Source organism: Pseudacidovorax sp., from assembly GCF_017991995.1.
Classification (GTDB): domain Bacteria; phylum Pseudomonadota; class Gammaproteobacteria; order Burkholderiales; family Burkholderiaceae_C; genus Xenophilus.
This window is the reverse complement of the sequence record NZ_JAGOPN010000002.1, coordinates 1-453632: the sequence shown is the minus strand read 5'-3', so window position 1 is coordinate 453632 and position 453632 is coordinate 1. Positions and strand designations below refer to the sequence as shown.

Annotated in this window: 397 protein-coding genes, 2 pseudogenes and 1 CRISPR repeat array; of the genes and pseudogenes, 178 read left to right on the top strand and 221 right to left on the bottom strand. The window is 70.3% G+C overall.

The annotated features are described in order from the left end of the window. On the bottom strand, positions 1–495 hold the full coding sequence (locus KBC94_RS04400; RefSeq protein WP_294366677.1) for an NUDIX hydrolase: 495 nt from the start codon (positions 493–495) through the stop codon (positions 1–3). A gap of 211 nt (positions 496–706) precedes the next feature. Then, complete coding sequence (locus KBC94_RS04395; protein ID WP_366934642.1) at positions 707–1495, bottom strand: response regulator transcription factor; 789 nt, start codon at positions 1493–1495, stop codon at positions 707–709. 183 nt (positions 1496–1678) lie between these two features. On the opposite strand from KBC94_RS04395, the gene KBC94_RS04390 reads away from it, so the two are divergent. The 9 genes from KBC94_RS04390 (at position 1679) to KBC94_RS04350 (ending at position 14972) form a co-directional block, all read left to right on the top strand. Further along, the gene (locus KBC94_RS04390; protein WP_294366675.1) at positions 1679–2824 is read left to right on the top strand and encodes a Re/Si-specific NAD(P)(+) transhydrogenase subunit alpha; all 1146 of its coding nucleotides are present in this window, start codon (positions 1679–1681) and stop codon (positions 2822–2824) included. 18 nt (positions 2825–2842) lie between these two features. Next, positions 2843–3172: an NAD(P) transhydrogenase subunit alpha gene (locus KBC94_RS04385; protein WP_017759014.1), complete on the top strand. Its 330-nt coding sequence runs from the start codon at positions 2843–2845 to the stop codon at positions 3170–3172. Between the two features lie 4 nt (positions 3173–3176). Beyond that, entirely contained in the window at positions 3177–4661 is a 1485-nt protein-coding gene (locus tag KBC94_RS04380; protein ID WP_294366672.1) for an NAD(P)(+) transhydrogenase (Re/Si-specific) subunit beta, read from the top strand. A 120-nt stretch (positions 4662–4781) separates the two neighbouring features. After that, positions 4782–6461 (top strand): long-chain-fatty-acid--CoA ligase, encoded by a 1680-nt coding sequence (locus tag KBC94_RS04375; RefSeq protein ID WP_294366669.1) that lies wholly within the window; start codon positions 4782–4784, stop codon positions 6459–6461. Between the two features lie 154 nt (positions 6462–6615). Further along, positions 6616–8970 carry a xanthine dehydrogenase family protein molybdopterin-binding subunit gene (locus KBC94_RS04370; RefSeq protein ID WP_294366667.1) on the top strand — a complete coding sequence of 785 codons (2355 nt, stop codon included), beginning with the start codon at positions 6616–6618 and terminating at the stop codon, positions 8968–8970. A 130-nt stretch (positions 8971–9100) separates the two neighbouring features. Beyond that, positions 9101–10384 (top strand): glutamate-5-semialdehyde dehydrogenase, encoded by a 1284-nt coding sequence (locus KBC94_RS04365; protein WP_294366781.1) that lies wholly within the window; start codon positions 9101–9103, stop codon positions 10382–10384. Positions 10385–10495: 111 nt separating this feature from the next. After that, positions 10496–11797, top strand: coding sequence for a glutamate--cysteine ligase (gene gshA, locus KBC94_RS04360; protein ID WP_234197242.1), 1302 nt, complete (start codon positions 10496–10498; stop codon positions 11795–11797). 164 nt (positions 11798–11961) lie between these two features. Beyond that, positions 11962–13830: a potassium transporter Kup gene (locus tag KBC94_RS04355; RefSeq protein ID WP_294366663.1), complete on the top strand. Its 1869-nt coding sequence runs from the start codon at positions 11962–11964 to the stop codon at positions 13828–13830. Positions 13831–14213: 383 nt separating this feature from the next. Then, a complete protein-coding gene (locus KBC94_RS04350) occupies positions 14214–14972 on the top strand; it encodes a TSUP family transporter (protein WP_294366656.1) in 759 nt (252 codons plus the stop codon). 120 nt (positions 14973–15092) lie between these two features. On the opposite strand, the gene mrdA is transcribed toward KBC94_RS04350, so the two are convergent. From mrdA to KBC94_RS04330, 4 genes are all read right to left on the bottom strand, one after another. Continuing rightward, positions 15093–17063: a penicillin-binding protein 2 gene (gene mrdA / locus KBC94_RS04345; protein WP_294366654.1), complete on the bottom strand. Its 1971-nt coding sequence runs from the start codon at positions 17061–17063 to the stop codon at positions 15093–15095. Positions 17064–17133: 70 nt separating this feature from the next. Then, a complete protein-coding gene (gene mreD, locus KBC94_RS04340; protein WP_294366652.1) occupies positions 17134–17655 on the bottom strand; it encodes a rod shape-determining protein MreD in 522 nt (173 codons plus the stop codon). After that, a complete protein-coding gene (gene mreC / locus KBC94_RS04335) occupies positions 17652–18767 on the bottom strand; it encodes a rod shape-determining protein MreC (protein ID WP_294366650.1) in 1116 nt (371 codons plus the stop codon). The genes mreD and mreC overlap by 4 nt, the downstream gene beginning before the upstream one ends. An 88-nt stretch (positions 18768–18855) precedes the next feature. Next, positions 18856–19899: a rod shape-determining protein gene (locus KBC94_RS04330; protein WP_017757081.1), complete on the bottom strand. Its 1044-nt coding sequence runs from the start codon at positions 19897–19899 to the stop codon at positions 18856–18858. A 232-nt stretch (positions 19900–20131) separates the two neighbouring features. On the opposite strand from KBC94_RS04330, the gene gatC reads away from it, so the two are divergent. Genes gatC through gatB form a run of 3 tightly spaced genes read left to right on the top strand, consistent with a single transcriptional unit; the run spans position 20132 to position 23413 of the window. Continuing rightward, entirely contained in the window at positions 20132–20431 is a 300-nt protein-coding gene (gene gatC, locus KBC94_RS04325; protein WP_294366646.1) for an Asp-tRNA(Asn)/Glu-tRNA(Gln) amidotransferase subunit GatC, read from the top strand. Next, positions 20428–21918 (top strand): Asp-tRNA(Asn)/Glu-tRNA(Gln) amidotransferase subunit GatA, encoded by a 1491-nt coding sequence (gene gatA / locus KBC94_RS04320; protein ID WP_294366644.1) that lies wholly within the window; start codon positions 20428–20430, stop codon positions 21916–21918. Before gatC ends, gatA begins: the two co-directional genes overlap by 4 nt. Position 21919: 1 nt before the next feature. After that, positions 21920–23413: an Asp-tRNA(Asn)/Glu-tRNA(Gln) amidotransferase subunit GatB gene (gene gatB, locus KBC94_RS04315; protein WP_294366643.1), complete on the top strand. Its 1494-nt coding sequence runs from the start codon at positions 21920–21922 to the stop codon at positions 23411–23413. Here the strand turns inward: gatB and KBC94_RS04310 are convergent. Continuing rightward, a complete protein-coding gene (locus KBC94_RS04310) occupies positions 23379–24083 on the bottom strand; it encodes a DUF4124 domain-containing protein (protein ID WP_294366641.1) in 705 nt (234 codons plus the stop codon). The genes gatB and KBC94_RS04310 overlap by 35 nt on opposite strands. Beyond that, complete coding sequence (gene pyrE / locus KBC94_RS04305; RefSeq protein WP_294366640.1) at positions 24076–24768, bottom strand: orotate phosphoribosyltransferase; 693 nt, start codon at positions 24766–24768, stop codon at positions 24076–24078. Before pyrE ends, KBC94_RS04310 begins: the two co-directional genes overlap by 8 nt. A 16-nt stretch (positions 24769–24784) precedes the next feature. Here pyrE and KBC94_RS04300 point away from each other — a divergent pair, with 16 nt between their 5' ends. Continuing rightward, positions 24785–25588, top strand: coding sequence for an exodeoxyribonuclease III (locus KBC94_RS04300; protein ID WP_294366638.1), 804 nt, complete (start codon positions 24785–24787; stop codon positions 25586–25588). Between the two features lie 43 nt (positions 25589–25631). Here the strand turns inward: KBC94_RS04300 and KBC94_RS04295 are convergent, their stop codons facing one another. The 12 genes from KBC94_RS04295 to KBC94_RS04240 all read right to left on the bottom strand — a co-directional run bounded on the left by KBC94_RS04295 (position 25632) and on the right by KBC94_RS04240 (position 37402). Next, entirely contained in the window at positions 25632–26057 is a 426-nt protein-coding gene (locus KBC94_RS04295; RefSeq protein ID WP_234197256.1) for a DUF3830 family protein, read from the bottom strand. 29 nt (positions 26058–26086) lie between these two features. Next, complete coding sequence (locus KBC94_RS04290; protein ID WP_294366635.1) at positions 26087–27547, bottom strand: amidohydrolase family protein; 1461 nt, start codon at positions 27545–27547, stop codon at positions 26087–26089. After that, positions 27544–28605 carry an ABC transporter substrate-binding protein gene (locus KBC94_RS04285; RefSeq protein WP_294366633.1) on the bottom strand — a complete coding sequence of 354 codons (1062 nt, stop codon included), beginning with the start codon at positions 28603–28605 and terminating at the stop codon, positions 27544–27546. Before KBC94_RS04285 ends, KBC94_RS04290 begins: the two co-directional genes overlap by 4 nt. 40 nt (positions 28606–28645) lie before the next feature. Beyond that, positions 28646–29485 carry an ABC transporter permease gene (locus KBC94_RS04280; protein WP_294366632.1) on the bottom strand — a complete coding sequence of 280 codons (840 nt, stop codon included), beginning with the start codon at positions 29483–29485 and terminating at the stop codon, positions 28646–28648. An 8-nt stretch (positions 29486–29493) separates the two neighbouring features. Next, a complete protein-coding gene (locus KBC94_RS04275; protein ID WP_294366631.1) occupies positions 29494–30366 on the bottom strand; it encodes an ABC transporter ATP-binding protein in 873 nt (290 codons plus the stop codon). A gap of 26 nt (positions 30367–30392) precedes the next feature. Continuing rightward, the gene (locus KBC94_RS04270) at positions 30393–31520 is read right to left on the bottom strand and encodes a ring-opening amidohydrolase (RefSeq protein ID WP_294366630.1); all 1128 of its coding nucleotides are present in this window, start codon (positions 31518–31520) and stop codon (positions 30393–30395) included. Beyond that, complete coding sequence (locus KBC94_RS04265; RefSeq protein ID WP_294366628.1) at positions 31517–32989, bottom strand: dihydroorotase family protein; 1473 nt, start codon at positions 32987–32989, stop codon at positions 31517–31519. Before KBC94_RS04265 ends, KBC94_RS04270 begins: the two co-directional genes overlap by 4 nt. A 17-nt stretch (positions 32990–33006) precedes the next feature. After that, on the bottom strand, positions 33007–33798 hold the full coding sequence (locus KBC94_RS04260; protein ID WP_294366624.1) for an SDR family NAD(P)-dependent oxidoreductase: 792 nt from the start codon (positions 33796–33798) through the stop codon (positions 33007–33009). A gap of 40 nt (positions 33799–33838) precedes the next feature. Beyond that, positions 33839–34888 carry an ABC transporter substrate-binding protein gene (locus tag KBC94_RS04255; protein ID WP_294366623.1) on the bottom strand — a complete coding sequence of 350 codons (1050 nt, stop codon included), beginning with the start codon at positions 34886–34888 and terminating at the stop codon, positions 33839–33841. 12 nt (positions 34889–34900) lie between these two features. After that, on the bottom strand, positions 34901–35743 hold the full coding sequence (locus tag KBC94_RS04250) for an isochorismatase family cysteine hydrolase (RefSeq protein ID WP_294366621.1): 843 nt from the start codon (positions 35741–35743) through the stop codon (positions 34901–34903). Positions 35744–35840: 97 nt separating this feature from the next. Further along, a complete protein-coding gene (locus tag KBC94_RS04245; RefSeq protein ID WP_294366619.1) occupies positions 35841–36623 on the bottom strand; it encodes a transporter substrate-binding domain-containing protein in 783 nt (260 codons plus the stop codon). Between the two features lie 11 nt (positions 36624–36634). Further along, complete coding sequence (locus KBC94_RS04240) at positions 36635–37402, bottom strand: alpha/beta hydrolase (RefSeq protein ID WP_294366617.1); 768 nt, start codon at positions 37400–37402, stop codon at positions 36635–36637. 106 nt (positions 37403–37508) lie between these two features. On the opposite strand from KBC94_RS04240, the gene KBC94_RS04235 reads away from it, so the two are divergent. Together KBC94_RS04235 and KBC94_RS04230 are read left to right on the top strand one after the other, a co-directional pair. Then, positions 37509–38408: a helix-turn-helix domain-containing protein gene (locus KBC94_RS04235; protein ID WP_294366615.1), complete on the top strand. Its 900-nt coding sequence runs from the start codon at positions 37509–37511 to the stop codon at positions 38406–38408. After that, entirely contained in the window at positions 38405–39313 is a 909-nt protein-coding gene (locus tag KBC94_RS04230) for a LysR family transcriptional regulator (RefSeq protein ID WP_294366612.1), read from the top strand. The genes KBC94_RS04235 and KBC94_RS04230 overlap by 4 nt, the downstream gene beginning before the upstream one ends. Before the next feature lie 79 nt (positions 39314–39392). Here KBC94_RS04230 and KBC94_RS04225 read toward each other — a convergent pair whose 3' ends face one another. Together KBC94_RS04225 and KBC94_RS04220 are read right to left on the bottom strand one after the other, a co-directional pair. Then, positions 39393–40175, bottom strand: a complete 783-nt coding sequence (locus tag KBC94_RS04225; protein WP_294366610.1) for an SDR family oxidoreductase — start codon at positions 40173–40175, stop codon at positions 39393–39395. Further along, positions 40172–40498: a nuclear transport factor 2 family protein gene (locus KBC94_RS04220; protein ID WP_294366608.1), complete on the bottom strand. Its 327-nt coding sequence runs from the start codon at positions 40496–40498 to the stop codon at positions 40172–40174. The genes KBC94_RS04225 and KBC94_RS04220 overlap by 4 nt, the downstream gene beginning before the upstream one ends. Positions 40499–40599: 101 nt before the next feature. On the opposite strand from KBC94_RS04220, the gene KBC94_RS04215 reads away from it, so the two are divergent. Continuing rightward, the gene (locus KBC94_RS04215) at positions 40600–41511 is read left to right on the top strand and encodes a LysR family transcriptional regulator (RefSeq protein WP_294366606.1); all 912 of its coding nucleotides are present in this window, start codon (positions 40600–40602) and stop codon (positions 41509–41511) included. 21 nt (positions 41512–41532) lie between these two features. Here KBC94_RS04215 and KBC94_RS04210 read toward each other — a convergent pair whose 3' ends face one another. The 3 genes from KBC94_RS04210 to KBC94_RS04200 all read right to left on the bottom strand — a co-directional run bounded on the left by KBC94_RS04210 (position 41533) and on the right by KBC94_RS04200 (position 44328). Continuing rightward, positions 41533–42063: a hypothetical protein gene (locus KBC94_RS04210; RefSeq protein WP_294366604.1), complete on the bottom strand. Its 531-nt coding sequence runs from the start codon at positions 42061–42063 to the stop codon at positions 41533–41535. Between the two features lie 20 nt (positions 42064–42083). Continuing rightward, positions 42084–43238, bottom strand: a complete 1155-nt coding sequence (locus KBC94_RS04205) for a zinc-dependent alcohol dehydrogenase (RefSeq protein ID WP_294366602.1) — start codon at positions 43236–43238, stop codon at positions 42084–42086. A 142-nt stretch (positions 43239–43380) separates the two neighbouring features. Then, the gene (locus tag KBC94_RS04200; RefSeq protein WP_294366600.1) at positions 43381–44328 is read right to left on the bottom strand and encodes a helix-turn-helix domain-containing protein; all 948 of its coding nucleotides are present in this window, start codon (positions 44326–44328) and stop codon (positions 43381–43383) included. 115 nt (positions 44329–44443) lie between these two features. On the opposite strand from KBC94_RS04200, the gene KBC94_RS04195 reads away from it, so the two are divergent. From KBC94_RS04195 to KBC94_RS04185, 3 genes are read left to right on the top strand one after another with little or no spacing between them, the layout of a single operon-like run. Next, complete coding sequence (locus KBC94_RS04195) at positions 44444–45244, top strand: SDR family oxidoreductase (protein ID WP_294366599.1); 801 nt, start codon at positions 44444–44446, stop codon at positions 45242–45244. A gap of 35 nt (positions 45245–45279) precedes the next feature. Next, positions 45280–46284, top strand: a complete 1005-nt coding sequence (locus KBC94_RS04190; RefSeq protein ID WP_294366780.1) for an aldo/keto reductase — start codon at positions 45280–45282, stop codon at positions 46282–46284. 40 nt (positions 46285–46324) lie between these two features. Continuing rightward, positions 46325–47458: a thiolase family protein gene (locus KBC94_RS04185; RefSeq protein ID WP_294366598.1), complete on the top strand. Its 1134-nt coding sequence runs from the start codon at positions 46325–46327 to the stop codon at positions 47456–47458. Positions 47459–47545: 87 nt separating this feature from the next. Here KBC94_RS04185 and KBC94_RS04180 read toward each other — a convergent pair whose 3' ends face one another. From KBC94_RS04180 to atzF, 14 genes are all read right to left on the bottom strand, one after another. Then, positions 47546–48280, bottom strand: coding sequence for a GntR family transcriptional regulator (locus KBC94_RS04180; protein WP_294366596.1), 735 nt, complete (start codon positions 48278–48280; stop codon positions 47546–47548). Positions 48281–48298: 18 nt separating this feature from the next. After that, positions 48299–48979, bottom strand: a complete 681-nt coding sequence (locus tag KBC94_RS04175) for an isochorismatase family cysteine hydrolase (RefSeq protein WP_294366594.1) — start codon at positions 48977–48979, stop codon at positions 48299–48301. Between the two features lie 16 nt (positions 48980–48995). Next, on the bottom strand, positions 48996–50564 hold the full coding sequence (locus tag KBC94_RS04170) for an ABC transporter ATP-binding protein (protein WP_294366592.1): 1569 nt from the start codon (positions 50562–50564) through the stop codon (positions 48996–48998). Beyond that, positions 50561–51283, bottom strand: a complete 723-nt coding sequence (locus KBC94_RS04165) for an isochorismatase family cysteine hydrolase (RefSeq protein WP_294366590.1) — start codon at positions 51281–51283, stop codon at positions 50561–50563. The genes KBC94_RS04170 and KBC94_RS04165 overlap by 4 nt, the downstream gene beginning before the upstream one ends. A 4-nt stretch (positions 51284–51287) precedes the next feature. Beyond that, positions 51288–52352 carry a formamidase gene (locus KBC94_RS04160; RefSeq protein WP_294366588.1) on the bottom strand — a complete coding sequence of 355 codons (1065 nt, stop codon included), beginning with the start codon at positions 52350–52352 and terminating at the stop codon, positions 51288–51290. 19 nt (positions 52353–52371) lie between these two features. Then, positions 52372–53289, bottom strand: a complete 918-nt coding sequence (locus KBC94_RS04155) for an ABC transporter permease (protein WP_294366587.1) — start codon at positions 53287–53289, stop codon at positions 52372–52374. Next, positions 53286–54368, bottom strand: coding sequence for an ABC transporter permease (locus tag KBC94_RS04150; protein ID WP_294366583.1), 1083 nt, complete (start codon positions 54366–54368; stop codon positions 53286–53288). The genes KBC94_RS04155 and KBC94_RS04150 overlap by 4 nt, the downstream gene beginning before the upstream one ends. A 28-nt stretch (positions 54369–54396) precedes the next feature. Beyond that, a complete protein-coding gene (locus KBC94_RS04145) occupies positions 54397–55497 on the bottom strand; it encodes a BMP family ABC transporter substrate-binding protein (RefSeq protein ID WP_294366581.1) in 1101 nt (366 codons plus the stop codon). A gap of 50 nt (positions 55498–55547) precedes the next feature. Then, the gene (locus KBC94_RS04140; protein ID WP_294366580.1) at positions 55548–56966 is read right to left on the bottom strand and encodes an AtzE family amidohydrolase; all 1419 of its coding nucleotides are present in this window, start codon (positions 56964–56966) and stop codon (positions 55548–55550) included. Then, complete coding sequence (locus KBC94_RS04135) at positions 56963–57166, bottom strand: AtzG-like protein (RefSeq protein WP_294366578.1); 204 nt, start codon at positions 57164–57166, stop codon at positions 56963–56965. Before KBC94_RS04135 ends, KBC94_RS04140 begins: the two co-directional genes overlap by 4 nt. Positions 57167–57362: 196 nt before the next feature. Further along, on the bottom strand, positions 57363–58184 hold the full coding sequence (locus KBC94_RS04130) for an ABC transporter ATP-binding protein (protein WP_294366576.1): 822 nt from the start codon (positions 58182–58184) through the stop codon (positions 57363–57365). Continuing rightward, positions 58181–59011 carry an ABC transporter permease gene (locus tag KBC94_RS04125; protein ID WP_294366575.1) on the bottom strand — a complete coding sequence of 277 codons (831 nt, stop codon included), beginning with the start codon at positions 59009–59011 and terminating at the stop codon, positions 58181–58183. The genes KBC94_RS04130 and KBC94_RS04125 overlap by 4 nt, the downstream gene beginning before the upstream one ends. A 5-nt stretch (positions 59012–59016) precedes the next feature. Beyond that, positions 59017–60015: an ABC transporter substrate-binding protein gene (locus KBC94_RS04120; protein WP_294366572.1), complete on the bottom strand. Its 999-nt coding sequence runs from the start codon at positions 60013–60015 to the stop codon at positions 59017–59019. A gap of 70 nt (positions 60016–60085) precedes the next feature. Continuing rightward, on the bottom strand, positions 60086–61843 hold the full coding sequence (gene atzF / locus KBC94_RS04115) for an allophanate hydrolase (RefSeq protein ID WP_294366570.1): 1758 nt from the start codon (positions 61841–61843) through the stop codon (positions 60086–60088). Positions 61844–62037: 194 nt separating this feature from the next. Here atzF and KBC94_RS04110 point away from each other — a divergent pair, with 194 nt between their 5' ends. The 3 genes from KBC94_RS04110 to KBC94_RS04100 are packed head-to-tail and all read left to right on the top strand — an operon-like array spanning position 62038 to position 64076. Beyond that, positions 62038–62481 carry an Rrf2 family transcriptional regulator gene (locus KBC94_RS04110; RefSeq protein WP_294366567.1) on the top strand — a complete coding sequence of 148 codons (444 nt, stop codon included), beginning with the start codon at positions 62038–62040 and terminating at the stop codon, positions 62479–62481. Positions 62482–62483: 2 nt separating this feature from the next. Further along, positions 62484–63386, top strand: coding sequence for an NAD(P)/FAD-dependent oxidoreductase (locus KBC94_RS04105; protein ID WP_294366565.1), 903 nt, complete (start codon positions 62484–62486; stop codon positions 63384–63386). Positions 63387–63401: 15 nt separating this feature from the next. Beyond that, positions 63402–64076 (top strand): class I SAM-dependent methyltransferase, encoded by a 675-nt coding sequence (locus KBC94_RS04100; RefSeq protein WP_294366561.1) that lies wholly within the window; start codon positions 63402–63404, stop codon positions 64074–64076. Positions 64077–64117: 41 nt separating this feature from the next. Here KBC94_RS04100 and KBC94_RS04095 read toward each other — a convergent pair whose 3' ends face one another. Both KBC94_RS04095 and KBC94_RS04090 read right to left on the bottom strand, forming a co-directional pair. Then, positions 64118–65140 (bottom strand): NAD(P)H-quinone oxidoreductase, encoded by a 1023-nt coding sequence (locus tag KBC94_RS04095; protein WP_294366557.1) that lies wholly within the window; start codon positions 65138–65140, stop codon positions 64118–64120. Positions 65141–65154: 14 nt separating this feature from the next. After that, positions 65155–66144: a tripartite tricarboxylate transporter substrate binding protein gene (locus KBC94_RS04090; protein WP_294366556.1), complete on the bottom strand. Its 990-nt coding sequence runs from the start codon at positions 66142–66144 to the stop codon at positions 65155–65157. A 144-nt stretch (positions 66145–66288) separates the two neighbouring features. Between KBC94_RS04090 and KBC94_RS04085 the strand changes: the two genes are divergently transcribed. The 8 genes from KBC94_RS04085 to KBC94_RS04050 all read left to right on the top strand — a co-directional run bounded on the left by KBC94_RS04085 (position 66289) and on the right by KBC94_RS04050 (position 73409). Beyond that, positions 66289–66846, top strand: coding sequence for a VOC family protein (locus KBC94_RS04085; RefSeq protein ID WP_294366554.1), 558 nt, complete (start codon positions 66289–66291; stop codon positions 66844–66846). Then, positions 66839–68338 carry a bifunctional 3-(3-hydroxy-phenyl)propionate/3-hydroxycinnamic acid hydroxylase gene (locus KBC94_RS04080; protein WP_294366552.1) on the top strand — a complete coding sequence of 500 codons (1500 nt, stop codon included), beginning with the start codon at positions 66839–66841 and terminating at the stop codon, positions 68336–68338. The genes KBC94_RS04085 and KBC94_RS04080 overlap by 8 nt, the downstream gene beginning before the upstream one ends. 24 nt (positions 68339–68362) lie before the next feature. Then, on the top strand, positions 68363–69118 hold the full coding sequence (locus tag KBC94_RS04075; protein WP_294366551.1) for an IclR family transcriptional regulator C-terminal domain-containing protein: 756 nt from the start codon (positions 68363–68365) through the stop codon (positions 69116–69118). A 31-nt stretch (positions 69119–69149) separates the two neighbouring features. Continuing rightward, the gene (locus KBC94_RS04070; RefSeq protein WP_294366549.1) at positions 69150–69998 is read left to right on the top strand and encodes a fumarylacetoacetate hydrolase family protein; all 849 of its coding nucleotides are present in this window, start codon (positions 69150–69152) and stop codon (positions 69996–69998) included. Between the two features lie 13 nt (positions 69999–70011). Continuing rightward, positions 70012–70983, top strand: coding sequence for a tripartite tricarboxylate transporter substrate binding protein (locus KBC94_RS04065; protein ID WP_294366546.1), 972 nt, complete (start codon positions 70012–70014; stop codon positions 70981–70983). Between the two features lie 11 nt (positions 70984–70994). After that, entirely contained in the window at positions 70995–71396 is a 402-nt protein-coding gene (locus tag KBC94_RS04060; protein WP_294366544.1) for a PaaI family thioesterase, read from the top strand. Positions 71397–71478: 82 nt separating this feature from the next. Beyond that, complete coding sequence (locus KBC94_RS04055) at positions 71479–72117, top strand: MBL fold metallo-hydrolase (RefSeq protein ID WP_294366542.1); 639 nt, start codon at positions 71479–71481, stop codon at positions 72115–72117. A gap of 272 nt (positions 72118–72389) precedes the next feature. Beyond that, positions 72390–73409, top strand: a complete 1020-nt coding sequence (locus KBC94_RS04050; RefSeq protein ID WP_294366540.1) for an alpha/beta hydrolase — start codon at positions 72390–72392, stop codon at positions 73407–73409. Between the two features lie 83 nt (positions 73410–73492). Here the strand turns inward: KBC94_RS04050 and KBC94_RS04045 are convergent, their stop codons facing one another. After that, positions 73493–74398 (bottom strand): tetratricopeptide repeat protein, encoded by a 906-nt coding sequence (locus tag KBC94_RS04045; RefSeq protein ID WP_294366538.1) that lies wholly within the window; start codon positions 74396–74398, stop codon positions 73493–73495. Positions 74399–74485: 87 nt separating this feature from the next. Here KBC94_RS04045 and purE point away from each other — a divergent pair, with 87 nt between their 5' ends. Genes purE through KBC94_RS04030 form a run of 3 tightly spaced genes read left to right on the top strand, consistent with a single transcriptional unit; the run spans position 74486 to position 77257 of the window. Further along, complete coding sequence (gene purE, locus KBC94_RS04040; protein ID WP_294366537.1) at positions 74486–75040, top strand: 5-(carboxyamino)imidazole ribonucleotide mutase; 555 nt, start codon at positions 74486–74488, stop codon at positions 75038–75040. Next, complete coding sequence (locus tag KBC94_RS04035; protein ID WP_294366535.1) at positions 75037–76251, top strand: 5-(carboxyamino)imidazole ribonucleotide synthase; 1215 nt, start codon at positions 75037–75039, stop codon at positions 76249–76251. Before purE ends, KBC94_RS04035 begins: the two co-directional genes overlap by 4 nt. A 7-nt stretch (positions 76252–76258) precedes the next feature. Beyond that, positions 76259–77257, top strand: a complete 999-nt coding sequence (locus KBC94_RS04030; RefSeq protein WP_294366533.1) for an L-threonylcarbamoyladenylate synthase — start codon at positions 76259–76261, stop codon at positions 77255–77257. 65 nt (positions 77258–77322) lie between these two features. Here KBC94_RS04030 and KBC94_RS28840 read toward each other — a convergent pair whose 3' ends face one another. From KBC94_RS28840 to KBC94_RS04020, 3 genes are all read right to left on the bottom strand, one after another. Continuing rightward, positions 77323–77607 (bottom strand): DUF3892 domain-containing protein, encoded by a 285-nt coding sequence (locus KBC94_RS28840; protein ID WP_366934640.1) that lies wholly within the window; start codon positions 77605–77607, stop codon positions 77323–77325. A 277-nt stretch (positions 77608–77884) separates the two neighbouring features. Next, positions 77885–79234 carry a D-alanyl-D-alanine carboxypeptidase/D-alanyl-D-alanine-endopeptidase gene (gene dacB / locus KBC94_RS04025; RefSeq protein WP_294366531.1) on the bottom strand — a complete coding sequence of 450 codons (1350 nt, stop codon included), beginning with the start codon at positions 79232–79234 and terminating at the stop codon, positions 77885–77887. A 214-nt stretch (positions 79235–79448) separates the two neighbouring features. Continuing rightward, positions 79449–80045 (bottom strand): GDP-mannose pyrophosphatase, encoded by a 597-nt coding sequence (locus tag KBC94_RS04020; RefSeq protein ID WP_294366528.1) that lies wholly within the window; start codon positions 80043–80045, stop codon positions 79449–79451. A gap of 80 nt (positions 80046–80125) precedes the next feature. Here KBC94_RS04020 and KBC94_RS04015 point away from each other — a divergent pair, with 80 nt between their 5' ends. The 6 genes from KBC94_RS04015 (at position 80126) to pyrF (ending at position 85165) form a co-directional block, all read left to right on the top strand. Further along, positions 80126–80932 (top strand): DeoR/GlpR family DNA-binding transcription regulator, encoded by an 807-nt coding sequence (locus KBC94_RS04015; RefSeq protein ID WP_294366526.1) that lies wholly within the window; start codon positions 80126–80128, stop codon positions 80930–80932. Positions 80933–80939: 7 nt separating this feature from the next. Next, entirely contained in the window at positions 80940–81977 is a 1038-nt protein-coding gene (locus tag KBC94_RS04010; RefSeq protein WP_294366524.1) for a DMT family transporter, read from the top strand. Continuing rightward, on the top strand, positions 81970–82665 hold the full coding sequence (gene tsaB / locus KBC94_RS04005) for a tRNA (adenosine(37)-N6)-threonylcarbamoyltransferase complex dimerization subunit type 1 TsaB (RefSeq protein ID WP_294366522.1): 696 nt from the start codon (positions 81970–81972) through the stop codon (positions 82663–82665). The genes KBC94_RS04010 and tsaB overlap by 8 nt, the downstream gene beginning before the upstream one ends. Further along, positions 82662–83201, top strand: a complete 540-nt coding sequence (locus KBC94_RS04000) for a GNAT family N-acetyltransferase (protein ID WP_294366521.1) — start codon at positions 82662–82664, stop codon at positions 83199–83201. Before tsaB ends, KBC94_RS04000 begins: the two co-directional genes overlap by 4 nt. Before the next feature lie 70 nt (positions 83202–83271). Next, on the top strand, positions 83272–84240 hold the full coding sequence (locus tag KBC94_RS03995; RefSeq protein ID WP_294366519.1) for a uracil-DNA glycosylase family protein: 969 nt from the start codon (positions 83272–83274) through the stop codon (positions 84238–84240). 97 nt (positions 84241–84337) lie between these two features. Beyond that, on the top strand, positions 84338–85165 hold the full coding sequence (gene pyrF, locus KBC94_RS03990; protein WP_294366517.1) for an orotidine-5'-phosphate decarboxylase: 828 nt from the start codon (positions 84338–84340) through the stop codon (positions 85163–85165). Positions 85166–85271: 106 nt separating this feature from the next. On the opposite strand, the gene KBC94_RS03985 is transcribed toward pyrF, so the two are convergent. Together KBC94_RS03985 and KBC94_RS03980 are read right to left on the bottom strand one after the other, a co-directional pair. Next, the gene (locus KBC94_RS03985; protein WP_234197317.1) at positions 85272–86804 is read right to left on the bottom strand and encodes an EAL domain-containing protein; all 1533 of its coding nucleotides are present in this window, start codon (positions 86802–86804) and stop codon (positions 85272–85274) included. 135 nt (positions 86805–86939) lie between these two features. Then, on the bottom strand, positions 86940–87791 hold the full coding sequence (locus tag KBC94_RS03980) for an IclR family transcriptional regulator (protein WP_294366512.1): 852 nt from the start codon (positions 87789–87791) through the stop codon (positions 86940–86942). Between the two features lie 135 nt (positions 87792–87926). Between KBC94_RS03980 and hmgA the strand changes: the two genes are divergently transcribed. From hmgA to paoC, 6 genes are all read left to right on the top strand, one after another. Next, positions 87927–89252 (top strand): homogentisate 1,2-dioxygenase, encoded by a 1326-nt coding sequence (gene hmgA, locus KBC94_RS03975; protein ID WP_294366511.1) that lies wholly within the window; start codon positions 87927–87929, stop codon positions 89250–89252. Positions 89253–89371: 119 nt separating this feature from the next. Beyond that, positions 89372–90310, top strand: coding sequence for a tripartite tricarboxylate transporter substrate binding protein (locus KBC94_RS03970; protein ID WP_294366778.1), 939 nt, complete (start codon positions 89372–89374; stop codon positions 90308–90310). A gap of 20 nt (positions 90311–90330) precedes the next feature. Beyond that, positions 90331–91602 carry a fumarylacetoacetase gene (gene fahA, locus KBC94_RS03965; protein WP_294366509.1) on the top strand — a complete coding sequence of 424 codons (1272 nt, stop codon included), beginning with the start codon at positions 90331–90333 and terminating at the stop codon, positions 91600–91602. A gap of 276 nt (positions 91603–91878) precedes the next feature. Then, positions 91879–92472, top strand: coding sequence for a 2Fe-2S iron-sulfur cluster-binding protein (locus tag KBC94_RS03960; RefSeq protein WP_294366508.1), 594 nt, complete (start codon positions 91879–91881; stop codon positions 92470–92472). After that, complete coding sequence (locus tag KBC94_RS03955) at positions 92469–93428, top strand: xanthine dehydrogenase family protein subunit M (protein WP_294366506.1); 960 nt, start codon at positions 92469–92471, stop codon at positions 93426–93428. The genes KBC94_RS03960 and KBC94_RS03955 overlap by 4 nt, the downstream gene beginning before the upstream one ends. Beyond that, the gene (gene paoC / locus KBC94_RS03950) at positions 93425–95638 is read left to right on the top strand and encodes an aldehyde oxidoreductase molybdenum-binding subunit PaoC (RefSeq protein ID WP_294366503.1); all 2214 of its coding nucleotides are present in this window, start codon (positions 93425–93427) and stop codon (positions 95636–95638) included. The genes KBC94_RS03955 and paoC overlap by 4 nt, the downstream gene beginning before the upstream one ends. A gap of 63 nt (positions 95639–95701) precedes the next feature. Here the strand turns inward: paoC and KBC94_RS03945 are convergent, their stop codons facing one another. The 6 genes from KBC94_RS03945 to KBC94_RS03920 form a co-directional block, all read right to left on the bottom strand. Continuing rightward, positions 95702–96901 carry a Fic family protein gene (locus KBC94_RS03945; RefSeq protein ID WP_294366501.1) on the bottom strand — a complete coding sequence of 400 codons (1200 nt, stop codon included), beginning with the start codon at positions 96899–96901 and terminating at the stop codon, positions 95702–95704. A 126-nt stretch (positions 96902–97027) separates the two neighbouring features. Continuing rightward, positions 97028–98389, bottom strand: coding sequence for a sigma-54 dependent transcriptional regulator (locus tag KBC94_RS03940; protein ID WP_294366499.1), 1362 nt, complete (start codon positions 98387–98389; stop codon positions 97028–97030). Continuing rightward, positions 98386–100353: an ATP-binding protein gene (locus KBC94_RS03935; protein ID WP_294366496.1), complete on the bottom strand. Its 1968-nt coding sequence runs from the start codon at positions 100351–100353 to the stop codon at positions 98386–98388. Before KBC94_RS03935 ends, KBC94_RS03940 begins: the two co-directional genes overlap by 4 nt. Before the next feature lie 48 nt (positions 100354–100401). Then, on the bottom strand, positions 100402–101748 hold the full coding sequence (locus KBC94_RS03930; RefSeq protein ID WP_294366495.1) for a dicarboxylate/amino acid:cation symporter: 1347 nt from the start codon (positions 101746–101748) through the stop codon (positions 100402–100404). Between the two features lie 301 nt (positions 101749–102049). Continuing rightward, positions 102050–102526, bottom strand: a complete 477-nt coding sequence (locus KBC94_RS03925; RefSeq protein WP_294366492.1) for an acyl-CoA thioesterase — start codon at positions 102524–102526, stop codon at positions 102050–102052. 42 nt (positions 102527–102568) lie between these two features. Next, the gene (locus KBC94_RS03920; protein ID WP_294366490.1) at positions 102569–103477 is read right to left on the bottom strand and encodes a LysR family transcriptional regulator; all 909 of its coding nucleotides are present in this window, start codon (positions 103475–103477) and stop codon (positions 102569–102571) included. Positions 103478–103600: 123 nt separating this feature from the next. On the opposite strand from KBC94_RS03920, the gene KBC94_RS03915 reads away from it, so the two are divergent. From KBC94_RS03915 to KBC94_RS03900, 4 genes are all read left to right on the top strand, one after another. After that, on the top strand, positions 103601–104827 hold the full coding sequence (locus tag KBC94_RS03915; RefSeq protein WP_294366488.1) for a 3-hydroxybenzoate 6-monooxygenase: 1227 nt from the start codon (positions 103601–103603) through the stop codon (positions 104825–104827). 118 nt (positions 104828–104945) lie between these two features. Beyond that, the gene (locus tag KBC94_RS03910; protein WP_294366486.1) at positions 104946–105647 is read left to right on the top strand and encodes a fumarylacetoacetate hydrolase family protein; all 702 of its coding nucleotides are present in this window, start codon (positions 104946–104948) and stop codon (positions 105645–105647) included. 172 nt (positions 105648–105819) lie between these two features. Next, on the top strand, positions 105820–106962 hold the full coding sequence (locus KBC94_RS03905; protein WP_294366485.1) for a cupin domain-containing protein: 1143 nt from the start codon (positions 105820–105822) through the stop codon (positions 106960–106962). Between the two features lie 181 nt (positions 106963–107143). Next, positions 107144–108091, top strand: coding sequence for a tripartite tricarboxylate transporter substrate binding protein (locus KBC94_RS03900; RefSeq protein ID WP_294366776.1), 948 nt, complete (start codon positions 107144–107146; stop codon positions 108089–108091). Between the two features lie 15 nt (positions 108092–108106). Here KBC94_RS03900 and KBC94_RS03895 read toward each other — a convergent pair whose 3' ends face one another. Next, positions 108107–109294: a M20 aminoacylase family protein gene (locus KBC94_RS03895; protein WP_294366775.1), complete on the bottom strand. Its 1188-nt coding sequence runs from the start codon at positions 109292–109294 to the stop codon at positions 108107–108109. 17 nt (positions 109295–109311) lie between these two features. Beyond that, entirely contained in the window at positions 109312–110298 is a 987-nt protein-coding gene (locus KBC94_RS03890) for a tripartite tricarboxylate transporter substrate binding protein (RefSeq protein ID WP_017758682.1), read from the bottom strand. A gap of 115 nt (positions 110299–110413) precedes the next feature. Here KBC94_RS03890 and KBC94_RS03885 point away from each other — a divergent pair, with 115 nt between their 5' ends. The 5 genes from KBC94_RS03885 to KBC94_RS03865 all read left to right on the top strand — a co-directional run bounded on the left by KBC94_RS03885 (position 110414) and on the right by KBC94_RS03865 (position 115200). Then, a complete protein-coding gene (locus KBC94_RS03885; protein ID WP_294366481.1) occupies positions 110414–111322 on the top strand; it encodes a LysR family transcriptional regulator in 909 nt (302 codons plus the stop codon). An 83-nt stretch (positions 111323–111405) separates the two neighbouring features. Next, positions 111406–112380, top strand: coding sequence for a tripartite tricarboxylate transporter substrate binding protein (locus KBC94_RS03880; RefSeq protein ID WP_294366480.1), 975 nt, complete (start codon positions 111406–111408; stop codon positions 112378–112380). A 136-nt stretch (positions 112381–112516) separates the two neighbouring features. Further along, positions 112517–113062 (top strand): hypothetical protein, encoded by a 546-nt coding sequence (locus tag KBC94_RS03875; RefSeq protein WP_294366478.1) that lies wholly within the window; start codon positions 112517–112519, stop codon positions 113060–113062. Continuing rightward, positions 113049–113732 (top strand): hypothetical protein, encoded by a 684-nt coding sequence (locus tag KBC94_RS03870; protein WP_294366476.1) that lies wholly within the window; start codon positions 113049–113051, stop codon positions 113730–113732. The genes KBC94_RS03875 and KBC94_RS03870 overlap by 14 nt, the downstream gene beginning before the upstream one ends. A 109-nt stretch (positions 113733–113841) precedes the next feature. Then, on the top strand, positions 113842–115200 hold the full coding sequence (locus tag KBC94_RS03865) for an FAD-dependent oxidoreductase (RefSeq protein ID WP_294366474.1): 1359 nt from the start codon (positions 113842–113844) through the stop codon (positions 115198–115200). Between the two features lie 19 nt (positions 115201–115219). Here the strand turns inward: KBC94_RS03865 and KBC94_RS03860 are convergent, their stop codons facing one another. After that, the gene (locus tag KBC94_RS03860) at positions 115220–116206 is read right to left on the bottom strand and encodes a hypothetical protein (RefSeq protein WP_294366472.1); all 987 of its coding nucleotides are present in this window, start codon (positions 116204–116206) and stop codon (positions 115220–115222) included. Between the two features lie 125 nt (positions 116207–116331). Between KBC94_RS03860 and KBC94_RS03855 the strand changes: the two genes are divergently transcribed. After that, complete coding sequence (locus tag KBC94_RS03855) at positions 116332–116766, top strand: VOC family protein (protein ID WP_294366470.1); 435 nt, start codon at positions 116332–116334, stop codon at positions 116764–116766. Here KBC94_RS03855 and KBC94_RS03850 read toward each other — a convergent pair. Then, positions 116709–117209 carry a GNAT family N-acetyltransferase gene (locus KBC94_RS03850; RefSeq protein ID WP_294366468.1) on the bottom strand — a complete coding sequence of 167 codons (501 nt, stop codon included), beginning with the start codon at positions 117207–117209 and terminating at the stop codon, positions 116709–116711. The two genes, KBC94_RS03855 and KBC94_RS03850, sit on opposite strands and share 58 nt — an antisense overlap. Before the next feature lie 92 nt (positions 117210–117301). Here KBC94_RS03850 and KBC94_RS03845 point away from each other — a divergent pair, with 92 nt between their 5' ends. Next, on the top strand, positions 117302–118186 hold the full coding sequence (locus tag KBC94_RS03845) for an acyl-CoA thioesterase II (protein ID WP_294366466.1): 885 nt from the start codon (positions 117302–117304) through the stop codon (positions 118184–118186). Between the two features lie 41 nt (positions 118187–118227). Here KBC94_RS03845 and KBC94_RS03840 read toward each other — a convergent pair whose 3' ends face one another. From KBC94_RS03840 to andAc, 7 genes are all read right to left on the bottom strand, one after another. Continuing rightward, complete coding sequence (locus KBC94_RS03840) at positions 118228–118950, bottom strand: ABC transporter ATP-binding protein (RefSeq protein ID WP_294366464.1); 723 nt, start codon at positions 118948–118950, stop codon at positions 118228–118230. Further along, positions 118947–119699 carry an ABC transporter ATP-binding protein gene (locus KBC94_RS03835; RefSeq protein ID WP_294366461.1) on the bottom strand — a complete coding sequence of 251 codons (753 nt, stop codon included), beginning with the start codon at positions 119697–119699 and terminating at the stop codon, positions 118947–118949. The genes KBC94_RS03840 and KBC94_RS03835 overlap by 4 nt, the downstream gene beginning before the upstream one ends. Next, positions 119696–120673 carry a branched-chain amino acid ABC transporter permease gene (locus tag KBC94_RS03830; protein WP_294366459.1) on the bottom strand — a complete coding sequence of 326 codons (978 nt, stop codon included), beginning with the start codon at positions 120671–120673 and terminating at the stop codon, positions 119696–119698. Before KBC94_RS03830 ends, KBC94_RS03835 begins: the two co-directional genes overlap by 4 nt. 5 nt (positions 120674–120678) lie before the next feature. Continuing rightward, entirely contained in the window at positions 120679–121599 is a 921-nt protein-coding gene (locus tag KBC94_RS03825; RefSeq protein WP_114801859.1) for a branched-chain amino acid ABC transporter permease, read from the bottom strand. Between the two features lie 13 nt (positions 121600–121612). Then, positions 121613–122791, bottom strand: coding sequence for an ABC transporter substrate-binding protein (locus KBC94_RS03820; RefSeq protein WP_294366456.1), 1179 nt, complete (start codon positions 122789–122791; stop codon positions 121613–121615). 98 nt (positions 122792–122889) lie between these two features. After that, positions 122890–123402 (bottom strand): anthranilate 1,2-dioxygenase small subunit AndAd, encoded by a 513-nt coding sequence (gene andAd / locus KBC94_RS03815; RefSeq protein WP_294366455.1) that lies wholly within the window; start codon positions 123400–123402, stop codon positions 122890–122892. Between the two features lie 13 nt (positions 123403–123415). Further along, complete coding sequence (andAc, locus tag KBC94_RS03810; protein WP_294366453.1) at positions 123416–124702, bottom strand: anthranilate 1,2-dioxygenase large subunit AndAc; 1287 nt, start codon at positions 124700–124702, stop codon at positions 123416–123418. A 210-nt stretch (positions 124703–124912) separates the two neighbouring features. On the opposite strand from andAc, the gene andR reads away from it, so the two are divergent. After that, positions 124913–125941, top strand: a complete 1029-nt coding sequence (gene andR / locus KBC94_RS03805) for an anthranilate 1,2-dioxygenase regulatory protein AndR (protein WP_294366451.1) — start codon at positions 124913–124915, stop codon at positions 125939–125941. Between the two features lie 33 nt (positions 125942–125974). Here the strand turns inward: andR and KBC94_RS03800 are convergent, their stop codons facing one another. The 11 genes from KBC94_RS03800 to KBC94_RS03750 form a co-directional block, all read right to left on the bottom strand. Then, a complete protein-coding gene (locus KBC94_RS03800; RefSeq protein WP_294366449.1) occupies positions 125975–126859 on the bottom strand; it encodes a DMT family transporter in 885 nt (294 codons plus the stop codon). Positions 126860–127065: 206 nt separating this feature from the next. Then, positions 127066–127971 carry an EamA family transporter gene (locus KBC94_RS03795; RefSeq protein WP_294366448.1) on the bottom strand — a complete coding sequence of 302 codons (906 nt, stop codon included), beginning with the start codon at positions 127969–127971 and terminating at the stop codon, positions 127066–127068. Further along, the gene (locus KBC94_RS03790) at positions 127968–129008 is read right to left on the bottom strand and encodes a GTP-binding protein (protein ID WP_294366447.1); all 1041 of its coding nucleotides are present in this window, start codon (positions 129006–129008) and stop codon (positions 127968–127970) included. The genes KBC94_RS03795 and KBC94_RS03790 overlap by 4 nt, the downstream gene beginning before the upstream one ends. Before the next feature lie 40 nt (positions 129009–129048). Then, positions 129049–130698: an amidohydrolase gene (locus tag KBC94_RS03785; RefSeq protein WP_294366445.1), complete on the bottom strand. Its 1650-nt coding sequence runs from the start codon at positions 130696–130698 to the stop codon at positions 129049–129051. A gap of 62 nt (positions 130699–130760) precedes the next feature. After that, complete coding sequence (locus tag KBC94_RS03780; protein WP_294366443.1) at positions 130761–131810, bottom strand: oligopeptide/dipeptide ABC transporter ATP-binding protein; 1050 nt, start codon at positions 131808–131810, stop codon at positions 130761–130763. Positions 131811–131830: 20 nt separating this feature from the next. Continuing rightward, entirely contained in the window at positions 131831–132862 is a 1032-nt protein-coding gene (locus KBC94_RS03775; protein WP_294366441.1) for an ABC transporter ATP-binding protein, read from the bottom strand. A gap of 1 nt (position 132863) precedes the next feature. Further along, positions 132864–133766 carry an ABC transporter permease gene (locus tag KBC94_RS03770; protein ID WP_294366439.1) on the bottom strand — a complete coding sequence of 301 codons (903 nt, stop codon included), beginning with the start codon at positions 133764–133766 and terminating at the stop codon, positions 132864–132866. 3 nt (positions 133767–133769) lie between these two features. Next, positions 133770–134744 carry an ABC transporter permease gene (locus KBC94_RS03765; RefSeq protein WP_294366438.1) on the bottom strand — a complete coding sequence of 325 codons (975 nt, stop codon included), beginning with the start codon at positions 134742–134744 and terminating at the stop codon, positions 133770–133772. Positions 134745–134751: 7 nt separating this feature from the next. Then, entirely contained in the window at positions 134752–136350 is a 1599-nt protein-coding gene (locus KBC94_RS03760) for an ABC transporter substrate-binding protein (RefSeq protein ID WP_294366436.1), read from the bottom strand. A gap of 45 nt (positions 136351–136395) precedes the next feature. Further along, entirely contained in the window at positions 136396–137796 is a 1401-nt protein-coding gene (locus KBC94_RS03755; RefSeq protein ID WP_294366433.1) for an FAD-dependent oxidoreductase, read from the bottom strand. A gap of 21 nt (positions 137797–137817) precedes the next feature. Further along, complete coding sequence (locus KBC94_RS03750; protein WP_294366432.1) at positions 137818–138219, bottom strand: nuclear transport factor 2 family protein; 402 nt, start codon at positions 138217–138219, stop codon at positions 137818–137820. A gap of 180 nt (positions 138220–138399) precedes the next feature. Between KBC94_RS03750 and KBC94_RS03745 the strand changes: the two genes are divergently transcribed. Continuing rightward, positions 138400–139950: a PLP-dependent aminotransferase family protein gene (locus tag KBC94_RS03745; protein WP_294366772.1), complete on the top strand. Its 1551-nt coding sequence runs from the start codon at positions 138400–138402 to the stop codon at positions 139948–139950. 58 nt (positions 139951–140008) lie between these two features. Here KBC94_RS03745 and KBC94_RS03740 read toward each other — a convergent pair whose 3' ends face one another. Then, positions 140009–140467 carry an Lrp/AsnC family transcriptional regulator gene (locus KBC94_RS03740; RefSeq protein WP_294366430.1) on the bottom strand — a complete coding sequence of 153 codons (459 nt, stop codon included), beginning with the start codon at positions 140465–140467 and terminating at the stop codon, positions 140009–140011. Positions 140468–140575: 108 nt separating this feature from the next. On the opposite strand from KBC94_RS03740, the gene metC reads away from it, so the two are divergent. From metC to KBC94_RS03705, 7 genes are all read left to right on the top strand, one after another. Beyond that, a complete protein-coding gene (metC, locus tag KBC94_RS03735) occupies positions 140576–141796 on the top strand; it encodes a cystathionine beta-lyase (protein WP_294366428.1) in 1221 nt (406 codons plus the stop codon). Between the two features lie 45 nt (positions 141797–141841). Beyond that, on the top strand, positions 141842–143950 hold the full coding sequence (locus KBC94_RS03730) for a hydantoinase/oxoprolinase family protein (protein WP_294366427.1): 2109 nt from the start codon (positions 141842–141844) through the stop codon (positions 143948–143950). Next, complete coding sequence (locus KBC94_RS03725; protein WP_294366426.1) at positions 143947–145569, top strand: hydantoinase B/oxoprolinase family protein; 1623 nt, start codon at positions 143947–143949, stop codon at positions 145567–145569. Before KBC94_RS03730 ends, KBC94_RS03725 begins: the two co-directional genes overlap by 4 nt. A gap of 86 nt (positions 145570–145655) precedes the next feature. Next, positions 145656–146633: a tripartite tricarboxylate transporter substrate binding protein gene (locus tag KBC94_RS03720; protein ID WP_294366424.1), complete on the top strand. Its 978-nt coding sequence runs from the start codon at positions 145656–145658 to the stop codon at positions 146631–146633. Between the two features lie 256 nt (positions 146634–146889). Further along, positions 146890–147912 carry a taurine ABC transporter substrate-binding protein gene (gene tauA / locus KBC94_RS03715; protein WP_294366423.1) on the top strand — a complete coding sequence of 341 codons (1023 nt, stop codon included), beginning with the start codon at positions 146890–146892 and terminating at the stop codon, positions 147910–147912. A 28-nt stretch (positions 147913–147940) separates the two neighbouring features. Next, positions 147941–148726 carry an ATP-binding cassette domain-containing protein gene (locus tag KBC94_RS03710; RefSeq protein ID WP_294366421.1) on the top strand — a complete coding sequence of 262 codons (786 nt, stop codon included), beginning with the start codon at positions 147941–147943 and terminating at the stop codon, positions 148724–148726. Between the two features lie 29 nt (positions 148727–148755). Next, positions 148756–149658, top strand: coding sequence for an ABC transporter permease subunit (locus KBC94_RS03705; RefSeq protein WP_294366419.1), 903 nt, complete (start codon positions 148756–148758; stop codon positions 149656–149658). A 75-nt stretch (positions 149659–149733) separates the two neighbouring features. Here KBC94_RS03705 and KBC94_RS03700 read toward each other — a convergent pair whose 3' ends face one another. The 8 genes from KBC94_RS03700 to cas1f all read right to left on the bottom strand — a co-directional run bounded on the left by KBC94_RS03700 (position 149734) and on the right by cas1f (position 165272). Beyond that, complete coding sequence (locus KBC94_RS03700; RefSeq protein ID WP_294366417.1) at positions 149734–150117, bottom strand: PIN domain-containing protein; 384 nt, start codon at positions 150115–150117, stop codon at positions 149734–149736. Next, entirely contained in the window at positions 150114–150320 is a 207-nt protein-coding gene (locus KBC94_RS03695; RefSeq protein WP_294366415.1) for a type II toxin-antitoxin system VapB family antitoxin, read from the bottom strand. Before KBC94_RS03695 ends, KBC94_RS03700 begins: the two co-directional genes overlap by 4 nt. Before the next feature lie 190 nt (positions 150321–150510). Then, positions 150511–156369: a CRISPR direct-repeat array (repeat unit 28 nt; unit sequence TTTCTGAGCTGCCTATTCGGCAGCGAAC). Between the two features lie 130 nt (positions 156370–156499). After that, on the bottom strand, positions 156500–157075 hold the full coding sequence (gene cas6f / locus KBC94_RS03690; protein WP_294366413.1) for a type I-F CRISPR-associated endoribonuclease Cas6/Csy4: 576 nt from the start codon (positions 157073–157075) through the stop codon (positions 156500–156502). A 13-nt stretch (positions 157076–157088) separates the two neighbouring features. Beyond that, positions 157089–158111: a type I-F CRISPR-associated protein Csy3 gene (gene csy3 / locus KBC94_RS03685; protein WP_294366412.1), complete on the bottom strand. Its 1023-nt coding sequence runs from the start codon at positions 158109–158111 to the stop codon at positions 157089–157091. Positions 158112–158167: 56 nt separating this feature from the next. Next, complete coding sequence (gene csy2 / locus KBC94_RS03680; RefSeq protein ID WP_294366410.1) at positions 158168–159271, bottom strand: type I-F CRISPR-associated protein Csy2; 1104 nt, start codon at positions 159269–159271, stop codon at positions 158168–158170. After that, entirely contained in the window at positions 159268–160641 is a 1374-nt protein-coding gene (csy1, locus tag KBC94_RS03675) for a type I-F CRISPR-associated protein Csy1 (protein WP_294366409.1), read from the bottom strand. The genes csy2 and csy1 overlap by 4 nt, the downstream gene beginning before the upstream one ends. 114 nt (positions 160642–160755) lie before the next feature. Continuing rightward, the gene (cas3f, locus tag KBC94_RS03670) at positions 160756–164268 is read right to left on the bottom strand and encodes a type I-F CRISPR-associated helicase Cas3f (RefSeq protein WP_294366407.1); all 3513 of its coding nucleotides are present in this window, start codon (positions 164266–164268) and stop codon (positions 160756–160758) included. Next, entirely contained in the window at positions 164265–165272 is a 1008-nt protein-coding gene (gene cas1f, locus KBC94_RS03665) for a type I-F CRISPR-associated endonuclease Cas1f (protein WP_294366405.1), read from the bottom strand. Before cas1f ends, cas3f begins: the two co-directional genes overlap by 4 nt. Positions 165273–165423: 151 nt before the next feature. On the opposite strand from cas1f, the gene KBC94_RS03660 reads away from it, so the two are divergent. Next, entirely contained in the window at positions 165424–165714 is a 291-nt protein-coding gene (locus tag KBC94_RS03660; protein ID WP_294366404.1) for a nucleotidyltransferase family protein, read from the top strand. Between the two features lie 119 nt (positions 165715–165833). Here the strand turns inward: KBC94_RS03660 and uvrA are convergent, their stop codons facing one another. Continuing rightward, the gene (uvrA, locus tag KBC94_RS03655; RefSeq protein ID WP_294366402.1) at positions 165834–168896 is read right to left on the bottom strand and encodes an excinuclease ABC subunit UvrA; all 3063 of its coding nucleotides are present in this window, start codon (positions 168894–168896) and stop codon (positions 165834–165836) included. Positions 168897–168947: 51 nt separating this feature from the next. Beyond that, positions 168948–170420, bottom strand: coding sequence for a chloride channel protein (locus KBC94_RS03650; RefSeq protein ID WP_294366401.1), 1473 nt, complete (start codon positions 170418–170420; stop codon positions 168948–168950). 169 nt (positions 170421–170589) lie between these two features. Here KBC94_RS03650 and ssb point away from each other — a divergent pair, with 169 nt between their 5' ends. After that, positions 170590–171171: a single-stranded DNA-binding protein gene (ssb, locus tag KBC94_RS03645; RefSeq protein ID WP_294366399.1), complete on the top strand. Its 582-nt coding sequence runs from the start codon at positions 170590–170592 to the stop codon at positions 171169–171171. A 165-nt stretch (positions 171172–171336) separates the two neighbouring features. On the opposite strand, the gene KBC94_RS03640 is transcribed toward ssb, so the two are convergent. After that, on the bottom strand, positions 171337–172236 hold the full coding sequence (locus KBC94_RS03640; RefSeq protein WP_294366397.1) for an NUDIX hydrolase: 900 nt from the start codon (positions 172234–172236) through the stop codon (positions 171337–171339). Between the two features lie 205 nt (positions 172237–172441). Here KBC94_RS03640 and glgX (KBC94_RS03635) point away from each other — a divergent pair, with 205 nt between their 5' ends. Continuing rightward, positions 172442–174583, top strand: coding sequence for a glycogen debranching protein GlgX (glgX, locus tag KBC94_RS03635; RefSeq protein WP_294366396.1), 2142 nt, complete (start codon positions 172442–172444; stop codon positions 174581–174583). Positions 174584–175536: 953 nt separating this feature from the next. Here the strand turns inward: glgX (KBC94_RS03635) and KBC94_RS03630 are convergent. Next, a complete protein-coding gene (locus KBC94_RS03630; RefSeq protein ID WP_294366394.1) occupies positions 175537–177780 on the bottom strand; it encodes a TonB-dependent siderophore receptor in 2244 nt (747 codons plus the stop codon). 195 nt (positions 177781–177975) lie between these two features. Here KBC94_RS03630 and KBC94_RS03625 point away from each other — a divergent pair, with 195 nt between their 5' ends. Continuing rightward, the gene (locus tag KBC94_RS03625) at positions 177976–178989 is read left to right on the top strand and encodes an LLM class flavin-dependent oxidoreductase (protein WP_294366393.1); all 1014 of its coding nucleotides are present in this window, start codon (positions 177976–177978) and stop codon (positions 178987–178989) included. A 51-nt stretch (positions 178990–179040) separates the two neighbouring features. Here KBC94_RS03625 and KBC94_RS03620 read toward each other — a convergent pair whose 3' ends face one another. Next, positions 179041–179949, bottom strand: coding sequence for a hypothetical protein (locus KBC94_RS03620; RefSeq protein ID WP_294366391.1), 909 nt, complete (start codon positions 179947–179949; stop codon positions 179041–179043). A gap of 291 nt (positions 179950–180240) precedes the next feature. On the opposite strand from KBC94_RS03620, the pseudogene KBC94_RS03615 reads away from it, so the two are divergent. Together KBC94_RS03615 and KBC94_RS03610 are read left to right on the top strand one after the other, a co-directional pair. Next, positions 180241–183012 (top strand): annotated as a pseudogene (locus KBC94_RS03615) (N-6 DNA methylase); the annotation flags it as partial. 62 nt (positions 183013–183074) lie between these two features. Further along, the gene (locus tag KBC94_RS03610) at positions 183075–183383 is read left to right on the top strand and encodes a M48 family metallopeptidase (RefSeq protein WP_294366388.1); all 309 of its coding nucleotides are present in this window, start codon (positions 183075–183077) and stop codon (positions 183381–183383) included. Here KBC94_RS03610 and KBC94_RS03605 read toward each other — a convergent pair. From KBC94_RS03605 to leuS, 4 genes are read right to left on the bottom strand one after another with little or no spacing between them, the layout of a single operon-like run. Beyond that, positions 183343–184068, bottom strand: coding sequence for a 5'-methylthioadenosine/adenosylhomocysteine nucleosidase (locus tag KBC94_RS03605; protein ID WP_294366770.1), 726 nt, complete (start codon positions 184066–184068; stop codon positions 183343–183345). The two genes, KBC94_RS03610 and KBC94_RS03605, sit on opposite strands and share 41 nt — an antisense overlap. Before the next feature lie 38 nt (positions 184069–184106). After that, complete coding sequence (gene holA, locus KBC94_RS03600; protein ID WP_294366386.1) at positions 184107–185153, bottom strand: DNA polymerase III subunit delta; 1047 nt, start codon at positions 185151–185153, stop codon at positions 184107–184109. Positions 185154–185166: 13 nt separating this feature from the next. Next, a complete protein-coding gene (gene lptE, locus KBC94_RS03595) occupies positions 185167–185730 on the bottom strand; it encodes an LPS assembly lipoprotein LptE (RefSeq protein WP_294366383.1) in 564 nt (187 codons plus the stop codon). Beyond that, positions 185727–188381 (bottom strand): leucine--tRNA ligase, encoded by a 2655-nt coding sequence (gene leuS, locus KBC94_RS03590; RefSeq protein WP_294366382.1) that lies wholly within the window; start codon positions 188379–188381, stop codon positions 185727–185729. Before leuS ends, lptE begins: the two co-directional genes overlap by 4 nt. Before the next feature lie 206 nt (positions 188382–188587). Between leuS and glgB the strand changes: the two genes are divergently transcribed. Genes glgB through KBC94_RS03565 form a run of 5 tightly spaced genes read left to right on the top strand, consistent with a single transcriptional unit; the run spans position 188588 to position 198172 of the window. Next, positions 188588–190753, top strand: a complete 2166-nt coding sequence (gene glgB / locus KBC94_RS03585) for a 1,4-alpha-glucan branching protein GlgB (RefSeq protein WP_294366381.1) — start codon at positions 188588–188590, stop codon at positions 190751–190753. Then, positions 190750–192792: a glycogen debranching protein GlgX gene (gene glgX, locus KBC94_RS03580; RefSeq protein ID WP_294366380.1), complete on the top strand. Its 2043-nt coding sequence runs from the start codon at positions 190750–190752 to the stop codon at positions 192790–192792. Before glgB ends, glgX (KBC94_RS03580) begins: the two co-directional genes overlap by 4 nt. A 57-nt stretch (positions 192793–192849) precedes the next feature. Further along, on the top strand, positions 192850–194169 hold the full coding sequence (glgC, locus tag KBC94_RS03575) for a glucose-1-phosphate adenylyltransferase (protein ID WP_294366378.1): 1320 nt from the start codon (positions 192850–192852) through the stop codon (positions 194167–194169). Next, positions 194169–195644 carry a glycogen synthase GlgA gene (gene glgA / locus KBC94_RS03570; protein ID WP_294366377.1) on the top strand — a complete coding sequence of 492 codons (1476 nt, stop codon included), beginning with the start codon at positions 194169–194171 and terminating at the stop codon, positions 195642–195644. Before glgC ends, glgA begins: the two co-directional genes overlap by 1 nt. 59 nt (positions 195645–195703) lie before the next feature. Beyond that, complete coding sequence (locus KBC94_RS03565) at positions 195704–198172, top strand: glycogen/starch/alpha-glucan phosphorylase (protein WP_294366376.1); 2469 nt, start codon at positions 195704–195706, stop codon at positions 198170–198172. A gap of 105 nt (positions 198173–198277) precedes the next feature. Here KBC94_RS03565 and KBC94_RS03560 read toward each other — a convergent pair whose 3' ends face one another. From KBC94_RS03560 to bamE, 4 genes are all read right to left on the bottom strand, one after another. Further along, the gene (locus KBC94_RS03560) at positions 198278–198742 is read right to left on the bottom strand and encodes a biopolymer transporter ExbD (RefSeq protein WP_294366374.1); all 465 of its coding nucleotides are present in this window, start codon (positions 198740–198742) and stop codon (positions 198278–198280) included. A 67-nt stretch (positions 198743–198809) separates the two neighbouring features. Beyond that, entirely contained in the window at positions 198810–199511 is a 702-nt protein-coding gene (locus KBC94_RS03555) for a MotA/TolQ/ExbB proton channel family protein (protein ID WP_294366372.1), read from the bottom strand. 38 nt (positions 199512–199549) lie between these two features. Next, positions 199550–200389 carry a 4-hydroxy-tetrahydrodipicolinate reductase gene (gene dapB, locus KBC94_RS03550; RefSeq protein ID WP_294366370.1) on the bottom strand — a complete coding sequence of 280 codons (840 nt, stop codon included), beginning with the start codon at positions 200387–200389 and terminating at the stop codon, positions 199550–199552. 94 nt (positions 200390–200483) lie between these two features. After that, positions 200484–201038, bottom strand: a complete 555-nt coding sequence (bamE, locus tag KBC94_RS03545; protein ID WP_294366369.1) for an outer membrane protein assembly factor BamE — start codon at positions 201036–201038, stop codon at positions 200484–200486. A gap of 116 nt (positions 201039–201154) precedes the next feature. Here bamE and fur point away from each other — a divergent pair, with 116 nt between their 5' ends. Then, positions 201155–201571: a ferric iron uptake transcriptional regulator gene (fur, locus tag KBC94_RS03540; RefSeq protein WP_076505370.1), complete on the top strand. Its 417-nt coding sequence runs from the start codon at positions 201155–201157 to the stop codon at positions 201569–201571. Between the two features lie 318 nt (positions 201572–201889). Here fur and hprK read toward each other — a convergent pair whose 3' ends face one another. From hprK to KBC94_RS03520, 4 genes are all read right to left on the bottom strand, one after another. Further along, on the bottom strand, positions 201890–202843 hold the full coding sequence (gene hprK, locus KBC94_RS03535) for an HPr(Ser) kinase/phosphatase (RefSeq protein WP_043119117.1): 954 nt from the start codon (positions 202841–202843) through the stop codon (positions 201890–201892). 94 nt (positions 202844–202937) lie between these two features. Next, positions 202938–203405 carry a PTS sugar transporter subunit IIA gene (locus KBC94_RS03530; protein ID WP_294366364.1) on the bottom strand — a complete coding sequence of 156 codons (468 nt, stop codon included), beginning with the start codon at positions 203403–203405 and terminating at the stop codon, positions 202938–202940. A gap of 144 nt (positions 203406–203549) precedes the next feature. Continuing rightward, entirely contained in the window at positions 203550–203879 is a 330-nt protein-coding gene (raiA, locus tag KBC94_RS03525; RefSeq protein ID WP_017757964.1) for a ribosome-associated translation inhibitor RaiA, read from the bottom strand. 253 nt (positions 203880–204132) lie between these two features. Then, entirely contained in the window at positions 204133–206253 is a 2121-nt protein-coding gene (locus KBC94_RS03520; protein WP_294366361.1) for an ATP-dependent helicase, read from the bottom strand. Between the two features lie 249 nt (positions 206254–206502). Between KBC94_RS03520 and corA the strand changes: the two genes are divergently transcribed. Continuing rightward, entirely contained in the window at positions 206503–207489 is a 987-nt protein-coding gene (gene corA / locus KBC94_RS03515; RefSeq protein WP_294366359.1) for a magnesium/cobalt transporter CorA, read from the top strand. Between the two features lie 130 nt (positions 207490–207619). On the opposite strand, the gene KBC94_RS03510 is transcribed toward corA, so the two are convergent. Then, entirely contained in the window at positions 207620–208696 is a 1077-nt protein-coding gene (locus tag KBC94_RS03510; protein WP_294366357.1) for a homocysteine S-methyltransferase family protein, read from the bottom strand. 63 nt (positions 208697–208759) lie between these two features. On the opposite strand from KBC94_RS03510, the gene recC reads away from it, so the two are divergent. The 6 genes from recC (at position 208760) to KBC94_RS03480 (ending at position 222592) form a co-directional block, all read left to right on the top strand. Beyond that, positions 208760–212395, top strand: a complete 3636-nt coding sequence (gene recC, locus KBC94_RS03505; RefSeq protein ID WP_294366356.1) for an exodeoxyribonuclease V subunit gamma — start codon at positions 208760–208762, stop codon at positions 212393–212395. Continuing rightward, on the top strand, positions 212392–216552 hold the full coding sequence (locus KBC94_RS03500; protein WP_294366353.1) for a UvrD-helicase domain-containing protein: 4161 nt from the start codon (positions 212392–212394) through the stop codon (positions 216550–216552). Before recC ends, KBC94_RS03500 begins: the two co-directional genes overlap by 4 nt. Continuing rightward, positions 216549–218822, top strand: a complete 2274-nt coding sequence (gene recD / locus KBC94_RS03495; protein ID WP_294366352.1) for an exodeoxyribonuclease V subunit alpha — start codon at positions 216549–216551, stop codon at positions 218820–218822. Before KBC94_RS03500 ends, recD begins: the two co-directional genes overlap by 4 nt. Positions 218823–218983: 161 nt before the next feature. Continuing rightward, on the top strand, positions 218984–219976 hold the full coding sequence (locus KBC94_RS03490) for an alkaline phosphatase D family protein (RefSeq protein ID WP_294366350.1): 993 nt from the start codon (positions 218984–218986) through the stop codon (positions 219974–219976). Continuing rightward, entirely contained in the window at positions 219973–220695 is a 723-nt protein-coding gene (locus tag KBC94_RS03485; RefSeq protein WP_294366348.1) for a response regulator transcription factor, read from the top strand. The genes KBC94_RS03490 and KBC94_RS03485 overlap by 4 nt, the downstream gene beginning before the upstream one ends. After that, entirely contained in the window at positions 220679–222592 is a 1914-nt protein-coding gene (locus KBC94_RS03480) for an ATP-binding protein (RefSeq protein WP_294366347.1), read from the top strand. Before KBC94_RS03485 ends, KBC94_RS03480 begins: the two co-directional genes overlap by 17 nt. Positions 222593–222641: 49 nt before the next feature. Here KBC94_RS03480 and KBC94_RS03475 read toward each other — a convergent pair whose 3' ends face one another. The 14 genes from KBC94_RS03475 to KBC94_RS03410 all read right to left on the bottom strand — a co-directional run bounded on the left by KBC94_RS03475 (position 222642) and on the right by KBC94_RS03410 (position 238252). Continuing rightward, positions 222642–224054 (bottom strand): FAD-binding oxidoreductase, encoded by a 1413-nt coding sequence (locus KBC94_RS03475; RefSeq protein ID WP_294366769.1) that lies wholly within the window; start codon positions 224052–224054, stop codon positions 222642–222644. 47 nt (positions 224055–224101) lie between these two features. Then, complete coding sequence (gene hutG, locus KBC94_RS03470; RefSeq protein ID WP_294366346.1) at positions 224102–224926, bottom strand: N-formylglutamate deformylase; 825 nt, start codon at positions 224924–224926, stop codon at positions 224102–224104. 117 nt (positions 224927–225043) lie between these two features. Continuing rightward, positions 225044–226513, bottom strand: a complete 1470-nt coding sequence (locus KBC94_RS03465; RefSeq protein ID WP_294366343.1) for a formimidoylglutamate deiminase — start codon at positions 226511–226513, stop codon at positions 225044–225046. Next, on the bottom strand, positions 226510–227733 hold the full coding sequence (gene hutI / locus KBC94_RS03460; protein WP_294366341.1) for an imidazolonepropionase: 1224 nt from the start codon (positions 227731–227733) through the stop codon (positions 226510–226512). Before hutI ends, KBC94_RS03465 begins: the two co-directional genes overlap by 4 nt. After that, positions 227730–228305: a HutD family protein gene (locus tag KBC94_RS03455; RefSeq protein ID WP_294366340.1), complete on the bottom strand. Its 576-nt coding sequence runs from the start codon at positions 228303–228305 to the stop codon at positions 227730–227732. The genes hutI and KBC94_RS03455 overlap by 4 nt, the downstream gene beginning before the upstream one ends. Positions 228306–228333: 28 nt before the next feature. Then, positions 228334–229002, bottom strand: coding sequence for an amino acid ABC transporter permease (locus KBC94_RS03450; RefSeq protein WP_294366338.1), 669 nt, complete (start codon positions 229000–229002; stop codon positions 228334–228336). Positions 229003–229028: 26 nt separating this feature from the next. Then, positions 229029–229778, bottom strand: coding sequence for a transporter substrate-binding domain-containing protein (locus KBC94_RS03445; protein ID WP_294366337.1), 750 nt, complete (start codon positions 229776–229778; stop codon positions 229029–229031). Between the two features lie 84 nt (positions 229779–229862). After that, the gene (locus tag KBC94_RS03440; protein ID WP_294366335.1) at positions 229863–230621 is read right to left on the bottom strand and encodes an IclR family transcriptional regulator; all 759 of its coding nucleotides are present in this window, start codon (positions 230619–230621) and stop codon (positions 229863–229865) included. 117 nt (positions 230622–230738) lie between these two features. After that, positions 230739–232469 (bottom strand): urocanate hydratase, encoded by a 1731-nt coding sequence (gene hutU, locus KBC94_RS03435; RefSeq protein WP_294366333.1) that lies wholly within the window; start codon positions 232467–232469, stop codon positions 230739–230741. A 44-nt stretch (positions 232470–232513) separates the two neighbouring features. Then, on the bottom strand, positions 232514–234061 hold the full coding sequence (hutH, locus tag KBC94_RS03430; RefSeq protein ID WP_294366332.1) for a histidine ammonia-lyase: 1548 nt from the start codon (positions 234059–234061) through the stop codon (positions 232514–232516). 56 nt (positions 234062–234117) lie between these two features. Beyond that, positions 234118–234909: a histidine utilization repressor gene (gene hutC, locus KBC94_RS03425; protein WP_294366329.1), complete on the bottom strand. Its 792-nt coding sequence runs from the start codon at positions 234907–234909 to the stop codon at positions 234118–234120. 761 nt (positions 234910–235670) lie between these two features. Then, a complete protein-coding gene (locus tag KBC94_RS03420) occupies positions 235671–236462 on the bottom strand; it encodes an ABC transporter ATP-binding protein (protein ID WP_294366327.1) in 792 nt (263 codons plus the stop codon). 8 nt (positions 236463–236470) lie between these two features. After that, positions 236471–237286 carry an ABC transporter permease gene (locus KBC94_RS03415; protein ID WP_294366325.1) on the bottom strand — a complete coding sequence of 272 codons (816 nt, stop codon included), beginning with the start codon at positions 237284–237286 and terminating at the stop codon, positions 236471–236473. Beyond that, positions 237287–238252, bottom strand: a complete 966-nt coding sequence (locus KBC94_RS03410) for an ABC transporter substrate-binding protein (protein WP_294366324.1) — start codon at positions 238250–238252, stop codon at positions 237287–237289. Between the two features lie 491 nt (positions 238253–238743). On the opposite strand from KBC94_RS03410, the gene recQ reads away from it, so the two are divergent. Beyond that, complete coding sequence (recQ, locus tag KBC94_RS03405; protein WP_294366322.1) at positions 238744–240681, top strand: DNA helicase RecQ; 1938 nt, start codon at positions 238744–238746, stop codon at positions 240679–240681. 164 nt (positions 240682–240845) lie between these two features. On the opposite strand, the gene KBC94_RS03400 is transcribed toward recQ, so the two are convergent. Continuing rightward, positions 240846–242417, bottom strand: a complete 1572-nt coding sequence (locus KBC94_RS03400; protein ID WP_294366320.1) for a S41 family peptidase — start codon at positions 242415–242417, stop codon at positions 240846–240848. A 145-nt stretch (positions 242418–242562) separates the two neighbouring features. Continuing rightward, positions 242563–244887, bottom strand: coding sequence for an AAA family ATPase (locus KBC94_RS03395; RefSeq protein ID WP_294366319.1), 2325 nt, complete (start codon positions 244885–244887; stop codon positions 242563–242565). A 182-nt stretch (positions 244888–245069) separates the two neighbouring features. Between KBC94_RS03395 and KBC94_RS03390 the strand changes: the two genes are divergently transcribed. The 3 genes from KBC94_RS03390 to KBC94_RS03380 all read left to right on the top strand — a co-directional run bounded on the left by KBC94_RS03390 (position 245070) and on the right by KBC94_RS03380 (position 248699). Then, positions 245070–246275 (top strand): threonine ammonia-lyase, encoded by a 1206-nt coding sequence (locus tag KBC94_RS03390; protein ID WP_294366318.1) that lies wholly within the window; start codon positions 245070–245072, stop codon positions 246273–246275. Between the two features lie 201 nt (positions 246276–246476). Continuing rightward, a complete protein-coding gene (locus KBC94_RS03385) occupies positions 246477–246629 on the top strand; it encodes a hypothetical protein (RefSeq protein ID WP_017759270.1) in 153 nt (50 codons plus the stop codon). 216 nt (positions 246630–246845) lie between these two features. Continuing rightward, positions 246846–248699, top strand: a complete 1854-nt coding sequence (locus KBC94_RS03380; protein WP_294366316.1) for a phosphoenolpyruvate carboxykinase (GTP) — start codon at positions 246846–246848, stop codon at positions 248697–248699. A 289-nt stretch (positions 248700–248988) separates the two neighbouring features. Here KBC94_RS03380 and KBC94_RS03375 read toward each other — a convergent pair whose 3' ends face one another. Beyond that, entirely contained in the window at positions 248989–249495 is a 507-nt protein-coding gene (locus KBC94_RS03375) for a hypothetical protein (protein WP_294366314.1), read from the bottom strand. A gap of 116 nt (positions 249496–249611) precedes the next feature. Here KBC94_RS03375 and KBC94_RS03370 point away from each other — a divergent pair, with 116 nt between their 5' ends. Beyond that, complete coding sequence (locus KBC94_RS03370; RefSeq protein ID WP_294366312.1) at positions 249612–250595, top strand: LysR family transcriptional regulator; 984 nt, start codon at positions 249612–249614, stop codon at positions 250593–250595. Positions 250596–250660: 65 nt separating this feature from the next. Here KBC94_RS03370 and KBC94_RS03365 read toward each other — a convergent pair whose 3' ends face one another. Then, complete coding sequence (locus KBC94_RS03365; RefSeq protein ID WP_294366310.1) at positions 250661–250801, bottom strand: hypothetical protein; 141 nt, start codon at positions 250799–250801, stop codon at positions 250661–250663. A gap of 179 nt (positions 250802–250980) precedes the next feature. Here KBC94_RS03365 and KBC94_RS03360 point away from each other — a divergent pair, with 179 nt between their 5' ends. Both KBC94_RS03360 and KBC94_RS03355 read left to right on the top strand, forming a co-directional pair. Further along, positions 250981–251808 carry a metallophosphoesterase gene (locus tag KBC94_RS03360; RefSeq protein ID WP_294366307.1) on the top strand — a complete coding sequence of 276 codons (828 nt, stop codon included), beginning with the start codon at positions 250981–250983 and terminating at the stop codon, positions 251806–251808. Positions 251809–251855: 47 nt separating this feature from the next. After that, on the top strand, positions 251856–252059 hold the full coding sequence (locus KBC94_RS03355) for a hypothetical protein (protein ID WP_294366305.1): 204 nt from the start codon (positions 251856–251858) through the stop codon (positions 252057–252059). 64 nt (positions 252060–252123) lie between these two features. Here KBC94_RS03355 and KBC94_RS03350 read toward each other — a convergent pair whose 3' ends face one another. The 17 genes from KBC94_RS03350 to KBC94_RS03270 form a co-directional block, all read right to left on the bottom strand. Beyond that, positions 252124–252930: a crotonase/enoyl-CoA hydratase family protein gene (locus KBC94_RS03350; protein WP_294366303.1), complete on the bottom strand. Its 807-nt coding sequence runs from the start codon at positions 252928–252930 to the stop codon at positions 252124–252126. Between the two features lie 38 nt (positions 252931–252968). Beyond that, positions 252969–253859, bottom strand: a complete 891-nt coding sequence (locus tag KBC94_RS03345) for an SDR family oxidoreductase (protein WP_294366301.1) — start codon at positions 253857–253859, stop codon at positions 252969–252971. Continuing rightward, positions 253856–254677: an enoyl-CoA hydratase-related protein gene (locus tag KBC94_RS03340; RefSeq protein ID WP_294366299.1), complete on the bottom strand. Its 822-nt coding sequence runs from the start codon at positions 254675–254677 to the stop codon at positions 253856–253858. Before KBC94_RS03340 ends, KBC94_RS03345 begins: the two co-directional genes overlap by 4 nt. Further along, positions 254677–255858 carry an acyl-CoA dehydrogenase family protein gene (locus tag KBC94_RS03335; RefSeq protein ID WP_294366297.1) on the bottom strand — a complete coding sequence of 394 codons (1182 nt, stop codon included), beginning with the start codon at positions 255856–255858 and terminating at the stop codon, positions 254677–254679. The genes KBC94_RS03340 and KBC94_RS03335 overlap by 1 nt, the downstream gene beginning before the upstream one ends. Positions 255859–255907: 49 nt before the next feature. Then, positions 255908–257470, bottom strand: coding sequence for a long-chain fatty acid--CoA ligase (locus KBC94_RS03330; protein WP_294366296.1), 1563 nt, complete (start codon positions 257468–257470; stop codon positions 255908–255910). Positions 257471–257490: 20 nt separating this feature from the next. Further along, on the bottom strand, positions 257491–258573 hold the full coding sequence (locus tag KBC94_RS03325) for a CaiB/BaiF CoA-transferase family protein (RefSeq protein ID WP_294366294.1): 1083 nt from the start codon (positions 258571–258573) through the stop codon (positions 257491–257493). A 122-nt stretch (positions 258574–258695) separates the two neighbouring features. Then, positions 258696–259613: a thioesterase family protein gene (locus KBC94_RS03320; RefSeq protein ID WP_294366293.1), complete on the bottom strand. Its 918-nt coding sequence runs from the start codon at positions 259611–259613 to the stop codon at positions 258696–258698. Then, a complete protein-coding gene (locus KBC94_RS03315; protein ID WP_294366291.1) occupies positions 259610–261259 on the bottom strand; it encodes a long-chain-fatty-acid--CoA ligase in 1650 nt (549 codons plus the stop codon). The genes KBC94_RS03320 and KBC94_RS03315 overlap by 4 nt, the downstream gene beginning before the upstream one ends. A 37-nt stretch (positions 261260–261296) precedes the next feature. Next, on the bottom strand, positions 261297–262511 hold the full coding sequence (locus KBC94_RS03310; RefSeq protein ID WP_294366289.1) for an ABC transporter substrate-binding protein: 1215 nt from the start codon (positions 262509–262511) through the stop codon (positions 261297–261299). Between the two features lie 131 nt (positions 262512–262642). Continuing rightward, positions 262643–263467, bottom strand: coding sequence for an enoyl-CoA hydratase-related protein (locus KBC94_RS03305; RefSeq protein WP_294366287.1), 825 nt, complete (start codon positions 263465–263467; stop codon positions 262643–262645). Between the two features lie 39 nt (positions 263468–263506). Further along, entirely contained in the window at positions 263507–264514 is a 1008-nt protein-coding gene (locus KBC94_RS03300) for a branched-chain amino acid ABC transporter permease (RefSeq protein ID WP_294366285.1), read from the bottom strand. A gap of 5 nt (positions 264515–264519) precedes the next feature. Continuing rightward, positions 264520–265392, bottom strand: a complete 873-nt coding sequence (locus tag KBC94_RS03295) for a branched-chain amino acid ABC transporter permease (RefSeq protein WP_017761967.1) — start codon at positions 265390–265392, stop codon at positions 264520–264522. A 167-nt stretch (positions 265393–265559) separates the two neighbouring features. Beyond that, positions 265560–266285: an ABC transporter ATP-binding protein gene (locus KBC94_RS03290; RefSeq protein ID WP_294366282.1), complete on the bottom strand. Its 726-nt coding sequence runs from the start codon at positions 266283–266285 to the stop codon at positions 265560–265562. Beyond that, positions 266269–267111: an ABC transporter ATP-binding protein gene (locus tag KBC94_RS03285; RefSeq protein ID WP_294366280.1), complete on the bottom strand. Its 843-nt coding sequence runs from the start codon at positions 267109–267111 to the stop codon at positions 266269–266271. The genes KBC94_RS03290 and KBC94_RS03285 overlap by 17 nt, the downstream gene beginning before the upstream one ends. A gap of 113 nt (positions 267112–267224) precedes the next feature. Then, entirely contained in the window at positions 267225–268409 is a 1185-nt protein-coding gene (locus KBC94_RS03280; protein ID WP_294366279.1) for an acetyl-CoA C-acetyltransferase, read from the bottom strand. A 120-nt stretch (positions 268410–268529) separates the two neighbouring features. After that, complete coding sequence (locus tag KBC94_RS03275) at positions 268530–270515, bottom strand: FUSC family protein (protein WP_294366277.1); 1986 nt, start codon at positions 270513–270515, stop codon at positions 268530–268532. Further along, complete coding sequence (locus tag KBC94_RS03270) at positions 270512–270970, bottom strand: MarR family transcriptional regulator (RefSeq protein ID WP_294366275.1); 459 nt, start codon at positions 270968–270970, stop codon at positions 270512–270514. Before KBC94_RS03270 ends, KBC94_RS03275 begins: the two co-directional genes overlap by 4 nt. Before the next feature lie 186 nt (positions 270971–271156). On the opposite strand from KBC94_RS03270, the gene KBC94_RS03265 reads away from it, so the two are divergent. After that, a complete protein-coding gene (locus KBC94_RS03265; RefSeq protein WP_294366273.1) occupies positions 271157–271414 on the top strand; it encodes a type II toxin-antitoxin system Phd/YefM family antitoxin in 258 nt (85 codons plus the stop codon). Continuing rightward, entirely contained in the window at positions 271411–271842 is a 432-nt protein-coding gene (locus KBC94_RS03260; RefSeq protein WP_294366271.1) for a type II toxin-antitoxin system VapC family toxin, read from the top strand. The genes KBC94_RS03265 and KBC94_RS03260 overlap by 4 nt, the downstream gene beginning before the upstream one ends. Positions 271843–272018: 176 nt before the next feature. On the opposite strand, the gene KBC94_RS03255 is transcribed toward KBC94_RS03260, so the two are convergent. Together KBC94_RS03255 and fadB are read right to left on the bottom strand one after the other, a co-directional pair. Further along, positions 272019–272801, bottom strand: a complete 783-nt coding sequence (locus tag KBC94_RS03255; RefSeq protein ID WP_017757521.1) for an SDR family NAD(P)-dependent oxidoreductase — start codon at positions 272799–272801, stop codon at positions 272019–272021. Between the two features lie 66 nt (positions 272802–272867). Next, positions 272868–275018, bottom strand: a complete 2151-nt coding sequence (fadB, locus tag KBC94_RS03250; protein ID WP_294366265.1) for a fatty acid oxidation complex subunit alpha FadB — start codon at positions 275016–275018, stop codon at positions 272868–272870. A 147-nt stretch (positions 275019–275165) separates the two neighbouring features. Between fadB and KBC94_RS03245 the strand changes: the two genes are divergently transcribed. The 6 genes from KBC94_RS03245 (at position 275166) to KBC94_RS03220 (ending at position 281411) form a co-directional block, all read left to right on the top strand. Next, positions 275166–277838, top strand: coding sequence for a LuxR C-terminal-related transcriptional regulator (locus KBC94_RS03245; RefSeq protein WP_294366263.1), 2673 nt, complete (start codon positions 275166–275168; stop codon positions 277836–277838). A 48-nt stretch (positions 277839–277886) separates the two neighbouring features. Continuing rightward, positions 277887–278699, top strand: coding sequence for a crotonase/enoyl-CoA hydratase family protein (locus tag KBC94_RS03240; RefSeq protein WP_294366262.1), 813 nt, complete (start codon positions 277887–277889; stop codon positions 278697–278699). 53 nt (positions 278700–278752) lie between these two features. Continuing rightward, positions 278753–279046, top strand: a complete 294-nt coding sequence (locus KBC94_RS03235; protein WP_017758263.1) for a hypothetical protein — start codon at positions 278753–278755, stop codon at positions 279044–279046. Beyond that, positions 279043–279321, top strand: coding sequence for a type II toxin-antitoxin system RelE/ParE family toxin (locus KBC94_RS03230; protein ID WP_017758264.1), 279 nt, complete (start codon positions 279043–279045; stop codon positions 279319–279321). Before KBC94_RS03235 ends, KBC94_RS03230 begins: the two co-directional genes overlap by 4 nt. Before the next feature lie 200 nt (positions 279322–279521). Further along, a complete protein-coding gene (locus tag KBC94_RS03225; RefSeq protein WP_294366259.1) occupies positions 279522–280751 on the top strand; it encodes a nucleoside recognition domain-containing protein in 1230 nt (409 codons plus the stop codon). Positions 280752–280901: 150 nt separating this feature from the next. Then, positions 280902–281411: a flavin reductase family protein gene (locus tag KBC94_RS03220; RefSeq protein WP_294366258.1), complete on the top strand. Its 510-nt coding sequence runs from the start codon at positions 280902–280904 to the stop codon at positions 281409–281411. Between the two features lie 17 nt (positions 281412–281428). Here KBC94_RS03220 and KBC94_RS03215 read toward each other — a convergent pair whose 3' ends face one another. From KBC94_RS03215 to KBC94_RS03205, 3 genes are all read right to left on the bottom strand, one after another. After that, positions 281429–282826: an aldehyde dehydrogenase family protein gene (locus tag KBC94_RS03215; protein WP_294366257.1), complete on the bottom strand. Its 1398-nt coding sequence runs from the start codon at positions 282824–282826 to the stop codon at positions 281429–281431. A 140-nt stretch (positions 282827–282966) separates the two neighbouring features. Beyond that, on the bottom strand, positions 282967–283905 hold the full coding sequence (locus KBC94_RS03210) for a 2-oxoglutarate and iron-dependent oxygenase domain-containing protein (RefSeq protein ID WP_294366255.1): 939 nt from the start codon (positions 283903–283905) through the stop codon (positions 282967–282969). Positions 283906–283984: 79 nt separating this feature from the next. Beyond that, entirely contained in the window at positions 283985–284704 is a 720-nt protein-coding gene (locus KBC94_RS03205) for a GntR family transcriptional regulator (protein WP_294366254.1), read from the bottom strand. Between the two features lie 125 nt (positions 284705–284829). Here KBC94_RS03205 and KBC94_RS03200 point away from each other — a divergent pair, with 125 nt between their 5' ends. The 7 genes from KBC94_RS03200 (at position 284830) to KBC94_RS03170 (ending at position 292153) form a co-directional block, all read left to right on the top strand. Beyond that, the gene (locus KBC94_RS03200) at positions 284830–285849 is read left to right on the top strand and encodes a tripartite tricarboxylate transporter substrate binding protein (RefSeq protein WP_294366253.1); all 1020 of its coding nucleotides are present in this window, start codon (positions 284830–284832) and stop codon (positions 285847–285849) included. A 16-nt stretch (positions 285850–285865) separates the two neighbouring features. Continuing rightward, positions 285866–286615 carry a sulfite exporter TauE/SafE family protein gene (locus KBC94_RS03195; RefSeq protein ID WP_294366251.1) on the top strand — a complete coding sequence of 250 codons (750 nt, stop codon included), beginning with the start codon at positions 285866–285868 and terminating at the stop codon, positions 286613–286615. A gap of 52 nt (positions 286616–286667) precedes the next feature. Then, on the top strand, positions 286668–288083 hold the full coding sequence (locus tag KBC94_RS03190; protein WP_294366250.1) for an amidohydrolase family protein: 1416 nt from the start codon (positions 286668–286670) through the stop codon (positions 288081–288083). A gap of 61 nt (positions 288084–288144) precedes the next feature. Next, positions 288145–289035: a DMT family transporter gene (locus tag KBC94_RS03185; RefSeq protein WP_234193618.1), complete on the top strand. Its 891-nt coding sequence runs from the start codon at positions 288145–288147 to the stop codon at positions 289033–289035. Positions 289036–289111: 76 nt separating this feature from the next. Further along, complete coding sequence (locus tag KBC94_RS03180; protein ID WP_294366248.1) at positions 289112–290047, top strand: glutaminase; 936 nt, start codon at positions 289112–289114, stop codon at positions 290045–290047. 19 nt (positions 290048–290066) lie between these two features. Continuing rightward, positions 290067–290969 (top strand): 2-dehydropantoate 2-reductase, encoded by a 903-nt coding sequence (locus KBC94_RS03175; RefSeq protein ID WP_294366247.1) that lies wholly within the window; start codon positions 290067–290069, stop codon positions 290967–290969. Then, a complete protein-coding gene (locus KBC94_RS03170) occupies positions 290966–292153 on the top strand; it encodes an MFS transporter (protein ID WP_294366246.1) in 1188 nt (395 codons plus the stop codon). Before KBC94_RS03175 ends, KBC94_RS03170 begins: the two co-directional genes overlap by 4 nt. On the opposite strand, the gene KBC94_RS03165 is transcribed toward KBC94_RS03170, so the two are convergent. The 3 genes from KBC94_RS03165 to KBC94_RS03155 all read right to left on the bottom strand — a co-directional run bounded on the left by KBC94_RS03165 (position 292117) and on the right by KBC94_RS03155 (position 295050). Next, the gene (locus KBC94_RS03165; protein WP_294366245.1) at positions 292117–292707 is read right to left on the bottom strand and encodes a DUF3253 domain-containing protein; all 591 of its coding nucleotides are present in this window, start codon (positions 292705–292707) and stop codon (positions 292117–292119) included. The genes KBC94_RS03170 and KBC94_RS03165 overlap by 37 nt on opposite strands. Positions 292708–292717: 10 nt before the next feature. Next, complete coding sequence (locus tag KBC94_RS03160) at positions 292718–293776, bottom strand: phosphotransferase (protein WP_294366244.1); 1059 nt, start codon at positions 293774–293776, stop codon at positions 292718–292720. Between the two features lie 143 nt (positions 293777–293919). After that, positions 293920–295050, bottom strand: a complete 1131-nt coding sequence (locus KBC94_RS03155; RefSeq protein ID WP_294366243.1) for a citrate synthase/methylcitrate synthase — start codon at positions 295048–295050, stop codon at positions 293920–293922. Positions 295051–295136: 86 nt separating this feature from the next. Between KBC94_RS03155 and KBC94_RS03150 the strand changes: the two genes are divergently transcribed. Then, positions 295137–296315 carry a citrate synthase gene (locus tag KBC94_RS03150; RefSeq protein ID WP_294366242.1) on the top strand — a complete coding sequence of 393 codons (1179 nt, stop codon included), beginning with the start codon at positions 295137–295139 and terminating at the stop codon, positions 296313–296315. 68 nt (positions 296316–296383) lie between these two features. On the opposite strand, the gene KBC94_RS03145 is transcribed toward KBC94_RS03150, so the two are convergent. Beyond that, positions 296384–297286, bottom strand: coding sequence for a LysR family transcriptional regulator (locus KBC94_RS03145; RefSeq protein ID WP_294366240.1), 903 nt, complete (start codon positions 297284–297286; stop codon positions 296384–296386). A 114-nt stretch (positions 297287–297400) separates the two neighbouring features. Between KBC94_RS03145 and KBC94_RS03140 the strand changes: the two genes are divergently transcribed. Continuing rightward, on the top strand, positions 297401–297691 hold the full coding sequence (locus KBC94_RS03140) for a hypothetical protein (protein ID WP_294366238.1): 291 nt from the start codon (positions 297401–297403) through the stop codon (positions 297689–297691). Positions 297692–297700: 9 nt separating this feature from the next. Here KBC94_RS03140 and KBC94_RS03135 read toward each other — a convergent pair whose 3' ends face one another. Both KBC94_RS03135 and bla read right to left on the bottom strand, forming a co-directional pair. Then, a complete protein-coding gene (locus KBC94_RS03135) occupies positions 297701–298126 on the bottom strand; it encodes a DUF1330 domain-containing protein (protein WP_294366235.1) in 426 nt (141 codons plus the stop codon). A gap of 154 nt (positions 298127–298280) precedes the next feature. Beyond that, positions 298281–299210 (bottom strand): class A beta-lactamase, encoded by a 930-nt coding sequence (gene bla, locus KBC94_RS03130; protein ID WP_294366233.1) that lies wholly within the window; start codon positions 299208–299210, stop codon positions 298281–298283. A gap of 182 nt (positions 299211–299392) precedes the next feature. Between bla and KBC94_RS03125 the strand changes: the two genes are divergently transcribed. From KBC94_RS03125 to KBC94_RS03115, 3 genes are read left to right on the top strand one after another with little or no spacing between them, the layout of a single operon-like run. Further along, on the top strand, positions 299393–301051 hold the full coding sequence (locus tag KBC94_RS03125) for a hypothetical protein (RefSeq protein WP_294366231.1): 1659 nt from the start codon (positions 299393–299395) through the stop codon (positions 301049–301051). Between the two features lie 57 nt (positions 301052–301108). Continuing rightward, positions 301109–301579, top strand: a complete 471-nt coding sequence (locus tag KBC94_RS03120; RefSeq protein ID WP_294366228.1) for a CopD family protein — start codon at positions 301109–301111, stop codon at positions 301577–301579. A 46-nt stretch (positions 301580–301625) separates the two neighbouring features. Beyond that, positions 301626–302522 (top strand): DMT family transporter, encoded by an 897-nt coding sequence (locus tag KBC94_RS03115; RefSeq protein WP_294366226.1) that lies wholly within the window; start codon positions 301626–301628, stop codon positions 302520–302522. On the opposite strand, the gene KBC94_RS03110 is transcribed toward KBC94_RS03115, so the two are convergent. Together KBC94_RS03110 and KBC94_RS03105 are read right to left on the bottom strand one after the other, a co-directional pair. After that, a complete protein-coding gene (locus tag KBC94_RS03110) occupies positions 302523–303764 on the bottom strand; it encodes a CaiB/BaiF CoA-transferase family protein (protein ID WP_294366224.1) in 1242 nt (413 codons plus the stop codon). It abuts the gene before it with no gap. Between the two features lie 2 nt (positions 303765–303766). Next, positions 303767–304966 carry an acyl-CoA dehydrogenase gene (locus tag KBC94_RS03105; RefSeq protein ID WP_294366222.1) on the bottom strand — a complete coding sequence of 400 codons (1200 nt, stop codon included), beginning with the start codon at positions 304964–304966 and terminating at the stop codon, positions 303767–303769. 208 nt (positions 304967–305174) lie between these two features. Here KBC94_RS03105 and KBC94_RS03100 point away from each other — a divergent pair, with 208 nt between their 5' ends. Continuing rightward, the gene (locus tag KBC94_RS03100; protein WP_294366221.1) at positions 305175–306074 is read left to right on the top strand and encodes a LysR substrate-binding domain-containing protein; all 900 of its coding nucleotides are present in this window, start codon (positions 305175–305177) and stop codon (positions 306072–306074) included. An 18-nt stretch (positions 306075–306092) separates the two neighbouring features. Here KBC94_RS03100 and KBC94_RS03095 read toward each other — a convergent pair whose 3' ends face one another. Beyond that, the gene (locus KBC94_RS03095) at positions 306093–307073 is read right to left on the bottom strand and encodes a LysR family transcriptional regulator (RefSeq protein WP_294366219.1); all 981 of its coding nucleotides are present in this window, start codon (positions 307071–307073) and stop codon (positions 306093–306095) included. A 125-nt stretch (positions 307074–307198) separates the two neighbouring features. Between KBC94_RS03095 and KBC94_RS03090 the strand changes: the two genes are divergently transcribed. Together KBC94_RS03090 and KBC94_RS03085 are read left to right on the top strand one after the other, a co-directional pair. Further along, positions 307199–308182: a tripartite tricarboxylate transporter substrate binding protein gene (locus tag KBC94_RS03090; protein WP_294366216.1), complete on the top strand. Its 984-nt coding sequence runs from the start codon at positions 307199–307201 to the stop codon at positions 308180–308182. Positions 308183–308207: 25 nt separating this feature from the next. Beyond that, positions 308208–309008 (top strand): alpha/beta fold hydrolase, encoded by an 801-nt coding sequence (locus KBC94_RS03085; protein ID WP_294366214.1) that lies wholly within the window; start codon positions 308208–308210, stop codon positions 309006–309008. A 97-nt stretch (positions 309009–309105) separates the two neighbouring features. On the opposite strand, the gene proC is transcribed toward KBC94_RS03085, so the two are convergent. The 6 genes from proC to KBC94_RS03055 all read right to left on the bottom strand — a co-directional run bounded on the left by proC (position 309106) and on the right by KBC94_RS03055 (position 315677). Further along, positions 309106–309921 (bottom strand): pyrroline-5-carboxylate reductase, encoded by an 816-nt coding sequence (gene proC, locus KBC94_RS03080; RefSeq protein ID WP_294366212.1) that lies wholly within the window; start codon positions 309919–309921, stop codon positions 309106–309108. Positions 309922–310242: 321 nt separating this feature from the next. Further along, a complete protein-coding gene (locus tag KBC94_RS03075) occupies positions 310243–310596 on the bottom strand; it encodes an alpha/beta hydrolase (protein WP_294366209.1) in 354 nt (117 codons plus the stop codon). 239 nt (positions 310597–310835) lie between these two features. Beyond that, entirely contained in the window at positions 310836–312116 is a 1281-nt protein-coding gene (locus tag KBC94_RS03070) for a biosynthetic peptidoglycan transglycosylase (protein WP_294366208.1), read from the bottom strand. Between the two features lie 27 nt (positions 312117–312143). Continuing rightward, entirely contained in the window at positions 312144–312722 is a 579-nt protein-coding gene (locus tag KBC94_RS03065; protein ID WP_294366206.1) for a hypothetical protein, read from the bottom strand. Next, positions 312709–313593 (bottom strand): exosortase Q, encoded by an 885-nt coding sequence (gene xrtQ / locus KBC94_RS03060; RefSeq protein ID WP_294366204.1) that lies wholly within the window; start codon positions 313591–313593, stop codon positions 312709–312711. Before xrtQ ends, KBC94_RS03065 begins: the two co-directional genes overlap by 14 nt. 17 nt (positions 313594–313610) lie before the next feature. Beyond that, on the bottom strand, positions 313611–315677 hold the full coding sequence (locus KBC94_RS03055; RefSeq protein WP_294366202.1) for a VIT and VWA domain-containing protein: 2067 nt from the start codon (positions 315675–315677) through the stop codon (positions 313611–313613). Positions 315678–316021: 344 nt separating this feature from the next. On the opposite strand from KBC94_RS03055, the gene KBC94_RS03050 reads away from it, so the two are divergent. Next, positions 316022–318475, top strand: coding sequence for a penicillin-binding protein 1A (locus KBC94_RS03050; RefSeq protein WP_294366201.1), 2454 nt, complete (start codon positions 316022–316024; stop codon positions 318473–318475). A 69-nt stretch (positions 318476–318544) separates the two neighbouring features. Here the strand turns inward: KBC94_RS03050 and KBC94_RS03045 are convergent, their stop codons facing one another. The 6 genes from KBC94_RS03045 to KBC94_RS03020 form a co-directional block, all read right to left on the bottom strand. After that, positions 318545–318823, bottom strand: coding sequence for a DUF2798 domain-containing protein (locus KBC94_RS03045; RefSeq protein ID WP_043118541.1), 279 nt, complete (start codon positions 318821–318823; stop codon positions 318545–318547). 93 nt (positions 318824–318916) lie between these two features. After that, the gene (locus tag KBC94_RS03040) at positions 318917–319306 is read right to left on the bottom strand and encodes a nuclear transport factor 2 family protein (RefSeq protein ID WP_294366195.1); all 390 of its coding nucleotides are present in this window, start codon (positions 319304–319306) and stop codon (positions 318917–318919) included. A gap of 61 nt (positions 319307–319367) precedes the next feature. Then, on the bottom strand, positions 319368–320837 hold the full coding sequence (creC, locus tag KBC94_RS03035) for a two-component system sensor histidine kinase CreC (protein ID WP_294366193.1): 1470 nt from the start codon (positions 320835–320837) through the stop codon (positions 319368–319370). Next, on the bottom strand, positions 320834–321637 hold the full coding sequence (creB, locus tag KBC94_RS03030) for a two-component system response regulator CreB (RefSeq protein WP_294366192.1): 804 nt from the start codon (positions 321635–321637) through the stop codon (positions 320834–320836). Before creB ends, creC begins: the two co-directional genes overlap by 4 nt. Before the next feature lie 1147 nt (positions 321638–322784). Continuing rightward, positions 322785–323231: a Cu(I)-responsive transcriptional regulator gene (cueR, locus tag KBC94_RS03025; RefSeq protein ID WP_294366190.1), complete on the bottom strand. Its 447-nt coding sequence runs from the start codon at positions 323229–323231 to the stop codon at positions 322785–322787. 31 nt (positions 323232–323262) lie between these two features. Next, positions 323263–323469: a heavy-metal-associated domain-containing protein gene (locus KBC94_RS03020; RefSeq protein ID WP_294366188.1), complete on the bottom strand. Its 207-nt coding sequence runs from the start codon at positions 323467–323469 to the stop codon at positions 323263–323265. A 178-nt stretch (positions 323470–323647) separates the two neighbouring features. On the opposite strand from KBC94_RS03020, the gene KBC94_RS03015 reads away from it, so the two are divergent. Then, positions 323648–325930, top strand: a complete 2283-nt coding sequence (locus KBC94_RS03015) for a cation-translocating P-type ATPase (RefSeq protein ID WP_294366187.1) — start codon at positions 323648–323650, stop codon at positions 325928–325930. A gap of 69 nt (positions 325931–325999) precedes the next feature. On the opposite strand, the gene KBC94_RS03010 is transcribed toward KBC94_RS03015, so the two are convergent. Together KBC94_RS03010 and gstA are read right to left on the bottom strand one after the other, a co-directional pair. Beyond that, on the bottom strand, positions 326000–327109 hold the full coding sequence (locus KBC94_RS03010) for an alkene reductase (RefSeq protein WP_294366185.1): 1110 nt from the start codon (positions 327107–327109) through the stop codon (positions 326000–326002). Between the two features lie 177 nt (positions 327110–327286). Beyond that, positions 327287–327895: a glutathione transferase GstA gene (gene gstA / locus KBC94_RS03005; protein ID WP_294366183.1), complete on the bottom strand. Its 609-nt coding sequence runs from the start codon at positions 327893–327895 to the stop codon at positions 327287–327289. A gap of 229 nt (positions 327896–328124) precedes the next feature. Here gstA and KBC94_RS03000 point away from each other — a divergent pair, with 229 nt between their 5' ends. From KBC94_RS03000 to KBC94_RS02950, 11 genes are all read left to right on the top strand, one after another. Further along, positions 328125–328310 (top strand): DUF1328 family protein, encoded by a 186-nt coding sequence (locus KBC94_RS03000; RefSeq protein WP_114801744.1) that lies wholly within the window; start codon positions 328125–328127, stop codon positions 328308–328310. A 5-nt stretch (positions 328311–328315) separates the two neighbouring features. Beyond that, the gene (locus KBC94_RS02995) at positions 328316–328501 is read left to right on the top strand and encodes a hypothetical protein (protein WP_294366182.1); all 186 of its coding nucleotides are present in this window, start codon (positions 328316–328318) and stop codon (positions 328499–328501) included. A gap of 153 nt (positions 328502–328654) precedes the next feature. After that, positions 328655–328906, top strand: coding sequence for a type II toxin-antitoxin system Phd/YefM family antitoxin (locus tag KBC94_RS02990; RefSeq protein WP_017760147.1), 252 nt, complete (start codon positions 328655–328657; stop codon positions 328904–328906). A 3-nt stretch (positions 328907–328909) separates the two neighbouring features. Beyond that, positions 328910–329329, top strand: a complete 420-nt coding sequence (locus KBC94_RS02985; protein ID WP_294366180.1) for a type II toxin-antitoxin system VapC family toxin — start codon at positions 328910–328912, stop codon at positions 329327–329329. Positions 329330–329364: 35 nt separating this feature from the next. Beyond that, positions 329365–331311 carry a tRNA uridine-5-carboxymethylaminomethyl(34) synthesis enzyme MnmG gene (gene mnmG, locus KBC94_RS02980; RefSeq protein ID WP_294366178.1) on the top strand — a complete coding sequence of 649 codons (1947 nt, stop codon included), beginning with the start codon at positions 329365–329367 and terminating at the stop codon, positions 331309–331311. Beyond that, positions 331308–331961 carry a 16S rRNA (guanine(527)-N(7))-methyltransferase RsmG gene (gene rsmG / locus KBC94_RS02975; RefSeq protein WP_294366177.1) on the top strand — a complete coding sequence of 218 codons (654 nt, stop codon included), beginning with the start codon at positions 331308–331310 and terminating at the stop codon, positions 331959–331961. Before mnmG ends, rsmG begins: the two co-directional genes overlap by 4 nt. An 81-nt stretch (positions 331962–332042) precedes the next feature. Continuing rightward, the gene (locus KBC94_RS02970; RefSeq protein ID WP_114801741.1) at positions 332043–332657 is read left to right on the top strand and encodes a LysE family transporter; all 615 of its coding nucleotides are present in this window, start codon (positions 332043–332045) and stop codon (positions 332655–332657) included. 39 nt (positions 332658–332696) lie between these two features. Further along, entirely contained in the window at positions 332697–333590 is an 894-nt protein-coding gene (locus KBC94_RS02965; protein WP_294366174.1) for an AAA family ATPase, read from the top strand. A 20-nt stretch (positions 333591–333610) separates the two neighbouring features. Then, positions 333611–334189, top strand: a complete 579-nt coding sequence (locus tag KBC94_RS02960; RefSeq protein ID WP_294366172.1) for an alpha/beta hydrolase — start codon at positions 333611–333613, stop codon at positions 334187–334189. Beyond that, positions 334189–335157, top strand: coding sequence for a ParB/RepB/Spo0J family partition protein (locus KBC94_RS02955; protein ID WP_294366171.1), 969 nt, complete (start codon positions 334189–334191; stop codon positions 335155–335157). The genes KBC94_RS02960 and KBC94_RS02955 overlap by 1 nt, the downstream gene beginning before the upstream one ends. 143 nt (positions 335158–335300) lie before the next feature. Then, the gene (locus KBC94_RS02950) at positions 335301–336185 is read left to right on the top strand and encodes a CsgG/HfaB family protein (protein WP_294366170.1); all 885 of its coding nucleotides are present in this window, start codon (positions 335301–335303) and stop codon (positions 336183–336185) included. Between the two features lie 81 nt (positions 336186–336266). On the opposite strand, the gene KBC94_RS02945 is transcribed toward KBC94_RS02950, so the two are convergent. Then, positions 336267–337691, bottom strand: a complete 1425-nt coding sequence (locus KBC94_RS02945) for an FAD-linked oxidase C-terminal domain-containing protein (RefSeq protein WP_294366167.1) — start codon at positions 337689–337691, stop codon at positions 336267–336269. Between the two features lie 80 nt (positions 337692–337771). Here KBC94_RS02945 and KBC94_RS02940 point away from each other — a divergent pair, with 80 nt between their 5' ends. The 3 genes from KBC94_RS02940 to KBC94_RS02930 all read left to right on the top strand — a co-directional run bounded on the left by KBC94_RS02940 (position 337772) and on the right by KBC94_RS02930 (position 340105). Next, a complete protein-coding gene (locus tag KBC94_RS02940; protein ID WP_294366164.1) occupies positions 337772–338356 on the top strand; it encodes a cob(I)yrinic acid a,c-diamide adenosyltransferase in 585 nt (194 codons plus the stop codon). 9 nt (positions 338357–338365) lie between these two features. After that, the gene (locus KBC94_RS02935; RefSeq protein ID WP_294366163.1) at positions 338366–339280 is read left to right on the top strand and encodes a LysR substrate-binding domain-containing protein; all 915 of its coding nucleotides are present in this window, start codon (positions 338366–338368) and stop codon (positions 339278–339280) included. 84 nt (positions 339281–339364) lie between these two features. After that, on the top strand, positions 339365–340105 hold the full coding sequence (locus tag KBC94_RS02930) for an OmpW family outer membrane protein (protein ID WP_294366162.1): 741 nt from the start codon (positions 339365–339367) through the stop codon (positions 340103–340105). Positions 340106–340178: 73 nt separating this feature from the next. Here KBC94_RS02930 and KBC94_RS02925 read toward each other — a convergent pair whose 3' ends face one another. Continuing rightward, the gene (locus tag KBC94_RS02925; RefSeq protein WP_294366161.1) at positions 340179–341417 is read right to left on the bottom strand and encodes a D-amino acid dehydrogenase; all 1239 of its coding nucleotides are present in this window, start codon (positions 341415–341417) and stop codon (positions 340179–340181) included. A 305-nt stretch (positions 341418–341722) separates the two neighbouring features. Here KBC94_RS02925 and KBC94_RS02920 point away from each other — a divergent pair, with 305 nt between their 5' ends. Then, complete coding sequence (locus tag KBC94_RS02920) at positions 341723–342616, top strand: transporter substrate-binding domain-containing protein (protein WP_294366160.1); 894 nt, start codon at positions 341723–341725, stop codon at positions 342614–342616. A 239-nt stretch (positions 342617–342855) separates the two neighbouring features. Here the strand turns inward: KBC94_RS02920 and phaP are convergent, their stop codons facing one another. From phaP to KBC94_RS02890, 6 genes are all read right to left on the bottom strand, one after another. Beyond that, positions 342856–343374, bottom strand: coding sequence for a TIGR01841 family phasin (phaP, locus tag KBC94_RS02915; RefSeq protein ID WP_294366159.1), 519 nt, complete (start codon positions 343372–343374; stop codon positions 342856–342858). Between the two features lie 74 nt (positions 343375–343448). Next, entirely contained in the window at positions 343449–343733 is a 285-nt protein-coding gene (gene minE, locus KBC94_RS02910; protein WP_017759337.1) for a cell division topological specificity factor MinE, read from the bottom strand. Between the two features lie 5 nt (positions 343734–343738). Beyond that, a complete protein-coding gene (gene minD, locus KBC94_RS02905; protein ID WP_294366158.1) occupies positions 343739–344551 on the bottom strand; it encodes a septum site-determining protein MinD in 813 nt (270 codons plus the stop codon). A 74-nt stretch (positions 344552–344625) separates the two neighbouring features. After that, the gene (gene minC, locus KBC94_RS02900; protein WP_294366155.1) at positions 344626–345372 is read right to left on the bottom strand and encodes a septum site-determining protein MinC; all 747 of its coding nucleotides are present in this window, start codon (positions 345370–345372) and stop codon (positions 344626–344628) included. A 112-nt stretch (positions 345373–345484) separates the two neighbouring features. After that, positions 345485–346777, bottom strand: coding sequence for a solute carrier family 23 protein (locus KBC94_RS02895; RefSeq protein ID WP_294366153.1), 1293 nt, complete (start codon positions 346775–346777; stop codon positions 345485–345487). 58 nt (positions 346778–346835) lie between these two features. Beyond that, positions 346836–347258: a hotdog fold thioesterase gene (locus tag KBC94_RS02890; RefSeq protein WP_076505104.1), complete on the bottom strand. Its 423-nt coding sequence runs from the start codon at positions 347256–347258 to the stop codon at positions 346836–346838. Between the two features lie 248 nt (positions 347259–347506). On the opposite strand from KBC94_RS02890, the gene KBC94_RS02885 reads away from it, so the two are divergent. Further along, positions 347507–347839, top strand: a complete 333-nt coding sequence (locus KBC94_RS02885) for a hypothetical protein (protein WP_294366149.1) — start codon at positions 347507–347509, stop codon at positions 347837–347839. 4 nt (positions 347840–347843) lie between these two features. Here KBC94_RS02885 and KBC94_RS02880 read toward each other — a convergent pair whose 3' ends face one another. Both KBC94_RS02880 and KBC94_RS02875 read right to left on the bottom strand, forming a co-directional pair. Continuing rightward, on the bottom strand, positions 347844–348557 hold the full coding sequence (locus KBC94_RS02880; protein ID WP_294366147.1) for a glutathione S-transferase N-terminal domain-containing protein: 714 nt from the start codon (positions 348555–348557) through the stop codon (positions 347844–347846). A 118-nt stretch (positions 348558–348675) separates the two neighbouring features. Continuing rightward, entirely contained in the window at positions 348676–349593 is a 918-nt protein-coding gene (locus KBC94_RS02875) for a LysR family transcriptional regulator (protein ID WP_294366145.1), read from the bottom strand. A 73-nt stretch (positions 349594–349666) separates the two neighbouring features. Here KBC94_RS02875 and KBC94_RS02870 point away from each other — a divergent pair, with 73 nt between their 5' ends. From KBC94_RS02870 to KBC94_RS02860, 3 genes are all read left to right on the top strand, one after another. After that, positions 349667–351100, top strand: coding sequence for an aspartate aminotransferase family protein (locus tag KBC94_RS02870; protein ID WP_294366143.1), 1434 nt, complete (start codon positions 349667–349669; stop codon positions 351098–351100). A 135-nt stretch (positions 351101–351235) separates the two neighbouring features. Further along, entirely contained in the window at positions 351236–352213 is a 978-nt protein-coding gene (locus tag KBC94_RS02865; RefSeq protein WP_294366141.1) for a tripartite tricarboxylate transporter substrate-binding protein, read from the top strand. Next, positions 352210–354531, top strand: a complete 2322-nt coding sequence (locus tag KBC94_RS02860; RefSeq protein ID WP_294366139.1) for a N,N-dimethylformamidase beta subunit family domain-containing protein — start codon at positions 352210–352212, stop codon at positions 354529–354531. Before KBC94_RS02865 ends, KBC94_RS02860 begins: the two co-directional genes overlap by 4 nt. A 46-nt stretch (positions 354532–354577) precedes the next feature. Here KBC94_RS02860 and KBC94_RS02855 read toward each other — a convergent pair whose 3' ends face one another. The 4 genes from KBC94_RS02855 to KBC94_RS02840 are packed head-to-tail and all read right to left on the bottom strand — an operon-like array spanning position 354578 to position 359531. Continuing rightward, the gene (locus KBC94_RS02855; RefSeq protein ID WP_294366137.1) at positions 354578–356383 is read right to left on the bottom strand and encodes a feruloyl-CoA synthase; all 1806 of its coding nucleotides are present in this window, start codon (positions 356381–356383) and stop codon (positions 354578–354580) included. A gap of 27 nt (positions 356384–356410) precedes the next feature. Further along, the gene (locus tag KBC94_RS02850; protein WP_294366135.1) at positions 356411–357358 is read right to left on the bottom strand and encodes a 3-hydroxyacyl-CoA dehydrogenase NAD-binding domain-containing protein; all 948 of its coding nucleotides are present in this window, start codon (positions 357356–357358) and stop codon (positions 356411–356413) included. Beyond that, positions 357355–358563 (bottom strand): ABC transporter substrate-binding protein, encoded by a 1209-nt coding sequence (locus tag KBC94_RS02845; protein WP_294366134.1) that lies wholly within the window; start codon positions 358561–358563, stop codon positions 357355–357357. The genes KBC94_RS02850 and KBC94_RS02845 overlap by 4 nt, the downstream gene beginning before the upstream one ends. A gap of 26 nt (positions 358564–358589) precedes the next feature. After that, complete coding sequence (locus KBC94_RS02840; RefSeq protein ID WP_294366132.1) at positions 358590–359531, bottom strand: 3-keto-5-aminohexanoate cleavage protein; 942 nt, start codon at positions 359529–359531, stop codon at positions 358590–358592. 168 nt (positions 359532–359699) lie between these two features. On the opposite strand from KBC94_RS02840, the gene KBC94_RS02835 reads away from it, so the two are divergent. Continuing rightward, positions 359700–360383: a Crp/Fnr family transcriptional regulator gene (locus KBC94_RS02835; RefSeq protein ID WP_294366129.1), complete on the top strand. Its 684-nt coding sequence runs from the start codon at positions 359700–359702 to the stop codon at positions 360381–360383. Between the two features lie 18 nt (positions 360384–360401). Here KBC94_RS02835 and KBC94_RS02830 read toward each other — a convergent pair whose 3' ends face one another. The 9 genes from KBC94_RS02830 to KBC94_RS02790 form a co-directional block, all read right to left on the bottom strand. Beyond that, positions 360402–361103 (bottom strand): ABC transporter ATP-binding protein, encoded by a 702-nt coding sequence (locus KBC94_RS02830; RefSeq protein ID WP_294366128.1) that lies wholly within the window; start codon positions 361101–361103, stop codon positions 360402–360404. A gap of 209 nt (positions 361104–361312) precedes the next feature. Further along, positions 361313–362077 (bottom strand): ABC transporter ATP-binding protein, encoded by a 765-nt coding sequence (locus KBC94_RS02825; RefSeq protein WP_294366126.1) that lies wholly within the window; start codon positions 362075–362077, stop codon positions 361313–361315. Beyond that, complete coding sequence (locus KBC94_RS02820; RefSeq protein WP_294366124.1) at positions 362074–363081, bottom strand: branched-chain amino acid ABC transporter permease; 1008 nt, start codon at positions 363079–363081, stop codon at positions 362074–362076. The genes KBC94_RS02825 and KBC94_RS02820 overlap by 4 nt, the downstream gene beginning before the upstream one ends. A 20-nt stretch (positions 363082–363101) precedes the next feature. Further along, on the bottom strand, positions 363102–363974 hold the full coding sequence (locus tag KBC94_RS02815) for a branched-chain amino acid ABC transporter permease (protein WP_294366123.1): 873 nt from the start codon (positions 363972–363974) through the stop codon (positions 363102–363104). A gap of 191 nt (positions 363975–364165) precedes the next feature. Beyond that, the gene (locus tag KBC94_RS02810) at positions 364166–365335 is read right to left on the bottom strand and encodes an ABC transporter substrate-binding protein (protein WP_294366122.1); all 1170 of its coding nucleotides are present in this window, start codon (positions 365333–365335) and stop codon (positions 364166–364168) included. Positions 365336–365400: 65 nt separating this feature from the next. Then, positions 365401–366222 (bottom strand): alpha/beta hydrolase, encoded by an 822-nt coding sequence (locus KBC94_RS02805; protein ID WP_294366121.1) that lies wholly within the window; start codon positions 366220–366222, stop codon positions 365401–365403. Positions 366223–366379: 157 nt separating this feature from the next. Further along, positions 366380–367930: a benzoate-CoA ligase family protein gene (locus KBC94_RS02800; RefSeq protein WP_294366118.1), complete on the bottom strand. Its 1551-nt coding sequence runs from the start codon at positions 367928–367930 to the stop codon at positions 366380–366382. A 50-nt stretch (positions 367931–367980) separates the two neighbouring features. Continuing rightward, complete coding sequence (locus KBC94_RS02795; RefSeq protein WP_294366116.1) at positions 367981–369534, bottom strand: 3,4-dehydroadipyl-CoA semialdehyde dehydrogenase; 1554 nt, start codon at positions 369532–369534, stop codon at positions 367981–367983. A gap of 3 nt (positions 369535–369537) precedes the next feature. Beyond that, positions 369538–370011 (bottom strand): DUF4863 family protein, encoded by a 474-nt coding sequence (locus KBC94_RS02790; RefSeq protein ID WP_294366114.1) that lies wholly within the window; start codon positions 370009–370011, stop codon positions 369538–369540. Between the two features lie 242 nt (positions 370012–370253). Here KBC94_RS02790 and KBC94_RS02785 point away from each other — a divergent pair, with 242 nt between their 5' ends. Next, positions 370254–371216, top strand: a complete 963-nt coding sequence (locus tag KBC94_RS02785) for a helix-turn-helix transcriptional regulator (RefSeq protein ID WP_294366112.1) — start codon at positions 370254–370256, stop codon at positions 371214–371216. A 38-nt stretch (positions 371217–371254) separates the two neighbouring features. On the opposite strand, the gene KBC94_RS02780 is transcribed toward KBC94_RS02785, so the two are convergent. Together KBC94_RS02780 and KBC94_RS02775 are read right to left on the bottom strand one after the other, a co-directional pair. After that, positions 371255–371575, bottom strand: a complete 321-nt coding sequence (locus tag KBC94_RS02780; protein WP_294366767.1) for a type II toxin-antitoxin system PemK/MazF family toxin — start codon at positions 371573–371575, stop codon at positions 371255–371257. Next, the gene (locus KBC94_RS02775; protein ID WP_294366766.1) at positions 371569–371823 is read right to left on the bottom strand and encodes an AbrB/MazE/SpoVT family DNA-binding domain-containing protein; all 255 of its coding nucleotides are present in this window, start codon (positions 371821–371823) and stop codon (positions 371569–371571) included. Before KBC94_RS02775 ends, KBC94_RS02780 begins: the two co-directional genes overlap by 7 nt. Positions 371824–372127: 304 nt before the next feature. On the opposite strand from KBC94_RS02775, the gene boxC reads away from it, so the two are divergent. The 5 genes from boxC to KBC94_RS02750 all read left to right on the top strand — a co-directional run bounded on the left by boxC (position 372128) and on the right by KBC94_RS02750 (position 377613). Further along, positions 372128–373819 (top strand): 2,3-epoxybenzoyl-CoA dihydrolase, encoded by a 1692-nt coding sequence (gene boxC, locus KBC94_RS02770; protein ID WP_294366110.1) that lies wholly within the window; start codon positions 372128–372130, stop codon positions 373817–373819. Between the two features lie 45 nt (positions 373820–373864). Further along, positions 373865–375292, top strand: a complete 1428-nt coding sequence (gene boxB / locus KBC94_RS02765) for a benzoyl-CoA 2,3-epoxidase subunit BoxB (protein WP_294366108.1) — start codon at positions 373865–373867, stop codon at positions 375290–375292. A gap of 105 nt (positions 375293–375397) precedes the next feature. Next, the gene (gene boxA, locus KBC94_RS02760) at positions 375398–376678 is read left to right on the top strand and encodes a benzoyl-CoA 2,3-epoxidase subunit BoxA (RefSeq protein WP_294366106.1); all 1281 of its coding nucleotides are present in this window, start codon (positions 375398–375400) and stop codon (positions 376676–376678) included. A 124-nt stretch (positions 376679–376802) separates the two neighbouring features. Then, positions 376803–377162, top strand: a complete 360-nt coding sequence (locus KBC94_RS02755; RefSeq protein ID WP_294366105.1) for a cupin domain-containing protein — start codon at positions 376803–376805, stop codon at positions 377160–377162. A 16-nt stretch (positions 377163–377178) separates the two neighbouring features. Further along, positions 377179–377613 carry a MaoC family dehydratase gene (locus KBC94_RS02750; protein WP_294366103.1) on the top strand — a complete coding sequence of 145 codons (435 nt, stop codon included), beginning with the start codon at positions 377179–377181 and terminating at the stop codon, positions 377611–377613. Between the two features lie 83 nt (positions 377614–377696). On the opposite strand, the gene fahA (KBC94_RS02745) is transcribed toward KBC94_RS02750, so the two are convergent. From fahA (KBC94_RS02745) to KBC94_RS02715, 7 genes are read right to left on the bottom strand one after another with little or no spacing between them, the layout of a single operon-like run. Then, entirely contained in the window at positions 377697–379019 is a 1323-nt protein-coding gene (gene fahA / locus KBC94_RS02745; RefSeq protein WP_294366100.1) for a fumarylacetoacetase, read from the bottom strand. Between the two features lie 12 nt (positions 379020–379031). Further along, positions 379032–379838: a cyclase family protein gene (locus KBC94_RS02740; protein ID WP_294366099.1), complete on the bottom strand. Its 807-nt coding sequence runs from the start codon at positions 379836–379838 to the stop codon at positions 379032–379034. A gap of 37 nt (positions 379839–379875) precedes the next feature. Beyond that, positions 379876–380655, bottom strand: a complete 780-nt coding sequence (locus tag KBC94_RS02735; protein ID WP_294366098.1) for an ABC transporter permease — start codon at positions 380653–380655, stop codon at positions 379876–379878. Then, positions 380652–381485: an ABC transporter permease gene (locus tag KBC94_RS02730; protein ID WP_294366097.1), complete on the bottom strand. Its 834-nt coding sequence runs from the start codon at positions 381483–381485 to the stop codon at positions 380652–380654. Before KBC94_RS02730 ends, KBC94_RS02735 begins: the two co-directional genes overlap by 4 nt. Then, positions 381478–382287: an ABC transporter ATP-binding protein gene (locus tag KBC94_RS02725; protein ID WP_294366764.1), complete on the bottom strand. Its 810-nt coding sequence runs from the start codon at positions 382285–382287 to the stop codon at positions 381478–381480. The genes KBC94_RS02730 and KBC94_RS02725 overlap by 8 nt, the downstream gene beginning before the upstream one ends. A gap of 45 nt (positions 382288–382332) precedes the next feature. Then, positions 382333–383280 carry an ABC transporter substrate-binding protein gene (locus tag KBC94_RS02720; RefSeq protein WP_294366762.1) on the bottom strand — a complete coding sequence of 316 codons (948 nt, stop codon included), beginning with the start codon at positions 383278–383280 and terminating at the stop codon, positions 382333–382335. After that, a complete protein-coding gene (locus KBC94_RS02715; protein WP_294366095.1) occupies positions 383277–384017 on the bottom strand; it encodes a TetR/AcrR family transcriptional regulator in 741 nt (246 codons plus the stop codon). The genes KBC94_RS02720 and KBC94_RS02715 overlap by 4 nt, the downstream gene beginning before the upstream one ends. 159 nt (positions 384018–384176) lie before the next feature. Between KBC94_RS02715 and KBC94_RS02710 the strand changes: the two genes are divergently transcribed. Both KBC94_RS02710 and KBC94_RS02705 read left to right on the top strand, forming a co-directional pair. Further along, positions 384177–386228, top strand: a complete 2052-nt coding sequence (locus KBC94_RS02710) for an acetoacetate--CoA ligase (RefSeq protein WP_294366093.1) — start codon at positions 384177–384179, stop codon at positions 386226–386228. An 82-nt stretch (positions 386229–386310) separates the two neighbouring features. Then, entirely contained in the window at positions 386311–387537 is a 1227-nt protein-coding gene (locus tag KBC94_RS02705) for an MFS transporter (protein WP_294366091.1), read from the top strand. Positions 387538–387551: 14 nt separating this feature from the next. Here KBC94_RS02705 and KBC94_RS02700 read toward each other — a convergent pair whose 3' ends face one another. From KBC94_RS02700 to KBC94_RS02690, 3 genes are all read right to left on the bottom strand, one after another. Then, the gene (locus tag KBC94_RS02700; protein ID WP_294366090.1) at positions 387552–388349 is read right to left on the bottom strand and encodes a hypothetical protein; all 798 of its coding nucleotides are present in this window, start codon (positions 388347–388349) and stop codon (positions 387552–387554) included. A gap of 39 nt (positions 388350–388388) precedes the next feature. Beyond that, on the bottom strand, positions 388389–389156 hold the full coding sequence (locus KBC94_RS02695; RefSeq protein ID WP_294366089.1) for a hypothetical protein: 768 nt from the start codon (positions 389154–389156) through the stop codon (positions 388389–388391). Between the two features lie 240 nt (positions 389157–389396). Beyond that, on the bottom strand, positions 389397–389801 hold the full coding sequence (locus KBC94_RS02690; RefSeq protein ID WP_114801701.1) for a phage holin family protein: 405 nt from the start codon (positions 389799–389801) through the stop codon (positions 389397–389399). Positions 389802–389944: 143 nt separating this feature from the next. Between KBC94_RS02690 and KBC94_RS02685 the strand changes: the two genes are divergently transcribed. Both KBC94_RS02685 and KBC94_RS02680 read left to right on the top strand, forming a co-directional pair. Then, entirely contained in the window at positions 389945–390256 is a 312-nt protein-coding gene (locus KBC94_RS02685) for a plasmid stabilization protein (RefSeq protein ID WP_294366084.1), read from the top strand. 144 nt (positions 390257–390400) lie between these two features. Beyond that, positions 390401–390904, top strand: a complete 504-nt coding sequence (locus KBC94_RS02680; protein WP_294366082.1) for a hemerythrin domain-containing protein — start codon at positions 390401–390403, stop codon at positions 390902–390904. A gap of 126 nt (positions 390905–391030) precedes the next feature. On the opposite strand, the gene ubiM is transcribed toward KBC94_RS02680, so the two are convergent. The 3 genes from ubiM to KBC94_RS02665 form a co-directional block, all read right to left on the bottom strand. Next, entirely contained in the window at positions 391031–392230 is a 1200-nt protein-coding gene (ubiM, locus tag KBC94_RS02675) for a 5-demethoxyubiquinol-8 5-hydroxylase UbiM (protein WP_294366080.1), read from the bottom strand. A gap of 66 nt (positions 392231–392296) precedes the next feature. Further along, the gene (locus tag KBC94_RS02670; protein ID WP_294366079.1) at positions 392297–393574 is read right to left on the bottom strand and encodes an adenylate/guanylate cyclase domain-containing protein; all 1278 of its coding nucleotides are present in this window, start codon (positions 393572–393574) and stop codon (positions 392297–392299) included. A gap of 9 nt (positions 393575–393583) precedes the next feature. Next, the gene (locus tag KBC94_RS02665; RefSeq protein WP_294366077.1) at positions 393584–394168 is read right to left on the bottom strand and encodes a hypothetical protein; all 585 of its coding nucleotides are present in this window, start codon (positions 394166–394168) and stop codon (positions 393584–393586) included. A gap of 257 nt (positions 394169–394425) precedes the next feature. Between KBC94_RS02665 and KBC94_RS02660 the strand changes: the two genes are divergently transcribed. Both KBC94_RS02660 and KBC94_RS02655 read left to right on the top strand, forming a co-directional pair. Next, a complete protein-coding gene (locus tag KBC94_RS02660) occupies positions 394426–395505 on the top strand; it encodes a flavodoxin family protein (RefSeq protein ID WP_294366076.1) in 1080 nt (359 codons plus the stop codon). A 191-nt stretch (positions 395506–395696) separates the two neighbouring features. Then, a complete protein-coding gene (locus tag KBC94_RS02655) occupies positions 395697–396227 on the top strand; it encodes a Spy/CpxP family protein refolding chaperone (RefSeq protein WP_294366075.1) in 531 nt (176 codons plus the stop codon). Positions 396228–396314: 87 nt separating this feature from the next. Here the strand turns inward: KBC94_RS02655 and KBC94_RS02650 are convergent, their stop codons facing one another. Next, positions 396315–396734, bottom strand: a complete 420-nt coding sequence (locus tag KBC94_RS02650) for a hypothetical protein (protein WP_017757197.1) — start codon at positions 396732–396734, stop codon at positions 396315–396317. 263 nt (positions 396735–396997) lie between these two features. On the opposite strand from KBC94_RS02650, the gene KBC94_RS02645 reads away from it, so the two are divergent. From KBC94_RS02645 to KBC94_RS02625, 5 genes are all read left to right on the top strand, one after another. Beyond that, a complete protein-coding gene (locus KBC94_RS02645; protein ID WP_294366071.1) occupies positions 396998–397780 on the top strand; it encodes an endonuclease/exonuclease/phosphatase family protein in 783 nt (260 codons plus the stop codon). Positions 397781–397807: 27 nt separating this feature from the next. Beyond that, positions 397808–399097, top strand: a complete 1290-nt coding sequence (gene clsB, locus KBC94_RS02640; protein WP_294366069.1) for a cardiolipin synthase ClsB — start codon at positions 397808–397810, stop codon at positions 399095–399097. Between the two features lie 5 nt (positions 399098–399102). Next, complete coding sequence (locus KBC94_RS02635) at positions 399103–400080, top strand: lysylphosphatidylglycerol synthase domain-containing protein (RefSeq protein WP_294366066.1); 978 nt, start codon at positions 399103–399105, stop codon at positions 400078–400080. A 51-nt stretch (positions 400081–400131) separates the two neighbouring features. Continuing rightward, positions 400132–401415, top strand: a complete 1284-nt coding sequence (locus tag KBC94_RS02630; RefSeq protein ID WP_294366065.1) for a putative DNA modification/repair radical SAM protein — start codon at positions 400132–400134, stop codon at positions 401413–401415. A gap of 166 nt (positions 401416–401581) precedes the next feature. Beyond that, entirely contained in the window at positions 401582–403141 is a 1560-nt protein-coding gene (locus KBC94_RS02625; RefSeq protein WP_294366063.1) for a UdgX family uracil-DNA binding protein, read from the top strand. Here the strand turns inward: KBC94_RS02625 and KBC94_RS02620 are convergent. Both KBC94_RS02620 and KBC94_RS02615 read right to left on the bottom strand, forming a co-directional pair. Further along, positions 403116–404300, bottom strand: a complete 1185-nt coding sequence (locus KBC94_RS02620; RefSeq protein ID WP_294366061.1) for a metallophosphoesterase — start codon at positions 404298–404300, stop codon at positions 403116–403118. The two genes, KBC94_RS02625 and KBC94_RS02620, sit on opposite strands and share 26 nt — an antisense overlap. A 212-nt stretch (positions 404301–404512) precedes the next feature. Continuing rightward, positions 404513–405016: a hypothetical protein gene (locus KBC94_RS02615; protein WP_043117100.1), complete on the bottom strand. Its 504-nt coding sequence runs from the start codon at positions 405014–405016 to the stop codon at positions 404513–404515. Positions 405017–405275: 259 nt separating this feature from the next. Between KBC94_RS02615 and KBC94_RS02610 the strand changes: the two genes are divergently transcribed. Further along, entirely contained in the window at positions 405276–405572 is a 297-nt protein-coding gene (locus KBC94_RS02610) for a hypothetical protein (RefSeq protein WP_244917632.1), read from the top strand. A gap of 79 nt (positions 405573–405651) precedes the next feature. Here the strand turns inward: KBC94_RS02610 and KBC94_RS02605 are convergent, their stop codons facing one another. Both KBC94_RS02605 and KBC94_RS02600 read right to left on the bottom strand, forming a co-directional pair. Further along, positions 405652–407655, bottom strand: a complete 2004-nt coding sequence (locus KBC94_RS02605; RefSeq protein ID WP_294366058.1) for an alkaline phosphatase PhoX — start codon at positions 407653–407655, stop codon at positions 405652–405654. A gap of 156 nt (positions 407656–407811) precedes the next feature. Further along, complete coding sequence (locus KBC94_RS02600) at positions 407812–409092, bottom strand: MltA domain-containing protein (protein ID WP_294366057.1); 1281 nt, start codon at positions 409090–409092, stop codon at positions 407812–407814. A 379-nt stretch (positions 409093–409471) separates the two neighbouring features. Here KBC94_RS02600 and KBC94_RS02595 point away from each other — a divergent pair, with 379 nt between their 5' ends. Further along, a complete protein-coding gene (locus KBC94_RS02595; protein WP_294366055.1) occupies positions 409472–410140 on the top strand; it encodes an OmpA family protein in 669 nt (222 codons plus the stop codon). 110 nt (positions 410141–410250) lie between these two features. Here KBC94_RS02595 and KBC94_RS02590 read toward each other — a convergent pair whose 3' ends face one another. The 4 genes from KBC94_RS02590 to KBC94_RS02575 form a co-directional block, all read right to left on the bottom strand. After that, positions 410251–410886 carry a response regulator gene (locus KBC94_RS02590; RefSeq protein ID WP_294366054.1) on the bottom strand — a complete coding sequence of 212 codons (636 nt, stop codon included), beginning with the start codon at positions 410884–410886 and terminating at the stop codon, positions 410251–410253. Between the two features lie 5 nt (positions 410887–410891). Continuing rightward, on the bottom strand, positions 410892–412883 hold the full coding sequence (locus KBC94_RS02585; protein ID WP_294366760.1) for a sensor histidine kinase: 1992 nt from the start codon (positions 412881–412883) through the stop codon (positions 410892–410894). 97 nt (positions 412884–412980) lie between these two features. Beyond that, entirely contained in the window at positions 412981–413799 is an 819-nt protein-coding gene (locus KBC94_RS02580) for a carbon-nitrogen hydrolase family protein (protein WP_294366053.1), read from the bottom strand. After that, positions 413796–417845, bottom strand: coding sequence for a YhdP family protein (locus KBC94_RS02575; protein WP_294366051.1), 4050 nt, complete (start codon positions 417843–417845; stop codon positions 413796–413798). Before KBC94_RS02575 ends, KBC94_RS02580 begins: the two co-directional genes overlap by 4 nt. A 127-nt stretch (positions 417846–417972) precedes the next feature. On the opposite strand from KBC94_RS02575, the gene glnE reads away from it, so the two are divergent. Further along, complete coding sequence (gene glnE / locus KBC94_RS02570) at positions 417973–420708, top strand: bifunctional [glutamate--ammonia ligase]-adenylyl-L-tyrosine phosphorylase/[glutamate--ammonia-ligase] adenylyltransferase (RefSeq protein WP_294366049.1); 2736 nt, start codon at positions 417973–417975, stop codon at positions 420706–420708. Positions 420709–420715: 7 nt separating this feature from the next. After that, the gene (locus KBC94_RS02565) at positions 420716–421993 is read left to right on the top strand and encodes a septal ring lytic transglycosylase RlpA family protein (RefSeq protein ID WP_294366047.1); all 1278 of its coding nucleotides are present in this window, start codon (positions 420716–420718) and stop codon (positions 421991–421993) included. 58 nt (positions 421994–422051) lie between these two features. Here the strand turns inward: KBC94_RS02565 and KBC94_RS02560 are convergent, their stop codons facing one another. Continuing rightward, entirely contained in the window at positions 422052–422915 is an 864-nt protein-coding gene (locus tag KBC94_RS02560) for a ferritin-like domain-containing protein (protein WP_294366045.1), read from the bottom strand. Positions 422916–423331: 416 nt separating this feature from the next. Next, positions 423332–423946 carry a glutathione S-transferase N-terminal domain-containing protein gene (locus tag KBC94_RS02555; protein WP_294366043.1) on the bottom strand — a complete coding sequence of 205 codons (615 nt, stop codon included), beginning with the start codon at positions 423944–423946 and terminating at the stop codon, positions 423332–423334. 114 nt (positions 423947–424060) lie between these two features. Between KBC94_RS02555 and purB the strand changes: the two genes are divergently transcribed. Then, positions 424061–425455: an adenylosuccinate lyase gene (purB, locus tag KBC94_RS02550; protein WP_076504976.1), complete on the top strand. Its 1395-nt coding sequence runs from the start codon at positions 424061–424063 to the stop codon at positions 425453–425455. Then, entirely contained in the window at positions 425455–426015 is a 561-nt protein-coding gene (locus tag KBC94_RS02545) for a YaeQ family protein (RefSeq protein WP_294366039.1), read from the top strand. Before purB ends, KBC94_RS02545 begins: the two co-directional genes overlap by 1 nt. 164 nt (positions 426016–426179) lie before the next feature. On the opposite strand, the gene KBC94_RS02540 is transcribed toward KBC94_RS02545, so the two are convergent. Both KBC94_RS02540 and KBC94_RS02535 read right to left on the bottom strand, forming a co-directional pair. Continuing rightward, on the bottom strand, positions 426180–426485 hold the full coding sequence (locus KBC94_RS02540; RefSeq protein WP_294366037.1) for a DUF2007 domain-containing protein: 306 nt from the start codon (positions 426483–426485) through the stop codon (positions 426180–426182). An 18-nt stretch (positions 426486–426503) separates the two neighbouring features. After that, positions 426504–426980: a DUF3717 domain-containing protein gene (locus KBC94_RS02535; RefSeq protein WP_294366036.1), complete on the bottom strand. Its 477-nt coding sequence runs from the start codon at positions 426978–426980 to the stop codon at positions 426504–426506. Positions 426981–427376: 396 nt separating this feature from the next. Here KBC94_RS02535 and KBC94_RS02530 point away from each other — a divergent pair, with 396 nt between their 5' ends. The 3 genes from KBC94_RS02530 (at position 427377) to KBC94_RS02520 (ending at position 429067) form a co-directional block, all read left to right on the top strand. Then, on the top strand, positions 427377–428102 hold the full coding sequence (locus KBC94_RS02530) for a TerC family protein (RefSeq protein WP_294366035.1): 726 nt from the start codon (positions 427377–427379) through the stop codon (positions 428100–428102). Between the two features lie 82 nt (positions 428103–428184). Beyond that, positions 428185–428658 (top strand): hypothetical protein, encoded by a 474-nt coding sequence (locus KBC94_RS02525; RefSeq protein ID WP_294366034.1) that lies wholly within the window; start codon positions 428185–428187, stop codon positions 428656–428658. A gap of 61 nt (positions 428659–428719) precedes the next feature. Beyond that, positions 428720–429067, top strand: a complete 348-nt coding sequence (locus KBC94_RS02520; protein WP_043114101.1) for a phage holin family protein — start codon at positions 428720–428722, stop codon at positions 429065–429067. 166 nt (positions 429068–429233) lie between these two features. On the opposite strand, the gene KBC94_RS02515 is transcribed toward KBC94_RS02520, so the two are convergent. Next, complete coding sequence (locus tag KBC94_RS02515; protein WP_294366758.1) at positions 429234–430655, bottom strand: M48 family metalloprotease; 1422 nt, start codon at positions 430653–430655, stop codon at positions 429234–429236. A 278-nt stretch (positions 430656–430933) separates the two neighbouring features. Between KBC94_RS02515 and moaC the strand changes: the two genes are divergently transcribed. The 4 genes and pseudogenes from moaC to KBC94_RS02495 form a co-directional block, all read left to right on the top strand. Continuing rightward, positions 430934–431419, top strand: a complete 486-nt coding sequence (gene moaC, locus KBC94_RS02510; RefSeq protein ID WP_294366028.1) for a cyclic pyranopterin monophosphate synthase MoaC — start codon at positions 430934–430936, stop codon at positions 431417–431419. A 137-nt stretch (positions 431420–431556) separates the two neighbouring features. Next, positions 431557–432696, top strand: a complete 1140-nt coding sequence (locus KBC94_RS02505; RefSeq protein WP_294366026.1) for a hypothetical protein — start codon at positions 431557–431559, stop codon at positions 432694–432696. Between the two features lie 6 nt (positions 432697–432702). Beyond that, complete coding sequence (locus KBC94_RS02500) at positions 432703–433785, top strand: hypothetical protein (protein WP_294366025.1); 1083 nt, start codon at positions 432703–432705, stop codon at positions 433783–433785. A 273-nt stretch (positions 433786–434058) separates the two neighbouring features. Beyond that, positions 434059–434241, top strand: a pseudogene (locus KBC94_RS02495) (cyclic pyranopterin monophosphate synthase MoaC); the annotation flags it as partial. Between the two features lie 32 nt (positions 434242–434273). Here the strand turns inward: KBC94_RS02495 and KBC94_RS02490 are convergent. Next, positions 434274–435182, bottom strand: a complete 909-nt coding sequence (locus tag KBC94_RS02490) for a LysR family transcriptional regulator (RefSeq protein WP_294366023.1) — start codon at positions 435180–435182, stop codon at positions 434274–434276. 108 nt (positions 435183–435290) lie between these two features. Here KBC94_RS02490 and KBC94_RS02485 point away from each other — a divergent pair, with 108 nt between their 5' ends. From KBC94_RS02485 to KBC94_RS02465, 5 genes are all read left to right on the top strand, one after another. Continuing rightward, the gene (locus KBC94_RS02485) at positions 435291–435731 is read left to right on the top strand and encodes a PACE efflux transporter (RefSeq protein ID WP_294366021.1); all 441 of its coding nucleotides are present in this window, start codon (positions 435291–435293) and stop codon (positions 435729–435731) included. 271 nt (positions 435732–436002) lie between these two features. Beyond that, positions 436003–438720, top strand: a complete 2718-nt coding sequence (metH, locus tag KBC94_RS02480; protein ID WP_294366756.1) for a methionine synthase — start codon at positions 436003–436005, stop codon at positions 438718–438720. A gap of 49 nt (positions 438721–438769) precedes the next feature. Continuing rightward, positions 438770–440539 carry a hypothetical protein gene (locus tag KBC94_RS02475; RefSeq protein ID WP_294366019.1) on the top strand — a complete coding sequence of 590 codons (1770 nt, stop codon included), beginning with the start codon at positions 438770–438772 and terminating at the stop codon, positions 440537–440539. A gap of 49 nt (positions 440540–440588) precedes the next feature. Next, positions 440589–441536: a glycosyltransferase family 2 protein gene (locus KBC94_RS02470; RefSeq protein ID WP_294366017.1), complete on the top strand. Its 948-nt coding sequence runs from the start codon at positions 440589–440591 to the stop codon at positions 441534–441536. 34 nt (positions 441537–441570) lie between these two features. Beyond that, complete coding sequence (locus KBC94_RS02465; protein WP_234193479.1) at positions 441571–441966, top strand: GtrA family protein; 396 nt, start codon at positions 441571–441573, stop codon at positions 441964–441966. A gap of 18 nt (positions 441967–441984) precedes the next feature. Here KBC94_RS02465 and KBC94_RS02460 read toward each other — a convergent pair whose 3' ends face one another. From KBC94_RS02460 to KBC94_RS02450, 3 genes are read right to left on the bottom strand one after another with little or no spacing between them, the layout of a single operon-like run. Continuing rightward, positions 441985–443184 carry an amidohydrolase family protein gene (locus KBC94_RS02460; RefSeq protein WP_294366012.1) on the bottom strand — a complete coding sequence of 400 codons (1200 nt, stop codon included), beginning with the start codon at positions 443182–443184 and terminating at the stop codon, positions 441985–441987. Continuing rightward, entirely contained in the window at positions 443130–443891 is a 762-nt protein-coding gene (locus KBC94_RS02455; RefSeq protein ID WP_294366010.1) for a TetR family transcriptional regulator, read from the bottom strand. Before KBC94_RS02455 ends, KBC94_RS02460 begins: the two co-directional genes overlap by 55 nt. A gap of 5 nt (positions 443892–443896) precedes the next feature. Then, the gene (locus KBC94_RS02450) at positions 443897–444670 is read right to left on the bottom strand and encodes a ferredoxin--NADP reductase (RefSeq protein ID WP_017758775.1); all 774 of its coding nucleotides are present in this window, start codon (positions 444668–444670) and stop codon (positions 443897–443899) included. Between the two features lie 289 nt (positions 444671–444959). On the opposite strand from KBC94_RS02450, the gene KBC94_RS02445 reads away from it, so the two are divergent. From KBC94_RS02445 to KBC94_RS02415, 7 genes are all read left to right on the top strand, one after another. Further along, a complete protein-coding gene (locus KBC94_RS02445; RefSeq protein ID WP_294366007.1) occupies positions 444960–446588 on the top strand; it encodes a 6-hydroxynicotinate reductase in 1629 nt (542 codons plus the stop codon). A 21-nt stretch (positions 446589–446609) separates the two neighbouring features. Continuing rightward, the gene (locus KBC94_RS02440) at positions 446610–447500 is read left to right on the top strand and encodes a UPF0280 family protein (RefSeq protein WP_294365986.1); all 891 of its coding nucleotides are present in this window, start codon (positions 446610–446612) and stop codon (positions 447498–447500) included. Positions 447501–447524: 24 nt separating this feature from the next. Beyond that, the gene (locus KBC94_RS02435) at positions 447525–448166 is read left to right on the top strand and encodes an amino acid synthesis family protein (RefSeq protein ID WP_294365984.1); all 642 of its coding nucleotides are present in this window, start codon (positions 447525–447527) and stop codon (positions 448164–448166) included. A 37-nt stretch (positions 448167–448203) separates the two neighbouring features. Further along, positions 448204–448788, top strand: coding sequence for an amino acid synthesis family protein (locus KBC94_RS02430; RefSeq protein ID WP_294365982.1), 585 nt, complete (start codon positions 448204–448206; stop codon positions 448786–448788). A 70-nt stretch (positions 448789–448858) separates the two neighbouring features. Further along, the gene (locus KBC94_RS02425; RefSeq protein WP_294365981.1) at positions 448859–450073 is read left to right on the top strand and encodes an ABC transporter substrate-binding protein; all 1215 of its coding nucleotides are present in this window, start codon (positions 448859–448861) and stop codon (positions 450071–450073) included. A 30-nt stretch (positions 450074–450103) separates the two neighbouring features. Further along, entirely contained in the window at positions 450104–452059 is a 1956-nt protein-coding gene (locus KBC94_RS02420) for an ABC transporter permease (protein ID WP_294365979.1), read from the top strand. 43 nt (positions 452060–452102) lie between these two features. Then, entirely contained in the window at positions 452103–452867 is a 765-nt protein-coding gene (locus tag KBC94_RS02415) for an ABC transporter ATP-binding protein (protein WP_017758024.1), read from the top strand. The last annotated feature ends 765 nt before the right edge of the window (positions 452868–453632 follow it).

Below are 453632 nucleotides of genomic sequence, written 5' to 3'. Positions count from 1 at the left end.
TCAGGCCGGCCCCGGCATGTGCACCGAGCGGTCGGTGTGGATCAGGTCCAGCGGATGCCGCTGGCCTGCCAAATAGTCCTCCACACATTGCAGCAGCAGCGGGCTGCGGTGGCGCTCGACACTGGCACGGATCTCCTCCGGCGTCATCCACAGCGTGCGCACGATGCCCTCGTCCAGCGCCCGCCCGGGATCGAGCGCGCCGACCTGCCCGGCAAAGGCGAAGCGCAGATAGGTGATGTCGGTGTCGCCCTCGTCGCCGGGCGAGCGGCGCTCGAAGCGGGCCATGTAGATACCCACGATGGACGTGGGCGTGAAGGCATGGGCCGTTTCCTCCAGGGCCTCGCGGGCGCAGCCTTCGGCGGGCGTCTCGCCGGCTTCGAGGTGACCGGCTGGGGTGTTCAGGCGCAGTCCCCGGTCCGTGTGCTCTTCCACCAGCAGGAAGCGGCCTTCCTTCTCGATGACCGCCGCCACGGTCACATTGGGTCTCCAGCGCATGAAAGGATCTCCGGACAGGTTGCATGCCCGACGGGCGAGGTGGTGCGTTCCTCGCCCGCCGGGCAGTGCCGCGGACGCCCGCATGAAGGGCAGCACGGCGGGGGAAAGCCGCGCACTTTAGCGCGCCCGCCATCGCATGCACGTCTGCCGCGGCAGGAGGTTCGCGCCGGGCAACAGGCAGCCGACCTCGCAAGGCAGGGAAGCGAGCCCGTCAGCCGAACGCGCGCAGCGACGACCGGGGCATCTCCGACGGGTCCACGGATTCGAGTCGGTAACCCATGCCGTAGGTGGCGGTCAGCATGAATCCATGTTCGGGGCGCAGCGCGAGCTTGCTGCGGACCCGGGAGATGTGGGTGTCCAGCGAGCGGGAGCCGTCCTCGCGGGCACTGCCCCAGATGGTGGCACGCAGGTAGTCCCGGCTCAGCAGCCGTCCCAGGTTCTGGAACAACAGCAGGGCCAGTTCGTACTCGCGGTTCTTGAGCTCGACGGGCTGGCCGTCCATCAGCAGTTGGCGGGCGGCGGGCAGGAAGCGGTAGCGTCCATAGTCCTGAGGCTGGTCGCCGCCGACCGAGAAGCGTGCCCGCCGCATCAGCGCTTCGGCACGGGCCTGGAGTTCGGCGACGCGCAGGGGCTTGCTGATGAAGCCGTCGGCGCCGGCACCCAGCGCCTCGACCAGGTCCGCCTCGTCGCACCGGTGCGTGAGCAGGATCACCGGCACCGAGGTGCCGAAGCTTTCCCGCACGAGCCGCAGGAGGGCGCCGATGTCGAGGTTGGGCAGATCCCAGTCGAGGACGAGCAGATCGAACTCCTTGGCACGCAGGCCGGGCTGCAGATCGGCACTGCGGTCGAAGCAGTGGCACTCGTGGCCTGCTTCGGTCAGCGCCGCGCTGATCAGCGCCTGTTGATCCAGTTCGTCGTCCAGCACCGCAATGCGCATTCCCTCTCTCCCATTCGCCTCGGGTCTGTCGAGCATCATGTCTTCGCCCAGGCGGCGCGGCATGCTACCCATCCAGGGCCCTCCGCGTGAAGGAAGTTCCGCACGGAAATCGTCTCCTGCCGTCGGCGTGGCGGTCGGTGGCACGGCGACGGCTTGTCGCCCAGGCGCGCCGGGGCCCGTCAAGTTACTGTAAGCTTTGGCGAAGTTGGGGCGGCCGAGCCGCTGTGGTGACGAGGAGATTCCAAGATGCTGATCGGAGTGCCCGCCGAGTGCGTGGCCGGTGAATCGCGCGTGGCCGTCACGCCCGAGACCGCCAAGAAGCTGGTGGCCCAAGGCCACCAGGTGCTCATCCAGTCCGGGGCCGGCCTTGCCGCCAGCGCCCCCGACGCCGCCTATGAGGCCGCCGGGGCGCAGACCACGGATGCCGCGGGGGCGCTGGGGGCCGAACTGGTGCTCAAGGTTCGCGCGCCCACCGACATCGAATGCGCCGCCATGAAGCCCGGCACGGTCGTGGTCGGCATGCTCAATCCCCACGACGCGCCCGGCCTGCAGCGACTGGCTTCGGCCGGGCTGACCGCCTTCGCGCTGGAAGCCGCACCGCGCACCACGCGCGCGCAGAGCATGGACGTGCTCTCCAGCCAGGCCAACATCGCCGGCTACAAGGCGGTGATGATGGCCGCCAACGCCTACCAGCGCTTCTTCCCGATGCTGATGACGGCCGCAGGCACCGTGAAGGCAGCCCGCGTGGTCGTGCTGGGCGTGGGCGTCGCAGGGCTGCAGGCCATCGCCACCGCCAAACGCCTGGGCGCCGTCATCGAGGCCAGCGACGTGCGCCCCAGCGTCAAGGAACAGGTCGAGTCGCTGGGCGCCAAGTTCATCGACGTGCCGTACGAAACGCAGGAGGAGCGCGAAGCCGCCGAAGGCGTGGGCGGCTATGCCAGGCCGATGCCCGCGAGCTGGCTCACCCGCCAGCAGGCCGAGGTGGCCAAGCGCGTGGCCCAGGCCGACGTGGTGATCTCCACCGCGCTGATCCCCGGCCGGCCCGCGCCCACGCTGATCACCGAGGCCATGGTGCGGGCCATGAAGCCCGGCGCGGTGATCGTCGACATCGCCGCCGGCCGCGGTCCGGACGTGCACGGCGGCATGACCGGCGGCAACTGCCCGCTGACCGAGGCTGACCGCACGGTGGTGCGCCACGGCGTGACGCTCATCGGCGAGACCAACCTGCCCGCCCTGGTGGCCGCCGATGCCTCGGCGCTCTACGCCCGCAACGTGCTGGACTTCCTCAAGCTGATCCTGCCCAAGGAGGGCGGCCTCAAGATCGACCTCGAGGACGACATCGTCGCCGCCTGCCGCGTCGCGCAGGACGGCCAGGTCACCCGCAAGGCTTGAGAAGAAGGAACGCGCACCATGGACATCGTCAACCCGACCCTCATCAACCTCACCATCTTCGTGCTGGCCATCTATGTCGGCTACCACGTGGTGTGGACCGTCACGCCCGCGCTGCACACGCCGCTGATGGCCGTGACCAACGCCATCTCGGCCATCGTCATCGTCGGCGCCATGCTGGCGGCGGCGCTCACCACCACGCCGCTGGGCAAGGTGATGGGCGTGGCAGCCGTGGCGCTGGCCGCGGTCAACGTCTTCGGCGGCTTCCTGGTCACGCGCCGGATGCTGGAGATGTTCAAGAAGAAGGAGCGCAAGGCGCCCGCTTCCTCCACCGGCGCCGAGGGGAAATGACACCATGTCGATGAACCTCGTCACGCTGCTCTACCTGGTGGCCAGCGTCTGCTTCATCCAGGCGCTCAAGGGCCTGTCGCACCCGACCACCTCGATCCGCGGCAACGTCTTCGGCATGGTGGGCATGACCATCGCCGTGCTGACCACGGCGGCACTGATCGTGCGCCTGGCCGGCTCGCCGCTGGGACTGGGCTGGGTGCTGGTCGGTCTGGTGATCGGCGGTGGTGCCGGCGCCTTCATGGCCCAGCGTGTGGAGATGACCAAGATGCCCGAGCTGGTCGCCTTCATGCACAGCATGATCGGCCTGGCGGCGGTGTTCATCGCCGTGGCGGCGGTGGTGGAGCCCTGGGCCTTCGGCATCGTGCCTCCGCCGGCCACGGGCATGGTCACCTACACCACCCAGGCCGGCATCGTGATCACCCAGGGCGTGGCGCGGATGCCGATTCCCTACGGCAACCGGCTGGAGCTCTTCCTCGGTGCCGCCATCGGCGCCATCACCTTCAGCGGCTCGGTCATCGCCTTCGGCAAGCTGTCGGGCAAGTACAAGTTCCGCCTCTTCCAGGGCGCGCCGGTGCAGTTCAAGGGCCAGCATGCGGTGAACCTGGTGCTCGGCCTGGCGACCATCGGCCTGGGCCTGGTGTACATGGCCACCGAAAGCTGGAGCGCCTTCCTGCTCATGCTGGCCCTGGCCTTCGTGATGGGCGTGCTGATCATCATCCCCATCGGCGGCGCCGACATGCCGGTGGTGGTGTCGATGCTCAACAGCTATTCGGGCTGGGCGGCGGCGGGCATCGGCTTCTCGCTCAACAACAGCATGCTGATCATTGCCGGCTCGCTGGTGGGCAGCTCGGGCGCGATCCTGAGCTACATCATGTGCAAGGCGATGAACCGCTCCTTCTTCAGCGTGATCCTGGGCGGCTTCGGCGGCGAGGCCACCGCGGCCACGGCCGGCAGCGCGGTGCAGCGCCCGGTCAAGAGCGGCAGCGCCGACGATGCCGCCTTCGTGCTGGGCAATGCCGAGACGGTGATCATCGTGCCCGGCTACGGCCTGGCCGTGGCGCGCGCCCAGCATGCCGTCAAGGAACTGGCGCAGAAGCTCACCGACAAGGGCGTCACCGTCAAGTACGCCATCCATCCGGTGGCCGGCCGCATGCCCGGCCACATGAACGTGCTGCTGGCCGAGGCCGAGGTGCCGTACGACCAGGTCTTCGAGATGGAGGACATCAACAGCGAGTTCGGCCAGGCCGACGTGGCCATCATCCTGGGCGCCAACGACGTGGTGAACCCGGCCGCGCACACCAAGGGCAGCCCGATCTACGGCATGCCGATCCTGGAGGCCTACAAGGCCAAGACGGTGATTGTGAACAAACGCTCGATGGCAGCCGGCTATGCGGGCCTGGACAACGAGCTCTTCTACATGGACAAGACCATGATGGTCTTCGGCGACGCCAAGAAGGTGGTCGAGGACATGATGAAGGCGGTCGAGTAAGCCCCTGCCACGTCCCGGGCGGCGGCGCGGCCGCCACCGCCGCTTTGCTACGATTTCAAGAGCCCCGGCCGCCGCCGCAGCAGCGGCCGCTTTTCATTCAGGACACTGGAGACTTCGCACATGACCGACCGCCCCTGGCTCAGCAGCTATCCGCCGGGCGTGCCTGCCGACATCGACCCCGCGCAGTACGCCTCGCTGGTGGCGCTGATGGACGAGAGCTTCAGCCGCTATGCGGACCGCCCCGCGTACAGCTTCATGGGCAAGCTGGTGAGCTATGGCGAGGTGGACCGCGCCAGCCAGTCCTTCGCCGGCTACCTGCAGGGACTGGGCCTGGCCAAGGGCGACCGCGTGGCGGTGATGATGCCCAACTGCCCGCAGTACCCCATCGCGGTGGCGGCCATCCTGCGCGCAGGCCTGATCCTGGTGAACGTGAATCCGCTGTACACGGCGCGCGAACTGGAGCACCAGCTCAAGGACAGCGGCGCCAAGGCCATCGTGATCATGGAGAACTTCGCGAATACGCTGCAGAAGTGCATCGCGAATTCGATGGTCAAGCATGTGGTGCTGGCCTCCATGGGCGACCGGCTGGGCCTGCTCAAGGGCGCCATCGTCAACTACGTGGTGCGCAACGTGAAGAAGCTGGTGCCGGCCTTCAGCCTGCCGGGCGCCGTGCGCTTCAATGACGCACTGTCGCAGGGCCGCCGCCGCGGCCTGCAGGCGCCGGCCATCGGCGGCGACGACGTGGCGGTGCTGCAGTACACCGGCGGCACCACCGGCGTGAGCAAGGGCGCGGTGCTCCTGCACCGCAACGTGATCGCCAACGTGCTGCAGTCGCAGGCCTGGAACAGCCCCGTGATGCAGCGCGTGCCGCAGGGCGAGCAGCCCACCACCGTGTGTGCGCTGCCGCTGTATCACATCTTCGCCTTCACGGTCGGCATGATGCTGTCGATGCGCACGGGCGGCCTGCTGATCCTCATCCCCAATCCGCGCGACCTGGCCGCCACGCTCAAGGATCTGTCCAAACACCGCATCCACAGCTTCCCGGCGGTCAACACGCTGTTCAACGGCCTGGCCAACCATCCGGACTTCAACACCGTCGACTGGAGCCACCTCAAGATCTCGGTGGGCGGCGGCATGGCGGTGCAAAGCGCGGTGGCCAAGCTGTGGCTGGACAAGACCGGCTGCCCGATCTGCGAGGGCTACGGCCTGTCCGAGACTTCGCCCTCGGCCACCTGCAACCCGACCACCAGCCAGGAATACAGCGGCACCATCGGCGTGCCGCTGCCCAGCACCGAGATCACGTTGCTGGACGATGCCGGCCAGCCGGTGCCGCTGGGTCAGGTGGGCGAGATCGCATTGCGCGGCCCGCAGGTGATGGCCGGCTACTGGCAGCGCCCGGACGAGACGGCCAAGGTCATGACCGCGGACGGCTGGTTCAAGACCGGCGACCTGGGCGTGATGGACGAGCGCGGCTACACCAGGATCGTGGACCGCAAGAAGGACATGGTGTTGGTCAGCGGCTTCAACGTGTATCCCAACGAGGTCGAGGACGTGGTGGCCACCCTGCCCGGCGTGCTCGAGTGCGCGGTGGTCGGCGTGCCCGACGACAAGACCGGCGAGGCCGTCAAGCTGGTGATCGTCAAGAAGGACCCGGCCCTCACCGAGGAGCAGGTGCGCAGCTTCTGCCACGACAACCTGACCGGCTACAAGCGGCCCAAGATCATCGAGTTCCGCACCGACCTTCCCAAGACGCCCGTGGGCAAGATCCTGCGGCGCGAACTGCGCGACGCGCGCAAATAGCCCGACCTACAGGACAGGGCGGCGCGGCGCTTGCATGGCGCCAGCGCCGTCCGGCCGCCCGATGGCCATGGCCCGCACCGCAAGCGTGCCAACGATGAACCGGGTAAAACGGGCGGCGGTACGTGCAACACCTTTTCCCTCCACGGAGACACCCATGCTGGACAAAGTGCATTCCGCCGCTTCGACCCCCGCCCCTTCCGCCGGCCGCTTCGGCAGCGGCCAGGCCGTGCGCCGGCTGGAAGATGAAGCCCTGCTCGCCGGCCGCGGCCGCTACACCGACGACATCCTGACGCCGGACTGCGCCGCGCTGGCCTTCCAGCGCTCACCCCATCCGCATGCGCGCATCCGCAGCATCGACGCCGACGCCGCGCGGGCAATGCCGGGCGTGCTGGCCGTCTACACCGGCGCCGACCTGGTGGCCCAGGGCGTCCAGCCCATCCCCGGCGTGGCCGGCTTCGTGCGCGCCGACGGCTCGCCCGGCGTGACCGCAGCACGGCTGCCGCTGGCGCACGACGTGGTGCGATTCGTCGGCGAGCCGGTGGTGGCCGTGGTCGCCACTTCGCTGCAAGCCGCCAAGGATGCCGCCGAGGCCGTGTGGGTCGACTACGAAGACCTGCCTGCCATCCCCACCCTCGATGCCGCGCTGGCCGAAGGCGCGCCGGCCCTGTGCGACGCGGCCCCCGACAACATCAGCGCCGAGATGCGCCACGGCGATGCGGAGGCCACGGCCCGCGCCTTCGCCCAGGCTGCGCACGTCGTCGAACTCACCATCGACAACCAGCGCGTCGCCGCCGTCACGCTGGAGCCGCGCGCCGTGCTGGCCGAGGTCGACGCCCAGGACGGCCGCCTCAGCCTGCAGATGAGCACCCAGATGCCCACCGGCGTGCGCGGCACGCTGGCGACGGTGCTCGGGCTGCCGGCCGAGCAGATCCGCGTGCGAGTGAGCGACGTGGGGGGCGGCTTCGGCATGAAGACCGGCCTGTACCCTGAGGACGCGGTGGTGGCCTTCGCTGCCAAGGCACTCGGCCGCGGCGTCAAGTGGACCGGCGAGCGCTCCGAGGAATTCCTCACCACCACCCACGGCCGCGACGTGCGCGCCCGCGCCGCCATGGCCCTGGACGCCAACGGCCGCGTGCTTGCCCTGCGCGTGCACAGCGACGCCAACGTGGGCGCCTACCCGACGGGCACGGGCGTGGCCATCCAGCTGCTGATTGGCCCCTGGGTGCAGACGAGCGTCTACGACATCCCGGTCATCGACTTCCACTTCCGCGCGGTGATGACCAACCAGTCGCCCACCGGCGCCTACCGCGGCGCCGGCCGGCCCGAGGCCATCTTCCTCATCGAGCGGCTGATGGACGAGGCGGCGCGGCAGACCGGCATCGACCGCGTGACCCTGCGCCGGCGCAACTTCATCCGCCCGGAGCAGATGCCCTACACCAACCCGATGCGCCAGACCTACGACACCGGCGCCTTCGAGCACATGATGGACCGCGGCCTGGCCTTCGCCGACTGGGACGGCTTCGACGCCCGCGCCGCGGAGTCGGCCGCGCGCGGGCTGTGGCGCGGCCTGGGGATCGCCACCTTCCTCGAATGGACGGGCGGCAACGTGTTCGAGGAACGCGTGACGGTGGACGTGCAGGCCGACGGCGTGATCGAGGTCTATTCGGCCGTCAACGCCATGGGCCAGGGCATCGCCACCACGCTGGCGCAGCTGGTGGTGGACGCCTTCGGTGTGCCTATCGAGCAGGTGCGCGTGGTGCTGGGCGACACCGACCGCGGCAATGGCTTCGGCAGCGCGGGTTCGCGCTCGCTGTTCACCGGCGGCTCGGCCATGCGCACCGGCGCCGACCGCACCTTGGCCCGCGGTCGCGAGCTGGCGGCCGAGGCGCTGGAGGCGGCGGCCGCCGACATCGACTACGGCCAGGGCCGCTTCACCGTGCGCGGCACCGACCTGGGCATCGGCCTGTTCGAACTGGCCGGCCGGCAGGCCGAGGGCCGGATCTTCGTCGACTCGACCAGCAAGGTGGACGGCCCCACCTGGCCGAACGGCTGCCATGTCTGCGAGGTCGAGGTCGATCCGCAGACCGGCGACGTGGCGGTGGTCGCCTATGCCTCGGTCAACGACGTCGGCCGCGTGGTCAATCCGATGATCGTGCGCGGCCAGCTCGACGGCGGCGCCGTGCAGGGCATCGGCCAGGCGCTGCTGGAGCAGGTGGTCTACGACGACGCCACCGGCCAGTTGGTCACGGGCAGCCTGATGGACTACGCCCTGCCGGTGGCCGGCACGGCGCCCGACTTCCGCACCGAGATGGACGAGTCGGTGCCCTGCAAGAACAACCCGCTGGGCGTGAAGGGCGTGGGCGAGCTGGGCACCATCGGCGCCACGCCGGCGGTGGTGAACGCGGTGGCGGATGCGCTCGCGCGCAACAGGCGCGGCGCGCTCGCACCCCGTCTGCAGATGCCGCTGACGCCGGTGCGGGTCTGGTCGCTGCTGCAGCAGGCGGATTGAGAGGCTGGGCGTTCGGGCCGGGCTCCGACAGGCTCAGCCCGAACGGTGCGAGGGCGGTTGGCCTACACAAGCTTCGGCCGAAGCAGCCGCGATCCCCTCGCCTCGCCCCGGGCACGGGCCCGGTGAGAAAATCGCGTCCATGAACGCGATCTCCACCCTCGAACTGATGAACACGCTGGGCGCCCAGGCGCGCGCGGCGTCGGCGCAGATGGCCAAGGCCAGCGCCGCGGCCAAGGCCCGTGCGCTGCGCAGCCTGGCCGAACGGCTGCGGGCGAGCGTGGAGCCACTGGCCGAGCACAACGCCCGCGACCTGGAGCGCGCCCGCGCGGCCGGTCTGGCCGAGCCGATGGTGGACCGCCTCAAGCTCACGCCCAAGGTCATCGCCACCTGCGCCGAAGGCTGCGAGCAGCTGGCCGCCATGCCCGACGTGATCGGCGAGATCATCGGCATGAAGCAGCAGCCGAGCGGCATCCGCGTGGGCCAGATGCGGGTGCCCATCGGCGTGTTCGGCATGATCTACGAGAGCCGGCCCAACGTGACCATCGAGGCGGCCAGCCTGGCGATCAAGAGCGGTAACGCTGCCATCCTGCGCGGCGGCTCGGAGGCCATCGACTCCAACAAGGCCCTGGCGGCCCTGGTGCGCGCCGCGCTGCTGGACGCCGGCCTTCCCGAGGACGCCGTCCAGCTGGTGCCCACCACCGACCGCGACGCCGTCGGCCGCCTGGTGGCCATGCCCGAGTACGTGGACGTGATCATCCCGCGCGGCGGCAAGGGCCTGATCGAGCGCATCAGCCGCGAAGCCAAGGTGCCGGTCATCAAGCACCTCGACGGCAACTGCCACACCTTCGTCGATGACAGCGCCGATCTGGACATGGCCGTCACGCTGGTCGACAACGCCAAGACGCAGAAGTACAGCCCCTGTAACGCCACCGAGGGCCTGCTGGTGGCCCGCGCCATCGCGCCGGCCTTCCTGCCGCGCATCGGCGCCGTCTTCGCCGCCAAGGGCGTGGAGATGCGCTGCGACGCCGAGGCGGCAGCCCTGCTGGCCGGCCAGCCGGGCGTGGTGGCCGCCACCGAGCAGGACTGGTTCGAGGAATACCTGGCGCCGATCATCAGCATCAAGTTGGTGGACGGTGTGGACGAGGCCATCGACCATATCAACCGCTATTCCAGCCACCACACCGACGCCATCGTCACCAACGACCACAGCCATGCGCAGCGTTTCCTGCGTGAGGTCGATTCGGCCAGCGTGATGGTGAATGCGAGCACGCGCTTCGCGGATGGCTTCGAATACGGGCTGGGCGCCGAAATCGGCATCAGCACGGACAAGTTCCACGCCCGCGGCCCGGTGGGCATCGAGGGGCTGACCTCGCTGAAGTACATCGTTCTGGGGCAGGGCGAGATCCGCCGCTGACCCGGCTGCGTACCAGCAAGAGGCCGCTGCGCTGTCATGGGAGCGGTCAGGCCGGCTGCCTACAATCGCCGGTCCGCCTCTGGCCGCAAACCCGCATAACAAGGCAGCCGCATGGTTCCGCATCTCGTCACCGCCCTGACCGGCCCGATCAACGAACTCGAGCAGCGCATCCTCGACAGCATGCCTGCCATCGAGCGCTGGTTCCGGCTCGAGTGGATGGAGCACACCCCACCCTTCTACACAGCGGTGGACGTGCGCAACGCCGGCTTCAAGCTGGCGCCGGTGGACGCCAACTTCTTCCCTGGCGGCTGGAACTACCTGACCACCGAGATGCTGCCGCTGGCGGTGCAGGCTGCCCAGGCCGCGATCGAGAAGATCTGCCCCGAGGCCCGCAACCTGCTGGTCATCCCCGAGAACCGCGGCCGCAACACCTCGTACATGGCCAACGTGGCCCAGCTGGTGCGCATCTTCCAGATGGCCGGGTTGAACGTGCGCGTCGGCTCCATCGACCCGGCCATCAAGTCGCCCAAGAAGGTGGAGCTGCCCGACGGCAGCACCGTCTGCCTGGAGCCGGTGGTGCGCAGCAAGCGCCGCCTGGGCCTGAAGAACTTCGACCCGTGCACCATCCTGCTCAACACCGACCTGGCCGCCGGCACGCCCGGCATCCTGGAGGACCTGCATGAGCAGTACCTGCTGCCGCCGCTGCATGCCGGCTGGTCGGTGCGGCGCAAGAGCAACCACTTCCACAGCTACGAGGAAGTCTCCAAGCGCTTCGGCAAGCTGCTGGGCATCGATCCCTGGCTGATCCAGTCGATCTATGGCCGCGCCGAGGGCGTGGACCTGGCCCGCGGCAAGGGCGTCGAGGGCCTGACGGCGGCGGTCGACCAGGTGCTGACCAAGGTGCGCCGCAAGTACAAGGAATACGGCATCAACGAGAAGCCCTTCGTCATCGTCAAGAGCGAGAACGGCGCCAGCACGCTGCCGATCTCGACCATCCGCGATGTCAAGGAACTCGAGGCCCTGACCAAGAAGCCGCGCCAGAAGGCCATGGCCGGCGCCACCACCGACGACGCCGGCCCAACCGACGTGGTCGTGCAGGAAGGCGTGCTCACGCGCGAGCGCGTGCACGACGGCATGGCGGAGCCGGTGGTCTACATGATGGACCGCTACGTGGTGGGCGGCTTCTACCGCGTCCACCCTGACCGCGGCCCGGACGAGAGCCTGGCCCTGCCGGGCGCGAGCTTCGTGCCGCTGGCCTTCTCGCAGAGCGGCCACCTGCCCCAGCCGGGCGCCAAGCCGGGCGCCAGCGCGCCCAACCGCTTCTACATGTACGGCGTGATCGGTCGGCTGGCCATGGTCGCCGCCTCCTACGAACTCGAGGCCACCAACCCCGAGGCCGAGGTCTACGAGTGATCCGGCGCCGCCCGGCCGACGCCCGCGCGGGCTTGCGGCGACATGGGCGGCGCGCACAATCCACACTTCCACAGCAACGGAAAAACGAGGGCGGAGCTTGGCTCCCCGGCGCCGCCAGGCCGCCGGCGGGGTGAGGCGCGGCCCAGCCCTTTCCTCGCCACTTCGTGTCTGCCTCCAAGTCTTCCATGCCGGCGCTCGTGCTCGGCGCCATCGGCATCGTCTATGGCGACATCGGCACGAGCGTGCTGTACGCCATCAAGGAAATCTTCGGCCACGGCCACGTGCCGTTCACCATCGAGAACGTGTACGGCATGCTCTCGATGATCTTCTGGACGATGACCATCATCGTTTCGCTGAAGTACGTGGTGCTGGTGCTGCGGGCCGACAACGAGGGCGAAGGCGGCCTGGTGGCCATGCTGGCACTGGCCTCGCGGGCGGTGGCCGACAAGCCGCGCCTGCGCAACGGCATGCTGGCACTGGGCATCTTCGGCACCGCCCTCTTCTATGGCGACGGCGTGATCACGCCGGCCATCTCGGTGCTCTCCGCGGTCGAAGGCCTGGAAGTGGTGTCACCGCACTTTACCGGCTACGTCATCCCGATCACGCTGGTGGTGCTGTTCTGCCTGTTCGCGGTGCAGAAGCGCGGCACGGCCGGCATCGGCCGTTTCTTCGGACCGATCACGCTCACCTGGTTCGGCGTGCTGGCACTGCTGGGCGTGGCGCAGATCCTGACGCACCCCGAGATCCTCAAGGCCGTCAGCCCGCACTACATGCTGCGCTTCATCTGGGACAACCCGGGCACCAGCTTCATCATCCTGGGCGCGACGGTGCTGTGCGTGACCGGGGCCGAGGCGCTGTATGCGGACATGGGCCACTTCGGCAAGGGCCCGATCCGCATCGCCTGGTTCTCGGTGGTGATGCCGGCCCTGGTGCTCAACTACTTCGGCCAGGGCGCCTTGCTGCTGGGCAATCCGGCGGCGGTGAAGAACCCCTTCTTCCTGATGGCGCCCGAGTGGGCAGTAGTGCCCGTCGTGCTGCTGGCCACGGCCGCCACAGTGATCGCCTCGCAGGCCATGCTGACGGGCGCCTTCAGCGTCACGCGGCAGGTGATCCAGCTGGGCTACCTGCCGCGGCTGCGCATCGAGCACACCAGCGCGCGCTCGGCCGGGCAGATCTACATCCCCTTCATCAACTGGTCGCTGTTCGTGGCCATCGTGCTGGCAGTGGTGATGTTCCGCAGCTCCAGCAACCTTGCCGCGGCCTACGGCATCGCCGTGACCACCGACATGCTGATCACGACGATGCTCACCTTCTTCGTGATCCGCTATGCGTGGAAGCTGCCGCTGCTGCTGTGCCTGGGCGCGACGGCCATCTTCTTCGTCATCGACTTCGCCTTCTTCGCCTCCAACCTGCTCAAGCTGCCGCAGGGCGGCTGGTTCACGGTCATGATCGGCATGGGCGTTTTCACGTTGATGATCACCTGGAAGCGCGGACGCAGCCTCATGGGCGATGCCCAACGCGCCGACGCCATCGATCTGCGCAGCTTCCTGGAGGCGGTGTTCGTCAGCCCGCCGGCGCGCGTCGAGGGCACGGCCGTCTTCCTCACGTCAGAGGCCGGCGTGGTGCCCACGGCGCTGCTGCACAACCTCAAGCACAACAAGGTGCTGCACGAGCAGAACCTGTTCGTCACGGTGCGCAACCACGAGGTGCCCTGGGTGCCCATGGAGCGCCGGGTCGAGATGGAGCCGCTGGGCCACCACTGCTGGCAGATCACCATCCACTACGGCTTCAAGAACGACATCGACCTGCCCCGCGCGCTGGAGCAGGCCAAGCTGCGCGGCTGCCAGCTGGAGCCGATGACCACCAGCTACTTCATCTCGCGCGACACCGTGATCCCGACGCTGGGCAGCGGCATGGCACCCTGGCGCGAGAAGCTGTTCGCGCAGATGCACCACAACGCCAGCGGCGTGGCCGACTTCATGAGCCTGCCGAACAACGCGGTGGTGGAGCTGGGCTCCAAGATCGAGATCTAGCCGCGCATCCGCCCATGCGCGCCGACGGGATGCGGGCGCCTGGGCGGCGTCCCCGATGCCCGCACGCTGCCCGAATCCGGGCCACGGGTTAGTCCCAATGCACTACCGCGGTGCAGGACCTAAAGTCCTGCCACTCGCAGCAGGCACCGCCCTGCTGATGCGCGAGGGTCTGAGGAGACAAATCCAGAAAAATCAAAATTCATGAGATTCCCAAAGGCCTCCGTCCGACGAGAAGCCAGACAACTTTCAAAGCGCCGCTCAGTCGGCGCTTTTTTTTGTCCATCACCCGAGCGGACCTGCCCACATCCTGCCGAGAGCGCTACATAACGGCCGCTCTGCCGCTCCCAAAACAGGAGCGTTTCCGCTGCGACAATCCTGCCCCTATGGAATGGGCATGGATGGCATTGGCCTCGCTGACGGCGGGATTCATGGACGCGATCGTCGGCGGCGGCGGGCTGGTGCTGGTGCCAGCGCTGTTCGCCGCCTTTCCCGACACCGCCGGTGCCACGCTGCTGGGCACCAACAAGAGCGCCTCGGTCTGGGGCACGGCCGCCTCGGCCGCGCAGTACCTGCGGCGCGTGCGCCTGCCCTGGCGCTCGCTGTCGGTGGCGGCGGTGCTGGCCTTCGGCGGTTCGCTCACGGGCGCCTGGGTGGTCACCTGGGTGCCGACGGATGCGCTGCGCAAGGCGCTGCCCGTGGTGCTGGGGGCGCTGCTGCTCTACACCCTGGCGCGCAAAGACCTGGGCCTCACGCACCAGCCGCGCTTCGCGGGCAAGGCCGAACTGGCCGCCACCGGTGCCGTCGGCCTGCTGCTGGGCTTCTACGACGGCATCTTCGGGCCGGGCACAGGCAGCTTCCTGATCTTCCTGTTCGTGCGTTGGCTGGGCCACGACTTCCTGCATGCGTCGGCCAGCGCCAAGGTCATCAACATCATGACCAACCTCGGTGCGCTGCTGCTCTTCGGGCTCAAGGGGCATGTGATCTGGACGCTCGGGCTGGCGATGGCCGTGGCCAACATCAGCGGCAGCCTGATCGGCACGCGGCTCGCGCTTCGGCATGGGGCCGGCTTCGTGCGCGGCGCCTTCATCGTCGTGGTGAGCGCGCTCATCTGCAAGACGGCCTACGACGCGTTCCTGCGGTGAGCGTCGGTTGACAGGGGTGGGCGGTCGCGCCCGCGCGTCGATGCCCACCACGGCTGAAGACGCCGGCATGGCACCGAGGGCGCGCGCCAGGAACGCCCTGCTGCGTCGAAGGCACCGCGCTCAGGGCGCCGTGGCGGCCGACGCAGTCGAGGACGGCAGCGCCACCTCTGTCGCCGGCAGCGGCTGCCCGATGGGTGCGGCCGCCTTGCCCGCGCGCACCGCGGCCATGTCCTGCTCGTTGGGGTACTGGCCCAGCAGCCAGTAGTCGAACACCCGCCGCACGATGGGCGCCGCCGCGGCGGCACCGAAGCCGGCGTTCTCCACGATCACGGCGAGCGCGATGCGCGGGTTCTCGGCCGGCGCGAAGGCGGCGAACAGCGAATGGTCGCGCTGGTGCTCCTCCAGCGCCTTGGCGTTGTACTTGACGTTCTGGCCCAGGCTCACCGCCTGGGCGGTGCCGGTCTTGCCGGCCGAGGTGTAGGGCGCGCCGGCAAAGATGCGCGTGCCCGTGCCGGCCTTGTTCACCGCCACCAGGCCCGCCCGCACGATGTCGATGTTCTTCGCCTTGAAGCCGAGGTTCTCGCCCGGCGGCTGGATCTCTTCCTGCACCTGCCCGGTCACGGTGTTCTTGATGGCCTTGACCACATGCGGCCGGAACTTGGTTCCGCCGTTGGCGAGCGTCGCCTCGGCCGAGGCCAGCTGCAGCATGGTGAAGTTGTTGTAGCCCTGGCCGATGCCCAGCGACACCGTCTCGCCCGAGTACCAGCGCCGGGCCTCCGGCCGCTTGTTGACGCTGCGCTTCCACTCGGTGCTGGGCAGCACGCCGCGCACCTCGCCGGGCAGGTCGATACCGGTGATCTGGCCGAAGCCCAGCGGCTTCATGAAGTCGTGGATGGTGTCCACGCCCATGTCCACCGCCAGCGAATAGAAGTAGGTGTTGCTGGAGAACTGGAGGGCCCGCACCATGTCCACGCCGCCCAGGCCGCCCTCGTGGCTGCGGAAGGTGTGGCCGCCATAGGTGTAGTAGCCGGGGTCGTTGATCACCAGCGTGGGCGAGCGCTTGCCCAGCTCGAGCGCGCCCAGTGCCATGAAGGGCTTGTAGGTGGAGCCGGGCGGGTAGGTGCCGCGCAGGGCGCGGTTGAGCAGCGGCTTGTCGATGGACTCGTTGAGCGCGGCCCAGCTTTCGCTGTCGATGCCCTCGACGAAGAGATTCGGGTTGAAGGTCGGCTTGCTGACGAAGGCCAGCACCTCGCCGTTGCGCGGATCGAGCGCCACCAGCGCGCCGCGGCGGTCGCCGAACATGTCCTCCACCAGCTTCTGCAGCTTGATGTCCAGCGACAGCATGACGGTATTGCCAGGCGTGGCCGGATGGCTGGCCAGCCGTCGCACCGCGCGGCCGCCGGCCGAGGTCTCCATCTGCTCGACGCCCGTCTGCCCGTGCAGCACCTTCTCGTAGCTCTGCTCGATGCCCAGCTTGCCGATGTAGTCGGTGCCTTTGTAGTTGGCCTGGTCCTCTTCGGGCCAGTCCTCCATGGCTGCCTTCTCGCGCTGGTTGATGCGGCCGATGTAGCCCAGCACATGGCTGGCCAGCTCGCCCATCGGGTAGCTGCGGAAGAGCCGCGCCTTGATCTCCACGCCAGGGAAGCGGTAGCGCTGGGCCGCGAAGCGGGCGACCTCCTCGTCGGTGAGGCGAGTGCGGATGGGAATGGAGTCGAAGCTGCGCGAGTCCTCGCGCAGGCGCTTGAAACGACGGCGGTCGCGCGGCTGGATCTCGACGATCTTGGCCAGTTCGTCGATGGTCTGCTCCAGGTCGCCCGCCTTGGAGGGCGTGATCTCCAGCGTGTAGGCCGAGTAGTTGGAGGCCAGGATCACACCGTTGCGGTCCAGGATCAGCCCGCGGTTGGGCACCACCGGCACCACGGCCGTGCGGTTGCTCTCGGCGCGCTCGGCCAGTTCCTCGTGGCGCGTGACCTGCAGATGGAACAGGCGCAGGCCCAGCAATACAAAGGCCGTCAGCACCACCAGCGCGATCACCAGCACGCGGCGCTTGAAGCGCGCGAGGTCGGCGGCGACGTTGCGGATCTCGGTCATGGCAGGCGCAGGGCGGACGGGCGCGCGAAGCTTAGGGCGCCAGCGAGGGCATGCATAGCAAGACCCGCACTCACAGAGGGCGGTTCTCGTCCTGCTCGGGCGGCCGGCGCTGCGGGATCAGCAGCAGCCAGGTGACCACCGGCCACAGCATCGCCTCGAGGGCGGCGCCCAGCAGGGTGATCCAGCCCGGGAAGATGCCGCCGCCGACCAGCCGGATGCCCAGCTCGATCAACCGCGACAGCGAGAAGAGCGGCACCAGCTGCAGCGCCTGGGCCGAGAGCCGGTACCAGAGCAGGCGCCGGTGGATGGTGATGGCGAAGAAGCTCAACGTGGCATAGGACAGCGCGTGCTGGCCCAGCAGCGAGGACTCGTGCACGTCCATGGCCAGGCCAAAGAAGAAGGCCGCGCCCAGCCCGATGCGGGCGGGCTGGTGCACACCCCAGAACACCAGCACCACGGCCAGCAGGTCCGGCATCCAGGGCAGGCGACCCAGGGGCAGCATGTTCAACAGCAGCGCGACGAACAGGCTGCCCCAGATGAAGAGCGGCCGCACGGGCAGCAGCAGCTGCTCCTGGCCGGGGCGCATGATCATGGCGCGGCGCCTCCTGCCGCCGGTGGGCGGCTCGTCGAAGCGCGCGGCGCCTGGGCGGGCGCCGGTGCCGGCGCGGCGACCCTGGGTGCCGCAGAGGTCGCCGGCGCCGTTGGCGCGGGGGACGCTGCCGGCGTACCGGGCCGACTGGCCGGAGCGGGCATGGTGGAGGCGGGCGTGTCGTTCCTGCGGCCCGGCCGGTCGGACTTGCGCGCGTCGCCCGTCGCGGCCGCAGGGCTGGGCCGGACCACGGGCGGCGCCTCGCCCACGGGCGTGAGCACCATCACGTAGCGCGCCGCGCCGACGCGGGCCAGCGGTACGCAGTGGATGCGCGCGAAGGCGGTGTCGGCCCGGCGGTCGATGCGGTCCACGCGCGCCACCGGCAGGCCCGCGGGGTAGACACCGTCCACGCCGCTGGTGGAGAGCAGGTCGCCCTCGCGCACGTCGGCGTTGGCGGCGGTGAAGCGCAGCTCCATGCCCGCGCTGTGCGGACCGGCATCGCCGAAGGCCACGCTGCGCGCACCCGTGCGCGTGTTCTGCACGGGGATGGACAGGTCGCGGTCGATCACCAGCGTCACCTCACTCGAAAAGGCCATCACCCGCGTCACCTGGCCCAGCACGCCCTGCTCGTCGATCACCGGCGAGCCCGCGGCGATGCCATGCACCTGGCCCTGGTCGATGACGACCTTGCGGGTGTACGGGTCGGCGGCGTCATACAGCACCTCGGCGGCGCGGCCGGGCGTGGGTGCGTTCTGCCGCAGTTCCAGCAGCGTGCGCAGGCGGGCGTTCTCGCGCGCGAGCGCATCGGCCTGGCTGGCCCGTTCGGACTGCAGCACCAGCCGGCGCCGGGCCTCCGCCTCGTTGCGCTGGGCGGTGGCCAGGTCCTCGAACTGCCGGTTGGTGGCCGACACCCACTGCACCGGCTTGAGCACCGCCCACTGCAGCGGGAACAGCAGCGTGCCGAGCGCCGTGCGCACCGGCGCCACCACGTCGAAGCGCGCATCGGCCACCATCAGGAAGACGGCCAGCGCGCTGCAGAAGACGAAGCGCGACAGCGCGGACGGCCCCTGGTTGAACAGGGGCGGCGCGGAGCGGTCGAGCGTGCCGAGCGGCATGGGGTCGGACCTTGCGGAATGGCTGGGCGTCTATATGGCAAAAAGGCCGGCCCGTGCAACCGGGCCGGCCTGCGAACACAGTCCTGGCTTACTCGCTGGTGAAGATGCTGCCCAGGCGGTCCATGCGCTCCAGGGCGATGCCGCAGCCGCGCACCACGCAGGTCAGCGGGTCTTCGGCCACCAGCACGGGCAGGCCGGTTTCCTCGGCCAGCAGACGGTCGAGGTCGCGCAGCAGCGCGCCACCGCCGGTCAGCATCATGCCGCGCTCGGCGATGTCGGCGCCCAGCTCGGGCGGCGTCTGCTCCAGCGCGTTCTTGACGGCCGAAACGATGTTGTTGAGCGGATCGGTCAGGGCCTCCAGCACCTCGTTGGAGCTGATGGTGAAGCTGCGCGGCACGCCTTCGGAGAGGTTGCGGCCCTTGACCTCCATCTCCTTGACCTCGGAGCCGGGGAAGGCCGAGCCGATGTTCTTCTTGATGGTCTCGGCCGTGGGCTCGCCGATCAGCATTCCGTAGTTGCGGCGGATGTAGTTGATGATGGCGTCGTCGAAGCGGTCGCCGCCCACGCGCACGGAGCCCTTGTAGACCATGCCGCCCAGCGAGATCACGCCCACCTCGGTGGTGCCGCCGCCGATGTCGACCACCATGGAGCCCGAGGCCTCGGACACCGGCAGGCCGGCGCCGATGGCGGCGGCCATGGGCTCCTCGATCAGGTAGACCGAGGTGGCGCCGGCGGCCTCGGCCGCGTCCTTGATGGCGCGGCGCTCGACCTGGGTCGAGCCGCAGGGCACGCAGATGATGATGCGCGGGCTGGGCGTGAGCAGCGTGCGCGGATGCACCATCTTGATGAACTGCTTGATCATCTGCTCGGTGATCACGAAGTCGGCGATCACGCCGTCCTTCATCGGGCGGATGGCCTCGATGTTGCCGGGCACCTTGCCCAGCATGGCCTTGGCCTCGGCGCCCACGGCCTGGATGACCTTCTTGCCGTGCGGACCGCCCTCGTGGCGGATGGCGACGACCGAGGGCTCGTCCAGCACGATGCCCTTGTTGCGGGCGAAGATCAGGGTGTTGGCGGTGCCGAGGTCGATCGCGAGGTCGGTCGAGAAATACCGACGGAATGCTCCAAACATGGGCGATGTCCTTGCGGAGGGGCACGGCGGGCGCTTCGGACCGGCGTCGCCCCTGAGGTGAAGAGAGAAAAAGGGAGGAGTTGGGTGGCTTTGCCGCTCGCCGTGGCGGCCGTGCCGGCACATTGGCGGCAGTTGCGGCAAAGGCGGGATAATACCCGATTCCCCCTGGCGCTTTCCCTACTTGCAGGCCCTTCTGCATGCAAACGGGGCGCCTGCTCTCTGGGTTTTTCCGATGTCTCTCTCCACCACCGATACCGCGCGCATCGCGTCGCTGGCGCGGCTGGCGCTGGCGCCCGAAGAAAGCGAACGCCTGCGCGGCCAGATCAATGGTTTCTTCGACCTCGTCGAGCGCATGCGCGCCGTGGACACCACCGGGGTCGAGCCGCTGTCGCACCCCGTCTCCGCCATCGAGGACATCGTCCTTCGCCTGCGCGACGACGCGGCCACCGAGCCCAACCAGCGCGAGGCCAACCAGAAGAGCGCCCCCGCCGTCGAGAACGGCCTGTTCCTCGTGCCGAAGGTGATCGAATGAGCGCGCCCGACCTGCACCAACGTGGTGTGGCCGACCTGGCCCGCGCCCTGGCCGCCCGCGAAGTCTCTGCCGTGGAGACCGCCCAGCACTTCCTGGGCCGCATGGCCGCCCGGCAGGACCTGGGCGCCTTCGTGGCCGTCGATGAAGACGCGACGCTCGCCCAGGCCCGCGCCGCCGACGCAGCCATCGCGGCCGGCAGCGCCGGCCCGCTGGCCGGCGTGCCCGTCGCCCACAAGGACATCTTCGTGACCACCGGCTGGCCCAGCACCGCGGGTTCGCGCATGCTGGCCGGCTACCAGTCGCCCTTCGACGCCACCGTGGTGCGCAAGTTGGGCGAGGCCGGCATGGTCACGCTGGGCAAGCTCAGCTGCGACGAATTCGCCATGGGCTCGTCCAACCAGAACGTGGCGGTGCCCGCGGTCGGCGCCGACCAGCCCGTGCCCGTGCGCAACCCCTGGGACACGGCGCGCGTGCCCGGCGGCTCCTCCGGCGGCAGCGCCGTGGCCGTGGCCGCCGGCCTGGCGCCCGCCGCCACCGGCACCGACACCGGTGGGTCGATCCGCCAGCCGGCCAGCTTCTGCGGCATCACCGGCATCAAGCCCACCTACGGCCGCGCCAGCCGCTACGGCATGATCGCCTTCGCCTCCAGCCTGGACCAGGCCGGCCCCATGGCCCGCTCGGCCGAGGACTGCGCCCTGCTGCTGTCGGCCATGTGCGGGCCCGACCCCGACCGCGACTCCACCTCGCTGGACCGCCCGGCCGAGGACTTCTCGCAGGGGCTGACCGGCTCGCTCGACGGCCTGCGCATCGGCGTGCCCAAGGAATTCCTGGGCGAGGGCGTGGCGCCTGGCGTGCGCGCCGCCATCGAGGCCGCCCTGGCCGAGTACGAGAAGCTGGGCGCCCGCCGCGTCGAAGTGAGCCTGCCGCGCACCGAGCTGGCCATTCCCGTCTACTACATCATTGCCGCGGCCGAGGCCAGCTCCAACCTCAGCCGCTTCGACGGCGTGAAGTTCGGCCACCGCGCCAGCCAGTACAAGGACCTGGCCGAGATGTACATGAAGACCCGCGCCGAAGGCTTCGGCGACGAGGTCAAGCGCCGCATCATGATCGGCACCTACGTGCTCTCGCACGGCTATTACGACGCCTACTACCTGCAGGCGCAGAAGGTGCGCCGGATGATCGCGGACGACTTCCAGGCGGCCTTCCGCGACTGCGACGTCATCGCCGGCCCCGCCGCGCCCACCGTGGCCTGGGCCATCGGCGCGCACAGCGACGACCCCGTGGCCGACTACCTGGCCGACATCTTCACCCTGCCCGGCTCGCTGGCCGGCCTGCCGGGCCTCTCGCTGCCCTGCGGCTTCGACGGCGGCATGCCCGTGGGCCTGCAGCTGATCGGCAACTACTTCGCCGAAGGCCGGCTGCTGAACGCCGCCCACCGCTTCCAGCAGGCCACCGACTGGCACCAACGCACGCCCACCGGCTTCTGAGATGAGCACCGAGACCAACACCTTCGCCGCCGCCCAGGAGGGCCGCCCCACCGGCCCGCTGGTGCAGGGCTATGAAGTCGTCATCGGCTTCGAGACGCATGCGCAGCTCTCCACCGAGAGCAAGATCTTCAGCCGCGCGCCCACCGCCTTCGGCGCCGAGCCCAACACGCAGGCCTGCGCCGTGGACCTGGCCCTGCCCGGCACGCTGCCGGTGATGAACCGCGGCGCCGTCGAGCGCGCCATCCGCCTGGGCCTGGCGCTGGGCAGCACCATCGCGCCGCGCAGCATCTTCGCGCGCAAGAACTACTTCTACCCCGACCTGCCCAAGGGCTACCAGATCAGCCAGTACGAGATTCCGGTCGTGCAGGGCGGCTCGGTCAGCTTCTGGCTGGGCGAGGAACTCAAGACCGTGCGCCTGGTGCGCGCCCACCTCGAAGAAGACGCCGGCAAGTCGCTGCACGAGGACTTCGTCGGCCAGTCGGGCATCGACCTCAACCGCGCCGGCACGCCGCTGCTGGAAATCGTGACCGAGCCCGACATCCGCTCCTCCGCCGAGGCCGTGGCCTATGCGCGCGAGTTGCACAAGATCGTGACCTGGATCGGCATCTGCGACGGCAACATGCAGGAAGGGTCCTTCCGCTGCGACGCCAACGTGTCGGTGCGCCGACCGGGCCAGCCGCTGGGCACGCGCCGCGAGATCAAGAACCTCAACAGCTTCCGCTTCATGCAGCAGGCGATCGACTTCGAGATCCGCTGGCAGATCGAGCAGATCGAGGACGGTCACGCCATCCAGCAGGCCACGGTGCTGTTCGACCCCGACACGGGCGAGACGCGGGCCATGCGCACCAAGGAAGACGCGGCCGACTACCGCTACTTCCCCGACCCCGACCTGCCGCCGCTGGTGATCGGACGCGACTGGGTCGATGCGGTGAAGGCGCAGATGCCCGAGCTGCCGCGTGCGATGGCCGAGCGCTATGTGCGCGACTTCGGCCTGACCGACTACGACGCGACGCAGCTCACGCAGAGCCCGGCGCACGCGGCCTACTTCGATGCCGCCGTGGCCGCGGGCGCCACGCCCAAGCTGGCCAGCAACTGGCTGTCGGGCGAGATCGCCAAGCGCCTGAACACGCAGGAGACGGCCATCGACGCCGCGCCGGTCAAGCCCGCCCAGCTGGCGCAGCTGATCGGCCGCATCGGCGACGGCACGATCTCCAACAACGCCGCCCGCCAGGTCTTCGACGCACTCTGGAGCGGCGAAGGCGAGTCGGTCGATGCCGTCATCGAGGCCAAGGGCCTCAAGCAGATGAACGACACCGGCGCGCTGGAGAAGATCGTGGACGACGTGCTCGCGAAGAACGAGAAGAACATCGCCGAATACCGCGCCGGCAAGGAAAAGGCCTTCAACGCCCTGGTCGGCCAGGTGATGAAGGAGAGCAAGGGCAAGGCCAACCCGGCCCAGGTCAACGCGTTGCTGAAGGCGCGGCTGGGGGGCTGAGGCCCCAGAGCCGGTCCAGGCGCTGGCGCTCCTCGTCGAAGCGGGCGTCGATGCGCTGCTTCTCGCCCTGCTGCTCGTGGAGCAGCCGCTCCTGCAGCGTGACGGCCGCTGCGTTGTCGGCAAGGCGTGCCTTCAGCGCCGCAGGGACCTGGGACGGGTCCTTGCTGTAGAACTCCAGTTCCTCGTCCAGCTTGCGGCGCGCCTGCGCCAGCTCGGCCAGCCGCTTGCGCGCGGCGCCGATTTCCGCTTCGGCCTGGGCCAGCGCCTCGGCGCGCCGGCGGTCGTGCGCCGCCGCATCGGGGTAGCGCGCCAGCAGCGCCAGGTCGCGCCGGCGTTCGTCCCTGCGCTGGGCCGCGGCCCGTTCCTCGTCCTTGCGGCGCTGGTCGCGCTCCGCCTGCTGCTGCGGCGACAGCGCGGGTTCGATGCGCCGCCGCACGCTGCCACTGGGCGACAGCTCCAGCTGCAGCCGGTCGGCGCATTCGGGGATGAATCGATCGGAGGTCAGGCGCCGTCCGCCCGCATCGGTGCAGCTGTAGATGCTGCCCGGCGCGCCGCCTGCGGTGGCCTGGGCCTGGACCTGGGCCGGAGGAAGCCCGCCGACGGCAAGCGTTGCAAGGCCCGCCAGCGTGCGCAGCGCCCGCGCGACGGCGGGGCTGCGCGGATCAGGCACCGTAGCGCTCGCGGTAGGCCTGAACACTGGCACGGTGGGCGCGCAGGTCGGCGCCGGCGCGCTGGTCCAGGTAGGCCAGCAGGTCGTCGAGCGTGGCGATGGCCACCACGGCCATGCCCAGCTGATCGCGCACGTACTGCACCGCGCTGTGGGGCACATCCTGGCCGTTCTCGGTCGCCTGTTCCTGGCGGTCCAGCGCGATGGCCACGGCATGCGGCGTGGCACCGGCGGCGCGGATGGTGGCGATGGATTCGCGCACCGCAGTGCCGGCGGACATGACGTCGTCCACGATCAGCACCCGGCCGACCAAAGGCGCACCGACCAGCGAGCCGCCCTCGCCATGGTCCTTGGCTTCCTTGCGGTTGTAGGCGAAGGGCACGTTGCGGCCGCGGCGCGCCAGCTCGGCCGCAACGGTCGCGCCCAGGGGAATACCCTTGTAGGCGGGGCCGAAGATCATGTCGAACTCCAGGCCGGAGTCCATCAGGCGCGCTGCATAGAATTCCGCGAGCCGCGCGATGCGGGCGCCGTCGTTGAACAGGCCCGCGTTGAAGAAGTAGGGGCTGAGGCGCCCGGCCTTGGTCTTGAACTCGCCGAAGCGCAGCACGCCAGCCTCGATCGCGAACGCCACGAAGTCCTGCGCCAGGCGCTCGTTCTGATGCTGCTGCTGCCTCTCGTCCACTGCCATCCGGATTCCTCGAAACGTGTTCAAACTCACCAGCCTCAACCTCAACGGCCTGCGTTCCGCCTCGACAAAAGGGGTCGCCGACTGGGTGGCCGAAGCGGCGCCGGATTGTATTTGTATGCAGGAGATCCGCGTCCAGGCCAGCGACGTGCAGGGCCGCTTCGAAAAAATGGCCGGCCTGAACGGCCACTTCCACTTCGCCGAGAAGAAGGGCTACGCCGGCACCGCCATCTACACGAAGCACGAGCCCACCGACATCGTGATCGGCTGGGGCAACACCGAGTTCGACGCCGAGGGCCGCTATCTGGAGCTGCGCTTCGACACGCCGGCGCGCAAGCTGTCGATCATCAGCTGCTACTTCCCGAGCGGCAGCTCGGGCGAGGAGCGGCAGGCCGCCAAGTTCCGCTTCCTGGAAGGCTTCATGCCCTATCTCGTGGAACTGAAGCGCACCCGCGAATTCATCCTGTGTGGCGACATCAACATCGCCCACAGGGAGGCCGACCTGAAGAACTGGAAGGGCAACCTCAAGAACAGCGGCTTCCTGCCCGAGGAGCGCGCCTGGATGACGCGCCTGCTCGACGCCGGCGCCGAGGGCGCGGGCCTGGTGGACGTGTATCGCCACCTGCAGCCCGACACCACCGACGCCTGCTACACATGGTGGAGCAACCGCGGCCAGGCCTATGCCAAGAACGTGGGCTGGCGGCTGGACTACCACCTGGCCACGCCGGCCATGGCGCAGCTCGCGCGCAGCGAGCACATCTTCAAGACGATCAAGTTCAGCGACCACGCGCCGATCACGATCGACTACGACTTCACGCTCTGAGGGTCACCGATCCGGCCGCGGGGCAACTGGCTTGCGGGGCGGCTCAGCCCAGGCTGAACACCACGTCCTGCGCGCCTTCCCACAGCACGCGCCGGCCCAGCTCGGGCAGGTGCTCGCGGCCTTCGACGATGGTGAGGAAGTGGTTGCCGGCCAGCGTGCCCATGCGGCTGGCGAAGCTGCAGGCGCCGTAGGCCAGGATGATCTCGGTCTCGCTGTAGCCGCCCGGGTAGAACAGCACATCGCCGCGTGACGGATGGCTGGTGTGGTTCTCGAAGCCCACGGGCGCGCCCTCGTTGGTCAGGCGGAACTCGCCCAGCGGCACCCAGCAGCCTTCGCCGCTCCAGCGCACGTGGATGAGCTTCTGCCGGTAGGGCAGCAGCTGCAGGAAGGCGGCCACGGTCTGCGGCGCGTCGGGATGGGTTTCGGCGACGAAGTCGAAGCCGGCGGCCTGGATGCGGATGCGGGTCATGAAGAGGGATTCTGGAAAAAGGAGAAGGGTCAGCAGCAGCCGCCCAGGAAGCGGCCGTCGCGGCAGAAGGGGGCCATGTCCTCGGCGAAGGCCTGGACAGTGCGGCGCCAGCCGGCATGGGCAGTATCCGCCGCCAGGGCCGCACGCATGCGCGCCCGCAGCTCGACCTGCAGGGCGACCTCGTCCACGCCGAGCACGCGGCCGGCCTCGACCACCGTGCGCCCCCCGGCGATGACGGTGTGCACATGCCGGCCGGTGCCGCGGGCGAGCAGCAGGTCCAGCGGGTCGACGTCGTCGAACAGCGCGTCGTCGTCCAGCGTGTCCCAGTCGAGCAGCAGCAGGTCCGCCGGCTCGCCCGGTGCGATGCGCCCGCGCGAGGCGAAGCGCCAGAGCTGGGCCGGCGTCATGGTGGTGTCGTAGCCCCAGCCGCGGTGCAGCGCATAGGCCAGGCGTGCTTCGCGCAGGGCGTCGTCGTCCTCGTCGAAGGCCATGCCGTCCAGCCCCATGGCCACGCGGCAGCCGCTCGCCAGCATCTGCGCCAGCGGGGCGATGCCTGATTGGAGGCCCAGGTTGGAGCTGGTGTTGACCGCGATGGTCGCGCCGCGCTCGGCGATCAGGGCCAGCTCTTCCGGCCGCGCCCAGGTGCAGTGCGCCAGGGTGAGCCGCGGGCCGAGCAGGCCGATGTCGTCCAGGAAGCGCACGATGCCGCCCGGATGCGCGGCGTCGGCCCAGGCGCGCTGGTACTGCGTCTCCAGCAGGTGCATGTGCACGCGGCGGCCGGTGTCGGCCGAGGCCTGGGCGATGGCTTCGAGCAGCGGCGTGCTGCACCACTGCACGCCGGTGGGGCCGTACTGCAGGTCCGCATGCGCGCCCAGGCCCTCGGCCGCGAAGCGCTGCGCCACCTCCTCCACCAGCGCGAGCTGCAGCGCAGGCGGCACGGAGGGCGCCGACAGCCGGCGGGCGATGTCGTCGCGGATGGCCGGGCGCAGCGCGGCCAGCACCGTCGCGTCATCCGCGTAGCCCAGCCCGTGGCGGTCGCGCAGGGCCACCGCGAAGCCGATGCGCACGCCCACGTCGCGTGCGGCCCGGCCCACGGCCGCCGCCTCGTCGACATAGGGCAGGCCGCCCTGCACACGGGTGTAGTGCACCATCAGGTCCACCACGCCGTTGCGCAGCGAGCGGGCGAAGGAGGTCGCGGCGCACAGGTACGGATCCATGCCCGGCACCACGCCCAGGAATGGCAGCCAGCTTTCGAGCGGCTGCCCGAAGGCACCCAGCGTGGCGCTGCGCACGGTGCGCGCGTGGTCGTGCGCATTGGCCAGCGCCGGCAGCGCCAGACGACGGCGGCCGGGCACCGGGTCGGGCAGCGCTTCGATGGCGGCCACGCGCCCGCCTTCGAAGTGGATGCGTCGGTCGCGCTGCGCGGGCGCGGCACCGGGCTCGCGCAGCAGCCAGGCGCAGTCGATGGCGGTGGGGACGGCGGCGCTCATCGCTTGGCGACCGTGCGCTCGGCCAGGGGCGGCAGAAAGCGGCGATCGAACACCTCGGCGGCGGTGGGCACGCGCGGCAGGTCGAAGGCCTCCTTGAGCTGCAGGAAGCCGCGGGCGAAGCGGGCATCGCTCACGTCGCCCAGGCCCTGCGTGGCCACCTCGGGCGTGAGCATGACGGTCTTGAGCGTGTAAAGCAGACGGCGCTTCTCCAGGTCCTTGTTCAGCAGCGGCTCGCGCTTGACCAGCGCGGCGATGGCCGCGTCGGGATCGGCGATGGTGTCGCGCACCGCGTGGTTGATCGCCCGCACCAGGCCGGCCACGGCCTCGGGCCGCTCGCGCAGCAGCTGCTGCGACACCATCACGCCGTTGCCATAGAGCTCCACGCCGTAATCGCCGTAGTGGAACCAGCGGATGTCCTTGTCGGGGTCGATGCCCTGTGCCACCAGGTTCATGTAGCTGGTGACCGAGAACACGGCCGCGGCATCCACATGGCCCTTGAGCAGCAGCTGCTCCTGCAGGTTGGGCGCCACATTGGTCCAGGCGACCTTGGCGGCATCGATGCCGGTGCGCGCCGCGATGACGGGGAACATGCGGGCCGCCGCGCCCCCGGCCGGCGTGCCGACGGTGCGGCCCTGCAGGTCCTGCGGCGTGCGGATCGGCCCGTCGGCCTTGGCGATCAGCGCGAAGGGCGCGCGGTTGTAGAGCATGTAGACCATCACCGGCGCCTGGCCGGGCTTGGCGGTGGCGTTCTGCACGATGGCGTTCACATCGCCGAAGCCGGCCTGGTAGGCACCGGCCATGATCTTCGTGACGGTGGCCGCCGAGCCGTCGCCCTGGTCGATGGTCACGGCCAGCTTCTCGCGGGCGAAGTAACCGCGATCCTGCGCGAGGTAGTACCAGGCATGCACGCCCTGGAGCTTCCAGTCGAGCACGAACTTGATCGGGGTCTCGGTCTGGGCGGCGGCCGGCGCGGGCGCCAGCGCGGCGCCCACGGCCATCAGCAGGGACAGGGCCGACAGCGCCAGGCCAGCGGCGCGGCGAGAGAGGATGCGGGACATGAAAGCTCCTTGGAAGGTGAAGAGGACGGGGCCTCGCATCTCAGGCGCCGGTCGCCGCCAGGTCGGTCTTGCGTTGCGACCAGCCGGTCACGCGCCGCTCGACCAGCGCCGACAGCGCGTAGAGCAGCACGCCCATGGCCGCCAGCAGGAAGAGGCCGGCGAACACCATCGGCACGTCGAAGTTGCCGCTGGCGATCATCATCACGGTGCCGATGCCGCGGTTGGAAGCCACCGTCTCCGACAGCACGGTGCCCACGAAGGACAGCGTGATGGCGATCTTGAGCGAGGCGAACAGGTAGGGCATGGCGCGCGGCAGGCCCACGTTCCACAGGATGTCGCGCTTGCGCGCGCCCAGCACGCGCAGCACGTCCTCCAGCTCGGGCTCGGTGCTGGCGAGGCCCGTGGCCACGTTGACCACCACCGGGAAGATGCTGATGACCATCGAGGTGAGCACCGCCGGCACGGTGCCGGCGCCGAACCACACGACGAACAGCGGCACCACCGCCACCTTCGGAATGCTGGAGAAGCCCACCAGCAGGGGGTAGGTGACGTCATAGGCCAGCTTCGACGAGCCGATGCCCACGCCGATGACGATGCCCGCCGCCACGCCCAGCGCGAAGCCGAGCAGCGTGGTGTAGAGCGTCTGCACCGTGTGCGGCCACAGGAGCGGCATGCGCTCGATCAGCACGCGGGCGATCTGGCTGGGCCGCGGCAGCACCAGGTCCGAGATGCCGCTGGCCAGGCAGATGAGCTCCCAGGCCAGGAAGAAGCCGACCAGGGCCAGGCCGGACAGCAGGCGCTGGCGCGCCAGCGGGGACAGGCGCGGCACGGCGGGGCTGGCGGCTTCGGCTGCGGGTTCGACCGCGTCCGCGGTGTTCACGCGCGCGTTCATGCCGCCACCCCCTGCAGCGCAGTGGGCATGGTAGCTGCGGCAGCGGCCGTGTCGCTCTCGCAGCGCGCCTCGGCGATGCGCATGCGCAGCTGCTGCACCAGCGCGCCGAAGGCCGGGTCGTAGCTGGACTGCAGCGTGCGCGGTCGGGCGAAGTCCACGTCGCGCGTCTCCAGGATGCGACCGGGCCGCGCGCTCATCACGCAGATGCGGTTGGCCAGGTAGGCCGACTCGCGCAGGTCGTGGGTCACCAGCAGCACCGTGGGCCGCTGGGTCATCCACAGCGTCTGCATGATGTCCCACAGCTCCTCGCGGGTGAACTGGTCGAGGGCGCCGAAGGGCTCGTCCAGCAGCAGCAGCTCGGGCTGGTGCACCAGCGCGCGGCACAGCGAGGCGCGCTGCAGCATGCCGCCCGACAGCTGCCAGGGCCGCTTGTCGCCGAAGCCGCGCAGGCCCACCTGCGCCAGCAGCGCGTCGGCGCGCTCGGCGTACTCGCCGCGCTTCTTGCGGGCGTAGTCCTGGCGGAAGGGCTCGACGATCTTCAGCGGGATCATCACGTTTTCGCGGATCGTCAGCCACGGCAGCATGGTCGGGTTCTGGAAGGCGAGGCCGATGCGCAGTGCCAGCCGGCCGGCCGCCATGGGGCGTGCACCCGCCGGCCCGACCTCGCGGCCGCCGGCGATCACCGCACCCGAGGTGGGCCGCAGCAGTCCGGCCAGCAGCTTGAGGATGGTCGACTTGCCGCAGCCGCTGGGGCCGACCAGGGCCACGAAGTCGCCCCGGTCGATGCCCAGCGTGGTGTGGTCCAGGGCGATGGTGCCGCCGCCGTAGCGCAGCATCACGTCGGAGAGTTGGATGAAGCTCTGGCTCATGGGATGTTCCAGCAAGGAATGGAAGCTCAGGCCACGCGCACCAGCGCGGCCACCGGGCCGCCGCCGGGCGGGCCCTGATGCTCGGCACCGCCCGACACGTACAGCGCCGTGCGGCCGACCACCGAAGCCAGCACGGCCCCGACGGCGGCCCGCGCATGGCGGGTCGAATGGATGTCCGAGTCGTTCAGCATGGTGTGGCGCGCCTCGCGCACCCGCCCGTCGGGGCTGGCCTCGGCCTTGGCCAGGAGGTTGACCAGCCGCTGCGCGATGAGGGCCGCGTCGACCTCCGGATCCAGCCCGAAGTGCTCGCGCAGCAATGCGCGCAGGCCCGCGGTGTCCACCGCGTCGCGCATGAGCGCATGGCCGATGCGCAGCGGCGAGGCGCTGCCTGCGGCCTCGCCCAGCACGATGACCACGTTGCCCTCCAGCTCGATGCCGGCCGACACGGAGGCGCGGGCCGAGTGCAGCGTGGTGTCGTGCAGCACCGCCGCATCGGTGGCGCGCGCCGCATCGATCTCGCCCAGCGCCACGCCCACCCCCAGCGCCGAGGCGGCGCGCGAATAGCCCATCGATTCGTAGGTGTCACGCGTCACGGTGTCATGGCCGCGGCCGAGCGCGTCGTCCACCTTGGCAGCGGTGAGCAGCGGGCACTTGACCTGCACGAAGTGCACGTCGCCCGCACTGTCGATGCCGGCGTCGCGCATGGCGGCCTGCACGGCCTCGGCCGTGGCGGCGATCTGCGCCTGGCGGCCCATCTCCTCGGGCGCGAAGTCGCGCGTGTGGGCGATGCCGACCACCAGCCGCTTCTCGCCTTCGACCACTTCATGCGGCAGCGCCGCGCGGCGGGTGAAGACGGTGAAGTGCGGCGACAGCACGCCCTCGGTGCCGCCGGACATCACCAGCGCCACCTGCGCATGCACCGCCTGCGGCGTGCAGCCGCGGTGCGGCGCGAGGTAGTGGCACCAGGCCATGGCGGCGAAGTCGCGGGTGTGGTCGTTGACACAGCCATTGCCCTCGGTCTTGCCCATCACAGCCACGATGTGGCGCGGATCGAGCGCCCCGGCCTCGACCAGGGCCTGCACGCCGCTCAGGTCGCCGGGGCCGCGGCAGGGCACCACATGCGCGTCCACATGCTGGGGGATGGCGCCGCTCATGAAGCGCTCCAGTCCACCTCGCCCACCGGCACCGCCGTCGGCGGCACGCCGGGCGGCGTCTCCAGGATGGCGCGGCTGTAGTGCTCGGTGTTGCGCGGCCGGGGCGTGGGCATCTTCTGCACGGCCTTGACCGAGCGGCCCCAGCCCACGGCGTCCTCCACCAGACGGCCGTCGCGCATGACGAAGCGCCCGCGCAGCAGCGTGTGCAGCGGATAGCCCTGCACCGGCCGCCCGTTCCAGGGGGAGATGCGGCTGATGCTCTGCAGCCGGTTCTGCGACAGCACGCCCTGGCGCGCCATGTCGACGATGGCGATGTCGGCATGGGCACCGGGCGCGATCACACCCTTGGTGCCGTACAGGCCCCAGGCCCTGGCAGGCGCGACGGCGCTCCAGCGCACGTAGTCCATGAGCGTGGCGCGGCCGCGGTTGACCTCGGTGAGCATCAGCGGCATCTGCGTCTCCACGCCCGGGAAGCCGCAGTCGCAGTCCCAGATGCTCTCGCGCGTCTTCTCCTCGGGCGCATGCGGCGCATGGTCGGTGGCGATCATGTCCAGCGTGCCGTCCATCAGCGCGTCCCACAGGGGCTGGTTGTGACGCGGCTCGCGGATGGGCGGGTTCAGCCGCATCACGCCGCCCAGCTTGCGCATGTGCTCGGTGTTGAGCAGCAGGTACTGCGGGCAGGTCTCGGCCGTCACATCCACACCGCGGCGCTTGGCCTCGCGCAGCAGGAAGAGCGAATCGGCCGCGCTGTGGTGGGCGATGTGCACCCGCGCGCCGGTCCATTCGGCCAGCGTCAGCACGCGGCCGATGGCCTCGATCTCGGCCACGGCGGGCCGCGCCGCCAGGTGCGCCAGGGCGTCGATGCGGCCGGCCTCCTGCATCTTCTTCTGGCGGCGGAACAGGATCGACGAGTTCTCCGCATGCACCACGGTGCGCACGCCCAGCGGCGCCAGCGTCTCGAAGCCCTCCAGCAGCGCACCGTCGGTGGGCGCGGGCAGGTTGCCGAAGGTGTTGCCCACGAAGGCCTTGAAGCTGGTGACACCGGCCTCCAGCAGTTCCTCCAGCCGCTCGATGGTGTCGTCGCCCAGCAGGCCGTGGATGCCGAAGTCGCAGTACGAGGCCTCGGCCGCCTTCTGCTTGAGCCGCAGCGCCTCCACGGTGCCCGTGGCTGGCGAGGTGTTGGGCATGTCGAAGACGGTGGTCACGCCGCCCAGCGCCGCGGCGGCCGAGCCGGTGCGCCAGGTCTCCTTGTGCGGATAGCCCGGATCGCGGAAGTGCACATGGCTGTCGATGGCGCCGGGCAGCAGGAGCAGGCCGTCGGCCCGCAGTTCTTCGCGCGCCGGCGGCATGGTGTCGTCGTGGCCCACGGCCACGATCTGCTCACCGGCAATGGCCACGCTGGCGGGCACGATGGCGTCGGGCGAGACCACGCTCGCGCCGCGGATGACGAGGTCGACTTCGGGTCGCATGGTGTTCGCTCCCGTTCTCAGAGAGCGGCCCAGCCGCCGTCCACCGGCAGGTCGGCGCCGGTGATCTGCCGCGACACTTCGCTGGCCATGAACAGGCAGGCGTTGGCGATGTCGGTGTCGGTGGAGACGCGGCGCAGCGCGTAGTCGGCCGCGTGGCGCTGCATGGCTTCCTCCAGCGTGATGCCCAGGCGCTGGGCCATGTTGGCGCACACCTTCTCGCGGAAGCGCGGGCCGTCCACCATGCCCGGCGCGACGTTGTTGACGTTGATGTTGTGCGGCCCGGCCTCCAGCGCAAAGCTCTTGGTGATGCCGCGCAGGCCCCACTTGGAGGCCGAATAGGCCATGCGCCCGGCGCGCCCGCGCAGGCCGAAGGTGCCGCCCACGTTGACGATCTTGCCGCTGCGCTGCTCCACCATCGCCGGCATGACGGCACGGATGGTGTTGAAGCAGCCGGTCATGTTCAGACGCACGATCTCGTCGAATTCCTCGGTGGTGGTCTCCCAGCCGGTCTTGCCGATGGGGCCCGAGCCGCCGGCCACGTTGACCAGAATGTCGATGCGGCCGAAGGCGGCCAGCGCGGCCGTGGCCAGCGCCTCGGTCTGGCTGGAGACGGTGAGGTCGCAGGCCACCACCTGGGCCGGCACGCCCAGCGCGCGGGCCTCGGCGGCCACGGGTTCGATGGCGGCGGTGTCGCGGCCGGCCAGCACCAGCCTGGCGCCTTCTCGGGCGAAGGCCAGGGTGATGGCGGCGCCCATGCCCTTGGCCGGGCCGGTGATGATGGCGACCTTGTCGCGCAGTTGCAGATCCATGGCGGTCTCTTCTTTCTTCAGAGGGGCTTGTCGGTGGTGTTCAGGGCGCGACGGTGCTGGACGGGCGCTCAGCGCGCGCCGGCAGGAAGCGGCGGTCGAAGACCTCGCCCACCTCGGGCTGGCGCGGCAGCTGGTTGGCCTCGGCCACGATGCCGATGGCCTTCTTCAGCCGCTCGTCGTCCACGTCGCCCAGGCCGATGCGGGCGATCTCGGGGTGGCTCATGTCGTTCTTCAGCGTGGCCAGGAGCTTCTCTTTCTCGACCTCGCGCTTGAGCAGCGGCTCGCGCTTCATCACCGCGTCGATGCCGGCCTCGGGATTGGCGAGCACCTCCTTGATGGCGCGGTTGAGGGCCTTGACGAAGCCGGCCACGGCCTGGGGCTTGTCCTGCACGAAGCTGCGCGAGAAGAAGACGGTGTTGGCATAGAGGTCCATGCCGTGGTCGCCGTAGCGGATGAAGCGCAGGTCCTTGGCCGGATCCAGCCCCATGCCGCGGGCGCTGAAGCTCACGGTGGTGACATAGCCGAAGGCGCCGTCGATCTGGCCACGCACCAGCATCTGCTCGCGCAGGTTGGGCGCCATGTTGGAGATGGTGACCTTGGCGGCGTCGATCTTGGCCAGCTTGGCGAAGGCCGGGAAGAGCTTGAGCGCGCCGTCGTTGGCCGGGCCGCCGATGGTCTTGCCTTCCAGGTCCTTGGGCGTCCTGATGGGGCTGTCGCTGCGCACCACCACGGCGAAGGGCGGCGTGTTGTAGAGCATGTAAACGCCCACGGGCGCATCGGCCGGCCGCTTGGCCGCCAGGTCGATCAGCGCATTCATGTCGCCGAAGCCGGCCTGGTAGGTGCCGGCGGCGACCTTCGGGATCGAGGCGGCCGAGCCCTCGCCCTGGTCGATGCTGACGTCCAGCCCTTCCTGCTTGAAGTAGCCGCGGTCCTGCGCCAGGAAGAACCAGGCCTGCGGGCCTTCGTACTTCCAGTTGAGCACCAGCTTGATCGGCGTCTGTGCGGCGGCGGGCAGCGCGGCCAGGGCCAGGGCGGCGGCGCCGATGAGCGGCCGTGTCCAGCGTGCGAGAAGGGAGAGGGGCGAGGTCATGGCAGGGGTTCCTCAGGCAGGGTTGGAAGGAAGGTCGTGAAGGTCGGCCAGGGCAGCACCCAGGTTGGCCGCGGTCGCTGTGAAGCCGTGCAGCAGGCGCATGAGGTAGAGCACGCCGTCGGTCACGTAGTCGGGTGACGAAGTGCTGCAGGCGTCCTCCAGCAGCACGCAGTCGTAGCCGAGGAAGGCCGCGTCCTGCAGGGTGGAGAACACGCAGCGGTCGGTGTTGATACCGGCGAACAGGAGCGTGCTGATACCGGCGTTGCGCAGCACGCTGTCGAGCTCGCTGTCCCAGAAACCCGAGAGCCGGTGCTTGTGCACCAGGATGTCGCCAGGCTCGGCCGCGAGTTCGTCGACCAGCGCCGCGCCCCAGCTGCCCTGCACCAGGGATGGGCCGTGGTCGATGGGTGAGCGCTCGCCATAGCCCACGCCCTCGGCCGTGCGCTTGCCCTTGAACTGCACCGTGGGGCCGAGGTTGCGTCGGTCGGCACGGATGCCCCAGTTGCACCAGACGAGCGGGCTGCCCGCGCGGCGCCAGGCGGGCAGCAGCGCCTGCAGCACCGGGATGGGCCGGCGCGCGGCCTGCACGTCCAGGCCCTTCTGGCCGAACCAGCCCTCGGGGTGGCAGAAGTCGTTCTGCATGTCGACCACCACCAGCGCGGTGCGGGCGAGGTCGATCACGAGCGCTTCGGGCTGTGCCGGCAGGGCCAGGGGCCGCGGCGCCGGCGGCGTGCGGACCAGGCTCAGCGTGCCGTCCTGCAGCTGCCAGCGGTTGGCGGCCGCGGGGCCGAAGCCGGGGGCGTCACCGGTGGCCGTGTCCAACTTGGTGCCGGGAGTGCGTTCATCGCTGTGCATGCGCCAGAAGCACGCATCGCCCGTGCCACCAGCGCTCACTTTCCGGCGCTTTATCGCGGTAGCGCCGTTGCCGTTCTGGCAACGGCGCCACCACGCCTCAGAGATTGGCCGGCAGCGGCTGCTTGAGCCAGCGCGTGGCCATGCCGCCGAGCCGGCCGTTGCCCTTGATCTCGGCAATGGCGGCGTTGATCCGCTCGAGCAGCCGCTGCTCGCCCTTGGTGACCGCCGCGCACACGGGCGAGTTCATCAGCAGGAACTTCTGCTCCGGCTTGCGCGGCGGGTTCTTCTCCATGATGGCCGCAGCCACGATGTTGCCGACCGACATGAGGTCGCTCTGCCCGCTCAGGAAGGAACTGATCGTGTTGCTGTGGTCCTCGTAACGCTGGATCGCGGCCTCGGGCGGTGCCATCTTCGTGAGCAGCTGGTCTTCGAGCGTGCCGCGCGTCACGGCGATCTTCTTGCCCGCCAGGTCGGCCACGCCGGTGGCGGTCTGGTCGACCGGGCCGAACACGCCGATGTAGTACGGTGCGTAGGGCTGGGTGAAGTCCACCACCTTGGCGCGCTCCTCGTTGCGGCCGATGTTGAGCAGCAGGTCGGCCTTGCGCGTGGCCATGGTCGGGATCTTGGACTGCGCCGTCACCCGCACCAGCTCGGCCCGGACGCCCAGCGCGGCCGCCATCAGGTTGGCGAACTCCACGTCGTAGCCCTGCGGGTTCATGCTGGCATCGACCGAACCGAAGGGCGGATAGTCCAGCGTGATGGCCACGCGCAGCACGCCGGCCTTCTGCACGTCGTCGAGCGTGTCGGCCAGCGCTGCCGGCAACGCGAGGAGGGAAGCGCCGGCCGCCACGGCCAGGGCGAGGAGGGAGCGTCGGATCATGATGGAAGTCCTCAGTGGGTTTCGGTCAGGAAAGCATGCAGGGCGGCGTCGAAGGCCTCGGGCGTCTCGACCATCGGCGTGTGCCCGCTGTCGGGCATGTGCGCAAGGCGGCTGTTCGGGATGCCAGCCAGCAGCGTGTTCGCGTGGTCGATCGTGCGGCCCGCGTCGTGTGCGCCGAACACCACCAGCGTGGGTGCGGTGATCTTCGGCAGCAGCGGCCGGCAGTCGGTGTCGAGCAGGCTCTGCTGCACGTCGATCATGGCCGCCAGCGGTGCCGTCTGGGCACGCGCCACGTAGTCCTCGAAGAAGTCCCCGGGCAGCTCGCGGAACCAGTTGGCGCTGATCTCTTGCAGGTTGGCATGGCCGTTGTCGCGCAGATCCTGCAGCAGCACCCGGCCCAGCGTGTGGTTGGTCATGACCGCGCCGGTGCACACCAGCACCACACCGCCGTAGCGCTGGGGGTCGTTCGACGCGGCGATCTGGCTCACCACGCCGCCCATCGAATGGCCTCCGATCACGGGCTTCTCGAGATCGAGCGCGTCGACGAAACCGCGCACGCGCCGGGCCAGCGACTGCACGCTGTAGCCGTCGGGCGGCGCGGCCGAGCGCAGGAAGTTGTCGATGGCGTAGCCGCGCCAGCCGGGCGGCAGCGACTGCAGCGTGCGCTCCCACAGTTCGCTGGAGCTGCCGAAGCCGCCGTGCAGCAAGACGACGGCGCGCTCGCCGCTGCCGGCTTCGATGTAGTGGACGGGTACCCCGTCGACGGAAATGGTGGGCATGTTCGTTGCGTGATGTGTTGCGATGGCCGGGCCAGCGTAGGCCGGCCCGCCCGGTGTCACAACGTGCAATTTCGCGAACTGATTCATTAACGAGACGGCAGCCGCCATGACCACCCCCCACCACTACGCCCACATCGGGGAGCGCCTGCGCAGCCGGCGCCAGAACGCGCGCCTGAGCACCGAGCAGGTGGCACGCGCGGCGGGCATCTCGCGCGCGCTCCTCTACCGCTACGAGTCGGGCGAGGTGGTCAAGCTCGAGGTGCTGGAGAAGCTGGCCCGGCTGTACGAAACCTCAACCGGTGCCTTGCTCGGCCTGGGCAACGAGTACATCACCCACGGCATGCTGTTCTTCGACCGCCAGCAGCGGCTCGAAGCCGAGGCCACGCAGATGACCGTGGTGTTCGGCCCGCAGGCCTACATGCTGAGTTCCGACGCCTACGACACCGCGCTGGCCGAGCGCCTGGTCGACCGGCGCGATGACCAGACCGCCCTGAGCCCGGCCGAGGCCGACCGCCTGATGCACCTGCTGGCCAAGCGCAAGACGACCTTCGCGCGCAACAGGCCGGCGCTCGTCAACATCGTGCCGGTGGGCGACATCGAGCGCTACCTGACGCACGGCCTGGGCGGCCACCCGCTGCTGCCGGCGGCCGAACGCGCTGCCCGGCGGCTCGCAGCACGGCGCGAGATGGAGCGACTGGCCGGCCTCATCGCCTCGCCGCCGATGGGCGTACAGGTCGTGCTGACCACCCAGCCGCTGCCGACCTCGGGCTTCCAGCTGCTTCAGTTGCCGCATGGGCGCCGCGTGCTGGTGACGAGCCCCTTCCGCATCGTGGAGCCGACGAACCTGCACTACGGCGTGGCGATGATCAGCGAGGACCAGGAAGCCCTGCGCCTGCACGAGACGCTCGCCGCGCGCCTGTGGGACACCGCCCTGAAGGGGGCGGACGCGACGGCGGAACTGGCGCGACTGCTGCACGCGCACGCCGACACCACAATGGCCGCATGAACCACCTTCGCCTGCTGCGCTACGTCGACGAGGTGGCGCGCATCGGCTCCATCCGTCAGGCCGCGGAGCGGCTGCATGTGGCGCCCTCGGCCGTCAACCGCCGCATCCAGGACATCGAGGAGGAGCTGGGCACGCCTCTTTTCGAGCGGCTGCCGCGCGGCATGCGGCTGACGGCCGCGGGCGAGCTGTTCGTGCGCTACATCCGCGACCGCGGCGCCGAGCTGGAGCGCGTGCGCTCCGAGATCGAGGAACTGCAGGGCCTGCGCCGCGGCCGCGTGCGGCTGGTGGCCAGCCAGGCCCTGGCGCCGCGCTTCCTGCCCGCGGCCATCGCGGCCTTCCGCGAGACGCATCCGCTGGTGGCCTTCGACGCGCGCATCGGCGACCACGTGCACGCCGCCGAGGCCCTGCGCAGCCTGGACACCGACCTGGCCCTGGTCTTCAACCTGCCGGCTGAGGCCGACATCCAGCGGCTGGACGTGGCCGGCCAGCGGCTGATGGCCATGATGCATGCCGAGCATCCGCTGGCCGGCCGCAGCGCCCTGCGGCTGCGCGACTGCGCCGACTATCCGGTGGTGCTGCCCAACCGCGACATCGGCGGGCGCCAGCTGCTGGAGCGCTTCCTCGCGCGCAGCTCCACCCGCTTCCAGCCCATGGTGGAGAGCAACAGCTTCGAGTTCCTGCGGGGCTGCCTGGCCGACCGCCGGTCCATCACCTTCCAGATGGCAGTGGGCACCGAGCTCGGCGACCCCGAGCTGGTGGCCCGCGCCATCGAGGACCGGGCCTTTCCGCAGGGCGAGCTGGTGCTGGGCTGCCTGCGCGGGCGCCAGCTGCCGGTGATCGCCTATGCCTTTGCCGAATTCCTGCGCGGGCGGCTCGCGGAGCTGGACAAGGCCGGCCCGGGCTGAGCCGGGTCTTGCCGCGCATCGGCCGCGGCGCGGACCGAACGCGCGGGTTCGCCGTCGCCCAGTCCGCTGCGGCGGTTGGCTACACGGTGGGGACGGTGCCGCCGTCGATCCGGTACTCGGCCCCGGCGATGGAGGCGGATCGCGGGGAGGCAAGGAACGCGATCAGATCGGCGACCTCGCGCGGCCTGGCGGGCCGGCCCACGGGAATTCCGCCCAGCCAATCCATGACGATCTTCCTGCCGCCGGCGTAGTCCGTTCCGGCCTGGTCAGCCATGCGCTGGGCAAAGGCCACGGAAGCCTCGGTCTCGATCCAGCCCGGCGCCACGCTCAGCACGCGAACACCCTTGGGCGTCACCTCCCTCGCCAGGGACTTGCTGTAGGTGGCGAGGGCCCCCTTGGCCGCGGCGTAGGCGGTCGTGGATTCGTGCAGGGGCAGCACGCGCTGGATGGAACCGACATGGATGATGACGCCCGACCCTTTCGCCAGCATCGACGGCAGCAGTGCGCGATCCAGACGCACGGCCGGCATCAGGTTCAGGTTCAACTCGGCGAACCAATGCTCGTCGGTGATCGCGGCGAAGCCGCCGATGGGTGTCTTCGAGCCGCCCAGCACATTGACCAGGATGTCGACGCCACCCCATTGCTGCAAGACCGCCTGTGCAAGCTGGCCGGCACCTTGCGCCGTCGACAGGTCGGCCAACACATAGCTGACGCCCTCCACGCGCTGCGCGGGCGCGGTGCGCGCGGATGTCACCACCCGGGCGCCAGCCTCCACGAGGGCTTCAACCACGGCAGCGCCGAGGCCCAGCGTGCCCCCGGTCACCACGGCCCGCAGGCCATCGAGCTGAAGATCGAAGCTCATGCCGTGATCTCCAGCGATGCGATCAGGCCGCGTTCGAGGCGAAAGCGGTACGACAGAACGATCGGGCTGCCGGGGAAGTTGCCGCTGACGTTGGCGCGAACGAGCTGAAAGCCCTCCTCCCGCTCGATGGCGAAGGGCACGCTGGTCGCGCCGTACTTGGCCGATGCCTCGGCCATGAAGGCCGTGATGGCGTCGATGCCCGTGTAGGTATGACCGTCGTCCTTCATGACGGCCTGCGGCGTGAAGCAACGCGCCAGGGCTTCGGGGTTGTGCTCGGCCGCGAAGTACGCAGCGATGGGTTCGGGAAGGGTCAAGGTGTTCATGCGCTCGGCTCCATGGGTCGGTGAAGGCCTGAGGATGCGCGCCGGAGACAATGAAGTGAATGCGCTTGAATCTGGATGGGCTGTGTAGAAAGGAATACACAATGCGGGGATCCGACTTTGCCGAGCTGAAGGCCTTCGTGGCCGTTGTCGAGCGCCAGAGCTTCGCCCGCGCGGCAGAGCATCTGGGTCTGTCGCCCTCGGCACTCAGCCAGACCATCCGCCAGCTCGAGGCCCGCATCGGGGCACGGCTGCTGAATCGCACGACGCGAAGCGTCGCGCCAACGGCGAGTGGCGAACTGCTCTACAAGCGCATCGCGCCCCTGTTCCGGGAGATGGCTGCGGCGGTCGCCGAGGCCAGCGAGGCGACAGGGCAGATGAAGGGCACGCTTCGCATCAACACGCTTGGGATCGCCGCGAGGACCGTCATTGCGCCCCGCCTCTCACGCTTCCATCGGGTACACCCCGACGTGGTTCTGGACATCGTGGTCGACGACGCCCTGGCGGACATCGTCGCCGGCCGCTTCGACGCGGGCATCCGCGTGGGCGGGCGGCTGGAGAAGGACATGGTGGCCGTGCGCCTCACGCCCGACCTGGACATGGTCGCCGTGGCTTCACCGGACTACCTCGCGCGCCGGGGAACACCCCGGTCCCCGGCCGAACTGCATGACCACGCCTGCATCAACTGGCGCCTCCAGATGGATGGCAGGCACTATCGCTGGGAGTTCAGGAAGCGAGGGCAGCGGCTGGACGTGGCGGTGGACGGCCCCGTCGTCACCAACCACGCCGACATCGGCGTCGCCGCTGCGCTGAACGGGCTCGGCATTGCCTATCACTTCGACAAGGATGGCGTGGGCGAGCTCGTGGCGCAGGGGCGGCTGGTTCAGGTGCTCGCGGACTGGTCGATCTCGCGTCCGGGGCTGTTCCTCTACTACCCGAACAGGCAGCATCGACCCGCCCTGCTGGGTTCATTCATCGACTGCCTGCTGGATCGAAAGCCCTTCGACCGGCTCTAGATTCCGGCAGGAATCGCGCGCTCAGCGCAGGCGCCTCCCGCTGCGCCGACGGCCTGCCAGCAGGCCCAGCACCACCACGGTGCCAGCCGTCCATGCCAGCTTGCGAATTAGACGCGGCCGGTCATGCTTCCAGGCGGCGCCCAGGCCCATCTCGGCCACCAGGTTGGGCACGTGGCCACGGCGAAGGTCGTCGATCACGCCCTCGACCATGTCGGTGCGATCGGCCAGCAGCAGGATCAGCCAGTGCCGCAGGTCGTTCTCGCTGAAACGGAAGGCGACGCGGCGCAGGCTGCCGCTGGCGCCCTGCGGCGGCAGGGTGGTGCCGAAGATGGGCGTGAGCGTGCTGTCGCGCTCGGTGGAGCACAGCACCTCGACGGTCTGGGGCTGCTGGGCCGGCTGCGTCCAGTGCACGCCCTCCAGTCGGGGCGGCGTGCGCTCCATGGGCACGGCGGGGCGGCTATTGCGGTCGCGGTCCACGCCCCAGGCGGGGATGTGGGCATGGCGCGCCGATGCGGTGGACGCGTCATTCGTGGGGGTGTCGGTGTCTGCCATGGGAGCCTCCGTGTGTGCGTTCAGGCGCGCGCCGAAGGCGGCAGCAGTACGACCTTGATGCACTGGTCCAGCTTGCTGCTGAACAGGTGGTAGCCCTCGGCCACCTCCTCCAGCGGCAGGCGGTGGGTGATGATGTCGCTGGGCCGGATGCGTCCGGCCTGCACATGCTCGATGAGCTTGGGCAGGTGGCGCTTGACCGAGGCCTGGTTCATGCGCAGCGTCAGGCCCTTGTTGACCGCATTGCCGATGGGCAAGGCGTTGAAGGTGGGCCCGTACACGCCCACGATCGACACATGCCCACCCTTGCGCACCGAGTTGATGGCCCAGTGCAGCACCGTCGCCGCACCGCCCTGCAGCTTGAGCTTCACCCCGGTCAGCGTCTGGGCGAAGCTGCCGGCGGCCTCGGCGCCCACGCAGTCGATGCACACGTCGGCACCCAGGCCGTCGGTCATCTTCTTGATGTGGATGGCCATGTCGCCCACCGACTTGAAGTCCACCGTCTCGCAGTGCGCGAACTCGCGCGCGAAGGCCAGGCGGTATTCCACATGGTCCACCACGATCACCCGGCCGGCGCCCATGAACCAGGCCGAGCGTGCGGCGAACAGGCCCACAGGGCCGGCGCCGAAGACGACCACCGTGTCGCCCTCGCGGATGCTGCCCATCTCGGCCGCCTGGTAGCCGGTGGGAAAGACGTCGGTCAGCAGCACGGCGTCGTCCTCGTCCAGGCCCTCCGGCAGTACCGTGGGGCCGATGTCGGCCATGGGCACGCGCACGTATTCCGCCTGGCCACCGGCATAGCCGCCGGTGGTGTGCGAGTAGCCGTAGATGCCGCCCACCGCCGTCGCCTCGGGGTTGACGTTGTGGCAGTTGCTGAACAGCTCGCGGCTGCAGAAGAAGCAGGTGCCGCAAAAGATGTTGAAGGGCACGAGCACCCGATCGCCGGGTTTGAGGCGCTGCACGTCGGGCCCCACACGTTCGACCACGCCAGTGAACTCGTGGCCGAAGGTCGTGCCCACGCGCGTGTCGGGCACCAGCCCGTGGTAGAGGTGCAGGTCCGAGCCGCAGATGCAGCTGCGGGTGACGCGCACGATGGCGTCGCCCGGGTGCTCGATCTCGGGCTCGGCGAGTTCGTCGATGCGCACCCGGTAGGGGCCGCGGTAGTTCATGGCAAGCATGGGGTCGGGGTCCTTCGCGTGGGGGAAAGGTCGACACCCATGGTTGCGGGGCCCGGGGCGGGCCTTGTAGGAAGCCGGCGAGGCGCCGGTAGGCGGCCGCACTCGCCGCACGCCGGGCGCGAAGCCGGGCCCGCGTGGCTGCTCAGTCGGTGCCGCGCGCCGCGCGCCGCACCACCTGCGGTGGCACGCCGAAGCCGCGCAGGAACACCTCGCGCAGATGGCGCGCGTCGCGAAAGCCCGTCTCGCGCGCCACCACCTCCAGCGGATGGCGGCTGCGTTCCACCATCAGCCGCGCCGACTCCAGCCGCAACTGCTCCACCGCCTTGGCGGGCGACTGTCCCGTCTCCGCCGCGAAAACGCGGCTGAACTGCCGCGGGCTGAGGTGCGCCACTTCGGCCAGTTGCTCGACGCCCAGGGGCGCGGCCAGGTGCGCACGGGCGTATTCCAGCGCCTGCTGGATGCGGTCGGACTTGGGGGCCAGGCGCAGCAGCTCCGAGTGCTGCGACTGCCCGCCAGAGCGCCGCTGCGGCATCACCAGGCCGCGGGCCACGCTGGCGGCGGCATCGCTGCCCAGGTCCTTCTCGACCAGGCCCAGCGCCAGGTCCAGCTCGGCCGTCATGCCGGCCGAGGTCCAGAAGGCCCCGTCGGTGATGAAGATGCGGTCGGGCTCCACCTGGATCGAGGGATGGCGCTGCTGCAGTGCATCGGTCCAGGCCCAGTGGGTGGTGGCGCGGCGCTGGTCCAGCAGGCCGGCGTCGGCCAGCAGGAAGGCGCCGGTGCACAGGCCGGCCGTGCGGCGCGCGCGGCCGGCGGCGCGCCCGAGCGCCCGCACCAGTGCGGGCGCCGCACCCGCATCCACCGGATCGCGCGTGCCGGCCACCAGCCAGGTGTCGACGGCGGTGCGGGAGGACAGCGGCCGGCTCAGCACCCGCGTGCCGGCGGACGTCAGCACCTCGCCGCCGGCCAGCGAATAGTTCTCGACGCTGTAGACCCGCTCGCGGGCGGCCAGGTTGGCGAACTCGAACACGGCCTGGGTGGCCAGGGCCATGACCTGGAAGCCTTCGGGCAGCAGGTAGCCGATGCGCAGCATGGTGTCTTTTCGTCGATGTCTTGAATCATGACTATATACGTCATTTGAGACATTGACTGCCGGCCGCATCATTCGTCCATGCCGCCACGTCCGGCGGCCTGCAAGGACTCCCACCATGACCTCCATCGCTTCCGGCACCGCCCTCGTCACGGGCGCCTCCTCCGGCATCGGCGCGCTGTACGCCGACCGCCTGGCCCGCCGCGGCCACGACCTGATCCTCGTCGCCCGCGACCGCGAGCGGCTCAACGCACTGGCACGCGACATCACCAGCCGCACCGGCCGCAATGTCGAGGTGCTGGCCGCCGACCTGACCGACGCGGCCTCGCTGGCCACCGTGGAAGCCAAGCTGCGCCAGGACGCCAGCATCCGCCTGCTGGTCAACAACGCCGGCATCGGCACCCACACCCCGCTGCTGGACAGCGACGTGGAGGCCATGACGCGCATGGTGGCGCTCAACGTCACCGCGCCGATGCGCCTGGCCTACGCGGCGGTGCCCGGCTTCGTGGCCCGCGGGGGCGGCACTGTTGTCAACATCGCCTCCATCGTGGCGGTGGCGCCCGAGATCCTCAACGGCGTGTACGGCGGCACCAAGGCCTTCGTGCTGGCCTTCAGCCAGTCGCTGCAGCATGAGCTGGCGGCCAAGGGCGTGCGGGTGCAGGCCGTGCTGCCCGGGGCCACGGCCACCGAGTTCTGGGCCACCGGCGGCCTGCCGGTCGAGAACCTGGACGCCCGCATCGTCATGCGCGCCGAGGACATGGTCGACGCGGCCCTGGTCGGCCTGGACCGCGGCGAGACGGTCACCCTGCCCTCGCTGCATGCCGCAGAGGCCTGGGAGGCCTACGAGGCCGCCCGCCGCGCCATGGGCCCGCACCTCTCGCGCAACACGCCGGCGCCGCGCTACCTCGCGCCGCACTGAAGGCCACGACCCGACACCGGAGACCCACCATGCAGATGCAGCAACTCCCCTTCGGCCGCACCGGACTGCGGCTCTCCCGGCTGGCCCTGGGCACGGCCAACTTCGGCCAGCGCTGGGGCCACGGCGCGGACGCGGACCAGAGTGCCGCGCTCCTCGACGCCTATGCCGAGGCCGGCGGCAACGTCATCGACACGGCCGACGTCTACCAGTTCGGCCAGTCCGAGGAGATCCTGGGCGAGCTGCTGGCCGGTCGCCGCGACGAGTTCTTCCTGGCCACCAAGTTCAGCAACGGCGCATCGACGAAGGCCGGCCCGCTGGTCACCGGCAACAGCCGGCGCGCCATGGTGGCCTCGGTGGAGGCCAGCCTGCGCCGGCTGAAGACCGACCGCATCGACCTGTACTGGGTGCACCACCCCGACGGTGTCACGCCGTCGGAGGAGATCGTGCGCGGCCTGGACGACCTGGCGCGCGCCGGCAAGATCGTCTACGCCGGCCTGTCCAACTTTCCCGCCTGGCGCGTGGGCCGCGCCGTGACGCTGGCCGAGCTGAGCGGCGCCGTGCCCATCGCCGCGCTGCAGTTCGAATACAGCCTGGTGCACCGCGCGCCCGAGGCCGACCTGCTGCCCGCCGCGCAGGCGCTGGGCCTGGCCGCCGTCACCTGGTCGCCGCTGGGCGGCGGCATGCTCACCGGCAAGTACCGCCAGGGCGAACGGGGACGGGCCGAGGCGCTGGGCGGCAAGGTGTTCCAGGCCGAGAACTCCGCGGAGCGCACTGCCCTGCTCGATGCCGTGCTGGCCGTGGCCGCCGAGTTGGGGGCCACGCCCGACCAGGTCGCCATCGCCTGGCTGCTGACCCGGGACGTGCAGCCGCTGCTGGGGCCGCGCACGCTGGGCCAGCTGCAGTCCAACCTGGGCGCGCTGCAGATCGCGCTCTCGGCCGAGCAGCGCAGCCGGCTCGACGCCGCCAGCGCGCCGCGCACCGCCGCATCCGCCCCCGCGGCGGCAGCGGCCTTCACGCCTTCCGCCACGCCGGTGGCCTGAACGCCGGCGCGCCCCCAAAACCGACAAGCCAGGAGATCTCATGAAAGCCGTCATCGCCGCCTATGCGCGCTCGCCCTTCCACTTCGCCCGCAAGGGCCGCCTGGCCGAGGTGCGGCCGGACACGCTGGCCGCCACCGTGGTCCAGGGCCTGCTGCAGCGCACCGGCCTGGACCCGGCGCTGCTGGAGGACGTGATCCTCGGCTGTGCCTATCCCGAGGCCGCGCAGGGCAACAACCTCGCACGCATCGTCGGCCTGCTGGCCGGCCTGCCGCACGAGGTCGGCGGCATGACGGTCAACCGCTTCTGCGGCTCGTCGATGCAGGCGGTGCACATCGCCGCCGCGCAGATCGAGGCCGGCATCGGCGACGCCTACCTGTGCGTGGGGGTGGAGTCGATGACGATGGTGCCGCAGGGCGGCTTCAACTTCTCGGCCCATCCCGGTCTGCTGGCGGACACCGATGCCTACCTCTCCATGGGCGAGACGGCCGAGAACGTGGCCGAGCGCTGGGCCGTGAGCCGCGCCGACCAGGAGGCGCTGGCCGTGCAGTCGCACCGCAAGGCCGCCGAGGCGCGCGAGACCGGCCGGCTGACGCAGGAGATCGTGCCCATCGCACTGCCCGACGGCAGCACGGTCGACAGCGATGGCTGCATCCGCCCCGCCACCTCGGCCGAGGCGCTGGCCGCGCTCAAGCCGGCCTTCCGGCCCGATGGTGTGGTGACGGCGGGCACCTCCTCGCCGCTCACCGACGGTGCCGCGGCGGTGCTGGTCGCGCGCGACGACTTCGCCGAGCGCCACGGCCTGGCCGCGCTCGCGCGCATCCGCAGCTTCGCCACCGTGGGCGTGGACCCTGCCGTGATGGGCATCGGCCCGATCCCCGCCACGCGCAAGGCGCTTGCCCGCGCGGGCCTGTCGGTGGCCGACCTGGATGTGGTGGAGATCAACGAGGCCTTCTCGTCCCAGGCCCTGGCCTGCATCCGCGATCTGGGACTGGACATGGGGACGGTCAACCTCGACGGCGGCGGCCTGGCCATCGGCCATCCGCTGGGCGCGACCGGCGCGCGCATCACCGGCAAGGCGGCATCGCTGCTGGCGCGCGAGGGTGGCCGCTATGCGCTGGCCACGCAGTGCATCGGCGGCGGGCAGGGCATTGCGACCGTGCTGGAACGCGTCTGAAAAATGGCTTCGCGCTTTCCATGGGCGCCCGGCGACGCCTGGCGCCCGATGGCGTAGCGGCGACGGCCGCAGCGACGGCCGCGGCGCTCAGCCGCCCTGCTGTCGCGCCAGGTACACCTGGTGCAGCGTGATCTTGCGCACCTCGGCCTGGCTGGTCTCGATGTGCGCGCGCAGCATCATCGCGGCCTGGTCGCCGCGGTTGGCGCGCACCGCCTTGAGGATCTTGGCGTGCTCGTCGTAGGTGGCGTCGATGCGCGGCTGCTGCGTGAAGTCGAGCCGGCGGATGATGCGGATGCGGTCGGTCACCTCGCGGTGCACGCGGGCCATCTCGGCATTGCCGGCGGCGGCCACCAGCTGGCAATGGAAGTCCTCGTCCCAGCTCGCGACCTGCGCCGCATCGCGGCTGCGCTGCTCGGCAGGCACCAGCCAGATGGCGGCCAGCGCGTCGAGCTGGGCCCGGTCCACGGCGCGGCCCGACTCGCACAGGCGGTGCACGGCGGTGGTCTCCAGCACCATGCGCAGGTCGTAGAGCTGCTCGAACTGCTGGAAGTCGAAGGGCAGCACGCGCCAGCCGGCGCGAAACAGCACCTCGACATAGCCTTCCTGCTGCAGCCGGATCAGCGCCTGGCGCACCGGCGTGCGCGAGACGCCCAGGCGATCGCAGATCTCGTTCTCGGTGAAGCGGTCGCCCGGCACCAGGCGGAAGTCGGCGATGTCGCGCTTGAGCTGGTCGTAGACCTCGTCGGCGCGCGAGCGGAAGGGAAGCTCCGCCTCGGCGGGAGCGGTTTTCTTGGAACGGGCGGGAGCAGCGGCAGGCACCATCGGATCGTAGCGGGCCCCTCAGCCCTGCGGCGACGCCGATGCCAGGGCCGCCATCAGCTGCGGCCCGGTGGCCGTCCAGCCGACGATGGCGCCCTGCGCGCGGATCATCTCCACCGCGGCGGCCTTGAACTGGGGGAAGTAGCTTTCGGTGCAGTCCTCCAGCAGCAGGCAGTCATAGCCGCGGTCGTTGGCCTCGCGCATGCTCGTCTGCACGCAGACCTCGGTGGTCACGCCGCCGAAGACGAGGTGCGTGATGCCGCGGGCCTGCAGCAGCTCGTGCAGGCCGGTGGCATAGAAGGCGCCCTTGCCGGGCTTGTCGATGACCCACTCGCCCTCGATGGGCGCGAGCGCGTCGATGATCTGGTTGCCCGGCTCGCCGGCCACCAGGATGCGGCCCATCGGGCCTTCGTCGCCGATGCGAAGCGACGGGGCGCCCCGCAGCCGCTTGGCAGGCGGGCAGTCCGACAGGTCGGGCCGGTGCGCCTCGCGCGTGTGCACCACCAGGCCGCCGGCCTGGCGCCAGGCGGCCAGCACGGCCTGCGTGGCCGGCACGATGGCCGCCAGCAGCGACACGTCGTTGCCCAGCGTCTCGCCGAAACCGCCGGGCTCGATGAAGTCGCGCTGCATGTCGATCAGCACCAGGGCCGTGCGGTCCAGGTCGAACTCGTAGGCGAAGGGGCGGGCGTCGTTCAGGCGCATGGGGTTCTCTCCTTGCTCAATGCCCGCCGCCCATGTGGGCGCCGAGGACGTGTCTGTCTGCCGTGGAGGCAGGCGTCTCGTACACGATGCGGCCTTCGCTCATCACCACGATGCGGTCCGACAGGGCCAGCAGCTCGTCCAGGTCCTCGCTCACCAGCAGCACGGCGCCGCCGCGCTCGCGCACCTGCACGATGCGGGCATGGATCTCGGCCACGGCCGCGAAGTCCAGGCCGAAGACGGGGTTGGCGGCGATCAGCACCTGGATGTCGCCGGCCAACTCCCGCGCCAGCACCGCGCGCTGCACATTGCCGCCCGACAGGCTGCCGATGGGCGCGCGCTCGCCGCGGGTCTTGATGCCGTACTCGGCGATCCACTGCCGCGCCCGCGCCCGCCAGCGGCCGAAGCGCAGCACGCCGCCGGCCGCCAGCGGGGGCTGGTCGAAGTCGCGCAGGGCCATGTTCTCCGCCACGCTCAGGCCCGCGACGCAGGCGTTGCGCAGCGGCTCTTCGGGCAGGCTGCGCACGCGCAGGCGGCGGTTGTCGCCGCGGCTGGCGCGGTAAGGCTGACCGCCCACGCGCACCCGGCCGGCACTGCGCGCGCGCTGGCCCACCAGCGCCTCGACCAGCTCGCGCTGGCCGTTGCCCGAGACACCGGCCACGCCCAGGATCTCGCCCGGGCGCACCTGCAGGCTGAGCGACTGCACGGCGGGCGTGCCGCGGTCGCCCGGCGCGGACAGCGCCTCGACCTCCAGCGCCGGCGCGGCACTGGCCACGACGGGCGTGCGCGGGGTGGCATCGCTCGCGCCCTCGCTCGCCTCGTCGGGCGTGGCGCCTGCACCCATCATGGCCTGGGCCAGGCGCGTCGGGTCGGTGTCGCGCACCGCGGCATGGTGCACCGCGCGACCGCGGCGCAGCACGGTCACGGCGTCGGCATAGGCCATCACCTCGCGGAACTTGTGGGTGATGATCAGTACGGTGCAGTGGCCGCCCTGCGCAAAGGCGCGCACGTGGCCCAGCACCTCGTCGGCCTCCTGCGGCGTGAGCACCGAGGTCGGCTCGTCCAGGATCAGCAGGCGCGGCTTGAGGTACAGCTGTTTGAGCAGCTCCAGCTTCTGCTTCTCGCCCGCGGCCAGCTGCGAAGGCCGCGCGTCCAGGTCGAGCCGGAAGGGCGTGGTCGCCAGAAAGGCCTGCAGCTCGGCGCGCTTGGCCTTCCAGTCGATCAGCGTCGGCACCTGGCCGCCGGCCAGCAGCAGGTTCTCGGCCACCGTCATGCCCGGCGCCAGCGTGAAGTGCTGGTAGACCATGCCGATGCCCAGCTGCCGCGCCACCACGGGGTTGGCAATGGCCTGCTCGCGGCCGTCGATGAGGATGCTGCCTTCCTCGGGCCGCTGGAAGCCGGCCACGCACTTGACCAGCGTGCTCTTGCCGGCGCCGTTCTCGCCCAGCAGCGCATGCACGCTGCCGGGGGCGACCTGCATGCTCACGCGGTCCATGGCGGTGAAGTCGCCGAAGCGCTTCGTGAGCTCCAGCGTGTCCAGCGCGAGCGCACCCTGGGCGCGCGGATGGGGGGTGACGGGCGCGATCATGGTGCCAGTGCCTCGATCAGCGCGGTCGACGGCGCATGCGCGCCGAACACCCCGCCCTGCATGGTGATCATCTTGAGTGCCGCCGCATGGTTGCCCGGATCGGTGGCCGCCGTGCAGTCCGACAGCAGCAGGCATTCGAAGCCGCGGTCGTTGGCGTCGCGCATGGTGGTGTGCACGCACACGTCGGTGGTGATGCCGGCCAGCACCAGGTTGCGGATGCCGCGGGTGCGCAGGATCATCTCCAGGTCGGTGGCATAGAAGGAGCCCTTGCCGGGCTTGTCGATCACCACCTCGCCCTCGATCGGCGCCAGCTCGGGAATGATCTCCCAGCCCGGCTCGCCGCGGATCAGGATGCGCCCGCAGGGCCCGTCGTCGCCGATGCCCACGCCGCCTTCTCCGATCTGGCGCGAGCGCCAGCGCTTGTTGGCCGGCAGGTCCGACAGGTCGGGCCGATGGCCTTCGCGGGTGTGGATGATGGTGTAGCCCAGCGGACGCATCACGGCCAGCAGGCGGCGGATGGGTTCGATCGGCGCCTGCGTGAGCGAGATGTCGTAGCCCATCACGTCCACGTAGCCGCCCTTGCCGCAGAAGTCGGTCTGCATGTCGATGACGATGAGCGCCGTGTTGTCGGGGCGCAGGTCGCCGTCGTAGGGCCAGCGGTAGGGTTCGGCGGCCGCGAAGCGCGGCGCGGCGGCAGCGGGGGAGGTCGTGGCGTCCATGGTGTCAGTCCAGGGTCTTGAGACGTTCCTTGTCGGGCACCGGCGGCGTGGGCGCCGGCACCAGCGGATGGCTGCCTGCGCCGCCGTAGAAGCGCACCGGCGGCGCGAAGCCGAAGCCTGTGCCGTCGGTCACCTGCACCTGGTCGCTCCAGGGCAGGCGGTAGCGGCCGGCGGCCATGTCGTGCATGTAGGTGTAGGGACAGTCCTGCGCGCCGCCCTTCACCGCCACGTAGCCGCGGTGATAGAGCTGGTAGATGTTGTTCTCCACGCCCCAGCCGGTACGTGCCTCGCGCACCAGGTCGGGCCGCAGCTCGGCGGTAATGATCTCGTCGGGCCGGCCACCGCCCTCCACCATCACGGTGCCGTCGAAGCTGCAGAACATGCCCTCGCCCATGGAGTCGAAGGTGCCATCGCTGCCGCACATGCAGACGCTGGCGGTGTAGGCCAGGTTGCAGAAGGCGTTGGCCTGGTTGGTGATCTTCCAGGCGTGGCGGATCGGCGCGGTGTAACCGGCCGTGCGCAGGATGATCTCGGCGCCCTTGTAGGCCGCCTCGCGGGCCATCTCCGGGAACATGCCGTCGTGGCAGATGATGAGCGCCAGCTTGCTGCCGTTGGGGCCGTCGCACACCGGCACGCCCAGGTTGCCCGGCTCCCAGGGCTCCACCGGCACCCAGGGATGCAGCTTGCGGTAGTACAGGCGGATGGCGCCCTGGTCGTCGATGACCAGGCCGCTGTTGTACGGATTGCCGTCCGGGTTGGCCTCCATGATGGAGAAGCAGCCCCAGATGCGGTGTTCCACGCAGGCCGCGCGGAAGGCCGCCACCTCGGGGCCGTCGAGGCTGCACATGATCTCGGGGTTGGTGTCCATCGAGAGGCCGTGCAGCGAATACTCCGGAAAGACCACCAGGTCCATGGTCTGCTGGTTGCGGCGGGCCTTGCCCACCAGCTCGCAGATGCGCTGCGTCTGCGCCGCCAGTTGCTCGCGCGTGGCGACCACCGGCAGCTGCAGCTGCACCAGGCCCACCACCACGCCGTGGGCCGATTTGTTCAGACCGCCGAGTCCGCTCATGGATGACTCCTTGTGGGGTTCATTTCGAAGAAAGCTCACCGGGACTGCCCGCCGCCACCTGCCCGGGCCGGCACGAGGCCACCAGGATGAGGAGCGTGAGCACATAGGGCACGGTGTTGAAGAGGTGGTAGCCCCAGCCGATGCCGATGGACTGCAGCGCCGGCCCCACGGCCCCGGCACCGCCGAAGAGCAGCGCCGCGCCCACGCAGCGCAGCGGGCTCCAGCGCGCGAAGATCACCAGCGCCACGGCGATCAGGCCCTGTCCGCTGGAGATGCCCTCGTTCCAGCTGCCCGGGTAGAACAGCGTGAGCGAGGCGCCGCCCAGCCCCGCGATGGCACCGCCCGCGGTGGTGGCCGCGATGCGCAGCGCCGACACCGAATAGCCCAGCGCCCGTGCCGCATCGGCCGAGTCGCCGGCCAGCCGCACCAGCAGGCCGGCGCGGGTCCGCGCGAAGCCCCACCACAGCAGGCCGGCAAGCAGCAGGCCCAGCGGCACCAGTGCATTGACCTGCAAGGCCGCACGTACCGCCGCATTGCTGCTCCAGTCGCCCAGCGGCAGCGCCGGGATCTGCGGCGCCTGCGGCTGGATCAGCGGCTTGCCCAGGTAGAAGGCCAGGCCCGTGCCCAGCAGCATCAGCGCGATGCCGGTGGCCACGTCGTTGACGCCGCGCAGCGAGCACAGCAGGCCGTGCAGCAGCGCCAGCAGCGCACCGGCGACGGCACCCGCCAGCACGCCAAGCCAGGCCGAGCCGGTGAGGTACGCGCCGCCGAAGGCCGCCATGGCCGAGAGCACCAGCACGCCTTCCAGGCCCAGGTTGATGCGACCCGACTTCTCGGTCAGGCACTCGCCCAGGCTCACGAAGAGGAAAGGTGTGCCCACGCGCAGCGCTCCGCCCACGATGGCGGCGACGAAGGCGGTCAGCATGTCGGCGGTCATGGTTGCGCCTCCTTGAGGGCCGGTGCCGCCTTGTCACTGCGCAGGCGGCGCAAGGGCGTGAGCCAGTCGCGCCCGCGCAGCGCCTCGCTGGCCAGGATGAGCACGAAGGCGATGCCCTGCAGCACCAGCACCGAGGCATCGGGCAGGCCCAGCCGGCGCTGCAGCAGGCTGCCCGCCGCGCCGAAGCCACCGAAGAGGATGGCCACCGGAATCACCGCCAGCGGGTTCTGCCGCGCGATGAAGGCCACCAGGATGCCCGCATAGCCATAGCCCGCGATCAGCGAGGCATTGGCGCTGGTGTGCACTGCCGCCACCTCCACCGCGCCGGCCAGGCCCGCGCAGGCGCCGCCCAGCGCGCAGGCCAGCAGCACCAGCCGCGTGGCCGGCAGGCCCACCAGTTGCGCGGCGCGCGGATTGCCGCCGACCACCCGCACCGAGAAGCCGGTGGGCGTCCAGCGCAGCCACAGCGCCAGCACCACGCAGGCCGCCACGCCCAGGGCCAGGCCCCAGTGCACGTCGCTGCCCGCGATGCCGCCGATGCGCAGGCCCTCGGCCAGGGCGTTGGTCGAGGGCTTGTTCAGGCTGGCCGGATCGCGCAGCGGCCCTTCGACCAGATGCTTGAACAGGCCGATGGCCACATAGGCCAGCAGCAGGCTGCTGATCGTCTCGTTGATGCCGCGGTACTGGCGCAGCGCACCCGCCAGCATGATCCACAGCGCGCCGGCCACCATGCCGGCCAGGCACACGGCCACGGTGCCGAAGAGGTTCTCCGGCAGCGCCACGGCATAGGGCAGCGCCGCCGCGCCCAGGCCGCCCAGCACCAGCGCGCCCTCGCCGCCGATGATGACCAGGCCGGCGCGCGCCGGCAGTGCCACGCACAGCGCGGTGAGCATCAGCGGCGCCGCGCGCTGCAGCGTGTTCTGCCACGAGAACCAGCTGCCGAAGGCGCCCTGGTAGAGCACCGCCCACACCTCGGGCGGCGAGCTGCCTGCCGCCACGGCCGCAAAGACGCCGAACAGCGCCACTGCGGCCGCAATGCTGAGCACCGGCAGCGCCAAGTCCTGGCCCATGGATCGCATGGCAGGTTTTCCTTGTGCAGCGCCGGACTCAGACCGAGCCGACCACGCCTTCGACCAGGTAGTTCATCTGCTCGAGCTTGAGGTCGGTCTGCTTCTGCACCTGGCCGGCGGCGATGACTTCCTTGCCCTTGTTGTCCTTGAGCGGGCCCTTGAAGATGTCGAAGCTGCCCGCGATCATCTTGGCCTTGGTGTCGTCGGCCTGCTTCTTGGCGGCGTCGGTCACCATGGGGCCATAGGCCGAGGTCTTGACGTAGCCTTCCTTCAGGCCGCCGCGCAGGAAGTTGGGATGCGGCTTGCCGGCCTGGGCGGCTTCGAGGATGGTCTTGTAGGCGGTGAGCCAGTTCCATTCGGCGCCGGTGAGGTAGGCATTGGGCGCCAGCTTGGCCTGGCTGGCGTGGTAGCCGCAGACCATCTTGCCGCGCTTGGCGGCGGTCTCCACCACCACCTTGGGGCCATCCACGTGCATGGTGAACACGTCGCAGCCCTGGTCGGCCAGGCTGTTGGTGGCCTCGGCCTCCTTCACGGCCATCGACCAGTCGCCGGTGAAGATCACATGGCAGGTGATGCCCGGCTTGACCGAACGCGCACCCAGCGTGAAGGCGTTGATGTTGCGCAGCACCTGCGGAATGGGCTTGGCGGCCACGAAGGCGATCTTGCCGCTCTTGCTCATGTGACCGGCGATCACGCCGTTGAGGAACTGGCACTCGTCGATGTAGCCGAAGAAGCTGCCCACGTTCTTGGGGTTCTTCTCGGTCCACAGGCCGCCGCAGTGCGAGAAGCGCACGTCGGGGTACTTGGGCGCCAGCGCCAGGATGTGCGGGTCGAAGTAGCCGAAGGAGGTGGGAAAGAGCAGCGAGGCGCCGTCCTGCTGGATCATGCCGGTCATGGTCTTCTGGACGGCGGCGGTCTCGGGCACGTTCTCTTCCTCGACCACCTTCACGCCGGGCAGCTTCTTGAGCTCGGCCGCGGCCTGGGCGTGGGCCTGGTTGTAGCCGTAGTCGTCGCGCGGGCCGACGTAGATCACGCCCACGGTCAGCGGCTTCTGGGCCCAGGCCAGGGGGCCCAGGCTGCCGGCGGCGCCGAGGGCGGCCAGGGTCTTGAGGGATTCGCGGCGGTTGAAGGCGGTCATGCGAAAAGCTCCAGCGGAAGGTTGGGTGAGGGAAAGGGTGGACAACGAAATCAGGGCAGCAGGGCGACGGGCGCCTGCGTGACGCCCGCGGCCTCCAGGGCGGCGGCGGCGCGCAGGGCAAGGTCTTCGCGCCAGGGGGCGGCAATCAGCTGCACGCCCACCGGCAGCGTCGCATGGGCGCCCCACACCGGCACGGCGCACACCGGCAGGCCGATGCAGGAGATGGGCTGCGTGAGCGCACCGAAGCTGGGCCGCAGCGGCTGGCGGCGGCCGTCGAGTTCCAGCCATTCGGTGCCGATGGGCGTCGCCGAACAGGGCGTGGCCGGCGCGAGCAGCAGGTCGAAGTCCTGCATCAGCGCGGCCACGGCCTCGGCATAGCGGCGTCGCACGCGCTGGGCCCGCGTGACCCAGGCGGCGGGCAGCAGCGCGCCGGCCAGGAAGCGGTCGCGCGACAGCGGCTCGAAGTCCTGCGCGCGGCGGCGCAGGTCGGGCAGGTGCAAGGCTGCGCCTTCGGCGTTGGTGATGAGGAAGGCGGCGGCGCGGCCGGCCTCGACCAGCGGCAGCTCGACGGTGCGCGTGGCGCCCAGGGCCTCGGCCACGCGGGCGACGGCAGCCTGCGCCTCCGGCAGCGCATTGCGCGCGAACCAGCCGCCCAGCACGCCGATGCGCAGGCCGGCGATGCCCTGCGGCAGCGTGCCGATCACCGGCTCGACGGGGCGCTGGGCACAGCCCGGGTCGCCGGGGGCGCCCTCCTCCGGCCCCTGCATCGCGTCGTAGGCCAGGGCCAGGTCGCGCACCGAGCGGGCGAAGGGGCCCAGGTGGTCCAGGCTGCCGACGAAGGGATAGCTGCCGGTGCGCGGCAGCCGGCCGAAGGTGGGCTTGAGGCCGTACACACCGCACAGCGAGGCGGGCACGCGGATGGAGCCGTTGGTGTCCGAGCCCAGCGTGATCGGCACCTGCCCGGCCGCCACCGCCGCGCCGCTGCCGCCCGAGGAGCCGCCGGCGATGCGCGTGAGGTCGTGCGGATTGCGCGTGGGGCCCTCGTGCGAGTTCTCGGTGGTGAAGCCGTAGGCGTACTCGTCCATGTTGAGCGCGCCCACCAGCACGGCGCCGGCGGCTTCGAGGCGGCGCAGCAGCAGGGCGTCGACGCTGGCGGGCGGCGCCTCGCGCTCGATCTTCGAGCCGGCCAGCGTGGGCAGGCCCGCGACGTCGAACAGGTTCTTCACGGCCACCGGCACGCCGGCCAGCGGCAGCGCGGCCCGGGCCTCGGCCGGCAGCGCGTCGATCGCGCCGGCGCGCTGCAGGGCGCGCTCGCGCGTCACGGCGGTGAAGGCGTTGACGCGGCCTTCGGTGGCGTCGATGCGCTCCAGCACCGCCTGCACCACGGTGGTGGCACTGGCCTCACCCGCCTGCACCGCGGCGGCGATGGTGGCGGCCTCGGCCTCGAACCAGGGTTGGGCAGCGCTCATGACTGCCCCCCCGGCGCCACCGGCTCGAAGCGCACCGCCGACTCGTCGTGCGCCGCCAGGTCCACGGCCTCGGTCAGCGCCGCCATGTCGGCAGCGAGCGCGAAGTAGCGCAGCACGCCCGGCCGGTGTTCGGGTGCAATCGGCAGGTCCAGCGCCGCGGCGGCGGCGTCCACATAAGCTTCGATCTGTTCGGCATTCATGGCAGTGTTCCCCTAACGTTGCGCGTCAACCTCAGATGTCGGAGCCGGCGCAGCGACAGAGATCGAGTGGCCGCGGAGCAGGCCATGCCAGGGCACCCACGGAACTGGCTTTGCCAGGCCGTGGGGTGCGCCCCCCTCCAAGCCGAAGGCGCCAGGGAGGGGGGAGCCGCGAAGCGGCATGGGGGGTGCATCTCTTTCACCGGCGCACTTCGCGCTGGAAGATTTCGAGGCTCTGCTTCTTCATGGCCACGAAGCTGGGCTGGCTCAGCGTCTCCACAGTGCGCGGGCGCGGATCGTCGTAACGCAAGATCTCGGCCACCCGCGTGGGCCGCTTGGTCAGCAGCAGCACCTCGTCGGCCAGGTACACCGCCTCTTCCAGGTCGTGCGAGACCAGCAGCATGGTGGTGCCCGTCTGCATGAACACCTCCTGCAGCTTCTCGCGGATGAACAGCGTCATCTCGAAGTCCAGCGCCGAGAAGGGCTCGTCCAGGAACAGCACCTCGGGCCCGGGCGCCAGGGCCCGCATGATCGAAGCCGTCTGTTGCTGGCCGCCGGAGAGCTCGTAGGGAAAGCGGTTCAGGTCGAACTTGACGTCGAAGCTGGCCACCAGCTCTTCCATGCGGCGGTCCACCTCGGCTTTGCTTCGGCCTTCCAGCTTGAGCGGATAGGCGATGTTGTCGATGGTGCGCATCCACGGGAACATCGCTTCGCGGTAGTTCTGGAACACGTAGCCGATCTTGGTGTCCTTGAGCGACTTGCCGTCGAACAGGATCTCGCCGCGGTCGATGGGGATCAGCCCCGCGATCATGTTGATCAGCGTGCTCTTGCCGCAGCCGTTGGGCCCGAAGACCGAGACGATCTTGTGCTTGGGGATGTCGAGGTCGAAGTCCTCGTACAGCGGCCAGCCCGCGAAGTACTTGGTCAGGCCACGGATGGTGATGTGCGTGCCGGCGGGGCCGGGACGGAACTTTGGCACCGGCACATCGGCGACGACGGGGGCGTTGAGGACGGCGTTCATCTTCCACTCCAGTGCACGATGCGGCGCTCAATGACCAGGAAGAGCACATTAAGTGCATACCCGAGCGCCCCCGCCGCCAGGATGCTGGCGTACATGCTCTTCACGTTCAGTACCTGCTGCGAATTGATGATCCGGTTGCCCAGGCCGCTGTCGGCGCCGATGAACATCTCGGCCACGATGACGATCACCAGCGCCATCGACACGGCCGAGCGCAGGCCGACGAAGCTGGGCTGCAGGCTTTCCCACACCAGCACGTCCTTGAAGATCTGCCAGCGCGTGGCGCCCATCACCTTGGCCGCCATCACCCGCTGCTTGCGGGCGTTGATGACGCCGTAGGCGCTGTTGAACACCACGATCAGCATGGCACCGAAGGCGGCGATGGCGACCTTGTTGATGTCCGAGGTGCCGAAGATCATCAAAAACAGCGGGATCAGCGCAGACGAGGGCGTGGAGCGGAAGAAGTCGATCAGAAACTCCACGCTGCGGTAGGCCTTCTCGTTGCTGCCCAGCAGCACGCCCAGCGGCATGCCGACCGCCGCGGCGATCAGGAAGGCCTGCAGCGTGCGCCACACGGTGACCAGGAAGTCGTTCAGCAGCGGCCCGCCCGCCAGGCCCGTGACCAGGGTCTGGAAGGTGGCCAGCGGCGGCGGAAGCAGGATGGGCTTGATGAAGCCCAGCCGCACCACCAGGTCCCACAGCACGAACAGGGCAAGGGGCCCGATGGCCGGCAGCAGCTTGTTCCACACCGGCGGCCGGGGCAGCGCGGGCGCGACGTCGGTGGCGGGCGGCTTCCAGGCGCCCGCCGCGGCGGAGGATGGCGCGTTCATGGCACTCAGCCCCGGTACAGCAGCCCGTCCACGGCCACCTTCTTCTCGAAGATGCCCTTCTCGGTGAACAGGTCGAAGAACTTCTGGAAGTACGCGATGTCGGCGGGCTTGAACTCGTCGTGCAGCATGTACGACGCCAGCGGTACCTCGTTGGTGAGCGCGCCCTCGATGGCGGTGTAGCCCTTCATGTACTGCCGCGCCTCGGCCGGGTTGTTGCGCACCAGCTCGATGCCGCGCTTGTAGGCGGCGATGTACTTCTTGGCGACCTCAGGGTTCTTCTTGATGAACTCGGTGGTCAGGCTGGCAGAGCCGCCGTGCCACGGGGCCATCGGGTCGCCCAGGATGTAGTGGGCCACCACGCCCGCCTCCAGCACGCGCGTGGTGCCGTTGAGCCGACCCACGGTGCCGGTGGGCTCCAGCGTGTAGACGGCGTCGATCTGGCCGGCGGCCAGGGCGGCCACATGCTGGCCGATGGGTAGCTCGGTGACGTTGATGACGCCCGCGCCGGCGCGCTCCAGCATGGTCTTGGCCAGCGTCACGTTCTGGATGCCGGGGCCCGAGGCCACGCGCTTGCCCTTGAGTTCGGCGACGCTCTTCACGGGGCTGTCCTTGGGCACCAGGAACTCCTCCAGCACGTACTTGGCGTTGCTGGGGTTGGTGCAGAAGATCTTGAACAGGCCGGGCTGCGCGATCTCGCCGATGCCCAGATTGGCGCTGCCGGTGCCGTTGGCGCTGCCGTCGGAACGGCCGGAGAGCATGGCCTCCATCACCTGCTGGGCGCCGGCGAACTTGAGCGGCTCCACGTCGAGGCCCGCTTCCTTGAAGTAGCCCTTCTCCACCGCGGCGAAGAAGGGCAGGCCCGCGGCCACCGGCCAGTAGCCGATGCGCAGCTTGGGCCCGCCCTGCGCACGCACGATGGCGGGCGCGGCCAGTGCGCCGAGGGCGGCACCGCCGGCCTGCAGCACATGGCGGCGGGAGGGACGGAAGGAGGGCGTTGGGCTCATGCGAAGACTCCTGCGAACGAACGAAAGGAAGGGCGGAATGAGAAAGGCGGGGCGCGAGGGCGCAGTGCGTTCAGGCGCCGCGCGAGGCGATGTAGGCACGCCAGCCGCCATGCGCACTGACGTCCTCGGCGCCCTGCAGCGCATGGGCCTCGCAGATGAAGCTGTGCACCCAGCGCCCATCGACCAGCTCGACGCTGCCCAGGCCCAGGGGTGGCGGGATCTGCGCCAGAAAGGCGCCGACCTCGGCGCGCGGCACGTTCCAGACCTCCAGGGCGATGGGCACGCCGCGGCCGGGCTCGCGCTGCAGGCCCGGCTTGGGCGGCGTGGTGCCAGGCAGCGCATACAGACGGTAGTGCGGCGCGGTGGTGGTGGTCTCGACCAGCGTGGCGCCGCGCGCGATGAGCTGGTGGTTGAGCGGCATGCCCGTGAGGTGGGCACCGACCACGGCGATGGGCATGCCCTCGCCCTCGGTCAGCGGCGGCCACACCGGCGCCCCGGGCGCCGGCAGCGGCCCGCCGGTGGCGCCCATCGGCAGGCCGGTGGCGTGGTGGAAGCGCTGGCCCAGCTCGGCCAGGCGGAAGTCGCTGCCGCAGGGCCCGATGAAGGTCACGCCGAAGGGCAGGCCATCGGGCCGCAGGCTGGCCGGCACCGACAGGGCCGCGTAGTCCAGCAGGTTGACGAAGTTGGTGTAGTGGCCCAGCTCGCTGTTGCGCCGCACCGGCTCGGCGCGCATGGCGTCGAGCGTGCAGTGCGTCGGTGCGGTGGGCACCAGCAGCAGATCGATGCCGGCCCACATGGCCGCGGCCTGCTGGCCGAGCGCATGCAGCTGGGTCTGCGCATCGACCAGGTCGGCGGCGTCGAAGCTGCGACCGCGGGCCAGGATGCCGCGCACCGGCTCGATCACCTCGGCCTCGTGCGCATCGAAGAAGGGCCGCACGGCGGCATAGCGCTCGGCCACCAGCGCGCTGTCGTAGAGCAGGCCGGCGGCGCGGGCCAGCGGCGTGTAGTCCACGGACACCGGTTCGCCGCCCAGCTCGCGCAGCTGCGCGACGGCCCGCTCGAAGGCGGCGGCGGCCAGGGCATCGCCATGGAACTCCAGCGGCTGCGGCACGCCGAAGCGGAAGGCCGGCGGCAGCGGCGTGCGGACCAGGTCGAGGCGCCGCGAGTACGGATCGCCCGCATCCGGTCCCATGGCGCAGGCGAGCACCCGGGCGGCCAGCGCCACGGTGGGCGCGAAGATGGAGACACAGTCCACGCTCTGCGCCGCCGGCACCACGCCCTTCGCGCTAATCAGGCCCTTGCTGGGCTTGAGGCCCACGATGTTGTTGAGCCCCGCCGGCACGCGGCCGGAGCCGGCGGTGTCGGTGCCCAGGGAGAAGTCCACCTGCCCGGTGGCCACCGCATAGGCCGAACCCGAGCTGGAGCCGCCCGACACGTAGCGCGCATCGAAGCTGTTGGGTACCGCGCCGTAGGGCGAGCGGCTGCCGTTGAGGCCGCAGGCGAACTGGTCGAGGTTGGTCTTGCCCGCCACCGACGCACCGGCCGCGAGCAGGCGCTGCACCACGGTGGCGTGCGCGTCGGGCGCATAGGCGAAGGCCGGGCAGGCGGCGGTGGTGGGCAGGCCGGCGACGTCGATGTTGTCCTTGACCGCGAAGCGCAGGCCGGCGAGCGGGCCGGTGGCCGCACCGGCGATGGGCGTGGCCGGGCGGCTGATCCAGGCCGCTTCGGGCCGGCCATCCGGGGCAGGCTGCGGCGCGGGCACCTGGGCGGAACCCGCGGCCGCGAAGGGGCGGGTCAGGGCGTCGGGGGTAGAGGCTTCGTGCACCATGTTCAGGCATCCATTCTTGGATACATGATGTGATGCAAGCAGCGTGCCACCTGGATCGCCCGCCGGACGAGCATTCGGGCACCGGCAATGGTGAGATCGACGAGGCTGTGACACCGGTGCATCGCGCGGCACTGGACCGCAAATGGCGCATGCCAGCCTTGACAGGCACGTCATCACGAAACATCATTAGTTACATGAAACGCGACAGCCGCCTCTCTTCCGTCCTGCATGCGCTGCTGCACATGGCCGAGTACGACGGCCCCGTCACCTCCGAAACGCTGGCGCAGTGCCTGGGCACCAACCCGGTCGTCGTGCGACGCACCATGGCCTACCTGCGAGAGGCCGGCATCGTGAGTTCGGACCGCGGCCACGCCGGCGGGTGGCGCATCCAGGCCGACCTGCGCACCGTCACCCTGCGCCAGTTGCACGAAGCCCTGGGCGAGCCCGCCACCTTCGCCATCGGACACCGCAACGAAGCGCCGGCCTGCCTCGTCGAGCAGGCGGTGAATGCCGCGCTGGAAGACACCTTCGCCCAGGCCGAAGCGTTGCTGCTGCAGCGCTTCTCGGAAATCACTCTCGCCGATCTGGCGGCCGACTTCGCGCGCCGTCATGCAGCGGCTCGGCAGGAAAGGCCTTGATCATGGAATTCGACGTCATCGTCATCGGCGGCAGCTATTCAGGAATGGCGGCGACCCTTCAGTTGGTGCGGGCGCGCAAGACCGTGCTGGTGGTCGACGCGGGCGAGCGGCGCAATCGCTTCGCCAGCCACTCGCACGGGTTCCTTGGTCAGGATGGCGCGCCCCCGGCGGAGATCGCCGCCGAGGCACGCCGCCAGCTCGGCGCCTACCCCACGCTGACATGGCTCGATGGCCGGGCCGTAGCCCTCACAGGATGCGTGGACGCGTTCACGGTGACGGCATCCGACGGTCGCGCGCACCGCGCTCGGCGCATCCTGCTGGCCACCGGCGTGTCCGACCGGCTTCCTGACGTCGAAGGCCTTGCCGAGCGGTGGGGCCGGTCGGTCTTCCACTGTCCCTACTGCCATGGCTACGAACTCGACCAGGGCGGCATCGGCATCATCGCTGCAGGCCCCCTGTCGATCCACCAGGCCGAACTGCTCACCGAGTGGGGCCGCGTGACGCTGCTCGTCAACGGTGCGATGGCACTGGATCCGGCGTCGCGCGCGGCCTTGCAGCGCCGTGGCGTGACGATCGAGGAGGCCACCATCCGCTGCATCGAAGGACATGCCGACGTGGCGATGGCCGACGGACGCGTGCTTCGCTTTGCAGGCCTGTTCACGGCGTCACGAACCTCGCCGTCGAGTCCTTTGGCAGAGGCCATCGGCTGCGCGCTCGAAGAAACACCCATGGGCCTGCAGGTGCGCACGGATGCCGAGAACAAGACCTCGGTGGCGGGCGTGTTCGCCTGCGGCGACGTGGCGCGCATGCCACATTCGGTTTCCCTGGCCGTGGGCCACGGCGCCATGGCCGGCGCCCAGGTCCATCGCTCGCTGGTCTGGCCCGATTCCCTGGCCCCGGCATAGAGGCAGGGACCTGCGATGACACCGTTCTCCGATCCCGCGGCTGTGTCGAGCTACGCGGAACGGACCGCGAGGATCGTGCCCGGACTGCGCGACCTGCACCGCATGACGGCTGTCTTGCTGGCCGAGGATGCGCCTCCGGACGCACGCATGCTGGTGCTGGGCGCGGGCGGCGGCCTGGAACTGAAGGCCCTGGCCGAGTTGCAGCCGGCCTGGCACTTCGACGGCGTCGATCCTTCCCCCGAAATGCTCGCGCTCGCCCGCGCAACCCTGGGCGCCTCCGCACCCCATGTGCGCTTGCACGAGGGCTACATCGACAGCGCGCCAATGGGGCCCTTCGATGGCGCGGCCTGCCTGCTGACGTTGCACTTTCTGACCGCGGATGAACGCCTGCGCACCTTGAAGCAGATGCACACGCGGCTCCGGCCGGGGGCACCCCTGGTGGTCGCACATCACAGCTTCGCCCGGGAGGACCACGCGGCTGGCCGATGGCTGGCGCGCAACGCGGCATTTGCGGTGGCCTCCGGCGTGCCCACCGCCCAGGCCCATGGCAGCATCAATGCGTTCAAGCAGCGGCTGCCGGTGTTGTCGCCAGAAGAGGATGCGGCATTGCTGCGCGCGGCCGGCTTCGAGGACGTCGAGCAGTTTTACGGCGCATTCACCTTCAGGGGCTGGGTAGCCCGCAGGACCTGAAGCGCCGCGCGCCGACCCGCGGCTCCGGCCACGGGCGCCGGTCAAGCGCGCCGCAAGATGCCCGGCGCCTCCAGCACCAGCTTGCCCATGGCCTGCCCCGATTCGAGCCGCGCATGGGCCTGCGCCGCCTGGCGCAGATCGAAGACCTCGCTCACCCAGGGCCGCACCCGGCCGGCGGCCACCAGCGGCAGGGCCACGGCGCGCAGGCGCTCGGCGATCAGGGCCTTCTCGGGCAGCGGCAGCGGGCGCAGCAGCGAGCCGGTGATGCGCAGTTCCTTGGCCAGGATGGGCCGCAGGGGCGCCACGAAGTCGGCGCCCTCGCCCGGCGACAGATGCACCAGCCGGCCGCGGCGTGCGAGCACCTGCACATTGCGCGCGGCATGCGTGGCACCGGCCATGTCCAGCACCACGTCCACGCCCCGGCCCCCGGTCCAGTCCAGCGCGGACTGCACCCAGTCCTGCGTCCGGTAGTTGAATGCGGCCGCAGCGCCCAGGGTCCGCGCCTCGGCCACCTTGGCGTCGCTGCCGCAGGTCACCGCCACCCGATGGCCCAACGCGGCCAGCAACTGCATGGCCAGGCTGCCGACGCCGCTGGTGCCGCCATGGATCAGCACCGTCTCGCCCGGCCCCAGCGCCGCGACGCCGAAGAAGTTGTGCCAGACGGTGAAGAGCGCCTCGGGCAGCGCGGCGGCATCGCGCAGGCCCAGACCTACCGGCACGGCGAAGGCGAGCGCGGCGGGCGCCACCACCCGCGTGGCATAGCCACCGCCATCCACCAGGGCGCACACGGCGTCGCCCACGCGCAGCGGGCCGGCCCGGGCGCCGGCCCAGCGCACGGTACCGCTGACCTCCAGGCCGGGCACGTCGCTGTGCGCGGGCGTGGGACCGCGGCGGCGCTGGTTGCAGTCGTGCCGGTTGACGCCGGCCCAGGCCACGTCGATCAGCACCTCGTCGGGCCCCGGCGCAGGCAGGGCCAGGCCGGGCGTCCAGCGCAGCACTTCCGGGCCACCGGGCGCGGTGATGACGAGGCCGTCGGCGAGCAGGTCGGGCCCGGCGGGGGTCATTGCGTCCGTCGCCTTCAATCCAGCTTCACGCCCGCGGCGCGCACCACCTTGCCCCACATGGCGCGATCGGCCTGGATGAAGGCGGTGAATTCGGCGGGCGTGTTGCAGCGCAGCTCACCGCCGTAGTCGCGCCACTTCTTGGCCAGCTCAGGCGACTGGCAGACCTTGGCCATGGCGGCGCTCAGCTTCTCCAGGATGGCGGGCGCCGTGCCGGCCGGCGCGAGCAGCCCCTGCCAGGCGATGGGCGCGTAGTCGGGCAGGCCCTGCTCGGCGAAGGTCGGCACGTTGGGAAAGCTCGGATGCCGCTCGCGGCCGGTGATGGCCAGCAGCTTGAGCTTGCCGGCCTGCACGTTGGTGGCCGCCGCAGGCAGGCCGTCGAACATCAGCTGGATCTGCCCTGCCAGCAGGTCGGCGTAGGGGCTGTTGCTGTTGTAGGGCACCAGGTTCGACTTCACGCCCGCCACGCTGTTGAACCACACGGCCGACAGGTGCGAATAGCTGCCGATGCCCTGCGTGGCCACGGTGACCGAATCGGGCTTGGCCTTGAGCTGGGCGACCAGCTCGCGCGCGTCCTTGGCCGGCACCGACGGCGTGGCGATCAGCCCCGTGTTGAGCACGCCCAGCAGGCTGATGGGCGCGAAGTCGCGCTCGGCATTGAAGGGCAGCTTGCCGTAGAGGTGCGGCACGACCGACAGCGAGCTGGTGGTGCCGATGTAGAGCGAGTAGCCGTCGTTGGCGGCCTTGGCCGCCACCTCGGTGCCAATGATGTTGGAGGCACCCGGACGGTTCTCCACATAGAAGGACTGGCCCAGGATCTTGGTCAGCTCCGCGGCCAGCTCGCGGGCATTGGCGTCGGGGCCGCTGCCCGCGGGGAAGGGGGCAATGATGCGCACCGGCTTGGATGGGTAGTCGGGTTGGGCGCCCGCACCGGTGGGCGCCAGGGCCAGGGCAGCGACGAGCGGCAGGGCGGCCGCGCCGGCGGCGAGCCTCTTGAGGATGGTCATGAATGTCTCCGTTTGCGAACGCGTGCCGATTGCACGGGACCGAATCATACGAACACATTGTTTATTGTCAAAATACGATAATTACAATACCATTCAATCCATCGAAGGACCAACAAGGTCTTTCGTTCTCGCCTGGAGACAAAGTTGACCCCTCCCCAACCGTTGCAATTGCAGTTCAGCCACATCGGGCTGTACGTCACCGACCTGGCCCGCATGGCCGGCTTCTACAAGCGCGCCCTGCGCTTCACCCAGACCGACGCGGGCGACCTGGGCCCGGTGCAGCTGGTCTTCCTGAGCCGCGACCCCAGCGAGCACCATCAGCTGGTGCTGGCCACCGGCCGGCCGGCGGACATGGCCTTCAACGTGGTCAACCAGCTGTCCTTCCGCGTGCCCGACGTGGCGACGCTGCGCGCCTTCCACGACCGGCTGCTGGCCGAGGGCGCGAGCGAGATGCTGCCGGTGACGCACGGCAATGCCGTCTCGGTCTACTGCCGCGATCCGGAAGGCAACCGGCTGGAGCTGTTCATGGACACGCCCTGGTACTGCGAACAGCCGCTGCGCGAGCCCATCGACCTCGCCCAGAGCGACGAGGCCATCCTGGCGCAGGCCGAGGCCATCGCGAAGCGCTTTCCCAAATTCATGAGCCGGGCGCAATGGCAGGCCGACGTCGCCCGCCGCATGCAGGAAGACCAGCATGGCTGAGCCGGCGCCCGTGTACGACGTGGCCATCGTGGGGCTGGGCCCCACGGGCGCCACGCTGGCCAACCTGCTGGGGGCCGCCGGGCGCTCGGTGCTGGTGGTCGAGAAGGAACGCGACATCTTTCCCCTGCCGCGGGCCATCCATTACGACGGCGAGGTGCTGCGCATCTTCCAGGCGGCGGGCCTGCGCGAGCCGGTGCTGGCCATCTCGCGGCCCGGCACGCAGGGCATGCACTTCGTCAATGCGGCGGGCCAGACGCTGCTGATCCGCGGCGGCACCGCGGCACTGGGGCCGCACGGCGGCGCCAACAACTACTACTTCCACCAGCCCGAGCTGGAGGCCGTGCTGCGCGATGGCCTGGCACGCTTTCCGAACGTGCACGTGCGGCTGGGCGCCGCCCTGAGCGCCATCGACGTGGACAGCGAAGGCGCCACGCTGCACGGCTGCCAGGGCGGCGACGGCGGCAGCTTCGAGGCCCGCGCCCGCTGGGTGGTGGGCTGCGATGGCGCCCGCTCGCCGGTGCGCCAGCACATGGGCAGCCCGATGGTGGACCTGGGCCTGCGCCAGCCCTGGCTGGTGTTCGACGTGGTGCTGACCGAGCCGGTGGACCTGCCGCCGCACACCGTGCAGCACTGCGACCCGCGCCGGCCCATGACCTACTGCAACGTGGTCGGCAACCGCCGCCGCTGGGAGATCATGGTGCTGCCCGGCGACGACCGCGAGGCGCTGGTGCAGCCCGAGAACCTGTGGAAGCTCGTCGCGCCCTGGGTGCGGCCCGACCAGGCCCGGCTGGAGCGCGCCGCCATCTACACCTTCCATTCGGTGATCGCCGATGGCTGGCGCCAGGGTCGGCTGCTGCTGGCCGGCGATGCCTGCCACCAGACGCCGCCCTTCCTGGGCCAGGGCATGTGCGCCGGCATCCGCGATGCCGCCAACCTGGCCTGGAAACTGGACGCGGTGCTCGCCGGCCGCGCATCCGAGGCGCTGCTGGACACCTACGAGTCCGAGCGCAAGCCGCATGTGCGCGCCCTGATCGAGCTGGCCGTGCGCCTGGGCGGCCTCATCCAGACCACCGACCCGGTCGCAGCGGCCGAGCGCGACGCCCGCTTCGCCAGCGGCGAGCCGGAGGTCTTCGAGCTGCCGCCGCAACTGCTGGGCGCCGGCGCCTTCGATTCGCTCCAGCAGGACCTGGCGGGCCGGCCCTTTCCCCAGCCGCGGCTGGCCGACGGCCGGCTGCTGGACGAGCTGCTGGGCCGCCGCAGCGCCGTGATCGGCCAGCGCGAACTGCTGGCCGCCGCGGCGCCCGGCACCGCCGAGCGCTGGGCCCGCAGCCAGGCCCTGGTCATCGACGAGCCCGACCCGCCGCTGGCGGACTGGCTGCGCAGCCACCAGGCGGGCGCCGTGATACTACGGCCCGACCGCTACATCGTCGGCGTGGCGCGCACGGGCTCCGAGCTGGACCGCATCTCCCAGTACCTCCCGGTGGCGCCATGACGACCCACATCCCGGGGCCCCACCTTGTCCGAACCTTCGTCCTCGTCCAGCCTGGAACGCATGCTGGGCGTGCTCGACCTCTTCGACGACCACCACGTCACCCGCACCGCGGAGGACATCGCCAAGGCGCTGGACGTCTCGCTGCCCACCAGCTACCGCTATGTGCGCCAGCTGCTGCAGGTGGGCCTGCTGCAGCGCGTGGAGGATTCGCACTACGCGCTGGGCCCGCGCATCATCCTGCTGGACCACTACATCCGCCGCGCCGACCCGGTGCTCAAGGTGGGTCTGCCGGTGCTGCGCGAGCTGGTCGATGCCACCGGCTTCGACTGCGTGGTGACCGAGGCCTTCGGCCAGCAGGTGCTGGACACGCACCGCGAGATGGGCGGCACGCCCGCCACGCTGGCCTACACGCGCGGCCGGCCGCGGCCGCTGTTCCAGGGCGCCGCGCCCAAGGTGCTGCTCGCCACGCTGGGCACGGCGCCGCTCAGGAAGCTGTTCGACGCGCGCCGCGACGAGGCCATGCGCTGCGGCCTTCCCGGCGACTGGGTCGAGTTCCGGCGCCACTTCGCGGCCATCCGCAAGGCGGGCCACTATGTCTCCAAGGGCGAGCTGGAGCCCCAGCTGGCGGCCGTGGCCGCGCCCGTTCTCAAGTCGGATGGCGGCGCCTGGGCGGCCATCTCGCTCGTGTTCGATACCTCGCGCCTGGCGATCGTCGACCTTGAAAAGATGGTCCGTCTGATCACCGAGGCCGCGACGCGGATCGGAGGTCGGCTGGCCTAGCAGCAACCCCTCTCCTTCCCTAGGAATTCTCATGAGACTCATCAGCTATCAGTACAACGGCCAGGACGGCTACGGCGCCGTCGTCGGCGACCGCGTCGTCGACCTGCACGCGGTGTTCGGCGCGCAGGCGCCGGACTTGAAGGCCTTCATCGCCGCCGGCCTGGCATCGCAGGCCGGCGCCCATGTCGAGGCCGCACGCGCCACGCTGCCGCTGTCCGAGGTGAAGCTGCTGCCCGTCATCCCCAACCCGGGCAAGATCTTCTGCATCGGCCTGAACTACGGCGAGCACATCCGCGAGACCGGCAAGACCGAGACCGAGAAGCCGGTGATCTTCCTGCGCGTGGCCGACTCGCAGCTGGCCCATGGCGAGGACATCGTGCGGCCCCGAGCCTCCGAGCGCCTCGACTACGAAGGCGAGATCGCCATCGTCATCGGCAAAGGCGGGCGGCACATCAGCGAGGCGGACTCGTGGTCGCACATCGCCGGCTACAGCTGCTACAACGACGGCAGCGTGCGCGACTGGCAACTGCACACCTCGCAGTGGGCACCGGGCAAGAACTTCTGGAAGACCGGCGCCTTCGGCCCCTGGATGGTGACGTCCGACGAGATCGCGCCCGATCAGAAGATGACGCTGGTCACGCGCCTCAATGGCCAGGAGATGCAGCGCGCCACCACCGACATGATGGTGCACAGCATCCCGCGCCAGATCGCCTACATCTCCACCTTCATCCCGCTGGAGCCGGGCGACGTGATCGTCACCGGCACGCCCGGCGGCGTGGGCAACAAGCGCACGCCGCCCGTGTTCATGAAGCCGGGCGATGTGTGCGAGATCGAGGTCGACGCCATCGGCGTGCTGCGCAACGGCATCCGCGACGAGTGAGGGCGGCGCGCCCATGAACGACGTGCTGCATCGCGGCGCGCGGGCCGCCCTCGGCCTGCTGCTGGCCGCCCTTTCGCTCGGCGCCCCGGCGCAGGAGTTTCCCCAGCGGCCCCTGCAGATGGTGGTGCCCTTCGCGGCCGGGGGCGGGCTGGACCTCAACGCCCGCAACCTCGCCGAGGCACTGGCCGAGCCCCTGGGCCAGCCGGTGGTCGTGAGCAACCGCGAAGGCGCGGCCGGCACCATCGGCCTGAACGCGGTGGCAGCGGCCCGGCCCGATGGCTACACGCTGGCCTTCACGCCAGCGGTACCGCTGTCGAGCGAACCGCACCGGCTCCGGCTGAACTACAGGCTCGACAGCTTCCGGCCCGTGTGCCAAGTGTTCGACAACATCTTCGCCATCGCGGTGCCGGCGGCCTCGCCCTGGCTCACGGTGGCCGATCTGCTGGCCGCGGCGCGCCGTGAGCCGGGCGCCATCAGCTACGGCACTTCGGGCACGGGCTCCATCCCGCACCTGGGCACGGCGGACATCGAGGCGGTGGCGCACGTCAGCCTGACGCATGTGCCCTACAAGGGCGACGCGCCGATGCTGCAGGACTTGATGGCCGGGCGCCTGGGCTTCGGCGCGGTGCTGGTGAGTTCCATCACCGGGCAGCTGGGCAGCGGCGCGCTACGCCTGCTGGCCGTCTATGCCGACCGGCGCCATCCCGCGTTCGCCGAGGTGCCGACGCTCCAGGAAGCGGGCGTGGACGTGGTGCAGGCCAGCTTCGGCGGCGTGCTGGTGCCGGCCCGCACGCCCGACGCGGTGGTGCAGCGGCTGGAGGGCGCGTGCCGGCAGGCCGTGGCCTCGCCGCGCTACCAGGACTGGGCCCGCCGCGCGAACCAGGTGGTGGACTTCCGCCCCGCCGCCGACTTCGAACGGCACCTGCGCGAGGACAGCCGCCTCAAGGCCGCGACACTGCGCCGGCTGGGGCTCGCCACCCCCTGAAGGAGAAACGCATGCTGCCCGGACGCCCCGAACCGCCCATCGCCACCCTGCTCGGTGGCCGCCTGCTCGCCCTGGACACCACGGCCGGCACGCTGGCCGCCGAGTACGAGGCCACGGCCGCCTTCCTCAACCCCGCGGGCACGGTGCAGGGCGGCATGCTCGCCGCCATGCTGGACGACCTGTGCGCCGCCGTCGTGGACGCCCGCGCGGGCGAAGGCGGCGGCGGCGTGGTCACGCTGACGCTGAACCTGAGCTTCCTCGCGCCGGCCCGGCCCGGCCGCCTGCAAGGCCGCTCGGCCATCGTGGGCGGCGGACGCAGCATCTGCTACGTGGAGGCGGTGCTTGCGCAGGCGGGCACCGAGGTGGCGCGGGCCACGGCCTGCTGCCGCGTCATCGGCTCGCGCGCGGGCTGAGACGCAGGCGGGCGGTGCGCCGCCGCCGTCGGAGCATGGCGGTCGCGACAATCGCCGGCTCCGACCCACGACCGCCTTCGCCATGCTGCGCTACCAGATCCTCCCCGTCACGCCCTTCCAGCAGAACTGCTCGCTCGTCTGGTGCGACGCGACGAACAAGGCCGCGCTGATCGACCCGGGCGGCGAGATCGACCGGCTGGTCACCGCCGCCGAGTCGCGCGGCTTGGCGCTGGAGCAGCTGTGGCTCACGCATGCGCACATCGACCACGCCGGTGGCACCGGCGAGCTGGCCGAGCGCCTGGGCCTGCCCATCGTGGGACCGCACCCGGGTGACCAGTTCTGGATCGACGGCCTGCCGCAGCAGAGCGCGATGTTCGGCTTTCCGCCCGCGCGCGCCTTCGCGCCCACGCGCTGGCTGGCCGATGGCGACACGGTGACGCTGGGCGAGGAGACGCTGACGGTGCGTCACTGCCCGGGCCACACGCCAGGCCACGTCGTCTTCCACTCCGCCAGCGCGCAGCGGGCCTTCGTGGGCGACGTGCTCTTCGCCGGCAGCATCGGCCGCACCGACTTTCCGGGCGGCAGCCATCCGCAGCTGATCGACAGCATCGTGCAGCGGCTGTGGCCCATGGGCGATGAGACGGTGTTCATTCCTGGGCACGGGCCGGAGAGCAGCTTCGGCCGCGAGCGGCGCAGCAATCCGTACGTGCAGGGCACCTGAGGCGCAGCCCGCGGCCTTTTCCGCGGAGCTTGTGCGGGTCAGGGCCTTGATCGCGAAGGAGGCGACGGGCGCGTGACACACCCGCAGACGGGGCTGCGCGGCCTGTCCGTCACGCCCTGAGGGGGAGATGCCCACCGGCATCGAGAGCCCCCGCCTACGTCGGACGGTCCTGGCCGCGCACGCGGCTTCCGGCCTGACGCGGTGAAGGTATGCAGCAGTCCCGCAGCCATCGCGCCGCGGCCCTGCCGCTTACACCACAAGGAACCCCGCCCATGAGCCATGGCGAGCCCAACCCCATCCTCAATGCCGCGTCCAACGCCATCGCCGCCCTGCGCGCCGATGACGACCAGCTCGAACTGGCCAAGGCACACGAGTCGCTCCACCCCAAGGCCATCGAGAAGCTGGAGGTGGCCGAAGCCCGCCGGCAGCCGACCGCCAAGGATGCCGTGATCGCCCTGCTGCAAAAGCGCGGCGAATCCACCGACCCCGAAGTGCTGGTGCCCGGCGTGACGATGAAGACCATCACGGTCGATGGCGCCGTCGGTGCGCTGCCGGCGAACGTCTATACGCCCCAGGGCGTCGGTCCCTTCCCGGTCATCCTGTACTTCCACGGCGGCGGCTGGGTCATCGCCGACAAGGACGTCTACGACGCCGGTGCCCGTGGCCTGGCCAAGGCGGCGAATGCCATCGTGGTCTCGGTCGACTACCGCCAGGCGCCGGAGCACCGCTTTCCCGCCGCCTGGGACGACGCCCTCGCCGCCTACCGCTGGCTGAGCCAGAACGCCGCCTCGCTGGGCGGCGACCCGGTGCGCATGGCGCTGGCCGGCGAGAGCGCGGGCGGCAATCTGGCCGTGGCCACGGCCATCGCCGCGCGTGATGCGGGCCTGCCGGTCCCACGCCATGTGCTGTCGGTCTACCCGGTGGCGCAGACCAGCCTCAACACCGAGTCGTACATCGAAAACGCCATTGCCAAGCCGCTGAACCGCGCGATGGTGAAGTGGTTCGTGGACCACCTCGTCAACTCGGAAGACGACCTCAAGGACACGCGCCTGTCCCTGATCGACGCGGACCTGGCCGGCCTGCCGCCCGTGACCATCATCAACGCCCGCCTGGACCCGCTGCGCAGCGACGGCGCCAAGCTGGAAGGTGCGCTTCGCGAGGCCGGCGTGCCGGTCGAGCGCCGCGAGTACGAAGGCGTGGCGCACGAGTTCTTCGGCGGGGCCGCCGTGCTGCAGAAGGCGCGCGATGCGATGGCCTATGCGGGTGACCGCCTGCGCACTGCGCTGGGCTGAGCCGCCCCCACCCGCCTCGGTGCGGGCAAAGAAAAAGCGCCTCGACATCGAGGCGCTTTTTCATGGGCGGGCGAACCGCGCGATCAGCTCAGGACCACGCTCGACAGCCGGCGGCGATATGTCGCCACGACCGGATCGTCCGGCGGGATCTGGCCTTCGGCCACCTTGGGCTTGGGCGGCTCGATCACGTCGAGGATGGCGATGTAGGTCTTGCGGGCCAGCTCCTCGTTCCAGCCCTTGTCGCGCATGAGGATCTCGAGCAGTTCGTCCATGGCCTCGGTCCACTGCTGCTGCGCGATCAGCGCCAGGGCGCGGGCGTAGCGCGCATCGAAGTCGCGGCGGTTGGCGGCGATGCGCGCGTCCAGCGCGGCGATGTCGGCGCCCTCGGCGGCGTCGAGCGCGTCCATCCAGCGTTGCAGCGAGTCGAAGCGGCGCACCAGCGAGCGGCGGTCGATCACCGGTGCGAAGGCCACCTTGGCGTCGTCGGTGCGGCCCATCTGCAGCAGCAGCTTGACGTAGTCGAAGCGGGCATCGTCGTTGGACGGGTCGGTGGCCACGGCATGCTGCAGCTTTTCGAGCGCGCCGTCGGTGTCGCCTTCGGCCAGGGCCTCCTGCGCAGCCTCTTCCTCCTGCTGCGCGGCCAGCTCGTCGGCACCGGGCACGTGCTTGTCCAGGAACTCTCGGATCTTGTCGGCCGGCAGGGCGCCGACGAAACCGTCCACCGGCTGGCCGCCCGAGAACATCACGCAGAAGGGAATGCTGCGCACACCGAACATCTGCGACAGCTGGGTCGAGATCTGCGGCACCTTGTCGGCGTCGAGCTTGGCCAGGATGAAGCGGCCGCCGTATTCGACCTCCAGCTTCTCCAGCACCGGGCCCAGCTGCTTGCAGGGGCCGCACCATTCTGCCCAGATGTCCAGCAGCACCGGCGTGGCGAGCGAGGCTTCGACCAGTTCGGTCTGGAAGTTGTCGAGGGTGATGTCGATCATGGGTGAGGCTGCGTCGTTGGGGGATGGCCGGGCGCCCGGCCGATTCAGATTCCCGTTCCAGCTGGGGCCGAAACGTAAAATTGAAAGATGAGTGAAACCATCCAGGTCGGCGTGGTCATGGGCTCGAACTCCGACTGGGAGACGATGCGCCATGCGGCCGAGATTCTCCAGCAATTCGGCATCGCCCATGAAACACGCGTCGTCTCGGCGCACCGCATGCCGGACGCGCTGTTCGCCTATGCCGAAAGCGCCGCCACCCGCGGGCTGACGGCCATCATCGCGGGGGCCGGCGGCGCGGCCCACCTGCCGGGCATGCTGGCCGCCAAGACCACGGTGCCCGTGCTGGGCGTGCCGGTGGCCAGCCGGCACCTGCAGGGCGTCGATTCGCTCTACAGCATCGTGCAGATGCCCAAGGGGATCCCGGTCGGCACCTTCGCCATCGGCACCGCGGGCGCGGCCAATGCGGCCCTGTTCGCGGTGGCCATGCTGGCGGTGAACGACCCGGCCCTGCGCCAGAAGCTGGACGACTTCCGCACCGCCCAGACCCGCGTGGCCGAGGCCATGACGCTGCCGCCGCCCGCCGAGGGCGCGCCCGCAGCCGCGGCACCCGTGTTCTCGCCCCAGGGCGGAGGCGCGCTGTGAGCCCCAAGGTCACGGCCCCGGGCCGCAAGACCCTGCCGCTTCTGCCCGGCAGCACGCTGGGCGTGATGGGCGGCGGCCAGCTGGGCCGCATGTTCGTGCACGCGGCGCAGGCCACGGGCTACTTCACCGCGGTGCTCGACCCCGATCCGGACAGCCCCGCCGGCCGCATCAGCCACCACCACCTGCATGCGGACTACCTGGACAGCGACGCCCTCGGTCGCCTTTCGCGCCTGGCCGATGCCGTCACCACCGAGTTCGAGAACGTGCCGGCCCAGGCCCTGGCGACGCTGGCCGGCGACGTGCCGGTGGCGCCCGCGGCCGATGCCGTGGCCATCGCGCAGGACCGCATCCGCGAGAAGGCGCATTTCGTGCGCTGCAGCGCCGCCAGCGGCATCGGCTGCGCGCCCTACGCGGTGATCGAGAACGCCGACCACCTGGCGGCCGTTTCGGCCGACCTGCTGCCCGGCATCCTCAAGACCGCGCGCATGGGCTACGACGGCAAGGGCCAGCAGGGCGTGCAGACCCAGGCCGAACTCGCCGCGGCGTGGGAAGCCACCGGCCGCGTGCCCTGCGTGCTCGAAAAGCGCCTGCCGCTGGCGCTGGAATGCTCGGTCATCGTGGCCCGCGGCCATGATGGCCAGGCGGTGCACTTCCCGCCCCAGCGCAACCTGCACCGCGGCGGCATCCTGGCCGTGACCGAGGTGCATGAGCAGGCCCTGCCGCCGGCCGTGGCCACCCGCGCCGTCGAGGCCGCGCGCGCCATCGCCGATGGCATCGGCTACGTGGGCGTGCTGTGCGTGGAGTTCTTCATGCTGGAGGACGGCAGCCTGGTCGCCAACGAGATGGCGCCGCGCCCGCACAACAGCGGCCACTACACCATGGACGCCTGCGACGTCTCGCAGTTCGACCTGCAGGTGCGCACCCTGGCCGGCCTGCCGCTGGTGGCGCCGCGCCAGCACAGCCCGGCCATCATGCTCAACCTGCTGGGCGACCTGTGGTTCGCCGACGGCAGCGACCAGCAGCGCGACCCGGCCTGGGCCCAGGTGCTGGCCCTGCCCGGCACCCACCTGCACCTTTACGGCAAGACCGAGGCGCGGCGCGGGCGCAAGATGGGACACCTGAACATCACCGGCGCCGACATTGCCGGCGTGCGCGCCGCCGCCGCACAGGCTGCGGCCCTGCTCGGGCTGCCCGACAGCACGGCAAGCTGACATCGCCATGATCCTCGACGGCCAGGACAGCCACGCCATCGAACGCGCCGCGCTCGCGCTGCGGGCGGGCGAGCTGGTGGCCTTTCCCACCGAGACGGTCTATGGCCTGGGGGCCGACGCCGCCAACGACGACGCCACCCGCGGCATCTTCCGCGCCAAAGGCCGGCCGTCGGACCACCCGCTGATCGTGCACCTGCCCGACGCGCTTCGGCAGGCGGAGTCGCTGTCGCGCTTCGCGCAGCCGCTGCCGGCCTTCGGGCGCGCGCTGGCCGATGCCTTCTGGCCCGGCCCGCTGACGCTCATCGCCACCCGCCAGCCCGGCGTGGGCGCGGCCGCCGCGGGCGGGCAGGACACCATCGGCCTGCGCTGCCCCGACCACCCGGTGGCGCAGGCGCTGCTGCATGCCTGCGCCCGCCACGGCGTGCCCGGCTTGGCCGGCCCCAGCGCCAACCGCTTCGGCCGCGTGAGCCCGACCACCGCCGCGCACGTCGCCGGCGAATTCGGTGACGACCTGCTGATCGTCGACGGCGGCCCCTGCACCGTGGGCATCGAATCGACCATCGTCGACTGCAGCCGCGGCGCGCCGGTGCTGCTGCGCCCGGGCGTCATCACCCGCGCGCAGATCGAGCGCGTGGCCGGCGAGCGCCTGCGCAGCCAGGCCGAACTGGCCCAGCCCGACCCGCGCGCCTCGGGCACGCTGGAATCGCACTACGCCCCGACGGCCAAGGTGCGGCTGATGGATGGCCGCATGCTGCAGTCCGCGCTGGACGTGCTGGGCGCCCAGGCCGCCCACATCGCCGTGTGGTCGCGCACGCCGCTCAAGAGCCGGTCACAGCGCCTGATCCTGCGCCGCATGCCCGACGACGCCGCCGAGGCGGCGCGGCAGCTGTTCGCGCGGCTGCGGCAGTTCGACGACGAAGGCGCCAAGCTGATCTGGATCGAGACGCCGCCGGAGACGGCGGAGTGGGAAGGCGTTCGCGACCGACTGATGCGCGCGGCGGCTTAAATTTTTTATCAGCAGCAGCTCCCATGAGCTTCCACGTCCCGCTTGAACTTATTTGACCGGCAACCTTAAGGGCATTCCGGCAAGCTCAATAGATTGTTCGGCTGTTCCCCGTCGTTCTGAGTTTTCAGATACTTATTGCCAGCGGCGCTCGTCGCCACAATGACCCAAACTGAACTTCCCCCCGCGCTGACCCAAAACCTAAATTTTCCCGACTCCACATCCGCGATTGCCTGCCGTTGATCCAATTTCCACCGACTACCGTCGGGATTGACCCCACCGATGGAATGAATGCGCTCATGTGCACTCGTGCGATTGGTCTTGTTGATACACGATATCTGGTGATCTGACATTACCGTCTCTCTTGGCTTGGCACAAGTAAAGCGCTTCGCTCATTTTTCTGATCAATAAAAAAATCACTTACCGCCGCTGATGCAATTGATATGCATAAGAATTTTCCAATCTCTGGACTGCGGCGCGGCGAATGCATCTTCCCGAGTGCCGATACAACTCCCCTGAACGCAAATATGCCCCTATTCTTGGCAAATTGAAGATGCCTTTTGGGGGAGGATAAATTGCAGAGAATATGCTCTGACACAGAGCCTCGGTAAACCGCGGTACGCAATCGTCTTAAGTCCCTCGCGCCACCCACTCCACCAACGCATCGAAGGCCGGCCGCGCCGCGCCAGCCGCCGGATCATTGGCAATAGCGACGACCACCCATCTGCGGCCCCCAGCGCCATCCACATAGCCGGCAATCGCCGCCACGTCGCGCAGGCTGCCGGTCTTCAGATGGGCCGAGGTGATGGCCGGGCGATTGCGCAGCGTGCCGTCCACGCCCATCACGGGCAATGAGGCGATCAGCTCCGGCATGACCGGCGAGCGCCACGCCACCTGCAGCATGCGCGCCAGGCCGGCCGCGGTGAGCCGGTCCTCGCGTGACAGGCCGGCACCGTTGACCATCACCGGCGCCGGTTCGTTGCCGCCCACGCGTGACGTCCACCATTGCCGCACGGCGGCGCGTGCGGCGTCGAAGCTGCCGCGCTGGCGCTGCGTGAGGCCCAGCGTCAGGAAGAGCTGCTGGGTCATCACGTTGTTGCTGTATTTGTTGATGTCGCGCACCACCTGGCCCAGGGGCGGCGAGGCGGCCTCGAACAGCAGGCGCGCGCCCGTCGGCACGGTACCCAGGCGCAGCTGGCCGTCGATCTGGCCGCCCATCTGCTGCCAGAGGCCGCCGATGGCGCGCAGGCCGAAGCGCTGCGGATCGGGCCAGGCCACGGGCCAGCTGCGCGCGCCGCAGGCGGCCGGCAAGGTACCGGTGAATCTCGGCTGCGCCGGGTCGTTGAAGTCGGCCTGCAGCGCAGTGCGCCAGTCGCCGCATTCGCCACCACCGAGCGGCATACGCGCCGGAAAGGTGACGCCCGCCAGGGGCGGCTCCGCACTCACGATAGCGAAGCGCCCGCCCGCCTCGGGCGTGAAGTCCAGCGTGACCGAGCGGAAGTTGACAAGGAAGGCGTCGGGCGAGGCGTTGTAGGGCCGCAGCGGCTCGCCGTCGAAGGCGGCCGGGTCGCTCTCGACGCCGGCGTCGAAGGCGCTGCGGTCGACCACCACGTCGCCGGCGATGCGGCGGATGCCCAGGGCCTGCACGCGGCGCAGCAGCAGCCAGAGCCGCTCGACCACCAGCGTGGGGTCGCCCTGGCCGCGCAGGTAGAGGTTGCCCTGCAGCGTGCCGTCGACCACGGCGCCATCGGCGTACACCGGCGTGCTCCAGGTGTAGGCGGGACCCAGCAGGTCGAGCCCGGCATAGGTGGTGACCAGCTTCATCACCGAGGCCGGGTTGACCAGCTCCTGCGCCCGCCAGGCCAGGCGCGGGGGCTGGCGGCCCTCGGCGTCGGCCACGAAGAAGGTGACGGCATCGCGCGGTACCTTGGCGCGGGCCAGGGCGGCTTCGACGGAGGGCGGCAGCGCCGTGGACGGCATGGCAGCGCCGGCAGGGACCGCTGGCGAGGGCTGGGCCAGTGCCGGCGAGCCCGCGCCCGCGACGGTGGCGGCCAGCGCAGCAGCGCGCAGGAAAGTGAGAAGCGGGAGGCGGGGAAGGCAGGAAGAGAAGCAGCGCACAGGCATGCGCCGGGATTATCCGGAGCGCTGGGTGCGTCAGCAGGCCGCGGCACGCCGGTGGGCGGCCGCGCCCCGCTCAGCCCCCGCGCGGGCCGAACAGGTGCAATTGCGCGTGGTACAGAAGGAGGATGGTCTTCGCATCGGCGATGCGGCCGTCCGCCGCCATGGCCAGCGCCTCGTCGAAAGGCAGCTCCAGCACCTCGATGTCTTCGCCCTCCTCGGCCAGGCCGCCGCCGTCGCCGATGCGCATGCCGGCGTCGTAGGGTGCGACGAAGAAGTGCAGCTTCTCGGTGACCGAGCCGGGGCTCATGAAGGCCTCGAACACCTTGCGCACCTCGCCCAGGCGGTAGCCCAGCTCTTCCTCGGCCTCGGCGCGGATGCGGGCCTCGGGGGCCGCATCGTCCAGCAGGCCGGCGGCGGCCTCGATGAGCAGGCCGTCGTGGCCGTTGACGAAAGCCGGGTAGCGGAACTGCCGCACCAGCAGCACCGTGCGGCGCGCCAGGTCATAGGCCAGGAGGACGGCACCGTTGCCGCGGTCGTAGGTCTCGCGCTGCTGGGTCTGCCAGCGGCCGTCGCGGCGCTGCCAGTCGAAGCGCGTGGTCTTGAGCGTGTACCAGTTGTCGGAGAGCAGGGTGACGTCGCGCACCCGGACGCGTTCGCTGGTGGAGGTCATGGCGGCGGATGCTAGGCGCACACTCGTGCAATATCAAGAAATTTCGTGCATCTTCATGCATCCCTGGCTACCATCGACCCATGCTCACCCGCCAGCGCCACCAGCTCATCCTTGACGCCCTCCGCCGCGATGGCCAGGTGGTGGCCAAGGCTTTCGGCGAATCGCTGGGCCTGTCGGAAGACACGATCCGCCGCGACCTGCGGGAGCTGGCGGCGCAGGGCAAGCTGCAGCGGGTGCACGGCGGCGCGCTGCCGATGGCGGCGGCCGAGGCCGACTTCGCCGGCCGCGAGCGCCTGGCGCCGCAGGAGAAGGTCGCCATCGGCCGTGCCGCGGCCGCCATGGTGCGGCCCGGGCAGGTGGTGTTCGTCGATGGCGGCACCACCGCCGTGCAACTGGCGCGCCACTTGCCGGCCACGCTGCAGGCCACGGTGGTCACGCACAGCCCGTCGGTGGCGGTGGCGCTGGTGGCGCATCCCGGCGTGGAGGTGGTGCTGATCGGCGGCCGGCTGTTCAAGCATTCGGTGGTGGCGGTGGGCGCGGCGGCCACCGAGGCCATCGCCCGCATCCATGCCGACACCTGCTTCCTGGGCGTGACCGGGGTGCATGCGCAGGCGGGCCTGACCACCGCCGACATGGAGGAAGCCGCCATCAAGCGGGCGCTGATGGCGGCCTCGGCCGAGACGGTGGTCATGGCCTCGTCCGAAAAGCTCGGTGCCGCCTCGCCCTATGTGATCGCGCCGCTGGCCGAGGCCGGCACGGTGCTGGTGGCGCCACAGGCACCCGAAGCGGCGGTGGCCGCCCTGCGCGCCGCCGGTGCCACGGTGACCGTGGCCGGCCGCCCCCCGCAAGCCCCCGGCGCCGACGACGGAGGCGAGGCCCCTCGATAATCGCCCGATGCCTGCTGCCGACCGATCGCTCCTGCGCCTGTCTCCCCGGGCGGTGGGTGTCGGCTCGGCTGTCATCACCGTTCTGGTGTGGACGGGCTTCATCGTCATCTCCCGCGCCACCGCCGGCCGCTCGCTGGCGCCACTGGACATCGGTCTGGCCCGCATCCTGGGCGCCAGCGTGGTGCTCGCGCCCTGGGGCGCCTGGCTGGTGGCGCAGGCCCGGCGGGCGGGCGACACCCAGGCCGGCTCGCTGTTCGGCCTGTCGCCCCTCCCGCTGCGGCTGAGCGCACTGGCCGGCATCTTCGGCGCGGTGCTCTATGCGGGCCTGGCGTATTCGGGTTTCTTCTTCGCGCCGGCCGGCCATGCCGCGGTGCTGATGCCCGGCAGCCTGCCGCTGTGGACGGCGCTGCTGGCGGCGGTGGTGCTGCGTGACCGCATCACGCCGCTGCGGGCCGCGGGGCTGGGCCTGATCGTCGCGGGCGACCTGATGGTGGGCGGGCGCAGCCTGCTGCAGGCCTTCGGCGGCGCGGACGCGGGCGGCACGGCCGATGTGTGGAAGGGCGACCTGCTGTTCATGTCCGCCGCCTTCTGCTGGGCCTGCTACGGCGTCATCGTGCGCCGGCATGCACTGGACGCGGTGCGCGCCACCATCGCCATCACCATGTTCGCGCTGCTGACCTATGTGCCGCTGTATGCCCTGCTGGTCTGGGCGGGCGTCGTGCACAGCAAGCTGCCCACCGCACCCTGGGGCGCCATCGCCTTCCAGATGGCCTTCCAGGGCATCGGCTCGGTGGTGATCTCAGGCATCACCTTCACGAAGATGATCGGCTACTTCGGCCCCGTGCGGACCACCATGATCACGGCGCTGGTGCCGGGCCTGTCGGCGCTGTCGGCGGTGTTCTTCCTGGACGAGCCGCTGCATCCGGGCCTGCTGGCCGGGCTGGCGCTGGTGACCCTCGGCATCCTGCTGGGTGTGCAGCGCAAGGCGCCGGCCGCGTCCGCCGCGGTGCCGGCCTGTGCCACGACCAAGGGTTGCAATGCCTGAACTCCTCGCCTTCGATTGCAGCACCGACACGCTGTCGGTGGCGGTGCAGCACGGCGACCGCGTGGTCGCCCGCACGCAGGCGGGTGGCGCGCAGGCCTCGGCCGCGCTGATCCCGCTGATCCACGAACTGCTGGCCGAGGCCGGGCTGACGCTGGGCGGGCTGCAGGCCCTCGTCTTCGGCCGCGGCCCCGGCGCCTTCACCGGCCTGCGCACCGCCTGCGCGGTGGCGCAGGGCCTGGGCTATGGGGCGGACATTCCCGTGCTGCCCATCGACACGCTGCACGCCGTGGCCGAGGAGGCCCGCCATGCCACCGGCGCGGCGCAGGTGATGGCGGTGCTCGACGCGCGCATGGACGAGGTCTATGCCGCTGCCTGCGACACCGCGGCCGGTCACTGCGAAGCCCCGCGCCTGATGGCGCCCGAGCAGGTGCAGGTGCCTCCCGGCTTCCTGCTGGCCGGCAACGCGTTCGCGGCCTATGGCGAGCGCCTGCCCGCCGGTGCACCGCGCCATGCCTGCCTGCCCACCGCCACCGCCCTGCTGCGCCTGGCCCCGGCCATGCTTGCCGCCGGCCGCGCCGTGCCGGCCGCCGAGGCCCAGCCGCTGTACGTGCGCGACAAGGTCGCCCAGACCACGGCCGAGCGCGAGGCGATCAAGAACGCCGCCGCCACCGGAGCGACGTCCGCATGAGCGCCCTGCCCCAGTTGCCCGAGGCGCGCCTGGAGCCCATGCGCGTCACCCACCTCGACGCGCTGCTGCCCATCGAGCAGCAGGCCTACACCCATCCGTGGACGCGCGGCAACTTCATCGACTCGATGCATGCCGGCTACCACTGCATGTGCCTGGTCGGGCCCACGGCGCCCGAGGCGCCCGGCTTCGGCGCCGACGTTGCAGGGCGGCGCGCACCGCCCGACACGCTGATCGGCTACTTCGTCGCCATGAAGGGCGTGGACGAGGTGCATCTGCTCAACATCACCGTGGCGCCGGCCTTCCAGCGCCAGGGCTGGGCGGCGCTGATGCTCACGGCGCTGGGCGTATGGTCGCGCGCGCAGGGCGCGGGCTGGCTGTGGCTGGAGGTGCGGGTGAGCAACACGCGCGCCCAGCAGGTCTACGAGCGCCACGGCTTCCGCCGCGTGGGCCAGCGCAAGGGCTACTACCCGGCCGCGCCCGGCCGTCGCGAGGACGCGATCGTGATGAGCCTGCGGCTGGAGGGCACGGCCGCGTGACGCCGTCCTCCGCCCCCATTCAACAGGGCGCGCCGCACGCACGCGCGTTCGCACGCCCAGGAAACCCGAGATGAGCCTGATGCTCGATGCACGCCAGCGCGCCATGCTGGAGGAGATGGGCGTCAAGGTCTGGTGGCCGGCGCAGACGGCGGAGGTGGCGGCACCCATCGCTGCAGCTGAGAGGACCCAGGCCGCAGAGCCCGCGGCGCTCGTCGGCGAGCACACCGCCGAGCCCGCGGCCGCCCGCGCAGCCCGCCCGCCGATGGATCGTCCGGGCACCGACACGCCCCACGCGCCGCCTTCGGACGACGGCCCCCCCGCATGGATCGACGACGTACCGCCGGAGGACATGCCGCCTTCCGCCGCAGCGCCGCCAGCCCTGCGCCAGGCGGCACCGGCTTCCTCCGCGCCCGGTCGCCGCCCCACGGCCGAGTCGCCCGCCTCCGCCACGGCGTCCCCGGCCCCACGAACCGGCGCACCCTCCGCACGGGCCGGGAGTGCCCCCGCCGTGCGCATCGAGCCGGCCCAACGCCTGTACCTGCCGGCCGGCGCCAGCGGCGACGCGCCCACCCCAGGCGGCTGGCTGGTATTGGTCGACATGCCGCCCGGCCCCGATGGCCGTCATGGCGCCGCCTTCGTCGGCGACGCCGGCCGCCTGCTCGATCAGATGCTGCGCGCCCTGCGCCTGCACGCCGGCCCCGCGCCGGTGCACCTGCAGCGCGTGCACCGCCCCGCGCCCGGCGTGCCGCAAGGCGAGGACGACGAGCCCTTCGAGGCTGGCTTCGACCATGCCTGCCGCGAACTCGCGCCGCGCATGGTGCTGGCGCTGGGTCCGCTGGCGGCGCAGCAGCTGCTCGGCGCGCAGCCGCTGGGCCGGCTGCGTGCCCAGGTCGGCCGCTGCGCCGACGGCCGCACTGCCGTGGTCGCCAGCTACGCGCCCGCCTACCTGCTGCGCACCCCGGCCGACAAGGCACGCGCCTGGGCCGACCTGTGCCTGGCGGCGGCCGAGTTCGAGCGCCTGGCCGCGGCAGCCGGTTGAGCGCCCGACACGCGGGGCCGCCACCCGCAGGCCGTTCCCGGGCAGGCGGCCGGTGCCGGCACGGCCGCCCCGAGGGCGCCTCCTAGAATCGCGCCCCATGTCTTTCCTCGATCAGCTGCAGGCCGCGCAGCGCCAGAACCGCTCCATGCTGTGCGTGGGGCTGGACCCGGAGCCCACCCGCTTTCCCGACGGCATGAAGGGCGACCCGCGCCGCATCTACGACTTCTGCGCCGCCATCGTCGAGGCCACGGCCGATCTGGTGATCGCCTTCAAGCCGCAGATCGCCTACTTCGCCGCCCACCGCGCCGAGGACCAGCTGGAGCGGCTGATGGCCCACATGCGGGCCGTGGCGCCGCAGGTGCCGGTCATCCTTGACGCCAAGCGCGGCGACATCGGCTCCACCGCCGAGCAGTACGCGGCCGAGGCCTTCGAGCGCTACGGCGCCGACGCGGTGACGCTGTCGCCCTTCATGGGCTTCGATTCCGTCTCGCCTTACCTGCGCTACCCGCACAAGGGCGCCTTCCTGCTGTGCCGCACCAGCAACCCGGGCGGCGACGATCTGCAGAGCCAGCGCCTGGCCGATGTGCCGGGCCAGCCGCTGCTGTACGAGCATGTGGCCTCGCTGGCGCAGGGGCCGTGGAACCTCAACGGCCAGCTCGGCCTGGTGGTGGGCGCGACCTATCCGCAGGAGATCCGCCGCGTGCGCGAGCTGGCGCCGACGGTGCCGCTGCTGATCCCCGGCGTGGGCGCCCAGGGCGGCGATGCGGTGGCCACCGTGCGCGCCGGCTGGCGCGAGGACGCGCCGATCATCGTGAACTCGTCCCGCGCCATCTGCTACGCCAGCAGCGGCGTCGACTTCGCCGCCGCCGCCCGCCGCGAGGCCGAGCGCACGCGGGACGTGCTGGAGGCGGCGAAGCAGGGTTGAGGTTGGGGGGTGGCCCCCTCTCCCCAACCCCTCTCCCGCGAGGGGAGAGGGGCCTTGAAGTCATCGCCGCCGTTCCGCGGAGCGGGGGTGGCAGCGGCAGGAGGTGTCAGCTGAACAGCAGCGACGCCTCCACCGGCTTGCTGAACAGCCAGCCCTGCGCCAGCGCGTCGGGCGCCAGGGTGTGGAAGTAGGCGGCCTGCTGCTCTTCCTCGATGCCTTCGACCACCATGGTCAGGCCCAGCACCTCGGCCATCACCACGATCTGCGGGGCGATGGTGTCCTGGTCGCTCTGGTCGTGGAGTGCCTGCATGAAGGTGCGGTTGATCTTGATCGCATCCACCCGCAGCCGCGACAGGTACGACAGGCTCGAATAGTCGGTGCCGAAGTCGTCGATGTAGACCTTGTGCCCCGCCTCGCGCACGCGGGCGATGGCGCGGCTGAGTTCGCGGCTGTTGGCGGTGGTGCGCTCCGTCAGCTCCAGCCCGATGCTGCAGGCCTGCAGCCGCGCCGCCTGCAGCCGCGCCGACAGGAAGGGCAGGAAGCCGCTGTCCATCAGGTCGTCGGCTGAGACGTTGACCGTGACCTGGAAGTCCGGCCGCCGGCGCAGGCCGTCGCCCAGGTCCTCCAGCACGCGGCTGATCACGAAGCGGGTGACCTGCCCGATCATGCCGTTGCGCTCGGCCTCGCTGATGAAGGCGTCGGGGCTCACCGGCTTGCCGGTGGCATCGGTCCAGCGCAGCAGGGCTTCGGCGCCCACGCGTCGGCGGTCGGACAGGCGCACGATGGGCTGGTAGACCACGCGCAGCTCGCCACTGCGCATGGCCAGCAGCAGCTGGCGGCTGAGCGAGCGCGAGCGTCCCAGGAAGGCGCTGAACGCAAAGCCGCCGCTCAGTCCCAGCAGGAGGCCGAAGGCCCCCATCTCGATCATCACCGGCGAGCCCCACACGCCCTGCGGCACCCGCAGCGTGGCCACGATGCAGCCGGTGTAGGCCTGCAGGCAGCGCACCTGGTAGCGCTGGCCGTTGAAGGTGAGCGTGGGTTCGGTGCCGGAGACGCGCTCCAGCCCCTGCAGCGCGGGCGTGTTGGTGAACAGCAGCCGCCCCACGTCGCCGTCCTTGGCCACCAGGGCGAAGTCCAGCCGCGGGTCGGCCAGGTCGATGAAGGTGCGCGCATGGATGGAGACCATCGCATTGCCTTCGCGGATGACCATCGAGCGGCTGCCGGGCGCACCCAGCTCGGGCACGTTGAAGGAGATGCGCCGGCCGCCGTCGCCGGCCAGGTCCACCCGCGGGGGCTGCGCCGGCGGATCCACTCGGCCGATGATCGAGCTGCAGACCACCTGCCCGTTCTCCAGCCGGGCAGCGGCCTTGAGAAAGCGGCTGTTGAGCACCAGGGCCCGCAGGCGCGCGACTTCCTGGGGGCCGCACTCGGCCGGCTCGGCATGGATGGCATCGATGGTCTCGACCGCCTCGCCGGTGATCCGACGCGCCAGGTTGACGTAGCTGTCGGCCAGTTCGCCAGCCTGCTCGGCCCGGTCGCGCTGCACGGACCAGGCACCGAAGGCCAGGCACAGCACCACGGCCAGCACCGCCCCTCCGGACATGCAGAGAACATGGCGCGTCAGGGGCTTTCTGAACATGGGCGCGGGCAAGGGGGGACGGCCGCAGGACCGTCGTCTGGAGAAAAGCGCGAGTATCGCCGCGGCCAGCACCTCTCTGCGCGGCGGGCACCCGCCTTATGGGGGGCGACGTTGCAGCGATGCCGCAGCTGGACGTCAGCCGGGCCGGCGGGCGCCCAGGCGGGCCGAGATGTCGGCCGCCGCCTCGCGCAGCACCGCCGCCAGGCGGCCGTCCCAGCGCGTGTCGAAGACGGCGGAGGCGCCGATGGCCGTGAGTGCGATGACGATGCGCCCGCCCGCGTCGAAGACCGGCGCGGCCATGGCGCTGATGCCGGGCAGCACCTCGCCCTCGGAGCGCGACAGGCCGCGCGCGCGCACCTCGCGCAGTTGGCCCTCGAAGGCGTTCCAGTCGGGCAGCGGCGCGGGCGCGGGCATGCCGGCCTCGCCCGGCTGTGCGCGGGCCCGCTCGGCCTCCAGCGCGGCGCGCACGACCGCTTCGTCCAGGTAGGCGCCGAAGAGCCGGCCCGAGGCCGTGCCGGCGAGCGAGAACACGGTGCCATGGCGCATCGCCACATGCACCGCCGCCGGCGACTCGGCCGTGCGCACGATGGTGGCGCCGCGCTCGCCCCACACCGCCAGCGCCAGCGTGTGGCCGGTGCGCCGGGCCAGCGCCTCGATCACCGGCGTGGCCAGTTGCACGGGGTTGGTCTGCGCCATGGCGATCAGCCCCAGCTGCAGCGCCAGCGGGCCGAGCTGGTAATGGCCCGTGGCGCCGTCCTGCTCGATCAGGCCCAGCCGGCCGAAGCTCACCACGTAGGGATGCGCCTTGGCCGGCGTCATGCCGGCCTCCTGTGCCAACGCCTTCAGCGGCATGGGCCGGCCGGTGTGCACCAGGGCCTGCAGCAGGGTGCCGCCCACCTCGATGCTCTGGATGCCACGCTGTGCGCCGCGTTCGCCGTCTTCCGCCATCACCCGCCTGGATTCGTTGATTTGTAAATCGTTAGACATTACCAGATGCGCGGCCTACACTCGCCGCCAGTTCGGCATAGTCGAACTCGTTTCATTAAAACTAATTGGAGCCAACCCCGGACCGGCGCGCACGCTGTGCTGCGGCGCCGGCCCGTCCAACCTGCGAGGATTCCCATGACCGCCTCCGACCCCTCTTCCTCCCTGCGCTACCAGAGCGGCTTCGGCAACGAATACGCCACCGAGGCCGTGCCCGGTGCACTGCCCCAGGGCCGCAACAGCCCGCAGCGCGCGCCGCTGCAGCTCTACCCCGAGCTGATGTCCGGCACCGCCTTCACCGCCCCCCGCCACCAGAACCGCCGCAGCTGGATGTACCGCCGGCAGCCCAGCGTGGTGGCCGGCCGCTACCAGGCCTGGGCCCAGCCGCTGTGGACCACCGGCGGCGACCGCGCCGCCGCCCTGGCGCCCGAGCCGCTGCGCTGGCACCCGATCCCCTTCGAGGCCGGCGTGGAGGCCGACTTCGTGGAAGGCATGCGCACCCTGGCCGCCAATGGCGATGCCGATGCGCAGACCGGCGTGGCCGCCCACGTGTACCTGGCCACGAAGTCGATGGACCGCCGCGCCTTCGTCAATGCCGACGGCGAGCTGCTGGTGGTGCCGCAGCAGGGGCGCCTGCGCATCACCACCGAGCTCGGCGTGCTCGACGTGAAGCCGGGGGAGATCGCCCTGCTGCCGCGCGGCCTGGCCTTCAAGGTGGCGCTGCCCGACACCGAGGCCGGCGCCGGCCCGTCGCGCGGCTACGTGTGCGAGAACTACGGCGCGCAGTTCCGCCTGCCGGAGCTGGGGCCCATCGGCTCCAACGGCCTGGCCAATCCGCGCGACTTCCAGGCGCCCGTGGCCGCGTACGAAGACGTCGCCGGCCCTTATGAACTGATCAAGAAATTCGGCGGCCGCTTCTGGCGCGCGCCGGCCAGCAACACGCCCTTCAACGTGGTGGCCTGGCACGGCAACCTGGCGCCGGTGAAGTACGACACGGTCAACTTCATGACCATCGGCTCGATCAGCTTCGACCATCCCGATCCGTCCATCTTCACGGTGCTCACCTCGCCCAGCGACACGCCGGGCACGGCCAACTGCGACTTCGTGATCTTCCCGCCGCGCTGGCTGGTGATGGAAGACACCTTCCGCCCGCCCTGGTACCACCGCAACCTGATGAGCGAGTTCATGGGCCTGGTGTACGGCGAGTACGACGCCAAGCCGGGCGGCTTCAAGCCCGGTGGCGCCAGCCTGCACAACGCCATGGTGCCGCACGGCCCGGACGAAGAGGCCTTCGAGAAGGCCTCCAGCGCCAACCTGCAGCCGCAGAAGCTGGACAACACGCTGGCCTTCATGTTCGAGAGCCGCTACCGTTTCGTGCCCACCGCCTTCGCGATGGAGACCGCCCCGCTGGACCATGATTACGCCGATTGCTGGGCGGGCCTGAAGGACCAATTCCAAAAATGAACGAGTTCCCCCCCGTTTCTTGCTCACTTCGTGTAGCCGAATCCCCCCTCAAGGGGGCGCCGCCAGCGGCCCGGCGAAGCCGGTTCCGCGGCGTCTCCCGCATTGGAGCCGCATGCGTACTGGGCATCGGCGTGGTGCTTGGCGGTCAGGCTCAGGCGGCCGACTTCCCATCCAAGCCGATCCGCTTCATCGTGCCCTACACCGCCGGCGGCACCACCGACCTGGTGGCGCGCACCGTCGGCCAGCGCGTGGCCGAGAAGCTGGGCCAGCCGGTGGTCATCGACAACCGCGGCGGCGCGGGCGGCAACATCGGCATGGACGTGGTGGCCAAGGCCCCAGCCGACGGCTACACCATCGGCTTCGGCGCCATCTCGACCAACGCGCTGAATCCGCACATCTACAAGTCGGTGCCCTTCGATCCGCGCAAGGACTTCACCGCCATCGGCCTGCTGGGCACCTCGACCATCGTGCTCGAAGTGCCGGCCAGCTCGCCCATCAAGTCGGTGCCCGAGCTGATCGCCGCCGCGAAGAAGACGCCCGGCCTGCCCTACGCCACGGCCGGCGCCGGCACGTCGATGAACCTGGCCGGCGTGCTGTTCGCGCAGATGACGGGCACGCAGCTCACGCACGTGGCCTACAAGGGCAGCGGCCCGGCCATCACCGACCTGCTGGGCGGCACGGTGGGCGTGATGTTCGACAACCTGCCTGCTTCGCTGCCGCACATCCAGGCCGGCAAGCTGCGCGCGCTGGCGGTGGCCGGGCCCACGCGCTCGCCCGCGCTGCCCGACGTGCCGACCATCGCCGAGACCGGCCTGAAGGGCTATGCACTGGAGCCCTGGTTCGGCGTCTATGGCCCGGCCCACCTGCCGCCGGCCATCGTCAAGACGCTCAACCAGGCCTTCGCCGAAGCCCTGGCCGAACCCGCGGTGCGCGACAAGCTGCTGCAGGCCGGCTTCACGCCGCGCGCCAGCACGGCCGAGGAACTGGCCGCGCTCACGCAGTCCGAATACCAACGCCTCGGCGAGGTGGCCCGCAAGGCGGGCATGACCGCCGACTGAACCCACTGCACTGCTCTTCCATGACCCTTCTCGACAAGACCCACAACCCCCACCTGCGCAGCTGGGTGGAATCCGCCAACGTGGCGGGCTGCGACTTCCCGATCCAGAACCTGCCCTTCGGCCGCTTCCGCCGTACCGGCGGCAGCGACGCGGCGCTGCGCATCGGCGTCGCCATCGGCGACCAGGTGCTGGACCTGCGCGCCGCCGGCCTGGTGGACCATGACGACATGAACGCGCTGATGGCCGCCGCGCCCGCCGAGCGCGTGGCGCTGCGCCAGCGCCTGTCCGACGGCCTGGCCCAGGGCAGCACGCAGCAGGCCGCCTGGGCCGCGGCGCTCGTGCCGCAGTCGGCCTGCGAGCTCGCGGTGCCCTGCAAGGTGGGCGACTACACCGACTTCTACACCGGCATCCACCATGCCACCACCATCGGCAGCCTGTTCCGGCCTGACCAGCCGCTGATGCCCAACTACAAGTGGGTGCCCATCGGCTACCACGGCCGGGCCAGCTCCATCGTGCCCAGCGGCACGACCTTCAAGCGGCCGAGCGGCCAGACCAAGGCACCGGATGCCAGCGAACCGAGCTTCGGCCCCTGCAAGCGCCTGGACTACGAACTGGAACTGGGCTTCTACGTCGGCCCGGGCAACGCGCTCGGCCAGCCCGTCGGCATCGACGACGCCGAGGCACACCTCTTCGGCGTCGGCCTGTTCAACGACTGGTCGGCGCGGGACCTGCAGGCCTGGGAATACCAGCCGCTGGGCCCGTTCCTGGCCAAGAACTTCGCCTCCACCGTGTCGCCCTGGATCGTGACCATGGAGGCGCTGGCGCCCTTCCGTGCGCCCTTCACCCGGCCCGAAGGCGACCCGCAGCCGCTGCCCTACCTGGATGGCGCGGCCAACCGCGCGCACGGCCAGCTGGACATCGTGCTGGAGGTGCTGATCCAAACGCCGAAGATGCGCGCCGACGGCCAGCCGCCCGCGCGCCTGACCCTGGGCCGCGCCAAAGAGGCCGCGTACTGGACCGCCGCGCAACTGGTGGCACACCACACCGTCAATGGCTGCAACCTGCAGCCCGGCGACCTGCTGGGTTCGGGCACGCTCTCCGGCCCCACGCCCGACGCGGCCGGCTCGCTGATGGAGCTGACGCTCGGCGGCAAGAAGCCGATCCAGCTCCCCAACGGCGAGCAGCGCACCTTCCTGCAGGACGGCGACACGCTGGTGCTGCGCGGCTGGTGCGAGCGCGACGGCGCGGTACGCATCGGCCTGGGCGAGGCGAGCGGCACGGTCATGGCCTGACGCACCGGCATTGGCCGGCCGGCGGCGCGCGCCGCTGGCCTTGCGCGTCTCCAGCCCCGCGGCTTCGGCCCCGGGGCTTTTTCTCGTTCGCATGCGTGAGGATGCCGTGTCCGGCGCGTCCCACAGGCAGGCAGGCGCTGCGCTGTCGCCCGGCTGGTCCTTGCACCGAGCATGTGGCCCCTGGGACGGCCTTCACAGTGGGGACTGCCGCTGCATGCCCTGCCACGCCCTTTTCATCCAGGCGGCCCATTCCCCACGAACCCCACGGAGCAGCCCATGGCCCCCAGCCCGAAATCCCCGCCGCTGCGCGACCGCGCGCCGGAATCGCCCGCCGGCGGCAGCACCGCCACCGGCGCCCTGCACGGCACGGTGCACCTGACGGTCAACGGCGAGGCGCGCAGCCTCACCGTCGACAACCGCACTACCCTGCTCGACGCCCTGCGCGAGCACCTGCAGCTGTGCGGCACCAAGAAAGGCTGCGACCATGGCCAGTGCGGCGCGTGCACCGCACTCGTGGATGGTCGCCGCATCAACACCTGCCTGAGCCTGGCCGTGATGCACGAAGGCAGCGAGGTCACCACCATCGAGGGCCTGGGCACGCCCGAGGCCATGCATCCCATGCAGGAGGCCTTTGTCCGCCACGACGGCTTCCAGTGCGGCTACTGCACGCCGGGGCAGATCTGCTCGGCCGTCGGCGCCCTGCGCGAACTGCGCGACGGCGTGCCCAGCCATGTGAGCAGCGACCTGCAGGCCCAACCCCTGCTGTCGCCTGACGAGATGCGCGAGCGCATGAGCGGCAACATCTGCCGCTGCGGCGCCTACAGCAACATCCAGCAGGCCATCGCCGAAGCCGCGGAGGCCACCCGATGAAAGCCTTCAGCTACGAACGCGCGGCCACGCCCGAAGCGGCGGTCGCGGCCCTCGCCCGCACGCCGGACGCCCGCTTCATCGCCGGCGGCACCAACCTGCTGGACCTGATGAAGCTGCAGGTGGAGACGCCGACGCACCTCATCGACATCAACGGCCTGGGGCTGGATCGCATCGAGCCCATCGAGGGCGGCGGCCTGCGCATCGGCGCGCTGGTGCGCAACACCGACCTGGCCGCCAATGCCCGCGTGCGGCGCGACTATGGCGTGCTTTCGCGCGCGCTGCTCGCCGGTGCCTCGGGCCAGCTGCGCAACAAGGCCACGACCGCCGGCAACCTGCTGCAGCGCACGCGCTGCCCCTACTTCTACGACACCGCCCTGCCCTGCAACAAGCGCGAACCGGGCAGCGGCTGCGGCGCGCTGCAGGGCTACAGCCGACAGCTGGCGGTGGTGGGCGGCAGCGCGCAGTGCATCGCCACCCATCCCGGCGACATGTCGGTCGCCCTGCGCGTGCTCGATGCCCAGGTCGAGACAGTGCAGGCCGGCGGCCAGCGCCGCACCATTCCCATTGCCGACTTCCATCGGCTGCCGGGCAACACGCCCGAGCGCGACACGGTGCTCGCGCCGGCGGAGCTCATCACCGCCGTCACGCTGCCCGCGCCCGTCGGTGGCACGCATGTCTATCGCAAGGTGCGCGACCGCGCCTCCTACGCCTTTGCGCTGGTGTCGGTGGCGGCCATCGTGCAGCCCGACGGCAAGGGCCGCGTCGCCTTCGGCGGTGTGGCTCCCAAGCCGTGGCGCATGGAAGCCGCCGAGGCCGAACTGCCGAACGGTCCACACGCCGTTACCGAGCGTCTGTTCGCCGACGCCCATCCGCGCCCCGACAACGCCTTCAAGCTGCCGCTCGCGCAGCGCACCCTGGCGGCCGCGCTGGCCGACGCGAAGGAGATGCAGCCGTGAAATTCGATCCTTCCACCACCGCCGTGCCCGGCGAGGATTTGCGGCACGTCGGCCAGGCCACGCACCGCGTCGACGGCCCGCGCAAGAGCACCGGCACCGCGCCCTATGCGGGCGAATGGCATCCCGAATTCGACGCCCATGTGCGCGAGGCCGCGTACGGCTGGGTGCTCGGTGCCGGCATCGGCAAAGGGCGCATCGCCAGCATGGACGTGGAAGCCGCTCGCGCCGCGCCGGGCGTGCTGGCCGTCGTCACGGCCAAGGACGCGGGCCCGCTCGACAAATCCAAGCGCAACACGGCCCGACTGCTCGGCGGCCCTGCCATCGACCATTACCACCAGGCCATCGCCGTGGTGGTCGCCGAGACGCTGGAGCAGGCCCGCGCCGCCACCGCGTTGATCCGGGTGCGCTACGAGACCGTGTCCGGCCGCTTCGACCTGGCCGCCGAACGCGAGCACGCCAAGATCGCGGGCGACGATGCCAAGACCGAGGTCGGCGATTTCGACGCCGCCTTCGTTGCCGCGCCGGTACAGCTCGACGCCACCTACACCACGCCCGACGAATCGCACGCCATGATGGAGCCGCATGCCACGCTGGCGTCCTGGGAGGGCGATCGCCTCACCGTGTGGACCTCGACCCAGATGGTCGACTGGTGCCGCACCGACCTCGCGGCCACGCTGAAGATGCCCAAGGAGAAGGTGCGCGTGCGCTCGCCCTTCATTGGGGGCGGCTTCGGCGGCAAGCTGTTCCTGCGTGCGGATGCGCTGCTGGCCGCCCTGGCTTCGCGGGCGGTGGGCCGCCCTGTGCGTGTCGGACTGCATCGTCCGCTGATCGCCAACAACACCACGCACCGCCCCGCCACCATCCAGCGCATCCGCCTGGGCGCGGAGAAGGACGGACGGCTCACCGCCATCGCACACGAGAGCTGGTCCGGCGACCAGCCCGAGGGCCAGCCGGAGACGGCCGTCAACCAGACCCGGCTGCTCTACGCCGGCGCCCACCGCCGAACCGCCATGTACCTGGCCGAGATGGACCTGCCGGAAGGTAACTCCATGCGCGCCCCGGGTGAGGCGCCCGGCATGGCGGCGCTGGAAGTCGCCATGGATGAGCTGGCCGAGCGCCTCGGCATCGACCCGGTCGAACTGCGCCTGCGCAACGACACCGACGTGGACCCGGAGCATCCCGAGCGCCGCTTCACCCAGCGCCGCTTGGCGAACTGCCTGCGCGAAGGCGCCGAGCGCTTCGGCTGGGACCAGCGCCCGACCAAGCCGGGCCTGAAGCGTGAGGGCCGCTGGGCCATCGGCGTGGGCATGGCGGCGGCCTTCCGCAACCACATGCTGATGAAGTCGGCCGCGCGCGTGCGGCTGTTGCTCGATGGCAGCGTCGTGGTCGAGACCGACATGACCGACATCGGCACCGGCAGCTACACCATCCTGGCGCAGACGGCGGCCGACCTGCTGGGCGTGCCGCTGGAGCGCGTCGAGGTGAAGCTGGGCGATTCGGACTGGCCGGTGTCGGCCGGCTCGGGCGGCCAGTTCGGCGCGGCCAATGCCACGGGCGGCGTCTATGCCGCATGTGTGAAGCTGCGCGACGCCATCGCCCGCAAGCTGGGGTTGGAGGCCGAGGGCGCCGAGTTCATCGACGGCGAGGTCCGAAGCGGTGGCCGCAGACTGGCTCTGGCCGATGCGGTGAAGGACGGCGAGCCCCTGACGGCCGAGGACGGCATTGAGTACGACGAGTCGCTGTCCAAGCAATGGCAGCACTCGACCTTCGGCGCCCACTTCGTGGAAGTGGCGGTGCATGTGGACACGGCCGAGATCCGCGTGCGCCGCATGCTGGCCGTCTGCGCGGCGGGCCGCATCCTGAACCCGGTGACCGCCCGCAGCCAGGTGATCGGCGCCATGACCATGGGCGTGGGTGCCGCGCTGATGGAGGAACTGGCGGTGGACACGAAGCTGGGCCTCTTCATCAACCACGATCTGGCGGGCTACGAGGTGCCGGTGCATGCCGACATTCCCGAGCAGGAGGTGGTGTTCCTGGACGAGCCCGACACCATGGCCTCGCCGCTGGCCGCCAAGGGCATCGCCGAGCTGGGACTGTGCGGTGCGGCGGCGGCCGTGGCCAATGCCGTCTACAACGCCACGGGCGTGCGGGTGCGGGACTATCCGGTCACGCTGGACAAGCTGATTGCGCAGTGGCCGGCGGCGGCGTAAGGTGCCGGCAAGGAGCATGCAGCGCCAGCGCCGTGCTGTCTGCTCCTGCCATTCGCCACACTCTTATTCAGTGACGGCCGCCGCAGCCTCCGGGTAGAGGCTGGGAAAGAGGATGTTCAGCGCGTGCAGCGGGAAGGCAAGCCGCAGCGCGCCACGATGGCCGTCGCTCTGCAACAGCCCATCCTTGAGGAAGCGCGAAATCACCTTGCGGGCTGTGCGCTCTTCCAATCCCGTCATGCGGCTGAACTCGCCGCGCGACAGGGTTCCAGCGGCGGCGAGCATCTGGAGCGGCAATACCGCTTCTTCGCGGTATTCCGTCGAATCACCACCCGCTCGTCGCACCAGCACCCAGGCTTGCAGACGTTCGCGCAGGCGACCCAGGTCCAGCATGTGCGCCATGAAGCCGATCTGGTCGGCGCAGACATCCAAGAAGTAATTGCACCAGTCCCAGAGCGCCTTCTCGCTGAGATTGCCGCGGCCATCCAGGTCACCCTGGCGCATGGCGTCAGCACCGTCGAGCATCAGGTAGTAGCGGTCCCGGTCCCGCGCCAGCCCCCGATTGACCGACCAGAGTCCGCCGCTCAGAAGAAACAGGGCGCAGTGCGTCTGCAGGCGCACCGCGCGGCCGTTGCCATCCTCGAAGGGGTGGGTCCACATCATCCGGTGATGGGCTGCGGCCACGGTGTAGAGCAGCGCATCGACGCCCTTCAGGCGGCCATACACCTCGTCCATTCGCTCGAGAAATCGCGGAACGGAAGACCAGGTCGGCGGCTGGTGGCGGCCAACGGCCACGTCGTGCCGGCGAAGTTCGCCGGGCAGGATCTCCCGGCCATCGTCGGTGCGCCGGTCCTCCGCCGGAAGGCGCTCGTAGAGCTGACGATGGGCCTGCTGCACGAAACTGCTGGACAGCGCCTGTGCCTCGGTGTGCACCAGCGGCTCGAGCGCCCGCTCGGCCTCGATGTGCGCCAGCGCCAGCCGCTGCCGCCGCGCCACATCGGGTGTCGCTGAAAAGTCCTGCCGAAGCGCCCGTTCGATGTGGGCGGGATGTGTGCTCTGCCCCTCGATCCGGTTGGAGTAGTACGAGTTCATGGATCGCACGATCTCGCGCAGACCAACCCGCACCGGCTCGCTGGCCGCAGCCTTGAGGGCGGCCGACTTTTCGAATACCTCTCGTGTCCGCTCCCGAAGCAGGTCCAGCCTTTGGGCGGGAACCAGGGGCTCGAACTGATGCGGCTGGTCGAAGACAGCGATGCGAGTAGACACCACGAATTTCCGGTTCAGTTTCCGCTCATTCTATGAATATGTCATTGAATGACAGCAACTTATGAATCAGATAGCCACATCGTGATTCCGGTTCTTTTTCCGGCTCTTTCTCCGGTGGCCCCATCGCTACTCCTCCCGCCGATACCCCGCCGCATCGATCCCCAGCCGCTTGAGCTTGTCGTACAGCGTGGCCTTGGCGATGCCCAGTTCCCTGGCGGCCTGGGGTACGTCGCCCTGCAGGCGGCGCACGGCCTCGATGAGCAGGGTGCGTTCGATCTGCTCCATGTGCTCCGGCAGCGAAACACCGCGCTGGCCGCCGCCCAGGGCGTCGGAAAAGCTGTCGCCCAGCAGGCCGAGCACATAGCGGTCGGCCACGTTGCGCAGCTCGCGCACGTTGCCGGGCCACGCGTGGCCGAGCAGCGCCGACAGCGCCTGGGTGTCGGGCACCGGCGCCGGCTGGCCGTAGCGCTTGGCCGCCTGCAGCGTGAAGTGCTCGAAGAGCAGCGGGATGTCCTCGCGCCGCTCGCGCAGCGGGGGCAGCTCGATGAAGGCCACACCCAGGCGGTAGTACAGGTCGGCGCGAAAGCGCCCCTGCTCGCTGGCCTCGCGCAGGTCCACCTTGCTGGCGGCGATCACACGGCAGTCCACGCTCACCTGCTGGTTGGAGCCCACGCGCTCGATGGTGCGCTCCTGCAGCGCGCGCAACAGCTTGACCTGCACCGCCATCGGCATGCTCTCGATCTCGTCGAGGAACAGCGTGCCGCCGTGCGCATGCTCGAACTTGCCGATGCGGCGCTTGACGGCGCCGGTGAAGGCGCCGGCCTCGTGGCCGAAGAGTTCGCTGTCGACCAGATTTTCGGGAAGGCCGCCGCAGTTGACCGGCACGAAGTGGCCGCCGCGCCGGCTGCTGCGCTCATGCAGGCAGCGGGCGACCAGGTCCTTGCCGGTGCCGGTCTCGCCATAGATGACCACGTCGGCCGGCGTGGCCGCGAGCGTGCGCACGGCCTGGCGCACCCGCTCCATGGCGGCCGAGCGGCCGATCAGCGTGGCCTTGATGCCGCTCCAGTCGTCCAGCGCGCGGCGCAGCGATTCGACCTCCAGCGCCAGCCGGCGCTGCTCGGCGGCGCGGCGCACCACGGCCACAAGCCGGTCAGAGGCATAGGGCTTCTCGATGAAGTCGTAGGCACCGTCGCGCATGGCCTGCACGGCCATGGCGATGTCGCCATGGCCAGTGACCAGGATCACGGGCAGCTGCGGGTCGGTCTTGTGCAGCTCGGCCTGCCAGCCCAGGCCGCTCTGGCCGGGCAGCTGCACGTCGCACACCACCACGGCGGGCACGCCCTCGGTGATGGCGGCACGCGCGGGCTCGACGGCGCCGAAGGCCTGAACCTCGAAGCCGGCCAGGTCCAGCGCCTGGGCGGCGCCCAGACGCACGTCTTCGTCGTCCTCGACCAGCAGCACGCGGATGGGATGGGTGGGGGCGTTCATGGTTCTTCGCGGAGGGCGGGGACGGGGGCGGGAGCGGTTGCGTCGGCGCCCACGTCGGCGGGCAGCTCGATGACGAAGGCGGCGCCAGCCCCGTCGGCCATCTCGTCGGGCCGCGCCACGCGCAGGCTGCCGCCGAATGCCTGGATGATATGGGCCGACATCATCAACCCCAGGCCCAGGCCGCGGCCGGCGGGCTTGGTGGTGAAGAAAGGCTCGAACAGCCGCGCCTGCACCTCGGGCGGGATGGGCGGGCCGCTGTTGGCGACGACGATGCGGCAGAGGGGCGCAACGCTGTGCCGGTCGGACTCGTGCTGCGGCTCGGCGCTGGCCACGGACGGGCGCGGCCCTTCAGCCGGGGCCTCCATGCGCAGGGGATCGCCGCACTGCGCCGTCACCGCGATCCATCGCGTACCCGCCGGCACCTCGGCCAGCGCATCGGCAGCGTTGCCGACGAGGTTGGCCAGCACCTGCACCAGGCGCGTCTCCTCGGCCATCACCGCCAGGGTGGCGGGCAGGCTGTCGGTGCGCAGGTCCACGCCCAGCTCGCGCAGGCGGGGCGCATGCAGCAGCGCAGCTTCGCGCAGCGCCCGCTCCAGCAGCACCGGGACGGGCGGCTCGGTGCGCTTGTGCGCAAAGACCTTGAGCTGCGCCGTGAGCCGGCCCAGCCGGTGCACCAGCTGCGCGATGCGTGAGAGATTGGCGCGTGCATCCTCGCTGCGGCCCCGCTCCAGCAGCAGCACCGCGTTGTCCGACAGCGTGTGCAGCGCCGCCAGCGGCTGGTTGAGCTCGTGCACCATGCCGGCCGACATCTGGCCGAGCACGGCCAGCTGGCCGGCATGCACCAGCTCGGCCTGGGCGGCGCGAAGCTCGGCGGTGCGCTCCTGCACGCGGCGTTCCAGCGAATCGTTGGCCGCCTGCAGCGCGGCGCGGCTGGCCAATTGCTGGCGCACCAGCCGGCGGCGCTGGCGCAGCACGAGCAGGCCCAGCAGCAGCGCGGCGGCCGCCAGCGCGGCACCGGCGGCCGCGGCGGCGGCCACGGCCCGCACGGGACCCTCGTCGCTCAGCAGCACCAGGCGCCAGCGGCCGGCATCCAGGCGGTGCACGGTGGCGGCGTAGCTGCGGCCGTCCAGGCGCACCTCGCGCACCGGGCCGGGCTCCAGCGGGCCGTCGCCGGCCATGCGCCACGCCAGAGGCGTGAGCGGGGCGTCGCCGTAGCGGCGCGAGGCGGCTGCCTCGGCCCGCTCGGCCTCGGGCAGCGGCACGATGGGGCGGTACTTCCAGTCCTCGCGCGAGGCCAGGATGGCGACCTGGTGCTCGTCGAGCAGCAGCATCTCGCCGGGCAGCTGACGCCAGGCCAGCGCCGCGGGGCGCAGGTCGATCTTGACGGTGGCCACGCCGCGCACGGGGCCACCGCGCGGCAGCGCATAGGCCAGGTAGTAGCCCGGCACCCGGCTGGTGACGCCGATGCCGTAGAAGCGCCCACGCCCGCCGGCCAGGGCCTCGCGCAGGTAGGGCCGGTACGACAGGTTCTGGCCGGCGGGCGTGCCGAGTTGGCCATCGTCGCTAGCGGCCGCGGCCACGCCGCCGGGCTCCAGCACGTACAGCGTCTCGGCCCCGGCGATGGCGTTGAGCGCATGCAGGTAGTGGCTGGCCTGCGCACGCAGCGCCGGGTCGAAGGGGCTGGCCAGCAGCTGCTGCACCTGGGGCGAAGTTTCCAGCAGGGCGGGCAGGTAGTCGAAGCGGGTCAGCTCGGCCTCGATGCGACCGACCTCCATGTCCAGCCGGTGATCGGCCGCCTCGCCCAGGCGGTCCAGCCCGATGCGCAGCGCCAGTGCGTACGCGCCCCAGGCCGCCAGCGCCACGAGGGCGAACACGGCCAGCGCCGGACCGAGGCGGGTGCGCCCGGCGCCGGTCGACAGGAATGAAAAAGGGGCGCGCTGCGCCCCCGGGGAGTTGGATGCCACGGCGCGAGTATGGCCGTGGCGGGCGGCGGCCGGCGCCGCCGTGGCTTCTCAGGCTGCCTTCGTGGGGAAGCGCGCTGTCGTGGCGTCCAGCACCTGCTCCGGCGCGTCGGCTTCGAGCGTGCTCTCGTTGTTCAGCACCTCGTGCATGCGGCTCTCGTCCAGGTCGCCGGTCCACTTGCCGACCACCACCGAGGCGACGGTGTTGCCCACCAGGTTGGTCAGGGCCCGGGCCTCGCTCATGAAGCGGTCGATGCCCAGGATCAGCGCCAGGCCGGCCACCGGCACATGGCCCACCGCCGACAGCGTGGCGGCCAGCACGATGAAGCCGCTGCCCGTGACGCCGGCGGCGCCCTTGGAGGTGAGCAGCAGCACCAGCAGCAACGTGATCTGGTGCGTGATGTCCAGCTGGGTGTTGGTGGCCTGCGCGATGAACACGGCGGCCATGGTCAGGTAGATCGAGGTGCCGTCCAGGTTGAAGGAGTAGCCCGTGGGCACGACCAGGCCGACGGTGGACTTGCGCACGCCCAGGTTCTCCAGCTTGGCCATGATGCGCGGCAGCGCGGCTTCGGAGCTGCTGGTGCCCAGCACGATCAGCAGTTCTTCCTTGATGTACTTGACCAGCTTCCAGATGCTGAAGCCGTGCAGGCGCGCCACGATGCCCAGCACCAGGAACACGAAGACGAAGCAGGTGGCGTAGAAGGTGCCCATCAGGAAGGCCAGCTGCTTGAGCGAGCCCACGCCGTACTTGCCGATGGTGAAGGCCATGGCACCGAAGGCACCGATGGGCGCCACCTTCATGATGTAGCCGACGATGACGAAGAGCACGTGCGAGGACTTCTCGATCATGTCGAACACCAGCGTGCCGCGGCCACCGAAGCGATGCAGCGCGAAGCCGAAGAGCACGGCCACCAGCAGCACCTGCAGCATCTCGCCCTTGGCGAAGGCGTCCACCACCGTGTTGGGGATGATGGCGAGCAGGAACTCGGTGGTGCTCTGCATCTTGCCCGGGCCGGTGTAGGCGGCGATGGCCTTGGTGTCGAGCGAGGCCGGGTCGACGTTCATGCCCACACCCGGCTTGACCACGTTGACGATGATCAGGCCGATGATCAGCGCCACGGTGCTCATGATCTCGAAGTACAGCAGGGCGTAGCCGCCGGTCTTGCCGACCTTCTTCATGTCCTCCATGCCCGCGATGCCGACCACCACGGTGCAGAAGATGATCGGCGCGATGATCATCTTGATGAGCTTGATGAAGCCGTCGCCCAGCGGCTTCATGTCGGTGCCGAGGGCGGGATAGAAGTGACCCAGGAGCACGCCGATGACGATGGCGACGATGACCTGGAAATAAAGGGACCGGTATAGCGGCTGGCGGCGGGCGGGGGTCGGGTCTTGCATGCGGGCTCCTGGGGTGTCTCCGTTGCGGAAAGGGCGCCATCGATGGCGGCCGCTGATCAGCGCAAGGAGGGTGCCAGCCCGGACGGGCGGCGGAGGCGATGCAAGCTATTGTTTTTAAATGACTTTTATAAGCCTTCCGGCGCGTTGCCGGGGTACCGCCGGACTGCATGCGGCGAGCGCGTCCGGCGCGCCGGACGCGGGGTTTCGGGAAAACCCTAGGACCTGGAAGCCAAGCCCGGCTTCGACGAGCTCAGCCCGAGCGGGCAGGGGTGAGTCGACGCGCCGCGACCCTGGCGGTCGCTCAATCCGCCGCGCCGCTCAGGCTGGGCGGCGGCGCATCGGCCACCTTGCGGGCGGCGTCCAGGTGGGCGCGGGCGCGCTCGGCCAGGGCGATCTCGCCGGGGGTCTTGGGCTGGTAGGCGTCCACGGGCAGCGGCCGGCCGTGCGAGTCGACCGCCACGAAGACGATCAGGCATTCGGTGGTTCGCACCATCTTGCCGCCCTTGAGGTCGCCGCTGCGCACCTCGACCGAGATGTTCATGCTGGTGGTGCCGGTGTAGGCCATGCGGGCCTCCACCTCGACCAGGTCGCCGATCATGATCGGGCGGTGGAAGCGGATGCTGCCGATGAACACGGTGACGCAGTAGTTGTGCGACCAGCCGGTGGCGCAGGCATAGCCCGCCTCGTCGATCCACTTCATGACGGTGCCGCCGTGGACCTTGCCGCCGAAGTTGACGGTGCTGGGTTCGGCCAGGAAGCGCAGGACGATGGAGGACATGGCGGCGAGTCTCGCAAGTGACAGTGGGGTGGGAGCGGCGGATTATCCGGGCGCCGCGCCACCGCCGAACAGCTGCGCCATCGTCCGCCGCAGCCAGGCGTTGCCGTCGTCGGCATGGAAGCGCGCATGCCAGTGCTGCTTGACCGCATAGGCCGGCAGCGCGAAGGGCGGCTCGATGATGCGCACGGGCTCCTGCGTGGCCAGGATCTGCCCCAGCACGCGCGGCACGATCACCACCAGCTCGGTCTGCGCCACGATGCGCGCCACGCCCAGGAAGCTGGACAGCCGCACCGCCACCTTGCGCTCGATGCCGGCGCGGGCGATGGTCTTGTCGACGATGGCATGGCCGGTGCCCGACGAGGCGATGACCGCATGCGACTCCACGGCGAAGGCCTTGCGCGTCAGCTTGCTGCCGATGCGCGGATGGTCCTTGGCCACCAGGCAGACGAAGTTCTGGCGGAACAGCGTCTGGCCGTAGAAGCCGGCCTCCAGCTGCGGCATGAAGCCCACGGCCAGGTCCACCTCGCCGTCCTCCAGCCGGCGCGCGCTGGCGGCCGAGACGATCTCGGTCTCCACCTGCACGCCCGGGGCCTCACGGCCCAGATGGTCCAGCAGGCGCGGCAGCAGCACCACCTCGCTGATGTCCGTGAGGCAGATGCGGAAGCGCCGCCTGGCCGTCGCCGGGTCGAAGGCCTCGCGGCTGGCGCGGGCCTGCTCGATCTGCGCCAGCGCCTCGCGCAGGGCCGGCTGGATCTTCTGCGCATGCGGGGTGGGCTGCATGCCCAGCGCCGTGCGCTCGAACAGGCGGTCGTCGAAATGCGCGCGCAGCTTGTTCAGCGCGGTGCTGGCTGCCGCCTGCGCGATGCCCAGGCGCTCGGCCGCCTTGGAGACGCTGGCGGTCTGCCACACCTCGTCGAACACCTTGAGCCATTCCAGGTCCAGCTTGGACATGCGCGCACCCCACTATCGAAAAAAGCGATGCCGAGTATCAGCCACAGTGCTTGAGGCAATAGTGGGGCCTGCGAACAATCCGCGCCATTGACAGGCATCAATGCAGAACAGCCGGAGACAGGCATGGCATCCCTCGCAGCATCCCCACGCGCATCCACTTCTTCCTCCCCCCTGCCGGTGCTGGTGGCCGGCGGCGGCATCGGCGGCATCGCCGCGGCGCTGGCCCTGGTTCGCCGCGGCTTCGACGTGATGGTGCTGGAGCAGGCCGCGCAGCTGGGCGAGATCGGCGCGGGCATCCAGCTCGGGCCCAATGCCTTCGCGGCCTTCGACGCGCTGGGCATCGGCGAGATCGCCCGGGCCCGCGCCGTCTACACCGACGAGATGGTGATGCACGACGCGCTGGACGAGACGCTGGTGGGCCGCATCCCCACCGGCGAGGCCTTCCGCCAGCGCTTCGGCAACCCCTATGCCGTGATCCACCGCGCCGACGTGCACGGCTCGCTGCTCGAAGGCGCCCATGCCACCGGCCGGGTGGAGATCGCCACCGCCACGCAGGTGCAGCGCATTGCGCAGGACGACGAGGGCGTGACCGTGGTCAGCAGCGATGGCCGCAGCTTCCGTGGCTGCGCGCTGATCGGCGCGGACGGCGTGAAGTCGGCGGTGCGGCGGCAATATGTGGGCGACGACGCGCGCGTGTCGGGCCACGTGGTCTACCGCGCCGTGGTGGACCGCCCCGACTTTCCGCCCGACCTGCAATGGAATGCCGCCAGCATCTGGGTGGGGCCCAACTGCCACCTGGTGCACTACCCGCTGCGCGGCGGCGAGCAGTACAACGTGGTCGTCACCTTCCACAGCCGCGAGCAGGAGGAGTGGAGCGTGCGCGAGGGCAGCCGCGAAGAGGTGCAGAGCTACTTCGAGGGCATCTGCGCCCGCGCCCGCCAGCTGATCGACCTGCCCAAGGACTGGAAGCGCTGGGCCACCGCGGACCGCGAGCCCATCGGGCAGTGGGTCTTCGGTCGGGCGGCGCTGCTGGGCGACGCCGCCCATCCCACGCTGCAGTACCTGGCCCAGGGCGCCTGCATGGCCATGGAAGACGCCGTGACGCTGGGCGAGGCCCTGCGCGTGCACGACAACCAGTGGGACAAGGCCTTCGCCCTCTACCAGCGCTCGCGCGTGGCGCGCACGGCCCGCGTGGTGCTGTCGGCGCGCGAGATGGGGCGCATCTTCCACGCCAAGGGCGTGGAGCGCCTGGTGCGCAACGACCTGTGGAAGGGCCGCACGCCGGAGCGCTTCTATGACGCGATGGAGTGGCTGTACGGGTGGACCGAGAAGAACTGTCTCGCGTCATGAAGCCGTGCACGCCGCACAGTCGCACGAATCGTCCCCTTCGACGCTCAGTCACCCCCAACCGTTCGCGCTGAGCCTGTCGAAGCGCCGACCCCGACCCATCCTGTCATCCCCTCACCCCATGACCGACTACCTCTGGACCCCGCCCCCCGTCGCCTCCCTGCCCGTGCGTGGCGACAGCCGACGCCTGCCGGTGAACCGTCTCTTCTTCGTCGGCCGCAACTACCATGCCCATGCGGTGGAGATGGGCCGCCCCGTCGACAAGTCGGTGGAGCAGCCCTTCTACTTCACCAAGGCGCCCTCGACGCTGGTCGAATCCGGCGCCACCGTGGCCTACCCGCCCGGCACGCAGAACTTCCACTTCGAGATGGAGCTGGTGGTGGTCATCGGCGCCGCGGGCTTCCGCGTGCCGCGCCAAGAAGCCGGCCGCCTGGTCTACGGCTATGCCTGCGGCCTGGACATGACCCGCCGCGACCTGCAGTTGGTGGCCCGCGACAAGGGCCGGCCCTGGGACCTGGGCAAGGACGTGGAGCAGTCCTCCGTCTGCTCCGAGGTCGTGCCCATGGCCGGTACCGTGCTGTCGCAGGGCGAGATCGCGCTGCAGGTCAACGGCGAGACCAAGCAGAAGTCCGACCTCGACAAGCTGATCTGGAACATCCCCGAGCTGATCGAAGACCTGTCGAAGTACTACCACCTGCAGCCCGGCGACCTGATCTACACCGGCACGCCCGAAGGTGTGGGTCCGGTCCAGAGCGGCGACCGCATCACGGGCCACGTGCAGGGCGTGGGCGAGATCGCCCTGGCCATCGGCCCCGCGGCATGATGGCGGCCGGCGCGACTGCAGCATGCGCATGGCCCCCGCTCCTCTCCCCTTTGGGGAGAGGCTGGGTGAGGGGCCGCGGACCTCTCACGCGCTGCAGCTGCACCATCGCCGCGGGCCCTCACCCCCGCCCTCTCCCAGCGGGAGAGGGTGCCCCCACCAGGAGACGCTTCATATGGCTGCCGTGATCGACACCCTTCCCTCCCCCGTGCGGCTGCAGGCCGTGGCCGCTCCCGGCCAGCCTGAGCCCACGCCCGCCCTGAGCCAGCTCTACCGCGGCTTCGAGGAAGAGCTGCTGGTGCCCCTGTGGACGCAGATCGGCAGCCTGATGCCGCCGCATCCGCGCAGCAAGGCGGCGCCGCACCTGTGGCGCTGGGAGCGGCTCAAGCAGCTCGCGGCCGAGGCCGGCCAGCTGGTGCCGGTGGGCCGCGGCGGCGAGCGCCGGGCCATCGCCCTGGCCAACCCGGCGCTGGGCGGCCAGCCCTATGCCACGCCCACGCTGTGGGCCGCCATCCAGTACCTGATGCCCGGCGAGCATGCGCCCGAGCACCGCCACACGCAGAACGCCTTCCGCTTCGTGGTCGAGGGCGAAGGCGTGTGGACCGTGGTCAACGGCGACGCGGTGCGCATGGCGCGCGGCGACTTCCTGCCGCAGGCCGGCTGGAACTGGCATGCCCACCACAACGCCGCCACCGAGCCCATGGCCTGGATCGACGGGCTGGACATTCCCTTTGCGTACTACACCGAGTCGCAGTTCTTCGAGCATGGCCGTGACCAGTTGAGCGAGGCCGAATGCGCCACGCCCGAGCGCTCGCGCTCCGAGCGGCTGTGGGCCCATCCGGGCCTGCGGCCCCTTTCGCAGCAAGCCGACACGCCGGCCACGCCGCTGCTGGCCTACCGATGGGCCGACACCGACCGCGCCCTGGCCGATCAGCTGGCGCTGGAGGACGAGGGCCACCCCGGCGTGCTGAGCCCCGGCCATGCGGCCGTGCGCTTCACCCACCCGGGCACGGGCCGCGACGTGCTGCCCACCATGCGCTGCGAGATGCACCGCGTGCGCGCCGGTGGCCACACCCGCACCTGGCGCGAGGTGGGCGGCTCGGTATACCAGGTGTTCGACGGCACCGGCAGCGTGACCGTGGGCGACAAGACCTGGCGCGTGCAGCGCGGCGACCTGTTCGTCGTGCCCTCCTGGCAGCCCTTCTCGGCCAGCTGCGACGCACAGGCCGCCTCGCTGGACCTGTTCCGCTTCGGCGATGCGCCGATCTTCGAGGCGCTGAACCAGTACCGCATGCAGGTCGACGATCTTGCCGCTTGAGCGCCATGCCCATCAGGCAGGACGTCGGCCCGCGCTGGCCCTGGCTTCGACAGGCTCAGCCCGAACGGTCGCGGGTCCACTGACCGCATGGCGCCCGCGCCTGCCCGAAACCGCTTTCCCATTCCCGCCAACAACACCGGAGACATCCTTGAAATTCCTGCTTCCCGCCCTGGCCGCCAGCATGGCCGCCACCTTCGCGGCCTCGGCCGCCTTCGCCCAGACCACCGACTACCCCACCAAGCCCGTGACCATCGTCACGCCCTTCGCGGCCGGCAGCGGCCCCGACGCGGTGCTGCGCCTGGTCAGCGACAAGCTGGGCAAGCTCTGGAACCAGCGCGTGACCATCGACAACAAGCCCGGCGGCGGTGGTTTCATCGCCATCGACGCGGCCCGGCGCGCGGCGCCCGACGGCTACACGCTGATCCAGTTCGACAGCGAGCACCTGGCCGCGCTGCCGCACCTGTACAAGTCGCGCAACTTCGTGACCCTGCAGCACTTCGACCCCGTGGCCGCGCTCTTTCGCACGCCCTTCTTCGTGGCGGTGAGCAGCGAGTCGAAGTGGAAGTCGATGCGCGACCTGATCGCCGAGGCCAAGGCCAGGCCAGGCCAGATCACCTACGGCTCCTGGGGCGTGGGCAGCCCGGGCCACCTGGGCGGCCAGCAGCTGGACGCGCTCACCGGCACGCAGATGAACCATGCGCCCTATCGCGAGGTGTCGCAGCTCTACGCCAACGTGGGCACGGGCGAGGTGCCCTGGGCCTTCGCGAGCATCCCGTCCAGCCAGGGCATCTACAAGGCCGGCAAGCTCAAGTACCTGGCCGTGGCGGCCAAGAAGCGCGTGCCGCAGATGCCCGACGTGCCGACCATGGCCGAGTCGGGCGGGCCGGCCGAGCTGGAGGTCAACTCCTTCGTGTCACTGCTGGCGCCCAAGGGCGTGCCGGACGCGGTCAAGAAGAAGATCAATGCCGACGTGGCCAAGGTGATCGCCGACCCCGAGATCCGCGCCCGCTTTGACACCTTCGCCTTCGAGCCGCTGGACTGGTCGCCGGAAGAGATCGCGCGCCAGGCCGAGATCAAGTCCAAGGTCTACGGCGAGCTGGTGCGGCGCGGGAACATCAGCCTGGATTGATCGGCCAGAAGGCGCTCACGCGTCCTGCAGGTAGGCCGCCGTGAGGCGGCTCCAGAAGGCGGCGGCGGGCGCAATGATGTCGTCGTTGAAGTCGTAGCCCGGGTTGTGCACATGGCAGCCGCCCGGGGTACCGGGCGCGCCGTTGCCCACGAAGAGGTAGCAGCCCGGCACCTTCTGCAGCATGAAGGCGAAGTCTTCGCTGGCGGTGAACATCGGCCCCTGGGCATCCACGCGCGCCGGGCCGAAGAGCCCGGTCGCCACGTCCACCGCCAGCGCGGTCTCCTGCGGGGTGTTGACCAGCACCGCATAGCCGTCGCGCCAGTCCACAGCGGCTTCCACGCCGTAGCTGCGCGCCTGCAGGTCCACCAGCGCGAGGATGCGGGCCTTGACCAGCTGGCGGACGTCCTCGTCCAGCGCCCGGATGCTCAATTCCAGCCGGGCCTCCTCGGGAATGACGTTGTTGGCCTGGCCCGCGTGCAGCGCGCCCACCGTCACCACGGCGGTCTTGAGCGGATCGACATTGCGCGCCACCACGGTCTGCAGCGCCATGACGATGGACGCAGCCGCCACCACGGTGTCGCAGGCCTGGTGCGGAAAGGCGCCGTGGCCGCCGCGGCCCTTCAGCATGATCGTGACGTTGTCGCTGGAGGCCATGGCCGGCCCGGTGCGGAAGCAGAAGCGGCCGGCCTCGATGCCCGGCATGTTGTGCAGCGCATAGACCGCATCGCAGGGAAAGCGCTCGAACAGGCCGTCGGCCATCATCGCCAGCGCGCCGCCCGCGCCTTCCTCGGCGGGCTGGAAGATCAGGTGCAGCACGCCGCTGAAGTCCACGTCTTCCGCGATCAGCCGGGCGGCGGCCAGCAGCGTGGCGGTGTGGCCGTCGTGCCCGCAGGCATGCATCAGGCCGGGCCGCTGGCTGGCCCAGGCGCGGCCGGTGGGCTCGGCCATCGGCAGGGCGTCCATGTCGGCGCGGATGCCCAGGGCGCGGCGCCCGTTGCCGCGCCGCAGCGTGCCCACCACACCCGTGCGGCCCACGCCCGTGGTCACCGCGTAGCCCCAGCCGCGCAGCTTGTGCGCGACCAGCGCCGCCGTCTCGTGTTCCTCGAAGGCGAGTTCGGGCCGGGCATGGATGGCGCGGCGGATCTGGATGAACTCGCCCACGCGCTGCGCCAGGGCCTGGCCCAGGTACGGCGCGTCCTGCATCGTCGTCGCGGCCTGCGTCATTGCGGCTGCAGGTGCATGGAGCGGGCGATGGCCTGGTAGCGGGCGGTGTTGTCCGCATACAGCTTGCCCAGTGCAGGCAGCGGCTGCGGCGCCGGCACGACCATGGCCTGGGCCTCCAGCGCCGCGCGCACCGTCGGGTCGGCGGCCACCTCGCTCAGGGCCTTGTGCAGGGCCTGCACGATCGGCTCGGGCGTGTCTTTGCGCACGAAGAAGCCGGCCCAGGTCTCGAACACGAAGCCCTTGAGGGCCTTGCTCTCGTCGAGCGTCGGCACCTTGGGAAACAGCGCCTGACGGTCGGCGGAGAGCACCGCCGTGGCCTTGAGCTTGCCCTGCTCCACCATGTCCACCTGGCCTCGGCCGTAGGGCGTCATGAAGATGTCGACCTGCCCGGCCATCACGTCCTGCAGCGCGGGCGCGCCGCCCTTGTAGGGCACGTGCGTCATGGGGATGCCGGTGACCTTGGACAGGTGCTCGCCCAGCAGGTGGTACAGCGAGCCGGGACCCACGCTGGCGAAGGTGAGCGGCTTGCCCTCGGCGGCCGACTTGCGCGCGTAGGCGACCAGTTCGTCGCCGTTGGCGGCGGGCAGGTCCTTGCGGGCCAGCATCACCAGCGGGTTGATGGTGATCATCTGCACCAGCCGGAAGTCCTCCGGCTTGTACTTGATGGCCGCATTCGACAGCGGCGCGAGGACGAGCTCGTTAGGCGAGCCCTGGAAGATCATGTGGCCGTCCGCCGGGCTGTTGAGCACCTTCTGCGCCGCGATGCCGCCGCTGGCACCGCCCAGGTTCTCGACGATCACCGGCTGACCCAGCTGGCGCGCCAGCACGTTGTTGAGGCTGCGCGCGATGACGTCGGACACCCCGCCCGCCGGGTAGGGCACCATGAGCGTCACGGGCCGGGTCGGAAAGCTCTGGGCCCAGGCGCTCGCGCCGAGCAGCAGGCTGAGGAATGCGCCGGTCAGCGCTTTGAACGAGGGCTTCATGCGAGTGGCTCCTGGCCGTGGGGTGAAGGACGGAGCGGGATCGTAGGAGTGGCCATTCATGTCGTCCAATGCATTGCTGATTGGATATAAATGATCCAAAACGCATGGATGGAACATGACCCTGGTTCAACTGCGGCACTTCATCGAACTGGCCCGCGCCGGCTCCTTCGTGCGGGCGTCGGACGTGCTGTGCATGACGCAGCCGGCCCTCAGCCGCAGCATCAAGGCCCTGGAGGAAGAGCTGGGCCGCCTGCTGTTCGACCGCATCGGCAAGCGCATCGAGCTGACCGCCTTCGGCCAGGAGGTGCTGGCGCGCAGCCAGGCGCTGGTCGAAGAGGCCGAACAGCTGCGCCACTGCGGCCGCGCCCTGAGCCCGGAAGACAGCGGGCGCATCCGCGTGGGGCTGAGCTCGGGCCCCGGCGCGCTGCTGAGTGCGGTGATCCTGTCGCACTTCACGCAGCACTATCCCAAGTTCCATGTCGACATCGTCCGCAGCAACACCGCCAGCCTGGCGCAGATGCTGCGCGACCGGCTGCTGGACGCGCTGGTGGTCGACATCCGCTCGCTGCGGCCCGCGCCCGACCTGCGAGTGACGGACATCGCCGAGCTGGACGGCGTGTTCATGTGCCGGCCCGGGCATCCGCTGGCCCGCCTGGCGCGCGTGAGCTTCGCGCAACTGAACGCCTACCCCGTGTGCTCCACGCCGCTGAGCGAGGAGACGGCCCGCATCCTCGTCGAGCGCTACGGCGAGCAGGCGCATCCGGCGGTGCTGGTCAAGCTCGCCAGCGACGAGATCTCGCACCTCGTGCAGGTCACGCAGGACACGGACGCCGTGCTGCTGGCCATCCGCGCCAGTGCGCCGCACCTGGTGGAGCTGCCCCTGTCGCCGCCCTTGAAGACGCAGGCGCGCTTCGGCCTGGTCACCATCGCCAGCAAGTCCGAGCCGCCCTTCCTGCCGGTCATCCGCGGCCTGATGCGAGAGGCTCTGCACGATGGCCCCGCGGCTGCCCCGGCGCCCCGGTAGACCATGACGCGGGCGACATGCCAATGCCGGCCAAGCCCCCTAGACTCGGCGCCTTCTTCCTTTCCGGCACCTGACCGATCCCCATGTCGATTGCACGCAGAACCCTTCTCGCCACCGCCTGTGCCCTGCTGGCCGCCGGCGGTGCGCAGGCCCAGACCGCTGCCGAGCCCTGGCCCACCAAGCCGATCCGCCTGGTGGTGGGTTTTCCGGGCGGCTCCACGCCCGACATCGCGGCGCGCGTGCTGGCCGAGCCGCTGGCCAAGGCCCTGGGCCAGCCGGTGGTGGTGGACAACAAGCCGGGTGCCTCCGGCAACATCGCGGCCGACACCGTGGCCAAGGCCACGGACGACCACACGCTGGGCATCGTCATCAACGGCAACCTCACGTCGTCGAAGATGCTGTACTCCAAGCTGCCTTATGACCCGGCCAAGGACTTCAGCTACCTCTCGCTGATCGCCACCGCGCCGCTGGTGCTGGTGGCCAGCAACGACATTCCCACGGGCAAGGACTTCCTGGCCGCGGCGCGCGCCTCGGGCACGAAGTGGAACTACGGCTCGGTGGGCGTGGGCTCGGTGGGCCACCTGGGCATGGAGCTGCTCAAGAACCGCATCCCCGGCATGGACGCCACGCACGTGCCCTACGCCGGCAACCCGCAGGTGGTGACCGCCATGATCGGTGGCCAGCTGCAACTGGCTCTGGTGCCACCCGCCATCGCGATTCCGCAGGTCAAGGCCGGCAAGCTCAAGGCCATCGGCCTGACCAGCGGCCGCAGCACCCTGGCGCCGGAGTACGCCCCCCTGGCCGACATCGGCGTGCGCGACTTCAACCTGGAGGTATGGACCGCCCTGCTCGGCCCCGCCAGCCTGTCGCCCCAGGCCAAGGCCCGCATCACCAAGGAGATCGCGGTCATCATGAAGAACCCCGAGGTGCGCCAGCAGCTCTTCGACAAGGGCTGGCAGCCGGTCGGCACCTCGCCCGAGGGCATGCGCCTGCGCGTGCAGGACGAGGCGGCGATCATGAGCAAGATCATCCAGGCGCGCGGGATCAAGCTGCAGTGAGAGGCTGACGGCCGCGCTGGATGCCGACACGTCGCGCGGGGCACTGACCGAACGTCGCGCGGCCCGATCCAAGGGGTTGCAAAGGCCCGAGCCTTCGTCGATATTCGTCATTCGCGAATTGCGAACAAGGCGAGGCATGGAACTCAAACCACAGGATCTGCTGGTGCTGCTGAAGGTGGCGGCCAACCCCCCCCAACGCTGGACCTATGCGGCGCTGGGAGCGGCGCTGGCCATGAGCGCTTCGGAGGTCCACGCCAGTGTGCGACGCGCCACCGCCAGCGGTCTGGCCGTGGCGCCCGCACGAGGCGAATGGTCGCCAGTCCGGCCGAGCCTGCTGGAGTTCGTCGTGCATGGCGCACGCTATGTCTGGCCGGCCGCCCTGGGGCCGGCTAAGCGTGGCGTGCCGACTTCCTTCGGGACCGAGCCACTGGCCGGCACGTTGAGCGCCGCTGCAGGCGAGGCGCCGGTCTGGGCCCATCCCTCGGGCAGCAGCAAGGGCCCGACGCTGTCGCCCCTGTATCGGACGGCTCCCGAGGCAGCGCTGGCGGACCCTGCCTTGCACCGCCTGCTGGCACTTCTCGATGCACTGCGAGCAGGACGCGCGCGCGAGCGTGCGCTTGCCGCCCAGTTCATCGCGCGTGAATTGACCGGCCAAGAAAAGAGTGCCGATGCGCGCCACTGACCCGAACCTGCCGCACCTGCGCCGTATCGCCGAAGCACTGGGCGATCTGCGCGAACGCGTGGTCTTCGTCGGCGGTGCGGTGGCCGGGTTGCTGGTGACCGACCCGTTGGCCGAGGCGGTGCGCGCCACCCGTGACGTGGACGCGGTGATCCAGGCGGACTGGATCGGCTTCCACCACGTCGAGACGCAGGTGCAGCAGCTCGGCTTCGTGCGCGATGCTGGCAGCGAGGTGATCTGCCGGTGGATACACAAGGCGTCGGGGCTGTTGTTCGATCTGATGCCGGTCGAGCCCGATGTCCTTGGTTTTTCCAACCGCTGGTATCCCTATGCCGTGGCATCGGCAGAGCGGATTGACCTGGGCGCCGGCCTCACGATCCGGATGGTCAGCGCCGTGGCCTTCGTCGCCACCAAGCTCGAAGCCTTCGCCGATCGGGGTGGCGGCGACTTTCTGATGAGCCATGACCTGGAAGATGTCATGAACATCGTGGACGGCCGCGAGGAACTGATCCCCGAAATGGCAGTAGCGCCCGAGGCACTGCGGTCAGCCGTCGCCACCGCAGTGGCCAGGCTGCTGGCACACCCGGACTTCGCCAATGTCCTTCCTGGACTGATCGCCGAGCCGGAGCGTGCGGAACTGGTCCTGGACCGGCTTCGGCGCCTTTCCCCATGAGCGAACTGCACGGACCGGCGGCGTCGCGGGCGCACTGCAGAGCCCAGGCCGATTCCGTGAATCCCTGTGACCGCTCTACCGCGGCAGAACCGAAACCCCGAACATCGACATGAGCTCCAAGACCATCCAAGAACCCGCCCGCACCCTCCCCCTCTTCGGCGAATGGGACGTCGTGGTCGTCGGCGGCGGGCCGGCCGGCATCGCGGCGGCGGTGAGCGCCGCGCGGGAGGGCGCCCGCACGCTGCTGGTGGAGCGCTACGGCTTCCTCGGCGGCATGGGCACGGCCGGCGGGGTGACCAACTTCGCGGGCCTCTATGGCCGGCGCGGCGGCGAGATGCAACTGCTGGTGCGCGGTGTGGCCGACGAGCTGCTGGCACGCATCGACGCGCTGGGCGGCCTCAACCGGCCGCAGGACGGCATGCAGGGCCGCATCCGCGTGCGCTCCTACGACACCTCGGCCTACAAGTGCGCCGCCGACCAGTTGCTGGCCGATGCGGGCGTGGAACTGCTCTTCCACGCCTGGGCCGCGGCCGTGGTGATGGAGGGGCCGCGCATCGCCGCCCTGGTGGTCGAGACCAAGTCGGGCCGGCAGGCGATCCGCGCCGCGGCCTTCGTCGACGCCAGCGGCGATGCCGACGTGGCAGCCTTTGCCGGCGTGCCCTTCGAGGTAGGCGACGGCCACGGCAGCGGGCTCTTTCCCACCACCATGTTCCGCGTGGGCCAGGTCGAGGCCGGACCGGCGCTGGAGGCGGTCGGCGAGTTCAAGGCCATCAACGACTGGATCGAGCGCGTCAAGGCCGCCAAGCCGGGCGAGTACCGCTTTGCGCGCGAGGGCGCGATCCTGCGGCCCAACATCGACCCACGCGAATGGCGGGTCAACGTCACGCAGATCCGCAATGCCGAAGGCCGGGCGATGAACGGCGTGGATGCGCGCCAGCTGAGCGAAGGCGAGCTGGAGGGTCGGCGGCAGATTGCCGAGTTCCACCGCTTCCTCAAGGCCGAGATCCCGGGCTTCGCGCAGTCGGCCATCGTGGAGATCGCACCCCAGGTGGGCATCCGCGAGACCCGGCGCATCCGCGGCCTCTACGCGCTGGCGGGCGAGGACATCCTGGGCTCGGCCCGATTCGACGACGTGATCGGGCTCAGCGCCTGGCCCATGGAGCTGCATGCCGACGGCCGCATCGAGTGGGGCTTTCCCCGCGACGCCGACAACGCCTACCACCACCTGCCCTGGCGCATGCTGGTGCCCCACGGCGTGGACAACCTGCTGGTGGCCGGCCGCTGCGCCAGCATGACCCACGAGGGCCAGTCCGCCGCCCGCGCCAGCGGCGGCTGCTTCGCGATGGGCCAGGCGGCGGGAACGGCCGCAGCGCACCTCGGCGCGGGCCGCTTCGCCGACGTCGATGTGCCGGCGCTGCAGCAGCGCCTTCAGGCCGCTGGCGCGGACCTGGACGCGCCACGCGGCTGAGCGCGCAGTCGCGTCGGCTTCAGCGATACCCCGGCTCGCTGGAGTTGTGAATGATCCAGATCAGGTAGCCGCTCGTGAAGTCGCCCATGCCGCCGCCCGCGAAGATCAGCCGGCCCTGGCCCTTGTAGGTCATCTCGAAGCGGTGGCGGTCGCCGCCGAAGTAGAAGGGGATCCAGGCCTTGCCGGTCATGTAGGCGCCCTGGTCAGTGGGCGGGCCGATCAGGTCGGTGACCTGCCGCACGGGCATGCCGATCTGCAGCCGCGTGAACTTGCTGTTGGCGGCCGGGTTGCCGGTGATCTCGCCTTCGTAATCGTTGATGCCCTTGACGGTGATGCCGCTGCCGGATTCGACCTTGGACGAATCGACCACGTTGCCGTTGGCGTCCATGCCCGGCTTGCCAGCCCCACGGGTGCCCGAGCCCTTGGCGGATGACGCCGCCACGGGCGCCGGCGCGGCGGGGGCCGCAGCAGCCGGTGCCGGGGCCGGTGCAGCCGCACGCGCGGGGATGGGGGCCGGCGCAGCGGCCGCCACCTCGGCGCAACGGTCCAGCTCCAGCACCCGGTGCTTCGGCTTGGCCGTGACATGCACCGAACGCACCTTGGCGGTCACCGTGCCGCCCTTGAAGCCCCGCTCGGACGTCGCGCAGCGGAAGAAGATGCCGTCGTCGGCATCGACGGCATAGGCGCCTGCGGGAACGCCGCGTCCACTGGCGCGGGCGAGTTCCACCGAGACGGTCTCACCGACCAGGGCCTTGCGGATCTTGGCGGCGCTGCCGTCGTCGGCCGCATCGCGGATGGCGGCGTAATCCAGGCCGGGCAGCCTGGGCGGCGCCACGGGGGCGGGTGCCACGGCGGGCGCAGCGGCCGCGGCGGGTGTTGCAGCGCCCGGGGTGGCGGCACTGGCGGCATTGCCGCTGCTGGCGCTGTTGCCACTGGAGGCGCAGCCCGCGAGCAAGGCGGAGGCGGCAGCGGCGGCGAGCAGGGACAGGCGAAGTGTCGATGTCATCAGGAGTTCCCGTCTTTGGTGATGATGGGCCGGCGTCCTGCCTGCACGGAGGGCGCCAGTCTGCGGGTCATTGTGCCAACCCCCCATGGCTGGACGATGCCGGCCCGCGACGCCTATGCTGGCGCATGATCTCGCACGTCTTCCTGGGCACCAGCGACTTCGAGCGCGCGCTGGCCTTCTATCAGCCGCTGCTGGCCGCGCTGGGCCTGCAGCAGCGCTTCATCGAACGCGACCATCCCTGGGCCGGCTGGCAACAGCCGGGCGTGGCGCGGCCCCTGCTGCTGCTGGGCCGTCCCTACGACGGACAGCCGGCCAGCGCAGGCAACGGCGCGATGCTGGCCCTGCTGGCCGAAAGCCGCCGCCAGGTGGACGAGGTGCATGCGCTGGCCCTGCAACTGGGCGGCCGCTGCGAAGGCCCGCCTGGCCTGCGTCCGCACTACCACGCGCACTACTACGGCGCCTACTTCCGCGACCTGGACGGCAACAAGCTGGGCCTGGCCTGTCACACGCCCGAAGAAGGCGGCCCCATCCAGAGCCCCAGCACCCATTCGTCCACGTAGTGGTCCTGCGCGGCGCGCTTGTAGAAGCCGCGCAGCGTGCCCTCGTGGACGAAGCCAAGCGACTGGTAGAAGCGCAGTGCGCGCGGGTTGTCGCTTTCGGCGAAGAGCTCCACGCGCAGCGCGCCTTCGTCGCGCAGACGGGTGAGGGCATCGTCGATCATCGCGCGGCCCACGCCGCGGCCGTGGTGGCGCGGGTCCACCGCCAGCGTGCCGAGCAGGGCCACATGGCGGGCCCGCCCGGCATAGCGCACGGCGCGGTAGAAGCCGGCCACCTGGCCCGCCACCTCCCACACGAAGAAGCAGCCCGAGGCGAGCAGTTCGTCGAACACCGGCTGGAAGGCCTCCAGCGGCATCGGCTCGTGCGTGAGGAAGGGCACCACGTCCGGGTGCATGTAGATCGCATGAACGGCGGCAAGGTCGGCGGGCGTGGCAGGTCGGCGCATGGCGGGATTGTGGCAACCCGCGTCACGGGCGTGGCTGCCTGCCGGCCCGGGCTTTGCTAACGTGAGGGGCTGCTCTGCTTCTGCCCCACGCCATGACCGACGCCCCCACCACCGCCTGCCTCGTCGAGGACCTTGTCACCCTCATGCGCATGGAGCCGCTGGGCGACGACCGCTTCCGCGCGCAGAGCGAGGACATCGGCACGCCGGCCGTCTTCGGCGGTCAGGTGCTGGGCCAGTCGCTCATGGCGGCCTGCCTGACGGTCGAGCCTGACCGGCCGGTGCACTCCATGCATGCCTACTTCCTGCTGCCGGGCGAGCATGCGCCCATCGACTACAGCGTGGACCGCGTGCGCGATGGCCGCAGCTTCACCACCCGCCATGTGCTGGCGCGGCAGTCGGGCCGCATCATCTTCGAGATGGCGGCCTCGTTCCAGACGCGCGACCGCGGCGTGGAGCACCAGCTGGCCATGCCCGAGGTGGCGCCGCCCGACGCGCTGCCCAGCGACCGCGAGCGCCGTCTGACCCTCGGCAACCGCCTGCCCGAGCCCTTCCGCGTGAAAGGCACGGCACCGCACGGCATCGAGTTCCACACGGTCGAGCAGGACGACCTGCTCGCGCCCCTGCCGCGCGAAGGCGGCAGCGCCGTCTGGATGCGCGCCGTGGCACCGCTGCCGGACGACCCCAACGTGCACCGCGCGCTGCTGGCCTATGCCTCGGACCACGGCCTGCTGCGCGCCGCCATGATTCCGCACGGCCTGAGCTTTCTCACCGGCCAGGTGCGCGCCGCCAGCCTGGACCATGCCATGTGGTTCCACCGCGACTTCCGCTTCGACGACTGGCTGCTGTACGTGATCGACTCGCCCAGCGCCGGCGGCGCGCGCGGACTGTGCCGCGGCAGCGTGTTCTCGCGCGACGGGCGGCTGGTGGCCTCCACCGCGCAGGAGGGCATGCTGCGGGTGCGCGAGCCGCGCGGCTGAAGCCCCGCCACCCCCTCGCCTCCGTCGCAGCGCCTGCCCGCCTACACGCCCAGGTAGCGCGACCAGATGCTGCGGTCGGCATCCAGCGCCGCCGAGTCGCCCTGCCACACCACCCGGCCGCGCTCCAGCACCACGTGGCGGTCGGCCAGGCCCAGCAGCCGGTCGATGTACTTGTCCACCACCAGCGTGGTCTGCCCGGCCTGCTTGAGCTGGCGCAGGCAGCGCCAGATCTCCTCGCGGATCACCGGCGCCAGGCCCTCGGTGGCCTCGTCCAGGATCAAGAGGCGCGGGTTGGTCGACAACGCCCGGGCGATGGCCAGCATCTGCTGCTCGCCGCCCGACAACTGATGCCCCAGGTTGTCCGCGCGCTCGGCCAGGCGCGGGAAGAGCGCATAGAGCTTGTCGAGCGTCCAGCCGTCGCGCAGGCCGTTGCGCTGGTCCGCGAAGGCCACCAGGTGCTCGCGCACCGTCAGGTTGGGAAAGCACTGGCGGCCCTCGGGCACGATGGCCACGCCCATGCGCGCGATGGCGTCGGGCCGGCGGCCATGCACCGCCTCGCCGCCGAAGCGGATGCTGCCGCGGCGCAGCGCCAGCGCACCGATCAGCGTCTTGAGCGTGGTGCTCTTGCCCATGCCGTTGCGGCCCAGCAGCGTGAGCACCTGGCCATGGCGGATGTCGAGGTCGATGCCGAACAGCACCTGGCTGGCGCCGTAGCCGGCCTCCAGGCCGCGGGCTTCGAGCAGCAGGGTTGCGCCTTCGCTCATGCGTCCACCTCTTCCGTGCCCAGGTACACGGCCTGCACCTGCGGGTTGCCGCGGATCTCCTCCACGCTGCCGGCCACGAGCACGCGGCCATAGACCAGCACCGAGATGCGGTCGGCCAGTTCGAAGACGGCCTTCATGTCGTGCTCGATCAGCAGGATCGCCATGTCGCGCTTGAGTTCGTGGATGAGGGCGGTCATCCGCTGCGAGTCCTCGGGGCCCATGCCGGCCATGGGCTCGTCCAGCAGCAGCAGCTTGGGGCGCGCGGCCAGGGCCAGCGCCACGTCCAGCTGTCGCTGCGCGCCATGCGGCAACGTGCCGGCGATGCGGTCCAGCGCCTGCGACAGGCCCACGCGGGCCGCCAGCTCATCGGCCGTGGCGCGCAATGCCGCTTCGCGGTTGCGCTCACCCAGGAAGCGCAGGCTGCTGCCGGCATGCGCCTGGGCGGCCAGCAGCAGGTTCTCCATCACGGTGGACTGGCGGAAGATGCTGGTGATCTGGAAGCAGCGCGAGAGGCCGGCGCGCACGCGGGCGTGCATGGGCAAGGGCGTGAGGTCCACGCCGTCCAGCCGCACGCGGCCTGCATCGGGCGCGATCAGACCCGAGATCAGGTTGACCAGCGTGGACTTGCCCGCGCCGTTGGGGCCGATCAACGCATGGATCTGGCCGGCATCGACGGTGAGCGACACGTCGTCGGTGGCGCGCAGGGCGCCGAAGTTCTTGCGCAGGCCTTCGACCTCGAACAGGCTCATGTCGCGCTCCCTTCGGGCACAGCGCCGGCCGAGGCAGCCGACGCCCTTGGACGCCGTGCCGGCCAGCGCAGCCCCGCCAGCCCGCGCGGCGCCAGGAAGACGATGGCGATCAGCAGCAGCCCCAGCGGCAGGTGCCAGTATTCGGTGAAGCGGCGCACCACCTCTTCCAGGCCGATCCACACCGCCGCGCCCACCGGGCCGCCCCAGCGATGGCCGACGCCGCCGATCACCACCATCACGATCAGCGTGGCCGACTGCGTCCAGTGCATGACCGAAGGGCTGATGAAGTTGTTGTGCGTGACCAGCAGCGCGCCCGCCAGCCCGGCCACGGCCCCCGCCAGCGCGAAGGCCACCAGCTTGAGCCGGACCACCGGATAGCCCATGGCCTGCATGCGCACCTCGTTGTCGCGCAGGCCCGTCAGTGCCTGGCCGAAGCGCGCCCGCGTGGCGCGGTTCATCAGCGTCATCACGGCCGCGAACAGCGCCAGCACCACCCAGTAGAAGGTGGGCTCGCTGGCAAGGTCGAGGCCCAGGCCCAGTTCCGGCCGCTGCATCAGGTTGTAGCCGTCGTCGCCGCCATAGGCGCGCAGCGACACGGCCGCAAAGTAGAGCATCTGCGCGAAGGCCAGCGTGATCATGATGAAGTACACGCCGCGCGTGCGCAGCGCCACCAGGCCCACCAGCGCGGCGACCCCGCCGGCCACCACCGCCGCGGCGGGCCACAGCAGCCAGGCCGACACCTGGCCCGCATCGGCCAGCGCCACCAGCGTGTAGGCGCCCACGCCCACGAAGCCCATGTGGCCCAGCGCCACCAGGCCGCCGAAGCCGAGGATGAAGTTCAGGCTGGCCGCGGCCAGCGCGAAGATCAGCACCCGGCGCACGAAGCTGACGTAGTAGTCCAGCCCCACCAGGGGCGCCAGCAGCGGAAAGGCCGCCAGCAGCGCCAGGGCGATCCAGGGGAATGCGCGTGCCATGCCGCTCACCCCCGCGCCGGGAACAGCCCGGTCGGCTTAACGGCCAGCACCACCGCCATCAGCGCATAGGTGGCCAGGCCCGCGATCAGCGGCCCCAGGTCCGACACCAGCGTGGGCGGCAGCACGCCGCGCAGCGCCATCGGCACGAAGGCGCGGCCGATGGTGTCCACCAGGCCGACCAGCATCGCCGCGACGAAGGCGCCGCGCACCGAGCCGATGCCGCCGATGACCAGCACCACCAGCGAGGGGATGAGGATCTCCTCGCCCATACCCACCTGCACCGCGGTGAGCGGTCCCATCAGCGCGCCGGCCAGCGCTGCGAGCGCGGCGCCCAGCAGGAAGACCAGCGAGAACACCCGGTCCACCCGCACGCCCATGAACTCGGCCATGGCGCGGTTGGAGGCACCGGCCCGCACCAGCATGCCCATGCGCGTGTGGTTGACCAGCGCATACAGGCCCAGCGCCACCAGCACGCCGGCCGCGAGGATGACGAGGCGATAGGCCGGATAGGGCAGGCCGGGCATCAACTCCACCGCACCCGACAGCGCCTGCGGCGCCGAGGCCATGACCGGCGCCGGGCCCCAGATCATCTTGGCCACGTCGTCGGCCACCAGGATCACGCCGAAGGTGGCCAGCACCTGCGACAGGTGGTCGCGCCCGTACAGGTGGCGCACCAGCAGCCATTCGAGCAGCACCGCCAGCACCACCACCAGCAGCACGGCCGAGGCCACCGCCATCACGAAGGAGCCGCTGGCCGTGTGCACCGTGGCCGCCACGTAGGCCCCGCCCATGAAGAGCGAGCCGTGGGCCAGGTTCATCACGTCCATGATGCCGAACACCAGCGTGAGCCCCGCCGCCAGCAGGAAGAGCATCAGCCCGTAGCCCAGGCCGTTGAGCATCTGCTCGATGAAGAGGATGGGGGTCATCGCGGGCGCGCTGTCACTTCAGTTTGCAGAGCTGGTGGTAGGCATCGCGGTAACCCTTGAGCGGCGTCGAGAGGGTCTTGTTGGTGATCTTCCCTTCCGCATCCTTACCGATCACGCGCAGGTAGTAGTCCTGGATCGGGAAGTTGTTGTTGCCGTACTTGAAGGGCCCGCGGATCGACTGGAAGTTGGCGGCCTTCAGCGCCTTGAGCACGGCCTCCTTGTTCTTCACGTCGCCCTTGACGTCGCGGGCCGCGGCGTCCATGGCCAGGATGGCGTCGTAGGCCTGCGCGGCATAGAAGGTCGGGTAGCGCTTGTAGGCCTTGCGGAACTCGCTCACGAACTTCTGGTTGGCCGCGTTGGGCAGGTCGTGCGACCACTGCGAGGTGGAGAACAGGCCCAGCATGGGCTCGCCCACGGCGGCGATGGTGTCCTCGTCGGCCGAGGCGGGGTTGGTCACCAGCCGCACGTCCTTCGACAGGCCCGAGGCCACGAACTGCTTGATGAAGTTGATGCCCATGGCGCCGGGCAGGAAGAAGAACACCGCCTCGGGCCTGGCGGCGCGGATCTGCGCCAGCTCGGCCGCATAGTCCAGCTGGCCCACCTTGCCGTAGACCTCGGCCACCACCTGGCCCTTGTACAGGCGCTTGAAGCCTGTCAGGTGGTCACGACCGGCGGGGTAGTTGGGCGCGAGGATGAAGGCACTCTTCAGGCCCTGGTCGCTGGCCCACTGGCCGGCGGCCTCGTCCCAGGTGTCGTTCTGGTAGCTCTGGCCGAAGAAGTAGGGGTTGCACTGCGCGCCCGCATACTGGCTGGGGCCGGGGTTGCTGGTGATGAAGGGCACCTTGGCCGCGAACAGCGCCGGGCCCACGGCCAGCGCCACGTTCGAGGGCGTGGGGCCGGTGAAGAAGTCGACCTTGTTCTGCTGGATGAAGCGGTCGACGATCTGCTTGGCCTGGTCTGGGCTGCCCGCCGTGTCGGCCTGGATGAACTCGGCCGGGTAGCCACCCAGCTTGTTGTCGAGCAGCTTGATGGCCAGGTTGATGGCGTCGCGCGTCTCGGCACCGCCGGCCGCGAAGGGGCCGGAGATGTCCAGCGCCAGGCCGACCTTGATGGGGTCGGCGGCCAGGGCGGGCGTGGCGAAGGCCAGGGCCAGGGCGGCGGCCAGCAGCGGCCGGGTACGAACGGGGGTCATGGGCTTCCTCTCCGGGGAATGCGTGAATGGATGGATGGCTGTCAGCAATCGGCATGCCATCGGGTCCGGCCCGATGGCATTGCGCGCCTGCGGATCGATCAGATGGGCGTGGCCAGCAGCGTGAGCACGCGCGAGGTGTCGTACACCACGCGCCGCTGCGCAAAGCGCCAGCCCGCGGGCGTGCGCACCACGCGGTCGAGGTAGCGCCCGGCCTGGAAGATGAAGGACTCGCCGTTCGTGCGCGTCTGCACCACCACGTACGAGGACTCGGCCGTCACGGTCTGCGCATCGACCGCGGTGATCGTGAGCCCGCTGGTCATGTGGCGGTAGCTGTGCGACTCGTAGATGTTGGCGTGGCGCAGCGCCACCACGCGGTCGCGCAGCATGCCCGCGCTGGTGCAGTGCACGAGGCCGATGGGCAGGCCCATGTCGGCGTTCTCCTTGGGCACGATCTCGTAGAGGCAGTCCTCGGTGAACAGGGCCGTCCAGTCCTCCAGCTGGTCGTTGTCCAGCAGGGCGCAGTAGCGCTCGTTCAGCTGGTGGATCTGGAACCAGAGGGCGATGTCGACGTCGGGCGCTGCGGCAGCCGCAGCGGTCTTGGGGGCTTCCATCACGGTGCTCATCTCAATACCCCATGAGTTTTTGGTAGCCCGTCCAGAACTTCCGGATCAGGTTCTCGGTGATCATGGTGTCCTCCCGGTTCGGGTCGGTGCGGCCCAGGTCGAGCACCGAGGTGGCGTCGGCATCGCGCGCGGTGCCGCGCTGCACCAGCTCAGTAGCCTCGGTGTCCTCCATCGAGATGAAGCCTGCCGGTCCCACCAGGTTGGCCTGCTTGATGCGCAGCGCGCGCAGCTCGGGCGTGTCGTCCTCGTAGCCGAAGAAGTGGAAGACCAGCTCGAACTCGCCCGGCGCCTTGGGCAGCACCTGCCGCGCCACCAGCGTGTTGTGGATCTGCTGCAGCACCAGCTGCGGAAAGATGGTCTGGATGTGGTTGGTGCAGTCTTCCTCGTACTCCGAGATGAAGCCGAGCACCGAGGCGTCCTCCAGGTGGAAACCGTCGTCCATCGAACGGATCGCCTGCTGCTTGTAGGCGGTGGCGGTGTCGGCCTCTTCCTCGATGTTGGTGGCGGTGATGATGCTGTGCAGGCCGTGCGTCCTGTCGGCCATCGAGCGCGCCTTCATGCCCACGCGGAAGATGTTGAAGGTGGTGTGGAACAGGTGCAGCAGGCTCGCGTGGTACGGGTCCTTGACGTTCTCGTAGTAGAGCTTCCAGTTGCTGCGCGCGTACTGGCGGGTGCAGCCGAGGTACACCACCTTCTTGTGCATCACGCGGTCCACCCACGGCCGCATCTGCTCGCCGATGTAGTCGGACAAGGTCGGCGCCTCGTCGCTGAAGCTGGCGAACACCAACCCTTTGTAGCTGTCCACGCGCAGCTTGCGCAGGCCGTGCGCCTTGTTGTCGAAGTCCGGCGGCATGCCCGGCGCGCCGTCGCGCCCGCGCTTGAAGGGAATGCCCTGCAGGTCGCCCTTGGCGCTGAAGCCCCACTGGTGGTAGACGCAGGTGTGCACCTTGGCATTGCCGCGCGCATTGCGGCAGACCATCGCGCCGCGGTGGGCGCAGCGGTTGACCCAGCAGGCCAGCTCGCCGTCGGGCGCGCGGGTCACCACCACGGGCGTGTCGCCGACGAAGGTGCTCTTGTAGTCGCCGGGGTTCGGGATCTCCGCCTCCAGCGCGACGAAGCTCCAGGTGGGGCCGCGGTAGATGCGCTCCTGCTCGCGCTCGAAGACCTCCTGCGAGCTGAACACGGCATAGGGCACGCGCGAGCCGTCGGCCTGCGGAAAGTGCACCACGCGCTGCTGCTGCTCGGCGGCTGCGGCCTGCAGTGCACCAGGATCGACCGGTTGATTCATGGCAAGAACTCCTTCCTTGTGCGGGCCCGGCCAGTGCCGGGCGTCATGGGCCGCATGGTCGAAGGCGCGGCGCGCGGCGGCTATCCGAATCGCGCGGATTCGGTGGCGCGGCTGTCCGGATCGCGCAGGACTTGCAGGTCCGCCGATGCCACAAACGGCTGGCGCGCTTCTTGCGCTGCATCAGGTCCTGATCGGAAGCCCCGCCAGACCATGCGTCCAGCCGCCGCCTCCCCTGTCGCCGACCCGCCCGCCTCCGGTGCCGCCTTCGCGCCGGGGCTGCTGCGTGCGCACCGCCTGTTCGAGTCCTCGGACCTGGACGACGCGCGCGAGCGCATCTCGCGCGTGATGCAGCCGCACCGGCTGCAGGCGCTGGAGCGGCCACGCGGCGGGCGCTCGCACATGGATTTCGTGCGCGTGGGCGGCATCGGCGTGGGCACCATCCGCTTCGGCGAGACCACGCGGGTGGACGTGTCCCCTGTGGAGGACTACCACCTGCTCATGTTCTGCCTGCAGGGCCATGCCGAGGTGCTGGCCGACGCCCGGCCGCTGCAGGCCGATGGCCGCCACGGCATGGTGTGCGCACCCGGCAGCCGCTTCCTGGCCGACCTGTCGCCCGACTGCGAGCAGTTCGTGCTGCGGTTGGACCGCCGCATGCTCGAATCGCACAGCGGCCGGCCGCTGCGCTTCGAGGCCGGGCTGGACCTGCAGCGCCCGGCCCTGCAGGCCTGGCGCGCCCAGCTGCACCTGCTGCTGAGTTCCGAGGCCCTGATGCAGGCGGTGCAGGCCAGCCCCATCGTCGCGGCCGAGATGGAGCGCCTGCTGGTGCATCTGCTGCTCGCCGGCCAGCCCTGGACCGACGACGTGCCGCTGCGCATCGCGGCCCGGCCCGCGGGTGCCGGTGCGGGCCCCAGCCAGGCGGCCTGCGTGCGGCGCGCGGTGGCCCACATGGAATCGCATGCCGACGAGCCTCTGCGCCTGGCCGACATCGCGGCGGCCGCCGGTGTATCGGTGCGCACGCTGCTCGACGCCTTCCGCCGCGTGCGCGACGAGAGCCCCATGCAGACCCTGCGCGACCTGCGGCTGGAGCGCGCCCGCCAGCGCCTGCGCGCGGGCGAGGACGGCATCACCGTCGCCGCCGTGGCGCTGGACTGCGGCTTCGCGCACCTGAGCCGCTTTGCGCAGGCCTACCGCCTGCGCTTCGGCGAGTCGCCCTCGGACACGCTGCGCGCCGCCGGCTGAGGCAGGCGGCGCGGGGCTGTTGCTGCGCCCCTCTCAGGCCCTGGCGCGCGCCGGCAGCAGCACGGCGGCGATGGCCACCATCAGCAAGGTCATGGCCAGCCAGTCCTGCCAGTAGATGGCCTCGCCCAGCCACAACGCGCTGCTGAGCACGCCCAGCACCGGGATCATCATCACGCTGAGGGTCGATGCGACCGGCGGCAGGCCACGCGCCAGCACGAACCAGGCGACATGCGCGAAGCCGAAGATCACCACGGCGTTGTAGACGATGGCGCCCCACGCCCCGGGGCTGGGCATGTGCCAGCCGGAACGCTCGGCCAGCGCCGACAGCCCGCCCATCACGATGGCCGTGAGCGTGGTCATCCAGAAGGACAGCGTCAGCGTGGGCACCGGCAGTTGCGTGCGCCGCAGCAGCTGCGTGCCCAGCGCCCAGGTGGCGGCAGCCACCAGCGCCAGGGCCACGAAGCCCGGGCTGCCGGCCAGGCCGGTGAACTCGTGCCACAGCAGGAAGGTCACGCCCAATGCCGCGGCAGCAACGCCCATCCAGGCACGCGCCGACAGCCGGGTACTGAAGAGCATGGCGCCCAGGATGGCCGAGAACACCGGCATGGTGTAGCCAAGGATGGCCGCGCGTCCGCCCGACAGGTGGCGCAGCGCGATGATGATGCACACGTGCCAGACGAACATGTTGGTGGCCGACAGCCACAGCAGCTCGGGCCAGTGGCGACGCGGCACGCGGAAGGGCAGGCGCATCGCCAGCAGCACCACCGCCAGCACCGGCACGCCCAGCCACAGCGACATCGCGCGGAAGGTCAGGGGCGGCAGATCGGTCACCCCCACCTTCATGATCGGCCAGTTGATGCCCCAGGCGATGGTCAGCGGAATGAGCAGCGCCCATTGGCGGCGGGTGAGTGTCTCCATGGCGGGCGATTGTGTCGTCGCCGAGAACCCCTTGCCCCTGGCGGGAGAGGGAGAGGGATAGGGCCACATCTCGGAATCAAGTGGCCGCGGAGCAGGCCATGCCAGGGCACCCGTGGAACTGGCTCCGCCAGGCCACTGGGTGCGCCCCCCTCCAAGCCGAAGGCGCCAGCGAGGGGGGGAGACGCGAAGCGGCTTGGGGGGTGCCTTTACTTCCTCCAGCGCCCACCGAACATCACCACGCCCAGGGCCGCAACCACGCATGCGCTGCCCGCCCATTGCCAGGCCGTGACGTGCTCGCCCAGCGTCAGCATGCCGGCCGCCAGGCCGATCACCGGCACGCCCAGGCTGAAGGGCGCCACGCGATTGGCCGGGTGGCGCTTGAGCAGGCCGGTCCACATCGCGTAGGCCGCGATGGTCGCGAACCAGCCCAGGTAGGCCACGCCCAGCCAGCCGCCCAGGCTGGCGTGCCGCCACTGGTCGTGCGTGGCCGCGGGCTCGAAGAACAGCGCCATCGCCCCGAAGGGCAGGATGGGCACCAGCGACATCCACACCACGAACTGCAGCGGGTCATAGCCCGGCTGCGCGGCCTGGGCCTTGCGCGCCACGATGTTGGAGGCGGCCCACATGAAGGCGCCGCCCAGGTTCAGCACCAGGCCCAGCACGGTGATGCCGGCCGTGCCACTGCCGCCCGCGAAGTTGAGGCCGAAGCACAGCAGGCCCACGGCCGCCAGCACCAGCCCAGCGCGCAGCGGCCCGGACAGCCGCTCGCCCAGCAGGGCCACGCCCAGCAGCGTGGTGAAGAAGACCTGCGTCTGCATCAGCACCGAGGCCAGGGCCGCCGTCATGCCCACCTGGAGCGCCACGAACAGCAGGCCGAACTGGCCCAGCTGCGCGAGGCCTGCCGGCACCAGCCAGCGCCAGGACAGGCGTGGCCGCGGCACGATGAAGACGAGCGGCAACACCGCGAACACGTAGCGGAAGAAGCCCAGCTGGAAGGGCGTGAAGTCGCGCAGCGAATACTTCATCGCCACGAAGTTGAGGCCCCAGATGACGACCACGCCCAGGGCGGCGAGCAGGTCCAGGCCGGCGAAGCTTTGCGCGGGGCGCGTCATGCGGCCTCCTTCACGGCGGCGGCGGCCTGCAGGCGTTGCGCCAGCTCGTGCGCCGGCAGGTGGCCGCGCAGGCCGATGGCGACCATCGTGTCGGCGATCTCCGGCGCGGTGCCGGGCGCGGCGCGCAGCGCGCCATGGCGGCCGGCAAACTGCAGCTCCACCAGGCCCGCATGCGCGTCGGTGCGCACCAGGCCCTTGAGGCGGAGCACGCCAGCCGGCATGGCCTTGAGCAGCGCACGCAGGGCCGGCGCATGGAAGACCGGCGCATCGCGCAGGGCCCAGGTCTCGAAGAGCTGGGCATGGTCCACGTCGCCGTGGTCGTGGTGAGCGTGCAGCGCGTCGGCGTCCCACGCGTCGTGCGCGGGCCGGTGGTGGTCCGCATGCACGTGGCCGTGCTCGCCACCGCAGGCCGCGCAGTGCGCGGCACCTTCGTCCGCCCGCGGCAGGCGCGGTGCCTGCAGCAGCGCGGACGGCACGCGGGCCTGCACGGTCTCGATGCGCGGCGTGGCTGGCCATTCGGCATCCAGCCATGCACGCAGGCCAGACAGCGCGGCTTCGTCGACCAGGTCGGTCTTGTTCAGCACCAGCAGGTCCGCCGCATCCAGCTGCCGCCGGATGCTGTCGGTCAGCAACGGGTCCGCCGCCTGTTCGCGCAGCACGGTGGCATCGGCCAGCACCAGCACGGCGTCCAGCGCCAGCGCCGGATCGGCCAGGCCCACCTGCGCGATGCGCCAGGGGTCGGAGACGCCGCTGGCCTCGATCACGATGGCCTCGGGCGGCTGCGGCCGTTCGATCAGGCCGATGAGCGCGGTGGTCAGGTCGTCGCCGATGGCGCAGCAGACGCAGCCGTTGGTCAGCTCGATGGCGCCGGCCTCTTCGCTGGCGATGAGCGCGCGGTCGATGTTGATGGCGCCGAAGTCGTTGACCAGCACGGCGATGCGCCGGTCGCCCGACTGCGCGAGCAGGTGGTTGAGCAGCGTGGTCTTGCCGGCGCCCAGGAAGCCGCCGATGACGGTGAGCGGGATGCGCGGCCTCATGCCTGCATCCCGCGCCGCCGCACGCACCCAGCAAGCCCCTTCACGCGGCCGCCTCGGTCGGCACGCCGCCGATCACCGTGCCGGCCACGCGCAGGTCCTTGAGCGCCTCGGGCGCGACGGCCAGCGGGCTCTCGTCCAGCACGCAGAAGTCGGCCCATTTGCCGACCTCGATGGAGCCGATGCGGTCGTCCAGGCCCAGGGTGTAGGCCGCGCCCTGGGTGATGGCCCACAGCGCCTCGGGCACGCCGATGCGCTCGGCCTCGCCAAGCACGCGGCCGCTCGACGTGAGCCGGTTGACGGCGCACCAGGCGGTGAACAGCGGCGCAAGCGGCGTGATGGGCGCGTCGGAATGGATGGCCAGCGGCACCCCGTGCGCCAGCGCGGTGGCGCAGGCGTCCATGCGGAAGGCGCGGTCGGGGCCCATTGTCTGGGCCAGGTGGGCCTCGCCCCAGTAGTAGATGTGGTTGGCGAACAGGTTGGCGCACACGCCCAGCGTGGCCATGCGGCGGAACTGCGCCGCGTCGGCCATCTGGCAGTGCTGCAGCGTGTGGCGGTGGTCGGCGCGCGGGTGCGCGGCCAGGGCCTCCTCGATGCCGTCCAGCGCCAGCTCGGTGGCCTCGTCACCGTTGGTGTGGATGTGCAGCTGGAAGCCCTGCGCATGGAAGTCGCGGATGGCGGCCTTGAGCTCCGCCGGCGGCAGGATCCAGATGCCGTTGGGCGCGCCGTTGTGATAGCCCGGCCAGCGCACACGGGCGGTGAAGCCCTGGATGGAGCCGTCGGCCACGATCTTGACCAGGCCGTAGTGCAGCTTGGCGTTGCCTTCGGCCTCGGCCTGCCGCTGGCGGATGCGCGCGGCGCCCTGCGTGCGGTTGAGGCTGCCGTCCAGGCACAGGTAGGCCGGCACCAGCCGCACCGGAAAGCCGGGCTCGCCGGTGACCTGCATCATGGCCGCATGGTTGGGCTCGGCCAGGTCGTTGACCAGGTCGGTGGCGGTGGTCACGCCGGCCAGCCGCGCCATCTGCCCGAACAGGCGCAGGCTCTCCGGCGACGAACCGGTGATGCGGAAGATGTTGCCCACCAGCCGCGTGATGGGGAACATGGCCGCGAACTCCTGCAGCTCGCCGCTGGGCTCGCCGTCGGCGAAGCGGGCGATGCCCTCGATGTCGGTGTCGCGGTCGATGCCGGCCGCGGCCAGTGCGGCGCGGTTGACGTTCATCAGGTGCTGGCTGGCATGCAGGATGACCACGGGCCGCGTGGTGGAGACCTGGTCCAGGTGCTCCACCGTCATGCGCTCGGTGCCGAAGAAGAGCGGATCGAAGCCCCAGGCCAGCAGCGGCGCCTTCGGGTCGGTGAGCGCAGCGTCGGCGGCGCGCAGGCGGGCGATCACCTCGTCGAAGTTGCGGCAGCCCTCCCACACGCGGCCGTCGGGCGAGGTGCGCGCATGGAAGCCGACGAAGCTGAACTTCCACAGCCCGCCGGCCATGAGGTGCGAATGGCCTTCGACCAGGCCGGGCATCAGCACCTGGTCGGCATAGCGCGTGTCGAGCGTGAAGTCGCCGAAGGCCTGCATGCGCGCCAGGTCGCCCACGCCCAGGATGCGGCCCTCGCGCACGGCCACATGCGTGGCCTGCGGCTGGCGCGGGTTCATGGTGAGGATCTGGCGGGCCTGGAAGACGGTGATGGGGGACATGGGGATCGTGGTGTCGGATGAAGGACCAGGGCCGCTGTGCGGCGGCCAGGGCGTTGAAGCGTTCAGGCCGCGTCGGGCAAAGCCAGCGGCGGCACCGGCCGGCCCGCCTGCAGCGTGACCTTGTGGCAGGCCACCCAGTGGCCGGGCTGCACCTCGCGCAGCTGCTGCGGCTGGCCGCAGGCCGGCTCGGCCACCGGGCATCGGCCGGCGAAGCGGCAGCCCGCGGGCGGATCGAGCGGGCTGGGCGGATCGCCCACCAGCCGGATGCGCTGCGCCGCCCGCGCCCGGCCGCCGCGCACCGTGGGCACGGCCGACATCAGCGCCACGCTGTAGGGATGCAGCGGCTGGGCGAAGAAGGTGCGGCGCGGCGCGCGCTCCACGATCTGGCCCAGGTACATGACGGCGATCTCGTCGCAGATGTGCTCCACCACCGCCATGTCGTGCGAGATGAACAGGTACGTCAGCCCCAGCTCGCGCTGCAGCCGCGCGAGCAGGTTGAGGATCTGCGCGCGGATCGCGATGTCCAGCGCCGAGACCGGCTCGTCGCAGACCACCAGCTCCGGGTTGGTGGCCAGGGCGCGCGCGATGTTGATGCGCTGGCGCTGCCCGCCCGAGAACTGGTGCGGGAACAGGTGCTGCTGCTCGGGCCGCAGGCCGACGGCGTGGAAGAGCTCGTCCACGCGGGCGGCGCGCTCGGCGGGCGTGCCGATCTTCATCAGGTCCAGCGGCGCGCGCACCGCATCGCCCACGCGCTGGCGCGGGTTGAGCGAGGAATACGGGTCCTGGAAGACCATCTGCAGCCGGCTGCGCGCGCGGCGCAGGTTCTCGCCATTGACCAGACTGAGCTCGGTGGTGCCCAGGCGGATGCCGCCCTCGGTGATGGGCGCGAGCCGCATCACGGCCAGGGCGGTGGTGGTCTTGCCCGAGCCGGACTCACCCACCACGGCCAGCGTGGTGCCGCGGCGCAGCTCGAAGCTCACGCCGTCCACCGCACGCACCACGCGGCCACCGGCGCTGGGGAAATGCACCTTGAGGTCGGTGACGGACAGCAGCACCGGCGGCGGTGGCGTGACGGGAGCGGGCATGTTGGGGAAGGGAATGAGTTGGCTCATGGCAGCACCTGCGCGGGTCTTCAGGCGTGCGCCGCAGCGGCCTGCACCGGCGGGGCCGCGTCCGCCTCGGCCAGCAGCCAGCAGGCGGCGCCGTGGCCGGGCGCACCCTCGGCCTCGAACATGGGCGGCACCTCGGCCGCGCAGCGGGCATGGGCATGCGGGCAGCGCTCGCGGAAGGCGCAGCCCTGGCCCAGCTCCCACAGCGAGGGCACCACGCCGGGGATCTCGGCCAACTCGGTGCGCCCCTCGGCCTGGCTGCTGCCCAGCTCGGGCAGGCAGGCGATCAGGCCCTGCGTGTACGGGTGCTGCGGCGCGCCCAGCACCTCGTCCGCCCGGCCCTGCTCGATCACGCGACCGGCGTACATCACCATCACGCGGTCGGCCATCTCGGCCACGGCGCCCATGTCGTGGGTGATGAGCACGATGGCCGTGCCGCGCTCGCGCTGCAGCTCGCGCAGCAGGTCGAAGATCTGGGCCTGCACCGTCACGTCCAGTGCGGTGGTGGGCTCGTCGGCGATCAGGATGTCGGGCCGGCAGGCCAGCGCCATGGCAATCATCACGCGCTGGCGCATGCCACCGGAGAGCTGGTGCGGGTATTCGTCGACGCGCGGCTCGGGCGCGGGAATGCCCACCTGGCGCAGCATCTCGATGGCGCGCGCATGGGCGGCCTTGCGGTCGAGTTGCGCATGCAGGCGCAGCGACTCGGCGATCTGCTCGCCCACGGTGTAGACCGGGTTGAGCGAGGTCATGGGCTCCTGGAAGATCATGGAGATGCGGTTGCCCCGCACCGCGCGCAGCCGCTCGGGCGTGGCGCTCACCAGGTCCTCGCCCTGGAAGCGCACCGCCCCGCCGGCCACGCGGCCGGGCGGCTGCGGCACCAGGCCCAGGATGGCCAGGGCCGTCATGCTCTTGCCGCAGCCGGACTCGCCGACCACGCACAGCGTCTCGCCCGCGTGCACCTCGAAGCTCACGCCGTTGAGCACCATCGCCTTGCCGCGGCGGGTGGCGAACTCGACACGCAGGTCGTTGACCTGGAGAAGGGGGGAAGTCATCTCAACGCTCCCGCAATTTGGGGTTCAACGCATCGTTGAGCCCATCGCCGATCAGGCTCACGGCCAGCACGGTCAGGAAGATCGCCACGCCGGGGATCGCCACCGCCCACCAGGCCGACAGCACGTACTGCCGGCTGCTGCCGATCATCATTCCCCAGCTCATCAGGTTCGGATCGCCCAGGCCCAGGAAGGACAGGCCGGCCTCGAACAGGATGGCCGCACCCACCGCCAGCGTGGCCGAGACCACCAGCGGCGCGATGGTGTTGGGCAGGATCACCTTCCAGATCAGCCGCGCGTTGCCGGCGCCGATGGCGCGCTCGGCGCGCACGAACTCCAGGTCGCGCACCTTCATGAACTCGGCCCGCGTCAGCCGCGCGGTGCCCGGCCAGCTCACCAGGCCGATGGAGAGCACCACCGTCACCAGGCTGGGCGAGAACAGCGTGACCACGACCATGGCGAAGAGCAGCGCCGGCAGCACCTGGAAGAACTCGGTCACGCGCATCAGCAGCGCATCGACCCGGCCGCCATAGAAGCCGGCGAGCGCACCCAGCGTGACGCCGATGGTGACCGACAGCAGCGCAGCCACGGCCCCCACCAGCAGCGTTGCCCGGCCGCCGTAGAGCAGGGCGATGCCGACATCGCGGCCCAGCTGGTCGGTGCCCAGCCACACGTCCTCGGTGCCCGGCGGGCTGAGCGGCGCGCCGCGGATCTCGAAGGGATCGGCGGGCACCAGCCACGGCCCGACGACCGCGACCAGCACGATGAGCGACAGCAGCACCAGCCCGGCCACCGCGGCCGGATTGCGCATGAACATGGCCAGCGCCTCGCGCGCGGGCGAAGGCGCCGCCGGCAGCGGCATGGCGGCCGGTGTCGGCTCGCCAGGAGAGATGGGAAGGGCGGACATCGCTTACTTGCTCTTGATGCGAGGGTCGATCAGGCGGTAGCAGAGATCGGTCAGCAGGTTCATCACCAGCACCACCACGGCCGACAGCAGCAGCACGCCCAGGATGGTCGGGTAGTCGCGCCGCAGCACCGACTCGTAGGCCAGGCGACCCAGGCCCGGCCAGTTGAAGACCGTTTCCACCAGGATGGCGCCCGCCAGCACGTTGCCGAACTGCAGGCCCAGCACCGTGACCACCGGCAGCACCGCATTGCGCAGCGCGTGCTTGTAGAGCACCACGCCCTCGGCCAGGCCCTTGGCGCGTGCGGTGCGGATGAAGTCGGCGCCCAGCACCTCCAGCATGCTGGCGCGGGCCAGCCGGCTGTACTGCGCCAGGTACACCATCGACAGCGTGAACATGGGCAGCACCAGGTGCCACAGCACGTCGATCACGCCGGCCAGGCCGCGGCCGTCGCTGTCCACCGAACGCATGTCCGACACCGGCAGGATCGGCCACACCGAGGCGAACAGGATCATCAGCATCATCCCGCTCCAGAACACCGGCGCCGCGAAGCCCACCAGCGAGAACACCGTGATCGCCTGCGACAGCCAGCCGTTGGGCTTGCGTGCGGCCAGCACGCCCAGCGCGGTGCCGATGAGGAAGGCGCAGACCACCGAACTCAGCACCAGCAGCAGCGTGGCCGGAATGCGCTCGGCAATCAGATCGACCACCGGCAGGTTGAAGATGTAGGACTGGCCCAGGTCCAGCCGGGCCACGCGCCCGAGGTAGATGCCCAGCTGCACCGGCAGCGGCCGGTCCAGCCCGTAGCTCTGGCGCAGCTCGGCCTTCAGCTCCTCGGACATGCCGCCGCTCATGCCGGCGATGGTCTCCACCGGATCGCCGGGCGCGGCATGCACCAGCGCGAAGTTGAGCACCACCACCGCCAGCACCAGGCCCAGGGCCTGGAGCAGCCGCGAGGCCAGGGGCTTGAGCAGCTTCATGGCCGGCTCACTTCAGGAAGACGTCATCCATGGGCGACGCGGGACCCCAGATGGTGGTCGGCAGGTTGCCCACGCGCTTGCTGGCCACGGTGTGGTAGGGCGCCAGGTTGATGTAGACGATGGGCACCTCGTCCGTCACGATCTTCTGGAAGGTGGCGTAGTAGGCCTTGCGCTTGACCGGGTCCATGATGCCGCCGGCCGCATTCAGCAGCTCGTCCACCTTGGGGTTGGCATAGTCCTGCGTGTTGGTCCAGACGATGGGCTTGATGTTGGTGGACAGGTAGGTGCGGTGCACGCCGATGACCGGGTCGCCCCAGTTGAAGACCGTGTCCATGGTCATGTCGAAGTCGCGGCTGGCGATGCGCTTGGCCCAGGCCGGGAAGTCGGCCGAGGCGCGCACCTCCACGCCGATGCCCACCTTCTTGAGCTGCGAGCGCAGGTACTCGGCCACGTTCTTCTGCTGCTCGTCGTTGCCGGGGATGTAGTCGATGGTGAGCTTGAAGCGCTCGCCGCCCGCGCCCGGCTTGAGGCCCGCGGCGTCCAGCAGCTCGGCCGACTTCTTCAGGTCCAGCGGGTACTTCACCAGGTCGGGCACGGCGAAGGGGCTGCCCGGCACGATGGGGCCGTCGTCCACGGTGGCGAAGCCACCCATCAGCGCCTTGGTGATGAAGTTCTTGTCGATGGCATAGGCGATGGCCTTGCGCACGTTGACGTCGTTCAGCGGCTTCTTGGCGGTGTTGAAGGCCAGCCAGTTGATGGGGCCGATGCCCTCGAAACCCTTGTCGGTCATCACCAGGTTGGGATTGGCCTTCAGGCGCTTGAGGTCCACCGCGCCGGCGGCGTAGGGCAGCATCTGCAGGTCGCCGCGCTCCAGGCCCAGCACCAGGCTCTGCGTGTCAGGCACGATGTTCAGGATGATCTTGTCGAGGTAGGGCTTGCCGGGCAGGAAGAACTTGTCGAACTTCTCCATCACCACGCGCTGCCCGGCCTTGAACTCCGTCAGCTTGAAGGGGCCGGAGCCCACCAGGTTCTGGCTGTTGCGCGGGTTGTTCTTGAGGTCGGTGCCGTCGCCGTAGATGTGCTTGGGCATGATCGGGCACAACGCCGGCGACATCGCCAGCACGATGGCCGGATGCGGCGTGCTCATGCGGATGATGGCGGTGGTGGGGTTGGGCGTCTCCACCTTCTCCACCGGCGCGAGCATGGTCGAGAAGGGGTGGTTGGCCTTGATGGCCATGATGGAGAAGGCCACGTCCTCCGAGGTGATGGGCTTGCCGTCGTGGAAGACGGCGTCCTTGCGCAGGTTGAGCGTGAGCGACTTGCCGTCCTCCGCCAGCTTCCAGCTTTCGGCCAAGTAGGGCTGCGGGTTCCACTTGTCGTCGAAGCGCAGCGGGCTGGCGAAGAGCTGGGTCGAGGGCACGGCCGTGGCGATGCCCGACTGCACGGCACCATTGAGGTGCCGCGGCGCCTGCGTGGTGCCGATCACCAGCGTGCCGCCCTTCTTGATCTCCTGAGCCTGGGCAGCGGTGCCGAGCAGGCTGCTGCCAGCCAGCAGCGCGGCCGCGGCCAGCGACAGGGCACGGCGGGTGAGGAACGGGGTGGTCATGGAATGCACTCCTGGATCGAATGGAAAGAGAGGAGACGTCGCGGCTCAGATCACTTCGTCGCGCAGCCAGTACCAGCGGTAGAGCAAGCTCTGGCCCAGGCGGCGGAAAGGCGCCGCCCATTCGCCTTGCGCCGGAAAGGGCAGCGCGCCCTGGTAGATGGGCAGGCCGAAGGCGGCATCGGCCTGGCCGGCGATGCGCTGCGCCATGCGGCGGCCCGCATGGGCCGAGAAGGAGACGCCGTTGCCGCCGTAGCCCAGCGCGTAGAAGACCTGCTGCGCGGCATCGGGCTGCACGATGCGGGGCATCATGTCGTGGCTCACGTCCACCCAGCCCCACCAGGAGTGGGCGATCTCGATGTCCTTGAGCGCCGGGAACTTGCGCGCCAGGCCCTCAGTGAGCAGGCGGTAGTGCGCCTCGCGGTGCGCGTCGGCGCCGGTGATGGCGCTGCGGCTGCCGATCTGCACGCGGTTGTCGGGCAGCAGACGGTAATAGAAGCGCAGCGTGCGCGTGTCGGTGATGGCGATGCGGGTCTTGAAGCCCGTGGCCTCCAGTTCGGCCGGCGTGAGCGGGCGCGTGACGATGGAGTTGGACAGCACCGGGAAGTAGCGGTTCTTCAGCCCCGGGTACAGGCCCGGCGCCGTGTACGCGCCGGTGGCGATGCCCACGGCCCGCGCACGCACCGTGCCGCCCGGCGTGCGCAGGTGGTGCACGCCGTTCTTCGTCTCCCAGCCGATGACCGGGCTGGCCGGGTGCACGCGGGCGCCCAGCTCACGGGCCATCTTCAGATAGCCGTGGGCCAGCTTGAGCGGATGCACCGAGATGCCTTCGGACTCGTACTGCGCGCCCTTGGCGTCCTGGTCGCCGCACCAGTCGCGGCGCACTTCCTCGGCCGACAGCATGCGGGCGTCGTAGCCGAAGTGCTGGCGCATCACCTCGGTCTCCCGGCGCAGGAAGTCCATCTTCTTCTCGCGATGCGCCACGAACAGGTGGCCGCCCGGCTGCGCGTCGCAGTCGATCTGCGCCACCAGGTCGGCGAAGGTCTGGAAGCCGAAGCGGATCTCGGCATCGAGCTTCTTCGCCACGTCCAGGCCCCAGCGCTCGATCCACTGCGAGCGATAGAGCCGGCCACTGGCGTTCTGGCCCTGGCCGCCGTTGCGGCTGGTGCAGCCCCAGGCCACGCGGTTGGCCTCGAGCACCGTGGCCTTGATGCCGTGCTCTTTCGCCAGGAACAGGGCCGCGGCCAGGCCGGTGAAGCCCGAGCCGATGATGACCACGTCGGCATCGACGTCCGCCGTGATGGGGCCGTCGTCGTCCGGCGGCGTGCCGGCGGTGGCGGCCCAGTAGGTGGGCGCGTAGTCGCGGTTGTGGCCGGGGCCGGCCGAGACCAGCGGGTCGTAGGCCGGGTCGTAGGGCGCGAAGACTTCGCGCGGCGTAGTGATGGCCATGGTGCAGTGCTCCGACTTGGCTCAGGCCTTGGGCAGCGCGGGGCGCATCTTGCGGAAGGCGTTCTTCACCAGGATCTTTCCGTCCTTGAAGGTGAACACGTCCACGCCATCGGCTTCGACGCGCGAGCCGTCGGCGGCGGTGCCGGTGAAGGTCCATTCCGAGACGCCGCGCTCGCCGGCCACGAAATGCCGGCCGTTGCGCCACTGCGCATCGGGGAAGTTCTTCCAGGCCGCCTCGAAGGCCACGGCCACGGCTTCGGGGCCGATGTGGCGGGCGCCGCAGGCCTCGGGACCGGCGGCGGTCTCGAACACGCAGTCGGCATGCATGAAGGACATCAGCGCGGGCAGGTCGTGGCGGTTCCACGCGTCGGAGAAGGCGGCAAGCATCTCCACGGTGACGGGGGCAGAAGAGGCAGAAGTCATGGCAGGGGCAGCAGGGCAGGGCGTGGCGCGAAAGATGCAATCCAGTCTAGGAAGCGGGCACGCAACGCCATAGAGCCAGAGCCGGTCCATCGGCCACGCCACGGCAGGCCAGCGGCGCACCAACAGCGTGAACGTGCCCCGCTTGTGTGCATGCGCACGCATTCCCTCGACCCATCCGCCATGCCCGCCACCGACGATCCGAACCGCCCCTTGTGGGCCCGCCTCTTCCGCCTGCCGGAGCAGCCCGGCCTGCCGATCCAGGTGCGGCTGCGTGCGGTGATCGTGCAGGCCATCCTCGATGGCCGGCTGGGGCCCGGTACGCCGCTGCCCTCCTCGCGCGACCTGGCGCAGGCCCTTTCCCTCAGCCGCAACACGGTCACGGCGGCCTACGAGCAATTGGTGGAGGAAGGCTTTCTGGAGGCCCGCCCGCGGCGCGGCGTTTTCGTGGCGGCCGATGCCTCGCCGCTGCAGGCGGCGCCGGCCGAGGCCAATCCCTTCGCGCCCGAGGCGGCGGCCGGCAGCACGCCACGCCCGCCCGACTGGCGCGCCCGCGTGCTGCGCTCGCAGCGCGACCGGCCCACGCTGGCCAAGCCCGAGCGCTGGCACGACTATCCCTACCAGTTCGTCTACGGCACCTACGACCCGGAGCTCTTTCCCACCGACGACTTCCGCGAATGCTGCCTGCGCAGCCTGGCGCGGGTGCAGCTGCCGCACTGGACGCCCGACTTCGAGCAGGTGGACGTGGACGACCTGGTCACGCAGATCCGCCAGCGCCTGCTGCCCAAGCGTGGCGTCTATGCGCTGGCCGACGAGATCCTGATCACCGTGGGCTCGCAGCATGCCTTCTACCTGCTGGCCGAGGCCCTGTTCGATGCCCGCACCCGCGTGGGCTGCGAGGAGCCGGGCCATCCGCATGCGCGCAACTCCTTTCGCGTGCGCGACCCGCGCTTCGTCAACATCGCGGTGGACGACGACGGCCTGGTGGTGGATGCGATGCCGCAGGTGGACTACGTGTTCGTCACGCCCAGCCACCAGAGCCCGACCACGCGCACGCTGAGCCTGGAGCGGCGCCAGTGGCTGCTGCGCAAGGCCGAGCTGCAGGACTTCGTCATCGTCGAGGACGACTACGAGGCCGAGAACCTCTACGCCGGCATGCCCATGCCCGCGCTCAAGAGCCTGGACACGGGCGGGCGGGTGATCTACATCGGCTCGCTCTCCAAGAGCCTGTCTCCGGCCCTGCGGCTGGGCTACATCGTGGCCTCGCGCGAACTGATCGCCGAGCTGCGGGTGCTGCGCCATGCGATGGTGCGTCACCCCAGCGCCTTCCTGCAGCATGCCTATGCGCTCTTCCTCTCGCTGGGGCACCACGAGTCGCATGCGCGGCGGGTCAACCAGATCATGCAGGAGCGCCTGGCGCGGGTGGCGCAGGCGCTGCGGCAGTACCTGCCGGACTTCCGCTTCACGCCGCCGCAGGGCGGCGCCTCGGTGTGGGTGGAAGGGCCGGACTGGCTCGATTCGGCCGAGCTGGCCGACGTGGCACGCGGCCATGGCGTGCTGATCGAGGCGGGGCGCGTGTTCTACGACCAGCCGCCTTATCCGTGCCCGCAGTTCCGGCTGCGGCTGTCGTCCATCTCGGGGGCGCAGATCGAGGCCGGCGTGCGGGCGTTGGCGCTGGCGGTGCACGAGCTCGCGGCCGCGCGGGGGGTGCGGCGGGCGGCGCCGGTGCATTGATGCCCGCCCCTGCGGGGCCAGGGCGCACCGACCCGCTACGGCGTGCGGGCCCCTCTCCTCAGATGTAGTCCAGCGGCAGGGCCGTGGTGTACTTGATCTGCTCCATCGCGAAGCTGGAGGACACGCTGCTGAACTCCAGGTTGGCCACCAGCCGCTTGTAGACGCGGTCATAGCCCTTCACGTCCGGCACGACCAGGCGCAGCAGGTAGTCCGTGTCGCCGCTCATCCGGTAGAACTCGACCACCTCGGGAATGGTGTCGACCACGTCGCAGAGCTTGCGCATCCACGCATCGTTGTGCTCGCCGCGCAGGGCCACGAAGACGGTGACGCCGACGTTGAGCCGGGACGGCTCCAGCAGGGCGACGCGCCCGCGGATGTAGCCCATCTGCTCCAGCTTCTGCACCCGGCGCCAGCAGGGCGTCGCGCTCAGATTGACCCGCTCGCCCAGCTCCTGCAAGGAGAGGGAGGCGTCCTTCTGAAGCTCCGCGAGCAACTGCTTGTCGAGGCGGTCGAGCAAGGAAATTCTCCTGGGTCGCTGAAGATGAGGATGGTTTTTCAGGATGAAGCAAGAACGGCGCCACATTTGGAATCCATTCGCGGGGCTCCTTGAGGAAGATCTACTCCCATGACAGGCGACGCCCGCATCCTCTCGCATCCATCCCATCCGCCCATGCCCGACACGCTGCTGACGCACGGCGGTCGGCAACCCGCTTCGCACCACGGGCTGGTCAACATGCCCATCTACCGGGGCTCGACCATCCTCGCCGACTCGCTCGAGCAGTGGGAGTCCCGGAAGACGCCCGACAACCCCTACGCCTCCTACGGCCGCTTCGGCACGCCCATCACCCACGCCTTCGAGGACATGCTGGCCTCGCTGGAGGGCGGCTATCGCGCCCGGGTGTATCCCTCGGGCCTGGCCGCCTGCACGCATGCCGTGCTCGCCTTCGCCGGTGCCGGCGACCACGTCCTGCTGCCCGACTGCGTGTACGGGCCCATGCGGGCCTTCGCCAAGGGCACGCTCGCGCGGCTGGGCATCGCGGCGGATTTCTACGACCCCGCCATCGGCGCCGGCATCCGCGACCTGCTGCAGCCCACCACCCGCGTGGTGTACCTGGAGGCCCCGGGGTCCGGCACTTTCGAGATGCAGGACATTCCCGCCATCGCGCGGGAGGCCCGCCGCTGCGGCGCCTTCGTGGTCATGGACAACACCTGGGCCACGCCGATCTACCTGCGCCCCTTCGACCTGGGCGTGGATGTCTCCATCCATGCGGCCACCAAGTACATCGTCGGCCACTCGGACGCGATCCTGGGCGTGGCGACCGCCAGCCGGCAGGCCTGGCCCCGGCTGCGCGATGCCGCGGCGGCGTGGGGGCAGACAGTGGGCCCGGACGAACTCTTTCTGGCCCTGCGCGGCCTGCGCACGCTGCATGTGCGCCTGAAGCGGCACTGGGAGAGCGGCCTGGCGCTGGCCGAGATGCTCGGCCGCCACCCCATGGTGCGACGCGTGATGCATCCGGCCTTGCCCGGCGACCCGGGGCATGCCTTGTGGCGCCGTGACTTCACGGGGGCATCCGGGCTGTTCGCCGTCGAGTTGCAGCCCGTCGCGCAACAATCGCTGTCCGTCTTCTTTTCGGCGCTGCAGATCTTCGGCATCGGTTTGTCATGGGGCGGCTTCGAGAGCCTGGTGTTGCCCATGGACCCTCCTCAGCGCGACGCCAAGCCCTTCGCATGCACCGGCCCCCTGGTGCGCATCCACGCGGGGCTGGAGTCGTGCGAGGACCTGCGGGCCGACCTGTGCCAGGCCCTGGATGCCATGCAGCGGCATGCCCGCGCAGGGATTGCCTGAACCCCGGCCGCCACGGCCACACACGAGATCCATAGGAGTACTGCTTTGCCTCATTGGGCCATTGGCATCGACATCGGCGGCACCTTCACCGACCTGGTCGCACTGAACCACGCGAGCGGGGAACAGCGCAGCCTGAAGGTCCTGACGACCTACGCGGACCCCACACTGGCGGTGGCCGAGGGCATCGGCCAACTGCTGCAGCGCAACGGCATTGCCGCCGCGGACGTGCGGCAGGTCGTGCACGCCACCACGCTGTTCACCAACGCGCTGATCGAGCGGCGCGGTGCCTGCACGGGCATGCTCGCGACCCGCGGCTTCGGCGACATCATCGAGATGGGCAACGAGCGCAAGTACGACCTGTACGACCTGCAGATCGACCGCGCGCCGCCGCTGGCACCCCGCCATCTGCGGGCCGAGGTGGCGGGGCGGATGGATGCGCAGGGGCAGGAGGTCGAGGCCCTGGCCATCGCGCCGGCGCTGGCCGAGGTGGGCCGCCTGGTGGACGCGGGTGTGGAGTCGCTGGCCATCTGCCTGCTGCATGCCTATCGCTCGGATCGGCATGAGCGCCAGCTCGCGCAGGCCATCGCGCAGGCCTTTCCCCAGCTCACGCTGACGCTGTCCAGCGCGACGGCGCCGGTGATCCGCGAATACGAGCGGATGAGCACGACGCTGGCCTGCGCCTACATCAAGCCCATGGCCCGGCGCTACCTGGACGTCCTCGCGCAGCAGCTGGGCCGCATCGGTCTGCCCGAAGACATCCTGATGATGCTGTCCAACGGCGGCCTGGCACGCATCGAATATGCGCGCGAGCACCCCATCGCCCTGCTCGAGTCGGGGCCTGCGGCGGGGGCCATCTCGGCCACGTACCACAGCCTGCGCGAGCAGATGGCGAACCTGCTGGCATTCGACATGGGTGGAACGACCGCCAAGCTCTGCCTGGTCAACGAGGGTACGCCGTCGATCGCCTTCGGCTTCGAGGCGGCCCGGCGCAAGCGCTTCGCCGAGGGCAGCGGCATGCCGATCAACATCACCACGGTGGACCTGATCGAGATCGGGGCCGGCGGCGGCAGCATCGCGCAGCGCGATCCGCTGGGCCTGCTCAAGGTGGGGCCCCGGAGCGCCGGCTCCGAGCCGGGACCGGTGTGCTACGGCCGCGGCGGCCTGGAACCCACGGTGACGGATGCCAACCTGCTGCTGGGCTACCTGAATGCCGACTTCTTCGCCGGCGGATCGATCGCCATCGATGCCGCGCCGGCCCGTGGGGCCTTCTCGGCGCTGGGGCAGGCGCTGGGCCACGAGGCCACGGCGGCCGCCTGGGGTGTGCACAACATCGTGGCCGAGAACATGGCGGCGGCCGCGCGCGTCCACGTGGCGGAGAAGGGCCAGGACCCGCGCCGGTACATCCTGGTGGCCACCGGCGGCGGCGGGCCGCTGCACGCCTACTACGTGGCCCGCAAGATCGGCATCTCGACCATCATCTGCCCGCCGGAAGCCGGCGTCGCCTCGGCATTCGGCCTGCTGGTGTCGGCAGCCAGGGCCGACCGCTCCCGCACGGTGAGCTTCAAGCCCGTCAGCGACGACCTGCAGCAGCTGGAACAGGCCTTCGCCGAACTGGAGACCGAGGTCGCGCAGCCCCTGGCTGCGCTGGAGGTGGGTTTCGGCCCGCAGCATCTGCAGCGCCGGGCCGATGGGCGCTTCGTCGGCCAGGGCTTCAATCTGACCGTTGCGCTGCCCGATGGCCCCTACGCCTTCGACGACGCGCAGGGCGAGCAGCGCTGGCGCGACGATCTGGATCAGGCCTTCCGGGCCGAGTACCGGCAGAAGTTCGGGCGCGTGCCGCCGGACGTGCCGGTGGAACTGGTCAACCTGCGCGTGGCCGGCAGCGCGCCGCCACGGCAGCGCTTCGAGCCCAGGCCGCTGCCGCCCGGCGAGCCCGCACGGCCCAAGGCCACCCGGCCCGTCTATTTCCAGGAGCGCCAGGGCTTCGTGGACACGCCGGTGTACGCCCGGGAAGACCTGCGCCCGGGCCAGCGCATCGCCGGGCCGGTGCTGGTGGAAGAGGCCGGCACCACCACGGTGGTCGGGCCCCTGGGCACCCTCAGCGTGAGCCCCAACGCCAATCTCGTGATCGACATTCAGGAGCGCCAGGCATGACGACGCAGACTCCCTCTTCGGCCGCGCAGGACGTGGACCCCATCTTCCTGGAGATCTTCTGGACCCGGCTGCGCTCGGCGGTCAGCGAGGCGGCCAAGCTCATCGTGCGCACCTCGTTCTCAACCCTCTCGTCGGAGGCCAACGACTTCGCCGTCGTCATGACCGACTCGCAGGGTCGCACGATCGCGGAGAACGCCGGCGCCATTCCCTCCTTCATCGGCACGCTGGGCAACACGGTCCGGGCGATGCTGGAAGCGATAGGCGCCGCCAACATGCGCCCGGACGACATCTACATCACCAACAACCCCTGGATCGGGACGGGCCACCTCAACGACGTGTGCCTGGTCAAGCCGCTGTTCCATGCGCAGCGCCTGATCGGCTTCGCGGCCACGGCGGGACATGTGCCCGACATCGGCGGGAAGATCCGCTCGGTGGACGCGCGCGAGCTGTTCGAGGAAGGCTTCCACATTCCACCGATGCACTTCCTGCGCCAGGGCGAGCCCGACGCCACGCTGCTGGGCCTGCTGCGCAGCAATGTGCGCACGCCGGAGCAGACCGTGGGCGACATCTGGTGCCATGCCGGGGCGACGGAGCTGATTGCCCAGCGTGTGGGCGATCTGCTGGGCGAATATGGGCTGGCCGAAGTGGACAGCCTGGCCGCCGCGCTCTTCGAGCGCAGCGAGCAGGCGATGCGCCAGGCCATCCGCCAGCTGCCGGCCGGCGAATACGCCTACCGCATGGAGACGGATGGCTTCGACCAGCGCTTCGAGTTCCAGGTCAAGGTCGTGGTGGGCGATGGCGAGATCGTCTGCGACTACGCCGGCACCTCCGGCGAGCAGCCCCGGGCGGTCAACTGCGTGCTGCCCTACACCCATGCGATGACGGCCTATGCCATCAAGTGCATGCTCGTGCCGGACCTGCCGAACAACCACGGACTGCTGCTGCCCATCACCACGCTGGCACCGCAGCGGTCGTTGCTCAACCCGGTGTCGCCGGCGCCCGTCGGCGGCCGCTCGTGCACCGGCCACTATGTGCCCATGCTGGTCTTCGGGGCGCTGGCGGACATCCTGCCCGGGCGGGTCATGGCGGGCGTGGGCTCGCCGGTGTGGATCACCAACCTGAGCGGGCGCCGCGCCAATGGCAAGCCGTTCGCCACCGTGCTCTTCTTCAACGGCGGCATGGGCGGCACGCAGGGCAAGGACGGCGCATCCGTCATGTCCTGGCCCAGCAACATCTCGCCCACGCCGATCGAGGTGGCCGAGCGGGACTCGCCGCTGCACTTCAGGCGCAAGACCTTCGTGGCCGGCTCGGGCGGCGCCGGGCAGCACCGGGGCGGCCTGGGCGAGGAGATCAGCTTCGTCAACCAGAACCCGACGCCCCTGACCGCGGTGTTCCTCACCGAACGCATCCACGTGCCCGCGCCGGGCCTGCATGGCGGCGCAAGCGGACAACTGGGGGCGGTGCTGATCAACGGACAACCCGTCGATTCGCGCGTCCCCCAGGTGCTCCAGCCTGGCGACGAGATCACCTTGCGCACGCCCGGCGGCGGCGGTTACGGGCCTGCGGCCGAAAGAGTGCCGGAGGCCGTCGAGAGCGACCGGCGCCTGGGCTATCTGTAGGCAGGCAGCGGCCCGGGCGGCCGCGCCGGGCACCCCGCTTGCATCCACAAGTTCACGCATTCCGCCATCCCATAGGACTCAACGTCATGCCTTCCAGAAGACATTTCCAAGCTGCATTGCTCGCCGCCGCGCTCGCGGGGGCAGGCATCGGCAGCAGCCGGGCCGACACCGCCTATCCCAGCCGGCCCATCACGCTGGTCGTCGGCTTCTCCGCCGGCAGCAGCATCGACATGGTGGCCCGCGCCGTCGCCCAGCGGCTGGGCGAGAAGCTCGGGCAGGCCGTGGTGGTCGAGAACCGCGCAGGCGCGGGCGGCAACGTGGCCGCCCAGCAGGTGGCGCAGGCCGCGCCGGACGGCTACCGCCTGCTGGTGGTGGCCAACAGCATCGCCATCGGCCCGGCGATCTACGACGACCTCAAGTTCGACGTCAAGAAGGACCTGCGGGGCATCGCCTACATCGGCGCCGGGCCGGTGATCCTGAAGGTCAGCGCCGGCAAGGGCATCGACTCGCTGCCGGCCCTCGTGCGCGAGGCCAAGGCGCATCCGGGCAAGCTCAACTTCGGCTCGTCCGGCGTCGGCGGCACGCCGCACATGGCCGCCGAACTGTTCGATCAGGTCGCCGGCATCCGGATGACCCACATCCCCTACAAGGGCGGCTCGGACGCGCTGACGGCGCTCATGGCGGGCGAGATCGACGTGCTCATCAATCCGCTGCTGGGCGACGTCAGCTCGGACAAGGTCAAGTCGCTGGCCGTCAGCGGCAGCGCCCGCTCGCCGCAGGCACCCGATGTGCCCACCTTCGCCGAGCTGGGCTACCCGAGCTACGACATGAACGTGTACTACGGCCTGATGGGGCCGTCCGGCCTGCCCGAGGACATCGTCGCCAAGCTGAACAAGTCGGTGAACGAAGTCCTGGCCATGCCCTCGGTGGTGGATGCGTTGACCACGCGCAGCGGCATCGTGCTGCGGCCGGGCAGCGCCGCCGAGTTCCAGGGCTTCATCGCCCGGGACGTGGAACGCTGGCAGACCGTGGTGCGCAACGACAAACGCATCCTCGCGCGCTGACAGACACCTCCGGGGGGAGGGGGCGCCTTGCACGCCCGGCGCATGAGCTTGCGCACTTTTCTTCGTTGCCGGACTTCCGAGCCGCTTCCCAGAATCGTCGGCTCTGCGCCGAAGCAGTGCAGTGCGCGCCGCACCAGGCACCAGCCGGGTGCCCGCGCTGGCGCGCTGGCTCTTTCGGTCGCCGGCCTCTGGCACTTGGGCGGCACGGCGCAGGGCAGCACAGTTCATTCCAAGCCAACCCCTCAGGAGGATTTTCATGACCCCCCCGTTCCGCTTCACCCGCCGCAGCCTGGCGCTGCTCGCGCTGTCGGCCCTGGCCGCCGGCGCGCAGGCCCAGGCCGCCAAGGAAGTCACGATCGCCCACCAGGACATGGTGGTGCCCTGGCGCTATGCGCAGGTCACCGGCGAGATCGAGAAGGCCACCGGCTACAAGATCAACTTCCGCAAGTTCGCGGGCGGCGGCGACGTGATCCGCGCCATGGCCTCGGGCCAGGTGCAGATCGGCGAGGCCGGCTCGGCCCCCGTGGCCTCGGCCCTGTCGCAGGGCCTGCCGGTGGAGCTGGTGTGGATCCTCGACGACATCGCCGACGCCGAGGCCCTGGTGGCGCGCAACGGCTCGGGCGTGAACAGCGTGGCCGACCTCAAGGGCAAGAAGATCGGCGTGCCCTTCACCTCCACCACGCACTTCCACACGCTGGTGGCGCTGGAGGCGGCCAAGGTCGATCCGTCGCAGGTCAAGATCCTCAACATGCGCCCGCCCGAGATCGCCGCCGCCTGGGAGCGCGGCGACATCGACGCCACCTTCGTGTGGGACCCGGTGCTCTCCAAGGTCAAGGCCAGCGGCAAGCAGATCACCAGCAGCGGCCAGATCTCCAAGCAGACCGGCAAGGCCACCTTCGACGGCATCATCGCCAACAAGCCCTGGGCCGCGGCCAATGCGGACTTCATGGTCAAGTTCCTGTCGGCCATCGCCAAGGCCGATGCCGCCTATGCCGCCAACAAGGCGCAGTGGACGGTCGGCTCGCCGCAGGTGAAGGCCGTGGCCCAGGTGACGGGCGCGACCGAGGCCGACGTGCCCGCCGCCATGGCCCTGTACCGCTTCGTGCCGCCGGCCGAGCAGGCCTCGGCCACTTGGCTGGGCGGCGGTGCCAAGGGCGGCGCGGCCCAGTCGCTGGCCGCCACGGCGGCCTTCCTGAAGGCGCAGGGCACCATCGCCAACGTGCTGCCCGACTACAGCGTGGGCGTGAACGCCAGCTACGCCGCCAAGGCACAGCCCTGAGCGCCGCGCCGCATCGGAGACCCGCACCATGGACGGATTGCGCATCGAGAACGTGGGCGTGACCTACGCCGGCCGCGGCGGCGCCGAGGTCATGGCCCTGTCGCAGGTGGACCTGGGCTTCGCGCCCGGCGAATTCGTGGTGGCCGTGGGCGCCTCGGGCTGCGGCAAGACCACGCTGCTGTCGTGCATTGCCGGCTTCATGGCGCCCAGCGAAGGCCACATCTTCGTCAACGGCCGCCACGTGGAAGGCCCCGGCGCCGACCGGGGCGTGGTCTTTCAGAAGCATGCGCTGATGCCCTGGCTCAACGTGATCGACAACGTGGCGCTGGGCCTTCGCCTGCGCGGCCTGGGCCGCGCCGAGCGGCACGAGGCCGCCATGAAGCAGATCCGCGCCGTGGGGCTGGAGCGCTATGCCACGCACCCGGTCTACCAGCTCTCGGGCGGGCAGCAGCAGCGCGTGGGCATCGCCCGGGCCCTGGCCGCCAACCCGGCCATGCTGCTGATGGACGAGCCCTTCGGCGCGCTCGATTCGCTCACGCGCGAGCAGGTGCAGGAGCTGGTGCTGCAGATCTGGGCGCGCGAGGGCAAGCTGTGCTTCTTCATCACGCACGACGTGGAAGAGGCGCTGTTCCTGGCCACCGAGCTGATCGTGATGACGCCCTCGCCCGGCCGCGTGTCGCGCCGCTACCAGCTGGACTTCGGCCGCCAGTACATCGCCGGCGGCAGCGCACGCGCCATCAAGTCGCAGCCGGAATTCATCCGCCTGCGCGAAGAGGTGATCGACGCGATCCATGCGGGCGCGGCGGTGCATTGAGTGCAGGCCGGCTTCTTCAGGAACACACCATGACGCTCGTTGCCTCGTCGACCACCACGGCCGACACCCCGGCCTCGCTGCCCTCTGCCCCGGCCTCTGCGCCCGCGCGGGCGGCGCCGTCCACCCTGCGCAGCAAACCCACCCAGGGCCACCGCCGCCCCGGCGAAGGCCGCACCACCGCCATCAGCATCGCCACGGTGGCCGTGCTCTTCCTGCTGTGGTGGGCCGCCGCCGCGCTGGCCTGGCTGCCGCCGCTGGTGCTGCCCTCCCCCGCCTCGGTGTGGGACGCCTTCGTCGCCGCGGTCCAGGGCAAGGGCCAGGGCGGCAAGCCGCTGCTGGAGCACTTTCTGTGGAGCCTGGGCCGCGTGTTCGGCGCCTTCGCGCTGGCCTGCGTCACGGCCGTGCCGGTGGGCATCCTGATGGGCGTCTCGCGCACGCTGCGCGGCGTGTTCGACCCCATCATCGAGTTCTACCGCCCACTGCCGCCGCTGGCCTACCTGCCGCTGGTGATCATCTGGTTCGGCATCGAGGAGACGTCGAAGGTGGTGCTCATCTACCTGGCCTGCTTCGCGCCGCTGGCCGTCGCCGCGCGTGCCGGCGTGCGCTCGGTCGGCAGCGAACAGATCGACGCCATCCTCTCGCTGGGCGCCAACCGCTGGCAGGTGATCCGCCACGTCGTGCTGCCTGCCGCCCTGCCCGACATCCTGACCGGCATGCGCATCGCCATCGGCTTCGGCTGGACCACCCTGGTCGCCGCCGAGATGGTGGCCGCCACCGCGGGGCTGGGCCAGCTGGTGCTCAACGCGTCCAACTTTTTGCGCACCGACGTGGTGGTGATGGGCATCCTGGTGATCGGCGTCGTGGCGCTGCTGTTCGACCTGCTGATGCGGCGGATCGAGGGGTGGGCGGTGCCGTGGAAGGGGCGGATGTAATCTGCCGCCGACCAGCCCCCGGCGCAGGGCGAGGGGCTGGTCGGTCACGCCGGCTGTGCGGCAGCGATGGCTTGGTCAGTGCACCGCAGGCTGATGCGCGACGCCCAGACGCGTTGCCAACTCGTTCAGCCGGCGGTCCAGTGTCCACATCACCGCACCCGGGGTCAGCAAGGTCGAGGCGAGCAGGCTGAGATCCACAAGACCACAGCCCTGGCCGTAGAGCGATTCGCGCTCGATGAAGGCCATGACCTCTCGCCAGTCGGCTGCAGCCGCATGAGGCAACAGACCCAGGTCCTTCAGGGTTCGTTGCCGAGGCGCGGGCGGTGTGCCACAGGCCAGCTCCAGCAGCACCATGGGGTGTGTGAGCACGCCGTCGAGCGCCAGCACGCGCATCAGTTCTTCATTGCTTCGGCGGAAGTGGTCGATCCACACGGAGGTGTCGACCAGGATGCGCCTCATGTCCCCTGCGGCAGCGTCCGCTGCCGAGGCACGTCCTGCATGTCCGGCTGCGTGCCGCCCAGGGCAGCCAGACGCTTTGCCGCCTGAACCCGGACGAACGTCTTCACCGCCTCGCGGAACAGGTCCGACTTCTCCATGCCGGGATCGGCCATCTCTAAAGCCTGTTCGTAGAGTTCGTCGTCGATGGTGACGGTGGTGCGCATAGGAGCTCCTGGTTCCTTCGTCATCAATTTTGATGCAAATGTGCATCGTTTGGAGCATCAAGCCACGTTGATGCGTTCTGCACCGGCAGTACCGTCTGCACGGCAGCAACCGCTTTCGTGCCGCGCTGGCTGACCCGCGTCGCGCGCCACCACGGGCTTGGGCGTGGGGTATGGGCGTGCTCGCGCTCATTTTTTGTACGACCTCTTCGGCAGCGAAGTCGCCGTGGCTCCATCGACGTGAAGGGGATTTTCTGAGCTGCCTATTCGGCAGCGAACGGCACTGGCCAGCGCATCTTCGGCGGCGGCTTTTTCTGATCTGCCTATTCGGCAGCGAACTCGACCCGCCAATTTCTTTGGTGTCTGTTGATTTTCTGAGCTGCCTATTCGGCAGCGAACATGAAGACCACGAGCCGACGGGCCCATTGATATTTCTGAGCTGCCTATTCGGCAGCGAACCCCTGGCTCGACCAGCCGCGCACGCCGCGCCATTTCTGAGCTGCCTATTCGGCAGCGAACCAGGCCTTCGCTCTATGAGGCCATGGAGACGGTTTTCTGAGCTGCCTATTCGGCAGCGAACTGCACGGTCATCGTCGTGGAGGGGGAGATCAATTTCTGAGCTGCCTATTCGGCAGCGAACTTGGAGATCAAGCGCGCCATCGCCGACTTCGATTTCTGAGCTGCCTATTCGGCAGCGAACCGTGCGGCCCGCTGTTCAGGGGCCCCGGTGCATTTCTGAGCTGCCTATTCGGCAGCGAACATGGTCCACATGCTCAAGGCCTGCCCCTACCATTTCTGAGCTGCCTATTCGGCAGCGAACCTGCGACGTCGGATCGGTGCGCACCAGCGGCATTTCTGAGCTGCCTATTCGGCAGCGAACAGCTGTACCGAAAACGCACTGTGATCCTGCGCTTTCTGAGCTGCCTATTCGGCAGCGAACAGCAAATCATGCTCGGGCTGGCGGATAGCGGTTTTCTGAGCTGCCTATTCGGCAGCGAACGCAGCATCAGATGCATCAGCAGCAGGGCATGATTTCTGAGCTGCCTATTCGGCAGCGAACCTGGAGCTTGGCGTCTTGTAGTTCCGCAACAATTTCTGAGCTGCCTATTCGGCAGCGAACATGGCCCCAACGCGCTGGCGCCGGGGGAGCATTTTCTGAGCTGCCTATTCGGCAGCGAACGTGCCAACGGCGGGCGTGCCCGTGTACCAGATTTTCTGAGCTGCCTATTCGGCAGCGAACCGCAGACGTGAACACCTTCCCCGTCGTGTTTATTTCTGAGCTGCCTATTCGGCAGCGAACTTCACGCCGGTGCCGGTGCCGGTGCCGACTTGCACGGTATTTCTGAGCTGCCTATTCGGCAGCGAACCATGACCCACGGCCGCAAGCCCCGCCGGCCACTTTCTGAGCTGCCTATTCGGCAGCGAACCGCGCAGCCCGCTCTTCGGCCGCTGCGGGGATTTTCTGAGCTGCCTATTCGGCAGCGAACATAGTTGCGCAGCGGCTCGTCCTCGTGCCATGTTTCTGAGCTGCCTATTCGGCAGCGAACATCAACGACGGCGGCCCGGCCTTCCCCATGCATTTCTGAGCTGCCTATTCGGCAGCGAACGAGATCCGCGCGCAGCACCTGAACGTGTGGAGTTTCTGAGCTGCCTATTCGGCAGCGAACACATTCGTGAGAATCCTCTCCACCCCATCAACTTTCTGAGCTGCCTATTCGGCAGCGAACAGCTGCTGCGCCACGTAGTCCTGCCCGTTGTCTTTCTGAGCTGCCTATTCGGCAGCGAACCCCTCTACAAAGCCCCCGGACGCAATGCTGCATTTCTGAGCTGCCTATTCGGCAGCGAACTACTCGCCGTTAAGAGCGGGTTGAGCCCCGTTTTTCTGAGCTGCCTATTCGGCAGCGAACGATTTCTAGACCCCGAGGCGAGATCGTGAGTGTTTCTGAGCTGCCTATTCGGCAGCGAACTCCTGTACTCTGCGCTCAGCGCCGACGCACAATTTCTGAGCTGCCTATTCGGCAGCGAACGCGGCGCCTACCTGAGCGACGCCTACCTGAGCTTTCTGAGCTGCCTATTCGGCAGCGAACCCGTCTCCGACATTGCTAGTATCTAATGGTGATTTCTGAGCTGCCTATTCGGCAGCGAACCGACCGACGGACTGCACTGGGACCCTGCGACATTTCTGAGCTGCCTATTCGGCAGCGAACCGCGAGCGGCGCGCGCTGACGCAAGCCTATGCTTTCTGAGCTGCCTATTCGGCAGCGAACGCGATCCGGGGCATGGATGACGCCATGCCGAATTTCTGAGCTGCCTATTCGGCAGCGAACCATCTCCTCGGGTGTGCTGACCGACTCCAACCTTTCTGAGCTGCCTATTCGGCAGCGAACAAGCCCGCAGAGCCCACGCAAGCCGAGCGCCTTTTCTGAGCTGCCTATTCGGCAGCGAACCGGCCGGCTCCCGCTTTGCTGCGGCCCCAGCGTTTCTGAGCTGCCTATTCGGCAGCGAACGAGCATCCCGTGCAGACTTCTGCACAACGCCTTTTCTGAGCTGCCTATTCGGCAGCGAACTTCTACATCCTGCTGGCGGTCTACGTGCTGGATTTCTGAGCTGCCTATTCGGCAGCGAACGATGCCTATGCGGCGGGCATGGGTGACCCGCTTTTCTGATCTGCCTATTCGGCAGCGAACTACTGGCGGAAACTGCCATTCTGGACCGGTCATTTCTGAGCTGCCTATTCGGCAGCGAACGGGGTATTTACCCGGCGTGATGCGAAGCCCCATTTCTGAGCTGCCTATTCGGCAGCGAACGTATCAACCCGGCCGGAAAAGCATCCTTGTGCATTTCTGAGCTGCCTATTCGGCAGCGAACTCGAAGCGGTTGACCCCTCCCCCGCCCTCGTTTTTCTGAGCTGCCTATTCGGCAGCGAACGTCTTCGGATTGATCCATGGTCATTGGCTCCATTTCTGAGCTGCCTATTCGGCAGCGAACGGAAGTCAAAGCGGAATTCTTCTGTTGGCGTGTTTCTGAGCTGCCTATTCGGCAGCGAACCCGCGCAGCGATGGCGCGGATGGGCGTCGATTTTTCTGAGCTGCCTATTCGGCAGCGAACACCTCGACGGCTTACCAGTTCATGCGCGTGACTTTCTGAGCTGCCTATTCGGCAGCGAACCCCGAGACGGTGTTCAACCTCATCCAGCTCAATTTCTGAGCTGCCTATTCGGCAGCGAACAATCCGGAGTCGGTGTAGGCGTTGCCGGTCTTTTTCTGAGCTGCCTATTCGGCAGCGAACCAGGCCCAGTACACCGACAACTGGGGCGAGCTTTTCTGAGCTGCCTATTCGGCAGCGAACGTGGAGGCCCAGTGATGCCCCGCCTCTCTGACTTTTCTGAGCTGCCTATTCGGCAGCGAACTATGTGACGTGGCCCATCGGCGCGCGCTTCCATTTCTGAGCTGCCTATTCGGCAGCGAACGTCGCCAGCGCGCGGGTAACGCGGCGCACGTCTTTCTGAGCTGCCTATTCGGCAGCGAACGGGTCGGCACCAGGCTGGCCCGCGCCTGCACCTTTCTGAGCTGCCTATTCGGCAGCGAACGCCTGCTCCCTGCAAAAGACCTTTTTGTCTCCTTTCTGAGCTGCCTATTCGGCAGCGAACCAGGAGAAATCATGGAAGCATTTCAGATCGGTTTTCTGAGCTGCCTATTCGGCAGCGAACGTTCCCGACGCAGACCTGATTGAAAGCGTGGTTTTCTGAGCTGCCTATTCGGCAGCGAACGCACGAATGCTCGTCGCCGTTCAGCGCGCACATTTCTGAGCTGCCTATTCGGCAGCGAACTTGGATTCTTCCTGTGGTGCAGGGGAGGTGGGATTTCTGAGCTGCCTATTCGGCAGCGAACGGCCCAGTCCATGGGCTCTTCACCGCGGGCGATTTCTGAGCTGCCTATTCGGCAGCGAACTCAGCGCCATGGCGTCGGGCGCGCGCGGCATATTTCTGAGCTGCCTATTCGGCAGCGAACGATCGCTTGGGGCAAAGGCCCTGATCGGGGCGTTTCTGAGCTGCCTATTCGGCAGCGAACCTTCTGTCTCGTTCGCAATTGGGTTCCAGCCTTTTCTGAGCTGCCTATTCGGCAGCGAACGACGCAGAGGAGCGCCGGAAGGTGCTGGATGATTTCTGAGCTGCCTATTCGGCAGCGAACATCCATTCCTGCCGAAAGCGAGTCGTGGATCTTTTCTGAGCTGCCTATTCGGCAGCGAACTCATCGCGGACAACGGGCAGTTGTGCTTGTTTTTTCTGAGCTGCCTATTCGGCAGCGAACACGTGGTTCATTGCTTACCTTTCGGTGGTTGATTTCTGAGCTGCCTATTCGGCAGCGAACGCGGCCGTGCGGCCGGCGCGGGGGGCTGTTGATTTCTGAGCTGCCTATTTGGCAGCGAACATGTGCGCGAGCCGGCTGTCCAACATCCAGATTTTCTGAGCTGCCTATTCGGCAGCGAACTACATCGGCAATGCGACAGACACGTCGGGGATTTTCTGAGCTGCCTATTCGGCAGCGAACGTCCTATGTCGTGGACGCGGCGGATCTCGTGTTTTCTGAGCTGCCTATTCGGCAGCGAACGGGCGGCGAGGCGCATAGCGGAGCAGCCTGATTTTCTGAGCTGCCTATTCGGCAGCGAACAGATCAGCCGCGCCACGCAGACATCCGTCGAATTTCTGAGCTGCCTATTCGGCAGCGAACTCTTCAGGCTGCAAGCTCGATGCTGCGGGTGATTTTCTGAGCTGCCTATTCGGCAGCGAACGCCCAGGCGTTCAACACCGAGATTTCCCCGCTTTTCTGAGCTGCCTATTCGGCAGCGAACCTGGATGTACTGTGGAGCAGTGCTTTGCTTCTTTTCTGAGCTGCCTATTCGGCAGCGAACTCAGTGCTACGGCCATCGCGGGAAAGCCGGTTTTTCTGAGCTGCCTATTCGGCAGCGAACTTTCCCGCCGCGTCCAGGACCAAGTCCCACGCTTTCTGAGCTGCCTATTCGGCAGCGAACACGTCCACGACTGGGCCAACGAGCTTCTTCCATTTCTGAGCTGCCTATTCGGCAGCGAACGAAGACGGAAACCTCCCCTTGGGAAAGGATGTTTTTCTGAGCTGCCTATTCGGCAGCGAACAGCCAGAGCGCGCGCCTGGTCAGCACCACGCCTTTCTGAGCTGCCTATTCGGCAGCGAACTGGGCCAGCCCACGGAAGAGCGCAGCCAGTACTTTCTGAGCTGCCTATTCGGCAGCGAACCGCGAGGTTTCGCGGAATTGCGGGGATCGGATTTTCTGAGCTGCCTATTCGGCAGCGAACGCCTACTGGAAGGGCGAGAACGCCCAGCTGCTTTTCTGAGCTGCCTATTCGGCAGCGAACTTGACCACCACCTGGGTGATGGTGCTGCTGGTTTTCTGAGCTGCCTATTCGGCAGCGAACTTCAGGAGGTCTTCGCGCGCAGTGCCATACCGTTTCTGAGCTGCCTATTCGGCAGCGAACGCCGCCATGCGCGGCGCGGTGTCGATGGCATATTTCTGAGCTGCCTATTCGGCAGCGAACCCGTTTCTGCTCGCTTTCCTGCGCCAACTCCATTTCTGAGCTGCCTATTCGGCAGCGAACCCGCGAACCGACCCACCAAGACACTCTGGCCGTTTCTGAGCTGCCTATTCGGCAGCGAACTCTGCCCCTCCAGGGGATGGTTGTTGCGGAACTTTCTGAGCTGCCTATTCGGCAGCGAACAATGACATGCCGGGCTTCAGTACGGTGCCCTTTTTCTGAGCTGCCTATTCGGCAGCGAACTGAGGGTGCGCTTTGCCCACTCGGGTGAGACATTTCTGAGCTGCCTATTCGGCAGCGAACTTGTCGGGCCAGATCCGGGCGGCCACTTCCTTTTTCTGAGCTGCCTATTCGGCAGCGAACGGCAAGTTCACGCGCGACGTTGTGATTCGATATTTCTGAGCTGCCTATTCGGCAGCGAACAGATCCAGCGTCGCGCCATGGCCACCGGCGCCTTTCTGAGCTGCCTATTCGGCAGCGAACTAGCCCCAAAGGTCCGCAAGCACTTGATTGTTAACGAACTTTTGCCCTCCAAGCACGAACACCCCTCGCGCGGGGGTGCTCCCTAAGTGCTTGATCCGTCAGGCGCCGGATGGCACCCCGGAAAAAAGGGTCAGAACCACGGCACCGTGGCGCCGTGACTCAAGCCGTAGGCATTGAAAGCGCCGGGCACGGGCTCCTCCTGCGGCGGGCCGTGCTCGATGCACAGGCAGAACGGCTGGCCGGTGGTGCTGCTGCGCAGTTGCACAAAGGGCAGGTCGGGCCGGCGTTCCACACTGTCGGGGATGGCCGCTGCGGCCTGCTCCGCCGTCTCGCCATGGCGCTGCATGCGGCGGCGGCGCAGCCGGTCGACGTTGGTCTTGAACTGGCGCCGCCGCACCGTTCGATGCGGGGCATCGGCGGGGGCCGGCCGCAATTCGGTGCAGAGAATGTGATCGCGCATGCCGGTGAGCCAGTCTTGCGCCATTAGGCGCTCCAATGCTTCGGGCGTGGCGTGCAGGCGCAGCACGTCGCCCAACGTGCGGCGGCCTGCAGGCTGGCTCACGTGCTGCGGGTAGCTCACGCCGATGTCGCTGGCCTTCACTCGCACCAATGCCCGGTGGAGCTTCGCCACAAGAGCACCCATAAGGTGCGCCTGGCTGAACTCCGGATCGGGCCGCAGGGCGATGTCGATGTAGTGCGTGGTCATGGCGCCTCGCGCGTCAGCTCGCATCGCCGAACACGCCGCCACGGACGAGCACGGCCATGACGAAGTGCTGCTGCTCCACCGGCGGCACCTGGTCCTTCAGCAGCCAGTTGTCCAGCAGCGTGTAGAAGTCCAGCTTCTGCTTGGGCTGGCGATAGGCCTTGCCCTGGGTGGTGACGGAGCCGTAGGGCTCTATCGCGATGGGACCCAGTTCGTCGGCGCCTTCGTACCAGGTGTCGATGGTGCGGATGGCGTTGCCGATCTTTTGCGAGTGGATGGCGGCGACGCCGCTGACGCGATAGAGCGTCTTGCTCTTGCCGGCACTGCCCTTGTCCAGGATCAGCTCCTGCGAGGGGAACACCTCCTGCCCCTCGCCCTGGCGCACATAGGCGGTCACCCGCAGCAGGACATGGGCCGAACCCGCCAGGCCGGACGCGATGACCTGCGCGAGTTCGTCGAGCCCGCTTGCACCGTCGCCTGTGCCGAGGGCTCGCATGCTGAGCGCCAGCGCATTGAAAGACCATGTCTTTGCCGCTTGGCCGTCCTGCATCTGCTCCACGATCACGTCCACCTGTTCGGCCCCGACGCGGTTGCGCCACAGGAAGCGGCCATTGGCCAGATTGGCCGCATAGCGCCGGGCCAGTTCGCCGAATCCCTGTTGCTGGACATAGCCCTGCACCGTGGCACGCAGCTTGGCCTGATATGCCGCACTGTTGCAGACCGACGGGGAGCCCGCGCCACCGAGCACACGCAGCGTGAACTGCACCTTCAAGGTATCCGCCTCGGGCGGCAGCGCGGCCACGTCCACGGTCTGCAGGTTGGGGTTCTCGATGGCGGCGTCGAGCTTGGCCGGGTCCTGATCCTTGGTCTTGAGGCGGTTGCTGATGGTGCCGCGCACGGACTTGGGCTGGATGGTGACGGCCGGCCAGGCATGCGACCCGGCGCGGTCTTCCCAGCGGCCGGCGTGGAACACGGCGTCGGAGGGGTCCAGCTTGCGCTCGAAGGCCAGGACGGAAGCGGTGGTGAGTTTGTCGGTCATGGTGTCGATCCTTCAGAAGTTCATCGGGTGTTGAACGCGAATGCGGGGCTGCCCGCTCAGGTGTAGTCGTAGGCTTCGGCGTCGTCCCACTCGGGTGGGGTGCCGTCCGGAGGGCCGTCGCTGCCGTCGGTCTGCGCCGATGGGCCTTGCGACGGCGTGGACTGGTAACCGCTTCGGCAGCGGTACAGCCCCAAGGCCTCGTCGGCCTCGGCATGCCACAGCAGTTGTTTCAGGTGGGTCAGCCGGTGGGGGCCGATCCATTCGCCCAGCGCATAGACCGACTCCACGAAGCGCAGAGGCACGGCCACGTCCCGCGCATGGCGCACGGTGCCAGCAGCGTGGACCTGCGACGTGAGTGCGGCGTAGCCGACGGGGATCGGAACCACCCAGCCGCTGCCTTTCTTGCGCTGCGGATCGCCCCATCGCACCTTGCCGTCGGGCACTGGCGTGCCGTCTGCGGCCGGCAAGGGCTCATGGTTGAACCGGGCGGCGTGAAGCCAGGCGTCGAGCAAGCCGGCGTCGGGCTGCGTGGCACGCAGATGCTCCAGGCGCTCGGCCAGCAGATCGTCGCGCCCCACCAGGGCAAAGCCGGGCAACCATTGCCGGCGCCACTCGCGGAAGGCCTTTTCGGCTTGTTCTGGATCTTCGGGAACGAGGGCCATCCACGGCCGCACGCGCTTGCCGGGCACGGGCCGCGAGGGCAGCACACTGCCGCCCGCCACCCGCATGCCGGCCAGTGTGTCGCCGGCCACGCGCGCCCACTCGGCCAGTTGCGCGTCGTTGCCCTGGACAAGGGCGTGGGGCACGCCGGGCGCAGCCTTCTGCGAGACAGACAGCACCAGCGTGAGCTGCAGGTGCATGCGGCCTTCTTCCACGATGGCGGCCGTGCTGCCGTCCTTGTCCACCGGGTTCCGCGTGAGGTTGAAGCTGCGCACATAACCCTGCGTGACCTGCTCCTGATGGGCATGGCAGACCACGCCCACGTCGTGCAGGCGCAGCGGAACACCGGCTTGCGCCAGCTTGCGCTCCAGCGCCCACATCAGGCCGGTGAAGGCGGTGATGGAGGGAAAGCCGTGCGTCAGCGGACTGGCGATGGCGTTGGCGTTCTGGATGCGCAGGTGGGGAAGAACGAGGATGGCTTGGGGTGGGGGGAGGCTCATGGGTTTTGCTCCCGCAGTGCCATCAGCTCTTCGTGCGTCTTGCGGATGGGGATGTAGTGCGGCGCATCCAGCTTGTCACGCAGCTCGCGCAACTGCTGCTTGAAGCCGTCTCCGTCGGTGAGCAGTTCCTTCTTCCACTCGCGCGCTTCGGCGTCGCCCACGGGCAGCTTGCCGCGGAGTTGATCGTTGAGCCAGGTCGCGAAGGATTTGCCGATGGCGGACGGCCAGTCCATCCAGAGCCAGTCCCGGGCGAACTGCGCTTCTTCGGGGCGCTCCGCCCGCAAGGGGTCCAGCCAGAGCTTTTGCTCGTAGTCCAGCTTTGCGAAGCGCTCGTCGTCGCAGGTCCATCCCGGCGGGAGCAGTTGCTGAAGCTCCGCGGCCAGTGCGACCAGTTCGTCCAGCAGCGTGTCCAGCAGGGCTTCGCGGCGTTGGCGAGTGGCCAGGTTGGCTTCGGGCTCGGATTCCAGGAACTGCCGCAGCGCCCGCAGGGTGCGGCGCACTTCCGGCCGGGCGATGAAGAGCCGGTCGAACACCGATTCCGCGTGGACGGGCATGCGCACAGCGCTGGCCTCCCACCGCGGGGGCAGGGACGAGAGCAGGTAGTTCATGCCCCGCCGTTCGCTGTTGAGCTGGCTGATGTTCTGCGGCTTGGTGCCGCCCATGTTCTGCACGGCCAGTCCGGGATAGTCGTGAAAGACGCCGTCGTGCGCCTTTTGCTCTCGCCGGGCCTGACGGGCCGCCTTGTTGGCGTCGCCAAAGCGGTCTTCCTGCACCTGGGCGTGCACCGCATGGGCCAGCGAGGTGGCGTACAGGGGAGCCAGCAGGGTGTAGTCGGCTTCGGCGCAGGCGTCGCTGCCCGTCAGCCAGTACAGCTGCTTAGCCAGCGTGTGGCTGCTTGGGCCTTCGGCGCGCGGCTGGGTAAGCGACACGAAGGCATCGCGCAGAGCCTGGGCTTGCGCCGGGTCTGCGTGCAGCGCAGCCATGGCTTCAGCGTCCTGTGCGAGCAGTGCGGCGAGCAGGCTGCGCCCGTTCACTTCCAGCTTGAGCAGCTTATAGACATCCAGCGCCGCAGCGTTGCCGACCACGTCGCCGACGAACTGCTGGCCCAGCGCGTGGCTGCCCAGTTCCGCCAGGCTGGGCAAAGCCGACGGCTCCACGTAGAGGTTAGTGCCCCGCGCGTCGGGGTGGATGGGCTTGAGGGAGTGGGTGACGGCCTGGATCTGCGCGACGCGCCGTGCCGCGTCGGCAAGCCAGACAGTCGGCTCATGCTGCGCGAGCACCTCGGCCCTCCTTGGATCGTCGTCGGCCAGCTTGTCCAGCTTGGCACTCAGGCGCTCGGAAATGAACGCGCCGATTCGGTCCTTCCACATACGAAGCTTCTCCTCATGAAGTTAGTCATCTACGCACATTGCCGAACTGGACGAAGCCGTCCAGACGGCGGTGATGGCCGTCACACCCCTTCAGTCGAACCCGGCCTGAGTTCCTCATCGCTTCACCGCGAAGCCCAGCGCCTCATGAAACAGCCAGCCGTCGCGGGCGCGCGGCAGGCTGGCCGTCGCGTAGCGTTGCGCGCACCGCTGCAGTGACAGTCCCTGCGCCTGCGCCAGGGCAGCCAGTTCATCCATCAGGTCCACGCGCGGCCATGGCGACACGCTGGCCGACGCCAGCCGTGATGGCGGCACCAGGTGGCACAGGCTCTCGTGCACTGGCACATAGAGCGTGTCGCCGCGGCCGTCGCCGTCCTGCACGCGGTGCAGCCGCAGCGCCTCCTCTTCTTCATCCGGCAACAGCACCACGTCGTCACGGCGCTGGGGGTCGTAGCGGAAGCGCTGGAACTGCGGCAGCAGGCCGGTGAGCCACAGGGCACGGGGTGCTTCCGGCTCCGATTCATGCCAGTGCAGGTACGCCGCATGGGTGGACGTGGCGCTGCCCTGCTGTCTGGGCAGCAGGCAGTCGTGCATGCGCGCATGCTCCAGATCGATCAGGCGGCGCGCCGGGTACAGCTTGCCGGGTGGCAGAACGATGCGCGGCTGCGCGTCGACTCGCCAGGGCGCGGTATCCGCACGCTCCCGGCCCAGCAGGTCATGCAGGTCGTGCGTCTTGAGCTGGAAGGGTGCATGCGCAGCTTCGAAGCCGGGCTTGCAATAGGCCGGTTGAGCGGGCCTTTCATAGTGCCGCAGGTTGCTGCCGAGCACAGCCATGTTGGCACCGCCCACCGCGCCTGACCGATGCCGCCGCACGCGCCCGGCAAGCTGGATCAGCGAGCGCATGGACGAGGGATCGACTACGGCCCAGTCGTAGTCATGGTCGCGCCCGACTTCTGTCACCGGGCTGCCCAGCACGACGAAGAGGTGATCGGGCTCGGGGTGCGCGTCGATGAGGGCGCGCAACGCCGGACGCTGCAGCGCCGGATCGGCACCACCCTGCCCGCCCCGGCGGTCGAGCAGGGTGTCGAGTTGCTGCTCGATGGCCGAGCGCAGCAGCAAAGGAAACTGCGAGTGGTACACGCACAGGTGGATGCGCACGCCAGAGCTGGGCGCGCCCAGCGCATACATGGCCAACGCCACGTCGTACAGCGGGGCGATGTTGGCCATGCGGATCAGGCCCAGGCTGATGCGCTTGCCACTGGCCGCGTCGAGGCTGTGGTTGCCGGGTTGCTGGTGCAGCTGCCAGGCCTGCGCGAGCACCAGACGGGCGAAGTCCTCGCGGCGCTCGGGTTCGGTCAGGCCGGGCCAGGTATCGGGCAAGGCAGCGATGCGCGCCAGGCGCCGCACCTGTGCCTCCTTCAGCTTGGTCACGCGTCTGGCCGTGTACTGGTTGTGGGCCTGGCGAAAGGCCGCGCCATCGGCGCAGTCCTGCGCAGCCTGATTGAACTCGTCGATCCACAGACAGCACGGGTTGACGGGCTCGGCAGGACGCTCGCTGCGATGGCGCTGGTACACCGCACGCCCGGCGCGGTAGGCCATGAACAGGCCCTCCACCAGCGCCGGTGGCAAGGTGGCGGACGACAGCAACACGCGGCTGCCCAGCAGGCCCGCCCAGTGCACCAGCCGGGTGAGCGCGGGCAGGTCGGCCATGTCGAAGTCGTCGGGCTCGTCCAGCACCAGGTCGCCCGTGAGCAGGCGCAGCATGGGCGCAATCTGCCGCCCGCCGCGCAGGCTTTCGGTGGCCGGGGTGAGGTGGTCGACGGTGCACACCAGCACCGGCGCGGCGATCAGCGCGCGAGCCTTGGCGTCGTCGGTCAGGCGCTGCAGCAGGGGATGCTGATCGTTGCCCTCGTAGAGCACGATGCCGGTTTCGTCCAGCAGCTCCTGGCTCGATGCCGAGCCGGTGGCTTCGGCCTGCTGCTCCCGGTATTCGAACAGGGCGCGGCTCGCAGCACCTCCCACCTGGATGGCCAGTTGTTCCTCGCTCAGGCCCAGATCTTTCTGGAAGCTGCGCCCCGTCTGCAGCGTGAGGGTGCGCAGGCCGATGGCGAACGCGCAGCGCATGCCGGTGCCCGGGTCTGCCAGCGCATTCATCACGCGGGCGTTGCCCAGCGTCTTGCCGCTGCCGGTGGACGCCATGTTGACGATGAAGGCACCCTGCTGGGCTGCCCGCTGGCGCACGCCGAGCGCCAGATCCGTGGCCTTGTCCTGCCAGGCAAAGCGCGGATCGGCATTGCGCTTTCGCAGCAGCTTGTGGTTCTTGAGTGCGGGCAGGTTGTCGGCCAGGCTGGGCAGGGCGCGGGCGATCAGCGTGGCATGGGCCTGTACACCCAGCAGGTGTTCGTCCAGCGTCTGATTGAACACGGGACCCTTGCGGGCTTCAGGCGCGGCAGCCCGGCCGTCGGTCGGCCGGGACCCACCCAGCGTGTTGGCGTACAGCGGGTAGCCCGTACTGCGATACGGCCGCCGCCGGGCCTCGTCGCTGATGCTGGAGTAATGGTGGTCGGCCAGCATGAGGCACAGGCGCGAGACGTGCATGGCGAAGGGGTCATGCAGCACCGGCGCGTTCAACGCACCGACCGACAGCGCGAGCAGCTTGCGCGCATAGCGGGCCGCCTGCGTGCGCCAGGCCTTTGTGGCAACCGGCAGACCGTGCGGAAAGCGCCAATGGCTTTGTTTGGTTGCATCGTCAGCAAGCTCTCGCGGCTCGTTCCAATCGGCGCAGATGCGGGCGAGCACCCCGTCGAGCTCGCTGGCGTTAAGGAAGGTGGGACGCGCGCCGAACCGGCGCCAGCGGGCAGCGAGCCCATCGACGCCATCCTCGCCCTCATCCCCGTCGGACGCTTTGACGGGCATGCAGGGCAGGCGGTGGTGAGTGAACACAAGCCAAGCGACCGCCTGGGCCAGCGGTGCGTGGGCCAGCGCGGCGAAAGGCAGGTTGTTGGCTGCGGCGGGCACGTCCAGCTCATCGCGCAACAGCCGGCCGGCCTGATGGTCCAGCCACTGCGCCTCGAAGGCGCCCGCATCCGTCTCTGCGTCGGCGCAAGCGGCAAGCCGCTGCAGCCAGCCCGCGTCATCGTCGTGCCCCACGAAGGCCTGGAACAACCGCACCGACACCCACTCATGGCGGTAGTGGTTACGCTCGCGAAGGCCCGGATTGCGCAGCCGCGCCTGAAAGGCCTGCGTGGCCTTGCCCAGATCGTGCATCAGCGCGGCCAGGGCCGACAGGGCAGTCATCAGGGGCAGGTGGTGCCAGGCGTTCTCGTCGCGCAGGCGCAGCACGTTGCGCGCGGTGGTGTTGGTCGGCACCGCGCCCTCCGCGTTGAAGCGGCCACGGTCACCGACGATCCAGAGCAGTTCGCTGTGGTCCAGGCCGCGGATCCAGTGGCAGGCCACTGCGGTGTTCTTGCGGGCCGTCTTGCGCAGCAGGCGGCGCAGGGTGTCCAGCCCCTCCTGCGTGATGGGCGTCTGCCAGGTGCGGTCGCCGCGGCGCTCGGCAAACTGGTCGAGGATGCGGCGGGTTTCGGTCAGCGCGCGCTTGTCGCACTGCGCGATCAGCAGCACGTTCATGCCGCGCTGCCTTCGTCGGCAGGGCGCGCCTGCGCGAGTCGGCCCGTCCGCTCGGCGACGGCCTTGACGGTGTCGATCATGAAGTCCAGCGCCTCGCTGCGCGTCAGGCTCTCGATGCAGGCACGGCGAAAGTCCTGCTCCCCATCGCCACGCACCGCTGCAATGAAGGCCAGGGGCAGGATGGTGGCGTCCTTGACCAGGTCGGCCACGTCGAACACCAGCCCGCCGCGGCGCGTCTTGCCATGAAGAACGGCCAGCCCATGCGGCAGACCCAGCACCCAGGTGGCCGTCGCGCCAAGGCCGTAGGCGAGGTAGTTGCCGTGGTCGAGAAAGCGGTTGGCCGCATCGGTGCTTTCGCCGCGCTTGGCGCGGGTGAACTCACCGTAGCGCGTGGCCTGCGCGGCCAGCTTGAACAGGTGCTTGCTGAGGCGCGCCTCTTCGGTCAGCAGATGCACGTTGTCCGGCGCGGCGTCGATGCCGCGCAGCGCGGCGTTCAGCGCAGCCTCCAGCACGGGGGCCTCGATGGCAAACCCGGCGTCCTTCAACAGCCTGCTCTTGAGCCACTGCGCATGGATTCGTTGGAGCCGTGCGCGCTGGAAAGCCTTGGCGGCGGCAAGCCGCAGCGCGTCGTCGAACCAGAAGCGCACCCAATGCTGCAGGTACTCGGTGGGCCGGTACTCGCTCTGCGGCGTGAGCCACGCGACCTCCACGTCGACCTCGTTGGCACTGAACAAGGGCGTGCCGCCGCCTCCGCAGAAGCCCACCAGCACCCCCGCCTTCGCCAGCTCGCGCATCGCGGCCTGCGTGATGGACGTACCCGTCCCCAGCAGGAGCGTCGTGGTGTTGGCGATCGGGATGTTCCAGTAGAGCTGGCGCTTGCCCTCTTCGGTCACATACTCGACGCGGCCACCGTTCACCAGGACCCGGCAATGCTCCAGGTAATACAGGTTGGCCCGCTTGGAGTGCAGGATCGCCTTGAGGTCGGAGGGGCTGAAGTCATCCATGAGGGGCAGCGCAGGTGGGGGTGGCGGCCATTCTGGGCCGGCCGATGCGGCTGAGCTACCTCCATTTGTCAATTGAATGCTCTGTTGAGAAGGGCGCGCACCTGAGACGTGGCCACAATAAGCGGCCAGGTCAGGAGTCCCCCCACCCGCCATGAAACCCTCGACGCTGTTTCAACAAAAGCGATCAGCCATCCGCGCCGTGACGAGCAGGCACCGCGTCGCCAATCCTCGCGTGTTCGGCTCCGTGCTGCATGGCGATGATCAAGAGGGCAGCGATCTCGACCTGCTTGTCGATCCGCTTCCGGACACCACCATGTTCGACATCGGCGGGCTAAGAGGCGATCTGGAAGAACTGCTCGGGATCAAGGTCGACGTGCTCACGCCGGATGCTCTTCCGGACAAATTCCGCGCCGCCGTGCTGGCTGAGGCGGAGCCGGTATGACGCAAGCCCCACGGGTCAGAGACGTCCGGTCGCGCACGGCTGAGAGGTCCTGAGCACGTAGACCCGTTTGCAGGGGGTCGCCAGCCTGCGAGCACTTGCTCGAGGCCGACTGCCCCGCCCTACAACAACCGCTTCAAATACCGCCCCGTGTGGCTCGCCTCGCAGGCCGCCACATCCTCCGGCGTACCCGCCACCACCACCTGCCCGCCGCCCGCGCCGCCTTCGGGGCCCATGTCGATGACCCAGTCGGCGGTCTTGATGACGTCGAGGTTGTGCTCGATGACGACGATGGTGTTGCCCGCGTCGCGCAGCTGGTGCAGCACCTTCAGCAGCAGCTCGATGTCGGCGAAGTGCAGGCCGGTGGTGGGCTCGTCCAGGATGTAGAGCGTGCGGCCGGTGTCGCGCTTGGACAGCTCCAGCGCCAGCTTGACGCGCTGGGCCTCGCCGCCCGAGAGCGTGGTCGCGCTCTGACCCAGCTTGATGTAGCTCAGGCCCACGTCCAGCAGCGTGCGCAGCTTGCGCTCGATGGTGGGCACGGCCTGGAGGAACGCGTGCGCGTCCTCCACCGTCATCTCGAGGATCTGCGCGATGTTGCGGCCCTTGTACTGCACCTCCAGCGTCTCGCGGTTGTAGCGCTGGCCGTGGCAGACCTCGCAGGGCACGTACACGTCGGGCAGGAAGTGCATTTCCACCTTCACGACGCCGTCGCCCTGGCAGGCCTCGCAGCGGCCGCCCGCCACGTTGAAGCTGAAGCGGCCCGGGCCGTAGCCGCGCTCCTTGGCGGTGTTGGTCTCGGCCATCAGCTCGCGGATGGGGGTGAACAGGCCCGTGTAGGTGGCCGGGTTGCTGCGCGGCGTGCGGCCGATGGGCGACTGGTCGACGTTGATGACCTTGTCGAAGTACTCGATGCCCTCGATGGCCTCGTGCGGCGCGGGCTCGTCGTGCGAGCGGTACAGCGTGCGCGCCACGGCCGCATAGAGCGTGTCGTTGACCAGCGTGGACTTGCCCGAGCCCGACACGCCCGTCACGCAGGTGAGCAGGCCCACGGGGAAGGCGGCGCTCACGTTCCTGAGGCTGTTGCCGGTGGCGCCCAGCACGCGGATTTCCTGCAGCGCGCCCTGCGTGAGCAGGTGCTGGGCCTCGCGCTCGGCACGGCGCTCGGCCGCGGGACTGAGCGGAAAGCGCGAGGGCTTCTTCTTCGTCTCGGCCGGCGCGGGCGCGGCGGCCACCACGGGCAGGCGCGGCGTGCGGCGCGCCGGCACCTCGATGCGGCGCGTGCCGCTCAGGTACTGGCCAGTGAGCGACTGGGGGTTGTCCGCCACCTGCTGGTGCGTGCCCTGGGCCATGACCTCGCCACCATGGATGCCGGCGCCGGGGCCCATGTCGATCACGTGGTCGGCGGCGCGGATCATGTCCTCGTCGTGCTCGACCACGATCACGCTGTTGCCGATGTCGCGCAGGTGTTGCAGCGTGCCGATCAGCCGGTCGTTGTCGCGCTGGTGCAGGCCGATGCTGGGCTCGTCCAGCACGTACATCACGCCCGTGAGGCCCGAGCCGATCTGGCTGGCCAGGCGGATGCGCTGGGCCTCGCCGCCCGACAGCGTCTCGGCGCTGCGGTCCAGGCTCAGGTAGTTGAGGCCCACGTCGTTGAGGAACTTGAGCCGCAGGCCGATTTCGCGCACCACCTTGTCGGCGATGTCGGCCTTGCTGCCCTGCAGTTTGAGCTGCTCGAAGTAGGCGAGGCTGTCGCGCAGCGTGAGGTGGCTCAGCGCATGAATGGAGCGCTCGGTGGGCGGCTCGGCCGACTGGTCCACCAGGAAGACGTTGCGCGCCTCCACCCGCAGGCGCGAGCCGCCGCAGTCGGGGCAGGGCTGCAGGCTGCGAAAGCGCGCCAGGTCGTCGCGCACCATGGCCGAGTCGGTCTCGCGGTAGCGCCGCGCCATGTTCGGGATGATCCCCTCGAAGGGATGCTTCTTCGTGACCTTCTTGCCCGCGAAGTTGCCCGACTCCATGGTGTAGCTGAACTTGATCTCCTCGCCGGCCGAGCCGTGGAGCAGCACCTGCTGGACCGAGGCCGGCAGCGACTCGAAGGCCGTGTCCAGGTCGAACTTGTAGTGCTTGGCCACGCTCTCCAGCATGCTGAAGTAGTAGCCGTTGCGGCGGTCCCAGCCCTTGATGGCGCCGCTGGCCAGGCTCAGCGACGGGAAGGCCACCACCCGCGCCGGATCGAAGAACTCGCGGTGGCCCAGGCCATCGCAGCTCGGGCAGGCGCCCACCGGCGAGTTGAAGGAGAAGAGGCGCGGCTCCAGCTCGGTGATCGAGTAGTGGCACAGCGGGCAGGCGAACTTGGCGTTGAAGAGGTGTTCCTTCTCTTCCTTGCCCTCGCCGCCCAGCTCGAGCGCGATGGCGCGGCCCTCGGCCAGGCGCAGCGCGGCCTCGAAGCTTTCGGCCAGGCGCTGCTGCATGTCGGGCCGCGCGCGCAGGCGGTCGATCACCACGTCGATGTCGTGCTTCTCGGTCTTCTTGAGGGCGGGCAGCTCGCTGTATTCGTAGACCTGGCCATCGACGCGGAAGCGCACATAGCCCTGGGCCTGCATCTCGGCGAAGAGTTCGAGGAACTCGCCCTTCTTCTCGCGCGCGACCGGCGCCAGGATCATCAATCGCGGTTCGTCAGGAATGGCCAGCACCGCATCCACCATCTGCGACACGGTCTGCGCCTGCAGCGGCAGGTGATGGTCGGGGCAGTAGGGCGTGCCGGCGCGGGCGAACAAGAGGCGCAGGTAGTCGTGGATCTCCGTCACCGTGCCCACGGTGGAGCGCGGGTTGTGGCTGGTGGCCTTCTGCTCGATGCTGATGGCGGGCGACAGGCCCTCGATCAGGTCGACGTCGGGCTTGTCCATCAGCTGCAAAAACTGCCGGGCATAGGCCGAGAGGCTCTCGACGTAGCGGCGCTGGCCCTCGGCATACAGCGTGTCGAAGGCCAGGCTGGACTTGCCCGAGCCCGACAGCCCGGTGATCACCACCAGCTGGTTGCGCGGGATATCGAGGTCGACGTTCTTGAGGTTGTGGGTGCGCGCACCGCGGATGCTGATGCGCTGCTGGGCCAGCAGGCGGCCCAGGTAGGCGCTGTCGGCCGCGGCCGGGGCGGAGTCGTCGAAGGCGTCGTCGTGGGGGGCGGTCACAGGCGGGCGGTTCGTGCAGGGCAACCGGGCATGATAGACCGCGCGGGGTTGTCAGCGCTCCGGCGCGGATTGCGGCCCGGCTGGCGGCGGGGGCTCCGGCGTGGGCTCCGACGCAGACGCAGACGCCGGTGCGGCGCCAGCGGCCGGCGGCTCGGCGTCGGCTTCGGTTGGGGGCTCGGTGGCGACCGGCTCCACCGGGGGCGGCACCGGCTGGGGTCGCACCACCGCCGCCACCATGTGCTCGGCCAGGGCCTCGTACAGAGGCCGGCTGATCATGCGCGAGACCAGGCTGGCCAGCATGGCGCTGGCCATCAGGCTCAGCACCATGGCGTGGCCGTCCACCATCTCCATCACGATGATGAAGGCCGTCAGCGGCGCCTGCGTCACCGCGGCCAGGAAACCGGCCATGCCCATGGCGATGAGGGCCGGCCCCAGGCCATGGCTCGTGACCGAGGCCACCGCGTCGCCGATGCCGGCGCCGATGGACAGCGAGGGCGCGAAGATGCCGCCGGGCACGCCGCTCCAGGCCGTGATCCAGGTGGCGATGAACTTGAGCAGGGTGTAGACCGGCGTCAGCTGGTCGTGGCCTTCCAGCATCAGCTTGACCGCCTCGGAGCCGGCGCCAAAGGTGGCACCGCCCGAGGCGAGGCCCATCGCCGCCACCAGCAGACCGCAAGACGCCGCGAAACGCACCGGCGCCCGCGCGCGCAGCCGGGTGAGGCGCTGCGGCGCATTGGTGAGCGAGGCGATCATCAGCCGCGAGAACACGCCGCCCGCCACGCCGCAGGCCAGGGCCACGCCCAGCCCGGGACCGGCGATGTCCCAGCCCAGCCGCGGCACCTGGATCCGGCCGAAGTAGCTGAGGTTGCCAAAGGCCGACACGGCCACCAGACCAGCCAGCACGATGGCGGCGATCACCACGCCGCTCGCACGCGCCTCCAGCCGGCCGGCCAGTTCCTCGATGGCGAAGACCACGCCCGCCAGTGGCGCATTGAACGCCGCGGCGATGCCGGCCGCTCCGCCCGCCACCAGCAGCGCCCGCGCGTCGATGGTGGTGCGCGGCGACAGCCAGCGCCGCGCATGCTGCATGACGCCGGCCGCCACCTGCACCGAGGGGCCCTCTCGCCCCACCGACAGCCCGGCCGCAAAGCTGGCCGTGCCCAGGACGATCTTGCCCAGCGTGAGCCGCAGCGAGACGAAGCGGCTGCGCCCGGCCGGCGGCAGCTCGTCGTCGAGCGCGGCCTTGACCTGCGGAATGCCCGACCCAGAAGCCGACGGGAACCAGCGCCGGGTGACGGCCACGATGCCGGCCGTGGCCAGCGGCGTCCAGATCAGCACCGCCCAGGGCTGCGCGTGGTAGAGGCGCTCGAACAGGCCGAAGGCCCATTCGGCCGCCAGCGTGAAACCCACCACGAAGAGGCCGGCCAGCACCGCATAGCCCAGCACGATGGCGCGGTCGAACCACATGCGGAAGCTGGAGAACTCGGCGCGCAGGTTCTGGAGGAAGTCGGGTTCGCCATTCATGGAGCGGCCCATTCTCTCTGCTCGGTCGCGGCCGGCCGCCTGAGCGCAGAAGTTCACGGCCGCCGGGGCCTGCGCCGGCGTCCGGGCGAGGCACATCGGGCACAATGGCCGGCTCGTTTTTTTCCGCAACCTTCCTCTTTTTCCACTCATCAGGGGCAGCGAACACACCATGGCAAGCGTCAACAAAGTCATCCTCGTCGGCAACCTCGGCCGCGATCCCGAAACCCGCACCTTCCCCAGTGGCGACCAGGTCTGCAACGTGACGCTGGCCACCACCGACCGCTGGAAGGACAAGCAGTCCGGCGAGATGCGCGAAGCCACCGAGTGGCACCGCCTGGTGTTCAACGGCCGCCTGGCCGAGATCGCCGCGCAGTACCTGCGCAAGGGCTCGCAGATCTACGTCGAAGGTGCCATCCGCACCCGCAAGTACACCGACAAGGACGGCGTCGAGAAGTACGCCACCGACATCCGCGTCGACCAGATGCAGATGCTGGGCAGCCGCCAGGGCATGGGCGGCCCCGGTGGCGGCCCCGGTGGCGGCGGCGGTGGCGACGACGAGTACGGCATGGGCGGTGGTGGCGGCGGCGGTGGTGGTGGCTACGGCGGCGGCAATGGGGGTGGCGGCGGTGGCGGCTATGCCCCGCGCGCGGCCGCAGCACCCCGCGCACCCGCCCCGCGTCCGGCCCCGGCGCCCGCGCCCTCGCGCGCGCCCACGGGCTTCGACGACATGGACGACGACATCCCCTTCTGATCGCGCGGGGACGGCGCCGGCCGGCACAGGCTGGCGCATCGAAGCCCACGCATGACAAGGCCCGCGGCTCCTTCATCGGAGGCGCGGGCCTTGTCGCATTTCGGGGCACCCGGAGAGCCGGATGCCGAGCCGCCATCGCGGCGTCGGGGCGTGCTGCTCAGGCTCTCAGGCCCAGAAGCCGTCGATGCCGCCCTCAGGCTCGAAGCGCCCCGGCCCCTTGACGAACAGCCGCAGCGGCCCGGGCATGGCGCGCTCGGGCACGTCGTGCGCCGGGTCCCCGGGATAGGCCATGGCCTTCCCGCCGCCGGGCATGTCCATCACATGCGGCCGCACGCAGTAGGGGCCGCGCTCGCGGGTGGCTTCCATGAGGCCCGCCAGGTCGCCCTGAGCACTCGCATGCGCCAGGTGCACCAGACTCATGATCTGCGGCGGCGCCAGCGCCATGCGGCCGTCCCAGTACTGCTGCAGGGCCTCGCGCGGCGACAGCCAGGCGCTGGCGACGGCCTCGTGGTCGTCGTGCTCGGCGATCTGGCCCAGCGGCAGCGCGGCGATGAAGAAGCGGGTGTCGAAGCGCCGGCCCTGGAAGGAGACCGAACGCTCCGGCGTGATCCAGCGCGAAAAGGGATGCAGCGACAAGAGCTGCGGCTGCAGCCCGGCCTCGGCCATCGCGGCGTCCAGCCGCAGGCCGTCGTCGCACAGCGCATGCACCCGCGCCACCCAGGCCGCCGGCGTGGCGCCGCTGGCGCCATGCGCGAAGAGCACGCCGCATTCCTCGAACACCTCGCGCAGGGCCGCCATGTGCAGCGCCAGCGCGACCGAGGCAGGCAGTTCCGGCTCGGCCAGGCGGAAGGGCAGGGCCTGCGGGTCGGCGTCGGGGGCGACCTCGGGATGGGCATCGGCCAGGTCGACCTTGCCGCCCGGAAACACCCAGGCGCCGCCCAGCACCGAGGAGCGGTCGTGCCGCCGCACCATGAACACTTCCAGCCCGCCCGGCCCGTCGCGCAGCAGCAGCACGCTGGCGGCGGCTTCGATGGGCAGGACAGGCGGCGTGGAGGGCGGCGTCATCGGAGGGTTCCTGAACCCGCCCCGTCGGCGGAGCGGCAGCAGCCATTGTGCCGGCCGGGCCTGCCTGTGGCGTCCTACAGGCGACATGCTGCACCGCAGCTAGGCTGACGGCCTCGCCTCGAAGCGCACCGGCTGGCGGTCGCCAGTCCTCCCCTGTGGGGGCACAACGCTCGGGCCATGTCGCATGCTTGAAGGAGCCCCCACCATGTCTCTCGAAGTCCGGGAAGGCCTGCCACATCCCCTGGGCGCCACGTTCACCGGCGACGGCGTCAACTTCGCTGTCTTTTCCGCCCACGCCACGCGCGTGGAGGTCTGCATCTACGACGAGGCCGGCCAGAACGAGACCGGCCGCGTCACCCTCCCCGAATACACCGACGAAGTCTGGCATGGCTTCGTGCCCGGCCTGCTGCCCGGCGCCCGCTACGGCCTGCGCGTGCACGGCCCCTACGAGCCCGAGAACGGGCACCGCTTCAACCCCAACAAGCTGCTGCTCGACCCCTATGCCAAGGCGCACATGGGCGAGCTCAAGTGGGCGCCCGAGATCTTCGGCTACACCGTGGGCCACGAGGACGGCGACCTGAGCTTCGACGAGCGAGACAGCGCGCCCTTCGTGCCCAAGTGCGTGGTGGTGGACTCGCGCTTCGAATGGAAGCAGCCGCGTGCACCGCGTGTGCCGTGGGAGCGCACCATCGTCTACGAGACCCATGTGCGCGGCCACACCATGCGCCACCCCGCCGTGCCCGAGCACCTGCGCGGTACCTTCGCCGGCCTGGCCAACGACGAGGTGATGCGCCACATGCGCGAGCTGGGCGTGACCAGCGTGGAGCTGCTGCCGGTGCAGCGCTTCATCACCCAGTCCTTCCTCGAGGAGAAGGACCTGCGCAACTACTGGGGCTACGACACCATCGGCTTCTTCGCGCTGGAGCCGCGCTACCTGAGCGAGCCTTCCATCGACGAGTTCAAGGGCATGGTCGACCTGCTGCACGGCCAGGGCCTGGAAGTGATCATGGACGTGGTCTACAACCACACGCCCGAGGGCAACGAGCTGGGCCCCACGCTGAGCTTCAAGGGCATCGACAACGCCAGCTACTACCGCCTGATGCCCGGTGGCGACGGCGGCCCCGGCCCGCGCTACTACATCAACGACACCGGCACCGGCAACACGCTCAACCTCAGTCATCCGCGCGTGCTGCAGATGGTGACGGACAGTCTGCGCTACTGGGTCACCGAAATGCATGTCGACGGCTTCCGCTTCGACCTGGCGACCATCCTGGCGCGCGAACCCTACGGCTTCGACGAGGGCCACGGCTTTTTGGACAGCTGCCGGCAGGACCCGGTGCTCAGCAGCGTGAAGCTGATCGCCGAGCCCTGGGACTGCGGCCCGGGCGGCTACCAGGTGGGCGGATTTCCACCCGGCTGGGCGGAATGGAACGACCGCTTCCGCGACACCGTGCGCGCCTTCTGGAAGGGCGACGAGGGCATGGTGGCCGACCTGGCCGGCTGCATTACGGCCAGCGCCGACCGCTTCAACCGGCGTGGGCGCCGGCCGTGGGCGAGCGTCAACTTCCTGACGGCGCACGACGGCTTCACGCTGGCCGACCTGGTCAGCTACAACGACAAGCACAACGACGCCAACGGCGAGGGCAACCGCGACGGCCATTCGGACAACCGCAGCTGGAACTGCGGTGCCGAGGGGCCGACCGACGACGAGGCCGTGCTGACACTGCGGGCCCGCCAGCAGCGCAACATGCTGGCCACGCTGCTGCTGTCGCAGGGCACGCCGATGGTGCTGGCCGGCGACGAGTTCGGCCGCACGCAGCAGGGCAACAACAACGCCTACTGCCAGGACAACGAAATCTCCTGGTTCGACTGGGAGGGCATCGACGACCGGGGCCGCTCGCTGATCGCCTTCTTCAAGCGGCTCACGCACCTGCGCCAGACGCTGCCGGTGCTGCGGCGCAACCGCTTCCTGACCGGTGCCTTCGACGAGGAGCTGCAGGTCAAGGACGTGACCTGGCTGTCGTGCGACGGCTCCGAGATGGACTCCAGCCACTGGGACGATTCGCGCACACGCTGCTTCGGCATGCTGCTGGAAGGCCACGCCCGCGCCACCGCCATCGCGCGCCGCAGCCTGGACCGCAGTGTGCTGCTGGTCTTCAACGCCTGGGAAGATGCGCTGGACTTCAAGCTGCCCGAGCATGGCGAGGGCACGCAGTGGACGCTGGCGGTGGACACGGCGCATGACGTCGATCCGCAGGCACCGGTGGATCAGGTCGGCGCTGCGTTCGAGGCAGGGCAGACGTATACGGTGACGGCGCGGTCGATGATCGTGATGGTGGCGGGCTGAGGCGTTCAGGCGTCCGGGTTCCTGGGCCTCGGTGCCTGTGTACCTGGGTCCTGGGGTGGTCGCGCTTTCGGGACACTGAGGCGCATTGCCTGTGGGGGCGCGCGCCGGCGCCGGGCCCAGGGCGCGCGGGCTCATACGGGGTCGGTCGGCCCTGTGGGCCGACTCCGCTGCGGTGCTCGGACGAACGGGCCGCGGCAGAACTCGCTACGCGCTTCGCGCTGCGCTCAAACAACTGCCGCGAGTCAGTTCACGAAGCAGGCCTGTCCTTCGGCAGGCCTGCAGCCCGTCCATCCTGCGCGCCTCGCCGACCCCGAAATCGCCCTCGCGCCCTGGGCCCGGCGCCGGCGCGTGGAGGCGGGCGTTGGGCATCCAAGAGGCCGGAGTTGCGCGGAAATCAACCACGGTGGCGCACCGGCCCCCATCCCTGCCTTCCCCAGCGGGGGACGGAGTCCGGCCAGGGCGGCAAGATAAGCAGTGAGCGGTGAGCGGTGAGCAGTGAGCAGTAAGCGGTGAGCGGTGAGGGGCGCAGGACGTGATGCCAGCCGATCAACCGCAACGCAGGCCCTGGTGCCGGTGAGGGCGTGGCGGCGCGCCTGTGGGGTGCCGAGCAGCGCAGGGCGGACGGGCTGCGGGCCTGCCGAAGGACAGGCCCGCTTCGTGATCTGACTCGCGGCAGTTGTTTGAGCGCAGCGCGAAGCGCGTAGCGAGTTCTGCCGCGGCCCGTCTGTCCGAGCACCGGAGGGGAGTCGGCGCGCAGCGCCGACCGCCCCACTTGAAGCGCCGACACGCCCTCACCGGCGCCAGGGCCGGACCATCGACCGCGACTACCGACTACCGACTACCGACTACCGACTGCGGACCGCAAACCGCAAACCACTATCACCGCCACCGGACGCAGCAGCAAAACACCCCAGGCCCAAGCAACCGTCAGCTCAACCCACAGCAACCAGCCCTCAGAACTTCGCCCGCAAGGTCAGCATGATGTTGCGCGGATCCGCGTAATTGGCGTAGTCCAGGTTGGCCCAGTACTTCTTGTTCGTCGCGTTGTTGATGTTCAGCGTCGCGCTCAGCCGCTCGTTGAACTTCCACGTCGCTCGCAGGTTCAGCACCGCCACCGGCGGATCGGTCACCGTCACCGTGCCCAGGATCGGATGCGGAATGTTGAAGCCCTCGATCTTGGTCTGCCACTGCAGCCCGCCGCCCACCGACAGCGGCGACAGCGGGCCGCTCAGCTGATAGTCCGTCGACAACTGCAGCAGATATTCCGGGAAATTGGCGTAGATCAGGTCGCTCGCATTGCGCTCCACCTTCGTGCGCGTCAGGCCCGCACTCACACGCCAGCGCGGTGTCACGAAGCCGGCCAGTTCGGCCTCGAAGCCGTACGAGCGCGTGCCGTCCACCGCCCGGTAGGCCGAGCTGTTATCGGGCAGCGTGCCGGCCGGCACGCTGGAGTCGCGCACACCGAAGTTGTCCTGCTTGGTCTCGTAGATCGCGAAGTTGCCCGTGAGGCGACCGTCCAGCAGGTTGCCCTTGATGCCGATCTCCGCATTGCTGCCCGTCACCGGCGCCAGCGGGTTGTTGTTGGCGTCGCGGTAGTTCTGCGGGTTGAAGATGCGGCCGTAGCTGGCATAGATCGATGCATCCGGCGTGACGTCGTACATCAGGCCCACGAAGGGCGTGCTCTTGCGCTCCACCTTCTGCACGCCGGTAGTGCTCACGTACTGACCCGCCGTGTTGAAGCTGCTGGTCGCACGCTCCCAGTTGGTCAGGCGCACGCCGGTCATGAGCGACAGCGCATCGGTCAGCCGCCAGCGGCCCGACGCATACAGGCCGGTCTGGTCGGTGGTCTGCTCGTTCCAGGCGCCCGTCTTGCGGTAGTAGGGCTGCGGCGCGTAGCCGTTCCAGGCGTAGATGTTGGGGATGTCGTAGCGCCAGCTGGACAGCGAGGTGTAGCTATCGGCGCGCGTCACCGTGTGGTAGTCGGCAATGCCCAGCACCACGTCGTGCGTGCGGCCGCCGATGTGCAGCTTGCCCGACAGGTAGGTGTCGATGGCGTTCTGCGTCTCGGTGCCGCCGCCCACGGACCCGTACAGCGTGATGCCGGCACCGGTCAGGCGGTTGATGAAGGGCGCCGACAAGGTGGTGCGTCCGTAACCATAGGTCCGCAGGCTGAAGGTCTCGCCCTCGGTGCGGGCAATGCTCGCGCGCAGGCTCCAGTCGTCGTTGAACTGGTGCTCCAGGTTGGCATACAGCGTCTCCGATTCGCGGCTCCAGCGCGTCCACGAGGGCGAGAAGCTGGTGGAGACCGGCAGGTCGATCTTGCCGCCGTCCGTGGCAAAGCGCGGGATCGTTCCCCAGATGGGCGCCTTGGGGTCGTTCTTCTGCCGCTGGTAGCCGATGGAGGCCACGGTGCTGCTGCCCAGGTCGGCCTCCACCACGGCCAGCATGGCGTTCTTGTCCTCCGAGTAGCGGTCGCGGAAGGAGTCCCTCTTCTGCGGCGCGATGACGAAGCGGCTGCGCACGCTGCCGTCGGCATTGAGGGGCACGTTCAGGTCCAGCTCGGCGCGCTTGAAGTCCCACGAGCCGGCCGACAACGACACCGAGCCGGAGAACTGCCGCTGCGGCCGCTTGCGCGTCAGGCTCACCGTGGCCGAGGGCGTGCCCACGCCGGTCAGGATGCCATTGGCGCCGCGCACGACATCGATGCGCTCGTACAGCGCGGTGTCGAACTCCTGGTTGGTCGTGCTGCTGTAGCTGGGCAGGCCATCGATCTGGAAGTCGGTGATCTGGAAGCCGCGCGCAAAGTACAGCGGGCGCTGCGTGTCGTAGAAGCTCACGGCCACGCCGTTCACGTTGCGCAGCACGGCGTCGATGCTGGTGAGCGACTGGCGCTCGATCTGCTCGCGGGTGACGCTGGTGACGGACTGCGGCGTCTCGCGGGCCGTGAGCGGCAGGCGGGTGGTGGCACTTTCGCGCGCACCCTGCACCGTGACCGCATCGAGCGACTTCTGGAGCGACCGCCGCGCGGCAGGCGCCTCGGGGGCTTCGGCGGCCGGTTCCGCGGTCTCCGCGGTCGTCTGCGACCAGGCGGGCAACGCACCCAGCGCGAACGCGGCCAGGGCCAGCGGACGCAGGGGGAGGCGCGGGGAGGAGAAAGAAGAAGGGACGGCCGAACGCGACCGGCGGCAAGCAGGCATGCAATGCTCCTGGGGCAGGAATGAAAGGGCTGGCTGGCAGCGCTTTCCCCACAGGGACGCACAGCTTGCTATGGCGAAAAACGGCAGATTGTAAGAAGCCGTGCCAAGCCGCCCACGGCGGGGTCGGTGCGTCGGCCTCCGGCGCGCAAGGGCCCACGCCGGCAGGATCAATCCGATCGGTTCATGATCGGCGCCATGTCCGATTCGCAGCAGTTGCCCCTGTCCATCCTCGACCTGTCCCCGATCCGCGACGACGGCGATGCGGGACAGTCTTTCCGCCACTCGCTCTCGCTCGCCCAGCATGGCGAGGCGCTGGGCTTTCGCCGCTACTGGCTGGCCGAGCACCATGGCATGCCGGGCATCGCCAGCGCGGCCACCTCCACCCTGCTGGCCTACATCGGCGCCGGCACCCGGTCGATCCGCATCGGTGCCGGCGGCGTGATGCTGCCCAACCATTCACCGCTGGTCATCGCCGAGCAGTTCGGCACGCTGGAGTCGCTGTACCCCGGCCGCATCGACCTGGGCCTGGGCCGCGCACCGGGCTCGGACCAGCGCACCTCGCGCGCGCTGCGGCGCGACTTGGCCAGCGATGCCGACCAGTTTCCGCAGGACGTGCTGGAGCTGATGGATTTCATGAGCCCCGAGCCGCGCCAGCCCGTGCTGGCCGTGCCGGGACGCGGGCTGCAGGTGCCCGTGTGGATCCTGGGCAGCAGCACCTTCGGTGCGCAACTGGCGGCGCACCTGGGCCTGCCCTATGCCTTCGCCTCGCACTTCGCGCCGCAGCAGCTGATGCCGGCGTTGCGCATCTACCGCGAGACCTTCAAGCCCTCCGCCCAGCTGGCCAAACCCTACGCCATGGCCGGCTTCAACATCTTCGCGGCGGACGATGAAGCCCAGGCGCACCTGCTGGCCAGCTCGTGGCAGCAGTCCTTCGTCAACGTGCGCAGCGGCCGGCCGGGACGGCTGCCGCCGCCGGTCGCGGGCTACCGCGAGCGCATCGGCCCGTCCGAGAACATGCTGCTCGACAGCGTGCTCTCATGCGCCGCCATCGGCACCAAGGAGACGGTGCGCGCCGGCCTGCAGGACTTCATGGACCGCACCGGCGTGCAGGAAGTGATCGTCGCCAGCGGCATCTACGACCATGCCGCACGGCTGCGCTCGTACGAGATCGCGGCCGAGGCCGCGCGCGAGCTGCGCCTGCCCGCCTGAGGCAGGCCGGCGAAAGGCGGCGGCGCCTTGTGGAGCCGCCGCCGCGCCCGATCAGAAGCGGGCCTTGACCGCCGCGACCGGGCCCTGGAACTTGATGCGCAGCCCCTGGAGGCCGGGGTCGTCGCGCTTCAGGTCCACGTCGGTGACGGCATAAGCCAGCGACACGCCCACATTGCGCCACGGGAACCATTCCGCACCCAGCTGCGCGTTGTAGATGCTGCCGTGCACGCCGCTGCTGCCGCCCTTGCGGATGCCCGAGGCATCGAAGAACAGGCGCAGGTCGGGCGAGATGGCATGCCGCACGCCCACTTCCAGCATGGGCGCCACGGCGTCGTCGCTGTCCTGGCGGCTGTAGTTGCCGCTGGTGCCGTAGAAGCCCAGGCTGGGCAGATTGGCGCTGGCTGCGGCGAAGGCATTGGTCTCCAGCTTGACCTTGTAGTAGCCGATGCCGGCGCCGATGCCGAACACCGTGTTGCCCGAGCCGAACCAGTAGCGGTAGCCCAGGCGGGCCACGTCCAGGTCGAAGTTCAGGTTCAGGCCGGCCGTGCCGGTGACGCCGAAGGGGCCACTTGTGTAGCCCGCGGTGCCGGCGTTGGCGTAGTTCTGGCTGTAGCGGAAGGCCTCGAAGGAGATGCCGTGGTTGTCGCCGAGCAGGATCTCGCCGGCGATGCGCGGCAGCGCCTTGCGGTCGGCGGTCACGTCGCCGGTATTGAAGGAAGCGAAGGAATTGCCCACGGTCGCGCTGACCTTGGGCTCGGCATAGAAGGCGCCGACCGACAGGCTGATGCGGTCCAGCGCGGGCGAGACGGTCGGGCGCAGGGCCGGATCGGTGGCCATCGCGGTCTGCTGTTGGGCCAGGGCGGACAGTGGCAGCAGCACGGAGCCGGCCGCCAGGGCCAGGGGCACGCCGGCGCGGCGCAGCGGACGGGGCGAGGAAGTGGAGGGCGAGAAGCGGGGCATGGTGCCGGTTCCTTCGACGGAATGAATGATGTGCGCAGAGGTGCGTGAAGCGGACGGACCGGCGGCCGGTGGTTCTCCAGGTGCCAGCAGAACCAGGCGGCATGCCGACCATCCAGTGGCAGCAGCCTATCGATGGGAAGGCCGCACCCAAGCGGAAGGCGTCGCCCGCGGATGTAGGACGGTGGCGGCGTCCAGAGCTCGCGAGGTCGACGCTGCCCGTCAGCGTCTTCCCGGCCGTCTACGGCTTCACGTGGCTTGACGGAGCGGACAAATATTGCAAACATCGCAAAAATGACATTTCAAATCGGCGAACTTCCGGCACTCTTGAGGGCCATCCGTGCCTCCCTCAACCTCACGCAAGAACAGCTGGGCCAGCGTCTGGGCGTTTCCTTCGCCACAGTCAACCGATGGGAAGGAGGAGGATCGCAGCCGCAGAGAGCGGCCGCTGCGGCCATTGAGGCGCTCGCGGCCGAGGCAGGCCTGTCGGCACACCAAATCAGCCCTGAGACAGCCGCCGTCGAGGTCAGCCGTCGCCGCAAGACGAGCCTGCACGTCGCGACCACCACCACCAAGCCGATGGAGCAGATGCTCTGGGATGCCGCGTGCTCGATTCGCGGCGAAAAGGACGCAGCCAAGTTCAAGGACTACCTGCTGCCGCTGGTCTTCCTCAAGCGTCTGTCCGATGTGTTCGATGACGAAGTCGAACGCCTGGCCGAGGACTACGGCGACAGGAGAACCGCCCTGCAGATCGCCGAAGCCGACCATTCGCTGCTGCGCTTCTACCTGCCGCCGGAGGCACGATGGGGCGTGATCAGCGGTCGCGAGCCCTTCGCATGGCCCGCGGACGACCGGGGGCGCAGCACGGCGCCCAAGGATGCTGGCGAGCACCTCACCCGCGCGCTGCGCGGCGTGGTCAAGCACAACCCCAGCCTGTCCGGCGTGATCGATGTGGTGGACTTCGCCGCCGAGCGCAACGGCGAGCGGGACATCAACCCCGCCAAGCTGCGCGAGGTGATCGAGACCTTCTCGGACCCGCGCTACCGCCTGGGCTTGGCCGACGTGCAGCCCGACTTCCTGGGTCGGGCCTACGAGTACCTGCTGCGCAAGTTCGCCGAAGGTTCCGGGCAGAGTGCGGGCGAATTCTTCACGCCCACCGAAGCCGGCTTCCTGATGGCGCACATCCTGCGCCCGCGGCCGGGCGAGACCTGCCACGACTTCGCCTGCGGCTCTGGCGGCCTGCTCATCAAGCTGCAGCTCGTCTCGCGCGAGCTTGACCCGATCGCCAAGGTGCCGCTCAAGCTCTACGGCCAGGAACTGGAAGGCGCCAGCTATGCCGTGGCCCACATGAACGCCACGATCCACGACATGGACATCGCCTTCGCGATGACCTACTTCGCGGTGCAGACGCGCAAGCAGGAGCTGATCGAAACCCGCATCGCCGAGTGGGAGCGGCTGCAGGCCCGCGAAAAGCTGACGCTGTCGCAGAAGGAACTGTCTGGCGTGCTCTACGAGCGCGGCATCGACAGCCAGGGCTTCGGCCGCATCTTGAGCAAGGGCGACGCCGCCCTGTTCGGCGGCCTGAGCACGCAGAACATGAAGGGGCGGCTGGCGGTGCCGGAGGGGCGGCCGCTGGCGGACTTCCTGCCCACGATCACGATCAAGGCCAAGGACTTCGCCAACGAGATCACCAACACGCAGGTGAAGCAGCGCGACCTGCGCGGTGAGACCAGCATCAACCGCGAGGCCTGCGCCAAGTACAAGCGCGCCCTGGACAAGCTGCTGCCGCCCGAGTGGACCGTGCCGGTCTACACCGACAACGCGGCGGACATCGTGGACCGGCCGCTGGTGGCCCAGCTGCAGATCAGCCCTGAGCGCGAAGAGGATGTGCGCCTGCTGTTCAAGAAGCCCGACCGCGAGCCCAAGATCCTGATCGTCACCGACAAGCTGCTGACCGGCTACGACGCGCCGCCGCTGTACTGCCTGTACCTGGACAAGCCCATGCGCGACCATGTGCTGCTGCAGAGCATTGCACGGGTCAACCGGCCCTATGTGGATGCCCAGGGCGTCAGCAAGAAGGTTGGCCTGGTGGTGGACTTCGTGGGGGTGCTGCGCGAGCTGAGGAAGGCACTGAAGTTCGACTCTGCCGATGTGAGCGGGGTCATCGAAGACCTGGACGTGCTGCTGGCCGACTTCCTGCAGAAGATCGTTCAGGTCAAGGCAGACTACCTGGGCGATGTGGGCGACGGCAGGGCCGACGAGCAGTTGGAGCGGGTGGTCTACGGGCGCTTCCTGGACGCCGCGGTGCGCAAGGCCTTCTTCGAGCGCTACAAGGAAATCGAGGCCCTGTGGGAAATCCTGTCGCCTTCGCCCGAGCTGCGCGACCACATCGCCATCTACAAGCAACTTTCGGTGCTGTATGCCGCCGTGCGTAACGCCTATGCGGAAAAGGTGGGCTTCATCGCGGATCTGGCCTACAAGACCCGCCGGCTGATCGAGGAGAACGCCACCCAGCAGGGCCTGGGCCGGCTGACCAAGAGCATCACCTTCGACACCAAGACGCTGCAGTCGCTGCGGGACGACTCGGGCACCGACGAAGGCAAGGTGTTCAACCTGGTCCGGGGTCTGCAGAAGGAGATCGACGAGGACGCCAGCGCCGCGCCTGTTCTGCAGCCGTTGAAGGACCGGGCCGAGCGCATCCTCAAGGACATGGAACAGCGCCGGACCACCGGCCTGGCGGCCATCGACCAGCTTGCAGCCCTGGCTGCGGAAAAAGAGGAAGCGATGAAAGCGACGGCAGCGAGCGGCCTGTCCAGCCGTGCCTTCGGCGTCTACTGGACGCTGCGCGACGACCCGGATCTGAAGGCAGCCCACATCGACCCCATGACGCTGGCGCGGGAAGTGGAAGTCCAGTGGGACAAGTTTCCGAATGCCGCCGTCAACTCGGACGAAAGACGGCGCCTGCGCGGTGCGCTGTACCAGCCCTTGCTGAAGCTGACCACGGCAGCCATGACGCGCGTCGTCGACACGGTCGTCGCCACCTTGCTCAAGGATTCGGAACGATGAGGGAGGGCTCGGGTGATCGGGCGCGGCGTGCTGCGGGGCGCCGCAGAGGATCTGGCGACGCCGTGCAGGAACTGCGGCAGCGGACCATGGCCTGGGCCGTCAGGCTGCGGGTCAATCCTCGAACCGTGCGCGTTCAGGACATGGACAGGAAGTGGGGCTCTTGCACGTCCAGTGGCACGGTGACACTGGCCTACGACCTGGTGCACCGGACCGGAGACTTCCAGGACTACGTCATCGTGCACGAGTTGCTGCACCTGCGCCTGCCCAATCATGGGCGCCTGTTCAAGGCCCTGCTCACGGCGCACGTGCCCGGCTGGCGCGAGCTGGAAGCTACAGCCGCGTCAGGGCCCGCCGCACGATGGCCGCGCTGAACGGGCTGGCCACGCGGGCCACGAAGCGGCCGAAGTCGGCATGGGCCGCGTCGTCGGCGCGATCGGAGACGGTGCGCACAGCCGCAAACGGAACACCCCAGTCGTGGCAGACCTGGGCGACGGCGGCGCCTTCCATCTCCACGACCAGCGCATCGGGCAACGCGTTGCGCAGCGCCGCGCTCTCCGCCGCCGTGGCGACGAAGCGGTCACCGCTCACGATCAGGCCGCGGTGCAGCCGCGCCTGCGTCAGCGCGAACTCGGCCTGCACCTCGGCCGGCAGGTGCGTGGGCAACGCGGCCAGCACCTCCTGCGCCGCGGCGGCCAGGGCGTCGGCCAGCGCGGCGTCGGCCGCAAAACGGGCCACGCCGGTCAGTGGCACCTCGTGCCGCGGAAAGAGCGGCGAGGCGTCCATGTCGTGCTGCAGCAGCTCACGCGCCACCACCACGTCGCCCACGGCCACGCCGTCGCCCAGGCCGCCGGCCACGCCGGTGAAGAGCACGGCCCGCACGCCGTAGCGCGCCAGCAGCACGGCGGCCGTGGTGGCGGCGGCGACCTTGCCGATGCGCGAGAGCACCACGACCACCGGCCGGCCCTCCAGGTGGCCGCGCCAGAACTGGCGGCCGGCGACCGTCTCGGCCTGTTCGTCGGGCATGGCGGCAAGCAGGGCCGCCAGCTCCTCGTGCATGGCGCCGACGATGGCGATGGGGGCGTCTTCTGCAGCGCTCACGCGCACAGCTTCGCCGTCATCAGCCCCAGCCGCTGCAGCGCCTGCCAGGGGTCGGCGGGCCAGTCGGGCTGCTTGAGGCCCTTGACGATGCCGTCGGTGACATGCGCGGCGCGCAGCAGGCGGGCCAGCGCGCGCGGCGTGAGGCGCGGCAGCACGCGCTCGAAGGCGCGCTCGCGCGGGCCCCAGATGCGGTTCTCGCGCAGGGCCATGGGCAGCGGACGGCCCGCCTCCATGGCGTCGCGCACGCGCTTGAGGGCGCGGATGTCCTCGGCCAGCGTGTAGTGCACCAGCACCGCCGCCTCGCCCTCGGCCTGCAGGCCGCTGAGCATGCGGGCCACGCGCGGGGCGTTGCCCGAGAGCACTGCGTCCGACAGCTTGAACACGTCGTAGCGGGCCACGTTGTTGACGGCGGCCTCGACCTGCTCCCAGCCCAGCTCGCCGGGCGGATGCAGCAGGGCCAGCTTCTGGATCTCCTGATGGGCGGCGAGCAGGTTGCCCTCCACCCGGTCGGCGAAGAACTGCAGCGTGCGCTGGCCCTCCTCCCCGGCCTTCACGCGCTGGCCCTGGCGCGCCAGGCGCTGGGCGATCCACTGCGGCAGGGCGCCGCGTTCGACCGGGTCGACCTGCAGCGTGACGCCGTGCGACTCCAGGGCACCGAACCAGGCCCCGCTCTTGGTCATCTTGTCCAGCCGCGGCAGGAAGACCAGCGTGAGCGTGCCGTCGCTGGCCGAGGCCCCCTCGGCGATCTGCTGCAGGGCGGTGCTGCCGTCCTTGCCGGGCTTGCCCGACGGGATGCGGATCTCGATCAGCTGCCGATCGGCGAAGAGGCTGAGCGAGCCGCCCGCGGCCAGCACGCTGCTCCAGTCGAAGTGGGCGCCGGCCACGGTGAAGCTGCTGCGCTCGGTGTAGCCGGCCGCGCGGCCCGCCGTGCGGATGGCGTCGGCCGCCTCCTGCACCAGCAGCGGCTCGTCGCCGTGCACGGTGTAGAGGGTGCGCAGGCCCTTGGCCAGGTGCGCGTCGAGCTGGGCGGCGGCCAGTTGCATCGGGACGACGGACTCAGGACGCGGCGGGCGGCTTGGCCGCCGCCAGGCGGCGCACCAGCTGCTGGGCCATGTCCTGCATCATGTCGCGGTACAGGAAGTTCTGTTCCGCTTCCTTGGCCAGCACGGTGTTCTCGTTGTAGCTGATGTCGCGCGACAGCGTGATCGAGGTCTTGGGGATCAGCTCGCGGCCGTCCTTGGTGCGCAGCCGGTAGCTGATCTGCAGCGTGATCGACAGGTCGCGGGCCTGGCCCGTGGAATTGGTCGAAAGGATGGCGCTGTTGCGGGACTCGTCGCTGAGCTCACAGATGGCCTCGGCCTCGGCCACCGGGTCGGTGTTGGCCAGCACCTTCAGGTCGCCCTGGCCGCGCAAGGCGCGGCGCAGCTCGGCGGCCACGCCCGGTACGCCGGTCACGGCGATGGAGCGGAAGGGAAACTGCGCGGCCCCGCGCAGCCGGAAGCCGCAGCCGCCCAGCAGCGCGGCCAAGGGCAGCATGGCCGCGCCCGCCAGCAGGCCGCGGCGCGAGACGCGCTGCGCCGTGTCCGACGGCCGCCCGGCAAGGCGCGCGCCCGTCGTCATGCCACCACCACGTTGACCAGGCGACCCGGCACCACGATCACACGCTTCACGGCCTGGCCGTTCGCATGCTTGGTGAAGGCCTCGCTGGCCACGGCCAGGGCCTCGATCTCGGCCTTGTCGGCGCTGGCCGGCACCACCACGGCGCCGCGCAGCTTGCCATTGATCTGCAGCATGAGTTCGACCTCGTCCTGCGCCAGGGCGCTTTCGTCGACCACGGGCCAGGGCGCATCGAGCAACACGCCCTGCGCATCGGCGTAGCCGAGCTGCTTCCACAGCTGGTGCGTCAGGTGCGGCGTGACCGGGTAGAGCACCCGCAGCAGGATGCCGAAGCCTTCGCGCAGCGCGGCCACGCCGCCTTCCTCGCCCTCGGCCTTGAAACCTTCGAGCGCGTTGAGCAGCTTCATCGCGCCGGAGACGACGGTGTTGTACTGCATGCGCTGGTAGTCGTAGTCGACCTGGCGCAGCACGGTGTGCACCTCACGGCGCAGGGCCTTGGCGGCCTTGCCGGGCGCGGCGCCATCGGCGGCGGGCATCGCGGCCAGCGCCTGGCCGAAGTTCCACACGCGACGCAGGAAGCGGAAGCTGCCTTCCACCGCCGCGTCGTTCCACTCCAGGGTGGCCTCGGGCGGCGCGGTGAACATGGTGTACAGGCGCGCGGTGTCGGCGCCGTACTTCTCGATCAGCTCCTGCGGATCGACGCCGTTGCGCTCGCTCTTGCCCATCTTGCCGACGCCGCCGTACTCGACCACCGTGCCGTCGGCCGTGGTGCCGCCGGTGATGCGGCCCTGCGCGTCCAGCGTGGGCGTGACCTCGGCGGGCGGGAAGTAGTCCTTGCCGCCCTTGGCGTTGCGCTTGAAATAGATGTGGTTGAGCACCATGCCCTGCGTGAGCAGGCGGGTGAAGGGCTCGTCGATCGTCACCAGGCCCAGGTCGCGCATCACCTTGGTCCAGAAGCGCGCGTACAGCAGGTGCAGGATGGCGTGCTCGATGCCGCCGATGTACTGGTCCATGCCGCTGCCGCCCGCGGCGCCGCCCTGGCCCCGCATCCAGTAGCGGGCGCCGTCGGCCACCATGGCCTGGTCGTTGGCCGGGTCGCAGTAGCGCATGAAGTACCACGAGCTGTCCACGAAGGTGTCCATCGTGTCCGTCTCGCGGCGGGCCGGCTTGCCGCAGGTGGGACAGGTGCAGGCGAGGAAGTCCTCGCGCTTGTTCAGCGGATTGCCGCTGCCGTCGGGCACGCAGTCGGTGGGCAGCACCACGGGCAGGTCCTGCTCGGGCACGGGCACGGGGCCGCAGTCGGGGCAGTGGATGATGGGGATCGGCGTGCCCCAGTAGCGCTGGCGGCTGATGCCCCAGTCGCGCAGGCGCCAGGTGGTCTTCTTGGCGCCCAGGCCCTTTTCCTCCAGCGCGTGCGCCACGGCGTCGACCGCCTCCTGGTGGCGCATGCCGCTGAAGTTGTCGGAGTTGATGGTGACGCCGCGTTCCTTGTCGGCGTACCAGTCCTGCCAGCGGTGGAAGTCGAAGTGCGGCTCGTCGTCCACCAGCACCACCTGCACGATCGGGATGCCGTACTTGTTGGCGAAGGCGAAGTCGCGCTCGTCATGCGCCGGCACGCCCATGACGGCGCCGTCGCCATAGCTCATCAGCACGTAGTTGCCGACCCAGACCGGCACCTGCTCGTCGGTGATCGGGTGCGTGACCGTGAGGCCCGTGGGCACGCCCTTCTTCTCCTGCGTGGCCAGCTCGGCCTCGGTCACACCCCCGGCCTTGCATTCGGCGATGAAGGCGGCGACCTTCGGATCGCTCTGCGCCGCATGGGTGGCCAGCGGATGCTCCGGCGCCACGGCGCAGAAGGTCACGCCCATGATGGTGTCGGCGCGCGTCGTGAAGACGTACAGGCGCCCGTCCTGGATCGGGGCGCCGTCCGCGCCGCGGATGTCGTGCGTGAAGGCGAAGCGCACGCCGCTGCTCTTGCCGATCCAGTTCTCCTGCATCAGCCGCACGCGCTCGGGCCAGCCGGGCAGCTTGTGCTGCACGTGGTCGAGCAGCTCTTCGGCGTAGTCGGTGATCTTGAGGTAGTAGCCGGGGATCTCGCGCTTCTCGACCGGCGCGCCGGTGCGCCAGCCGCGGCCGTCGATCACCTGCTCGTTGGCCAGCACGGTCTGGTCCACCGGGTCCCAGTTGACGACCTGGGTCTTGCGGTAGGCGATGCCCTTCTCGAGCATCTTGAGGAACAGCCACTGGTTCCACTTGTAATAGCTGGGGTCGCAGGTGGCGACCTCGCGGCTCCAGTCGATGGCCAGGCCCATGGCCTGGAGCTGGCCCTTCATGTACGCGATGTTCTCGTACGTCCACTTGGCCGGCGGCACGCCGTTCTTGAGCGCCGCGTTCTCGGCCGGCAGGCCGAAGGCGTCCCAGCCCATGGGCATGAGCACGTTGTAGCCGCTCATGCGCAGGTAGCGCGCCAGCATGTCGTTGATGGTGTAGTTGCGCACATGGCCCATGTGCAGCTTGCCGCTGGGGTACGGCAGCATGGAGCAGGCGTAGTACTTCTTCTTGCCCGCGACCTCGGTCACGCGGTAGACATCGGCGGCGGTCCAGTCGGCCTGGGCGGCGGACTCGACTTCACTCGGTTGGTAGGTGGGATTCATGGGCTTGGCACAGGCGCCCGGCGCAGGGCGGGCCGGGGACCGGCGATTATCAGGGCTTGGCGCAGGCCGCACGGGGTGGCCCGTTTCTCGCTTGCGGCGCGGGCGACCACCGGTACCGCCCTGGCCTCCCGTCCCGTCGGACGGCCCAGGGTATTCGCTACATTTGGAACCCCTGCGGCGTCCTCTTCGCCTTCCCCCTTTTCCGAATGCTTTCCGACGGCGAAATCCAGTCCCTCATGCGGGCCGAGCATGGCGACCCCTTCGCCGTGCTCGGCCCGCACCGCGTGGCCGGCGGGCTGCGCATCGCGGCCCTGCTGCCGGGGGCGCGTCAGGTGGCGGTGCTGCATGCGGCCTCGGGCGATCCGCTGGCGGTGCTGCAGCGCCAGGGCGACTCGGATGTCTTCGCCGCCCTGGTGCCCTCCGCCCCGGCCGAACTGGGCTACCTGTTGCAGGTGCAGTGGGACGACGGCCATGCCTCCCGCCTGCACGACCCCTACCGCTTCGGGCCCGTGCTGTCCGACCTGGACGTGTGGCTGCTGGCCGAAGGCACGCACCTGCGGCCCTTCGAGGTGCTGGGCGCGCATCCGCGCGTCCAGGCCGGCGTGCACGGCGTGGCCTTTGCCGTCTGGGCGCCGCATGCGCGCCGCGTGTCGGTGGTGGGCGACTTCAACACCTGGGACGGTCGCCGCCACCTGATGCGGCGGCGCCCCGAATGCGGCGTGTGGGAGATCTTCGCGCCGCACGTGCAGCCGGGCGATGCCTACGAATTCGAGATCCTGGCCGCGGACGGGGCGCTGCTGCGCAAGGCCGACCCCTACGCCTTCGGCGCCCGCCTGCGGCCCGGCACCGCCAGCGTGGTTCGCGAATTGCCGCCGCCCCTGCCGCTGCCGCCCGAGCGCGCTGCCGCCAACCGGCGCGACGCGCCCATCAGCATCTACGAGGTGCACCTGGGCTCCTGGCACCGCAAGAACGGCCATGAATGGCTCAGCTACCGCGAGCTGGCCGAGACGCTGGTGCCCTATGCCGCCGGGCTGGGCTTCACCCACCTGGAGCTGCTGCCCGTCAGCGAACATCCCTTCGACGGCTCCTGGGGCTACCAGCCCATCGGCCTGTATGCGCCGACCTCGCGCTTCGGCACGCCGGAGGACTTTCGCCATTTCGTGCAGGCCGCCCATGCCGCCGGGCTGGGCGTGATCCTGGACTGGGTGCCGGCGCACTTTCCCACCGACGCGCATGGCCTGGCGCGCTTCGACGGCACCGCCCTTTACGAGTACGAGGACCGGCGCGAGGGCTTCCACCGCGACTGGAACACGCTCATCTTCAACTGGAAGCGCACCGAGGTGTGCAACTACCTGGTCGGCAATGCGCTTTACTGGCTGGAGCGCTTCGGCATCGATGGCCTGCGGGTGGATGCGGTGGCCTCCATGCTGTACCGGGACTACAGCCGCCCGCACGGCGAGTGGCTGCCCAACGAACACGGCGGCCGCGAGAACCTGGAGGCCATCGCCTTCCTGCGCCGCATGAACCAGGTGGTGGGCACCGAGCGGCCGGGCGCCGTCACCTTCGCCGAGGAATCGACCAGCTTCCCCCGCGTCACCCAGCCGCCCGAAGCTGGCGGCCTGGGCTTCCACTACAAATGGAACATGGGCTGGATGAATGACACGCTGGCCTACGCCCACACCGATCCGCTGCACCGCCGCCACCAGCACCGGCAGATCACCTTCGGCCTGATGTACGCCCACAGCGAGAACTTCGTGCTCCCGCTGTCGCACGACGAGGTGGTGCACGGCAAGGGCCCGCTCATCGACAAGATGGCCGGCGGCGACGACTGGCAGCGCTTTGCCGGGCTGCGGCTTTTGTACGGCTGGCAATGGGCCTATCCGGGCAAGAAGCTGCTGTTCATGGGTGGCGAGTTCGCCCAGACGCGCGAATGGAGCCACGACCGCGGCCTGGACTGGCACCTGCTCGACGAGGCGCCGCACCAGGGTGTGAAGCGCCTGGTACGCGAACTCAACCGCCTGTACCGCCACTTTCCGGCCCTGTTCGAGCAGGACTGCGAGCCGCAGGGCTTCGAATGGATGGTGCACGACGACGAGGCGCAGTCCGTCTTCGCCTTCGTGCGCCGCGCCCCCGACGGCGCCCTGCTGCTGGCGGTGGCCAACTTCACGCCCGTGGTGCGCCACGACTACCGCGTGGGCGTGCCCCGGGCCGGCGCCTGGCGCGAGGTGCTCAACACCGACAGCGAACGCTTCGGCGGCAGCGGCGTGGTCAACGGGATGGCCAACACGGTGCCCGAGCCGATGCACGGCCAGGACCAGCACCTGGCGATCGCCGTGCCGCCGCTGGCGGTGACGTGGTGGACCCTCGCATGAGCCTGCTCGCCGGTCGGCCGCATCCCCTCGGCGCCACGCTCCTGCCCGGCGGCGGCGTCAACTTCGCCCTCGTCGCACCGCGGGCCGAAGCGGTGGAGCTGTGCCTGTTCGACGCCGAGGGCCGCCACGAGCAGCAGCGTCTGAAGCTCGCGCACTGCACCGACGGCGTCTGGCACGGCCTGCTGCCGGCGGCGCGCGCCGGGCTGGTCTACGGCTGGCGCGTGCACGGCCCCTGGGCGCCGCACGAAGGCCAGCGCTTCAACCCGGCCAAGCTGCTGCTGGACCCGTATGCGCGCGAGGTGGTCGGCCAGTACCGGGGCGAAGACCTCTTCCTGGGCCATGTCCCGGGCCAGCCCGAGGTGCGCGACACGCGCGACAACGCCGCCATCGCCCTCAAGGCCCGCGTGACCGCCCCGCTGCCGCCGCTGGCCGTGCCGCGGCCGCGTATCGCGGCGGGCGAACGGGTGCTCTACGAGCTGCACCCCAAGGGCCACACCATGCTGCATCCGGCCGTGCCGCCGGAGCACCGCGGCCGCTATGCCGGCCTGGCCCAGCCGGCGGTGCTCGACCATCTGCATCGCCTCGGCGTGACCACGCTGAGCCTGATGCCCGTGCAGCACCGCGCCGACGAAGAACGTCTGCAGAAGCTGGGCCTGGCCAATTACTGGGGCTACAGCCCAATCGGCTGGTTCGCGCCCGAGGCGCGCTATGCCAGCGAAGGCGGCAGTCCCGTGGCCGAGTTCCGTGCCCTCGCCGAGGCGGTGCATGCGCGCGGCATGGAACTGGTGATCGACGTGGTGTTCAACCACAGCGCGGAGACCGACGAGCTGGGCCCGACGCTCTCGCTGCGCGGCATCGACAACGCCCTCTACTACCGGCTGCGCGCCGACGCCCCGGCCTTCTACGAGAACTGGAGCGGCTGCGGCAACTGCCTGGACTTCTCCGAGCCGCGCGTGGTGCAGCTGGCCATGGACGCCCTGCGCCACTGGGTGACCGAGCTGGGCGTGGACGGCTTCCGCTTCGACCTGGGGCCCATGCTGGGCCGCGGCACGGATGGCGGCTTCGACGCCCGCGCACCCTTCCTGGCCGCCTGCCTGCAGGACCCGGTGCTCTCGCAGGCGCTGCTGATCGCCGAGCCCTGGGACATCGGCCCCGGCGGCTACCAGCTGGGGGCCTTCCCGCCCGGCTGGCTGGAATGGAACGACCGCTTCCGCGACACGCAGCGCGCCTTCTGGTTGCACCGTGCCGTCGGCCGCGGCGAGTTCGCACACCGGCTCGCCGGCTCCAGCGGCGAGTTCCACCACGACGGCCGGGCGCCCACGGCCAGCGTCAACTTCATCACCGCGCACGACGGCTTCAACCTGCGCGACCTGCTCAGCTACAACGAGCGCCACAACCTGGCCAACGGCGAGCAGGGCCGCGACGGCCATGCCCACAACCTCAGCCACAACCAGGGCGTGGAAGGCGACACCGACGACGCGGCCGTCCTGGCCCGCCGCCGGCGCCTGGCGCGCACCCTGCTGGCGGCGCTGATGTGCGCCCAGGGCACGCCCATGCTGCTGGCGGGCGACGAGTTGGGCCACAGCCAGGGCGGCAACAACAACGCCTACTGCCAGGACAACGAGACCACCTGGATCGACTGGACCCGCGCCGATGCCGCGCTGGTGGACTTCACCGCCCGCCTCACGGCCCTGCGCCGCCGCGCGGCGCCGCTGCGCCGCACCCGCTGGTGGCCCGCCGAGCCGGCCGCGAACGAACCCCGTCTGCGCTGGCTGGCGCCCGAGGGCCGTCCCATGGAGCCCGCCGACTGGGAACGCGGCCAGGCCCACGCCATGGCCGTCCGCTTCGAGGGCGAGGCGGGCGAGGGCGACTGGCTGCTGCTGGTCAACGCCGGGGATGGCCCGGCACCGTTCGTGCTACCTCCTGGCGACTGGCACCTGCACCTGGCCACCGACGACGAGACACCCACCGCGCCGCGCAACCTGTCCACCCACGAGACGGTGCCGTCCGGCACGCTCTGGCTGGCCGGGCCGGCCTGACGACGGCTGACTTTGCTTTCCACAAGACCGACACCGACCCCACAGGAGACTCACGGGATGGACCATTCCCTCGAAACCCATCAGCTGGTGCGACGAAGCATCGCCCTGGTCCTGGCCGGCGGCCGGGGCTCGCGGCTCAAGCAGCTGACCGACCGCCGCGCCAAGCCGGCCGTCTTCTTCGGCGGCAAGTTCCGCATCATCGATTTCGCGCTGTCCAACTGCATCAACTCCGGCATCCGCCGGGTGGCGGTGGTCACCCAGTACAAGTCGCATTCGCTCATGCGCCACCTGCAGAGCGGCTGGAACTTCCTGCGCGCCGAGTTCGGCGAGATGGTGGAAGTGCTGCCGGCCCAGCAGCGGGTGAGCGAAGACCACTGGTACCGCGGCACGGCCGATGCCGTCTACCAGAACGCGGACATCATCCGCTCGCGCTCGCACCGGCACGACTACGTGGTGGTGCTGGCCGGCGACCACATCTACAAGATGGACTACTCCATCATGCTGCGCGACCACGTGGCCAACGGCGGCGGCTGCACCGTCGGCTGCATCGAGGTGCCGCGCGAGGAGGCCACGGCCTTCGGCGTGATGGCCGTGGACGAATCCCGCCGCGTCACCGCCTTCATCGAGAAGCCGACCGACCCGCCCCCGATGCCCGGCAAGCCCGATGTGGCGCTGGCCAGCATGGGCATCTACATCTTCGATGCCGAGTACCTCTACCGCCTGCTGGAGGAAGACGCCGACAACCCCGAATCGGAGCACGACTTCGGCAAGAACATCATCCCGCGTGCCGTGGCCGAGGGCCGGGCGCTGGCGCATCCCTTCGGCATGTCCTGCGTGAGCCGGGTGCAGGGCGTGGTGCCCTACTGGCGCGATGTGGGCACGATCGACGCCTTCTGGTCGGCCAACCTCGACTTGGCCTCCATCACGCCCGAGCTGGACATCTACGACGACGACTGGCCGATCTGGACCTACCAGCGCCAGTTGCCGCCGGCCAAGTTCGTGCCCGACCGCGACGGCAACCCGGGGCAGGCGGTGAACATCATCGTCTCGGGCGGCTGCATCGTCTCGGGCTCCGGCGTGCGCAACTCGGTGCTGTTCTCCGGCGTGCGGGTGCATTCCTTCTGCGACATCGAGGAGGCGGTGATCCTGCCCGACGTGACCATCGGCCGCGGCTGCAAGCTGCGCAAGGTGGTGATCGACCGCGCCTGCGTGCTGCCCGACGGGCTGATCGTGGGCGAGGACCCGGTGGCCGACGCCGAGCGCTTCGAGCGCACGGCCGGCGGCGTGGTGCTGATCACGCGCGAGATGCTGCGCCGGCTCGGTCTGCAGCAGCCGGTGGAGAACCTCGCCAGCTACGGAAAGGGTGGCTCGGCCTGATGCGCATCCTGCAAGTGAGCGCGGAGCTGTTCCCGCTGCTCAAGACCGGCGGCCTGGCCGACGTGGCCGGCGCCCTGCCCCTGGCCCTGGCGGCCGCGGGCGCCGACGCCCGCGTGCTGCTGCCCGCCTTTCCCGCCATCGCGGCCGGCGTAGCCGATGCCCGGCCGGTGGCGACGTTCCACGCACCCTGGGGCGAGCCGGCCCTGCTGCGCTTCGGCTACATCGACGGCGGTGCCGGCCGGCTGCTGCCCACCTACCTGGTCGATTCGCCCGCCCTGTACGACCGTCCCGGCAACCCCTACGAAGGACCAGGCAAGCAGCCCTACGGCGACAACCACCGCCGTTTCGCCATGCTGGGCTGGGCGGCCGCGCTGCTGGCCCAGGGGCTGGACCCGCTGTGGCGCCCCGAGCTGCTGCATGCGCACGACTGGCACGCCGGCCTGGCGCCGGCCTACCTGGCTTTCGCGCGCCAGCGCGGCCAGGGCGCGGACGTGCGCAGCGTCTTCACCATCCACAACCTGGCCTACCAGGGCCAGTTCGGCGGCTGGGCCTTCGCCGAGCTGGGTCTGCCGCCCGAAGCCTTCCAGGTCGAGGGACTGGAATACCACGGCGACGTGTCCTTCATGAAGGCGGGCCTGTTCTACGCCGACCGCATCACCACCGTCAGCCCCACCTACGCCCGCGAGATCCAGACGCCCGAGCAGGGATTCGGCCTCGACGGCCTGCTGCGCGCGCGCAGCGGTGCGCTGCACGGCATCCTCAATGCGGTGGACGAGACGGTGTGGAACCCCGCCACCGACAGCCACCTGGCGCAGCGCTTTTCCATGCCCGAGGGCCGGCGCATGGCAGGCAAGGCCCGCTGCAAGGCGGCCCTGCAGCACGAGCTGGGCCTGGCGGTGGACGAGCGCGCGCCGCTGTTCATCGTGATCAGCCGGCTGACCGAGCAGAAGGGCCTGCACCTGGTGCTGGGCGGCATCGACGGGCTGCTCGAACGCGGCGGCCAGCTGGCCTTGCTGGGCAGCGGCGACGCCTGGATGGAGCAGGCCTTCCGCGAGCGCGCCGCCGCGCAGCCCAAGCGCATCGCTGCGCGCATCGGCTACGACGAGCCGCTGGCCCACCGCCTCTTCGGCGGCGCCGACGTGGTGCTGGTGCCCTCGCGCTTCGAGCCCTGCGGCCTGACGCAGATGTACGGCCTGCGCTACGGCGCCCTGCCGCTGGTGCACCGCGTGGGCGGCCTGGCCGACACGGTGGTGGACTGCGCGCTGGAGAACATGGCCGAGGGCACGGCCACCGGTTTCGTCTTCGAGCGCTTCGAGGGCGAGGACTACGCCCGCGCCCTGCGCCGGGCCTTCGCCCTGTACGAGCGACCCGCCGACTGGCGCCGCGTGCGGGCCACCGCCATGCGCCGGCCGGCCGACTGGGGCACCGCCGCTGAGCACTATCTCACGGTCTACCGGGAGGCCCTGGCCCATTAAATGCTGGGGAACCTTCGGCGCCGGGCCCCTTCCCATCCACGAAAGCTTTCAAGAACGCCATGACTCCAGCCGACTTCGAATACGACCATCCCGATCGTGACGTTGCCGCCTTCAAGCGCTCCGTGGCGACCAAGCTCATGTACGCCGTCGGCAAGGACCCGGTGGCCGCCAGCCAGGACGACTGGCTCGCCGCCACCGCCCTGGCCGTGCGCGACCAGCTGGTCGAGCGCTGGATGGCCACCACCCGCGCCAGCTATGCGCAGGACGTCAAGCGCGTGTACTACCTGTCGATGGAATTCCTCATCGGCCGCACCTTCACCAACGCCCTGCTGGCCGTCGACCTGTACGACACGGTCAAGGCCGCGCTGGCCGACTTCGACATCGACGTCAGCGCCCTGGCCGAGCGCGAGCCCGATGCGGCGCTGGGCAATGGTGGCCTGGGCCGGCTGGCCGCCTGCTTCCTCGATTCGATGGCCACGCTGGGCGTGCCGGGCATGGGCTACGGCATCCGCTACGAATACGGCATGTTCCGCCAGCGCATCATCGACGGCCAGCAGGTAGAGACGCCCGACTACTGGCTCACGCGCGGCAATCCCTGGGAATTCCAGCGGCCGGAGGTCAAGTACCGGGTGCGCTTCGGCGGCCATGTGGAAGGCCGCCAGGCCTACGGCACCGCCAAGTGGGTGGGCACCCACGACGTGCTGGCCATCGCCTACGACACCATCATTCCGGGCTACGGCACGCAGGCCACCAACACGCTGCGGCTGTGGTCGGCCCGCGCCACCGAAGAGATCGACCTCTCGGCCTTCAACCGCGGCAATTACTTCGAGGCGGTCGAGACCAAGAACCACTCCGAGAACGTCTCGCGCGTGCTCTACCCCGACGACTCCACCCTGTCGGGCAAGGAGCTGCGCCTGCACCAGGAGTACTTCTTCTGCAGCGCCAGCGTGCAGGACCTGGTTCGCCGATACCTGCGCACCCACACGGGCTTCGACCAGCTGCACGAGAAGGTCAGCATCCACCTGAACGACACCCATCCGGTGCTGGCCGTCCCCGAGCTGATGCGCCTGCTGGTGGACGAATACGACGTGGGCTGGGACGACGCCTGGGCCCAGACGCAGAAGGTCTTCAGCTACACCAACCACACGCTGATGCACGAAGCGCTGGAGACCTGGCCGGTGGAGATGCTCGGCCGCGTGCTGCCCCGCCACCTGCAGATCATCTTCGACATCAACGCCCGCTTCCTGGGCGAGGTGGCCGCCCAGGTGGGCCAGGACACCGACCTGATGCGCCGGCTGTCGCTGGTGGACGAATCCGGCGAGCGGCGCGTGCGCATGGCCTACCTGGCGGTGCTGGCCAGCCATTCGGTCAACGGCGTGTCGGCGCTGCATTCGGAGCTGATGAAGCAGTCCATCTTCGCGGACTTCGCCCGGCTGTTTCCTGAGCGTTTCAACAACAAGACCAACGGCGTCACGCCCCGGCGCTGGCTGGCGCAGGCCAACCCGCCGCTGGCCGCATTGCTGGACAAGCGCATCGGCCGCGGCTGGCGGCGCGACCTGTCGCAGCTCGAAGCCCTCAAGCCCATGGCCGAGCAGCCCACCTTCGTGCGCGCCTTCCGCCATGCCAAGCGCGAGAACAAGCTGCGCCTGGCCAACTGGATCGAGCAGCACATGGGCGTGGTGGTGGACACCGACGCCATGTTCGACGTGCAGGTCAAGCGCATCCACGAGTACAAGCGCCAGCTGCTGAATGTGCTGCACGTCGTCACGCGCTACCACCGCATCCTGGACGATCCGCACGGCCACCATGTGCCGCGCGTCGTGATCTTCGCGGGCAAGGCGGCCTCGGCCTACTTCACCGCCAAGCAGGTGATCCGGCTCATCAACGACGTGGCCGCCGTCATCAACGCCGACGAGCGCGTGGGCAAGCTGCTGAAGGTGGTGTTCCTGCCCAACTACTCCGTGAGCCTGGCCGAGATCATCATGCCGGCGGCCGACCTGTCGGAGCAGATCTCCACCGCCGGCACCGAGGCCTCGGGCACCGGCAACATGAAGTTCGGCATCAACGGCGCGCTGACCATCGGCACGCTGGACGGCGCCAACGTGGAGATGAAGGAGAACGTCGGCGACGACAACATCTTCATCTTCGGCAACACCACGCCGCAGGTGGCCGAGATCCGCGCCAAGGGCTACCGGCCACGCGACTTCTACGAAGGCAATGCCGAGCTCAAGCGCACGCTGGACGCGATCCAGTCGGGCGCCTTCTCGGCGGGCGAGCCGGGGCGCTACCAGGGCCTGTTCGACACGCTGGTGAACTGGGGCGACCACTACCTGCTGCTGGCCGACTACGCGGCCTACGTGGCCAAGCAGGCCGAGGTGGACGCGCTCTACCGCGACGCCGACGCCTGGGCGCGCAAGGCCATCCTGAACGTGGCGGGCATGGGGGCGTTCTCGTCCGACCGCACCATCGCCGAGTACGCACACGACATCTGGCGCACCAGGCCGGTGGTGCTGGGCAAGGCGGGCTGAGGGCGGCGCGCGGTCACCGTTTGGCGCCGCTGCGGGCAAGAGGCGGTCGGCCACGGACCGGCGGCCAAGCCTGCTTTTGGCCGATGCGCCGGCCGACGCAGTTGCTCAGCGTGGCGACGCGCCAGCGCGATCGATGGACGCCGGCTCGGCCACGAAGCCGATGCGCTGGATGCCCGCCTCGCGCGCCGCGTCCATCAGCGTGACGATCTCGCCATAGGGCCGGCTGCGGTCGGCGCGCAGTTGCAGTTCGATGTCCGGCACGCCCGCGGCGGCGGTGCGCAGCCGCTGCGTCAGCGCCTTGGCATCGGCAACAGGCTGGTCGTCCACGAACAGACGGCCCTGCGCGTCCAGCGCCAAGGTGATGGCGCGCGGCTGCTCCATCGGCGCGGCGGCCCCTGCAGCGGGCAGGTCGAGGCGGATCGAGCTGGCCATCAGCGGCGCCGTCACGATGAAGATCACCAGCAGCACCAGCATCACGTCCACCAGTGGCGTGACGTTGATGTCGGCCATGGGCCGCGCAGCGGGGCCGGTGCGCGGGTTCAGGCGGTCGGTGCTGCGGCCGAAGGCCATGGTGCGGGGTCGTCCTGCGTGGTGGGGATGAGAGCTCGCCCAGCTGTAGCAAGCGGCAGAGCGGCGATCAGGCCGTCACCGGCATCGGCCGTGCAGGGGGCAGCGGTGCCGTCGCCGGCTCGGGCGCGAACACGGCCAGCAGGTCATGCGCGAAGCCTTCGAGCTCGGCCTCCATGTGGCCGATGATGCGGCCGAAAACGTTGTAGGCCGCCACGGCCGGCAAGGCCACGGCCAGACCGAAGGCCGTCATGATCAATGCCTCGCCCACCGGACCGGCCACCTTGTCGATGGTGAAGCCGCCCGCCTGGCCGGCGATGCTGACCAGCGCGCCATGGATGCCCCACACCGTGCCGAGCAGGCCGACGAAGGGGGCGGTGGCGCCGATGGTGGCCAGCAGGATCTGCCCCGCCTGCAGCTGGCGCAGCACGGCCTGCAGCGCATCGCGCAGCGCCCGGGTGAGCGGGGCCTGCGGCTGGCCCAGGGCCTGCAACGTGTCGGGCGCCGTGCGCGCAGGCAGCGACTGCACGGCCTGCGCCAGCGGCAGCACCTGGCGGCGCGGGTCGAGCCCGGCCAGTCGGGCCACGCCCTCGCCCACGTCCGGCGCCTGCCAGAAGAGCGCCACTGCGCGGGCCAGCCGGCCGGCACCGCCACGCAGCACCCAGGCCTTCCACAGCAGCGTGACCCAGCTGGCCACCGACATCAGCAGCAGCAACAAGGCGACGCCGCGGCCGACGGCGTCGGCCTGGTCCAGCAGCGAAAGGGCACCCATCGTCTGCTCGCGCGGTCGCGTTGGAGGGGATGGCGCGCTCAGCGCAGGCCGAGCACGTCGAACATGTCGAACAGGCCGGCCTTCTGGCCGGCCAGGAAGCGCACCGCGCGCAGGCTGCCCTGGGCATAGCCGGCGCGGCTGCTGGACTTGTGCGAGATCTCGATGCGCTCGCCCGTGCCGGCGAACAGCACGGTGTGGTCACCCACGATGTCACCGCCGCGGATGGTGGCGAAGCCGATGGTGGAGGGGTCGCGCTCGCCCGTGACGCCTTCTCGGGCGTAGACGGCGCAGTCCTTCAGGTCGCGGCCCAGCGCGTCGGCGATCACCTCGCCCATCTTGAGCGCGGTGCCCGAGGGGGCGTCCACCTTGTGGCGGTGGTGGGCCTCGATGACCTCGATGTCGTAGCCGGTGGAAAGCGCCTTGGCCGCCATCTCCAGCAGCTTGAAGGTGACGTTGACGCCGACGCTCATGTTGGGCGCCATGACGATGGCGATGTCCTTGGCGATCTCGGCGATCTCGGCCTTCTGCGCATCGCTGAAGCCGGTGGTGCCGATCACGGCCTGCACACCCAGCTCGCGGCAGACGGCCAGATGGGCCATCGTGCCTTCGGGGCGGGTGAAGTCGATCAGCACCTGCGCACCGGCGAGGCCAGTCCGCAGGTCGGCCGTCACGGCCACGCCGGAGGCAAAGCCCAGGAAAGCGCCCGCATCGCCGCCCAGCGTGGGGCTGCCTTCGCGGTCGAGGGCGCCGGCCAGCTGGCAGTCGTCCGCGGCGCGCACCGCCTCGATCAGCATGTGGCCCATGCGGCCGGAGGCGCCCGCGACGGCGATGCGGTGCGAGGCGGAAGACGGAGAGGAGGCGACGGGAGCGGCGGTCATGCGCGTTCGCTTTCGGTGCGGGAGGGCAAGAACAACAAAGGCCGCCGGGCCGGCCGCGTTGCGACGGCGGCGACCGGCGGCCTGGGGAGAAGGTTCAGCGGGTTTCGAGCGGCGGGTAGCTCGGCGGCAGCGGCTGGGTGCTGCGCGGCAGGTCCTGCGTGGGCGACGCGGACACGGCCGGTTTGAATTTCTTGAGCTCGTCTTCCGAGGCCTGCAGCTCGGGCACCTTGCCGCTGCGCTTGCGGGTGTCCAGCGTGGCGACGAATTCCTCTTCGGAAGGCATGGTGTCGCCCTCGAAGCGGGCCAGCGTGTCGCCCTCGAAGAACACCGTCAGGCGGCGTTGCTGCGGCTCGACGCCCTGGCGGCGGATGGTGAAAACGTAGTCCCAGCGGTTGGCATGGAAGACGTCGGTGAGCAGCGGCGTGCCCAGGATCTCGCGCACCTGCTGGCGCGACATGCCGGTCTTGAGGGCGTCCACCTGCTCCTTGGAGACGAAGTTGCCCTGCACCACCTCGACCTTGTACGGCGTGATCGCGTTGAGGGCGCCGCGCACACGATCACCGGTGCTGCTGCAGCCGGCGATGCCGACGCCGACCAGCAGGACGGCCGCCAGACGAAAGCCGCTCGGGCGGAGAAGTTGTCCAGGCATGGGGAAAAAGCGTGGCGATATGATCCGGGCATTGTAGCGGCCGGCCTCTGCCAGGGCGGCTCCGACCCACAGGCAGCGCGGGCATGCCACCCGCCTCGCCAATGCCGGAATCCACCATGGGCAACATCGAAGAACTCAAGAGCACCGGCCTCAAAGCCACCCTTCCCCGCCTGAAGATCCTGGAGATCTTCCAGACCGGCGGCCAGCGCCACATGACGGCCGAAGACGTGTTCCGCGTGCTGCTGAACGAGCGCTCCGACATCGGCCTGGCCACCGTGTACCGCGTGCTGACCCAGTTCGAGCAGGCCGGCATCCTGGAGCGCAGCCACTTCGAGAGCGGCAAGGCCGTCTACGAACTCAATGAGGGCACGCACCACGACCACCTCGTGTGCACCGTCTGCGGCAAGGTCGAGGAGTTCTACGACGCCGAGATCGAGCGCCGCCAGCAGATGATCGCCAAGGACAAGGGCTGGGAGTTGCAGGACCATGCCATGTCGCTCTACGGCGTGTGCAACGACTGTAGAAACCGATAAACACCCCCCATGCCGCTTCGCGGCTCCGGGCGGCCGCCAGAGGCGGCTGCTCTTCGGGCACGTCCAAGCCTGCACTGGCAGTCTTGGAGCCGCGGCCCTCAGCCCCTCTCTGGCGCCTTCGGCTTGGAGGGGGGCGCACCCAGAGGCCTGGCAAAGCCAGTTCCTCGGGTGCCCTGACATGGCCTGCTCCGCGGCCTTTTGATCAGGGGAAGCAGGAGCCAGCCGATGCCGTCTAAAGACGGCCCGCCTGCCGCTGAACAACGGCTCATCAATGAACGAAGCCCCTTCCGGGGCTTTGTTCATTCGGAGGACTGCGGCTCACGCGCCGCCGTTTTCCATCGCCTTGTGGTGGCGGGCGACGAAATCGGCATAGGTGTCGATACCGCGCAGTTGCAGGATGGAGTTGCGCACGGCGGCTTCGACCAGCACGGCGATGTTGCGGCCGGCCACCACCTGGATGACCACCTTGCGGATCGGCACGCCCAGCACGTCCTGCGTGAGCGGCTCGGCGGGCATGCGCTCGTAGTCGCGCTCGAAGGAGTCGCGGCGCACGAGGTGCACGATGAGCTTGAGCCGCATCTTCCGGCGCACCGCCGTCTCGCCGAAGATGGCCTTGATGTCCAGCAGGCCGATGCCGCGCACCTCCAGCAGGTTCTGCAGCAGGTCGGGACAGCGGCCCTCGATGGTGGCCTGGTTGATGCGGAACAGGTCGACCGCGTCGTCGGCCACCAGGCCATTGCCGCGCGAGATCAGCTCCAGACCCAGTTCGCTTTTGCCCAGGCCCGATTCGCCGGTGATCATCACGCCCATGCCCAGGATGTCCATGAACACGCCGTGCATCGAGGTGCGCTCGGCGAAGTGCTTGGACAGGTAGGCCCGCAGCACGTCGATGACGAAGGCCGAGGATTCGCGGGTGGCGAAGAGCGGCAGTTGCGCCCGCTCGCAGATGGACAGCAGTTCGTCCGGCGCGGCCTGGCCATCGGCCAGCACCAGCATGGGCGGCTCCAGCGTGACGATGCGGGCCACGCGCCGGGCGCAGTCCTCGGGCGATCCGCGCGTGAGGTACGCGACCTCGCGAGCGCCCATGATCTGCACGCGGTAGGGATGGATGTAGTTCAGATAGCCGACCAGGTCGGCGGCCGAGCGGGCATTGCTGATGACCTCGGGGTCGAACTGCCGCTCCGAGGCGCCGAGGCCCGCCAGCCACTCCCAGCGCAGGGAGCCGCGGAAATCCTCGAACATCGCATCGGCACTGATGACGGTGGGCTTCATGCGGCCATTGTCCACAGAGGCGAGCCCCCGTCGGGGCACCCGCGCGACGTCATGAGAAAGCAGGAAAGGGCGCGAGCCCCGGGGCGTGCGCCCCTCAGACCACCTGGGCCGAGCGCCAGCCCGCGATCAGGGCATGCAGCTCGCTGGCGTCGACGCTGCTCTTGATCTTCTCGCGCAGGGGCGCATCGCTCAGCATCTCGGCGATCTCGGAGAGGATCTCCAGATGCTTCTGCGTGGCCGTCTCCGGCACCAGCAGGAAGATGAGCAGCGCCACGGGCTGCTCGTCGGGCGCGTCGAAACCGATGGGATGGGCCAGCTGGAAGACCGCCGCCATCGGCGATTTCAGGCCCTTGATGCGACCGTGCGGGATGGCCACGCCATGGCCCAGACCGGTCGAACCGAGACGCTCGCGGGCGAACAGGCTGTCGGTGATGAGCGCGCGGCCGAGGCCGTGCAGGTTCTCGAACAGCAGGCCCGCTTCCTCGAAAGCACGCTTCTTGCTGGTGGCGTCCACGCTCACGAGCACTTGAGCGGACGGCAGGATGGATGCGAGTCGGTTCATGGTGGGGGGCGAATCGGGGCGCGATTATGCACCCGGGCTAACCCTTGTACCAGACATGGAAAAGCCGCCCGGAGGCGGCTTTTCAAGAGGATTTGCCCCGAGCAGGGGCTCGGCGGCATGGCAGGCGGTGTCGCCTGCGGGACTTCACATCAGGCGCTTGGGCGAGGGATGTCCATGATCCTGGAGACGGTCCTTGTGGCGGACGACCTGGCGGTCGAGCTTGTCCATGAGTTCGTCCACCGCCGCATACAGGTCGGCATGGCTGGACTCGGCGAACATGTCGTTGCCCTTCACGTGGATGCTGCATTCGGCGCGTTGCCGGCGTTCCTTTTCCTTCTGCTTCTCCACGGTAAGGATCACCTTGACGTCCACCACGCGGTCGAAGTGCCGCGTGATGCGGTCGAGCTTGGTGGTGACGTAGCTGCGCAGCGAAGGCGTGACGTCGAGGTGATGGCCGCTGATCGTCAAATTCATGAATGACCTCCTGGAATTGACGGTTGGGGAAATGGCCGGTTCTTCGAAAGGAAGGCGCCGGCCGGCGGAACTCAAGCGGGTGCGCGAGGCAATGCGGGATGTCGGCGGGGCGGTCTGACGATGTGGGATGAAGGCGCGTCGGCGCGTTGAATTCACTATGCGCGCGGCGTCATCGAATTGCAATGGAGGAATGTTTGAGCGCCATCAGGAGATGTTCGCGCCGCTGCATCTTCGATAGCGCGGGGGCCCGCATTCAAGAGCCCGGACGCCAGGCGGCGCGCAGGCGCTGGCGCAGGTCCAAGACCTCGGGCGGGACAGGGGCATGGGGCACGACGGGCGGCGGTGGCGGCCAGGTCACGCGGTCGAAATGGTGCAGGTCCGCATCGGGGATGAAGCGAGTGCGGCCTGCATACAGATGCCGGTCGCCGAAGCGCGACTGCTGCGTGACATGGAAGCGCTGCGGCACCAGCAGGTGCAGGTGTTCCCGGGCGCGCGTCATGGCGACGTAGAGCAGGCGCCGCTCCTCCTCCAGCTCGTGCGCGCCCTGCGCCACGTCGGCCGGCATGCAGCCGTCGACCACGTTGAGCACGTGCACCGAGTTCCATTCCTGGCCCTTGGCGGAATGGATGGTCGAGAGGATGAGGTAGTCCTCGTCGAGCAGCGGCGGGCCGGGCCGGTCGCTGGTGGCGTCGGGCGGGTCGAGGGTCAGCTCGGTCAGGAAGCGCTCGCGCGACGCGTAGCCGCGGGCCAGTTCGGCCAGTTGCTGCAGATCGCCCAGTCGCAGCGGCGCGGCCTCGTACAGGCGCTCCAGGTGCGGCGCGTACCAGTCGATGGCGATGGCCAGCTCCTGTGGCCAGCCATCGCCGCCGGCCTTGAGCGCCTGCCAGGCGCGGGCGAAGTCCTGCCAGGCCTCGCGCACCATGGGTGGCGGCACGAAGGCGGCCAGCGCGGCGGCCGGGTCGGCGGCAGCCTGCATCGCGTCCATCAGCCGGCCTGCGGTCGCGGGACCGATGCCGGGAATGAGCTGCACCGTGCGGAAGCCCGCCAGCCGGCTGCGCGGGTTGTGCACGAAGCGCATCAGCGCGAGCAGGTCCTTGACGTGGGCCGCTTCCAGGAATTTGAGGCCGCCGAACTTCACGAAGGGGATGTTGCGGCGCACCAGTTCCAGCTCCAGCGCGGCGCTGTGGCTGGCCGTGCGGAACAGCACCGCCTGCCGCTTGAGCGCCAGGCCGCCTTCGCGGTGGGCCAGCACGCGGTCGGCCACCCAGGTGGCCTGGTGGGCCTCGTCGGGCACCAGCACCAGCTGCGGCCGGCCGGCACTGGGGCGGTCGGTCCAGAGGCGCTTGGCATGGCGCTCCTGCGCATGGTCCATGACGGCATTGGCGGCGTCGAGGATGGGCGGCGTGCTGCGGTAGTTGCGCTCCAGCATGAGCACGCGCGCCGGCGGATCGAAGGCGGCCGGAAAGTCCAGGATGTTGCGCACCGTCGCGCCGCGGAAGCCGTAGATGGCCTGGGCGTCGTCGCCCACCGCGGTGACGCCGCGGCCATCAGGCTTGAGGCGGCGCAGGATCTCGTCCTGCAGCCGGTTGGTGTCCTGGTATTCGTCCACCAGCACATGATCGAAGCGGGCGCTCACCTGTGCGGCAAGGCCCGGCTCTTCCATCATCGTGGCCCAGGCGAGCAGCAGGTCGTCGAAGTCCAGCGCGTTCTGCTGGGCCTTGGCGTCCACATAGTCGGCGAACAGCGCCGGCAGCTGTTCCTGCCATTCGGCGCACCAGGGGAAGGACTGGCGCAGCACCTCGGCCAGCGGCAGCCGGGTGTTGACCACGCGCGAGTAGATGGCCAGGCAAGTGCCCTTGAGGGGAAAGCGCCGGGCCGTCTGCGACAGGCCGCGGGCGTGGCGCACCCAGCCCATCAGGTCTTCGGCATCGCCGCGGTCGTGGACGGTGAAGTCCGGGTCCAGCCCGAGCTGGACCGCATGGTCGCGCAGCAGCCGTGCGCCGACACCGTGGAAGGTGCCGGCCCAGGGCAGCGCCGGCAGGCTGCCTTCGCCCAGACCCAGCACGCGGGCGGCGACGAGGCCCGCGCGGCGGGTCAGCTCCTGCGCCGCGCGGCGCGAGAAGGTCAGCAGCAGGATGCGCTGCGGGTCGGCGCCCGCCGCCAGCAGGTGGGCGACGCGGTGGGCGAGCGTGCTGGTCTTGCCGGCGCCGGCACCGGCGATGACCAGCAGCGGCCCGCCCGGCATCGCGCGCTCGCCGACGCCGTGCAGGACGGCTGCCCGCTGGTCTTCGTTGAGCCCGGCCAGGGCCGCTTCCAGGCGCCCGGCCACGGTGCCGGCGGCGACCGTGGACGCTTCGTTCACAAGGGTGGACATGACGCCACAAATGTACTGGATGCCCATCCAGATCGGGGCATTTCACGCCCTGCTGCGGTGCATAATCGCGCCCGCTGCTTTACCGGAGTACCGACCTTGGACACCTCCCCGTCTCGGCAGCTTTCAGCTCCCTTCTGACCTTCGCGTCGCGCGTGCCGGCCGGTGCGCGGGTGGCGGGCTGAAAGCGCCAACCACCCCCTTCCTGTCGCCCATCGTCCCGCAACGCCTTCGCTTTCAGGGGAGCACGCCATGCTCAACATCTTCACGCTCGCCAACGGCCGCCTCGTCCAGGAGGAAATCGAGTCGCTGGAGGAGCTGTCCCGCTTCCAGCCGATCTGGGTCGACCTGGAGTCGCCCAGCCCGGACGAGAAGCGCTGGGTCAAGCAGTACTACGGCCTGTCCATTCCCGAGGACGTGACCGACGAGGACATCGAGGAGTCGGCCCGCTTCTACGAAGAGGACAACGGCGACCTGCACGTGCGCAGCGACTTCCTGATCGCCGACGCCGACGAGCCGCGCAGCGTGCGCGTGGCCTTCATCCTCAACCAGCACAACGCCGAGTTGAAGAGCCGCGGCGTGCTGTTCTCGATCCACGACGAGGACGTGCCGGTGTTCCGCCTGCTGCGCATGCGCGCGCGCCGCGCGCCGGGGTTGATCGAAGACGCCAAGGAAGTGCTGCTCAAGCTCTTCGACGCCGACGCCGAGTACTCCGCCGACACGCTCGAAGGCATCTACGACGAGCTCGAAGCCGCCGGCAACCTGGTGCTCAAGGGCAACGTGAGCGACGAGATCGCCGGCGAGGTGCTGGGCCTGATCGCGCGCCAGGAAGACCTGAACGGCCGCATCCGCCGCAACGTGATGGACACCCGCCGCGCCGTGAGCTTCATGATGCGCAGCCGCATGCTCAACGCCGACCAGTTCGAGGAGGCCCGGCAGATCCTGCGCGACATCGAATCGCTGGACAGCCACACCGCCTTCCTGTTCGACAAGATCAACTTCCTGATGGACGCCACGGTCGGCTTCATCAACATCAACCAGAACAAGATCATCAAGATCTTCTCGGTGGCCAGCGTGGCGCTGCTGCCGCCGACGCTGATCGCCAGCATCTACGGCATGAACTTCAAGTTCATGCCCGAGTTGGAGTGGAGCCTGGGGTATCCGTACGTGCTGCTGCTGATGGCAGCCAGCGCCGTCGGGCCGATGCTCTACTTTAGAAAGCGCGGCTGGTTGAAGTAGGCCCACCCCCTTGGCGCCTGCGGCGCCTCCCCCTCAAGGGGGCGCACGCAGCGGCCCGGCAAAGCCGGTTCCGCGCGCACTCTCGCGTGGCCTGCTGCGCGGCCCGATGTCGGGATGTCCGGGCAGGCGCTCAGGCGGCTTCGCGGTAAAAGCGCGCGCCCTGCACGCCGCGCGGCGTCATCGGACCGACGGCGGCGCCGATGGCGGCGATGTGGTCGGGGGTGGTGCCGCAGCAGCCGCCGACGATGTTGACCAGGCCGTCGGCGGCGAATTCGTGCACCAGGCGCGAGGTGACCTCGGGCGTCTCGTCGAAGCCGGTCTCGCTCATCGGGTTGGGCAGGCCGGCGTTGGGGTAGCAGCTGATGAAGGTGTCGGTCGCCACGCGGTTGAGTTCCTGCACGTAGGGCCGCATCAGCGCGGCGCCCAGGGCGCAGTTCAGGCCCACGGCCAGCGGGCGCGCGTGGCGCACGCTGTGCCAGAAGGCGGTGACGGTCTGGCCGCTCAGGATGCGGCCCGACGCATCGGTGACGGTGCCGCTGATGATGATCGGCAGGCATTCGCCGCTGGCCTCGAAGTACTCGTCGATGGCGAAGAGCGCGGCCTTGGCGTTGAGGGTGTCGAAGATGGTCTCGACCAGCAGCACGTCCGAGCCGCCCTCGACCAGCGCGGCGGTCTGCTCGTAGTAGGCGGCGCGCAGCGTCTCGAAGTCGATGTTGCGTGCGCCCGGGTCGTTCACGTCGGGGCTGATGCTGGCGGTGCGCGGCGTCGGGCCCAGGGCGCCGGCCACGAAACGCGGCTTGTCTGGCGTGCTGAACTTGTCGCAGGCCTCGCGCGCCAGGCGGGCGCTGGCCAGGTTCATCTCGCGCGCCAGATCGGCCATGTCGTAGTCCTCCTGCGCGATGGTGGTGGCGCCGAAGGTGTTGGTCTCGATCAGGTCGGCACCGGCCGCCAGGTAGCCCTCGTGGATGTCGCGGATCACGTCGGGGCGGGTGATGGACAGCAGCTCGTTGTTGCCCTTGACGTCCTTGTGGAAGTCCTTGAAACGATCGCCCACGGCGCCGGGGCCGGTGTAGCCCTCGCCGCGGTATTGCGCCTCGCTGAGCTTGAAGCGCTGGATCATGGTGCCCATCGCCCCGTCGAGGATGGCAATGCGCTGGGCCAGGATGGCCGGCAGCTGCTGGGCGCGGGTGTAGGTGGGCAGATTCATGGGGGCGCGATTGTAAAAACCCGCGCCTGCCCCGGCCGCTAACATGGCCGGCCGCTGCCCGCCATGACCGATTCCTTCGCCACGCCCCCCCTGCAGCCCGGCCTGATGGTCCTGCACGGCAACCGGCCGGAAGACCTGCGGCAGTTGCTCGTGGCCTGGCTGGCGCGGCATCCGCTCGCGCCGCTGGAGGACGAGGTGGTGCTGGTGCAGAGCAACGGCATCGCGCAGTGGCTCAAGCTGGCGCTGGCGGCCGATCCGGCCCGCGGCGGGCTGGGCATCACGGCGGCCTTCGATGTGCAGCTGCCCGCGCAGTTTCTGTGGCGGGCCTACCGCGCGGTGCTGGGCGCCGACACGGTGCCCGAGCGCTCGCCGCTGGACGAGGCGCCGCTCGCCTGGCGGCTGATGCGCCTGCTGCCCGCGCTCACCGCCCGCGCGGCCGAGACCGACGCCCGCTTCGCACCGCTCGCCCGCTTCCTGGCCCACGACCCCGACCTGCGCAAGTGCCACCAGCTCGCGCTGCGGCTGGCCGACCTGTTCGACCAGTACCAGGTCTACCGCGCCGACTGGCTGCAGGACTGGGCCGCCGGCCGCGACCAGCTCCAGACGCTGCGCGGCGGCACCCGCCCGCTGCCCGAGGACCAGCACTGGCAGGCCCGCCTGTGGCGCGCCCTGCTCGACGATCTGGACGGCCGCGCACCGGCTGATGCGACGCAGGGCCTGGCGGGCAGCCGCGCCGGCGTGCACCAGCGCTTCATCGACACCCTGGCCGCGCACGAAGGCCCGCCCCCGGCGGGCCTGCCGCGGCGGGTGATCGTCTTCGGCATCTCCGCCCTGCCCGCGCAGACGCTGCAGGCCCTGGCCGCCCTGGCACGGCATGCGCAGGTGATGCTCTTCGTGCACAACCCCTGCCGCCACCACTGGACCGACATCGTGGCCGACCAGGACCTGCTGCGCGGCGCCTACCGCCGGCAGGCGCGCCGCCCCGGCATGCCCGCCGTGCTGGACGAGGCCGCGCTGCACCAGCATGCCCATCCGCTGCTGGCCGCCTGGGGCAAGCAAGGCCGCGACTACCTGCACCTGATCGACGGCTTCGACGAGCCCGACCGCTACCGCGGCGCCTGGGCCGGCATCGGCAGCGGCCGCATCGACCTCTTCAGCGATGACACGCCGCCCGAGCACAGCCTGCTGCGCCAGCTGCAGGACGACATCCTGGAGCTGCGCCCCCTGGCCGAGACACGCGCACGCTGGCCCGCCGTGGACCCGGCGCGCGACGTCTCGCTGCGCTTCCACACCGCCCATTCGCCGCAGCGCGAGGTGGAAGTGCTGCACGACCAGCTGCTGGCCCGCTTCGACGCGGACCCCACGCTGCAGCCGCGCGACGTGATCGTGATGCTGCCCGACGTGGATGCCTACGCGCCGCACATCGAGGCCGTCTTCGGCCGGCTCACGCGCAGCGACCCGCGGCACATTCCCTTCACCGTCGCCGACCAGGGCCAGCGCGGGCGCGAGCCGCTGCTGGTGGCCCTCGAGGCGCTGCTGGCCCTGCCCGACAGCCGCTTCGCCGCCAGCGACGTGCTGGACCTGCTCGAAGTCCAGGCCGTGCGCGAACGCTTCGGCCTGGCCGAGGACGAGCTGCCCGTGCTCAAGCGCTGGATCGAAGGCGCCGGCGTGCGCTGGGGCCTGGATGCCGATCAGCGCGCGCAGCAGGGCCTGGGCGCCGCCGGCGAAGCGAACAGCTGGCGCTTCGGCCTGCAACGCATGCTGCTGGGCTATGCCGCTGGCGACGGTGAGGCCTTCGACGGCATCGCGCCCTTCGACGAAGTGGGCGGGCTGGACGCCGCCGCCCTCGGACCCTTGGCGGCGCTGCTGCGCGCCATGGAAGTCACGCTCGACACGCTGTCGCTGGAAGACACGCCCACCGTCTGGGCCGAACGCCTGCGCGCGCTGCTGCAGCGCTTCTTCGCGCCGGCCACGCCGCGCGAGCAGGTGCGCGTGCAGGAACTGCTGCAGGGCCTGGACCGCTGGCTGGACGACTGCGCCGCCGCCGGCTTCGACGAGAAGCTGCCGCTTTCGGTGGTGCGCGAGACCTGGCTGGGCCAGCTGGGCAGCGGCGGGCTGGCCCAGCGCTTCCTGTCGGGCGGCGTCAGCTTCTGCACGCTGATGCCCATGCGGGCCATTCCCTTCCGCGTGGTCTGCCTGCTGGGCATGAACGACGGCGACTTCCCGCGCCCGGTGATGCGCGCCGACTTCGACCTGATGAGGGACGACTGGCGCCCCGGCGACCGCTCGCGCCGCGACGACGACCGCTACCTGCTGCTGGAGGCGCTGCTGTCGGCGCGCGAGCAGCTCTACCTGAGCTGGATCGGCCGCGACGTGCGCGACCACAGCGCCCGCGCGCCCAGCGTGCTGGTGGGCCAGCTGCGCGATCACCTGGCCGCCGGCTGGCACTTGGCCGGCCACGAGCACGACCGCGACGCGCTGCTGGCCGCGCTGACCACCGAGCATCCGCTGCAGCCCTTCAGCCCGCGCTACTTCGCGCCCGAGGCGCCGCGCGCGCCGGCCGTGGACGGCCTCTACACCTATGGCCGCGAGTGGCAGGCGGCTCATTCCGCGCAACCGCCCGACCGCGACGAGCAGGCCCTCCCGCCCTGGCAGCCCGAGGAGCCCATCGCCCTGCGCCCGCTGGAGGACTTCCTGGCCCAGCCCATCGAGGCCTTCTTCGCCCAGCGCCTGCATGTGCGCTTCGGCCCCGGTGCGGACGGCAGCGAGGACGTGCTCGACGACGAGCTCTTCGCCCTGGGCGGCCTGGAGAACTGGGCGCTGGAGCAGCAGCTGCGCCAGGCCCTGCAGCCCTGGTGCGACGCGCAGCCCGGCCCGGCCGCCGTCCGGGCGGCGCTGGGCACGACGCTCGCGCAGCAGATCGACCGGCTGGCGAGCGAAGGCCGGCTGCCGCTGCAGGCCTTCGGCACGCTGGCCGGCCAGGGTCTGCGCCAGCGCGTGGCCCGCACCTTGGATCACTACCTCAAGGCCTGCGAGGCGTGGCCCGAGGTGGAGGCCGAGCCCGTGCTGCTGCACTGGCGGCATGCGGCCAGCGGCGTGGCGATCGAGGATGCCCTGCCGCCGCGGCGACTGGCCGCTGGCGGTGGTGCAGGTGCGGGTGGAGGCCCGGCATCCGGCTCCGCCACCGCCGAGCCCGCGCGCCTCGTGCTGGCCCAGGGCCGGCTGCACAAGGGCAAGGAGCTGTCGTGGCACCACGTGGTGCGCCACTGGCCGGCGCACCTGGCGCTCAACTGGGCGGCCGGCCCCACGCGCACCGTGCTGGTCAGTGAATCGGGCACCCTGGTGCTGCCGACGCTGACCCGGGCCGATGCGGACGAAGCGCTGGGTCAGCTCGTCGAGGCCTGGCTCGCCGGCCTGCGCCAGCCGCTGCCCCTGGCATGCCGCACCGGCTTCGCCGCGCTGGCCGAGGACATGGCCGGCAACGCTGCCCGCATGGCCTACGACGGCGGCATGCAGCGCCAGGGGGAGTGCGAGCGCCCTGCACTGGCCCGCGCCTATGCCGACTTCGCCGCCCTGGACAGCGCCCGCACCACCGGCGATGGCCGCGGCCTGTTCGACTGGGCCCAGGCGCTCTACGGCCCGCTGTGGCGACAAGTGCCCGCCGCACGCCGCGGCGCCACGAAGGAGGCCGAGTCGTGAACGCCACCCTCCCCGCCGTCCAGCCGCTGGACCCGCTGCGCTTCCCCCTGCACGGCCTGCGCCTCATCGAGGCCAGCGCCGGCACCGGCAAGACCTACACCATCGCCCTGCTCTACCTGCGCCTGGTGCTGGGCCATGGCGGGCCCGGCAGCGCCTTCGGCCGGCCGCTCACGCCGCCCGAGATCCTGGTCGTGACCTTCACCGAAGCCGCCACCCAGGAGCTGCGCGAGCGCATCCGCGCCCGGCTGGACGAGGCCGCGCGCGTCTTCGCCGGCGAGGCCGAGGCACCGGCCGGCGACGCGCTGGCCGCCCTGCTCGCCGACTACGCGCCCGAGGCCCGCCCCGGCTGCGCCCACCGCCTGCGCGTGGCCGCGCAGTGGATGGACGAATCGGCCATCGCCACCATCCACGGCTGGGCCTGGCGCATGCTGCGCGAGCACGCCATGGGCAGCGGCAGTCTGTTCGCCCAGACCCTGCAGACCGACCTGCAGGCGCTGCAGCAGCAGGTGCTGCACGACCACTGGCGGCGCCACTACTACCCGCTGGACGCCGCCGCCTCGCGTGCGCTGCTGGGCTGCTTCGCCAACCCCGAGGCCCTGTGGCAGGCCGTGCGCCCGCTGCTCGCGCAAGGCGATGCGCAGCTGCGGCTGCAAGGCAGCGCCTTCGACGGCCAAGCCGACGCGCTGGACGCCCTGCGCCAGTTGGGCCGCAGCATGGCCGAGGCCGACGCGTGGGAGAACGCCGCGCGCCAGGCCTGGCAGGCCGACCGCGCCACGCTGGAGCGCCTGTGGCACGACGCCCGCCCGCACCTCAACGGCAACAGCTACCGCGGCAAGGACGACGACGCCACCTTCGACGGCTGGCTGCAGGCGCTGGCCGACTGGAGCGCCGGTGCCGAGGCGCCCGACAACATCGCCCGCTTCGGCCGCGCAGGCGCCAAGCTCAAGAAGGGCCAGGCCCTGCCCGACCATCCCGCGCTGGACGCCATCGACGCTTGGCAGCAGGCGCAGGTCGCGGCCCAGCCCGCGGGCCTGCGTGCGCACCTGGCCGTGCATGCCGCCCGCGCCCTGCGCGAAGCCCTCGCGGCCGAGAAGCTGCGCCGCGCCGAACTGGGCTTCGACGACCTGCTGCTGCAGCTGGACCGCGCCCTGGCCGGCCCGGGCGGCGCGGCGCTGGCGGCGCGCATCCGCACCCGCTTTCCGCTGGCGCTGATCGACGAGTTCCAGGACACGGACCCGGTGCAGTACCGCATCTTCCGGCGCATCTATGGCGAAGCGGGGGATGGCGGCGACGGCAGTGGCCCAAGCGGTGGCGATGGCGAAAACGGAAGCGGCGCCGGGGCCGGCGACATGCACGGCGCCGGCCCTGCTGCCGCCCCCCGCACCGCCACCGGCCTGATCCTGATCGGCGACCCCAAGCAGGCCATCTACGCCTTCCGCGGCGCCGACATCCGCACCTACCTGCGCGCCCGGCGCGACACCGCCGCGCAGGCCGATGCGGCGGGTGGCGCCATCTATGCGCTGGACACCAACTTCCGCTCCACCACCGCCGTGGTGCAGGCCGTCAACCGCGTCTTCGCGCAGGCCAGCCGCCATCCGCGCGGGGCCTTCCGCTTCGCGCAGGCGGACGGCGACCCCGTGCCCTTCGTGCCGGTGCGCGCCCGCGGCCGGAGCGAGGCTTTGTGGCTCCAAGGCGCGCCCGCGGCCGCCCTCACCCTCTGGTCGCAGGAGCCCGAGCCCGACGCCGGCCGCGACAGCGTCGGCACCGCCGACTACCGCGCGCAGATGGCCGAAGTCTTCGCCAGCGCCGCCGTGCGCTGGCTGGCCGACACCGGCGAGGGCCGCAGCGGCTTCCGTCAGTCCGACGGCCGCTGGCAGCCGCTGCGGCCGGCCGACATCGCCGTGCTGGTGCGCAGCGGCACCGAGGCCGCCGCCATCCGCGGTGCGCTGGCCGCGCGCGGGCTGCGCAGCGTCTACCTGTCGGACCGCGAATCGGTCTTCGCCACGCCCGAGGCCCAGGACATGCTGCGCTGGCTGCGCGCCGCCGCGGAGCCGGGCGACGACCGGCTGCTGCGCACCGCCCTGGCCAGCCGCAGCCTGGGCCTGCCGCTGGCCGGACTGGCCCGATTGGAAGAGGACGAACTGGCCTGGGAAGAGACCGCCCTGCGCTGGCAGTCCTTCAACGCCTGCTGGCTGCGCCACGGCGTGCTGCCGATGGTGCATGCGCTGCTGCATGCCTACGACCTGCCCGCGCGCTGGCTGGCTGCGCCGGCTGGCAGGGCCGGCGCGCTGCCTGCCGAAGCGCCCGCAGGGATGGCGTCCGGGCCCGATGTGCGCCCCCAGCCTGACACGCGCAGCCCAACGCCCGTCGATGAGGCGGATGCGCCCGACGGCGCTGCACCCGCCGCGACCGCCCTCGGCGGCGAACGCCGGCTCACCAACGTGCTGCACCTGGCCGAATGGCTGCAACGCCGCGCCCTCGACCTGGACGGCCCGCATGCGCTGATCCGCGCCCTCGCCCAGCGCCTGGCCGAGCCGGGCGGCGAGGAAGAGATCCTGCGGCTGGAGAGCGACGCCGCCCTGCTCAAGGTCGTGACCATCCACAAGTCCAAGGGCCTGGAGTACCCGCTGGTGCTGCTGCCCTTCATCGCCGCCTGGCGCGAGGAGAAGGCCTCCGCCACCAGGTCCATCGGCTTCCACGACGCCGAGGCCGATGCCCGCGTGATCGAGCTGGACGGCAAGCACGAGGAGGCCGCCGCCCTGGCCGACGAGGAGCGGCTGGCCGAGGACATGCGGCTGCTCTACGTGGCGCTGACCCGCGCCCGGCATGCGCTGTGGCTGGGCGTGGCGCCCCTGTCGGCTGGCAGCGGCAGGAAGGTGGCGCTGGACCGCGGCGCGCTGGGGCAGGTATTGGGCGCTGGCGCGGCCATCGACAGCCTGGCGGGCTACCGGGCGGCGCTGCACACGCTGGCGGGCAATGCGGGCAATGCGGGCGACGCCGCCGCGACGACGGCAGCCGGAGCGTCCTCCGCGTCCGGGGTGGGCGGCGCATCCGGGGCAGCCCGGACAGCCACGCCCTCCGACGCATCCGCCGCGGCTGGCGCATCTGCCGCCTCCGGCCCGCCCACGCTCGTCATCGAACCCGCACCCTCCCCCGACGCCCGCATCTGGCGCCCACCCGTCCCGCCGCCACCCGGCACCGCCCGCACGCCGCTGCGCCACGGGCATGCGCCTTGGTGGATCGCCAGTTATTCCGCACTCGTGCAGCAACTGGGCGGCAGCGGCACCCTGGCGCAGGACGCCCCGGCGCCCGCCGCCGAGCCCGAGGACGCCCGCCAGGACCAGGCGCTGGAAGAAGCCATCGCGCCCGCCGACGTCGCGCCGGAGGAGCGTCCCGCCACCGCCCCGCGCGGCGGCAGCTGGCATGCCTTCCCGCAGGGCGCCGAGGCGGGCAGCTTCCTGCACGGCCTGCTCGACTGGTGCGCGCAGCAGGGCTTCGCCCGCGTGCTCGAAAGCCCCGAGGCCCTGCGCGACCTGATCGCCCGCCGTTGCACCGTGCGCGGCTGGGAGGCCTGGATCGAGCCGCTGTGCGACTGGCTGCCGCGCTGGCTGCGCACGCCCTGGCCGCTGCCCGATGCCGCACCCGCCACGCCGGCCGGCCTGGCGCGGCCGAAGTCCGAGATGGAGTTCTGGATGCCGGTGCACCGCGCCGACGCGCGCAGCATCGACGCGCTGGTGCAGCGCCACCTGCTGCCCGGCCAGCCCCGCCCACCGCTGCCACCCACGCAGCTGGCCGGCATGCTCAAGGGCTTCATGGACCTGGTCTTCGAACACGACGGCCGCTGGTGGGTGGCCGATTACAAGTCCAACTGGCTGGGCCCGGACGACGCGGCCTATGGCGATGCGGCGATCCAGGCCTCGCTGCTGGCCCATCGCTACGACGTGCAGGCTGCCCTCTACAGCCTGGCGCTGCACCGCCTGCTGCGCAGCCGCCTGCCGGGCTACGACCCCGACACGCACTTGGGCGGCGCGCTCACCGTCTACCTGCGCGGCGCCGATGCGCCCGGCCACGGCATCTGGGCCGTGCGGCCGCCGCGCGAACTGATCGAGGCACTCGACGCCCTGCTGCGCGGCCCCGAGGAAGGCGACGCCGAATGACCCGCCGCACCGACGCCACGCAGACCGCGCCCGTGACGCCCACCGCCGACCTCTTCGACGCCGAGCCCGCCGAAGCCGCCGCCGGGCAGCGGCGCGACGCCCTGCTGGCCGACCTGGACCGCTGGGTGCAGCAGGGCTGGCTGCGCGAGCTGGACCGCAGCTTCGCCCTCTTCTGCCGCGACCATGATCCCGAAGCCGGCGCCGAGCTGCTGCTGGCCGCCGCCCTGGCCAGCCACCAGCTCGGCCGCGGCCATGTCTGCCTGGACCTGCAGGCCACGCTGGCCGACGGCCGCCACAGCCTCTCGCTGCCGCCCGACACCGCCAGCGCCGCCGCGGTGGGCGACGGCCCGCAGCGCTGGCTGCAGCCGCTGCGCCTGGCCGCCTGGCGCGAGGCCCTGACCGCCAGCCGCCTGTGCGGCCGCGGCGATCCGGCCGAAGGCGCCACGCCGCTGGTGCTGCAGGGCCCGCGCCTGTACCTGCGGCGCTACTGGCAGTACGAGCAGCAGGTGCGCGCCCGCATCGAGGCCCGCCTGGCGCCCGCCCCCGTGGCACCGGCCGCGCGCATCCGCCCCGTGCTCGACCGGCTCTTCGGCGCCGGCGACGGCACGCCCGACTGGCAGAAGATGGCCTGCGCCCTCGCGCTGCGCCAGCGCTTCGCCGTCATCACCGGCGGGCCGGGCACCGGCAAGACCACCACCGTGGTGCGGCTGCTGGCGCTGCTGCAGTCGATGGCGATGCATGGGGGCGACGGGCGACAGCACGGCGCGGAAGCGGCGCAGGATACCGGTGCCCGTTCAGCCTCCGACGCGGGTGCCGGCACGCGCGGCATGCCGGGCGCCCCGGGCCGGCCGCTGCGCATCCAGCTGGCCGCACCCACCGGCAAGGCCGCCGCGCGGCTCACCGAGTCCATCCGCGGCGCCCTCGACCCGTTGCCCTGGCACCAGCTGCCCGGCGGCGCCGGCCTGCGAAGCCATGTGCCGGCCGAGGCCCGCACCCTGCACCGCCTGCTGGGCAGCCGCCCCGACACCCGCCGCCTGCGTCACCACGCAGGCCATCCGCTTCCGCTGGACGTGCTGGTGGTCGACGAGGCCTCCATGGTCGACCTGGAGATGATGGCCGCCCTGCTCGACGCCCTGCCCCCACAGGCCCGGCTGGTGCTGCTGGGCGACAAGGACCAGCTCGCCTCCGTCGAGGCCGGCGCGGTGCTGGGCGAACTGTGCAGCCGCGCCGAGGCCGGCCATTACGCCCCGGACACTCTCGCCTGGCTGCAGGCCGCCACCGGCCAGACGCCGCCCGCCGATCTGCAGGACCCGCGCGGGCAGCCGCTGGACCAGGCCATCGCCATGCTGCGCGTGAGCCGGCGCTTCCATGCCGGCAGCGGCATCGGCCGGCTGGCGACAGCCGTCAATGCGGGCCGGGCGGCCGAGGCGTTGGCGCTGTTCGACGACGGCCCCGCCGACCTGCGCCGCTGCCGCCTCAGCGCTGCGCCGGGTCATCTGGCGCAGGACGCCGCCCTGCGCGCCCTGCTGCTGGCCGACGACGGCATCGACGACACCTCGGCGGCGGGCGCGCAGCCCGACGGCCGGCAGCCTGTCGGTCCGGCCCACTGGCTGCGTCGCATCCACGAGGCGCGCCCCGACTCCGACGCGCCCCGCGCCGAATGGGACGCCTGGGCCGCGGCCCTGCTGCAGGCCAGCGGCCGCTTCCAGCTGCTGTGCGCGTTGCGCGAAGGTCCGTGGGGCGTGGCGGGCCTGAATGCCGCCATCGCCGAACTGCTGCACGCCGAAGGCTGGATCGCCGCCACCCAGGGCTGGTACGCCGGCCGGCCGGTGCTGGTCACCCGCAACGATTCGGCGCTGGGCCTGATGAACGGCGACGTGGGCCTGACGCTGCAGCTGCCCGCCCGCTTCGACGATGCCACCGGCCGACCGGTGCCCGAGGCCGGCACCGCGCTGCGCGTGGCCTTCGCCGCGGCCGACGGCTCGGGCGGCGTGCGCTGGACCCTGCCCGCGCGGCTGCAGGCCGTGGAGACCGTCTTCGCCATGACGGTGCACAAGTCGCAGGGCTCGGAGTTCGAGCACACCGCACTGCTGCTGCCGCCCACCGCCAGCCCGGTGCTCACGCGCGAGCTGGTCTACACCGGCATCACCCGTGCGCGGCGCTGGTTCACGCTGGTGGCGCCGGCCGGGCGTGGGCAGCGGGTGCTGGAGGCGGCCATCGGGCGCCAGGTGCTGCGTGCCAGCGGGCTGATGGCACCACCGGGCGGCTGAGAAGGCGCGGACACGCCGAGCGCGCCGGCGCCCTCGCACAGGCGGCCACCGTATCGGCTCCCTGGGTGGCCGATCTGGCCGCAGGTCCCCCATTCATGGGACGGCGGCCGGCGCTCCAGAATCGACACTCGCCGCGGTCCCATCCCCCCCGCGGAGCCCCCATGCCCACCCCCCTGAAGATCGCCTTCACCTCGTGCGCCGAGGCCACGCAGTTCCCCAGCCAGCCGGTGTGGACGCGCATCGCCGAAGCCCAGCCCGACCACCTGGTGCTGCTGGGCGACGCGGCCTACTACGACGTGCATGGGGCCGATACCGCCAGCGTCCAGGCCATGAGTGCCGAGCAGTTCGGCCGCCATGCCCACCGGCGCCTGCAGCAGCAGCTGGACTGCCCGGAGTTCCGGGCGCTGGTGGCCCAGGTGCCCACCTCCGCCATCTGGGACGACCACGACTTCCTCTGGAACAACGCCTGCGGCGCCGACCTCGCCGCCGATCCGCAGTGGCGCGACCATCTGGCCTATTCGCGCTGCCTGTTCAGCGCCTTCCGCGCGGCGCTGGCCGCCAGGCCGGGCCCGGGGCGCATGCCCCTCTTCGAGACCATCGACCACACCCGGCCGCCGCCCGCGCCCGGCTACCAGCGCGTGCCGCTGGCCGACGGCGTGGTGCTGCACCTCACCGACGGGCGCAGCTTCAAGGCCGGCAACGGCCACAAGGCGCTGCTGGGCCAGCCGCAGATGGCGGCGCTGATCGCGGGCTGCGCCGAGCCGCAGGCGATCCACATCGTCGCCTCGGGCGTGGTGTTCGAGCGCGACACCTGGCTGGCCAACAGCGCGGACCAGGGAGAGACCTGGGCCGACTGCCATCAGGAACACGACCAGTTGCTCGCCCTGGCGGCGCAGCGGCGCCTGCTGCTGCTCAGCGGCGACATCCATCGCAACGCCTTCCGCCGCTATCAGCGCTACGCGGGCGAGACCTGCCTGTTCGAGGCCACGGCCTCCGGCGCCGCCCTGCCCGCCTGGATGATGACCAGCCGCAATCCCACCACGCTTCACCACTGGGGCCTGGCGACGGTCCATGACGACCGCGTCGAGGTGGGCCTCTACCATTCGGGCGGCCTGGCCGAGCGCCACACCATCCCCCGCGACGACTGGCAATGATTACCCCACCGACGAGCACTTCCGGCAGGCCGGCCCGCGTCGCCCTGGTCGAGGACGATGCCGGCATGCGCCAGCGCATCGCCCATGCGGTGACGGGCGACGCCGGGCTGGCGCTGGTGTTCGAGGCCGCCACCGCGCAGCAGATCCTCGACTGGCTGCCCCGGCAGCCGCTGGACGTGCTGCTGGTGGACCTGGGCCTGCCCGACCGCCCGGGCCTGGAGGTGATCCGCGCCGCGCGCCGGCTGCAGCCCGACTGCGCGGTGATGGTCATCACCATCTTCGGCGACGAGGCCAACATGGTGCGGGCCTTCGAGGCGGGCGCCAGCGGCTACCTGCTCAAGGACGGCACCGAGCACGACCTGGGCCTGCACATCCGATCGCTGCGTGCGGGCGGCTCGCCCATGTCGCCCATCATTGCGCGGCAGCTGCTGCGGCGCTGGCAACAGACCGGCGGCACGGCCCTCCCGGGTGGGCGCGGCGCCGCGCCGGCCAGTCCGGCGCAGGCCGGTGCGGCGCCCGCGGCCGAGCGGCTGTCGCCGCGCGAATTCGAGGTGCTGGACCTCATCTCCCGCGGCTTCACCTATGCCGAGAGCGCCGCCCGCATCGGCGTGTCGGTCAGCACGGTGCAGACCCATGTGCGCAACATCTACGGCAAGCTGGACGTGCACAACAAGTCCGAGGCCGTCTACGAAGCCCGCAACCTTGGCCTGCTGCCCTGAGGATCCGCACGCCGGACGCATCCCCCGCGCGCGCCGGCTGGCGTGGCGCCTCGCCCTCCTGCTGCTGCCCGCCCTTCTGTGCGCGCCCGGGCCGGCCACCGCCGCACCCGCGGCCGAGCTGCTGACGCTGAACGCGGCCGAGGCGGTGGTGCGCGTGGCCGGCGAGCCGCCGCGCCCGGCCCGCGCCGTCCCCCTGCCCTTCCGCTGGGCCGACCAGTCGCCGCGCCAGGCCGGCGGCGCCACGCTGACGCTCGACCTGCCCGTCCCGGCTGCGGGCACGGAGGACCGCCTCCATGGCCTGCTCTTCGAAGCACTGGGCAACCAGGCCGCCATCTACGTGGACGACCGGCTCGTGGCGCGCTGGGGCCAGTTGGGCGACCCTGGCTTCGATGCCGGCCGGGGCCCGCGGCTGGTGCGGCTGCCCGCCGACCTCGTCGACGGCGCGGCCGCGCCCCTGCGCGTGCGGATCGAGCTGAGCTTCCAGCCGCAGCGCGGCGGCGGCGTCTCGGCGGTGCGCTGGGGACCACTGGCCCGGCTGGAGGCGCTGGAGGCCCAGGAGCGGCTGTGGCGCAATACGCTGTCGCTGGTGTATGCCACGGGTCTGCTGTTGATGGGCGGTCTGGCCGCGGGCCTCTGGTGGCGCCAGCGCGATCCGCTCTATGGCTGCTTCGGCGTGGCCGCGGTTGCCGGCGCACTGCGCAACTTCGACCAGAGCGGCCTGCAGATGCCGCTGCCCTGGCCCGAATGGGGCGCGCTCGTGGCCATGAGCTATGCGGTCCACATCGCCCTGCTCGCACGCTTCGTCACGCTCGCGCTGCGCCAGCCCTCGCCCCGGGTGCTGCAGCTGCTGAGCGCGATCCTGTGGGCCGCGGTGCTGCTGGCAGCCGCCTCCTTCGCGCTGCGCCGGCCGCTGCTGTGGACGGCCGCGCTGGCGCTGCTGTGCGGGGGCGGCATCCTGAGCCTCCCAGGCGTGGTGCGCGAAGCCGTGGCGGGCCGGCGCCCGACCGCCTATGCCCTGCTCGTCGCCGGGGTGCTGGCCATCGCAGCCGGGCTGCACGACCTGCTGCACGTGCGCATCGGCCTGGGCGGGGCGAGCTGGGTGCCGCTCACCCCGCATGCCATGTTCGGCTTCGTGCTGATCCTGGCCGGCATGGTGGTCGAGCGCTACAGCCGCTCGGTGCGCGAGTACCGCGACCTGGCTCGCTCGCTCGATGCGCGCGTGGCCGAGCGCGAGCGCCAGCTCACTGCCGCCATGGACGCGCTGCAGGCCGAGCGCGAGCAGCAGGCCGTGCTGCTGGAGCGACAGCGCCTGATGCGCGAGATCCACGACGGCGTCGGCTCGCAGCTGGTGGGCCTGCTCAACCTGGTGGGCCGCCCGGGCGCCGACCCGGCGTTGATGGAGGCGCAGGTCAAGCTGGCGCTGGACGAGTTGCGCGTGGCCGTCGATTCGCTTCAGCCGCTGGAAGGCGACCTCACCGTGGTGCTCGCCACGCTGCGCTACCGGCTGCAACCGCGCCTGGAGGCGGCCGGCCTGACGCTGGAATGGGAGGTCGACAGCCTGCCGCCGCGCGCCGACGTCACGCCGCAGACGGCCATGCAGATCCAGCGCATCCTGCTGGAGGGCTTCACCAACGTGCTGCGCCATGCGCAGGCGCGGCGCATCCGCCTCGAAGCGCACTGGCATGCCGGCCCGCCCGAGCGCATGGAGATCGTGCTGGCCGACGACGGCCGCGGCTTCGCGGCGGACGGTCCGCCCGCGGGCGGCCAGGGCCTGGCCAGCATGCGCAGCCGCGCCGCCGCCATCGGGGCCACGTTGGCCGTGACGTCGACGCCGGGGCAGGGCACCGCCGTGCGACTGGACTGGCCGGTACGGCGCGAGCCCAGCATGCGCCACTGAGCGTTGAACGCGCGCCAGGCAGACGGTCAGCGGGCCCCGGTCCCTGCGCTCAGAACACCTTCCCCGGATTCATCAACCCCAGCGGATCCAGCGCGGCCTTGATGGCGCGCATGGCGTCGAGTTCTTCGGGCGTGCGGCTGGCGCCCAGGTAGGGCTTCTTGTGCAGGCCGATGCCGTGCTCGGCCGAGACGCTGCCGGCAAAGCGGCCGACCATGCCGTAGACCAGCTGCTCCGCCGCCTCGGCATCGCCGCCGATGCTGGCGCCATCGATCGAGAGGTGCAGGTTGCTGTCGCCGATGTGGCCGAAGAAGACGCTGGTGTGGCCCGGCCAGCGCGCCTCCAGCGCGGCGCGGCATTCGTCGACGAAGCGGCCGATCTGCGCCATCGGCAGGCTGACGTCGAAGTTGACCGGCGGACGCAGGTTGGCCGGAAGCTCGGCGGTGGCCTCGCGGATCTTCCAGAAGGCCGCGGCCTGGGCCTGCGACTGGGCCAGGGCGGCATCGACCACCAGGCCGGCCTCCATGGCCTCGGCCAGGGCTTCTTCCACCTCGGCCTGCAGCGCGGCCTCGCTGCCGCCGTCCAGATCGACCAGGGCCATCAGAGGATGCTCCGTGTCGAAGGGCTCGCGCAGGTGCTGCCAGGCCATGGAGGCGGCCACGAAGTCGCGCCACATCAGCTCGAAGGCGGCGACGCCGCCGGCGAAGCGGGACTGCAGTCGGCCGAGCAGGGCGAGGGCGGCGTCGTAGTCGGGCAGGGCGGCCAGCAGCGTGGCACGCGCACGGGGTGCCGGATGCAGGCGGAAGAGGGCGCGGGTGATCACGCCCAGCGTGCCTTCCGCGCCGACGAAGAACTGCTTGAGGTCGTAGCCGGTGTTGTTCTTCTGCATGGGCCGCAGCATGGGCAGCACGCGGCCGTCGGGCAGCACGGCCTCCAGGCCCAGCAGCTGCTCGCGCATCATGCCGAACTGCAGCACGCCGTTGCCACCCGCGTTGGTGGCCAGGGCACCGCCCACCTGGGCCGAGCCGCGGGCGCCGAAGTCCACACCGAAGCGCAGGCCGGCTTCGGCAGCGGCCTCCTGCACGGCCTGGATGGTGACGCCGGCCTGGGCGGTGAGGGTGCGCGTGGCGGCATCGACCGACTCGATGGCGTTCATGCGTTCCAGCGACAGGGCGACCGCGCCTTCGACAGGCATGGCGGCGCCGGCCAGGCCGGTGAGGCCACCCTGGGGCACGACCGGCACGCGGTGCTCGGTACACAGGCGCAATGCGGCCGACACGGCCTCGGTGCTGCGCGGTCGCAGCAGGGCCAGCGGGCGCACGGGCGGCAGGCCGCTCCAATCGGCCAGGTGGCGGTCGGGCACGGCCTCGCCGGGCGTGACGGCGTCGGCGCCGAGGGCCTCGATCAGGGCGGCGAGGAAGGCCGGCGGAGCAGCGCGGCGGACGCCCGCCGGGCCGCCTGCCATGCCCTCGCCTGCGGCAAGCGTGCCCTGCGAGGCCGCCGGATGGCCGCTCATGCGCGCGCTCCGTCGGCAAAGGCCAGCATGGCCTCCAGCATGCGGCGCACGGTGGGCTGCACGCGCGCGGCCACGTCGGGCAGGTAGTCGAAGGGAAGGCGTTCCTGCATGTAGCTGCTCTGGGTCATTTCGAGCTGCACCGCATGCACGCCGCGTGCCGGCTGGCCATGGTGGCGGGTGATGTAGCCCCCGGTGAAACGGCCGTTGAGCACGCTGGTGTGCGCCGTGTCGGCGCGGGCGATGGCCAGCAGTTGTTCGGCCAGCTGCGGGTCGCAGGCCGCGCCCTGGGCCGTGCCCAGGTTGAGGTCGGGCAGGGTGCCTTCGAAGAAGCGCGGCAGCACCGAGCGGATGGAATGCGCGTCCCACAGCATGGCGATGCCATGGGCGGCGCGGATGCGTTCGAGCTCCTCGGCCAGCTTCGCGTGGTAGGGCACCCAGATCGCCTCGCGGCGGGCGGCGATCTCGGCCTCGGTGGGCTGGTCGGCCGGGTCCGCGTACAGCGGCGTGTCGTCGAAGGTGTCGACGGGGCACAGGCCCGTCACGCTCTGGCCCGGGTACAGGCTGGCGCCGTCCGGCGGCCGGTTCAGGTCGATCACATAGCGCGAATGCGTCGCCACCAGGACCGAAGCGCCGAGTTCGTCGGCGAAGTCGTAAAGGCGCTCCAGGTGCCAGTCGGTGTCGGGCACCTGGCGGGCCTCATCGGTCAGGCGCGCCGCCAACGCGGGCGGCACATGCGTGCCGACGTGCGGCATGGAGATCAGCAGCGGCCGCGTGCCCTGGCGGAAGCGGAAGGGGGGTTCGGTGGTGGTGAAGGCGGTCATGGCAGAAGCGAGTGTGAAGGCGGCCGTGCGCCCGCGCTGGCGCGGGGGCACGGCACCGAAAAGGAAAGGGGTTCGGGCGCGCTCATGGGCCGAGCTCCGGTGCGGCAGAGCCGGCGCTCAGGCCCCACCGGCCAGCAGTTCGCGCCGGGCCTGGACGAACGCCCGCTGGGCCTCGGCGCGCAGCGGATGGCGGCCGGCATCGACCGTCTTGCGGCCGGCCACGTACGCCTGCGCGAGCGGGCGCTGGCGGCCGGCGGCGAAGACATGGGCCGACAGCATCTGCGGCGCCTCCAGCCCGGCCAGCACCGGATGGGCCGCGTCGAGCACGAGCATGTCCGCCTGCTGGCCCACGGCCAGGCCACCGAGCGCGCGGCCCGACGCCTGTGCGCCGCCGCCCACGCCCGACAGCCATAGGGCGGTGGCCACATCGGGCTGCGCCGCGGTGGCGGCCACGTTGCGCTGGCGGCGCAGCAGGCGCTGGCCGTACTCCAGCATCAGCAGCTCCTCCGCCGCATCGACGCAGGCATGGCTGTCGGAGCCGATGCCCCAGGCGCCGCCGCCGGGCCGCCTGCCGGCGCCGGAGGCCGTCGAGGACGCACCCTGCCGGGCAGCGGGGTCCGGTTCTCCGTCGCCGCCACCGGCGGTCCACCGCGGCAGGTCGAACAGGCCGTCGCCCAGGTTGGCCTCGGTGGTGGGGCACAGGCCCGCCACCGCGCCGGTGGCGGCGGCGCGACAGTATTCGTCGGCGTCCATGTGCGTGGCATGCACCAGGCACCAGCGGGCATCGACCGGCGCATGGTCCAGAAGCCAGGCGACGGGGCGCTGGCCGCTCCAGGCGACGCAGTCCTCCACCTCCTTGGTCTGCTCGGCGATGTGGATGTGGATGGGCGCGGTCGCGTCCTGCGCGGCCAGGCCGGCCAGCGCGTCGCGCAGCGCCTCGGGCGGCACGGCGCGCAGCGAATGCGGCGCCAGGCCCAGGCGCGCGCCCTGGGCTTCACAAGCCGGACGCAGCGTTTCGAGCAGCCGCAGCATCGACGCGGTGCTGCGGATGAACCGGCGCTGGCCTTCGGCCGGCGCGGCGCCGCCGAAGCCGCTGGTCTGGTAGAGCACCGGCAGCAGCGTCAGGCCGATGCCCGCACGCTCGGCGGCGCGCAGCAGGGCGCGGGCCAGCTCGGCATCGTCGGCGTAGGGATGGCCGTCGGTGTCGTGGTGCACGTAGTGGAACTCGCACACCGCCGTGTAGCCGGCCTCCAGCATGTCGACGTAGAGGCCGAAGGCGATGGCTTCCAGCTGCGAAGGGCTCAGCCGCAGCGCGAAGCGGTACATGAGGCTGCGCCAGCTCCAGAAGCTGTCCTGCGCCTCGGCGCGGTACTCGGTCAGGCCCGCCATGCCGCGCTGGAAGGCATGCGAATGCAGGTTGGGCATGCCGGGCAACAGCGGGCCTTCGGCACGCGGCATGCCGGGCTCGGCGGAGGCGCCGGGCTGGACGGCGGTGAGGCGGCCGGCGGCGTCCCAGTCCAGGCGCACGTCGCGCGCCCAGCCGCCAGGCAGCAGGGCGTGATCGGCGAAGAGGCTCCCGGCGCTCAAAGCGCGCCCTCCGCGATCCTGCCCTGGCGGATGACGCAACGCACGGGCCGCTGGCCGAACCAGTAGGCCAGCTCGGCGGCCTCCTGCACGTTCCACAGCACGAAGTCGGCGGCGCGGCCGACGGCCAGTTCGCCATGCGTGGCCGAAATGCCCAGCGCCCGCGCGGCATGGGTGGTGACGCCCGCCAGCGCCTCGGGCACCGTCAGGCGGAACAGGGTGCAGGCCATGTTCATCATCAGGAGCAGGCTCAGGCAGGGCGAGGTGCCCGGGTTGTGGTCGGTAGAGACGGCCATGGGCACGCCGGCCGCGCGCAGGCCGGCGATGGGCGGCAGCTGCGTGTCGCGCAGCGTGTAGTAGGCGCCGGGCAGCAGCACGGCCACGGTGCCGGCCTGCGCCATGGCCGCGATGCCGGCGGGCGACAGGTGCTCGATGTGGTCGCAGGAGAGGGCGCCGTAGCGTGCCGCCAGGGACGCGCCGCCCATATCGCTGAGCTGCTCAGCATGCAGCTTGACCGGCAGGCCCAGCGCCTTTGCGGCCTGGAACACGCGCTCGGTCTCTTCGAGCGAGAAGGCGATGCGCTCGCAGAACACGTCCACCGCGTCCACCAGGCCTTCGGCATGCAGCGCGGGCAGCATCTCGCGGCAGACGAGGTCGATGTAGTCGCTGCTGCGGCCCGCGTATTCGGGCGGCAGCGCGTGGGCGCCGAGGAAGGTGGTGCGCACCGTCACGCCATGGGCGGCGGCCAGGCGGCGGGCCACGCGCAGCTGCTTGCGCTCGTGCTCCAAGGCGAGGCCGTAGCCGGACTTGATCTCGATGGCGCACACGCCCTCGGCCAGCAACGACGCAAGGCGGGCGCTGGCGGATTCGAACAGCGCGTCCTCGCTGGCCTCACGCGTGGCCCGCACCGTGGAGACGATGCCGCCACCGGCGCGCGCCACCTCTTCGTAGCTGGCGCCGGCCAGGCGCATGGCGAATTCGTTGGCCCGCTGGCCGCCGTAGACCAGGTGCGTGTGGCAGTCGATGAGGCCCGGCGTGACCAGCGCGCCGCCGCCGTCGTGGCGGGGCAGGGCGTCCGCGCCGGGCGGCAGCGCATCGGGGGTGCCTCGCCACACGATGCGGCCATCTGCCACGGTCAGCGCCAGCGGCTGGCCGTCGCTGCCGCGCAGGCCGGTCCACAGGCCGTCGGCGCTGGGGCGTTGGGAGAAGGGCAGGGCGGTCATAGCGGCATCAGGCGGATGGCGATCAGGCGCGCCTCGCCGCCCTCTGTGTCAGGCACCGCCTCCGCGGGGCCCGCGACATCGGCCCACCAGAGGCCTTGGCCCGCTTCCAGCGGCGCTGCGGTGCCGGTGCGCCAGGTGCCCGAGACCGCCAGCAGCAGCCCGTGCGGCGCGCCGGCCAGGCGCACCGCATGGTCGTGCACCGTCAGCTCGGCCTGCCAGCGGCCGCGCCGCGTCATCAGGTTGAAGTCGGTCGAGGTGCTGCCCAGCCGACTGCAGGCGATGGCCGCCTCGCCGGCAAAGGCGAAGGGCTGCAGCGGCACGTCCAGCCGGTGGTCGATGCCCTCGCCGGTCAGGTGCAGGCCGTTGCCCGCCAGCAGCAGGATGCGGCGGTCGATGCCGGCGAAGGTGGAGAAGGGGCCATCGGCATCCACGGTCGCCACCGAGCAGCGCCAGCCGAAGTCCTCCAGCCCGGCGCCGGGCGGCCAGCAGGCGATCTCGCGCGTGCGGCCGCCGCCGTTCTTCCAGGGCGTCGCCGGGAGCCGGTCGAGGTCGAAGCGGTGCAGGGTCGTCATGGCGATGTCTCCGTGGGCGGGTGTCACTTCAATGCACCAGGCCGCCTTGACGCAGCCGGCGTTCGAAGTGGCGCAGCACCAGCGTCACCGTGCCGGTGAGGGCGAAGTACACGGCCGCGATGGCCAGGTACACCTCCAGCGAGCGGTAGGACACGCTGATGATCTTCTGGCCCTCGTGCATCACGTCGTGGATGGTCAGCAGCGAGACCAGGGCCGAGTTCTTGATGAGCGCGATGAACTCGTTGCCCAGCGGCGGGATCATGCGCACCACCGCCTGCGGCAGGATGATGTGGCGCATGGCCTGGCCCGGCGTCATGCCCAGGGACTGGGCGGCCATGGTCTGGCCGCGGTCGATGGACTGGATGGCACCGCGCACGATCTCCGACACATAGGCGCCGCTGTACACGCCCAGGCCCAGCACGCCGCACAGGAAGGCCGGCAACAGCAGCCCGAAATGCGGCAGCCCGAAGAACAGGATGAACAGCTGCACCAGCAGCGGCGTGCCGCGGATCACGGCCACATAGGCGGTGCACACGCTGTAGAGCCAGCGGCGCTGCGGCCGCAGCCGGCCGATGCCCACCGCCAGGCCCAGCACGCAGCCCAGCAGCAGCGCGCAGGCGGTGATCTCCACCGTCACCAACGTGCCGCGCAGCAGGTCGGGCCATCCGGCCCAGACCGGCGAGAAGTCCAGATCCATCATTGCGTCCTGGGGTCAGCCGTGCATTACTTCGACGCAGGGAACCACTTCTGGACGATGGCGGCATAAGAGCCATCGGCCTTCATCCTGGCGAGCGCGTCGTTCACGGCCTTCGTGAGCTCGGGCGTGTCCTTGCGGATGGCCATGCCGTATTCCTCGGTGGTCAGCTGCTCGGGCATCACCTTCAGGCCCGGCCGGGTGCGCACGTACTGGTAGGCGGCGGGCTTGCCGGTGACGGCGGCGTCGGTGCGGCCGACTTCCACCAGGTTGAACATCTCCTGGTTCTTCTCGACCTCGAGCAGCTGGGCCTGCGGGTACTTCTCCTTGAGGAAGCTCACCGACTTGGTGCCCACCTGCACACTCACCTTGCGGCCGGCCAGGTCGGCGGGCGACCTGACGGTGGTGTTGTCGGCCTTGGTCATCACCACCAGGCCGCCGGCGTAGTAGGGCACGGTGAAGTCGACCACCTTGCGGCGCTCGTCGGTGATGTAGATGGCCGAGACGGCCATGTCGGCGCGGCGCGAGACCAGGGCCGGGATCAGGCCCTTGAAGTCGATGTCGATCCACTCGACGGGCCGGCCCAGCTGCTTGCCGATGGCCTCGACCATCTCGGTGTCGAAGCCGGTGCGCTTGCCGTTCTCGATGTATTCCATCGGCGGGAAGGTGGCATCGGTGGCCACGCGCAGCGGCTCGGCGGCATGGGCGGCGGTGCCGGCCAGGGCGAGGGTGCCGACGAGGGCGAGCAGCAGGCGGCGGGGCAGGGGGCGGGACATCATGGGATCACTCCGGGAACGTTGGAAGGGAGAAGAACGGAAGGCGCAAGAAAGAAGGGAGCGGGCTGGCTGGCGGTGCGGTCCCGCTCAATGCAGCAGCAGCCGCCGCGAGATGCGGGCGCCCGCCACCACGGTCATCTGCACGAGCGCGGCCTCCTGGTGCCGTGCACGCAGGATCGGGGCCATCAGCGTCAGCACGCCGGCCGCCTGGTGCGAGGCGCCCATCAGCGGCACGCTGCAGCCCCAGACGCCGTCGTCCACTTCGCCGGCGCTCAGGGCATGACCGGTCTGGCGGATGGTGTCCAGCTCGGCTTCGGCCGCGGCGCGTTCGGCGGTGCCGGCGCCGTACTGCGCGTCGAGCACGGCGGCCCGCGCGGAGGGCGCCAGGTGCGCCAGCAGGCACTTGGCCGAGGCGCCCGCGCGCAGCGGCACGCTGCGGCCCTTCTCGAAGGAGCAGCGCAGCGACTGGTGGCTCTCGACCATGTCCAGGCAGATGGCCTGGTCGTTGACGGCGACGATGAGGCCCACGCTTTCATGGGACTGGCGGGCCAGCTCTTCCATGGTGGGCCGCGCCTGGCGCATGAGCTCGGACGCCAGGTCGAAGCCCAGCGCCATCTGCAGGCTGAGCGGCCCCGGGGCATAGCTGCCTTCGCGCTCGATCACGAAGCCCCAGCGGCGCAGGCGCGCCAGCTGCCGATAGAGGGTGCTGCGCGTCAGGCCGGTGTGGGCGATCAGCTCGGCCGCGGTGAGCGGCCGGCCCTGCCGCGCCAGCACGGCCAGCACCTGCAGCACGCGGTCGGCGGCAGGAACGGCGGCAGCAGCAACGGGGGGCGCAGGCGAGGCCATCCGTCCAGTATCAAAAAAAGCCATCGCGATGTGCACCACCCGGTCCCACGCGGTGGGACTGGGCAGCGGTTTTTGTGGCGCCTTCTTTCTTCCCGCGCGCTGGAGCGCGCGAGCCGCTCAGCGCACCATCGGCAGGTTGAGCCCGAATTTCTTCGCGGTGGCCACCGCCAGCTCGTAGCCGGCGTCCGCGTGGCGCATCACGCCCGAGGCGCAGTCGTTGACCAGCACGCGGGCCAGGCGGCGCTCGGCGGCTTCGGTGCCGTCGCACACGATCACCATGCCGGCATGCTGCGAATAGCCCATGCCGACACCGCCGCCATGATGCAGGCTGACCCAGGTGGCGCCGCCCGCGGTGTTGAGCAGCGCGTTGAGCAGCGGCCAGTCGCTCACCGCATCGGTGCCGTCCTTCATGCCTTCGGTCTCGCGGTTGGGGCTGGCCACCGAGCCGGTGTCCAGGTGGTCGCGGCCGATGACGATGGGGGCCTTGAGCTCGCCCTTTCGCACCATCTCGTTGAAGGCCAGGCCGGCGATGTGGCGCTCGCCCAGGCCCAGCCAGCAGATGCGCGCGGGCAGGCCCTGGAAGGCGATGCGCTCGCGCGCCATGTCCAGCCAGCGGTGGGTGTGCCTGTTGTCGGGGAAGAGCTCCTTGATCTTGGCGTCGGTCCTGTAGATGTCCTCCGGGTCGCCCGACAGCGCCACCCAGCGGAAGGGGCCCTTGCCCTCGCAGAACAGCGGCCGGATGTAGGCGGGCACGAAGCCGGGGAAGTCGAAGGCGTTCTTCACGCCCTGGTCGAAGGCGACCTGGCGGATGTTGTTGCCGTAGTCGACCGTCGGGATGCCCATGGCCTGGAAGTCCAGCATGGCCTGCACATGCACGGCGCAGCCATCGGCGGCGGCCTGCTTGAGTTCGGCATGGCGCGCCGGGTCCTGCGACGCGGCACGCCATTGCGGCACGCTCCAGCCCACCGGCAGGTAGCCGTTGATCAGGTCATGCGCCGAGGTCTGGTCGGTGACCAGGTCGGGCTTGGGGCCGCCGGCCTTGGCGCGGCGCACCAGCTCGGGCAGCACCTCGGCCGCATTGCCGAGCAGCGCGATGGAGACGGCCTCCTTCTTCGCGGTGTGGTGCGCGATCAGAGCCAAGGCGTCGTCGATGTCCTTCGCCTGCTTGTCCACGTAGCGGGTGCGCAGGCGGAAGTCGATGCTCGTCTGCTGGCATTCGATGGTGAGCGAGCAGGCGCCCGCCAGCGTGGCCGCCAGCGGCTGCGCGCCGCCCATGCCGCCGAGCCCGGCCGTCAGGATCCACTTGCCCGACAGGTCGTTGCCGTAGTGCTGCCGCCCGGCTTCGACGAAGGTCTCGAAGGTGCCCTGCACGATGCCCTGGCTGCCGATGTAGATCCAGCTTCCGGCAGTCATCTGGCCGTACATGAAGAGGCCCTTGCGGTCCAGCTCGTGGAAGTGCTCCCAGTGGCCCCACTTGGGCACCAGGTTGGAGTTGGCGATCAGCACCCGCGGCGCGTCCGCATGGGTCTTGAACACGCCCACCGGCTTGCCGGACTGCACCAGCAGCGTCTCGTCCTCGCCCAGCTTCTTGAGCGATTCGAGGATGGCGTCGAAGCATTCCCAGTTGCGCGCCGCGCGGCCGATGCCGCCGTAGACCACCAGGGCCTGCGGGTTCTCGGCCACCTCGGGGTCGAGGTTGTTCTGCAGCATGCGGAAGGGCGCTTCGATCAGCCAGTTCCTGCACGACAGGTCGGTGCCGCGCGGCGCGCGCACGACGCGGCTGGGGTCCACGCGCGGGTCGGCGAGGGCCGTGGCGGTGCGGGCGATGAAGTTCTCGGGGGCGTTCATGGCGGTGCTCCTTGGAAGGTCGGTGTGTCGGTCGATCGTGCGGTTCAGGCGATGTGGCTGGGTAGCAGCGTCAGCAGCGGGGCGGGCAGTTCGGCGGCCAGCGCCCACTGGCGCATGGCCTCGATGTCGGGCGCCAGATAGCGGTCGCGCTCGACGAAGGCGACCTGGCAGCGGATGCGGGCGATCTCGGCTTCGATGACCGCAGAACTGCGTGGCGTGGTCTCGGTGCGCTTCAGTTCTATCCCCTGCGCGGCGGCCATGGCCTCGATGCCGATCACCACCGCGGTGTTGTTCACCATCTCGCCCAGCCGGCGTGCCGCGAAGGTCGCCATGGACACATGGTCCTCCTGGTTGGCCGAGGTGGGCAGGCTGTCCACACTGGCGGGATGGGCGAGCGACTTGTTCTCCGAGGCCAGGGCCGCGGCCGTGACCTGCGCGATCATGAAGCCGGAGTTGAGCCCGCCGTCGCGCACCAGGAAGGGCGGCAGGCCCGAGAGGCCCGAGTCCAGCAGCAGCGCGATGCGGCGCTCGGCGATGGCGCCGATCTCGGCCACGGCCAGCGCGATGATGTCGGCCGCGAAGGCCACCGGCTCCGCATGGAAGTTGCCGCCGGAGATGACCTCGCCGGTGTCGCAGAAGACCAGCGGATTGTCGGAGGCGGCATTGGCCTCGGTCACCAGCACGCGGGCGGCATGCGTCAGGTTGTCCAGGCAGGCGCCCATGACCTGCGGGATGCAGCGGATGGAATACGGGTCCTGCACCCGGCCGCAGTCGGCATGGCTGGGGATGATGTCGCTGCCCTCCAGCAGCGTGCGCACCGCGGCGGCCACGGCGATCTGTCCCGGCTGGCCGCGCGCGGCATGGATGCGGGCATCGAAGGGCTTGATCGAGCCCTGGATGGCCTCCAGCGAGAGTGCGCCTGACATCAGCGCCGAGGCGAAGACCCTCTCCGCGCCGAAGAGCCCCGCCAGCGCCAGTGCCGTCGAGACCTGCGTGCCGTTGAGCAGCGCCAGCCCCTCCTTGGGGCCGAGCACGAAGGGTTCGAGCCCGATGCTGCGCATGGCTTGCGCACCGCCGACGACGCGGCCGTCCAAGAGACGCGCCTGGCCTTCGCCGATGAGCACGCAGGCCAGGTGCGCCAGCGGCGCCAGGTCGCCCGAGGCGCCGACCGAGCCCTTGGCCGGGATCAGCGGCGTGACGCCGGCATTGAACAGGGCCAGCAGCGCGTCGACCAGCGCCGGCCGCACGCCGGAATGCCCGCGCGCCAGGCTCACGGCCTTGGTGGCGATCACCAGCCGCACGACCTCGGCCGCCAGCGGCTCGCCGGTCCCCACGCTGTGCGACAGCACCAGGTTGCGCTGCAGCTCGGCCAGGTGATCGTGGTCGATCCTGGTGCTGGCCAGCTTGCCGAAGCCGGTGTTGATGCCGTAGACCACGTCGTCGTGGTCCACGATGCGCTGCACGGCGTCCTGCGCGGCCTGCATGCCGGAGCGCACGCCTTCGTCCAGCGCGAGCGTCAGGCCGCCCTGGTGGATGCGGCGCAGGCTGGCCAGGTCGACCTGGCCGGGATGGAGGGTCAGCAGGGTGGTCATGGCAAGTTGTCTATACAGGTTGTGACGTGCGAAAGCGAAGCGGGAGCGCGGGGCCGTCAGCCCCAGCCGGGATTGCCGTCGGCGCGGAAGCGACTGCCCAGCCGGTAGCGCGAGGCCGGATGCAGGCAGCGCACCAGCGTGATGGGCGTGCCGCGCGACCACGTACGGCGGCTGAGCAGCAGGCAGGGCTCGCCCGCGTCCATGGCCAGGCGCGCGGCCTGCTCGGGCGAGGGCAGCACGGCGTCGACCAGGTGCTCGATCTGGTCGAAGGGCACGTGGCGCACCAGGTATTCGCTGGGCGGCATCAGCGAGAAGTCCTGGTCGAGGAAGGCCGGCACCATGCGCGGGCTGACCCAGCGGTCCTCCAGCTGCACGGGGATGCCGTTCTCCAGATGCAGGCAGAGGCAGTGGAAGAGCGATTCGCCCAGGCGCACGTCCAGCCAGGCGGCGATGTCGGCGGGTGCGGCGATGCGCTCGGCCGCCAGCAGTTCGAAGCCGTAGTCGTGGCCGCGGCCGCGGATCTCGCTGGCGATGTTGGCGATCTGCAGCAGGGTGGACTGCGGCTTGGTCTCGGCGACGAAGCTGCCCACGCCGGCCACGCGCTTGACGCGGCCTTCGTCCACCAGTTCGCGCAGGGCGCGGTTGGCAGTCATGCGCGAGATGCCGAACTGCGCGACCAGCTCGTGTTCCGACGGCAGGCGGTGGCCGGCGGGCCATTCGCCACTCTGGATGCGGCGGACGATGTGTTCCTTGACCTGCTCGTAGAGGGCGAGGGACGGGTTGGGGGAGGGAGCCGCGTTGCGTGGTGCAGCTTCGGCTTGGCGCTTGGTTCTGGAGGCTGTGGTCATGGTCGGCCTCCTGGGTTGCGTGCGGTCTGCGCTTCTGCTTCTAAGCGAGCTTGCGGGTTGATCCGGGCGCATTCGGGCTTGCGCGCCAGAGCAGCCGGCAGCCCGTGGGCAGCGGTGCTTCGGTGGTGCGGTCGTGCACGCCGATCCAGCCGCGGCTGGCTGTTGCTCCCTCTCCCTCTGGGAGAGGGCTGGGGTGAGGGCCTGCGGCGCTGGTGAGTGTCGGGCGTCAATGAGGCAAGGGGCGGCCCCTCACCCAACCTCTCCCCAGAGGGGAGAGGAGTGAAAGCCCAAGGCCAGGCCGAAGCCGAAGCCGAAGCCGAAGCCGAAGCCCAGTCAGAAAACCGGGCGTGCGGTTCCCCGGTCCCGATACCGACGCAGCGTCCCCAGCGCGCGGGGCCGGGGCCGGCTGGCGCGGGCGATTTGCGGGGTGGCGAGAAGCGCAGGCCGGGGCGAGGCGCGCCTGCCGAAGGACAGGCGTGCTTCGTGCGCTGACTCGTCGCAGTTGTCTGAGCGGAGCGCGCCAGCGCGCAGCGAGTTCTGCGACGCGAGCCCCGGCCGAGCATCGCAGCGGAGTCGGCGCAGCCGACCACCCCGCCATGAGCCCGCGGCAGCCGGCCCCGGCCCCGCGCGCCGCCCCAGGCACCCGTCAGGACCCCACCCAACCCCATCACAGCATGCGCGCGACGAAGCAGCAGCAGCAGCGCGGCCAGGCTACGCGCGCCGCCCCCGACATCACCCTGACTGCGCCGTACCAACATCGCTCAATGCTCCGCCGCCGCCATCGACTCCGCCCGGATCTCTTCCGTCAGTTGCGCCTTGAGCGCCATGAACTCCGGCGTGGTCTTGAGCGTGTAGTGACGCGGATGCGGCAAGTCCACCGCGATCTCGGTCTTGATGCGGCCCGGCCGGGCGCTGAACACCGCCACCCGGTTGGCCATGAAGATCGCCTCGTCGATGTCGTGGGTGACGAACAGCACCGTCTTGCGCTCGGCCTCCCAAATGCCCAGCAGCAGCTCCTGCATCAGCACCCGCGTCTGGTTGTCCAGCGCACCGAAGGGCTCGTCCATCAGCAGCATCTTGGGGTCGTTGGCCAGCGCACGCGCGATGGCCGTGCGCTGCTGCATGCCGCCCGACAGCTGCTTGGGATAGTGCCGCTCGAAGCCGCGCAACCCCACCTTGGCGATGAAGTAGGCCGCGCGCTCCTTCTGCTCGGCCTCGGCCATGCCGCGCTCGCGCAGGCCGAAGCGGATGTTCTGCTCGATGTCCAGCCACGGAAAGAGCGTGTAGCTCTGGAACACCATGCCCCGATCCGCGCCCGGCCCCGTCACCGGCCGGCCGTCCAGCAGCACCTGGCCACTGGTGGGAAAGTCCAGCCCCGCCACGATGCGCAGCAGCGTCGACTTGCCGCAGCCCGAGGGTCCGAGGATGGTGACGAAGTCGTTCTCGCGCACGTCGAAGTCCACCGGCAGCAGCGCCTGCGTGGACTGCCCCCGCGCGCCGGTGAAGGTGCGCGAGACGCCGCGGATGGCCAGCTGCACGCCGGCTTCTTGCATGTTGCCGCTCATAGCGAAGCCCAGGCGAACAGCCGACGGTTGACGGCCTTGAACAGGAAGTCCGACACCAGCCCGATCAGGCCGATGACGATGATGCCGAAGATGATCTGCCCGGTGTTCAGCAACGCCTGGCTGTCGGTGATCATGTGGCCGATGCCCGAGGACGAGCCAATGAGCTCGGCCACGATCACGTAGGTCCAGGCCCAGCCCAGCACCAGGCGCAGCGTCTCGGCGATGCCCGGCGCCGCGCCCGGGATGAGCACCCGCCGCACGATGCCGCCGCCGCCCGCGCCCAGCGTGTAGGCGGCCTCGACCAGGTCCTTGCGGGCGCTGCCCACCGTCACCGCCACCATCAGGATGATCTGGAACACCGAGCCGATGAAGATCACCAGCAGCTTCTGCGCCTCGCCGATGCCCGCCCACAGGATCAGCAGCGGGATGAAGGCCGAGGCCGGCAGGTAGCGGCAGAAGGAGACGAAGGGCTCCAGGAAGGCCTCCACCGGCTTGTAGGCGCCCATCAGGATGCCCAGCGGCACCGCGATGACGGCGGCCAGCAGGAAGCCGCCGAACACCCGCCACACCGTCATGCCGATGTCGCCGATGAAGCCGTACTCGGTGAACAGCAGCACCGCCTCCTTCACCATCGTGACCGGGCTGGCCAGGAAGGTGGGCGACACGTAGCCGCCCAGCGTGAAGAAGGCCCACACCGCCACGAAGAGCACGAAGAAGGCCACGCCCAGCAACCAGCGCGTGCGCGGGCCGACGGGCTCCAGCGGGGTCATGACGGAACGGCGGGGCACGGCGGCAGACTCACGCAACGGCATTTACTTGATGTACGACGCGTCGTAGGTGGCCTTGAGGTCCTCGGGCGCCTTGCGGATCACGCCGGCCTCCAGCAGGATGGGCACCGACTCCTTCATGAACTGCTCCAGCTCGCCGGAGAAGAACTTCTGGTTGGCGGCCTTGTCCTGCCAGCGCAGGTACTTGGACGAATTGGCGAAGGCCTCGCCGGTCTGCTTGACGGCGGAACCCATGATCTCGTTGGCCTTGGCGGGCTCGGCCTTGATCATCTCCAGCGCCTCGAAGTACGACGCGGTGAGCGCCTGCGCCGCCTTGGCGTTGGCCTTGAGCCAGGTGGGCGCGCAGCCCACGGTGTCCATCACCATCGGGTAGTCGAGCGTGGTCGCGAGGATCTTGCCGGACTGCGGTGCGTTGCGCACCGTCGACAGGTAGGGCTCGTAGGTCATGGCGGCGTCGTTCTGGCCAGCCACGAAGGCCTGGGCGGCGGCCTGCGGCGCCAGCGTCACGGTCTTCACGTCCTTCAAGGTCATGCCGTTCTTGCTCAGCATCCAGGCCAGGCCGAAGTAGGGCGCAGTACCGGGCGCATCGACGCCGATGGTCTTGCCCTTGAGGTCGGCGAAGGACTTGACGTCGCCCCGCACGGCGATGCCGTCGGCGCCGTAGGACTTGTCCATCTGGAAGATCTGCACGATGGGCACGCCATTGGCGTTCCAGGCCACATGCGTCTCCACGGTGGTGGCGGCGCACTGGATGGCGCCGGAGGCCAGGGCGAGGTGGCGGTCTTTCTGCGGGATCATCTTGATCTCCACGTCCAGGCCGTTCTTCTTGAAGATGCCGGCCTTGTCGGCCAGCGTGAGCGGGGCGAAGCCGGTCCAGCCGGACATGCCGAGCGCGATCTTCGTCTCCTGCGCGGCGGCGGTGCCTGCGGCGCAGGCGAGGGCGGCGGCCGCGGCCACCAGCGATGCGATCTTGAAGACGGTCTTGGCCATGCGGCCCTCCTGTGGTGTGAATGGCGGAACAACAACGAACATCGGTGCGGGCGACCTCGCCAGCCGGGAGCGGGCGCAGTCTGAGGCGACCTGCCACACCTGTATATACAGGACAACCCGCAGCGCCACCTCATCGAGATCAGGAACAGCGCGGGAGGAAAGTCCCGCTTCGGTGCATCGGGCGAAGGCGCGCACCAAAATGTTGTCTATACAGGCAGCGGCGGGTGCCAGCGCCATCCGGATTGCAGGAGGCGTGCCAGGGCTGTGAGGCCGTGTGCAAACGGCTTCCACAGGCTCAGCCCGAACGGTCGATGGTTCACGCAGCCCGCAGGCCCGTCGGGTCGTGGACTCACCGATCCGCATCGGGGCCACGGCCGGCCTGAGACAATGCCCACCTGGCGCGCGGGAGGCGCGCCGCTCGCGTCCGCCACCGGAGGCATCCCCCCGTTTTCCAGCCGCCAGCCCGCCCGCCGCCACCGCCCGCACCGACCGTGTCTTCCACCCACTCCATCGACTCCGGCAGCACCGCACCCCTGGCCATCCTGCGCGAGGTCTTCGGCTACGAGGCCTTTCGCGGCCCGCAGGCGGCCATCGTCGACCAGGTCACGGCCGGCGGCGATGCGCTGGTGCTGATGCCCACCGGCGGCGGCAAGTCGCTGTGCTATCAGATCCCGGCCATCGCCCGCGCACGCGCCGGCCATGGCGTGAGCATCGTGGTCTCGCCGCTGATCGCGCTGATGCACGACCAGGTCGGCGCCCTGCACGAGGCAGGCGTGAGTGCGGCCTTCCTCAATTCCACGCTGGACTGGCAGGAAGCGCTGGACGTCGAGCGCCGCACCGCCCGCGCCGAGCTCACGCTGCTCTACGCCGCGCCGGAGCGCGTCAACACGCCGCGCTTCCTGGAGCTGCTGGACGGCCTGGCCGCGCGCGGCAAGCTGGCGCTGTTCGCCATCGACGAGGCGCATTGCGTGAGCCAGTGGGGCCACGACTTCCGCCCCGAATACCGCGCACTGGCCGTGCTGCACGAACGCTACCCGGCCGTGCCGCGCATCGCGCTCACCGCCACCGCCGACGCGCTGACGCGCGCCGACATCGTCGAGCGCCTGCAACTGCAGGACGCGCGCCAGTTCGTCAGCAGCTTCGACCGGCCCAACATCCGCTACGCCATCGTCGAGAAGAAGGACGCCAGCACGCAGTTGCTGCGCTTCATCGAGCGCGAGCACGAGGGCGAGGCCGGCGTCGTCTACTGCCAGTCGCGCAAGCGTGTGGAAGAAGTGGCGCAGATGCTGGCCGATGCCGGCGTCAACGCGCTGCCCTACCACGCCGGCCTGGACGCCGCCGTGCGCCAGCGCCACCAGGACCGCTTCCTGCGCGAGGAAGGCATCGTCATGGTGGCCACCATCGCCTTCGGCATGGGCATCGACAAGCCCGACGTGCGCTTCGTCGCCCACCTGGACCTGCCCAAGAACATCGAGGGCTACTACCAGGAGACCGGCCGCGCCGGCCGCGACGGCCTGCCCGCCGATGCCTGGATGGCCTATGGCCTGCAGGACGTGGTCAACCAGCGCCGCATGATCGACGAGAGCCCGGCGGCCGAGGAATTCAAGCAGGTCATGCGCGGCAAGCTCGACGCCCTGCTGGCCCTGGCTGAGGCCACCGACTGCCGCCGCGTGCGGCTGCTGGCCTACTTCGACGAGACCTACGGCATGCCGCCCGATGCGCCCGAGGGCGAGGAGCGCGTGCCGCTCATGCACTGCGGCAGCTGCGACAACTGCCTGTCGCCGCCCGCCGTGTGGGACGGCACGGATGCCGCGCGCAAGCTGCTGTCCACCATCTACCGGGTGCAGCAGCAAAGCGGCATCGGCTTCGGCGCCGGCCACATCATGGACATCCTGCGCGGCAAGACCACCGACAAGGTCAAGCAGTTCTTCCATGAACGGGTGAGCACCTTCGGCATCGGCGCCGAGTACAGCGAGACGCAGCTGCGCGGCGTGCTGCGCCAGCTGATCGCCATCGGCGCGGTGGAGGTGGACGCGGAGAAGTTCAACACCCTGCGCCTCACCGACGGCTCGCGCGCGGTGCTGCGCGGCGAGGTGCCGGTGCGGCTGCGCGAGTCGGTGTCGCAGCCGGCCCCGCGCCGCAGCCGGCGCGAGCGCACGGGCGGCACCAGCGCCGCGGCACCGGCGGCGGCGGCGGCGCTCGACACCGCGGGACAGGCCCGCTTTGCGGCCCTCAAGGCCTGGCGCGCCGAGGTGGCCAAGGCCCACAACCTGCCGGCCTACGTCATCTTCCACGACGCCACCCTCGCCGCCATCGCCGAGCGCGCGCCCGGCTCGCTGGAAGACCTGGAAGGCGTCAGCGGCCTCGGCGCGAAGAAGCTGGAGGCCTACGGCGAGGAAGTGGTGCGGGTCATCGCCAGCGTGCGATAAGCGGGCACCCCCCATGCCGCTTCGCGGCTCCCCCCTCCCTCGCGCCTTCGGCTTGGAGGGGGGCGCACCCCCCGGCCCGGCAAAGCCGGTTCCGCGGGTGCACTGGCATGGCCTGCTCCGCGGCCATTCGATCTTGCCGCTGCTTGCAATCGGCGTCTGTTTGTCTAGAACCCGCGGTCCGCCGGCAGCACGATCCGGTTGTCTAGCCACGGCGCGCGCGGCCCCAGCACGGCCTGATCGGCGGGCAGGCCGGTGCCGCTGCCGGCGATGGCCGAGCGCGCGCTGGCCACGAGCGGCGTGGCGGGCGCGGGGCACACGCCGTTCTGGCGCAGGCTCAGCGCCGCGGCCAGGCGCCCTTCCGCCGGATCGCCCAGCGCATGGCTGAAGTCGTCCGCCACGCTGCAGGTCGGCGCGAAGCCGTCCGCGTAGTCGCCCTGGCCCTTGGCGTTGACGCCCTGGAACTGGATGGCGAAGTAGGTGGTGCCGCAGTTGTCCTGCGGATAGAAGCCGTAGGGCTTGCCACAAGTGGCGCCGCCCACCAGCGCCACGTTCACGCCGATGCCGCGCAGGCCGTTGACCACGGACTCGCTGGCCGAGCAGGTATCGCCACCGGCCAGCACCAGCACGCGCGGCAGGTTCAGCCGCGGCAGTGGGCTGCCCGAACGCGGGCCGTACTGCGCCGTCGCATAGAAGGGCACCCGGCTGGCGGCGTCGGACGTGCCGAAGGGGTTCTTGCGGTTGTAGACCAGCCGCTCGAAGGTCTGCCCCGCCGTGCTGCCGGTCGGCGCGATCATGCTGGCCAGCTCCGAGGCGATGCCCAGCAGACCGCCGCCGTTGTAGCGCATGTCCAGCACCACGTCGGCCACGGCGGCATCGCGCAGGCCGGCGATGGCGTCCATCAACTGCGCCTCGGCCGCCACGCTGTGCTGGTTGAACTGCAGATAACCCACGTTGCCGCTGGCCGTGGCGATGGTCTTCACGTTCATCACGGCGCTGCTGGCGATGTCGGCGGCCGTGAGGCTGAGCGTGACGTCGCCACCGGCCAGGGTACGCAGGCCCAGCTGGTGCACGTCGCCTGCCTTCTGGGGCGCCAGCCCGGCGTTGAGGCCATCCACGTTGCTGCCGTTGGTCACGTCGATGCCGTCGACGGTGCGCAGGCGCATGCCGCGCGTCACGCCGGCCGCGGCGGCGGGCGAGTTGGGCTCCACGTAGGCCACGCGCACGTCCCGCGGCGGCACGCTGGAGAGGTAGGCGAAGCGGATGCCGTAGCCGATCTCCTGGCCGTTGCTCGACAGGCCCTGGTACGCGGCCGTGTCGTAGGTGAAGTGGAAGCGGTCCTTGGGCTTGCCGCTGGAAGTGAGCGCCGAGGTCTTGAGCACCGCGAAGTAGTCGATGGGCGTCGCATAGTTCGCCGCCGAGAGGGTGGGCACCTCGTCGTACCAGAGGTAGGTGTCGTCGATCCAGGAGCGCACCCAGCGCTTCTCGTCGAGCAGGGTCCCGGCCAGGTCGGCGCTGCCGCTGCGGGGCTTGGCGCACCGGCCCGCCACGGAGGCCACGTCGACGATGTCCGGATCGCCGGCCTGGGCGACAGGCGTGGACGCCGGGGCCGCCGGACTGCTGGCGGGCAGGGCCAGCGGCAGCGCGCCGCCACCGCCTCCACCTCCGCCGCCGCCACAGGCACTCAACACGGTCACGATCGCGCCGGCCAGCAGCGCCCCCATCCCTCGTCGCTTCATGGATCGTCCTCGGTGTGATGGGCACGCGGCCCCGGCGCGCATGCCGGCGCCGATGCTAGCGCCCCTGCACGACAGTTCGCGCGCCCAGGATGTGTGAATGAATCCGGCGGGGCCGGGCGGGCGTGGCGGGCTCGCCCACCCCTTCTCAGTGGACGAAGCCCATGCCCCGGGCCTCGCGCACCTCGGGCTTGAGGCGGTGCTCGGCCTCCAGCTGCTCCAGGAATTCCTCGGGCGTGAAAGCCGTGGCCAGGATCTCCACCTGCCGCTTGACCGCGGCGAAGTCGCCGGGGCACAGCTGGTCCAGCCGCGCTAGGCGCGCCGCCGCTTCGGGCGTCAGGGCCTCGGCATCGCCGCCCAGCGCCTCGTTGACGAACATGCGCTCGCGCTGGTCGGTCGTAAGGGGCTTGAAGCGGATCTTGAAGGTGAAGCGGCGCAGCGCCGCCTGATCGATGCGGTCGAGCAGGTTGGTGGTGCAGACGAAGACGCCCTGGTAGCGCTCCATGCCCTGCAGCATCTCGTTGACCTCGGTGACCTCGTAGGTGCGCTGGGCACCGCGCCGGTCCTGCAGGAAGGAGTCCGCCTCGTCCAGCAAAAGCACTGCCTTCTCGGCCTCGGCCTCGCGGAACATGGCGGCCATCTGCTGCTCGGTCTCGCCGACGTACTTGCTCATCAGGTCGCTGGCCTGCTTGATCATCAGCGGCCGGCCCAGCGCGCGGGCGATGTGCTCGGCCAGCGCCGTCTTGCCGGTGCCGGGCGCGCCGTAGAAGCACAGCGTGCCGTGGCCGCGGGCCTTGAGCGCCTCGACGATGCGCGGGATCTCGAAGCGCGTATCGACGTTGAGCATGCCCAGGTCCCAGGTGGTCACGGCCAGGCGCTCGGCCGGCGTGCCGGGGCTGCGGCCGAGCGCCTGGTCGGCGTTACGCAGCTGGCGCTCGATCAGCGCCTCGGCATCGACGCCGCCTTCGGCCGCCAGGCCGGCGAAGCGCACCGCGGTGCGGATCTGCGCCGGCGTGAGCCCGCGCCGCTCGGCCAGCCGGCCCGCGAAGGCCTCGGACACCTCGACGCCGGCCAGGGCCTTGCGCACGATCTGCTCGCGCGCCCCGGGCGGTGGCGACTTCAGCTCCAGGTGGTAGGCGAAGCGGCGGCGGAAGGCCGGATCGATCTGCTCGATGCGGTTGGTGACCCACAGCGTGGGCACCGGGTTGGTCTCCAGGATCTGGTTGACCCAGGCCTTGCCGTTGACGCTGCCGCTGGCGGCCGGCGCCGCGATCTGCTCGGCCCGGGCCATGAACTGCGCCGCCTCGGTGCTGATGGGCGGAAACACGTCCTCCACCTCGTCGAACAGCAGCGCCGACTGCGCGCTGCCCTTGAGGAAGACCTGCGCGATCTGCAGCGAGCGGTAGCGGTCGCGGCCCGAGAGGGAGTTGCCGTCGCGGTCGGCGTACTCGACCTCGAACAGCTCCAGCCCCGCGGCCTGCGCCACCACCTTGGCCAGCTCGGTCTTGCCCGTGCCCGGCGGGCCGTAGAGCAGCACATTCACGCCCGGCTCCTTGCGCGCGACGGCGGCACGCAGCAGCGTGATCAGCATGCGGGCCTCGTCGTCGACGAACGCGAAGTCGTCCAGCGTCAATTCGCTCTTGGTGGAGGGCCGCGTGAAGACGGCCATCAGCTCGCTCTGGTCGCGGTACTCGCGCATGAGCACCGGCGGCAGCTTCTCGCTGACCTTCATCAGGTCGGCCAGGTCGGTGATGTTGTGCTCGGAGATGAGGTTCTCGACCAGGCCGATGCGCTCCAGCCGCGAGCCGGCGCGCAGCGCCTCGCCCACCTCGCTGGGGCTCACGCCGGCCACCTCGGCCAGCGCGGCATAGGCCTCGGGCGCGTTGCTGACCTTGAACTCCACCAGCAGCGAGCGCAGGTCGCGCTGGTAGCGCGCCAGCGTCCCGTAGAGCAGCAGCGCGCGCTCGGCCTTGTTCAGCTGCAGCAGGCCAGCCAGCGCGTCGATGTTCTTCTCGACCAGCGTGGACTGCTTGCGCAGCGTCTGCGCCAGCCAGTCGCGGGTCAATGCCAGCACGGCCAGCAGGTCCTTGGGCTGGTCCTTGGCGTATTCGTCGAGGTGGAAGAAGAGCGTGCCTTCTTCGTAGGGCCCGCGCCAGTGGCCGTGGCGCTCGAGCAGGGCGCGGTTGTCCAGCGTCTGCACGTCCTTCCAGACCTCGTTGCCCTCGCAGCGCCGCGCCAGGAAGGCCCGCAGCCGCTGCAATACCGACACGGGCCACACCAGGTGCCGGCCGGTGAGCGAGAGCAGGCCGTTGAGGTCGCGCCGCACGTTGAAGCGCGGGCCCTGCTGCGCAGCGAGCGTGAGCACGAAGTGCGAGCACATGAGCTCCAGCACCGGCGCCTCGCGCAGGCCGGGCGAGGGCAAGGCGGCCCCGCGCTGGGCGGTGCTGGCGTCGAGTCCTGAGCGGCGGGCCATGGCAGGGTTTCCTCGGAGATGGAGCGGCGACCATAGCGCAGTCCGATGCAATGCGGAAGTGCGGGGCCGCGAAAGCCCCGGGACGGCGGCGCGCGCCCGCCGGTCCCGATGCAGGGCCGCCCGCGGCCGCAGGCGCGCATCCGGCGGACGCCGGCGTGCGCAGCGGCGCCACAATGCCGGCCATGGTCTCCCTCCAAGACATCGAAGCCGCCGCCCGGCGCCTCCAGGGCCAGGTGCTGCGCACGCCCTGCGTGGAATCGCGCACCCTGTCGGACATCGTCGGTGCGCAGGTCTTCCTCAAGTTCGAGAACCTGCAGTTCACCGCCTCCTTCAAGGAGCGTGGCGCCTGCAACATCATGGCGCAGCTGGCCGCCGCCGACGTGCCGCCCAGGGGCGTGATCGCCATGTCGGCCGGCAACCATGCCCAGGGCGTGGCCTACCACGCGCAGCGCCTGGGCATTCCCGCCACCATCGTCATGCCGCGCTTCACGCCGGGCGTGAAGATCGAGCGCACGCGCGGCTTCGGCGCCCATGTGGTGCTGTTCGGCGATTCGCTGGAGGCGGCGCGCGCCCATGCCTACGAGCTGGCCGAGCGCGACGGTCTGGCCTTCGTGCATCCCTACGACGACGACGCCATCATCGCGGGCCAAGGCACGGTGGCGCTGGAGATGCTCGAAGACGTGCCGGAGCTGGACACGCTGGTCGTCTCGGTGGGCGGCGGCGGCCTTCTGGCCGGCATGACGGTGGTGGGCCGGGCCCGCCGCCCCGGCCTGCAGATCGTGGGCGTGCAGACCGCGCGCTTCCCGGCCATGGTCAACGCCGTGAAGGGCACGGAGCACGTCGCCGGCACCAGCACCATCGCCGAGGGCATCGCCGTGGGCACGCCGGGCGAACGCACGCGCGAGATCATCGCGGCGATGGTGGACGACCTGGTGCTGGTGGACGAGGGCGACATCGAGCAGTCGGTGCTGATGCTGCTGGAGATCGAGAAGACGCTGGTGGAGGGCGCAGGCGCCGCCGGCCTGGCCGCGCTGCTGCGGCATCCTGAGCGCTTCCGCGGCCGCAAGGTGGGCCTTGTGCTCTCGGGCGGCAACATCGATCCGCTGCTGCTGGCCGCGATCATCGAGCGCGGCATGGTGCGCGCCGGTCGCCTGGCGCGGCTGACGGTGAGTGCTCGCGACGTGCCCGGCATGCTGGCGCGCATCACGGCCACCGTGGCGGAGGCCGGCGCCAACATCGACGAAGTGCACCACCAGCGCGCCTTCACGCTGCTGGCGGCGCAGAACGTGGACATCGAATTGGTGCTGCAGACCCGGGGCCGCGAGCACCTGGCCTCGGTGATCGAGGCCCTGCGCAACGCCGGCTTCGAGGCCGAGGAAAAGCACTAGCCCGGGCCGGCTGTTGCGCGGCGGCGGAACGCACGGCCACTTTTCACCCTCCGCACCGGCGCGCAGCGCGCGCCGGGACAGCGCAAACCCGCTGCTGGAGCGCCTCGGCAGGAGAAACCCCGAGACCCAGTCGCTTTCCTGGGAGAAGGGGTGCTTGTTAACATCTTTCTCCTTGTCCGCTTAGAAAAGAGACGCTCGCCCATGTCCACTCCCACGCCCGTCGAGCCCGGCCACGATGCCATCATCGAGAAAGACGCGGTGGAAGGCATCGTTCCGCTGATGCCCATTGTGCTGCCCATTGCTGGCGGCATCCTGATGCTGCTGCTGGCTTCGATCGCGGTGTACCTGGCCTGAGTGCCGAGGGCGTGCATGAATCCGGCCTGAGCGCCATGCCGGATTCCTCCATGCCTTCCGACGGACGCGCGGGCTTCACGCCGAGCGCGACCTGCCGCCTGCGCCGACCGCGACCGCGGAATCCCTGACCGAAGACGTTTTCTCCAACGACGTTCACGCCGCGCGCCCCGCGACGAGCGTCGTTCGAAAAGACAGTTTTCTTTTCAGGAGTTCACCATGAGTCCCAGCAATCTGCAGGCCCCCGACTACGTCAAGAATCCCAAGCTCATCGCCTGGGTGGCCGAGATGGCGGCCCTGTGCAAGCCCGAACGCATCCACTGGTGCGACGGCAGCCAGGAAGAATACGACGCGCTGTGCAACCAGCTGGTCGAAGCCGGCACCTTCAAGCGCCTGAACGCGGCCAAACGACCCGGCTCCTTCCTCGCCTGCTCCGACCCGAGCGACGTCGCCCGCGTCGAGGACCGCACCTTCATCTGCAGCGAGAAGAAGGAAGACGCCGGTCCCACCAACAACTGGATGGCCCCCGCGGAGATGCGCGCCACGCTGCAGCCGCTGTTCGACGGCTGCATGAAGGGCCGCACCATGTATGTGGTGCCCTTCAGCATGGGCCCGCTGGGCTCGCCCATCGCACACATCGGCATCGAGCTGTCCGACAGCCCGTACGTGGCCGTCAACATGAAGATCATGACCCGCATGGGCCGCGCCGTGTACGACGTGCTGGGCGCCGAGGGCGAGTTCGTGCCCTGCGTGCACACCGTGGGCGCGCCGCTGCAGGCCGGCCAGAAGGACGTGGCCTGGCCCTGCAACAAGACCAAGTACATCGTCCACTACCCGGCCACGCGCGAGATCTGGTCGTACGGCTCGGGCTACGGCGGCAACGCCCTGCTGGGCAAGAAGTGCTTCGCCCTGCGCATCGCCTCCAACATGGGCCGCGACGAAGGTTGGCTGGCCGAGCACATGCTCATCCTCGGCGTGACCAGCCCCGAGGGCAAGAAGTACCACGTGGCCGCCGCCTTCCCCAGCGCCTGCGGCAAGACCAACTTCTCCATGCTCGTGCCGCCGGCCGGCTTCGAGGGCTGGAAGGTCACGACCATCGGCGACGACATCGCCTGGATCAAGCCCCAGCCCGATGGCAGCCTGCGCGCCATCAACCCCGAGGCGGGCTACTTCGGCGTGGCACCGGGCACCAACTTCAAGACCAACCCCAACTGCATGGCCAGCCTCGACAAGAACGTGATCTTCACGAACGTCGCGCTGACCGACGACGGCGATGTGTGGTGGGAAGGCATGGAGGCCGATGCTCCCGGCAAGGCCCTGCCCGCGCACCTGATCGACTGGCAGGGCAAGGACTGGACGCCGCAGATCGCGCGCGAGACCGGCGCCAAGGCCGCCCATCCCAACGCCCGCTTCACCGTGGCCGCCACCAACAACCCGGCGCTTGACGAGGCCTGGGACGACCCGAAGGGCGTGAAGATCGACGCCTTCATCTTCGGCGGCCGCCGCTCCACCACGGTGCCGCTGGTCACCGAGGCCCGCAACTGGACCGAAGGCGTCTACATGGCCGCCACCATGGGCAGCGAGACGACCGCCGCCGCCGCCGGCCAGCAGGGCGTGGTGCGCCGCGACCCCTTCGCCATGCTGCCCTTCATGGGCTACAACATGAGCGACTACTTCCAGCACTGGCTGGACCTGGGCAAGAAGCTGCAGGCCTCGGGCGCCAAGCTGCCGCACATCTACACCACCAACTGGTTCCGCAAGGGCGACGACGGCAAGTTCGTCTGGCCCGGCTACGGCGAGAACATGCGCGTGCTCAAGTGGATGATCGACCGCATCGAGGGCCAGGGTCAGGGCGACGAACATGTCTTCGGCGTCAGCCCGCGCTACGAAGACCTGAACTGGACCGGCCTGGACTTCAGCCGCGAGCAATTCGACAAGGTCACCAGCATCGACAAGGCCGCCTGGCAGGCCGAACTCAAGCTGCACAGCGAGCTGTTCGAGCAACTGGCCCACCACCTGCCGGAAGAGCTGCCGCAGACCAAGGCGGCCATCGAGCAGCGCCTGGCGGCTTGATATAGAGCGACACCCCCCATGCCGCTTCGCGGCTCCCCCCTCCCTGGCGCCTTCGGCTTGGAGGGGGGCGCACCCAGAGGCCTGGCGAAGCCAGTTCCTCGGGTGCACTGGCGTGGCCTGCTCCGCGGCCTTTCGATTCTGTTGCCCGACGTGCGTGTCTGCGCCAGCAGCCACGCGGTCCCGCAGCCAGCGCATCCGGCCCTGTGCGAGCCGCAGACGCAAAAAAACCGCCCGAGGGCGGTTTTTTTGCGGGCGCTCGCCGCCTTTCGGGGCGGCGGCCAGGCTGCGCTCAGTAGTAGCGGGCGAGGTGGCTGGCGGTGGCCTGGTGCACGCGCATCTTGGTCTGGGCCGGCACGGCGCTGTCGACCGCCGAGACCGATTCGGCGCGGGTGATGGCCGCCTGCAGGTCGTTCATGATGCGGGTGTCGCGGTGTGCGGCGGCAAGGAAGCGCTCGTCGGCGCGGGCAGCGGCCTGGGCGCGCTGCAGGCTGTTCCAGCGCTCGACCAAGCCGATGGCCAGGCTCTGCGCAGCGCCGGCGGCGTACAGCGACAGGCCGCCGAACACCAGGGCCCACAGCACCATCCAGGCGGCCAGCAGGCTGCCGTCGGTGATCTCGGCCACGAAGCGCTCGGCCACCACCAGCGCAGCGGCCAGCAGGGCGGCGACGACCATCATGAGCGCGCCACCGCGGGCCTTGAAGCTGCGGCCCGCATCGCGGATGTAGGCCGCGGTTTCCTCGGCGCGGCGGACGCCGGGGTGCGAGACGGGTTGGTCGACGTGGACGAAGGTGGTCATGGCAATCCCCTCCTAGGGAAGAAAACGGTGGGCAACAGTGCCGATGGACTGAATATTAGGGTTTGCCCCAGTGTTCTTCCACTTTATAGTGGTGATGCTCTTCATTCATTGGAATGATGAACGTCAATTTCCGCACACTCGATCTGAATCTCCTGCGCGTCTTCGACGAGGTGATGGCCGAGCGCAGCCTCACCCGCGCCGCCCGCAACCTCTCTCTGACCCAGCCCGCGGTGAGCAATGCCCTGCGCCGCCTGCGCGAGACGCTGGGCGACGAGCTGGTGCACCGCGCCGGCAGCGGTGTCGAGCCCACGCCGCGGGCCCTGGCCCTGTGGCCGGTGGTGCGCGACGCCTTGCGCCACATCCAGCACGCCATCGCCCCCACGGCCTTCGAGCCGGCGCAGGCGGACGACAGCTTCGTGCTGGCCATGGCCGATGCCACCGCCACCGAGCTGATTCCCGGCGCCGTGCGGCTGCTGGAGGCGGAGGCGCCCGGCGTGTCGCTGCGGGTGGTACCGCTGAACACGCGCGACCCGCGCGGCCTGCTCGACAAGGAATCGGCAGACCTGGCCATCGGCCACTTTCCGGCGGTGATGGCCGACCTGACGGCCCGCACCCAGGCCGGTGAAGCCGTGGCCTTCGAATCGCACCGCCTTTACGTGGGGCGCTACGTTTGCGTGATGCGTAGCGGCCATCCGCTGGCCGCGCAGGAGCTGACGCTGGACGCCTTCTGCGCCGCGCGTCACCTGCTGGTGAGCTTTTCCGGGCGGCCCTGGGGTTTCGTCGACGAGGCGCTGGAGGCCATCGGCCGTCGCCGGCGCATCGTGCTGACGGTGAACCAGTTCTTCACGGCCGGCAAGGTGGTGGCCGATTCGGACCTGCTGACGGTGCTGCCGCGCCATTTCGTGAGCAGCACCGGCGTGAGCGACGGCCTGGTCGTGCGTGAGTTGCCGCTCACCCTGCCGCTGGTGCACGTGGATGCGCTGTGGCACCGGCGTATGCAGGCGGCACCGGGTCACGCGTGGCTGCGCGACCTGATCGTGCGGGCGGCGGGCGATGCGTTTGCCCGCACCCTGGCGGAGTACGTGCTGCCGCGGGCCTGAGTGGCTTGCGGCCTATCCCGCCGGTGCTCCGGTTGCCGCTTATCTTGCGCCAGCCTGGCGATACCTCAACGGACGACGCGCAGCCAGGCGGAAGCGGCTTCGCGCAGTTCCTGCGCGTGGTGCGGATCCAGGCCGGCCATCGCGTCGGCGGATTCGAAGAGATCGGCGGCCGGGCTGGCGGGCACGGGGGCGGCGGTCGGTTGCATCCAGCGGGACCAGAAAGTGAGCAGGGAAGACATGATGTTTCGCGGCTCCACGCCGCGTGTATGTAGGTATGGGTAGAAGAATAGGGTTTTCCCTAGTTTTCACAACCCCAACTCCATGCCGTCCGCGCATGGCGCCGCAGCGACCGCGACATGGGCTGTGAATTTCTACACTGGTGCGCATGAAGATCCAGCTGCTGTCGGACCTGCACCTCGAGACCTATCCCGAATTCGTCGCCCATCCCGCGCCCGGCGCCGAGCTGCTGGTGCTCGCGGGGGACGTGGGCTCGTACCAGCGCGGCTCGCAGCTGACGGACCCGGATTTCGGCCTGGGCCGCTTTTCCCCGAAGCGGGGCTGGCCGGTGCCGGTGATCTACGTGCCCGGCAATCATGAGTACGACGGCCTGGATTTCGACGAGACCCATGCCCGTCTGCGCGAGCACTGCGAGGCGCTCGGCATCGTCTGGCTGGAGCGCGAGATGCAGGTGCACCAGGGTGTGCGCTTCGTCGGCACCACGCTCTGGGCCGACTTCGACGCCCTTGCGACGCCGCAGGACGACACCGTCGCCCGCGTTCGCAAGCGCGGCAAGGCCATGCGCGCCGCCGATTTCTACCTGGCCAAGGCCGCCACCACACGCGGCGGCCAGCCCTTCATGGCAGCCGAGCTGCGCGCGCAGGCCCTGGCGTGCCAGGACTGGCTGCGCGAAGCACTCGCCCAGCCCTTCGACGGTGTGACGGTAGCCATCACTCACTTCGCGCCTTCGCTGGCCAGCGCCGACCCGCGCTACGGGCTGGCGCCGGGCACGGCAGGCTTCTGCAATGCGCTGGACGAGTTGCTGCCGCTGGCCGACGTCTGGATGCACGGCCACCTGCATTGCGCCTTCGACTACGTGAAGTCAGGCTGCCGCGTGGTCGCCAATCCGCGCGGCTACGAGGAAAAGGGCGAGCAGGCCGGCTTCCTGCCGCTGGGCTGCGTGGAACTGCCGACGCAGCCTCGGAGTCGACCCTGAAGCGTCCGGTGCTGAATGCCGGCCATCCTCATCCAAGGAACCGTTCGATGACCTCTCGATTCGCCCCCGGCGCCCGGCGCGCCGCCCTCACCCTGGCACTGATGCTGGGCCTTGCCGCCCTCGGCACCGGCTGCGCGAGCAGCGGCTCGGCCAGCGGCGGCAGCACGGCATCCACGGGCGGCAGCGGTGTGGAGGTGTTCGGCACCATCGACGCTGGCGTCAGCGGCGTGCGCAACAAGTCGGGCCGCTGAGCGGCGGGACGCCACCCCGCAGATCGGATGGGAAGCGCGCCGAGCCGCGAAGGGGGAAGCGGGCTCAGTCCTCGTACCTTGCCGGGCGCTTTTCCATCCCCGCGCGCACTGCCTCCCTCTGATTCGGGCTACCGATGAGCGCCTGCTGCTCCCGCGCTTCGGCGAGCAGCAGTTCCTCGGGCGTGGCGTGTGCCGTCAGGCGCATCAGCCGCTTGGCGGCGCGGATGGCGCTGGGGCTGCTGGCGGCGATCTGGCGCGCCATGGTCCGGGCCTCGGTCAGCGGATCGGCGCTGACCCGGGTCGCCAGGCCCAGCGCGGCGGCCTCGGTGCCATCGACCACGCGGCCGGTGTAGACCAACTCCCGCAGGTGGTCGCCGCGCACCAGCGGCGCCAGCAACGCGCAGCCCGCCATGTCGGGCACCAGGCCCCACTTGATCTCCAGCACCGACAGGCGCGCATCGGCCGCCACCAGGCGGATGTCCGCGCCCGCTGCCAGCTGCAAACCGCCGCCATAGGCCACGCCGTGCACCGCGGCGATGACGGGCACCGGCAGCTCCTGCCAGCCCCAGCAGACCTGCTGGAAGCGGTTGGCGATGCCATGGGTGCGCGGCAGCAGGTCGGTGAAGCCGCCAGCGGGTTCGCCGCCCGCCATGCCGGCCATGCTGCCCATGTCCAGTCCGGCGCAGAAGGCGCGACCTTCGCCGTGCAGCACCACGGCGCGCAGGCCGGGCTCGGCCTGCAGGCGCGCCAGGGCATCGAGCAGGGCGTCGAACATGGCGGGGTCGAGCGCGTTCATCTTGTCGGGCCGGGCGAGCGCCACCTCTGCCACGCCGCCGTCCACGTCGACCCGCACACGGGTGGGGGAAGTCATCGAAAAAAGTCTCCTGTGCAAAGCCCGGCGGCGGGATCTCAGGCCGTGCGCTGGGCGCGGTCGGCCGCGTTGCGCGAGGCGATGGACTCGCGCGCCTTCGCCCAGTCGTCATCGCCCCAGGCGGCCAGGCTGGCGAAGTTGCCGCCGGTGGCCTGATATTGCCCGCCATCGATGGCAATCGTCTGTCCCGTGAGGTACTCGGCCTGTCGGCTCATGAGGAAGACCGCCAGGTTGGCCAGCTCGGGCATGCGACCGGCGCGCTGCATGGGATTGCCCTCGGGCTTGTGCTCGCCGCCCTGTGGATTGAGGCGCGCGCTCATGCCCTCGGTGGGAAAGAGCCCCGGCGCGATGGCGTTGCAGCGGATGCCGCGGTTGCCCCATTCCACCGCCAGCGACTGGGTCATCGCATGCACACCGGACTTGGCCATGGCCGAAGGCACGGTGAAGGCGGAGCCGTTCCACACCCAGGTGGTCAGGATGGACAGCACGCTGCCGCGCTGCCCTGCCGCCAGCCAGCGCCGGCCGCATTCCAGCGTCATGTTGAAGCTGCCGCGCATGACGATGTTGGCCACGGCGTCGAAGGCGCGCATCGACAGGTCCTCGGTGCGGCTGACGAAGTTGCCGGCCGCGTTGTTGACCAGGCCGGTGAGCGGCCCGCCGTCGGCCCAGATGGCGTCGAGCATGGCCTCGATGGCGTCAGGCTGCCGCACGTCGCAGGCATGGCCGGCCGCCTTGCCGCCGTGGGCCGCCATCAGCTCGCGTGCAGTCTCTTCCACCACCGGGCCGCGTCGGCCGCAGAGGTAGACGTCGGCGCCGAGCATCAGGAAGGCCTCGGCCATGACGCGGCCCAAGCCGGTGCCGCCGCCGGTCACGAGGATGCGTTCGCCGGCCAGCAGGCCGGGCTTGTACATGAGGTCGTCGAGGGTCATGGCTTCACGGGTGAGGAAGCGCCGTAGCGCGGTTCGCGCCGCGCCAGGAAGGCGCGCACGCCTTCCTGGAAGTCGGGCGTCTGGGTGCACAGCACCTGGTTGCGGTCTTCGAGGGCCATGGCCGCCTCCAGGCTCGCGGCGTCCACCGCATGGCCCAGGGCGTCCTTGGTGAGGGCCAGGCCCAGCGGCGTGGCGCGCAGCATGTCGGCGCACAGGCTGCGCGCCTCGGCCTCGATCTCGTCCATGGGGCCCACGCGGCTGACCAGGCCCAGTTGCTGCGCACGCGGTGCGTCGATGAAGCGGCCGGTCAGCATGTATTCGGCGGCCACCGAACTGCCGACCATGCGCGGCAGGAAGTAGCTCACGCCCACGTCGCAGGCTGACAGGCCGATGCGGATGAAGGCGGCGTTCATGCGGGCGTCGGGCGTGGCCAAGCGGATGTCCGAGGCCAGCGCCAGCGCGAAGCCGCCGCCGCTGGCCGCGCCCTGCACCAGGCTCACGATGGGCTGCGGGCAGCGCCGCATGGCCACCATGATGTCGCGGATGCCGCGCTGGCGTTGGAGCATCGTGGCGGCGTCGGGCATGCGCTCGAGGTCCACGTCCCGCAGGTCCAGCCCGGCGCAGAAGGCCCGGCCCGCGCCGCGCAGCACCACCACGCGGGCGGAAGACTGCAGCGTCAGGCCCTGGAAGTACTGGCGCAGGGCCAGCACCAGCGTGTCGTCCAGCGCATTCAGGCGTTCGGGCCGGTGCAGCGTGAGCCAGGCGACGCCGGCTTCCTCGCGCACCTGCAGCACATCGTTGGCGGCGGGCGTCGTCATCACAGCGCCCGCGAGATGACTTCCTTCATGATCTCGCTGGTGCCGCCATAGATGCGCTGCACCCGCGCGTCGGCATACATGCGCGTGACCAGGTATTCGTTCATGAAGCCGTAGCCGCCATGCAGCTGCACCAGTTCGTCGAGAACACGACCCTGCGCCTCCGAGCCCCAAAGCTTGGCCATGGAGGCGGTGGCCGTGTCCAGCTCGCCGGCCACGATCTGCTGCACGCAGCGGTCCATGAAGGCACGTCCCACCATGATCTGCGTGGCCACCTCGGCCAGCTTGAACTTGGTGTTCTGCATCTCGGCGATGGGCTTGCCGAAGGCCTTGCGCTCGCGCACATAGTCCAGCGTGGCGGCATAGGCGCCTTCCATGCAGGCCACGGCGCTGACGCCGATGATCAGCCGCTCGTAGGGCAGGTCGCCCATCAGCTGGTAGAAGCCCTGGCCCTCCTGGCCGCCCAGCAGGCCGTCGGCCGGCACCACCACGTTGTCGAAGAAGAGCTCGGAGGTGTCCTGCGCCTTCATGCCCATCTTGTCGAGCACGCGGCCTACGCGGAAGCCTTCGCGCTGCATGCCCGGCGCGTCGTCGCCGGCCGGTGCCGCATCGGTCTCCACGATCAGGATCGAGGTGCCGCGCGCACCCTGCGTGGGGTCGGTCTTGCAGACGACCAGGATCACGCCGGCCAGGAAGCCGTTGGTGATGAAGGTCTTGCTGCCATTGAGCACGTAGTGGTCGCCCTGCCGCTCGGCCCGGGTGCGGATGCCCTGCAGGTCAGAGCCGGCACCGGGCTCGGTCATGGCGATGGCACCGATCAGCTCGCCGCGGGCCATGCGCGGCAGGTACTTGCGCTTCTGCGCCTCGGTGCCGTGATTGAGGAAGTAGTGCGCCACGATGGCGTGCACCGAGTTGCTCATGCCGGAGAGGCCGCGGCGCGCCATCTCCTCGTAGATCACCGCCTCGTGCCGGAAGTCGCCGCCACCGCCGCCGTACTCCTCGGGAATGTCGGTGCACAGCAGGCCCAGCTCACCGGCGCGGCGCCAGAGCTGGTGGCCGACATGACCACGCTTGCGCGCCGCTTCGTCCTGCGGCTGCATCTCGGATTCGATGAAGCGCACCGCAGTGTCGCGCAGCGCCTCCAGCTCCTCGTTGTTCCAGGAGCGCTTCAGGTTCAGGGGCATGTCTGTCTCCTTGTCGGGCGCAGCCGGCAGCGCCGGGCTGCGCGATCGGTCAATTGACGTTGCGGGCGCGGCCGGCCCAGAAGGGTTTGCGCAATTCGAACTTCTGCAGCTTGCCGGCCGCCGACAGCGGCAGCGCGGCGCGGAACTCCACCGAGCGCGGGCACTTGTAGCCGGCGATGTGCGCGCGGCAATGGGCGATCACCTCGGCCTCGTCCAGCGACTGGCCCTCGCGCAGCACCAGCACCGCATGCACCCGCTCGCCCCAGCGCTCGTCGGGCACGCCGATGACGGCGCACATCGACACCTGCGGCAGCTGGGCGATGGCGTTCTCCACCTCGGCCGAATACACGTTCTCGCCGCCGCTGACGATCATGTCCTTGAGCCGGTCGACCACGAAGAGGTAGCCATCGGCATCGAGCCGGCCCATGTCGCCGGTGTGCATCCAGCCGTCACGCAGCGCCGCGGCCGTCTCGGCCGGCTTGTTCCAGTAGCCCTGCATCACCATGGGGCCGCGGGCGGTGATCTCGCCCACCTCGCTGGGCGGCAGCTCACGGCCTTCGCCGTCGACGATGCGCACCTCGGCGATGGGCACCGGCCGGCCGGCGGCGCGCAGCAGGCGCTCGCGCTGCGGGCCGGGGCGGTGCTCCTCGGGGCCGAGGGTGACCACGGTGGGCGCCAGCTCGGTCATGCCGTAGGCCTGGGCGAAGTCGGCGCCGGGCAGGGCAGCCATGGCCTGCGCCAGCAGCGTCGCGTCGATGGGCGCGGCACCGTAGAGCATCAGCTTGAGGCTGGAGAGGTCGAAGTCGGCGAAGCGCGGATGCTCGATCAGCCGCTTGATCATGGTGGGCACCAGGAAGATCTCGTTGGCCCGGTGCGCCTGCACCGCCGCCATGATGGCCACCTCGTCGAAGGCCGGCACGATGACCTGCGGCACCAGCCGCTGCGCCATCAGCAGCGACAGCCCGCAGCCCGCCACATGGAACATGGGCGAGACGACCAGCCCCACCTGCACGCCCACGCGCGGCACCGCGCTGGCATTCGACAGGGCATTGATGTACAGGTTGTCGTGGCCCAGCATCACGCCCTTGGGCCGGCCGGTGGTGCCGCCGGTGTACATGACGGCGGCCAGGTCGGTGCCGCCACGCCGCAGGTCGTCGCGCGGCGCGGCCTCGGCCAGCAGGGCTTCGTAGGCCAGCGCGCCCTCGGGCGGCGCGCCGCGGCCGCAGAAGATCACCGTGCGCAGGCTGCGCGACAGCTGGCGCAACTGCGGCACCAGCGGGGCGAAGGCATCGTCCACGATCAGCACGCGGGTGTCGCAGTCGTCCAGCGAGTACGCGACCTCGTGCGGATTCCAGCGGATGTTGACCGGGTTGACCACCGCGCCCGTCCACCAGCAGCCGTAGAAGTACTCCAGGTAGCGCACCGAGTTGAGGGCCATCATGCCCACGCGGTCGCCCGGCGCCACGCCCAGCGCCGCCAGCGCACCGGCCAGGCGCTCGATGCGGTCGGCGAGCTCGGCCCAGCTGCGACGTTCGTCGCCGCAGATCGCCGCGGTCTCGCCCGCCTTCTCGCGCCGGCCCTTGTGGATGGATTGGGTGAGGGACATCGTCATGGCCGCGCGCTCCGGGGCCGTCAGACCTTCGCGCCCCAGGCGGCCAGCACCTCGTCCAGGCTGGCCGCCTGCGGTGCGGCGGGCTCGGTGGGCGTGCTGCGCGAGAAGCGGGGCGCGGGCGCCGGCTGCACCACGCCATCGACCTCGGTGAAGGTGCCGCGGGCGCGGTTGTGGGCATGTTGCGGCGCCTCGTCCCAGTCCAGCACCGGGGCGAAGCAGGCGTCGGTGCCTTCGAGCAGCGCGCACCATTCGTCGCGGGTGCGGGTGCGGAACACGTCGGCCAGGCGCAGCTTGAGCAGCGGCCAGCGGGCCGGGTCCATCTGGCCGTCGAAGAGCGGATCGTGGATGCCGCAGCGCTCGCGCAGCTCGGCATAGAACTGCGGCTCGATGGCGCCGATGGCCACGTACTTGCCGTCGGCGCAGGCATAGGTGTCGTAGAAGTGGGCGCCGCCGTCGAGCATGTTCTCGCCGCGCTGGTTGCTCCACTGGCCCTTGGCCTTGAAGCCGTACATGAAGGCCGAGAGCAGCGCCGTGCCGTCCGTCATCGCCGCATCGATGACCTGGCCGCGGCCGCTGCGGCCGGCCTCGTGCAGGGCGGCCAGCAGGCCCACGGCCAGCAGCATGCCACCGCCGCCGAAATCGCCCACGTAGTTGAGCGGCGGCACCGGCGCCTCGCCCGCGCGGCCGATGGCATGCAGCGCGCCGCTGATGGCGATGTAGTTGATGTCGTGGCCCGCCGCCTTGGCCAGCGGGCCATGCTGGCCCCAGCCCGTCATGCGGCCGTAGACCAGGCGCGGGTTGCGGGCCAGACAGTCGTCGGGGCCCAGGCCCAGGCGTTCCATCACGCCGGGGCGGAAGCCCTCCACCAGCAGGTCGGCCTTGTCGATGAGGGCCAGCGCCGCCGCCTGGCCGTCGGGGCCGCGCAGGTCGATGGCCACCTGGCGGCGGCTGCGGGTGGTGATGTCCTGCGGATCGGGCGCGACGCCGGGGCGGACGATGCGCAGCACCTCCGCGCCCAGGTCCGCCAGCAGCATGGCGCAGAAGGGGCCGGGGCCCAGGCCGGCGAACTCGACCACCCGGACGCCGTGGAGCGGACCTGCCATCGCGTTGTCTCCTTGTGTGTGCATGGCGCGGGCCGGCCTTGTCGCCGGTCCCTGCCCCGATCATGGCGCAGCCGGCGCCGCAGCCGGAATCGTCGGAACGGACGAAAGTGCCGCGTCGCGCTTCAGGGGGCCGGCAGCAGCGCCGACCAGCGGTCGCGCACCGCCTCGGGCAGCGGCGCCGGCCGGTGCGTGGCGGGATCGATGGCGACCAGCACGGCCTCGCTGTCGGCCTGCAGCGCATCGCCGTCGAACAGGCGGCAGCGCAGCACCACCGAACTGCGGCCGAGCGCCTGCACGCCGGTGCGCAGGCGCCAGGTGACCGGCACGGGCGTGGCGCGGTGCACGCGCAGGGCGATGTGGGCCACCATCACGTCGACGCCGCCCGTGAGCGGAAGCCGGCTGGGATCGGTGCCGCCATCCAGCCACCAGCGGGAGCGACCGTGCTCCAGGTAGCGGGCCAGCGCCACGTCCGACAGCAGTCCTTCGGCGTCGACATCGGCATACCGGGTGGCCAGCAGCTCCTCGATGGCCTGGTTGGCGGGCGCACCGAAGGCCGCATGCACCTGCGCGGGCAAGGGGCGTGGCTGCTCATGCCGGCGCAGCTGCTGCACGAGCGCCGCGGGCAGCGGCACGCGCTCGCCGTCCTGCCAGGCCGCCAGCTCGGTGTGCTGCAGGCCGATGCAGCGGGCCTGCTGGAAGAGGGCGGTGGCGATGTGGGCCGCCTCGGCATCGACGCACAGCAGCGCCACGCCAGCCTCCAACGATGCGGGATAGGCGCCCTCGGCCAGGAAGTCCGTCCACAGCCCGGCGGGTCGCAGGCGCAGGCCATCGCCCGCGGCCCGCGGCAGCAGCGCATCGAGCCAGCGGATGCGCGCCTCGATGTGCAGGCCGATCACCGCCGCGTTGTTCAGGTGCCGCAGCAGGTCCAGGTCGGCATGGCGCGGTGCCAGGGCCGTGTGCCAGCCGTAGGCCTCGCGCGACTGGCGCCAGGCCTGCCGGCGCATGGCTTCGTTAGGAGCAGCGGCAGCAGCACCGCTCATGCCGTGGGCAGCTGGTAGTCGCGGTACTGCTCGCGCAGCCGCGTCTTGAGCAGCTTGCCCGTGGCGGTGTGGGGCAGCTCGGGCACCACCACCACGTCGTCGGGCAGCCACCACTTGGCGATGCGGGTCGACAGGAAGTCGAGCACCGATTCCTTGGTGGGCTGATGGCCCGCGCGCGGCACCACCAGCAGCAGCGGACGCTCCTGCCACTTGGGATGGGCCACACCGATGATGGCCGCCTCCGCCACGCCCGGATGGCCCATGGCCGCGTTCTCGACGTCGATGGACGAGATCCACTCGCCGCCGGACTTGATCACGTCCTTGGCGCGGTCCACCAGCTGCAGGTAGCCGTCGGTGTCGATGGTGGCGACGTCGCCGGTGCTGAAGTAGCCCTCGTCGTCCATGGGCGAGCCGCCCTCGCCCTTGAAGTAGCCCGAGGCGATCCACGGGCCCCGCACGCGCAGGTGGCCGCGCGACTGGCCGTCCCAGGGCTGCACCTCGCCGGCATCGTCCACCAGCTTGAGGTCCACACCCCACACGCCGCGACCCTGCTTGAGCTTGACCTTGACCAGTTCGTCCTCGGCCATGGCGTCGTGCTTGGGCAGCAGCTTGCTGATGACGCCGATGGGGCTGGTCTCGGTCATGCCCCAGCCCTGCACCACCTGCGCGCCGAACTGCTTCTCGAAGCGCTCCAGCATGGCGCGCGGCACGGCGGCGCCGCCGATGCCGATCATCTTGACGCCGAGCGCGCGCGGGTCGATCTCCGGGTGCGCGTCCAGGTACTGGAAGAGCATCAGCCACACCGTGGGCACGCCCTGCGAGAAGGTGACCCGCTCGTCCTTCATCAGCGTGTAGACGCTTTCGCCGTCCATGTGCGGCCCCGGAAAGACCAGCCGCGTACCCACCATCGCCGCCGCATAGGGCGTGCCCCAGCCGTTGGCATGGAACATGGGCACGATCAGCATCACCGTCTCGCGCGAGCTGATGCCGAAGGTATCGGGCGCCAGCTCCATCATCGTGTGCAGCATGGTCGAGCGGTGCGAATAGAGCACACCCTTGGGATTGCCGGTGGTGCCGGACGTGTAGCAGAGCGAAGAGGCGGTGCGCTCGTCGAAGTCGGGCCAGTCGTACTGCTCGCTCTGGGCGGCGAGCAGCTCGTCCCAGCAGCGCAGGTCGGGCAGGTCCAGCGCGGGCATGTGCTCGCGCGAGCTCATGCAGACGTAGGTCTTCACCGTCTTGAGCTTCGGCGCCAGCTTCTGCACCAGCGGCGCGAAGGTCACGTCGAAGAACAGCACGCGGTCTTCGGCATGGTTGGCGATGTATTCGATCTGCTCCGGAAAGAGCCGGGGGTTGACGGTGTGCAGCACGGCGCCCGTGCCCGAGACGCCGAAGTACAGCGCCAGATGGCGCCAGCTGTTCCAGGCCAGCGTGGCCACGCGCTCGCCGCGCTGGATGCCCAGCGACTGCAGCGCGTTGGCGATGCGGCAGGCGGCATTGCGCACGCCCAGCCAGTCGGTGCGGTGCGTGCCGCCCTCGGGCAGGCGCGAGACGATCTCGGTGCGCGGATGGAAGCGCGCGGCATGCTCGATGAGCGACGAGATCAGCAGCGGGCGGTCCTGCATCAGGCCGAAGAGGGGTTCGGACATGGCGGTGTCTCCTGGATGCGGTTGGGGTGCGGTGGCGTCAGCTGCCGAGCAGCTCGCCGAAGGGCACGTAGCGCGTGCCATCGAAGCGCACGGGCTGCATCTTCTTGATGGGGAAGAAGTCGTCGGCGCCGGTGCTGAGCGTGATGCCCGGGTAGAGCATGGGCAGGGCCATCTTCAGGCTCGCGGCCTGCTTCATGACGTTGGCGCGGGTCAGGTCGTCGCCGCAGCGGCGCAGCACCTCGGCCAGCGTCTGGGCCTGCGAGTAGCCGATGACGTTGAGCGAGTCGTTCGGGTCGCCCGCCGGGTAGTACTGCTTCATGAAGGCCAGGTAGTCGGCCAGCTCGCGCGTGCCCTGGTTGCTCGGGTCCGAGGGCTCGCGCAGGTAGGTGGCGGTGATGATGCCCTGCGCGTTGTCGGCACCGGCCGGCTTGATGACGGAGCTGATCGACAGCGACACGCTCACCAGGTAGTGGGCCGGCTTCCAGCCGATGTCGGCCGCCTTGCGGATGGATTGGGCCGCGAACTTGGGCGTGGTGATGTTGATGAAGGTGTCGGCGCCCGAGCCCTTGAGCGCGACCATCTGGCTGTCCACCGTTGGGTCGGTCACCTCGTAGGTCTGCTGGTTCACCACGAACTGCTTGGCCTTGTCGCCGAAACCGTCCATCACGCCCTTGAGGTAGTCCTTCCCGAAGTCGTCGTTCTGCATCAGGATGCCGACCTTGGCATTGGGCCGGTTGGCCATGATGTGGCGCGCGAAGAGCGCGCCTTCGAGCTGGTAGGTGGGCTGCCAGCCCATGGTCCACGGAAAGGTCTTGGGGTCGCCCCAGCGCGTGGCGCCGGTGGAGACGAACAGCTGCGGCACCTTGCGCTGGTTCATGTAGCGCTGCACGGCCTGGTTGTGCGAGGTGCCCAGTGCGCCGAACATCAGCAGCACGCCGTCGCGCTCGACCAGTTTGCGGGTCTGCTCCACGCTCTGCGCCGGGTTGTAGGCATCGTCGGCCGACAGGTAGCTGATCTTGCGGCCATTGATGCCGCCCTCGGCATTGAGCTTGGCGAAGTAGGCCGCATGGGTCTTGCCGATGGTGCCGTAGGCCGAGGCCGGGCCGGAGTAGGGCACGAAGTTGCCGACCTTGATCTCGCTGTCGCTGGCGCCGGTGTCGTACTTCTTCTGGGCCTGCGCGGCAGGCGCCAGGGCCAGCAGCGAGAAGGTGGCAAGCGCGGCCCCCAGGCCGCGTGCGATGGAAAGGCGCATGGTTGTCTCCTGGTTGTCGTCGGCCCGTTCTGTGTGGTGTGGGCCTTGGTGCGGGGTCGCGAGGCGATGGTAGGAATCGCCTCTGCCGGTGCCCATCGTCGGTTCCGACGATTGGGCCGATGCCTTCGCAGTCAGCGTGCGCTGCGGGGCGGAAACACGGGCTCGCGCTTCTGCACGAAGGCACGCACGCCTTCGGCGAAGGCGGCGCCGTCGATCAGTTCGCGCTGGCGCTCGGCCTCGTAGTGCAGCTGGTCGGCCAGGCTGCCGGTGGCGGCGGCGTCGAGGGCGTGCCGCGCCTCCATCGCGGCATGGGCGGGCAGGCGGGCCAGGCGGCGGGCGAGGGCGAGCGCCTCGTCCTGCAGCGCGGCGTCGTCCGCGCAGCCCCACACCAGGCCCCAGTCCAGCGCCTGCTGGGCCGACAGGCGCTCGCCCAGCAGCGCCAGGCCCATGGCCCGTGCGCGGCCCAGCCGGCGTTCGATGAACCACGTGGTGCCCAGGTCGGGCACGATGCCCAGCCGCGGCAGGAAGGGCAGGAAGAAGTAGGCCGAGCGGGCCATGAGCGTGAAGTCGCCCGCCAGCGCCAGGCCAGCACCAGCACCCGCCGCCGCGCCATTGACGGCGCAGACCACCGGCATGGGCAGGGCCTGCAGGTCGAGGATGAGCCGGTTGGACAGCGCATGCATGGTGTCCGCCGTGTGCGCGCCCAGCGAGCGCCCATCGCCGGCCGGCACGCCGCCCATGGACTGCAGATCGGCGCCCACGCAGAAGCCCTTGCCCTCACCGGTGAGCACCAGGGCGCGCACGCCGGCATCGGCGGCCAGCTCGGCCAGCCGCGCACGCAACTGCTGCTGCAGGCCGATGCCCAGCGGGTTGAGGCGGGCGGTGTTGCACAGCGTGAGCACCGCCACCTCGTCGTGGCGATGCAGGCGGAGCACGGTGTCGGTGTCGGCGGTCATGCGGTTTCCTTGGGCGTTGAAGGTCGAGGCGTAACAGGTTCAGCCACGGCGCGCGAGCCGGGCCCGCAGCCGGTGCAGCAGCCCCATCACCCCGCCGGGCATCACGAACATGAAGAGGATCAGCACCACGCCATACACGGCCCAGGGCGCGGACTTGGACACCTGCTCGGCCAGACCCGGCACGAAGAGGATGAACAGCGCGCCGAACAGCGCCCCCCACAGCGTGCCCACGCCGCCCACCACGATGCCCACCAGCAGCGAGATGGACAGGAAGAAGGTGAAGGAGTCCGGCGCCACGAACTGCACCGCGATGGCCGCCAGCGCGCCACCCACGCCGGTGTAGCCGGCGGAGACGGCGAAGGCCATGGACTTGGCATGCGCGTTGTTCACGCCCATGGCCTCGGCCGCCATGCCGTGGTCGCGGATGGCCCGCAGCGCCAGCCCGCTGCCGCTGTCGATCAGGTTGCGCGCGCCCCAGAACAGCAGCACCGCCACCGCCAGCGCATAGAGGTAGAACCACTGGTCGGCATCCAGCGGCAGGCCGAAGGGTGCTTCAGGCTTGGTCAGCACGATGCCGCCCACGCCGCCGGTCCAGGCCTCCAGATGCTTGTACTTGAGCAATTGCGGCATGGCCACGCCAAGCGCGAAGGTGGCCAGCGCCAGGTACAGGCCTTCGAGCTTGAGCGCCGGTCGCCCGAAGAGGTAGCCCACCCCCAGGCTCACGATGCCCGCGGCCGGCACTGCGAGCCAGTAGGGCACGCCGCCACGGTCCATGAGGATGCCGGCGGCATAGGCGCCGATGGCGAAGAAGGCGCCATGGCCCAGCGAGATCTGGCCGTTGTAGCCGGTGAGGATGTTCAGCCCCACCAGCGCCACCGCATAGGCCAGCACCATGGTGGCCTGGAAGAGCTGGTAGCCCTGCGCGATGAAGGCCAGCGCGACGCCGGCCACGATCAACGCCAGCGCGAAGACGGATGAGGGCGAGAGCCGCCGCCTCACGGGCGCCGCCTTCGGCGGCATGGCATCGGAGCTGAGCAAGGTGGACATGACGTTCAGACCCTCTTCACGATGCGCCGGCCCATGAGGCCGGCCGGCCGCACGATGAGCACGCCCACGATCAGCACCAGCGCCACCGAGAGCTTGAGCTCGGTGCCCACCACGTAGCTGCCCATCAGGTTCTCCAGCACGCCCACCAGGAAGCCGCCCACCACCGCACCCACCGGGTTGTCGATGCCGCCCAGCAGCGCGCCGGCGAAGGCATAGAGCAGCACGCCGGTCATCATGTGCGGGTCGAGGAAGACCACCGGCGCCACCATCATCCCGGCCACCGCGCCGATGGCGCCGGCCAGGCCCCAGCCCAGCATCAGCATGCGGCCCACGGAGATGCCCACCAGCCGCGACGAGGCCGGGTTCTGCGCCGCGGCCCGCATGGCCAGGCCCAGCGGCGTGAGGCGGAAGAAGCCGAAGAGCAGCGCCACGATGGCCAGCGCCACGGCGATGGCGCCCACCTCGTGCGCGGACATCAGTGCGCTGGCGTACCAGGCGTCCTTGGGAAAGGGGCTGGGGAACTCCTTGATCGTGTAGCCGAAGAGCCAGCCCGCCAGGCTGTGGAAGACCACCAGCAGCCCGATGAAGACCACCACCTGTGCCAGGTCGGTGGCCTTGTGCATCGGCCGGATGATGGCGAACTCCACCGCCGCGCCCACCACGAAGGACAGCGCCACCGTGGCGAAGAAGGCCACCCAGTAGGGCAGCCCCGCCTGCATCAGCGACCAGGCGATGAAGGTGGAGAACATCGCCATCTCGCCCTGGGCGAAATTGATGTGGTGCGTGGCCTGGTAGATCATCACCAGTGCCAGCGCGACGGTGGCATAGATGCCGCCGGTGGCGAGGCCCGCGAAGAGCTGGTGCAGGAATGCGTCCATGGTTCTCAGAAGGTGTGAATGAATCCGGCGTGGCCGAGCGGGCTGCCAAAACGCGGCCGATCAAGGCGCAAAGCGCAGCCATAGCTCGGGCTATGGCGAGCATTTGCAACGCGGAGTGGGCGTGCTTTGGCAGGACGAGCGGGCATGACGGGTTCGTTCACACCTTCTTAGCCTCCCAGGTAGGCGCGGCGCACCGCGTCGTTGCGGCCCACCTCGTCGCTCGTGCCATGCAGCACGATGCGGCCCGTCTCCAGCAGGTAGGCGGTGTCGGCCAGTTCCAGCGCCAGGCGCGCGTTCTGCTCCACCAGCAGGATGGCCAAGCGCTGCTCCCGGTTGACGCGCCGCATGATGGCGAAGATGTCGCGCACCACCAGCGGCGCCAGGCCGAAGGAGGGCTCGTCCAGCAGCAGCAGGCGCGGCTCACCCATCAGGGCGCGGCCGATGGCCAGCATCTGCTGTTCGCCGCCGGAGAGGGTGCCGGCCTGCTGCGCGCGCCGCTCCTTCAGCCGCGGAAAGTAGGCATAGATGCGCGCCAGCGCCTCGGCCATGGCCGCGCGGCCTGGATGGCGCGGCCGGGCCTGGGCGCCCAGGCGCAGGTTCTCCTCGGCCGTGAGGTGCGCGAAGGTGCCGCGGCCGTCGGGCACATGGCCCACGCCCAGGCGGGCGATCTGCTCGGTGCTGCGGCCGTCGATGCGCTCGCCGGCCAGCCGCACCTCGCCGCGCACCGCGACCATGTGCCGGCAGACGGCGCGCAGCAGCGTGGTCTTGCCCGCGCCGTTGGCACCGAGCAGCGCGGTGACGCGGCCTTCGGGCACGTCCAGGTCGATGCCGTGCAGCACGGCGGTGGGGCCGTAGGCGGCATGCACGCCGCGCAGCTCAAGCAGCGCGGGCATGCTGGCGCACCTCCAGGGCCGGCTCGGCGGCACCCTCGTCGCCCAGGTAGGCGCGGACCACCTCGGGATGGCGGCGCACGGCCTCGGGCGTGCCCTCGGCGATCTTGCGACCGAAGTTGAGCGCGACCACCTTGTCGCTCACCCGCATGACCAGACCCATGTGGTGCTCCACCAGCAGCACCGTCAGCCCCAGCCGCGCACGCAGCGCGAGGATCAGGTCGCCCAGGCCCTCCAGCTCCTCGTGGTTGAGGCCGCAGGCGGGCTCGTCCAGCAGCAGCAGCCGGGGGCGCGCCGCCAGGGCGCGTGCCAGCTCGACCCGCTTCTGGGTGCCGAAGGGCAGGTCGGCGACGCGGCGGTCGGCCACGGCACCCAGGTCGAGCAGGGTGATGAATTCCTCGGTGCGTGCCTCGGCCTCCTCCTCCAGCCGCCGCACGCCGGGCAGGCGCAGCGCGTCGCGCAGGAAGCCCGCATGCTGGTGGGTGTGCGTGCCCACGCGCACGTTCTCGCGCACCGTCATGCTGGCGAAAAGCGCCAGGTTCTGGAAGGTGCGGCCGATGCCCAGCGCCGCCATGCGGTGGCGCGGCAGCGTGTCCAGCGCGCGGCCGGCGAACGCGATGCGCCCGGCCTGCCAGCCGTACAGGCGCGAGAGGCAGTTGAACAGCGTGCTCTTGCCCGCGCCGTTGGGCCCGATCAGGCCGCAGACCTGGCCGGCGGCCACGTCGAAGCCCACGCCGTCGAGCGCCACGATGCCGCCGAAGCGCACCGACAGCCCCTCGATGCGCAGCAGGGGCGCGGCGGCGTGTCTGTCTCCGAAGTCCTGGGTCATGGAAGTCCTGCCCTGGTGTTGTGATGGAAGGGCCGGCGCGCGCCGCGCACGCCGGCCCGTGGGGCCGTGACGGGCCGGCCCCGAGCCGCAATCAGCCGTGGCTCAATGCACGTTCAAAGCCGCTCGACGATGGTCACGTTGGCCATGCCGCCGCCTTCGCACATGGTCTGCAGGCCATAGCGGCCGCCGCGGTCGTGCAGGGCGTGCACGAGCGTGGTCATCAGCTTGGTGCCGGAAGCGCCCAGCGGATGGCCCAGGGCGATGGCGCCGCCGTTGACGTTCAGGCGCGCCGGGTCGGCGCCCGTCACCTGCAGCCAGGCCAGGGGCACGGGCGCGAAGGCCTCGTTGACCTCGAACAGATCGATGTCGTCGATCTTCATGCCGGCCTTCTGCAGCGCGCGCTGCGTGGCGGGGATGGGGGCCTCCAGCATGATCACCGGGTCGTGGCCGATCATCGTCATGTGGTGGATGCGCGCGAGCGGCTTGACGCCCAGCGCCTTGAGGCCACGCTCGTTGACCACCATCACGCCGGTGGCGCCGTCGCAGATCTGGCTGGCGGTGGCCGCCGAGCAGCGGCCGCCCTCCTGGATCAGCTTGACGCCGGCGATGCCCTCCAGCGTGGCGTTGAAGCGGATGCCCTCGTCCACCATGTGCGGCTGGCCCTCGCCCTCGGCGCCGCCTTCGGCGCTGCGGGCCTCGACCGCCAGGATCTCCCTGGCGAAGCGGCCCTCGTGGGTGGCCGCCACGGCACGCTGGTGGCTCTGCAGCGCGTAGACGTCGAGCTGCTCCTTCGACAGGCCGTACTTCTTGGCCATCATCTCGGCGCCCATGAACTGGCTGAACTCCACGCCGGGATAGCGCTTCTGCATGGCCGGGCTCATGTAGCCGCCCAGGCCGGCCTTGAGCGGCAGGGCGTTGGGCGTGAACATGGGCACGCGCGACATGCTCTCCACGCCGGCGGCGATCACCACGTCCATGCTGCCGCTCATCACCGCCTGGGCCGCGAAATGCAGCGCCTGCTGCGAGGAGCCGCACTGCCGGTCGACCGACGTGCCAGGCACCGACTCGGGCAGCGACGAGGCCAGCACCGCATTGCGCGCCACGTTGGTGGCCTGCTGGCCCACCTGGCTGACGCAGCCCATGATCACGTCCTCGACCAGCGCCGGATCGGCATCGGCGCGGCGCACCAGTTCGTCGATCACCTGGGCCGCCAGGTCCACCGGGTGCCAGCCCGAGAGTTTGCCGCCGCGCCGCCCGCCGGCGGTGCGGGTGGCGGCGACGATGAATGCTTCTGCCATGGTGTCTCCAGTCTCCAATGCGGTTCGTCGGAAGTCCGCGTGGATTCTGGGCGGCGAGGGCGGCGGCGTCGCTCGTCCGAAGCGACGAATTTCGAGGGCCGCGGACCGCGGCGGCCCCTCTCAGGCTGCCCGCGCCAGCACCCGGGCGGCGTGCTGCAGCGCCGAAGCCGACGCATGCCCGGCGGGCGGGGGGCCGAGCCGCAACGCATCGCGCGCCAGCAGGCGGCCCCGGCGGTGGGCCTGGGCCGGACTGCGCATGGGCCGGGCCAGCCGACGCAGCCAGGCCTGCGCGCGGCGACGGTCGGCGGGCGGCAGCGCGTCCTGCGCCAGCAGTTGCCCAAGCGCGAGCACCGCCTGCCCCGTGGCCAGCACGGCCAGGCCTTGGCGTGCGCCATGCTCCGGCGCCAGGCCGGCCGCATCGGCGCAGCGGACCAGGCGCAGCACGCGGTGCTGCAAGCGGGCCCGCCACACCTCGGCCCGTCGCCACGCCTGCGGCTGCGCGGCCATGGCCGAGACCTCCGCCTGCATCAGCGTCGACAGCTGCGCATAGCGGCGGCGCCCGCCCGGCGGAAAGACGAGGCGGAAGGCCGCCAGCGCCACCAGCGGCCCGGCCACCACCGCCGCCGCCTCGGCCAGCCCCGTCGGCCAGGCGAACGCCCGGGCATGCATGGGTTGCAGGAGCAGCAGGCCGACGAGGTTGAAGTCGAAGCCGAAGCGCGCCGTGCGCGGATGCGCCAGCACGAAGGCGCCGGCCAACACCAGCGGCAGGCACATCAGCAACCGCCCGAGCGCACCGTCCACCCACGGCCAGAGCAGGGCCTGCACCGCCAGCGCCGCGGCGGCGCCGAGCAACTGGCCGCAGAAGACCGAGCGCATGATCCGCGCCGGGTCGTCGGCGGTGGAAAAGAGCGTGGTCATCACCGCCACGCCCAGCATGAGCAGCGGCGCCGCAGGCCAGCCGGTCGCCAGCCACAGCCCGCCGATGAGGCCCAGCGTCAGGACGGAGCGCAGGAAGGTCTCGCGCGCGGCGATCCAGTCGCGGTGCAGCACGACGGTTGGTTCGAAGGCGGCCTGCGGCTGTGCGACGGATGGCGTGGCGCTGGGCGCCCGCGCGCCTGCGCCACCGGCAGGGCTTTCGATGCTGCCAGCCGCCGCGCCAAGGCGACGCAGCACCGCAGCCAGTTCGGCGTTCTGCGCCTCGGCCACCGTCGCGGCCTGCAGGAGCGAAGGGCCCACCGGCCGGCCGGCGACGGCGGCATCGAGCGTGGCCTGCAGGGCATCGGCCAGCGCGGCGCCATCGGCGCGGGCGGGCGCCTGAGCCCCCGGCCACCACAGCAGCAAGCCGACCTGGGCCGTCAGCGCCTGGCGCAGCGCGCGCACCTCGCGACGGGAATCGAGGCGGCCGGCGACCTGCAGCTCCAACCCTTCCTCCAGGCGCGCCAGTTCGGCCAGCTGGGTGTCGCGCGCCGTGTGTGCGAGCGGCACGCCGGTGCGCGCCCAGGCGGCCAGTTCGCGCAGCCGATCCAGGCAGAGGGTGCGCATGCGAAGGTGCAGCGCATCGGCCGGCGGCCGGGCAGCGAAGCGCAGGCTCACGGCCAGCGCCACCACCACGCCCAGGCCGATGGTCAGCAGCCGGTCGAGGCCGAAGGCCGCGATGTGCGTCGGATGGCTGGCGTCGAGCAGCGCCACCATCGCCGCCGAATAGCCGGCCAGCAAAGTGCCGTAGCTCGCGAAGCCGCGCAGCAGCTGGCCTGCCCCGGCGCACAGCCCGGCCCACAGCGCCAGCCCGGGCACCAGCACCGCCGGCGAGCCGTGGCCCAGGGCCACCAGCGTCACGCCATAGGCAGCACCGGCGGCCGTGCCCAGCAGGCGGTACAGGCTCTTTTCGATCAGGTGGCCGCGCAGCGGCTGCGCCGCGATCCACACGGTCATGGCCGCCCATTGGGGATGGTCCAGGCCCAACAGGCCCCCCAGCAGCAGCGCCATGCCCGAGCCGGCCGCGGTGCGAAGGGTGAACGCCAGGCGGGCGGGCTCGAAGCCGAGGTGGCGCGCGAGGCGTTCGAAGGAAAGGGCACCGGCGGCCGAAACGGCCGGGGGGGCCCTCATGCTCCGGACTCCAGGGCTGCGATGCCTTCGCCGATGCGGTCGAAGCCATCGAGCAGCGCCTGCAGCTGTGCGTCGTCCAGCCCGGCGAGCATGCGGCCTTCCACCCGGTCCAGCACCGCCTGGATGCGACGCACCACCGCGCGCCCGTCGCGGGTGAGGAAGAGCCGCCAGGTGCGGCGGTCCTGCGGATCGTCGCGGCGCTCGATCCAGCCGGCGCGGGCATGCTGGTCCAGCAGCCGCACCAGGCTGGAGCCGTCGATGCCGATGCGCTCGGCCAGCTCCCGCTGCGTGAGCCCGCCGCCCGCCTCGGCCAGGTACATCAGCGGCGGCCAGCCCGCGTCGGTCAGGCCCAGGGCGGCAAGTTGCGCGTCCAGCGCCCGGCGCCAGCGACGGGCCAGCACGACGAAACGCATGCCGAAGCGCTGGCGGGGCAGGGCGGGGGTGTCGTCATTCATGGGGCGGATGATAGGCCAATCATTTGGATCCCAACGATTTGGAGGGGATCGATCCCGACTCCGGGCCGGCCGCCCGCCGATGGGCGAAAGTCCCGCCGAGGAGCAGGCGGCGAGGTCTGTCGTTTGACAGTACGAGGCTCCGCTGACAGACTAGTTGTCTGACCAGTTCAACAGGGGAGCTTTTCGATGCACACATGGCCCGTCCAGGACGCCAAGGCGCGGTTCAGCGAATTCCTCGATGCCTGCCTGGCGCAAGGCCCGCAGATGGTGACCCGCCGTGGCGCCGAAGCGGCCGTGCTGGTGCCGGTGCAGGAATGGCGCCGGCTGCAGTCGGCGGCGCGTCCGTCGCTCAAGCAGCTGCTGCTGTCGGACGACGGCCGCACCGATCTGCTGGTGCCCGCTCGCGGCCAGGCGCGCAGGCGCAAGGTGGAGCCGCAGCGGTGACGCAGGGCTACCTGCTCGACACCAACGTCGTCTCCGAACTGCGCCGCCTGCGCCCGCACGGCGGGGTGGTCGCCTGGCTGAAGTCCCTGGACGATGCGCAGTTGCATCTTTCGGCGGTCTCGCTCGGCGAGATCCAGGCCGGCATCGAGCTGACGAAGGAGCAGGATGCGGCCAAGGCCCAGGAGATCGAGGCATGGCTCGCGCAGATCGCCAGCGCCTACAACGTCCTGCCCATGGACGCCGCGGCCTTCCGGGTCTGGGCGCGGCTGATGCACCGGAAGTCCGACACGCTCTACGAAGACGCCATGATCGCCGCCACCGCACAGATCCATGGCCTGACCGTGGCCACCCGCAACGTGGCGGACTTCAAGGCGCTGGCCGTCGAGGTGTTCAATCCCTTTGCGCGTTCAGTGCATGATTTGCCCTGACTTTTCTGAATAGCACGTCGCTTGATGGGCGGGCCCGCGCAACAAGGCTTGATCAGACATCTACATGGCATCTCCATGCACAAGTTCACGCTGCTTCACTGGCTCGTCATTGTCCTCGTCATCGTGATGGACCACTTCACGCGGAACAAGTGAGGCCCGTTACCCAGGCGTAGCGATCACCGCGGCGCCATCCGGATCGCCCCATCCAGCCGCACGCACTCCCCGTTGAAATAGCCGTTGGTGATCATCGTCTCGGCCAGGTGCGCGTACTCGGCCGGGTTGCCCAGCCGCTTGGGGAAGGGCACCGAGGCCGCCAGCGCGGCCTTGACGTTGTCGGGCGCGCCCTGCAGCAGCGGCGTGTCGAAGATGCCGGGCAGGATGGTGTTGACGCGGATGCCCTCGCCCATCAGGTCGCGGGCGATGGGCAGGGTCATGCCCGCGACGCCGGCCTTGCTGGCCGAATAGCTGGCCTGGCCCATCTGGCCGTCCACCGCGGCCACCGAGGCGGTGTTGACGATGGCGCCGCGCTCGCCATCGGCGAGCGGTTCCAGCGTCAGCATGCCGGCCGCCGACTTGGCGATGCAGCGGAACGTGCCCACCAGGTTGATCTGGATGATGCGGTCGAAGTTGGCCAGCGGAAAGTGCTTGATCTCGCCGGTGGCCTTGTCCCGGCTGGCGGTCTTGACGGCATTGCCGGTGCCGGCGCAGTTGACCAGCACCCGCTCCTGCCCGTGCGCGGCGCGGGCCTTGGCGAAGCCGGCATCGACCGAAGCCTCGTTGGTTACGTCGACGGCGCAGAACAGGCCGCCGATCTCGCGCGCCAGCGCCTCGCCGGCCGCTTCGTTGAGGTCGAACAGCGCGACCTTGACGCCGTGCGAGGCCAGCCGCCGCGCGGTGGCGGCGCCCAGGCCGGAGGCACCGCCGGTGACGACGGCGGCGATGGTGGCATCGAGTTGCATGAAGGGGCTCTCCTGTGTCGTGGTGAAGGGCGCCTGCCAAGGCGGCAGGCGACGGCGTGTGTGGGTTCAGAGCGGGTGGAAGCGCCGCTGCTGCGCCGCCATCTGCCGCAGCAGTTCGGGCGGCGCATAGGCGGGGCCGTGCGCGGCATGGGCCTCCAGCCGTCGCAGCAACTCGGACGCACCCAGCCAGTCGGCGTACTGCAGCGGTCCGCCCAGCCAGGCGGGAAAGCCCACGCCCAGCAGCAGGGCCATGTCCAGCTCGGCAGCGCTGGCGACGCTGCCGTCCTCCAGCGCGGCGATGGCCTCGGCCAGCAGGGGCAGCATCAGGCGCTCCACGATGGCGTCGTCGGTCATGGGCGTGAAGCCGCCGGGCGCCAGGTCCGCCAGCAGGGCCTGGGCAGCGGGGTCGGCGCTGCGGCGCGGCTTGCCGGCCGCGTCGCGTTCGTAGCGGTAGAAGCCGGCGCCGCTCTTCTGGCCCAGCCGGCCGGCACGCACCATGCGGTGCACCGGGTTGGCCTCGATGGCACGCATGCGCTTCGAATGGCCGGCGGTGATCACGTCGCCCACATGGGCACCCGTGTCCATGCCCACCACGTCGTTGAGCCAGGCGGGGCCCATGGGCCAGCCGAAGGCCTCCATGGCGCGGTCGATGGCGGTGAAATCCACGCCCTCGGCCACCAGTTCGTTGAAGGCATTGAAGTAGGCGGTGAGCACGCGGTTGACCAGGAAGCCCGGTCCGTCGGCCACCACGATGGGCGTCTTCTTCATGGCCAGCGCGTAGGCCACCGCGGCGGCCACGGCCGCATCGCTGGTCCGCGGGCCGCGCACGACCTCGACCAGCGGCATGGCCGGCACGGGGTTGAAGAAATGCATGCCGACCAGGTTCTGCGGCCGGGCCAGCGGCTTGGCGATGTCGGCCAGGCGCAGGCTGGAGGTGTTGGTGGCGATCAGCGCATCGGGCCGCAGCTGCGGCTCCAGCGCGGCCAGCACCTGCTGCTTGACCTCCAGCCGCTCGACGATGGCCTCGACCACCAGGTCCGCCGCATCCAGGCCCGCGTCGTCCAGCTGCGGCGTGATGGCGGCCAGCACCGCGTCGGCCTTGGCCTGCGACAAGCGGCCCGCCTGCACGCGGCGGCCCAGCTGTCTGGCAGCCTCGGTCATGCCCAGATCGAGCTGGTCGGCGCGGATGTCCTTCATGCGCACGGGAATGCCGGCCAGCGCGCTGCTGAAGGCGATGCCGCCGCCCATGATGCCCGCGCCGAGCACGGCGGCCCGGGCCGGCGCCCTGGCGCCGGCGGCCTGCTTCTTCGCCGCCTTGCGCACGGCCTGCTCGTTGAGAAAGGTGCGCACCAGGGAGCCGGCTGCCTGCGTGCGTGCGACGCGGCCGAAGGCCTCGGCCTCCAGCCTCAGCGCCTCGTCGCGCGGCTGCGAGGCGCCCTCGGCCATCATGGCCAGAGCCATGGGCGCGGCAGGCTGATGGCGGCCCAGGCGCGAGGCCAGCTCCGCCAGCACCTGCTGCGCCGTGGCCGCGAAGGCAGTGGCATCGCCGGGCAGCGCAGCGTGCTTGCGCGCGACCTGGGCGCGCCAGTCCACGTCGCCCGCGACGCATCGGCGCAGCAGGGCCAGGGCCTCGTCGCGCAATGCATCGGGTTCGGCCACGGCGTCGACCACGCCAGCGGCATGGGCCGTGCGCGCATCGGCCGGCGTGCCGGTGGCGACCCAGCGCATGGCCGTCGCCAGTCCCGCCACGCGGGCCAGGCGCACGGTGCCGCCGAAGCCCGGGAACAGGCCCAGCTTGACCTCGGGCACGCCCACCTGGGCGGCAGTGGACATCACCCGCAGCGTGGCGGCCAGCGCCAGCTCCAGCCCACCGCCCAGCGCATAGCCGTTGATGGCGGCCACGGTGGGCACGGGCAGGTCTTCCAGCGCGACGAAGACCTCGTTGCTGCGGCGCACGCCGGCCGTGATGGCCTCGGCGCTCTGCTGGAAGGTGGCGCCGAACTCGGTGATGTCGGCGCCGACGATGAACACGTCCTTGGGGCTGGTGACCAGCACGCCCTGCAGGCCGGCGTCGGCCGCGAGCAGGGCCACGGCCTCGCGCAGCTCGGCGACGGTGCGGGCGTCGAACTTGTTGATGGCCTCGCCGCGGCGGTCGAAGACAAGCTCCACCAGCCCATCGGCCAGGGGGTGCAGGCGGATGCTGTTTCCTTCGAACACGGTGTTGTCTCCTGGGTGTCTCGGCCTTCGATGCCGAGGGCAGTCTAGGAATCGCCCCTTCTTGCGGCCATCGTCCAAACCGACGAAAGTGGCCGGCCGCCGCCGCGCGGCCCTTGTCACTCCGCGCCACGCGCGCCGCCTCGTCCCATGTCCGCCCCGCCGCCTTCCGTGCCCGTCCAGCCCGCCAAGCTCAGCCCACCCGCACCGCCTGCGGCGCAGGTGCTGCGGCAGGCCATCGCTCGGCAGGTGCACGAGGCGGCCCGCGCCCGGTTGCTGCTGGTGCGCGCGCCGGCCGGCTTCGGCAAGACCACCGCCATGCGCCAGATACGCGACCGCTTCGAGGCCGAGGGCATCGCCACCGCCTGGCTCACGCTGGACAGCGCCGACAACGACGTGCCGCGCTTTCTGCAAGGCCTGGGCGCGGCGGTGCAGGCCCTGGGCATCGAGCCCGCACCGGGCAGCGGCCGGGGCGACCCCATCGCAGCCCTGGGCCATGACGCGCTGCCCTTCGCGCTCTTCCTCGACGACTTCGAGGTGCTGCAGTCGCCCGCCGTCATCGGCCTGGTGCGGCAACTGCTCGACGGCCTGCCGCGCCAGGCCCAGCTGGTGATCGGCTCGCGCAGCCTGCCCGATCTGGGCCTGGGTCGACTGCGGGCCCGCGGCCAGCTGCTGGAGATCGATGCCGCCCTGCTGCGTTTCTCGGCCGCCGAGGCCGAGGAGTTCTTCCGCCTGCGCGGCAAGGCGCTGCCACGCGACACGCTGGAGCGCCTGCTGGCCAAGACCGAGGGCTGGGCCGGCGCGCTGTGGCTGGCCTCGCTGGCGCTGCAACGGCATGGCGCCGCGGGCAGCGACTTCGTCGAGCGCTTCTCGGGCTCCGACCGCGCCGTGGCCGATTACCTGGCCGAGGACGTGCTGGCCCAGCAGAGCGAGGAGGTGCGCGACTTCCTGCTGCGCACCAGCGTGCTGCGCGTGCTCGACGCACAGGTGTGCGCCGCCGTGGCCCCGCGGGCCGACTGCGCGGCGCTGCTGGCGCAGCTGGAGGCCGGCCACCTCTTCCTGGCGCCGCTGGCCAGCGATGCGCGCAGCTACCGCTACCACAGCCTGTTCGCCGACTTCCTGCGCGCCCAGCTGGCACGCGAGCGGCCCGGCGACGTGGCGCGGCTGCACCTGGCGGCCTCCGGCTGGTACGAGGCCCAGGGCCGGCCGGTGCCCGCCATCGACCATGCCATCGAGGGCGGCGACCATCCGCATGCGCTGGCCCTGCTGGCACGCCATGCCGAGCGCTTCCTGGAGGAAGGCCGCATGCGCCTGCTGGACCGCTGGTTCGCCGCGCTGCCGCCCGAGCAGCTGGCCGGCCAACCGCTGCTGCAGATGGTGGCCACCTGGGCCGAATGCTTCACCCGCGGGCCCTGGCAGGCGCTGCAGCGGCTGCGCGCCAGCGGCTGCGAGACCAGCGAGGACGCCGCCGTGCGCGCCCATGTCAACGGCCTGCAGCCGCTGCTGCTGGCCATGCAGGACCATCCCGAGGACGCCTACCCGGTCGGCCAGGCGAACCTGCGGCGGCTGCCCACCTGCCGCGCCTTCGCCGACAGCGCGCTGGCCAATGCCATGGCCTACATCGTCTCGGTGATGGGCGAGCAGCACGAGGCCCACCGCCTGCTCGACGCCGCCCGCCGCAGCCAGGCCGGCAGCATCTTCAACCGCATGTACACCGAGGCCATGGAAGGCGTGCTCGATCTGGCCGAAGGCCGGCTGCGCCAGGCCGCCGCGCGCTTTCGCGTGGCCCTGTCCGCCACGCCGCGCAGCGCCTCGTACAACCCCACGCAGGGCAATGCCTGGGCCGGCGTGCTGCATGCCGGCGTGCTGTACGAAAGCGACGACCTGGCCGGCGCCGAGCACCTGCTGAGCGTGTACCTGCCGCTGGCCCGCGACGTCGGGCTGCCCGACCACGTGATCGCGGCCTACCGCATGCGGGCGCGCATCGCCTTCCTGCAGGGCGACGTGGACAGCGCCTTCCAGCTGCTGACCGAGCTGGAATACCTGGGCCACGACCGCCAGCTGCCGCGCGTGGTGGCCAGCGCCAAACTGGAGCACGCGCGCCTCCTGATGCTTCAGGGCAACCGCGACGCGGCCGCCGACATGCTGGAGCGCGCGGACGACGCCGCCGTGTGGGACCGCGTGCGCCGCCTCAACCTGCCGGCCCACCCGGTGGACGACATCGCCATCGGCCGCTGGCGCTGGCAGCTGCGCTTCGGCGACACCGAGGCCGTGCGGCAGGCGCTGACCCCCGCCATCGCCGAGGCCGACACACTGGCGCGGCGGCACCGGGCGCTCAAGCTGCGCGTGCTGCTGGCGCTGGCCCAGGCGCGCGCAGGTGCGGCGGCCGAGGCGCAGGCAGTGCTGGCCGCCGTGCTGGCCGAGACCGCGCGCGAAGGCTTCGTGCGGCTGCTGCTGGACGAGGGGCCTGCATTGGCGCCGCTGCTGCGCGCCCTGCAGGCCGACCGCGCCCGGCTGGACGAGGCCGGGCCCATCTATGCCGACCATGTGGCGCGCCTGGCCGCCGCCTTCGGCGAGGTGCACGAGGACGAGCCGGCCGCCGGCGACGCCCCGCCCGCACCGCTGGCCGAGCCGCTGACCCGCAAGGAGATCCGCGTGCTGGAACTGCTGGCCGCCGGCTATTCCAACGCGGCCATGGCAGAGAAGCTGTTCGTCTCGGACAGCACCGTGCGCACCCACCTGCGCAACATCAACCTCAAGCTCGGCGCCCGCAGCCGCACGCAGGCGGTGGCGCTGGCGCGGCAGGCGGGGGTGGTGCGGTAGGGCAGGCGCCTCCCCGACCGCGAACCTCATCAATCAGGAGCCCCGTCCATGACCGATCTCTCCTCCTCTGCCCCGCAGACGAGCGTGCACTACGCCGCCGACGGCCCCGTCTGCACCATCACCCTCGACCGGCCGCACAAGCGCAACGCGGTCGACGGCGCCACCGCCGAAGCGCTGCGAAAGGCCTTCGAACGCTTCGAGGCCGACGACGCGCTGCGCGTGGCGGTGCTCACCGGCGCCGGTGGCCACTTCTGTGCGGGCGCCGACCTGGCGGCCGCCACCGACCCGGCCGCGCGCAATGCGCTGGATGCCCGCGGCGAAGGCCCCGGCCCCATGGGTCCGACGCGCATGGCGCTGGCCAAGCCGCTGATCGCCGCCATCGAGGGCTACGCCGTGGCCGGCGGCCTGGAACTGGCCCTGCTGGCCGACCTGCGCGTGGCCGCCGACGACGCGGTGATGGGCGTCTTCTGCCGCCGCTGGGGCGTGCCGCTGATCGATGGCGGCACCGTGCGGCTGCCGCGCCTGGTGGGCATGGGCCGGGCGATGGACCTGATCCTCAGCGGGCGGCCCGTGCCCGCGGACGAGGCGCTGGCGATGGGCCTGGTCAACCGCGTGGTGCCCCGTGGCGACGCCCTGGCCGCCGCCCACGCCTGGGCGCGCGAGCTGGCGGTCTTTCCGCAGCAATGCATGCGGGCCGACCGCCGCTCCGCCTATGCGCAGTGGGATCTGCCGCTGGACGAGGCACTGCGGCAGGAGGGCGCGAACGGCGTGCCGGCCTTCTTCGCCGAGGGTGAGGCGGGCGCTGCGCGCTTCGCAGCGGGGGCGGGGCGGCACGGGCGCTTCGGCGAGATGCCCCGGTGATGACGAGGTACTGACAAAATAGAGACATCGTCCCTACGTTTTCAGGAGCCGCCATGCCCAAGGAAGCCGTCTTCACCATGAAACTCGAGCCGGAACTGCGCGACGCCTTCATGGCGGAGGCGCAGGCCAGCGACCGGCCGGCTTCGCAGATCGTCCGGGAACTCATGCGCGACTTCGTCCAGCGCCAGCGAGACGCGAGGGACTACGACGCTTTCCTGCAGGACAAGGTGGCCACGGCCCGCGCACAACGCGCCGCCGGCCAGCACGCCAGCGCCGACGAGGTCGAGGCCCGATTTGCCGAGCGCCGCGCCCGGCTCCAAGCCCGCGCGGACGCAAACAAGCCTTGAAAGTCTTCTGGACCTCGGCCGCAGAGCAGGATCGGGCGGACATCCTGGACTTCATCGGCCGGGACAAGCCCCTGGCCGCCATCGGCATGGACGAGCGTTTCGGCGACGCGGCTGGCCGCCTGTCGGCGCACCCGCTGCTGGGGCGCGCAGGCCGCGTTGCCGGCACGCGCGAACTCGTCGTGCACGAGAGCTACAGGCTGGTCTACGAAGTGCACGACGACGCGGTCTGGATTCTGGCGCTCGTTCACACGGCCCGCCGGTGGCCACCCGCCTGATCGACGCCGGGCGACGCGGCCCTGCGCCGCCCCCTCATCCAACAACGCCGCCGCTCGCATGAGCATCTCCGACATGGCGCCGCATCACGCGCCGCCCTTGCCACTGAGCATCGCCAGCGGGCCGACGCGGCCTTGGATGCGGCGCGGCGGCTCCTATGATCCGCGCGCGCATTCCCGCTCCCTCTGCATCGCTTTCCACCATGCTCAACGGCCTGTGGCTGTCCTTCTTCCTCGTCGCCGCCGTGGCGGGCTTTTCGCGCTGGCTGGTGGGTGGCGACGCGACGGTCTTCGCCGCCATGGTCGAGGCACTGTTCGCCATGGCCAGGCTGTCGGTGGAGATCATGCTGCTGCTCTTCGGCACGCTCACGCTGTGGCTGGGCTTTCTGCGCATCGCCGAAGCGGCCGGCCTGGTGGCGCTGATGGCGCGGGCGCTGGGGCCGCTCTTTCGGCGGCTGATGCCCGAAGTGCCGGCCGGCCATCCGGCACTGGGGCTCATCACCATGAACTTCGCGGCCAATGCGCTGGGCCTGGACAACGCGGCCACGCCCATCGGCCTGAAGGCCATGCGGGAGCTGCAGACGCTCAACCCACAGCCCGACACGGCCAGCAATGCGCAGATCCTGTTCCTGGTGCTCAACGCGTCCTCGCTCACGCTGCTGCCGGTGACCATCTTCATGTACCGCGCACAGCAGGGCGCGGCCGATCCGACGCTGGTCTTCCTGCCCATCCTGCTGGCGACCAGCGCGTCGACGCTGGTGGGGCTGCTGTCGGTGGCGCTGGTGCAGCGCCTGAAACTGTGGGATCCGGTGGTGCTGGCCTACCTGCTGCCCGGCGCGGCGCTGCTGGCGGGCTTCATGGCGCTGCTGGCCGCGTTGTCGGCGCAGGCGCTGGCGCAGCTCTCGTCGCTGATGGGCAATCTGCTGCTGTTCGGCATCGTCATCGTCTTCCTCGTGGTCGGCGCGCTCAGGCGGGTGGCGGTGTACGACCGCTTCATCGAGGGCGCCAAGGAAGGCTTCGACGTGGCCAAGGGCCTGCTGCCCTACCTGGTGGCCATGCTCTGCGCCATCGGCGTGCTGCGGGCCTCGGGCGCGCTGGACCTGCTGCTGGACGGCATCCGCTGGTGCGTGGCGCAGACGGGCTGGGACACGCGCTTCGTCGATGCGCTGCCCACCGCGCTGGTCAAGCCCTTCTCGGGCAGCGCGGCGCGGGCGCTGCTGATCGAGACCATGAAGACCCACGGTGTGGACAGCTTCCCCGCGCTGGTGGCCGCCACCATCCAGGGGAGCACCGAGACCACCTTCTACGTGCTGGCGGTGTACTTCGGCGCGGTGGGCATCCAGCGGGCGCGGCACGCGGTGGGCTGTGCGTTGCTGGCCGAGCTGGCGGGCGTGGTGGCCGCGATCGCCGTCTGCTACTGGTTCTTCGGGTGAGGCGCCGGGCCTTCTTCAACCCCCTTCATCGGCCAGCGGCGCGCAGCGCCTGACGCCTGCATCTGCACCTGCCTGACCCTGTCACTGCCCCCGGCAAGCGGCCTGCGGGACAATGCCGGCCGACCGCCTCCCGCCACCAGGCCCTCTTCCGTGACCGCACCCCTCCAGGCCCAAGCGCCCGACTTTTCCGCCGCCGAGTTCCGCGCCGCCCTGGGCATGTTCGCCACCGGCGTGACCATCATCACGGCGCGGGCCGCCGATGGACGGCTGGTGGGTTTCACGGCCAACTCCTTCAACTCGGTGTCGCTGACGCCGCCGCTGGTGCTGTGGAGCCTGGCGCGCAGCGCGGGTTCGATGCCCGACCTCAGCGCGGGCTCGCACTACGCGGTCAACATCCTGGCCGCCAGCCAGAAGGCGCTGGCCGAGCGCTTCGCCGCACGCGGAGTGGACCGCTGGGTGGGCGTGGACTGGGCCCCAGGCGTGGCCGGTGCGCCCGTGCTGGAGGGCTGCGTGGCCAGCTTCGAATGCTTCAACCGCAGCCGCTATGAAGAAGGCGACCACGTCATCTTCGTCGGCGAGGTGGAGCGCTGCGCGCATCGGGCCGGTGTGGCCCCGTTGCTCTTCCACGGCGGCCGCTTCTATACCGAGCACCCGCTGTAGGCGCGACGAATCCGGCCTCAGCCGCGACGGCGCATTGCGGCCAGCAGCCGCTCGGTTCGGGGACCGTAGGGCGGATGCAGCAGGCTGCCCAGCGACCAGCGCGACTGCACCAGCACCGCCTTCTCGTGCGTGAAGCGCAGGAAACCCGCCTCGCCATGGGAGGCGCCCCAGCCGCTGTCGCCCACGCCACCGAAAGGCAAGCGCGGATGGGCGATGTGCACCAGCGTGTCGTTGATGCTCACACCGCCGCTGGTGGTCTGCTGCAGCAGGGCATCGCGGGCCGCGCGATCCTCCCCGAACCAGTACAGCGCCAGCGGCCGTGGCCGCGCGTTGATGAACTGCACGGCCTGCTGCGCGTTCTCGCAGGCCAGCACGGGCAGCACCGGACCGAAGATCTCCTCCTGCATCAGCGCCATGTCGGGCGTGGCACCCAGCACCAGGCGCGGCGCCATCTGGCGCGCATCGGCACCGTCGGCGCCCAGCACGCGCACCTCGGCGCCGCGCGAGACGGCATCGTCCAGCAGGCGCGCCAGCCGCTGGGCGTGGCGGTCATCGATCAGCGCGGTGTAGTCGGGATTGCCGCCGACGGTCGGGAACATGCGCCCGGCGGCCCGCCCGATGGCATCCGCCAGTGCGGCATGCATGGCTGCCGGGGCGAGCAGGTAGTCGGGGGCAATGCAGGTCTGCCCGGCATTGAGCAGCTTGCCATGCGCGATGCGCGCTGCCGCTTCGTCGATGCGGCAGGACGGGTCGACGACGCAGGGAGACTTGCCGCCCAGCTCCAGCGTGGTGGGCGTGAGGTTGGCGGCCGCCGCCGCAGCCACATGCCGCCCGACGACGGTGGAGCCGGTGAAGAAGAGGTGGTCGAAGGGCAGGCCGGCGAATTCCGCAGCCAACGCCGCGTCGCCATTGACCACGCAGAACTCGTCGGCCGCGAAGTGCTGCGCCACCAGCTCGCCCGTGAGCGCCGAGGTGCGGGGCGTCCGCTCGCTGGGCTTGAGCATCACGCGGTTGCCGGCCGCCATGGCCGTGGCAGCAGGCCCGAGCGACAGCAGCAGCGGATAGTTCCAGGGCGAGAGCACGCCCACCACGCCCAGCGGTTGCCGCTGGATCCATGCACGCGCCGGTTGCAGGGTGAGCGGCGTGCGCACCCGGCGCGGCCGCGACCACGCGCGCAGATGGCGCAGCGCGTCGGCCACGCCTTCACGCAAGAGGAGCATGTCGGCGATCTCGGTCAGCGGTGCCGAGCGCACGCCGAAATCGGCCTGCACCGCCTGGGCGAGCGCCGCGCCGTGCTGCTGGAGCAGGCCGCGCATCCTCAGCAGGCGGTCGCGGCGCAGCGCGAGCGGCGTCTCCGGCTGGGCGCGGCTGGCGGCGTGCTGGGCGTCGAACATGGCGTGGAGCGCAGGCGTCATGGCAAGGGGCGGTGTCGAAGAAGGTGCCGCATGATGCCCCGTGCCGGACGGCGGCGGTATGGGTCATGCCCACCGCCGCCGCACGCCACACCATCGCAGGGCCCAGGTGGGCCTGGCGAGCAGCCGGCGCCTGCCGCTGCTCAGCCAGCCGGCGCCGTCGCTGCGGCGCCGTAGGTGGCCGCAAAGCGGGCCTGCAGATAGGCCTGCGTGGTGACCGGCGAGTGCCGCGGCGTCTCGCCCGGCGGCACGCAGCTGGGGATGGCGCTGACCAGCGCCTCCGGATTGGGGTCGAGGAAGAAGGCGATCGAGTAGCGCTCGGCGGCCGGCCGCACGACCCGGTGGGGCGTCGACAGGTAGACGTCGTTGGTCCAGCGCATCAGGCAGTCGCCGATGTTGCAGACGAAGGCGCCGGGCAGCGGCGGCACGTCGATCCATTCGTCGCGGGCGCGGCCCTGCACCTGCAGGCCCGAGACGCCGTCGGTCGCCAGCAGGGTGACGTTGCCGTAGTCGGTGTGGGCGCCCGCGCCCACGCCCTGGTCGGCCGCCTGCCCAGCGGGGTAGTGCAGCAGGCGCAGTGTGGCCAGGGGCCGGTCGATCTTGTCGGCGAAGAAGTCCTCGGGCAGGCCCAGGTCCAGCGCGAAGGCCGCATGCAGGCGGCTGGCGGCGGCAAACACGGCATCGAAGTAGGCCTGCACGGGCGCACGCCAGCCGGGCAGGGCGGGCCAGGCATTGGGCGGGCGCGTGGCCTCGTCGGTCCAGATGAGGTTGAAGGCCTCCTTCTGGTCGGCGCCGCGCTTCTCGTCCAGCGCCTCCACGCCCATGCCCACATAGCCGCGGTTGTGGCTGAGCGAGGCGTAGGCCAGCGCGGCCTTGTCGGCCACCGGCTGGGCGAAGAAGTCGCGGCTGGCGGCGAAGGCGCCGTCGATCACTTCGGCCGGCACGCCGTGGCCGGTGATGGCGAAGAAGCCGATGTCCCGGCAGGCGGCGCCCACCTCGGCCGCCACGCGGCGACGGGCGTCGGCATCGGGCGAGGCGAGGGCGGCGATGTTGATGACGGGGATGGTGGAGGCAGCGGTCATGGCGGCGGGCAAAGGCGTTGAGGAAGGTCGGCGGGCAATCGTGACGCGGCGGGCTGCGCGGGCAGGTTGGCGGGCCCTTCTAGCGTTGCAGGCTCAGCCGGTAGCGGAAGGTGTCGGCGCGGTAGACGGCGCTTTCCACATGCACCGGCGTGCCGGTCTGGTCATGCACGACGCGTTCCACCTCCAGCACGGGCGCGCCAGTTTCGAGCTTGAGCAGGCGGGCATCCGCCGCGCGGGCGGTGCCGGCGCCGATCTCCAGGTCGGCCCGGCCGACGGCGATGCCGCCCTCGTGCTCGAACACGTCGATCAGGTCGCGCTGGGAAAAATCCACCCGCGACAGCCGCTCGCCCAGCGTCACCAGCAGCCAGGAGTTGTTGACCGACAGCGGCTCGCGCTCCAGGTAGCGCACGGTCTGCAGGTGGTAGACGGTGGTGTTGCCTGACAGGCCCAGCTTCTGCGCCACGGCGGCGGGGGCCCGCACCTCGCGCCAGGCCAGGCGCTTGTTGCTGACGGCGCGCGCCTCGGCGGCCAGCGCCTCGTTCAGGCCCTGCAGGCGGTTGAGGCTCTGCGCCGCTTTCGGGTGCGAGACGAACGCACCCTTTCCGTGCAGCTTGACGATCAGGCCCTCGGCCTGCAGCGCGCCGAGCGCCTGGCGCACGGTGATCCGGCTGACGCCATGGGCCGCCTGCAACTCGGATTCGGACGGCAGCTTGTCGCCCGGTTTCAGTCGGGCGTCGAGGATGGCGGCGCGCAGTTCATCGCGCAGGCGGGCATGCAGCGACTGGGGAATCTCAGCCAAGGCGCGGCCCTTCCGCACGGCTGGCATGCCGCTTGCATCGCTTGTTATAACTTGTCATAACGAGTAGATTCTCGCACCGTCGAGGTGCTTTTCCATCCTTCAACACTGCCGAACGAGGAACGACCATGGCCCATCCCGCCCGCACCGCCCATTCCCTGAGCTCCACCCGCCGCACCCTGGCTGCCGCCCTGGCGGCGGGCATGGCCCTGGCCGCATGGCCCGGCGCCGCACAGGCCCAGGCCTGGCCGGCCAAATCGGTCACGCTGATCGTACCGTTCGCGGCAGGCGGCGGCGTCGATGCGACGGCCCGCCTGGTCAACGCCAAGCTGGGCGAGGTGCTGGGCCAGCCGATGGTGATCGACAACGTGGCCGGCGCCGCCGGCACCATCGGCACGCAGAAGGCGGCCCGTGCGCCGGCCGACGGCTACACGCTGCTGTTCGCCGTGGCCAGCCCGCTCAACGTGGCACCGCTGGTGGCGCCCTCGGCCGTGCGCTACGACACCTTCAAGGACTTCGCGCCCATCGCCACCGTCGGCTTCTCGCCCTTCGTGCTGGTCGGCAAGCCGCAGCTGCCGGCGCAGAGTGCCGCCGAGCTGATCACGTACGCCAAGGCGCACCCGGGGCAGCTGAATTTCGGCACCGACGGCGTGGGTACCTCGCTGCATGTGACGGCCGAGCTCATCAAGCAGCGCGCCGGCATCGACATCGTGCATGTGCCCTACAAGTCGGGCCCGCAGGTGCTGACCGACGTGGCCGGCGGCCAGCTGGACCTGGCGGTGCTGCCGCTGTCGCTGGCGTTGCCCTTCATCAAGGACGGCAAGATCAAGGGCCTGGGCGTCACCTCCGCCGCCCGCGCGCCCATCGCGCCGCAGGTGCCGGCCCTGGCCGAGACGCCGGCCCTGAAGGGCTTCGAGCTGGACTCCTGGCTGGGCATCCTGGCGCCCGCCAACGTGCCGGCCCCAGTCGCCGCGAAGCTGGCCGAGGCCATCCAGACCACGATGAAGGACCCCGAGGTGGTGCGCCGCCTGGGCGAGATCGCCGTGCGCCCCGTGGTGACCACCGGCCCGGCCTTCGGCGACTACCTGAAGAAGGAGCGCCAGACCATTCAGGACGTCGTGAACAAAGCCGGCATCAAGGCCGAATGACGATGAGGCCACCGACATGCCGCTGATCGCCCACGCCTGGATCGTCACGCCGCTGCTGCTGGCGGCCGGCGCGCTGATCGGCGCGACGGGCATCGGTGGCGTGCTGGTGGTGCCGCTCTTGACCACGCTGGGCGGCGTGCCGGCACCGCAGGCCATCGCGGCCTCGTCGCTGGCCTTCCTGCTGCCGGCGCTGGTGGCGCTCGGCCGCCTGCGGCAGCGGCCCGAACTGGCGCGCCGCTGCGTGCCGCTGCTCGCGGGTGCGCTCGTGGGTGCGGTGGTCGGCGCGCTGGTGGTGCGCTGGCTGCCGGTGCAGGTGCTGCTGGCGGGCGTCACGGCGCTGGTGCTGCTGGCAGGCTGGCGCGGGCTGCGGCCGGCGTCGGCCGGCGTCCACGAAGGCGCACCGACGCTGGGCAGCGGGGCGCTCGCGGCGCTGGGTGTGGCAGTCGGTGCCGGCTCGGCGTTGACGGGCACCGGCGGCCCGGTGCTGCTGCTGCCGCTGCTGATGCTGCTGCGCCAGCCGCTGGTCTTCGCGGTCGCCGCGGCGCAGGCGGTGCAGCTGCCGGTGGCCGTGTCCGCCAGCACCGTCCACGCGCTGGCCGGCCGGCTGGACTGGCGACTGGCGCTGATGTGCGGCCTGCTGCTGATGGCCGGAAGCCTGCTGGGCCAGCGCGCCGCGCGGCGGCTGCCCATCGCGCAACTGCAACGCGGCGTGGCCGTGCTGCTGCTGGCCACGGGTGGCTGGTTCGCCCTGCTGATCCTGAAGTGACACGTCCTTTCTGCGCCACGTTGTGAGCGCGCCTTTCCGAGCACCTTCTCCCATGCTGTCCGCTGACCAACTCCGCCTCGCCGGCGATGCCCCGCTCCTGATCGCCCCCGGCCACCTGCTGCAGCGGGGCGGCATGAGGCAGGGCCTGGCCGTCGCCGTGCAGCACGGCCGCTTCACGCAGGTCGGCCCGGTCGACGAGGTGCGGGCCGCCCATCCGGGCCTGCCGGTGTACGAGGCCCCGAACCATCTGCTGATGCCCGGCCTCATCGACACCCACACCCACCTCACGCAGGCCTTCGGCAAGTCGCTGGCCTTCGGCGAGCCGTCGGAGATCTTCCGCCGCATCTGGGTGCCGATGGAAGGCGTGCTGGACGAGCACGCCGCCTACCTGTCGGCCAAACTGGCCGCGCTGGAGTCGCTGCGCGGCGGCTTCACCACCGTGGTCGATGCCGGCACGCGCTCCGAAGAGGGCCTGGGCGGCGTGGCGCGGGCCGCGCGCGAGGTGGGCATCCGCTGCGTGCTGGGCCTGATCTGCAACGACGCCGGCAACACCGAGGGCGAGGCCGGCGCGCGCCGCATCCTCGACCGCGCGGCGGGCTTCCTTGCGGCGCACGAGCACGACCCGCTGGTGCACCCGTCATTGGCCATCTCCATCCCCGAGGCCGCCACCGACCGCATGCTGCACGACGTGGCCGCGCTCACCCGCGAGGCCGGCGCGCGCTTCCAGACCCATGTGAACGAGCACCTGGCCGCCGTCGAGCGCTCGCTGGTCGCGCGCGGCCTGCGTCCGCTGGAGCTGCTGCACGCCGTGGGCGCACTCAACGAGAGCGCGCTGCTCGCCCATGCCACGCTGCTGACTCCGCGCGAGCTGGGCCTGCTGCGCGACAGCGGCGCCGCCGTGGCCTACAACCCCGTGGCCAGCGCCTGGAAGGGCAATGCCGTGCTCGACGCCGGCCTCTTGCAGATGCTGGGCGTGCCCTTCGGCCTGGGCACCGACGGCACGCGCGCCGATGCGCTGCGCCTGATGGACGCCGCCGAGATGGCCCAGCGCCTGACCCAGGGCATCGCCAAGGGCGACTCCTCCTGCGGCGGCGGCTGGACCTGGCTGGACCATGCCGCGCACGAAGGGGCGCGCGCCGCCGGACTGGGCCACATCACCGGTCGCATCGAGGCCGGCCATGCCGCCGACTTCCTGCTGCTGGACGTGGACGTGCCCGAGTTCCTGCCCAGCTGGGACCTGGGCTGGGAGCTGGTGCGCTTTGCCAACCGCGACCAGATCGACGCCGTCTTCGTGCAGGGCGCGCTGCGGCTGTGGCAGGGCTGGCCGGTGGACTGGGACGCCCGCGCGCTGATGCGCGAGGTGACCACCATCGCCCGGCGCGACGTGGCGCGGGCGCCCATCCAGCGGGTGCATGCCACCTCGGACGCGCACCGCGCGCAGGCCCTGCACGCGCCCAGCAGCATTTAGCCCCGCGGGCTAGGATCGGCGGCTGACCCCAGAAGACCGCCGAGACAACGCCGCCCGCTGCATGACCGATCGCAAAGACCACCTCGACACCCGTGCCCTCCTGATCCTCGTCGCCTGCTGTGCGTTCTGGGGCCTGCAGCAGATCCTCATCAAGACCACCGTGGCCGAGGTGCCGCCCATGTGGCAGGCCACGCTGCGCATGGTGGGGGCCACCGTGCTGCTGCTGCTGTGGTGCGCGGTGCGCGGCGTGGCGCTGTTCCGGCGCGACGGGACGCTGGCGGCCGGGCTGCTGGCGGGGCTGCTGTTTTCCGGCGAGTTCATCTGCATCTACCTGGGCCTGCAGCTGACCACCGCCTCGCGGCTCACCGTCTTCCTCTACACCTCGCCCTTCTTCGTGGCCCTGCTGCTGCCGCGGCTGGTGCCGGCCGAACGGCTGCGGGGCGTGCAGTGGATCGGCCTGGCCCTGGCCTTCGCGGCCGTGGTGGTGGCCTTCAGCGAAAGCCTGGGCCATGCCCAGCCCGGGCAGTTGCGGGGCGACGCGCTGGCCCTGTTGGCGGGCCTGCTGTGGGGGCTGACCACGCTGGTGATCCGCAGCAGCCGGCTGGCCACCGCCAGTGCCGAGAAGACGCTGTTCTATCAACTGGCCGTCACGGCCGTGGTGGTACCGGTGGCCTCGCTGGTGCGCGGCGAGACCTGGGGCCTGGGCTATTCGGCCTACGCCTGGACCTCCATCGCGGCCCAGACCTTCATCGGTGCCTTCGCCAGCTACCTGGCCTGGATGTGGCTGCTGCGGCACTACCCGGCCACCCGCATCTCCCCCTTCACCTTCCTCACGCCGCTGTTCGCGCTGCTCTTCGGCGTGCTGCTGCTGCGCGAGCCGCTGACGGCGCAGCTGGTGGCGGCGTTGGCCGGTGTATCGGTGGGGCTGGTGTTGCTGAACCGCAGAGGCTGAAGCTCGACGTACAAACTGAAGAAAGTTTCTTCCATATGCAGGGGCGTCCGAACGGGCAGCCACCACCCCCTTTTCCATGAACAGCTCCCTCGACTTCCAGGCCGTCCTCGACGACATCGTCCACACCCTGCAGCCCGAGGCGGGGCGCGAGGGCAAGGTCGCCAGCTACATCCCCGCCCTGGCCCGCGTGGACGCCCACCGCTTCGGCATCGCGCTGCGCACCTGCGACGGCCACGAGGCCGTGGCAGGCGATGGCGATGTGCCTTTCTCGATCCAGAGCATCTCCAAGCTCTTCTCGCTCACGCTGGCCATGCGGCACATGCCCGAGGCCGAACTGTGGGCGCGCATCGGGCGCGAGCCTTCGGGCAATCCCTTCAACTCGCTGGTGCAGCTGGAGAGCGAGCAGGGCAAGCCGCGCAATCCCTTCATCAATGCCGGCGCCATCGCGGTGGCCGACCGCATCGTCGACCTCTACGGCGCCGATGCGCGGGACACGCTGCGCGGCTTCCTGAGCCACCTCGCGGGCGAGCCGGTCGTCTTCGACGAGGAGGTCGCCGCCTCCGAGGCCGCCACCGGCCACCGCAACCTGGCGCTGGCCCATTTCATGAAGAGCTTCGGCAAGCTGGACCACCCGGTGGCCGAGGTGCTGGACCTGTACTTCCACCAGTGCGCGCTGGCCCTGAGCTGCCGCCAGCTGGCCCGCGCCGCCAGCTACCTGGCCCGGGACGGCGCCCATCCTGCCAATGCCGACGAGCAGGTGGTGACCGAGCGCCAGACGCGGCGCATCAATGCGCTGATGCTCACCTGCGGCACCTATGACGCGGCGGGCGAGTTCGCCTTCCGCATCGGCCTGCCCTGCAAGAGCGGCGTGGGCGGCGGCATCGTGGCGGTGGTGCCGGACCGGCTCACGCTGTGCGTGTGGTCGCCCGCGCTCGATGGCACGGGCAATTCCCACCTGGGCATGAAGGCCCTCGAACTGTTCGTGGCCCGCACCGGGCTGTCCGTTTTCTGAGGATGCGAAGGAGCGAAAGATGAAGGTCGCAGTGATGGGCGCCGGCGCGGTCGGCTGCTACTACGGGGGCATGCTGGCCCGCGCGGGACATTCGGTGGTGCTGATCGGCCGGCCGGCCCATGTGGAGGCGGTGCGCGCCAAGGGCCTGCGCATGCAGACCACGCGCTTCGACGAGCAGGTACCGCTGCAGGCCGCGACCGGGCCCGAGGCCGTCGCTGGTGCCGACGTGGTGCTGTTCTGCGTGAAGTCGCCCGACACCGCGGCCGCAGGCGAACAGATGCGCCCGCACCTGCCGCCCGGCGCGCTGGTGCTGAGCCTGCAGAACGGCGTGGACAACGCCGAGCGCCTGCAGGCGGTGCTGCCGCAGCAGACGGTGGTGCCGGCCGTGGTCTACGTCGCCACCGAGATGGAAGGGCCCGGCCATCTGCGCCACCACGGCCGCGGCGAACTGGTGATCGGCCCGTCGGCGCGCAGTGCCGAGATTGCGGCCCTGCTGGAGGCCGCCGGCGTGCCCACCGAGGTGTCGCCGCAGGCCATCGGCGCGCTGTGGGCCAAGCTGATCCTCAATGCCGCCTACAACGCGATCTCGGCCATCACCCGCCAGCCCTATGGCGTAATCCATCCGGCGCCGGGCATCCTGCCGACGCTGCGCGCCATCGCCGACGAGTGCCTGGCCGTGGCGCAGGCCGACGGCGTGCAGGTGCCGGGCGATCCGTATGCCGCGGTCGACGCCATCGCGGCCACCATGCCGGCGCAGTTCTCCTCCACCGCCCAGGACCTGATGCGCGGCAAGCCCACCGAGATCGACCACATCAACGGCTATGTGGTGCGGCGCGGCGATGCGCTGGGCGTGCCGGTGCCGCTGAACCGGCTGCTGCACAGCGTGGTCCGGCTGCTGGAGACGCCGCCGGCGGCACGATGAACCGCAACCTCTGGCTGCTGACGGCCCTGCAGGGGCTGTTCCTCACCAACAACGTGACCTTCATCGCCATCAACGGCCTGGTGGGGCTGGCCCTCGCGCCCCATGGCTGGATGGCGACCTTGCCGGTCATGGGCTATGTGGTGGGCGGCGCGCTGTTCACCGCGCCGGTGGCCTGGGTGCAGGGGCGCCTCGGGCGCAAGACGGGCTTCTTCCTCGGCCTGCTCGTGGCGCTGGGCTCGGCCCTGCTGTGCGCCTTCGCGGCCTTCACGCGCCAGTTCTGGCTGCTGTGCGCCGCCACGCTGCTGGCGGGCTACTACTCGGCCAACGGCCAGCTCTACCGCTTCACTTCGGCCGAGCTGTGCGCGCCGGCCATGCGCAGCAAGGCGGTGTCGTACGTGATGGCGGGTGGGCTGATCGGCGCCATCGTCGGGCCCAACCTGGCGGCCCGCACGCGCGACCTCACGGCCGCGCCCTTCGTCGGCGCCTACCTGGCGCTGGCGGTGGTCGCGCTGCTGGCCATGGGCCTGCTGGCCCTGATGCGCTTTCCGCCGCCGCTGGCCACCTCGTCGGCCTCCGCCGGCCGCAGCGTGGCGCAACTGCTGCGGCAGCCCACCTTCCTGGTTGCGGCGATGGGCGGCGCGCTGGCCTATGGCGTGATGAACCTGCTGATGGCGGCCACGCCGCTGGCCATGCAGCAGTGCGGCCTGCCCTTCTCGGACGCGGCCTTCGTGCTGGAGTGGCATGTGATCGGCATGTTCGCGCCCGGCTTCTTCACCGGCCACCTGATCCAGCGCTTCGGCACGCTGCCGATCATGGGCACGGGCGTGCTGCTGAACATGCTGTGCGTGGCCATCGCGCTGTCGGGCGTGGAACTGCACCACTTCACCATCGCGCTCTTCCTGCTGGGCGTGGGCTGGAACTTCCTGTTCACCGGCAGCACCACGCTCTCGCTGCAATCGCACACGCCGCAGGAGCGCAACCGGGCGCAGGGGGCGATGAACTTCCTGCAGTTCGCCGTGCTGGCGGGCACCTCCTTCGCGTCGGGTGCCCTGGTCACCACGCGGGGTTGGACGCTGCTGAACCTGGGCTCTGTGCTGCCGCTGGGCCTGATCGCGGCGGCGCTGCTGTGGCTGGGGCTGCGTCCGGCTCAACCTTCCGGCAGCGCAGCGAACCAGTCGCGGTAGGGCGTGTTGCGGGCCATGCGGCGGTTGAAGTCGGGCGCGCCGTCGGTCCACCACACCGGACCGCGCTCGCCCAGGGCCCGCTTGGCCTGGTCGACCTGTTCGCGCGCGGCCTGGCGCTCGGCTTCGGAGCGACGGCCGCGCAGGGCACGGCGGGCGTCCATCAGTTGGCGCACCAGGGCGTCGCGCTTGTCTTGCGGCAGGTCCGGGTTGGCCTTGCGCCAGAGCCGGCCCCGCACGACGAAGTAGCGCCCGTCGGGCGTGGTGGGATGGCCGCCGGTGTGTGCACCAGCGGCGGCGGCCGAGCTCGTGCGGCCCAGCCGGATCGGGCCGCGCAACGCCGCTTCGGGTGACAAAGCTCGGCCATGCTGGCGGATCTCCAGATTGCCCTGCCTCGCCATCTCGATGGCAACAGCCCGGACCTGCGGCATGAGCGGTCGCCAATCGTCCGCCGACAGCGCACGGGCCACCTCCGAGGGGCAGACCGTCGCCTCGGTGGCACGGCGTTCAAGCAGGTCGGCGATGGTGAGGCGGACGGTGGCGTCGGTCGGGCGCATGACGGCATCGTCACACGGGCGGGCCCCCCACGCTGTCGGCGGAAGCCGGGCCCAGATCCAGCCTCTTCCACGCCGCCATCACCTCGATCTGCTTGCGCAGCCAGTCCTCGGGCGCCACGCTGGTTCCCCAATGGTGCAGGCGCCCGACGCCCTCGCCCAGGTTCCAGAGATGGCGCAGCTGGATGAACAACGGCAGGGCCGCCAGATCCGCGTCGGTGATCAAGCCACCCGCAGCGCGGTAGCCGGCCAGATAGTGCGTCCAGCGCTCGCGCAGCAGGTCGTCGGCTTCGCGCAGGCCCTTGCGGAGCAGGTAGGACCAAGGCATCACGCCCAGGTCGTAGGCCAGGAAGCCCGGCCCCGCATCGTCGAAGTCGAAGAGGACCGCGCGCTTGCTGCCCGCTTCGTCGGCCACCACATGGTTGTTGAAACCATGGGTGTCGCCGTGGCACAGCACGCGGGTCAGCGCGGGCTCGGCCGCGGCAAGCTCCTCCAGCAAGGAACCGATCAGCGATTCGTAGCTGGCGAGCACGCCGGCATCGAGGCCGGGATAGGCCCGCAACCAGGCGAGCGTGCGGCCGGCCAAGCCGTGGCCATCGAGTGCGTAGAGGCTGGGCGGGCCGGCGTAGTCCCGCGCGGCGGCATGCATGCGGGCCAGCACCTCGCCGGTCGCGGCGAAGTCGTCCAGAGCGTCCGGCACGGCGCCTTCGACGTGGTGGAAGAGTGCCAACCCGCGCTCGCCTTCGGGACACGGCAGACGCACATGCGAGCCGCCCGCCGTCGTATCGACGGGGGCGGCCACGCCCACGCCGCGGCCTTGCAGGTGCTTCAGCAGCGCGGTCTCGAAATCGACGTTGAAGGGGCCACGCGGGCGGATGGTATAGAGCCGCGCCACGTGGCGCACGCCACCCGCCACGCGCAGGGCGTAGTTGTCATTGAGACCACGGCGGATCAGCACACAGTGCTCCACCGCCAACCCATAGTGCCGCTGCGCCCAGCCCGCCACGGAACGCGCGGCGACGGTGGTGTGGGCGGGGACAAGCTCGGGATCGCACGCGTCGGAAGTGGCCATGGTTCGCTTTCTGCAGCCCATGCCGACCCGCGGCGGATGCACGCAGGTCGACACGGGGCGCGGAGTCTAAGTGGCACCGGCTTCGGCGATGCCAAAGACGCGCGCTCACCATGGCCCACCCCAACGACTTCGAGCAACTGTCGTCAGGCAACCGCCGGCTCGGCCACCTTGTCAGCCGCCGCGGGTGCCGGCCCCACGTACACCGACTGCGGCCGGATCAGCCGCCCGCGCTGCACCTGCTCGCGCGCATGCGCCACCCAGCCGCCGACCCGGCCGGCCGCGAAGACGGCGGTGAAGGCCTCGCGCGGCAGGCCCACGGCTTCGAGCAGCAGGGCGGTGTAGAACTCGACATTGGTCTCCAGCACCCGGCCCGGCTTGCGGGCCTGCAGCGAGGCGAGGGCGGCGCGCTCCACGGCCTCGGCCAGCGCAACGCGGCCGGCTTCCACACCGCCAGCCTGGGCCAGTTGGCGCAGCGCCTTCTTCAGCGCGTCGGCACGCGGATCGCGCACCCGGTAGATGCGGTGGCCGAAGCCCATCAGCCGCTCGCCGCGGTCCAGCGCGGCGTCCAGCCAGAGCGCGGCCGCATCGGCATGGCCGATGGCATCGAGCATGTCCAGCACCGGCCCGGGCGCGCCGCCATGCAGCGGGCCCTTGAGCGCGCTCAGGCCCGCGAGCACGGCCGAGGCCAGGCCGGCGCCCGTGGACGCGACGACACGCGCGGCGAAGGTCGAGGCGTTGAGGCCGTGGTCGGCCACCGTGACCAGGTAGGCGTTGAGCGCCGCCGCCTGGGCCGACGTGGCCGGCCGGCCAGACACCATGCGCAGGAAGTCGGCCGCATGGGAAGCCTCGGGCTCGGGCGCAAGGGCCGACTCGCCCGCCTTCCAGCGCAGGACCGCTGCCGTGAAGACGACGGGCGCCGCCACTAGGCGCAAGGCCGTAGGCAGATCGTCGCCGTCGGGCACGCGGGCGAGAAGGGCGCGCATGGCTTCCAGCGGCGTCAGGGCCGACAGCGCGGCGCGATCGTCCGCGCGCAGCAGGGCCGCCACGTCGGTGCGCGCACGGCCCAGCGCGAGGGCCAGCTCCGGCGCCGCAGGCAGCTGCGCGAAGAAGCCCTGCCAGAGCAGCGCCAGCACCTCTTCGTAGCGCCAGCGGCCAGCGATGTCGTCCAGCACATGGCCGCGCAGCACCAGCCGGCCCGCGGCGCCGTCCACCTCGGACAGCACCGTGTGGGCCGCCACCACGCCCTCGAGCCCGTTGTTGTCATCGTCCGTCATGTCGCCGCCTTTCGTGTGTCGTTGGGGATGCGAGGCATTGTGGAAACCGCACAATGTTGACGTCAATCTTGATTCATTTCATCAACATGACCGCTGCCGAGAAGCTGCCGCTGTGGCTGCCTGCCGCCGATGCCCTGGCCTTGCTGAAAGTGCGTCCGCAGACGCTCTATGCCAACGTGAGCCGCGGGCGCATCCGCACGCAGGCTGACACGGCCGACCCGCGGCGCAGCCTCTACCACCGCGACGACGTGCAACGCCTGGCCGCGCGCCGGCAGGGCCGGCGCAGCGACGCAGCGCTGGCGGGAGAGGCCATCCAGTGGGGCGAGCCGGTGCTGGCTTCGGGCATTTCGACGGTGGTGGCCGGGCGGCTCTACTACCGCGGGCAGGATGCCTGTGCGCTGGCAGAAGAGGGCACGCTGGAGCAGGTGTCCGCGCTGCTGTGGGACGGGCCGGCGTATCCCTTTGCCTCTCCGGGACCGACGGGCGCACCGGCTTCGTTTACTGCCCCGCTCGCGAGCGCGATGACGGCGCTGGCCGTGAGGGCCGCGGCGGATCCGCCAGGGCGGGGGCGGGGCCGCCTCGCGCTGCTCCATGAAGCAGCAGGACTCATGGGCCTGCTGGCCGATGCACTGGCCGGCCCGTCGCGCGGCGAGCGGGTGCACGAGCGCCTGGCCGCCGTCTGGCGCCGGCCGAAGGCCGCCGACCTGATCCGGCGCGCGTTGGTGCTGCTGGCCGACCACGAACTCAATGCCTCCACCTTCGCGACGCGCGTCACGGCCTCCACCGGCGCCTCGCTGGCTGCCAGCGTGTTGAGTGGCCTCGCGGCGCTGAGCGGCCCACTTCATGGCGGCGCGGCCCGTGCCACGCTGGGCCTGGTCCGCGCGGCCGAGCGCGAGGGCGTGGACGCGGCGATGCACGAATGGCTGTCGCTGGGCCGGCGGCTGCCCGCTTTCGGCCATCCGCTCTATCCGCAGGGCGATGTGCGATGCCAGGCGCTGCTCGCCCGCATCGATCTGCCTGCGCCCTATGCCGAATTGCGGGAGGTGGGCGAGCGATTGATGGGCGAAAAGGCCAACGTGGACTTCGCACTCGCAGCGCTCACCACCGCCCACCGGCTGCCGGCGCATGCGCCGCTGGTGCTGTTCGCCCTGGCGCGTGCCGTGGGCTGGATCGCCCATGCACTGGAGCAGCAGGCCACGGGCACGCTGATCCGGCCGCGTGCACGCTATACCGGGCCGGCGCCGGGCGCCTCCGCCGCACGTTGAACGAGGCGCCGCAGCCGGCGCGGACCAGCACGGCGTGACTGCATGGACGGCACGAGCCGGCGCGCCCTTCAACCCACCTGGCCCGCCATCTCCATCAGCATGTCCACCACCCGCCGCACCGGACCGCCGGCGGGCTCCTGGGTTCGGTGTCCGATCACCAGCTGACGCACCAGCCGGGGGCTGAGCGGCAGCACCCGCACGCGCGAGCCGGCGGCCTCCTCATGGCTGGCCCGCAGCGGCAGCAGCGCGGCGCCATAGCCGGCCTCGACCAGGCCGCGCATCGCGACGTCGTAGTTGTGCTCGATGCGGGCCCGCGGTGAGAAGCCGGCGCGACCGAACCATTCGAGCGTGAGCGTCTGCATGCGCGTGCCGGGCTCGTTCATGATGAGCGGCCGCTGCGCCAGCCAGGCCGGCGTGGCGCGCTTGGGCAAGGCCGGCCACACCGCCGGCACCAGCGCCCGCATCTCGTGGCGCAACCAGGGCGTGAAGCGCACGCCGGGCAGAGCCGGCTGGGGCAGGGCGACCACCGCCAGGTCCACCGCGCCGCCCACCAGCCCGGTGGCCGAGTCGGCCGAGCCCACGAACACGGGCGACAGCTCGATGCCCGGGTAGCGGGCGGCCAGCGCCTCGAAGACCGGCGGCAGCAGGTCGACCACCACGCTGGTGGTGGAGACGCCGATGCGCACCCGCCCCTCCAGGCCCGCATGCCGCCGCCGGGCGGCGTCCATGGCTTCGTCGGCATCGCGCAACAGGCGACGGCCACGCTCGACCAGCTCGGCGCCGGCTGGCGTGGGCTGCACATGCCGCGGTGAGCGCAGCAGCAGCGGCACGCCCAGCCGCGACTCCAGCTCGCTCACATGCAGGCTCACGGTGGGTTGGGCCAGGTGCAGGGCCTGGGCGGCGGCCGAGAAGCTGCCGAGGTCGGCGATGGCGACCAGGGTGCGCACCTGGTCGAGGTTCAATTGGCGCATCAGGCATTCTGATCGCAGCCCTCAGAACTCTCAACTTCTCCGATGCTGCGCCGCGGCGCATGATCGCGGCTCCTTTCACCACCTCGTGCCAGAAACACACGCCAGGAGCCGATCATGAACACCCTCGTGCTGCAACCCGCCACCGCCTGCCCGAGCGCCGCCACACCCCGTCGCGCCATCGTGCCGGGTGCCGTGCCGCGCGAGGCCATGGTCGAGGCTACGGCGAAGCCGGCCCGCGCCGGCCTGCTGCAGCGTCTGCGCGATGAAGCAGCGCAGCAGCGCGTTCGCCGCATCCAGGCGCGACGCCTGCGGGAAGAGGGCGCGCTGCTGATGGCGATGGGCCAGCACGAGCTCAACGACCTGGGCGTGGGCCGCTGCGAACTGCTCGGCCATCTGGGCCGCTGAGGCGGGGCCTCAGGGCCGCTGCGTGGTGGCGATCAGCCGCGCATCGCGCAGCGCCGCCGTGCGGTGATGCACGATGGCCCGGTACTCGGGCGACTGGATCATGGCGGCGAAGGCGTCGCGCGTGGGGTACTCCACCAGCAGCACTTCGTCCCAGGACTCGCCGGGCGGCGCCACCAGCGCATGACGCGCATCGCCGACCCAGCGAACCTGCCCGCCGACCTTCGCCAGCAGCGGCACCACCGCCTCGCTGTAGGTGGCGTAGGCGGCGCGGCCCGAGCGCACCGGCGCGCCCGGTGCATCGGCGGCCTGCGCGCGGAAGGCCAGCAGGTTGAGCATGAGCACCGGGGTGTCCGCCGGCACCTGGTCGAACAACTGCTTGAAGCTGTCGCGCGTCGGATCGATGGCGACGCGGTCGAAAGGCAGCGACATGGACATTCAGGTCTCCGTTCAAGGTGCCTCCACGCAGGGCCGTGGATGGGCGCTCGCCCATGTTGACCGGCGCGCGCGCCCGGCGCTGTTGCGCCGGTGACAGCGCGGGCGGCGCGGCATCGACGCGAACGCCCGATGGCCCTGTTGGGCGAACGCGGGCTCAGGCCGGCCGTCCCGCGCCCGCCCAGCGGGCCACGATGCGCGCCGCTTCGGCGATCACGGCCTCGTCCGCCGGCGCATCGGCCTTCGGCCGCGTCGTGTAGATGGCCAGCGCCAGCGGTGCCATGCCCGGTCGCCACACGATGCCGATGTCGCTGGCCGAGCCGTGAGCGCCGGTGCCCGTCTTGTCACCCACGGTCCAGGCCGCCGGCACGCCCGCGCGGATGCGCCGTGCGCCCGTGGTGTTGCCACGCAGCCAGTCGGCCAGTTGCTGGCGCTCGCGCGGCGGCAGGCCCTCGCCCACCACCAGCCGCTGCAGCAGCCGGGCCATGGCCTCGGGCGTGGTGGTGTCGCGCTCGTCGCCCGGAATCGCGCTGTTGAGTGCGGGTTCGATGCGGTCGAGCCGGAAGGCGCTGTCGCCCTGGCTGCGCGCGAAGGCGGTGAGCGCCTGCGGGCCGCCACTCTGGGCCATCAGCAGGTTGGCGGCGCCGTTGTCGCTGTACTGCACCGTGGCGGCGCAGAGTTCGGCCACGGTCATGCCCTCGCCCACATGGCGCTCGGTGACGGGCGAATAGCTGACCAGGTCGGCCTTGGCATAGCGCACGCGGTGGGCCAGCCAGTCCGGCTGCCGACGGCTGCGGTCCAGCATGGACGCCGCCAGCACGGCCTTGAAGCTGCTGCACATGGGAAAGCGTTCGCCCGCACGATGGCCCAGCGTGGCGCCGGAGCCGGTGTCGAGCGCGAACACGCCGAGCCGGTCATCGAAGCCTTCGTCCAGGGCGTTCAGCGCGGCCTGCGCCTCGCGGTCGGCGGGCGCGGCGGCGGTGGCGCATGCTGTCGTGGCCAGCACCAGCGGCGCGGCGGCGAGGGCGGACAGAAGGCGACGGCGCTGCGCGAGTTCAAGAGAAGCAGCCGGGTAGTGGAAGGTCATGGAGATCCTGTGGACAGATGATGGGTGCGGGAAGGCCGCCCACAATGCGGGGCAGGCGGTCAAGGGCAAGGGCAAGGGCGTCGCGACGAGCCCGCATCGTAGGAAGGCCCGCCCCGGCCACCAAGCCCGCGGGGCCGCCCGCGCCGCACTGCTGTCACACCTGTCACATCGCCGTCTTCCCCATGCCATTGCCCTCCATCGACATCGAACTCAGCTCGCCCCAGTCGGTGGGCGGCCGGCCGGCGGCCTATCAATCGCTGTGGCTGCTGGTGCGGCTGCACCATGCGCAGCGAATTGGCGAGGTGGTGGCGGTCGATGCCCTGCGCGGGCAGGTGTCGTCCGCGCGAACCCTGCGCATGGTGGTCAGTCGCGCCTTCCGCGACTTCAAGGCCTGGGGCCTACGCGTGGGCTGGGGCCCGGACGCGGCGCGCGACCCGCGCTTCCTCAATGCCGAGGGCCGCAGCCAGGGTCCCTTCTGGCTGCCTGCCGCCGAGGCGCGGCGCCTGCGTCTGCGCGTCGACGGGCAGGCGGCCCGGCCGGCCGATGTGGCGGCGTTCCTGGGTCTTTCCGCATCGCCGCGGCGCGCTCGTACCAGCGCCGCAGAAGCACAGGCCAGCGCGGTGCAACTGCAGGACGCCCGCTTCTGGCACCAGCTCGCCGCCGCGCAGCAGGCCATGCGGCAGGGCCGCTGGGCCGCTCCGGTGCAAGGCCGGCGCGATGCCAAAGCGCCCACCAGCGCGCTGGCCGCCATGCGCCAGGCGGCCGACCTGGCCCAGGACGACTACCAACGCGCGCTGGTCACGCTCAACGAAGCGCTGCTCTGGCGCCGCCTGGGCGACGACGCACAGGCCCGCAAGCGCCTGGCCGCCCTGCAACGCCAGCGCCTGGCCCGCCAGGTGGCCAGCCACGACTACCTGGGCGCGATGGCCGCCATCGTGGGCGCGTGGTGCAGCTACACCGCCCGCGATCTGCCGCAGGCCCAGGCGCAACTGGCCGCCATGACGCGCGATGCGCAGCAGGCGCCGCTGCTGCGCCACCATCCGCAGGTGCGCTTCGAGTGGAGCAACCTGTGGGCGCTCGCCTGCCGCTCGCGTGCGCTGGGCCTGGCCACCACGGACGCCGCCACCGCCGCACTGCAAGCCGACGAGGCCATGCAGCACTTCGGCCGCGCCCTGGCCGCGGCCTTCGAGTCGCATGCCTTCGATGCCGCACAGCATGTGGCGGCCAACATGGGCATGGCCGTGTGGCTGTTCGACCGCGTGGGCCTGGGCGTGCAGGCGGCGGCGCAGGCACGCGGTGCGCAGGCGCGCCGGCATGCGGTGCAGTGGATCGCGTTCAGCGAATGGCTGTGCAGCCTGGCCGATGGGCAGGGCCGCTCGGCGTGGAATGCCATCTACCTGATGCGCATCGCTCGCGGCGACTGCCAGCCGCGCCCCGGCCTGCCATTGGCCGAGTTCGCGGCCTTGCGACCGCTCACGCCCCGCGCCCTTGCCGAAGAGAGCGCGGAGGACCGCCTCGCGCCCGGCCTGGACGGCCCCGCCATGCGCGGCGGCTGGGCCGGGGTGGCCGCGCAACATCTGGCCGATCACGACGCGGGCCAGCGCCGCTACCCCGGCCTGCAGCTGGCGGGCCTGCTGTTCGAGCAGGCCTGGTTCGCCGCCCATGGCCGCGACCTGGGCACCGCGGCCGCGGCCCTCGCCCGGCTGCGCGCCGTGCTGCCGCAGCTGGTGGCCAGCGACCGCGCCTACTTTCGCGACGTCTGGAACGACGCGCTGCCCGCCGAGCTGCTGGCGCTGGAGCCACCGCCACGGCGTGCCGTCCGACGCGCGGCAATGGGATGATCGGCCGACCCATGCCCTTCGAGGCATCCCCCACCTTCCCCCAGAACCCGACCCCCCATGAGCCCCACCATCCTCTACGCCCTGCTTCTTCTGCTGCATGTGCTCGCCGCCGCCTTCTGGGTGGGTGGCATGGCCACGCTGCACCTCGCCGTGCGGCCGGCCGCGGCCGCGCTGCTGGCCCCGCCGCAGCGACTGCCGCTGATGACCGCCGTGCTGCGCCGCTTCCTGATCGGCGTGGACATCGCGATCGCCACACTGTGGCTCAGCGGCTTCGCGATGCTGGGGCAGATGGGCGGCTTCGCGAACGCCCACTGGCGGGTGCATGCGATGGCGGGGCTGGCGGCGGTGATGACGCTCATCTACATCACCATCCGCGCCAGCGCCTTCCCGGCACTGCGCCGCGCGGTGGCTGCCCACCAGTGGCCCGAGGCCGGCGCGGCGCTCAACCGCATCCGGCTGCGCGTGGCCTTCAACCTGGTGCTGGGTGTGCTGGTCTTCGTCGTCGCGCTGCTGGGTCGCGCTGGATGAGGGCGCATTCGCACGCGCATCCCGCCTGGCACGGCGGGCCGGGTCGGTGAGCGGCACCTTCGTCGCCACCCGCCTGTCGGGCACGCTGCGCGGTATCGTCGCCATGCTGGCCGCCTGTGCCGCCTTCGGCGTGGTGGACGCCATGCTCAAGGTGCTGGGCGGCCACTTCGCGCCGGCCCAGGTGGTGGCGCTGCGGGGCTGGAGTTCGCTGCCCATGATCGCGCTGTACATCCTGTGTCGACGCGAGGGCGGGCAGGTGTTCCACCGCGGCATGCGCTGGCGCCTGCATCTGATGCGTGGCGTGCTCAGCGTGTTGATGCTGGTGCTGTACACCTCCGGTCTGCGCACGATGGGGCTGGGCGAAGCCTACACGCTGAGCTTCGTCGCGCCGCTGCTCATCAGCCTGCTCGCTGTGCCCCTGCTGGGCGAGCGGATTCAGCCACGGCACTGGGTGGCCATCGTGGCGGGCTTCGGCGGCGTGGTGGTGGCGCTGCGGCCGGACGGCGAGGCCTTCCTCACGACCGGCGCCCTGGCCGTGCTGGGCGCCGCCGCCTGCTATGCACTGAGCAATGTGCTGGGCCGTCTGGCCAGCCGTACCGAGCCGAGCAGCGCGCTGGTGTTCTGGACCACCGTCAGCCTGGCCGTGGGCGGCGGCGCACTGGCGCTGCCCGTGTGGACGCCCGTGTCCGCGCAGCATGTGCCGGCCATTGCGACGCTGGCCGTCGCGGGCTTCCTGGCGCAGCTGGCCATTTCGGAGGCCTTCCGCCACGGCCAGGCCGCCGCCGTGGCGCCCTTCGAATACAGCGCCCTGGCCTGGGGCCTGCTGCTGGACTGGCTGATCTGGCGCGCCACGCCCGACGCGTGGACGCTGGCGGGCAGCGCCATCATCATCGCCAGCGGGCTGTACCTGGTGCGGCGCGAGGCGCCGCGGGCGGCCGCCTGATCAGACGACCTGGCTGGACTTCAGCCGGGCGACCTCGTCGGCCGAAAAGCCCAGCTCCGCCAGCACCTCGTCCGTGTGCTGACCCAGGGCCGGAGGCGCGCGGCGCAGCACGGGCGGCGTGGCGGTCAGCCGCAGAGGGCTGGCCACGCCGGTGATGGCGTCGATGCCGTCGCCCGCATCGCGCGGCAGCGTGACGGCCAGACCACGTGAGCGCACCTGTGCATCGCCGAAGGCCTGGCCGATGTCGTTGATGGGGCCGCAGGGCACGGCCTTGTCTTCGAGCAGGGTCACCCATTGCGCCGTGGTGCGGGTGCGGGTGACGGCCTCCATCAGCGCGATCAACTCGGCGCGGTGCTTCACGCGCAGCGTGTTGCTCGCAAAGCGTTCGTCGGCCGCCCATTCGGCATGGCCGGCCGCCTCGCAGAAGCGCGCGAACTGGCCGTTGTTGCCGATGGCCAGCAGCATCGATCCATCCTGTGTCGCGATGTCCTGGTAGGGCGCGAGGCTGGGGTGCGTGTTGCCCTGGCGCTGCGGCGGCTTGCCGGTGTTGAGGAAGGCGGTGGCCTGGTTGGCCAGGATGGCCATGGACACATCCAGCAGCGCCATGTCGATGTGCTGGCCCTCGCCGCTGGCCTCGCGCGCACGCAGCGCGGCCAGGATGGCGGTGGAGGCATAGCAGCCGGTGAACAGGTCGATCAGCGCCACGCCCACCCGCAGCGGACCGCCGCCGGGCTCGGCATCGGGCCGACCGGTGATGCTCATCATGCCGCTCATGGCCTGGATCATCAGGTCGTAGCCGGCGCGCTCGGCATAGGGGCCGTCGTGGCCGAAGCCGGTGACGCTGCAGTACACCAGCCGCGGGTTGAGGGCGCGCAGGCTGGCGTAGTCCAGCCCGTACTGGGCCAGGCCGCCGGTCTTGAAGTTCTCGACCACCACGTCGGCCTCGGCCGCCATGCGGCGCAGGATCTGCTGGCCCTCGGCCGAGGCCATGTCCACCGTCATGCTGCGCTTGTTGCGGTTGCAGGCGGTGAAGTAGGTGGACTGCGTGGTGTCCTGGCCCTCGGCGTCCTTGAGGAAGGGCGGGCCCCAGCTGCGGGTGTCGTCGCCCACGCCGGGCCGCTCGATCTTGACCACGTCCGCCCCGAGGTCCGCGAGGATCTGGGTGCACCAGGGGCCCGCGAGCACGCGGGACAGGTCGAGGACCTTGATGCCGTCAAGCGCGGCGGCTGGGCTGCTGGGCATGCTCAGTTGCTGAATGCTGCAATACCCGTGATCGCGCGGCCGAGGATGAGCGCGTGCACGTCGTGCGTACCCTCGTAGGTGTTGACCACCTCCAGGTTCACCAGGTGGCGCGCCACGCCGAACTCGTCGCTGATGCCGTTGCCGCCCATCATGTCGCGCGCCAGGCGGGCGATGTCCAGCGACTTGCCGCAGTTGTTGCGCTTCATGATCGAGGTGATCTCGACCGCGGCGATGCCCTCGTCCTTCATGCGACCCAGGCGCAGGCTGCCCTGCAGGCCCAGCGTGATCTCGGTCTGCATGTCGGCCAGCTTCTTCTGGATCAGCTGGTTGGCGGCCAGGGGACGGCCGAACTGCTTGCGGTCCAGCACGTACTGGCGGGCGCGGTGGAAGCAGTCCTCCGCGGCGCCGATGGCGCCCCAGCTGATGCCGTAGCGGGCGCTGTTCAGGCAGGTGAAGGGGCCCTTGAGGCCCTGCACCTCGGGGAAGGCGTTCTCCTCGGGCACGAAGACGTCGTCCATGACGATCTCGCCGGTGATGGAGGCGCGCAGGCCCACCTTGCCGTGGATGGCCGGGGCCGACAGGCCCTTCATGCCCTTCTCGAGCACGAAGCCTCGGATCGGGCCGACGGCGCCGCCTTCGCTCACTTCCTTCGCCCAGACGACGAAGACGTCGGCCACCGGCGAGTTGGTGATCCACATCTTGTTGCCCTTGAGGCGATAGCCGCCGTCGGTCTTGTAGGCGCGGGTGGCCATGCTGCCGGGGTCGGAGCCGTGGTCGGGCTCGGTCAGGCCGAAGCAGCCGATGAACTCGCCGCTGGCCAGCTTGGGCAGGTACTTCTGCTTCTGCGCCTCGGTGCCGAATTCGTAGATGGGCACCATCACCAGCGAGGACTGCACGCTGGCCATGGAGCGGTAGCCGGAATCGACGCGCTCCACTTCGCGCGCGATCAGGCCGTAGCAGACGTAGTTGAGGCCGGGGCCGCCGTACTGCTCGGGGATGGTCGGGCCCAGCAGGCCCAGCTCGCCCATCTCACGGAAGATCGACAGGTCGGTCTTCTCGCCGCGGAACATCTCCAGCACGCGCGGCGCCAGCTTGTCCTGGCAGTAGGCATTGGCCGCCTCGCGCACGGCGCGTTCGTCGTCGGTCAGTTGCTGGTCGAGAAGGAAGGGATCGTCCCAGTGGAAGGCGGCTTTGGTGGCCATGGCGTGCGGTCTCCGTGCGCGTGAGCGGCTGCAGGTTGCGGGGGATGCGAGGCATCGTACGCCCGGCGCCAATGGCGGCGCAAACGAGAAATCGGCACCCAGGCATGCGTATTGGGCATATCTGGCGACAATGCGCCGCAGATGGTCCAAGGCGACAGGTGGCCATCAACTATGTAGCGACGGCATACCTTCACCGTTGAACTGGACCATGCGACGCAAGATCCCCTCCACCCAGGCGCTGGCCTGCTTCGAGGCCGCGGCCCGGCACGAGAGCTACACCCGCGCCGCCGAAGAGCTGGCTCTGACGCAGAGCGCCGTCTCGCGCCAGATCGGCGCGCTGGAGGCCTTCATGGGCCTCGCGCTGTTCCGCCGCACCCGCCACGGCGTGCAGCTCACGGCGGCCGGTGCCGACTATGCGCGGCAGATCCGCCGCCAGCTCGACGCCATGGAGCGCGACACCCTCGACGCCATGGCCCGCCAGGGCGCGGGCGGTTCGCTGCAGCTGGCGGCGGTGCCAACGCTGGCCACGCGCTGGCTGATCCCGCGGCTGCCGCTGCTGGCGAAGGCGCATCCGGACATCACCGTCCACATCGAGACGCAGACCAGGCCCTTCCTCTTCAACGACACGCCCTTCGATGCCGCGCTCTACACCGGCACGCCGCAGCAGGCCGCGACCTGGGCCGGCACGCGCCACACGCTGCTGCGGCACGAGGAGGTGGTGCCGGTGTGCTGTCCCGCGCTGATGGACGGCCGCGCCGCCCTCACGCCCGCGCAGGTGGCGCGCCTGCCGCTGCTGCAGCAGAGCACCCGGCCCGACGGCTGGCGGCAGTGGTTCGAGGCGCAGGGCGTGGACAACCCGCGCGGCGGCGCCGGGCCGCGCTACGAGCTCTTCTCGATGCTGGCGGTGGCGGCAGCGCACGGGCTGGGCATCGCGCTGCTGCCGCCGCTGCTGATCGAAGCCGAACTGGCCCGCGGCGAACTGGCCATCGCCTGCCCGCGTCCGCTGCGCGGCGAACGCAGCCACTACCTGGTGGAGCCGGCGGTGGACGATGCGCGGCCGGCGCTGGCCTTGTTCCGGCAGTGGCTGGTGGCGCAGGCGGCAGGCTGAGAGGCAGGCTGCGATCGCTCAGCCGTCCACGCGCCCGCGCAGGAAGTCGCTGAGCGCCGAGGCCGCCTCACCCATGCCCGACTGTGGCTGCAGGAGGCCGATGGGCTCGATGGCGGCCATGTCGGCCAGCGGCAGCTCGCGCAGCTCACCGGTGGCCAGCCAGGGCCGCGCCAGGTTCAACGGCAGCAGTGCCAGCAGCGGCTGGTGGCGCAACAGCCAGCCCATGAGCGGCAGCGAGCGGGTGCTGACCGGATAGATCGGCGGCGTGCGGCCGAAGCGCTCGCACAGCGCGTCGAAATGCCCCCGCGCGGCCACGCCGGCAGGCAGCAGCAGCCAGGGATGGGCCGCGAGCGCTGCCCAGGCCTGGTCGGCCGGCAGACCGGCCGCGGGTGAGCCGCCAGGGACGGCGGGATCGGCCAGCAGCGGATGGTCCGCGCGGCAGACCACGGCAAAGCGGTCCTTGCGCAACGCATGGAATTCCCAGCCCTGCGGCATGGCCCCCGGCCGGCGGCAGACCACCAGATCGACCTCGGCACGGGCGATGGCCAGCAACTGGTCCTCGCCCTCGGCCTCGGCCAGCTGCACCCGGATGGCCGGCTGCGCCTGCGCGAACGCGGGCAGCGCATCCACCAGCACGCCGTGGATGGCGGAGACCGACGCGAGCACCCGCACGAAGCCCAGGCCCTGGCGCCGCCGCGCATCCACCGCGCCCGCCACGTCGGCCATGCCCAGCATCAGCTGACGGGCCACGGGCAGCAGGTCGGTGCAGGCGGGCGTGGGCCGCACGCCGCGGGCGTGGCGCTCGAACAGGCGCACGTCGAGAAGCCGTTCCAGATAAGCCAGCGTCTGGGTGACGGCGGACTGCGTCATGCCGATGGCATCGGCCGTGCGCTGCACGCTGCCCAGTTCGGCCAGCTGGAGCAACACCTGCACATGGCGGAACTTGCCGCGGGAAAGCAGGCGATTGAGCAGGGTGGAAGCCGGAGGTGGAGGGGTCATGCCATCGCAAAGTCTAATGACCAGCCACCCGATTTAATTGGTCACTGATCGCTGGGACGATGAAGATGCCGGCTCGATCCGCAGACACACGAGCGCGTTCACGCGCCATCCCAGGAGACATGACCATGCATTCCTTCGATCGCCGGCGCGCGCTCGCCACGCTGGGCGCCCTGCTCGCCACGGCCACCACGGCGCAGGCCCAGGGCAGCGCCGACTGGCCCAGCCGCCCCATCCGCATCATCGTGCCGGCCCCGGCCGGGGGCCCCTATGACCGCACCATCCGACCGCTGGCCCAGCACATGAGCCAGGTGCTGAAGCAGCCGGTGGTGATCGACAACAAGACCAGTGCCGGCAACATCGTCGGCACGCAGATGGCCGCCGCGGCGCCGCCGGACGGCTACACGCTGGTGGCCACCGGCATGCTCAACACCATCGCCCAGTCCATGTACGACGGCATCGGCTTCGACATCGTGCGCGACTTCGAGCACATCGGCACCATCGGCGAAGGTGCGCAGTGGCTGGTGGTGCGGCCCGACGCCGGCGTCAAGGACTTCGCCGACCTCCTGCAGCAGGCCAGGCGCGAGCCCGGCAAGTTCGACTACGCCAGCTCGGGTGCCGGCAGCACCGGCCACCTGGTGATGGAGCAGTTGCAGCGCGCCACGGGCGTGAAGCTGACGCATGTGCCCTACAAGGGCGGCGCACCCGCCCTGCAGGACGTGCTGGCGGGCGTGGTGCCGCTGACCGTGATTCCGTTGAACAGCGCGCTGGCTCCGGTGCAGGCGGGCAAGCTCAAGGTGCTGGCGGTCTCCAGCGCGCAGCGCAGCCCGCTGGCGCCGCAGGTGCCCACCTTCGCCGAACTGGGTTATCCGCAGCTGACGATCAGCGCCTGGATCGGTCTGTCCGCGCCCAAGGGCACGCCCGCGCCGATCGTGCGCCGGTTGCATGCCGCACTCGCGGCCGCGCAGGCCGACCCGACAACACGCAAGCAGCTGGAGTTCGAGGGCATGACCGCGCTGTCCACCACGCCGGAACAGTACGCGCAGCTGGTGCGCAGCGATACCGAACGCTGGGGCCAGCTGGTCCGCAGCCTGAACCTCAAGGCCAACTGAGCCTCCTCCCTTCGCCTTTCCGACCATGCCCTTCGTCACTTCCCACGGCCGCGCCATCTACTACGAACGCCAGGGCGACGGCCCGGCCATGCTGTTCTGCCATGGCGCCGGCTCCAATGCCGCCACCTGGTGGCAACAGCTGCCCGCGTTCGCGTCCCGCTACAGCTGCCTGACGATGGACATCCGCTGCTTCGGCCGCTCGGCCGCGCCGCTGGCGGAATTCGACCTTGGGCTGTTCGTGGACGACGTGATCGCCATCCTCGACCACGAGGGCATCGACCGTGTGAGGCTGGTGGGCCAGTCGCTCGGCGGCATGATCGGGCTGAAGCTCGCCCTCTCGCATCCCGGGCGGGTGGCAGCCTTCGCGGCCTGCGACACGTCGATGGCGGTGGACCATCCCGTGCTGCTGGACATCCTGGCCACGCGCCAGCTGTCGCAGAAGGCGGTGAGCATCGAGCAGCGTTCGCTGGGCCGCTGGTTCCTGGACCATGAGCCGGAAAAGGCCGCGCTCTACGCGCAGATCAACCACTTCAACCCCAGCGCCCATTCGATTCCCGCCGCCGACTGGGGTGCGGCGCTGCAGGGTCTGATGGCGCCGGACCGGCTGATTCCGCTGGCGGCGCTGGACGCGTTGGCCTGCCCCACGCTCTTCCTGGTGGGCGACCAGGATCCGATCGTGCCGGTGGCCGTGGCCCGCGAATTCCACGAACGGGTGGCCGGCAGCGAACTGGTGGTGGTGGCCGATGCGGGGCACTCGGCCTACTTCGAACAGCCGCGGGCGTTCAACGCGGCGGTGCTGGACTTCCTGGCGCGGCGCGCAGCCTGAGCGTCCGGCGTTCGCTTTCAGCCCACGGTCTGCGGGCCATCCGCATGCCGCAACCGAAGCAATAGCCGAAGTCGCGAGCCGCAGCGCAGACGCGCGCTCAGCCGCCCGCCGAGAGTTCGACGGCGCGCCGGTGCGCCGCCTCGGCCGCCTTCTTCACCAGCACCCGCAGCGCCTCGCCCTCTTCGAACACGGCGATGGCCGCGGCCGTGGTGCCGTTGGGCGAAGTGACGGCTCGGCGCAATGCCGCGAAGTCGGCATCCGGCTGGTGCTGCAGCGCGGCGGCGCCCCAGGCCGTGTCGGCCGCCAGGGCACGGGCCAGTTCGGGCGACAGGCCGAGCGCCAAGCCGGCCTGCGCCAGCGCCTCGCTGAACAGGTGATAGTAGGCCGGACCGCTGCCGCTGATGGCGGTGACGAGGTCGATGTGCGATTCCTGGTCCACCCAATGCGCGCTGCCCACGGTGGCGAACAGGGCGCCGACCTGCTCGCGCCGGGCCTCGTCCACGCCGGGCGCGGCGTAAAGGCCGGTGCAACCGGCGCGCAGCATGGCCGGTGTGTTGGGCATGACGCGGATGACCGGCGTGCCCAGGGGCAGGGCTGCTTCGAGCGTGGCGACGGTGACACCGGCGGCCACGCTCACCACCACGGCCTGGGCCAGCCAGTCGGCGGGCAGGGCGCGCAAGGCGTCGGCCGCCATGGCCGGCTTGACGGCCACGACCACCAGGTCGACACCGCCCGCCGCATCGCCCGCCGATTGCAGCGACTGCACGCTGGCATGCCGGCCGGGTACCGGCGCAGCGCCTTCAGGCAGAGGCGCGGGATCGATGGCCAGCAGGGTCTGGACGCGACCGCTGTCGCGCCAGGCCTCGCCGAGGGCGCGGCCCATGTTGCCGTAGCCGAGGAACAGGACTTTCATGAGGGGTGCCGTGAGAAGGAGGGGAGGAAAGGGGTCGGTCGGCATTGTCGTGCGCCCCGCGCCTGCCGCTTCCTGCCGCCGGCCCCGCCGGCTGCTCACCGAGGCCTTGCCCACAACGAAAAAGCCGGCACGCTTTCACGTGCCGGCTGCAGTCAGGCGCCTCCCAGGCCCCATCCCGGACCTCTTTCACAGGCGGTGCCCGCCTGAGGGGACGAAGACGAACCCGGTGTCAGGCCCGGTCCGCCTCCATCCCGTTCTGCCGGGGGTTCGCCACGCACGGCCGATCCCTCAGGAATCGCACGGCGTGGCGTGGCGGCCTGATTACAGGCCGGCCTTGCGGTAGACGGACAGGCTGCCCTGGGTGTACTGGGCCGGGATGGTGCTGTTCACGAAGGCCTTGGAGTCCAGGTTCCAGGTCGGGCTGTGGGCAGCGGCGACGGCTTCGGCCTGCACGGCGGCACGGCTGCGGGGAGCGGCCGGGGCCACGGCGACCTGCTGGCCGACGTATTCCAGGTTCTGCTCGGCGCGAGCGGCCTGCACAGCCTGGGCGTTCACTTCGGCGCGGCTGAAGGCCGACACGGGGGCGACGACGCCTTGGTATTCCTCGGCGCTGGCGCCGGCAACGGCGGCGAACGACAGGGCGGCAAGGGCGATGATCTTCGAGGTCTTGGTCATGATTTTTCTCCTAAGCAGAGCGTTGAACAGAGCGGGCGGGGCACCTGCCCCACCGGCTTCGGGTCTGCGTTCAATCGCTGGCCCGTGAGATGAATTGTGGACCGTTGAGCTAGGGAAAACCCTGGTCGTTGCCGAACGTGCTGTTCACGATCAGGAAACAATGAGGCCAGGCAGCCTGTGGGATTGTTCCTACGTCGCCGCGCCTGGCGCGGGGGGCGGCCCCCAGCCGTGGCATTCAGTCAGCGCGCGGGCGGGGAGGGCGGCAGGTTGCCCGGCCAGGGGTAGCGCGCCTGCGTCACGTTGCGCAGCAGGGCCTCTCGCTGGCCGCGGCTGATGCCGCGGATGCCCTCGGCCACCCACTGCACGCGCTGCGGGTCCAGGCTGCCCTCACGCTGCCAGCGCTCGGCGGCGGCGCTGGGCGCATGCAGCATGGCCGCCAGCCAGACCGCCTGCGCCGGCTCCAGCCGCGCCGCCGGGCGGCCGAAATAGAAGCGCGCTGCCGCCTCGGCGCCGCAGACCCGGCCCCAGGGCGCATGGTCCAGGTACAGCTGCAGGATGCGCGCCTTGCCCAGCTGCTGCTCCATGTCCACCGCGTAGAGCAATTCGCGCAGCTTGCGCTGCAGGCTGCGCTCGCTGCCGGTCACCAGCACCTTGGCCAACTGCTGGGTGAGCGTGCTGCCGCCGCGCTCGACCGCACCCTTGTGCTGGTTGCGGTCGAAGGCGGCCTGCAGCTCGATCAGGTCGAAGCCGGGATGCTGGAAGAAGCGCTGGTCCTCCGCCGCGATCACCGCGCGGGCCAGCCAGCTGTCGGCCTTGAGCTGGGCGGAAGGCCCGCACTGGCTGCGCGCATTCAGCAGCGCCTCGGTGCCCAGGCCCTCCACGGTGAAGCCGCTGATGCGCGGCTGCAGCCCCAGCGTGCCCGAGGGCAGCTGCACTTGCAGGCGGCCCGACGCCGTGCCGCCGATGCGGGCGCGCTCCAGCTCGGGCAGGCCCGTGGCCAGCACGGCATACCAGCGCGCGATGGGTGCCTCGTCGAAGCTGGCATCGATGTGCAGGTCACGCTGCGTGAGCCGGCCCTGCCAGCGGCCGTGCAGGCTTTCGGTACTCGCGCTGGCTGGCACCGCGTCGAGCTCGCCGCGCAGCACATCCACGTCGCGCCGTGCTGTCAGGCGCAGCTCGGTCAGCTGAAGCGGCTGCGAGCCCATCGCCGCGAGCCCGAGGCGACAGGGCGCGCAGCGCAGGCCGAGTTGCGTACGCGGGGCGTCCCAGTGCAGGTCGATGGGGCCCTGGGCCGTCTGCAGCCGGCGGCCGTCCAGTCGCGGCGCGATCCAGGACGAGGTGGCCAGCCGCAGCACCGTGGGCACGCCCACCGGCACCGTGAAGGGACCGACGCGCCAGTCCACCGCCCATTCGTCCTTGGCCGGCGCGAGCGCGATGCGCACCACCGCCACGGCCGCCACCGCTGCCGTCAGCAGCAGGGCCAGCAGGCCCCACAGCAGCAAACGCAGCCCCTTGTTCACATCGCGTCCCGTTGTCTGTCGTGTCGTTCATGGCGGCGAGACCACGGTCACCGCCGTCCAGGGACCGGCGGCGCTCGTGCGCCAGCTGGCCCAGTACCAGGCGGAAGTGTCGGTGAAAGATCGGCCGGCGGCATCCTCAATGCGCTCGCACACGCGCTGGGTGCTGCTCCCCGCGCGCTCGGCGTGGAAGCAGCGCCACAGCCGGCCGCGCGCATCGTGTTCGAGCCGGGCCTGGAGGATGCGGTAGCCCAGCGCGCGCCAGCAGTCCTCGGCCGGATGCAACAGGCGCGTGGGACGCTCGACCTGCCGCATCACCAGCACCTGCCGGCCGTCGGTGAAGCGGGCGATGTGGCCGGGAAAGTGGCGGACGAAGCGGGCTTCCACCTCGCCCAGCGCCTGCGGCCTCAACGGCACGCCGCCCCAGGTGGCGGGCCATTCGGGCGAGGCGGCATGGGACGAAGACGGCACGACACCGTCCTGCGCCAGCGGCCAGAGGCTGGCCACCAGGCTCACCACCAGCACGAGCGCGAACGCCAGCTTGTGCAGCACCCGGTGCGCGAAGTGGTTGCGCCATGGCGAAGGCGCGAAGACATCAGGCCAGCGCATGGCGATCCTTTCCGAGGGCAAGGCCCTGCGGTGCCGCGCGCAGCATCCGCCGCCCGATGGCACCGCACACCACGGCGAGCAGCGCCAGCCCCAGCGCCTGGTGCAGCAGCGGCCCGGGCGCATGGCCGGCGCCCTCCAGGCCCACCAGCAGGGCATTGCGCAGCACATTGCCGCCGAGCACCACCAGTCCGACCACGGGCAGCCGGCGCAGGAAGGCGCGGTCGTCCATCCGCGTCATGAACAGCGCCACCACGCAGGCGGTGAAGTAGCCCATCCACACCATCTGCACGCCGGAGCAGGGCGCATCCACGATCACCAGCCGGCCATCGACCCACAGGCTGCTGCCGGCACGCTCGACGACGAAGAACGGCGCCAGCAGCCAGCGCGCCGCCTCGGCCGTGACCAGCCGCAGCGGATAGCCCGCATAGAACTGCAGCGAGGACAGCAGGGGCAGGGCGAGCACCGCCAGGCCCAGCACCGGCAGGGCAGGCTGCCCATTGGGCAGAAAGGCGAGCAGCACGCAGGCCAGGGCCAGCACGGCCAGCAGGCCGGTGGCCAGCGGCGGCAGCGCAACGCCGGCCCGCAGCAGCGAAGAGGCCAGCACGCCGAACGCCGCCACGGACAGCAGCCCCAGCCGCGGCGAGGCACGCAGCGACCGCCGACCCTGCCAGGCGAACAGGCCCAGCGCACCCAGTGCCAGCAGGCCCAGCGGATCGTCCGAACGGTCCAGCATGCGGGCGCCCATCCAGCCCCAGGTGGGCCAGAGCACCAGGGCGGTGGCCAGCAGCCACAGCACAGGCGGCAGGCGGTCGAGACGGATCGCCGCCTCCAGGCTGCGGGGATGGCGGCCCGCCCAATCGACGAGGTTCATTGGCGTTGCTCCCTCGATCAGGCGGTCATGCGCCGCGCGTCGTGCCGACGCAGCCGGCGGCGCAGCATGGCGAGCATGCCCAGCGCCACGGCCACGGCACCCAGCGTCTCGGGCTCGGGCGTGGCGGGCACCGGCATGCCCAGCGCGAGTTCGCTCACGCCTTCGGGCAAGGGTTGCGGCTGGTCGACCGTCGTGCCGGCATCGCCCGTGCCGCGCACCACCTGGTCGACGGCGATGAAGCTGGTGTAGGCGGTGAGCAGGCTGTACTTGAGCCCCAGCGCGGTGATGGCGTCGCGCTGCTGGCCGCTGCCTTCCAGGCCCTCCTGGTCGTCCAGCGCCGCGATGCGGTCGCGGGCCCACAGGGCGCGCAAGGCCGTGGCCTGAGGGGCCAGGCTGCCTGCGTCCACCGGCAGCACCTGGCGCCACGGGCCTTCGGCGCTGCGGCCTTCCACCACCAGCTGGCCGCGCGGCGTGCCGCGCCACTTGCCGAACAGCACCACGGGCCGCTCGCCCAGCACGTCGGGCAGCCGGGCCGGTTCCACGTCGTACACCTCCAGGCCGTCGAAGCGCGCCTTCAGGCCGGTGAGCACCGGCGACTCCACCATGCGGCGAAAGCGTGCTGCCTGTTCGGGCGCCTGCCGTTCATCGGTGATGACGAAGGGCTCGCCACGGCCAGCCCGGGCCAGGCCCTCGATCAGGTGCCGGTTGACCGAGGCGCCGATGCCGAAGGCGAACAGGTTGGCCTGGTCCAGGTGCTCGCGCACCAGCGTGAAGGCCTCGCGTTCCACCGTGACGTAGCCGTCGGTCACCACCACGATGCTGCGCGAGACACCCTCGGCCTTGGGCTGGGCATAGGCCTGGCGCAAGACCGGGATCAGCTCGGTGCTGCCGCCGCCCTGGATGTCGGTGAGCGTCCTGAGCGCCCGCTCGATGTTGGGCCGTGTCGCCGGCACCGGCCTGGGCGACAGCATGCGGTTGCTGCCGGCGAACAGCATCACGTTGAAGGTGTCGCTGGGCCGCAGGCCACCGATCAGCCGCTCGAGCAGGACGCGCGCCGTGTCCAGCGGAAAGCCGTGCATGGAGCCGGAGATGTCCACCACGAAGAGGTAGTCGCGCGGCACGATGCGCTCGGCGGCCACGGCGCGCGGCGGCTCGACCATCGCGAGGAAGAAGTTCTCCGCATCCGGCCCGCTGCCCGGATAGAGCATCAGGCCCGACTGGATGCGCTCACCGGCGAGGGCGAAGTCGAGCACGAAGTCGCGGTTGGCCAGCGGCCGGCCATCCTCGCGCAAGGTGAGGGCGGCATGCCGGTCGTCGGGCCTGGGTTGGATGGCCAGCGCATGGCTGGACGAACGGATGTCCGCCAGCGGCAGCGGCGCATCGAGGCTCAGCTTGAGCGAGAAGGCCGCGGCACTGGCCGTGCCGGCGGGCAGCGTGGGCTGGGCGCTCCACGGTCCCCCGCCACCACCGGTGCCCACGTAGCGCGGGCCCACCACGGTGGGGTAGACGAACTGGTAGCGGCCCGACTGCGGCAGCAGCAGCTCGGTGTAGCGCAGTTCCACACGCACCTCGTCGCCCGGCCGGATGTTGGCCACGTTCATCTGGAAGACGTTGGGCCGCTCGGCCTCGAGCAGCGCAGCCGTCTGGCCGGCCTGCTTCGCTTCCTGGTATTCCAGCCGCGCCTGCTGCTTCTCGCGGATCTGCGCGGTGATCAGCCGGTCGGCGATGCGCACGTTCATTCCACCGACGGCGGCGCGCGTGGAGCCGGGAAAGACGTAGCGCGCCTCCAGCGTGCGCTCGCCTTCGTTGCGGTAGGTCTGCGTCACCCGCACGTCGGCGATGACACCGGCGATGCGCACGTCGACGTCGGTGCGCTTGAGGGGCAGGCGGTCGGTGCCGGGGGTGTCGCTTTGCACCACCAGATAGGGACTCGCGGTGGCATCGTTGCCAGCCTCCTGTGCAAGGACAGGCCGGCACACCAGCAACGCAAAGGCGGCCAGCGCCATCAGCGCCGTGAACGCCCACAGGCCGCAGCCGCGGGCTTCGGGACTGCGCCGGGGGCGCCAGGACAAGTTCGGATTCATGGTCGGTTCCTTCCTCGGTGTGTGCGATGGGAAGGACTGTCCGCGCGGCATCCGAAGCCAGAAGGAAGGGCCGATGAAGCCCCACGCGCCATGTGAAGCCTGTGTGAAGTCCGTGTGCAGCGCCCTTCAGCCTCCTTTCAAGATCCGCGGCGACGATGGCCCTGCCGACGGCGTGGCACCCGCCGCACCGAGAATGCTGCCGCCGTCCGACAGCGTGGCTGCCGTGACAGCGCGAGGCTTGCGCGCCTGCCGGCGTGCAGGCAACGCCTTGTTACGGCGGCCTTCCGGCGGGCGGGCATGCTCGCCTTCCCTCCCGCCGGCCGACCTCTTCCTGTTTCTTTCCCATGTCCTTCAAAGACCGTCTGTCCGATCCCCGCCTGCGCCGAGCCGCCAAGTGGACCGCCATCGGCAGTGCCACCGCGGTGGTCTGCGGCGCCGCCATCGTCGGCATTGCCGCGGCGCTGATGTCGCGCCAGCTTCCCGACGTGAGCACGCTGCAGAACTACCAGCCCAAGCTGCCGCTGCGCGTGTTCACCGCCGACGGCGACCTGATCGGCGAGTTCGGCGAGGAACGCCGGCAGCTGGTGCCCATCGACAGGATCCCCAAGGTGCTCAAGGACGCGGTGCTGGCCACCGAGGACGCGCGCTTCTACCAGCATGGCGGACTCGACACCATCGGCCTGACGCGGGCGGTGATCTCCAACGCACTGCATGGGGGCGTGCGGCAGGGCGCTTCCACCATCACCCAGCAGGTGGCGCGCAACATGTTCCTGAGCTCGGAGCGCACCTTCACCCGCAAGCTGAAGGAGGCGCTGCTGGCCTGGCGGCTGGAGGACGAGCTGACCAAGGACCAGATCCTCGAGATCTACCTGAACCAGATCTACCTGGGCAACCGCGCCTACGGCTTTGCCGCCGCGGCCCAGACCTATTTCGGCAAGCCGCTGCAGGACATCACCGTGGCCGAGGCCGCCATGCTGGCCGGCCTGCCCAAGGCGCCCAGCAGCAACAACCCGATCGCCAATCCCCGCCGCGCGGTGGCCCGCCAGCAGTACGTGATCAGCCGCATGGTCGAGACCGGCTACCTGAGCCAGGCCGATGCCGAGAAGGCGCGCCAGGAGCCGCTCAAGCTGCGCGACGCCGCCGAGCCATCGGGCCTGCATGCCGACTACGTGGCCGAGATGGTGCGCCAGCAGATGGTGGCCAAGTACGGCGACGACACCTACACCAAGGGCTTCAAGGTCTACACCACGGTGGCGCGCAACGACCAGAGCTCGGCCTATGAGGGGTTGCACGAGGCCATCGTCGACTATGAACAGCGCCAGCCCTACCGCGGTCCGGAAGGCTATGTCGAACTGCCCGCCGAAGCGCAGGATCTGGACAGCGCGGTGGACGATGCCCTTTCGGACAAGCCCGACAGTGGCGGCATGATGGCTGCGGTGGTGCTGGAGGCCAGCCCGCGCAAGGTGGTGGCGGTGCGCGCCAACGGCGACAGCATCGAGATCACCGGCCGCGGCCTGCAGGCCGTGCAGCGCGGGTTGGTGGAGAAGGCGGCCGAGCCGCTGCGCATCCGCCGCGGCAGCATCGTGCGCATCGCCCGCACCGGCCCGCAGAACAGCTGGGAAGTGACCCAGCTGCCGGAGGTCGAAGGTGCCTTCGTGGCCATCGACCCGCGCGATGGTGCCATCAAGGCACTCGTCGGCGGCTTCGACTTCAACAAGAACAAGTTCAACCATGCCACGCAGGCCTGGCGCCAGCCGGGCTCCAGCTTCAAGCCCTTCATCTATTCGGCCGCGCTGGAGAAGGGCTTCACGCCCGCCACCATCGTCAACGACGCGCCGCTGTCCTTCGACGCCGCCGCCACCGGCGGTGCGCCCTGGGAGCCCAAGAATTACGACAACACCTATGCCGGCCCGATCACGCTGCGCCAGGCGCTGGAGCAGTCGAAGAACGTGGTGACCATCCGCGTGCTGGACGCCATCACGCCCGCCTATGCGCAGGAATGGATCACGCATTTCGGCTTCGCGGCCGACAAGCATCCCGCGTACCTGACCATGGGCCTGGGCGCCGGCTCGGTGACGCCGCTGCAGATGGCCGCGGCGTACTCGGTGTTCGCCAACGGCGGCCTGAAGGTGGAGCCGCGGCTGATCGCCCGCATCACCGACGCGCGCGACCAGGTGCTGGAGGACACCCCGCCCAAGCCCGCCGACGAGGCCGGCCGCGTCATTCCCGCGCGCAATGCCTTCGTGATCGACACGCTGCTGAACAGCGTGGTCAAGAACGGCACCGCCCGCCGCGCCTACGGCACGTTGCGCCGCGACGACCTCTACGGCAAGACGGGCACCACCAACGATTCGCACGATGCCTGGTTCGCCGGCTTCCAGCCGACCCGCGTGGGCGTGGCCTGGATCGGCTACGACACGCCCCGCCAGCTCGGCGTGCGCGGCGAGACCGGCGGCAGCCTGGCGCTGCCGGCCTGGACGCGCTACATGCAGGGTGCACTCAAGGGCGTCCCGGTGGCCAAGCTGGACGTGCCGCCGGGCGTGACCAACGCCAGCGGCGAATGGATGTACGACGAATACGCCAACGGCCAGGGCGTGCAATCCCTCGGGGTGGAAGCCGCCCTGACGCCGATCACGCCGGTGGAGGTGAACAGCGGCGCCCCGACGACCGGCCCTGCGCCGTCGTGGGGCAACCAGCCGGTCATCCCGGCCATGCCCGGCCAGCCAGCCCAGCCTGGGCAACCTGCAGCGCCTGCGCAGCCGGACGAGCGCAACCGGATCCTGAACATGTTCCGCTGAGGCGCCCCGCGCCGCTTGCCCCGACAACCCGGCCTCGGCCGGGTTTTTTCATGGCACGCGGCTGCGTCGTCAGCGCAGGTCGACCACCAGCCCGGTCAGGCGGCGCACCGTGGGTAGCAGCACCACGACCAGCGGAAAGGCCACCGCCCAGGACAGCATCCAGGCGCCCAGCCAGAGATGCAGGAAATCGGGCGTCCAGCCCGCGCCGCGCAACGTGCTGATGGCCGACACGACGCCGCTCATCAGCAGCGACAGCAGGAGGGGCACGACGATGGCGGCACTGCGTGCCGGCAGCTTGGGAATGCCGGCCACGATGGTCGGCCGCGAAGAGGGAGAGGATGCACGCATGGGAGAGAGGGGAGAACGCGGCCCGCGGGCCTGGATGACTCCGGCCATGCAAATGCCGGGCCGGCGCAGGCCCGAATCGGGGCGCCCCCACCCTCAGTCAGCGGACGCCGCTGGCGTTCCCTGGTGATAGCGCAGCTGCCACGCCAGACCCTCGCGCTTCCACAGCGAGACCCGCAGCGTCTGCAACAACGGGCCGCCGTCGGCCGCCCGCTGCGCCGAGCGATAGCTGAGCAGTGCCAGATCCGGCGCCAGCCGTTCCAGCCGGAAGTCGCTGGAATGCACCGCCGGCGGCGTCAGCACCTGCGACAGGTAGCGCACGACAGTGGCGCGGTCGTAGGGACGGCCGGAACGGCCCACCTCGTGGAAATCGGCATGGAGCAGGGCCTCCAGCCGCCCCGCGTCGCAGGGCGTGCCGGGATGGTGCAGTTCCACCTCCAGCTGTTGCAGGTGGGCGCACAGGTCTTGGGGGTCGTCGGGGGTCATGGCGGCGTGGATCGTCGGCAGGCGGGGAAGGTGCGGGTTGGCGGACATCGGCCGGGTCGCCTCATCGCAGCTGCCCACTGATCAGCGGCAAGGTCAGCGTGGCCTGCGCGCCACCGCCTTCCGCATTGCCGAGCGCGATGCTGCCACCGTGCAGCGCCGCGATCTCGCGCACGAAAGCGAGGCCCAGGCCGGTGCTCTTCTTCTGGCTGTGCGGCCGCGCCAGCGAATAGAACTTCTGGAAGACCTGCGCCTGCGCATAGGCAGGGATGCCCGGCCCCTGGTCGCGCACCGCGATCACGCCGCGCCGGCCCTGCAGCCGCAGGCTGAGCCGCACGGTGCCGCCCTCGGGCGAGAAGTCGATGGCGTTGTCCAGCAGGTTGCCCACGGCCTGTCGCAGCAGCAGCGGGTCGCCGTCGGCATGCACCTCGCCCAGGTCCTCGCGCAGGCCCTGCACGTCGATCACGACGCCACGGCGCGCGGCGGCCGGCGCCACGCCCTGGGCGGCCTCACGCAGCAGGGCGCCCAGGGCCACGGGCTGCACCTGGTCGAGCACGCGGCGCGTCTCCAGGGCCGTGAGTTCCATCATGCGGTCCACCAGCTGCTGGATGCGCTCGCTCTCGCGGCCGATATTGGCCAGGAAGCGCACGCGCTCCTCGGGCGGCATGCCGGCTTCCTGCAGCAGCTCGGCGGCGCCGCGGATGGCCGACAGCGGGCTCTTGATCTCGTGGGTGAAGGTCTGGACGTAGTCGGCCACGTAGTTGCGGCCGGTGAAGGCGTCGCCCATCTCCTGCACGGCGCCGCGCGCCATGGCGGCGGCACGGCGCAGCATGCGCAGCGGATGGAAGCCACGCTGGGTGCGCAGCCAGCGGATGTAATCGGCCGTGAGGCCGAAGGGGCGCACCAGCCACACCGAGACGATCAGCGCCAGCACCAGCAATGCCGCCGCCGAGCCGGCACCGACCCAGATCACGCGCTGGCGGGCGTCCTGCACGAACTGGCCGAAGCTCTGTACCGGCTTGCCCACGCCCACCATGCCGACGATCTCGCCCGCCCAGCGGATGGGCGCCCCCACATAGAGCACCGAACTGAGCGGGTCGGACTCCACGTCGCGCGTGGCGCGGGCGCCATAGCCGCCTGCCAGCGTGCGGCTGACGTCGATCCAGCGCGAATAGTCGGCGCCCACGGCGCGGCCGGTGGAGTCGTAGATCACCCGGCCGCTGCGGTCGGTGACGTAGACCCGCAGTTCCACCTTCTGCTTGTGCAGGTTGTAGATCTGGGCCGAGAACTCGCGCGCATAGAGGGCGCGGAACAGCGGCTCCAGCCGCCGGGTGTCGATGGCGCCGGCGATCACGTCCTGCTCGACCAGCGTGGCCATGAGCTGGGCGATCTCCACCTGCGCTTCCTCGGCCGATTCGCGGTAGCGCGGATCGATGTCGCCGACCACCCGCCACAGTAGCCAGGTGATACCGGCCACGTAGATCAGCAGCACGGCCAGGAAGATGCGGGTGCGCCGGCTCGGCGAACGCCTCATGGGACGAGGGACGTGGAAGGCGGCAGGTCTTCGTGCAGCGCGTAGCCGGTGCCGCGGTGGGTGCGGATGGCCTCGACCTCGGGCGCCACCGCGCGCAGCTTGGCGCGCACCGTCTTGACGTGGGCGTCGACGGTGCGGTCCAGGCTCTCGCTGTCGCCGCCCCACACGCGGTCGAGCAGCTCCTCGCGGCTGAACACGCGGCCCGGGCGCTGCACCAGCAGGCGCAGCAGGCCGAATTCGTAGCGCGACAGCTCGAGCACGCGGCCGTAGTAGCGGATCTGCAGGCGTTCGTCGTCGACCACGAAGGGCAGGGCGGGTGCCTGCGGCGCCGTGGCCAGTGTCGTCACCGGCATCGAAGGCACCGGACCCGCCCGCTGGCTGCGCCGCAGGATGCCCCGCACCCGGGCCACCAGTTCGCGCGGCGAAAAGGGCTTGGCGATGTAGTCGTCGGCCCCCAGCTCCAGCCCCACCACGCGGTCGATCTCGTCGGTACGCGCCGTGAGGAAGACGATGGGCACGTCCGCCGCGCCCGGCAGGGCCTGCAATCGCCGGAAGAGATCGAAGCCGTTCATGTCGGGCAGGCCGATGTCCAGGATGGCGAGCGCCGGCGGCTCGGCGGCGAATTCCGCCAGGGCTGCGCCACCGGTGGCACACCACACCGGCGCAAAGCCGTCGCTGCGCAGCACGTACTGCACCGTGTCGGCGATGCCCGGCTCATCCTCCGCCACCAGGATGCGCGGCCGAACCCCGACCGATGGCGCGGTCGGGGCCGTGGCAACGGCAGGGGGTGGATTCGGCATGGGGGCGGATCGTAGCGGTGCGGACGCAGGGCACCCAGCGATTTCGGAAAGACCGTGAATTGCGCTTTGACGCCCGGCGCAGGAGTTGTCCTGACTTTGTTCTTTTCTTTTATTTCAACATTAGTCGTCATAGATAAGGATGCACCCGGCCTGTGGATAACCATGGTTTTCCCCGGCCTGCCAAGGATTTGGCGCCGAGCGACGGATGTGGGCAACCCTGCGTCCGTGCTGTCGTGGGCGGGCGAACAACCTCGGCCGAAGCGCCCTGGCTGTGGATAAGACGGCGCTTGTTCCACAGCCGTCCCCAGAGTTGTTCTTTGACAGGACGTCTGCTTTCTGGCTGCCAAGCGCCGATACCGGCTCAAACTATGCACTGCCAAAAAAATGAGCAGCCCAAAGATACTTGTTGTAAATCAAAGAGTTGCGATGGCTTTACAAGGCAGTCCGACAGTTGCCCACAAAGTTGTCCAACGAATATGGGGACAGACGGCGGTTTCGGCGTCCCCCAGCCGGCGTCGCTTCGGTCGTTCTCCATCGGATCGGCGCGCCGCGACATCTCCACTTTTTTTTGCGGGCGCCCGTTGTCCCGGTTTTCCTTCCTTCATCTTCAATATCTGAATAGTCGTAATAGATAAGGAAGCCACCGGCCTGTGGAAAACCCACAAATCCCTCGGCCGGACAGGCATTTGGCCTTCCTTGGCCCATGTGGGCAGGGTTGCTTCGTGGATGTCGCACCGATGGGGACAAATGCCGGCCGTCCGTCCTCGGGTGTGGATAACCGGGCAGTTGTGCCGGATTCATCCCCACAGTTGTCCTTTGACAAGGGGGGTGCAAATGTGGGATTGGGCTTTGGACGCCTTAAATATGCACTGCTGATTATTTGTGCAGATTGTTGAAAGTTCATTGATATCAAGGACTTGCAGTGGCTTTACAAGACAACGCGCGAGTTGCCCACAAAGTTATCCAGTCCAGCTGGGGAGAAGCGGATAACACGGCGTCTTGAGCGCCGTCCGGGGGTAGGGCGGCCGCTTTTCCACAAACGGGGGCTTTCCGCGGCTTCGCGCAAGCGTTCGTGTGGCGTGATCGAGAGACACGATGGGCACATTCGCCCGGCCGGATCACCGGGCCTGGGCGATCCGACGCGTGTTCAGCGCGGTAGGCCGCTTCCTGCCAGGTCTTCGAGGATGGGGCAGTCGGGCCGATGGTCGCCCCGGCAGCCATGGACCAGGTGGGCGAGCGTGCCGCGCATGGCCTGGAGTTCGGCAATGCGCCGGTCCAGGTCGTCCAGGTGGGTGCGGGCAATGCGTTTCACCGCCGCGCTCGGGCGGCTGCGGTCATGCCAGAGGCCGACGAGCTGCTGGATCTCGTCGATGGAGAAGCCCAGGTCGCGGGCCCGCTTGATGAAACGCAGGGAATGGACGTCGGCATCGCCGTAGAGGCGATAACCGGCGTCGGTGCGCGAGACGGCGGGCAGCAGCCCCAGCGTCTCGTAGTGGCGCACCATGCGGGCCGACACGCCGGAGCGGGCGGCGGCCTGGCCGATGGTGAGCGGTGGGGCCGTCGCTGTGGACGGCGAGGAGGAACGGGGGGCCACGGCCGGACCGGGTTCCGTGAGGAAAAAGGCGTCAGCCCTGGACGGTATAGCCCGCTTCGCGGATCGCGTCCTGCAGTGCGGCGGGGGCTTCGGCGCTCTGCACCTCCACGCGACCGGCGGGCAGATCGATGCGCACCTCGGCATCGGGATCGACATCCTGGACCGCCTGGGTGACGGCACGGACGCAGTGTTGGCAGCTCATTCCGCTGACCTGGAAGACGTGGAGAGGAAAAGTCATGAAAAAAACCTGTGAGAGGGCCTAAAAAAAAGGGAACACCCTGGAGTGTGGACCTTGACACGATGTGAAGGTCAAGGCAACAAAACCCTTTTGGCGCCGTGCTGCGCATTTCCGATGTCCGTCGACGTGGCGAGGACGTCTTGACCTTGCCACCGTGTCAAGCCGTAGCCTTGCGTCCATGAATGCATCTTCGATCGACACCGCGCCCGTCCCGGGGGCCGCGCAGACGCTGGACCTCGGCATCGGCGGCATGACGTGTGCCTCCTGTGTGTCCCGTGTGGAAAAGGCCCTGCGCCAGGTGCCGGGTGTGCAGGAGGCCAGCGTGAACCTGGCGACGGAATCGGCCCGCGTCCGTTGGTCGGGCGACGACGGTGCCGATGCCGCACTCCGGCTGCGACGCGCCGTCCGGCAGGCCGGCTACGAACCGCGCAGTGCCGAGGCGACGCAGGCAGAAGCGGGGGTGGGGCCATGGGCAGGATTCGGCCCGGTGGCCGCGGCGCTGCTGCTGTCCTTTCCTCTGGTGCTGCCCATGCTGGGGATGCCCTTCGGGCTGGACTGGATGCTGCCTGCCTGGCTGCAACTGTTGCTGGCGGCGCCCGTGCAGTTCGTGCTGGGCGCGCGCTTCTACCGCGCAGGCTGGCATGCGGCCCGGGCCGGGACCGGCAACATGGACCTGCTGGTCGCCCTGGGCACCAGCGCTGCCTTCGGGCTGTCGCTGTGGCTCTGGTGGCGCGCCCGCCTGCATGGCGCGCACGGCGGCGAACCCCATCTCTATTTCGAAGCCTCGTCGGTCGTGATCGCGCTGGTGCTGCTGGGCAAGTGGCTGGAGGCGCGCGCCAAGCGGCAGGCCACGTCGGCCATCCGTGCGCTACAGCAACTGCGGCCCGAGACGGCGCACCTGTTGCAGTCGCGTGGTCGCCGCACCGAGGAAAGCGATGTTCCCTTGGCCGAGGTGATGGTGGGCGACCGGCTGGCCGTGCGGCCCGGCGAACGCATCCCGGCCGATTCCCGCGTGCTGGAAGGCGAGTCGGAAGTGGACGAATCCATGCTCACGGGCGAACCTCTGCCCGTGGCCAAGTCGGCCGGTAGCCGGCTGACGGGCGGTTCGGTCAATGGCGCCGGCCGCCTGGTGGTGGAGGTGCTGGCTGTCGGCACGGAAAGCGTGCTGGCCCGCATCATCCGGTTGGTGGAGGACGCGCAAGCCGCCAAGGCGCCCATCCAGCGGCTGGTGGACCGGGTGGCTGCCGTCTTCGTGCCGGTCGTGCTGGGCCTGGCGCTGCTGACGCTGCTGGGCTGGCTGTTCCTGGGCGGTGCGCCGCTTGAAACGGCGCTGATCCACGCGGTGGCCGTGCTGGTGATCGCCTGCCCCTGCGCGCTGGGCCTGGCGACGCCGGTGGCGGTGATGGCCGGCACCGGCGTCGCCGCACGCCACGGCATCCTGATCAAGGACGCGACGGCGCTGGAGCGCGCGCACCGGGTGGACACAGTGGCCTTCGACAAGACGGGCACGCTGACGCGCGGACAGCCGCAGCTCAGCCGGCTCGACGCGACGGGGACCTTGGACGAAGGGCAGGTGCTGCGCATCGCTGCCACGCTGCAGCAGGGCAGCGAACATCCGCTGGCCCGGGCGGTGATGGAGGCCGCGAAGTCGCGGGACCTCGCGCCCGACGAGGCACTCGAGGTTCGCGCCGTGCCGGGCCGTGGGATCCGCGCCGTGATCGATGGCACGCCCTGGGCACTCGCCAGCCTGCGCTGGTGCGAGGAATTGGGTGCTGCCTTGCCACCGGAAAAGGTCGAGGCGCTGTTGTCCACAGGTTCCTCGGTGTCCGCGCTGCTGAGCCTCGATGCGGAGGGTGAGCGGGTGAAGGCGGTCGAGGCATTGCTCGGCTTCACCGATGAGCCCAAGCCGGGGGCGGCGGAGGCGGTGGCGGCCCTGCGTGCGCGCGGGCTGCGGGTGGTGATGATCTCCGGCGACAACGCGCGTGCCGCGCAGGCGCTGGCCCGGCGCGTGGGCATCGCGGCCGAGGACGTGCGGGCACAGGTGCTGCCGGCCGACAAGGCGGCCGCCGTGGCGGCCTTGAAGGAAGGCGGCGCACGCGTGGTCGCCATGGTGGGCGACGGCGCCAACGACGCACCTGCGCTGGCCGCGGCCGATGTGGGCCTGGCCATGGCCAACGGCACCGACGTGGCCATGGAAGCCGCGGGCATCACCCTGATGCGCGGCGATCTGGCCCTCGTGGCTCAGGCCTTCGACCTGTCGGCCCGCACGGTGGCCAAGATCCGGCAGAACCTGTTCTGGGCCTTCGCCTACAACGTGGTCGGCATCCCCTTCGCGGCCTTCGGGCTGCTCAGCCCGGTGGTGGCCGGTGCGGCCATGGCGGCGTCGAGCGTCAGCGTGATGGCCAATGCCCTGCTGCTGCGCCGCTGGCAGCCGGCATCGTCGGGCCAGCGGTCGGAATGACGGAAGGGCAGCCGAAGCTGCCCTTCCGGTCCATGCCTGCAAGCGCGCACGCCGGCAGTCTCTGACGCTTCAGCTCAGCGTCGGATAGTCCGTGTAGCCCTTCTCGCCGCCGCCGTAGAAGGTCTTGGTGTCCGGCGTGTTGAGCGGGGCGTTCTCCTTCAGGCGGCGCACCAGGTCCGGGTTGGCGATGTAGGGGCGGCCGAAGGCGACCAGGTCTGCGCCCTTCTTCACGGCTTCCTCGGCCAGCTCGCGGGTGTAGCCGTTGTTGACCATCCAGGCGCCCTTGCCGCCCGCCTCGCGATACGCCTTCTTCAGCGCCTCGTAGTCGAAGGGCCGGCCCTCGACGTCGCGCGGGCCGCCGGTGGCGCCTTCGATCACGTGCACATAGGCCAAGCCCAGCGGGCCCAGTTGGCGCACCACATGGTTGAACAGCGGCTGCGGATCGCTGTCGACGATGTCGTTGGCCGGCGTGACCGGCGACAGGCGGATGCCCACCTTGCCGCCGCCCACCGCGTCGACCACGGCACGGGTGCATTCCAGCAGCAGGCGTGCGCGGTTCTCGATGCTGCCGCCGTAGTCGTCGGTGCGCTTATTGGCGCCGTCCTTGAGGAACTGGTCCAGCAGGTAGCCATTGGCGGCATGGATTTCCACGCCGTCGAAGCCGCAGGTCTCCACGGCGTTGCGGGCGGCCGCGGCGAAGGTGTGGACGATGCCGGGCAGCTCTTCCAGGTCCAGCGCGCGGGGCGTGGAGGTGGGGGCGAAGCTGCCGTTGCCCTGCGCGTCGATCAGGTAGGTCTTGGTCTTGGCGGCGATGGCCGAGGGCGCGACCGGCGGCTGGCCGTCGGGCTGCAGGCTGTCGTGCGACACGCGGCCCACGTGCCACAGCTGGGTGACGATCTTGCCGCCGGCATCGTGCACGGCCTGCGTGACGCGCTTCCAGCCGTCCAGCTGCTCGGTGCCATAGAGGCCCGGCACGTCGGCATAGCCCTGGCCCTGGTGGCTGATGGCGGTGGCCTCGGTGATCAGCAGGCCGGCGGTGGCACGCTGCGCGTAATAGGTGGCCGTGATCGGCTTGGGGATGGCGTTGGGCGAACGGTTGCGCGTCAGCGGTGCCATCACGATGCGATTGGCGAGCTGGAGGTCGCCGGCCTGGACGGGGTCGAAGAGGGAAGAACTCATGGCTCGGGTGTTGAAGTGGGGATGAGAAAGACGAAGGCGGCAGGGTAGGTCACGGCCAGTGACGGCGCTACGGCAGGGTTGTGGTTTTCGGTGTAGGCGTGCCGGCCGGGCCGCCCAAAAAAAGGCGGGCGTCGCGCTTGGCACGTCGCCCGCCCTGATCGGCCAATGGACCCTGCCTTACTTCAGCAGTCCTTCGGCCTTGAGCGCTTCCTGCACGGCCGGACGCGCGCCCACGCGCGCATGCCAGGCCAGCAGGTGCTTGTAGGCGCTCAGGTCGATGTTCATCGGCTTGGCCCAGTTGACGGTGGTGAACAGGTAGCCGTCGGCGACGCTGAAGTGCTCGCCCATCAGGTAGTCCTTGCCTTCAAGCTGGCTGTCCAGCCACTGGAAGCGCGTGCGCAGCTTGTCGGCGAAGACCTTCTTGGTGTCTTCGGGCACGGCCGGGTTGAACAGCGGGCTGAAGCCCTTGTGGATCTCGGTGCCGATGAAGGTCAGCCATTCCTGCAGGCGGTAGCGCTGCAGCGTGCCGTTGGCGGGCGCCAGATTCTTGGTGGGGACCTGGTCGGCGATGTACTGCACGATGGCCGGGCCTTCACGCAGGCGGGTACCGTCGTCCAGTTCCAGCATCGGCACGTAGCCCAGCGGATTGATGCCGTAGTAGTCGGTGCCATCCTGCAGCTTGTGCGACTTGGTGCTGGCGAGCACCGGCTCGAAGGCCAGGCCGGCTTCGCGCAGGGCGATGTGCGGGGAGAGCGAGCAGGCGCCGGGGGAGTAATACAGCTTCATGGAGAGGGCTCCTTCTGTTGGAAAAGGTCTGGAAGCGAGAGCGTGGCGTGCAGTCCGGTGGCGGCCTGCACGGCAGCGCGAATGTACTTGGATCGGCGCGCGAGCTTGTCCTACGGGGTCATGCGGGCGGCACTGTCCAGCTTGGTGCACAGGCCGCAACTACGCTTCAGGCACCGCGGCAGGCTCAGTCGAATGCTCGCCGCACAACGAGACGACAAAGGAGTCAACCATGCTCAAGTACGCACTGATCTTTGCCCTGATCGCTCTGGTGGCGGGTGCCCTGGGTTTTGGCGGCGTGGCCGCCGGTGCCGCCGGCATCGCCAAGCTGCTGTTCGGCCTGTTCCTGCTGATGGCCGTGGTGTTCGTGGTGCTGGCCGCCCTGGGCGTGGGCGCCGCCAAGAAGGTGCTGGATTGAACACCGTGGACACGCTGGACATCCTCCGTTCCATTGCAGGGACGCGCCGGATCGGCGCGTTGGTGTCTCCAAAGGACCGGGTGCGCCATGTGATCGAGGTCACCCAGCGCAACTGGCAGCTGCCTGTGAGCCGCCGCAAGCGCGCGGCGACCACAGCGGCTCAGCCCGTCCGCGAACTGGCCACGGCCTGAGTTGCCGGACCTGGGGCCCGAAGTCCCCTCCCCGATAAGAGAGCGCAGGCGATCCCTGCGCTCTTTTGTTTTGGGGCCGGTCCGCGCACCCTTAGGCCGGCAAAGGGATTGCGGTCTTTCCTAAAATGTACAAAACGCTGATTTTGTACATTCATGCACACCCTTCCTCTGAGTGAGTTCCGTGCCAATGCGTCGGCCATGCTCGATCTCGTCGAGCGTGGCGAGCGCGTGCGCATCCTGCGCCACGGCCGGCCGGTGGCCGATCTGGTGCCGGTGGGCGAGGCGGCCGAGCCGGTGGCCCGCGTTCCGCGTTGGAAGCAGCCCATCGAACCGCTGCAGCTGGTGCGCCCCGATGGCCGCACGGGCGCCCAGCTCATCATCGACGAGCGCGAGCGGGGCGCCTGAGCCATGCGCGTGCTGTTCGATGCCTCGGCGCTGGCCAAGCGCTACATCGCCGAACCCGGCCGGGAGCAACTGCTCGCACTGAGCGACCAGGCCTCCGCCGTGGTGGTGGCGGCCCATTGCAAGGCCGAGATCGCCAGCGCCCTCAACCGGCAGCGCCACGAAGGCGTGCTGGCCGATGAGGACTACCGCCGCATTATGGCGATCATCCACGAAGACTTTGCCGAGCTGGAATGCATGGCCATGGACCGGCGCGTCGAGGCGCTGGCCATGGCGGCCATGGAAGCGACCCGGCTCCATGCCTTCGATGCGCTGCCCATCGGCACGGCACAGGCGGCCGGCGTCGACCTGTTCGTGACGGCCGACCGGCGCCAGGCGGCTGCCGCCGCGGCCGTCGGCTTGCGCACCGAGTTGATCGAGGCCTGAGCCACCTCCGACACCTTCTTTTCGAGACATTCCTCATGTACATCCATCCCGATTCCTTCGACGTGATCGTCGTCGGTGGCGGCCACGCCGGCACCGAGGCGGCGCTGGCCGCGGCCCGCATGGGCTGCCGCACCCTGCTGCTCACACACAACATCGAAACCCTGGGCCAGATGAGCTGCAATCCGTCCATCGGCGGCATCGGCAAAGGCCATCTGGTCAAGGAAGTGGACGCCCTGGGCGGCGCCATGGCCATCGCGACCGACGAGGCGGGCATCCAGTTCCGCATCCTCAATTCCAGCAAGGGACCGGCCGTACGCGCCACCCGGGCGCAGGCGGACCGCATCCTGTACAAGGCCGCGATCCGGCATCGGTTGGAGAACCAGCCCAACCTCACGCTGTTTCAGCAGGCCGTGGACGATCTGCTGCTGGAGGGTGACCGCGTGGTCGGCGCGGTCACGCAGGTGGGCATTGCCTTCCGCGCGCGGACCGTCGTGCTGACGGCCGGTACCTTCCTGGATGGCCGCATCCACGTCGGCCTGGACAACTACCAGGCCGGCCGGGCAGGGGACCCGCCTGCGGTCAGCCTGTCGGCGCGGCTCAAGGAACTCAAGCTGCCCCAAGGGCGCCTCAAGACCGGCACACCACCACGCATCGATGGCCGCACCATCGACTTCTCCCAGTGCACGGAACAGCCAGGCGACGGCATGCCGGGCGGCGGCAATCCTGCAATGCCGGTGTTCAGCTTCATGGGCCGGGCCGACATGCATCCGCAGCAGATGCCGTGCTGGATCACGCACACCAATGCGCAGACGCACGACATCATCCGCTCCGGCTTCGACCGCTCGCCCATGTTCACCGGCCGCATCGACGGCGTGGGCCCGCGCTACTGCCCCAGCGTGGAGGACAAGATCAACCGCTTCGCGGACAAGGACAGCCACCAGATCTTCCTGGAGCCCGAAGGCCTGACGACCCACGAGTACTACCCCAACGGCATCTCCACCAGCCTGCCCTTCGATATCCAGCTGGCCATGGTGCGCAGCATGCCGGGCCTGCAGAACGCCCACATCCTGCGGCCGGGCTATGCCATCGAGTACGACTACTTCGACCCGCGCGGTCTGAAGAGCAGCTTCGAGACGCGCGCGATCCAGGGACTGTTCTTTGCCGGGCAGATCAACGGCACCACTGGCTACGAGGAGGCCGCGGCGCAGGGCCTGTTCGCCGGTCTGAACGCCGCGCTGCTGTGCCAGGAGAGGGAGGCCTGGGTGCCCCGGCGGGACGAAGCCTACCTGGGCGTGCTGGTGGACGACCTGATCACCAAGGGCGTGACCGAGCCCTACCGCATGTTCACCAGCCGGGCCGAGTTCCGACTCCAGCTGCGCGAGGACAACGCGGACATGCGCCTGACCGAAGCGGGCCGTCAGCTGGGGCTGGTGGGCGATTCGCAATGGGACGCTTTCTGCCGGAAGCGCGACGCTGTTTCACGTGAAACAGAGCGGCTCAAATCGACCTGGGTGAATCCCCGCAACCTGCCGGCCAGCGAGTCCGAACGGGTTCTGGGCAAGGCCATCGAGCACGAATACAACCTGGGCGATCTGCTGCGCCGGCCGAACATCAGCTACGACAGCCTGTTGTCGCTGGACGGCGGCAAGTACCGGCCCGCGCAGCCGTTGGCACCGGACGAAGTGGAGCAGGTGGAGATCGCGGCCAAGTACGCGGGCTACATCGAGAAGCAGCACGAGGAGGTGCAGCGCGCGGCGCACTTCGAGAGCCTGCGCCTGCCGGACGACCTCGACTACATGCGGGTCCAGGCACTCAGCATCGAGGTGCGGCAGAAGCTCAGCAAGCATCGGCCGGAAACCCTGGGGCAGGCGTCGCGCATCTCCGGCATCACGCCTGCGGCGATTTCCTTGTTGATGATTCATCTGCGCAAGGGTGGCTACAAGGCCTTCCAGCAGAAGGACACGGAGACGGTGCCCGCATGAGTGTCGTGAGCCAAGCGCAACGCGAACAACTGGAGGAGGGCGCGCGGACGCTGGGACTGGACATGACCGATGCGCAGATCCGTCAGCTGCTGGACTACGGCAGTGCCATCCTCAAGTGGAACAAGGTCTACAACCTCACGGCACTGCGCGATCCCACGCTTGTCATCACCCACCACCTGCTGGACAGCCTCGCAGCCGTTCCGGCCCTGGGGCGACAGCAGCCGGGGGCAGGGCGCCTGCTGGACGTGGGCTCGGGTGCCGGCCTGCCTGGGGTCGTGATTGCCATCTGCCGGCCCGACCTGGAAGTGCATTGCCTGGATGCCGTCGCCAAGAAGATGGCCTTTGTGCAGCAGATGGCGGGCGCTCTGCAACTGCCTCGACTTCGCGGCCTCCACGCGCGCGTGGAGACACTGGAAGGTCGCTACGACGTGATTACTTCGCGGGCCTTTGCGTCGCTGGTCGATTTCGTGGATGGCTCTGCCCAGCTTCTGACTCCCGAAGGCGTCTGGATGGCGATGAAGGGAAAGCGGCCAGAAGAGGAGATCGAGCGCCTTCAGACCTCCGTGGATGTGTTTCACGTGGAACAACTCGTCGTCCCCGGCCTGGATGCCGAGCGCTGCATCGTCTGGATGCGCAAAAAACAAAGCTGACTCGCCTGCAAGCGGCTGCCAAACGGCAGCTCCGTCGCCTTGCTCGCGTAGACTCCCCGCTCCCTCCCGCAGCTCACTCCCATGTTCGGCATCTCCGACTACGGCGCCTTTGTCGCCGCCATCCTCGTGTTCCTGGCCATTCCCGGTCCGGGCAACCTGGCCTTGGTGAGTTCCACGGCCAAGGGCGGCGTGCGTGGGGGTCTGGCGGCCACGCTGGGCGTGATCCTGGGTGACCAGGTGCTGATGTGGTCCGCCGTCGCGGGCGTGGCGGCGTTGCTGGCGGCCTACCCGGCAGCCTTCCACGCCGTGCAATGGCTGGGCGCCGGCTACTTGGCGTGGATGGGGCTCCGGATGCTGCGGGCACGTCCCGGTGACAAGGCGGTGATCGACATCCGTCCGGGCCACTACCTGCGGCAATCGTTGGCGATCACCTTGCTGAATCCGAAGGCCATCGTGTTCTACATGGCCTTCTTTCCCCTCTTCATCGATCCCGCCCACCATCGGGGCATGCTGACCTTTGCCGCGATGTCACTGACCATCGCGGCCCTCACCTTCGGCTACGGATTGGTGGCCGTGCTGCTCACCCGCCATCTGGCCGACAAGCTGCGCGCCAACCGCCGCCTGTCCAGCCTGCTCGAAAAGACGGCGGGCGGCGTGCTGGTGGCTTTCGGCGTCAAGCTGGCACTGAGCCAGTAAACCCTCCCACCCCGCCGCCGACATCAGGAATCCAGCGACATGGCCCGCATCTTCTGCATCGCCAACCAGAAAGGTGGGGTGGGCAAGACCACCACCACCGTCAACCTCGCCGCCGGCCTGGCGAAGGTCGGCCAGCGTGTGCTGATGATCGACCTGGATCCGCAGGGCAACGCGACCATGGGTTCGGGCATCGACAAGCGAAACGCCGAGTACACCGTCTACGACGTGCTGCTCGAATCGGCCTCGGTGGCCGAAGCCCGCGTATCGGTCGAGGCCTGCGGCTATGACGTTCTCGCCGCCAATCGGGAACTGGCGGGCGCCGAGGTGGAGATGGTCGCCCTGGACCGCCGCGAGAAGCGTCTGCGCACCGCGCTGGCCGCCGTTGGCGCCGAGTACGACTTCGTGCTCATCGATTGCCCGCCCTCGCTCAGCCTGCTGACGCTCAATGGCCTGTGCGCCGCCCATGGCGTGATCGTGCCCATGCAGTGCGAATACTTCGCGCTCGAAGGCCTGACCGATCTGGTCAACACCATCAAGCAGGTGCACGCCAACCTCAACAAGAACCTGCAGATCATCGGCCTGCTGCGGGTGATGTTCGATCCGCGCATCACCCTCCAGCAGCAGGTGAGCGACCAGCTCAAGGCGCACTTCGGCGACAAGGTGTTCGACACCGTCATTCCCCGCAATGTGCGCCTCGCCGAGGCGCCGAGCTATGGCCTGCCCGGCGTGGTCTTCGACGCCGGCGCGCGCGGCAGCCAGGCCTATGTGGCCTTCGCCGAGGAACTGGTGCGCAAGATGCCGCCGGCCAGCGCCACGGCCGCGCCCACGCCGCCCGCACCGCAGACGGTGCCGGTGCTGCATGCCGTGGCGGGCGAGGAGCAGGCGGACGCGGCCCCGGACGAGGCGGGCGACGTGCCTCCGCCGGCCGCCTGATCGCTACGCTTTTCATAGCAATGAATCCACATCCTACCGAGCCGGCCACCGTGTTCCTGCTGCCAGGTTGGCAGAACAGCGGACCCGGCCACTGGCAGACGCGCTGGGAGGCGCTGCATGGCGACCACCGCGTCGAGCAGCACGACTGGATGCGCCCGCTGCGCGGCGACTGGTGCGCGCGGCTGGAGGAGGAGATCCTCGCGGCGCCCGGGCCGGTGGTACTGGCCGCCCACAGCCTGGGCTGCATCCTGACCGCGGCCTGGGCCGCCCATTCGCGCCATACGGCCCGCGTGCGTGGCGCGTTGCTGGTGGCGCCCGGCGACGTCGAGCGCGAATCGCTGCGCCACCAGATTCCCGGCTGGGCGCCCATCGTGCGCCAGGCCTTGCCCTTCCCGGCCGTGCTGGTGGGCGCCACCGACGACCCTTATTGCGACGCCGACAAGGCCCGCGAGCTGGCGCGCCACTGGGGCGCCCGCTTCGTGGATGCCGGCGCCCGCGGCCATCTCAACGCCGACTCGGGCCTGGGTGACTGGCCGGAAGGCCGCGCCCTGCTGGATGCGCTCATCCAGCCCCCGCAACCCACTTCTTCTTCCTGCTGATGGCAACCAAGAAACCCAAGGGCCTCGGACGCGGCCTCGAAGCCCTGCTGGGCCCCGCCGCAGGCCGCAATACCGACGACGCGGCCACGGCCGAGGCAGAGTCCGCCACGCCGCGGCGCGACGGCAATCCCAGCACCCTGGCCCTGAACCAGATGGTGGCGGGCGTCTACCAGCCCCGCACCCGCATGGACGAGGGCGCGTTGTACGAGCTGGCCGAGAGCATCAAGGCCCAGGGCATCATGCAGCCGATCCTGGTGCGCCGGCTCGATGCCGAGCAGGCCGCTGCCAAGAACGCCGAATACGAAATCATCGCCGGCGAGCGCCGCTTCCGCGCCGCCAAGATCGCCGGCCTGGACAGCGTGCCCGTGCTGGTGCGCGACGTGCCCAACGAGGCCGCCGCGGCCATGTCGCTGATCGAGAACATCCAGCGCGAGGACCTCAATCCGCTGGAAGAGGCGCAGGGCCTGCAGCGACTGGTCAACGAGTTCGGCCTGACCCACGAACAGGCCGCCCAGGCCGTGGGCCGCTCGCGCAGTGCCGCCAGCAACCTGCTGCGCCTGCTGAACCTGGCCGATCCGGTGCAGGGCCTGCTGATGGCCGGCGACCTCGACATGGGCCATGCCCGCGCGCTGCTCGCCCTGGACCGCGCCGCGCAGATCACCGCCGCCAACCAGATCGTGGCCCGCAAGCTTTCGGTGCGCGAGACCGAGGGCCTGGTCAAGAAGCTGTCGGCCGAATTCAGCCTGCAGCCCCAGGCCCAGCGCGCCGCGCCCGAGAAGCCGCGCGACCTGCAGCGCGTGGAGGAGGAACTGGCCGACCTGCTCACCGCCGCGGTCGAGGTGCGCATCAAGAAGCAGAGCAAGCGCGGCGGCCAGACGCAGATGAGCGGCGAGCTGGCGATCCACTTCGGCTCGCTGGATGCGCTGAATGGCCTGATCGAACGGCTGCGTGGCTCCACGGCGGGATAGGCGACCCGCAAGATGGGCGCGGCAGTTCTATGCCGCCGCCTTCCACTTTCGTCGGATGCGTGGTGCACAGGCGCACCGATAAGCTGCGGCCGCACCGTCTGCCCTGGCACGACGGCATGTCTCCAACCCGCGAGAGGCCGACCATGAATTCGACGACGCCCATTCTTCCCCGCCTTGCCCTGGCATTGACCGGCCTGCTGGCCCTGGCCGGCTGCCAGACCACCGACCTGCAGATGGGCAGCCAGTCCGCCAAGACCGTGGCCACCGGCGGCGCGGCGGGTGGCACCAGCGTCAATGCCAGCGGCCAGTTGGAGCGCTGCGAGTCGCCGCTGGGCACCGTCTCCCTCATCGAGAACCAGTCGGCCGGTTGGTACACGGTGCTGACCAACCAGTACAAGCTGCCGTCCACGGCCAACCTGCTGCGGCTGATGATCCAGCAGTCCAACTGCTTCGTGGTGGTGGAGCGCGGCGCCGCCGGCATGAACGCCATGAGCCGCGAGCGCGCATTGATGCAGTCGGGCGAGATGCGCCAGGGCAGCAACTTCGGCCGCGGCCAGATGGTGGCCTCGGACTACGGCCTGTCGCCCGAGGTCGTCTTCAACAACAACGACGCGGGTGGCATCGGCGGCACGCTGGGCGGCCTGATCGGCGGCAACCGGGGCCGTGCCCTTGCGGCCGTGGGCGGCAGCATGCAGACCAAGGAAGCCAGCACGATGCTGACCCTGATCGACAACCGCTCGGGCGTGCAGATCGCGGCGGCCGAAGGCAGCGCCTCCAAGACCGACTTCGGCGCCATGGGCTCGCTCTTCGGCAGCCGGGCGGGCGGTGCGGTGGGCGGCTATGCCAACACGGCGCAGGGCAAGGTGATCAGCGCCGCCTTCATGGATGCCTACAACCAGATGGTGGTGTCGCTGCGCAACTACCAGGCGCAGACGGTGCGCGGCCAGGGCCTGGGCGGCGGTGGCCGGCTGGGCGTGGATGGCGGTGTGGCGCCGTCGCAGACCTCGGCGCCGCGACAGAAGAAGTAAGGGCGGAGCCGGTGGACGCCGGCTTCTTCCCACCACCGTTCAGGCTGAGCTTGTAGAAGCCGCGGTCCGCCGCGGCATGCGCTACAGACTGAAGATCTTCCCCGGATTGAGGATGTTCTTCGGGTCCAGCGCCTTCTTCAGCGTGCGCATCATCGCCACCGCGCCTTCGCCGGCCTCGTCGATCAGGAAGCCCATCTTGTGCAGCCCGATGCCGTGCTCGCCGGTGCAGGTGCCGCCCATCGCGATGGCGCGCGACACCAGGTTGTGGCTCAGCTGCTCGGCGCGCAGGCGCTCGTCGGGGTCGTGCGGATCGATCAGGTAGCCGAAGTGGAAGTTGCCGTCGCCCACGTGGCCCACCAGGAAGTAGGGGATGCCGCTGGCGTCCACCTCGTCCACCGAGGCCAGCAGGCAGTCGGCCAGGCGCGAGATCGGCACGCAGGTGTCGGTGGTCACCGCGCGGCAGCCGGGGCGCGACTGCACGGCCGCGAAGTAGGCGTTGTGCCGCGCCGTCCACAGCCGGGTGCGCTCCTCCGGCGTCGTGGCCCATTCGAAGTCGTTGCCGCCCATCTCGCTGGCGATGGCCTGCACCGTCTCGGCCTGCTCCTGCACGCCGGCGGGCGAGCCGTGGAACTCCATCAGCAGCATCGGCTGCTCGCGCAGGCTCAGCTTGGAATGCGCATTGACCATGCGCACCGAGTTCACGTCGATCAGCTCCACCCGCGCGATCGGCACGCCCAGCTGGATGACCTGGATGGTGGTGTGCACCGCCGCCTCGATGCTCGGGAAGGAGCAGATGGCGGCCGAGACCGCCTCGGGCAGCGGATAGATGCGCAGCGTGATTTCGGTGGCGATGCCCAGCGTGCCTTCGCTGCCGACGATCAGCCGCGTGAGGTCGTAGCCGGCCGAGGACTTGCGGGCGCGCGTGCCGGTGCGGATCGTCTCGCCTCTGGCCGTCACCACCTCCAGCGCCAGCACGTTCTCGCGCATGGTGCCGTAGCGCACGGCATTCGTGCCGCTGGCGCGCGTGGCGGTCATGCCGCCGATGGAAGCATCCGCCCCCGGGTCGATGGGAAAGAAGAGGCCGCTGGAACGCAACTCCTCATTGAGTTGCCGGCGGGTCACGCCCGGCTGCACGGTCACGGTGAGGTCCTCGGCATTCACCGCCAGCACCTGGTTCATGCGCGACAGGTCGATGCTGATGCCGCCCTGCACGGCCAGCAGGTGGCCTTCCAGCGAAGAGCCCACGCCGAAGGGGATCACGGGCACGTCCGCGTCCGAAGCGAGCTTCACCGCATCGGCCACGTCGCGCGTGCTTTCGGCAAAGACGACGGCCGCGGGCGGCGGCACGTCGAAGGGCGACTCGTCGCGCCCATGCTGCTCGCGCACGGCCATCGCCGTGGAACATTGCGTGCCGAAGCGCTCGCGTAGCGCGGCCAGCAGCGACTCGGGCACCGGGCGCGGTGCCACGGCGGGATGCAGGCGGGCGAGGTCGGCGGGGGCGTTCATGGGGTGTCTCCTTCAGGCGGCCGGGCGTATGCCGGCGCGGGTCTACCATTCTAGGAACCGCAGTCAAGGAAGGATTCCGCATGGGCAACCGCCTCACCCAGATCGCCACCCGCACCGGCGACGACGGCAGCACCGGCCTGGGTGACAACACCCGCGTCTCCAAGGGCCACCTGCGCGTGCATGCCATGGGCGACGTGGACGAGCTTAATTCCCACATCGGCCTGTTGCTCTGCGAGCCGCTGCCCGCCGACGTGCGCGAGCTGCTGGTCGATGTGCAGCACCAGCTCTTCAACCTTGGCGGCGAACTGGCCATGCCTGGCTACACGCTGCTCAAGGACGAGGCGCTGCTGCAGCTGGACCAGGCGCTGGAGACACACAACGCCGCGCTGCCGCGCCTGGCCGAGTTCATCCTGCCGGCCGGCACGCGCGCCGCATCGCAGGCCCATGTGTGCCGCACCGTGGCGCGCAGGGCCGAGCGCGCCATCGTCGCGCTGGGTGCCGTGGAGGTGGTCAACGATGCGCCGCGGCGCTACCTCAACCGGCTGTCGGACCTGCTCTTCGTGCTGGCCCGGGTGCTCAACCGCATGGATGGCGGCGACGACGTCTACTGGAAGAGCGAGCGCATGGCACGCGCGGCGCAGGACGCGTCGGCCTCCGGCGACTGACAGCGCCGCATGCGCCTGCGCCACATCGAGGTCTTCAATGCCGTGATGCTCACCGGCAGCGTGAGCGCGGCGGCGCGGCTGATCAACGTCACGCAGCCGGCGGTCAGCCGCACCCTGCAGCATGCCGAGCTGCAGCTGGGCTTCGCGCTGTTCCGGCGTGCCAAGGGGCGGCTCATTCCCACGGCCGAGGCGCAGGCGCTGTATCCGCGCATCGAGCGGCTGTTCGCGCAGCTCGACGAGGTGCAGCGCCTGGCCAGCCAGCTGCGCCATGGCGGCGAAGTGGCGGGCGAGTTGCGCATCCTGGCGGTGATGGCGCTGACCCACGAGGTGCTGCCGAGGGCGCTGGTCGCCTTCCGCGCCCGGCATCCGGCGGTCGCGATCCGCGTGGAGGCCCTGCACACGCCGCAGATCGTCTCGGCCCTGCTGCTGCGCGAGGCGGACATCGGCTTCGCCTTCAGTGCGCTGCCACATGCGGGCCTGGTGAACGAGCCGGTGGCCGACAGCCGCATGGTCTGCGTGGCGCCGCGCGGCCTGCTGCCGGCGACGTTGGTGAAGGCGGGCCGGCTCTCGCTGCCCGATCTGGCCGACGTGCCTGTGATCGCGCTGGATGGCCGCGACCCGCTGGGCCTGGGCGTGGCCCAGGCCTGCCGCGAGGCCGGCGTCGGCCTGCAGGCGGTGGTCACGGTGCAGACCTACCACGCGGCGCTGGCCATGGCCCACCACGGCCTGGGCGCGGCGCTGGTGGACGGCTGCACGGCGCTGTCGGCCGACTCGGCCAAGGTCGACCGCCTGGCGCTGGCGCCGGCCTTGCCGGTGCCGGTGCGCGTGCTGCGGGCCGAGCAGGCCGGCGAGTCGGTGCCCATGCGCACGCTGCTCGCGTGTGTAAGACAAGTCCTGACGGCGTCCACCCCGGAATTGGGATAAAAAGCGAACGGTCGTTCGCATCGTCGGCTCCGCCCCGGAGCCGACCCGGGGACGGCACGCATCCCTCATCCAAAGGACTCTTCCATGCAGAGACAACAACGACTCCTCCAGACTCTGACCCTCGCCGCCCTGGGCGGCCTGGCCACCACCCCGGCGCTGGCCCAGCAGGCGGGCGACTGGGTCATGGGCGCCGGCTGGCTCCATTTCTCCCCGCGCGACTCCAGCAAGCCGCTGACGGTGACCTCGCCCATTCCCAGCGTGGTACCGGGCTCCGGCGCCGGTGTCAGCAGTGCCGACACCCTGGGGCTGAGCGCCGTCTACTTCATCGACCCGAACTGGGCCGTGGAAGGCGTGCTCGGCGTGCCGCCCAAGTTCAAGCTCAATGGCGAAGGCACGCTGGCGCGGGTCGGCCAGCTGGGCGAGGCGCGGCAATGGAGTCCCACGATCCTGGGCAAGTACTACTTCGGCAACGGCAACGACGCCTTCCGGCCCTTCGTCGGCGCAGGGGGCACCTATGTCTGGTACAGCGACGTGAGCCTGACGCCGGGCCTGCAGAGCGCGGTCGGCGGCCTGGCCGGCCGGCCGCCGCTGAGCACCGTGACCTCGGCCAAGCTCGACAGCTCTTTCGCGCCGGTGTTCAACGTGGGCGCGGCCTGGCAGTTCGACCGGCACTGGGGCATCTCGCTGTCGGTCTCGTACATCCCGCTCAAGACCAAGGCGACGCTGACCACCACCACGGCGACCGGCCTGCCGCTGCTCACCAGCGAGGCGCGGCTCAAGCTGAACCCCGTGGTGACCTACCTGTCGGCCACCTACCGCTTCTGACGCAGCCCAGGGGCGTGCGCAGGCCTGCGTCGTGCCCGCGGACGGGCGTGCCGGCGCCGTTCCCGTGGTTCCTTCAGGCCGGTACCAGGGCCGTGTCGGCCGCCAGCCGGTGCGCCACCTGGCGCGCCGTGCCGAAGGCCAACGTGAAGCCCAGCGCGCCATGGCCGACGTTGAACAGCACGTTGGCCGGTGCGCGCCCGGCATGGCCCACCAGCGGCAGTCCGCTGGGCGTGGCCGGCCGTAGGCCCGCCCAGGGCTGCGGGTCGGCGCCCTGCACCGCGGCATGCGGAAACACGGTCTGCGTGGCCGCCTGCAGCGTGGCGATGCGCGCGGGCGGGATGCGCAGGTCCTCGCCCACCAGCTCCGCCATGCCGGCCACGCGCAGCCGCTGGCCGATGCGCGCGAACACCGTCTTGCGCGTCGTGTCCGTCACGCTCACCACCGGCGCGGCGCCGGGCGTGTCGTGCACCGGCAGCGTGATGCTGTAGCCCTTGAGCGGGTAGACCGGCAAATAGGCGCCCAGCATGCGGCCGAAGCGCGCCGCGGCGGTGCCGACGGCGACCACGAAGGCATCGGCGGCGATGGCGCCTTGCTCGCGCGTGCGCACCGCCCTGGCACGGCCACGCGAGGCTTCGAAGCCCTGCACCTCGGCCGTGACCAACTGCACCCCGCGCGCCTGCAGCGCCGCAGCGAGCGCCTGGCACACCTTCAGGCAATCGGCCACACACTCGCTCGCGGTGTAGACCGCGCCGGCGAAGCGGCCGCGATAGCCGGCGAGGGCGGGCTCCAGCGCGACGGCCTCGTCCGGCGTCACCACGCGCTGCGCCGCGCCGCCCAGCGATTGCTGCAGCGCCACCTGCCGACGTGCCGCCTCCACGCCCGCGGCACTGCCGTAGAGCACCAGCTTGCCGGCCTCGGCAAAGTCGCAGTCGGGTTGAAGCTGCGCGCGCATGGCCTCGAAGCCCTCGCGGCTCGCAGCGGCCAGCTGCAGCAGGGCCTGCGTCGTGCGTGCCGCGCTGCGGTCGTTGCAGGCCGCCATGAAGCCCAGTCCCCAGCGCCACTGCTGCGGGTCCAGCTGGGGGCGCAGCTTCAGCGGTGAATCGGCCGAGAACATCAGATGCGGCAACTGGCCCCAGATGGAGGCATCGGCCAGCGGCGCCACATAGGAGTAGCTCAGCTGCGCGCCATTGCCGCTGCTGGTGCCGCTTCCGGGCGCTGCACGGTCCAGCACCGTCACGGTATGGCCTTGGGCCTGGAGTTCCCACGCGGTGGCCAGGCCGACGATGCCGGCGCCGAGGATGCAGATGTGCATGGTGGTGTGCGGACGGAAGAGAGGGGACGCGGAAGAGGGCGGCGGGCTGGCCCGTCAGGGTGAACCCGCACTCTACGGAGCGTGCCTGCGCGCCGCCAATGCCAAAGCCATCCAGGGCCATGCCGCGAGCTCATGGGGCGCGGCGCGCATCCATAAGCTTTGGGCATGGCCGGCCGCGAAAAAACCATGAGCGGCGGCCCGGTCCTGCGGCCACACTGGCCGGCGCCTTGCTTGGGTCCCTGACGAGTCCGTCTTCTTCCGTCGTGCTCGCTTCCTTCACACGCATCTTCGACAGAAAGGTTTCCATGAAGCTTTCCCCCCTCATGACCGCCGCCCTGCTGGGCATCGCCAGCCTGCAGGCCGCCCAGGCCCAGGGCCAGGACACGCTGGCCAAGATCGACAAGGACAACAAGATCACCCTGGCCTACCGCGAGTCCTCGGTGCCCTTCAGCTACCTGGAAGCGCCCGGCAAGCCCATCGGCTTCGCGGTGGAACTGAGCAATGCCGTGGTGGCCGAGGTCAAGAAGCAGCTCAACAAGCCCAACCTGGAAGTGGCGCTGATGCCCGTCACCTCGCAGAACCGCATCCCGCTGCTGACCAACGGCACCATCGACCTGGAGTGCGGCTCCACCACCAACAACACCGCCCGCGGCAAGGACGTGGCCTTCGCCATCAACCACTTCTACACCGGCACCCGCGCGCTGGTGAAGAAGAGTTCCAACATCAAGGACTGGGCCGACCTCAAGGGCAAGAAGGTGGCCATCACCACCGGCACCACCAACATGCTGGTCGTGCGCAAGTACAACGAGGAGAAGAAGCTGGACCTGGACATCATCGGCACCAAGGACCATGCCGATGCGCTGCTGCTGGTCGAGAGCGATCGCGCCGCGGCTTTCCCGATGGACGACATCCTGCTCTTCGGCTTGAAGGCCAACGCCAAGGATCCGGCCAGCCTGGAGGTGGTGGGCGAGGCGCTGCAGGTGGAGCCCTATGCCTGCATGCTGCGCAAGGACGATCCGAAGTTCAAGGCGCTGGTGGACGGCGTCTTCACCGGCCTCATGAAGTCGGGCGAGTTCGAGAAGATGTACGCCAAGTGGTTCATGGGCCCGATCCCGCCGAAGAACCAGGCCATCGGGCTGCCGATGAGCAAGGAGCTCAAGGACAACCTCAAGGCCTTGAGCGACAAGCCAGCGACATGAGCTCGCCCCCCAGGCTGCGCGGCACTGCGTGCCGCTTCGCCGACCCCCCTGCCGGGGGGCGCTCCCAGCGGCCCGGCAGAGCCGGTTCCGCGGGAGCCGCTGGCGTGGCCTGCTCCGCGGCCTCTCGTGCAGTCGTGGGGTCGAGGTTGTCGGCGAGCGGATGATCGTGCGTTCTCTACCAACCAAATAAAAGAGCCTCCCGCGGGAGGCTCTTTTCATGGGGTCAGAGGGTTGCAGACTCAGCGCTTCTTGTGCGCGTCCATGCCCTGGGCCAGCAACTGGCGGGCCTGTTCCACGTTTTCGTTGACGCGCTGGCGCACGATCTCGAAGGCTTCAGCCTGGGACTTCGCGGTGAGGTCGGCCAGTTCGCGGATGTCCTCCAGCGCCTGCTGGAAGCCGGCGCGGCCCATGCTGTCGATCTTGCCGAGCTGGGCCTTCATGTCCTGGCCGGGCATGGACTGCAACGTGTCGCGCCACTGCTCGATGGACTGCTTGAGCATCTCGGTCTGGCGCTGGACCACGCTCTGCAGGCCCTCGCGCGCCATCGAACTGGCCTTGACCATCGCCTCCATGTCCTTGCGGCCGTTCTCCAGCAGCAGGGCGGCGGTGCCGGTCACGTCCATGCCCTGCATGCGCTGGGCCATCTCCTGCAGCGACTTGGTCGCGGCCTCCTGCATGCCGGCCAGCGCGGCCATGGGATCGGGCAGCGGGCCGGCGCCGCCGGCGGACGTGGACGAGGAGGTCTTGCGGGTGGCCATCGGGCGTCTCTCCATGGAGTGTTGCGGGGAGCGGCCACGATAACCGCAGCCGCCGCGGGCGCAAAGCCCGGGCGTCAGCGGGCCGCGGGCGTGGAGCCGGCGGTCGGCAGGTCCGGCAGCTCGATCTTGACCTCGAGCACTTCCAGTGCGTCCTGCTTCTCCAGGTGCACCTTGATGTCCTCGGCCTTGATCGACACGTACTTGGAGATCACCTCCAGCAGTTCGCGCTGCAACTGCGGCAGGTAGTCGGGCCGGCGCGCGTTGATGCCGCGCTCGTGGGCCAGGATGATCTGCAGCCGTTCCTTGGCGACGGCCGCGGACTTCTTCTTCTCGCCCAGCAGGAAGGAGAGGAAGGACATGCGCCTTACCTCCCGAAGATTCGCTTGAAGAAGCCGGGCTTGGCCGCTTCGGTGAAACGCATGGGACGGTCTTCGCCGAGGAAGCGCGCCACCACGTCCAGGTAGGCCTGGGCCACGTCGCTCTCCTTGTCGTGCACCGCCGGGATGCCCTGGTTGGAGGCCTGCAGCACCGACTCCGACTCCGGGATCACGCCGATCAGCGGAATGCGCAGGATGTCCTGGATGTCCTCCAGCGACAGCATCTGGCCGTCGGCCACGCGGCTGGGGTTGTAGCGGGTGATGAGCAGATGCTCCTTGATCGGCTCGGCGCCGTCCTTGGCCCGCTTGGTCTTGGAGCTGAGCATGCCCAGGATGCGGTCGGAGTCGCGCACCGAGGACACCTCGGGGTTGGTCACCACCAGCGCCTCGTCGGCGAAGTGCATGGCCATCAGCGCGCCGGTCTCGATGCCGGCGGGCGAGTCGCACACGATGTAGTCGAAGTCCATCGTCTTGAGCTCTTCCAGCACGCGGCCCACGCCTTCCTGCGTCAGCGCTTCCTTGTCGCGCGTCTGCGAGGCGGCCAGCACGAACAGGTTGTCGCACAGCTTGTCCTTGATCAGGGCCTGCGTCAGGTTGGCCTCGCCCTGGATCACGTTGACGAAGTCGTACACCACGCGGCGCTCGCAACCCATGATCAGGTCCAGGTTGCGCAGGCCCACGTCGAAGTCGATCACGGCCGTCTTCTTGCCCGCGAGGGCCAGGCCCGACGAGAAGCTCGCGCTGGAGGTCGTCTTGCCGACGCCGCCCTTGCCCGAGGTCACCACCACGATCTTGGTCATTTGCCTGAATCCTTTTTTGACTGGTTCGCGCCGCTTGTTGCGCTGGGGAATGGGGGGTTTTTTGCGGGGAGCCATCAACCGGTGATGGCTTCCAGCAGAAGCTTGTCGTCCTGCAGGCGGATCTGCGCGGGCTTGCCGGCCACGTCGGGGGGCAGGGCCACTTCGGAGGTGCGGTAGACGCCGGCCACGGCCACCAGCTGCGCTTCGAGGCAGGTGGTGAAAATGCGCGCGCCGGTGTCGCCCCGCGCCCCGGCGATGGCCTTGCCGCGCAGCGGCGCGTACACATGCACATTGCCGTCGGCAATGACCTCGGCGCCGAAGCTCACCAGGCCGGTGACGATCACGTCGCCGCCGCGGGCATAGACCTGCTGGCCCGAGCGCAACGGCCGGTCGATCAGCAGCGTGCCACCTTGCGGCACCGGCACCTCGCGCACGATCTGCGGCGCGGGGCTGGGCGGCTCGGGCGGCCGTGCGGGGGCCGGGCCGGGCAGGGCCGCGATGGCCAGGCCCGCGGCGCGCGCCGCCTGGGCGTGGCGCGCATCGGCGCCGCGCACGGCCACGGGCTGGGTCTGGTGCCGCGCGAGGATGGTGCGCAGCTTCCTGAAGTCGATGCTGCGGGCGGCCTCGTCCTCGGGCAGCTGGGAGAGGTCGATCACCACCGGCTCCTGCTCGAAGAAATCGGGCGAATCGGCCAGCTGCGCGTCGAGCGCGGCCGTCAGCACGGACAGGTCGGCGGTCTTGAGGATCACGGCCACCAGGGGCAGCGTGGCGCTCTTGAATTCGAAAACCGCGCGTGCGCGTGCGGCGGAAGCATCGGCCATCGAGGGACGGTGGGGAGAAATGGAGGGTGAATGAAAAAAAGGTTTCGCCACACTGGCGAAACCTTCGAAGTCTAACGGCGCAGCACCGCCCGGCGGCGCCGCGAAGGGGCCCTCAATGTGACCGGGCGTTTGCGTTGCGGCCCAGCATGGCCCACAACAGCAGCGCCCCGAAGGTGGCGGTGCCGATGCCGCCCAGCGCGAACTGGCCGAACTTGAGCGTGAAGTCGCCCGTGCCCAGGATCAGCGTGATGGCGGCCACGATCAGGTTGCGGTTGTCCGCAAAGTCGACCCGGTTGTCGACCCAGATCTTGGCGCCGGCCACGGCGATCAGGCCGAACACCACGATCGACACGCCGCCCATCACCGGCAGCGGAATGGCCTGGATCAGCGCGCCGAACTTGGGGCTGAAGCCCAGCACCAGCGCGATCACGGCCGCCACCACGAACACGGCGGTGGAATAGATGCGCGTGGCGGCCATCACGCCGATGTTCTCGGCATAGGTGGTGACGCCCGTGCCGCCGGCCGCGCCGCTCACCATGGTGGCCAGGCCGTCGCCCATGAAGGCGCGGCCGATCAGCGGGTCGAGGTTGCGGCCGGTCATGGCCGTGACGGCCTTGAGGTGGCCCAGGTTCTCGGCCACCAGGATGATGGCCACCGGCGCGATCAGCAGCATGGCGCCCGTGTCGAAGCGCGGGCCGGTGAAGGCCGGCATGCCCACCCAGGCCGCGGCGGCCACGCCCGACAGGTCCAGCGGCTTGCCCATGCCCAGGCCATTCGCCAGCACGGCGTAGATCACGCTGGCCAGCAGCAGACCGGCCAGTATCAGCAGGCGCTGCAGCATGCCGCGCGCGAACACCGCCACCAGGCCCACGCACAGGAAGGTCATGGCCTGCATCCAGCTGTCGAAGTTGCCGGCCGCCATGTTCTTGATCGGCACGCTCGCCAGGTTGAGGCCGATCACCGCCACCACCGCGCCGGTAACCACCGGCGGCATGAAGCGCTCGATCCAGCCGGTGCCGATGGCCTGCACCAGCAGGCCGATGCCGAAGTACACCAGCCCGCAGACGATGATGCCGCCCAGCGCCACCGGCAGGTTGGCATTGGGCCCCTGACCGCCATAGCCGGTGGCGGCGATCACCACGCCGATGAAGGCGAAGCTCGAGCCCAGGTAGCTCGGCACGCGCCCGCCGGTGAGCAGGTAGAACATCAGCGTGCCCAGCCCACTCATCAGGATGGCCACGTTGGGGTTGAAGCCCATCAGGATGGGCGCCAGCACCGTGGCGCCGAACATGGCGATGACGTGCTGCACGCCCATGGCGCCGGTCTGCGGCCAGGACAGGCGCTCATCGGGCGCGACGACGGTGTTGCCCGTCATGGCGACTTCGCGCCACTGGAAAAGGCTCATGGGTTTCTCCTCGGGGTGTTTGTTGTTGGTTGTTCGGTGGGGGCGCGGCGCCGGCCGCTCAGCGCGGCTGCAGCACCGCCATGGTCAGGCGGGAGACGCAGGTCAGCTCGCCCTCGTCGTTGCGCAATTCGATCTGCCACACGTGGGTGCTGCGGCCGCGGTGCACCGGCCGGGCGGTGCCTGTGACCCAGCCCTTGGAGGCCGCGCGCAGGTGATTGGCATTGACGTCCAGCCCGACCGTGCGTTCGCCTTCGGGCACCGAGTAGTGCGCGCCGCAGGAGCCCAGCGTCTCAGCCAGCACCACCGACACGCCGCCGTGCAGGATGCCGTAGGGCTGGATGGTGCGGGCGTCCACCGGCACGCGGCCGACGATGTAGTCGTCGCCGATCTCCACGAACTCCAGGCCGATGTGGCCGCCCACGGTGCCCACATGGCTGCGGGTGAGTTCCTCGATCGAGATGGGTTTCTGCCAGATACGCATGGGTGTCTCCGTCGGCTGTCGGGTTGGATGAAAGAGCCGCGGAACTATAGCCAGCGCACCTCGGCGGTGCAGTCGCCTGCGGGTGGCCGCCGCCGGTGGCGGGCTTGCCATCGCCCGCGGCTCGCAGACGCGGCACGGTTCCTACCCCGTTCGCGGCGTGGTCCCACAGTCTGCGCCCGCGGACGCGCTAGGCTGGTCCGCCAGCCCGCACTGCGGGTTCTCTACACCCCATGGAACGAGGAGCCCCCATGAGCCAGGACGACAAGAACACCCAGCCCGACGCCTTTCGCTTTCCCACGGCCGCCGACCCGCAGGCGGCGGAGAAGGTGGCGCCGCCCGAGAAGCGCGAACCTGACGAGGACGCCCTGGACCAGGGCATTGCCGAGTCCTTCCCGGCCAGCGACCCGGTGTCGGTGACTGTTAGCCCACCGCCACGCAAGCGGGAGCAAGGCATGCGTCGGCCCGTCAAGGGGCTGGTCGTGTCCAAGTCCTTCGCGCTGATCGCCTCGGCGGCCATCGCAGGCCTGGCCATCGCCGCGATCAGCCGGCCCGTGGTGCGGCGCCGGCTGCATCTGCGCTGATCGTCTACTTGGCGGGCGCGCCCGGAATGCCCAGGCCGCGCACGACCGCAGGCCGTGCCACGAAGGCGTCCAGCACGCGCTGCACCTGCGCGAAGTCGCCGAAGCCCACCAGTTCGCGCGCCTCGTAGAAGCCCACCAGGTTGCGCACCCAGGGAAAGATCGCGATGTCGGCGATCGAATAGTTGCTGCCCAGCACCCAGTCCTTGCCCGCCAGGTGCTTGTCCAGCACGCCCAGCAGCCGCTTGGATTCGGCGACATAGCGGTCGCGCGGCCGCTTGTCCTCGTAGTCCTTGCCGGCGAACTTGTGAAAGAAGCCCAGCTGGCCAAACATGGGTCCGATGCCGCCCATCTGGAACATCAGCCATTGCAGTGCGTGATAGCGGCCGGGGGCGTCCTTGGGGATGAACTGGCCGGTCTTGTCGGCCAGGTAGACCAGGATCGCGCCCGACTCGAACAGCGCCAGCGGCTGGCCGTCCGGCCCGTTCGGGTCGAGGATGGCCGGGATCTTGTTGTTCGGGTTGAGCGACAGGAACTCGGGCGAGGTCTGGTCGTTGGCGCCGAAGTCCACGCGGTGCACCTCGTAGGGCAGGCCGCATTCCTCCAGCATGATTGACGCCTTCACGCCGTTGGGCGTGGGCAGCGAATAGAGCTGCAGCCGGTCCGGATGGGTGGCCGGCCACTTGCGGGTGATGGGGAAGGCGGAAAGGTCGTTGGACATGGGGAGTCGAAGTCTTGGGGAGCGAGCGCGCCAGCATGCCAGAAGGCCGGTTGCGGTGCCGGCATGGCTGCCAAAGCGCCCACGCGGCGACCTCCTGCCCGGCCCGCGCTGCAGGCGCTCAGGCCGCGGGCCGGAATCCGGGCAGGCGGTGCATGCGCCGCCGCAGCGCATCGATGAAGGCCGTGACGCGCGCGGGCCGATAGGCGCCCGGTGGCATGGCCACATGGATGCTCACCGGCTCCAGCCACCATCGCGGCAGCACGCGCCGGACGCGGCCTGCGTCGATATCCGCCTGGCACATCCAGGGCGCTGCGGCGCCGATGCCGTCGCCGTTCAGGATGGCGCGGTAGCTGGACAGCAGGCTGTCGGTGCGCAGCGGTGTGTCGATGGGGACCATCTGCGCCCGGCCGCTCCTGTCCAGCAGCCGCAGCGTGCCCATCACATGCGGCACCAGGCCCACGCAGGGCAGGGTGGGCAGGCGTGCCAGCGTGACGGGACCGGTTCGTGCCAGCAGGGCCGGACTGGCCACCAGCACACGCTCCATCGAACCCAGCGCACGACTGACCAGCCCGGGGTCGCGCACCTCGCCCACGCACACCCAGCATTCGGCACCTGACGCAGCGAGGTCCACCACGCGGTCGGTCAGCGTCAGCTCGACCCGCAGTTGCGGCCAGGCGGCGCGCAGGTCGGTCACGGCATCGGTGAGAAAGCCCGTGCCGTAGCCCGATGGCCCAATCACGCGCAGCGTGCCCTCCGGCCGGCTGCGGGCGCCGGAGATGCGCTCGGCCAGTCCAGCCCACCGGTCGGCCAGCGCGCGCGCCTCGGCCACCAGCTGCCGCCCTTCGTCGGTGAGCGAAAAGCTGGCCGTGGTGCGCAGGGCGAGCTTGCAGCCCAGCATGCGTTCCAGCTCCAGCAGGCGGCGGCTGGCGGTGGGCTGTGTGATGCCGAGCGTCCGGGCGGCCTTGCTGAGCGAGCCGGCCTCGGCCACACGCACGAAGGTGTCGAGCAGGTCGAGGCGGTCATGGATCGGCTTCATGCGGCGAGCGTATAGGACTTCATCGTTCCATGCGACTACTGCAATTGCCGGGCCCGCCTTATCGTGCGGCCCCATGAACCGCGCCGCCTCCGACATCGACCCGCTGCCTGCCAGCGCTGACCCGCAACCTGCCCGCCTGATCGGCGACACGCCGCGCGGCGGCTCCGTGCTCAGCTTCTACAGTCCCCGCGGCGCGGCGCGACCGCCGCGCGTGGGCCGGGGCGAGGGCGTCTGGCTCTGGGATGCGGATGGCCGCCGCTACCTCGACGCCACCGCCGGTGCCGTGGTCGCCAACATCGGCCATGGCAACCGGCATGTGATCGCGGCCATGCAGGCGCAGGCCGAGCGCGTGAGCTTCGCCTATCCGCGCTTCTTCGAAAGCGAGCACAACATCGCGCTGGCGGATCGGCTCTGTGCGCTGGCCGGGGAGGGCTTCGACCGGGCCTTCTTCGTCTCGGGTGGGTCGGAGGCCAACGAATCGGCCCTCAAGCTCGCGCGGCAGTACGCCGTGGTGACGGGCCAGGCGGGGCGCTGGAAGGTGATCTCGCGCGACCCCAGCTACCACGGCTCCACCCTGGGCGCGCTGGCCGTGACCGGGGACGCGCACACCCAGGCCATCTACGGTCCCATGGTCAAGCCCATGCCGAAGGTGCCGGCGCCGCTGAGCTATCGCCTGCCGGAAGGCCACACGGCCGAGAGCTACGCCATGGCCTGCGCCGACGCGCTGGAGCGCACCATCGAGCAGGAAGGTCCCCAGACCGTGCTGGCCTTCATCCTGGAGCCCATCGGAGGGCTTTCCACCGGCGCCGTGGTCTCGCCGGCCGCCTACTTCCAGCGGGTGCGGCAGATCTGCGACCGCCACGGCGTGCTGCTGATCTACGACGAGATCATGAGCGGCGCCGGCCGCACCGGCGAATTCCTCGCCGCGCACCACTGGCCGGGCGCCCGGCCCGACCTGGTGACGCTGGCCAAGGGCCTGGCGGCCGGCTACACGCCGCTGGGCTGCCTGCTGGCACCGGCGCGCATCGTGGACGCGGTGGCAGGCGCAGGCGGGTTCGTGCACGGCCATACCTACTTCACCAATCCGATGTCCTGCGCCATCGCCAACGCGGTGATGGACGAGGTCGAGCGCCTGGACCTCGTGGCGCGGGCCCGGGAGCGCGGTGTCGGCCTGCGCCGCCGCCTGGAGGCCGTCGCTGCGCGCTCGCCGCTCGTGGGCGATGTGCGCGGCCTGGGCCTGTTCAGCGCCATCGAGCTGGTGGCGGACAAGGCCACGCGGCGTGCGCTGCCCGCTGCATTCAATGCGCCGGCGCGGCTCACCGAACACGGCCTGCGCCACGGCATCGCGCTCTACAACCGCCGCGCCAACCTCGGGGCCTTCGGCGACTTCCAGATGATCACGCCCCCGCTGACCATCAGCGAGCCCGAACTCGACGAGCTGGCCGACCGCCTGAGCCGCGCCCTGGACGACCTGGCGGACGAAGTGGTCCGGCGCGGTCTCGCCTGAGCCCGGATCGGCCATCGACAACCCTACAACCAGCCGTCTCGCGCTCCTTGCAGGGACGGCGCCCTTGCCGGCCCCGGCTGCCAGCACGCCGACGGGCCGATCCCGCCTTTTCTTCCACGACCCGCGAAAAACACCATGACACTGCCTGCCTTCCTCCGCCTCGGCCTGGCCTGCGCCGGCCTGGCCTTCGCCTGCGCCGCACCGGCGCAGGTGCCCACGGGCAAGGGCCCGCTGCGCCTCGTCGTCGGCTATCCGGCCGGCGGCTCTGCCGACGTGCAGGCGCGCACGCTGGCCGACAAGCTGGCGGCCGACCTCGGCGTGGCCGTGGTGGTGGAGAACCGCACGGGCGCCGGCGGCCAGATCGCGGCCGACTATGTGCGCGGTACCGCACCCGACGGCCTGACGGTGCTGCTGGCCAACATGCACATGATGGTGATGCTGCCGCTGACCTCGCGCTCGGTGCGCTACGACCCCGTCAAGGACTTCGCCGCCGTCGGTCGCATCGCCACCTTCTACGAAGGCCTGGCCGTGCCCGCGGCCCTGCCGGCCAAGGACGTGCGCGAATGGCTGGCCCTGGCACGCACCGACGCCTCGCGCGGCAGCTACGGCGTGCCGGCGCCGGGCAGCGTCTCGCAGTTCATCGGCCTCCGCCTGGGCAGCGAGGCCGGCGTCAAGCTCACCGCCGTGCCCTACCGCGGCGCCGCGCCGCTGGTGCAGGACCTGCTGGGCAACCAGGTGGCGGCCGGCATCACGCCCATCGCCGATCTGGTGCAGTACCAGCAGGCCGGCAAGATCAGGATCCTGGCGGTCAACGGCGCCCAGCGCGCGGCCCAGCTGCCGGACGTGCCCACGCTCAAGGAGCTGGGCCAGCCGCATTTCGACAACCTCGAATGGACCGGCCTGTTCGTGCCGGCCGCCACCCCCGCCGCCACGGTCGCCCAGCTGCATGCCGCCCTCGGCAAGGCGCTGGCGCAGCCGGACGTGAAGGAGCGGCTGGCCAAGCTCAGCAGCGACGCCAACCCGAGCACGCCCGAGGCCCTGACGCGCCTGATCGCCGAGGACCTGCAGCGCTGGGGGCCCGTCATCAAGGCCTCGGGCTTCTCCACCGAATGACGGCGGCGATCCCGCCCCACCGTGCGCTGGCGCTGCCGGGTGTCCATGGCTACACGGGCGCCAAGACCGTGCATGCCGGCGAGGCCATCGACCTCCACCTGAGCGTGGACCGGCCCTGCCGGCTGGGCATCTACCGCCTGGGCGACGATCCCGAGGACCGCGCCAGCGATCGCCTGGTGGCCGACCTGGGCAGGGTGCAGCCGCACATCCAGCCGATTCATCCCGGCTCCTATGTCCATGTGCCACGTGGGCTGCCGGCCGGCATCGCCCTGCCGGGCCTCAGCCTGGAGTGCTGGGTGATGCCCTGGCGCGTGGACGGTCCGCGCCAGGCGCTGATCACGCAGTGCGATGACCCGGCACAGGGCGGCTTCGGCCTCTTCATCGCATCGGACGGTGCGCTGGGCCTGGACCTGGCCGATGCCGGAGCGCCGTCGGCCGGCGCTGTCCCGACCCATCGCTGGACCGCCGGCCGGCTGAAGGCCCGCGCCTGGCAGCATGTGGCCGCGACCTGGGACGGCCGCACGTCGGCGCTGTGGATCGACGGCATCTGCGTCGGACGCCAGGCCTGGACCGGTCCGCTTCGTCCCGGCGCCGCGCCGTTGCGGCTGGGCGCTTGCGGCGACGGTGGCGTGGCGCAGGCCTTTGCCGATGTCGACCTCGCCCTGCCGGCCATCCACGAATGCGCGCTGCCGGCCGAGGCGCTGGCGCAGCGCGTGACCGACCGCGGCCGGCATCTGCCCGCCCATCCCGCCCTGCGCGCCTGCTGGCCGCTGCGCGAGGGACGGGGCGAGGCGGTCGCCGATGCCAGCGGCCATCAGCGCAACGGCCGCATCGTCAACCACGGCACCTGGATGATCCGCGGCCCCGGCTTCGACGAGGCCGTGGCTGCCCGTGACGGCGACCCCTTCGCCACTGCCGGGCAGTGCCACGGCCTGCGGCTGGCGGCCGACGACCTCTACGACTGCCGATGGGCCATCACCCATCGCGTGACGCTGCCGGTGAACGCGCAGCCCGGCCTGCATGTGGCGCGGCTGGGCTTCGAGCTGGACGGGCGCGAGGCGGTGTACGACATCACCTTCCTGGTCAGGCGTCCGGCCGGTGCCGCGGCGGCGCCGCTGCTGGTGCTGTGCGCCATGAGCAGCTGGCTGGCCTATGCCGCGACGCCCTTCGCACGCAACACCGTGGACGACCCGGTCTGGCCGCGCCGATCCACCGGCCTGCCCAACAGCCATCCCGATGCGCCGGCCTACTGCAGCTACACCTTCCACCGCGCAGGCCAGCCCAGCTACTTCACCGGCCTGCGCATGCCCTGGCCCAACGCCAGCCCGGCGGCGCTCTACGACCCGGCCGGCAGCGGCTTCGCCCAATGGACGCGGCTGGAGCGCCGCCTGCATGTCTGGCTGGAGAAGGAAGGCTACGACTTCGACCTGCTGGCCGATCTGGACGTGCATCGCGACCCTGCGCTGCTGGCGCACTACGGCACCGTGGTGGTCAATGGCCACAGCGAGTACTGGTCCACGCCCGTGGTCGACGCCTTCGACGCCCTGCTGCGGCGCGGCGGCAGCGCGCTCGTGCTGTCGGGCAACACCATGTACCTGCGCGTGAGCTTCGACGAGGACATGGCGGTGATGGAGCAGCGCAAGAACGAGGAGCGCGGCGCCGATCCGGCCCAGGCCGCGCTGCGCCCGCCCGCGGGTCCCTTCGGCGAGGAATTCCACAGCCAGGACTGGATGCGCGGCGGCCAGTTGCGCGGCGTGGGCCGTTCGGCCGCGAGCATCATCGGGCTGGAGACCGCGGGCTGGGGCTTTGCCGATGCCGGCGACTTCGGCGTGTACCACGTGACGGCCGCGCAGCATCCCTTCTTCGCCAATCCGCTGCCCGTCGGCCTGGCCGAGGGCGACACCTTCGGCCATGCGCCCGGTGGCGGCCTGCCGCGCGCCATCGGCCACGAATGGGACCTGACGGTGGCCAGCCTGCGGCGGATGACGGGCACTGCGCCTCCGGCGGGCGAGGCCCTGCCCGAGCCGCCCTCGGGCCTGCAGGTGATCGCGCAGGGCCGCCGCCGCGTGCCAGGCGCCCTGGACGCCTACCTGGACTGGTTCTCGCGACCCACCGAGGCGTTGGACGGCGGCCTGTCGGCCGAGATGATCGACTGGCAGCGGCCCCAGGGCGGGCGGGTCTTCCATGCCGGCGCGGTCGGCGCGGCCTGGGTCGTGGGGCACGATCCAGCCTTCGACCGGCTGCTGCGCAACGTGCTGCACCACTTCGACGTGCCTGCACCGCATGGCAGGCGCCCACCCGGCGGCCCGACCGGCTGATCGCACGCGCGGTGGCAGCCGGACCATCGCGTCGGCATCGCTCGATTCAAGCGGCGATCACCTCGGCATCCGCCACCGCCGCATGCAGCCGCGCCACGGCATCGGCGCGCCGCGTGAGCACGGCGCGTTGGTTGAGGTAGCCCTTGTCGGTGATCTCGCCGTGGTCGGCATCGGGGGGCGTGCCCAGCACCAGTGCGCGGGTGGGGCAGCGGGCCGAGCCCAGCCCGGAGGCCATGCGCTGGCGCATCGCGGCCTGCAAGGCCTCGCGCAGCTTCGCCGGTTCGGCGGCGCCCTGCGGACTGGGAAAGACCAGCAGGCCCACGGCCTCGCGGTCATGGCCGGTGAGCACCAGGTCCTGCACCCAGGGCGCGAGCTGCGACACCAGCTCGATGCGCAGCGGACCGACCGACACCCAGGTGCCGCTGCCGAGCTTGAAGTCCTCGGCCACGCGGCCGTCGAAGACGATGCCGCGCTCGGGCCGCGCCGCATCCACCAGGTAGCCCGCATCGCCGATGCGGTAGTAGCCCTCGGCGTCGAAGGCGGCGGCCGTCTCGCGCGGCTGGTGCCGGTAGCCGGGGGTCACCGTCACGCCCTTGATGCGCATCTCCAGCTTGCCGCCGTTGGGCACGAAGCGCACCTCCATGCCGGGCAGCGGATTGCCGATGCAGCCGGCGCCGTCGAGCGCCCAGTGGGCCGAGGTGATGGCCGGCGAGGTCTCGGTGCAGCCCCAGGAGGTGGTGAGCCACAGCGGCCGGCCCGGCCGCACGCGCTCGGCCAGCGCCTGCAGCCGCTGCCAGGTGGCGGGCGACAGCGCGGCCGCCGCGTAGAACGCCAGCCGCAGCCGCGAGAGGATGTCCGCGGCCAGCGCGGCGTCGGCCTCCATCAGCGGCAGCAGCATGTCGAAGCCGCGCGGCACGTTGAACCACAGCGTGGGCCGCACCTCGCGCAGGTTGCGTGCCGTCTTCTCGACCAGACCCGGCGCTGGCCGGCCCTCGTCGATGTACAGCGCGCCGCCACGGGCCAGCACCATGTTGAGGTTGTGGTTGGCGCCGAAGGTGTGGCTCCAGGGCAGCCAGTCCACGAGCACCGGCGGCTCCTGGGTCAGGAAGCGCCAGGTCTGGGCCATCATCTGCTGGTTGGCGCACAGCATGCGGTGGGTGTTGATCACCGCCTTGGGATGGCCGGTGGAGCCCGAGGTCAGCAGGTACTTGGCGTGCGTTTCGGGGCCGACGGCCTCGAAGGCGGCCCGTACGGCGGGCGTCTCGGGCGTGGCGCACAGCGCGTCGAAGTCCAGCGCGCCGGGCCAGGCACCGGCATGGGCGCTGAACACGCAGGGCACGTCGAGGTCGCAGGCGGCGATGGCGGGGCCGTAGACCTGCGCATCCGAGGCGTAGATCAGCGCGGGCCTCAGCAGCCGCAGCATGCCGGCCAGGCGCGTGTGGTCCTGCGTGAGGCGCGAATAGGCGCTGGACAGCGAGCAGCTGGGCCGGCCGATGTGCATGGCCGCCAGCATCATCACCGCATGGTCGACGCTGTTGTCCGACAGGATCACCACCGGTGCATCCTCGGGCAGCCGCAGATCGAGCAGCGCCTGGGCCATGCGTCCGACCTGCGCGCGCAGCTGTGCGTAGCTGACGCGCCGCCAGTCGGCGCCATCCGGCGTGCGCTCGGCCAGCGCCAGGGCATCGGGCGTGCGCTCGGCCCACTGTTCCAGCCACTCGCCCACGCAGCGGGCATAGGGTTGCAGGGCGACGGGCGATCGCAGCGAGAAGCTGCCGTCGTCGAAGTCGATGCGCACGGCGCGCGGCGGTGCGACCTGGGCCGGATCGGCAAGAAAGTCGATGGGGGACATGGATGTCTCTCTAAAGGGCGGACGCAGTCAGGGCAGGGTGCCGTCCCCGGCCTTGGCGCGCATCAGGTCGATCAGCAGGTCGTCGCGGCTGCGGGCCAGTGCGTCCTCGCGGCGTTCGCCGAGGGCCTCGGCCACGCCCTGCACCACGCGGGCCTTCAGCGCGGGCGTCATCGCCGGCTGGCCCAGGTCGCGCCACCAGCTCTCGATGGGCCCGCCCAGGTGCGCCAGCAGATGCTCCATGCCACCTTCGCCACCCGACAGGTGGAGGTTCATGAACGGCCCCATGACTGCCCAGCGCAGGCCCGGGCCATGGGCGATGGCGGTGTCGATGTCGGCCACGCTGGCCACGCCCTGGTCGACCAGGTGGAAGGCTTCGCGCCACAGCGCGGCCTGCAGCCGGTTGGCGATGTGGCCCAGCACCTCGCGCCGCACATGGATGGGCCGCTTGCCCAGCGCCGCGTAGAAGGCCATGGCCCGTTCGATGGACTCGGGCGCCGTGGCCTCGCCACCGCCCACCTCCACCAGCGGGATCAGGTGCGGCGGGTTGAAGGGATGGCCCAGCACCACGCGCTGGGGCGCATCGCAGCGCACCTGCATGCCGCTGACCGGCAGGCCCGAGCTGCTGCTGGCCAGCAGCACCTGCGGCGGCGTGGCGGCGTCCATGCGGGCATAGAGCTCGGCCTTGAAGTCGGCGCGCTCGGGACCGCTTTCCTGCACGAAGTCGCAACCTTCCAGCGCCCGCTCCAGCGAGTCGTCGAAGTGCAGCCGGGCGGGCGATGCGCCTTCGGCCAAACCCATGCGCTGCAGCGTGGGCCAGTGGCGATCAACCGCGGCGCGCAGCCGGTCCTCGGCCCCGGGCGCGGGATCGGTGGCCGACACGTCCAGCCCGCGCGCCAGGAAGAAGGCCGCCCAGCTGGCGCCGATCACGCCGGTGCCGACGATGCCGACGCGGCGCACGTACACGTGCCCGTTCATGACGCCTTCCAGCGTGCGCAGCGGCTTTCGGCGCGCGTGGTCCAGGCGGCCTCGCCGCGGATGGCCTCGACCACCTTGTAGTAGTCCCAGGGCTCCTTCGACTCCGCGGGCGTCTTCACCTGCATCAGGTGCATGTCGTGCACCATCAGGCCGTCGTCGCGCAGCCAGCCGCCCTGCACGAACATGTCGTCGAACTTGGTCTTCTTCAGCTGGGCCATCACCTTCTCGCCATCGTCGCTGCCGGCCGCCTGCACGGCCTTGAAGTACTGCAGCGCGGCTGAATAGTCGCCGGCATGGAAGGAGGTGGGCATGCGCTTGTGCTTGTCGAAGAAGCGCCGCGCCCAGGCCCGCGATTCGGGGCTCTGGTTCCAGTACCAGCTGTCGGTCAAAAACATGCCCTGCGCCGTCTTCAGGCCCAGCGCATGCACGTCCTGGATGGTGATGATCATGCCGGCCAGCTTCATCTTCTGCGCCAGGCCGAACTCGGCCGCGGACTTGATGGCGTTGACCGTGTCGCCGCCCGCGTTGGCCAGCGCCAGCACGTCGGGCCTGGCGCTGGTGGCCTGCAGCATGTACGACGAGAAGTCGCTCGCGCCCAGCGGATGCTTGACCGCGCCGGCCACCGTGCCGCCGCTGGCTTCCACCACCTTGCTCGCATCGGTCTGCAGCGCATTGCCGAAGGCATAGTCGGCCGTCACGAAGAACCAGCGCTTGCCGCCGCCCTTGACCACCGCACTGGCCGTGCCGCGGGCCATGGCCACCGTGTCGTAGGCATACATGACGGTGAAGGGCGAGCAGTGCTCGTTGGTCAGGCTGGAGGCGCCGGAGCCGACGACGAAGTAGGGCTTCTTCTTGTCGCGCGCCACGCCGGCCATGGCGATGGCGGCGCCGGAGTTCACGCCGCCGATCAGCATGTCCACCTTGTCCACGTCGAACCACTCGCGGGCTTTGGCGGCGGCGATGTCGGGCTTGTTCTGGTGGTCGGCCGTGAGCAGCTCGATCTTCTTGCCGGCGATGCTGCCGCCCATGTCGGCGATGGCCATGCGGATGGCCTCGGCGCCGGCCGGGCCGTCGTAGTCACGGTACACGCCGGACATGTCGCTGATGAAGCCGATGCGGACGGTGTCGTCCGAGATCTGGGCCGAGGCGCCGGTCGCGCAGGCGAGCGCGGCCGCCGCGGCCAGCAGCGCGCGGGTAAAGGTCATCGGTGGTCTCCTCGTGGTGGTCGGAATCAGGCGGCTGCGCCGGCGAGTGCCCGCGGCGCGAACTCGGGCCGCGGGCTGCCGGTGCGCGGCAGCCCCATGAGCTGGCGGGCTTCGTCGGGGGTGGCCGGTTCCATGTCCAGCTCGCGGATCAGCCGCACGATGCGCTCGGTGAGCTGCACGTTGGTGGCCAGCTCGCCCTGGCGGTAGTAGAGGTTGTCCTCCAGGCCCACGCGGGCATGGCCGCCCAGCAGCAATGCGGCCACGTTGGCCTCCAGCTGCGAGGGGCCGATGCCGCTGACGCAGAACAGACTGTTGCGCGGCAGCACGTCCACCATCTGCTGCAGGTAGCGCGGCGAGAAGGGCATCGCGTTCTGGAAGTTGCGGTGCACGTTCATCACCAGGTTGATGAAGTGCGGCGCCTCGTCGTGGCCTTCCTCGATCAGCGTGGTCACGTCCTGCAGGATGTGCGTGTGCGCGAAGACTTCCCACTCGGGCTTGATGCCGCGCGCCTTCATGCCTGCGGCCAGTTCGCGGCCCTTGGACAGCGGCGTGTCCATCAGGATCTCGCGGCCGCCGAAGCTGAGGTTGAGCGTGGTGGCGTCCAGCGTGCACATCTCGGCGCCGGCGTCCATGCCCTTGATGCGCTCCTCCCACGCGATCTCCCAGCGGTCGCCGGGCAGCGGCCGGATCATGTCGCCATGCACGCCACCGCCCGTGGAGTTGTTCAGCACGATGTCGCAGCCCGCGTCGCGGATGCGCCGGTTGATGTCGCGGTAGATGGCGGGGTTGCAGGTGGCGCCGTCGTCGGGCCGCCGTGCATGGATGGCGACCACGCTGGCGCCGGCGTTCCAGCAGCGCAGCACGTCGGCGGCGATCTCGTCGGGTTGCGTCGGCAGATGGGGGCTCTGCGACTTATGGGCCATGCCGCCGGTGGGGGCGATGGTGACGATGACCTTGCGCTTGCTCATCGTGTCTCCTGATGTGTTCGTGGTAGGCGCGGCTATTATTTTTTTGGGGCCCCGCGCACTCAGTCGTTGCGATGACATTTGCGCTCGGGGTTAGTACCGGCCTTGCGTCGTGCCACGGCGGGCGCCATCGATTTCCAGGAGACCACCATCCGCCACCGTCCCGCGCCCGTGCGCAGAAGCCTCGACGACCTGCTGGCCCACAGCGCCTGGTACCCGGCATTGCCCGAGGCGACGCGGTCGCACGTGCGAGAGCGGATGCGCGAGGCCGAGGTGCCGGCGGGCACCGCGCTGTGCCGCATGGGCGATGCGCCGCTGCACTGGTATGGCGCCATCGAGGGCCTGCTGAAGTGGTCGGTGGGCAGTGCCGACGGTCGCTCGGTCACGCTCGGCGGCCTGTCGGTGGGCAGCTGGTTCGGCGAGGGCACGGTGCTGCGCGGCGCCGCCCGCACGGCCGACGTGATCGCGCTGCGCGACAGCCGCGTGGCGCTGATGCCGGCCGAGGTCTTCGACTGGTTGCGCAGCCACGAGCCCGGCTTCGCCGACTACCTGCTGCGCCAGATCAACGAGCGCATGCACTGGTTCCTGGGCAACTTCGCCGCCCACCACCTGCTGGACACCGACAGCAACGTGGCGCGGGCGCTGGTGGGGCTGTTCCATCCGTGGCTGCATCCGGGCAGCGACCCGCACCTGCAGGTCACGCAGGAGGAGATCGCGCACCTCTCGGGCGTGTCGCGTCAGCGCTGCAACGCCGCGCTCAAGCGCCTGGCCACCGACGGGCTGGTCGAGCTGGAGTACGGCGGCATCACGGTGGTCGACCTGGCCGGGCTGCGCGCCCGGGTGCCCGGCGCCTGAGCGCCGACGGGCGGCGCGCTAAACGCCCAGCCGCTGTGCCAGTGCGTCGGGCTGCGCCAGCAACTCGGCCGAGGCGCCGGCCAGCACGATGCGGCCCTTCTCCATCACCACCGCCTGGTCGGTGTGGTGCAGCACTTTGTGCCAGTCGCGGTCCACGATCAGCGTGGCGATGCCGCTGGCACGGATCTCGGCGATCACGCGCCAGATCTCGGCCACGATCAGCGGCGCCAGGCCCTCTGTGGCCTCGTCCAGGATCATGAGGCGCGGATTGGTCATCAGCGCGCGGCCGATGGAGAGCATCTGCTGCTCGCCGCCCGACAGCTGCTGGCCGCCGTGCGACAGCCGCTCCGACAGCCGCGGGAAGGTGGCCATCACCCGCTCGAAGGTCCAGGCGCGGCTGCCGTCGATGCCGGGCCGCGCGGCCATCACCAGGTTCTCGCGCACCGACAGGTTGGGGAAGATGCCGCGGCCTTCGGGCACGTAGCCGATGCCCAGCCGCGCCATCTTCTCGGGCGCCCAGCCGGTCACGTCGCGGCCATCGGCCAGCACCTGGCCGGAGGCGGGTCGCACATAGCCCATCAGGCTGCGGATCAGCGTGGTCTTGCCCATGCCGTTGCGGCCCAGCAGGCCCACGGCACAGGCGGCGGGCACCTGCGCATCGACGCCGCGCAGGATGTGGCTGTCGCCGTAGTAGGTGTGGAGGTCGCGGATGGAGAGCATGGAAGGCGGCTTCGCTTCAGGTTTGCGCAACGCAGCGCGGCACTTGCATCGCTTGGGATCGGCGCGGCGACGAGGATCGAGTGGCCGCGGAGCAGGCCAAGCCAGGGCACCCGCGGAACCGGCTTTGCCGGGCCGGGGGGTGCGCCCCCCTCCAAGCCGAAGGCGCCAGAGAGGGGGGAGCCGCGAAGCGGCATGGGGGGTGCTTCATCTCAATGTTCATCGCCAAGATAGGCGGCGCGCACGTCGGGATTGGTGCGGATGGCCTCGGGCGTGCCGGTGGCGATAACGGCGCCGTTGACCATCACCGTGATGCGGTCGGCCACGCGGAAGACGGCGTCCATGTCGTGCTCCACCAGCAGGATGGCGTGGCGGGCCTTGAGCCGCTGCAGCAGCGCGAGCATGCGGTCGGTCTCCTCGGCGCCCATGCCGGCCAGCGGCTCGTCCAGCAGCAGCACGCGTGGGCGCGTGGCCAGGCACATGGCGACCTCCAGCTGGCGCTTGGCACCGTGGCTCAGCGTGCCGGCGATGCGGTGCGCTTCGGTGCTCAGGCCCGCGGCCTCCAGGGCCTCGCGCGCGGCGGCATTGCTCGCCTGGCAGCGTGCCGACGATTCCCAGAAGGCCCAAGCCCGCGGCGTCGCCGCTTGCGCAGCCAGGCGGCAGTTCTCCAGCACGGTGAACTCGCCGAAGATGGTGGTGCGCTGGTAGCTGCGGCCCACGCCGCCCAGCGCGCGGCGCGGCTGGGGCAGGGCGGTGATGTCGCGGCCATCGAGCGTGATGCGGCCGGCCGAGGCCTCGATCTCGCCCGAGAGCATGTTGATCAGCGTGGACTTGCCGGCACCGTTGGTGCCGATCACCGCATGCACCTCGCCCACGTGCAGGTCGAGCGAAACCTCGCTCACCGCCACGAGGCCGCCGAAGCGGCGCGTCAGGCCCTGCACGCCCAGCAGAGCCCCAGTGGATGCAACGGCGTTCATCGTGCCGCTCCCTTGCTGGCGCCCAGCGGCGACAGCCGCTCCCGCAGGCCGATCAGGCCCTTGGGCAGCAGCGCCACGAAGACGATGATGACCAGCCCCAGGCTCAGCTGCCAGTGATCGGCCAGCGGGCCCACGAGGCCGTGGGTGGAGAGCACTTCCTTCAGCAGGGTGAAGGCCACCGCCCCCAGCACCGCGCCGCGCAGGTGGCCGAGGCCGCCGAGGATGATCATCAGCAGCACCTCGCCCGAGTTGTGCCAGGCCATCAGCTCGGGGTTGACCACGCCGTCGCGCGCCGCCACCAGAAAGCCCGCCAGCCCGGCCAGCGCGCCCGCGATGACGAAGGCCGCCAGCTTGTAGGCATAGGTGGGAAAGCCCACCGCACGCATGCGCTGCTCGCTCACGCGGATGCCCGCCAGCGCGGCCCCGAAGCGCGAGCGGCGGATCAGCGCCAGCAGGCCGTAGGTGCCCGCCAGCGCGGCCAGCACCACATAGAACAGCACCAGGCGGTTCTCCATGTCCAGCACACCGATGGCTGGGCGGATGTAGAGGTAGATGCCGTCGCTGCCGCCGCCCACCGGCGTGTCGTGGAAGACGAAGAAGGCCATCTGCGCGAAGGCCAGCGTGACCATGATGAAGTAGACGCCTCGCGTGCGCAGGCTCAAGGCGCCCACCACCAGCGCATAGAGCGCCGCGCCGCCCATGGCCAGCACCAGCAGCACCAGCAGGTTGCCGCCGTCCTTGCCCGAGGCCAGCACGGTGATGTACGCGCCGATGCCGTAGAAGGCCGCATGGCCCAGGCTCACCAGCCCGGTCATGCCCACCAGCAGTTCGAGGCTGAGCGCGAAGATGGCAAGGATCATCACCTTCACCACCAGGTCGGCCGCATAGCCGCCCAGCAGCGGCCCGGCGATGGCCAGGATCACGGCGGCGGCCAGCGGCAGCAGTGCGCCCTGCGGCAGGCCGCCGGTGCGGGTTGGGGTGGAGGAGGGCAAGGGTGGGGTCATCGCGGAAGACGTGGAGGTGTTCATGCGCGCTTGCCCATCAAACCCTCGGGGCGCCAGATCAGGATGATGGCCATGAGGAGGTAGATGCCGATGCCGCTCAGCTCGGCGAAGAAGACCTTGCCGAAGGTGTCGACGAAGCCGACCAGCAGCGAGGCCACGAGCGCGCCGGTAATGGATCCGATGCCGCCGATCACCACCACCACGAAGCAGATGATGAGCACGCTGGCGCCCATGTTGGGATAGACCGAGGACATGGGCGCCGCGATCATTCCGGCCAGGGCCGCCAGCGCCACACCGGCTGCGAAGACGATGCGGTAGAGCTTGCGGATGTCGATGCCCAAGCCGCGCACCATGTCGCGGTTGCTGGCGCCGGCGCGGATCATCATGCCCAGACGGGTGCGGTTGACGACGGCATACATGGCCACGGCCAGCACGATGCAGGCCACCGAGGCGAAGATGCGGTACCAGGGGTAGCTCATCACGTCGCCCAGCGCGAAGCTGCCCGCCAGCCAGCCCGGCAGCGGCACGCCGTGCACGTCGTTGCCCACCAGGATCGAGCGCAGCTCCTCGAACACCAGGATCAAGCCATAGGTCATCAGCACCTGCTGCAGGTGGTCGCGCTGGTAGAGGTAGCTGAAGAAGGCCCATTCCAGCGCATAGCCCAGCGCCGCCGCCAGCAGCACGCCGGCCACCAGCATCAGCAGGAAGCTGTCGCCGAATAGCGGCGCCAGCGAGAAGGCCATGTACGCGCCGATCATGTAGAAGCTGCCGTGCGCGAGGTTGATGACGCCCATGATCCCGAAGATCAGCGTCAGGCCCGAGGCAAGCAGAAACAGCAGCAGCCCGTACTGCACCGAGTTCAGGCATTGGACGAGGAAGGTCGAGAGATCCAAGGTCGGCCTCGCGGGCAATGAGAAGTGGAGAAGGCGCCGGCTTCAGCGGAGGCAAGGCGCCAGATATCGGAAGGCCGCGGAGCAGGCCAAGCCAGGAACCGCCGCGGAACCGGCTTTGCCGGGCCGCAGGCGGTGCCCCCGCGAGGGGGTTGCCGAAGCGGACGCAGTCCGCGCAGGCTGGGGGCGGTCTCTTACATCCGGCATCCACGCCCAGGGTCTGCCAGGCCCTTGATCGCCACATTCACCATCTTGTTCTCCTTGCCCTCCACCTTGCGCAGATAGATGTCCTGCACCGGGTTGTGCGACTTGCCGACGGTGAAGGCACCGCGCGGGCTGTCGATCTTCGCCTTCTCGACCGCGGCGGCGAATTCGGCCTTCTTGCTGGCGTCGCCCTTGGTCGCGGCCAGGCCCACGCCCAGCATCTGCGCGGCGTCGTAGCCCTGCACGGCGTACACGTCGGGCTGCAGCTTGAAGGTCTTGGCGTAGGCGGTGCGGAAGGCGTTGTCCTTGGGCGTGTTGAGGCCGTCGGCATAGTGCAGCGTGGTCAGCATGCCGGCGGCGGCATCGCCCTGGGCGTCCAGCGTGCCGTCGGTCAGGAAGCCGGGGCCGTACAGCGGGATCGTCTTGTTCAGGCCGGCGGCTGCATAGTCCTTCACCAGCTTGACGGCACCGCCGCCGGCCATGAAGGAATACACCGCGTCGGGCTTGGCCGCCGCGATCTCGGTCAGCAGCGCTTGGAACTCCACGTTGGGGAAGGGCAGCGTCAGCTGCTTGACCACCTTGCCGCCGCCCTTCTCGAAGCCTTCCTTGAAGCCGGCCGTCGACTCGTCGCCGGCCGCGTACTTCCAGGTCAGGGTGACGGCGGTCTTCTTGCCTTCCTTGGCTGCGACCACGCCCATGGCATAGGCCGGCTGCCAGTTGCTGAAGCTGCTGCGGAAGATGTTGGGTGCGCACATGGGGCCGGTCACCGCATCGGCGCCGGCGTTGGGCACGATCAGGATCGTGCCGCTTTCCTTCGCCGCCTTGGCCATGGCCATGGCCACGCCGGAGTGGACGGTGCCGATGATCACGTCGACGTTGTCGCGCTTAATCAGCTTGTTGACGTTGTCGGTGGCCTTGGCCGGGTCGGACTCGTCGTCCACCTTGAAGTACTCGATCTCGCGGCCGCCGAGCTTGCCGCCCTGCTCGTCCACGTAGAGCTTGAAGCCGTTCTCGATGGCCACGCCCAGCGCGCTGTAGGTGCCGCTGAAGGGCAGCATCAGGCCGACCTTGAGCTTGCCGGTGCCTTGGGCCGACGCGGTGACGGCCAGGCCGGCCAGGGCAAAGGCGGCGAGGGTGTTGCGGGGGAAGCGGATGGGCATGCGTCTGTCTCCTGGATTGTCGTGAAATTACTTTACAACTAAAGTAATGTGGGCGGCTTCGGTGTTTACCTGGGCGCGCGGGCAGCTGCCCCGCGCAAGGAAGGCGCGAGCATGCGGCCTGTGGCCTCGATCACCTGCTCGGGTTGATCCCTATGGGGCGAGTGGCCGCAGCCGGGCACCGGCAGCAGCTGGGTGCCGGGCACGCGCGCCGCGATGCCCTCGATCTGCGCCAGCGTGCCGTATTCGTCGTCCAGGCCCTGGATGGCGAGCACCGGGCAGCGGATGCCTTCGATGTCTGCCTCGATGTTCCAGGCGCGGAAGGCGGGCGCGAGCCAGATGTCGTTCCAGCCGCGGAAGGCCGAGTCCACGTCGTCGTGGTAGCGGGCCAGGCGCGCGCGCAGGTCCGCATGCTCGTAGGCCTGGCGGGCGAGTTCGATGTTGTGCACCGTCACGTCTTCCACGAAGAGGTGCGGCGCCAGCAGCACCAGCCCGGCGACGGCCTGCGGATGACGGGCGGCGAAGAGCAGGGCGATGGAGCCGCCGTCGCTGTGCCCGAAGAGCCACACGGGCGTGTCGATGCCCAGCGCTGCGAGGAAGGCCGGCAGCACCTCGTGGGCCTGGCGGTGCATGAAGTCCACGTCCCAGCGCTCTTCGGCCGGCCGCGGCGTGGAGCGTCCGTAGCCGGGCCGCGAGTAGACCAGGCCGCGTACGCCGAGCGTCTGGCACAGACGATCGGGAAAGTCCTTCCACATCGCCACCGAGCCCAGGCCTTCGTGCAGGAAGACGACGAGAGGCGCCGCCTCCGCACCGGGCGGCACGATGAGGCGGTGCTCGATGCGCACCGACCTGCCGCGCCAGTCGATGTCGGCGAAGTCGACGGTGCTCATGGTCTTGCTCCTTCCCCCGCTGGGGGAAGGTGGGGATGGGGGCCCGTGCGGACGCAAGGGGCGCTGCCGGCCCCCACCCCAGCCCTCCCCCAGCGGGGGAGGGAGCAAGACAGCGCGCCTGCTCTCGGTAGCGCGTGATCGTGCATGGCCATTCGACTCATGCCTGCTCCCGCTCTCGCAGCCGGAAGCGCTGAATCTTGCCGGTGGCGGTCTTGGGAAGCTCGTCGATGAACTCGATCAGCCGCGGGTACTTGTAGGGCGCGAGCCGGTCCTTCACGAAGGCCTTGAGTTCGGCATCGGTGGCGGGCTGGCCGGGCTTGAGCACCACGTAGGCCTTGGTCTTGGTGAGGCCCTCGGCATCGGCCACGCCGATGACGGCGGCCTCCAGCACGGCCGGGTGCTGCACCAGCGTCGCCTCGACCTCGAAGGGCGAGACATAGATGCCGCTGACCTTGAGCATGTCGTCGCTGCGGCCGGCGTAGGTGTAGTAGCCCTCGGCATCGCGCACGTACTTGTCGCCGGACTTGGTCCAGCCGCCCAGGAAGGTCTCGCGCGTCTTCTCGCGGTTGCCCCAGTACATCAGCGCGCTGCTGGGGCCGCGGATGTAGAGGTCGCCCACCTCGCCGTCGGGCACGGGGCGGCCGTCCTCGCCGCGCAGCTCCACCTCGTAGCCCTCGACCGGACGGCCGGTGCTGCCGTAGCGCACGTCGCCCGGCCGGTTGGAGAGGAAGACGTGCAGCATCTCGGTGGAGCCGATGCCGTCGATGATGTCGCAGCCGAAGTGCGCCTTGAAGCGCTGGGCGATGTCCGCCGGCAGCGCCTCGCCGGCCGAGGAGCCCATGCGCAGCGCGACCTGATCGCGCGCCGGCAGCAGCGGCGAGGCCAGCATGCCGGCATAGCCCGTCGGCGCGCCAAAGAAGACCGTGGGCTTGTGCTCGGCCTGCGTCCAGCGCTTGAAGGTGGCCTCGGGCGTGGGCCGCTCGGCCATCAGCACCACGCTGGCGCCCACCGACAGCGGGAAGGTCAGCGCATTGCCCAGGCCGTAAGCGAAGTAGAGCTTGGCGGCCGAGAAGCACACGTCCTGCTCGGTCAGCTGCAGCACGGCCTTGCCATAGAGCTCGGCCGTCCACCACAGGTTGCCGTGGGTGTGGACGGTTCCCTTGGGCTTGCCGGTGGAGCCGGAAGAATAGAGCCAGAAGCCCGGGTCGTCGGGCGTGGTGGACGCGGGGGCGGACCGTGGCTCGACGGCGGCGATGGCGTCTTCCAGCGCCTGCATGCCGCGCGGCAAGGCGGCAGTGGGCTGGGCCACGATCACCGACTGCAGCTCGTGCGTGCCCTTTTCCATCGCGCTCTGCAGCAACGGCAACAGCGCGCCGCCCACCAGCGCGGCCTGGGCGCGGCTGTGCTCGAGCATGTAGGCATAGTCGTCGGCCGTCAGCAGGGTGTTGACGGCCACCGGCACCACACCCGCGTAGAGGCTGCCCAGGAAGCACACGGGCCAGTCCTGCGTGTCGTGCATCAGCAGCAGCACGCGCTCCTCGCGCCGCACACCGGCGGCGGTGAGGGCCGCCGCCAGGCGGCGGGCGCGGTCCTCCAGCTCGCCATAACTGAGCACGCCGCGGTCGTCGATGTAGGCGGCCTTGGCGGCGCGGCCGCGGTTGAGGGCGAACAGGTGTTCGGCGAAGTTGAAGCGGGCGGGCAGGCTCATCGTTGTCTCCTAGTCACTCCCTGGGGCTCTTTTTTCTTGTCAGGCGCGCGTCACGGCACCAGCGCATCCAGCACCGCAGGGCTGGCCTGCACCGCCGCACGGCGGTGGTAGAAGTCCAGCGCCCGCAGGCCGCCCAGCTCGGCGCCGCCACCGGCGCGGCCCGGGCCGCCGTGCAGCGACATGGGCATCACGTTGCCGTGGCCGGTGTGGGCCTGCGCCACCTCGGGCGTCACCGCATGCACGCGGCCGTGGCTGGCCGCCAGCGCGAGGGCGGCGCGGCCGATCTCGGCCGGATCGCTGCCGTAGACCGAGGCCACCAGCGAGCCCAGCCCGCGCGCGGCCAGGGCCAGCGCATGCGGCAGGTCGCGGTAGGGCAGCAGCGTGGACACCGGGCCGAACACTTCCACGTCGTGCACCACGCCCGCGCCGTCGGCATCGCGCGCACCCAGCAGCACCGGGCCGATGCAGGCGGCGACAGCCGGGTCGCAATCCACCAGCGCCGTGCGGCGGCCGTCGTGCAGCACCTCGGCCGCGGCCTCCAGCTGCTGCAGACCCTGCTGGACGGAGGCCAACTGCTCGCGGCTGACCAGCGAACCCATGCGCACCGACTCGTTGCGCGGATTGCCCACGCTCACCTTGGCCAGTCGGGCGGACACGGCCTCGGCCACCGGTGAATACAGCGCCTCGGGCACCAGCACGCGGCGGATGGCGGTGCATTTCTGACCGGACTTGACCGTCATCTCGCGCACCACCTCCTTGACCAGCAGCTCGAACACCGCATCGCCCGGCGCGGCGCCGGGCAGAAGCAGGGCGCTGTTCAGGCTGTCGGCCTCGATGTTGGCGCGCACCGAATGGCGGGCCACGGCCGCATGGCCGCGGATCAGCGCCGCGGTGTCGGCCGAGCCGGTGAAGGAGACCAGGTCGAAGGGCGTCAGCGCATCCATCAGCCCGGCCGAGCTGCCGCACACCACGGACAGCGCGCCCGGCGGCAGCACGCCGGCCTCGATCACGTCGCGCACCATGCGCTGCGTCAGCCAGGCGGTGGCCGTGGCAGGCTTGACGATCACCGGCACGCCCGAGAGCAGGGCCGGCGCGGCCTTCTCCCACAGGCCCCAGGCCGGGAAGTTGAAGGCATTGATGAACAGCGCCACGCCCTGCACCGGTACCTGCACGTGCTGCGACTGGAAGAGGGGCTCGCGCCCCAGCCGCACCGGTTCGCCGTCCTTCAGGGCATGCGCGTCGCCCAGCGACTCGCCCCACTTGGCGTACTGGCCCAGCGTGAAGATGCCGCCGTCGATGTCCACCGCCGAGTCGTTCTTCACCGTGCCGGAGTTGGCGGTGGCGATCTCGTAATAGGCGTCGCGGTTGGCCTGGAGGACCTTCACTATGGCGGCCAGCAGGCCGGCGCGCTCGCGGTAGCTCAGCGCCCGCAGGGCACCGCCGCCGGCCTGGCGCGCGAAGGCGAAGGCGGCGGGCAGGTCCAGGCCGGTGGCGTCCACGCGCACGAGGCCGGTGCCCAGCACCGGATCGAGGAGCGGTGTGCCGGCGCCGGTGCCCGCCTGCCAGCGGCCGGCGACGTGGTTCTGGAGGAGTTCGAGGCTCATGGCTCAGGCGCCTTTGGTGAATTCGATGCGCCCTTCGGGCAGCAGGTAGAGCACCAGCGCGCGGCCGTCGCTCACGGTGGGCCGGTGCGCGCTGCCCGGCGGATAGACGCACCAGCCGGCGGGCCGGCCGTCGAAGGCGGCGCGGCTGTCGGCCAGCGGCATGATCAGGTCGATCTCACCGTGGGGGTGGACATGGTGCGGACCGGCAATGTCCTGCATGTCGACCACGTCAACCGAGAAGCGATGCAGGGCGTCCTCGGCTTTGAAGACGCGGCCGTAGCGGATGCCGCCGCCCTCGCGCTCGCACAGCCAGCCCTCGGCCACGCCCGCTTCGCAGCTGGCCTTGAGCTGGGCGTAGGTGGCGCTGCCCGCGCCGTGTTCGGCGTTGAGCCAGGCGTCCAGCGCGGCATCGAGTGGCCGGCCGGCGATCTGGGCCGTCAGTGCGGCCACTTGGGCATGGAAGGCTTCCTTGGACATCGTGGGTCTCGCTGGCGGAATGCTTGTCTCTCTGCGGGTTGACGCCAGTGCTTGCCGGCGTCGTTGATGTGCAGTATCTTGCTTGCGTACGAACCATAGAAGCGCGCCTGATGCATGTCAAGCAACATAGTGCATGTTGGGTGTTATCCCTAGGTTCGGCGAAGACGGAAAGGCCGGCGATGAATCCGCCGACGCGAGGGCCAGTGGCGCCTCGCGACAATGGCGTTGTGAAGGACGATGCAATGAGCGAACCCGAGAGCGCGCTGCTCCCCCGCGTGGCGGAGGCAGGCGCGCATCCGCCGGAGGCGGCCAACACCGCGGCGGGCGGCGAGAACCGCCATCCGCTGCTGGCGGCCGTGGGTGAGCGCGCCCGCAGCCTGCGCGCGCGCCGCGGCCTGACGCGCAAAGCAGTGGCTCAGGCAGCCGACGTGTCGGAGCGCCACCTGGCCAACCTCGAATACGGCATGGGCAACGTGTCGATCCTGGTGCTGCAGCAGGTGGCCGGCGCGCTGCAGTGCTCCATGGCCGAGCTGCTGGGCGACGCGACCACCAGCTCGCCCGAATGGCTGCTGATCCGCGAACTGCTGGAGAACCGCAGCGAGGCCGACCTGCGGCGCGCGCGCATGGCGCTGGGGGAGCTGCTGGGCACGGCGGGCATCGACCCCGCCCGCAAGCGCCGCTTCGCGCTGGTGGGCCTGCGCGGCGCGGGCAAGTCCACATTGGGCCAGATGTTGGCCGAGGACCTGGGGCTGCCCTTCATCGAGCTCAGCCGCGAGATCGAGAAATTTGCCGGCTGCAGCGTGCGCGAGATCCACGACCTGTACGGCACCAACGCGTACCGCCGCTACGAGCGCCGCGCATTGGAAGAGACGGTGCAGATCTACGGCGAGGTGGTCATCGCCACGCCGGGCGGCATCGTCTCCGACCCGGCCACCTTCAACGAACTGCTGGCCCACTGCACCACCGTGTGGCTGCAGGCGCGGCCCGAGGAGCACATGGGCCGCGTCATCGCCCAGGGCGACATGCGCCCCATGGCCGCCAGCCGCGAGGCCATGGACGACCTCAAGCGCATCCTCGACGGCCGCGCGGCCTTCTATTCCAAGGCCGACCTCACGGTCGACACCGGCGGCACCACGCTGCAGCAGGCCTTCGAGGCGCTGCGGGCGGCGGTGCAGAAGGTGATGGCGGAGCCGGTGGGCGGCTGACGAGCTGCGGGCACAGCGTCCTGCCTGTCCCGCGCCGTTCAGGGGGCGAACACTTCCTGCAGCGTTGCCAGCGTCTTGGCGAGGGTCTTCGCGGACAGCGCGCCCATCTTGCGGACCAGGCGGACCTTGTCCACCGTGCGAAGCTGGTCCAGCAGGATCAGGCCTTCGGTGCCCGCGTGCGTCACGGGGATGCGGAAGGGCGCGGCAAAGCCCTTGGACGTCATCGGCGCCACGATCACGGTGCGCAGGTGATCGTTCAGCTCGGCCGGCGAGACGATGACGCACGGCCGGGACTTCTGGATCTCGCTGCCCACTGTGGGGTCGAGGTTGACCAACCAGATTTCTCCGCGCTTCACCAGGCCAGGTCCTCGTCGCCTTCGTTGCCGAATTCGCCCATGACCAGCGCATCGCCGCCCTGGGTGTTCACGCGGGCTGCGGCATCCGCCCAGCCTTCCCGGACGCGGGGGGCGGCTTTGCGCAGCAGGATGACGCCGTTCTCGACAAGCAATTCGGCGTCAGTGACGTCCTCCAGACCGGCCTGAGCCAGCACAGTCTTGGGAAGCACGACACCCTTGCTGTTGCCGATGGCGCGAATGGTGACGGCGATAGCGGGCATAGTAATAACAATGTTATTACGTCCAGCGCCGGCCTGTCCAGAGCCCCTTGCAACAACGTCATCTGGCCTTGCTGCCGTTCGCCCTGAGCTCGTCGAAGATGGCTCGGCGCGCAGGCGAAGGAAGTGCCTCGGATCACGTCGCGGCCCTGGTTGCTCCCTCGGGATTCCCCCAGCCCGAAACCCGGCAGGCCTTCTCCGCCTTGACTTGACGCGCCCGTAAACATGCATGATGATGCATGTCATCGACGAAGCAACATGCAAATTGCTTCCGGTTGACCCACCCAGGAGACACCCCATGAGCGAGAGCGCAGTAGCAGCAAGCAGCACCTCGGCGGCCCAGGCGCCCGTCGACTACCGTACGGACCCCAGCCAGTACAAGCATTGGACGCTCAGCACCGACGGCGCCATCGCCCGGCTGGTGCTGGACATTGCCGAGGACGGCGGCCTGCGCCCCGGCTACAAGCTCAAGCTCAACAGTTACGACCTGGGCGTGGACATCGAGTTGCACGACGCACTCAACCGCATCCGCTTCGAGCACCCCGAGGTGCGCTCGGTCATCGTCACCAGCGCCCGTGACCGCATCTTCTGCTCGGGTGCCAACATCTTCATGCTGGGCCTCTCCAGCCATGCCTGGAAGGTGAACTTCTGCAAGTTCACCAACGAGACGCGCAACGGCATCGAGGACTCGTCCAAGCACTCCGGCCTCAAGTTCCTGGCCGCCGTCAACGGCGCCTGCGCCGGCGGCGGCTACGAGCTGGCCCTGGCCTGCGACGAGATCATGCTGGTGGACGACCGCTCCTCGGCCGTCAGCCTGCCCGAGGTGCCGCTGCTGGGCGTGCTGCCCGGCACCGGTGGCCTGACCCGCGTGACCGACAAGCGCCATGTGCGCCACGACCTGGCCGACATCTTCTGCACCAGCGTCGAAGGCGTGCGTGGCCAGCGCGCCGTGGACTGGCGCTTGGTCGATGCCGTGGCCAAGCCGGCGCAGTTCGGCGCGGCCGTGCAGGAGCGCGCCATGAAGCTGGCCGAAGGCAGCACCCGCCCCGCCAGCGCCCGCGGCATCGCGCTGCCGCGCCTGCAGCGCGAGGAATCGGCCGACAGCGTGCGCTACTCCCATGTCGAGGTCTCGGTGGACCGCACCAAGCGCACCGCCACGCTCACGCTCAAGGCCCCGCAGTCCGCGCTGCCCGCCGACATCGCGGCCATCGAGGCGGCCGGCGCCGGCTGGTGGCCGCTGGCCCTGGCCCGCGAGCTGGACGACGCCATCCTGCACCTGCGCACCAACGAGCCCGACATCGGCACCTGGCTGCTCAAGACCCGCGGCGAGGCCGAGGCCGTGCTGGCCGCCGACCGCCAGCTGCTGGCGCACCAGGACCACTGGCTGGCGCGCGAGACGCTGGGCGCGCTGCGCCGTACCTTCGCGCGGCTGGATGTGTCCTCGCGCACCCTGTTCGCCGTGGTGGACGAAGGTTCCTGCTTCGCCGGCCTGTTCGCCGAGCTGGCCTTCGCCGCCGACCGCAGCTACATGCTGGCCCTGCCCGACGCGCCCGAGAAGGCGCCGAAGCTGGTGCTGGACGAACTCAACTTCGGTCTGCTGCCCCTGGTCAACGACCAGAGCCGCCTGCAGCGCCGCTTCTACGAAGAGTCCGGCCCGATGGAGGCCGTCCGCGCGGCCGCCGGCCGTCGGCTCGATGCCGACGAGGCGATGACGCTCGGCCTGGTCACCGCTGCGCCCGACGACATCGACTGGGAGGACGAACTGCGCATCGCGCTGGAAGAGCGCGCCGCCATGTCGCCCGACGCCCTGACCGGCCTGGAGGCCAACCTGCGCTTTGCCAGCCAGGAGAACATGCTGACCCGCATCTTCGGGCGGCTGTCGGCCTGGCAGAACTGGATCTTCCAGCGCCCGAACGCCGTCGGCGAGGCAGGCGCCTTGAAGGTCTACGGCACCGGCCAGAAGGCGGGCTTCGACATGAAGCGCGTCTGACGCCCAGGCTCTCCCATCCATTTCTCCAAGTAAAGAGGTCGAGACATGAGCAGCATCAACTACAGCGAGAAGATCCCCAACAACGTCAACCTGGCCGAGGACCGCACGCTGCAGCGCGCGCTCGAAGGCTGGCAGCCCAACTTCATCAACTGGTGGGACGACGTGGGCCCCGAAGGCTCCACCAACTTCGACGTCTACCTGCGCACGGCCGTAAGCGTGGACCCCAACGGCTGGGCCCAGTTCGGCCACGTGAAGATGCGCGACTACCGCTGGGGCATCTTCCTGAACCCGGGCGACGCCAGCCGCGAGATCCACTTCGGCGACCACAAGGGCGAGAAGGCCTGGCAGGACGTGCCCGGTGAGCACCGCGCCAACCTGCGCCGCATCATCGTCACTCAGGGCGACACCGAGCCGGCCTCCGTCGAGCAGCAGCGCCACCTGGGCCTCACGGCGCCCAGCCAGTACGACCTGCGCAACCTCTTCCAGGTCAACGTGGAAGAGGGCCGCCACCTGTGGGCCATGGTCTACCTGCTGCACAAGCACTTCGGCCGCGACGGTCGCGAAGAGGCCGAAGCCCTGCTGGAGCGCCAGAGCGGCGACGAGAACAACCCCCGCATCCTGGGTGCGTTCAACGAGAAGACGCCGGACTGGCTGGCCTTCTTCATGTTCACCTACTTCACCGACCGCGACGGCAAATTCCAGCTGTCGGCCCTGGCCGAGTCCGCCTTCGATCCGCTGGCGCGCACCACCAAGTTCATGTTGACCGAAGAAGCCCACCACATGTTCGTGGGCGAGTCGGGCGTCAGCCGCGTGATCCAGCGCACCTGTCAGGTGATGAACGAGCTCAAGACCGACGACCCGAAGAAGGTGCGCGAAGCCGGCGCCATCGACCTGGAGACCATCCAGCGCTACCTGAACTTCCACTACTCGGTGACCATCGACCTGTTCGGCGCCGACCAGTCCAGCAACGCCGCCACCTTCTACAGCTCGGGCCTCAAGGGCCGCTATGAAGAAGGCAAGCGCACCGACGACCATGTCCTCAAGAACCAGACCTACAAGGTCCTGGAGGTCAAGGATGGCCAACTGGTGGAAAAGGAAGTGCCGATGCTCAATGCGCTCAACGAGGTGCTGCGCGACGACTTCATCAAGGACTCGGTGGCCGGCGTTGGGCGCTGGAACAAGGTGATCGAGAAGGCGGGCATCCCCTTCCGCCTCACGGTGCCGCACAAGGCCTTCAACCGCGCCATCGGCGCCCTGGCCGGCATCCGCATGTCGCCGGACGGCCGCGTGGTGAGCGAGACCGAATGGGAGGCGAAGAAGAAGGAATGGCTGCCCACCGACGAGGACCGCGCCTTCGTCGCCTCGCTCATGGGCCGCGTGGTCGAGCCCGGCAAGTTCGCCAACTGGATCGCGCCGCCGGTCATGGGCATCAACCGCCAGCCCGTCGATTTCGAGTACGTGCGCTTCGCCTGAACCCACAATGCGCCGAGGCCGTCCTGAAGAGGGACGGCCGACGCCGGGGCCCGGATTGCCGGCCCACCCCCACATCGGTCGCCAAGGCCGGCAAGGAGACACACGATGGACATGGCTGTGGACGTGGCCGTGATCAAGCAGCACCTGATCGACCCCGAGATCTGCATCCGCTGCAACACCTGCGAGGCCACCTGCCCCATCGGGGCGATCACGCACGACGACCGCAATTACGTGGTCAAGGCCGACGTTTGCAACGGCTGCATGGCCTGCATCTCGCCCTGCCCGACGGGCTCCATCGACAACTGGCGCACGGTGCCGGCGGCCAAGGCCTACCCGATCGAGGAACAGCTGCTGTGGGATGAGCTGCCCGCGGAACTCACGTCAGAGCAACTGGCGGCCGAAGGCGTGCCCGCCGATGCCGCCGAGGTCGCGCCCGCGGCTGCACCGGCGAATGCGGACGCCGTGGCCGAGCCGGGCACCGCGCCCTTCCACTCGGCCAGCTACGGCGCCACCCGCCCGCCCTGGTCGGCCGCGCATCCGTACACCAACCTGCATGCGCCCAAGAGCCCCATCACCGCCACGGTGACGGGCAACTTTAACTGCACCGAAGCGGGCTTCGACAGCGAGACGCACCACATCGTGCTCGATTTCGGCGCCATGCCCTTCCCGGTGCTGGAGGGCCAGTCCATCGGCATCGTGCCGCCGGGCGCCGATGCGCTTGGCCGCGCGCACCAGCCGCGCCAGTACTCGGTGGCCAGCGCGCGCAACGGCGAGCGCCCGGGCTACAACAACCTGTCGCTGACGGTGAAGCGCGTCACGCAGGACCACCAGGGCCAGGCCGTGCGCGGCATCTGCTCCAACTACCTGTGCGATCTCAAGGTGGGCGACACGGTACAGGTGGTCGGCCCCTTCGGCAGCAGCTTCCTGATGCCGAACCACCCGAAGTCGCACATCGTGATGATCTGCACCGGCACCGGCAGCGCGCCGATGCGGGCCATGACCGAATGGCGGCGGCGCCTTCGCAAGAGCGGCAAGTTCGAGGGCGGCAAGCTGATGCTCTTCTTCGGCGCCCGCACCCAGCAGGAACTTCCCTACTTCGGCCCGCTGACCAGCCTGCCCAAGGACTTCATCGACATCAACCTGGCCTTCTCCCGCACGCCCGGCCAGCCGAAGAAGTACGTGCAGGACCTGATGCGCGACCGCGCCGCCGACCTGGCCCTGCTGCTGCGCGACGAGGCCGCCCACTTCTATGTCTGCGGGCTCAAGAGCATGGAGGAAGGCGTGGTGCTGGCCCTGCGCGACGTGGCCCACGAGGCCGGCCTGGACTGGGAACAGATCGCCGCGCGGCTCAAGCAGGAAGGGCGGCTGCACTTGGAGACGTACTGACGGACAGACGGCCGGGGGCACGTGCACGATCGAGCCCATAGAGAACGTCGGCTCGCCAGAGTGCCATCGGACGCGAGACACTTGCGGGTCGCCGTTTCCGGCCCACCTCGCCACGGAGCCCCTGATGAATCCTCCCGCCAGCGTCACCTTCCCCGCCCCCATCGCCCCCGATGCGCTGCCCAGCTTTTCCGCCTACGAGGCGCAGGCGCGCAAGCGCGGCTTCGACGAGGTGGCCGAGCGCATGTGGGAGCCGGACACGCAGGTCGCCAGCCACGGCCATCCCTTCGCGGTGGAAGCCTTGATGGTGCAGGGCGAGCTGACCCTCACCGTCGGTGGCGAGACCCGGGTGCTGCACCGCGGTGACCGTTTCGTGCTGGCGCCCGATCAGCCGCACGAGGAGCGCTATGGCCCCGACGGTGCGACCTACTGGGTCGCCCGGCTGCATGCGCAGGCCATGCCGCCGCTGGAGGAAGCGCCCCGCTGAGGCGGTTGCGCACCGGATGAAGTTTGCCGAGTTCCGCCCGGGTCAGGTCATCGAGGCCGGTCCGCATGCCGTTACCGAGGAAGAGGTGCTCGGCTTTGCCCGCCAGTGGGACCCGCAGTGGTTCCACACCGATCCCGAGGCGGCGGCCGAGGGCGTGTTCGGCGGACTCATCGCCAGCGGCTGGCACACCTGCGCCATCGCCATGCGGCTGGTGGTGCAGGCGGCGCTGCACGACTCCGAATCCTTCGCCTCGCCGGGCATCGACCAGATCCGCTGGTCCCGGCCCGTGCGGCCCGGCGACACGCTGCGCCTGCGGGCCGAGGTGGTCGAGGCGCGCCGCTCCGACACCAAGGCGCACCTGGGCATCCTGCGCTGGCGCTGGCAGCTGTTCAACCAGCACGACGTGCAGGTGCTGGACGCCATGGTCACCAGTCTGTTCCGACTGCCCTGACCGAGCGGTCCGGCCGGCCATTGCCAGCACTGTGCTGGATGGGCTGAACGGCTGGCGCTGCTGACGTCGATGCGCCGCCCTCGCTATCCCACCGCCGGCAGCACCTCGCCCCGGCATTCGCCGAAGCCGATGCGGGCATGGCCCTCGCGCTCGCACCAGCCGCGCAGGATCACGGTGTCGCCGTCCTCCAGGAAGGTGCGCGTCTCGCCGGTGGCCGGCAGGTCGATGGCCTGCGTGCCGCCGCGCGACAGTTCGACGATGGCGCCCGCCTCGCCCGGCGTGGGCCCGGAGATGGTGCCGGTGCCCAGCAGGTCGCCCGGCTGCAGGTTGCAGCCGCCCACCGTGTGCTGCGCCACCATCTGCGCCAGGGTCCAGTACTGGTGGCGGAAGCTGGTGGCCGACAGGCGGTCGCCGGCATGCCCCGCCTCACGGTGCCGCGGGCTCTGCAGGCGCACTTCCAGCTGCACGTCCACGCCGCCCGCTTCGCGGTTGGCGGGGCTGTCCAGGTAGGCGAGCGGCTGCGGCTCGTCGTTCGAACGTTCGAAGGCCACGCGGTAGGGCGCGAGCGCCTCCATCGTCACCACCCAGGGCGACACGCTGGTGCAGAAGTTCTTGCCCAGGAAGGGGCCGAGCGGCGCCATTTCCCAGAACTGGTGGTCGCGCGCCGACCAGTCGTTGAGCAGGCACATGCCGAAGATGTGCGATTCGGCCTCGCCGATGCCGATGGGCCGGCCCTGGGCATTGCCGGGGCCCACGTAGAAGCCCATCTCCAGCTCATAGTCCAGCCGGCGGCAGGGGCCGTACTGCGGCGCGCTGGCGCCGGGGGGCATGGCCTGGCCCATGGGCCGGTGGAAGGCCGTGCCGCTCGGCACCACGCTGGAGGCGCGACCGTGGTACGCGATGGGCAGCCAGCGGAAGTTGGGCGTGAGCGGATCGTCGGGCTTGAGCACCCGGCCTACGTTCACCGCGTGGTGCACCGAGGTGTAGAAGTCGGTGTAGTCGCCGATGCGGCTGGGCAGGCCCATCTCGGCCTGGGCCTGCGGCACGAGCGCGGCGCGCAGCGCGTCGGCGGCCGGGCCCGTGGCGCCGTCGATCAATGCATCGAAGAGCGCAAGGCGCAGCGCGTGCCAGGCCTCGGGGCCCATCGCCATCAGCGCATTGAGCGTGGGTTGCGATGCGGCCTGCAAGGCCTTCGCGGCCATTCCCGTGAAGGCGCCGGTGGCGGCAGCGGCCTGCAGGTCGATCACCTGGTCGCCGATGGCCACGCCGCCGCGGAAGGCCTCGTGGCTGCCCGCGCGGCGGAACACGCCGAAGGGCAGGTTCTGGATCGGGAAGTCACCGCCCGATGCGTTGGCGCTGGCCAGCCAGCTGCGCGCGCGGGCGTCGTGGGTGCGGTCGAGCGTCATCGATGCCGCTCCTCAGGCTGAGGCCATCAGGGTGTCGTCGAAGATGGCGACGGCGCGCGTCCAGCCTGCGGACGCGCCACGGATCTTGTGCGGGAAGCAGCTGATGAAGAAGCCATCGGGCGGCAGCGCCTCCAGGTTGTGCAGCTTCTCGATGTGGCAGTAGCCGATGTCGCGGCCGGCCTTGTGGCCTTCCCAGATCAGGCCGGCGTCCTTGGTCTCGCCGTATTTCTGCGCGGTGTGGACGAAGGGCGCGTCCCAGCTCCAGCCGTCGGTGCCGGTCAGGCGCACGCCGCGCTCCAGCAGGTACATGGTGGCCTCGTAGCCCATGCCGCAGCCGCTGGAGACATAATCGTTCTGGCCGTAGCGCTCGCCGGCGCGGGTGTTGACCACCACGATCTCCAGCGGCTTGAGCACGTGGCCGATGCGCGCCAACTCGGCCTCCACGTCGGCGGCCGTCACCACGTAGCCGTCGGCGAAGTGGCGGAAGTCCAGCTTCACGCCGGGCTGGAAGCACCACTCCAGCGGCACGGCATCGATGGTGATGGCGGGCTTCTTCTCGCCCAGCGCCTTGTCCATGGTCGAGTGGAAGTGGTAGGGCGCATCCAGGTGCGTGCCGTTGTGCGTGGACAGCTGCACCTGCTCCACCGCCCAGCCCTCGCCGTCGGGCAGGTCGGCCTTCTGCAGGCCGGGGAAGAAGGGCACGATCTGTTCGACCGTGTTCTCGTGCGTGAAGTACTGGATCTTGGGCGCGAAGGGCGGCGGGTCGCTCACCACGTCGTTCTCGAGGTAGATGGAAAGGTCGACGAATCTGCGGGGCATGGCGGGTCTCCTTGTGGGTGTGTGTGGTGTGTGGGGTTCAGGGCCGCTGCCAGCGCAGCAATTTGTGTTCTGCGAAGGCCAGCAAGCCATTGCTGACGAAGCCGATCAGCCCCAGCAGCACGATGCCGGCGAACAGCTCGCTGGCCCGGAAGGCGCGTGCCGCCAGCAGGATGGCCTGGCCCAGGCCGCCCTGCGAGGCGATCATTTCGCCCACCACCGCCACGATCAGCGCGACGGTGAGGGCCAGGCGCATGCCGGCCAGGATGTCGGGCATGGCGTGCGGCAGGCCGATCTTGAGGATGAAGGCGGTGCGGGACAGCTGCAGGCAGCGCGTGACCTCGGCCAGCCGCGCATCGACGGTCGCCAGGCCATGCACCGTCGCCAGCAGCACCGGCCACATCGCGCCGAATGCCACCACCACCAGCACCATGCGCGGGCTCAGCCCGAAGATGGCGATGGCCACCGGCAGCACGGCCGAGGCCGGCAGCGGCCGGATGAACTCCAGCATGGGCTGCAGCCATGCCCGGGCCGCGGCCGAGGCGCCGATGAACACGCCCAGCGCCACACCCGCGAGCGAGGCCAGCAGCCAGCCCTGCAGCATGCGGCCGACGGTGTCCAGCGTCCAGCCTGCCAGTTCGCCATGGCCGTTGCCGCGCAGGTTGAAGCCCTCGGCCAGCGCGTCCCACGTCGCCTGCGGCGTGGGCAGGAAGACGCGGCTGACCCAGCCCAGGTTGCTGGCCAGCCACCACAGCGCGATCAGTGCGCAGAGCACCAGGGCCGAGCCCAGCCAGCTGCTCATCTTCAGGCGCTCGTTCATGCGGCCCCCATGCGACGACCCACGCGCTGCTGCAGCCGCAGCATGCCCGCGTTGATCGCATAGCCCACCACGCCGATCCAGCCCAGCCAGGCCAGCATCAGCGCAGGGTCGAAGCTCTGCTGCGCGATCATCATGGCGTAGCCCATGCCGTTAGGGTTGGCGGCGATCTCCACCGTCACGGCCACCACCAGCGCCACGGCCACGCCCAGGCGCAGCGCGACGAAGAGCCGCGGCGCGATGGCCGGCAGCACGATCTTGAAGGCGCGCTCGCGCGCCGACAGGCCGAGCACGCGGCTCACCTCCAGCAGCCGCGGCTCCACCTGTCGCACGGCGGCCTGCACCAGCAGCATCAGCGGCCAGAAGGTGGCGAAGGCGACCACCGCCATCTCCATGCGCACGCCGAAGCCGAACATCAGCATGGCCAGCGGGATGAGTGCCACCGAGGGCACAGTGCGCAGCAGCTCGGTGGTCATGAAGCCCATGCGGGCCGCGCGTGCCGAGAGGCCCAGCGCGATGCCGCCGGCCAGGGCGAGCAGGGCGCCGACCCCCAGGCCGAGGGCGGCAGTGCCGAGGGTGAAGGCGGTGGCCTGCCAGAGCGAGCCGTCCAAGGCTGCGCCCCACCAGGCTTTCACCGCCGCACTCACGGGCGCCAGCGAATCGCTGCCCAGGGCCGACGCGCGGCGGGCGTAGAGCTCGAATGCGAGCAGCAGCAGGGCGGGGATGGCCCAGGGGCGCAGGCGTGCCAGGGCGCGCGGGATGGTCGAGCTGCGGGGCGGCGCTTCGACAGGCCCGGCGCGAACGGCCGTGTGGTGCGCAGCCCGCTCAGCCATGGCCTTCCTCGATGAAGGTGAAGAGTTCGCGACGCAGGCGCACGAACTCGGGATGCTCGCGCGTCGTCAGCTGGTCGCGCGGCCGGGGAATGGGCACGTCGATCATGCGCGCCAGGCTGGGCCGACCGGGGCCTGGGTTGGCCTGCAGGGCCACCACGCGGTCGCCGAGGTAGATGGCCTCTTCCAGGTCGTGGGTGACGAAGATCACCGTCAGGCCGTCGTCGCGCACCAGGCGGGCCAGCTCGTCCTGCAGGCCCTGACGCGTCATCGCGTCCAGTGCGCCGAAGGGCTCGTCCATCAGCATCAACTCGGGCTGCTGGGCCAGGCAGCGGGCGATCTGCACACGCTGCTGCATCCCGCCCGACAGCTGCAGCGGAAACTTCTGCGCATGCGCCGCCAGGCCGACCTTGGCCAGCACCTTGGCCGCACGGGCGGCATGTTCGGCCGAGGGCACGTGCGCGGCCTCCAGCGCGAGGCGCACATTGCCTTCCACCGTGCGCCACGGCAGCAGGGCGCGGCCGTAGTCCTGGAACACGAAGGCGATCTCGCGCGCGGGTTGGGTGATGGGCACGCCGTGGCGCAGCACGCGGCCCGTCGTGGGCGCGACCAGTGCGCTGGCGGTGCGCAGCAGCGTCGTCTTGCCGCAGCCGCTGGCGCCGACGATGCACACGAACTCGCCGCGTCGCACCTCGAAGCTGGTGGGCGAGAGGATCTCGCGGCCGCCCAGGCGGATGCTCACTTCGTCGAAGCGCAGCAGCGGCGCGGCCTTGGAGGACGTCGCCGGCGTCGCCTCGGCGGCCATCCGGGTGGCCATGAAGTCGGGAGCTCCCATGACGTGCGAACCGCCTCAGCGCGCGATCAGCCGCGCCACGTCGGGCGCGCCCTTGAGCATGTCCTGGTCCTTCATCAGCCCCACCCAGTAGGCCAGCTGCTTGTCGGTGACCACCGGCCCGGGCGGCGAGATCTGCACCTTGGCCAGCACCTCGGGCGGCAGCTTGATGTACTTGCCGATGGCGGCGCGCACGCGGGCGTCGTTCTTCGCCTGGCCCATGAAGGCCGCCGCCTCCACCAGCGACTCGCGGAAGCCGCGCACCGCCTGCGGGTTCTTCTCGGCCCAGTCGCGGCGGGCGGCGTGCACGATGGTCTGGTTGCCCTCGGGCAGGAAGGTGGAGTAGTAGCTCGCCACGTAGCCCGCGCCCGATTCGGTGATGCGGCTCATGAAGGGATCGGCCGACACCACCGCGTCCACCGAGCCGCCGCGCAGCAGGTCCGCATGCTGCGGGAAGGCGGCCTCGACGAAGTTGACCTTGCGGTAGTCCACGCCCTGGTCCTTGAGCCAGGCGCGGAAGGTCACGTGCAGGAAGGCGCTCAGGCCTGGCACGCCGATCTTCTTGCCCACGCAGTCCTGCGCATTCTTGATGCCCGAGCCGGCGCGCGCCACCAGGCCGAAGCCCGTGATGCTCTTGGCCGTGAGGCCGCCGCCGGCCACCAGCACCAGGTCCAGGCCGCCATCCACCGCCTGCAGGAAGACCGAGGGCGTGGGCCCCCCGATGGTGAGCGAGTCGGACTGCAATGCGGCCGGGATGGTCGAGTTGAGCGGGATGAACTTGGGCTCCACGTCCAGCGCGCGCTTGGTGAAGTAACCCTCTTCCTTGGCCACGAAGACCGTGGCGAAGTCGGTCACGGCCGTGAAGCCGAACACGATCTTCGTCGTGCCCTGCGCGCGGGCGGGCAGCGCCGCGGCGGTCAGTGTGGCGGCGCCGAGCGCCGAGAGTGCGGTGCGTCTTTTCATCAGGCTTGTCTCCGTGGGTTGGTCTTCTTGGCAGGCGCCGCGGTCGTGCGGGCGGCGCGGGGACGGGGCATGGCGGCGCGCAGCCCGCCGGCGATGAAGGCCACCAGCAGTGCGCTGCCGGCCGCATCGTTGGCCTGGGCCTCGCCGCCGGACAGGCGCTCCACCCGGGTATCGGTCAGGTGGTGCAGCAGCGCGCCGAGCGCGAACTGATAGCCCCAGGCCACCTGCGCCCGCGTGGCATGGGGCAGGGCGCGCTGCAGGGCGTCGATGAAGGCGTTGGCCAGCGGGTCGAAGTAATGGCGCAGCACGCGGTCGGCCTCTTCGGTGACGTGCGAGAGCTCGCGGGCCACCAGCCGCGCGTAGTACTCGCCTTCGCTGCTGGCGCGCAGGGCCAGCACCGGCGCGGTGAAGGCGTCGATGATGCGTGGCAGGGTCTTTGCGTTGGCCGGGTCGATGGGCACCGCGGCCAGCGCGGCCAGCCGACGCTCGATGGTCTGGTTCCAGTGCTCGAAGATGGCCTCGAACAGCGCATTCTTGGGGCCGAAGTAGTAGCCCACCAGCGCCAGCGGCACGCCGGCTTCGTCGGCGATCTGGCGGATGCTCACGGCGTGGTAGCCGTGGCGGGCGAAGAGCTTTTCGGCCGCCAGCAGGATGGCGTGGCGGCGGTCCGGACGGGGCTCGGCGGCTGCGCCACGGGCCGCGCGGCGCGCGGTAGGAGCGGAGGTCGGCCGGGCACTCATGCGCCTATTGAACGACCGTACAACAGTCTTGCACACACGTACAAACCATGAGCCGCCGCTCCCTGCCACGGCACCGGGTGGGCGGCGCCAGTCGCGCAGACGACGCGGCTGGGGCCAATCCGCATTGAGCGTGCTGCACTGCCGCACTACGCTGGCCGGATGACCGCTCCCGCCTACGTTCCCCAGATCCGCCTCTTCCAGAACTGGCTGCGCGACCACCGCGGCCTGGTGTTCGACAGCTACGACGCGCTGTGGCAATGGTCGGTGACCGACCTGCATGGCTTCTGGCAGGCCATCTGGGACTATGCGGGCATCCAGTCGCCCACGCCGCACCGCGCGGTGCTGGCAGACCGACGCATGCCGGGGGCCGTGTGGTTCCCGGGCGCGCAGGTCAACTACGCGTGGCAGGTGCTGCGCCACGTCGAGCCCGCCCATGCGGCGGGCATGCCGGCCATCGTCAGTGAGAACGAGGCGGGCGAGGTGCGCGAGATGTCCTGGCCCGAGCTCCAGCGCCAGATCGCATCGGTGGCGCTCTCGCTCAAGGCTCTGGGCGTGAAGCGCGGCGACCGCGTGGCGGCCTACCTGCCCAACATCCCCGAGACCATGGTGGCCTTTCTGGCCTGCTCCAGCATCGGCGCCGTGTGGAGCGTGTGCGCGCCCGACATGGGCACCGCCGCCGTGGCCGACCGCTTCCGGCAGATCGAGCCCAAGGTGCTGATCGCCGTCGACGGCGTGCACTACGGCCAGAAGGCGCTGGACCGCAGCGCGGTGGTGCGCGAGCTGCGCGCGCAGCTGCCCACCGCCGAGCGCCTGCTGCTGCTGCGCACGCCGCATGCGGCCGAGCCGTTGCCGCATGACATCGACTGGACCACCGCCAGCGGCCGGGACGATGCCGAGGTCGCGGCCTTCGCGCCCGAATGGCTGCCCTTCGACCACCCGGTGTGGATCGTCTATTCCAGCGGCACCACCGGCCTGCCCAAGCCCATCGTGCACGGCCAGGGCGGCATCCTGATGTCGATGGCGCTGTCGCAGATCCATTACGACCTGGGCAGCAGCTACGCGGCCAACAGCTTCGGCGAGCGCTTCCACTGGTTCAGCTCCACCGGCTGGGTGATGTGGAATGCGCAGCTGTCGGGCCTGGTGTCGGGCACTACCTGTGTGCTCTACGACGGCCATCCGGCCCACAGCAAGGAGCAGCCCGACTGGTCGGTGCTGTGGCGCTTCGTGGCGCGCCACGGCGTGACCTTCTTCGGCGCCGGCGCGGCCTACTTCAGCAACTGCATGAAGGCCGGCGTGCGCGCGGTGGATTGCGGCGACATCTCGCGCGTGCGCGCGCTGGGCAGCACCGGCTCGCCGTTGGCGGAGGAGGTGCAGCGCTGGGGCAGTGCGCAGATGCAGGAAGCGAAGCTCGCCGCCGGCCTCGTGCCGAAGGCCGGCGCGCTCAAGGGCGGCGCCGATGGCGAGGCCTGGTGGTGCAACATTTCTGGGGGCACGGACTTCTGCGGCGCCTTCGTCGGCGGCAACCGCGAGCTGCCCGAGGTGCCGGGCCAGATGCAGTGCCGCTTCATGGGCGCCGCCGTCCATGCCTGGAACGAGAACGGCCAAGCCGTGATCGGCGAGGTGGGCGAACTGGTCTGCACCGAGCCCATTCCCTCCATGCCGCTGTACTTCTGGAACGACCCGGGCAACGCGCGCTACCTGTCGAGCTACTTCGACACCTATCCCGGCGTCTGGCGGCATGGCGACTGGCTCAAGGTGGGTGCGGACGGCGGCTGCGTCATCTACGGCCGCAGCGACGCCACCATCAACCGCCAGGGCCTGCGCATGGGCACCAGCGAGATCTACAACGCGGTGGAGTCGCTGCCCGAGGTGCTCGACTCCATGGTGGTCGACCTGGAGTACCTGGGCCGCGACAGCTACATGCCGCTCTTCGTGGTGCTGCGTCCCGGCGTGGCGCTGGACGAGGCCATGCGCCGCAAGCTCAATGACGCCATCCGCGCCAGCCTGTCGCCGCGCTTCCTGCCCGACGACATCTTCCAGGTGGCCGAGATCCCGCGCACCCTCTCGGGCAAGAAGCAGGAACTGCCGATCAAGAAGCTGCTGCTGGGACAGCCCATCGACAAGGTGGTCAACAAGGAGGCGATGGCCAACCCGGGCTGCCTGGGCTGGTACGTGGCGCTGGCGGAACGGCGGGCGCAGGCCGCAGCCTGAGCCAGCGACGGCGGCCGGGCGACCGGCCTGTCGCGCCGGTGGTCGATGGCGCTGCGGCGGGGGCCGGACAATGGCCCTCCACATGCCGTCCCCGTCAGCCACCTCGCGCGGCCTCGTCGCGCTGACCTTCGCCTTCTCCCTCAGCCAGTTCTTCCGCAGCTGCCTCGCGGTCATCGCGCCGGAGCTGCAGCACGACCTGGCGCTCTCACCCGCCGGCTTCGGTGCGTTGTCTTCCAGCTTCTTCCTGGCCTTCGCCATCGCCCAGGTCCCGGTCGGCGTGGCCTTCGACCGCTGGGGCGTGGGCCGTCCCAGCCGCTGGCTGCTGGCCATCGGCGTGGTGTCGGCGGCCCTGCTGGTCGGGGCGCCCAATGGCGCCGCCGCCATGGTGGCGCAGGCGGGCCTGGGGCTGGCCTGCGCACCGGTCTTCATGGGGCTGATGCATTACGCGGCCGAGCAGTTGCCGCCCGCGCGCTTCGCCGCCTTCATCAGCCGGGCCAATGCCGTGGGCATGGTGGGCTCGCTGGTGGCCACGGCGCCACTGGGCTGGGCGGCGCATCGCATCGGCTGGCGGCCGGCCATCGCGCTCGGCGGCGTCGCGATGCTGCTCGCCTGCATCGGCGTGTGGCGGCATGTGCGCGACCAGGGCCATGCCCTGGCCCGGCAGGAAAGCCCGGCCGCCATGGTGCTGGCCAGCGCCGGCCTGCTGCGCCGCAGGGCGCTGTGGACGCTCATCCCGATGTGCATCGCCATGGCGGCAGGCACCAGTTTCCGCAATGCCTGGGGCGGGCCCTACTTCGCGCAGGTCTTCGGGCTGGGGGCCGATGCGCGGGGACTGGCGCTGATGGTGGTGAGCGCTGGGGGCATCCTGGGCGCGCTGACCATTCCGCTGGTGGTGCGCCGCAGCTCGCTGCGTACCACCGTGGCGGGCTGGACGGCCTTCTCGTTCTCGGCGGCCCTGGCGCTCACGGCCTGGCCCGCGGTCGGTCTGGCGCTGGACCTGACCCTGCTGACCTTCGTGGTCACGGCCGGCATGCTGCATCCGCTGGTGATGAGCCACGGCCGCGCGCTGGTGCCGGCGGCGCTGCGCGGACGGGGCCTGGGCGTTCTGAACACCTGCGTCTTTCTGGGCTCCGCCGGTGCCTCCTGGGCCTTCGGCCTGATCGCCGAGGCGGGCCAGCGCCGCGGCTGGCCGGTGGATGGCGCCTTCGCCGCCATCTTCGGCTGTGCGGCGGCGCTGCTGCTGGCGGGCCTGCTGCCCTACCTGTTCAGCCCTCCGCCGGTGGAAGAGGCGCCCTCGCGCCCGTCCTGAGTCAGGCGCTCTTCTCAGGCCGCCGGCGCGAGGATCGACGCGCGCAACCGGTACTCGGCCTGGACATGCGGCATGGGCTGGCCGCGCTGCAGCGACTCGATCCAGGGCCGCAGCACGGGCCGGGGCCGCCACGTCACGCCCAGTGCGAGCAGCAGCGGCCTGGAGGCCCGGCCGAACGGCAGCAGCTGCACCCGCCCGTCGGGCGCGATGAGCGCCACCACATGCCGGGCGCCCATCACCGGCGCCAGGCGCCAGGCGGACAGGTCGGGCGCCGCGTACAGGCTGAGCCTGCCCACCCGTGCGCGTCCGGCCAGGCGGTAGAGCTGACAGCGGTTCTTGCCCTCGCCGGCCCAGAAGAGGGGGATGCCGGCCAGGCCATGGGCGGTGGCGTCCATGGCTTCGGGGTCCGCATGGAGTTCGTCCACGAGGGCGCGCAACCGCGCCTGTGGCCGCTCGGGCGTGAGGCGATAGGCGTCCTTGCGCACCCAGCCGAGCGTGCACCAGGGGGGCAGGCTGCTGCGCTCCCAGGTGCCGACGGGCTCGCCGGTGGCGGCGAACCAGTCGCCCAGCAGATGCCGGGCAAAGCGGTCGGGCAGGTGGGAGGTCCGGAGCGCGGCGGCCTGTTGCAGCGTCAGGCCGTGCGTGGCCAGGACCTGTGCGGCACGGCCGTGCCGGGGCATGTGCTCGGGCCAGCGCACGGCATGGTCCAGCGCCTCCTTGAGTTCGCACAGCGGCTCCACCAGGCTGCGCCAGCCGTCCGGGACGAAGGGGCCCGTGCGTTCGAGAGTGGGTGAGGGGGGCGAGTCGATCATGGGGATGGGAGGGAATCGGGGTGAGGCGCGAGGGGCCGGTCAGGGCGTTCCGGCGGTGCGGAGCGCGGGCGTCGGGAGGCTGGGGAAGTTCTTGCGCATCACGCCGGGAAGGGTCGCGAACAGCGCCTGGCGCAGGCCGTCGTAGGCGGTGCGGTTCTCCTTCAGCAGCGTGTCGTAGTCGTAGTAGCGGGGCTCGGCCGACCGGAACGACACCGAATCCCAGGCCAGCGGCGCCAGCTGGTCGTCGCGCAGCGCGTACTCCACCCGGGCATAGGGTCGGAAGCTCGAACCCAGGTCGGGCGCCCAGTAGGCGGTGGAGATGCGCAACAGCAGCACGTCATGGCCCGGCGTGGGCGTCAGCCCCTCCAGGTGCAGTTCCCCGGCCGTGCCCAGGGCGCGTGCCGCGGGCGTGAGCTTGACCTCGCGGCCGGTCGAACGCAGCGCCTCGGCCAGGCGCTGCGCGTACTCGTGGTTGAGGGCGAGGTCACTGCCCTCGCCGCGCACGGCCTGCGTGAAGCGCTGGCTGCGCTCGCCGGCCTGCTGGGTCGCGTTGCCGCGGCTGAGGGCATCGACGCCCATCGCCGCCAGCGCACCCACGGGGCCCAGCAGCCCGATCAGGCCCACGGCGGGAATGGCCCCCGAGTCGCGCACCACCAGTTCGGGCTCGGCGTTGTAGAAGATCTCCACGCGCGGATGCGGCAGCGGATGGCCCGGGGTGGCACTGACGGGCGTGTTGTCTGGCTGTGGTCGGCCCGCGCATGCGGCGAGCATCGCAGCGACCACGCAGATCGAAATGGCGCGTCTCATGACGTCTCCTTGCCGGCTCCCTGTGAATCGTTCTGTCGATTCTGGGCAGCTGCACGGCGATCGCCATGGCCTGTTGTCCTGAAAGCCGCACTCGGCGGCCCAACACCGTCAAAAGCGGCGCGCACACGCGTCGCTTCTTTAACAGGCTTGCAGATTGGTGAACGGAAAGCGGGCGGGCGTGACGTGTGTGACGACCGTGCCCCGCGGCAGGCGCGGCAGGCGCGGCAGGCGCGGCGGGCGCTAGAGCCAGTTGCCCGTGCCTTGCGGCAGCTGGATGCGGGTGGCCGGGTCGCCGCCGTCCACCAGCGTGCCGATCAGCATGCTCAGCAGCGAGATGAAGATGCTGGCGAACAGGGCGGTCCAGAAACCCGACACCCGGAAGCCCTTCACCAGCGCCGCCACCAGCAGGATCATCAGCGCGTTGATGACCAGCAGGAACAGGCCGAAGGTCAGCAGCGTGAGCGGCAGCGTCAGGAAGATCAGCAGCGGCTTGACGATGGCATTGGCCAGGCCCAGCAGCAATGCCGACACCACCAGCGAGCCCGTGCCGTCGAACTGCAGCCCGCGGAAGATGTGGCTGGCCACCCAGAGCGAGAAGGCGGTGATGGCCCAGTGGAGGAGGAAGGGCGTGAGGTTCGCGAGCATCGGCCGATGATAGGTCGGCGCCCGGCGGGCGGCGCCGCGGCCGCCGTACCCCGCCAGCCGCGCACAGGGCCGTTTCGCTTCGGCCTACAGGCGCAGACGGCCACGGGGCGAGCATGTGCTTTCTTGCAACACAGGAGATCACCATGCCCCGTGGCGACAAGTCCGCCTACACCGGCAAGCAGAAGCGGCAGGCCGAGCACATCGAGGAAGGCTACGAATCGCGTGGCGTGCCCGAGAAAGAGGCCGAGCGCCGCGCCTGGGCCACCGTGAACAAGGAGTCCGGGGGCGGCGAGAAGAGCGGCTCGGGCCGCGGCCATGCCGCGAACCATGCACCGTCGCGCAAGGGCGGCCATGCAGGGGGCCAGGCGTCGGCCTCGCGCACGGCGGCCGAGCGTTCCGCCTCGGCGAAGAAGGCGGCGGCCACGCGCAAGCGCAACGCCGCAGCGAAGCACTGAGCGTCCGTCGGCCCGCTTGGCAGCGAGGCGGCGCGGGGCTGGGTGTGGACAGCGGCTTGGCTTGCCTTGCGCCCCGTCAAGGCGGTGGCTGCCATGCCGGCCTACCCTGCAATCTCCCCCAACCAACTGCGTGGAGAGACGACGATGGCCACCCTGCAATGGTCCGAAGCCCTGGTGCTGGACGCCCCCGTGATGGACCGCACCCATGAGGAATTCGTGTTGCTGCTGGCCGACGTCGAGCAGGCGCCGGACGAGCAACTGCTGGCGTGCTGGAGCGGGCTGATCGACCACACCGATGCCCATTTCTCGCGCGAGGACCAATGGATGCAGGCCACGGGCTTTTCCGTCGCCAACTGCCACAGCGTGCAGCACAAGGTGGTGCTGCACGCCATGCGCGATGGCCTGGCGGCCGGGCAGCGCGGCGATCTCGCCCTGGTGCGCGAGCTGGCGCGCCAGCTGGGCGCCTGGTTCGTGCACCACGCGCAGACCATGGACGCCGGCCTCGCGCTGCATCTGCGCAGCGTGGGCTTCGACATGGAGACCGGCGAGGTCGGCCGGCCCCACGCGCTGCCGGCAGAGCCGATGAAGGGCTGTGGCTCCACGGCCTGTTCGCCCGCTGCCGAAGAGGCGGTGGCGACGCCCGCCTGAGGCGGGCTGGCGCTGGCGTGCGCGCCGGCGGCAGGGAATGCCTCGCGCCTTGCGCGGCACGCGTGCCCGCAGCGGTTGCCCGCGGCCGAAGGCGCGAAGCCCTCGACATTTCCTCTCTTCAGTCGCTCAGAAACGTGCGGGACCGGCTCCGATCAGCTGCCGCGTGATGGCGGCGCGCACCGGCGGCAGCCGGCGTGCGGCTTCGAGCACCAGGCTGCGCAGCAGCCGGTGCGGGCCGGTCTGTCCGGCATAGAGGCGCGCCACGGCATTGGTGCCGTGGTAGATCGGCGCCGTCTCGCGGCGGTGCACCCGCTCGTACCGTTGCAGCCGGTCCGCCCGGCCCGGGTCGTCGGACAGGGGCCGCTGCGAGAGGGCGGCACACAGGCTGCGCACGCCTTGCAGCCCCAGGTTGAAGCCATGGGCAGTGACCGGGTGCATGCCCACGGCGGCATCGCCCGCCAGCGCGAAGCGGTGGCCCGCAAAGCGTTCGGCATAGGTCGCCACAAGCGGATAGGCGTTGCGTTCGCCGGCCACGCGCAGCGGGCCCAGCTCGTCGCCGAACTGGCGCTGGATCTCCTGCGCGAACGCGTCGACCGGCAGGCTGCACAGCCGAGAGGCCTGCGCGCCCGGCACCGTCAGCACGGCAGAGCTGAAGCGGCCCGGCAGGGGCAGCATGGCCAGCGTGCGCTCCGGACCAAAGCATTCGTGCGCCACCTCGCCATGGTCCGCGGCCTCGTGGGCCACGCGACAGACCACCATGGTGCGGCCGAAGTCCTGCAAGGCAGCGCCCACGCCGAGCTGGCGCCGCAGGCCCGAGAAGCGGCTGTCGGCCGCCACCAGCAGCCGTGCGCGCAGCGGCGCGCCGCCTTCGCGGGCGATGTGGGCATGGTCCGCGTCGATGTGCACCTGCTGCACGCGCTGGCCGGGATGCAGCCGCAGGCGCTCCTGCGATGCGGCCGCCGCAAAGCATGCCCGTCGGATCGCATGGTTGGCAACGATGGCGCCCAGCGCCTCGCAGCCTGTTCCCGCCGTGTGGAAGCGCAGGGCGGGCGAGGCGGGGCCGCCGTCCGTCACCCGGGCTTCGCGGATGCGGCCGATCGCCGCGGCCGGCAGGTGTGGCCAGATGCCCAGCTCGCGCAGCAGCCCGACGCTGGCGTGGGTCAGGGCGATCTCGCGGCCGTCGTCGGCGGGCGCGGCGAGGGCGTCGGCGTCCTGATGGTCGAGCACGTCCACGCCGTAGCCCTGGCGGGCGAGGGCGATGCCCAGGGCGAGTCCGGTGGGGCCGGCGCCCACGATGGCGATGTCGAGCGGATCGGTGGAGCGCATGGGTCTCGCGGCGGAAGTCGGGCCGTCCATTGTGGCCAGCGCCCTGCCACATCGGCTTGACCGGCCTCAACCCGTGGCAGCCCGGTCCTCGAGCAGTTCGTACACCGTCAGGGGCGCCTGCCGGCCGCGCAGCAGGGTTTCGGTGGCGATGCGCCGCACGGGCAGGCGCTCGGCCACGCCTTGCCAGGTGGCCTCGGAGATGAGGATCCGCGTGCCCAGCGCGGTGTTGAGTTCTTCCACCCGGCTCGCCACGTTGACGGCATCGCCGATGGCCGTGTAGGCCAGCCGGTCGTTGGAGCCCAGCACGCCCGCGATCACCGGCCCGGTGTGGATGCCGATGCGCGTGGGCAGCGGCGCGCGGCCCGCGGCCCGTGCACGGTCGTTGAGGGCGTCCACCTCGGCCTGCAGGTCGAGGGCGGCGCGGCAGGCGCGCAGCTCCGCGTCGGGCAGCGCGGTGGGGGCACCCCACAGCACCATCATCCCGTCGCCGATGTACTTGTCGATAGTGCCGCCATGGCGCGCGATCACCGCCGCCGTCAGGTTGAAGTAGTCCGTGAGCTGCGCCACCAGCACCGGCGCGGGGGTGCCTTCGGCCAGCCCGGTGAAGCCGGCGATGTCGGTGAACATGATCGTCACCCGCCGCAGCCGGCCGCTGGCGCCCAGCGGCAACCCTTCGGCCATGAGCTGCCGCACCAGCTGCACGGGCACGAACTGCCGGAAGGCGCGCAGCCCGCGGGCGGAGTCGTCCAGGGCCTGCGCCAGGTGCTGGATCTCCAGCACGCGGCTTTGTGCGGGTGCCGGGCCGTCCAGCTCCAGCCGTCCGATCCGGCGCGCGAATTCGGCCAGGCGCTCCACCGGCGCCGTCACGCGGCGGGCCAGGCGCAGCGACAGCAGCAGCACCACGCCCAGTAAGCCCAGCGCGGTGGCCATCGCGCCGCCGACCGCCCGGTGCACGCCGCCCAGCACGCGCTCCTCGGGCACCCAGCTGACCAGCCGCCAGCCGGTGGCCACGATCACCGAACTCTGCACGAGGTAGCGCTCGCCGCGGTAGGTGATCGTGAAGCTCGCGGCCCCTGCGCGGGCCAGCGGCTCGCGCAGGGCCGCGAGCACGCCGTCGGCGGGCAACTCCAGCCGGGTGATGCGGCCGGGCCGGTCGCTGCGCGCCAGCACGCGCAGGTCGGCGCTGAGCAGCGCGCTGTCGCCCTCGCCGGCGCGGGCGAACTGGCGCACGAAGTCCGACAGCCGGCCCAGGGTCACGTCCCCCGCCGCCACCTGGTCCGGGGCGTCGTTGTCGCGCGTGCGCAGATCGGGCCGCGCGTAGGTCACGCCCAGCTCGTGCGCCACCTGGAACTCTTAGGGCGCGGTCCACACCGGGCGCCCCGCCTGCGTGGCCTGCCGATACCAGGGAGCCGCCAGCGGGTCGTAGCTGCTGGTGAGCATGCGCCTGCGCGTGGTGGCAAAGCGCTGCGCCGGCATCAGCCGAAGGTCGGGGCGCACCTTGTAGTCCCAGGTTTCGGTGGTGGCGTCGTGCGCGCGCACGATGCGGCGCACGGCGAGGTCGGGGTAGCGCTGCACCATCAGCATGCGGGCGCGCGCGTCGGCCACGTACAGGCTGTCGAGTTCGGGCGCCTGCTGCAGCAGCACCCACAGCAGCTCGGCGGTGTCGTCGGCGCTGCTGCCGGCAGGCGCAAGGTGGGGCGCCTGCACCATCGCGTCCACCGCCGTGGCGGCCCGCTCCAGGAAGGCCTCGACCTTCTCCTGGACCCGCTGGTGGCTGGCCCGCTGCGCTCCCTCGCCGAAGGAGGAGACCAGCCGTTGCGCGCCCCAGCCCACGAGCGCGATGAGCACGAGCGACTGCGCCAGCACCAGGGCCGCGATGAGGGTGCCAACGTCGACCCGGAAGCGACGGGAGCGGGGCAGGGGGGACGCGAGCGACATGCGAGCGGGGCAGGGTTGCCGCAGCAGGATCGTCGGCGGCCCATGATCTTGCGGGCCGCGGACCGCCGTCCTGCTGATTCCGCAGCGGTGCGGGCCGGATGGCGCAAGGCGTCGTGGGCTCGTACAGACGCAGCGTCAACAGAGGTGGAGGAGGGCGGACGCGTGTTTGCAGTTCTCCAGGCTGTCGGCGCGGGCTTACCGCGCAAGGCGGCACGCGCGCCGGCCCCGGCCCCGGAACAACTCCTACGCTGGCGCGCATGAACGATCCCCACGCCCCCCGCACCGGCCAGGCGCCGCCCACCCTCTCGCGAGAGGCCTTCCACGTGCAGTTCATGCAGGTCTTCCACGATCCGGCCTTCCGCGCGGAGGCCGAGGCGATCGGCCGCATCGAACAGGTGGCCTGGGAGGCGTACGAAGACGGGCGCAAGGCGCCGGTGACGCGGGAGGCGGGGCCGGGGTATGCCGATCCGGACTATGCGCTGTCCGTGGACTGGATGGAGGCGCGTGCGCGCATCGACGCGGCGCAGGCCGCATGGAGCCGGCCCGAGACGCGCTCGCGCGTGCTGCTGATCAACGGCTCGCCGCGCAACGACGGCAGCTGCCCCGGCGAGATGTCCAAGAGTTGGCGCCTGCTGCAGCTGGCGCGTGAGGTGCTGGAGGGCCAGGGCCTGCAGTGCGACGTGCTGGACCTGAGCCGGGTCACCTCCGACTATGGCCGGCACATCCATCCGTGCAAGGGCTGCGCCTCCACCGCCATGCCGCTGTGCCACTGGCCCTGCAGCTGCTATCCCAACCATTCGCTGCGGCAGACGGGCGACTGGATGAACGAGATCTACGAGCGCTGGGTGGCGGCACACGGCGTGATGATCTTCACGCCCACCCACTGGTACCAGGCGCCCACGCCGCTCAAGGCGATGATCGACCGGCTGGTCTGTGCCGATGGCGGCAATCCCGATCCCACGTCCACCCACGGCAAGAAGGCCGCGCAAGCCAAGGCGCTGGAGCTCCAGGGCTGGGACTATCCCAAGCACCTGGAAGGTCGGGCCTATGGCGTGGTGGTGCATGGCGACGTGGCGGGCATCGAAAGCCTGCGTCGCAACCTCTGCGACTGGCTCGACTGGATGGGCCTCATCGACGCGGGCACCCAGGCCAGACTCGACCGCTACATCGGCTACTACGAGCCGTACGCGACCAGCCACCAGACACTGGACGCCGACGAGGCCATGCAGGAAGAGGCCCGCAATGCCGCCCGCGCGGTGGCGACGGCCGTAGGGATGCTGCGCGCCGGTCGCCTTTCCCCGCCCGATGCGCGCCTGAAGAGGCCGCGGCCCAAGTAAGCAGCTGCAACGCCCGCGCGAGGGTCGCGGGGTTGCGGCTCCTCGATTCCTGCCCGATCACGCGGCAGGCTTCACGCTTCTTTACCTCGACACACCTGTCGCTTACCGAGGGCGAACGCCGTCTTGACCTGCGGGGCGCACAGTCGTCTCCACGCTGCCGATCCGGTGGCGGTCTTCGGAAAGGAAGCACCATGAAATCCCGTCGTCATTCCCTCCTCGCGGCCGGCCTGCTGGCCTGTGCCGCCTTCGCCGCCTCCGCGCAGCCCGCGCCGTCGGCCCCGGCAGAGGGCGCCCCGCCGCCGGCCGGCATGCACGGCCAGCGCCATGGCAAGGCCATGGACCCGCAGCAGCGCATGGAGCGCATGAAGGAGCACCATGCCAAGCGCATGGAGGCCCTCAAGGCCAAGCTGCAGCTGACGCCGGCCCAGCAGCCCGCCTGGGACGCCTATGCCAGCGCCTTCACGCCGCCAGCGCGTCCCCCGGCGGCGCGTGAAGATCTGGCCAAGCTCAGCACCCCCGAGCGGCTGGACCGCATGCAGGCCCGCCAGGCGGAACGCCAGGCCCGTTTCGCCAAGGTGGCCGATGCGACCCGCGGCTTCTATGCGCAGCTGTCGCCGCAGCAGCGCCAGACCTTCGATGCCGAGACGCTGCCGCGCATGCATGCACGGGGCGAGCATCCGCACGGCCACGGTCCGCGCCCTGGAGACGCTCCCCGCGGCTGACACGCTGAGCGGCTGCCCATGAAAAAAACCCCGGTCCATCGGCCGGGGTTTTTTTCGTGCGGCACCGCGGTGCGGCGCCGATGCCGATCACTTCGGCGTGCCGGTCATGTTCTTGGGGTTGGTGGGCACGTCGGGACGTTCGCCGGTGTTGCCATAGGGCCGGCGCTGCATGTCGGCCTTGGTGTCGGCACGGACTTCGGCGCGGGTGTTCTGGTTCACCGGAGGCGTCGGATTGGGCTGGCCGTTCATCACGGTGCTCGGCTGGCCGCTGGGTGTCGTGGTGTTGTCGGGCATGCGGTTGTTGGCCCGGGCCTCGGCACGCACGTTGTCGCGCTGGGCGGGCATGGTGCCGTCGGGGCGCTGCGTGGGGTTGGGCACGCCAGCCGGCGTCATGGTGCTGGCCTGGCCTTGCGTCGCGGGCACCGTGGTCTGCGCGATGGCGCTGGCGCCGATGGCCATCAGGCCGGCGGCGGCGAGTGCGGACAGGGTGCGAGTGGTGCGGGTCATGGGTCTCTCCTTCGATTGGATGAAGTTGCGGGATGACGTCGCCATCCCGACGACGTGCAAGCACCGTAGCGGGGCCGATTGCGACACCCGTGTGGGCGTCGGCTGCGCGCCCCTGTAGGAGCCGCATCCGCAAGGGCCGCTGCCGAAGCGAAACCGGCTGGCGAAAAAATGGGCGTGGGGAACCGGACGCGCTCCTACAGGGCGTTTCCGGCCCTCGGCCTACAACACGGCCCGTGTCCTCACTGCTCCGATCCGATCTGTCCATGCCCCCGCCCGAGCCGGCCGCGGCGCCCGCGCCCGCGCGTCGCCTCAAGGTGATGACGGTGAACACGCACAAGGGCTTCACCACCTTCAACCGGCGCTTCATCCTGCCGGAACTGCGCGAGGCCGTGCGCACGGTCGGTGCCGACGTGGTCTTCCTGCAGGAGGTGCTGGGCACGCACGAGCGGCATGCCCGCCGCGTCGACAACTGGCCCGAGGCACCGCACTACGAATTCCTCGCGGACACCATGTGGCCGCAGTTCGCCTATGGCCGCAATGCGGTCTATCCGCGCGGCCACCATGGCAATGCGCTGCTGTCCAAGTTCCCGATCGTCCAGCATCGCAACCATGACGTGTCGGTGGCGGGGCCGGAGAAGCGCGGCCTTCTGCATTGCGTGATCCGCATGCCCGGCCTGGCGGGCGACCTGCATGCCATCTGTGCCCACCTGGGCCTGGCCGAGGCGCACCGGCAGCAGCAGCTGGAGCTGCTGTGCCACATCGTCCGCGACGAGGTGCCCGCCGATGCGCCCCTGGTCGTGGCGGGTGACTTCAACGACTGGCGCAGCCGCGCCAATGCCGTGTTGGAAGACGGCGCCGGCCTGAAGGAGGTCTTCATGACCGCCACGGGCAAGCCCGCCCGCACCTTCCCGGCCCGCTTTCCGCTGCTGCCGCTGGACCGCATCTACGTGCGCAATGTCGGCGTCTCTTCGCCGGTGGTGCTGCCGCGCACGCCCTGGTCCCACCTGTCGGACCACGCGCCGCTGGTGGCCGAAATCCATTTCTGATCCCTTGCCCATGGAGCGACTGCCCTCATGACCGCGCCCGCATGGCACGCTGACAACGACGTCGAACTGCTGGAGAACGGCGAGGCCTTCTTCCCGCGTGTCTTCGAGGCCATCCGCCGCGCCGAGCGCGAGGTGGTCATCGAGACCTTCATCCTCTTCGAGGACAAGGTCGGCCTCGCGCTGCATGAGGCACTGTGCGAGGCGGGCCGCCGTGGCGTGAGCGTCGACCTCATGATCGACGGCTTCGGCTCGCCCGACCTGTCGGCGCGCTTCCTCGGCGAGCTGGCCTCGGCCGGCGTGAAGGTGCGCGTGTTCGACCCCGGCGAGCGCTTCTTCGGCAAGCGGCTCAACGTGTTCCGCCGCATGCATCGCAAGATCGTCGTGGTCGATGGCTGGCGCGCCTTCATCGGCGGCATCAACTACTCCGCCGACCACCTGGCCGACTTCGGCCCCGAGGCCAAGCAGGACTATTCGGTCGAACTGCGTGGCCCCATCGTGGGCGAGCTGCACCGCTTTGTGCTGCGCGAGATCGCGCTGGGGGCACGCAAGCCGCGCTGGTACCGGCGGCGCATGAAGCGGGTGCAGGCGCTGCAGCAGTCGCCCGCCCACCATGACGCACCGCCCACGGCCACCCGGCTGCGCGGGCCGCAGGCGTCGCAGGGCATGCAGGCCCTGCTGGTCACGCGCGACAACCGCCATCACACGACGGACATCGAGCGCCATTACCTGGAGGCGATCCGCAAGGCGCGTCGGCGCGTGGTGATCGCCAATGCCTATTTCTTTCCGGGCTACCGCTTCATCAAGGCCTTGCGGCAGGCGGCGCGGCGGGGCGTGGATGTGCGGCTGATCCTGCAGGGCGAGCCCGACATGCCCATCGTGAAGAAGGCGGCGAGCATGCTCTACCACCACCTGCTGCATGCCGGTGTGCGCATCTACGAATACTGCGAGCGCCCGCTGCACGGCAAGGTCGCGCTGGTGGACGACGAATGGAGCACCGTGGGATCGAGCAACCTCGATCCGCTGTCGCTCTCGCTCAACCTCGAGGCCAACGTGGTGCTGCGCGGCGAGGGCTTCAACCGCGTGCTGTCCGAGCGGCTGGAGCACCTGATGCGCCACAGCTGCAAGCAGATCGCGCCCGAAGACCTGGCCGAGGAGTGGAGCGGCTGGCGCCTGGTGCGCAGCTTCTTCGTCTTTCACTTCCTGCGCTGGTATCCCTCGCTCACCAGCTGGCTGCCGCGCCACGCGCCGCAGCTCAAGCCGGCGGTGCCGCCGGCTGCGGCCGCGCCCCTGGGCGCGCAGCCGGCCGACGCCGTCTGACGGCCATGCCGACGGCCGCCTCTGCACGCGCGCCAGCCCGGCCGGCGGCGTCCGAGCGGCGCTGGTGGCCCTGGCTCCAGCGCGGCGCGCTGTGGGCCTTCCTGCTGGGGGTTGGATGGCTGATCGTGCGGCAGGCCCGCACCATCGAATGGGACGAGGTGCTGGACGCATTGCAAGCGCTGCCGCTCGCCCTGGTGGCCGCCGCGGCGGCCCTCGCGGCCCTCAGCTTTGCGCTCTACACCACCTTCGACCTGCTCGGCCGTCACCTCACCGGCCATGGCCTGCGCGCGCCCACCGTCATGGGCGTGGCCTTCATCAGTTACGCCTTCAACCTGAACTTCGGCTCGCTGGTGGGCGGCGTGGCCTTCCGCTATCGGCTTTATTCGCGGCTCGGGCTGCGCGCCTCGGACATCACGCGGGTGCTGGGCTTCTCGATGCTCACCAACTGGATCGGCTACCTGCTGGTGGCGGGCGCCGCCTTCGCGCTGTCGCCGCTCGCCCTGCCGCCGGAGTGGCGCATCGACAGTGGTGGGCTTCGCGTGCTCGGCGTCGTGCTGGCGGCCGTGGCCCTCGTCTACCTGCTGCTGTGCGCCTTCGCGGGCGGGCGCTCGATGACGGTGCGCGGCCATGCGCTGGAAGTGCCCTCGCTGCGCATGGGTGCGCTCCAGCTGCTGCTGTCCGCGGCCAACTGGTCATTGATGGGCGCCATCGTCTGGCTGTTGCTGCAGGGGCGTGTCGACTATCCGCAGGTGCTGGCCGTGCTGCTGGTCGCGGCCGTGGCCGGCGTCATCACCCATGTGCCCGCGGGGCTGGGCGTGCTGGAGGCGGTCTTCGTCGCGCTGCTGTCGCACCGGGTGCCGCAGGCGCCGCTGCTGGGGGCGCTGCTCGCCTATCGGGCGGTGTACTACCTGCTCCCGCTCGTCGTGGCGGTGATGCTCTATGGCGTCACCGAGTGGCGGGCGCGCCACCGGCACAAGACCTGATCGCGCGCGGGGCCTTCGCGCAACGGCGGCGCGGGGCTGTATATTCATCCAGTGGATCTCCAGCGCAAACTCGCCATCCTCGCCGACGCGGCCAAGTACGACGCCTCCTGTGCCTCCTCCGGCACGGACAAGCGTGACTCGCGCGGCGGACGCGGCATGGGCTCGACCGAGGGCATGGGCATCTGCCACAGCTATGCGCCCGATGGACGCTGCATCTCGCTGCTGAAGATCCTGCTCACCAACTTCTGCCAGTACGACTGCCTCTACTGCATCAATCGCGTGAGCAGCAACGTGCCGCGCGCACGCTTCTCGGTGGATGAGGTGGTGCACCTCACGCTCGACTTCTACGCCCGCAATTGCATCGAGGGCCTGTTCCTGTCCAGCGGCATCATCCGCAGCCCCGACTACACCATGGAGCAGCTGGTCGAGGTGGCGCGCATCCTGCGCGAGGCGCACGATTTCCGCGGCTACATCCACCTCAAGACCATCCCCGATGCCGATCCGGTGCTGCTGGCCCGCGCCGGGCGCTATGCCGACCGGCTGAGCATCAATGTCGAGCTGCCCACGCCCGCCGGCCTCGAGGCCCTCGCGCCGGAAAAGGACGCCACGGCCATCCGCCGCTCGATGGCCCGCATGGCGGTGCACATCGGCGAGGCCAAGGGCCAGGCCGGCGACGACGCGGTGGCCGCGGCCAAGGCCGTCTCCCTGCCCGTCACTGGCCCGCGCCGCGGCAAGGCGCCGCGCTTCGCGCCCGCCGGCCAGAGCACGCAGATGATCGTCGGCGCCGATGCGGCCACCGACGTGGCCATCCTCGACACCAGCGCCAACCTCTACGGCGCCTATCGGCTGCGGCGCGTGTACTACTCGGCTTTCAGCCCCATCCCCGATGCGGCCAGCCGCCTCCCGCCCGCAGCGCCCCCGCTGATGCGCGAGCACCGCCTCTACCAGGCCGACTGGCTCATGCGCTTCTATGGCTTCGAGCACCACGAGATCGTGCCGGCCTCGCAGCAGGGCATGCTGGCGCTGGACGTCGACCCCAAGCTGGCCTGGGCGCTCGCGCACCGCGAGCGCTTTCCCATTGACCTCAACACCGCCCCGCGCGAGCTGCTGCTGCGCGTGCCCGGCCTCGGTGTGCGGGCCGTGCAGCAGCTGGTGGCGGCGCGGCGCCACCGGCGCCTGCGGGCCGAGGACCTGCGCCGCCTGCGCGTGCCCGTGGCGCGCGTGATGCCCTTCGTGCAGCTCGATGGCCATCGTCCCGCACGGGCGCTGGAGTCGCCCGCCTTGCGCGCCACGCTCGCCGCGCCCGCGGCGCCCGTCCAGGCCAGCCTGTTCTGAGCATCCGGCGTGGCGCGTCAGGGCGGCGGGCGCCACGTCCGGGCGCAGCGTGCAGGTCCGCGCACGCGCTGCAGTCCCCCGCTGACCCGGGTGCATGAATCCGACCTGTGCGCCGCGGGTCACCTGCCTACAGAACGGGCGCTTCCGCCTCCCTACCTTGCATGCCATGAGTCCCCGTGTCATCACCCTGGAAAGCGAGATCGATTGGCCGGGCTTCCGTCGTGAGGCACGCACGCTGCTGGCGTCCTTGGTCCCGCCCGACGAGGTGGTGTGGCAGACACCGGGCCACCCCGCGCCGCAGCTGTGGCAGGCCGAGGCCGCGCCTGCGCCCCTCGCCCCTGCGGCGGCGCATCGTCCGCTCAGTGCGTCGCGGCCCGGGAGGCTGGTGGTGCCACCCGCCTTCATCACGCTGTGTGAGAAGGTGGTGCTGCATCAGGACCCGCAACGCTTCGCGCTGCTCTACCGCCTGCTGTGGCGGCTGGTGCACGAGCGCGGACTGCGGCAGGACCCGCTGGACCCCGATCGCCTGCGCGCGCGGCAAATGCTCCAGTCCGTGCGGCGCGACATGCACAAGATGAAGGCCTTCGTGCGCTTCCGTCCCGTCGGCCAGCCCGAAGGCGAGCCGGCGCTCTCCGTGGCGTGGTTCGAGCCGGAGCACCACATCGTCGAAGCCGTGGCGCCCTTCTTCGTGCGGCGCTTCACGCAGATGCACTGGGCCATCCTGACGCCCGAGTGCTCCGTCCGCTGGACGCCGGCGCCCAGGGACACGCCGCCCCTGGCGGGTGACGAGGCCCTGCCCGGCGAACTGGAGTTCGGCCCAGGCGCCTCGCGGGCCCAGGCTCCGGGGCCGGACGAGGGCGAGGCGCTGTGGCTCACCTACTACGCCCACATCTTCAATCCCGCCCGGCTCAAGCTGTCGATGATGGCGCGGGAGATGCCGCGCAAGTACTGGGCGAACCTGCCGGAGGCGCAACTCATCGCGCCCCTGGCGGCGCAGGCGGCCGAGCGCACGGGCCGGATGGTGCAGACCGTGCCGGCCGAGCCGCGCCGACGCATTCCCGCCCGCGCCCCGCTGCCGCCGGTGGACACGGCCCAGGACCCCGCGCTGACGCTCACCTCCCTCGCCAAGGCCGCCGATCGCTGCCGCGACTGTCCGCTCGGCGAGCACGCCACGCAGGTCGTCTTCGGCGAGGGCGCGCTGCGTCCGCCGCTGATGCTGGTGGGCGAACAGCCCGGCGACCAGGAGGACCTGGCGGGTCATCCCTTCGTTGGTCCGGCCGGTCGCCTGCTGGACCGTGCACTGGAGGAGCTGGGCTGGCCGCGCGAGGCGCTCTTCCTCACCAATGCGGTGAAGCATTTCAAGTTCGAGCTGCGCGGCACCCGCCGCATCCACAAGAGCCCGGGCCAGCGCGAAGTGCTGGCCTGCCAGCAGTGGCTGGAGCGGGAGATCGCGCTGGTGCGTCCCCAGGCCTTCGTGGCCCTGGGCGCCACCGCCGCCCGTGCGCTGGTGGGGCGCGCCGTGCCGGTGATGAGCGAGCGCGGGCAGTGGCTCACCGGACCGGACGATCTGCCGGTGCTCGTCACGCTGCATCCTTCGGCGCTGCTGCGGGGCGACCCCGCCGACCGGGAGACGGCCTGGCGCGCTTGGCTGGACGACCTCGCCCTCGCCGGGCGCTATCTGCGCGGAGAGGATCCGGCCTTCAATCGTCCGCGCGCCGCAGCGTGACGAGCGTGATTTCGGAGGGGGCGCCCAGGCGCTTGGGCGGTCCCCAGTAGCCGGTGCCCCGGCTCACGTAGACCCACATGTCCTGCAGTCGGTGCAGGCCTGCCGTGAAGGGCTGCTGCAGCGGCACGAACAGGTTCCAGGGAAAGAACTGTCCGCCATGCGTGTGGCCCGACAGCTGGAGCTGGAACCCGGCCTCGGCCGCCGCAGGCGCGCTGCGGGGCTGGTGGGCGAGCAGGATGCGCGTCGCCACCATCGGAGGCGCATCGCGCAGCGCCTCCTGGGGATCGCTTTCATGCGCGGCGTCGAAGTGGCCGGCGGTGTAGTCGGTCACGCCGGCCACCAGCAACGCGCTGTCGAGGATCTCCTCGTCGGTCTGCGCGCCGTGCACGCTGCGCGTCTGCAGTACGACATGCTCGTTCAGCAGCACCTTCAGGCCCAGGCGGCGCAGTTCGTCGATCCAGGCATGGGCGCCGGCGTAGTACTCGTGGTTGCCGGTCACCACGAAGGTGCCGTGGCGCGCCCGCAGCCGTGCGAGCGGTGCCACATGCGCGCGCAGCTCGTCCACCGAGCCGTCGACCAGGTCGCCGGTGATGGCCACCATGTCGGCGCCGAGCCGGTTCACCTCCTCCACGATCCGGGCGATGTGGGCGGCGCGGATGGTCGGGCCCACATGCAGGTCGCTCAACTGGGCGATGGTGAAGCCGGCCAGGCGCGCGGGCAGCCCGGCGATGGGCACCTCCACGCGGCGCACCGGCGGCGTGCGCCGGGCAAAGAACAAGCCCACCAGCGAATCGGCCGTGGCCAGTGCCATGACGGCCAGGGCGCTGCCCTGTTCCCACGAGGCGCGGTCCATGGACAGATCGGCGAGCCGCGTGACGGCCCAGGCCGAGAGCAGCCCGATGTCGCGCAGCACCGCCAGCACGAACACCGAGGAGAACCAGCCCATGGCCAGCAGGCCGACCCAGCGCACCGGGGCGCGCAGCACGTCGGGCAGGGGCAGTCGGCGAAGGAAGGGCAGCGGCATGGTCACGGCCGACAGCAGCAGCAGCAGCGCAAAGACCGGCCAGGCGCCGGTCGCCTGCGCCAGGGCAGGCAGCAGCCGCACGGCCAGGAAGACGTGCAGCAGCGTGGTCAGAAAGGCGATGGGAGCGAGAGGCATGGCAGGCGGGCGCCATTTTGCTGCGCCGCAGCAAACTGCGCACGTGGGGAAACCCGCTGTCCTTGCAGAAGCGGGTAATAAAAAGCGCTAAAGGTAAGAAATTACCGCCGGCGTGTGAGCCAACCGGCGGGCGACCCCGGACGCCCCGCGCTCACAAGGTGTGAATGAATCCGGCGTGGCCGAGCGGGCATGTCGGGGTCGTTCACACCTTGTCAGTGGTCGGCCTGCGGACCTTGGGCCAGGGCCTGCGGCGGATGTGTGGCGGCGGCGATGTCGAAGTTGGACGGCCACAGGAACAGCGTCCGTCCCGGAGCGCCCAGCGCCACGTTGAGCGTCTGCGTGAGCGTCAACGGCCCGAGCGTCGCCTGCACGTCGTAGGTGCCGGGAGCCAGCCGCGCCAGCATGTAGGGGCCATGGGCCACCGCATCGAGCACCTGTTCGCCGTTGTACTTGTTGACCACGCGCACCTTCACGGGCTCGTCGAACTGGCCGCGCTGGCCGCGCGAGACCGCGAACTCGAGCGTGGCGCCCCAGCGCGGCGAGACCATCTCCATGAAGGCCTGCTGTTCTCGACCCACGCCACCGCACATGTATTCGGTGCCCTGCGGCGCCATGAGGATGTCCGGCAGCGGCGCGGCGGAGGCAGGGCCCGCAGACAGGACGCAGGCGCCGGCGGTGACGGCGGCGGAAAGAAGACGGGAGAGCCGGAAGGACATGGACTTCTTCAACAACGGTGGACGGTGCGCGGCCCGGATCGACCCGGCCTTGCGGGCCGCAACGGCGGCCGGGCCATTGTGCTCAGCAAGAATCGGGCGCAGTCTGGGGACTGCTCCCCTTGACAGCAGGCGCCGGCACGGGCGGGCTTTGGCGCCGGAATGCGCCAGCATGGGGCATCGGCAGCGGGCGTGCACCTACAGGCGGGGGCCGCCCGGCGGTCTACAAGCGTCGCTTCTCTGCCTATTTCCGATGCCTGCCATGACCCAGCCCGGTTTCCCCCAGACGCCCGACTCGCCCGTCGAGCCCGCCCGCACCGACGGCCAGCAATCCTGGCTCGACGCGATGAAGGCCTTCGATGCCCGACGCCCCGACCTGCCGGGCGAGCACCTGGTGGTGCTGGGCCTGGGGGTGGCCCTGCTGCTGTCCTCGGGCCGGAGCCGCTCGATCCTGGGCCGGCTGGTCAAGGCGGCGGCCGGCGGTGCCCTGGTGGCACGCGCCGCCAGCGGCACCGGCGGCGTGGCCCGCGTGGCGCGGGTCATCTCCAAGGTCACCTGAGGAAGGGCGCGCCCGTCAGGCCACGACGGACGCGCCTTCGAGGCGGCCGGGCGGCATCGCGCCGGGCCTCCCTGCGCGCTCAGCCCTTGACCAGTCGGTACTGGACGGGGTCTGCGGTGAGGTAGCCGACCGCGCAACCGTCGCCGTAGTTCGAGCGGATCAGCGGCTCCAGCGTGCCCTTGACGACGTTGTGGATGCTTCCCCAGTCGCCCGGGTGCTGGAAGTTGCTCATGATGTAGGTCCAGCCATTGATCTCGTCCACCGCATGCAGGCCGGTGGATTCGGCGCCGGCCGGCGTCGAGAGGATGCGCGACAGCTTCTTCGTGTCCACGTTGTACGCCCACAGGAAGTTGTTGACGTGGTGGCCGCTGTCTTCACCGATGAAGAGCGTGCGCATCTTTTCGGAGAACTTCAGGTTGTCCGCGCTGGAGATCTTGTCCGGGTTGGTCGTGTTGCCCAGGCTGTCGGGGGTGCTCAGGTCCTCGCCCGTGAGCAGCACGCGCGAGCTCACCGCCACCCATTCGCTGTCGATGGCCGCGCCGGAGGAATCCTTGGCACCGCCGCCCAGCTTGTGCTCCAGCACCACGCCGCAGTTCAGCACCTTGGGGAAGGTCACGTTGGCGCTGCTCATCCAGGCGCTGTTGCCGTTGACCATCGAGCTCTGCACATTGGCAAGCGCCGAGTAGGCCACCTTGTCCTTGACGTTCACCGTCGTGCCTTCCATCTTGGTGAAGGCCATGCTGCCGCCCTTGAGGGCGGCATAGCGGTGGGTTTCCAGGAAGGCGGCGGCCTTGTCCTTGTTGGTCTTGACCTTGATCCAGTTGGCCTTGCCGCTGTACATGATCCGGGTGTACGTCGCGTCGGCCGGATCGGCGGTCTGCACGTCCATGATGTCCGTGGGCACCAGGGCGTTGGCCAGCGCCTCGATCTCCGCGCTCGTGGCATGGCCGAGGTTGATCCACGTGAGCCTGGCGGTGCTGGTGTCCGTCAGCACCTCGTCGTAGCGCGCCACGTACAGCGTGCCAGCCGACAGATCACGGGCCTTGTCGGCCACGAACATGAACAGGCCGCCGTTGGTGGCGTCGTCGCCCATCAGCGCGGTGCGCTCGTCGGGCATGACGTGGATCAGCTCGTGCGAGATGCGGCCCAGGCAGTAATGCTTCTTGCAGCTGCCGGTGCCGTCGGCATTGACGGTGATCTCGGGCAGATGGCCGTAGTGGTACGGGTTGGCCTTGGTCGCATCGCCGAACACGTTCTTGCTGTAGGCCTGGAACATCGTGTTGGAGGCGATGGTGAAGGCGTCCGGCTCGTACTCCTCGCTCGACAGATGGGTGCCCCAGGGCGACAGGCTGGCGCCGCAGGTGATCCACAGGCCATGCGCGGCCGAGGTGTCGACGTTGTGGTACTTGACCAGCGACAGCTTGCCCGTCTTCGGGTCCTGATCGAGCGTGAGCACGGCGATGGGCGAGGGCAGCTTGCCATACATGTCGGTCTTGCGATCCTGCGCCAGGCTGGTGTACTCGAACTGCACCACGGCGAACACCGCATTGCCCTTGACGCCGCTCACCTTGGCGCCCGGCACCGTCAGCAGCGAGCTGCCATCGGCGCAGTCCGAGAAGAACTGGCGCTCCTTGCCGGCCACCGAGCTGTCGATGATCGGCTTGTTGTTGATGTCGTAGTAGCCGCCGGCCAGGACGGTGCCGCCCTTGCCGTCCGGCACCATCTGCCCGCTGATGAAGTAGGGCTGGTAGGCCAGGTTGTAGCTGACGCTGCTGCCGTCGTTGAACGCGACCTTCATGACCGAGTTGGTCGTCGTGGTGGCCATCTCGGCTGGCTTGACGAGCGATGGCGCGGGCATGCTGCTGAACTCGGTGGACACGTACTGCGCGGCGGGTGCCGGAACGGGCGCAGGGGCGGGCGCCGGGCTGGGCGTCACGCCCGCGAAGTTGAAGTTGCCGTCGCTGCCGCCGCCGCAGGCGGTCAGCAGGGCGGCGCCGCCCAGCGGCAGCAGCGGCGCAGTGCCGAAGAGCTTCAGCGCCTTGCGGCGCGTGGGGACGGAAAGGGTGCTGTCGTGGGTCGTCATCGTCGGACTCTCTAACGGGGGAGAACAAGGCCGGGCCGCCGCGGAGGTCGGGCGCTGGCCGAAAGCCGTGACGATGGCGCCGCTCGATGACAGCGGCGTGAAATGGTCAGCCTGGTGGCAGTTTTTTGCGATAAGCGCCAGGCCGGCCGGGGCCCCTCAGAATCCGGCGCCCGAGGGATCCACCCCGCGCGGCCACAGCGCCCACAGCCGCAGCGGCTGCTTCATGCGCGCCGCGAAGCGGCCGGCCTCGGCGCCGGTGCCGGCGAAGAAGTCGGCGCGCACGGCACCCAGGATGGCGCTGCCCGTGTCCTGCGCCACCACCAGCCGCGACATCTGCGCCACCGGCCCGCTGGTGGCCAGCCACACGGGCGTGCCGTAGGGGATGGACTCGCGGTCCACCGCGATGGAACGGCCCGCCGTCAGCGGCACGCCCTGGGCGCCGCGCGGACCAAAGGCGGCGTCCAGCTCGGTCAGCGGTTCCTCGCGGAAGAAGACGTAGCGCGGGTTGCTCCACAGCATCTGCTGCACGCGCTGGGGGTTCTGGCGCGCCCAGTCCTTCACGTCCTCCGGCCAGCGGCCGATGGGCGACACGCCCTGGCTGGCCAGCCACTGCTGCACGCTGCGGTAGGGCTGCTCGTTGGTGCCGGCGAATGCCAGGCGCACCGTGCGGCGGCTGCCGTCGGGCTCGGTGACCTGCAGCCGGCCGGAGCCCTGGATGTGCAGCATCAGTGCATCGACCGGGTCGGACAGCCAGGCGATCTCGCGCCCGCGCAGCGCCGCCTGGGCCTCGGGCAGGGTGTCGATCTGCTGGCGGGTGTACCAGGGCCGGCGCGGCGCCCAGCCGGCCGGCGTCTGGTAGAGCGGCACGGCATAGGTCGAAGAGGGCGTGCGGCTGGCCTCGAAGACGGGCTCGTAGTAGCTGGTGAGCATGCCCTGCGACTGGCCATCGGCCGCCTCCACGCGGTAGGGCTGCAGCCGCTCCATCAGGAAGGCGCGCTGCTCCTCGGGCGTGCCGATCGACAGCCGGCGCAGCTCCTGGCACAGCGGCGAGATCACGGCGTTGGGACGCTGGCAGTTGGCCATGAGCACGATCCAGGCCTCGTGCATGGCGTCGTCCTGCACGCCGGGCAATTCGGACCAATCGACGGGGACCCAGCGGCTCTTGGGATGGGTGAGCGGCCCCGTGAGCGGCGCCAGCGGCGGCTGGGGCGGTGGCGCGGTGGGCGCCACCGTGCGCGCGGGAGGTACCGGCGCCGAGGCGCAGCCGGCCAGCACCGCTACGATGGCCGCCGCGGCCACGGCCGCCAGGCCGCGCCAGCGCCCGGGGCCGTGCCGGCGCAGGGCCGTGCCGCTGCGCGAGGGCGTTGGCTCGGGCGAAATGGCCAGGCGGCCCTCCAGGGTGAGCAGCCGCGAAACTTGTGGAGCATTGGGACGCATGTACTTGATTTTGCTGGAGGCATTCGCCGCATTGGCGGTGTTGGTGCTGATTGTGTGGTGGACCATGTTCCACGGTCGTCGCGGGGGTGAACTGCCCCCGGACGAGGACCCCGAGCAGAAGCCCTGAACCCTGTCGGACAGGCGGCCAGCGCTCTGTGGGAAGGGCATGCGACCTGCCGGGCGCCAAAGGGTCGGGCGGTTCATTTTTGATAGCAATCAAGTCTTGCCGACAAAGAAAGATCCGCATATTGAGGGGGCAGGACCCGCTGCTTCCGATGCCTCGCCGCCATGCCGGGTGCCTCCCATAATGGCGCCAACCCGCCGGGTGGACGGACGTCCCGGCCATGGTCAGGCGGGTGCCATCCAAGGAGAAACAACCATGCAAAGACTTTCCGGCAAGCTCGTCCTCAGTGCGGCCACCCTGGCCGTGGCCCTGACCGGCTGCGCCAACATGAGCGACACCCAACGTACCACCGGCATGGGCGCCGGCATCGGCGCGCTGGGCGGCGCGGCCATCGGCGCCGCCACCGGCAACAGCCGCACGGCCGCCACCGGCGCGGCCATCGGGGCCGGCGTGGGCGCCCTGGGCGGCTACCTGTGGTCGCAGCGCATGGAGAACCAGAAGCGCCAGATGGAGCAGGCCACCCAGGGCACCGGCATCGCCGTGTCCCAGACCGCCAACAACGAGCTGAAGCTGGCCATCCCGAGCGACGCCGGCTTCGACACCGGCCGCGCCAATATCCGCCCGACCCTGGCGGGCGTGCTGGACCAGTTCGCCACCGGCCTGCGCAACAACCCGAACGCCGAAGTGCGCATCATCGGCCACACCGACAACACGGGCACCGACGCCATCAACGACCCGCTGTCGGTGCAGCGCGCCGCCGCCACCCGGGACTACCTGACTTCGCGCGGCGTGCCGGCGCGGGCCATCCAGATCGACGGCCGCGGCTCGCGCGAGCCCGTGGCCAGCAACGCCACCGACGCCGGCCGCGCGCAGAACCGCCGCGTCGAGATCTACGTCGGCGAGCGCGCCCCCAACCGCGGTTGATCCACAGCGCCGCCTGCCTTCTCCGTGGGCGGCGTCGGACGACCAAACGCCGTGGACCGGTCCCTCGGGACTGGCCGCGGCGTTGTCGCGTCCGGCCGGGCGCGGCGCACTCAGGCGTCCGCGCCGCGCAGCAGGTTGGCCAGCTCGACGGCCGACTTCACTTCCATCTTGTCGAACACGCGCGCGCGGTGCACTTCCACCGTGCGCACGCTGATCGACAGCTCGTCGGCGATCAGCTTGTTGGGCAGTCCGCGCACCACACGGCGCAATACCTCGCGCTCGCGCTCGGTCAGCTCCTCCAGCCGCTGCTGGATGCGCTGGCGCTCCTGCCGCGCGTCGATGGCAGTCTGGGAGAGGCGCAGCGCCTCCTCCACCCGGTCCACCAGGGCGTTGTCCGAAAAAGGCTTCTCGCAGAAGTCGAAGGCGCCGCGCTTGACGGCGTCGACCGCCGTGGGCACGTCGGCATGGCCGGTGAGGAAGATCACGGGCATCTCGTTCAACTGGCCCGCGCCGGCCAGACGGTCGAACAGCGCTAGGCCACTGGTGCCGGGCATACGCACGTCCAGCAGCAGGCAGCGGGGCTGGTTGCGGAAGGCGGTGCTCTCCTCCAGCCGGGCGGTGAAGGCGTCGGCACTGGCGAAATGCTCGCTGGCCAGGCGGCGCGAGCGCAGCAGCCAGGCCAGGGCCTCGCGCACGCTCGCGTCGTCGTCGACGATGAAGATGAGGGCGTCGATGAGGGGTTGCATGGGGGTCAGAAGGAAAGGGGCGCCGCCTCGCCGCGGCCCGTCGGCAGCGTGAAGCGGAAGACGGTGCCGCGCGGGCGGTTGGGCGCGTGTCCGAGGGCGCCGCCGTGCTGCTCGACCACCGTGCGGCACAGGCTCAGGCCGAGGCCCATGCCGTCGCGGCGGGTGGTGAAGAAGGGGGTGAACAGGCGTTCCTGCACTTCGGCGTCGATGCCGCAGCCCTCGTCGGCGACGCTGAAGGCGATCCAGCGGCGGGTGTCGCCGGCACCGCCATCCGCAAGTTCTGCGCCGAGCGTGAGCACGCGGCGCCGCAGCTCGGGCCGGTCCATGGCCTGCATGCCGTTGCGCGCGAGGTTGAGCAGCACCTGCTCGACCAGCGAGCGGTCGCACAACACCGGCGGCAGATTGGCGGGCACCTTCAGTTCGACACGCACGTCCAGCTTGCGGGCCTGCAGCTGCACCAGCGGCATCACGGCTTCGAACAGCTGCAGCGGCGTCACCGGCTCGCGCGCGCGCTCGCGGCGGCGCACGAAGTCGTGCACGCTGCGGATCACGCGGCCGGCGCGCTCGGCCTGCTCGGCGATGCGGCGCATGGCCAGCGCCAGCTGATGGCGGTCCTCGGCCTCCTGGCCGGGCAGCGGCGGACTTTCGAGCAGATTGATCGACCCGGTCGCATAGCTGGCGATGGCGGCCAGCGGCTGGTTGAGCTCGTGGCTCAGCAGCGAGGCCATCTCGCCCACCGTGGCCAGGCGGGCGGTGGCCTGCAGCCGCTCCTGGCTGGCGCGCGACATCTCCTCGATGCGGCGCTGCTCGCTCAGGTCGACGATGGCGCTCATCCAGCCGGTCTGCACCCGCCGGTCGTCGATCAGCGGCGTCTCGAAGATCAGCACCGGGAAGCGACTGCCGTCCTTGCGGCGGAAGACCGACTCGTAGCCCTCGCGCGCGGTGCCGCCGCTGGCCTGGCGCATGTGCTGGCGGTTGCGGTATTCCGCGGCCAGCTCGGGCGGCCAGTAGGGCATCTCGTCCGCGCGGCCCAGCAGCTCTTCGGCCGTGAAGCCCACCATGTCGCAGAAGGCGGCATTGACGTAGGTGACGCGGCCGTCCAGATCGCGGGCGCGCAGGCCGGTGAGCACCGAGTCCTCCATCGCCTTGCGGAAGGCGAGGGTGTTCGACAGGTCGTGTTCCACGCGCAGCCGCCTGCGCGTGTCGCGCGCCAGCAGCACCAGCACCGACACCAGCGCGATGGACATGGCCGTGACCAGGCCGGTGAGCAGGTTGGGGAAGAGGTCCGGCGCGCTGCGCCAGCCATCCACGCGCAGCATCAGCGTGAGGCCGGGCAGCTCCAGCGCCTGCTGCGCCGTGAACACGCGGTTGCCGGCGCGCCGGGCGGTGCCGATGCTGGCCAGGCGCGTGCCGTCCAGCTCCAGCAGCGAGACCTCCTGGCCGCGGGTCATGCTCGCGTCCAGCATCTCGGAGAGCACGCCGCGCAGCGAATAGAGGGCGATCAGGTAGCCGCCGTGGCGCGAGGGCAGGCAGACCTCCAGCACCTCGATGCCGCCGCCGCCGGGCAGTGGCAGGTAGTGCGAGGGCGCATAGGCGCCGCCGCGCTGGCGCTCGGCCGCGGTGCAGGCCTGAACCAGCTCCGGCAGGCTGGACGGGCGCTGCTGCAGGTCCAGCGGATGCGGCCGGTAGGGCGTGTCCTCGGCCGTCTGCAGCACCAGCGAGGCGTCGCGCCGCTCGATGCGCAGCCACTCGCGGTGCCCGCGCAGCAGCTGCGCCGCTTCATTGGAAAAGCGCTGCGGGTCGGCATCGGTGGCCTGCAGGCTCTGCAGGTTGCGCGCGAGCGCGGAGCGCAGCTCGGACGTGGCGTCGGCGGTGTCGCGCTCCAGCCGTTGCTGCACCTGCTCGATCTCGTGGCGCCCCGCCAGCCAGACCACCGTGATGAGCAGGCCCATCACCAGCAGCGCCATCAGCACCCACAGGAACCAGCGGCGCCACATCGAGCGCAGGCGCCGCCAGCCCGGCGGCGGCAGTGCGGCGGCCTCGGTCGGCAATTCGGCAGCGGGCAGGCTGGCGCTCATCGACGAAGGGCCCGGCTCACAGCACGCGGTGGCCCAGCGCCGGCAGCTGTTCGCGGCAGGCGGCCAGGCGCGCGATGTCCAGCTCGGCGATCACCACGCCTTCGCCCTCGTCGCGACGTTCGGCCAGCAGCTGGCCCCAGGGCTCGGCCACCAGCGTCTGGCCCCAGGTGCGCCGGCCGTTCTCGTGCCGCCCGCCCTGGGCGGGCGCGGCCACGAAGGCCAGGTTCTCGATGGCGCGGGCGCGCAGCAGCAGCTCCCAGTGCGCCTCGCCGGTGGTGTGGGTGAAGGCGGCCGGCACCAGCAGCAGCTCCGCGCCCTGCGCCGAGAGTTGGCGGTAGAGCTCCGGAAAGCGCAGGTCGTAGCAGACCGACAGGCCCACCTTCCAGCGATGGCCGTCGCGCGAGGGCAGCTCGAACAGCGTCGGGCTGCCGCCCGGCGCAATGACGCGCGCCTCGTCGTAGCGCTCGCGGCCGTTGTCGAAGCAGAAGAGATGGATCTTGTCGTAGCGCGCCACGCATTCGCCCGTCGGCGCATAGGCGAGCGAGGTGTTGAACACATGGGCCTCGTCCGCCGCCTGCAGGGGCAGCGTGCCGCCCACGATCCACAGGCCGAACTCGCGGGCGCAGGCCGCCAGGAAGTCCTGCACGGGCCCCTGGCCGGGCGCTTCGCGCAGCGGCAGCTTGTCGGTGTCGCGGTGGCCCATGAGGCAGAAATACTCGGGCAGCGCGGCCAGTTCGGCACCCGCCTCGGCGGCCTGGGCGAGCAGGGCGCGGGCCCGCGCGAGGTTGTCCTCGCGCACGGGGCCCGAGACCATCTGGATGGCGGCGATCTTCATGGTTTGGCTTCGTTGTCGGTGGCAGTGCCGGCGCCCGGTTGTGCCGCCGCGCGCGGCACCTTGACCACGCGCGGATCGGCCCAGGTGCCGTCGATCAGGAACTCCTGCGTGGTGGCGGCCACCAGCGGACGGCTCAACACCATCTGCGCCAGGAAGGTGCCCAGGCCGATTGCCGGATTGATGGCCGTGGCCACCAGCGCGGCCGTGCCGGCGTTGATCTCGGGAATCACCACCACCCGCAGCTGCTGCGTCTCGTGCGCGATGTCGGCCGAGCCGTCCATGAAGACGGCGGCATTCACACCCTTCATCTGCAGGTTGTTGGTGCTGGCGATGCCGTTGGCGATGCGCGCGTCGCCGCGGATCTGGTCGAAGGCGAAGCCGGCGCTGAACAGGTCGCGGAAGTCCAGCGTCAGCCGGCGCGGCAGCGCCTGCAGGTTGATCACGCCCAGCAGCTTGGCGATGCCGGGCTCGGCCTTGAGGAACTGGCCGCTCGTCACGTCCACGTGCAGCTGGCCGCCCAGCGAGGCCAGGTCCAGGTCGAAGGGCGAGCCCTGCCAATGGACGTCGCCGCCCAGCCGGCCCTTGCCGGAGGCCAGCACGCCCGGCATGCCGAAGCGGCCGAGCAGCGCGCCGGCATCCTGCATGTCGAGCGTGAAGTCCAGCATCATGTGGCGCTTGGCGCCCGTGGAGGTGGGCGGTGCCCAGCGGCCCTTGGCCTCCAGGCGCGCCTCGGGCAGCGTGAAGGCCAGCTTGTCGAGCCGCCATTCGCGCCGGCCGCCTTCGGCGGACTGCGTGGCCGCCACGATCTCGGCCCGGCCCAGGTGGCGGCCGAGCAGTTCCAGGTCGTCCACCACCACGTCCAGCGCCGGCAGGTCCTCGGGCGGGGCGGTGTCGAGCAGCGACTCCACCTGCTCGCGCGACTCGCCCGGCGCGATGCGCAGGTAGGCCAGCCGCGCCTTCACCTGGGCGGGCGCCTGGTTGCGGTACTCGACGCTGCCGCTCAGCTCGCGGGCCTGCACCTTGGCCTTGTACAGATTACCTTCGATGGTGCCGTCCACCGTCAGATCGTGCAGCGTGCGGCCGGCCACCTGCAGGCGGCCGGCCTGCAGCGCAACGCGGTTGGGCAGCCAGGGCGAGGCGGCCACCGCCTGGGCGGTGCCCGGCGGTGCGGGCGTGGCCGGGGCGGCCGGCGCCTTCTGCGTCGCCAGGGCGCGCCAGGCGTCCACGTCGATGTCGTCCAGGTGGATCTGCGCCAGCACGCCGTTGGCCGGCAGCGTCTTCGAGCCGGCCACGGCCGTGCCGACACGCAGCGCGCCGCGCACCACGGTGGGCTGCGGCGTGTCGAGCTCGCGCACGTACTCGGCCGAGGCCACGTCGCCCAGGCGCACGTCGATGGTCTCGGTGCGGCCGCGGCGCGCTTCCTCGGCCTGGCGCAGGCCGAGGCGAAGCGGGCGCGTCGCTTCGGCAGATTTGCCCAGGGGCGCCGGCAGGTCCATGCCCAGGCCCTGCAGGCTGCTCTCGAACTGGAAGTCGGGGACGCCGTTCTGCAGCTGCAGGCTGGCCGTGTAGCTGCTGCCGCCCTGCAGCCGGCCGGCCAAACCGTTGAGTTCGGGCTGGCCTTCCACCGTGCGCAGGCCTTCGGCCGTGAACTGGCCCTGGGCCTTGAGCGCAAGCGGCTTGGTGGTGCCGCCGTAGCCGCCCTGGCCTTCGATGCGGATGGGGCCGCCGGCCAACTGGGCCTGCACGCCGGCCAGCGAGAAGCCGCTGTCGGTGAACTGCAGCGTGCCCTTGACCTGCGTGAACGATGGCGAATTCGGCACCAGCCGCACGTCGTTGCCCGGCAGGGCGACGCTGGCCTTGACCTGCGTCTGCGCCATCTGCGTGAGCGGCATGTCCATGTCGAAGCGGTAGTCGGCGTTTCCGCTGGCCTGGATGCCCCCGATGAAGCTGCGGGCGTCGCCGGTGAGCGGCGCGCCCTGGCGCAACAGGTCGGCCACCGGGCCGCGGGCCTGCAACTGCAGCAGCAGCCGGGGCGCATGGGCGAGGTCGGGAATGCGGGCCTCGCCCTTGACCAGTTCGATGGAGGGCGCCCCCGCCATGCGCCCGCGGGCGTTCAGCACCTGCATCGTCTGCCGGTCGAACACCAGTTCGCCCGACAGGCCGGTAACGGCCGGCCAGGCCGCGTGGCCGGTGGGCACATGCGGCACGTAGTTGAAGTGCACGTCCTGCACCTGGGCTGTGATGCGGAAGGCGTCCTGCGGCGCCGCCGAAGGCACATGGTGCAGGTCGCCGCGGATGCGGAACTGCACGTCGCTGGCGCGGCCCTTGACCACGGCGTCGCGCACGTAGTGGCGCGTCTCGGCCGGGATGCCCAGCGGCAGGTAGCGGTGCACACGGGTGCCGTCGGCGCGGGTGAGCTGGGCCGTGAGATCGAGCACGCCCGGAAAGCGGCCCTGCCCGGCGGGTGCGGGCTGCCCGGTGTGCCAGCGGATCTGCGCGCTGCCTTCCGCGTCGGCATTGGTCAGGCGCAGATCGGGCAGCTGAACCTCGATGTCCTCGTCCTTGCGGCTCCAGTGCACGGTGGTGTCGAGCCGGTCGACCGGCACCGAGGGTTCCTCGAACACGCCCGGCACGTCGACCGCGCCGTTGCGGATCGCCAACCGGGCGGTGCCGCCGGCCTGGTTCAGGTCGACCTCGGCATCCAGGCCACGCACGCCAGGCGAACCCAGTTGGTGGCCATCGGGCGTGGCGTTGCGTCCGTCCGCCGCCACCGCCAGGCCCTTCACGCGCAGCCTGGCCTGGTAGCGCGTGGGCGAATCGGCCGGGCCCTGCCAGCTGCCCTCGATGTGTTCGAGCAGGCCGCGCGGCGCCCGCACCGCGAGCAGGCGCCGCACCTGGGTGCCGATGGGCAGCCGGTCGGCAATGAGGGCCATCGCGCCCAGGTCCAGCTGGTCCGCGCGCAGGGCGCCGCTCTCGGGCGTGCGCCCGTTGGCCGGCTGGGTGCGCAGCCAGAAGTTGCCGCCGGGCCAGCGCTGTCCGTCGCCGGTGGCGAACTGCAGGTTCTGCGTCGAGAACTCGAACAGCTGGTCGGTGGCGCGTACCGCGAGGCGCCCGGTCAGGTCGCGCAGTTGCAGGGGCTCGAGCTGGGCCCCGAGCACGGCGTCGATGCGCGACAGGGCCAGGTCGGCCGCGCCGCCCACGGCCCGGCCGGATTCGACGTCGATCCAGGCCCGCACGGCACCTTCGCCCTCGCGGATGCGGGCGTCGAGCTTGACGTACTGGCCCAGCCGGGTGACGTCGATGGCGGGCAGGTCGGCATAGAGCTGGCCGCTCCAGTCGCGCCAATCGCCGCTGCGCAGGCTCAGCAGCGGCTGGCGGAATCGGCCGTTGATGGAGAAGCGCTGCCCCCAGCCCTCGGGGGGCGTGGCGTCCAGCCGCATCGCGTGGCTGCGCACGCCATTGCGCACCACGAAGCGCACGTCTGCCAACGTGAGCGTGGGCGCATCGCGTGTCTCGTCGGTCCAGCGCACCGTGCCGTGCTCGACCACCACCTCGCGCTGGGAGAAGAGCCAGTCGGCGCCCGGGCTGTCGTCCTTGCGGTCGTCGGGGTTGAGCACCACGCCGGCGATGCGCAGCCGGCCGTCGGCATCGCGCCGCACGTCGAGCTCGGGCCGCTCGATGTAGAGCTGCTCGAAGCCGCGGTGCCACAGGGAGCGCGGCGACACGCTGGCCACGACGCGCGCCAGCCGCAACGCCTCGCCGCGGCCGGGGTCTTCCAGCACGACGTCGTGCAGCTCGATGGTCGGGAACAGGCTCCTGGAGTACGCCTCCAGCGAGCCGATGCGAACGGGTACCCCTGCGAGACGGCTGGCTTGCGCCTCCAGCGCGCCGCGCCACTCGCCGATCCGCGGCACAATCCACGCGTGTAGGACGACGACGCACAGGCCGACGAGCAACCAGCCGGCCACCACCAGGGCCAGCAGCCAGCGTGCTGCGGCAGCTGCGATCCTGAGCAGACGTGGAGGAGATGGCGTCGTGACATTCATGAAGGATCGCGCTGTGTCGGAAATTATGACCGGCCGCCCCTGGCCCGGTTCCGAGCCGGCCGGCGGAGAAGGCCCCTCAAACCGTCCGATTTCGGAGCATGCGCAGCCGGCTGTCTCGTCGGCCGCCATGCCGCCCTCGCGAGGGCTTTCATCGGGCTCTCGTTTCGTGCAGCGGCTGCGCCGGCGCTACGCCGACGAACTGACGCTGCTGCCCCCCGGGGCGCCCCGCCGCCCCCATATGGAGAGCGCGCTCGCCGCATTGCGCGCGGCCGGCCGGCCCACGGGCGATGCGCTGCGCATCGTGCGCCAGCTGGTCATGGAGCGCCTGATCGCCCGCGACTGCGATGAGCGCGCGCCCCTCGAGGAAGTGCTGCTGGCCGTCACCGAGCTGGCCGAGTTCGCCCTCGACACCGCCTGCCGCGAGGCCTGCGCCGAACTCGACGCCGTGCATGGCGCGCCACGCACCGCCGACGGCCAGCGGGCCCAGCTGTGGATCGTGGGCATGGGCAAGCTGGGCGCGCGCGAGCTCAACGTCTCCAGCGACATCGACCTCATCTACCTGTACGACCAGGACGGCGACACCGCCGGCGACGCCCAGGGCCGCGGCAGCATCGCCAACCAGGATTACTTCGGTCGCGCGGTCAAGCGCATCTACCAGCTGGTGGGCGACACGACCGAGCACGGCTTCGTCTTTCGCGTCGACCTGGCGCTGCGGCCCAACGGCAACTCGGGCCCCAGCGTGGTCTCGCTCGATGCCCTGGAGGAGTACTTCCAGGTCCAGGGCCGCGAATGGGAACGCTTCGCCTGGCTCAAGAGCCGCGTGGTGGCGCCCACGGCGGCCATCGAATCGGGCAGCGCCCAGGCCCTGCGCGGCGTGGTGCTGCCCTTCGTCTTCCGCCGCTACCTGGACTACAGCGTGTTCGACGCGCTGCGTTCGCTGCACCGCCAGATCCGCGAGCAGGCCATGCGCCGCAGCGCTGGCCGACCCGAGCGGGCCAATGACGTCAAGCTCTCGCGCGGCGGCATCCGCGAGATCGAATTCATCGTGCAGCTGCTGCAGGTGGTGCGCGGCGGGCAGTTTCCGGAGCTGCGCACGCGGCCCACGCTCGACGCCCTGCAGCGTCTGGCGCGTGCCGGCCTCATGCCCCAGGCCACGGCCGACGAGCTCGACCGCGCCTACCGCTTCCTGCGCCAGGTGGAGCACCGCATCCAGTACCTGGACGACCAGCAGACCCACATGCTGCCCGTGGCCGACGAAGACCTGCGCTGGATCTCCGCCACGCTGGACTTTCCGGACTGCTGTGCCTTCCTGGAGAAGCTGGACACCTACCGCGAGTTCGTGGCCCAGGAATTCGACACGCTGCTCGGCGGCGAAAAGCGCTGCAGCGGCGGCAGCTGCCAGCGCGGCGGCGCCGGCCAGCGTGCGGCGCCGCAGGATCTGGGTGAGCTGCTGGCCAGCCTGCCCGCGCCCTTCGCCGAGCGCGTGCGCCATTGGGCGGACAACCCGCGCATCGCCGCCCTGCGCGACGAGGCCCGCGCGCGGCTGCGGCAACTGGTGATCCGCACCGGCCGCTGGCTGCAGGAGGCCGAGGCCTCGACCGCAGGCGACCGTTGTGCCCATCCCGTGGACGCGGCGCTCCGATGGGCCGACTGGATCGAGCCGCTGCTGCGCCGCGAAAGCTACCTGGCGCTGCTGGTCGAGCGCCCCGGCGTGCACGAGCGCCTGCTGCGCCTGCTGGGCGCGGCCAAGTGGCCGGCGCGCTACCTGCTGCAGCACCCCGGCGTCATCGACGAACTCGCCAGCCCCGACATGCTGGCCGCGCGCTTCTCGGCCATCGAGTTCGACGCCGAACTGGAAGCCCGCCACCGCTCGCTCTCGCGCACCGGCGAGGCCGATGAGGAGGCGCTGATGAACCTGTTGCGCCGCGCCCACCATGCCGAAGTCTTCCGCATCCTGGCGCGCGACCTCGAAGGCCGGCTGACGGTGGAGCAAGTGGCCGACGACCTGAGTGCGCTGGCCGACACCGTGCTGGCCATCACCGCGCGCTGGTGCTGGCCGCATGTGCGCAATCGCCACCGCGAGCTACCGCGCTTCGCCGTCATCGGCTACGGCAAGCTCGGCGGCAAGGAGCTGGGCTACGGCAGCGACCTGGACATCGTCTTCGTCTATGAAGACGAGGACGAGCGCGCGCCCGAGGTCTACGCGGCCTACGTGCGCAAGCTCATCAACTGGCTGACCATCAAGACGCGCGAAGGCGACCTGTTCGAGATCGACACGGCGCTGCGGCCCAACGGCAACTCGGGCCTGCTGACCATCACCTTCGACGCCTACGAGAAGTACCAGCTGGGCCGCGGCAGCAACACCGCCTGGACCTGGGAACACCAGGCCATGACCCGCGCCCGCTATGTGCTGGGCAGCGCGGAGCTGGGCGCGCGCTTCAACGCGGTGCGTCACGCCGTCATCGCCGCCCCGCGTGACCGTGCCGCCCTGCGCAAGGAGATCGTCGCCATGCGCGAGAAGGTGCGCGCCGCCCACCCGGTGCGCCCTGGCCGCTTCGACGTCAAGCACAGCGCGGGCGGCATGGTGGACGCCGAGTTCGCCGTGCAGTACCTGGTGCTGGCCCATTCGGGCGAGGTACCGGCGCTGCTGGACAACGTGGGCAACATCGCGCTGCTGCAACGCGCCGAGGCCGCCGGCCTGCTGCCGGCCGGCGTGGGCCGCGCAGCCGGCGATGCCTACCGCGAGCTGCGCCGCCTGCAGCACCGCGCGCGCTTGGACGAGGCGCCCACGCAGGTGTCGCCCGAGCTGGCGGCCCGCGAGCGCGCCGCCATGCTGGCGCTGTGGGAGGCGGTCTTTGGCTGAGGCGGGCATGCGCGGCCACGCGCTCGTCGGCATGCCTTTGCGGTGGGCGACCTGGACGGCGGCCTGCGTCGCCGCCGTGCTGGCCGGATGCGCCAGTGCGCCGCGCGATGGCCCGCCCCGCAATCCACCCGCGGGCCTGGCGCAGACGCCCGATGCCGAGCCTCGCGTCGAGCCCATCCGCGCAGAGGGCGGGACCAGCCGGCCCTACACCGTCGCCGGCCGCAGCTACACGCCCCTCACCGACGACCGGCCGCTGGTCGAGCGCGGCCTGGCCTCCTGGTACGGCCAGGGTTTCCATGCGCGCTCCACCGCGAACGGCGAGCCCTACGACATGTATGCCATGACGGCCGCCCATCGCACCATGCCGTTGCCGAGTTACGCGCGGGTGCGCAACCCGGCCAACGGGCGCGAGGTGATCGTGCGGGTGAACGACCGCGGCCCCTTCCGCGACGACCGCATCATCGACCTGAGCTACACGGCGGCGCTGCGGCTGGACCTGCTGCGCGGCGTGGCGCCGGTGGAAGTGGAGCGGCTGACCAACGAGGCGATCCGCACCGGCGCCTGGCGCCGGCCGTCGGACACGCAGCTGGCCGCGGCGCCGACGGCCGTCGCGTCGTCACGAGCGGTGGCGTCGTCGGCGCAGGCCGAGGCCGTGCCAGTGCCAGTGCCGGCGGCCTGGGTGCAGCCGGTCGTGGCGGTCCCGGCGAACGCAGCGGCGTCGCCTTCGACATCCGCACCCGTGCCGGTCTGGCGGCTGGCCCAGGCGTCCACGGCCGTGACCAGCGATGCGGCACCTGCACCAGCGGGGCCCGAACTGCCAGCAGCCATTGCGCCTGCAGCGTCACTGCCCGCCGAGCCGCCGCCGCGTTTCCGCAACATGGAAGTCGCGCCCCTGGCGCCGATGACGCCAGCGCCTGTGCCGGCGCCCGCGGCTGCTGCGCCAGCCTCGCCTGCTGCACCGACCGCAACGCTGCCCGGCTCGGCGGCCGCCCCTGGCGTGTCGCCACCGTCCGCCGCAGGCGCGGCAGCGTCTGCCTCGTCAGCCATCGCTGCAGGCGTATGGATGCAACTCGGTGCCTTCCGCGAACGCGATGGGGCGCAGACGCTGCTGGCGCGCGTGGCCGCCTCCCAGCCCGAACTGGCGGGCCGCCTGCGCATCGTCGAAGAAGCGGGGGCGCACAAGGTGCAGGTCGGCCCCTATGCCACGCGCGACGCCGCGCAGGCGGCGGTCGGACCCCTGCGCGGTGCGCTGGGCCTGTCGCCCTTCGCGGTGGAACGCCGCTGAAGGCCTGCCCCGACGGCTTCCGCCCCGGGCCGATCCGGGCGCAGCGGCCGAGTGCGGCTCAGGTGCCCTGCGGGGCGGGTCCGGCCGGCGAGCCGATCCGGCTCGTCAGTTCCTTGCGGTAGCGATTCAGGTCCTGCACCGTCTTGAAGCTGCGGTTGAACAGCAGCCCCAGGTTGTGCAGGATGCGCTCGCCCACCTTGCCTTCCCACACGGCGTCGAAGCGGATCTGCTGGTCGAGCCAGTGTTCCAGCCAGTCCGGATCGGGCATGCGGCTTTGCACCGTGTCGCGCGGGAACAGCGCCTTGTTGACGTGCAGGTTGGTCGGGTGCAGCGCCTGGGCGGTGCGGCGGGCGCTGGCCATCAGCACGCCGACCTTGGCGAAGGCCGCGCGGGCCTCGTCGCCGCACTTCTCGAGCGCCCGGCGCATGTAGCGCAGGTAGGCGCCGCCGTGGCGCGCCTCGTCCTGCGAGAGCGTGGTGTAGATGTGCTTGATGACCGGCTCGCTGTGCCACTCGGCCGCGCGGCGGTACCAGTGGTTCAGCCGGATCTCGCCGCAGAAGTGCAGCATCAGCGTCTCCAGCGGCGGCGCGGGGTCGAAGTCGAAGCGCACCTGATGGAGTTCTTCCTCGCTGGGCACGCAGTCGGGCCGGAAGCGCCGCAGGTATTCCATCAGCACCAGCGAGTGTTTCTGTTCCTCGAAGAACCAGATGGACATGAAGGCGCTGAAGTCGCTGTCGTGCCGGTTGTCCCGAAGGAACATCTCGGTCGCCGGCAGCGCCGCCCATTCGGTGATGGCATTCATCTTGATGGTCTGCGCCTGTTCGTCGGACAGGCGCGCGCCATCGAAGTCCTGCCAGGGGATGTCGGTCGCCATGTCCCAGCGAACCGATTCGAGCTGCTTGAAGAGATCGGGGTAAAGCATGTCCGAAGGTCTGTGGGTGAACCTTGCATTGTCCCGGTCGCCCGGGTGCATCGGTGCCGTTGTCCGAGCCGCCGCGGGGTCTTCCGCCGTGCCGCGAAGACGGGCTTACGGAAATTTACAGACTCCCACGGGAACCATGGAAGTCGGCCTACGCTCGGAGAAAGGGTGAGCGCGGACCATTCCCCTCAACGGTTTTCGATGCTGCGAGATCTTCCGGATTCAGAGCCGGTCGAAGCATCCCGAGGCGACTCTTCTCCTCCTCCCTCCCTCCCTCCTTCGTGTCGGGATATCTCGCAGCATCTTTTTAACAATTGGCACTGGTGCCCGGCAGCGTCGCAGTGCCCTCCCCGAGGCGCGATTTCCATCGCGCCTTTTTCTTTGGTGCAGGGGCGCCGCTGCGACGGGTGAGGCGGCGCTCAGCGAGGGGCCGTGTCCTTGATGCTCGGCCGCTGGTGGAGCTTGTCGCACAGGCGGGCCAGCGAAGGATGCTCCGCCCGCCAGTCCAGGTCGGGAAAACGGAAGCCGATCCAGTCCAGGGCGCAAACGACCGCGATGTCCGAGAGGCTCAGATGGATGCCGCTGCAGAAGGGCTTGTCGCCCAGGCCCTTGGCCATGGCGGCGATGCCGGCCTCGACCTTGCCGCGCTGGCGGTCCATCCAGGCCTGGCTGCGCTCGCTGTCGGCGCGCTTGGGCCAGACGGCTTCCATGCGCCAGAGCACCCCGGCGTCCATCACGCCGTCGGCCAGGGCTTCCCAGGTCTTCACCTCGGCGCGCTCCCGGCCCGAGGCGGGGATGAGCTTGCCCACCGGCGACAGGGTGTCGAGGTACTCGACGATCACGCGCGAGTCGAACATGGCGTCGCCGCCGTCCATCACCAGGCAGGGCACCTTGCCCAGGGGGTTGGAGGTGGCGATGGTGGTGTCGTCGGCCCACACGTCTTCCTGCACGAACTCGTAGTCCAGGCGCTTCTCGGCCATGACGACGCGCACCTTACGCACGTAGGGGCTGGACGTCGATCCGATGAGTTTCATGCAGGCAGGATCCTCGAAAGTGGGCCAGGGGAGGCGGGGCGCGGCGGATTCTAGAGGGAGCGCCGCCGGGCCGCCCCAGGCGCCTGCCGCCAAGGCGCCACCTACAATCCCGGGATGAGTTTCGCGCCCGTTTCCGCCCTTTCGCCCCTCGATGGCCGCTATGCCGGCAAGCTCGCGCCGCTTCGCCCGCTGATGAGCGAGCAGGGCTACATGCACCGCCGCGTCCAGGTCGAAGTGGCCTGGTTCATCGCCCTGTCCGATGCCGGCTTCGCGGAGTTCAAGCCGCTGACGCCGGGCGCCCGCAAGTACCTGATGGGCCTGGTCTCGCATTTCTCCGAAGCCGACGCGCTGGCGATCAAGGAGATCGAGAAGACCACCAACCACGACGTCAAGGCCGTGGAGTACTGGATCAAGTCCAAGTTCGAGGCCCGGCCCGAGCTGGAGTCCGCCGCCGAGTTCGTGCACTTCGCCTGCACCAGCGAGGACATCAACAACACCAGCCATGCGCTGCAGATCCAGGCCGCGCGCGACCAGGTGGTGCTGCCGGCGCTGGACGGCATCCTCGCCACGCTGCGCAAGATGGCTGGGGACTTCGCCGCCGTGCCCATGCTCAGCCGCACCCACGGCCAGACCGCCAGCCCGACGACCGTGGGCAAGGAGATCGCCAACGTCGCGGTGCGCCTGGCCAAGGCGCGCGAGCAGATCGCCGCGGTCAAGCTCATGGGCAAGATGAACGGCGCCGTGGGCAACTACAACGCCCACCTGGCCGCCTGGCCCGACTTCGACTGGGAGGCCTTCAGCCGCAAGGTGGTCGAGACGCCGGCGCCGCAGGGCCTGGGTCTGGTCTTCCAGCCCTTCAGCATCCAGATCGAGCCGCACGACTACATGGCCGAACTGTTCGATGCGCTGGCGCGGGCCAACACCATCCTGGTCGACTTCTCGCGCGACGTCTGGGGCTACATCAGCCTGGGCTACTTCAAGCAGCGGCTCAAGGCGGGCGAGATCGGCTCGTCCACCATGCCGCACAAGGTCAACCCGATCGACTTCGAGAACGCCGAGGGCAACCTGGGCCTGGCCAATGCGCTGCTGCGCCACCTGTCGGAAAAGCTGCCCATCAGCCGCTGGCAGCGCGACCTGACCGATTCGACCGTGCTGCGCAACGTTGGCGTGGCCTTCGGCTATGCCGTGCTGGCGTATGCCAGCCTGGCCACCGGTCTGGGCAAGCTGGAGCTCAACGAGGCCGCCCTGGCCGAGGACCTGGACAGCAGCTGGGAAGTGCTGGCCGAGCCGATCCAGACCGTGATGCGCCGCTACGGCGTGGCGGGCGCCTACGAGAAGCTCAAGGAAGTGACCCGCGGCCAGGCGGTGACGGCCGAGGCGCTGCACGGGCTGATCCGCTCGCTCGAGATCCCCGAGGCCGAGAAGGAGCGACTGCTGGCGATGACGCCCGGCAGCTACACCGGCAAGGCGGCCGAGCTGGCCCGACGCGTGGGCGGCGGCCAAGCCTGATGGCGCTCAAGTCCACCATCTTCAAGGCCAACCTGGCCGTGGCCGACATCGACCACGGCTACTACGCCGACCATGCGCTGACCCTGGCCCGCCACCCGAGCGAGACCGACGAGCGGATGATGATCCGCCTGGCGGCCCTGGCCCTGCAGGCGCACCAGCTGCAGGCCATGTGCGGCGGCGACGGCCAGCTGGCCTTCGGCGCCGGCCTGTCCGACCCGGACGAGCCCGACGTCTGGCTGCGCGACTTCACTGGCCGTGCGCGGCTGTGGATCGAGGTGGGCCAGCCCGAGGACAAGCCGGTGACCAAGGCCTGCGGCAAGGCGGACCAGGTGGTGGTTTACGCCTTCGCCAGCTCCGCCGAGGTCTGGTGGCGCGGCATCGAGACCAAGCTGACCCGGCCGCAGAACCTGCAGGTGTGGCGCATTCCCACGGCGGCCTCGCAGCAACTGTCGGCCCTGGCCCAGCGCAGCATGCAGTTGCAGGCCACGGTCCAGGAGGGCGTGCTGATGCTTGGCGACGGCGAGCGCTCCGTCGACATCGAGCCACAGCGCTTGAAATGAACACCCCCCATGCCGCTTCGCGGCTCCCCCCTCTCTGTCGCCTTCGGCTCGGAGGGGGGCGCACCCAGAGGCCTGGCGGAGCCAGTTCCTCGGGTGCCCTGGCGTGGCGTGCCGAGAGCCCTCGGCGACTGCCTACGTAGAGCTGTTGGGGGGCAGTAGGGCGCTCAAAGCCCCGGCATCGGCGCGCCGCAGTTCCAGCACTGCTCGAAGCCGCCTTCCACGAACTCCCCGCAGCGGCAGTGCCACTGGCGCTGCGGGGGTCGCTGCAGCGCGCCCAGCAGGCGCAGGGCGCGGCTGTGGTCGTCGTCGTGCTCGACCCACAGCTCCGGTAGGCACTGGTCCGGCGGCAACTGGCCTGCGGCGGCGCCCAGGTACTCGCGCTGCACGCTCACCGACAGCCCCTGTGCCCGCAGGGCATCGGCCCACAGGGTGGCCAATGCCAGATTGGGGGCCTGGGCGAGGCGGCGCATGGGCGTACGGGGATTCGGTCAGGGCGTCGGATCGCCGACCGCCGGCGCGGCGGGGTCCGAGGGCGGTGGCTCGTCTGCGGCAGGCGCATCCGCCTCACGCGCACGTTCGGCATAGCGGTTGAAGCGCCACGCCGTGTCCTGCATGGTGATGCGGCGCCAGGTCTGCCGCTTCTCGGCCGGGCTCATCGCCGGCCAGTGCTGCACCTCGTCGAAGCTGCGTCCGCAGCCCTTGCATTCGTCGTCGCCCTGGCTGGTCGAGCAGATGGCGATGCAGGGCGTGTCAGGGGTGGTCTCATACCAGGCCGCCCACGCCGCCCAGGCCTTCGGCGGAAAGCCGAACTCGTCGGCCTCGTCCTCGCGGTGGAAGACCATCAGCGCATAGACCTCGGCCAGCGCGCGCACCTCGGGTGCCAGGCTGATGCCGTCGGGCGATGGCTTCAGTCGCCGCCAGTGGTTGATGGCGGCCTCGATGTCGGTGATGTGGATGCCGGCCATGCAGGAGGAAACGTGGCGACCGCGACGGCCGGAATGCCGTCTTGATCGAAATGAGGGCCGGCGATCTTATCGCCATGGTTCCCGCCTTGCGCCTCGCGAGGGCGCTGTGTTCCAATCGCGCCGTTCGAAGGGGAGTAGCTCCCGGCCCGGCCCCACGCCGGCGCTGTCGGTCCTGTCGTCAGTACGAAGCGCAAGCTTCCGGCAGTTCCGGGTCCGGTATCCGCAAAGGAGCCGTTCCGAGCAAGACCTTTGATGAGCCCGCTTCGGGCTGATCAAGGCCGTCCTTCGGTTCCATGGTGCACCCCTCGGTGCACCTTCCTCGATCAGCCCGCAGCGGGCTGCCCTCCCCGGCAGGCGCCAGCCGCCTGCTCATCGGTCACAGGTATTGAGGAATCTATGGACTTTCTGACTTCTCCCGAGTTCTGGGTCGCACTCGGGCAGATCATCATCATCGACATCCTGCTGGGTGGCGACAACGCGGTCGTGATCGCGCTGGCCTGCCGCAAGCTGCCGCCCGCGCAGCGCACCAAGGGCATCATCTGGGGCACCGCCGGTGCCATCATCCTGCGGGTGGTGCTCATCGCCTTCGCGATGACGCTGCTGAATCTGCCCTTCCTGAAGCTGGTCGGCGCATTGCTGCTGGTGTGGATCGGCATCAAGCTGCTGGCGCCCGATGAAGAGGGCCACGGCGAGGTCGCGAGCAGCGACCGCCTGTTCGCCGCCATCAAGACCATCATCGTGGCCGACCTGGTGATGAGCGTGGACAACGTCATCGCCATCGCCGGCGCCGCCCAGAACGCCGGCGACCACTCGCTGCTGCTGGTGGTGCTGGGCCTCGTGATCTCGATCCCGATCATCGTCTGGGGCAGCCAGCTGGTCATCAAGCTGATGGAGCGCTATCCGCTGATCATCACCCTCGGGGGCATGCTGCTGGGCTGGATCGCCGGCGGCATGCTGGTCACCGATCCGGTGCTGGCCAACCCCGACCGCTGGCAGTGGATGCTGAAGCTGCCGCAGACCGACGTGATCAAGTACGGTGCCCAGATCGCTGGCGCGCTGCTGGTGCTGGCCATCGGCAAGGCCGTGCTGGCCCGCCGCAGCAAGCAGGTGGCCGTGCATTGATCGCGTTCGAGGCCGGCTGAACCTTTTCGGTGGGCCGGCCTCCTTCTGTCATCCCCACTTTCCCGGCCCAAGGAGCCCCTCGATGGACAAGATCATCCTGTACGTGGACGACGCGGCCTATGCCGTGGAACACCTGGACCAGCTGGCACCGGCCGCGCCGGACCGGCACTGGATCGTGGTGGCCTGCGCGCCGCGCATGACCCACCGCATCAGCAAGTGGGTGAGCCACAGCGCGCGCGAGAACTGGCGCGCCAAGTGGTTCGCCCGCGTGCAGGAAGCGCTGGGGCCCCTGCTGGCCCGCGAGGGCGCGCAGACCACCGCCGTGCTGGCCAAGGGGCCGCTGGTCGAACTGACGCAGCGTCTGCATCTGGAGCACGGCGCGGCCCGCGTGGTGGATGCGCGCCGTCCCCGCATCGGCTCGGCCATGGAGCCCCTGGTGCCGGCGGCGGCGGATTCGGCGCCTCGCCGTCCGCTCGTTCCGGGCGCACGTGCGCTGCCGGGTGGCCTGGCGGGGCTGGCCGCCTTCCTGCTGCTGGCGCCCGGCCTGGCTGACTGAGCGGCGTGCCGGCCGGGCCGGCATGCGGCCCGTCGTCAGGTCCACCGGCTATGCTGGCGCCATGCGATTGATCCTCAAATGGGTGCTCAGCGCCTTGGCGCTGCTGATGGTCACCTACCTCTACGGCGGGGTGCAGATCTCGGGATTCGGCAGCGCGATGATCGCGGCAGCCGTGCTCGCGCTGCTCAACGTCTTCGTGCGGCCCGTGCTGGTGATCCTGACCCTGCCGGTCACGCTGGTCACGCTCGGGCTGTTCCTCTTCGTCGTGAACGCGCTGATCTTCTGGATGGCCTCGGGACTGCTGCCCGGTTTCCATGTCGACGGCTTCTGGGCGGCGCTGTTCGGCTCGCTGCTGTACTCGATCTTCGGCGTGATCATCGAGGCCGCCATCGGCGCCAGCCGGCGCTGAATAGTGAAACACCCCCCATGCCGCTTTGCGGCTCCCCCCTCACTGGCGCCTTCGGCTTGGAGGGGGGCGCACCCAGAGGCCCGGCAAAGCCGGTTCCTCGGGTGCCCTGGCATGGCCTGCTCCGCGGCCACTCGATCCTTGTTGCTGCGGCGCTGACGCGGCCAGCCTACATCGGCTTCTCTTCCATCTGCTCGCGCGCGAGGCGTTCGATCTCGCGCGCACGCACGTCCACGATCGAGGCCTCGATGTGGTCGACGCGGCCGCCCTTGGCGGTGGTCTCGCGCACGTAGTCCTGGGCCGCGCGGAAGCGGTCGCGTGCCGCCACGTAGTCCAGCTGGGCGACCTGCGCCTCGGCTTCGGCGCGGATGGCGCGCAGGGTGTCGCCTTCCACGTCGTACAGCCCGCCGAGCAGCCGCCACACGGTCGCGTCGCGCGGATGCGTGGCCACCCAGTCGCGCAGCACCGGCGCGGCCTCCGCGGCATGGGTCCGGGTCAGCAGGGCGGCCTGGCCGGCCATCAGCATCTCGCCACGGGTTCTGGCGCGCACGTCGAGCAGGACGACGGCCGCGGGCGCATTGCCGGCGCCCATCTCGATCTCGGCCGCCAGCAGCCGCGCCAGCCGGGCCGGCTCGCCGGCCGTGCCGACCTGCGTGCGCAGCTTCTGCGCCAGGCTGCGCGCAGCGGGCAGATCGCGCAGCTCCCTGGCGGCCATGGCGCCCGCATAGAGGGTGCCGGCGGTGGCCGCACTGGCAGGTGCCGTGCTGCCCTGCGCGGCCTGCACCCACTGGCGCAGCAGGTCCACGCCCGGGCGGCCCAGAACGCGGGCACGGGCCGCGATCATGGCGTGCTCGGGTGTCAGGGCCACGGTCGGCGGGGGCGCCCCTTCGCGGAACTGCACGCGTGCCTGCATCTCGGTGATGCGCTCGCTGGTCAGCGGGTGGCTGCGCAGGTAGGGATAGCTGCCGTTGTCGTTCAGCCGCGAGGCGTACTGCAGCTTCTCGAACATGACGGCGGCGCCCTGCGGCGCGAAGCCAGCCTGGCTCATCACGCCGAAGCCGATGCGGTCGGCCTCGCGCTCCATGTCGCGCGAGAAGTCCAGCTGCTTCTGCATGGCCATGGCCTGGCCGCCGACCATCATGGCCGAGCCCAGGTCGCCCCCGCTGCGGCCGCTCTTGCTCATCGCCAGGCCGCCCAGCAGCATGGCTGCCAGCATCAGCGGCATCTGCCGGCTCTGCTGCGTGAGCATGCGCGAGATGTGTCGCTGCGTGACGTGGGTGAGCTCGTGGGCCAGCACCGAGGCGAGCTCGTCGCGGCTGCCCACCACGGCGATGAGCCCCGTGTTCACGCCGAGGTAGCCGCCGGGCAACGCGAAAGCATTGATGCTGCGGTCGCGGCCGATCAGCAGCACCCAGGCGAAGCGTTCGTCCAGCTCGGGCGTGAGCTCGCCGCGCTGGCGGGCCGCGGCCAGCAGCGGCTGCCAGATGCCCTGGACGTAGTCGGCGAGCACCGGGTCGTCGATGAAATCCGGGTCACGGTAGAGCTCGCGGGCGATGCGGTCGCCCAGTTCGCGCTCGGTGCCGGTGCTCATTTCGGCGCCATCGCCCAGGCCGGGCAGCGGGCGGGCCGGCGTCAGGGTCTGGGCATGGAGGGGCACAGCAGTGAGTTGGGCGCCCGCCAGGGCCACGGCCAGCGCGACGCGCGCAGCCCGCCGCGGTCGTCGCGGCCCAGGCAGCGAAGAGATACCGCGCGCAGCGGCGGACGGCGGGGCAGGCATGTCGCGGAGGGTGGCAGAAGACGGCATCGGACGCGGCATCGGTGGCTTTTTCCGGCCCGTATGATGCGCCTCCCGCCGGATCGTTCAGCCCCATGTCCTCACCCCTCACCCATTTCGACGCCCAGGGCCAGGCCCACATGGTGGACGTGGCGGCCAAGCCGGCCACGCACCGCACCGCGATTGCGGAAGGGCGCATCCGCATGCAGGCGGCCACGCTGGCGCTGGTCGAGTCGGGCACGGCCAAGAAGGGCGACGTGCTGGGCGTGGCGCGCATCGCCGGCATCCAGGCGGCCAAGAAGACCAGCGACCTGATCCCGCTGTGCCATCCGCTGGCCATCACCCGCGTGGCGGTCGAGTTCGAGACCGAGCCGGGCGACGTGCCCGCCGTGCGCTGCCGCGCGACGGTCGAGACGGTGGGCCCGACGGGCGTCGAGATGGAAGCACTCACCGCTGTGCAGGTGGCGCTGCTGACCATCTACGACATGTGCAAGGCCGCTGATCGGGGCATGGTGATCGACGGCGTGCAGGTGCGCGAAAAGCATGGCGGTAAGTCCGGCAGCTGGGTTGTCGGCGCCTGAGGGGCGAGAGTTAACACCGACATCTACTTGCGTCAGCGAGGCTGCGCCTAGGCTGGGGCATTTTCCGCCGCGGTGTCCTAAAAGGTCGTTATTGCACCGGCCGTCGGCTAGCATTGACTAAAACGGTTCACATAATCATGCCAATCCACATCCGCGCCTTGTCCATCGACCGAGATGATCGGCTTGACTCGTTCTGCGTCACGGCAAGCACGACCTATCGCGATTTCCTTGCACTGACGGAAGGAGCTGAGGAAAACCTGAAGATTCAACGGACCATCATTCGGGGCTCAAAGGCATACGCAACTCTACGTAGCGATTTAAAGCGCGGCTGCGTGCTTCCGCCGATTGTTCTCGCGGTAAACGTGCAGCTGTCTCGCGCTGCCGATGTCGTTTTCCAGGATCAGCAGCTGAACTCGTTGACTACCGATTTCGCAACGATCAATTCTGGTTCTGTCTACGTCATCGACGGCTTGCAAAGGACAAACGCACTACGGCAGGCCGCGGAGGAAATCGAACCAGCACAGCTAGACCAGTTTCTAGATCGGTCTCTGCGTCTTGAAATGTGGCTAAACATTCCGTTCGGGGCTATCGCATATCGCATGCTGTTGCTGAACGCGGGTCAGCGGCCGATGTCCGTTAAGCATCAGGTCGAGATCCTAAGCTCAAAGCTGACCGATGATCTAAGCGGCGTGCAGGGCCTTGACATTTTCCGCATCTCCGATAGCCGGCGACGCACGCAGCCCGGGCAATTTGCCTTAGCTAAGTTGGCCCAGGCCTTTCAAGCGTGGCTACAAGGGCAACCGAACCTTGACCTCCGCAACACGGTGATGGAAGAACTACTGGCCGAGTCGGCGATAGAGGTTTTGGGGAATGCCGTGCCTGAGAATGTGGCTGCTGGAGGTGGCGGCGACGGCTTTAGGCAGTTTGTTAATTGGCTTGTTCAGTTGGATTTTGCCCTTGGACCAGAGCGTATTGGCTTCCTGGGGGCTGAGACAACGCTTTGGGGTCTAGCTGCGGCGGTTGGCTGGCTCGAGCGCAGCGAGGCTCTGAAGCCCCGCCTTTGGCAATCGTTGAATACGCTGCTTGCTGCCGCGAAAGCCAACCCTAGCGCTCTAGCGCTCGAGGACTATGACTTGCTGCGACTCGGCTCTGACCCAAATGCAGTGAATGTGGGTAGCGCGACGCGCGAAATGGTTTTCAACGCGTTCAAAGAGTACGTTCGCGGCGGGGGTGACACTCCCATGACTGAATGCTGGCGGTTCGCAGCGGCTCGGTAAAACAGTATGGAGCCACTATCCGCAGCCACCTGCGCTGCAGTAGGCCTTGCCCAGGGTTCGACTGCCGTCGATTTAATAGGCCATTTGCGCGTATCGCATGACTTCCTTGATGGCTTGTTGGCCAATGAACAGGCTAGGCAAGACGGAGAAGCCTCGTTTCCGACGCGCGACCAATACGAGCTTCGACTTGTTGACCAGGTGGAAGCGCAGGAGCGGTTCTGCAGCATTGCATTCGACGGACTCGCCGCACCTGTACTGGTCGGTCTCTTGTCTCAAAATTCAGCCGACGCGCTGTCGAGCAGCGCTTTGGAAAACTTGGTTCTCTGGGCCATAGTTGATCCAACGCTGCCTTTGCATGACCAGTGGGATAACCCTGGCGTTGGCGTGACAAGCGCGTGGCGGACGGTACTCAAAGGAAAGGCAATACTGGCGCTTCCGACGCTGTTTCCGCCTCAGGGTTTGCAATTGCTGTCGGCGATGTTCGGTCTGCATCACGGCGACTTGAGTAGACCACTACCCGTGCCCAGGCTGGTGCCAACACGCTCAACGCTCGCAATAGCAGCCGGCTATCAAAATCTGACATCCGTTCAGGCTCGTCTCTTAAGCGAAGCGGGATCAGTGAGCCACCCGAAGTGGCGCTTCATGTCTCTATATCGCATTCTTGAAAATAGCTATCTCACTAACATCAAGAACATCCTGATGCAGGAGTTCGATGCCGATGCGACTAGGGCATTGAAGGACGCTAGTGAGAAGGTGGGCGCCGAAGTAAACCAACTCGTTGCACTTGCCGATACGCTCAACATGCAGGCCGACTTCATTGCGTTCAGCGCGGAGGTGGACACACAAATTGCAGCAAACAATCGCTTCATGACTGCTCTGGACAGGAACGCAGCGAAAGACGGGAAGCTGTATGGGTCGCCTTTGCTGCATCACAAAGGCGTCCTTAGGTTCTACAAACTCAGGTGCGCGATTGCACACGCAGGAACCTCGAGTGTGGTCTATGAACAGTTCGCCGATGCTGATGCAGCGGTGACGACGCTCCTGCCTGTGACTGAAACCATCGCGCTCAAATGCCTATGGGTCAGTTGAACGCAGCAGCGAGTAGTTATTGGTCGCGGTCCTAGAAGAACGATCTGCGATAAGTGAAAGTTCCTAGAGAGGGCGGGGACGCGTATGCCTGCTGGCTGATGCTGATACAGCCGATTTCCCGCCCAAGGCGGGAACCTTAAAGCCCGCATCGCAGTAGTAGTGGTAGCCGCACCGCTTGCGCAAATTCTTGTCCAAGTTGTGTCCAACTGCGTTGGTCAACGATCAAATTTTCGCGGCAGTTCTGACGTCCCAGAATCACGATAAGTCGTTGATTTATGGGCCGTGTAGGTGGCACTGCTCACGGTCTACGACATGTGCAAGTCGGCTGACCACGGCTTGGTGATCGATGACGTGCAGGTACCGGAGAAGCATGGGGGGCAAGTCAGGCTCTCACATCAGTCCGCCCCGCCGAGCCCGGAGCGGGCCTGGTTTGGCTTAGACGTCCTGAAATCCTGACCTCGGGGCCGACCGCTCGACGAAGAACGCCTTCAGTTTCCGTCACGCTCCTTCTCTCCCGGCCGCTTGCGCCGCAGCGCCTCGATCACCTGCCGCGCCCCTAGCCCCAGCGGCCGCTCCTTGGACCAGACCACATCCACCCACAGGTCCAGCCGGTTGCTGAGGTTCTCGAAGGGGATCTCCACCAGCGCACCCGCCGCCACATGCGGCTGCACGGAGGGCCGGGGCAACCAGCCCCAGCCCAGGCCGGCCGTCAGCAGGCTCAGCGCCGCCAGCGCGTTGTCGGTGCGCCAGGTGTGACGGGCGAACACGGTGCGCGGATCGCGCTGCGCCGGGTCGCGGCCGGCCACCACGATCTGGCGGGTGTCGATCAGGTGTTGCTCGCGCAGGCGGCCGCCGGCGGCGACCAGCACCGGATGGTCGGGTGCCATCACGGCGACCAGCGTCTCGGTCGCCACCTCCTGGAAGCCCTCGCGGCCATCGAGGCTGGGCCGCTCGAAGACCAGTGCGAGCTGCGCCCGGCCGCTGTGCAGCAGGGCCAGCGCGTCGGCCTGCGGGGCCGCGAGCACCTCCACCTCCAGGGATGGATGCGTCTGCGCCAGTGCGGCCAGTGGCTGGCTCCAGGGGCCGCTCAGCAGTTCCGGCGCGATGGCGAGCGTCAGCCGCTCCTCCAGCCCTTGCGTCAGGGCCAGCGCCTGCACCTCCAGCGCCTTGAGCTGGGCGGCGAGCAGCCGGGCCTGCGGTTCCAGCGAGCGGGCGGCGGCGGTGGGGCGCGGTTCGCGGCCGCCGCGGTCGAAGAGCGGCAGGTCCAGCTCGGCCTCGAGCTGGGCGATGCCCATGCTCACCGCCGAGGGCACGCGCCGCAAGGCGCGGGCGGCCGCCGAGAAGGAACCGTGGTCGAGCACCGCGAGGAAGAGGGCGACGTCGTCGCTGTTGAGCATGTCGATCTTTCAGTGAATCTGAAAGAAGCTGACTTTATGTGTCAGTGCGGGAGAAATAAAGTGACACCGTCATCCAACGTGTTTCGAGCAGACAGAAAGAAGAAAGCCATGCAGGGCATCAAGCGCCGCGTCGTCTACATCAGCCTCTACGAAGGCATCGCCATCGTGGTGGCCAGCCTGGGGCTGGCCTGGATGTCGGGGCAGGGCGTGGGCCATTCCGGCGTGGTGGCGGTGATGGCCTCGGCCATTGCCATCGCCTGGAACCTGCTGTTCAACACCCTGTTCGAGCGCTGGGAGGCGCGCCAGGCCAAGCGCGGCCGCAGCTTGGGCCGCCGGGTGGCGCATGCCATCGGCTTCGAGGGCGGGCTGGTGATGCTGCTGGTGCCCACCATCGCCTGGTGGCTGGAGATCAGCCTGTGGGACGCGTTGGTGATGGACCTGGCGCTGGTGGTGTTCTTCCTGGTCTATACCTTCGTCTTCAACTGGGTGTTCGACGCGGTGTTCGGGCTGCCCGCCTCGGCGGCCGCACGGCCGGCCAGCGCCACCTGAGGGCTGCCGCGCCGCGCTGACGGAGGCCGGGGTGCGCGCCGGTCTTTCGGGGTTATCCCGGGTCGAGCCCTATAAAATCCGCGCTCCCCGCGCAAGGAGCGTTGCAACGGCGGGCCCCGGCACACCACCTGCGGTGGCGCCCGAGCGGCCCGGACCGTGAGGCTTGGCGGGACCGGACGCCGGCCGCCAGGCGCCGGCTGCAACGACGCTCACCTGATTCCCGCCCCCAGGTGTGCCGTCCATGAGTTCCTCTGCCCCTTCCGTTCCCCCGATGCTGCTGTCCGGCCTGGAGCCGGTCGTCATCGACACGGGCACGCTGTTCGTCAACATCGGCGAGCGCACCAACGTCACCGGCTCCAAGGCCTTCGCCCGCATGATCCTGAACGGCCAGTTCGAGGAAGCACTGGCCGTGGCCCGTCAGCAGGTGGAGAACGGTGCCCAGGTGATCGACATCAACATGGACGAGGCCATGCTGGACAGCAAGGCGGCCATGGTGCGCTTTCTGAACCTGATCGCCAGCGAGCCCGACATCGCGCGCGTGCCGATCATGGTGGACAGTTCCAAGTGGGAGGTGATCGAGGCCGGCCTGCGCTGCATCCAGGGCAAGGGCATCGTCAACTCCATCTCCATGAAGGAGGGCGTGGACAAGTTCAAGCACGAGGCGCGGCTGATCCGCCGCTACGGCGCCGCCGCCGTGGTGATGGCCTTCGACGAGCAGGGCCAGGCCGACACCTATGCCCGCAAGATCGAGATCTGCGAGCGGGCCTACCGCGTGCTGGTCGACGAGGTGGGCTTTCCGCCCGAGGACATCATCTTCGACCCCAACATCTTCGCGGTGGCCACGGGCATCGAGGAGCACAACAACTACGCCGTCGATTTCATCGAGGCCACGCGCTGGATCAAGCAGAACCTGCCGGGCGCCAAGGTGTCGGGCGGCGTGTCGAACGTGAGCTTCAGCTTCCGCGGCAACGACCCGGTGCGCGAGGCGATCCACACCGTCTTCCTGTACCACGCCATCCAGGCGGGCATGGACATGGGCATCGTCAACGCCGGCATGGTGGGCGTGTACGACGACCTGGAGCCGCAGCTGCGGGAGCGCGTGGAAGACGTGGTGCTCAACCGGCGCCCCGACGCCGGCGAGCGCCTGGTCGAGATCGCCGAGACCGCCCGCAGCGGCGCCAAGGACGAGAGCAAGAAGCTCGAATGGCGCGGCACGCCCGAACAGCCGAAGTCCGTGGACGAGCGCCTGGCCCACGCGCTGGTGCACGGCATCACCGACTTCATCGTCGAGGACACCGAAGAAGCCTACCAGGCCATCGTGGCCCAGCCGGGCGGCCGGCCGCTGCACGTCATCGAAGGCCCACTGATGGACGGCATGAACATCGTGGGCGACCTGTTCGGCGCCGGCAAGATGTTCCTGCCGCAGGTGGTCAAGAGCGCCCGCGTGATGAAGCAGGCCGTGGCCCACCTCATTCCCTACATCGAGGAAGAGAAGAAGCGCGACGAGGCCGCGGGCCGCGACGTGCGCAGCAAAGGCAAGATCATCATCGCCACCGTCAAGGGCGACGTGCACGACATCGGCAAGAACATCGTCACCGTCGTGCTCCAGTGCAACAACTTCGAGGTGGTGAACATGGGCGTGATGGTCCCGTGCCACGAGATCCTGGCGCGCGCCAAGGTCGAGGGCGCGGACATCGTGGGCCTGTCGGGCCTGATCACGCCCAGCCTCGAAGAGATGCAGTACGTGGCCGGCGAGATGCAGAAGGACGAGCACTTCCGCGTCAAGAAGATCCCGCTGCTGATCGGCGGCGCCACCACCAGCCGGGTGCACACGGCCGTGAAGATCGCGCCGCACTACGAGGGCCCGGTGGTCTATGTGCCCGATGCCTCGCGCAGCGTGAGCGTGGCGCAGAGCCTGCTGTCGGAGCAGGCGGCCCACTACATCGCCGAGCTCAACGCCGACTACGACAAGGTGCGCCAGCAGCATGCCAACAAGAAGCAGGTGCCGCTGTGGCCGCTGCCCAAGGCGCGCGCCAACAAGACGCCCATCGACTGGACGGGCTACCAGCCGCCCAAGCCCAAGTTCATCGGCCGGCGCATGTTCCGTAACTACGACCTGGTGGACCTGGCGAAGTACATCGACTGGGGCCCCTTCTTCCAGACCTGGGACCTGGCCGGGCCCTTCCCGCAGATCCTGAAGGACGAGATCGTGGGCACCGAGGCCCAGCGCGTCTTCAGCGACGGCAAGCGCATGCTGCAGCGGCTGATCGAAGGCCGCTGGCTCACGGCCAATGCGGTGGTGGGGTTCTGGCCGGCCAACACCGAGCGCGACGACGACATCGTGCTGTATGCCGACGAGTCGCGCCAGACGCCGCTGCTCACCTGGTACGGCCTGCGCCAGCAGACCGAGAAGCAGGCGGTGGACGGCGTGATGCGCCCCAGCCGCTGCCTGGCCGACTTCGTGGCGCCGCGCGATTCGGGCGTGGCCGACTACGTGGGCGCCTTCGCCGTCACGGCGGGCATCGGTGCCGAGAAGCGCGAGAAGTACTTCCTCGACGACCTGGACGACTACTCGGCCATCATGTTCAAGGCCCTGGCCGACCGCCTGGCCGAAGCCTTTGCCGAGGCGCTGCACCACCGCGTGCGCCTGGACCTCTGGGGCTATGCCGCCGACGAGCAGCTGAGCAATGACGAGATGATCAAGGAGCAGTACCGCGGCATCCGCCCGGCGCCGGGTTATCCGGCCTGCCCGGATCACAGCGTCAAGGGACCGATGTTCGAGCTGCTGCAGTGCGCCGAGATCGGCATGGGCCTGACTGAATCGCTGGCGATGACGCCGGCGGCCAGCGTGTCCGGCTTCTACCTGAGCCATCCCGAGAGCACCTACTTCAACGTCGGCAAGATCGGGCACGACCAGCTGCAGGACCAGGCAGCACGTCGCCGGCTCGCGGAATCCGAGCTAGAGCGGCTCTTGGCGCCGAACCTCTGAAGCGGAGGCTGCCATTCTTCTCCTGCTGCAGAAGCTGAGCTTCACGGCCGTGCACCTGCTCGGCCTGGCCGTGGTGCTGCTGGCGCTCTGGGGTGCGGGCGATGCCGTCATGCGCCGGCTGTGGGCTGGCGCGCCCGGCACGCCGGGGCGCGACGACCCCTGGCTGCGCATGGCGCTGTCCGCCGCCACCGGCCTCGGCCTGGCGATCGTGGCGCTGCAGGCGCTGGGCGTCGCGGGCGCGCTGCGGCCGCCGGGCACTCTGGCGCTGCTGGCCATCGGGCTCGTGCTGGCCCTCTGGCGCCTGCCTGCCCAGTGGCGGCTGCTGCTGACCCTGCCGCCGGGCCCGCCGCTGGGCCGCGCCGAGCGCGTGGCGACCGTGGTTGCCATCGGGGCCTTCGTCATCAGCCTGTTCGAGCCGATGGCACCGCCGCATGCCTTCGACGAGATGATGTACCACCTGCCCTATGCGCGGCAGGTGGCCGAGAGCGGCGCGCTGGGCATCCACGACTGGCTGCGCTACCCCTGGTTCCCCTACAACTACGACCTGCTCTATGCGGCGGCCCTGCCGCTCGCGGGGGACGTGTTCCCGCATCTGCTGCACGCGCTGGGCGGCTGGCTGGCGGCTGCGCTGGTGTGGCGCCTGGCCGTGACGCACACCGACCGCATCTGCGCCGCGATTGCGGCGGCGGTGTGGCTGATGATGGGCGAGTTCTTCAACGCCCTCATCGACATGGGCGTGGCACTGTTCGTGGTGGCGGCCTTCACCGTGCTCTGGTTGTGGTGGAGCACGCCGGTCACGCCGGCGCAGCCGCGGCGGCCGGCGCGCTGGCTGGGCCTGGCCGCCTTCTACCTGGGCGTGGCGGCGGGCAGCAAGTACCAGGCGCTCACCTTCCTGCCGCTGGTGGCCGTGTGCGTGGCCTGGCGCGAGCGCCGGCCAGGGCCCTGGCTCCTGGCCCTGGGCTGCTTCCTGCTGCCGTGTCTCTACTGGTTCGGCCGCAACTGGCTGCAGACGGGCGATCCGTTCAATCCCATCGGCGCCAAGGTGTTCGGCTTCACCAACTGGAACCTGGACGACTACCAGCGCCAGGTCGACGACGTGCGTGCCCACGCAGCCCTGCCCAACGTCATGCTGTGGCCGGCGCTGCTGGTGCCCTTCGCGGCGGTCTGGAAGACGCGGCCCGCGGTGCGCGCCGCGGCGCTGTTCGGCGCCTGGTCGGTGCTGGTGTGGCTGGCCACCTCGCGCTATCCGCGCTACATGGCGGCCTCGTTCCCGATCCTGGCCTGGCTGGGGGCGATCGGCTGGTGCCAGCTGTGGCGCTGGGCCGCTGCCGCGCTGCAGCGGCGCGTCGGCGACCGGGCGCGCGCCCGGTCGGTGGCCGGGCTCGGCGTCGCCCTTCTGTCCGTGCTCGTCGTCGCCGGCGGGGTGCGGCTGTGGAACCACATCCGCCAGATCGCGCCCACGCCCGAGACGCGCGAGGCCTTCCTGGCCCGCAACGTGCCGGGTTACGTGGTGCTGAGCTGGCTGCGCGCGCATCCGCAGCCCGGCCGCCTCTATCAGGTGGGTCTGAGCGACGCGATCTACTTCGCGCCCAACCCGGTCTGGGGCGATGTGTTCGGTCCCTACCGCTACGTCGACTTCCTGCTGCTGCCCGCCCCCGAGATGGCGCGCAAGTTGGTGCAGCACGGCTTCGGTACCATCGTCGTCCAGACGGCGCTCGGGCCCTATGTCGATGGCAAGCCCGGCTTCGAGCACCACTTCAAGCTGCTGGTCGAGCGCGATGGCGTGAAGGCGTACCGGATCGTCCCGGACCCGTCCTGATGCCTCGGCCGCTCTTCCGCTGCCTCGTCACCACCACCGATCTGCCCGCATGCGCATTGCCGCCGTCATTCCCTGCTACAACGAAGCCCTGGCCATCGCCCAGGTGATCGAAGGCTTCCGCACCCATCTGCCGCAGGCCCAGGTGCATGTGTTCGACAACGCGTCCAGCGACGACACCGCCGCCGTGGCCCGGGCCCATGGGGCGCGGGTGACCACCGTGCGCCTGCGCGGCAAGGGCAACGTGGTGCGGCGCATGTTCGCCGACGTCGAGGCCGACATCTACATCATGGTCGACGGTGACGCCACCTACGACCTGGCCCGGCTGCCCGAGATGATCGACATGCTGGTGCAGGGCAACCTCGACATGGTGGTGGGCGCCCGGCAGGACGATCAACAAGACGCGCAGACCTACCGCCGCGGCCATCGCCTCGGCAACCGCATGCTGACGGGGGCCGTGGTCAAGCTCTTCGGCGGCGAGTTCAGCGACATGCTGTCGGGCCTGCGCGTCTTCTCGCGCCGGTATGTGAAGTCCTTCCCGGCGCTGTCGCAGGGCTTCGAGACCGAGACCGAGCTCACGGTGCATGCGCTGGAACTGCGCATGCCCTGGGACGAGCTGCCGGTACGCTATCTCGCGCGTCCCGAAGGCTCGGAAAGCAAGCTGTCGACCTACCGCGACGGCTGGCGCATCCTGGTCACCATCACCAAGCTGTTCGTGAGCGAGCGGCCGCTGCTGTTCTTCATGATCGTGACGGCGGTATTGGCGCTGGCCTCGCTGGGCCTGGCCTTCCCGCTGCTGCTGACCTACCTGCACACCGGGCTGGTGCCGCGCCTGCCCACCGCGGTGCTGGCCACCGGCCTGATGCTCGCCGCCATGCTGTCGGCCAGCTGCGGCGCCGTGCTGCGCACCGTCACGCTGGGTCGCCGCGAGGTCAAGCGCATCGCCTACCTCGCCATTCCCGGCGCGGCGCGGCTGGCAACGCCGGCGAGCGTGCAGTGAACGTCCGCCCGGCTGGTCCGGCGAAAGTGCTGCGGTGATCTCCGGCCCGCTGCTGCGCCGCCTGCTGAGCTTCGGCATCGCGGGCGTCATCGGCTTCGCCGTCGATGCCGGCCTGCTGTACCTGTTGGCGCCGCATGTGGGCTGGTATGCGGGGCGGGTGCTGTCCTTCTGGGGCGCGGCCACGGCCACCTGGCTGATCAACCGGCGCTTCACCTTTGCCGATGGCGCGCGGCGCCTGCCGCTGTGGCACGAATACCTGCGCTACCTCGCCGCCATGCTGGGCGGCGCCCTCGTCAACTACGCGGCCTACGTGGCCGTGCTGCATGCGCTGCAGGGCCCGGCGGCACCGCTGCTCGGCGTGGCCGCCGGCAGCATCGCCGGCATGGGCGTCAACTACCTGTCGGCGCGCTACCTGGTCTTCAGACGCTGAGCCGGGCGGCGCGCCGGCTCAATGCGCGCCGGACACGACCACGGGCACTTCCGTGGCGGGCGGCGTGTTGCGGCTGCGGCCGCAGCGCACGATGCCGTCGATCATCACCATGCCCACGCCCGGCAGGTCGCCCAGCTGCACGCTTTCGAGCAGGGTGCGGCCGGCCGTGTGCTGGGCGCGGTCCAGGAAGACGAAGTCGGCCGCATAGCCCTTGTCGATCAGGCCGCAGTTGAGCTTGCGCATGCGGGCCGTGTTGCCGGTGGCGAAGCAGAACACCAGCTCGGCCGGGATGTTGGCCAGCGACGAGAGCATGGCGATCATGCGCAGGATGCCCAGCGGTTGCACGCCCGAACCGGCGGGGCCGTCGGTGCCCAGGATCACGCGGTGCGGGCACTTGAGCTCCAGCGCCGCACGGGCTGCGGCGATGGCCACGCGCTCGTTGCCGTTGTGCACGATCTCGATGCCGCGGGTGCTCTTCTCGCACAGCTCGCACACATGCGCCTCGGGCAGCGAGGTATGGCCGCCGTTGATGTGGCCGATGATGTCGGCGTCGGCCTCCAGCACCACGTCCTTGTCGATCAGGCCCGAGCCCGGGATCGACGGGCCGCCCGTGTGGATGGTGCTCTGGATGCCGTACTTGCGGGCCCAGGCCACCATCTCCTTGGCCTCGTAGCCGGCCTTGACGCTGCCCAGGCCCACTTCGCCCAGCAGGCCGACGCCGGCCTCGGCCAGTTCCTTGAAGTCGCTCTCGACCATGCCCTTTTCGATGACCGGCGCGCCGGCCAGCACCTTCACGCCGCCGGGGCGGAAGGCGTCGAAGGCGCGCTGCGCGGTGATGGCCAGGGCCTTGAGGCCCACGATGTCCTTGGGCCGTCCGGGGTAGTGCACCTCGCCGGCGGAGATCATGGTGGTGACGCCGCCATTCATGCTGGACTCGATCCAGTTGAGCTGGCTCTGGCGCGGCGTCCAGTCGCCGGCCACGGGGTGCACGTGGCTGTCGATCAGGCCCGGCGCCACGCAGGTCTGGCGCGCGTCGATGACGGTGGTGGCGCCTTCGACATCGCAATCCTTGTAGCGGCCGACGGCGGCGATCAGGCCGTCCTCGACCACGATGGTGTCGGCCTGCAGGATGGGCTGGTCGATGTCGCCCGAGAGCAGCAGCCCTATGTTCTGGATGACGACCTTGCCCGACTTGCCGGCGGCGGCGACTTCTGCCATTTTTGGATGTCCTTGTCGTGGGGGGATGGGGATTCGTTCGTGTCGTCCTGCCGCACTGCGCGCAGCACCGTCTCGGTCACGAAGACCTCCCAGTGCTGGGCGGCGTCGGGCGCATCGAGCTGCTCGCCCAGGAAGCTGGCGAGCGTGTAGCGGTTGGACATGTAGAAGTAGCCCGTCGCCGCGATCAGCAGGTACACGTCGCGCGCGGCCAGGTCGGGACGGAACAGGCCCTGGGCCGCACCGCTTTCCAGGATCGAGGCGATCACCGCCACCGCCCGCGACGAGTATTCGCGCGCGCGCACCGACTTGGCGATGTGCCGGCCCTTGTGCAGGTTCTCGGTGTTGAGCAGGGTGACGAAGTCGGGATTGCGCCGGTAGTAGCCCAGCACGAAGCGGATCACCTCGGTCAGCGCTTCGACCGGGCGGGCCATGTCCAGCGCCATGGCGGCCTCGGCCTCGTCCATGCGCTGGTAGATGCCCTCCAGCACGGCCACGAACAGGCCTTCCTTGCTGCCGAAGTAGTAGTAGATCATCCGGTCGTACGACTTGGCCGCGCGCGAGATCTTCTCCACGCTGCCGCCCTCGTAGCCGTACCTGGCGAACACCTTGGTGGCCGCACGCAGGATGGCCTCGCGCGAGGCCTGCGCCTGCGCCTCGCGCACGCCGGTCTTGCGCTGCGGCTTGGCGGGCGTCTTGCGCGTGGCCACCTGGGTTACTTCTCTACAAAGGCACGTTCGACAACGTAGTCGCCGGGGGTGGTCGTGTTGCCTTCGTGGAAGCCGCGCTGCTCCAGGATCAGCTTCATGTCGGCCAGCAGCATGGGGCTGCCGCACAGCATCACGCGGTCTTCCGCGGGGTTGAGCGGCGGCAGGCCCAGGTCGTCGGTGAGCTTGTTGCTGGTGATCAGGTCCGTGATGCGGCCCTGGTTGCGGAAGGGCTCGCGCGTGACGGTGGGGTAGTACAGCAGCTGCTCGCTCACCATCTCGCCCAGGAACTCGTGGTGCGGCAGGTCCTGCGTGATGGTGTCGTGGTAGGCCAGCTCGGCCACCTCGCGCACGCCGTGCACCAGGATCACCTTCTCGAACTTCTCGTAGGTCTCGGGGTCGCGGATCACGCTCAGGAAGGGCGCCACGCCGGTGCCGGTGCCGAACAGGTACAGGCGCTTGCCGGGCAGTGTGTAGTCGATCAGCAGCGTGCCTGTGGGCTTGCGGCCCACCACGATGGTGTCGCCGACCTTGATGTGCTGCAGCCGGGAGGTGAGCGGGCCGTCGGGCACCTTGATGCTCAGGAACTCGAGGTGCTCCTCGTAGTTCGCGCTCACGATGCTGTAGGCACGCAGCAGCGGCTTGCCGTCGACCTTGAGGCCGATCATCGTGAAGTGCCCGTTGGAAAAGCGCAGGGCAGGGTCGCGCGTGGTGGTGAAGCTGAACAGGCGGTCGGTCCAGTGGTGGACGGTCAGGACGCGTTCTTCGGCGAAGGCACTCATAAGCTAATAACCAAATGAAAGGGAAGCTGGCGGGTGGCACGAGGGCATGCGCATCAGGCTTGCGGCGCCACTGGCTGGTGCTGCCCATTTTCGTTCACGACGCACCAGGAAGGGGAGTCGTGCACTCTGGAAAACACCCATGCAAGCATCGCGCCGGGCCGCTAGATTCGTTTCATGTAGCGATCACAACATGAATATGGAGCGGATGCTACACAAACGGTGCATCGCCGCCAAGCCGATTTCCGGCATGCTTGTTGCACACACAGGCCGCGTTGCACGAAAGCCCACGATGACAGAACACACCAAGACCGACGGCCTGCCCGGCATCGACGTGCCGGCCCTGCCCACCACGCCCGACGGCCTGGGCCGCGCCCCCGCGCGCAACGAGCGCATGAGCACGAGCAAGGTCGAATGCAATGCCTGCCCGGTGCTGTGCCAGATCTCCGAAGGCCGCACCGGCGCCTGCGACCGCTACGCCAACCGCGAGGGCGTGCTGGTGCGCACCGACCCGGTGGTGATGCTGCGGCGCGAGCTCGACTCGCCCGAGCCGGCCCTGGTGCCCTTCGCCCGGCCGGCGGCCGACACCGTCGAAGCCGCCGCGGCCGATGCACCGCAGGACGACTGGAACGGCGACCTGCTGCTGGCCGACCAGGTCTTCGTCACCGGCATCGGCAGTTCCACCACCTACCCCGACTACAAGCCGGCGCCCTTCATCGTGGCCTCCAAGGCGCAGGGTGTGGACATGGTCACCGTGGTCACCGAAGGCATCTTCAGCTACTGCAGCGTGAAGGTGAAGATCGACACCGACCGCTTCCTGGGCAGCGAGCAGGCCAACGTCCGCTACAAGGGCGAGGTGGTGGGCCATGTGACCACGGCCGAGTACGGCTCGCAGATGCTGTCGCTGGGCGGCGTGCACCACCTCACTGGCGGCAGCAAGAAGGAAGGCCGCATGACGCTGGAGATGATGCAGCGGCTGTGCAACAAGCAGGCGGCCGAATGCACCATCGACGGCGGCGCCAGCTTGGTGATCCAGGCCGGCCGCGCGCCCATCGTCAACGGCGTCGAAGAGCAGCGCATGCGCGTGGGCTGCGGCTCGGCCACGGTGGGCATCTTCGCCAAGCAGCTGCTGGGCCTGGCCGACGAGGTGGTGGTGGTGGACGACCACATCACCGGCGTGCTCACCGAGCACCAGGCCGGCCGCTGCCTGGCCATGCCGCCTTCGGGCATCCAGATGCGCGGGCGCAAGTCCACGCCGGGGCGCTACTTCCAGGTCGCCAATCCGGGCAGTGGCTGGGGCGGCACCGACATCGCCGACCCGCTGGCCATCATCGAAGGCTGGGAGCCCGGCGTGGCCAAGCCGGGCCTCAAGCTGCTGATGACCTCCACCACCGGCGAGCAGGCCGAGTGGTACGTGCTGGACGACGAGCTGCGCCCCGTGCCGCAGCCCATGCCCGAAGCCGTGCGCAAGGTGGTCGAGCGCATCGGCGAGAACTGCGAGCCCTCGCTTACCACGGTGCTCTTCCTGGGCGGCGCGGGCGGCAGTCTGCGTGCGGGCGTGACCGAGAACCCGATCCTGCTCACGCGGGCGATCAAGCGCGCGCTGGTCAACGTGACCTGCGGCGGCGCGCCGGCCTATGTGTGGCCAGGGGGTGGCATCACGGTGATGGCCGATGTCATGCGCATGCCCGACAACAGCTTCGGCACCGTGCCCACGCCGGCCATCATCGCGCCCATCGAGTTCAGCATGCGGCTGCAGGACTACGCAGACCTGGGTGGCCACATGGAGCATGTGATGTCGCTGGAGCAGGCACTGCGCCGCGGCGCCTGGCAGGACGACGGCGCGCCGCTTGCTCGCCGCTTTGTCGGCCAGGCCAGCGACAACCCGTGGCCGCTGGGCCACAAGCCCATGCTGGGCTGATCTCTCGCGCCGCAGCGACGCATGCCCGCCCAACTCCAAGCCCTCGACGACCAGCGCTGGCACTGGCACCACGGTCCCATCGACCTCGTGGTCCAGGCCGAGGGTGAGGCGCGCGCCGTGGCCGAGGCGCACGAGGCGGCCTGGGCGCGCTTCGAAGGCCTGCTGGACGAGCTGGTCGCCGAGCTGCCTTCGTTGCGCCGGCCGGTGTCGGAGCATGCAAGCCTGCGCGGCCCAGTGGCGCGGCGCATGCAGGCCGCCTGCCTGCCCTTCCTGCCGGCCTTCATCACGCCGATGGCGGCCGTGGCCGGCGCGGTGGCGCAGGAGCTGATCGCCTTCTACCAACGTCCCGGCATTACCCGCGCCTGGATCAACAACGGCGGCGACATTGCGCTGCATCTGGCGCCTGGCACCGAGGCGCGGGTCGGCCTTTATGCGGACCTCGCCCGCTTCGACCCGCGCGACGCCGAGCGCCTGCGCACCGACGGGCAGTTCAGCGTTGCTGCGGCAGACCCGGTGCGTGGCATCGCCACCAGCGGCTGGCGGGGCCGCAGCTTCTCGCTCGGCATCGCGGACAGCGTGACCATCCTCGCGGCCACGGCCGCGCAGGCCGATGCGGCGGCGTCCATCGTTGCCAACGCCGTCGATGCGGACCACCCCGCCATCGAGCGTCGCCCCGCCAACGAATGCAAGGACGACAGCGACCTCGGTGCGCTGCCCGTCACCGTGCAGGTGCCGCCGCTGCCCACCACCGTGGTGCGCGATGCGGTCGAATCGGGGCTGCGACGCGCGACGGAACTGCAGTTGCACGGCCTCATCCACGCCGCCGTGATCGTGTGCCAAGGGCAATGGAGAGTGCTGTCGGCACGCGACGAGGCCGTGCTCGCGCCGGCCGTTGGTTCAGTATTTGCTTAACGAATTGCACACCCCTTCACCACGATGATCGACATCCGCCGCGTCTTCACCCAAGTCGAGCACATCCACCACGAGTTCGGCCCCCGCGCCGAGCAGCCGCTGGTGCGCGGCGCCATCGCAGCCGTGCTCGCCAACCCGTTCGCCGGCCGCTACGAGCCGGACATCCTGCCCATGATGGCGCTGCTGGACCCGGTGGGCGTGGACATGGCCCAGCGCCTGCTGGCCGCCATGGACGTGCCGCGCGAAGCCATCGCCACCTACGGCAAGGGCGCCATCGTCGGCGCGGCGGGCGAGCTGGAGCATGGTGCGCTGTGGCATGTGCCGGGCGGCTACGCGATGCGCGAGTTGCTGGGTTGGAAGGGCGACCGTGCGGCCTACACTGCCGGCCAGGGCGAGGCCAAGAGCGGGCAGCCGGGCAACGCGCTGTCCATCGTGCCGTCCACCAAGAAGGTGGGCCCCCCCGGCGCCGCGCTCGATGTGCCGCTCACCAACATCAACGCCAGCTATGTGCGCGGCCAGTTCGATGCCATCGAGGTGCGCGTGCCCGGCGCGCCCGCGGCCGACGAGATCGTCTTCATCCTCGCCATGACCACCGGCTACCGCGTGCATGCCCGCGTCGGTGGGCTCCGGGCCGAGGACATCAGCCAATGGAACGGCCTGCGCTGAGGCGCTGGCCACACATCCCGCAGAACGAGGAGCACCCATGCCAGCAGACATCCGCAAACTGATCGTGCAAGTCGATGAGACGCGCAAGGAGATGGGCCAGACCATCGACCCGCCCACGCGCCGCGCCGTCGCCATCGCCGTCATCGCCAACCCCTATGCCGGCCGCTACAGCGAGAACCTGGACGAGCTCATCGCCATCGGCGAGGAGCTCGGCGGCCTGCTCGGCCAGAAGGCCGTGGCCGCGCTGGGCATCGAGCCCGGCCAGGCCCAGAGCTACGGCAAGGCCGCCATCGTGGGCGAGGCCGGCGAGCTGGAACATGCCGCCGCCATCCTGCATCCCAAGCTGGGCGCGCCGCTGCGCGTTGCGGTCGAGAAGGGTGCCGCGCTGGTGCCTTCTGCCAAGAAGCAGGGCACGCTGGGCACGGCCATCGACGTGCCGCTGGGCCATAAGGACGCCGCCTTCGTGCGCAGCCATTTCGACGCCGTCGAGGCCCGCGTGAGCGACGCGCCGCGCGCGGGCGAGATCGTGGTGGCCGTGGCGGTGACCGACAGCGGCCGGCCGCTGCCGCGCATCGGCGGGCTGCAGGTGTCCGAGATCAAGGGCGTGGACGGTCTTCGCTGAACGCGGCGCGGCTATTCTTCGCCTGCTTCATTTCCCCCGGTTTTCCATCCCATCCGACGAGGAGTTCCCCATGCAACCCTTCCGCCTCCATTTCGGTGCCGCCGCGGCGCTGGCCCTGGCTGCCGGCACGCTGATGCCGGCCCACGCCCAGAACGTCATCAAGATCGGCGAGGTCAACAGCTACAAGGCCCAGCCGGCCTTCCTGGAGCCCTACAAGAAGGGCATGGAGCTGGCCGTGGACGAGATCAACGCCAAGGGCGGCGTCAACGGCAAGAAGATCGAGCTGATCACCCGCGACGACAACGCCAACCCGGGCGATGCGGTGCGCATGGCCGAGGAACTGGTCTCGCGCGAGAAGGTGGATGTGCTGGCCGGCGCCTTCCTGTCCAACACCGGCTTGGCGCTGGCCGACTTCGCCAAGCAGAAGAAGTTCTTCTACCTGGCCGGCGAACCCCTGACCGACAAGATGACCTGGCAAGGTGGCAATCAGTACACCTTCCGCCTGCGCCCCGGCACCTACATGCAGGCTGCCATGCTGGTGCCCGAGGCCGTCAAGCAGAAGAAGAAGCGCTGGGCGCTGGTCTACCCCAACTACGAATACGGCCAGTCGGCCGTGGCCGCCTTCAAGAACCTGCTGAAGGCCGCGCAGCCCGACGTGGAGTTCGTCACCGAGCAGGCCACGCCGCTGGGCAAGGTCGACGCGGGCAGCGTGGTGCAGGCCTTGGCCGATGCCAAGCCCGACGCCATCTTCAACGTGTTGTTCGGCGCCGACCTGTCGAAGTTCGTGCGCGAGGGCAATACCCGCGGCCTGTTCAAGGACCGCACCGTGGTCAGCGTGCTGACCGGCGAGCCGGAGTACCTCGACCCGCTCAAGGACGAGGCGCCCGACGGCTGGATCGTGACCGGCTACCCGTACTACGGCATCAAGACCGCCGAGCACAAGGCCTTCCTCGATGCCTACCAGGCCAAGTTCAAGGACTATCCGCGCCTGGGCTCGGTGGTGGGCTACAGCATGATCAAGTCGGCCGCCGCCGGCATCGCCAAGGCCGGCAGCACCGACGCCGACAAGCTGGTCGCCGCCTTCAAGGGCCTGCAGGTGGACAGCCCCTTCGGCAAGATCACCTACCGCGCCGAAGACCACCAGTCGACCATGGGCGCCTTCGTGGGCAAGACCAAGAACGACGGCGGCAAGGGCGTGATGGTGGACTACGTCTACTACGACGGCGCCGATGCGCGCTTCCAGCCGCCCGCCGCCGACGTGAAGAAGTCGCGCAGCGCGGACTGACCACTGCTGCCCCCTGAAGAGAGCCTTGCCATGAGTTTTTCCGGCCTGATCGTCCAGCTCCTCAACGGGCTGGCGTCTGCGTCCTCGCTGTTCCTGGTGGCGGCGGGCCTGTCGCTGATCTTCGGTGTGACGCGCATCGTCAACTTCGCGCATGGCTCCTTCTTCATGGTGGGCATCTACGTCGCCTACACCCTGGCCGACAAGCTGGGCGGCGCGGGCTTCTGGGTGGCGCTGCCGCTGGCGGCCGTCGCGGTGGGCGTGCTCGGCGCGGTCATCGAGGTCGTGCTGCTGCGGCGCATCTACAAGGCGCCCGAGCTCTTCCAGCTCCTGGCCACCTTCGCGCTGGTGCTGGTCATCAAGGACGCGGTGCTGTGGCTCTGGGGGCCCGACGAGCTGCTGGGCCCGCGCGCGCCGGGCCTGCGTGGCTCGGTCGAGATCCTGGGCCGGCAGTTCCCGGCCTACGACCTGTTCCTGATCGTCGTCGGCCCAGTGGTGCTGGGCCTGGTGTGGCTGTTGCTCACCCGCACGCGCTTCGGCACCCTGGTGCGCGCCGCCACGCAGGACCGCGAGATGGTCAGCGCGCTTGGCGTCAACCAGGCCTGGCTGTTCACGGCCGTGTTCGCGCTGGGTGCGCTGCTGGCCGGCCTGGGCGGCGCGCTGCAGTTGCCGCGCGAGCCGGCCACGCTGGAGATGGACCTCAACACCATCGGCGCCGCCTTCGTGGTGGTGGTGGTGGGTGGCATGGGTTCACTCCCTGGCGCTTACGTAGCCGCCTTGCTCATCGCCGAGATCAAGGCCCTGTGCATCTGGCTGGGCGTGGTCGAGATCGCGGGCATCGCCATTTCCTTCTCCAAGCTCACGCTCGTGGTCGACTTCCTGGTCATGGCCGCGGTGCTTGTCTGGCGGCCCTGGGGCCTGATGGGCCGACCGCAGGCGCCCAGCCGCTATGTGGGCATGCAGGAAGAGCCGCTGCGCCGCGCGGGCGGCTCCTACGTGGCGGCGGTGGGCGTGCTGGCCCTGGTGCTGGCCGCCATGCCGGTGCTGACGGCCAGCTCGCCCTACACCACGGTGCTGATGATCGACCTGCTGATCGCGGCGCTCTTCGCGGCCAGCCTGCACTTCATCATGGGTCCGGCAGGCATGCATTCCTTCGGCCATGCCGCCTACTTCGGCCTGGGCGCGTATGGCGCGGCGCTGCTGGCGCGCGCCGCCGGCCTGCCGATGGAACTCACGCTGGTGCTGGCACCGGTGGTGGCGGGCCTCGGGGCGCTGGTCTATGGCTGGTTCGCCGTGCGGTTGTCGGGCGTGTACCTGGCCATGCTGACGCTGGCCTTCGCGCAGATCACCTGGGCCATCGTCTACCAGTGGGACAGCTTCACCGGCGGCAGCAACGGCCTCACGGGCGTGTGGCCGTCGGAATGGCTCAATGACAAGCGCGCCTACTACTGGCTCACGCTGGTGCTGGTGGGCGGTGGCCTGTGGTGGCTGCGCCGCGTGCTGTTCTCGCCCTTCGGCTACGCGCTGCGTGCAGGCCGCGACTCGGTGCTGCGCGCCGACGCCATCGGCATCGACGTCAAGCGCATGCAATGGGCGGCCTTCGTGGTGGCCGGTGCGGTGGCGGGTCTGGCGGGCGGGCTGTTCGCGTACTCCAAGGGCAGCATCTCGCCGGAGACGCTGGCGGTGGGCCGCTCGGTCGACGGCCTGGTGATGGTGCTGCTGGGCGGCATCCAGACGCTGGCCGGCCCGGTGGTGGGGGCCTTCACCTTCACCTGGCTGCACGACATGGTGGCGCGCAACACCGACTACTGGCGTGCCATGCTGGGCGCCATCATCCTGATCCTGGTGCTGCTGTTCCCGCAGGGCATCGCGGGCTCGATCAAGCAGTTGGCCGACAAGTGGCGCGGCCGGCGCGACGACGTGGCGGCCGACGAGGCGGCCAAGGCGCCGATGCAGGCCGCAGCTGCGGCGGGGGAGGGCGCGCGATGAGCCGACCCTTCAACTTGTTCTTCATCGGCCTGGAGGTGCTCTGATGTCCCTGCTGCATGTCCAGAACCTGGGCAAGTCCTTCGGTGGCGTGAAGGCCGTCGACGGCATCAGCTTCACGCTGGCCAAGGGCGAGCTGCTGGCGCTGATCGGCCCCAACGGCGCCGGCAAGTCCACCACCTTCAACATGGTCAACGGCCAGCTCAAGGCCGACCAGGGTTCCATCACGCTGGACGGCACGGAGCTGGTCGGCAAGAAGCCGCGCGAGATCTGGCGACTGGGTGTGGGCCGCACCTTCCAGATCGCCGAGACCTTCTCGTCGCTGACGGTGGTGGAGAACGTGCAGATGGCGCTGCTGTCGCACGACGCCAAGCTGTTCGCGATGTGGCGTCGGGCGTCCGACCACAAGCGTGACGAGGCGCTGGCGCTGCTCGACCAGGTGGGCATGAAGTCGCAGGCCGACCGGCCCTGCAGCGTGCTGGCCTATGGCGACGTCAAGCGGGTGGAGCTGGCCATTGCCATGGCCAACGACCCCAAGCTTCTGCTCATGGACGAGCCCACGGCCGGCATGGCACCGAAGGAGCGCAATTCGCTGATGGCGCTGACCAAGCAGCTGGTGATCGACCGCGGCATGGCGGTGCTGTTCACCGAACACAGCATGGACGTGGTGTTCGCGTACGCCGACCGCATGATCGTGCTGGCGCGCGGGCGCCTGATCGCCGAAGGCAAGCCGCTGGAGATCCGGGACCATCCGAAGGTGCAGGAGGTGTACTTCGGCTCGGGCAAGACTTTCGAGAAGAAGGCGGCTTGATGTTTTTGGGCCTCGTCGTCGGGACTCTTCGGGGCGCGCCCTGGCCGGGGCCTGGCCTGGGGCGGCTGCGAGTTCGTAGGTCGGCCCTGCGGGCCGACTCCCCTGCGATGCTCGGGCAGCCGGGCCGCGGCATAACTCGCTGCGCTGCCTGCGGCAGCTCCGCTCAAACAAACGCCGCGAGTCAGTTCACGAAGCGGGCCTGTCCTTCGGCAGGCCCGCAGCCCGGCCAACCTCCGCTTCTCGGCGACGCACACGCAGCCGCCCCAGGCCAGGCCCCGACCAGGGCGGGACATGCGGTGGTCAGTGACGGCGGTGACGCTGGCGCTTCCGCCTCTGCCTGCGCCCAGGTGCGTGTCCGTGCCTCAGCGCGTGCTGTTGCGTTGACCGCCGTCTCCATCCCCGTCGGCGCTTCCGCCTCCGCCCCCACCTGCGCCACGAGCCAGAACTCAGTTCGCGCGGTTGCCTCGCCAGAGCCGCGGGCACGTGTGCGTCCCATCGAGCGCAACGTATCCGCGCGGCGGGGCTGGGCTGCCAGGGGCGATTTCGGTGGTGGCGAGAAGCGCAGGGCAGGGGGTGGCGCGCGTGCGAAGACACGCGCGCTTCGTGATCTGACTTGTCGCATTTGTCTGAGCGGAGCTTGGAGTGAACCCCTGCGGCTGGACCACAGAGGTGGCACAGAACTAAGCTGCTTGCCGGGCGAGTTGATCTTCGAATTCGTTGGGTGGGACGTAGCCCAGCGCCGAGTGCAGTCGGGTGGCGTTGTAG

What these genes read in the sequence shown, in the direction of transcription:
- mreD (WP_294366652.1), bottom strand. Translation starts at nt 17,655, where the DNA reads ATGATCATGCGCCCCGGCCAGGAGCAGCTGCTGCTGCCCGTGCGGCCG.
- KBC94_RS03880 (WP_294366480.1), top strand. Translation starts at nt 111,406, where the DNA reads ATGTCGATTGCACGCAGAACCCTTCTCGCCACCGCCTGTGCCCTGCTG.
- KBC94_RS03105 (WP_294366222.1), bottom strand. Translation starts at nt 304,966, where the DNA reads ATGGCCACCAAAGCCGCCTTCCACTGGGACGATCCCTTCCTTCTCGAC.
- KBC94_RS02520 (WP_043114101.1), top strand. Translation starts at nt 428,720, where the DNA reads ATGCGATTGATCCTCAAATGGGTGCTCAGCGCCTTGGCGCTGCTGATG.
- KBC94_RS04290 (WP_294366635.1), bottom strand. Translation starts at nt 27,547, where the DNA reads ATGAGCGCCGCCGTCCCCACCGCCATCGACTGCGCCTGGCTGCTGCGC.
- tauA (WP_294366423.1), top strand. Translation starts at nt 146,890, where the DNA reads ATGACCCCCCCGTTCCGCTTCACCCGCCGCAGCCTGGCGCTGCTCGCG.
- KBC94_RS03015 (WP_294366187.1), top strand. Translation starts at nt 323,648, where the DNA reads ATGAATGCATCTTCGATCGACACCGCGCCCGTCCCGGGGGCCGCGCAG.
- creB (WP_294366192.1), bottom strand. Translation starts at nt 321,637, where the DNA reads ATGCCGAATCCACCCCCTGCCGTTGCCACGGCCCCGACCGCGCCATCG.
- KBC94_RS03365 (WP_294366310.1), bottom strand. Translation starts at nt 250,801, where the DNA reads ATGCAACCGACCGCCGCCCCCGTGCCCGCCAGCCCGGCCGCCGATCTC.
- KBC94_RS03865 (WP_294366474.1), top strand. Translation starts at nt 113,842, where the DNA reads ATGAGCTCCAAGACCATCCAAGAACCCGCCCGCACCCTCCCCCTCTTC.
- csy3 (WP_294366412.1), bottom strand. Translation starts at nt 158,111, where the DNA reads ATGACCGACAAACTCACCACCGCTTCCGTCCTGGCCTTCGAGCGCAAG.
- KBC94_RS03170 (WP_294366246.1), top strand. Translation starts at nt 290,966, where the DNA reads ATGAACCGCAACCTCTGGCTGCTGACGGCCCTGCAGGGGCTGTTCCTC.
- fahA (WP_294366509.1), top strand. Translation starts at nt 90,331, where the DNA reads ATGACCCTTCTCGACAAGACCCACAACCCCCACCTGCGCAGCTGGGTG.
- KBC94_RS04180 (WP_294366596.1), bottom strand. Translation starts at nt 48,280, where the DNA reads ATGGTGCCTGCCGCTGCTCCCGCCCGTTCCAAGAAAACCGCTCCCGCC.
- KBC94_RS03385 (WP_017759270.1), top strand. Translation starts at nt 246,477, where the DNA reads ATGTCCACTCCCACGCCCGTCGAGCCCGGCCACGATGCCATCATCGAG.
- KBC94_RS04250 (WP_294366621.1), bottom strand. Translation starts at nt 35,743, where the DNA reads ATGCACAGCGATGAACGCACTCCCGGCACCAAGTTGGACACGGCCACC.
- KBC94_RS02895 (WP_294366153.1), bottom strand. Translation starts at nt 346,777, where the DNA reads ATGAGCCTTTTCCAGTGGCGCGAAGTCGCCATGACGGGCAACACCGTC.
- KBC94_RS04170 (WP_294366592.1), bottom strand. Translation starts at nt 50,564, where the DNA reads ATGATCGCGCCCGTCACCCCCCATCCGCGCGCCCAGGGTGCGCTCGCG.
- KBC94_RS02430 (WP_294365982.1), top strand. Translation starts at nt 448,204, where the DNA reads ATGCCAGCAGACATCCGCAAACTGATCGTGCAAGTCGATGAGACGCGC.
- KBC94_RS04120 (WP_294366572.1), bottom strand. Translation starts at nt 60,015, where the DNA reads ATGAGCCCAACGCCCTCCTTCCGTCCCTCCCGCCGCCATGTGCTGCAG.
- KBC94_RS04200 (WP_294366600.1), bottom strand. Translation starts at nt 44,328, where the DNA reads ATGCTGCGCATCGGCTACCTGCTGCCCGAAGGCTTCCAGGTCATGGCC.
- KBC94_RS02450 (WP_017758775.1), bottom strand. Translation starts at nt 444,670, where the DNA reads ATGAGTGCCTTCGCCGAAGAACGCGTCCTGACCGTCCACCACTGGACC.
- KBC94_RS03710 (WP_294366421.1), top strand. Translation starts at nt 147,941, where the DNA reads ATGGACGGATTGCGCATCGAGAACGTGGGCGTGACCTACGCCGGCCGC.
- recC (WP_294366356.1), top strand. Translation starts at nt 208,760, where the DNA reads ATGACCGATTCCTTCGCCACGCCCCCCCTGCAGCCCGGCCTGATGGTC.
- KBC94_RS03100 (WP_294366221.1), top strand. Translation starts at nt 305,175, where the DNA reads ATGCGACGCAAGATCCCCTCCACCCAGGCGCTGGCCTGCTTCGAGGCC.
- KBC94_RS02460 (WP_294366012.1), bottom strand. Translation starts at nt 443,184, where the DNA reads ATGGCAGAAGTCGCCGCCGCCGGCAAGTCGGGCAAGGTCGTCATCCAG.
- KBC94_RS04380 (WP_294366672.1), top strand. Translation starts at nt 3,177, where the DNA reads ATGTCGATGAACCTCGTCACGCTGCTCTACCTGGTGGCCAGCGTCTGC.
- KBC94_RS04230 (WP_294366612.1), top strand. Translation starts at nt 38,405, where the DNA reads ATGAACCACCTTCGCCTGCTGCGCTACGTCGACGAGGTGGCGCGCATC.
- KBC94_RS04110 (WP_294366567.1), top strand. Translation starts at nt 62,038, where the DNA reads ATGAAACGCGACAGCCGCCTCTCTTCCGTCCTGCATGCGCTGCTGCAC.
- KBC94_RS04375 (WP_294366669.1), top strand. Translation starts at nt 4,782, where the DNA reads ATGACCGACCGCCCCTGGCTCAGCAGCTATCCGCCGGGCGTGCCTGCC.
- KBC94_RS03490 (WP_294366350.1), top strand. Translation starts at nt 218,984, where the DNA reads ATGCCCACCCCCCTGAAGATCGCCTTCACCTCGTGCGCCGAGGCCACG.
- KBC94_RS02530 (WP_294366035.1), top strand. Translation starts at nt 427,377, where the DNA reads ATGGACTTTCTGACTTCTCCCGAGTTCTGGGTCGCACTCGGGCAGATC.
- KBC94_RS03255 (WP_017757521.1), bottom strand. Translation starts at nt 272,801, where the DNA reads ATGCAACTCGATGCCACCATCGCCGCCGTCGTCACCGGCGGTGCCTCC.
- KBC94_RS02840 (WP_294366132.1), bottom strand. Translation starts at nt 359,531, where the DNA reads ATGAGCAAGCGCAAGGTCATCGTCACCATCGCCCCCACCGGCGGCATG.
- KBC94_RS03770 (WP_294366439.1), bottom strand. Translation starts at nt 133,766, where the DNA reads ATGTCCGCCCTTCCCATCTCTCCTGGCGAGCCGACACCGGCCGCCATG.
- KBC94_RS03340 (WP_294366299.1), bottom strand. Translation starts at nt 254,677, where the DNA reads ATGACGACGCCCGCCGCCAACGATGTGCTGCAGGTGCGCGAGGAAGCC.
- KBC94_RS03870 (WP_294366476.1), top strand. Translation starts at nt 113,049, where the DNA reads ATGCGCGCCACTGACCCGAACCTGCCGCACCTGCGCCGTATCGCCGAA.
- KBC94_RS02855 (WP_294366137.1), bottom strand. Translation starts at nt 356,383, where the DNA reads ATGTCCCCCATCGACTTTCTTGCCGATCCGGCCCAGGTCGCACCGCCG.
- KBC94_RS02420 (WP_294365979.1), top strand. Translation starts at nt 450,104, where the DNA reads ATGAGTTTTTCCGGCCTGATCGTCCAGCTCCTCAACGGGCTGGCGTCT.
- KBC94_RS03565 (WP_294366376.1), top strand. Translation starts at nt 195,704, where the DNA reads ATGACTCCAGCCGACTTCGAATACGACCATCCCGATCGTGACGTTGCC.
- KBC94_RS03375 (WP_294366314.1), bottom strand. Translation starts at nt 249,495, where the DNA reads ATGACCACCTTCGTCCACGTCGACCAACCCGTCTCGCACCCCGGCGTC.
- KBC94_RS03630 (WP_294366394.1), bottom strand. Translation starts at nt 177,780, where the DNA reads ATGCCTGCTTGCCGCCGGTCGCGTTCGGCCGTCCCTTCTTCTTTCTCC.
- csy2 (WP_294366410.1), bottom strand. Translation starts at nt 159,271, where the DNA reads ATGAGCCTCCCCCCACCCCAAGCCATCCTCGTTCTTCCCCACCTGCGC.
- KBC94_RS04100 (WP_294366561.1), top strand. Translation starts at nt 63,402, where the DNA reads ATGACACCGTTCTCCGATCCCGCGGCTGTGTCGAGCTACGCGGAACGG.
- KBC94_RS02600 (WP_294366057.1), bottom strand. Translation starts at nt 409,092, where the DNA reads ATGCGTCCCAATGCTCCACAAGTTTCGCGGCTGCTCACCCTGGAGGGC.
- raiA (WP_017757964.1), bottom strand. Translation starts at nt 203,879, where the DNA reads ATGAATTTGACGATCAGCGGCCATCACCTCGACGTCACGCCTTCGCTG.
- mreC (WP_294366650.1), bottom strand. Translation starts at nt 18,767, where the DNA reads ATGCCGCTCGGCACGCTCGACCGCTCCGCGCCGCCCCTGTTCAACCAG.
- minC (WP_294366155.1), bottom strand. Translation starts at nt 345,372, where the DNA reads ATGGCCGATGCTTCCGCCGCACGCGCACGCGCGGTTTTCGAATTCAAG.
- KBC94_RS04390 (WP_294366675.1), top strand. Translation starts at nt 1,679, where the DNA reads ATGCTGATCGGAGTGCCCGCCGAGTGCGTGGCCGGTGAATCGCGCGTG.
- KBC94_RS03295 (WP_017761967.1), bottom strand. Translation starts at nt 265,392, where the DNA reads ATGGACGCATTCCTGCACCAGCTCTTCGCGGGCCTCGCCACCGGCGGC.
- boxB (WP_294366108.1), top strand. Translation starts at nt 373,865, where the DNA reads ATGAGCAGCATCAACTACAGCGAGAAGATCCCCAACAACGTCAACCTG.
- KBC94_RS02415 (WP_017758024.1), top strand. Translation starts at nt 452,103, where the DNA reads ATGTCCCTGCTGCATGTCCAGAACCTGGGCAAGTCCTTCGGTGGCGTG.
- KBC94_RS03995 (WP_294366519.1), top strand. Translation starts at nt 83,272, where the DNA reads ATGAGCCTGATGCTCGATGCACGCCAGCGCGCCATGCTGGAGGAGATG.
- KBC94_RS02695 (WP_294366089.1), bottom strand. Translation starts at nt 389,156, where the DNA reads ATGAGACGCGCCATTTCGATCTGCGTGGTCGCTGCGATGCTCGCCGCA.
- dapB (WP_294366370.1), bottom strand. Translation starts at nt 200,389, where the DNA reads ATGACCGCCGCTCCCGTCGCCTCCTCTCCGTCTTCCGCCTCGCACCGC.
- KBC94_RS02655 (WP_294366075.1), top strand. Translation starts at nt 395,697, where the DNA reads ATGAAATCCCGTCGTCATTCCCTCCTCGCGGCCGGCCTGCTGGCCTGT.
- glnE (WP_294366049.1), top strand. Translation starts at nt 417,973, where the DNA reads ATGCCGCCCTCGCGAGGGCTTTCATCGGGCTCTCGTTTCGTGCAGCGG.
- KBC94_RS02945 (WP_294366167.1), bottom strand. Translation starts at nt 337,691, where the DNA reads ATGAACGCCCCCGCCGACCTCGCCCGCCTGCATCCCGCCGTGGCACCG.
- KBC94_RS03305 (WP_294366287.1), bottom strand. Translation starts at nt 263,467, where the DNA reads ATGACCGCCGACACCGACACCGTGCTCCGCCTGCATCGCCACGACGAG.
- KBC94_RS02920 (WP_294366160.1), top strand. Translation starts at nt 341,723, where the DNA reads ATGAAGCTTTCCCCCCTCATGACCGCCGCCCTGCTGGGCATCGCCAGC.
- andAd (WP_294366455.1), bottom strand. Translation starts at nt 123,402, where the DNA reads ATGGAAGCCCCCAAGACCGCTGCGGCTGCCGCAGCGCCCGACGTCGAC.
- KBC94_RS04285 (WP_294366633.1), bottom strand. Translation starts at nt 28,605, where the DNA reads ATGTCCCGCATCCTCTCTCGCCGCGCCGCTGGCCTGGCGCTGTCGGCC.
- KBC94_RS03140 (WP_294366238.1), top strand. Translation starts at nt 297,401, where the DNA reads ATGAACACCCTCGTGCTGCAACCCGCCACCGCCTGCCCGAGCGCCGCC.
- KBC94_RS03520 (WP_294366361.1), bottom strand. Translation starts at nt 206,253, where the DNA reads ATGTCCACCCTTGTGAACGAAGCGTCCACGGTCGCCGCCGGCACCGTG.
- KBC94_RS04245 (WP_294366619.1), bottom strand. Translation starts at nt 36,623, where the DNA reads ATGATCCGACGCTCCCTCCTCGCCCTGGCCGTGGCGGCCGGCGCTTCC.
- KBC94_RS03985 (WP_234197317.1), bottom strand. Translation starts at nt 86,804, where the DNA reads ATGTTCAGAAAGCCCCTGACGCGCCATGTTCTCTGCATGTCCGGAGGG.
- KBC94_RS02755 (WP_294366105.1), top strand. Translation starts at nt 376,803, where the DNA reads ATGAATCCTCCCGCCAGCGTCACCTTCCCCGCCCCCATCGCCCCCGAT.
- KBC94_RS04145 (WP_294366581.1), bottom strand. Translation starts at nt 55,497, where the DNA reads ATGACCGCCTTCAACCGCCGCGAATCCCTCAAGACCCTGGCCGCCCTC.
- hutH (WP_294366332.1), bottom strand. Translation starts at nt 234,061, where the DNA reads ATGACCACCCTGCTGACCCTCCATCCCGGCCAGGTCGACCTGGCCAGC.
- KBC94_RS03905 (WP_294366485.1), top strand. Translation starts at nt 105,820, where the DNA reads ATGGCTGCCGTGATCGACACCCTTCCCTCCCCCGTGCGGCTGCAGGCC.
- KBC94_RS03155 (WP_294366243.1), bottom strand. Translation starts at nt 295,050, where the DNA reads ATGACGGACGATGACAACAACGGGCTCGAGGGCGTGGTGGCGGCCCAC.
- KBC94_RS02490 (WP_294366023.1), bottom strand. Translation starts at nt 435,182, where the DNA reads ATGCTCAACAGCGACGACGTCGCCCTCTTCCTCGCGGTGCTCGACCAC.
- KBC94_RS03785 (WP_294366445.1), bottom strand. Translation starts at nt 130,698, where the DNA reads ATGTCCCCCATCACCGTCTTCCAGGCCCGCCAGATCCTCACCATGAAC.
- KBC94_RS02650 (WP_017757197.1), bottom strand. Translation starts at nt 396,734, where the DNA reads ATGACCCGCACCACTCGCACCCTGTCCGCACTCGCCGCCGCCGGCCTG.
- KBC94_RS03775 (WP_294366441.1), bottom strand. Translation starts at nt 132,862, where the DNA reads ATGACTTCCCCCCTTCTCCAGGTCAACGACCTGCGTGTCGAGTTCGCC.
- KBC94_RS03090 (WP_294366216.1), top strand. Translation starts at nt 307,199, where the DNA reads ATGCATTCCTTCGATCGCCGGCGCGCGCTCGCCACGCTGGGCGCCCTG.
- KBC94_RS02740 (WP_294366099.1), bottom strand. Translation starts at nt 379,838, where the DNA reads ATGCCCCGCAGATTCGTCGACCTTTCCATCTACCTCGAGAACGACGTG.
- KBC94_RS02660 (WP_294366076.1), top strand. Translation starts at nt 394,426, where the DNA reads ATGAACGATCCCCACGCCCCCCGCACCGGCCAGGCGCCGCCCACCCTC.
- KBC94_RS03605 (WP_294366770.1), bottom strand. Translation starts at nt 184,068, where the DNA reads ATGCACGAGGAGCTGGCGGCCCTGCTTGCCGCCATGCCCGACGAACAG.
- minE (WP_017759337.1), bottom strand. Translation starts at nt 343,733, where the DNA reads ATGTCCTTCCTCTCCTTCCTGCTGGGCGAGAAGAAGAAGTCCGCGGCC.
- KBC94_RS04050 (WP_294366540.1), top strand. Translation starts at nt 72,390, where the DNA reads ATGAGCCATGGCGAGCCCAACCCCATCCTCAATGCCGCGTCCAACGCC.
- pyrE (WP_294366640.1), bottom strand. Translation starts at nt 24,768, where the DNA reads ATGGCAGTGGACGAGAGGCAGCAGCAGCATCAGAACGAGCGCCTGGCG.
- KBC94_RS03900 (WP_294366776.1), top strand. Translation starts at nt 107,144, where the DNA reads ATGGCCGCCACCTTCGCGGCCTCGGCCGCCTTCGCCCAGACCACCGAC.
- hutU (WP_294366333.1), bottom strand. Translation starts at nt 232,469, where the DNA reads ATGAACGCCCCCGAGAACTTCATCGCCCGCACCGCCACGGCCCTCGCC.
- KBC94_RS03195 (WP_294366251.1), top strand. Translation starts at nt 285,866, where the DNA reads ATGCCGCTGATCGCCCACGCCTGGATCGTCACGCCGCTGCTGCTGGCG.
- KBC94_RS03325 (WP_294366294.1), bottom strand. Translation starts at nt 258,573, where the DNA reads ATGGCAGGTCCGCTCCACGGCGTCCGGGTGGTCGAGTTCGCCGGCCTG.
- cas3f (WP_294366407.1), bottom strand. Translation starts at nt 164,268, where the DNA reads ATGAACGTGCTGCTGATCGCGCAGTGCGACAAGCGCGCGCTGACCGAA.
- leuS (WP_294366382.1), bottom strand. Translation starts at nt 188,381, where the DNA reads ATGAATCCCACCTACCAACCGAGTGAAGTCGAGTCCGCCGCCCAGGCC.
- KBC94_RS04205 (WP_294366602.1), bottom strand. Translation starts at nt 43,238, where the DNA reads ATGCTTGCCATGAACTACCGCGGCCCCTACCGGGTGCGCATCGACGAA.
- KBC94_RS03245 (WP_294366263.1), top strand. Translation starts at nt 275,166, where the DNA reads ATGTCCGCCCCGCCGCCTTCCGTGCCCGTCCAGCCCGCCAAGCTCAGC.
- KBC94_RS03055 (WP_294366202.1), bottom strand. Translation starts at nt 315,677, where the DNA reads ATGAATCCGAACTTGTCCTGGCGCCCCCGGCGCAGTCCCGAAGCCCGC.
- KBC94_RS02625 (WP_294366063.1), top strand. Translation starts at nt 401,582, where the DNA reads ATGAGTCCCCGTGTCATCACCCTGGAAAGCGAGATCGATTGGCCGGGC.
- KBC94_RS04070 (WP_294366549.1), top strand. Translation starts at nt 69,150, where the DNA reads ATGAGACTCATCAGCTATCAGTACAACGGCCAGGACGGCTACGGCGCC.
- KBC94_RS03275 (WP_294366277.1), bottom strand. Translation starts at nt 270,515, where the DNA reads ATGAGGGCCCCCCCGGCCGTTTCGGCCGCCGGTGCCCTTTCCTTCGAA.
- KBC94_RS03000 (WP_114801744.1), top strand. Translation starts at nt 328,125, where the DNA reads ATGCTCAAGTACGCACTGATCTTTGCCCTGATCGCTCTGGTGGCGGGT.
- KBC94_RS02555 (WP_294366043.1), bottom strand. Translation starts at nt 423,946, where the DNA reads ATGAAACTCATCGGATCGACGTCCAGCCCCTACGTGCGTAAGGTGCGC.
- cas6f (WP_294366413.1), bottom strand. Translation starts at nt 157,075, where the DNA reads ATGACCACGCACTACATCGACATCGCCCTGCGGCCCGATCCGGAGTTC.
- KBC94_RS02795 (WP_294366116.1), bottom strand. Translation starts at nt 369,534, where the DNA reads ATGAGCCTCGAACTCCTCCAGAACCACGTCGCCGGCCGCTGGCAGGCG.
- KBC94_RS04055 (WP_294366542.1), top strand. Translation starts at nt 71,479, where the DNA reads ATGCTGCGCTACCAGATCCTCCCCGTCACGCCCTTCCAGCAGAACTGC.
- mrdA (WP_294366654.1), bottom strand. Translation starts at nt 17,063, where the DNA reads ATGACCGAGATCCGCAACGTCGCCGCCGACCTCGCGCGCTTCAAGCGC.
- KBC94_RS02515 (WP_294366758.1), bottom strand. Translation starts at nt 430,655, where the DNA reads ATGAGCACCGGCACCGAGCGCGAACTGGGCGACCGCATCGCCCGCGAG.
- hutC (WP_294366329.1), bottom strand. Translation starts at nt 234,909, where the DNA reads ATGACCACAGCCTCCAGAACCAAGCGCCAAGCCGAAGCTGCACCACGC.
- KBC94_RS02680 (WP_294366082.1), top strand. Translation starts at nt 390,401, where the DNA reads ATGGCCACCCTGCAATGGTCCGAAGCCCTGGTGCTGGACGCCCCCGTG.
- KBC94_RS03855 (WP_294366470.1), top strand. Translation starts at nt 116,332, where the DNA reads ATGATCTCGCACGTCTTCCTGGGCACCAGCGACTTCGAGCGCGCGCTG.
- purE (WP_294366537.1), top strand. Translation starts at nt 74,486, where the DNA reads ATGAGTGAAACCATCCAGGTCGGCGTGGTCATGGGCTCGAACTCCGAC.
- boxC (WP_294366110.1), top strand. Translation starts at nt 372,128, where the DNA reads ATGAGCGAGAGCGCAGTAGCAGCAAGCAGCACCTCGGCGGCCCAGGCG.
- KBC94_RS03160 (WP_294366244.1), bottom strand. Translation starts at nt 293,776, where the DNA reads ATGGCCACTTCCGACGCGTGCGATCCCGAGCTTGTCCCCGCCCACACC.
- KBC94_RS03040 (WP_294366195.1), bottom strand. Translation starts at nt 319,306, where the DNA reads ATGACCCCCGACGACCCCCAAGACCTGTGCGCCCACCTGCAACAGCTG.
- metC (WP_294366428.1), top strand. Translation starts at nt 140,576, where the DNA reads ATGACAGGCGACGCCCGCATCCTCTCGCATCCATCCCATCCGCCCATG.
- atzF (WP_294366570.1), bottom strand. Translation starts at nt 61,843, where the DNA reads ATGGTGCACGAAGCCTCTACCCCCGACGCCCTGACCCGCCCCTTCGCG.
- ubiM (WP_294366080.1), bottom strand. Translation starts at nt 392,230, where the DNA reads ATGCGCTCCACCGATCCGCTCGACATCGCCATCGTGGGCGCCGGCCCC.
- KBC94_RS02940 (WP_294366164.1), top strand. Translation starts at nt 337,772, where the DNA reads ATGGGCAACCGCCTCACCCAGATCGCCACCCGCACCGGCGACGACGGC.
- KBC94_RS02440 (WP_294365986.1), top strand. Translation starts at nt 446,610, where the DNA reads ATGCCCGCCCAACTCCAAGCCCTCGACGACCAGCGCTGGCACTGGCAC.
- KBC94_RS03640 (WP_294366397.1), bottom strand. Translation starts at nt 172,236, where the DNA reads ATGACGCCGCCCTCCACGCCGCCTGTCCTGCCCATCGAAGCCGCCGCC.
- KBC94_RS02800 (WP_294366118.1), bottom strand. Translation starts at nt 367,930, where the DNA reads ATGAGCCTGCCCGCCCGCTTCAACTTCGCCGAACACCTGTTCGCCCTC.
- cas1f (WP_294366405.1), bottom strand. Translation starts at nt 165,272, where the DNA reads ATGGATGACTTCAGCCCCTCCGACCTCAAGGCGATCCTGCACTCCAAG.
- KBC94_RS03835 (WP_294366461.1), bottom strand. Translation starts at nt 119,699, where the DNA reads ATGAGCCTGTTCGAGGTCGAAGGCCTGCGCAAGAACTTCGGCGCCCTG.
- KBC94_RS03940 (WP_294366499.1), bottom strand. Translation starts at nt 98,389, where the DNA reads ATGAACGCCCCCACCCATCCCATCCGCGTGCTGCTGGTCGAGGACGAC.
- minD (WP_294366158.1), bottom strand. Translation starts at nt 344,551, where the DNA reads ATGACCAAGATCGTGGTGGTGACCTCGGGCAAGGGCGGCGTCGGCAAG.
- KBC94_RS02820 (WP_294366124.1), bottom strand. Translation starts at nt 363,081, where the DNA reads ATGACCCCACCCTTGCCCTCCTCCACCCCAACCCGCACCGGCGGCCTG.
- KBC94_RS03745 (WP_294366772.1), top strand. Translation starts at nt 138,400, where the DNA reads ATGCCCGCCACCGACGATCCGAACCGCCCCTTGTGGGCCCGCCTCTTC.
- KBC94_RS03240 (WP_294366262.1), top strand. Translation starts at nt 277,887, where the DNA reads ATGACCGATCTCTCCTCCTCTGCCCCGCAGACGAGCGTGCACTACGCC.
- KBC94_RS04140 (WP_294366580.1), bottom strand. Translation starts at nt 56,966, where the DNA reads ATGAGCGCTGCCCAACCCTGGTTCGAGGCCGAGGCCGCCACCATCGCC.
- KBC94_RS04240 (WP_294366617.1), bottom strand. Translation starts at nt 37,402, where the DNA reads ATGCCCACCATTTCCGTCGACGGGGTACCCGTCCACTACATCGAAGCC.
- KBC94_RS02860 (WP_294366139.1), top strand. Translation starts at nt 352,210, where the DNA reads ATGACGGCGGCGATCCCGCCCCACCGTGCGCTGGCGCTGCCGGGTGTC.
- KBC94_RS03010 (WP_294366185.1), bottom strand. Translation starts at nt 327,109, where the DNA reads ATGAGTTCTTCCCTCTTCGACCCCGTCCAGGCCGGCGACCTCCAGCTC.
- dacB (WP_294366531.1), bottom strand. Translation starts at nt 79,234, where the DNA reads ATGCCGTCCACGGCGCTGCCGCCCTCCGTCGAAGCCGCCCTGGCCCGC.
- gatB (WP_294366643.1), top strand. Translation starts at nt 21,920, where the DNA reads ATGAGCACCGAGACCAACACCTTCGCCGCCGCCCAGGAGGGCCGCCCC.
- KBC94_RS03860 (WP_294366472.1), bottom strand. Translation starts at nt 116,206, where the DNA reads ATGACATCGACACTTCGCCTGTCCCTGCTCGCCGCCGCTGCCGCCTCC.
- gatA (WP_294366644.1), top strand. Translation starts at nt 20,428, where the DNA reads ATGAGCGCGCCCGACCTGCACCAACGTGGTGTGGCCGACCTGGCCCGC.
- KBC94_RS02435 (WP_294365984.1), top strand. Translation starts at nt 447,525, where the DNA reads ATGATCGACATCCGCCGCGTCTTCACCCAAGTCGAGCACATCCACCAC.
- KBC94_RS02575 (WP_294366051.1), bottom strand. Translation starts at nt 417,845, where the DNA reads ATGAATGTCACGACGCCATCTCCTCCACGTCTGCTCAGGATCGCAGCT.
- KBC94_RS02985 (WP_294366180.1), top strand. Translation starts at nt 328,910, where the DNA reads ATGCGCGTGCTGTTCGATGCCTCGGCGCTGGCCAAGCGCTACATCGCC.
- KBC94_RS02730 (WP_294366097.1), bottom strand. Translation starts at nt 381,485, where the DNA reads ATGGCTGAGCGGGCTGCGCACCACACGGCCGTTCGCGCCGGGCCTGTC.
- KBC94_RS03370 (WP_294366312.1), top strand. Translation starts at nt 249,612, where the DNA reads ATGAACGTCAATTTCCGCACACTCGATCTGAATCTCCTGCGCGTCTTC.
- KBC94_RS02885 (WP_294366149.1), top strand. Translation starts at nt 347,507, where the DNA reads ATGAGCCAGGACGACAAGAACACCCAGCCCGACGCCTTTCGCTTTCCC.
- clsB (WP_294366069.1), top strand. Translation starts at nt 397,808, where the DNA reads ATGACCGCGCCCGCATGGCACGCTGACAACGACGTCGAACTGCTGGAG.
- KBC94_RS02750 (WP_294366103.1), top strand. Translation starts at nt 377,179, where the DNA reads ATGAAGTTTGCCGAGTTCCGCCCGGGTCAGGTCATCGAGGCCGGTCCG.
- KBC94_RS04215 (WP_294366606.1), top strand. Translation starts at nt 40,600, where the DNA reads ATGCGGGGATCCGACTTTGCCGAGCTGAAGGCCTTCGTGGCCGTTGTC.
- KBC94_RS03765 (WP_294366438.1), bottom strand. Translation starts at nt 134,744, where the DNA reads ATGAAGCTGCTCAAGCCCCTGGCCTCGCGGCTGCTCCAGGCCCTGGGC.
- KBC94_RS03410 (WP_294366324.1), bottom strand. Translation starts at nt 238,252, where the DNA reads ATGGCCAAGACCGTCTTCAAGATCGCATCGCTGGTGGCCGCGGCCGCC.
- KBC94_RS03885 (WP_294366481.1), top strand. Translation starts at nt 110,414, where the DNA reads ATGACCCTGGTTCAACTGCGGCACTTCATCGAACTGGCCCGCGCCGGC.
- KBC94_RS03145 (WP_294366240.1), bottom strand. Translation starts at nt 297,286, where the DNA reads ATGCGCCAATTGAACCTCGACCAGGTGCGCACCCTGGTCGCCATCGCC.
- KBC94_RS02970 (WP_114801741.1), top strand. Translation starts at nt 332,043, where the DNA reads ATGTTCGGCATCTCCGACTACGGCGCCTTTGTCGCCGCCATCCTCGTG.
- KBC94_RS03400 (WP_294366320.1), bottom strand. Translation starts at nt 242,417, where the DNA reads ATGAAGCGACGAGGGATGGGGGCGCTGCTGGCCGGCGCGATCGTGACC.
- KBC94_RS03875 (WP_294366478.1), top strand. Translation starts at nt 112,517, where the DNA reads ATGGAACTCAAACCACAGGATCTGCTGGTGCTGCTGAAGGTGGCGGCC.
- KBC94_RS02715 (WP_294366095.1), bottom strand. Translation starts at nt 384,017, where the DNA reads ATGAGTGCCCGGCCGACCTCCGCTCCTACCGCGCGCCGCGCGGCCCGT.
- KBC94_RS04090 (WP_294366556.1), bottom strand. Translation starts at nt 66,144, where the DNA reads ATGACCATCCTCAAGAGGCTCGCCGCCGGCGCGGCCGCCCTGCCGCTC.
- KBC94_RS04150 (WP_294366583.1), bottom strand. Translation starts at nt 54,368, where the DNA reads ATGCGATCCATGGGCCAGGACTTGGCGCTGCCGGTGCTCAGCATTGCG.
- KBC94_RS04270 (WP_294366630.1), bottom strand. Translation starts at nt 31,520, where the DNA reads ATGAGCGGCGCCATCCCCCAGCATGTGGACGCGCATGTGGTGCCCTGC.
- KBC94_RS03360 (WP_294366307.1), top strand. Translation starts at nt 250,981, where the DNA reads ATGAAGATCCAGCTGCTGTCGGACCTGCACCTCGAGACCTATCCCGAA.
- KBC94_RS03095 (WP_294366219.1), bottom strand. Translation starts at nt 307,073, where the DNA reads ATGACCCCTCCACCTCCGGCTTCCACCCTGCTCAATCGCCTGCTTTCC.
- KBC94_RS02540 (WP_294366037.1), bottom strand. Translation starts at nt 426,485, where the DNA reads ATGCGCCGCCTCGCCCAGGCCCCCAATCTGGCATTGGCCACCCTGTGG.
- gshA (WP_234197242.1), top strand. Translation starts at nt 10,496, where the DNA reads ATGGTTCCGCATCTCGTCACCGCCCTGACCGGCCCGATCAACGAACTC.
- KBC94_RS04260 (WP_294366624.1), bottom strand. Translation starts at nt 33,798, where the DNA reads ATGGATCTGCAACTGCGCGACAAGGTCGCCATCATCACCGGCCCGGCC.
- KBC94_RS02505 (WP_294366026.1), top strand. Translation starts at nt 431,557, where the DNA reads ATGCCAATCCACATCCGCGCCTTGTCCATCGACCGAGATGATCGGCTT.
- KBC94_RS03350 (WP_294366303.1), bottom strand. Translation starts at nt 252,930, where the DNA reads ATGACTTCCCCCACCCGTGTGCGGGTCGACGTGGACGGCGGCGTGGCA.
- KBC94_RS04155 (WP_294366587.1), bottom strand. Translation starts at nt 53,289, where the DNA reads ATGACCGCCGACATGCTGACCGCCTTCGTCGCCGCCATCGTGGGCGGA.
- bla (WP_294366233.1), bottom strand. Translation starts at nt 299,210, where the DNA reads ATGACCTTCCACTACCCGGCTGCTTCTCTTGAACTCGCGCAGCGCCGT.
- andAc (WP_294366453.1), bottom strand. Translation starts at nt 124,702, where the DNA reads ATGAATCAACCGGTCGATCCTGGTGCACTGCAGGCCGCAGCCGCCGAG.
- KBC94_RS04095 (WP_294366557.1), bottom strand. Translation starts at nt 65,140, where the DNA reads ATGACCCCCGCCGGGCCCGACCTGCTCGCCGACGGCCTCGTCATCACC.
- KBC94_RS03700 (WP_294366417.1), bottom strand. Translation starts at nt 150,117, where the DNA reads ATGAGGCGCATCCTGGTCGACACCTCCGTGTGGATCGACCACTTCCGC.
- KBC94_RS03720 (WP_294366424.1), top strand. Translation starts at nt 145,656, where the DNA reads ATGCCTTCCAGAAGACATTTCCAAGCTGCATTGCTCGCCGCCGCGCTC.
- KBC94_RS03650 (WP_294366401.1), bottom strand. Translation starts at nt 170,420, where the DNA reads ATGAATGGCGAACCCGACTTCCTCCAGAACCTGCGCGCCGAGTTCTCC.
- proC (WP_294366212.1), bottom strand. Translation starts at nt 309,921, where the DNA reads ATGAAAGTCCTGTTCCTCGGCTACGGCAACATGGGCCGCGCCCTCGGC.
- KBC94_RS02615 (WP_043117100.1), bottom strand. Translation starts at nt 405,016, where the DNA reads ATGTCCTTCCGGCTCTCCCGTCTTCTTTCCGCCGCCGTCACCGCCGGC.
- KBC94_RS04220 (WP_294366608.1), bottom strand. Translation starts at nt 40,498, where the DNA reads ATGAACACCTTGACCCTTCCCGAACCCATCGCTGCGTACTTCGCGGCC.
- KBC94_RS03270 (WP_294366275.1), bottom strand. Translation starts at nt 270,970, where the DNA reads ATGAATGACGACACCCCCGCCCTGCCCCGCCAGCGCTTCGGCATGCGT.
- KBC94_RS03225 (WP_294366259.1), top strand. Translation starts at nt 279,522, where the DNA reads ATGCTCAACGGCCTGTGGCTGTCCTTCTTCCTCGTCGCCGCCGTGGCG.
- KBC94_RS03185 (WP_234193618.1), top strand. Translation starts at nt 288,145, where the DNA reads ATGACCGATCGCAAAGACCACCTCGACACCCGTGCCCTCCTGATCCTC.
- KBC94_RS04020 (WP_294366528.1), bottom strand. Translation starts at nt 80,045, where the DNA reads ATGACCTCCACCAGCGAACGCGTCCGGGTGCGCGACGTCACCCTGCTC.
- KBC94_RS02585 (WP_294366760.1), bottom strand. Translation starts at nt 412,883, where the DNA reads ATGTGGCGCCGCTGGTTCCTGTGGGTGCTGATGGCGCTGCTGGTGATG.
- hprK (WP_043119117.1), bottom strand. Translation starts at nt 202,843, where the DNA reads ATGAAGCCCACCGTCATCAGTGCCGATGCGATGTTCGAGGATTTCCGC.
- KBC94_RS02710 (WP_294366093.1), top strand. Translation starts at nt 384,177, where the DNA reads ATGACCGCTCCCGCCTACGTTCCCCAGATCCGCCTCTTCCAGAACTGG.
- KBC94_RS03780 (WP_294366443.1), bottom strand. Translation starts at nt 131,810, where the DNA reads ATGAGCCAACTCATTCCCTTCCCCAACATGCCCGCTCCCGTCACGCCA.
- KBC94_RS04350 (WP_294366656.1), top strand. Translation starts at nt 14,214, where the DNA reads ATGGAATGGGCATGGATGGCATTGGCCTCGCTGACGGCGGGATTCATG.
- glgX (WP_294366380.1), top strand. Translation starts at nt 190,750, where the DNA reads ATGAGCCTGCTCGCCGGTCGGCCGCATCCCCTCGGCGCCACGCTCCTG.
- KBC94_RS03395 (WP_294366319.1), bottom strand. Translation starts at nt 244,887, where the DNA reads ATGGCCCGCCGCTCAGGACTCGACGCCAGCACCGCCCAGCGCGGGGCC.
- KBC94_RS03555 (WP_294366372.1), bottom strand. Translation starts at nt 199,511, where the DNA reads ATGGGTGCCCTTTCGCTGCTGGACCAGGCCGACGCCGTCGGCCGCGGC.
- KBC94_RS03300 (WP_294366285.1), bottom strand. Translation starts at nt 264,514, where the DNA reads ATGTCCACCTTGCTCAGCTCCGATGCCATGCCGCCGAAGGCGGCGCCC.
- KBC94_RS03020 (WP_294366188.1), bottom strand. Translation starts at nt 323,469, where the DNA reads ATGACTTTTCCTCTCCACGTCTTCCAGGTCAGCGGAATGAGCTGCCAA.
- KBC94_RS03725 (WP_294366426.1), top strand. Translation starts at nt 143,947, where the DNA reads ATGACGACGCAGACTCCCTCTTCGGCCGCGCAGGACGTGGACCCCATC.
- KBC94_RS02965 (WP_294366174.1), top strand. Translation starts at nt 332,697, where the DNA reads ATGGCCCGCATCTTCTGCATCGCCAACCAGAAAGGTGGGGTGGGCAAG.
- fahA (WP_294366100.1), bottom strand. Translation starts at nt 379,019, where the DNA reads ATGACGCTCGACCGCACCCACGACGCCCGCGCGCGCAGCTGGCTGGCC.
- KBC94_RS02635 (WP_294366066.1), top strand. Translation starts at nt 399,103, where the DNA reads ATGCCGACGGCCGCCTCTGCACGCGCGCCAGCCCGGCCGGCGGCGTCC.
- KBC94_RS02810 (WP_294366122.1), bottom strand. Translation starts at nt 365,335, where the DNA reads ATGCCCATCCGCTTCCCCCGCAACACCCTCGCCGCCTTTGCCCTGGCC.
- KBC94_RS02445 (WP_294366007.1), top strand. Translation starts at nt 444,960, where the DNA reads ATGACAGAACACACCAAGACCGACGGCCTGCCCGGCATCGACGTGCCG.
- KBC94_RS03755 (WP_294366433.1), bottom strand. Translation starts at nt 137,796, where the DNA reads ATGGCCATCACTACGCCGCGCGAAGTCTTCGCGCCCTACGACCCGGCC.
- KBC94_RS04125 (WP_294366575.1), bottom strand. Translation starts at nt 59,011, where the DNA reads ATGAACGCGCCATCCTCCGCCGCGGCGGGCGCCTGGAAGCCGCCCGCC.
- KBC94_RS03150 (WP_294366242.1), top strand. Translation starts at nt 295,137, where the DNA reads ATGACCGCTGCCGAGAAGCTGCCGCTGTGGCTGCCTGCCGCCGATGCC.
- KBC94_RS02690 (WP_114801701.1), bottom strand. Translation starts at nt 389,801, where the DNA reads ATGCTCGCGAACCTCACGCCCTTCCTCCTCCACTGGGCCATCACCGCC.
- KBC94_RS04210 (WP_294366604.1), bottom strand. Translation starts at nt 42,063, where the DNA reads ATGGCAGACACCGACACCCCCACGAATGACGCGTCCACCGCATCGGCG.
- KBC94_RS02565 (WP_294366047.1), top strand. Translation starts at nt 420,716, where the DNA reads ATGCGCGGCCACGCGCTCGTCGGCATGCCTTTGCGGTGGGCGACCTGG.
- KBC94_RS03335 (WP_294366297.1), bottom strand. Translation starts at nt 255,858, where the DNA reads ATGCCCCTGAACCTGAAGCGCTCCTGGAACAACGAGGAGCTGGAGGCG.
- bamE (WP_294366369.1), bottom strand. Translation starts at nt 201,038, where the DNA reads ATGCCTGGACAACTTCTCCGCCCGAGCGGCTTTCGTCTGGCGGCCGTC.
- pyrF (WP_294366517.1), top strand. Translation starts at nt 84,338, where the DNA reads ATGTCTTTCCTCGATCAGCTGCAGGCCGCGCAGCGCCAGAACCGCTCC.
- metH (WP_294366756.1), top strand. Translation starts at nt 436,003, where the DNA reads ATGCTGCTGTCCGGCCTGGAGCCGGTCGTCATCGACACGGGCACGCTG.
- KBC94_RS02930 (WP_294366162.1), top strand. Translation starts at nt 339,365, where the DNA reads ATGCAGAGACAACAACGACTCCTCCAGACTCTGACCCTCGCCGCCCTG.
- KBC94_RS03750 (WP_294366432.1), bottom strand. Translation starts at nt 138,219, where the DNA reads ATGACTTCTGCCTCTTCTGCCCCCGTCACCGTGGAGATGCTTGCCGCC.
- KBC94_RS04225 (WP_294366610.1), bottom strand. Translation starts at nt 40,175, where the DNA reads ATGAGCTTCGATCTTCAGCTCGATGGCCTGCGGGCCGTGGTGACCGGG.
- KBC94_RS02665 (WP_294366077.1), bottom strand. Translation starts at nt 394,168, where the DNA reads ATGTCGCTCGCGTCCCCCCTGCCCCGCTCCCGTCGCTTCCGGGTCGAC.
- recD (WP_294366352.1), top strand. Translation starts at nt 216,549, where the DNA reads ATGACCCGCCGCACCGACGCCACGCAGACCGCGCCCGTGACGCCCACC.
- KBC94_RS03310 (WP_294366289.1), bottom strand. Translation starts at nt 262,511, where the DNA reads ATGCGCCTTTCCATCGCACGCGGCCTGGGGGCCGCGCTTGCCACCTTC.
- KBC94_RS02620 (WP_294366061.1), bottom strand. Translation starts at nt 404,300, where the DNA reads ATGCCTCTCGCTCCCATCGCCTTTCTGACCACGCTGCTGCACGTCTTC.
- hutG (WP_294366346.1), bottom strand. Translation starts at nt 224,926, where the DNA reads ATGACCGCCTTCACCACCACCGAACCCCCCTTCCGCTTCCGCCAGGGC.
- KBC94_RS03790 (WP_294366447.1), bottom strand. Translation starts at nt 129,008, where the DNA reads ATGAGGCCGCGCATCCCGCTCACCGTCATCGGCGGCTTCCTGGGCGCC.
- KBC94_RS03475 (WP_294366769.1), bottom strand. Translation starts at nt 224,054, where the DNA reads ATGGCAGGCGGCCCGGCGGGCGTCCGCCGCGCTGCTCCGCCGGCCTTC.
- glgC (WP_294366378.1), top strand. Translation starts at nt 192,850, where the DNA reads ATGGACCATTCCCTCGAAACCCATCAGCTGGTGCGACGAAGCATCGCC.
- ssb (WP_294366399.1), top strand. Translation starts at nt 170,590, where the DNA reads ATGGCAAGCGTCAACAAAGTCATCCTCGTCGGCAACCTCGGCCGCGAT.
- KBC94_RS28840 (WP_366934640.1), bottom strand. Translation starts at nt 77,607, where the DNA reads ATGTCAGATCACCAGATATCGTGTATCAACAAGACCAATCGCACGAGT.
- KBC94_RS02925 (WP_294366161.1), bottom strand. Translation starts at nt 341,417, where the DNA reads ATGCACATCTGCATCCTCGGCGCCGGCATCGTCGGCCTGGCCACCGCG.
- fur (WP_076505370.1), top strand. Translation starts at nt 201,155, where the DNA reads ATGGGCAACATCGAAGAACTCAAGAGCACCGGCCTCAAAGCCACCCTT.
- KBC94_RS02935 (WP_294366163.1), top strand. Translation starts at nt 338,366, where the DNA reads ATGCGCCTGCGCCACATCGAGGTCTTCAATGCCGTGATGCTCACCGGC.
- KBC94_RS02845 (WP_294366134.1), bottom strand. Translation starts at nt 358,563, where the DNA reads ATGACCTTTACCCGCGCGCTGCTGGCCGCGGCGGCCGCGCTCGCCTGC.
- KBC94_RS03285 (WP_294366280.1), bottom strand. Translation starts at nt 267,111, where the DNA reads ATGACCCAGGACTTCGGAGACAGACACGCCGCCGCGCCCCTGCTGCGC.
- KBC94_RS02865 (WP_294366141.1), top strand. Translation starts at nt 351,236, where the DNA reads ATGACACTGCCTGCCTTCCTCCGCCTCGGCCTGGCCTGCGCCGGCCTG.
- KBC94_RS03820 (WP_294366456.1), bottom strand. Translation starts at nt 122,791, where the DNA reads ATGACCCCCGTTCGTACCCGGCCGCTGCTGGCCGCCGCCCTGGCCCTG.
- KBC94_RS02525 (WP_294366034.1), top strand. Translation starts at nt 428,185, where the DNA reads ATGGACAAGATCATCCTGTACGTGGACGACGCGGCCTATGCCGTGGAA.
- KBC94_RS03510 (WP_294366357.1), bottom strand. Translation starts at nt 208,696, where the DNA reads ATGAATCTGCCCACCTACACCCGCGCCCAGCAGCTGCCGGCCATCCTG.
- KBC94_RS02950 (WP_294366170.1), top strand. Translation starts at nt 335,301, where the DNA reads ATGAATTCGACGACGCCCATTCTTCCCCGCCTTGCCCTGGCATTGACC.
- purB (WP_076504976.1), top strand. Translation starts at nt 424,061, where the DNA reads ATGAGTTTCGCGCCCGTTTCCGCCCTTTCGCCCCTCGATGGCCGCTAT.
- KBC94_RS04160 (WP_294366588.1), bottom strand. Translation starts at nt 52,352, where the DNA reads ATGAGCGGACTCGGCGGTCTGAACAAATCGGCCCACGGCGTGGTGGTG.
- KBC94_RS04275 (WP_294366631.1), bottom strand. Translation starts at nt 30,366, where the DNA reads ATGAGCCAGAGCTTCATCCAACTCTCCGACGTGATGCTGCGCTACGGC.
- tsaB (WP_294366522.1), top strand. Translation starts at nt 81,970, where the DNA reads ATGCCTGAACTCCTCGCCTTCGATTGCAGCACCGACACGCTGTCGGTG.
- hutI (WP_294366341.1), bottom strand. Translation starts at nt 227,733, where the DNA reads ATGACCGCCCTGCCCTTCTCCCAACGCCCCAGCGCCGACGGCCTGTGG.
- KBC94_RS02955 (WP_294366171.1), top strand. Translation starts at nt 334,189, where the DNA reads ATGGCAACCAAGAAACCCAAGGGCCTCGGACGCGGCCTCGAAGCCCTG.
- KBC94_RS02610 (WP_244917632.1), top strand. Translation starts at nt 405,276, where the DNA reads ATGACCCAGCCCGGTTTCCCCCAGACGCCCGACTCGCCCGTCGAGCCC.
- KBC94_RS03200 (WP_294366253.1), top strand. Translation starts at nt 284,830, where the DNA reads ATGGCCCATCCCGCCCGCACCGCCCATTCCCTGAGCTCCACCCGCCGC.
- KBC94_RS03110 (WP_294366224.1), bottom strand. Translation starts at nt 303,764, where the DNA reads ATGCCCAGCAGCCCAGCCGCCGCGCTTGACGGCATCAAGGTCCTCGAC.
- KBC94_RS04175 (WP_294366594.1), bottom strand. Translation starts at nt 48,979, where the DNA reads ATGCGCCTGAACGACGCCCGCCCCTTCGCCTACGAGTTCGACCTGGAC.
- rsmG (WP_294366177.1), top strand. Translation starts at nt 331,308, where the DNA reads ATGAGTGTCGTGAGCCAAGCGCAACGCGAACAACTGGAGGAGGGCGCG.
- boxA (WP_294366106.1), top strand. Translation starts at nt 375,398, where the DNA reads ATGGACATGGCTGTGGACGTGGCCGTGATCAAGCAGCACCTGATCGAC.
- xrtQ (WP_294366204.1), bottom strand. Translation starts at nt 313,593, where the DNA reads ATGAACCTCGTCGATTGGGCGGGCCGCCATCCCCGCAGCCTGGAGGCG.
- KBC94_RS03125 (WP_294366231.1), top strand. Translation starts at nt 299,393, where the DNA reads ATGCCATTGCCCTCCATCGACATCGAACTCAGCTCGCCCCAGTCGGTG.
- KBC94_RS03825 (WP_114801859.1), bottom strand. Translation starts at nt 121,599, where the DNA reads ATGACCCCCATCCTCTTCATCGAGCAGATGCTCAACGGCCTGGGCTAC.
- KBC94_RS03845 (WP_294366466.1), top strand. Translation starts at nt 117,302, where the DNA reads ATGACCGACGCCCCCACCACCGCCTGCCTCGTCGAGGACCTTGTCACC.
- KBC94_RS03980 (WP_294366512.1), bottom strand. Translation starts at nt 87,791, where the DNA reads ATGTCTAACGATTTACAAATCAACGAATCCAGGCGGGTGATGGCGGAA.
- KBC94_RS04165 (WP_294366590.1), bottom strand. Translation starts at nt 51,283, where the DNA reads ATGGACGCCACGACCTCCCCCGCTGCCGCCGCGCCGCGCTTCGCGGCC.
- KBC94_RS03695 (WP_294366415.1), bottom strand. Translation starts at nt 150,320, where the DNA reads ATGCGCACCACCGTCACCATCGACGACGAACTCTACGAACAGGCTTTA.
- KBC94_RS02545 (WP_294366039.1), top strand. Translation starts at nt 425,455, where the DNA reads ATGGCGCTCAAGTCCACCATCTTCAAGGCCAACCTGGCCGTGGCCGAC.
- KBC94_RS02725 (WP_294366764.1), bottom strand. Translation starts at nt 382,287, where the DNA reads ATGGCCGCCGAGGCGACGCCGGCGACGTCCTCCAAGGCCGCGCCGCTG.
- mnmG (WP_294366178.1), top strand. Translation starts at nt 329,365, where the DNA reads ATGTACATCCATCCCGATTCCTTCGACGTGATCGTCGTCGGTGGCGGC.
- KBC94_RS03045 (WP_043118541.1), bottom strand. Translation starts at nt 318,823, where the DNA reads ATGCGTGCATCCTCTCCCTCTTCGCGGCCGACCATCGTGGCCGGCATT.
- andR (WP_294366451.1), top strand. Translation starts at nt 124,913, where the DNA reads ATGCGTCCAGCCGCCGCCTCCCCTGTCGCCGACCCGCCCGCCTCCGGT.
- KBC94_RS04010 (WP_294366524.1), top strand. Translation starts at nt 80,940, where the DNA reads ATGCCTGCTGCCGACCGATCGCTCCTGCGCCTGTCTCCCCGGGCGGTG.
- creC (WP_294366193.1), bottom strand. Translation starts at nt 320,837, where the DNA reads ATGAGGCGTTCGCCGAGCCGGCGCACCCGCATCTTCCTGGCCGTGCTG.
- KBC94_RS03910 (WP_294366486.1), top strand. Translation starts at nt 104,946, where the DNA reads ATGACCGACTACCTCTGGACCCCGCCCCCCGTCGCCTCCCTGCCCGTG.
- KBC94_RS03625 (WP_294366393.1), top strand. Translation starts at nt 177,976, where the DNA reads ATGTCCGATTCGCAGCAGTTGCCCCTGTCCATCCTCGACCTGTCCCCG.
- KBC94_RS03530 (WP_294366364.1), bottom strand. Translation starts at nt 203,405, where the DNA reads ATGAACCGACTCGCATCCATCCTGCCGTCCGCTCAAGTGCTCGTGAGC.
- KBC94_RS02605 (WP_294366058.1), bottom strand. Translation starts at nt 407,655, where the DNA reads ATGACGACCCACGACAGCACCCTTTCCGTCCCCACGCGCCGCAAGGCG.
- KBC94_RS03280 (WP_294366279.1), bottom strand. Translation starts at nt 268,409, where the DNA reads ATGGCAGAAGCATTCATCGTCGCCGCCACCCGCACCGCCGGCGGGCGG.
- KBC94_RS02890 (WP_076505104.1), bottom strand. Translation starts at nt 347,258, where the DNA reads ATGCGTATCTGGCAGAAACCCATCTCGATCGAGGAACTCACCCGCAGC.
- KBC94_RS02425 (WP_294365981.1), top strand. Translation starts at nt 448,859, where the DNA reads ATGCAACCCTTCCGCCTCCATTTCGGTGCCGCCGCGGCGCTGGCCCTG.
- KBC94_RS03705 (WP_294366419.1), top strand. Translation starts at nt 148,756, where the DNA reads ATGACGCTCGTTGCCTCGTCGACCACCACGGCCGACACCCCGGCCTCG.
- corA (WP_294366359.1), top strand. Translation starts at nt 206,503, where the DNA reads ATGCTCAACATCTTCACGCTCGCCAACGGCCGCCTCGTCCAGGAGGAA.
- KBC94_RS04000 (WP_294366521.1), top strand. Translation starts at nt 82,662, where the DNA reads ATGAGCGCCCTGCCCCAGTTGCCCGAGGCGCGCCTGGAGCCCATGCGC.
- KBC94_RS03380 (WP_294366316.1), top strand. Translation starts at nt 246,846, where the DNA reads ATGAGTCCCAGCAATCTGCAGGCCCCCGACTACGTCAAGAATCCCAAG.
- KBC94_RS04385 (WP_017759014.1), top strand. Translation starts at nt 2,843, where the DNA reads ATGGACATCGTCAACCCGACCCTCATCAACCTCACCATCTTCGTGCTG.
- KBC94_RS04265 (WP_294366628.1), bottom strand. Translation starts at nt 32,989, where the DNA reads ATGCGACCCGAAGTCGACCTCGTCATCCGCGGCGCGAGCGTGGTCTCG.
- KBC94_RS02470 (WP_294366017.1), top strand. Translation starts at nt 440,589, where the DNA reads ATGCGCATTGCCGCCGTCATTCCCTGCTACAACGAAGCCCTGGCCATC.
- KBC94_RS02850 (WP_294366135.1), bottom strand. Translation starts at nt 357,358, where the DNA reads ATGAACGGGCACGTGTACGTGCGCCGCGTCGGCATCGTCGGCACCGGC.
- KBC94_RS03215 (WP_294366257.1), bottom strand. Translation starts at nt 282,826, where the DNA reads ATGACGCCTGCGCTCCACGCCATGTTCGACGCCCAGCACGCCGCCAGC.
- KBC94_RS04135 (WP_294366578.1), bottom strand. Translation starts at nt 57,166, where the DNA reads ATGAATGCCGAACAGATCGAAGCTTATGTGGACGCCGCCGCCGCGGCG.
- KBC94_RS03960 (WP_294366508.1), top strand. Translation starts at nt 91,879, where the DNA reads ATGGCCCCCAGCCCGAAATCCCCGCCGCTGCGCGACCGCGCGCCGGAA.
- KBC94_RS02790 (WP_294366114.1), bottom strand. Translation starts at nt 370,011, where the DNA reads ATGTCCAAGGAAGCCTTCCATGCCCAAGTGGCCGCACTGACGGCCCAG.
- KBC94_RS03485 (WP_294366348.1), top strand. Translation starts at nt 219,973, where the DNA reads ATGATTACCCCACCGACGAGCACTTCCGGCAGGCCGGCCCGCGTCGCC.
- KBC94_RS04080 (WP_294366552.1), top strand. Translation starts at nt 66,839, where the DNA reads ATGGCTGAGCCGGCGCCCGTGTACGACGTGGCCATCGTGGGGCTGGGC.
- holA (WP_294366386.1), bottom strand. Translation starts at nt 185,153, where the DNA reads ATGCAACTGGCCGCCGCCCAGCTCGACGCGCACCTGGCCAAGGGCCTG.
- moaC (WP_294366028.1), top strand. Translation starts at nt 430,934, where the DNA reads ATGTCCTCACCCCTCACCCATTTCGACGCCCAGGGCCAGGCCCACATG.
- KBC94_RS03440 (WP_294366335.1), bottom strand. Translation starts at nt 230,621, where the DNA reads ATGGCCTCGCCTGCGCCCCCCGTTGCTGCTGCCGCCGTTCCTGCCGCC.
- csy1 (WP_294366409.1), bottom strand. Translation starts at nt 160,641, where the DNA reads ATGTGGAAGGACCGAATCGGCGCGTTCATTTCCGAGCGCCTGAGTGCC.
- KBC94_RS03165 (WP_294366245.1), bottom strand. Translation starts at nt 292,707, where the DNA reads ATGCGCCCGACCGACGCCACCGTCCGCCTCACCATCGCCGACCTGCTT.
- KBC94_RS04015 (WP_294366526.1), top strand. Translation starts at nt 80,126, where the DNA reads ATGCTCACCCGCCAGCGCCACCAGCTCATCCTTGACGCCCTCCGCCGC.
- KBC94_RS02880 (WP_294366147.1), bottom strand. Translation starts at nt 348,557, where the DNA reads ATGTCCAACGACCTTTCCGCCTTCCCCATCACCCGCAAGTGGCCGGCC.
- KBC94_RS02595 (WP_294366055.1), top strand. Translation starts at nt 409,472, where the DNA reads ATGCAAAGACTTTCCGGCAAGCTCGTCCTCAGTGCGGCCACCCTGGCC.
- KBC94_RS04060 (WP_294366544.1), top strand. Translation starts at nt 70,995, where the DNA reads ATGCTGCCCGGACGCCCCGAACCGCCCATCGCCACCCTGCTCGGTGGC.
- KBC94_RS04295 (WP_234197256.1), bottom strand. Translation starts at nt 26,057, where the DNA reads ATGACCCGCATCCGCATCCAGGCCGCCGGCTTCGACTTCGTCGCCGAA.
- KBC94_RS03135 (WP_294366235.1), bottom strand. Translation starts at nt 298,126, where the DNA reads ATGTCCATGTCGCTGCCTTTCGACCGCGTCGCCATCGATCCGACGCGC.
- phaP (WP_294366159.1), bottom strand. Translation starts at nt 343,374, where the DNA reads ATGGCCACCCGCAAGACCTCCTCGTCCACGTCCGCCGGCGGCGCCGGC.
- KBC94_RS04105 (WP_294366565.1), top strand. Translation starts at nt 62,484, where the DNA reads ATGGAATTCGACGTCATCGTCATCGGCGGCAGCTATTCAGGAATGGCG.
- KBC94_RS02645 (WP_294366071.1), top strand. Translation starts at nt 396,998, where the DNA reads ATGCCCCCGCCCGAGCCGGCCGCGGCGCCCGCGCCCGCGCGTCGCCTC.
- KBC94_RS03560 (WP_294366374.1), bottom strand. Translation starts at nt 198,742, where the DNA reads ATGGCCTTCGGCCGCAGCACCGACCGCCTGAACCCGCGCACCGGCCCC.
- KBC94_RS03955 (WP_294366506.1), top strand. Translation starts at nt 92,469, where the DNA reads ATGAAAGCCTTCAGCTACGAACGCGCGGCCACGCCCGAAGCGGCGGTC.
- KBC94_RS03450 (WP_294366338.1), bottom strand. Translation starts at nt 229,002, where the DNA reads ATGGATCTGGACTTCTCGCCGGTCTGGGCCGGATGGCCCGACCTGCTG.
- KBC94_RS04330 (WP_017757081.1), bottom strand. Translation starts at nt 19,899, where the DNA reads ATGTTTGGAGCATTCCGTCGGTATTTCTCGACCGACCTCGCGATCGAC.
- KBC94_RS04400 (WP_294366677.1), bottom strand. Translation starts at nt 495, where the DNA reads ATGCGCTGGAGACCCAATGTGACCGTGGCGGCGGTCATCGAGAAGGAA.
- KBC94_RS03660 (WP_294366404.1), top strand. Translation starts at nt 165,424, where the DNA reads ATGAAACCCTCGACGCTGTTTCAACAAAAGCGATCAGCCATCCGCGCC.
- KBC94_RS03420 (WP_294366327.1), bottom strand. Translation starts at nt 236,462, where the DNA reads ATGCAAGAAGCCGGCGTGCAGCTGGCCATCCGCGGCGTCTCGCGCACC.
- KBC94_RS03320 (WP_294366293.1), bottom strand. Translation starts at nt 259,613, where the DNA reads ATGAGCGGTGCTGCTGCCGCTGCTCCTAACGAAGCCATGCGCCGGCAG.
- KBC94_RS03455 (WP_294366340.1), bottom strand. Translation starts at nt 228,305, where the DNA reads ATGACGACCCTGCACCGCTTCGACCTCGACCGGCTCCCGGCGACGCCC.
- KBC94_RS02590 (WP_294366054.1), bottom strand. Translation starts at nt 410,886, where the DNA reads ATGCAACCCCTCATCGACGCCCTCATCTTCATCGTCGACGACGACGCG.
- KBC94_RS02580 (WP_294366053.1), bottom strand. Translation starts at nt 413,799, where the DNA reads ATGAAGATCGCCGCCATCCAGATGGTCTCGGGCCCCGTGCGCGAGGAC.
- KBC94_RS03290 (WP_294366282.1), bottom strand. Translation starts at nt 266,285, where the DNA reads ATGCCCGCGCTGCTTGAGCTGCGCGGCGTGCATGCCGCCTACGGCCCC.
- KBC94_RS03175 (WP_294366247.1), top strand. Translation starts at nt 290,067, where the DNA reads ATGAAGGTCGCAGTGATGGGCGCCGGCGCGGTCGGCTGCTACTACGGG.
- glgA (WP_294366377.1), top strand. Translation starts at nt 194,169, where the DNA reads ATGCGCATCCTGCAAGTGAGCGCGGAGCTGTTCCCGCTGCTCAAGACC.
- gstA (WP_294366183.1), bottom strand. Translation starts at nt 327,895, where the DNA reads ATGAAGCTGTATTACTCCCCCGGCGCCTGCTCGCTCTCCCCGCACATC.
- KBC94_RS02805 (WP_294366121.1), bottom strand. Translation starts at nt 366,222, where the DNA reads ATGAGCACCGTCGACTTCGCCGACATCGACTGGCGCGGCAGGTCGGTG.
- KBC94_RS04130 (WP_294366576.1), bottom strand. Translation starts at nt 58,184, where the DNA reads ATGAACGCCGTCCTCAACGCCCCCGTCGTCGCCGATGTGCCGGTGCCA.
- KBC94_RS04195 (WP_294366599.1), top strand. Translation starts at nt 44,444, where the DNA reads ATGACCTCCATCGCTTCCGGCACCGCCCTCGTCACGGGCGCCTCCTCC.
- KBC94_RS02560 (WP_294366045.1), bottom strand. Translation starts at nt 422,915, where the DNA reads ATGCTTTACCCCGATCTCTTCAAGCAGCTCGAATCGGTTCGCTGGGAC.
- KBC94_RS03795 (WP_294366448.1), bottom strand. Translation starts at nt 127,971, where the DNA reads ATGACGCGCCCCGCGCAAAGCTTCGCCGGCCTGGACCTGCTCGCCGCC.
- KBC94_RS03210 (WP_294366255.1), bottom strand. Translation starts at nt 283,905, where the DNA reads ATGACCGCTGCCTCCACCATCCCCGTCATCAACATCGCCGCCCTCGCC.
- KBC94_RS03800 (WP_294366449.1), bottom strand. Translation starts at nt 126,859, where the DNA reads ATGGAGACACTCACCCGCCGCCAATGGGCGCTGCTCATTCCGCTGACC.
- KBC94_RS03050 (WP_294366201.1), top strand. Translation starts at nt 316,022, where the DNA reads ATGTCCTTCAAAGACCGTCTGTCCGATCCCCGCCTGCGCCGAGCCGCC.
- KBC94_RS02875 (WP_294366145.1), bottom strand. Translation starts at nt 349,593, where the DNA reads ATGAAGCCGATCCATGACCGCCTCGACCTGCTCGACACCTTCGTGCGT.
- KBC94_RS03390 (WP_294366318.1), top strand. Translation starts at nt 245,070, where the DNA reads ATGGTCTCCCTCCAAGACATCGAAGCCGCCGCCCGGCGCCTCCAGGGC.
- KBC94_RS03180 (WP_294366248.1), top strand. Translation starts at nt 289,112, where the DNA reads ATGAACAGCTCCCTCGACTTCCAGGCCGTCCTCGACGACATCGTCCAC.
- KBC94_RS02700 (WP_294366090.1), bottom strand. Translation starts at nt 388,349, where the DNA reads ATGATCGACTCGCCCCCCTCACCCACTCTCGAACGCACGGGCCCCTTC.
- KBC94_RS03830 (WP_294366459.1), bottom strand. Translation starts at nt 120,673, where the DNA reads ATGGCACGCGCATTCCCCTGGATCGCCCTGGCGCTGCTGGCGGCCTTT.
- lptE (WP_294366383.1), bottom strand. Translation starts at nt 185,730, where the DNA reads ATGACGACGGGCGCGCGCCTTGCCGGGCGGCCGTCGGACACGGCGCAG.
- hmgA (WP_294366511.1), top strand. Translation starts at nt 87,927, where the DNA reads ATGACCGCCTCCGACCCCTCTTCCTCCCTGCGCTACCAGAGCGGCTTC.
- KBC94_RS03920 (WP_294366490.1), bottom strand. Translation starts at nt 103,477, where the DNA reads ATGTCCAAGCTGGACCTGGAATGGCTCAAGGTGTTCGACGAGGTGTGG.
- KBC94_RS03330 (WP_294366296.1), bottom strand. Translation starts at nt 257,470, where the DNA reads ATGACGATGTCCCTCACCCAATCCATCCACAAGGGCCGGCGCGAGAAG.
- KBC94_RS02500 (WP_294366025.1), top strand. Translation starts at nt 432,703, where the DNA reads ATGGAGCCACTATCCGCAGCCACCTGCGCTGCAGTAGGCCTTGCCCAG.
- KBC94_RS02990 (WP_017760147.1), top strand. Translation starts at nt 328,655, where the DNA reads ATGCACACCCTTCCTCTGAGTGAGTTCCGTGCCAATGCGTCGGCCATG.
- KBC94_RS03235 (WP_017758263.1), top strand. Translation starts at nt 278,753, where the DNA reads ATGCCCAAGGAAGCCGTCTTCACCATGAAACTCGAGCCGGAACTGCGC.
- KBC94_RS02485 (WP_294366021.1), top strand. Translation starts at nt 435,291, where the DNA reads ATGCAGGGCATCAAGCGCCGCGTCGTCTACATCAGCCTCTACGAAGGC.
- KBC94_RS03445 (WP_294366337.1), bottom strand. Translation starts at nt 229,778, where the DNA reads ATGATGTCCCGCCCCCTGCCCCGCCGCCTGCTGCTCGCCCTCGTCGGC.
- glgB (WP_294366381.1), top strand. Translation starts at nt 188,588, where the DNA reads ATGCTTTCCGACGGCGAAATCCAGTCCCTCATGCGGGCCGAGCATGGC.
- KBC94_RS02830 (WP_294366128.1), bottom strand. Translation starts at nt 361,103, where the DNA reads ATGCTCTCCATCCGCGACCTCCACACCTACTACGGCGACAGCCACATC.
- KBC94_RS03915 (WP_294366488.1), top strand. Translation starts at nt 103,601, where the DNA reads ATGGCATCCCTCGCAGCATCCCCACGCGCATCCACTTCTTCCTCCCCC.
- KBC94_RS03075 (WP_294366209.1), bottom strand. Translation starts at nt 310,596, where the DNA reads ATGACCAAGACCTCGAAGATCATCGCCCTTGCCGCCCTGTCGTTCGCC.
- KBC94_RS02535 (WP_294366036.1), bottom strand. Translation starts at nt 426,980, where the DNA reads ATGGCCGGCATCCACATCACCGACATCGAGGCCGCCATCAACCACTGG.
- KBC94_RS02705 (WP_294366091.1), top strand. Translation starts at nt 386,311, where the DNA reads ATGCCGTCCCCGTCAGCCACCTCGCGCGGCCTCGTCGCGCTGACCTTC.
- KBC94_RS02825 (WP_294366126.1), bottom strand. Translation starts at nt 362,077, where the DNA reads ATGAACGCCGTTGCATCCACTGGGGCTCTGCTGGGCGTGCAGGGCCTG.
- KBC94_RS03890 (WP_017758682.1), bottom strand. Translation starts at nt 110,298, where the DNA reads ATGAAGCCCTCGTTCAAAGCGCTGACCGGCGCATTCCTCAGCCTGCTG.
- KBC94_RS02785 (WP_294366112.1), top strand. Translation starts at nt 370,254, where the DNA reads ATGAGCGAACCCGAGAGCGCGCTGCTCCCCCGCGTGGCGGAGGCAGGC.
- KBC94_RS03315 (WP_294366291.1), bottom strand. Translation starts at nt 261,259, where the DNA reads ATGTCCGAACCCCTCTTCGGCCTGATGCAGGACCGCCCGCTGCTGATC.
- KBC94_RS04370 (WP_294366667.1), top strand. Translation starts at nt 6,616, where the DNA reads ATGCTGGACAAAGTGCATTCCGCCGCTTCGACCCCCGCCCCTTCCGCC.
- KBC94_RS02870 (WP_294366143.1), top strand. Translation starts at nt 349,667, where the DNA reads ATGAACCGCGCCGCCTCCGACATCGACCCGCTGCCTGCCAGCGCTGAC.
- KBC94_RS02685 (WP_294366084.1), top strand. Translation starts at nt 389,945, where the DNA reads ATGCCCCGTGGCGACAAGTCCGCCTACACCGGCAAGCAGAAGCGGCAG.
- gatC (WP_294366646.1), top strand. Translation starts at nt 20,132, where the DNA reads ATGTCTCTCTCCACCACCGATACCGCGCGCATCGCGTCGCTGGCGCGG.
- KBC94_RS03265 (WP_294366273.1), top strand. Translation starts at nt 271,157, where the DNA reads ATGCACACATGGCCCGTCCAGGACGCCAAGGCGCGGTTCAGCGAATTC.
- KBC94_RS02735 (WP_294366098.1), bottom strand. Translation starts at nt 380,655, where the DNA reads ATGAACGAGCGCCTGAAGATGAGCAGCTGGCTGGGCTCGGCCCTGGTG.
- KBC94_RS03120 (WP_294366228.1), top strand. Translation starts at nt 301,109, where the DNA reads ATGAGCCCCACCATCCTCTACGCCCTGCTTCTTCTGCTGCATGTGCTC.
- KBC94_RS04030 (WP_294366533.1), top strand. Translation starts at nt 76,259, where the DNA reads ATGATCCTCGACGGCCAGGACAGCCACGCCATCGAACGCGCCGCGCTC.
- KBC94_RS03925 (WP_294366492.1), bottom strand. Translation starts at nt 102,526, where the DNA reads ATGTCCTCCATCGTCCTGCGCTTCCTGGCCGAACCCAGCACCGTCAAC.
- KBC94_RS03190 (WP_294366250.1), top strand. Translation starts at nt 286,668, where the DNA reads ATGCTGTCCGCTGACCAACTCCGCCTCGCCGGCGATGCCCCGCTCCTG.
- KBC94_RS03760 (WP_294366436.1), bottom strand. Translation starts at nt 136,350, where the DNA reads ATGACCACCCCGTTCCTCACCCGCCGTGCCCTGTCGCTGGCCGCGGCC.
- KBC94_RS02960 (WP_294366172.1), top strand. Translation starts at nt 333,611, where the DNA reads ATGAATCCACATCCTACCGAGCCGGCCACCGTGTTCCTGCTGCCAGGT.
- KBC94_RS04045 (WP_294366538.1), bottom strand. Translation starts at nt 74,398, where the DNA reads ATGATCGACATCACCCTCGACAACTTCCAGACCGAACTGGTCGAAGCC.
- glgX (WP_294366396.1), top strand. Translation starts at nt 172,442, where the DNA reads ATGTCTCTCGAAGTCCGGGAAGGCCTGCCACATCCCCTGGGCGCCACG.
- KBC94_RS03355 (WP_294366305.1), top strand. Translation starts at nt 251,856, where the DNA reads ATGACCTCTCGATTCGCCCCCGGCGCCCGGCGCGCCGCCCTCACCCTG.
- KBC94_RS03415 (WP_294366325.1), bottom strand. Translation starts at nt 237,286, where the DNA reads ATGCCGTTGCGTGAGTCTGCCGCCGTGCCCCGCCGTTCCGTCATGACC.
- KBC94_RS03850 (WP_294366468.1), bottom strand. Translation starts at nt 117,209, where the DNA reads ATGCGCCGACCTGCCACGCCCGCCGACCTTGCCGCCGTTCATGCGATC.
- KBC94_RS03620 (WP_294366391.1), bottom strand. Translation starts at nt 179,949, where the DNA reads ATGCCCCGCTTCTCGCCCTCCACTTCCTCGCCCCGTCCGCTGCGCCGC.
- KBC94_RS04235 (WP_294366615.1), top strand. Translation starts at nt 37,509, where the DNA reads ATGACCACCCCCCACCACTACGCCCACATCGGGGAGCGCCTGCGCAGC.
- KBC94_RS03840 (WP_294366464.1), bottom strand. Translation starts at nt 118,950, where the DNA reads ATGAGCGAAGGCGCAACCCTGCTGCTCGAAGCCCGCGGCCTGGAGGCC.
- KBC94_RS03085 (WP_294366214.1), top strand. Translation starts at nt 308,208, where the DNA reads ATGCCCTTCGTCACTTCCCACGGCCGCGCCATCTACTACGAACGCCAG.
- KBC94_RS04185 (WP_294366598.1), top strand. Translation starts at nt 46,325, where the DNA reads ATGAAAGCCGTCATCGCCGCCTATGCGCGCTCGCCCTTCCACTTCGCC.
- KBC94_RS03345 (WP_294366301.1), bottom strand. Translation starts at nt 253,859, where the DNA reads ATGACCCTCGACGACCTCATGTACAAGCCCGGCCTGCTGGCCGGCGAA.
- KBC94_RS04190 (WP_294366780.1), top strand. Translation starts at nt 45,280, where the DNA reads ATGCAGCAACTCCCCTTCGGCCGCACCGGACTGCGGCTCTCCCGGCTG.
- KBC94_RS03065 (WP_294366206.1), bottom strand. Translation starts at nt 312,722, where the DNA reads ATGCGCTGGCCTGATGTCTTCGCGCCTTCGCCATGGCGCAACCACTTC.
- KBC94_RS03895 (WP_294366775.1), bottom strand. Translation starts at nt 109,294, where the DNA reads ATGCAGGACGCGCCGTACCTGGGCCAGGCCCTGGCGCAGCGCGTGGGC.
- KBC94_RS04255 (WP_294366623.1), bottom strand. Translation starts at nt 34,888, where the DNA reads ATGACCTCGCCCCTCTCCCTTCTCGCACGCTGGACACGGCCGCTCATC.
- KBC94_RS03930 (WP_294366495.1), bottom strand. Translation starts at nt 101,748, where the DNA reads ATGCAAGACCCGACCCCCGCCCGCCGCCAGCCGCTATACCGGTCCCTT.
- KBC94_RS04065 (WP_294366546.1), top strand. Translation starts at nt 70,012, where the DNA reads ATGAACGACGTGCTGCATCGCGGCGCGCGGGCCGCCCTCGGCCTGCTG.
- KBC94_RS04395 (WP_366934642.1), bottom strand. Translation starts at nt 1,495, where the DNA reads ATGCCGCGCCGCCTGGGCGAAGACATGATGCTCGACAGACCCGAGGCG.